Origin of the sequence: Dankookia sp. P2 (genome assembly GCF_050632255.1) — a bacterium.
Lineage (GTDB): Bacteria > Pseudomonadota > Alphaproteobacteria > Acetobacterales > Acetobacteraceae > Paracraurococcus.
Genome location: NZ_CP192581.1, coordinates 1,734,347 through 2,173,113, shown reverse-complemented (window position 1 = coordinate 2,173,113; position 438,767 = coordinate 1,734,347). Strand labels below are relative to the sequence as shown.

The following is a 438,767-nucleotide window of genomic DNA, read 5'->3' as shown; positions in this document are numbered from 1 at the left end:
GTTCGGCCCGGGGACGGTGCGGATTCCGGTCAGGCGGTACTCGAGGCCGGCCAGCGTGGTCGACTCGCCCGGCTTCAGCAGGGCCAGCCGGTCGGTCGCCAGCCCCATCCCGGCCAGGCCGAGGATCATCACCCCGAGCCCGGCATGCGCCAGCGCCCCGCCCCAGGCGGCACGCGGCAGGCCGCGGGCGCGGGACCAAGCCGCCTTCGGCCGGCTGAACAGCGCGATGCGGTCGGCGACATCCGCCAGCGCCGCGCCGATCGCCCAAAGCGCCGCAGCGAAGCCGAGCGCCGGGCCCACCCGGTAGCCCTCCAGCGCCAGGCAGAGCAGGAAGGCGCCGAGCCCGAGCAGCGCCGCCCACCACAGCCGCTGCAGGGCGGGAAACAGCCGCGCCCGCTTCCAGGGCAGCACCGGCCCGAAGCCCATGGCGCCGATCAGCGGCGCCGCCAGCGGCAGGGTGGCGGTGTTGAAGAAGGGCGGCCCGACCGAGATCTTCTCCTTCAGGATCAGGTCGGCGAACATCGGGTAGAGCGTGCCGACCAGCACGACCGCGGCGATGGAACACAGCAGCAGGTTGTTCAGCACCAGCGCGCCTTCCCGCGACACCGGCGCGAAGACGCCGGTCGGCACCAGCGCCGCCGCCCGCCAGGCGAACAGGGCGAAGCCGCCGCCGATGAAGGCCGCCAGCAGGCAGAGGATGAAGACCCCGCGCTCCGGGTCGTTGGCGAAGGCATGCACGCTGGTCAGCACGCCCGATCGCACCAGGAAGGTGCCGAGCAGCGACATGCCGAAGGCGAGCAGGGCGAGGAAGACGGTCCAGGTCTTCAGCGCCTCACGCTTCTCGACCACGATCGCCGAATGCAGCAGGGCGCAGCCGGCCAGCCAGGGGAGGAGGGAGGCGTTCTCCACCGGGTCCCAGAACCAGTAGCCGCCCCAGCCCAGCTCGTAATAGGCCCACCAGGACCCCAGCGCGATGCCGAGGGTCAGGAAGCTCCACGCCGCCAGCGCCCAGGGGCGCACCCAGCGGCCCCAGGCGGCGTCCACGCGCCCTTCGATCAGCGCGGCGATGGCGAAGGCGTAGGTGACGGCGAAGCCGACATAGCCGAGGTAGAGCAGCGGCGGGTGGAAGGCGAGGCCGGGATCCTGCAGGATCGGGTTCAGCCCCTGGCCGTCCGCCGGCGGCGGCCAGACCCGGTCGAAGGGGTTGGAGGTCGCCAGGATGAAGCCGAGGAAGCCGGCGGCGATCAGGGCGAGGATCGCCAGCACCCGCGCCTGCAGGGCGGAGGGCAGGTTGCCGCCGAAGCCGGCCACCGCGCCGCCGCAGAGCGCCAGGATCAGCACCCAGAGCACCATCGAGCCCTCATGGCTCGCCCAGGTGCCGCTGACCTTGTAGAGCCAGGGCTTCGCCGAATGGCTGTTCTGCACGACATTCGCGACCGTGGTGTCGTTCGAGAGGAACGACCAGACCAAGCAGAGGAAGGCGGCGAGGACGGCGATGAGGATGCCGGCGGCGACCGGCGCGGTGGCGGCCATCAGCCGCGCCTCCGCCCGCTGCGCGCCATAGAGGCCGAGCCCAACCTGGGCGAGCGAGAGGCGAGCGCCAGGGCCAGCGCGAAATGGCCGAGCTCGGGGATCACGAGCCGCTCCGTCCTGCCGCCGGCTTGGCGGGCTCAAGGGTGTTCCAGGTGGCGGCCGGCGGGGCGGCGCCCTGCTGCGGGTTCCAGTGGCCGGTCTTCTTCAGCGCGTCGGCCACTTCCGGCGGCATGTAGGTCTCGTCGTGCCGGGCCAGCACCTCGGAGGCGCGGAACACGCCGTCCGGGCCGAGCTTGCCGAGGGTGACGACGCCCTGGCCCTCGCGAAAGAGGTCGGGCAGCACGCCGGCATAGGCGACGCTCACCGCATTCGGGCCGTCCGTCACCTTGAAGCGCACGTCGGGCTTGCCGTCCGTTCCCATCTGCTTCGTCACGCTGCCGGCCTCGACCAGCCCGCCCAGGCGGAAGGCGCGGCCGGGCGGCGGCGCGTTCCGGGCGATGTCGGAGGGCGAGCGGAAGAAGACCAGGTTGTCCTGGAAGGCGGTGAGGGTGAGGGCGGTGGCGCTGCCGAGGCCAAGGCCGCAGAGCAGCAGCACCCAGAGCCGCCTACGCTTCTTCGTCATGTCTGGTCCTGCATCCGCCGGGCGCGGGGGTCGAGCGCCTCGAGCCGCCGCCGCGCCGCGCCGAGCCGCATCATGGTGGCGACGGCCAGCGCCGCGAAGCCGCCGAGCACCAGCCCGTAGCTGATCGTCACATGGGCCCAGTGCACTGTCATACTAGAAGTCTCCGGCCATCGGATTCAGCCCTCCGCGCCTTGCCGGGCGCTCCGACCATCCGATAGCGAGATGTTGGGCCATCGGATTCAGCCCTCCACGCCCCGCAGGGCGCTCCGACCATCCGATGGCGAGATGTTGGGCCATCGGATTCAGCCCTCCGCGCCCCGCTGGGCGCTCCGACCATCCGATGGCGAGATGTTGGGCCATCGGATTCAGCCCTCCGCGCCCCGCAGGGCGCTCCGACCATCCGATGGCAGTTCCGCCCGCCGCGCCGCGGCCAGCTGCAAGGCCCGGATCCGCCGTTCCATCACCGCCGCCCGCGTCCGCGCCAGCACCAGGGCCGCGAAGGCCAGGGTGAAGCCGAGCGCGCAGACCAGCAGCGGGTAGAGGATATCGACATGCAGCGAGGGCGCATTGAGCTTCGTTACGCTGGCCGGCTGATGCAGCGTGTTCCACCACTCGACGCTGAACTTGACGATCGGCAGGTTCACCGCGCCGATCAGCGCCAGGATCGCCCCCATCCTTGCCCCGCGCTCGGCATCGTCGAAGGCCCGCACCAGGGCGGCGTGGCCGAGCCAGAGGAAGAACAGCACCAGCACGCTGGTCAGCCGCGCGTCCCAGACCCACCAGGTGCCCCACATTGGCTTTGCCCCAGAGGCTGCCGGTGGCGAGGCAGAGCGCGGTGGCCGCGGCGCCGACCGGCGACAGCTTCCGGCAGGCGAGGTCGGCCAGCGGGTGGCGCCAGACCAGCGACAGGATCGAGCCGATGGCGAGGCCGAGATAGCCGCCCATGGCCAGCCAGGCCATCGGCACATGGATATAGAGGATGCGCACCGTCTCGCCCTGCTGCCAGTCGGGCGGCGAGAACCAAAGGCCCCAGGGCAGGCCCACCGCCAGCACCAGCAGCGCGGCCGCGGTCAGCCAGGGCTGCACCCGGCCGGCGAGGCGCAGGAAGCGGCCCGGATTGGCGAAGCGGTGCAGGCTGCGGCCGCCTGCGGCGGCAGGGCCGGCGAGCGGCGGTCCGAGGGGGCGTGTTTCGGCGGTTTCCACCCGGACAACCTAGGGCCAGATCGCCGCGGATTGAAGCGTCCGCCGGCGTAGTTACTCTGCGGAAACGGATGGGGGGCGGATTCGATGGCGCATTGGCTGGTGAAGAGCGAACCGGATGCCTTCTCCTGGGACCAGCAGGTGCAGAACGGCACCGAGCCCTGGACCGGGGTGCGCAATGCCCTGGCGTCGAACAACCTCAAGGCGATGAAGCGGGGCGATCGTTCCTTCTTCTACCATTCCAACATAGGCAAGGCGATCGTCGGCGTGGTCGAGGTGGTGCGGGAGGCCTATCCGGACCCGACCGACGAGACCGGCCGCTGGGTCTGCGTCGATATGCGGGCGGTGGGGCCGCTGCCGCAGCCGGTGCCGCTGGCGGCGATCAAGGCCGACCCGGACTTCACCGACCTCGCCCTGGTGCGGATGTCGCGCCTATCCGTGATGCCGGTCAGCGATGCGCATTGGGCGAAGCTGTGCAAGCTGGGCGGCTGGACGCGGAAATAGGGGACAGGGAAGGGATGCGGCTGGAAGGCTCCTGCCAGTGCGGCGCGGTGAAGTTCCGGGTGGAGAGTCCGCACCCCTATCCCTACCAGCGCTGCTACTGCTCCATCTGCCGCAAGACCCAGGGCGGCGGCGGCTATGCCATCAATCTCGGCGCCGACAACGCCACGCTGCGTGTCACGGGGCGGCAGCACGTCACCGTCTACCACGCCAGGCTGAAGGACCCTGGCGATGCCCGCGCCCACCGCTCCCCGGCCGAGCGGCATTTCTGCGGCATCTGCGGCAGCGCGCTGTGGCTTTACGACGACCGCTGGCCGAAGCTGGTGCATCCCTTCGCCTCGGCCATCGATACGGACTTGCCAGCGGCCCCGGAATCCACCCACATCATGCTGGCGTTCAAGGCGCCCTGGGTGGCGGTGGAGGCAGGTCCCAAGGACCGCCGGCACCAACGCTACCCTGAGGAAAGCATCGCCGAATGGCATGCCAGGCTGGGCCTGGCCGAGGGGAGCGTGATGGAGCAGGCGACCGAGGCGGAGGAGCGGATCCTCTGCCGGCTGGAGGACATCCCGGAGGGCGGGGCCAAGGGCTTCCCCGGCCCGCCCGGCAGCTTCGTCGGTCTCTTTGCCGTGCGGAAGGACGGGCGGGTGCATGTCTACGTCAATTCCTGTCCGCATATCGGCCTGCCGCTCGAGCCCTTGCCCGACCGGTTCCTCGACCCGCGGAAGCAGGTGATCATCTGCTCCGCCCATGGCGCCCGCTTCCGGATCGAGGACGGGGTCTGCGTCACCGGCCCCTGCATCGGCGAGGCGCTGGAGGCGGTGCCGGTGCGGGTGGTGGACGGCCAGGTGGTGGTGCCGGCGAGCGCCGGGCTGTAGCCCGGCCCGGCTCGGGCCCGCCGCGGCCGGAGCAGGAACCGGTCCGGAACGATCGCTGGCAGCCCGCCATCGTCGCCCCGGCGTCGCCGCGATCGGCCCGAAAACACCCCGAAGCCGCCCTGCCGGGGACAAGGCCGGGGCCCAGTCTCCTCCCTGCGTCCAGCCGATCCGGGCGCATAGGAGGCCCATCATGCAGACCTTCCGCATCCACCGCAGCCTGCTCGCCACCGTCCTGCTCCTCGCCGCCGCGCCGGCCTACGCCCAGGGGACCAGCGGCCCGGCGGCACCCGCGGGCGGTGCCAACTGGGGCAGCGCCGGCAAGCCGGCCGCCGAGGCCGCCACCCCGGCGGCGAAGCCGCTCGCCGCGGCGCCCGCCACCCCGGCCCAGCCGGCCGCCACCGCGACGCCCGCACCCGCCCACACCGCGGCGAAGCCGGCCGAGAAGCACAGCGCCGCCACCCCGGCGAAGCCCGGCCCGGCCACCGCCGGCGCCCCCGTCCGCACCAACTGAGCGGATCGGCACCCCGGCGGAGCAGCCTCCGCCGGGGCGTCCCTGCGGGCAGATCGCCCAGCCTGCAAAACCATTTACGAGAGATTTACAGGCCTAAGCGGCACGGATTGACGCAGCGCAAGGCGCCGTGCCCTATCTCCCGGCAGTCGAGAAGACGACCCAAGGGGGAAGGCCCAGATGTCCGACGAACTGATCGCCGTGAAGCCGGAGATCGCCGCCAAGGCGCGCGTGACCGCCGAGAGCCACCGCGCGATGACCGCGGCCGCCGCCCGCGAGCCCGACGCCTTCTGGGGCAAGGAAGCCGGCCGCATCGCCTGGATGAAGGCGCCGACCAAGATCAAGAACGTGGACTTCACCGGTCCCGTTTCGATCAAGTGGTTCGAGGATGGCGTGCTCAACGCCTCCGTCTCCTGCCTCGACCGGCACCTGGCGACGCGCGGCGACCAGGTGGCGATCATCTGGGAGGGCGACGACCCGAACAGCGACAGCAAGGTCACCTACCGTGAGCTGCACGAGCAGGTCTGCCGCCTGGCCAACGGGCTCCGCAGCCTCGGCGTGAAGAAGGGCGACCGGGTCTGCATCTACCTGCCGATGATCGTCGAGGCGGCGGTGGCGATGCTCGCCTGCGCCCGGGTCGGTGCCATCCATTCGATCGTCTTCGGCGGCTTCTCGCCCGACAGCCTGTCGTCGCGCATCCAGGACAGCGAGTGCAAGGTCCTGATCACCGCCGACGAGGGCCGCCGCGGCGGCCGCAAGGTCGCGCTGAAGACCAATGCGGACGAGGCGCTGAAGACCTGCCCGTCCATCCAGGCCGTCATCGTGGTGAAGAACACCGGCGGCAACGTGCCGATGCAGGCCGGCCGCGACCATGCCTATGAGGCGCTCTGCGCCGCCCAGGCCCTGACCTGCGAGCCGGAGCCGATGAACGCCGAGGACCCGCTGTTCATCCTGTACACCTCGGGCAGCACCGGCAAGCCGAAGGGCGTGCTGCACACCACCGCCGGCTACATGGTCTGGGCCAGCTACACGCATGAGCTGGTCTTCGACTACCGCCCGGGCGAGGTCTACTGGTGCACCGCGGATGTGGGCTGGGTGACCGGCCACACCTACATCGTCTACGGCCCGCTGGCCAACGGCGCGACCACGCTGATGTTCGAGGGCGTGCCGAACTACCCCAGCGTCTCCCGCTTCTGGGACGTGGTGGACAAGCACCAGGTCAACATCTTCTACACCGCGCCGACCGCCATCCGCGCGCTGATGCGGGACGGCGAGGAGCCGGTGAAGCAGGCCTCGCGCAAGTCGCTGCGGGTGCTGGGCTCGGTCGGCGAGCCGATCAACCCGGAAGCCTGGCTCTGGTACTACCGCGTGGTGGGCGAGGAACGCTGCCCGATCGTCGATACCTGGTGGCAGACGGAAACCGGCGGCATCCTGATCTCCCCGCTGCCGGGGGCGGTGGCGCAGAGCCAGGCTCGGCCACCCTGCCGCTGCCGGGCGTCATGCCGGCGCTGGTCGATGCCGAGGGCAAGCTGCTGGAGGGCGCCACCGAGGGCAACCTGGTGCTGCTCGACAAGCTGGCCCGGCCAGATGCGCACCATCTACGGCGACCATGAGCGCTTCGCGCAGACCTACTTCTCGACCTATCCCGGCATGTACTTCACCGGCGACGGCGCGCGGCGGGACGCGGATGGCTACTACTGGATCACCGGCCGGGTGGACGACGTCATCAACGTCTCCGGCCACCGCATGGGCACCGCCGAGATCGAGTCTGCGCTGGTCGCCCACCCCAAGGTCGCCGAGGCCGCGGTGGTCGGCATGCCGCACGACCTCAAGGGCCAGGGCATCTACTGCTACGTGACGCTGAAGACCGGCGAGGAGCCGACCGATGCGCTGAAGAAGGAGTTGGTGGCCTGGGTGCGGAAGGAGATCGGCCCGATCGCCTCCCCCGACGCCATCCAGTGGGCGCCGGGCCTGCCGAAGACCCGGTCGGGCAAGATCATGCGTCGCATCCTGCGCAAGATCGCCGCGAACGAGACCGACGGGCTGGGCGACACCTCCACCCTCGCCGATCCGGCGGTGGTGCAGGAGCTTGTCGAGAACCGGGTCGGCTGACCCGGGCGCGAGTCGCGGGCAGCCTGCCGGCTTCAAGCGTCCTGCGCGTGAGGCCGGCGGGTCCTGCAGCTTTCAGTTGGCGGAATATGAAACAGAACTGGTTTCAATTGTCCATTCCATGACAAACCCTTCTATTTTCATGCTTTGACTCTTTATCCTGGTTGACGCTGGAACGGTTCTCTGTAGGTCGTTGTCGCCAAGAACGATCGGGGGGCTGCTCATGTTCGGGGGCAATGACGGCGCGCCGGACCCAGGCGCACCGCCGGGGCCGATACGGTCTGGAAATCACGTGCTGGACGCCCTGGATGCGGTGCAGGCCGCGCTCCTCCGGCCCTATCTCGAGCCGGTGACGCTGACGGCCGGCACCATCCTGGCCCAGACCGGGGAAGCGTTGCCCTGGGTGCTCTTTCCCTGCGCCAGCACCGTCATCGCCCTGGTGGCGGTGGAGCACGGCACCCGCACGGCGGAGGCCGCCTCGATCGGCGTCGAGGGGCTGGTGGATGGCGACCTGACCGAATTGCCCGGCTTCGGCCGGCTGCAGGTGCAGATCCCCGGGCCCGCCCTGCGGATCGAGGCCGCGACCCTGGACCGGCTGGCGCAGGACCGCCCGGCACTGCGCGCGATGCTGACGCTGCACACAAGGGCGCTGCTGGTGCGGACCCTGCAGGCGGCGGTCTGCGCCGCGCTGCACCCGGTGGAGGCGCGCGCCAGCCGCTGGCTGCTGACGACGCAGGACCGCACCGGCCAGCCCGACCTGCCGGTCACCCAGGAGATGCTGGCCGACATGCTGGGCGTCCGCCGCACCACCGTGACCCGGGTGATAGCCCAGCTCTCCGACCGGGGGCTGATCCGCCACCGCCGCAGCAAGGTGACGGTGATCGACCGCATGGGGCTGGAACAGGCGGCCTGCGGCTGCCATGCGGCGCTGCTGGCGCGGCTGCGGCACCTCGCCCCGGCGATCTACGGCCAGGGGTGAGGATGGCCGGGGCGCGTTTTGAAACAAGGCGCGAACATGGCGCCTGGGGCCAGCTGAGCATGGCCGGGCAGATCAGCGGCTTGGCCCGAGTCGCGCGAACAGATCGCTGACACCGGCCGCGCCGCCGGGCCGCTCCGCTGGCCACAAACCCTGGTAGGAAGACCCTGGCGGCAGGCGCAAATCCGTTCCCGCTCCGGTCCCTCGGCGACTCGGGCGCGCAGCCCGAGTCGCGGGTCAGAAATCGCTGACCCGGCCCTTCCGCTCCCAATCGCCGTAGCGGGTCGGCTCCGGCCCGGCCGGGCCGCCGATCTCGGGCGGCAGCGGCCGCATCCGCACCGGCGCCTCGCTCGGCGGGTCGCCGGCGGGGTGGGATTCGGGTCGCCGGGCAGCGGCGTGTCCGGCCCGGTCGGGTCCTCGACCGGCACCTCCGGCAGGTCGGGGCCTGGCGGCGGCGGCGGGATCGGCGGGACCGGGCTCGGTGGCATGTCCGGCGAGATCGGCACCTGGGCTTCGAGGGCAGCGGGAGCGGCCGTCGCGGCCCCTTGTCGGGTCTGGGTCATGGTTATCATCTGGGGTCTCGGGGCGGGGTCGCGCCACCCCCAACGCGGGGCAAAGGGCCCGGCTCCGGCATAAAAAGGGACGGGATACATGGAAGGGTATTTCCGCACGGCGGTGCTGCTCGCCGGCCTGACCGCGCTGTTCATCGGCATCGGCTGGGTGCTGGGCGGCCAGCAGGGGATGGTGATCGCCTTCCTGATGGCCTGCGGCACCAATCTCTGGGCCTGGTGGAACAGCGACCGGGTGGTGCTGTCGATGCACAATGCCCAGCCGATCACCCCAGCGGAGGCGCCGCGGCTGTTCGCCCTGGTCGAGGGGCTGGCCCGCCGGGCCGGGCTGCCGATGCCGGCGCTCTACGTGATCCACGAGGACCAGCCGAACGCCTTCGCCACCGGCCGCAACCCGGAGAATGCCGCGGTGGCGGTGAATACCGGCCTGCTGGACCTGATGTCGGAGCAGGAGGTGGCCGGCGTCGTCGCGCATGAAGCTGGCGCATATCAGGCACCGCGACACGCTGATCATGACCGTTACCGCGACCTTGGCGGGGGCGATCGGCATGCTGGCGCAATTCGGCTTCCTGTTCGGCGGAAGGCGGGAGGATGGCGGGCGCAACCCCTTCGGCCCGATCGGCGCATTGCTGCTGATGGTGGTGGGACCGATCGCCGCCATGCTGGTGCAGATGGCGATCAGCCGGTCGCGCGAATACGAGGCAGACCGGCTCGGCGCCGAGATCAGCGGCGACCCGCGCGGCCTGGCCGAGGGGCTGGCGAAGCTCGAGCGCTACAAGCAGGGCATCGTCAACCCGACTGCCGAGGCGCATCCGGCCAGCGCCCATATGTTCATCGTCAACCCGCTCTCGGGGCTGCGCCTCGACAGCCTGTTCACCACCCATCCGCCGACCGAGGAGCGCATCCGCCGGCTGCTGGCCATGGCACCGCCGGCGGCGCCGGTACGCGGCCCCTGGGGAGGCTCGGCGGTGTCCCCCTGGGGCGCGGGGCGGCGCAACCCCTGGGGTTGACGGATCGCGGGGGCGCTCTCATTCGAAGCGCGAGCCCCAACGGCCGGAGACGCAGCATGACCCGCATCGCCCCCTTGCCATCGCCGCCGCCCTCGCGCTCGGCACCGCGCTGCCGGCGGCGGCGCAGGATGCGGAGGCGGGAAAGCGCGTGTTCAACCAGTGCCGCGCCTGCCACAGCATCGAGGCCGGCGGGAAGAACGGCGTCGGCCCGAACCTGCATGGCATCGTCGGCCGCAAGGCGGGGACGATCGAAGGCTTCCGCTATTCGGCGAACCTGAAGGAGAAGGCCGCCGAGGGCCTGACCTGGGACGAGGCGACGCTGCGCGGCTACATCGCCAACCCCAAGGCGCTGCTGCCCAGCGGGTCGATGTCCTATCCCGGCCTGAAGAACGAGCAGCAGCTGAACGACCTGCTGGCCTTCCTGAAGACCCAGGGCTGACGCCCGGGGAGGGCTAGGCAGCCCCTCCTTCGCCACCTGGCGGGTGCCAGAGTCACAAAAATAGATGAGGGGTCTGGGGAGAATACCTTCTCCCCAGCCTTCTACCGCGTCGGCGTCGGCGGCGTGGTGCTGTAGTCGTAGAACCCCTTGCCCGACTTCCGCCCGAGCCAGCCGGCCTCGACATACTTCGCCAGCAGCGGGCAGGGGCGGTATTTCGGGTCGCCCAGCCCGTCGTGCAGCACCTTCAGCACGCTGTACAGTGTGTCCAGCCCGACGAAGTCGGACAGTTCCAGCGGCCCCATCGGGTGGTTTGCGCCGAGCTTCATGCCCTCGTCGATCGAGCGCACGTCGCCGACGCCTTCCATCAGCGCGAAGATCGCCTCGTTCAGCATGGGGCAGAGGATGCGGTTGACGACGAAGCCGGGATAGTCGGCCGCCGCCACCACGGTCTTGCCCATCCGCTCGGCGAGCGCGGTCACCGCCGCGGCCGTCGCGTCCTCGGTGGCCAGGCCGCGGATGACCTCCACCAGCTTCATCATCGGCACGGGGTTGAAGAAGTGCATGCCGATGAACCGGCCCGGACGGTCGGTCGCGGCACCGAGCCGCGTGATGGGGATGGAGGAGGTGTTGGAGGCGATCATCGCCCCCGGCTTCAGGGTCGGGCAGAGTGACGCGAAGATCTTCTTCTTGATCTCCTCGTTCTCGGTCGCCGCCTCAATCACCAGGTCGCAATCGGCGAAGGCGGCGTATTCGGTGCCGGTGGTGATCCGCGCCAGCGCCGCTTCCTTGGCGCCGTCGGGGATGTTGCCGCGCGTCGTCTGCCGCTCGAGGTTCTTGGTGATCGTCCCCAGAGCCTTCTCCAGCGCCGCCGGGTTCACGTCCACCAGGGCGACGGGGATGCCCGCCAGCGCCGCCACATGCGCGATGCCGTTGCCCATCAGGCCAGCGCCGATCACGCCGAGTTTCTGCACGTCCGCCATATCCATCCACCCCGCAAGAAAAAGGCCGCCGGACGCGCGCGGCGTCGGGCGGCCCCGTTCGTCACCAGCCAGCCTACTTCTTGCCGAGCTCGGCCTCGAATTCCGGCATCACCTTGAACAGGTCGCCGACCAGGCCGTAATCGGCCACCGAGAAGATCGGCGCCTCCTCGTCCTTGTTGATGGCGACGATGACCTTGCTGTCCTTCATGCCGGCCAGGTGCTGGATGGCACCCGAGATGCCGACGGCGATGTAGAGCTCCGGCGCGACGATCTTGCCGGTCTGGCCGACCTGGTGGTCGTTCGGCGCATAGCCGGCATCGACCGCGGCGCGGGAGGCGCCGACCGCGGCGCCGAGCTTGTCGGCGACGCTCTCGATGATGTGGAAATTCTCCGAGCTGCCCATGGCACGGCCGCCGGAGACGACGATCTTCGCGGCCGTCAGCTCCGGCCGCTCGGACTTGACGATCTCGGCGCCGAGGAAGGTGGAGACGCCGGGGTCTTCCGCCGCCGGCGCCGCCTCGACCGCGGCGCTGCCCCCGGTCGCGGGCACCGGGTCGAAGCTCGCGGCGCGGACCGTGATGACCTTCTTCGGGTCGGCCGACTTCACGGTCGCCATCGCGTTGCCGGCATAGATCGGCCGGACGAAGGTATCGGCATCCACCACGCCGGCGATGTCGGAGATCACCTGCACGTCGAGCAGCGCCGCGGCGCGCGGCATGACGTTCTTGCCGGCGGCCGAGGCCGGGGCCAGCAGGTGGGAGTAGTTCGGCGCCATGGCGACCAGCAGCGCCGCGGTCGGCTCCGCCAACCCGTGCGCGTAGATCTCGGCATCGGAATGCAGCACCTTGGCGACGCCGGCGATCTGCGCCGCCGCCTCGGCCACGGCCTTGGGGCCGAGCACCAGCGCGTGCACCTCACCCAGCTTCTGCGCCGCCGCTACCGCGCTGCGGGTCGGCTGCGCGACCGTCGAACCGTCGTGGTCGACGAGGACGAGAACGGCCATCTCAGATCACCTTCGCTTCGTTGCGCAGCTTCTCGACCAGCTCCTGCACCGAGCCGACCTTCTTGCCAGCCTGGCGCTTCGGCGGCTCCTCGACCTTCAGCACGGTCAGGCGCGGCGCGACGTCGACGCCGAGATCGGCCGGCTTCACCGTCTCGATCGGCTTCTTCCGCGCCTTCATGATGTTGGGCAGGGAGGCGTAGCGCGGCTCGTTCAGCCGCAGGTCGGTGGTGACGATGGCCGGCAGCTTCAGCTGCAGCCGCTCGAGCCCGCCATCGACCTCGCGGGTCACGGTCAGCCCGCCATCGGCGGCCTCGACCTTGCTGGCATAGGTGCCCTGCGGCCAGCCCATCAGCGCCGCCAGCATCTGGCCGGTGGCGTTCATGTCGTCGTCGATCGCCTGCTTGCCAAGGATGACGAGGTCCGGGCTCTCCTTGCCGATCACCGCCTTCAGCAGCTTGGCCACCGCGAGCGGCTCCAGCACGCCGTCATGCTCGATCAGGATGCCGCGGTCGGCGCCCATGGCGAGCGCGGTGCGGAGCTGCTCCTGGCATGCCGCGGGGCCGGCCGAGACCGCGATGATCTCGGTCGCGACGCCCTTTTCCTTGAGGCGCACCGCTTCCTCGACCGCGATCTCGTCGAAGGGGTTCATCGACATCTTGACGTTGGCGGTCTCGACGCCCGTGCCGTCCGCCTTCACGCGGACCTTCACGTTGTAGTCGACCACCCGCTTGACCGGGACGAGGAGCTTCATCGACTCTGCCGTTTCCTGCGCAGTTGTTGCTGTGTCCCGCGACCCGCCGTCAGGTCCCGGGTTGGTCTCCGGCGCGAGGCGTGGCGGTGCCGAGGGGCAACCGGTCGCTAGCGCAAACCCGCGGCAAAATAGGGCGGCGCGGCTTGGGCCGTCAAAACGCCCGCCGGCCGGCCCCGTTCAGTGCCGCATGACGAGCAGCAGCAGGGCGAACAGCGCCAGCGTCACGCCCTGCAGCACCACGCGCCATCGCATCAGCGTGTTGGAGCGCTCGGCGTTCCCGTCCGACCGGACCATGCCCAGCATGCCGGCCAGCATGACCCCGAGGGTGGCCAGCATGGCGATGCCGACCAGGATGGTGAGAACCGTTTTCATGGGACGCATCTAGACGTCCCGGGCGAAACCGCAATGCCGTGGGCCCCTGCTGGGGGTGCCCGGCCGCGCCCTCCGGCAACGCCACCCTTGACCGGGCGGGCCGCAATGGGGTTGCTGCGGCGCACATGACCATCCTCCGCACCCTCCGGCACCCGCTTGCCCTTTGCCTCGCCCTGCTGCTGGCGGCCGCGCCCGTCGCGGCGCAGCCGGCGCCCACGGCGCAATCGCCCACGCGTGGGCTGAGCCAGGCCGATCTCGACCGGGTGACCGCGCTGCTGCGCGACGATGCGCGCCGGGCCGAGTTCCTCCGCACCCTCGAGGCGCTGGCCGCCGCCGGCCGCGCCGGCCAGGCCCGCCCCGCCCACAATCCGGCTGCCAATCCCGCTGGCGCCGAGCCATCCCGGGCGGCCGCGACGCCGCCTTCCGGCCCGGCCCCCGCCCCGGCCATGGCGGCCCCGGCTGCCGAGGGCGCCGAGGCGACGCCGCCGCCCAGCCCGCCTCCGGCCGCCGCCGCAGCCCCGGCCAAGCCCGAGGCCGAGCCGCTGATCGCGCCGGATACCCTCGGCGCCCAGCTGCTGTCCGGGCTGTCCGGCCGGGTCGCCGGGCTGTCCGAGGGGCTGGTCGCATCGATCCGCTCCATGGCCGACCTGCCGGCGCTCTGGGCCGCCACCGCCAACCTGCTGCGCGACCCGGTTTCGCAGACCCGGCTGATCGATGCCGCCTGGAAGCTGCTGCTGCTGCTTGGCCTCGGCCTGATTGCCGAATGGGCGGTGGTGCGCGCCGTGGGCCGGCCACGGCAGTGGCTGGACGCCGCGGCGCCGCCAGCCAACGGCACGCCCTGGACCTGGCTGAAGCGGGTGCCGCTGGTACTCGGCCGGCTGCTGCTCGACCTGTTGCCGATCTTCGGCTTCGGCCTGGCGGTCTATGGCCTGTTCGGCCTGCTGCAGCCGCTGCCGACCACGCGGCTGGTCGGGCTGATGATGGCGAATGCCTATATGGCGGCGCGGGCGGCCTTCGCCCTGGCCCGCATGTTCCTCTCGCCCGCTTCCAACCACCTGCGGTTGATCCTCCTCGGATGCCGCCGCCCGGGCCGGCATCCGCTGGCTGCGCCGGCTCATGCTGGTGGGCGTCGGCGGCTACACCCTGGCCGAGGCCGGGCTGCTGCTCGGCCTGCCCTGGTCGGCCTACGACGCCATCCTGAACCCGACTCTGCTGATCATCTCCCTGCTGCTGGCCCGCATCGTGCTGCAGCAGCGGGAGGCGGTGGCGGCCTTCCTGCAGGCCGGCCCGCTGCCGCCGGGGAGGCGGCGACCGGCACGCGGCTGATGCTGCGCGCCACCCGCGACCGGCTGGCCGAGGTCTGGCACGTCGTGGTCATCCTCTGGCTCGTCGCCTCCTGGGTGATCTGGGCGCTGGCGGTGGAGAACGGCATCCGCCAGCTGCTGGTCGGCACCGTGCTGACCGTGCTGATCGTCGGCGGCGCCAAGGCGCTGGACGAGGCGATCGGCTGGGCGATGGACCGGGTGCTGCATCCGGGGCCGGAGATGGCCAGGCGCTTCCCCGGCCTCGCCGCCCGCGCGGCGCAATACGTGCCGCTGCTGAAGAGCGTCGTCTCCGCCCTGCTCGGCTTCGGCGCGGTGATCCTGCTGCTGGAGACCTGGGGGCTCGACAGCCTCGACTGGTTCGACCCGGGCACGCTGGGCCGCCGGCTGGTGGACACGCTGCTCTCGATCGCCACCACGCTGCTCATCGGGCTGGTGGTGTGGGAGGTGGCGAATTCCGCGATCCAGCGCCGGCTGACCCGCATCGCCCGGGATTCGCATGCGGCGCGCAGCGCCCGGGTCCGCACCCTGCTGCCGATGCTGCGGACCGTGCTGGGGGCGGTGATCACGGTGGTGGTGGTGCTGAACGCGCTGGCCCAGCTCGGGCTGAATGTGGCGCCGCTGCTGGCCGGCGCCGGCGTCGTCGGCCTCGCCATCGGCTTCGGCTCGCAGACCCTGGTGCGGGACGTCATCACCGGCGTCTTCCTGCTGCTGGAGGATGCGGTCGCGGTCGGCGACGTGGTGACGCTCGGCGGGCTGACCGGGGTGGTGGAGCACCTGTCGATCCGCTCCATCAAGCTGCGGGCGACCGATGGCAGCGTCCACATCGTCCCGTTCAGCGCGGTGACCACGGTGACCAACCAGACCCGCGACTTCGCCTTCGCGGTGCTCGACGTGACCGTGGCCTATACCGAAGACACCGACCTGGTGGTGAACACGCTGAAGGAGATCGGCGCCGAGATCAGGGCCGAGGCCAAGTGGAAGCCGCTGATCCGCGACGACATCGATGTCTGGGGCGTCGACAAGCTGGCCGACAACGGCGTGAGCATCCGCGCCCGGGTGAAGACCGAGCCTGCCTCGCGCTGGCCGGTGGTGCGGGAGTTCAACCGTCGCATCAAGATCCGCTTCGCCGAGAGAGGCATCGTCATCCCCCGGCCGCAGCCGATGGTGATGGTGGAACGCGCACCGGACCGCGCGCCCGACCCGGACGCCGCCCAGGCCGCGCAATAGGACCCCGGGCCGGGCGAAAGGGTGGAGACCGGGTGAGCGCGACCTGACGGCCTGGCGGCCCGCTTCAGGCCGCCGCGCCTGGGGCGCGCCAGCCATCGGGGCGCGTCATTGGATCCCCGCCATCCGCAGCAGCCAGAGCGTGCCGACGCCGGCAAGAATCGAGACCGCCAGCTTGCGGAGCCGGGCCTGCACCAGCAGCACCACCGCGCCGGCCGCCACCGTCGCCCAGCCGGCGGAAAGGAAGGCCGGCGCCAGGAAGGCGACGAAGATGCAGCCGGGCAGGTGCTGCAGCATGGCCTGGACGAAGGGCGGCGGGCGCGTCACCCGCAGCACCGCATAGCCGCCGGCGCGACAGATGTAGCTTGCCAGCGCCATGCCGAGGATGGCGGCGAGGACGTCCCACCGGAGCGTCATGGCGCGCCTCCGGCGCGACGCAGCGTCATGCCCGGCCCCGCGTGTCGCGCCAAGCGCCGAAGCCGGCCCCGGCGAAGGCGCCCGCCAGCACCGGCCAGGGCGCGCCGAGCCCCAGCCCCTGCACCACCACCGCCGCGGCCCCGGCGAGGATCCAGGGCTGCAGCTCCGACCGGCCACGCCAGAGCTGCACCAGCAGGGCGAGCACCGCGGCGGAGGAGGCAAAGAAGACCGGATGCCCGGCCGGCAGCCGCAGCGCATTGCCGAAGACGTGGCCGATGGTGATCATCACCATCCAGTTCAGCCACATCCCAAAGCCGGCGCCGAAGAGGTAGCCGGCATCGCGCCGCCCGGCCCGCAGCTCGGCGATCGCCAGGGCGAAGGAATTGTCCACCAGCAGCATCAGCGTGCCCCAGAGCCGGATGCCGCGCGTGCGGTCCAGCACCGGGGCCAGCGCCGCGCCCATCGGCGCCAGGCGCAGGTTGATCACCAGGCAGGCGAGGCTGGTGGCGAGGATCGGCGCCGGGTCGGCCCAGAGCTGCAGCGCCACCAGCTGGCTGGTACCTGCGAAGACCAGGCCGCTCATCAGCAGGGTCTCGGCGAGTGACAGGCCGACGCCGTCCGAGGTCATCCCGACCACCAGGCCGAAGGGCGAGAGGCCGAGGGTGATGGCCAGCGCCGCCTGCATCCCGCGCCTGACGCCCTGCCGCGTGAAGCCGCCCCGCTCGTCCAACTGCCTGCTCTCCGTCGTCGATCTGTCCTAGCAGTGCCGCGGCCCCTTGACCCCTGCGATTGCGGCGCGGCTTGCTGGCGTTCAACGCATCCATGGGAGGAAACGCAGATGCTGGACCTGACAGGCAAGGTCGCCTTCGTCGCCGGCGCGGGCTCGGTCGGCGAGGGCTGGGGGAACGGCAAGGCGACCGCGGTGCTGCTCGCGCGGCAGGGGGCCAAGGTCTACGGCGTCGACCTGAACCCGGCCGCGGTCGCCGAGACAAAGTCGATCATTGAGGGCGAGGGCAATACCTGCGCCGCCCGCACGGTCAACATGACGGTCGCCGCCGAGGTGGAGGCGGCGGTGGAGGACTGCCTCGCCCGCTTCGGCCGCATCGACATCCTGGTGAACAATGTCGGCGGCTCCGCCCCCGGCGACCCGGTGACGATGCCGGAGGAGGTCTGGGACGCCCAGATGGACCACAACCTCAAGACCGCCTTCCTCGGCTGCAAGTACGTCTTGCCCGTGATGGAGCGGCAGGGGGCCGGGGCGGTGGTGAACCTCTCCTCCGTCGCCTGCCTGAGCCATCAGGTGGATGGGCGGACCAACGTCGCCTATGCGGCGTCGAAGGCCGGCGTCATCGCCTTCACCCGCTCGACGGCGATTGCCTTCGTCAAGAAGGGCATCCGGGTGAACTGCGTGGTGCCAGGCACCATGCACACGCCGCTGGTGGAGCACCGGCTGGCCAAGCAGCTCGGCGCCAACGATGCCGCGGCACTGGTGGCGAAGCGGCATGCCAGCGTGCCGATCGGGCGGATGGGCGATGCCTGGGACATCGCGCATGCGGTGCTGTTCTTCGTCTCGGACGAGGCGAAGTACATCACGGCGACGCATCTGGTGGTGGATGGCGGGCTGACCGCCGCGCGGCCGGGGTAGGGGGCTTGCAGGTTCAACCTGCGGACTCACAAAAATAGAAGGGGGTGCGGGGGGATACTTCCCCCGCTGCTTGCTACGCCCGCAGCGAAGCACCCGTCGCCTTGGTGACGGCGGCGACGATCTTCTCCGCCACCGCCTCGATCTGCGCATCCGTCAGCGTGGCGTCGCGCGGCTGCAGCGTCACCTGCACGCCGAGGCTGACCTTGCCCTCCGGCAGCTTGTCGCCGGCATAGCGGTCGAACAGCGCCACATCCGTGACCAGCGCCTTGTCGGCGCCGCGCGCGGCGCGCAGCACCGCCTCCGCCGTCACCGCCGCGTCCACCAGGAAGGCGAAGTCGCGCCGCAGCGGCTGGAAGGCGGGCAGGTCGGGGGCGCCCTTCTTCCGGCGCTTAGGCTCGGGGATGGCGTCGAGGAAGACCTCGAAGGCCACCGCCGGGCCGGCGATATCGAGCGCGGCGCGGACCTTCGGGTGGAGCTCGCCAAAGGTCGCCAGCACCGTCTTCGGCCCCTGCCGCAGCACGCCGCTGCGGCCGGGGTGGTAGAAGCCCGGCGCATCGGTGGTGACGGTCACGGCCGCCATCGGCACGCCGAGTGCGGCGAGGACCGCCAGCGCATCGCCCTTGGCGTCCATCGCATCGACGGCGCGCGAGGCCTCCGCCCAGTGCCTCGGCGTATGCCCGGCGCGGAGGCCGGCCGCGACCTGCAGCTTGCCCGGTGGGGGACGGATCACGGTAGGCCGCGCCGAGTTCCGACAGCGCCACGTCCGGCCAGCCGCGCGCGGCGTTGCGGGCGGCGGCCAGGGCCAGGCTGGCGACCGGCGTCGGGCGCATCTGGTCGAGGTCGGCGGCGATCGGGTTGACCAGCCGTAGCGCTTCAGGCGTTTCGCCGAACAGCGCCGCCGACGTCTGCTCGAGGAAGCCGAAGCTGACGCAATCCAGCATGCCGCGCGCCGCCAGCACGCGGCGGGCAAGCCCGGCGCGCACCTGCTTCGGCGTCAGCGCCGGCGGCGGGACGATGCCCGCGACGGGCAGCGAGACGGCGGGGATGGTGTCGAGGCCGCGGATACGCAGCACCTCCTCCACCAGGTCCGCCTCGGGCTCGACCGCGGCGCAGCCCTCGGCCGCGGCGCGGGCGCGCTCGGCCGGGAGGGACGGGTCCTGGTCGAGGGCACCCTTGCCCGCGATGTCGTTGCGCCAGGACGGCACCGCGACCGTCACCTGCGCCGCGTCGCGCGCCTTCACCGCGAAGCCGAGCCGCTCGAGGATCCCGACCGCCTGATCCGGCCCTACATCGGCGCCGCCGAGGCCCGCCAGCCGCTCGAAGCGGAGCGTCGCGTCGCGCTGCCAGGCCGGCTCCGTGCCGGCGGCCGAGACCTCGCTCGCCTCGCCGCCGCAGAGCTCCTGGATGGTCCAGGTGGCGAGGTCGAGGCCGTGCCGCGGCAACGCCAGGTCCACGCCGCGCTCGAACCGCGCCCGCGCATCGGTGCGGATGTCATGCCGGCGGCCGGACAGCGCGATGCGCACCGGGTCGAAGAGCGCGCATTCGATGAAGACCTCGGCCGTGCCCCCGTCGCAGCCGGTCGGCGCGCCGCCGATGATGCCGCCGAGCGCCTCCGGCCCGGACTCGTCGGCGATGATGCCGTCCTGGTCCGTCAGCGCGTAGGTCTTGCCGTTCAGCGCGGCCAGCGACTCGCCCTCGCGCGCCATGCGCATGGTCAGCCGCTTGCCCTTCACCTTGGCGACGTCGAAGACGTGCAGCGGCCGGCCGAGGCCGAAGGTGTAGAGGTTGGTCACGTCGACCAGGGCGTTGATCGGCCGCTGGCCGATGGCGACCAACAGGTCCTGCAGCCATTTCGGGCTGGGCCCGTTCTTCACGCCGCGGATGGCCCGGCCGACGACGAAGTCGCAGGCGCGCGGGTCGGCGATCTCCCAGGCGAGGGGGAGGGATAGACGCTCTCGATCTTCGGCTTCACCAGCGGCTTCAGCCGGCCGAGGCCCGCCGCCGCCAGGTCGCGCGCGACGCCGTGGACCGAGAGCGCATCGCCGCGGTTCGGCGTGACGCTGATCTCGATCACCGGGTCGTCCATCCCGGCATACTTTACGTAGCTCTCGCCGACCGGCGCGTCCTCCGGCAGGTCGATGATGCCGGTGTGGTCGTCGCCGAGGCCGAGCTCGCGGGCGGAGCACATCATGCCCTCGCTCTTCACGCCGCGGATCTCGCCGACCTTGAGGGTGATGCCGGTGCCGGGGATATGGTCGCCCGGCATGGCCAGCACGCCGACCAGCCCAGTGCGGGCATTCGGCGCCCCGCAGACGACCGAGATCAGCGTGCCGTCGCCGGCATCGACCTTCAGGGCGCGGAGCCGGTCGGCATTCGGGTGCTGCACCGCCTCCACCACGCGGGCGATGCGGAAGGCGGCGAGCGACGCGCCGCGATCCTCGACGCCTTCCACTTCCAGCCCGATGCGGTTGAGCACGGCGAGGATTTCGGCCAGCGGCGCCTCGGTCTCGAGATGGGCCTTCAGCCAGGAGAGGGAGAACTTCATCTCAGATACCCTCCGCCAGGGATGGCGGGGCCAGCGGGTCGGTCGCCCAGTGGCGCAGCCAGCGCAGGTCGCTTTCGTAGAACGGCCGGAGGTCGGGCATGCCGTGCTTCAGCATGGTGATGCGCTCGATCCCCATGCCGAAGGCGAAGCCCTGCCATTCCCGCGGGTCGATGCCGCAATTGGCCAGCACGCGCGGATGGACCATGCCGCTGCCCAGGATCTCCAGCCAGTCGCCGCCCTTGCCGAGCTCGCCGGTCTTCCGGTTCCAGCCGATGTCGACTTCCATGCTGGGTTCCGTGAATGGGAAGTAGCTGGCGCGGAAGCGCACCGGCAGGTCGGAGATGCCGAAGAAGGCGCGCAGGAAGTCGATCAGGCAGCCCTTGAGGTGGCCGAGGGTGATGCCGCGGTCGATCACCAGCCCTTCCACCTGGTGGAACATCGGCGAATGCGTCGCGTCGTGGTCGGCCCGCCAGGTGCGGCCGGGGACGATGACGCGGATCGGCGGCGCCTGGGTCAGCATGGTGCGGGCCTGCACCGGGGAGGTATGGGTCCGCAGCACTGGGCGTCGGCCATCGGCGCCGGCCGGCAGGTAGAAGGTGTCGTGGTCCTGCCGGGCCGGGTGGTGCTCGGGGATGTTGAGGGCGGAGAAGTTCAGCCAGTCGCTCTCGATGTCGGGGCCCTCGGCCACCGCGAAGCCCTGGGCACCGAACAGCGCGACCAGTTCCTCCATCGTCCGGCTGATCGGGTGGATGCCACCCTCGCCGCCCGGCGCATGCGGCCGCGGCGGCAGGGTCACGTCCATCCGCTCGGCCCCGAGGCGCGCCTCGAGCGCGGCTTCCTCGAGCGCGGTGCGGCGGCGCTCTATCAGCCCTTCCAGCCGGCCCTTCAGCCGGTTCAGGCTGGCGCCGCGTTCCTTCCGCTGCTCGGCCGGCACCTGGCCGAGGCCCTTCAGCAGCCCGGTCAGCGTGCCGCTCTTGCCCAGCGTGCCGACGCGCACCGCGTCCCAGGCGCGCAGGTCGGCGGCGGCGGCGAGCTGCGCCGCGGTCTCGGCTTCCAGCGCGGCGAATTCCTCGCCCTGATTGGTCGCGTCGCTCATTCTCTCCGGTCCCGGATATGCGAAAGGCCGCACCCTGGCGGGAGCGGCCCTTCTGCGCAGCTACAGCCCCCCGAAGGGGAGGGTCGTCAGGCCGCCTTGCTGGCGGGCGCGTGACGGTCCGGACGGGCGGCGCGGGCCTTCTCGACCAGCGCGGCGAAGCTCGCCGGGTCGTCGAAGGCGATCGCCGCCATCACCTTGCGGTCGATGTCGATGTTCGCCGCCTTGATGCCGGCGATGAAGTGGGAATAGGGCATCCCGTGCTCGCGGCAGGCGGCGTTGATCCGCTGGATCCACAGGCCGCGGAAGTCGCGCTTCTTGTTGCGGCGGTCGCGATAGGCGTATTGCAGCGCCTTCTCGACCCGCTGCAGCGCGGGACGGTAATCTGTGGAGGAACGACCCACATAGCCCTTGGCGAGCTTGAGGATCTTCTTGTGACGGGCGTGGGCGGTAACGCCGCGCTTCACACGTGCCATGGCGCGCTACTCCTTACCGGACCAGACCGTAGGGGGCCCACTGCATCACAGTGAGGCCGTCCTGGTGGCGCAGCACCTGCGTGCCGGTGTTCTGCCGCTTCACCTTGGAGGAGCGGGCGGACAGGCAATGGCGCTTCTTGCCGGGGCCGGCGAGCACCTTGCCCGTGGCGGTAACCTTGAAGCGCTTCTTCACAGAAGACTTCGTCTTCATCTTGGGCATTTGGGACCTCCTCGGTCGGGAAGGCGCCCCCGGGACGGGAACGCGGGACGCGGCCGGGCATGCCCACACAGGCACCGGCGCGCGGAGAGGGGCGGCGTATAGCCATGCGGCGGGTGGGATGCAAGCGGCGGCGGGGCACCGTATATCCTGCGCCGAGGCGAAGGCATGGGGGCGGGCATGGCGGCGGGCATGGCGGATGGCATCCTGATCGGCCGGGGCGACCGCCCCTGCGAGCTCCTGCTCTCCCGCGCCAACCGGCACGGGCTGGTGGCCGGCGCCACCGGCACCGGCAAGACCGTGACCCTGCAGTCCATGGCCGAGGGCTTCTCCCGCGCCGGGGTCCCGGTCTTCTGCGCCGACATCAAAGGCGACCTCTCCGGCATCGCTGTCCCGGGCAAGCCCAACCCGAAGCTGGAAGCCCGCGCCCGCGACCTCGGCGTGACCGACTTCGCCTACGAGGCCTCCCCGGCGATCTTCTGGGACGTCTTCGGCCAGCAGGGCCACCCGCTGCGGGCCACCGTCGCCGAGATGGGGCCGCTGCTGCTCTCCCGCATGCTCGAGCTGAACGACACCCAGGAGGGCGTGCTCAACATCGCCTTCAAGGTGGCGGACGATGACGGGCTGTTGCTGCTGGATTTCAAGGACCTCCGTGCCATCCTCGGCCATGTCTCGGAACGGTCGGCGGAGCTGCGCGACCATTACGGCCAGGTCAGCAAGACCACCATCGGCACCATCCAGCGCCGTCTGCTGGTGCTGGAACAGGCGGGGGCGAGCAGTTTTTCGGCGAGCCGGCGCTGGCCCTGCAGGACCTGATGCTGGTGACGCCGGACGGCCGCGGCGCGGTGAACGTGCTGGCCGCCGACAAGCTGATCCAGAGCCCCCGGCTCTACGCCACCTTCCTGCTCTGGCTACTGTCGGAACTGTTCGAGGAACTGCCCGAGGTCGGCGACCTGGAGAAGCCCAAGCTGGTCTTCTTCTTCGACGAGGCCCACCTGCTGTTCCGCGATGCGCCGCGCGCCCTGACCGAGAAGGTGGAGCAGGTGGTGCGGCTGATCCGCTCCAAGGGCGTCGGAATCTATTTCGTCACGCAGAACCCGCTCGACCTGCCGGGGACGGTTCTGGGGCAGCTCGGCAACCGGGTGCAGCATGCGCTGCGCGCCTTCACCCCGGCCGAGCAGAAGGCTGTCCGCGCCGCCGCCGACACGTTCCGGCCGAACCCGCGACTGAATGTGGCGGAGGCCATCACCCATTTGGCGGTGGGGGAGGCTCTGGTCTCCACCCTGCAGGCCGATGGCTCGCCCAGCATGGTCGAGCAGGCCCGCATCGTCCCGCCGCGCGGCCGGATCGGCCCCGTCACGCCCGAGGAGCGCCGCGCGCTGATGGCGAAAAGCCCGCTGGCCGGCCATTACGACACCGCGGTCGACCGCGAGAGCGCCTATGAGCGGCTGGTCGTCCGGACGAATGCGGCGCCCGCCTCCGGCCCCTGGGGCACCGCCCCGGCCGGCCCCGCGCCGGTGCGCAGCGACAATCCCTGGGGCGGTGCCGTGCTGCCGCCGCGCCCGCTGCCCGAGGCGCCGCCGCCGCGCAGCCCCCGCATCCCGCAGACCTCCCGCCAGGCGCCGCCGGCCCAGGGCGGTGGCTGGGGGACGTGCTCGGCAGCGTGCTGAGCGGCGGCGGCGGCCGGCGGGAGAGCCCGCTGGAATCCATGGCCAAGTCGGCCGCCCGCAGCGTCGGCAGCAGCATGGGCCGGCAGATCGGCAATGCGGTGCTGCGCGGCGTGCTGGGATCGATGCTGAAGCGGTAGTGTCCTGCCCGCGGCTTCCGCAGCCGCTGGCTGCGAAGCCAGCGGACCAGCAGGCCACTGAAAACATGGGCTGGTGGCGCGATCCGAAGAGCGCCGCCAGGGGCGGCAAACTTCGGAGCCGGGACACCAGCGCCGCCGCGCCGCCCACCCATGCGCCCGGCAGGCTTGGATTGCCGGGGCGGGCGGGGCATACCTGCGCCCGACATGGTTCCCTTCCGCAAGATGCACGGCCTGGGCAACGACTTCGTCGTCCTCGATGCGCGCCGTACCGACCTGCCGATCACCCCCGACCGGGCCGCCGCCATCGCGGACCGGCGCCGGGGGATCGGCTGCGACCAGTTCATCCTGCTGGAGCCGGGGACGGAGGGCGCCGACGTCTTCATGCGCGTCCGCAACCCGGATGGCTCCGAGGCCGGGGCCTGCGGCAATGCGACGCGCTGCATTGCCAGCCTGGTCGCCGACGAGACCAGGGCCGATCGCGTGGTGGTCCGCACCATCGCCGGTGACCTGCCGGTGGAGCGCCTGTCGGGCGGCCTCTGGCGCGCCGACATGGGCCCGGCCCGGCTCGGTTGGCAGGAGGTGCCGCTGGCCCGCGCCATGGACACGCTGCACCTGCCGCTCTCGGCCGCCGGCGTCGCCGATCCGGCCGCCTGTTCCATGGGCAACCCGCACGCGACCTTCTTCGTGCCTGACCTCGACGCGCTCGACCTCGCCACCATCGGCCCGGCGCTGGAGCACGACCCGATCTTCCCGCAGCGGGCCAATATCGGCTTCGTCCAGGTCCTTTCCCCCGACCACCTTCGCCTTGCGGTCTGGGAACGCGGCGCCGGGCTGACGCTCGCCTACGGCTCCGGCGCCTGCGCCGCGCTGGTCAATGCCGCCCGCCGCGGCCTGGCGGGGCGCCGCGCCACCGTGACCCTGCCCGGCGGCGACCTGGTGATCGAGTGGCGGGAGGACGGCCATGTCCTGATGACCGGCCCGGTCGCCACCGCCTTCACCGGCGCGCTCGATCTGGACCGTTACCCGGCATGACGGCGCCCGATCGCGGCGCGCCGCAGGCGCAGAGCGTGAATCGGTCGCCCGAAGCGATCGAGGTCCTGACCTTCGGCTGCCGGCTCAACACCTACGAGTCCGAGGGCATGCGCGACCTGGCCAGCCGCGCCGGCCATGCCGCCGGCACCATCCTGGTCAATACCTGCGCCGTCACCGCCGAGGCGGAGCGCCAGGCCCGCCAGGCGATCCGCCGCGCCGCCCGCGACAACCCCGAAGCCCGCATCATCGTCACCGGCTGCGCCGCGCAGATCGCGCCGGAGCGCTGGGCCGCGCTGCCCAACGTCGCCCGCGTCATCGGCAATGCCGAAAAGCTGAAGCCGGAAAGCTGGGCGCTCGACGCGCCGCCCGCGCCGGTCACCGACATCATGGCGGCGACCGAGACGGCGGCGCATCTCGTCACCGACTTTGCCGGCCGTGCCCGCGCCTTCGTCCAGGTGCAGCAGGGCTGCGACCACCGCTGCACCTTCTGCGTCATCCCCTATGGCCGCGGCCCATCGCGCAGCGTCCCGATCGGCGCGATCGTCGAGCAGGTGCGGCTGCTGGTCGATCGCGGCTACCGGGAGGTGGTGCTGACCGGCGTCGACATCACCAGCTACGGCCCCGACCTGCCCGGCGCCCCCAGCCTCGGCCAGATGGTGCGGCGGCTGCTGGCCCTCGTCCCGGACCTGCCGCGGCTGCGGCTCTCCTCCTCGACCCGGTCGAGGTCGATGACGACCTCTGGCGGCTGATCGAGGGGAGCCGCGGCTGCTGCCGCACCTGCACCTGTCATTGCAGCATGGCGCCGACCTGATCCTGAAACGGATGAAGCGGCGGCACCTGCGGGCCGATGCCCTGGCCTTCGCGCGCCGGGCGCGGGCGCTGCGGCCCGGCCTCGCCTTCGGTGCCGACCTGATCGCCGGCTTCCCGACCGAGACCGAGGCGCAGTTCCAGGAGATGCTCGACCTGGTGGCCGAGATGGAACTCAGCTTCCTGCATGTCTTTCCCTATTCGGAGCGGCCGGGGACGCCGGCCGCCCGCATGCCGCAGCTGCCGGTGCCGGTCCGGCGCGAACGCGCCGCCCGGCTGCGCGCGGCCGGCGCCGCCGCCGCCGCCCGCTTCTACGCCGGCCGGCTGGGCCAGGAGGAACAGGTGCTGTTCGAGCGTGACGACCGCGGCCACACCGCGCATTTCGCCCCGATCCGGCTGACCGCCGGCAGCGCCGCGCCGGGCGAGCTGCGCCGGGTGCGGGTCACCGGCGCCGCGCCGGACGGCCTGCTGGCCGAGGCCGCCTGATGGCGCTCCGCGACTGGGTCAGCCGCCTGCGCGGCCGCACGCCGGAGCCGGGCCCGGCCGAGGCGCCGCTGAGCCCGCCGCCCGGCCAGCCGCCGGTGCCGACCCCGCCCGAGGGCATGCCGACGCCGCCCCCGGTGGCGGCGCCCGACATCCCGATCCCGCCGCTGCCGCCGGCGCCGCCGCCCTTCACCGCGCCGCGCCCGCTGGAGCGGATCGGCACCGAGCCCCCGCCGCCGCCCGCACCGCAGCCCGACCTTGAGGCGGAACTGCGTCCGCAGGACGACGAAGCGGCGGTGCGTGAGGTCGAGGCCCGCGAGGCGGCCGAGGATGCCGCCCCGACGCCTGCCGCGCCCCCACCGCCCGCCCCCGCCGAGGAGCCCGCCGCGCGCGGCGGCTGGCTCTCCCGCCTCAGGGCCGGGCTGTCGCGCTCCACCGCCAAGCTGACCGACAGCGTCACCTCGCTCTTCAAGAAGCGCCGCCTCGACGAGGAGGCGCTGGAGGAGCTGGAGGAGACGCTGATCACCGCCGATCTCGGTGTCGCCGCCTCCCGCCGCATCGTCGAGGGCTTCCGCAAGACCCGCTTCGGCAAGGAAGTGACCGACGAGGAGGTGAAGACGGCGCTGGCCGAGGAGATCGCCGCGATCCTCGGCCCGGTCGCGCAGCCGATGCCGCTGGACGTCGGCCACGCGCCGCATGTGGTGCTGGTGGTCGGCGTCAACGGCACCGGCAAGACCACCACCATCGCCAAGCTCGGCCAGCAATACCGCGAGCAGGGGCTGCGCTGCGCTTTCGTCGCCGGCGACACCTTCCGCGCCGCGGCGGTCGAGCAGCTGCAGATCTGGGGCGAGCGCACCGGCGCCCGGGTGCATGCGCCGGTCAAGGAAGGCGCCGATGCCGCGGGCCTTGCCTTCGACGCGCTGAAGGCGGCGCGGGAGGACGGCACCCAGGTGCTGCTGGTCGACACCGCCGGGCGGCTGCACAACAAGTCGGCGCTGATGGAGGAGCTGCGGAAGGTCGTCCGCGTCATCCGCCGGGTGGACGAGACCGCGCCGCATTCGGTGCTGCTGGTGCTGGACGCCACCACCGGCCAGAACGCCATCCAGCAATGCAAGGTCTTCGGCGAGATGGTCAACGTGACCGGCCTGGCCGTCACCAAGCTGGACGGCTCCGCCAAGGGCGGCGTCGTCGTGGCCCTCGCCCAGGAATCTCGGCCTGCCGGTCCATTTCGTCGGCGTCGGCGAGAAGGCCGTCGACCTCAGGCCCTTCGCGGCGCGCGACTTCGCCCGCGGCCTGATGGGGCTGGACTGAGGACGAGGGGCGGTTAGGGTCCGGGCGGAGGAGATCCCGCCATGACCGCCGCCCCTGTCAGCCGCTACCCCGTCCCCAGCCTGTCCGAGATGCCGGAGGACATCCGCGCCCGCATCGAGACGGTGCAGGAGAAGTCGGGGTTCATCCCCAACGTCTTCCTGATGCTCGCCTACCGGCCGGAGGAATTCCGCGCCTTCATGGCCTACCACGACACGCTGATGGACAAGCCCGGCGGGCTGACCAAGGCGGAGCGCGAGATGATCGTGGTCGCCGTGTCCTCCTACAACCAGTGCCAGTATTGCGTCATCGCCCACGGCGCCATCCTGCGGATCCGCGCCAAGAACCCGCTGATCGCCGACCAGATCGCCGCCAATTTCCGCAAGGCCGACCTCACGCCGAAGCAGAAGGCGATGCTGGAATCCGCGCTCAAGATCACCCGCGAGGCCAATGTGGTGGACGAGGCCGACAGCGCCGCGCTGCGCGACCTCGGCTTCTCGGACGACGACATCTGGGACATCGCGGCGATCGCCGCCTTCTTCGGCATGTCGAACCGCATGGCCAATCTCACCGCGCTGCGGCCGAATGGCGAGTTCTATGCGATGGGGCGCGGCTGATGGCCGAGATCCGCTGGGAGCGCATGACCGCGCCGGAGCTGAAGGCTTTGGCGGCGAAGGATGCGCTCGTGGTGCTGCCGATCGGCAGCCTCGAGCAGCATGGCCCGCATCTGCCGGTCTGGACCGACAGCCTCTGCGCGCATGAGATCGCGCTGCGCGGCGCGGCGGCCGCTGGCGACCTGCCGGTGGCGGTGCTGCCGCCGATGTGGATGGGGCTGTCCGAGCACCACCTGCCATTCGGCGGCACCATCACGCTGGACCACGCGACCTTCCATGCGGTGCTGCGCTGCGTGGTGCGGTCGCTGGTGGCCGATGGCTTCAGGAAGCTGCTGATCGTCAACGGCCATGGCGGCAATATCGACCCGCTGGCGGTCTCCTCCCGTGAGCTGGCCGTTGAGTTCGGCATTCCCGTCGTCGTCACCACCTGGCCGAACCTGGCCCCGGCGGCAATCGGCAAGATCCTGACGACGCAGCCCGGTATCCACCACGCGTGTGAGGGCGAGACCGCGCTCTGGCTGGCGCTGGACGCGGCGCAGGTGCGGCAGGACAAGATCGCCGAGAGCCTTTCCAACCCGCCGCCGAACCCGCCGCCCGGCTTCGTGCGCTTCTTCTCCTTCGAGGAGCGCGCGCCCCGTACCGGCGTTCGCGGCGACCCGCGCGCCGCGACGGCGGAGAAGGGCGAGGCGATCCTGGCAGCGGTGACCGGCGCGCTGGCCGCCGCCATGGCCGACCCGGTGCTGTGGAGCAGGCCGGACGATGTCTGGGCGCCGGGCCGGGCGCAGAGGTAAGGCGAGGGAGAGAGTATCCTTCCTGGACCCTCCTCTATTTCTTCTGAGTCGGCCGGCGTCGCGCGGCGGGTGCAAGACTCACGAACGACAAAGGCGAGGTTCGGGGAGGAAACGCTTTCCTCCCCAACCTTCCTTCTCCCTTCAGTAGGAGAACGGGACGTTCAGCCGCGCCCCGGGCGCCGGCTTGAAGAGCTTATCCTCCAGCAGGTCCGGGCTGCCCTGATCGGCCTGGCCGCGGCCGGGCAGGTTGCGGTTGATGATGCTGGGATTGATCCGTGCGCGGTCCTGCTCGACCACCCGCGGGCCTTCCTTGCTGCGGTCCGGCACCGGCGCCACGGAGGATGCCGTCGGCTGGCCGGCTTTCTGCGACTGCGGCATCGCTGGCTGCTTCGGCAGGATCAGCGCCGGCGGCTTCCGCCCGCCCTTGCCCGGCTGCGCCGCCGGCGCCGGCGCGGAGAAGCCCGCGAGGAGCAGCAGCAGCAGGGGCAGCCGGCCGAGCTTGCGCATCAGAGCCCCGGCGGCTGCGCCAGCGGCCGGGTGCCGCGCGGATCCTCGGTCGGGTTCATCGCCGGCAGGCCGAGGGGCCGCCCCTGCATCGCCCGCCATTGCCGCAGCGACCAATGGACGGACGGGAAGGCCAGCTGGTCCCAGGGGATCTCGTCCCAATCGAAAAGCCGGACATCGAGGCTTTCCGGCCCGGCCTCGAAGCCCGGCTCGGCCAGGCCGGCGCGGAAGATGACCTGCACCTGGCCGATGCGGGCGATGGAATAGATCGCCAGCACGCCCTCGATCGCGATGCGGGCGCGGGCCTCTTCCCAGGCCTCGCGCCGAGCGCCTTCCTCTACCGTCTCGGAAAGCTCCATGTAGCCGGCGGGCAGGGTCCAGAAGCCGTGCCGCGGCTCGATCGCCCGGCGGCAGAGCAGGATGCGGCCGTCCACCGACACGACGCTGCCGACGATGATCTTCGGGTTCTCATAGGCGACGAAGCCGCAATCCCGGCAGGTCAGCCGTTCCCGGTCATCGCCGGATGGCACGGTACGGATGAAGTCGGGCATCGGCGAACGATGCGCGGCGGCGCCGAGGCGCGCAAGAGGGGCGCCGGGCCGGCAACGGCCCCGCCGCGGAGCGTGACGAAGGCCAGGGCGGGAAGGGCCGGCCTTGCTAGACCCGCAGATCCAGCAGCGAACCGCGCGGCAGCGGCTGGCTCGGCTGCGCCGGCACCGCGCCGAGCGGCCGCTGCGGCGCGCTGCCGCCGTCCCGGGCCTGCAGGGGCGCCGCTTGCGGGACGCCGCGGACCGGCTGCGCATCGCCCGGCCGGCCGACCGACGGCGTGAAGGCGCTGAGGGAGTTGGTGGCGATCATGCGCAGGATGGTAGCGCCAAGATCCGAATCGACGGTTAAGGCCACCCGCCGCGCGGGAGAGCGGAAGCCGCGGGCCGGGACGGCGGGGACGATGCGCATGGCATCGCTCTACCCCGCCGCCGCGTTAACCTTCCAGTAACCGCTGGTTGTTGCGAGGGCGCGTGATTACGCCTCGAGCGCCGCGACCCCAGGCAGGGTCTTGCCTTCCAGCCATTCGAGGAAGGCGCCGCCCGCGGCGGAGACGTAGGTCATCCGCTCGGCGACGCCGGCATGCTTCAGCGCCGAGACGGTGTCGCCGCCGCCGCCGATCGACTTCAGCCCGGCCGATTGCGTCAGCGCCGCCACCGACTGCGCCACCGCCACCGTCGCCGCGTCGAAGGGCGGGATCTCGAAGGCGCCGAGCGGGCCGTTCCAGACCAGGGTCGAGGCTTGGCGCAGCCGCGCCTCTATCGCCGCCACCGTGTCGGGCCCGACATCGAGCGCCATCATGTCGGCCGGCACGCTTTCGATGCCCACCGTGCGGGACGGCGCATTGGCGGCGAAGGTGGCGGAGACGACCAGGTCGATCGGCAGCAGGATCTCGCAGTTGTTCGCCCTGGCCTCGGCCAGCATCTTCAGGGCCGTCTCGTGCATCTCGGCTTCCTGCAGCGACTTGCCCATGGCATGGCCCTGCGCCGCGAGGAAAGTGTTTGCCATGGCGCCGCCGATCACCAGCACGTCGACCTTCGAGGACAGGTTGCCGATCAGGTCGAGCTTGGTGCTGACCTTGGCGCCGCCGACGATGGCGACCACGGGCCGCGAGGGATTGCCGAGCGCGGCGTCCAACGCCTCGAGCTCGGCCTGCATCAGCCGCCCCGCATAGGCCGGCAGCAGCCGCGCCACGCCCTCCGTGCTGGCATGCGCGCGATGCGCCGCGGAGAAGGCGTCGTTGACGAAGACATCGGCGAGCTTGGCCATGCCGCGGGCCAACTCGGGGTCGTTCTTCTCCTCGCCGGCGTGGTAGCGGGTGTTCTCCAGCAGGATCACGTCGCCGTCCCGCATCGCCGCCGCGGCCGCCTCGGCCTCTGGCCCGACGCAGTCATCAACGAAGGACACCTTCTTGCCGAGTGCCTCGGCCAGCGCCTCGGCCATCGGTGCCAGCGACATCTCCGGCACGCGCTTGCCCTTGGGGCGGTCGAAATGGCTGCAGACGATGACGCGGCCGCCCTTGTCGGCGAGTTCGGCGATGGTGGGCGAGAGCCGGTCGATCCGCGTGCGGTCGGTGATCCGGCCGTCCTTGACCGGCAGGTTCAGGTCGGCGCGCAGCAGCACGCGCTTGCCGCGGGGGTCGAGGCTGTCGAGGGTGCGGAACTTGGCCATCGGGAAGATCCTTCGGAGCGGGGCGTCGCAGGACCGAACGCCGAAAGGCGGCGATCGGTCCTGCGGTCACTCGGAAAGGCGCCCGCCGCAACGGCGCCCCCCGACCTTTGGGGAGGGTCGGGTGGGCGCCGGGTGGTCTGGGTCTTAGAGGCTGCCGAAGAGCGCGGCGGTGTCGCTCATGCGGTTGGAGAAGCCCCACTCGTTGTCGTACCAGGTCATGACCCGCGCCATGGCGCCGTCCACCACCGCGGTCTGCGTCGCGTCGAAGGTGGACGAAGCCGGGTTGTGGTTGAAGTCGATGCTGACCAGCGGCGCGGTGTTGTAGGCCAGGATGCCCTTCAGCTCGCCCTCGGCCGCCTTCTTCATGGCGGCGTTGATGTCCTCCTTCGTCACGCCTTCCTTCTTCAGGTTGACGTCGAGGGAGACGAGCGAGACGTTCGGCGTCGGGATGCGGATGGCGGTGCCGTCCAGCTTGCCCTTCAGCTTCGGCAGCACGAGGCCAACGGCCTTCGCGGCGCCGGTGCTGGTCGGGATGGCGGAGACGGCGGCCGCGCGGGCGCGGTGCAGGTCCTTGTGCAGCGTGTCGACGGTGTTCTGGTCGCCCGTATAGGCGTGGATCGTCACCATGTAGCCGCGCAGGATGCCGAAATTGTCGTGCAGCACCTTGGCCACCGGGGCCAGGCAGTTGGTGGTGCAGGAGGCATTGGAGATGACGGTCATCTCCTTGGTCAGCGTCTTCTCATTGACGCCGTAGACGATGGTCGCATCGGCATTGTCGCCGGGGGCGGAGATGACCACCTTACGCGCGCCGGCGGCGATCAGCGCCGAGGCCTTCTCCTTGCTGGTGAAGATGCCGGTGCATTCCATCGCCACGTCGACGCCCTGGAAGGGCACCTTGGTCGGGTCGCGCTCGGCGCTGACCACGATCGGCGCATAGGTGCGGCCGTTGGCGGTGATGATGATCTTGTTGCCGTCGACAGCGACCTCGCCGGGGAAGCGGCCATGGACGCTGTCGTAGCGGAACAGGTGGGCATTCGCCTCGACGCTGCCGAGGTCGTTGATCGCGACGCACTCGACATCGGTGCGGTTGCTCTCGATCATCGCGCGCAGCACCAGGCGACCGATGCGCCCGAACCCGTTGATGGCGACCTTCACAGCCATGGTGGTGTTCCTTCTTCCCGTGTTCCGGTTCTACGCGATATCAGCCCAGGCGCTTCTTCACCGCCGCGACAACCGCCTCCGGCGTGATGCCGAAATGGCGGAACAGGTCCTCCGCCGGGGCCGAGGCGCCGAAGCCGCCCATGCCGACGAAGATTCCTCCGGCCCCAGCCAGCGGTCCCAGCCGAAGCCGACCGCGGCCTCGATCCCGACCCGCAGCGCATCGCCCAGCACCTGGTCGCGGTAGCTGGGGTCCTGCGCCGCGAAGAGCTCCCAGGACGGCAGCGAGACCACGGCGGTGGCGATGCCCTCCGCCTCGAGCGCCGTCCGCGCCGTCAGCGCCAGCCCGACCTCGGAGCCCGTGGCGATCAGCGTGGCGCGGCGCGAGCCGGACGCCTCCTCGACCACGTAGCCGCCGCGGGCGCAGCGGTTCTCCCCGGCGTCCGAGCGAAAGGTCGCCAGGTTCTGCCGCGACAGCGCCAGCACCGTCGGGCCATCGGCGCGCTTCACCGCCAGCTCCCAGCACTCAGCGGTCTCCATCGCATCGCCCGGGCGGAAGACCACCAGGTTGGGGATGCAGCGGAGGCCGGCGAGCGTCTCGACCGGCTGATGGGTCGGGCCGTCCTCGCCGAGGCCGATGCTGTCATGCGTCAGCACATGGATGACCCGCTGCCGCATCAGCGCCGCCAGCCGGATCGCCGGCCGCATGTAGTCGGCGAAGACCAGGAAGGTGCCGGAATAGGGGATGACGCCGCCATGCAGCGCCATGCCGTTCATGGCAGAGGCCATGCCATGCTCGCGCACGCCCCAATGGACGTAGCGCCCGGCGAAATTGCCGCGCGTGACGGAAGGAATGCCCTTCACGTTGGTGTTGTTCGAGCCGGTCAGGTCGGCCGAGCCGCCGATCATTTCCGGCACCGCCGGGACCAAGGCCTCCAGCGCCTTCTGCGAGGAGACCCGCGTCGCGAGCTTCGGCTTGCCCTCGGCGAGCGAGGCGCGCAGCGCCGCCAGCGGCTCGTGCCAGGCCTCGGGCAGCTTGCCGGCCATGGCGCGCTCGAACTCCGCCTGCATCGGGTGCTTGGCCAGCCGCTTCAGCCAGGCGCGGCGGGTGCCGGCGCCGCGGCGGCCGGCGGCCTCCCAGCGCTCGCGGATGCCGTCGGGCACCTCGAAGGGCGGGTGGTTCCAGCCCATCGCGCTCTTCGCCGCCGCCGCTTCCTTCTCGCCGAGCGGGCTGCCATGGCTGCCCGCGGTGCCGGCCTTGGTCGGGGCGGAGAAGCCGATGATGGTGCGGCAGGCCAGCAGAACGGGCTTGCGCGACCGCGTCGCCCAGGCGAGCGCCGCATCCACCTCCGCGGCATCATGCTCGTCGACCCGCCGCACCGCCCAGCCATAGGCCTGGAAGCGCTTCAGCGTGTCGTCGGTGAAGGACAGGCTGGTGTCGCCATCGATGGTGATGCTGTTGTCGTCATACAGCACGCAGAGCTTCTCGAGCTGCAGGTGCCCGGCGAGGCTCGCCGCCTCGTGGCTGATGCCCTCCTGCAGGCAGCCGTCGCCGCAGATCACCCAGGTGCGGTGGTCGACCAGCGACTTGCCGAAGCGGGCGGCCAGGATGCGCTCCGCCAGCGCCATGCCGACAGCGTTGGCGATGCCCTGGCCAAGCGGGCCGGTCGTGGTCTCAATCCCCGGATGCTCGCCGAATTCCGGGTGGCCGGCGGCCGGGGAATGCAGTTGGCGGAAGCGCTGCAGCTCCTCGATCCCCATGCCGGCATGGCCGGTCAGGTGCAGCAGCGCATAGAGCAGCATCGAGCCGTGCCCGGCCGAGAGCACGAAGCGGTCGCGGTCTGCCCAGCGGGGGTCGCCGGCGTCGAATTTCAGGTAGCGGGTGAACAGCGCGGTGGCGACGTCGGCCATGCCCATCGGCATGCCGGGATGGCCCGACTTGGCCTTCTCCACGGCATCGATGGCCAGGGCCCGGATCGCATCCGCCATCCGCCGCTCCTCGGTCGCCGGCCGCGCCAGGATGGCGGCCTGGGCCGCGAGGGCGGGGTTGGGGGCGTCGGGGCTCGGGGCGAGGCTGGCCAAGGATGAGGTCTCCGGATCGCCGCGCCCTATACGTCGATGGGCCTTTCCGGGCAACCGCGCGGGGCGGCCGCCCCGCGCGGCGGCCTATTTCATCAGCCCCTTCGAGGCCATCCAGCCCTGCACCCGGCCGGCGATCTCGTCCGAGTTGGTGTCCATCATCAGCATGTGCAGATTGCCGCGGATGCCCGTCGCCGGCAGGTCGAGCGTATCCGCGGTGCCGCCGGCGCTGCGGATCTGGCCCTGCCAGCGCTCGATATTGGCGCGGACCTTGCCCCAGAAGGGATGCTCGGCCAGGTGGTCGCCCCAGACCACCAGATGCGGGACGTCCTTCAGCCTCGCCGCATCGGCCGCCTGCGGCGGCGCGCCGGAGGGCTCGACCGCGATCAGCGCGCGGATCTTGTCCGGGGCGTTCAGCGCGGCGGTGAAGCCGAAATTGCCGCCCTGGCTGTGCACCACGACGACGCAGGGGCAGGCGGCCTGGACATAGGCGTCGTAGGCCGCCTGGATCTGCCGGTCCGTCGTCGCCCAGCGCGGCACGCCCTGCTTCATGAACTGGTCCCAGTAGGGCAGGGGGAAGCGGCTGTCGGGAAAGGCCACGCGCCTGGCCGCATCCCGGTTCCAGCCGGCCTGGTCGCCCAGCCGGAACAGCCCCCAGCCCTCGCCCATGGTGCGGAAGATCGGCTCGCCCGGCAGGACCTCCGGGAAGCGGGCCCAGCCGCTGCGGCCGCGCTCCATCGCGTCCGAGACCCAGACATCGTGCCCGGCGCGGAGGAAGAACATCTGCCAGCCCGGCCGGCCATCCGGCGTCGTCTCCCAGGTCACGCCGGTCAGGCCGCCGCCATGCCAGAGCAGCAGCGGGTACCGTGCCCGCGGATTGGCGAGCTTCACGTACTGCGCATACATCTGCTCGACCTGGAACTCGCCGTTCGGGTTCATCCGGGTCGGCGGCGCGCCGGCGGAGAAGGTGATCTCCTTCTCCGGCAGGCCTTCCAGCATGGCGATGCGGCCGCCGACATGCAGGCTGCCGATCTCGCGAACCTGCAGGGGACCAGCCTGGGTCTGGGCCTGCGCCGGCAGCGCCATGGCGGCCATGAGCGCGGCCGCGAGGAAGGTGCGATGCATGTTTCGTTTCCGTCCCGTGGTTGGCCTTGCCCCTAGACTGCCACCCGCCGGACGGGCGGGGAAGCCGGCTGGCGGCGCGCCGTTGCGGCGCGGTATAGAGGTGGCCCATGGATACCCCCGCCCCCGCGCCCGGCCCGTACCGCGAAGGCCTGCCGCCGCAGCCGCCCGGCCCGCCCGAGGGCGAGCAGCATTTCACCGGCTCCGAGACCGTGCGGGACCTGGTCATCGGCATGGCCGATGGCCTCACCGTGCCCTTCGCGCTGGCCGCCGGCCTGTCGGGCGCGGTCGCCGCCAACCCGCTGATCGTCACCGCCGGCCTGGCCGAAATCGCCGCGGGCTGCGTCGCCATGGGGCTCGGCGGCTACCTCGCGGCGCGGACCGATGCGCAGCACTACCAGGCCGAGCGCAAGCGCGAGGAGGCCGAGACCCACACCTATCCCGACCGTGAGAAATGGGAGGTCTCGGCCATCCTCCACCGCTACGGAGCTGCGGGGGAGACCCTGCAGCGGGCGACCGAGGCGATCGCCGCCGACCGCCGCCGCTGGGTGGACTTCATGATGCGGTTCGAGCTGGAACTGAGCGAGCCGGCGGCCGACCGGGCGGTGCGCTCGGCGGCGACGATTGGCGGTGCCTATGTGGTGGGCGGGCTGATCCCGCTCTCGCCCTACATCCTGCTGGACGGGGTGGCGGAGGCGCTGGTCGCCTCCTCGCTCATGACCGGCATCGCGCTGTTCGGCTTCGGCTGGCTGAAGGCGCGGGCAACCGGGCTGCCGGTGCTGCGCGGGGCGGTGCAGACGCTGGCGATCGGCGGGCTGGCCGCGGTGGTGGCCTATGCGGTGGCGCGGCTGGTCGGGGGCTGAGAAGCGAGATCGGGAAGGGAAAAGTATTCCTTCCCCAAACTCCATCCTTCCTTCTTGTGGGTCAGGAACTCGCCGCGCGGCGGCTGCCGGCTCACAAAAATAGATGACGGTCGGACGCATTGCGCCCAACGGGAGAATACCGTCTCCCTTGGCCTTGCTTCTCTTGGCCGCCGGCGCCTCAGATCATTGCCATCCCGCCATTCACGTGCAGGGTCTGGCCGGTGACCCAGCCGGCCTCGGCGCTGGCCAGGTAGACCACGGCGCCGGCGATGTCCTCCGGCGCGCCCATCCGCGCCGCCGGGATGCGTGACAGCAGCGCGGTCCGCTGCGCCTCGCCCAGCGCGTCGGTCATCGCCGTCTTGACGAAGCCCGGGGCCACGACGTTCACCGTGACGTTGCGCGTCGCCACTTCCTGCGCGAGCGACTTGCTCATGCCGATCAGCCCGGCCTTGGCCGCGGCATAGTTGGCCTGGCCGGCATTGCCGGTGACGCCGACGATCGAGGCGATCGAGACGATCCGGCCATGCCGCTTCTTCATCATGCCCCGCAGCGCCGCGCGGGCCAGGCGGAAGGGCGCGGTCAGGTCGACCTCCAGCACCGCGTTCCAGTCGGCATCGCCCATGCGCAGCGCCAGCATGTCGCGGGTGAAGCCGGCATTATTCACCAGGATGTCGAGCCCGCCGAGCCCGGCCTCGACCTGCTCGACCAGCGCCGCGGGGCTGCCGCGTCGGCCAGGTCGGCCGGCGCCACCAGCACGCGCTCGCCCAACTCGGCCGCCAGCGCCTCCAGCTCCGTCGCGCGGCGGCCGGTGAGGGCGACGGAGGCGCCCTGCGCATGCAGCGCCCGGGCGACGGCGGCGCCGATGCCCCCGGTGGCACCGGTGACGAGGGCAACCTTGCCATCGAGACGGAACATGGCGCGGTCTCCTCAGAGCGTCTTCAGGAAGGCTTCGATATCGGCCGGGTTGCCGATGGCGACGGCCGAGGCGTCGGGCGCGTTCCGCTTCATCAGCCCGGTCAGCACCTTGCCGGCGCCGAGCTCGGCGAAGCGGTCGCAGCCCATGCTCGCCATGGCGGCGACGCAGTCGCGCCAGCGCACCGTGCCGGTCACCTGCTTCACCAGCAGGTCGCGGATCTCGGCCGGGTCGGTCGCTTTGTCGGCCGAGACATTGGCGACGACCGGCACCACCGGGGCGCTGACCGTCGCGCGTTCCAGCGCCTCGGCCATCGCATCCGCCGCCGGCGCCATCAGCGCGCAGTGGAAGGGGCGGAGACCGGCAGCGGCATGGCCCGCTTGATGCCGGCGCCCGGCGCCGCTGCCACGGCGCGGTCCACCGCGCCCTTGGCGCCGGAGATCACCACCTGGCCGCCGCCATTGTCGTTGGCCACCTGCAGCACCTCGGCCTTGCCGGTCGCGGGGTCGACCCGCGCCGCCTCGCACAGGGCCTCGGCCTGGGCCGGCTCGGCGCCGAGCAGCGCCGCCATCGCGCCGGTGCCCGGCGGGGTCGCCTTCTGCATCGCCTCTCCGCGCAGCCGCAGCAGGCGGGCGGCGGTCGGCAGGTCGAAGGCGCGGGCCGCGGTCAGCGCGGAATACTCGCCGAGGGAATGGCCGGCGACGAGGGCCACGCGCGTGGCGAGGTCGAAGCCACCTTCGGCCTCCAGCACCCGCAGTACGGCCACCGAATGCGCCATCAGCGCCGGCTGGGCATTGGCGGTCAGGGTCAGCTCCTCGGCCGGGCCCTCGAACATCAGGGCGGACAGGCGTTGCTTGAGTGCCTCGTCCACCTCCTGAAAGACCTCCCGCGCGGCGGGGAAGGCGGCGGCGAGGTCGCGGCCCATGCCGGGGGCCTGGCTGCCCTGGCCGGGGAAGACGAAGGCGAGCGCCATGGCGGGTTTTTCCTTGTGGGCGGGCCGTGCGTGATGGGCGGGCGGGGTAAAGGTCGGTCACCCGACTGTCAACTTTCGCCCCAATCTTCACGCGCCGGAAGGAAAGCCGGGGGCAGGCTGCGCAGCTTGCAGCGGGAGCGGGGCATGGCGGGGCTGGCGGCGGAGGGGAGATGCCGGTGCTGATCCCGGCCTTCAACAATCCGACCTATGTCGCTGCCATGGTGGCGCAGCTGCTGCGCTTCCCCGGGCTGCGGCCGGTGGTGCTCGACAACGGCTCGGAATACCCGCCGGCGCTGGAGCTTTACCGCCGCTGGGCGGCGGAGGGGCTGGCGCCAGGCCGGTTGCTGGTGGTGCCGCTCGGCCGCAATCTCGGGCCGCGGGCGGTATGGCAAGATCCCGGCTTCCTGCGCTCGCTGCCGCGGCATTTCTGCCTGACCGACCCGGACCTGGCGCTGAACCCCGCCTTGCCCATCGATTTCTGCGCGACGCTGGCGCGGGTGACCGAGGCCTGCCGGGTGGGCAAGGCCGGCTTCGCCCTCAGCCTCGAGGACTGTCCCCTGATGCAGGACCGGCCCTTCCGCCATGCCGATGGCTGGAAGCGGATCTGGGAGTCGGAGGCGGTGCACTGGCGGCATCCGGTGGCAGTGCCGGGAATCGCCACGCCGCTGTACCGCGCCGACATCGACACCACCTTCGCGCTCTACGACCAGGCGCATTTCGACCCGGCGCGGCCCTTCGAGGGCATCCGCGTCGCAGGCGACTTCGCCGCGCGGCACCTGCCCTGGTATCGCGACACCGGCCTGCCGGCAGAGGAGGAGGCCTTCTATCGGCGGGCGGCGGAGTATTCCTACTACATGGGCGACCGGCCGGCGGTGCAGCTGCGGGCGTTGTTCGCGCGGCAGGATGCGCTGGCGTGAAGGTCGGGGAGGGAAACAGGTGTTCCCTCCCGTTGGACGCATGCGTCCAACCCCTCCCTTCCCTTTTGCGGGTCGGGTGCCGCCGCGCGGCGAATGCGAGACTCAGAGAAATAGAGGAGGGTCCAGGGAGGATACTTCCTCCCTGGCCTTAACTTTGCTTTTACGCGCCCCGTTTCATCGTGCCCCGGCAGCCAGAAGGGGCCATGCCATGCAGGATGCAACGGGGGAGGGCAGGCCGCCGCGCCTGGCCGTCCTGCAGTTGCGGGGGCTGGAGCATTTCCTGCCCGACCTCCTGGCCGGCCTCGCCGCCACCGGCGCCATCGAGGTCCGCCCCTTCACCGTAACCGGCCCGGAGGTGCTGGCCGAGGCCCTGGCCTGGACCGACGACCCCGCGCGCGACGCGCTCTGGTTCGAATTCTGCTGGCCGCCCTTCCCGGACCTCATCGCCCGCACCGACTTCGCCGGCCGCCGCGTGCTGGTCCGCATCCACCGGGTCGAGGCCTACGAGGCCCCGCATGTCGCCCGCTGCGACTGGTCCAGGGTGGACGACGCCATCGTGGTCAGCGAGGACATGGCCCGCATCGTGCTGCAATCGGCGCCGCTGCTGGAACGCACCACGCGGCTGCATGGTCGTGCATAACGGGCTCGACCTGGCCCGCTTCGCCCCGGCCGCCACGGACATGCCCCGCTTGGCCGACCCGTTCCGCATCGGCTGGTGCGGCAGCATGATCGCGCGGAAGAACCCGACCCTGGCGCTCGAGGTCCTGGCCCGGCTGCTGGAGGAGGATGCCCGCTGGCGGCTGCACATCGTGGCGACGCCGGGCGACCGGATGGTGCAGGACGCGCTGCTGCGGCTGGTGCCGCGCATGGGGCTCGCCGGCGCGGTGCGCTTCGACGGCGCGCTGCCGGCCGCGGCCATGCCCGCCTGGCATGCCCAGAACGCCGCGCTGCTCTCGACCAGCCTGCACGAGAGCTTCGGCTATGCCATCGCCGAGGCGGCCGCCGCCGGCTGCGACCTCGCGGTGCTGGACCATCGCGGGGCGGAGGAATTCTGGCCGGAGGAGGTCCGCTTCGGCACGGTGGACCAGGCGGTGGTCCTGCTCTGCAACGCCCGGCCGGGCCGCTGGCGCGGGCTGGTCGCGGCCCGCTTCGGCCTCGGCGCCCAGGTGGAGGCGGTGCTGGGCCTGCTGCGGGACCGCGTGCCGCCGGCGCCGCGCGAGCGGCTGATCCCGATCGCGCATGGCGGCTGGCAGGGCCGCTTCCCGCTGCGCAACCCGGCCGACCACATCCAGCACGGGCTGCTCTCGACCGGCGCCTTCTATGAGGCGGAGATGCTCGAGGACCTGCGCCGGCGGCTGCCGCCGGGCGGGCTCTTCGTCGATGTCGGCGCCAATATCGGCAACCATGCGCTGTTCGCCGCGGGGCCCTGCGGCGCCCGGGTCCTGGCCTTCGAGCCCTCGCCGGCGCTGGCGGACCATTGCGCCGCGACGCTCGCGGCGAACGGGCTCTCGGCAAGGCTCGATCTCCGCCGGCTCGGCCTCGGCGCCGCGCCCGGCACCGCCCGGCTGCGGCCCGGCCCCGGCCACAATGCCGGGCGGACCCGGCTCGACTGCGGCGAAGGGCAGGTCGCGGTCGCCCGGCTGGACGACGTGCTGGCCGAACGGCCGGACGCCATCAAGATCGATGTCGAGGGCATGGAGCCCGCGGTGTTGGAAGGCGCTCGCGGCACGCTCGGCCGGCACCGGCCGGCGATCTATGTGGAAACCCTGGAGGAGGCGGCCTTCGCCGCCGTGGCGGCGATCCTCGGCCCGCTCGGCTACCGGGCGGAGGCGCGGTTCAACCGCGACCCGACCTGGCTGTTCCTGCCCGGGCCGGCGCCTTGACCGTGGGTGCCCTGCGGCGCGGATCGGCCGTTGCGGCGATCTCCTGCACGAAAGCCGCCATCCAGTGTTCCAGGTCGCGGCCTTCCGGCCGGCCTTCCGCCAGCCACTGGAAATAGGCTCGCTCGCGGACCCGCTGGTCGAAGCGGTCCTCCGACTCTGGCGTGCCGCCGGCGAGGCTGCGCCACCAGTGCAGCAGCGCGGGCGGCAGCGGTTCGGCGACGATCGCCGCATAGCGGGCCTGCAGTCCGCGGCGAAGCCAGAGCTCGAAGGCATCGGGCTCCGCGGCGGCCGGGGCCGCGGACGCCGGGGCAGGCCGTGGACGGACCCCGGGACAGGGCGGTCAGGCGGCATGGCGCTGGGTTCCAGTGACGTCCGGTCCAAACGCGGGCGTTGAGCCAAGGTGCCCGCATCACTGCCGAGTCGCCAGGGGATTTGCGGGCTCCGCAGGACGGTCAGCGGAATCGATGCGGGCTCAATCACCCAATAGTGGCCAACCCAGATGCAGTACAACTCATGCGGGTAACTTTGTGGTGGGTTTATATTTCTCAGCATGGAAAAACCCGAGGCGCCATCGCAGGGTGAACGAGCGAAGGAGGCGTGCGCATCATGGCCATTCTGCTGGTGGAGGATGACACTGCCATCCGGCTGACCCTCGCCGAGCACATGGAGGATCTCGGGCTGGAGGTCTTCGATGCGGCCGATGCCGAAGCGGCCCAGGTCATTCTCGAGCAGCCGCCCGGCCGCATCACCGTTCTGGTGACCGACCTGAATCTGGGGCCAGGGGAGACCGGGCTGATGCTGGCCACCAAGGCACGGCGGCGGCTGCCCGTGCTGCGGGTCGTCTATGCCACCGGCAGCCCGGAAATGCTGCAGAGTCGCATCATGCGGCCCTGGGAAAGGCTTTTCATCAAGCCCTACGATGCCTGCCGGCTGGCGAGCGAGGTGCAGGTGCTGGACCGGGCCCTGCTGGGCGCCGCACCGGCGGTGCAGGTCCGCGGCTAGGGCTTCGCCCTCAGTCCGGCTCGGCCTCCCCTGCGGCTGGCCAGCGCCGCCGCGAGCGGCCCGGCAACCGCCGGGATCGCCGCGCCGGGGCGCGGCGCCGGCGGGGCGGGGACCAGCACCGGCGGGCCGGGCGGGGCCGGCACCATCTGCTGCAGCACCGTCGCGGCTGCGGCCGCGGCAGGATCCTCGGGCGGGCGCGGCGCCGGCTCGGCCCCGGTCGGCTCGGCGCGGGGCGGCGCCGGCTCCCGCGCCGGCGGGCGCGGCGCGGTCGCCACCGTGTAGTCGGGCACCACCCGCGCCTGGGTGCCGGTGATCACCAGCACCTTCTGTCCGATCGCCAGCGGCACGGTTGTCCTTCTGGGTGACCGAGAGCAGCTCGTCCTTTTCGGTCCGCACGATGTATTCGAAGGCCGGGGTATCGACCGCGGCGGATTCGGTCGCGCGGCCGATCAACCCGCCGACCAGCGCGCCGCCGACGCCGCCCAGCGCCTGGCCGATGCCGCCGCCCGGCGTCTGCGCCCCGAGCACGCCGCCGGCCGCGGCGCCGGCCGCGGCGCCGGTGCTGCCCTCGGCGCTGATCTGCACCTTGCGGACGCCGATCACCGCGCCGGGCTCGACCTTGTTCGCCTGCTGCACGGCGCGGGTGGCATAGGTGTCGGGCGAGTAGCGCTCGGCGCAGGCCGCCAGGCCGACCAGCAGGACCAGCAGGGGAAGACGGGACAAGGGCAAGTCCTTCTTTGGCGATCCGGGGCTGTCTAGAAGAAGCGGCAACGGCTTGTCATCCCGCATGCGTGAACCGTCCGGCCCCGCGACTCATCGCTTGCCCCGGCCGGCCCATCCGTGGTTTATGCGCCGCTTCCCTGCCGCCCGCGAAGGCATCGCGCGCGGCTATGCCCATTCGCGTGCGTCGGCATCCTGCCGGCGCCTCTGGGCTGAGCAGCCATAGGGGGATCCATGCCACTGTACGAAAGCGTGTTCATCGCACGCAACGACATCACGCAGGCCCAGGTCGACGCCGTCGCCGACCAGGTCGCCACCATCCTGACCGAACAGGGCGGCGAGGTGAAGAAGCGTGAATACTGGGGCCTGCGCGGCCTCGCCTACCGCATCAAGAAGAACCGCAAGGGGCACTACATGCTCCTCGGCATCGACGCCTTCGCCGGTGGCGATGCAGGAGGTCGAGCGCCAGCTCGGCCTGAACGAGGACGTGCTGCGCGTGCTGACGCTGCGGATCGAGGCGATCGACGAGGCGCCGTCCGCCATCCTGTCCCGCCGGGGCGAGGAGCGCGACCGTGACCGCGGCTTCCGCGGCCCGCGCCCGCCCGGGCGCTTCACCAGCGGCCGCCGCGACCGCGGCGACGAGCGCGAGGAATTCCGCGCCCGCCCGCGCGACGAAGTCGACCCCGCCACCGGCGGCGAGGAGTAATCCAGCATGTCCGACCAGACCTCCCCCGACCTGACGCCTGCTGGCCGCCGTCCCGCGGTCGGCGCCCGCCGGCCCTTCTACCGCCGCCGCAAGTCCTGCCCCTTCTCCGGCCCGAACGCGCCGAAGATCGACTACAAGGACGTGCGCCTGCTGTCCCGCTTCCTGTCGGAGCGCGGCAAGATCGTGCCGAGCCGCATCACCGCCGTCAGTGCGAAGAAGCAGCGCAAGCTCGCCAACGCCATCAAGCGCGCCCGCTTCCTGGCCCTGCTGCCCTACGTCATCAACGACTGAGGCAGCCGGGTCCGGCAACGGATCGCCAGGACGACGGAGCATGGGTGCGGTGACCGCGCTGCGGCCGCAGGGCCAAGGAAATGGCAAGGACTGCTCGGCGACCCCGGCCTGCTGGCTGGGGCGGCGGGCGGGCTCGTCTCGGCCATCCTGGCGCTCTGGGCCATGCGCGGCCTGCCGCTCGGCACCGGGCTATTCTGGCTGGCCAGCTTCCCGCTCTTCGCCGCGGGCCTCGGCTTCGGCGCCGCCGCCGCGGTGGTGGGCGGGCTGCTGGCGACGCTGCTGATCGCGCTGGTCCAGGGCGGCTTCGCCACCGTGACCTACCTGGTGCTCTTCGGGGTGCCGGCGCCGCTGCTGATGACGACGGCGCTGCGCAGCGGCAGGCTGAGCCTCTCCCTGCCGCTGGCGCTGCTCGGGCTCTGGCCGCTGTTGGTGCTGCTGGCGACCGCTGCCTTCCTGGCGGATGATGGCGGGCTGGAAGCGGCGATGCGGGACGCGATGGCGGCCTCGCTCACCCGGCTCGGCGTTCCGGCGCCGGAGGAATTCGTCGCCGCGCTGGTGCGGGTTAAGGCAGGCGCGATCGGCTTCTGGGCCGCCGTCTCCCTGCTGGCGAACGCGGTGGCGGCGGTGGGCTTCCTGGCGAAGCGCCAACTGCTGGCGGTGCCGCGGCCGGACTGGGCGGCCGTGCGGCTGCCGGGCTGGTACCCGCTGCTGCCGGCGATGGCGCTCGGGCTCTTACTGGCAATGCCGGCGGACAGCGACATCCTCGCCCTCTCGGCCCTGCTGCTGCTGGTGGTGCCGCTGTTCCTGCAGGGCGTCGCCGGGGTGCACACGCGGCTGCGCGGCGCCAGGGGAAGGCGGCCGATGCTGGCCGGCTTCTACCTGCTGCTGGTGCTCTTCCTCCAGGTGATGGGCCCGGGCCTCGTGGCCCTCGGCCTCTACGACCAATTCCTGCGGCGCCCGGCGCCGCGCCAAAGCTAAGACAGGTGCTACGCCAATGATCGAACTCATCCTGATGCAGCGTGTCGAGAAGCTCGGCCAGATGGGCGAGGTGGTGAAGGTTCGCCCGGGCTATGCCCGGAACTTCCTGCTGCCCAAGGGCCGCGCGATCCGCGCCAACGCCGCCAACCTGAAGCGCTTCGAGACCGATCGCGCCCAGCTGGAGGCGCAGAACCTGAAGCGCCGCGAGGAAGCCGAGCGCATCGGCGAGCGCGTCTCGGGCCTGACCGTCACCATCATCCGCCAGGCCGGCGAGTCGGGCAGCCTCTACGGCTCCGTCTCCGCCCGCGACATCGCCGAGGGCTGCAAGGAGGGCGGGCTCACCGTCAACCGCAACCAGGTCCTGCTGGAGCAGCCGATCAAGACGCTCGGCCTGACCAATGTCCGCGTCGAGCTGCACCCCGAGGTGCATATCAACGTCGTGGTCAATGTCGCCCGCTCCCTGGAGGAGGCCGAGCGCCAGGCCCGCGGCGAGGAGATCGTCCGCGAGGAGGAGCCGAGCCTCGAGGACGAGCTGCGCGCCGAGATCGGCGCCGCGATGGACGACCGCTGAGCGGCGACGCCGCCCCATCGGTGACGAGCAAGGGGCCCCTCGCGGGCCCTTCGCATTTCAGGCCTTGCCGGGCGCGGCGCACGGCCCAACTCCGTGCCATGAACGTCATGAGTGCCTCGGCCGCCCCGGCCATCGACCTGCCGCCGCTGCTGGCCAGCATCCCCGGCCTGCTCGGCGACCTCCGCTCCGACCATGCCGGGGAAACCGGCGCGGTGATGATCTATCGCGGCATCCTGGCCCGGGCGGCCGACCCGGCGATCCGCGCCTTCGCCAGGCAGCACCTGGCGACCGAGGCCGAGCACCTGCGGCTGCTGGAGGCGATGCTGGCGCCCGGCCAGCGCAGCATCCTGCTGCCGGTCTGGCGCGTCGCCGGCTTCCTGACCGGCTGGCTGCCGGCGCTTTTCGGCCCGCGCGCCGTCTATGCCACGATCGAGGCGGTGGAGACCTTCGTCGACCACCACTATGAGGAGCAGATCGCCAAGCTCGGCCATGGCGGCGCGGAAGGCGCGCTGCGCCGCCTGCTGGAGACCTGCCAGGGCGAGGAGGTCCACCACCGCGACGAGGCGGCGGCGGCGCTCGGCGGCGCGGCGCGCGGCCCGCTGCTGCGGGCCTGGGCCTTCGTCGTCGGCCATGGCAGCGCCGCGGCGGTCAGCGCCGCGCGGAGGATCTGAGCGCCATGGCCGAGCCGGAGGCTCCGCTGACCGTCTTCTACGACGGCGGCTGCCCCGTCTGCACCCGGGAGGTCGCGCTCTATCGCGACCGGATCGGCGCGGCGGGCCTCGACTGGGTCGATGTCTCCCGCGCCGCGCCGGAGGGGCTGGATCAGCAAGCGGCGCTGGCCCGCATCCATGCGCGGCTGCCGGATGGCAGGCTGGTCTCGGGCGCCGCGGCCTTCGCCGCCATCTGGCAGCGCGTGCCGGGCTTCCGCTGGCTCGGCCGGCTGGTCGCCTGGGCCCCGGTGGCGCCGCTGGCGGAGCTCGGCTATCGCGGCTTCCTGCGGGTGCGGCGGCTTTGGCGCTGAGCGGCCGGGGCGCCGAAGCGTCCGACCGCAGCCCTGCCGGACCCGGGTCCGCTGTGGTCCTGGGCGCCACGGGTGGAATCGGCGCGGCGCTGGTCGCGGCGCTGGAGGCGGAAGGGCGGTGGCGCCGGGTGATCGGCCTGTCGCGTCGCAGCGAGCCGGCGGTGGACGTCACCGAGGAGGCGGACCTTGCCGCCACGGCGGCCTGGCTGGCCGGGGAGGCGCCGGACCTGGCGCTGGTCGTCGTCGCCACCGGCTTTCTGCATGACGACCGTTTCCAGCCCGAAAAAGGCGATGCGCCAGCTCGACCCCGAGCACCTGGCGCGATCCTTCGCGGTGAACGCGATCGGCCCGGCGCTGGCGATGAAGCACCTGCTGCCACGGCTGCGGCGGGACGGGCGGTCGGTCTTCGCCGCGCTCTCGGCCCGGGTCGGCAGCATCGGCGACAACCGGCTGGGCGGCTGGTGGAGCTACCGCGCCTCCAAGGCGGCGCTGAACCAGCTGGTACGGACGGCGTCGATTGAGCTGAAGCGGGCCAATCCGGGGGCGGCGGTGGTGGCGATCCATCCGGGAACCGTGGACAGCGGCCTGTCTTCCCCCTTCTCCAAGGCCGGGCTCGAGGTGCAGGCGCCGGCCGAGGCGGCGCGGCGCATCCTCGACGTGCTGGCCGGGCTCGACCCGGCGCAGTCGGGCGGCTTCTTCGACCACAATGGCGCGCCGGTGGCCTGGTAGGCCGGCCGCGACAAGGGCAGGAAAAAGGGCGGATGAACAGATCTCCATTTCGGCCCTGGGTGCAGCGGATCGAGGCCCTGGTCGCCGCGGGCCGGGCACGCGGCCGGGTGACCCGGGCCGAGGTCGAGGCGGCACTCGGCGGACCCGCGACGCCGGCTGCGCTGGTCGACGAATGGATGGCGGCACTGCAGGCTCAGGGCATCGCGGTCGCCGAGGCGGAGGACGCCGTTCTCGACGCCACGACGGCCGGCGTGAAGCGGCTCATCGAACGCGGCAAGGTGCGCGGCTATGTCACCTTCGACGAGGTGAATGCCGCGCTGCCAGCGGACCGGGCTTCGACGGAGCTGATCGAGGATACGCTCTCCAGCCTCGGTGAAATGGGCATCACCATCATCGAGTCCGGGACGGAGGATGATGGCGGCTGACTTGGCGGCGCTTCGACCACAGGGACCAGCCCCTGGCGTGCTAGGCTCAAGTCGGCGATGACGGGGGATACCGCCATGGACAGCAATGCCTTCGGGCCCTGGGTGGAAGCCATCGGGGCGCTGGTGCGCCAGGGCAAGGCGCGCGGCTGGGTCACGCTCGACGAGGTGACGGCGGCGCTGGCGGCGCCCGAGGTCTCGGGCGAGCTGGTCGAGGACCTCCTGGAAGCGCTGGCGGAGCTGGAGATCGAGGTCGCCGACGAATCGGAAGCACCGGTGCTGCGCGGCCGCTTCCCCGACCGGCTGGCGCGCGAGATCGGCCGGCTGGTCCGCTGGGGGCAGGAGCGCGGCTATGTCACCCGGGCGGAGCTGCTGGCGGCCATGCCGCCCGAGGAGGTGGACGAGGCGCGGTTCAACGACACGGTGGCGTCGCTGCTGGGGATGGGAATCCGGGTGGTGGAGGGCTGAGGCTCAGCCGATCCCGAGGAAGAGCACCAGGGCACGGCTGATCCGCAGCATGTCATCCTCGGCCAGGGTGCCGATGCGGGTGCCGCGATCGGCGCGCGGGACGGTGGTGGTCTTGTCGATCATGGCGCGGCAGTCCGACCGCAGGCCGTTGCCGGGACTGGGCAGCAGCCCGGGCCGAATAGCCGGGGCCGACGTCGGGTTGGTCGTGCAGGGGATCAGGGTGACGGAGTCGAAACGGTGGAATGCGTCGTCCTGGATGATGATGGCGGGGCGCGGCTTCATGGCATAGGCGCCGCCCGAGACGGTCCGGATCTCGCCTCGCCTCAGGGCCATGCGGCCGAGATCGCCTCGACGCAGGCGATGTCAGCCTTCTCCTGCTCGCTTTCGGCGATGGCGCGGACCTGGCGCTGCAACTCCTCCGCAAAGCTCGAGGCCTGCCGGTTCGGCACCCAGATCTGCAGCGGGCGCAGCCCTTGGCGGCGCATGTTCTCGCGGTAGCGGCGGACCTTGCCGCGCTTGGCCTTGGCGCTCATTGGGCACCTTCGGGGTGACATGTTACCCCGCTCGCCCCGGGTTTAAGCGCCCGGAAATGCGAAGGGCCCTTGCGGGCCCCTTGCTTCCGTCCGGTCAGGCGCCGCCTTAGGCCGCCTTGGCCATCCCGCGCAGCACGTAGTGCAGGATGCCGCCGTTCTTGTAGTACTCGACCTCGTCGGCCGTATCGATCCGGCTCATCACCTGGGTCTTGTCCACCGTGCCGTCGGCGCGGCGGATGACCAGCTCCAGGGTCTGGCGCGGCTTGAGGTCCTCGAGGCCGAGGATGTCGATCTGCTCGTCGCCGCGGATGTTCAGCGACTTGCGGTCCTGGCCGTTCATGAAGACCAGCGGCAGGACGCCCATGCCGACCAGGTTCGAGCGGTGGATGCGCTCGAAGCTCTCGGCGATGACGGCCTTCACGCCGAGCAGGAAGGTGCCTTTGGCCGCCCAGTCGCGCGAGGAGCCGGTGCCGTATTCCTTGCCGCCGAAGACCACCAGCGGCACGCCCTCGGCCTTGTACTTCATGGCGACGGTGTAGATCGGCGCCACCTCGCCCGAGGGGTAGTGCTTGGAGACGCCGCCCTCGGTGCCGGGGACCATCTCGTTCTTGATGCGGATATTGGCGAAGGTGCCGCGCATCATGACTTCATGGTTGCCGCGGCGGGCGCCGTAGCTGTTGAAGTCGTTCTGCCGGACCTGGTGTTCCAGCAGGTATTCGCCGGCCGGGCTGGTCTTGCGGATGTTGCCGGCCGGGGAGATGTGGTCCGTGGTGATGCTGTCGGCGAAGCTCGGCCAGGATGCGGGCGCCGTGCACCGACTGGACCGGCTTCACCTCGGCGGTCATGCCCTCGAAATAGGGCGGGTTCTGCACGTAGGTAGAACCCGAGTTCCAGCGGTAGGTGTCGCTGTCCGCATCGACGCGGATCGCCTGCCACTGCTGTGGGCCCTTGAAGACGTCGCCGTACTTCTCGAGGAATTGCTTGCGGGTGACGCAGGCCTCGACCGTGTCGTTGACCTCCTTCTGCGTCGGCCAGATGTCCTTCAGGTAGACCGGCTGGCCGTCCGCGCCGTTGCCGATCGGCTCCTTCGTCAGGTCCTTGGTCACCGTGCCGGCCAGCGCATAGGCGACCACCAGCGGCGGCGAAGCCAGGTAGTTGGCGCGGACATTGGCGTGGACGCGGCCCTCGAAGTTGCGGTTGCCGGACAGCACGCCGGCGACCACCAGCTTCTCGTTCTCGATGGCGTCGACGATCGCGTCCGGCAGCGGGCCGGAGTTGCCGATGCAGGTGGTGCAGCCATAGCCGACGGTCTGGAAGCCCATCGCGTCGAGATCGGCCTGCAGGCCCGAGGCCTCGTAGTATTCGGTGACCACCTGGCTGCCGGGGGCGAGCGAGGTCTTCACCCAGGGCTTCGGCTTCAGCCCCTTGGCCCGCGCCTTCCGGGCCACCAGGCCGGCGGCGAGCATGACATAGGGGTTCGAGGTGTTGGTGCACGACGTGATCGCGGCGATCACCACGTCACCGTGCCCGAGGTCGTAATCTGCGCCCTCGATCGCCACGCGCTTGTTCGCCTGGTCGCCCGGGACGCCCATGGTGCCGGCGGCGAGGTCCTTGGCGAAGGAGGCGGCGGCGCTGGCCAGCGCCACCCGGTCCTGCGGCCGCTTCGGCCCGGCCATCGACGGCTCGACCGTGCCCATGTCGAGCTCGAGCGTGTCGGTGAAGACCGGGTCGGGCGCGCTGCTGTCGCGCCACATGCCCTGGGCCTTGGCGTACTCCTCGACCAGCTTCACCCGGTGCTCGTCGCGGCCCGAGAGGCGCAGGTAGCCGATGGTCATGGCGTCCACCGGGAAGAAGCCGCAGGTCGCGCCGTATTCCGGGGCCATGTTGCCGATCGTCGCGCGGTCGGCCAGCGGCAGGTCGTCGAGGCCGGCGCCGAAGAACTCGACGAACTTGCCGACCACGCCCTTCTTGCGCAGCATCTGGGTGACCGTCAGCACCAGGTCGGTGGCGGTGACGCCCTCGCGCAGCTTGCCGGTCAGCTTGAAGCCGATGACGTCGGGGATCAGCATGGCGATCGGCTGGCCGAGCATGGCCGCCTCCGCCTCGATGCCGCCGACGCCCCAGCCGAGCACGCCGAGGCCGTTCACCATCGTCGTGTGGCTGTCGGTGCCGTAGCAGTTGTCGGGGTAGACGACGGTGTCGCCGGTGTCGGTCGCGGTCCAGACCACCTGCGCCAGGTATTCGAGGTTCACCTGGTGGCAGATGCCGGTGCCGGGCGGGACGACGCGGAAATTGTCGAAGGCCGATTGGCCCCAGCGGAGGAATTCGTAGCGCTCGCCGTTCCGCTCGAATTCGATGTCGACGTTCTGCTGCAATGCCGAGGCGGTGCCGGAGACATCGACCATGACGGAGTGGTCGATGACCAGGTCGACCGGCAGCAGCGGGTTCACCTTGCGCGGGTCGCCGCCGAGCTTGATGATGCCGTCGCGCATGGCGGCGAGGTCGACGACCGCGGGGACGCCGGTGAAGTCCTGCAGCAGGATGCGGGCCGGGCGGAAGGGGACCTCCTTCTCGGAATGGCCGGAGGGCAGCCAGCCCGCGACCGACTTCGCGTCCTCCACCGTGTAGCTGCTGCCGTTCTCGAAGCGCAGCACGTTTTCGAGCAGCACCTTGAGGCTATAGGGCAGGCGGCTGACGTCGCCGATGCTCTTGGCTGCCTCGGGCAGGCTGAAGTAATGGTAGGTCTTGCCGTCCACCGTCAGGGTACGGCGGGTCTTCAGGCTGTCCTGCCCGATCATCCGCATGATCCGGAACCTTCTCCGTTCGTCGCGCGCCGTTGCGGCGCACCACTCGGGCGGGTTTAAGCATGATGCCGCGGGATGGTCCACGGGGCGCGCAATTCCAAGGGGCTAGGTCGGATAATGCTGGAGGCGCGGGACCTCGCCTGCCTGAGGGGCGAGAGGGTGGTCTTCGCCGGCCTGTCCTTCCGGCTCGAGCCGGGCGGCGCCCTGCTGCTGGTCGGTGCCAATGGTGCGGGGAAGTCGACCCTGCTGCGGCTGCTGGCCGGGCTGCTGCGGCCGGAGGCCGGCGCGCTGCTCTGGGACGGCCGGGATGCCCTGGCCGACCGCGCGGCGCATGCGGCGCGGCTGCGCTACCTCTCGCACCAGGATGCGCTGAAGCCGGCGCTGACTGCGCGGGAGAACCTGCATTTCTTCGCGCGGCTCTGGGGCGGGGAGGTGGCGGCGGCGCTCGCCGCGCTCGACCTGCTGCCCCTGGCGGAGCTGCCGGCGCGGGTCCTGTCCTCCGGCCAGAAGCGGCGGCTGGCGCTGGCCCGGCTGGCATTGTCCGATCCCGCCCATCCCGCCCCGCTCTGGCTGCTGGACGAGCCGACGGTCGGGCTCGACGCCGCCTCGGTCGAGCGGCTGGGGCGGCTGCTGGCGCGGCACCGCGCGGCGGGCGGGATGGTGCTGGCGGCGACGCACCTGCCGCTGCCCCTGCCGGGCGCTGGGGAACTGCGGCTGTGACGGCACTCGATCCCGTCGCCCTCGCGGCGCGCGGCGTGAACCGGTCGTCCCTGGCGCCCTGGGCCGCGCTGCTGGCGCGCGAGCTCCGCCTCGCCCTCCGCCACCCCGCCGATACGCTGGCGGCGGTGCTGTTCTTCGTCCTGGTCGCCGCGCTGTTTCCCTTCGGCGTCGGGCCGGCGCCGGAGACGCTGGCGCGGCTGGCCCCCGGGGCGCTGCTGGCGGCCGCGCTGCTGGCCGCCCTGCTGCCGCTCGACCGGCTGTTCGGCGCGGATGCCGAGGACGGCACGCTCGACCAGCTGCTGCTCTCGGGCCTCGCCCCCGCCGCGATCGCGCTCGCCAAGGCCGCGGCGCATTGGCTGACCACGGGGCTGCCGCTGCTGCTGGCCACGCCGATCGCGGCCGCCATGCTGAACCTGCCGGTCGAGGCCTGGGGCGCGGCGATGGCGGCGCTCGGGCTGGCGGCGGGGTTCCTCTCGCTGCTCGGGACCGCGGGCGCGGCGCTGACCCTCGGCGCCCGGCGCGGCGGGGTGCTGCTGCCGCTGCTGGTGCTGCCGCTGGCGATCCCGGCGGTGATCTTCGGCGCGGCGGGGATCGAGGCATCGGCGGCCGGGCTGGATGCGCGGCCCTACCTGCTGCTGCTTGGGGCGCTGCTGGCCGCCGCCCTGCCGCTGGCGCCGCTGGCTGCCGGCGCGGCGCTGCGGGTCGAATAGGCTTGGTGAGAAAACCGAAGGGATGATCGTCTGATGCTGCCCGAAGCCCTGCAATGGATCAGCGAGCACCGCACGGGGATGGTGATCCTGGTCGGCGTCATGGTCCTGACGATGCTCGCGCGACGCCGCTGACACCCCCTTGGCCACGGCCGGGCGGCCGGCGCATGCTTCCCGGAAACTCCGGAGGGAAAGCGACCCATGCCCGAAGCCACGCCCCAAGCCACGCCCCTGCACCCGCTGTTTGCCGCCCGGGTCACCGGGATCGACCTGCGCCGCGGCGTGACGGCGGAGCAGGCCGCCTGGCTGCGCGCGGCGCTCGACCGCCATGCCGTGCTGGTGCTGCCCGGCCAGGACATCGACGACGCGCAGCAGGTCGCCTTCTCCGAGGCCTTCGGGCCGCTGGAGGCGACGCGGCCCGGCGCCCGCGGCGCCGGCAGCCCGCTGATCGTGCTCAGCAACATGGATGCCGAGGGGCGGATCGCCCCGCCCAGCGACCGGCAGGTGCTGAACAACCTGGCGAACCGCCACTGGCACCACGACAGCAGCTTCAAGCCGGTCCCGGCCCGCGCCTCGGCGCTCTCGGCCCGCGCCATCCCGGCGCGCGGCGGGGAGACCGAGTTCGCCGGCATGCGCGCGGCCTGGGCGGCGCTGCCGGAGGCGCTGCGGGCGCAGGTGCGCGGCCGCGTGGCGGTGCACGACTTCGGCTGGTCGCGCAGCCGCATCGCGCCCGAGCTGGTGAGCGAGGCGGAGCGCACCCAGCACCCGCCGGTGCGCCAGGCGATGCTGCTCGAGGAGAATCCGCATGGGCCGGCGCTCTATCTCGGCGCGCATGCCCGCAGCGTGGAGGGGCTGGACGAGGCCGCGGGGCGGGCCTTGATCGAGGCGCTGATGGCGCATGCGACGCAGCCGGCATTCGTCTACCGGCACGCCTGGGCGCCGCAGGACATCGTCGTCTGGGACAACCGCGCGGTGCTGCACCGCGCGACCCCCTTCGACAGCACGACGGAGCGGCGGCTGATGGTGCGGACCACGATCGCCGGCGAGCGGCCGACGCTGGCGGCGGCGGCTTAGAAGGCCGGGGAGAAGGTATTCTCCCGTTGGACGCGGTGCGTCCAACCCCCTCATCTATTTTTGGGAGTCTGGCACCCGCCGCGCGGCGGCAGCCGACCCATACAAGGGAAGGGTGGGGTTTGGGGAGGGAATGCCTGTTTCCCTCCCCAACCTTCTCACCCCGGCAGGATGGCGGCATGCGCCAGGTTGGACAGCACGTCCATCCGCTGATTGTGGAAGATCTCGGTCTGTCGGCAGTTCGAGAAAAAGGCGAAGCTGACGCCGCTGGTCGGGTCCGCCCAGCAATAGAAGCTGCCCACGCCGCCATGCCCGAAGGTGCGGGGATGGGCGATGGCGCCGAGGCCGCGCGCCACCGGGAACTCGCCCCGCGAATGCGGCCCGATGCCGCGGTTCATCGGCAGGCCCATGTATTCGTCGATGCGGTCGCCGGTGAAGTTGCGCGTCACGAATTCGATCATCCGCGGCGAGAGCACGCGGGTGCCGTTCAGCGCGCCCCCTTGGGCCAGCATCTGGTAGAAGGCCGCCATGCCGCGCGCGCTGCCATAGCCGCCGCCGCCGGGGATGCCGGCCTGCTGGTGCAGCGGGTGGTTCTCGCCGTCGCGCGCGGGAAGCGGCCCTCGGCCGGCGGGTCGTAGATGAAGGCGGCGCGGGCCTGCTGCGCCTCCGGCAGGCCGACGAAGATCTCGTCCGCCAGGCCGAGCGGGGCGATGACGCGGTCGCGGATGAAATGCCGGAAATCCTGGCCGGTGATCGCCTCGATCAGCACCGCCGCGGTCCAGTGCGCCGAGGCGGGGTGGTAGCGGACCTTGCTGCCGGGCGTCCATTCCAGGGTGAAGTTGCAGACCGTGCGGCGCAGCAGCGCGTGGTCCTGCATGTGCTCCGGCGGCACGACGGCCGAGGGAAAGCCGCCCTGATGCGTCAGCAGCTGCAGCACGGTGACCTCACCCTTGCCGTTGGCGGCGAATTCCGGGACGTGCTGGGCGATGGTGTCGTGGAAGCGGAGCAGCCCGTCCTCCACCAGCATCCAGACCGCGGCGGCGGTGACCACCTTGGTGTTGGAATACATCAGAAAAAGGCTGCGCGCATCGGCCGCCACGTCGGGTGCGACGCGGGCCTTCCCGAAGCTGCGGAACAGCGCCAGCTTGCCGTGCCGGGCGACCGCGACCTGCGCGCCGGGATGGTGGCCTTCCGCCACGTGGCGCTCGATGGTGGCGCAGAGCCGCTCGAGCGGGCGGGGGTCGAGGCCGAGGGCCTCCGGATTGGATTCAGTTAGCGGAAAGCTCATTGGATCGTTCTCCCTTGGTTGCTTCATGCGGCCGCACGGTGTTCCTCGGCCAGCGCCGGCATGACCTCGCGCGCGAAGAGCGTGGCGGAGCGCAGCATCTCGGCATGGGTCTGGTCGCCGAAGGCGAAGCGGCTGACGACATAGTTCACGCCCGTCGCCGCCACCTGGGCCCGCAGCGCGTCGCGGACCTGCGCCGGCGTTCCGGCGAAAGCGAGGCCGGCCGCCTCGGCATCGGCGAAATCCTCGCTCATCACCGCATTGACCGGCGCTGCGCCGTGCTTGCGCCAGAGCTTGAGGAAGCTGATGGCATGAACCCGCCAGGCGCGCCGCGCGACCGCCTGCGCCTCCTCCGCCGTCTCGGCGATGACCATGGCGCGCGACAGGCCGATGCAGGGCAGCGGCTCCGGCCGGGTCCATTCGCCGCGGAAGCGGGCGACGATGTCGGCGATGCGTTGCGTCGGGCCGTTGCAGACCGTGGCGAAGCCGCCCTGCGCGGCGCGGGCGGCGTGCTCGACCGTGGCGCTCGGCATCCAGAGCGGCGGGTGCGGGCGCTGCTTCGGCCGCAGCACGATGGGCACGTCGCGGCACTGCCAGTAGCGACCCTCGAAGCTCACCTCCTCCTGCGTCAGGGCGCGCAGCAGCAGGTCGAGACCCTCGCGCAGCATCGCCGGACTCTCGGCCGCGTCGACGCCGTGGTAGCCGAGCTCGAAGGGCGAGACGCCGCGGCCGATGCCGAGCTCGAAGCGGCCGTGGCTGAGGTGGTCGAGCAGGCAGACCTCCTCGGCGACCTGCAGGGGATGCCGCAGCGGCAGGATGTAGACCAGGGGCCCGAGCCGGATCCGCGTGGTACGCTGCGCGACCGCGCTCAGCCAGGCGCCGGTCGTGGGCGTCGTCGAGAGCGGCGTCGCATGGTGCTCGCTCACATGATATCGATCGAAGCCGGCCTGGTCGTAGAAGGCGGCGAGAGCCAGGCGGGATTCGTAATGCGCGCCGAGATCGGCCGCGCCGAGGTCGTTCTGGTCGAAGATGCCGAACTGCATGCCTGGCTCCTCCCGCCATTCCAGGGGAGCCTAGCAGGTGACTTTTCGGGGGCCAGGAAGCCGGCTACCGCCGCGAGGCGGGTACCGGACTCGGAAAAATAGACGAGGCGGACTGGGGGAGAATACCTTCTCCCCCGGCCTTGCCTTAGTCCGGCTGGATCCGCGCCCGCCGCACCACCTCGGCCCAGCGCCCGGCATCGGCCAGGATAACCTTGCCCAGTGCCTCGGGCGGCGCCGTGACGGGCTCGAGGCCCAGCGCCGCGACGCGCTCCGCGACATCCGGCTTCGCCAGCACGCCGACCAGCGCCGCGTTGACCCGCGCCAGGATCGCAGAATCGGTGCCGGCCGGGGCGACGATGCCGTGCCAGCCCACGGCCGTCGCGCCGGGCAGCCCGGCCTCGGTGAGCGTCGGCACCTCGGGCAGCGCCCGGGTGCGCTCGCCGGAGGAGACGAAGAGGCCGCGCAGCCTGCCGACCTTCACATGGTCGGTCACCGCGCCGATATTGATCAGCACGCCCTGCAGGGTCCCGCCCAGCAAGTCGTTTACCGCCAGCGCGCCGCCCTTGTAGGGCGCATGGGTCCAGCGGATCTCGGCGGCGCCCTGGATCTGCTCGCCCAGCAGGTGCGCCAGGCTGCCATTGCCCGGCGTGCCGACCGCGACCGGCTGGCGCCGGGCGAGGCCGACGAATTCCTCGAAGCTGCGGGCCGGGCTGTCGGCGCGCACCACCAGGATTTGCGGCACCCGCACGCCCTGCGCCACCGGGGCGAAGCCGGTCACGTCGAAGCCGAGCTTCGGGAAGAGCGTCTTGTTGATCGACAGGCTGTCGGACCCCGCCAGCAGCGTATAGCCGTCCGGCTTCTGCCGGGAGACATGCTCGTAGCCGATATTGCTGCCGGCGCCGGGCATGTTCTCGACCAGCACGCTCTGGCCGAGCGCATCGGTCAGGTGCCTGGCGAAGAGCCGGGCGACGATGTCCTGGCTGCCGCCGGGCGCCACTGGCACGACGTAGCGGATCGAGCGCTCAGCCGGCCAGGCCTCGGCGAAGGCCGGACGCGTGAGGACCGCGGCGCCGAGCGCCAGCAGGGAACGGCGGTGCATCTCAAACCCTTTCCAGCCGCCGGCGGCGCAGGCCGAGCGGTGCGCCGGCATCGCGGGCCGGCTGGTAGGCGATGTCGACCACATCGGCCGAGCGGATCCAGACCGCCGAATCAGCATCCTCGAGGAGCTGCACGGTGCTGACGCCGCAGCGGAGCAGCATCCGGTAGTGGTCGGGCAGCACATGACCGGTGGCGCGGATCTCGCCCTGGAAGCCGAAATGCTCGCGCAGCGCCCGGGCCTGGGTGAAGGCGCGGCCGTCCTTCGACTTCGGCAGCGTCAACGCGATCAGCGACAGCCGCGGCAGCAGGTCGGCGATCGCCTCCGGCTGCGTCGCCGGGTCGAGCGCCAAGCCGAGCGGCGCGTTGCGGCCCTCGAGCGGCTCGGCGCGCAGCCGGGCGAAAGACAGGATCGCCGGCGCGTCCGGCAGCGGCGTGTCCTCGGCGACCGTCACCCAGTCGTCGGCGACGATGCGGCCATCCTCAAGCAACGGCATAGAGCGCCTCCTTGAACGGCGCGAGGCCGATGCGGCGATAGGTGTCGACGAAGCGCTCGCCAGCGGCGCGCCGCGCGACATAGATGCGGAGGATGGTCTCCACCGCATCGGTGACAGCATCGTAGGGAAGCCCGGCCCGACCAGCTCGCCGATCGCCGCATCGTTGGTCGCCGAGCCGCCGAGAGTGATCTGGTAGCTCTCGGCGCCGCGCTTATCGACGCCGAGGATGCCGATATGACCGACATGGTGGTGGCCGCATGCATTGATGCAGCCGGAGATGTTGATGAAGCACTCGCCGATGTCGAGCTGCCGGTCGAGGCTGGCGAAGCGCTCGGAGATCATCTGCGCGACCGGGATGCTGCGGGCGGTGGCCAGGGAGCAGTAGTCCATCCCCGGGCAGGCGATGATGTCGCTGACCAGGCCGATATTTGGCGTCGCGAGCCCGACCGCGCGCAGGCCCTCCCAGACCGCCAGCAGGTCTTCCTGCCGCACATGCGGCAGCACCAGGTTCTGCACGTGGGTCACGCGGATCTCGCCGAAGGAATGCCGCTCGGCGAGCGCGGCCACCGCCTCCATCTGCTCGGCCGAGGCATCGCCCGGGATGCCGCCGATCGGCTTCAGCGAGATGGTGACCGAGGCATAGCCCGGCGCCTTGTGGGCGCGGACGCTCTGCTTCGCCCAGGCGGCGAAAGCGGCGTTTCCGTCGAGCGCCTGGACGTAGGTTGCGGGATTGTCCGGCAGCGCGGCGAAGGGCGGCGGGGCGAAATGCGCCGCGATCTCCGCGACGATCTCCGGGTCCAGCCGGTACTTCTCCTTCGGCAGGCGGGCGAACTCGGCCTCGACCCGCGCGCGGTATTCCTCGCCCAGGTCGCGCACCAGGATCTTGATGCGGGCCTTGTGGATGTTCTCCCGCTGTCCCAGCGCGTTGTAGACGCGGATGACGGCTTCCAGGTAGGCGAGGAGCTCGTCCTCCGGCACCCAGTCACGCAGCTTGGTCGCCAGGATCGGGGTGCGGCCGAGGCCGCCCCGACCCAGACCTCGAAGCCGATCGCGCCGTCCGCGTTGCGCTTCGCCTGGAGGCCTACATCGTGGATCTGGATCGCCGCGCGATCCTGCGCCGCACCGGTGATGGCGACCTTGAACTTGCGCGGCAGCCAGGTGGATTCCGGATGCAGCGTCGACCATTGCCGGATGATCTCGGCGTAGATGCGCGGGTCCACCACCTCGTCCGGCGCGGCGCCGGCATATTCGTCGATGGTGGTGTTGCGGATGCAATTGCCGCTGGTCTGGATGGAGTGCATGTCGACCTCCGCCAGGGCGCGGAGCATGTCGGGCACGTCTTCCAGCTTCGTCCAGTTGAACTGGATGTTGGTGCGGGTGGTGAAGTGGCCGAAGCCGCGGTCCCAGCGGCGCGCGATCATCGCCAACTGGCGGAGCTGCGTCGCATTCAGCAGGCCATAGGGGATGGCGATCCGGTGCATGTAGGCATGCAGCTGGAGGTAGAGGCCGTTCATCAGCCGCAACGGCTTGAACTCGTCCTCCGTCAGCGCCCCGGCTAGCCGGCGCTCGATCTGGCCGCTGAACTCGGCGATGCGCTCGGCCAGGAATTCCCGGTCGACCTCGTCATAGCGATAGGTCCGCGCATGCGGCGGATAGGCGGGGGCGGGCAGGGCGGTGGGGCCGACATAGGCATTCATCGGGCGGGGTCCCGGATCTCAGGAGGCGAGGCGATAGGCGGGCGGCTCGGCATCGACCGAGGGGCCCTGGGCGCGCAGCCGCTCGCGGAACTTCACCGGCACGGGCTGGCCGGCCTGCAGCGTGACCTCGACGCCATAGGCGCCGACCACCTGCTGTACGCGCTCCGCCGCCTGGGCCAGGGCCTGGCCGGAGGCGGCCTCGGCAGGCTGGAAGACCCGGGCCTCGGCGACCGTCTCGACCCAGGCGGTGCCTTCGCCCAGCCAGACGACGCGGCCGTCGCGCAGGCGGTTGGCGGTGAAGACCTGGGGCGCGGTGGCGGGCTTCGCCTTCGCCGGGTTGCTCATCGGCTTGATTTCCTCGCGGGCGGAGTTTGAAGGGGTAGGTCTGCACGACCGATGTCGGCGTTACCGGATATTTAACGACAAAAAACGGTATATTCAAGCGTATCCACGTCGATAATGCCTGGCGTCCCTCGTGTGGCTGTTGGTCTTGGTCGTTGTATGGGACTCGGCCGCGATCCTGCCGCGTAGAACGTCCCTGTGAGGAAAATCGCCCGGGCGGACCGGTGCTGCCCAGGGCCGGCGTCGCCCGGCGGCGCTTCCCCTACGCAGTCAGCGTCGACGCCGCCACAAAAACCACGAAATTAAAGCGTGAAAACCACGTTCGGCCGGCCGCGCCGACCCGATCGTACGGCTACGCACATTCGAGGGAGGCGCGGCGGCTCGGGTCTCCAGCAGGGCGCCGGGCCGGCCGGGATAATGACTCCCGCTGGAAGGAATGCTATGGTTTCAACCCGATGGCCAAGCCGGCCGCCGGTGGAAGCATATGCGGAACTTCGGCATGGGTCGCGACCCCGACAGGTGCTCCTTCGAAGGGCTGTCCAGCCACCGATTCCTGGGGGGCTGCGGGATGTGCTGGCCGTTCGGTTCGGACCTGCCGCAGGAGATTTGTCCGGCATGAAGGCACAGGCCAGCGGCAAGGGGGGCGTGGCGCCCCGGCGAAGCCGCCCGCCAAGGCAGCGCGCCCGGCTGCCAAGCCGAAGCAGGTGGCGGAAGCGCGTCGTACCGCCGCGGCCAAGCCGGCGAAGCCGCCGGCCGCGAAGGTCGCCGCCAAGCCCGCGGCGAAGCCGGTCGCCAAGGCCGCCGTGAAGCCGGCTGCGAAGCCCGTTGCCGCCACCAAGCCGGTGGCCGCGCCGCCCAAGCCCGTTCAGGCCGCCGCGCCGAAGCCAGTCGCCAAATCCGCCATGTCGCCCGCGCCGAAGCCAGCCGCGGCGAAGCCCGCGACGGCGAAGCAGGCCGCCCCTGCGACAGCGGCCAAGCTCCAACCGCCCAAGATCCAGGCCGCGTCCCCGTCGCCGGTGGCACCGGCGCCGAAGCCTGCCCTCCCGGCCGCGAAGCCCGCGGCGAAGCCGGCCATGGCGGCGCCGCCGCCAAAGGCCGCCGCCAGCCGCACCGCCGAGGCGGGCCGCGCCGCCCCCGCCATGACAAGCCCAGATTCGCCACCCCCGGCCCCGCCGGTGGCGGCGAAGCCCGCTCCCCCGGCATGGCCGAGGCGCAGGCATCCGCCCCTCTCCCCGCCCCCGTGCCGCCCGTCCATGCCCATGGCATGCCGGCCCGGCGCGACGGGCCCCATTCACCCCTCCGAGACAGCCGTCGAAACACGTGGAATTCAAGACCGGCGACCATGTCGTCTACCCGACCCATGGGGTCGGGACCGTTCAGGGCATCAGAATCGATGTCCGCCGCGGGTCACACCCTTCAGGTCATCGTCGTCACCTTCGATGAGAACCGGATGACGCTGCGCGTCCCGGTCGGGAAGGCATCCTCTTCTGGCCTCCGCAAGCTCGCCTCGGAGGAGGCGATGAAGGAAGCCCTGGACACGCTCAAGGGCCGGGCGCGCATCAAGCGCACCATGTGGTCCCGTCGCGCCCAGGAATACGAGGCCAAGATCAACTCCGGCGACCCGGTGGCGATCGCCGAGGTTGTTCGCGACCTGCACCGCAATGCCGGGCAGCCGGACCAGTCCTTCTCCGAACGCCAGATCTACGAGCAGGCGATGGACCGCCTGGCCGCCGAGCTCGCCGCCATCGACCGCACCGACAAGGCGGGCGCCACGGAAAAGCTGCTGCAGCACCTCAAGGCGGCCTGAGCTCTCAACCCCAACGGCGCAGCGGCTGGCCCCGGGCAACCGGGCCGGCCGTTCGCAATCCTATCGCCGGCCCAACCTGATGCTCAGCGCCAGGATCCCGGCCGCCGCCAGCGCGAAGGCCGCCGGCGCGCCGAAGCCGCCGATCGCCAGCCCGACCAGCACCGGGCCGAAGGATTGCCCGCCGAAGAAGTGGAAGGCGTGCAGCGCCACGGCCGAGCCGCGCGCCTCCGGCGCCACCTCGGTCACCCGCGTCTGAATGGAGTTGTGGATCATGTAGAAGCCGGTGCCGAGCAGCAGCCCGGCAGCGATGAACAGCGCCGCAACCGGCGCGAAGGCGAAGCCCAGCAGCGCCGCCGCGGCCAGCCCGCCGCCGAGCCGCACCATGCGGGACTGGCCTATGTGCGCCAGCAGCGGCCGCGCCATCGCCGCATAGACGAAGCCGCCCGCGCCGAAGGCGGCGACCGCCAACCCGGCCTCGAGGCTCGCCCCGCCGCCGCTGCCCAGGCCCCGTGCCTGCAGCACGGGCGCCAGATAGGGGAAGGTGCCGAAGACGAAGATGCCTTCGAGAAAGACCGCGAGATAGAGGATGCGCGCCGCCGGCATACCGAGGATCATCCGGTAGCGCCCGAGCGCCTTGACCGGCTCGAACCGCCGGCGCGGCTCGGGTGGGCCGCCGAAGGGGATGAGGAAGAGCAGCCCCGCCGCCAGCAGCGCGACGCCGCCGCACAACCCCAGCACCCCGCGCCAGCCCATGATCGGGGCCAGCACGCCTGCCAGCGCGCCGCCGGCGATCTGCCCGGCGATGGCGAAGACCACCACACGGCTGAGCGCCACCTGGCGGTCCTGGATCGGCACTGCATCGGCGACCGTTGCGAGGGTCAGCGGCATGATGCCGCCGGCGGCGATGCCGGTCAGCGCCCGCAGCAGGGTCAGCGTGCCGAGGCCGGGCGAGAGCGGCGCGAGCAAGGCGAAGAAGGAGAGCAGCAGCAGGGCCGCGCGGATGATCCGCCGCTTGCCCAGCGCATCGCCCACCGGTCCGAGGATCGGCTGGATCAGTGCGAAGGGGACCGCGAAGGCGGTGGCCAGCAGTGCCACCCGGTCGGTCGACACCGCGAATTCCGCGGCGATGGTCGGCACGAAGGGGTCCGTCGCGCGCACGCTGAGCGCCCCGGCGAAGGAGGCGAGGCCGAGCAGCAGGATGAGGCGCCGGGTCGATCCGGGCGCGGCGCCCGACGGTGCGCCGGGATCGTGGGAGGGCATCGGCCCGATATGCGCCGCGCTGCAGCATCCGGCAACCAAGCCTGGGCCGGCCCGACCCTTGCGGTGTCCGCGGACCGGCCCCGAGGCATCGGCATGGCTGGCCCGCTTCGGAACGGGGTAGCCGCGCGGGGCCTTCCTGCTTTAAAAGGCCGCCATGAATGCTCGCAAGTACGACAATTTCAACGACCGCCTGAGCACCCAGGCGAAGGCCAAGCAGTCCCTGCTCGAACGCTTCAAGGCCCGCCCCGGGCTGGACGACCCGCGGGTCCAGGAAAAGCTGGCCCAGCAGAAGGCAATCGCCGAGGCGCGCGACGCCCGTATCGCCGAGCGGAAGGCCGCGCGGGAAGCCGAGGCTGCCCGCCTGGCCGCCGAGGCCAAGGCCCGCGCCGAGGCGGAGGCCGCCGAGGCCCGCGCCAAGGCCGCCCGCGAGGCCGAGGAGGCGGCGAATGCTGCCCGCAGCGAGGCCGAGCAGCGCGAGCGCGCGATCCAGCTCGATGCCGAGAAGAAGGCTCGCGCCCTGGCCCTGGCGGCCGAGCAGAAAGCGGCGCGCGACGCCCGCTACGCGGCGCGCAAGGCGCGCCAGCGCTGAGCGGCAGCGGCCCCGCTTCCGCGCGGCTGCAAGGCGGGACCGAGCACGGTGCCCGCGCCGGTCTGCCAGGTCAGGACCGGGTTTGCGGCCGGTGGGGGGCGAGCCGGGCTAGCGCCGCTTCGGCCCGCCGCCCATGCCGGCGAATACCCTGGCATCCAGGTTCTCCCGCATCAGCATGGTGAAGCCCGGGATCGTATCCAGCCCGAGGCCGCGCGGCAGCCCGGTCGCCTCGTCGGCCTCTACCTTGGCATAGGCCGCGCCGGAGACCTTCTCCCACTTTCCCGCGGGCTTCTTCACCTCGATGTTCACGACCGTCGCCTTGAGGTCCATCCGGACGATGGCCTCGTTCGGACGCGACGGCTTGGTCAGGCAGGGCATGCCGCCGATCATCTGCCAGCCATTGGCCAGGGCCCAGGCCTTCAACTCATCGGCGGTCATGGCGTCCCTCCCCGCGCAGGGCGGCTCAGCGCCGCGCCTTGCCCTTCTGGATCTCGCGCTCGATGGCGCTGCGCTCGCTGGCGCCGGACCGGCGGATAATCTCCCGGATGATGGCCGGGGTCACGCGGTGGCGCTTGGCGAGATAGGCGACCTCCTCCTCCATCTGGGCGGGGTCGATCGGCTGTGCGGTATCGGCTTTCGCCGGACTTTGTGCCACGGGAATATGTCCTGTCGGTATTGCCCCCGGCGCGGCCGGGGCGATGCGTCGCGCCGCGGTCGGGCGACCGCGGCGTCCTCTGGTCCAATATGCGCCTTATGTGGGAAGCCTGCCCCGGCTTTGCCCATCATCCTGCCGTGGCGCCGCCCGCGCCCGGCGCAAGGGTGATGCCCGCTGGCCTTATGGCTGGCGATCTTGCTGCGCCCTGGCCTGCGCCGGGCGGCAGCCTGGCCCTCCATCCGGCGCTCAGGAGCCTCCGGGTGCAGAATGCGACGGACGCGTCAGAATGTACACCGCCACGGCAGCCATGCAGGCCCCGGCGATGGCGGAGGCGAGCAGGTCGCGGAAGACCGCGGTGACCATCAGCCAGCCCAGCGCCATCCCGCCCAGCGCTGCCCGCTTGGCCCGGGGGCCGATGCTGCCGTGGTCCTCCCAATGCCGCAGCGTGGCGCCGAAGCGGGGATGCGCCCGCATCCGGGCGCGCAATTGCGGGTTGGCGCGGCCGAAGGCCCAGGCGGCGACGATCAGGAAGACCGTGGTCGGCATCACCGGCAACACCGCGCCGATGGCGGCCAGCACCAGGCACAGATAGCCGAGGCCGAGCAGCAGGATCCGGTTCGGCCCGCGGGCGGCGGGGACGGGGTCAGGCGGCCCCGCCCGCGCCCCGGCCGGCAAATCGGGGGGCGGCTCGGCCAGGGTCAGGCCGCCAGCCGGGCGGCGACGCGAGCCACCAGCGCCTCGCGCTCCGCCCGCATCCCGGCGCCGCGCGCCTGCGCCGCCGCCAACACGGCGGCGGGGGCCGAGGCCGGGTCGCCCGCCGCGAAGGGCGGCGCCGGGGCATACTCGACCTGCAGCTGGATTGCCTGGGCTGCCGCCGGACCGGCGATCTCGGCAACGATGGTCAGGGCGAAGTCGATCCCCGCGGTGACGCCGCCGCCGGTGACAAGGTTGCCGTCCCGCACCACCCGCGCCTGCACCGGCACGGCACCGAGCGGGGCGAGGAAGTCGTGGCTGGCCCAATGCGTGGTGGCACGGCGGCCGCGCAACAGCCCGGCCGCGCCCAGCACCAGCGCGCCGGTGCAGACCGAGGTGACCCATTGCGCCCCGGGCGCCTGGGCGCGGAGGAAATCGAGCACCTCGGCATCCTCCATCAGCGGGGTGACGCCGGGGCCGCCGGGGATGCAGATCAGGTCAAGCTGCGGGCAATCCGCCATGGCGGTATCGGCCAGCATGGTCAGACCGGTATCCGAGCGCACCGGCCCGGCCTGCTTCCAGATGCACCGCATCGTGGCGCCGGGCAGCCGCGACAGCACCTCGAAGGGCCCGGTGAAGTCGAGCTGGGTGAGCCGCGGGAAGAGCAGGAAGCCGATGGTCAGAGGCTGGGTCATGCGCGCTTTCCGCCTGGAGTTGCCGGGGAGTTTCGCACGGCCCGGCGCCGTGGCGAAGTCTCGCGGAAGCGTGGCCAGGGGCCGGCGCCCCAGGGCCGGTCCAGGTTGTTGACCAGGTAGGCGATGCCGAACAACATGGCGAGGCCGGGCAGCAGCGGCGCCAGCAGGAAGCCTGGCCCGGCCTGCTCGGCGAAGACGACCAGCGGGTTGGCGCCGGCCGGGGAATGGATGGTCCGGGTCGCCGCCATGGCGGTCAGCGCGGCGCCGACCGCGGCGGCGCCCCAGAGTTCGATCGGCCCGCCGACCGTCACGTAGCCGAGCCGGAAGCCCAACCCGACCAGCGTCGCCAGCACATGCCCGCCGAGGAAGCTGCGCGGCTGCGCCATCACCCCGCGCGCCATGCCGAAGAGGATGACGCAGGAGCCGCCGAAGGAGGGCAGCAGCCAGGGATGATCGGTCCACCGCAGCAGCGCGACGCAGCCGAGCAGTGCCAGCGTGGTGCCGAGGAAGCCGGCCAGCAGGCGCTGCGGCGCCGGGCGGCGGCGCCTGGGGCGGGGTCTCGGCGGGGGCGGCGGATCGATGGTGGTAGGCAGCATGCTGCCCGATGGTGCGCCGGCGCCACGCCAGCCGCCATCCCCCGGTGATCTTCTCTCTGCGGTTGACGCGCGGTACGGTGCTGTGCGCCGGCGCACCAAGATCCCATTCATTGTTCTTGTATCCGAATTTCCGCGGATGCACGGTTCGGTCCTCGAAGAACGCCCGGCACGGGCGCGGAGGGCTCGATGTCGAACATCGCCGGCAAGGCCTATGCGATGAACGTGCTGACGCCGATCAGGCCCGGCCTCCTGACCTGGCTGACGCAGCTGATCTTCTGGATCTCGCATTCGGCGCCGAGCCAACTGGCCGGGCTGCTGGGGCTGAAGTCTATCCACTTCGCCCGCTGGGTGGTGATCCCCGGGCGGCCTGGCCGCATGTCAGCCCCGACCAGCCGAAGCTGGCCGCCGCGCTGCAGAACGACTACATGCTGTTCCTGAGCAACTTCAACGGCACCTGGGACCAGTACATCGACGCCTTCGCCGACGGCATCCCGACCGGGCTCGATTTCCTCTGGTACACCAGCACGAAGTACCCGCACTCGATCCCGATCGCCGCCTTCAAGGACTACATCGCGGCCAATCAGATCCAGACCAACTACTACTACAACGCGACGCCGGGCGCGGCGCAGCGCGACATCGTCCAGGCGCTGCAGCTGCGCGACGCGCTGGTCGCGCTGGCCGCCGACCACGCGGTGGCCGATCCCGCCGCCTTCGCGGCGAAATACAACCAGATGCTCGCCGACCGGCAGAAGGCCTTCGGCGCCCATGGCATCGCGCCCTCCGCCTCGCCCGCGACCGAGCGCGCGGAGGCGGCGCGCCGCCGCTACTTCGACCGGCGCCAATGGCTGCCCGGCGCGTCGCCCCCCGATCAGTCACCCCAACAGGCCATCGGTTGAGGAGGCGGCAGCATGCCCAACTACGATGGCGGCCACTACTTCCTGACCATGCTCGCGCCGGTGCGGCTCGGCACCACCGCGGGGTCGCAGCGCTTCTCCTGGCGGCAGACGCTGCTCGACACCCTGGCGATGCTGCCGGATTCCCAGGTGGGCGTGACCACCCGGGAGGACGAGGCAGAGAGCCCCTTCACCCGCAACACCATGACGCACCTGGCGCGCTTCGTGCTGATCGACGCGCCGCCCTACAATGGCCGCGTCTCCGGCGACACGCTGCTGGCCAAGCTGCGCCGGCTGGACCCGACGGTGCACCAGCCGGTCGATGCGCTGGCCACGCCCTACCTGCTGTTCGCCGCGGATTTCGACGCGGCGGACGGCACGGACGCCTCCCTCCGCGCCTTCACCGACACGCTCTGGGCAACGATGCGGCCGGAGCTGACGCGCATCTTCGCCTGCTGCTACGGCTTCGACGCCGCCACGGTCACCACGGCCGAGGATTTCTTCCGCTACGTGAAGGCCTGCCAGGTCGAGACCACATTCCCCTTCAATGACTACTGGCGGCCGGCCGACCTGGCGCGGATGCCGGCCGACCTGGCGCTGCCGACCAAGGCGCTGGGCGCGATCGGCGGCTATGCCAAGCCGATCGCCGCGGCGCTCGGGGTCTGGGCGCTGTGCTTCCTCTACGCCGCGCTTGGCCGTGACAGCCCGGCGCATGACGCGGCCGCGTGGGTCGCGCGCTGGGGCGGGCTGGTGGTGCTGCTCGTGCTGCTCGGCATCGGCGGCTATGTCCTCTGGCTCTACAACGCCTTCAAGGCGCGGGCGAAGCGGCCCTTCCCGCGCGGCGCGCAGCTGCCGGACGTGCTGAAGTCGCTCTACCTGCAGCAGCGCTTCGTGGAATTCGTCATCGAGAACCAGGGCCGCGACCCAGCCGCGCTGCATGCCGCCTTCGGCCGCTTCCTGCGCGACCACGCGCCGGCCAGCGAAGCGGCGCCGACCCAGCCGCCGGGCGTCATCCGCAGCGAGGCCAAGCCCGCCGCAGCGGCCGTCGCGCGCCCCGCGCCGGCCAGCACCGAGGGGGCCGTGGCATGAGCACGCTCGACCTGCACGACATCCAGGGCAACATCCACCGCCCCTATGGCCGCTATGGCTTCCCCTATGCCCGCTACTTCCTGTTCCACGTCAACCGGCGTCGGGACGACCCGCGGCGCTGGGACAGCGAGATCGCCCGCTGGCTGGTGGACCAGATCCGCCCCGCCGTCACCACCGCCGAGCCCTGGCGCAACGCCGCCACGCCGGCGGGCGCGCCGGTGCGCGACAAGCCGGCGGTGACGCTGAACATCGCTTTCACCTGGGCCGGGCTGAACGCGCTGGAGCTGCCGGTCTCGACGCTCAGGCTGATGCCGGACGAATTCATCCAGGGCATGGCCGGGCGCAACACCATCCTCGGCGACCTCGAGGCGAGCGCGCCGGAGAGCTGGGACACGGTCTGGCGCAACGCCAATATCGAGGACGAGAAGGCGATCCATGTCTGGGTCTCGCTGAACGCCCAGGCCGAGCCTTCGACCGGCCTGCCGGTGCCCGACCTCGAGGTCTGGACCCGCTGGCTGGTCGGCCTGACCGAGCATCCCTTCGCGCGCGGGCGGCTGACGCTGCTGCGCGGCCATGGCCGGCGGCCGGATGGCCGCGCGCCGGCGGAGGACCGCTGGCAGGATTCCGGCACCATCATGGCCAGGGGGCCGGACGGTGTGCTGGTGCCGACGCCGCGCGAGCCCTTCGGCTTCACGGACGGCATCTCCGACCCGGTCTTCACCGGCCAGGGTGTGCTGGAGGACGACCCGGCCGCGGCCCTCGGCTCGGGCAAGATCCGGTCCGGTCCCTTCGACGCGAAGACGAGTTGGGCGCCGCTCTCAGCCGGCGAGTTCCTGCTCGGCCAGGCCAGCGAGGGGCAGGAACTGCCGGTCGCCTCGGTGCCGGGCAATTTCATGCGCAACGGCACCTTCATGGCGCTGCGCAAGCTGCACCAGAACACGGCCGCCTTCGAGGCCGCGATGACCGCACATGCCGAGGCCTTCGGCCGCACCGCCGGCATCGCCGACCCGACCGAGGCGCGCGAGACGCTGATGGCGAAGATGGTCGGCCGCTGGCCCTCCGGCGTGCCGCTGGTGCTCGCCCCGACCAAGCAGGACGAGCGGGCGTTCATCGCGCCCTACCTGCCGGTGCTGGCGAAGGTCGCGGCACGGCTGCCGCTGGATGCGGCGGAGAGGGCGCGAGCGGCGGAGTTCGACCGCAAGCTGCGCGACTACCGCTACACCGAGGATCCAGACGGGGTGCGCTGCCCACTGGGGTCGCATGTGCGGCGGGTGAACCCGCGCGACATGCTCGACCCCGACCACAAGCTGGGCGAGGCCTCGACCCAGCTGACCAACCGCCGCCGCATCCTGCGCCGCGGTCTGCCCTATGGCGACGCCTCGCCGGCCGGCCTCGCGGACGACGGGGCGGAGCACGGCGTCTTCATCATGGCGCTCTGCAGCAGCCTGTTCCGGCAGTTCGAGTTCATCCAGCAGCAATGGCTGCATTACGGGCTCGACCTCGACAGCGGCAACGACGCCTGCCCGATCACCGGCAGGCGCGACCCGCACAATCCGCTGGCCAACAAATTCGTCGTGCAGTCGGACCCGCGGACCGGCCGCGCGCCCTACATCGCCGCCAACCTGCCCATGTTCGTCGAGACGCATGGCGGCGAGTACTTCTTCATCCCGAGCATCACCGCCTTGCGGATGATGGCCATGGGCTCCGTCGACCCGACCTGACCCCGAGCCGGAGGAGGGCAGCCCGCATGCCGGACGGGGTGAACGTGGCGGGCGCCGTCCAGGCGCCGGGCACCGGCCAGCGCATCCTTGGCTGGCTGAAGGGCCATATGGACCTGGTGTTCCGCATCGCGCGGACCCTCGCCCCCATCCTGGTGGTGCGCATCCGCGGCCGGACTTGGGCGCTGGTCACCCGCTACGACGACGTGCAGGAGGTACTGAGCCGGCCGAACGTCTTCGACGTCCCTTATGCGCCGAAGATCGCCACCATCATGGATGGCGACAACATCTTCCTCGGGATGCGGGACGAGGAGCGCTACACCCGCGACAAGACCAACATGCGGATGACCGCGCCGCGCGCGGAGGCGGTGGCCCGCGTCGGGCCGGAGACCGCACGGCTTGCCGCCGCGGTGATCGACCGCGCGCGCCCGGCCGGGCGCCTCGACCTGGCGATGGAGCTGACCCAGGACGTCACCACGCGGCTCTTCGGCAGCTATCTCGGCACGCCCGGGCGCAGCCTGCGGGGCTTTTCCGACCAGGCGCGCGGGCTGTTCGGCTACATGTTCGCCGACCTCTTCGACGATCCCGCGCGCAAGCTGGCGGCGGAGCCGCTGGCGGCCGCAATGCGCGGCTATGTCGAGGAGACGATCGCCGCGCGCAAGCTGGCGCGGGGCAAGCACGACGACGTCCTGGAGCGCTGCCTGGCCTTCCAGGAAATGGGGCTCCCCGGCTTCTCCGACCGGGAGATCCGCAACAACATGATCGGGCTGATCGTCGGCGCCCTGCCGCAGCCGCCGATGGTGATCCCGCAGCTCTTCGAGGTGCTGCTCGACCGGCCGCGGGAATTGGCCGCGGCGCAGGCGGCGGCGCTGGCCGGCGACGACGCCATGCTCGCGCGCCATGTCTTCGAGGCCTCGCGCTTCTATCCGCTGACGCCGGGCCTGTTCCGCAACTGCCTGGAGGATTACCGGCTGGCCGCCGGCACCTGGCGGGCGCGGACCATCCCGGCCGGCGCCTTCGTCATGGCCGCCACCCGGTCCGCCATGTTCGACGGGCGGAAGCTGCGCGACCCGCGGGCCTTCCGCACCGACCGGCCGGCGGAGGCCTACATGCACTTCGGCTACGGCATGCATGAATGCTTCGGCGTCTACATGAACCGGGTGATGATTCCGGAGATCTGCAAGGCAGTGCTGCGGCTGCCCGATCTGCGGCGCGCAGCCGGGCCGGCGGGGCGCCTCCGGATGGACGATGAGTTCGGCATCTTCCCCATGAACCTGACGATCGAGTTCGGCTGAGGCCGGGTGGGGTGGGACCGGCGTGTCCCTTCCCGCCCACGGGTCCATGAGCCGGCAGCGGGCTCCGCCCATGCCAAGTGACTTGCATGTTGATAGTGAATGCGCCTAGCCTGCCGCCATGCGCCGCACCAGCTTCGATTCCATGCCCTGCCCCATTGCCCGGTCCCTTGAACGCGTGGGGGAGTGGTGGAGCATCCTGATCCTGCGGGACGCCTTCGCCGGCCTGACCCGGTTCGAGGAATTCCAGGACAGCCTCGGCATCGCCCCCAACATGCTGACCCGCCGCCTGGCCGCCCTGGTCGAGGACGGGCTGCTCGAGCGCCGGCTCTATTCGGACCGCCCGCCGCGGCACGAATACGTGCTGACCGAGCGCGGCCGCGACTTCCGCCCGGTGCTGCTGGCGATGATGGCCTGGGGCAACCGGCACTTCGCCCCGGAAGGCGCCAGCGTGCAGCTCGTCGATGCCCGGACCGGCGCCCCGGCCGACCCGGTGCTGGTCGACCGCGCCACCGGCCGACCGATCATCGGCCCCGATTTCGTCGTCGCCCCCGGTCCCGCCGCGGGGAGGCGACGCGCCGCCGCCTCGCCCGGCGCGCCGCCCCCGATTCCACAAAGGACGCGTCATGACCGCCGTCACCGCCGCCGCGCCTGCGCCTGCCGCCGCCACCACGATGAACCCGCGCACGCGGCTGCTGCTGCACGGGCCGGTGCTCCCGACCCTGCTGCGCTTGGCCTGGCCGAACACCCTGGTCATGCTGGCCCAGGCCTCGGTCGGGCTGATCGAGACCTGGTGGGTCGGCCATCTCGGCACCGCGGCGCTGGCCGGCATGGCGCTGGTCTTCCCCGGCTTCATGATGATGCAGATGCTCTCGGGCGGGGCGATGGGCGGCGGCATCTCCTCGGCGATCGCCCGCGCCCTCGGCGCCGGTCGGCGCGACGACGCCGATGCGCTGGTGCTGCACGCGCTGGTCATCAACGGCCTGCTCGGCCTGCTCTTCTCCGGTCTGGTCATCGGCTTCGGCCCGGCGCTCTACCGGGCGCTGGGCGGGGAGGGCGCCTCGCTCGAGGCGGCGCTCGCCTATTCCGACGTGGTCTTCGCCGGCGCCGTGCTGGTCTGGCTCTACAACGCCTTCGCCAGCGTCCTCCGCGGCACCGGCAACATGATGCTGCCCTCGGTCGCCGTGGTGCTCGGCGTCGCGCTGCTGATCCCGCTCTCGCCGCTGCTGATCTTCGGCTATGGGCCGGTCCCGGCGCTCGGCGTCGCCGGCGCGGGCTGGGCGGTGGTGGTCACCTCGGCGTTGACCACCTCGCTGCTCGGCTGGGCGGTGATCTCCGGCCGCAGCATCGCCCGCTTTCGCCTCGCGCCGCTGCGGGCGGCGATGTTCGCCGACATCCTGAAGGTCGGCGCCGTCGCCTCGCTCTCCACCTTCCAGACCACGGCGACGGTGGCGCTGACCACCGCGCTGGTCGCCGCAGCCGGCGGGCCGGATGCGATCGCCGGCTACGGCACCGGCAACCGGCTCGAATACCTGCTGATCCCGTTGGTCTTCGGCCTTGGCGCGCCGCTGGTGGCCCTTGTCGGCACCAATATCGGCGCCGGGCAGGGGCAGCGGGCGCTGCGCATCGCGCTCACCGGCGGCGCCGTCGCCTTCCTGCTGACCGAGACGGTGGGGCTCGCCGCCGCCATCTGGCCGGAAGCCTGGCTCGGCCTCTTTGGCGACGATCCGGCGATGCTGGAGACGGGGCCGCCTATCTGCGGGTGGTCGGGCCGACCTATGGCTTCTTCGGGCTCGGCCTCTCGCTCTACTTCGCCTCGCAGGGCGCCGGGCGGCTGCTATGGCCGTTGCTGGCCGGGCTGCTGCGGCTGGTGATTGCGGTGGCCGGTGGCTACGCCGCGCTGGTGCTGACCGGCTCGCTCACCTGGGTCTTCGCCGCGCTGGCGGTGGCCCTGGTCGCCTATGGCACGCTGATCGTCGCCGTCATCGCCTCCGGCGCCTGGTTCCGCGGCTGACGCTTCCGCTTTCCCCCGGCGGGGCCGATGCCATAGCCTCTCCCCCGGGCAGGCGGTGCGGCAGACACCACCGCCCAAGGGGAGGCGACATCATGGCTGATCTGAACCGCAGGACCCTGTTGCAGGCGGCGGCCCTGCCGGCGCTGGGCGGGCTGCCCTTCCGCCGCGCGAGGGCCCAAGGGACGAACAATCCGGCCAACACCATCAAGCTCGGCTTGCCGGTCGACCTATCCGGCATGTACCGCGACGTCACCGGCCAGACCTCGGTCGCCGCGGCGCGCCAGGCGATCCAGGATTTCGGCCAGCGCGGCTTCAATGTGGAGCTTCGTCTACGCCGACCACCAGAACAAGCCGGATGTCGGCGTCAACATCGCCCGGCAATGGTTCGACCGCGACGGCGTCGACTGCCTGGTGGACATCGCCACCTCCTCCGTCGCGCTCGCCGCCAACGACATCTGCCGGGAGAAGAACAAGGTCCATATCAACAGCTCGGCCGCGAGTTCGGACCTGACCGGCATCCGCTGCTCGCCGAACATGGTGCACTGGACCTACGACACCTGGATGCTGGCCAATTCTGGTCGGCGGCGCGACGGTCCGGGCGGGCGGTGACAGCTGGTTCTTCATCACCGCCGACTATGCCTTCGGCCATGCGCTGGAGAGGGACACCGGCGGCTTCGTCAAGGCGGCCGGGGGAAGATCCTCGGCAGCGTGCGGACGCCCTTCCCGGGCACCTCGGACTTCTCCTCCTTCCTCGTGCAGGCGCAGGCCAGCGGCGCCAAGGTGATCGGCCTGGCCAATGCCGGCACCGACACCACCAACTGCGTCAAGCAGGCGGCCGGATCTGGCCTGACCCGGCGCGGCATCCGCCTCGCCTCGCTGCTGCTCTTCATCACCGAGGTGCATTCGCTCGGCCTGCGCACCGCCGCCGGGCTGATCGTGACCGAGAGCTTCTACTGGGACCTGAACGACCGCACGCGGGCGCTGACCGCGCGAATCCGGCCGCAGATCGGCAATGCCGGCTTCGCCAGCACCCATGCCGGGACCTATGCCGGCACGCTGCACTACCTGAAGGCGGTGGCCGATATGGGTGTGGCGGCCGCCAAGGCCGATGGCGCGGCCGCGGTGGCGCGGATGAAGGCGATGCCGACCGACGACGACGCCTTCGGGGCGGGCCGCATCCGCGAGGATGGCCGCAAGCTGCATCCCGCCTTCCTGTTCGAGGTGAAGCGGCCGGAGGAGAGCAAGGGGCCCTGGGACTACTACAAGCTGCTGCAGACCACCCCGGCGGAGGAGGCCTTCCGGCCCCTGGGCCAGGGTGGCTGCCCGTTGGTCAAGGCGTAGCCCGCGATCGTCCCGGGTGGAGACACCCGGGACGTGGATCGCTGGCTCGACATTGGCTGGACAGGCCTCGCCCTGGCATGGCAAGGGCAGGGCCGGTCCCAGTTCCGCCGGCGGCGCCTTCGCGCTAGACCGGCCGCCTTCCGAAGGACCGAGGCGGCATGAGCGGCACCAACCAGCGCATCGACGGCAAGCGGCTGTGGGACAGCCTGATGTCCATGGCCGAGATCGGCGCGACGCCGAAAGGCGGGGTGAGGCGCCTGACGCTGACCGAGGTGGATCGTGCCGGCCGCGACCGCTTCCGCGGCTGGTGCGAGGCGCTGGGCCTGACTGTCCGAGTGGACGCCATCGGCAACATGTTCGCGCGCCGCGAAGGGCGCGACCCCCACCCGGCTGCCCGTGCTGCTCGGCAGCCACCTCGACAGCCAGCCCTCCGGCGGCAAGTTCGACGGTGCGCTCGGCGTCATCGCCGGGCTCGAGGTGATGCGCAGCATGGCCGACCTCGGCATCGTGACCGAGGCGCCGGTCGAGCTGGTCAACTGGACCGACGAGGAGGGCAGCCGCTTTGGCCATTCGCTGATGGGCAGCGGCGCCTGGGCCGGGGTCTACCCGCTGGAGAAGGTCTATGCCCTGCGGGACGTCGACGGCGTCAGCGTCAATGAGGCGCTGACCGCGATCGGCTACAAGGGCGACCACCCCGCGCGGCCCTTCCCGGCCGATGCCTATTTCGAGCTGCATATCGAGCAGGGGCCGATCCTTGAGCAGGAAGGCAAGCGGATCGGCATCGTCACCGGTGCCCAGGCGCAGGTCTGGTACGACGCGGTCGTCACCGGCCAGGACGCCCATGCCGGCACCACCCCGCCCGCCGCCCGGCGCGACGCGCTGGTCTGCGCCGCCCGCATCATCGACCTGGTGGACCGCATGATGCGGGCGCGGGAGGACGGCCGCGGCACCGTCGGCCAGCTGCATGTCCTGCCCAACAGCCGCAATGTGGTGCCCGGGGAGGTCCGCTTCAGCGTCGAATCCCGCCACCCCGACTTTGCCGAGATCGAGCGACTGGCCGCGCAATTCCCGCGCGAGGCCGGTTTCCTGGCGCGCGACTGCGGCACCCCGCTGCAACTGACCGAGCTGTTCCGCCTGCCTGCCCAGCCCTTCGATGCCGGCTGCGTCGACCTCGTGCGCCAGGCTGCCGCCCGGCTCGGCCTGCCGGCGCGGGAGATCGTTTCGGGCGCCGGTCATGATGCGGTCTATGTCGCCCGCTCCGTGCCGACCGCGATGATCTTCACCCCCTGCAAGGACGGGCTCTCCCACAACGAGGCCGAGAGCATCGAGCCGGAGGAGGCCGAGGCAGGGTGCCAGGTGTTGTTCGAGGCGGTGCTGGCCCGGGCCAACCGGGCCTTGTAGGCTGCGCCGCCGCCATCGCCCGAATGTTCGCGCAACGGCCAGGCAACCTCCGCTAGGCTCGCCCGCTTTCCCCTCCAGCAGGCGAAGCGGCGGATGGCGCGCGTGGAAAAGCCCCCGGTTTTCAAGCGTCAGGTCTTCCGGCACCGTGCCCCGCCCGGCGGTTGGCCGGACGGGCCTTTCTGGCTCCTCGCCGCCGCCTCGGCCGCCGCGCCGGTGGCCGTGCTGGGGCAGGGGGCACCCTGCCGGTGGCGATCCTCGCCGCCCTGGCCTGCCTGGCGAGTCCAGGTGCGGCGATCGAGGCCATGATGGGCCTGGCCCGGCTGGCCCTGGCGGTCGCGCCGCCGCCGCGCTAGAGACTTTGCAACAGGACCGGCGCCCCGGCCTGCTGCCGGGATGGGGTGTCGCGGACCGCTGGGTAGGGGCTTGCCATCCCGGCAAACACCGCCTAGGCCCGCTCCGGGTTCCGTGTTAAGCCCCCGGCTCTTTGGGGAGCCCCGTCCCGGGGCCGCCAGGGTGCAGTCACGCGCCGTTATCAGGAGAACACCAGGCGATGAGCGATACCGCCGAGAAGGTTAAGAAGATCGTTGTCGAGCACCTGGGCGTGGAAGAGGCCAAGGTCACGAACGACGCCTCCTTCATCGACGACCTGGGCGCCGACAGTCTCGACACCGTCGAAGCTGGTCATGGCCTTCGAGGAGGCCTTCGGCGTGGAAATCCCCGACGACGCCGCCGAGAAGATCACGACCGTGAAGGACGCGATCGCCTACATCGACGAGCACAAGGCGGCCTGAAGGCGGCCGGACAGGGACGGAGAGGCCAAGCGTGTTCGCTAACGGAGCCGCGCCGCGGCGTGTCGTCATCACCGGCATGGGCATCGCCTGCCCGCTCGGTCTTGGCGTGGAGCATGTCTGGAAGCGGCTGATCGCGGGCGAGAGCGGCATCTCCGCCATCCAGTCCTTCGACACCAAGGACCTGCCGGCGAAGATCGCCGGCCAGGTTCCGGTCGGGTCCAAGGCCGAGGGCAAGCTCGACCTCGCCGAATGGATCCCGGTCAAGGACCAGAAGAAGATGGACCGCTTCATCCAGCTCGCCCTCGTGGCGGCGGTCGAGGCGGTCGAGGATTCGGGCTGGAAGCCGGAAGACGAGGAGGGCCGCTGCGCCACCGGCGTCATGATCGGCTCCGGCATCGGCGGCCTCCAGACGATCCACGAGGCCTCGCAGCACGTCGCCGCCGGCCGCACCAAGCGGATCTCGCCCTTCTTCATCCCCTCGGCGCTAATCAACCTGGCCTCCGGCCATGTCTCGATCCGGTACGGCTTCAAGGGTCCGAACCACTCCGTGGTCACGGCCTGCGCCACTGGCGTGCATGCATTGGGCGATGCGGCGCGGCTGATCGCCTTCGGCGATGCCGATGTCATGGTCGCCGGCGGGGCCGAGGCCGCGGTCTCCGAGATCGGCATGGCGGGCTTCTGCGCCTCCCGCGCGCTGTCCACCGCCTACAACGACACCCCGCAGCAGGCCTCCCGGCCCTGGGACGAGGGCCGCGACGGCTTCGTGATGGGCGAGGGCGCCGGCGTCATGGTGCTCGAGGCGCTGGACCACGCGAAGGCCCGCGGCGCCGAGATCTATGCCGAGGTCATCGGCTACGGCATGTCGGGCGATGCCTACCACATTACCGCTCCGTCCGAGACCGGCGACGGCGCCTATCGCTCGATGCGCTCGGCGCTGAAGAGCGCGGGCGTGGCGCCATCCGAGGTCCAGTACGTCAACGCCCATGGCACCTCGACGCCGCTCGGCGACGACCTGGAGCTCGGTGCGGTGGAGCGGCTCTGGGGCGAGGACGGCAAGCACCTGGCGATGTCCTCCACCAAGTCGGCGATCGGCCACCTGCTGGGCGCCGCCGGCGCGGTCGAGGGCATCTTCTCGGTGCTGGCGATCCGCGACCGCGTCGCGCCGCCGACGCTGAACCTCGAGAAGGCCTCGCGCGAGAGCAGCATCGACCGCGTCGCCAAGGTGGCGCAGGAGCGGCCGATCGAGGTCGCGCTGTCGAACAGCTTCGGCTTCGGCGGCACCAACGCCAGCATCGTCTTCCGCGCCGCGCCCTGAGGGCGCGGTTTCGCGCGCATCCGCTGGCCGGCTTGCGCGTTCGCGCGGGATGACGATGCACCTTTTCCGGTTTCCCCTGCATGGCTAGGGCACTGCGCCGTCTCGGCGTGGCGCTGCTGGCGCTTGGTGTCCTCGCGGGACTTGCCGGCTGGCAGGCGCTCCGGCTCTACCATGCGCCCGGGCCGCTGGCCGCCCCCGCCCAGGTCGTCGTGCCGCGCGGCGGAACCGAGGTTATCGCCGGCACGCTGCTGCAGGCCGGCGTGATCGCCGATGCCCGCAGCTTCGCCGCCGCTGCCTGGGCGACCCGCGGGCAGGGCCCGCTGCGCGCCGCCGAATTCGCCTTTCCCCCGGCGCCTCGCTCGAGCAGGTACTGGCCGTGCTGCGCAGCGCGCGGCCAGTGCAGCGTCGGCTGACCATCCCGGAAGGGCTGACGGCGCGGCAGATCGTCGGCGTCCTGCGCGAGGCGCCCGGCCTCGTCGGCGAGGTCACGGCGCCCGAGGAAGGCGCCGTGCTGCCGGAGACCTATGCCTACCAATGGGGCGACGACCGCGCCGCGCTGCTGCGCCGGGCCGAGGGCGCCATGCTGGTCGCGCTCAACACAGCCTGGACCGAACGCGCCGAGGGCCTGCCCCTGGCCACCCCGCGCGAGGCGCTGGTGCTCGCCTCGATCGTCGAGCGCGAGACGGCGCTGCCCGAGGAGCGGCCGCGCATCGCCGCGGTCTTCCTGAACCGGCTGCGGCGCGGCATGCCGCTGCAATCCGACCCGACGGTCGCCTATGCCGCCGCCGAAGGCGGGACGCTGGACCGACCGCTGGGCCGGGCCGACCTCGACCGCGAGCACCCCTTCAACACCTACCGCATCCGCGGTCTACCGCCGGGGCCGATCGCCGCGCCCGGGATGGCGTCGCTGCGCGCCGTGACCCGCCCGGCGGCGACCGAGGACCTGTTCTTCGTCGCCGACGGCAGCGGCGGCCATGCCTTCGCCCGGACGCTGGAGGAGCACAACCGCAACGTCGCCCGTTGGCGCGAGATCGAGCGGCGCCGCGCGGAGAACGCGGTGCCGGTGACCCGCTAGCCGCCACAGGCGGAACCGACCGGGAGCCTCCCCGTTGGCATGTGCTGCAACGCAGCATCGAATGCTCGGAGGACCTCCCCGTTTGACCCGCTTCCCCACCGCCCGCCACTTCGCCGCCAAGCCCGCCGCCCGCCTGCCGCTGATCGGCGCCGCCGTCCTCGGTGGCCTTGCCCTGCTGAACAGCCTGGCGGCAAAGCGCGCCGAGCGGCGCCACCCGCCGCAGGGCCGCTTCATCGAGGTCGATGGCGTGCGGCTGCACTACACCGACCGCGGCACCGGCCCGGCGGTGGTGCTGGTGCACGGCAACCTGGTCAGCGGCGGCGACTGGGACAGCAGCGGCGTCGCCCCATCCCTGCTGGAGAATCACCGGGTCATCGCCTTCGACCGGCCTGGCTTCGGCCATAGCGACCGGCCGCGCGGCAAGCTCTGGACCGCTGAGGCGCAGGCCGAGCTGCTCTACAAGGCGGCGAAGCAACTCGGGGTCGAGCGGCCAGTGGTGGTCGGGCATTCCTGGGGCGCCATCGTCGCGCTGGCCATGGCGCTGAACCACCAGGCCGACATCAAGGGTGCCGTGCTGGTGTCCGGATACTATTTCTGGACGCTGCGGCCCGACGTGCTGCCGGTGACCCTGGCCGCCATCCCGGGCTTCGGCGACATCCTGCGCTACACCGTCTCGCCGCTGCTCGGGCGGCTGACGCTGCCGCTGGTGAAGCGGGCGATGTTCTCGCCGCGCACGGTGCCGGCGCGGTTCGATGCGGAGTATTCGGAGGGGATGGCGATGCGGCCGTCCCAGCTGCGCGCGGCCGCCGACGATGGCGCGCTGATGATCCCCGGCGCGCTGGAATTCCGCGACGAGCTTGGCAGCCTCACGGTCCCGACGGTGATCCTGGCCGGAGCGGGGGACAAGGTGGTGTTCAGCGACATGGCGACGCGGCTGCACGAGGCGTTGCCGCGCAGCATCCTGCATGTCATCCAGGGGCCGGGCACATGGTGCATTATGCCGTGCCGCGGCAGCTTGCGGCGACCATCGCGGCGGTGGCGCGGACCGGTGCGCTGCCGGGCGTGACCGCGAAGGCGGCCTGAGCAGGCCTCTTTGTTCCCATAAGTCTGGCACGCGTCGCGTGACGGGTGTCAGACCTGACGAAATAGATGAGGGGGGGCCGGGGAGAATACCTTCTCCCCCGGCCTTTTCCTTCAGTCGATCGCGTCGCCCACTGCATGGATCGGCGCGCCGATCGGCTTGCCGATCACCGGCACGACGGAGATGACGTCGCCCGTCACCCGGAAGGGCAGGGCGACCAGCCCGCAACCCGAGAGCGTCAGGGCGGCGAGCAGCAGCAGGGCCATGCGCATGGCGGACTCCTTTGCCGTTGAATGCGAAACGCCGCGCCGGGCACGCCGTTCAGCGCGCCGCGTCCTCCACCACCCCGCCATCCTCCATCCGCACCACCCGGCCGCAGCGCGCCGCCAGGTGCTCGTCATGCGTGATCAGCAGCAGCGTGGTGCCGAGCCGCGCCTGCAGCCCGAAGAGCAGGTCCATCACCGCGACGCCGGTCGCGCGGTCGAGGTTGCCGGTCGGCTCGTCCGCCAGCAGCAGCGGCGGCTCGGCCACCGTTGCCCGGGCAAGCGCCACCCGCTGCTGCTCGCCGCCCGAAAGCTGGCCGGGATAGTGGCCGATGCGATGCGCCAGCCCGACCGCCTCCAGCGCGGCCCGGGCGCGGTCGAAGGCGTCGCGGCGGCCGGCGAACTCCAGCGGGATCGCCACGTTCTCCAGCGCCGTCATGGTGGGGACGAGGTGGAAGGCCTGGAAGACGATGCCGACCGTCTCCCGCCGGAAGCGGGCCAGCGCGTCCTCACCCATTCCGCCGAGGTCGCGACCGGCGACGCGCAGCACCCCGCCCGTCGGCTTCTCCAGCCCCGCGAGCAGCATGAGGAGCGAGGTCTTGCCCGAACCCGAAGGCCCGACCAGCCCGACCGCCTCGCCGCGCCGGATGGTCAGGTTCACCCCGCGGAGAATGTTGACCTCGCCGGCCGCCCCCGCCACCCTGAACCGCAGGTCCCTGGCCGCGATGAGCGAGATCGGCTGCGTCGTCTCCGGCCAGGGATCGGGAGTGGCTTGCGATGCTGTCCATGGCGCCTTCTGGTTTCCGGGCTGCCGCTGGATATGGCCGTCGCGCCGCGCTGGGAACAGCCCTCGCCAGCGCCATCGCCGGTATCGGAGTGTTTCGGGCCACCGCGGCGACGGCGCCGATCCGGTTGCTGGCACTGGGCGACAGCCTGACCGCCGGTTACGGCCTGCCGCAAGGCCAGGGCTTCGTGCCGCGGCTGCAGGCCGAACTCGCGGCGCGCGGCCGGACGGTGCAGGTGATCGACGCCGGTGTCTCCGGCGACACCACGGCCGGCGGCCTCGCACGGCTCGACTGGGCGCTGGCGGAGAATCCGCAGGCGGCGATCGTCGCACTCGGCGGCAATGACGGGCTGCGCGCCCTGCCGCCGGCGCAGAGCCGCGCCAGCCTGACCGCCATCCTGGACAAGCTCAAGGCCCGCGGCATCCCGGTGCTGCTGGCCGGGATGCTGGCGCCCCCAATCTCGGCGCCGCATACGGCCGGGAGTTCGCCGCCGTCTTCGCCGATCTCGCGCAGCAGCGGCCGGAGCTGGTCTTCTACCCCTTCTTCCTGGACGGCGTGGCGGGCGATCCGGCGCTGAACCAGCCGGATGGCATCCACCCGAACGAGCGGGGGCTGGCGGAGATCCTCCGCCGCATGCTCCCCGCGGTCGAGACATTGCTGGAGCGGGTGCCGAACCCGCCCGCCGGATGATGGGGAGACAGGCTGATGATACGCCTCTTCGTCGCGCTCGCTCTGCCGGCCGCCATCAAGGCGCAGCTGGCCCTGCTCTCGGGCGGGATCCCCGGCGCCAAATGGGTGCCGCCGGAGAACTACCACCTGACGCTCCGCTTCATCGGCGAGGTCGAATCCTGGCGCGCCGAGGAGGTGGACGAGGCGCTGGCCAATATCCGCGCCCGACCTTTCGAGCTTTCGCTGCGCGGGGTCGGCACCTTCGAGAAGGCCGGGCGGATCGGCAGCCTCTGGGTCGGCGTCGAGAAGACGGAGCAGCTCGGCTTCCTGCAGACCAAGGTGGAGACCGCGCTGCAGCGGATCGGGCTGGAGCCGGAGCGCAAGCGCTTCGCGCCGCACGTCACCCTGGCGCGCACCGACCGGGCGGCGCCGGAGAAGCTGGTCGCCTTCGTCCAGGCGCACAACCTGTTCCGCCTGCCGCCGATGGCGGTCGAGCACTTCACGCTGTATTCCTCCCGCCTCGGCAAGGAAGCGGCGGTCTATGTGCCGGAGGTGGAGTACGAGCTGGCCTGAAGCGCGGGACGGCGCGGCAAGGACGCTGACCGCCCGGCTGACCCTGCGCCTGCTGCTCGGCCTGGCGCTGCTGCTGGCGCCGCTCGCGGCAAGGCAGGTTGCGCCCGTTGCCACCATCCCGGTCTGCACCGCCGAGGGCGGCGTCCGGCACATCCCCGACCCGCTGGCGCCGGCGGTCCCGGGGCATGACCATTGCGAGGCCTGCCTGGCCGGGCCGCCCGCCCTGCCGGTGCCGGCGGCCGGGCTGCGGCCGCCAGCCTGGATCGCCCTGGCCTGGGCGGCGGCGGAATCGCGGCATGCCGCGCCCGCCGCCCTGCCGCCGGAACGGGCCCGCGCCCCGCCTGCCACCTGAGCGTTCCGCCCCCGAACCCTCAGGAGAATCCTGATGCGTATCCCGACCGCAATCCTGGCCGCGGGCGCCCTCTGCGCCCTGCCGGCCGCCGCCCACGTCACCCTGGACCCGACCTCCGCCCCGGCCGGCAGCTATGTCCGCGCCGCGCTCCGCGTGCCGCATGGCTGCGCCGGCGCCGCCACCACCCGCGTCACCCTCGACCTGCCGGAGGGGATCTACTCGGCCAAGCCGATGCCGAAGCCCGGCTGGCGCCTGACCATCGAGCGCCGCCGCCTGCCCCAGGCCGTCCGCAGCCCGCATGGGATGGACATGGAGGAGGAGGTCGGCCGCATCACCTGGGAAGGTGGCCCCCTGCCGGACGAACAGTACGAGGAATTCGTCGTCATGCTGCAGGCGCCGAACGAGCCGGGCGGCACGCTGTACCTGCCGGTCCGGCAGGGCTGCGAGGGCGGCAAGTCCGACATTGGGCGGAGAAGCCCGGCCCCGGCCAGGCGGCGCACGACCTCGCCCGTCCGGCGCCCGCCCTTCGCCTGACCCCGCGGTGAGGATCCCGGCCATGCATCGCCGCGCCCTCCTCCTCGCCCCCGCCCTGCTGGCGCTGCCGGCGCATGCCCAGCAGCAGGGCGACATCGCCGTCAGCATGCCCTGGACCCGCGCCGCCGGGCAGAACGGCACCGGCGCCGGCTTCCTCGCCATCGCCAACCGCGGCGCCGCGCCGGACCGGCTGGTCGGCGCCAGCAGCCCGGTCGCCCGGGTGACCGAGATCCATACCCATATCCGCGAGGGCGACATCCTGCGGATGCGCCCGGTCGCGGCGGTCGACCTGCCGCCGGGCGGCACCGTCACCCTGCAGCCCGGCGGCTTCCACCTGATGCTGATCGGGCTGAAGGAGCCGCTGATCCAGGGCCGGTCGGTGCCGCTGACGCTCCGCTTCGAGCGGGCCGGGGAGATCGAGGTGATGCTGGCGGTGCAGCCGGCCGGGGCGCGCGGCCCGATGCCGCACGGCCACTGAGCCGCGGCATGCGCGGACCGGGCCCGGCGCGCGCCCTCGGGCTGCTCGCGGCGCTGCTGCCGGGGCTGGCCGCGGCGCAGCCGGCCGCGGAGCGCCCGCGCCTGCCCGGGATCGGCGCCGCCGACCCTCGCCGGCCGGTCGACCTGGAGCAACCGCCCTGGCGCGCGCTCGGCCGGGTGCAGCAGGACCTCGGCAAGCGGTGCTCCGGCGCCCTGGTCGGGCCGCGCCTGGTGCTGACCGCGGCGCATTGCCTGGTGGCGCCGCGCAGCGGCAACCTGGTGCAGCCGGAAACCCTGCATTTCCTGCTTGGCTACGACCGCGGCCGCTTCGCTGGCCATGGCCGGGTCACCGGTGTCCAGGTGGCGCCAGGCTACCGCCCGGACGGCAAGGGTCCGCGCGGGGCGGACTGGGCGCTGCTGACGCTGGATGCGCCGCTCGGCACTCCGGACCGGGTGTTGCCGCTGCTGCCGGCGCCGCCCGCGCCGCGCACGCCGCTGATGCTCGGCGGCTACCAGCAGGACCGGCCGGAGATGCTGCTGGCCGATACCGGCTGCCACGCCATCGGCCTGGCGCAGGGCGGCGCGCTGTTGTTGCACGACTGCGCCGGCACCTATGGCGCGAGCGGCGCGCCGGTGCTGGCGCAGGCGCCGGATGGCCGCTGGGCGGTGGCCGGCGTCACCTCCAGCCAGGTGGCCGACCTGGCGATGGGCGCCGCCGTCGCGGTGCAAAGCTTCGCCGCCGCGCTGCGCTGACCCGGCGCGACCATTGCCCGGTCCAGCCGCTGCTGCCGGGGTGGCCGCGCCTCCGCCGGCTGCCGATGGAGGCCCGGCTGTTCTCTCCCTTCGCCATTGCGGCGATGCTGCTCGTACTCGCGGCCGGCTTCGCGTGGCTGAACCATCGGGTGTTCCACCTGCCCAGTTCGATCGGCCCGCCGGCCATGAGCTTGCGCTGCCCGGCCGGCTGGTCGCGGTGGCGGGCAGCGTCGCGGTGCTGAGCCGCTTCATCGAATTCGTCGGCGGCACCGTCCCGGTCCTGGTCTGGGGCGGGCTGCGCGGCGGTATCTCGGTGGCGTTGGGTTCGGTCTGCCGGAGGGGCCGGAGAAGCCGGGCACCCTGGCGGCGACCTATGCGGTGGCGGTCTTCAGCATCCTGGTGCAGGGCGGCAGCCTCGGCCCCGTCGCCCGGCGCAGCACCCGGCGCGCGGCGGCGGCGGAATCGGGGCGGCTACTCCCCTTCGCGCTCCAACCGGTCAATATCCGCGTCCGAAAGGCCGAAATGATGGCCGATCTCGTGGATCAGCACGTTGCGGACCAGGCGGAACAGATCCTCCCCGGTCTCGATCCATTCCAGCAGGATCGGTTCGCGGAACAGCAGGATGGTGTCGGGCGAGAGCGGCACGTCCAGCACGCTCTTCTGGGTCAGCGGCACGCCGCGGTAGAGCCCGGTGAGGTCCCAGGGATTGTCGATCTCCATCTCGGCCAGGATCTCGTCATCCGGCGTCTCCTCCACCACGATGGCGGTGCCGCGCACCAGGTCGCGCAGCGGGGCGGGGATGGCGGAGAGCGCGGTCTCCGCCATATCGAGCAGGTCTTCGAGGCTGGGCGGGGTGCCGTGGCGCATGCCGCGCAGCGGAGGCTGTGCGGGCGGCGCCGTCAAGCAGCAGATCTCGGGAGGGTGCGGGTATGGTCGAGCGGCTGGATGCGGCGGCACGGGCGGGGCTGGCGGCGGCTCTGCCGGCGTGGCGGCCGGTGGAGGGGCGCGACGCGATCCGCCGCGAATTCCGCTTCCGCGACTTCTCCGAGGCCTGGGGCTTCATGGCCCGGGTGGCGCTGCTGGCGGAGGCACAGGACCACCATCCCGAATGGTCCAATATCTGGAACCGGGTGGAGATCCTGCTGAGCACGCACGATGCCGGCGGCCTCTCGGCGCGGGACATCCGGCTGGCGCGCGCGATCGACGCGCTGCTGGGCTGAGGCGGATCGCCGGGCGGCGGGGCCGTCCGGGGCGGTGACGACGCCGTGCCGGCGCCTATTCGGCGACGGCGCGCTCGGCGTGTTCGCCGAGGCCTGCCGCGAGCTGGGCGATGGTCGTCTTGCTGAAATCGGCCATCAGGGCCGTCTCCGCCTGATCGAAGCGCTGACGCAGCAGCTTCGGCACCATCCGGCCGACGGTGCATTCGGCGTTGGTCTTCTTGTGGATTCCCAGCAGTTTCTCCTTCTCGGGGTGGATCGCCCGCCAGACGTCACGCAGGGTGATCTGCGTCGCCGGGCGGGAGAGCGAGGCGCCACCCGGTCCGCGCTGGACGGCGATGAGCCCCGCCCGAGACAGCTGACCGGCGATGCGGCGCACCACCACAGGGTTGGTTCCGATGCTCCAGGCCAGCCGCGCACTGGTGGAATCGCCGTCGGAATCGTCGGCGATGAGGAGCAAGATATGGGAGAGCGACGGAGAAGCGTGTTGCAATCATGTCCAGGAATGTACGGCTTGCGACATTTGACAGCTTCCCCGCAGAAAGAACAGTGGCCCCGCCATGCACGGAGCGGTTTTAGATGAATAATCTGGTCGCGCGTGGCGTGCCGGTCGCAGCGGCCGCGCGTACCCTTGCGGTCTGCCGGGCCGCCACCCGCTTCTGCGCCCTGCGCGGTTGGGTCCCGGTGCCCGAGATGCCGCTGCCGAACGGCAGGCGGGCGGACATACTGGCGCTTCTGCCGGGCGGCGACTTCGCCATCATCGAGGTGAAATCCTGCGCCCGGGACTATCTTTCGGACCTCAAGTGGCCGGACTACCGGGAGTTCTGCGACCGGCTCTACTTCGCCGTGGATCTTGATTTCCCGCAGGAGCTGCTGCCCGGGGATGCCGGGCTGGTGGTGGCGGAGGGGCGGGAGACGGCCCTGCTGCGCGAGGCCCCGGCGCACCCGCTGGCTTCCGCCCGGCGCAAGGCGTTGCTGCAGCGCTATGCCCGGGTGGCCGCCGGGCGGCTCGCCGCGCTGTCCGACCCCGAGGCGCATGCCGAGCTGCGCGCCGCGCTGAAGGTCGAATAGCCGAGGCCGCCGGGCCGCCGGCCATCCGGGGCGGAACGCTTTCTTCATCCGTCGGGCGCAGGCTGGCGCCATGGCCGCCCCCGAGACCCTACCCTGGCTCGCCCGGTACGATGCCGGAAAATACCAGCCCGTCACCTTCCTCGAACGCGGGGTGGTGCTGCCCTTCACCACGCCCACGCTGCTCGGCGGCCGCATCCGCCCGGGCGAGCGCAAATCGCCGGAACTGGTCTCCGGCCAATCCGGCCGGGGCGGAAGGCGTCTATATCCTGCCCTGGTCCGGCATGCCGGATGTCTGCACCCCGACCTTGCACGACCGTGCGCTCTGGGGCCGGGTCGCCCAACTGGCGATCCTCACGCCCTCGCACCGTCCGCCAGGTGACCCGGGCGGTGGCGGCGGAAGGCTTGGCCGGCCGCGCTGCCGCCCGCGCAGCGGCCGAGGCCGAGAAGGCCACGCGCGACGCCTGCACCTTCACCCATTACCACCTGCTGCTCGAGCTCGTCCGCCAGGGCGACCCGGATGGCCAGGCCTCGCCGCTGCGGCCCGGCGACCTGGCAGCGCTGGAGCAGCGGGCCCGGGCGGTGCTGGTCGCCCGCCGCACCGATGGCAGCCTCAGCCCCGCCTCGGCCTTCGAGGCGCTGGCGGAGCTGGCCGAGGTGGTCGAGCCCTGCGGCCTGCCGGGCGACCCGACCCGCGCGCGGCTGCCGCAGCTGGCCGGCGAGATCGCCGGGGTCATCCAGGACCTGGGCCGCTGGGCCGACCTCGCGGGTCCGGCCGAGCGGAGCTGCATCCGCCTGCTCTCGGACGGCGCCATGCTCACCCACCGCTGCTTCCGCGTCGCGTTGAAGGAGCTGCATGACCAGCTCGGCGACCTCTGGACCATGGTACAGCGCTGGCGCCTGGCGCCGGAGGCTGTCTCCGCGCTCGCCGCCCGGCCGGAATGGCTGCTGGATGGCTGGGAGCTGATCTGCGGGCTCTGGCGCGCCGCAGGCGAAAGCCAGCGCGCGCGCCGCCTTGCTCGACATGGCGTCGCTGGTGCCGATGATCCCGGGCGAGGTCGGCGACTGGATGGGCTTCGACGCCGCGGGGGCGATGGAGGGGCATCGCTCCGGCCTCCGGCAATGGCGGCGCACGGTGCAGGCAAACCAGGACTGGATGAGCGGCCGGATGATGGACCTGACCGCCCGCAACGAAAGCCTGCGGGCGCATTGCGCATGACCGGGCGGGCCGCATGAACGGGGCGATGCGCGAGCTGCGCCAGCTCGGCCAGGCCGCGGCCGCGGCCGATGACGCCGCTCTGGCCCGGCTAGTGGCGATGCTGGACGGGCTGCCCGAGCGGGGGAGGTGGACCGCGTGCTCGACCCGGTGCGGCCGCGGCTGCGGGCGCTCGGCCTGCCCCGGCCGCTCGGCCTGCCGCGGCTGCTCTTCCTGCCGCTCGACGGCGCCATCCTGACGCCGGCCCGCTGGGGCGCGCGGCGCCGCCACGCTGCCGCGCAGCGCGCTGCTGGCGCTGGCCTGCGCGGTGCAGGTGGCGCTGGGGGCGGAGGGAAGGGCGATCGCCGCCGCCTGCGCACCGCTCTCGACCAACGATCTCGGGGCGATCGCCGCGCTGGGCGCCCGGCTCTGGCCGGCCGCGGCCGAGGCGCTGCCGCAGGCCGCCCCGCCGGGCTGGGCGGCGACCGGGCTGGCGCCGGCCGACTATGCCCCCGTCGCGGCGCTCTGCCGCCCGGTCTGGCGGGCCGGGCCGGCGATCTGGGCGGCCCTGGCCAGCGCGGTCGCCGGGCCGCCGCCGGAACTCGCGCGCGCGGCGCTGGCCGCGGTGGCGCCGGCCGGGCCGGGGCCGCTCTCGGCCACGCTGGCGACCTTGCTGCAGCGGGCGAGCGAGCCGGGCGCCCTGGCGCAGCTCGCGGCCGGGCTGGACCCGGCGGCCCGGGCGGTCGCGGTGCAGGCGCTGGACCAAATGCTGGCGGCGCCGCCGCCGCCCTTCGCCACGCTCGATCCGCAGACGGCGGCCGAGATGGCGCTGCTGACCGCGCACCGCCTGGAGAACCTCGAGAACTGCGCGCTGCTCGGCGGCGACCGGCAGCGACAGGTGCAGGCCTGCCGCCGCGCCGCGGACGAGGCCTGCCGGGCCGGATTCCTGGCCGCGGCGGAGCGGCAGCTGGTGGCGCCGGCGTTGCGGCTGGCCGAGGCATCGGCGGTGACCGACGCCGAGGTCGAGGGGATGGAGGAAGGCGCACGGCGGCTCAGGGCGCTGGAAGGCGCCGGGCGGAAGCTCGGCGGCGCCGCGGCCTATGACCGCGCCTTGCGCGACCTCACCGCCAGCCTCGGCGCGCTGGGCAGCCGGGCGCGGCATCCGCATGGGCTGCGGCCGGTCGACCTCGCCCGCAGCGTCGAGATCCTGGCCGGACCGGAGGCGGCGGCTGCGCTGCTGAAACCCTAGGCCTCGACCGGCACGCCCCGCGGGTCGCCGCTGCCGGCGCGGTAGCGGTGGGTCGAGGAGCCGAAGGCGACCAGCGTCCCGGCCGCGTCGAAGACCTCCGTCCGGCAGAAGAAGACGTTGCGGCCGGCGGTGACCACCTTGCCCTCCGCGGTCAGCCGGCCGCCGATCGTGGCCTGGCCGGTGAAGCGGCAATCGAGGTCGAGCGTGACCGCGCGCCGCACCCGCGCCGGGTCCGGGCAGAACAGCCCGGCGAAGGCTGCGGCCTGGTCGATCATCGCCAGCACGACTCCGCCATGGACGATGCCGGAGCGGTTGGCGTGGTGTGCCTCGGTGTCGCAGACCAGCTTCGCATAGCCGTCGCGCCATTCCGCAACCTCGACGCCGAGATGCGCGTGGAAGGGGGAATGGGCATGCGGGAAATCGGGGTGGCTCATGCCCTGCCGCCTGGTGGCTGTGGGTTCATCCGGGACGCTGCGGAGGCCGGCGCGGACCGTCCGGCACGTGGCGCAAGCGCCAGCCCCCATGAAGCGCAAACACCGGCGGCTGGGTAGGCATGAACCGCCACGGGGCGACGAAAAGCCCGGGCGGCGCGGTTCCCTCAGCCCCGGCGATAGGGGTAGCAGCGGGCCCGGTCCAGCACGATGCCGAAATGCCGGGCGAGGGCGTCGACGGCATGGCCGTGCGCCGGGTAGGGGTCGGCATTGTCCTGCCCGACGACGACCGGGCGGGCCGCCGGGTCGGGTGGCCGCGCCGCCGGCAGCATGGCGGTCACCAGCGCGCACCCCTCCGCGTCCCGCAGCGTGAGGAAGGCCGGCATCACGCGCCGGATATGCGCCGCGCGCCCGATATCCTGCTCGATATAGGGAATCCCGACAGGATCGTAGGATTGCGCGGCTGCCTCGTAGGCGCGGCGGAAATGCTTCGACGGCATGGCGCATCAGCTCGGATCCTGCGCCGCCTCGGCCTCGGTTTCGATCTGGAACCAGGTCTGCCCACCCGCAGCGTCGCATACGAACCGCATCAAGCCACTCCCGCTCGCCCTGCCACGCTGCGGATCTGGGGTGGATGACGCCGGCGTACACCCCGCCGCGACGCGCCCGGCGCGGGACGCGGAAGCGGGATCCGCTCGCGTCTTGGTGTCCTGCGGCCGGCGGGCCGGGCTTTCCAGCCCTTGCCTGCGTCCCCGGCTTGCGGCCCACTACCCGGCACTGCATGCCATCCGAAGGGGAGACGCGCCGTGTCCGCCACCATGCAATCCCGTGCCATCGCGCCGGGTCCGGCCGAAGACCGTGTCGTGCAGGGACGTCCGCCATTCGACACCGCCCGCCTCGACGCCCTGCTCGGGGAAGCCGATGTCGATGCGGTGGTGACGACCTCGCGCCAGGCGTCGCAATACATGCTCGGCGGCTACAGCTTCCCCTTCTTCGACCACCGCGATGCCATCGGCCTCAGCCGCTACCTGCCGGTCATGGTCTATGTCCGCGGCCGCCCGGACCTGACGGCCTATGTCGCGCACCGGCTGGAAAAGCACGAGCACCAGCTCGGGCGGTTCTGGACACCGGTGGTGAAGACGGCGTCCGGCACCACGACGGACGCGATCGAGCATGCGGTCGCCTATCTGCGCAGCCTCGACGTGCCGCTGCGCCGGGTCGGCATCGAGCCGGCCTACCTGCCCTCGGACTCCGCTTCCGTGCTGCGCGACGGGCTGGCGAATCGCGCGCTGCTCGATGTCAGCCAGGCGCTCGAGCGCCTGCGGGCCCGCAAGAGCCCGGCCGAGATCGCCCTGCTGCGCGAAGCCTCCGAACGCGTGGTCGGGTCCATGCTCGCCACCTTCGCCGCCTGCGCGCCCGGCATGACGAAGGCCGAGCTCGTGGCCCGGCTGCGGCAGGAGGAGGAGCAGCGCGAACTGACCTTCGAATATTGCCTGATCACCGCCGGCACCGGCCTGAACCGGGCCGCCTCGGCCCAGCCGATCCAGCCGGGCGACATCCTCTCGCTCGATTCCGGCGGGCGCTACCGCGGCTATATCGGCGACCTCTGCCGCATGGGCATCGTCGGCGAGCCGGACAGCGAGCTGCAGGACCTGCTGGCGGCGGTGGATGCGATCCAGCAGAAGGCGCGCGGCAGGATCCGAGCGGGCGTGCGCGGCGGCGAGGTGCAGGCCGCCGGTGAGGATGCCGCGGCAGCGTCGCCGCTGTCGCAGCACCTGGAATTCCTGGCGCATGGCATGGGCCTGGTGCAGCACGAGGCGCCCTGGCTGACCGCGCATGGCCCCATCCCCTATGCGGCCCATGATGCCGAGCGTGCGCTCGAGGCTGGCATGGTGCTCTCGGTCGAGACGACGCTGCTCCACCCGGCGCGCGGCTTCATCAAGCTCGAGGACACCGTCGTGGTGACCGAGACGGGCCTCGAGCCGCTCGGCGATGCCGGGCGGGGCTGGAACCGGGCGGGCGGCCAGGCCTGAGGCGAAGCCGGCCGGATGCATGCCGCGGCGCCGGCGGCCGCGAGTCACGGGACCGGGATCGCCGCAGCAACGGGCTTGGCTTCGGCGCCGCGCGCCTGATTAAACTTTCGCGGGCTCTCCATTCGGCTCGAAGCGAAAAACTGAGGAAACACCCATGCAGGCTTTCGGTCGTCTGGCGGTCCTGGCCGGCTTCGCCCTCTCGCTCGCGGCGTCGCCGCCACCCGCCGCCGCGCAGGATGCCGGCATGAAGCAATGGACCCGCGGCAAGGGCTGGGGCTGGGTCTGGGGACCGCAGGACGAGGTCGGCGCGCTGAACGAGATGACCGACGCCTCGCGCCAGGCCGCGCTGCGCCTCGCCGCGCAGGGCAAGACCTACGACCTCGGCCTGCCCTACGACCGGAACTCCTACCGGTGGCCGGGTCACAATCCAGGCGAGATCATCTCCTTCCGCACGCCCGAAGGCGTGGCGCGGCAGCGCGACCTGTCCTTCACCACTCCCGAGAGCGGCAATGGCAGCCGGACCGGCTGGCACAGCAGCGCCATGTTCATCAGCGACAACGTCGCCACCCAGATCGACGGCCTTGGCCACATCACCGTCGGCGAGGACAACCATTGGTACAATGGCTTCAAGGAAAGCGACTGGGGCGGTAATTTCGGCATCCGCAAGGCCGATGTCACCACCATCCCGCCCATCGTCGCCCGTGGCGTGCTGATCGACGTGGCCGGCCAGAAAGGCGTCGACGCGCTGTCCAAGGGCTAGTGAGATCACCGTCGCCGACCTGGAAGCGGCCCTCAGAGGGCAGAATGTCGACGTGACCCCCGGCACGGTGGTCCTCATCAGGACCGGCACGGCGCGCTACTGGGGCGAGAACGGCGCCGACCACGCCAAGCTCAGCGATCCCGATACCGCCGGCATCGGCATGGCCGCGGCGAAATGGCTGGTCGAGCAGAAGGGGGCGATGATGCTGGCCTCCGACACCTCCGGCCTTGAGGTGCTGCCGCCGCGGCCGCAGGACAGCGCCGCGGTAGGGGGCAGCTTCAACCCGGTGCATGTCTACCTGCTGGTGCAGCAGGGGGTGCATATCGGCGAGTTCCACAACCTCGAGAAGCTCGCGGCCGACCGGGCCTATGAGTTTGCCTATGTCGCCACGACCAATGCCATCCGCGGCTCGGTCGCCGGCACCGCGCTGCGGCCCTCGCGTTGCGCTGAGCGCAACGCGGATCCCCCGGCCGCGCCGCGGCCTCAGGCGATCTGCAGGTCCTGCAGCACCGCTTCCAGCTTCCTGGAAGCTCGGCATCAGGGCGGTCGGCGCCATCTTGCGGCCGGTCTCGACCGCCACCTGCGGCGCGTTGCCGTGAAGGTGCGCGACGAGCACGGCGCGGATGACCTCGTAGTACTTCGCCTCCTCCTCCACCACGCCCTTCAGCCGGGCGGCCATCGGCCCGACCATGCCATAGGCCAGCAGCACGCCCATGAAGGTGCCGACCAGCGCGCCGCCGATCATGCCGCCGAGGATCGCCGGCGGCTGGTCGATGCTGGCCATGGTCTTGATGACGCCGAGCACCGCGGCGACGATGCCGAGCGCGGGCAGCGCATCCGCCACCGATTGCAGGGCATGGGAAGGATGCAGCTCCTCGACCAGGATCTTCTTCAGCTCGCGCGCCATCACGTCCTCGATCTGGTGCGGGTCGTCGGCATTCATGCCGACCATGCGCAGGTAGTCGCAGATCAGCGCGGTGGCGTGGTGGTCCTTCTGGATCTTCGGGAACTTGCCGAAGGCGCTGCTTTCCTCCGGTTTCTCGATATGCGGCTCGAGCGCCATGGCGCCCTTGGTCTGGGCGAGGCGGACGAAGAAGTAGAGCAGGCTTAGCATCTCGACATAGTCGGGCTTCCTGTAGCGCGCGCCCTTCAGGATCTTGCCGAAGCCGCCGGCCACATGCTTGATGTCGCCGACGCTGTTGGCCATGACGAAGGCGCCGATGGCGGCGCCGCCGATGACGATCATCTCGTGCGGCAGGGCGTGCAGGATGATGTCGAACTTGCCGCCCGCCAGCACATAGCCGCCGAAGACGCAGGCCAGCAGGAAGACCAGGCCGCCGATCGTCGTCATGGCGGGACGGGCGCCGCGCGCAGCAGGGTGATGGCGACGCGGCGATTGCCGGCGGCGAGCGGTTCGTTCGGCAGCAGCGGCATGCGGTCGGCATGGCCGGCGACGCTCTGCAACCGCGTCTCGGCGATCCCCGCATCCAGCAGCAGGCGGCGCACCGCATTGGCCCGCTCGGCCGAGAGCTCCCAGTTCGAGCGGTCGGCGCCGCGGAAGGGGGTAGCGTCGGTATGGCCAGCGATGGCGAGCCCGTTCGGCAGCCGCGCCGCCACCGCCGCCACCTTGGCGAGCAAGGCGCGGGCGCGGTCGTTCGGCGCGGCGCTGCCGACCGGGAACATCGCCTGCCGCTCGGCATCGAGGATCTGGATCCGCAGGCCCTCTGGCACCTGCTCGACCACCAGCTGCCGCGCCAGGTCGGCCAGGACCGGGTCGTCCTGCACCGCCGCGCGGATCTCGGCAGCCGCCTGCTCGAAGGCCCGGGCCTCCCGCTTCGCCAGCTCGGCCCGTAGCGCGGCCTCTTCCAGCGCGGCGGCTTCGGCGATGCCGGGAGGAGCGGTGCCTTCCGCGGCTACGGCGCCGGAGGCCTGCGGCGCGGCCTCCCCCGGTGGCTGCGGCGGCTGCGGCGTTGCGGTCTCCGGCGGGGCGTCGGAGGGCCCGTCATCCTCAATGTCGAGGCGGACCGGGGCGCGGCCCTGCTCGATCCGGATGGCGCCGTTGTCGGAGACCATGGTACCGTCGGAATTCGGGCTGCTGCCGCCGAATGGCTCGCCCGAGCCGGTGGCGCTGCGACCAAGCGCACTTGACGGGGCGAAATAGTCCGCCAGGCCGCGGCGCTGGTCGTCCGAGGTGGCGTTCAGCAGCCACATCAGCAGGAAGAAGGCCATCATCGCCGTGACGAAATCGGCATAGGCGACCTTCCAGGCACCGCCATGGTGCCCGTCCCCGCCGGCCTCCTCCCGCTTGATGACGATGGTGGCGCCCCCGTTGCGACCGCCCTTGCCCTTGCCTGCCATCGCCCCCGCGCCGCCGCTGTCGCGCGCAGCCTGCCGCAGCCGGGCTTAAGGCCGCTCTAATGGCCGCCGGAGGGCTGCCGCCCTGGCTGGGGCAATCTGCTGCCGGCTTGGGCAGCAGGGGCCGGCGCGGCCGGGATGGCCCGAGCTTAAGGTTGGCACGAGGCTTGCGACGCCGCGCCCCGGTGCCACGGGCACCCCAACGACGTCCCACCGGGAGACGCCCTCCATGACCCTCCGGCGCCTGCTTCTCGCCGCCAGCCTTGCCGTCCTGCCAAGCCTCGCCCCCCATCTCGCTCAGGCGCAGGGCACCATCCGCATTGGCATGACCGCGGCCGACATCCCGCTGACCCACGGCCAGCCCGACCAGGGATTCGAGGGCAACCGCTTCACCGGCATCCCGCTGTTCGACGCGCTGACCGCCTGGGACCTGTCGCGCGGCGACCGGCCGACGCCGCTGGTGGCCAACCTGGCGACCTCCTGGCAGGTGGACGAGGCCGACAAGACCCGCTGGATCTTCAAGCTGCGCCCGGGGGTGAAATTCCATGACGGCTCCGATTTCAACGCCGATGCGGTCGTCTGGAACGTCCGCAAGGTGCTGGACCGGGAGGCGCCGCATTTCGACCCGCGCCAGGTCGGCCTGACCGCGACCCGCATGCCGGCGCTGCGCCGGGCGGAGAAGGTCGACGAACTGACCGTCGCGTTGGTCACGAGTGAGCCGGACAGCTTCCTGCCGATCAACCTGACCAACCTGTTCATGGCGAGCCCCACGCAGTGGAGAAGCTGCGCGCCGCGGCGCCCAGCGCCGAGGCCGCCTGGAACGCCTTCGCCGCGGCGCCGTCCGGCACCGGCGCCTTCCGCCTGACCCGGCTGGTGCCGCGCGAGCGCGCCGAATACGCCCGCAACGAGGCCTATTGGGGCGAGAAGGCGAAGGCGGACAAGATCGTCCTGCTGCCGATCCCGGAGGCGAATGCCCGCACGGCGGCGCTGCTCTCCGGCCAGCTGGACTGGATCGAGGCGCCGGCGCCGGACAGCGTGCCGTGCTGAAGGCGCGCGGCATGGTCATCCAGCAAAACCTGCAGCCGCATTTCTGGCCCTGGCAGCCCTGCTTCGCCGGCGAGAGCCCGCTGAAGGACGTGCGGGTGCGCCGGGCGCTGAACCTCGCCATCGACCGCGACGGGCTGAAGCAGCTGCTCGGCGGCTTCATGGAGCCCTCGATCGGCACCGTCGGCCCCGGCCATCCCTGGTGGGGCAACCCGGATTTCCGCATCCGCACCGACAAGGCGGAGGCGAAGCGCCTGCTGGCCGAGGCCGGCTATGGGCCGGGCAAGCCGCTCAATCTCAAGGTGCAGATCAGCCCCTCGGGCTCGGGCCAGATGCAGCCGCTGCCGATGAACGAGTTCCTGCAGCAGGACCTCAAGACTGTCGGAGTCAACGTCGAATCTCGACGTGGTGGACTGGAACACGCTCTTCACCAACTGGCGGCAGGGCTGCGCCGCGCCCTCGGCGCGCGGGGCGCATGCGATCAACGTCTCGATCTCCACCATGGACCCGTTCTTCGCCCTGGTGCGGTTCTACGACAGCAAGATGGCCGCGCCGGTGTCGAACAACTGGGGCCTGTTCAGCGATCCGCGCTTCGACGCGATGATCCGCGAGGCCCGCAACACCTTCGAGCCGGCGGCACGCGACGCGGCGCTGGCCAAGCTGCACGCGGCCGGGGTGGACGAGGCGCTGTTCATCTGGATCGCGCATGACGTCTCGCCGCGCGCCATGTCGCCGCGCGTCAAGGGCTTCGTCCAGCCGCAGAGCTGGTTCGTCGATCTCCGCCTGCCCTCCATCCAGTAACCATCGAGGGATCCCCCGATGCTTCTCTACCTGCTGCGCCGGATCCTCTATGCGGTGCCAATCGCGCTGGCGGTCGGCTTCGTCTGCTTCATGCTGGTGCAGATCGCCCCGGGCGACCCGATCAACGCCATCGTCCCGCCGGATGCGCCGGCCGATGTGGTGGAGCAGGTCCGGCGCGACTACGGCCTCGACAAGCCCTTGCTCGTCCAATTCTGGGCTATGGCTGTCGAAGGTCGTGGTCGGCGATCTCGGCCGCTCCCTGGCGACGGGGCGGCCGGTCTGGGCCGACCTGCATTCCGCCATCGGCAACACGCTGATGCTGGCCTTCGCCGCGTCGACGCTCGGCTTCGTCCTGGGCTGCGTGCTGGGCGGGCTGGCCGGCACCTTCCGCGGCTCGGTGCTCGACCGCACTGCGGTCGGCGTCGCGGTCGCCGGCGTCTCGGTGCCGCATTACTGGCTGGGCATGGTCATGGTGGTGATCTTCTCGGTCCAGCTCAACTGGCTGCCGGCCATGGGGGCGGGGCCGGGCGGATCATCGGATTGGGGCTGGGACTGGGACCATGTGAAGCACCTGGTGCTGCCGATGGTGACGCTTTCCGTCATCCCGATGGGCATCGTGACGCGCACCGTGCGCGGCATCGTCGCCGAGATCATGAACCAGGAATTCGTGGTAGCCCTGCGCGGCAAGGGGCTGACCCGCTGGGGCGTCTTCCTGCACGTGGTCAAGAACGCCGCGCCGAACGCCCTGGCGGTTATGGGCCTGCAGCTCGGCTACCTCATGGGCGGCTCGATCCTGGTGGAGACGGTCTTCTCCTGGCCGGGGACGGGGCTGCTGCTGAACAGCGCCATCTTCCAGCGCGACCTGCCGGTGCTGCAGGGCACGATCCTGGTGCTGGCGATGTTCTTCGTGGTTCTGAACCTCTGCGTCGACCTGATGCAGACGGCGCTCGACCCCCGGATCAAGCGCGGCTGAGGAGGCTATACGCATGAGCACCGCCACCACCCCGACCGCCGCGGAAGCCGAGCTCGCCGTCCAGGCAAGGCAGGCTGAGGCGAGGTCCGAAGGCTATTGGGCCGGCGTCTGGAAGCGTGTCCGCCGCGACCCGGTCACCATCGTCTGCGGCGGCATGCTGCTGCTGATGCTCCTGGCGATCGTCTTCGCCCCGCTGATCGCGCCGCACGACCCCTACCAGGGCAGCATGATCCGCCGGCTCAAGCCGATTGGCACGCCGAACTACCTGCTCGGCACGGACGAGCTGGGGCGGGACATCCTGACGCGGCTGCTGTTCGGCGGACGGCTGTCCTGGTTCATGGGCATCGCGCCGGTCGCCATCGCCTTCGTCATCGGCACGACGCTCGGCGTCATCGCCGGCTTCGTCGGCGGCCGGGTGAACATGGCGATCATGCGCACCACGGACGTCTTCTATGCCTTTCCGTCCGTGCTACTGGCGGTGGCTATCTCCGGTGCCTTGGGGGCGGGCATCTTCAACGCCATCCTTGCGCTGACGCTGGTCTTCATCCCGCAGATCATCCGGGTGGCGGAGAGCGTGACCCAGGGGTGCGCAACCTCGACTTCGTCGACGCGGCACGGGCCTCGGGCGCCTCGGGCTTCACCATCGTGCGGGTGCATGTGCTGGGCAACGTGCTGGGGCCGATCTTCGTCTATGCGACCTCGTTGATCTCGGTCTGCATGATCATCGCCTCCGGCCTCAGCTTCCTCGGCCTCGGCACCAAGCCGCCGGAGCCGGAATGGGGGCTGATGCTGAACACGCTGCGGACGGCGATCTACGTGCAGCCCTGGGTGGCGGTGCTGCCGGGCGCCTGCATCTTCGTGACCAGCATCTGCTTCAACCTGCTGGCGGACGGGCTGCGGCAGGCGATGGACGTGAAGGGGTAGCGGCCTGCCACCCGCCGCCCGGCCCTATGCGGCCGGGCGGCAACCCGGCCGGGCAGGGGACGTTACGGCGGCAAGCAGCGTTCCCGGAGGCTCCGATGCAGACCCTCACCCGCCGCCATCTCTCCCGTGTCGCGCTGGTTGCCGGCGCGCTTGCCGCCCCCGCGGTTGCCCCTCCGTCGCCCGCGCCGCGACGCGGCGCGAGATCGACGCCGACGTCGCCAGCGCCCTCGTCCGCCTGCGTGCGCTGCCGAATACCGAGCCGCTGCTGCACCAGGCGCGTGCCACGCTGATCTTCCCGCGCATCATCAGCGGCGGCTTCATCGTCGGCGGCCAGTACGGCGAGGGCGCGCTGCTGCGCGGTGGTCGGACCGAGGGCTACTACTCCATCGCAGGCCTCTCGCTCGGTGCCTGCTCGCCGGCGCGCAGGCGGCCGGGCTGGCGATGTTCTTCATGCAGGAGAGCGCGCTGGCCGCGCTGCAGAAGGCGGATGGCTGGGAGATCGGCACCGGCCCGAGCGTCGTCGCCCTCGACAAGGGGCTGCAGGCCAATGCGTCGATCACCACGCTGACCGAGCCGGTCTATGCCATCACCTTCGGCCAGCAGGGGTTGATGGCGGCACTTGCCCTGAACGGCACCAAGATCACGAAGATCAACCCCGGCGCTTGATGTTGCGCCGCCGGCGCGGGCGGGCGTAAACCGGACACCATTCCGGGGAGGACCCATGCCGCTCACCCGCCGCTGCCTTGCGGCCCTTGCGCTGCCGCTGCTCGCCCTGCCGGCCCCCGCCCGCGCTGCCAGCAGGCGGGAGATCGACGATGCGGTCGCACCCGCCCTGGCGCGGCTGCGCGAGCAGGAGGGCACCCGCATCCTGGCCGACAATGCAAAGGCCATCCTGGTCTTCCCGCGCATCATCCGCGGCGGCTTCGTCTTCGGCGGCCAGTACGGCAACGGCGCGATGATCGAGGGCGCCGAGACCACCGGCTACTACAACATCGCCGGCGCCAGCTTCGGCCTGCAGATCGGCGCGCAGAGCTACGGCCTGGCGATGTTCATCATGACCGAGGCGGCGCTGGACTTCTTCCGCAAGAGCCAGGGCTGGGAGATCGGCACCGGCCCGAGCGTGGTGGCGCTGGATGCCGGCCTGGCCGGCAGCCTGACCTCCACGACGATGAGCCAGGACGTCTATGCCGTGACCTTCGGCCAGCAGGGGCCGATGGCGGCGCTCACGTTGGATGGGCAGAAGATTTCGCGGATCACGCCGGAGTAAGCTTCCGCTTCGGCGGCTCGAACCGGTAGGGCGCGTCACTCGCCACCATCGGGTCAAGCGAGAGCCGGTGCTCGAGCGGCGGGAAGGCCCGGCTGCGGCAATCCGTCCGGTCGCACAACCGGCAGGACAGGCCGATGCCGACCATCGCCTTCTCGAGGTCGAGCCCGTCGCCGTAGACGACCTCGCTCGCCCGGCCGATGTCGCAGCCCATGGCGACGACATAGACCGGCGGCGGCTCGCCCCAATGCGCCGCGACGCCATGCACTGTGCGGGCGAAGCACAGGAAGCTACCCCCGTCCGGCAGCTGCGCCAGCTGCACCCGCACGGTGCCCGGCGTGCCGAAGGCCTGGTGGACGATCCATTTCGGGCAAGAGCCGCCGAAGCGGGCGAAGGGGAAGCCGGCCGCGGCCAGCCGCTTGCCGACATTGCCGGCGGGATCGACGCGCAGGAAGAAGAAGGGCACGCCGCGCTGCGCCGCCTCGCCCGGGCGCTGCATGGTCGTCAGCCGATGGCAGGCCTGCTCGAAGGAGACGCCGAAGCGCGCCGCCAGCGCTTCCAGGTCGTGCCGCAGCTCGCGTGCCGCCGCCAGGAAGGGGCCGTAGGGCATCAGCAGCGCCGCCGCAGCGTAGTTCAGCAGGCCGATGCGGATCAGCTGCGCCGCCTCCGCGGAGGAGGGCTCGAATCCCGCCATCGCCGCCTGCACCGAATCACCGGCCTCCAGCAGCATCAGCTGGAAGGCCAAATGGAAGCCGCGGCTCTCGCGCGGCAGCGTCTCCGACAAATCCAGCCGGCGGCCGGCCGGGTCGTAGCGCCGGAGCGCGCCGGGCAGGGCGGTGACGCTGACGGAAAGCCCGTGCTTCTGCCGCAGCCGCTGCGCCACCGCATGGTTCATCTCCGACGGCGCGGTGACGCCCATCTCGGCGGCGATCGCTTCCGCCGCCTGCTCCAGGTTGGCGAAGTGGTTGCTGCGGTCATGGAAGAAGTCGCGCGCTTCCTCGGTCGGCAGCAGGATCCGCCGCCCCGTCGGCAGGGCGATGCCGCCGGAGTCTTCCCGCGCCACGCGCCAGGCGCGGTACAGCGCCAGCATGGCCCGCGCCGCGTTCGGCGCGCTGCCGGCCAACGTCGAGACCTCCTCTTCCGGCACCTGGTCGAGGCCGAGCAGCGGATCGGCCATGACCTCGCGCAGCCCGGTCTCGATCGCCTTCTCCCGCATGCCGGACAGCGCGGCGATGTCGACCTGCAGCGCCTCGGTCAGCTTGATCAGCAGGGTGGCGGTGACCGCCCGCTGGTCATGCTCGATCAGGTTCAGGTAGCTGGCCGAGATGCCGAGCCGGGCGGCGAGGGCCTGCTGCGCCAGCCCCTTCTCCTGCCGCAGCCGGCGGACGGTCCGGCCGATCAGCGCACGCGCCATGCTTCACTGCCTTTACTAAATCCACAAATGCACTGTTAAAACGGCAACTGCTTTGCCGCTTTTCACAGCAATAGGAGCTCAACTTCGGCGCCGCAATGTGAATTATTGACCCTGCAGGCCGGGACCGCCGGCCCAGGAGAACACGTGATGCGCCAGACACCCGCCCCCACCCATGCGCCCGATGGCAGCTTCGGCGGCGGCCGCCCCGAGCCCGGCCGCTTCGACGGCATCCGCCGCGACTACACCCCGGCGGATGTGGCCAAGCTGGCCGGCAGCTTCCGGATCGAGCATACCCTGGCCGACATGGGCGCACGGCGGCTCTGGCAGCTGCTGAAGACCGAGCCGCAGGTGACCACGCTCGGCGCGCTGACGGGGATGCAGGCGCTGCAGCAGGTGAAGGCCGGGCTGAAAGCGATCTACCTCTCGGGCTGGCAGGTGGCGGCCGATGCCAACACCGCCGGCACCATGTACCCCGACCAGTCGCTCTATCCCGTGGACAGCGTGCCGAACGTGGTGCGGCGGATCAACAACTCGCTGCGCCGGGCCGACCAGATCGCGGTGCAGGAAGGCAAGGGCGATACCACGCACTGGATGGCGCCGATCGTCGCCGATGCCGAAGCTGGCTTCGGCGGCGCGCTGAACGCCTATGAGCTGATGCGGGCGATGATCGATGCCGGCGCCGCCGGCGTGCATTTCGAGGACCAGCTGGCCTCCGAGAAGAAGTGCGGCCATCTCGGCGGCAAGGTGCTGGTGCCGATCGCCCAGCACATCCGCACGCTGAACGCCGCGCGCCTGGCGGCCGACGTGGAGGGCGTGCCGACCGTGCTGCTCTGCCGCACGGATGCCGAGAGCGCCCAGCTGCTGACGAGCGACGTCGACGAGCGCGACCGCCCGTTCATCGGCAACGACCGCACGCCGGAGGGCTTCTTCCGCATCAAGCCGGGCTGCGGCAAGGACTACGCCATCGCCCGCAGCGTGGCCTATGCGCCCTACGCCGACCTGCTGTGGTGGGAGACCTCCGACCCCGACCTGAACGACGCGCGGATGTTCGCCGAGGCGATCCAGCGCGAGTTCCCGGGCAAGATGCTCGCCTACAACTGCAGCCCGAGCTTCAACTGGCAGCGCAAGATGGGCGTCGAGGCGGCGACCAAGTTCCAGCGCGAGCTCGGCGCAATGGGCTACAAGTTCCAGTTCGTGACCCTGGCCGGCTTCCACAGCCTGAACCTGTCCATGTTCAAGCTGGCGCGCGGCTACAAGGACCGCGGCATGGGCGCCTACAGCGAGCTCCAGCAGGCCGAATTCGCGGCGGAGTCCGAGGGCTTCACCGCGGTGCGCCACCAGCGCGAGGTGGGGGTCGGCTACTTCGACGCCGTCGCCACCGCGGCCGGCGGCGGCCAGTCCAGCACCACCGCGCTGGCGACCAGCACCGAGGCGGCGCAGTTCCACGACGAGCACGCCCCGGCGCACTGACCACCTGGTCCCGCTCCGGGCGACCGGGGCGGGACCGCCTCCAAGCGGCTCCCCACCACAAGGAAACGGTCCCATGTCCAACGACGATTACGACGACGGCCTGGTGCACTCCCATGGCTGGGCGACCGAGCCGCCCGTCCCGGCGGCCGGCCCGATGCGCCGCGGCGCGGAGATCGCCGCCGCCATGTCGGCGCACCCCGAGGAGGAGCCCTATGACGACGGGCTGGTCCACAGCCATGGCTGGGCCTGCGGCGAGCGCGGCCAGCCGGCGCGCTGAGGCCGAGTGGGGCGCGGGGGCAGCGGCCTCCGCGAACCGCGCTATCCGACCAGCCCCGCCGCCACGTTCACCGCCGCCGCCAGGATGACGACGTTGAACAGGAAGGACACCAGCGCATGGACCAGCGTGAGCTGGCGCAGCAGGCGCTTGGAGACGGCGACGTCCGAGGTCTGGAAGGTCATGCCGATGGTCAGGGCGAAATAGAGAAACTCGCCGAAGGCCGGCTCTTCGTCGCCGGGGAAGTCCAGCCCACCGCCGGCCTGCCAGTATTCATGCGCGTAGCGCACCGCGAAGAGCAGGTGCACGAAGACCCAGGACAGCCCGATCGAGAGCAGCGCCAAAGCCACCTCCGCGGTGCCCATCCGCCCGGATTTCGAGGCGAGGAACCAGGCGACGGCGGCGATCGCGGCGATGGCGGCGGCGAGGCTGGCGGCCAGGACCGCGCCCTCGCCCTCGTCCAGCAGCTCGGCCCTCCGGCGCATCTGCACCGGCGTCGCACGGCGCATGTAGCGCAGCGTCGCGGCGACATAGGACAGCGTCGCGCAGCACCAGCCGACCAGCAGCGCGGTCTGCAGCGGCAGGCCGAGCGCGGCGCCCAGCCCCACCAGTAACGCACCGAGACCTGCCGCAGCCAGCAGGATGGGCCGGTGCCGCAAGCCGAGCCGCATCATGCCGCGGTCAGCGCCTCCGCGAAGACCGCCGGGTCCACATTGCCGCCGCTGATCACGACGCCGATGGTCCGCCCCCTGGTGTCCAGCCTGCCGGCCAGCACGGCGGCCAGCGCCACGGCGCCGCCCGGTTCCGCCACGATCTTCAGGTGGTCGAAGGCGAAGCGCATGGCGCGCAGCACCTCGGCCCGGGTCACCGCGAGGCCGCCCGCCAGGCGGGGGTGGTTGATGGCGAAAGTGAGGGCGCCCGGCTGCCGCGACAGCAGCGCGTCGCAGAAGCCGTCGCCCTTGCCGTCGGCCGGGATGCGCCGGCCGGCCTCGAGGCTGGCGCGGGTGTCGTCCCAGCCCTCCGGCTCGACCGCCCAGACCTCCGCCTCGGGCGCCAGCGCCTCGGCCGCCAGGGCGCAGCCGGCGATCAGCCCGCCGCCGCCCGTGCAGACCGCCAGCGCGTCGAGCGCAAGGCCGAGCGGCTTCGCATCTTCGATCAGCTCCATCGCCACCGTACCCTGGCCGGCGATGACATGCGGGTGGTCGAAGGGCGGGATGAGCGTCGCGCCGCGAGCCTCGGCCAGATGCCGGGCGAGCGCGTCGCGGTCCACACCATGGCGGTCGAAGGGGTGAATCTGCGCGCCCCAGCGGCGGGTGCTCTCGACCTTGATGCCCGGCGCATCGGCCGGCATGGCGATCAGCGCCGGCATCCCCAGCATGTGCGCGGCACAGGCCAGCGCCTGGCCGTGATTGCCGGAGGAATGCGTCACCACCCCGGCGCGGCGCGCGGCGGGGTCCAGCAGCAGCGCGGCATTGGTCGCGCCGCGCAGCTTGAAACTGCCGGTCCGCTGCAGCGGCTCCGGCTTCACCAGCACGATGCCGCCGGTGAGCTCGTCCAGCAGCCGGTGGCGCAGGATCGGCGTCCGCACCACCTTGCCGCGCAGCCGGGCCGCCGCGGCCTCGACCTCGGCGAAGCTCACGCTGTCACTCATGCTGCCCGTCCCCGCTGCGCCGCGGCGACCTGGCCGGCATCGCAACGGCGGCGCCGCGCCTAGTCTCCATCGGGCCATCGTCACTCCCGCCGGGGCGGCGGGCAAGGTGGGGCGCGGCACTGCGGCGGATTGCTTGCGAGGATGAAACGCGACACCGCCGTAGCGTGTAGTTTCCAGAGCAGATCCAGGCGGCCGGGCATTCGTGCCCTCCCGCCATCGGTCCTAGCGGATCGGGTCGCGGTCCGGCGGGGTCGCCTGGGGCGGGGTGGCCTGGGGGAAGCCGCGCGGGCGCGGTCGTCCTCGATCTCCACCTCGGTGTGCCGGACGCTGTCGCGGACGGTCTCGGTGCGTGCCTCGGCGGTCTTCCGCAGCACCACCTCCTCGCGCACCCGGGCCTCCTTGTCGACCACCGCCTCCTCGGCGGATCTCGGTCGCCTCGACCACGCGGTCCTGGAAGCCGCCGCGGTCGGCCTCACCGAGCGGGCGGTCGACCGGGCGGCGATCCACCTGGACGTGTTCCTGGCGCAGGGTCACCTGCTCCTGCGCCGGGGTCTCGACCACGTAGCTGCGGACCCGGACGCTGCCATGGCTGACATCGCGCTTGCCGACATGAAGCCGCTCCTCGACCAGCGGGATCGCCTCGCCCGTGTGGCCGTTTCCGGACACGGCACTGCCGGCCATGGGCGCCGGGCCGCCCGCGGCGCCGCCGGCCGACGAGAGGCCAGTTGAAGCGCCACCGGCCGGCGGCGTGGCGCGACCTGGCAGCGGCGCCTGGCCGGCGGCGGCGCTGCCAGCGGCCGGGCCGGCCCCGCTGCCCGGGCCGTCACTGCCCATTGCCGCGGCACGCGCCGCGTCGGCGGTCGAGCCGCGCAGCGCCGAGGTGCTGCTGCCCGCGCCCGCCGCCGCCAGCGCCGCCGGCCCGGCCGGCCGCACCGGCGGGGAGGAGGCGATGCCGGCATTGATCGGCTTGGTGATGTCCTCGTCGGTGCTGCGCGCCCCGACATAGCTTGTGCCGGCATAGGTCGAGCCGACGCCCTGCCGTTCTGGCGTGTCGCGCGTCGCCGCCGTGCTGCCGATGGCGCTGCCGCCGCCGGTCCAGCCGTGCTCCGCCGCATCCGGGTTCACCGCCGGCAGGCTGTCCGCCGTGGCGCTGCTGCCCGCCGACCTGCCGCCGATCAGGCCGCCGCCGCCGGTCCATTCGCCGGCGGCGCCCACGGTGTCGGTGCCCGCGGCACCGGCTTCCGCGCCACCCGTCCCGCTGCCGCCGCTCCAGCCGCCGGCGCGCCACTCGGCCTCGCGCGCGTCGAGGTCGACGGCGCCGTGCCGCTCGAAGGCATTGACCACCGGTTGGACCATCGCTTCCGGCACCTCGGCCGAGACCAGCACGCCGCCGCGGCGGACGCCCTCATGGTACAGCGCGCGGTCCTCCTCCGGCATGAAGAGCGACCGCAGCGAGGCGAGGAAGCCGTGCGGCGGCGCGTCCTGCGCCTGATCCGGTCCGGCGGCATGGATCTGCACGCGGTCGCGGTCGAGGCTGTGGTCCTGGACCACGGCCGCGACCGCGCGCTCCGCCTCGGGGCGGCTGTCGAACAGGCCGGTGATGGTGCGCATGATGTTTGTCTCCTCCTTCAGGGTGTGCGGTGCGGTGCCAGGGCCGGGGGCAGTCGCTCGATCGCCGCTGTCTGCCGGCGCAGCGTCATCGGGATCGTCTCGGGTCGTTCTTCGACACGGAGGCGCACGCGCACCTCCTCCCGCAGCACCAGCCGGCGTTCGACCACCAGCACCTCCTCCATCACCGGGATGACGAGGGTGTCGCCCTCCTCCCGAACCGATGGCGCTTCGGCCACCTGGCGGCCAACCGGCACGCGCTCCACCTCGACGCTCCGGTGGCGCAGCACCTCCTCCACCAGGCGGGACTCCTCGGCGGTGGTGACGGAGACGCGGACGCGACCCGTCTCGCGCTGTTGCTTAGCTATACGAAGTCTTTCCTCAAGTAACGGAATGACCTGCTCGGCCGCTTCCTGCTCCATGCGATGTCCCTTGGCGCGCTGCGGCCTCAACGGTGGCGATGCCGCCGATGTTCCGCCCGGCACCGCATCGTCACCCTGGTTGCGGCGAGGTGACGAGGCGGCCCCCGTTGTCACAGCCCTGGCGCCGGGCCATGTTGCGGGCCGGGGCCGAAACAGGCCCGGCAGGACGTCCGGCGGGGTTCGCCCGTCACGCAGGGAGGATACAGATGGCAGGTAATCGCTTGAGCCGGCGTACGGTGCTTCGGTCCGGTGCGGGCGTGGTCGCAGCCGGCACGCTCGCCGCGCCGATGGTCCATGCGCAGGGCACGGGCGGTTCGCTCCGCTTCGCCTTCTGGGACCACTGGGTGCCAGGCGGCAACGACGCGCTGAAGAAGCTGGCCGCCGACTGGGGCGAGAAGAACCGCGTCAACGTCTCGCTCGACTTCATCAATACTACCGGCAACCAGCTGCAGCTGACCGCCGCCGCGCAGGCGCAGTCGGGCAACGGGCATGACGGCATCTCGCTCACGCCCTGGGATGTCGGTGCCTATTCCGACAAGCTCGAGCCGGTGGACGAAGTGATCCAGCGGCTGGAAGCCAAGTACGGCACCATCAACCCGGTCGCCAAGTTCCTGGCCGTCCACGGCGGCAAGTGGCGCGGCATCCCGGCCACCTCCGGCACCCAGAACAAGCCGGCCTGCGTCCGCTTCGACCTGATGCAGGAGCATGCCGGGATCGATGTCCGCGCCATGTGGCCCGCCAGCGGCGAGCGCGGCCCGGGCGCCGACACCTGGACCTGGGACACCTTCCTGAAGGCGGCCGAGGCCTGCCACAAGGCCGGCGTCCCCTTCGGCCTGCCGATGGGCCAGTTCTCGGACGCGGTCGACTGGGTCGGCGCACTGTTCCTCAGCTACGGCGCGCAGATCACCAACGCCAAGGGCGAGCCCACCATCAAGGGCAACGAGAAGCTGAAGCAGGCTATCGACTACGGCGTGCGGCTGTCGAAGTTCCTGCCGAACGACGTCTGGGCCTGGGACGATGCCTCCAACAACCGGGCGCTGATCTCCGGCAAATCGGCGCTGGTCTTCAACCCGCCCTCCGCCTGGGCGGTGGCCAAGCGCGACAACATCGCGGTGGCGGAGAAGTGCTGGACCATCCCGATGCCGGCGGGCCCGGCCGGCCGCTTCCTGGCCTACCTGCCCTTCACCACGGGCATCTGGTCCTTCGGCAAGAACAAGAACGCGGCCAAGGCGATGCTGGAATTCTTCAGCCAGCGCGAGAGCGCCGAGTTCACCACCAATACCAGCGGCGGCTACGACATCCCGCCCTTCGCCACCATGTCCGACTTCAAGATCTGGGAAACCCAGAACCCGCCGGTCGGCACCATCGCCAACTACCCGCTGAAGCCACACCACCAGGCGAAGACCTCGATCGCCTTCGACCCGGCGCCGCCGGAGTTGGCCTCGCAGATGTACATCCAGGCGCTCAACACCAAGGTCATCGCCCGCGTCGCCCAGGGCGGCGAGACGATCGACCAGGCGATGGGCTGGCTTGAGCGCGAGATCAACAACATGCGCCGGGGCTGAGCCAGGGCGTCATGCTTCGGGGGCAGCCGCGCGCTGTCCCCCTTTTCGCTATTTGAGCAGGAGAGGCCGCCATGGCCCTGGATGCCACCACCATCACCGAGGCCGGGCGTCCCGCAACGCCGACCACCGGGGGATGACGCTGCAGCGCTTCGCGCGGCGCCGCTCGACCATCGCCTTCCTGATGGCGTTGCCGCTGATCGCGGTGATTGCCGGGCTGGTCGCCTGGCCGGCCGGCTATGCCATCTACCTCTCCACCCTGAACCGGCGGATGACCAGCTTCATCGGCCTCGGCAACTTCGAGATCCTGCTGGATTCCGAGACCTTCCGGATGGTGATCTGGCAGAGCTGCATCTTCGCCATCACCGCCGTCGTGCTGAAAGCGCTGCTCGGCTTCTGGCTGGCGCATATGCTGCACCACATCCCGACCAAGGGGCAGCGGGTCTGGCGCGGCATGCTGCTGCTGCCCTGGGTAGTGCCGCCGGCGCTGTCGACGCTCGGGTGGTGGTGGATGTTCGACCCCAGCTATTCCAGCCTGAATTGGCTGCTGACCTCGATCGGCGCGCCCGCGGTGCCCTGGCTGGGCGAGCCCGGCTGGGCCCGCGCCTCGGTCATCATCGTCAATGTCTGGGCGGGGACGCCCTTCTTCATGATCATGTACCTGGCGGCGCTGAAGTCGGTGCCCGACCAGCTGTATGAAGCCGCGGCGATCGACGGCGCCACCGGCTGGCAGGGGCTGCGCTTCGTCACCCTGCCGATGATGCGCAACATCATCAGCATCACGGTGCTGTTCAGCCTGATCGTCACCTTCGCCAACTACGACATCGTCCGGGTGCTGACCAATGGCGGGCCGCGCGACCTGACGCATGTCTTCGCCAGCTACGCCTTCCAGGTGGGCGTGCTGTCCGGCAACATCCCGCGCGGCGCCGCGGTGTCGCTGTTCATGTTCCCGCTTCTCGCCATCGTCGCCTTCTTCATGTTGCGCGGCGTCAACCAGCGCAACCGGGAGATGGCATGATGTCGGCCTCCGCAGCCTCCCCTTCCGCCGTCATCCCGGGCCTCGCCCGCAAGGTCGGCTCGCTCCGGAAGGAGCGCCGCTGGGCGCTGATCACCGCCTATGTCTCGCTGGTCGTCGCCGCCATCGTCATGCTGGCGCCGCCGGTCTACATGCTGATCACCAGCCTGAAGACCAGCGCGGAGATCTCCAACCCCACCGGCTCGCCCTGGCTGGTGCGGAGCCCGACGCTTGAGAACTACTGGGCGCTGATCAGCGACCCGATGTTCCGAGGCTTCTTCTTCAACAGCATCAAGATCACCGTGGCGGTGGTCTGCATCACCATGGTGATCTCGGTCCTCGCCGCCTTCTCGCTCGCGCGGATGAAGTTCTTCGGCAGCGGCTTCCTGGCGACCGGGGTCTTCCTGACCTACCTGGTGCCGGACACGCTGCTGTTCATCCCGCTCTATCAGATCGTCGGCGGGCTCGGGCTGCTGAACTCGATCTGGGGCCTGGTGCTGGTCTACCTGACGCTGACGGTGCCCTTCTGCACCTGGATCATGATCGGCTACTTCGCCTCCATCCCAAAGGAGCTGGATGAGGCGGCGCTGATCGACGGCGCCAATTGGATGCAGATGCTGACCAAGATCTTCATCCCGGTGGCGCTGCCCGGCATCATCGCGGCGACGATCTTCGCCTTCACCGTGTCCTGGGCGGCCTTCGTCTATCCCACCGCCTTCATCACCCGTCCCGACGAGATGCCGCTGACCATCGGCGTCGTCTCCCAGCTCATCCGCGGCGATACCTTCGCCTGGGGCCAGCTGATGGCGGGCGCGCTGCTGGCGGCGCTGCCGCCGGTCATCGTCTATGCGTTCCTCATGGATTACTACATTGCCGGCCTGACCGCCGGCGCGACGAAGGGCTGACCCCGATGGCGCAGGTTTCGATCCGCAAGGTCGTCAAGGAATACGAAGGCGGCGTGCAGGCCGTGAAGGGCATCGATCTCGAGATTGCCGACCATGAGTTCGTCGTCCTGGTCGGCCCCTCCGGCTGCGGCAAGTCCACCACGCTGCGGATGATCGCGGGTCTCGAGGAGATCTCCGGCGGCGAGATCGCCATCGGCGGCGGCGTGGTCAACGACATCCCGCCGCGCGACCGCGACATCGCCATGGTGTTCCAGAACTACGCGCTCTATCCGCACATGTCGGTCTACGACAACATGGCCTTCGGCCTGATGCTGCGGAAATTCCCGAAGGAGGAGATCAAGCGGCGGGTCGAGAACGCGGCGCAGATCCTCGACATCAAGGTGCTGCTGGACCGCAAGCCGAAGGCGCTCTCGGGCGGCCAGCGGCAGCGCGTGGCGATGGGCCGCGCCATCGTCCGCGACCCGAAGGTCTTCCTGTTCGACGAGCCGCTCTCGAACCTCGATGCCAAGCTGCGCGTGCAGATGCGGACCGAGATCAAGAAGGTCCACCAGACCGTCAAGACCACCACCGTCTACGTCACCCACGACCAGGTGGAGGCGATGACGCTGGCCGACCGCGTGGTGGTGATGAACCACGGCGTAATCGAGCAGGTCGGCCCGCCGCAGGAGCTCTACCACAACCCGCAGACCAAGTTCGTCGCCGGCTTCATCGGCAGCCCGGCGATGAACTTCATCCCGGCCCGGCTCACCGAGGCCTCCGGCGCGCTGAACCTCGAGCTGTCCTCCGACATCGTGCTGCCGATCCCGGCCGACCGCACCGCCCGCTACCAGGCGCATGCAGGGCGCGAGCTGCTCTTCGGCATCCGGCCGGAGCACCTGACCGAGGTCCGCCCGAACGACCATCGCCCCAACCTCGCCAGCTTCCACGCGACGCCCGAGGTGGTCGAGCCGATGGGCGCCGAGACGCTGCTGCACTTCTGGAAGGACGGGCACGAGATCTGCGCCAAGTTCGACCCGGGCGTCCCGGCCGAGCCCGGCGTCAGGATGCCGATGGCGGTCGACATGAACCGCATGCACCTGATCGACCCGAAGACCGACCGCGTCCTGTAATCGCGCCCGCCCCAGGGAAGACCCATGGCCAGCTATACCCCGGTGCTGATCGGCGCCGACACGCTAGAGACCCTCGTCGCCAACATCTTCGTCGCCAATGGCTGCGCGGCGGCGGAGGCCGGGCGGATCTCCCACCATTTGCTCGGCGCCAACCTCGCCGGGCATGACAGCCATGGCGTGGTCCGCGTGCCCCGCTATGTCGAGTGGCAGCAGGCAGGCTACATCCTCGCCGGCCAGTCGGCCGAGATCGTCACCGATGGCGGCGCCTTCGCGCTGCTCGACGGCAAGTTCGGCTTTGGCCAGACCGTGGCGCCGGAGGCCTGCGCGCTCGGCATCGAGCGCGCGCAGAAGCACGGCACCGCCATCGTTGCGCTGAAGAATGCCGGCCATGTCGGCCGCATCGGCGCCTATGCCGAGCAGGCGATCGCCGCCGGCCTCATCTCCATCCATTTCGTCAACGTCGCGGGGTCCGTGCTGGTCGCGCCTTTCGGCGGGACGGAGCGGCGCTTCTCCACCGCGCCCTTCAGCGTCGGCGTGCCGACCGACCCGCCCGTCGTGCTCGACTTCGCCACCTCGCTGGTCGCAGAGGGCAAGGTCCTGGTCGCCTCGAACGGCGGCAAGGCGTTGCCGCAGGGCGCGCTGATCGAGCCGGACGGGACCCTCTCGGCCGATCCGCACACCCTCTATGGACCCTACGAGCAGGTCGGGCCGCGCAGCCCCTCCGCCGGGCTTGGCGCCATCCGCGCCTTCGGCGAGCACAAGGGCTCGGGCCTCGCCTTCATGTGCGAGCTGCTGGCCGGCGCCTTCACCGGCGGCGGCACCTCGGGCCCGGTCGACGCGCGTGGCCGCATCGCCAACGGGATGCTGTCGATCTACATCTCGCCGCAGCATTTCGGCACCGCCGCCGAGTTCAAGCGCACCGCCGAGGACTATGTCGCCTGGGTGAAGTCCTGCCGCGCCGATACCCCGGGCGGCGAGGTGCTGGCGCCCGGCGAGCCGGAGGCGCGGCTGCGCGCCGAGCGCCTGGCCAAGGGCGTGCCGCTGCAGCCCGACACCTGGGAGAGCATCGTCCGGTGCGCCCGGGCGCTTGGCGTGACCGTCCCGAACTGAATGTCGGAGGACCAGACGCCGGCGGCGCGCTACCTGCGCTACGCCGCGATCCGCCGCGGCCTTCTGAGCGCGGCCTCGCAGCGCATCCCGCTCGCCAGCGTCGCCAGCCAGGCCCGGGCGCTGACCCTCTGGGACGGCAAGCAGGTGCGGCCGGCCGATGAGATGCAGCTCGCCGCGGTCTTCGACCTCGGCGTGCTCGATCCGGTTGGCGGCCATGGCCGCGCCCTCGAGCGCCAGGCGCGGGCCGACCCACCGGTGCCGGGCAGCGAGGAGGACCGCATGCTGCGCGCGCTCGGCGAGGCGCGCTTCGGCCTGTACCGCATCCTTGGCCCGCGGGTGGAGGGCGGCGTCTCAGCCGAGGCCTTCCCGGACGGCACGCCGCTGGTGATCTGGGACAACCACCTGGCGCGCAACCGGGCGCCGGGCGCGCTGGTCGGGCTCCGGCTGGCCTTCCCGGATGACGACCTGGCGATGACCTGCGGCACCGCCATCTCGCTCGACAGCCGGGCGCTGGAACGCCTCCTGCTCGGCACGCCGCCGCAGCGCGGACCGGTGCTGCCGAGCCTGCCGCTGGCGGAGGACGGGCCGGCGGTGGAGCGGCTGGTCGCCGAGCCCGCGGCGCGGCTGCGGCTGGCGGCGCTGGCTGCGGCGCCGGGCTTCGCCGCCAAGGTCACCCGCACTGCCCTCGATCTCGGCCTGATGGGCCCGGTGCCGGGCCGCACCCCGGCCGAGCTGCTGCCGCAAGGCTGAGCCGTCACGGAGTATCCCATGCGCCGCCTTCTCGGACTCGCCCTTGCCCTGTGGCTGCTTGCCCCCGCCGCCCGGGCCTTCCCCGACCGTCCCATCACGCTGGCCACAGGCTATGCCCCGGGCGGCTCCACCGACATCGCGGCGCGGATCCTGGCGGATCGGCTGGCGGTCCATCTCGGCAACGGCGCCCGGGTTGTGGTGGAGAACCGGCCGGGCGCCGGCGGCATCGTCGCCAGCGAATGGCTGAAGCGGCAGGCGCCGGACGGCCATACCATCATGCTGGTCGAGAGCTCCTCCCACGCTATCGCGCCGAATGCGCTGGTCGGCGGCACCCGCTACGACCCGGTCGCCGACTTCTCTTATCTCGGCGTCATCGGCACCGCGCCGCTGGTGCTGGTGGTGAATAAGGATTTGCCCGGCGCGACGCCCGCCGCGGTGGTGCAGTATCTCCGCGCCGCGCCGCCCGACAGCATCGCCTATGCGACCTCGGGCGTCGGCACTATCGTCCACCTGGCCTCCGAGATGCTGGCGCTCGAGCTCGGCACCCGCTTCGTCCACGTGCCCTATCGCAGCGGCGGGCAGATGCTGACGGCGCTCTTCCAGGGCGATGGCAAGTTCGGCGTCGCCGTGCTCGCCTCCGCCGCGCAGCAGGTGCGGGACGGCATGGTGCGCGGCATCGCCGTGACCGGCGACCATCGTTTCCCGACCTTCCCCGAGCTGCCGACCCTGGCCGAGGCCGGGGTGCCCGGCTTCGACCTGGCGACCTGGAACATCCTGCTGGGACCGCCGGGGATGCCGGCCGAGATTCAGGCCGCGTTGAACCGGGCATTGGTCGCTTCGCTGGCCGAGCCTGCCCTGCAGCAGCGGCTGCTGACCGCGGGCGTCGATGCCTGGACCCGGCCGAACGGCCCGGAGGAGGCGCGCGCCTTCCTGTCCCGGGAGGTGGAGAAGTTCCGCGTCGTGGTGCAGCGGACCGGGGTGAAGCTGGAACCCTGAGCGCGACCTCTTGCCCGCTTCGCCGTGCGAGGGATAACTGACCGGCAATGGGGAAGGACGCCGGGACCCGCGCGGCTTGCGTGAAGGGGGCCGGATTTGTCGGATCGTGTTGACACTGTGGAAACGGTGCCGCCGGCACCAAAGCTGCTGGCGCTCGCGCTGCAGCATGTGCTGGTGATGTATGCCGGCGCCGTGGCGGTGCCGCTGATCATCGGCCGGGCGGCCAGGTTGCCGCCGGATCAGGTGGCGCTGCTGGTCAATGCGGATCTTTTCGCCTGCGGCATCGCCACGCTGATCCAGTCGCTCGGCATCGGACCCTTCGGCATCCGCCTGCCGGTGATGATGGGCGTGACCTTCGCCGCGGTCGGCCCGATGGTGGCCATGGCGGCCAACCCCGATCTCGGCCTGCTCGGCATCTTCGGCTCGGTCATCGCCGCGGGCATCGTCACCATGCTGATCGCGCCCTTCGTCAGCCGGCTGCTGCCGCTGTTCCCCTCGGTCGTCACCGGCACGATCATCCTGATGATCGGCATCTCGCTGATGCGCGTCGGGGTGAACTGGGCGGCCGGCGCCCCGGCGCCGACCGCGCCCGGCTATGGCGACCCGCTGCATCTCGGCATGGCGGCCGGCGTGCTGGTCCTGATCCTGCTGGTCACCAAATATGCCCGCGGCTTCCTGGCCAATATCGCCGTCCTCCTCGGCATCGTCGCCGGCTGCGCGGTGGCCTGGGCGATCGGCCGGATGGGCTTCGCCAAGGTGGCGGCGGCGCCCTGGTTCGACGTGGTCATGCCCTTCGCCTTCGGGATGCCGAGATTCGACCTCGTCGCCATTGTCACCATGAGCATCGTCATGGTCGTGGTGATGATCGAATCCTCCGGCATGTTCCTGGCGCTGGGCGAGATGACCGGCCGCAGGGTCGACCAGGCGGCGCTGACCCGCGGGCTGCGGACCGACGGCATCGGCACCCTGATCGGCGGCATCTTCAACACCTTCCCCTACACCTCCTACTCGCAGAATGTCGGGCTGGTCAGAGTCACGGGCGTCAGGTCGCGCTACGTCACCGCGGTCGGCGGCGGCGTCATGCTGGCGATGGGACTGGTCCCGAAGCTCGGCGCGCTGGTCGAGAGCGTGCCGCTCTTCGTGCTGGGGGGCGCCGGCATCGTCATGTTCGGCATGGTGGCGGCAACCGGCGTGCGGATCCTGTCGGGCGTCGACTACCAGGGCAACCGTAACAACCTCTATATCGTCGCCATCTCCATCGGCTTCGGCCTGATCCCGCTGGTGGCGCCGCAATTCTTCAAGGCGATGCCGCATGCGCTGGCGCCGCTGCTGGAGAGCGGCATCCTGCTCTCGGCGCTGATGGCGGTGGTGCTGAACCTCTACTTCAACGGCATGGGCTCGGCCGGCGCGGCGCAGGACGATGCCGCCGCCATGGCCCGGCGGCAGGAGGCGCTGCACTGATGGATCCCTACCTGCAGGAATGGGGCGGCCTGCTGCTGCGCTGGCTGCATGTGCTGGCCGGCATGGCCTGGATCGGCACCAGCTTCTACTTCATGCATATCGACGCCATGATGAAGGCGGACCCCGACATCCCCGGCGGCAAGGGCGGCCAGATGTGGGAGGTTCATGGCGGCGGCTTCTACCAGGTGCGGAAATGGCTGGTCGCCCCGGCCTCACTGCCGCCCGACCTGCTCTGGCACAAGTGGGAAGCCTACACGACCTGGCTCTCCGGCTTCTGCCTGCTGGCCTGGATCTACTACGGCGCCGCCGACCTCTATCTCATCGACCCCGCCGTGGCGGCGATCGGGCCGGTGACGGCCGCGGCGATCGGCATCGGCGGGCTGGTGCTGGGCTGGGTGGTCTACGACCAACTCTGCAGGTCGCGGGTGGGGCAGAACGAGGTGCTGCTGGCCGCCATCTGCTTCGCCTTCGTCATGCTGCTGGCGCTGTTCTTCCAGCAGGTCTTCTCCGGCCGTGGCGCCATCATCCATACCGGCGCGGTGCTGGCGACCTGGATGGCCGGCAACGTCGCCATGGTCATCATCCCCAACCAGCGGAAATCCATCGCCGCGCTGGTGGCGGGGCAGGAGCCCGACCCGGCCTTCGGCAAGATCGGCAAGGTCCGCAGCACGCACAACAACTACCTGACGCTGCCCGTGCTGTTCCTGATGCTGGCGAACCACTATCCGATGGTGTCCTCGACGCCCTTCGCCTTCGTCATCGTCGGGCTGATCCTGGTCGCCGGCGCCACGATCCGGCACTTCTACAACATCCGCCACCGTGGCGGCGGCAATCCCTGGTGGGCCTGGGCGGTCGCGGCGCTCTGCATCCTCCTCGCCGGGATCGTCAGCCTGACCGCCTCGCCGGTGGGCCGGGAAAGGCTGGGCTTGGCCGCGGTGGAACCGACCAGTGCCGCGCTGCCGCAGGGCGTCGCGGCGCCGCCGGCGCAGGTGGTGGATATCGTCCTCGGGCGTTGCTCGATGTGCCATGCGGCGGAGCCGGTCTGGGCCGGCATCGCCATTGCGCCAAAGGGCGTGCGGCTGGACACGCCGGAGCACATCGCCCGAGCCGCCCCGGCGATCCGCGCCCAGGCGGTGATGAGCCAGGCGATGCCGCCGAACAACGTCACCAGGCTCGCGCCGGAGGAGCGGCGGGTCCTGGCGGCCTGGCTGCAGTGAAACCGGAGGGCACACGTCTTGACGTGTGCCCTCCGGTACCGCGCGCAGGGTTGGCGTGGCGGCTGCGCGCCAGAGGAAAAGCCATGCCGTTCAGCAGCCATGCTGGCCGGCATGGGGCGGCCGGCCGTCAGTCGCAGCGGGCGGCGCGGCCTTCGATGAAGCCGAGGATGCAGGCCCCGTAGCGCAGGGTGAAGCGGGCATCGGCGCCGCCGCCATGCCCGACCACCTCGCGCGGCCGGTCGAGGAACAGCAGCGAGGCGACCCGCGGCGCGCCGAGGCTCCTGAACAAGGTGGCCCGCCGGTCCGGATCGGGGTCGAACTCGTCGCGGGCGAAATTCGCCACCACCACGCGGGCGCGCGGGCTGCGGGCGCCCTCGACCACCCGCCGCAGGTCGTCGAGCGCCCAGGCCCAGGCCGGGCTGCCGGTGGCGCCATGCGCCGCCGGCGCCACCGCCACCACCCCATCGACCAGGCCCGGCACCTCGAGCGCCTGCAAGGCGTTCCAGGCGCCGCGCGACTGGCCGCCCATAACGATGCGGTCATAGCCCTGTGCCCGCAGCGTCTGCAGGGCCTGCTTGAGCCAGGCCGCGGCGGTGTCGGTCTCGTCGGTCAGCGGGTCGCGGTCGAAGCGCAGCACGTCGTAGCCGGCATTGTTGAAGACCCGGACATGCGGCTGCGGCTGGCTGCCGCGGCTGTCCTGGCCGCCGGCGGCGCGGCCATGCGCCCAGACATAGGCGCCGCGCGCCGCCTTCGGTCCCTGCCAGAGGAAACGGCCATCCGGCACCAGGGACCAGCCGGCGCCGGCCTCGACCGGGGCGGCGGGCGCAGGGGGCGGGGCGGGGCTTTCCATCCCGGGCCAGACCACCGCGAGGTCGGCGGCATAGATCCGGCAGCCGGTGCCGCCCCAGGAGGCGCAGAGCTCGATCGCGCGCGCCGCCGTCGCCGCCGCATCCGGCAGGGCGGCGGCCCAGCCCCAGGCGCCTTCCGGGCTGAGGGCGAAGGCGCGCGGCGTCGCCTGCAGCAGGAAATTGGCATAATCCGTGCGGCCTTCCGGGCCGAGATGCGGCACGGCGGCGGCGTCGAGGACGGGGATGCGCGACGGCGGCTCCGCCCGGGCGGGGAGGAGAGCGGCGGCACATAGGATAAAATACAATAATATGTGATATCCCATAAAAGTGAGGAAACCACATCGTGGGGACGCTTTGCAACAAGGCTCTTGTCCCCGGCACCCCGACGGGGCAGGACACTTGCCGCTTTCCGGGCCGCGGGGGCCCTTCCGCATCCCCGGCCGCCCTTTCGGCTACCAAGGAAATTTCCCGATGCGCGTGAAGGACGTGAAGAAGGTTGTCCTCGCCTATTCCGGCGGGCTCGACACCAGCGTCATCCTGAAATGGCTGCAGACCACCTACCAGTGCGAGGTGGTCACCTTCACCGCCGATCTTGGCCAGGGCGAGGAGCTCGGCCCGGCCCGCGACAAGGCCCTGCTGCTCGGCATCAAGCCGGAGAACATCTTCGTCGACGACCTGCGGGAGGAATTCACCCGCGACTTCGTCTTCCCGATGTTCCGCATGAATGCCCTGTACGAGGGCCAGTACCTGCTGGGCACCTCCATCGCCCGGCCGCTGATCGCCAAGCGGCAGATCGAGATCGCCGAGCAGGTCGGCGCCGATGCCGTGGCGCATGGCGCGACCGGCAAGGGCAACGACCAAGTCCGCTTCGAGATCGGCTACTATTCCCTGAAGCCGGAGGTGAAGGTCATCGCCCCCTGGCGCGAATGGGACCTGACCAGCCGCACCGCGCTGATCGCCTTCGCCGAGGCGCACCAGATCCCGATCGCCAAGGACAAGCGCGGCGAGTCGCCTTTCAGCGTCGACGCCAACCTGCTGCACTCCAGCTCGGAGGGAAAGATCCTTGAGGAGCCCTGGGACGCGCCGGATGAGATGGTCTGGCAGCGCACCATCAGCCCCGAGGACGCGCCCGACACGCCTACCGAGATCACCATCGAATTCGAGCGCGGCGACGCGGTCGGCATCAACGGCGAGCGGCTGTCGCCGGCCACGCTGCTGACGAAGCTGAACGCGCTCGGCAAGGCCAACGGCATCGGCCGGCTGGATCTGGTGGAGAACCGCTTCGTCGGGATGAAGTCGCGCGGCTGCTACGAGACCCCGGGCGGCACCATCCTGTACGTCGCGCACCGGGCGATGGAGAGCATCACCCTCGACCGCGAGGCGGCGCACCTCAAGGACAGTCTCATGCCGCGCTATGCCGAGATCGTCTATAACGGCTTCTGGTTCAGCCCGGAGCGCCGGATGATCCAGGCCATGGCGGATGCGAGCCAGGCCAGCGTCACCGGCACCGTCCGGCTGAAGCTCTACAAGGGCAACACCATCGTCACCGGGCGGCAGTCGCCCAACAGCCTCTATTCGATGAAGCACGTCACCTTCGAGGACGACCAGGGCGCCTACGACCAGTTCGACGCACAAGGCTTCATCAAGCTGAACGCGCTGCGCCTCCGGCTCGGCGCCATGGCCGGGCGCAAGGGCGGCGCGCTCTAGGCGCGCCTGCCCGATGCCGGAGATGGCGCGGCGGCACGGCCCGCGCGTGGTGCTGCGCCATCTCTACGAAGCCGGGACGCCGCCGGCCAAGCGCTTCCGCTATGCCCTGCTGGCGCTCGACCTGCTGAGCGTCGGCTGGATCGTCCTCGCCTCCTTCCTGCCGGCCAGCGGCCTCGTCCTCGCGGTCGATGTCGCGCTCGGCCTGGTGCTGCTGGCGGAATTCGCGCTTCGCATCGCCGCCAGCGGCGTGCCGCTGCGCGCGCTGCTCAATCCGTTCAACCTGGCCGACCTGGTCGCCATCCTCTCCCTGCTGCTGGCGCCGCTGCTGCAGGGGGCCATGGCCTTCCTGCGCGTGCTGCGGACGCTGCGGCTGTTGCATTCGGTGAAGCTGATCAGCACGCTGCGCAGCGACCTGCCCTTCTTCCGCCGCAACGAGGAGGCGACGCTGGCCGCCGCCCAGCTCGGCGTCTTCCTCTTCGTCATGAGCGGCCTGGTCTTCGAGACCCAGCACCACGGCAATCCCGGCATCCGCAACTATGCCGACGCCCTCTATTTCACCGTCACCACCCTGACCACGACCGGCTTCGGCGACGTCACCCTGCCGGGGACCACGGGCCGGCTGCTCTCGGTCGTCATCATGCTGGCCGGCGTCACGCTCTTCCTGCGGCTCGCCCAGGCATTGTTCCGGCCGGCCAAGGTGCGCTACCCCTGTCCGGCCTGCGGGCTGCAGCGGCACGAGCCCGACGCGGTCCATTGCAAGGCCTGCGGCCAATTGCTGAACATCCCGGACGAGGGGGAAGCCTGAACCCGATGCGCACCATCTCCGCCGCCGCGCTGCTGGCGGCCCTGCTCGGCTCGGGCCAGGCGGTCGCCCAGCCTGCCTGCCCTGGTCATCTCTCCGCCACCGCGCTCGCGCCGGTGCCGCGCGACGCGGTCTACGGCGTGGCGCTGCGCAACGACGACGCCACCGGCCGGGCGCTGCGCGACCAGGTCTATGCCGCGCTCCGCGCTGCAGGCCGCCGGGTGGGGGAGCCGGCGACGCATGTGCTTTCCTGGCGCGGTAGCCTCTCGACTGATGGCGGCCGCGGCGGCGCCGACCCCTTCAGCTTCCGCGACGCCGACAACAACCGCGACGGCGACGACCTCGGCTGGATGCGGGATGTCCCGCGCAACCGGCGCGGCGGCGCGGTGCCCGCCCGCCGGCTGAACGGCAGCGTCGAGCTGCGCGACCGTGCCAGCGGCCGGGTGGTCTGGACCGCGGTGCTGTCCTGCGACCGGCAGGGCGACGACCAGGCGGCGCTGATCGGCACGCTGGTTGGCGCCGTGGTGCCGGCGATCGGCCAGACCGTGGCCGGACGGGCCTTCTGACCCCGCCACCCGCATGCCGCCGGCCAGCAGCGACCCGGATGTCCCTGCGCATCCGCTGCGGGATGCCGCCTGGCGGCTGGCCTATGGCCTCGCCTACCGGCTGCTGCGATTGTGGTGGGCGCTGCGGCGGCCGCGGCGGCGCGGGGTGGTGGTCGCCGTCTGGTGCGGCGGCCGGGTGCTGATCCTGCGGCAGTCCTACCGCCCCGGCGCCAACTTCCCCGGCGGCGGGCTCGAGGCCGGGGAGGACCCCGAGGCCGCTGCCCGGCGCGAGCTGCGGGAGGAAATCCGGATCGACATCCCCGCCGGCCGGCTGCGGCTGGCCGCCGAGACCACCGTGCGGTTCGAGTCCTGCGAGGACACGGTCAGCATCTTCGAGCTGGCGCTGGAGGCCGAGCCGCCGCTGCGTCCCGACAACCGGGAGATCGTCGCCGCCGCCTTCCTGCCGCCGGCCGAGGCGCTCGGCGACCCGGACACGCCGCCCTATGTGCGGGCCTATCTGGAAGGGCGCGGGGCCGCCGTTGGACCGGACTGCGCGTCTGTCTGAACGCCCAATCCGGTCCATGACGTTGTTCGTCGAGCAGAGTCACGCGTCCAGGCGTTCACGCCCTCCCGCGGGCTGCGCTACTCCGCCTTGATGCCGGTCTCCTGCACGATCTTCCGCACCACCTCGCGCTCCCGCCGGATGCGGGCGGCGAAGGCCTCCGTGCCCTCCGAGGCCGGGTCGTTGCCGGCCATCATCAGCTTCTGCCGGGTCGGCTCGTCGGCCAGCGCCGCCTGCATGGCGGCTTCCAGCCGGGTGATCACCGGCACCGGGGTGGCGGCCGGCGCGAACAACCCGTTCCAGCTGGTCAGGTCGAAGCCGGGGAAGCCGCTCTCGGCGATGGTCGGCAGCCGGGCCAGGGTGCCGCGCCGTTCGCCGCTGGTCAGGGCGATGCCGACCGCCCGGCCATCCTCGATCAGCGGGCCGAAGCTGTTGGCCGTGCCGATCGCCGCATCGACCACGCCGCCGGCCAGGTCACGCGCGCTTTCCGCCCCGCCGCGATAGGGGATGTGCTCCAACGTGATGCCGGCCCGGCTGGCCAGCAGCGCGCCCGCCAGGTGGCCGACCGAGCCGGTGCCGGGCGTGCCGTAGCTGACGCCCGGGTTCTTCTTGGCATAGGCGATGAACTCCGCCAGCGTCTTCGCCGGGAAGCCCTTCTTCACCACCAGCACATAGGGCAGCGACACCGCCTGGCCGACCGGGGCGAAGGCCTTCTCGTGGTCGTAGGTCAGGCCCTTCACCAGGAAGGGCACCACCAGGAAGCCGAAGCTGTCGAACAGCAGCGTGTAGCCGTCCGCCGGCGCCTGGGCGACGACCGCGCCGGCGATCGACCCGCCGGCACCGGTGCGGTTCTCGATGACGATGGGCTGGCCCAGCGCCTCCGACATCTTCGGGGACAGCAGGCGGATCACGGTGTCGGACTGCCCGCCCGGGGCGAAGGCGACCACGACCCGGACCGGCCGGTTGGGAAAGGCCCCTGGGCCTGGGCCTGGGCACGGCCGAGCGCCGGCACGGCGAGGGAGGCGGCGAGAAGTGCGCGGCGGCTTGGCATGGCGATGTCTCCTTGATGGTTGGTGGCAGGCTGCGGGGCGGGCCGCGCGATGGTCAAGCGGGCGCGCCGGCCCGCGCCCCGGTCATCTCCACGCGTTCCTGCGGCAGGGCATTGGGATGGCGGGCCGCCAGCCAGCCGATCAGCGCCTCCCGCATCAGGCAGCGCAGGTCGAACATCCGCCCCGCATTGCTGGCGCTCATCAGCACGCGGATCTCCATGCTGCGCTCCTTCAGGTCGGTGACCTGCACGGCGAAGACCCGGCGGTCCCAGAGCGGCGTCGCGTTCAGGATGCGCTGCGCCTCGGCGCGGATCGCTTCCACCGGCACGGCGTAGTCGACATAGACGAAGATGGTGTCGAGCAACTGCGTGGTGCGCTTGGTCCAGTTCCGGATCGGCCGTTCCATGAAGTAGTTCAGCGGCACCACCAGGCTGCGCTGGTCCCAGGTTGTGATGGTGACATAGGTGGCGGTGATCTCCTCGACCGTGCCGAAATCGCCTTCCACCACTACGGAATCGCCGATCCGGATCGGCTGGGTCAGCGCCAGCTGGATGCCGGCGATCAGGTTGGAGACCGCCGGCCGAGCGGCGAGGCCGGCGACGATGCCGGCGACGCCGGCCGAGGCGAAGAGGCTGAGCCCGACCGCCCTGACTGCCGGGATCTGCGTCAGCACCAGCCCGGCGGTCAGCGTGACGCCGGCCGAGATCGCCAGGCGGCGGAAGACCACCAGCTGGGTGCGGCGGCGGCGGGTGACCCAGTCCTCCTCCCCGGTCCAGGCGCGGTCGAGCCAAGCGTCGAAGAGCGCCGCCACCTTCCGCGTCAGCACCCAGCCGAGCGCCGCGATCAGCGCCAGGTCGGCCAGCCGCGTCGCGGTCCGCACCAGCTGCCCCGGCAGGTCGAGCTCCGGCAGGATGGCGATCAGCGCGAGCAGCGCCACCGCCACCCGCACCCCGCCGCGGCCATCCCGCACCAGCCGCCGCAGCACCGGCGCCCCGCGGTCGCGCAGCAGCCGGTCCAGCGCGGCATGCAGCAGCGCCAGGGCGCCGAGCGCCAGCGCCGGCGCGGCGACGAAGCCGAGCAGCAGCGAGAGCCAGAGCGGGGTCGGTCCGGGCAGCAGCATGCGGGGTGTTCCTGCGGCAACAGGGGGCCGAACGCGCCGGAACCGCCGCCCGCCCCCGGCGTTCCGCCACCAAACCGAAGGAGCCCGAGATGCCGAACGCGAATGCGCCGAAGGAGACCGGGAAGGGTACCGGCGAGCCGGGCTGGACCGAGCAGGAGAAGGGCCAGGACGCCTCCGGCCAGCCAGGGACGGCGCAGGAGGCCGATGCCGGCGAGGCCGGCGATGCCCGGCCCAAGGGCCGGCCGAGCGACGAGCGGGAGCGGACCGAAACGGCGGCGGCCAATACCGCGCGCGACCCCAAGCGGTGAACAAGGCCAGGAAGGAAGTATCCTCTCTGGACCCACCTCTATTTCTCTGAGTCTGGCAGCCGACGCGGAGCGGCAGCCGACTCAGAAAAGGGAAGGGTGGGGCTTGGGGAGGGAATACTTGTTTCCCTCCCCAACCTTGCTCTTCGCCGCGCGCAACCCCGCCCCGCGCGCGCCACCGTTGCGGCGCTGGCCCGGCTTCCGGCAGGCTGACGCCATGTACAACCCGCCCGCCTTCCGCGAAGACCGCCCGGACATCCTGCATGGCCTGATCCGTTCGGCCCGCCTCGCGCTGCTGGTCTCGAACGGCGCCGAAGGCGTGCCGGACGTGACCCACCTGCCGCTGGTGCTGCTTGAGGAGGAGGGCGTGCTGCTCGGCCACGTCGCCCGCGCCAACCCGCACTGGCAGGCACTGCGCGCGGCCGGACGGGCATTGGCGGTGTTCCAGGGGCGGAGGCCTATGTCTCGCCCAACTGGTACCCCTCGAAGGCCGAGCACCACCGCGTGGTGCCGACCTGGAACTACGAGGCGGTGCATGCCGAGGGCCCGATCGAGGTGATCGAGGACCCGGCCCGGCTGCACGCCATCGTCTCCATCCTGACCGATCGCAAGGAAGCCGCGCAGCCGCGGCCCTGGGCGGTGACCGAGGCGCCGGAGCCCTTCGTCGCCGGCCAGCTCAAGGGCATTGTCGGCCTCTCGTTGAAGATCGAGCGGCTGGAGGGCAAGCGGAAGATGAGCCAGAACCGCGCCGAGCCGGACCGCGCCGGGGCCGAGGCAGGGCTGGCGGCGAGCGCGGACCCGCGCGACCGGGAGGTCGCGGCGGCGATGCGGGCGATGGTGGAGGGCGGCTGAGGCGCTGCAGCGGTTTGCGTTCGGGCGTGAACGCCGCACCGCTGTGGCGCATCAGTTCAGAGCGTACCCACGCGTCCAGGCGTTCACGCCCTATCGCCGCGCCCGGAACAGCAGCGCCAGCCCGGCCAGCGTCACCGCCCCGCCGCCTAGGTCCGTCAGCGCCAGCCGCTCCCCCAGCAGCGCCCAGCCGAAGACGCCGGCCAGCGGCGGTGCCAGTAGCTGCAGCGCCGCGGCGGTCGCCGGCGGCAGCCGCTCGAGCATGACGAAGTACAGCGCATAGCCGCCGACCCCGACCACCAGCACGCCATAGAGCAGCGACAGCACCAGGGTCGGGCTCGGCGCCGGGGGCAGGGCCGGCTCGGCCAGGCCGGCCAGCAGCAGCAGCGTCAGGGCGGCGACCGTGGTCTGCGCCGCGTTGGCGGTCCAGGGATCGATCCGTCGCCGCGCCGGGGCGAAGGCGAGGATGCCCGTCGCTTGGGCCAGCGCCCCGCCGAGCGCCAGCCCCACCCCCAGAGCTCCGCTGCCGCGACCCCGCCGAGGCCTCGCCCGGCGCCGAGCACAGCGACGCCGAGCCAGCCGAGCCCGAGCCCGGCCCAGGCCAGCGGCGGCACCCTCTGCCGCAGCACCGCCACCTCACCCAGGGCGACGAAGAGCGGCGCGGTCGAGGAGAGCAGCGCGACGAGCCCGGAGGGCAGCACGGTCGAAGCCCTCCAGGCCCCGGCGAGGTAGAGCGCCGAGCCGAAGACCCCCATGGCCGCCAGCCGCCAGGCATCGCCGCGGCCGGGCCAGGCGGCCCGCCGCCAGGCGACCGCCGCCAGCAGGATCGGCGCGACGCAGGCGAAGCGCGCCGCGAGGCCCCAGAGCGCCGGCCATTCCGGCACGACCCCCTTTATCGCGGTGAAGGCGGAGGCCCAGATCGCGACGAAGAGGAAGCCGAGGCCTAGGCCGGCCATACCCGCTACGGCGCGCTATGGGCCTTCTGTGCCCGCCGCAGCGACCGGCTGAGCAGCAGCAGCGCCAGCGCCGGCAGCGCGACGCCTGCGATCCGCAGCCATTCCGGCGCGGTCAACACCGGCAGGCCGAGGCTGGCCAGCGCGATGGTGGCGAGCAGGGCGAGGATGCCGAGCGCCCGCAGCAGGCGATAGAGCCGCATCAGTGTGCCCCGCGGCGGGCCAGCGCCGCCTCCAACGTGTTCTCGAGCAGGCAGGCGATGGTCATCGGCCCGACCCCGCCGGGCACCGGGGTGATTGCCGCGGCGCGCTCCGCCGCCTCGTGCAAGGCGACGTCGCCGACCAGCTTGCCCGCCGCGTTGCGGTTGATGCCGACATCGATCACCACGGCGCCCTCGCCGATCCAGTCGCCGCGCACCATCTCGGCCCGGCCGACCGCGGCGACCAGGATCTCCGCCCGGCGGCATTCGGCCGCTAGGTCGCGCGTCCGGGAATGGGCGATGGTGACGGTGCAGTCGGCCGAGAGAAGCAGCTGCGCCATCGGCCGGCCGACGATCTGGCTGCGGCCGAGCACCATGGCCCGGGCGCCGGGCAGCTTGGCCCCGGCCTCCCGCAGCAGGTGCATCACTCCCTTCGGGGTGCAGGGGACCAAGCCATGCTGCTGCGCCGCCAGCCGCCCGGCATTCATCGGGTGGAAGCCGTCCACGTCCTTGGCCGGGTCGATCGCGGCGATCACCATCTCCGGCCGGATCTGCGGCGGCAGCGGCAGCTGCACCAGGATGCCGTCCACGGCCGGGTCGATGTTCAAATCCTCGACCAGCATCAGCAGGTCGGATTCCCGCGTGTCGGCGGGCAGGTGGATGGTGGCGCTGTCGAAGCCGGCAGCGGCGGCGGCGCGGTCCTTGTTGCGGACATAGACGCCGCTGGCCGGGTCGTCGCCGACCCGCACCACCCGCAGCCCGGGGCGGAAGGGCAGGGTGGCGATGCGCGCGGCCAGCTGCCCGCGCAGGCGTTCCGCCACGGCCTTGCCGTCGATGATCCGTGCCGTCATGCCAATGCCTTCAAGCGGGACGCCAGCGTATCGGGATCGCCGGCGATGAACACCAGCTTTTCCCTTGTCGTGTGCCCTTGGGCAACCTCCGCGGCAGAGGGAGGCATGCCGAGCGCGCGGGCCAGGGCGGCGCAGACCGCCTTGTTGGCGCGGCCATCCTCCGGCGCCTCGGCCACCGCCAGCTTCAGCCGCGGCCCGTCCACCCCGGGGGCGAGGCCCTGCAGCCCGGCCCGTCGCGCCCGCGGCTGAACCTTCACCCGAACCGCGACCCCACCCGGCTCGGTCCGGAACCAGGGGATCAGAAATACATGCCGCTGCGCAGCAGGGCATTCGCCGTGGCGCCCAGCAGCATCTTGCCGGCGGTGATCAGCAGCAGCACGGCAAGCGGCGCCAGGTCGACCGGGCCGAAATTCGGCAGCACCCGGCGGACCCGGCTGAACAACGGCTCGGTCACCCGGTAGAGAAAGTCGGCGATGGTCCAGACCACGCGGTTGCGGGTGTCGAGCACCCCGAACTGGATCAGCATCTGCACGACGACCGCCAGCAGCACCGCCCACCACAACAGGTCGAGCACCGCGCTCGCCAGATAGAACACCACATCAAGGAACATCAGCCGGTCCCGCCAGAAACGCCGGCGCAACCTAGTGACGCCACCCCGCCGCGACAAGCGCGAGGGGGCTAAGCGTCCCGTCGCGCCGCGTCGGGCCGGGGCGCCCGCGAACCCTGCAAGAAACCCGGCGGCGGCGCTTGACCTGCCCCACCGGCTGGGGCATATCGCCGCCCTCCGCGGAACCCAACACCGCGGCGGTGGCACGGGGCTGTAGCTCAGTTGGGAGAGCGCGTCGTTCGCAATGACGAGGCCAGCGGTTCGATCCCGCTCAGCTCCACCATCCACCCTCCCTTCGCCTGTCTGATCAGCACCTCGCCGCGACCCTGGCGCTGCGGGTGGCGCGCGCCATTGCCGGCGGGCCTATGACCATCGCATCGGGCACTTGCCACTCTTGCGGTGGCAATCTTATCGCCGACGCGTAGCAAGCTTATCGATTGTGCGCCGTGATGCAGAACCCTGCCCCAGGTGCGGCGTAGGTGTGGCGCTTCGATCCAGGCTGTTGGTGCGCCGATGGATGCCGCCCAGGACCGCCTCGACCTCCTGACCGACCGCTTCTACGACGCGGCGGTCGGGGTCTGCGGCTGGGATGCGGCGCTGCGCGACCTCACCGAGGCCTTCGGCGCCGCCTTCGCCGCCTTCGGTATCGTCGGGCTGCGGTCGCCAGGCCGTATCCTGCATACCGGCATCGACCCCATCCTGGTGGAACGCTACCTGCTGCGCCATGCCGGGCGGAACGAATTGGCACAGCGCACCGAGCACCTGCCGACCGGGAGCGTGATCACCGATGCCAGCCTGATGCCCAAGCCCGAGTTCCGCCGCACCGGCTTCTACCAGGACTGTCTGCAGCCGCTCGGCCTCGACAGCCTGATGAACCTTCGCGCAGTCCGGCACGCCAATGGGCTGGCGGCCAATGTCTGCCTGTTCCGCACCATGCAGCAGGGTGAATTCGGCGTCGAGGACGTCGCTGCCTACGAGCGTCTGGCGCCGCATATCTGCCGCGCCGTTGCCCTGCACCTGCGGGTCGCGGAGGCTGAAGGCGAAAGGCGGGCCCTGGTCGGCGCGCTGGAGATCCTGCCGCGCGCGGCTCTGCTGGTGGATGGCGCGATGCGCGTGCTGCGCACCAACCAGGCCGGCGCCGCCCTGCTGACGGCGCGCGACGGGCTGCAGACCGACCGCGACGGCGGCGTGCTGCGCGCCCGGCAGGCGGAGGAGACCGCGGCGCTGCGCCGGCTGGTAGTGGCGGCGGTGGCTGGCCCCGGCGCCACCCCGATCACCGAGGCCACCGAGCATCTCTGCCTGTCGCGGCCGCCGCCGCCCCGGCCGCCGCTGATCGTCGCGGTGCTGCCGCTCGGCGCCGCCGGCGCTTCCTCGATGGGCCTGCCGCCCGAGGCCGCGGCGCTGCTGCTGGTGACCGACCCGGCGCAGCGGCGCGACCCGCCCTCGCTGCCCCTGCTGCGCGAGGCCTTCGGCCTGACCAGGGCGGAGGCGGAGGTGGCGGCGCGGGCCGGGCAGGGCGAGGAAGTGGCACGGATCGCCGAGGCGCTCGGCATCACCCCGGGCACCACGCGGCTGCACCTGCACCGGGTCTTCGAGAAGACCGGCGTGCACCGCCAGGCGGAACTCGCCCTGGTCCTGGCACGGTTGCAGCGCTGAGGCCGGGCCGGCTTACTATTTTTTCTCGCATATATCATTCATGCGACGCGGCGGCCCCGGCGCGGGCATAGCTTTCCTCCACCGGCACATTGGACCGGCGGCCATGGCGTCACCAGGCGTCACGGCAAGCGCATTTTCATACCGATTGATTTTCGAGAAAAGCCCAGTGGAGGACATCATGGCCCGCAACATGGCATTCGCATCCCTCGCGCTCCTCGCCGGCCTCGCCGCGACCCCGGCCCTGGCGCAGGCGCCGAGCGACCTCGCCTTCCGGCCCGCCCAGGGTGGCAACGTGGTGGGCGGCGGCGTCGCCAGCATGAGCGGCGGCGGCGACGACGGGCTGATCACCTACAGCCGCGGCGGCGCGGGTGGCGGCGCCAGCTTCGACCGGGCCGGCCGGCTCGCCACCTTCGCCGGCAATGACGGTGACAAGCCGCACTGGACCTACGGCGCACCGGCCGAGCCGAGCCCCGGCCGCGAGGCCTGGCTGCTCGGCGGCGGCAATGACGGCGCGGTGGTCTATGCCAACCCGGTGGTCGGGCGCTGACACGACCGGCGTGGCCGCTCATGGCGGCGGGCCATCCGGCCCGCCGCCATCGCCCGGATCTGCCGGGCCGGATACTGCCGCATCCGACGATCTCGTCCGGCGCCGCGGCCGCCGTGAGCAGCGTCAGCCGCAGCTGCGCCGGATGGCCCGAGACGAGGTGCAGCGCCCCGGCATCGGCGAGGACCTCGGTGCAGCCGTGCCGGGTGGTGCAGAGCCGGTCGCCCTCCACCCGCCAGCGCCACTGCCCCAGCGGTCGGGTGACCCGCCCGAGGCTGAAATAGGTGAGCGTGCCGTCTGCCCCCCAGGCCGAGAGCACGTTCATCGCCGGCTCCCATTCCAGCCCGCGCAGCCGCCGCCCGGCCAAAGCGGCGCGGATTTCCGCCCCATGCAGCCGACGGCCCCGCGGCACCAGCAGCGTCGCGCCTGCCTGGAGCGCGCGCATCACCTGGTCGGGCGGCATGCCGGTGGCGCAGGCCCGCGCCACCTCGAAGCCGCGGCTGGCGGTGAGGTGGCGGGATGCCGCGGCGCCCCGGCCGAGATCCGGCCGGTCAAGGCCGGCGACCTGCGCCGCATGGACCTGCAGCCCGGCCTGCTGCGCCGCTGCCACCCAGGCGGTCCAGCTGGCGGCCGGCACCATCCGGTCCTGCCGGTCGCCGATCACGTAGATCTCGGGCCCCGGGCGGATGGCCGGGATGCTGTCCAGCGGATCGGCCAGCGCGCCGGCCCGCATCGCATAGCCGTCCGGCAGCGAGCCGTCCGGCCGCCGGTAATAGGCCTTGAGGTCGAGTGGCGCCGAGCCGATCACCGCGCAGGCGATGTCGTCGCGCCGCGGCAGCAGGTTGGCGACCACCGCGCCGCCGGAGGAGAAGCCGAGCAGCACCAGCTCCTCGATCCCGAAGCGCTGGCGCAGCGCGGTCAGGCCGGCATCGACCAGCGCGACCTCGGCCCGGGTATGCCGGTCCTGCGCATGGTCGCCGGAGGAGCCCTGCATGCCCGGGCGGCCGAGCACCAGCACCGGGATGCCGCCGAGCGCGGCGCTGCGGGCCTGCGCGAAGGCGTGCCGCGCCGCGTCCGAGAGCTCGTAGGCCGGGCTCACCTCCTCGATCTGCGGCCGGCCGCCCGCCGTCCGGTAGGCGGCGCCGCCGGGATCGCCGGGGATATAGACGATCGCCCGCCGCGCCGGCTCGCCGCCGAAGCCGCCGCTGCCGAAGCGGAGGCACTCCGCGCGGTCGCCGGCCCGGACCCAGAGCGCGTCCGGCAGCGCCGCGCAGCCCGGCTCGGTGGCGGCGGCGCCCGAGATCAGCCCTTCCCGCGTCGCGGTGTCGGCGGAGAAGCCGGGGGCGGCGGGCGGTGGCGCGGCCGGCCCGGCGCAGCCGCCGAGCGCGGCCAGCAGGAGCGCCACCGCACGCCGCCGGGGCGTGACCGGGAGGAGGGGCAAGGCTCACCTCTGCTTTGCCGCGCGCCGCGCGAGCGCTTCGCCGCCTGGCCCGCGCGCCATGGCGTCCTTCGCCAGGGCACCGGTCGTCGCGGCGGCGATCGATGCGCCGGCATAGTCGGCCGAATCCGCGCCGCCGGAACGCAATCCGGCGTCATCGGCAGCCGAACCTCCGGCGCCGGCAGCGGCTTGCGTTCAGCGACGAACGCGGCACCGCCATAGGTCATTCTATTCGGACCAGCTTCAGGCGCCCGCGCCTTCAGCCTCTCCCGCCCTGTGCGCTATCACCGCGGCGATCGCCGAGCGCAGCCGCTCGGTCTGCAGCGGCTTGGTCTCGAACCGGTCCATCCCGGCGGCGCGGCATTCCGCCTCGGCCTGGGGCGAGGCATAGGCGGTCATGGCGATGATCGGCACCCGCGCCGCCGCATCCGGCAGGGCGCGGATCGCCCGCGTCGCGGCGATGCCGTCCATCCCCGGCATCATGATGTCCATCAGCACCAGGTCGTAATTGTGCTCGCGCATCGCGGCGACCGCCGCGGCGCCGTCCTCCACCGCCTCCGCCTGGTGCCCGAGCCGCCGCAGCAGCGCCAGCGCCACGGCCCGGTTCGCCGCGATGTCCTCGGCCACCAGCACCCGCAGCGGCGCGGCGGGCGTGTCGGGCGCCCCGGCCGGCACCGGGCGCAGCGGCAGCGACACCCGGAAGACGCTGCCGGCGCCCGCCGCGCTTTCGGCCGTGATGCCGCCACCCATGCTCTCCAGCAGCAGCCGGCAGACCGCGAGCCCGAGGCCGAGCCCGCCGAAGCGCCGGGCGGTCGAGCTGTCGCCCTGGGCGAAGGGCTCGAACAGCCGCGCCCCGGCTTCCGGCGTGATGCCGATGCCGGTATCGGCGATGGTGATCGCCAGCCGCCAGCCGCCCTCCGCCTGTGCCCCCGGCGGCTCGGGCGCCGCGACGGCGCCGAGGGTGATCCGGCCGGACGGGGTGGATTTCACCGCATTGTCCAGCAGCTTCAGCAGCACCTGGCGCAGCCGGTCCTCGTCGCCCAGCGCCGCCCGCGGCAGGGCGGGGTCGAGCTCGAGCACGAATTCGAGCCCCTTGGCGCGGGCGCGCGGCGCGACCTGGCCGGCCATGGCGGCCAGCGTCGCATGCGGGTCGAACGCCGCCTCCCGCAGGGTGACCCGGCCGCGCTCCAGCCGGGAGACGTCGAGGATGTCGTCCACCAGGCCGAGCAGCTGCCGCCCGGATCTGCGCACCGTCCGCAGGTCCTCCACCTGGTCCGGCCGCGGCTGGTGCAGCAGCAGCACATCCGACAGCCCGATCACCGCGTTCAGCGGCGTGCGCAATTCGTGGCTGACGATGGCGAGGAATTCGGTGCGGCTGCGCAGCGCCGCCTCGGCCGCCAGCCGGGCGGCCTCCTGCGCCTGCAGCATGGCGTGGCGGGCGGTGACATCGGTGAAGGTGCGGACCGAGCGGCCGTCCTCGAGGAAGCGGGACCGCACCTCCAGCATCCGGCCGTCCGCGGTGGCGCGGATATAGGGCGGATGCTCCGCGCCGCCCGGCGCCGGCTCGATGCTCGCCAACGCCACGGCCTCCAGCGTCGTGGCGAAGTCGCCGCGCTCGAGCTGGAAGCGCAGGATGTCGCGAATTGGCGTCCCGGGTCGGATCAGCTCGGGCGGCAGGTCGAGCAGCACGGCAGTCAGGCTGTTGGTCACCTCGACCCGGCCTTCCGCATCGACCAGCGCGATGCCGAGCGGCGCGTTCTCGAAGGCGGCGGCCAGGGCGGCGCGGGCGGTCTCCTGTGCCGCCAGCGCGGCATGCCGCTCGGTCACGTCGGTATAGGTCCGGATGGTTCGGCCGTCGGGCAGGGTGCTGGACCGCACCTCCAGCGTCCGCCCGTCGGGCAGCCGGCGCTCGTAGCGGTCCCGCCCGGCGCGTCGGCCCTGCAGCGCCGCCTCCGCCTCGCTCGCCAGGTCCGGCTCCCCGGCCAGGTCGCCGCGGTCGAGCTGCAGCCGCAGGATGTCGCGCGCAGGGGTGCCGGGCTGCGCCATGGCCGGCGGCAGGCCCAGCAGGTCGACGGCGATGCCGTTGACGATCTCCACGCGCCGGTCGGCGCCGATCAGCAGGATGCCGAGCGGGGCATTCTCGAAGGCCGCGACAAGCGCGGCCCGCGCCGCCGCCTCGGCCTGCAGGGCCTGATGCCGGGCGGTGACGTCCGTGAAGGTGCGGATCACCCGGCCGTCCGGCAGGTGGGTGGTCCGCACGTCCATCATGCGCCCGTCGCGCAGCCGCCGCTCGTAGTCCACCAGCGGTGGCTCCGGTCCTTCCAGCGTGGCGCGGGCGGCCGCGTCCACCATCGGCGTCTCGGCGAAATCCCCGCGCGCGAGCTGGAAGGCCAGGATGTCCCGCACAGCGGTGCCCGGCCGGGCAAGCTCCGGCGGCAGGTCGATCAGGTCGATGGCGATGCCGTTGATGACCTGCACGCGCCGGTCGGCGCCGATCAGCAGGACGCCATGCGGCACGTTCTCGAAGGCCGCGGCCAGCGCCGCCTGGGCCGCCTGGGCCTGGTCGCGCGCCGCCGCCTCCGCCCGCAGCGCCGCATGGTGCGCGGTGACGTCGGTGTAGGTGCGGATGAAGCGGCCATCGGCGAGGAAGTTGGAGCGGACCTCGATCACGCGGCCGTCCGGCTTGACCCGCTGATAGACCCGGCCGTCATGGGCCGCTGCCCGCATCGCCGCCCAGGCCACAGGGACCGGCCCGTCGATCGGGGCGATCTCGCCGGCGGCGACCTGGTGTTCGATCACGGTGGCGACCGGGGTGCCGGGCCGGGCGAGCTCGGGCGGGATGCCGGACAGGTCGATGGCGGCCTGATTGCAGAGCAGGATGCGGTCGTCGGGCCCGACCAGCATCACCCCGTGCGGCGCATTCTCCAGCGCCGCCACCAGCGCCTTTTCGGCCGCCTGAGCCTGGTCGCGCGCGGCGGCGATGGCGGCGGCGGCGCGCCGCGCCGCGGTGACGTCGGTGAAGGTCCGCACATGGCTGCCATCCACCGCATGGGCGGTGCGGATCTCCAGCTCGGTGCCGTCCGGCCGGGTCCGCAGCGTCACCACCGGCGGCCTTTCCGGCCCGCCGAAGCTATCGACATGGGTATGCGGCGCCGGGCCGCCGCCGAACTCGCCATGGGCTTCCTGCCAGGCGACGACGTCCTCGATCGGGGCGCCGGGCACGGCGAGCCCAGGCGGCAGGCCCAGCAATCCCGTCGCCCGCCGGTTCACCACCGCCAGCCGGCGCTGCGGGTCCACCATCATGATGCCCTGGCCGACATGCGCGACCACGGCTTCGAGCAGCGCCCGCGCCCGCCGGTCGCGCCGCCGGAGCTGGGCGACGGCCAGGCAGGTGCCGAGGATCAGCAGCGTCGCCACCCCGCCTCCGGCCAGCAGCTTGACGCGCTCCCGCCGCGGCAGGGCCAGGGCGACGTCGGCATCGGTGCCGATGGTGACGACCAGCGGATAGCCCTGCACCCGGCGATAGAGGAAGAACCGGTCCACCCCGTCGACCACGCTGCGGTCGCGCCAATGCGCCTCGCCCCCGGTCGCGCGGATATTGGCGACGGTGGCGTCGGGCAGGCGGGTGCCGACCAGGCTGTCAGGTCCCGGCACCCGGGCGCGGAGGATGCCGTCGTCGCCGACCAGCCCGACGATGCCGCCTTGCAGGTCGAGCCGCCGGTAGAGCCGGGAGAAGCTGTCGCTGTCCACCGCCAGCGTGATGATGCCGGCGGGGGAGCCGGTCGCGTCGCGCAGCGGGCGGGCGAGGGTGATGCTGCGCCGGCCGCTGGCCCGGCCGGTCAGCGGCGCGCTGATCTCCAGCCGGTCGCGCGACGGGTCGGCGAGGATGGCGGCGACATAGGGCCGGTCGCGGAGGTTGATCGGCGCGGGCGGCACGCCGTCCAGGGTGCTGCGGATGAGGCCGTCGGGGCCGATGATCGCCGCCTGGACGATGTCGATGCCGGGGTCGATGCCGATCCAGTCGCGCAGGGCAAAGCCGGCCGGGTCGCGGGCATGCATCGCGGCGCCGAAGCGGAGGATGGTGTCGATGGTGCGGAGCCGGCCGGCGACCTCGGCTTCCAGGGTGCGGGCGAGAGTGGCGCCGGATTCCATCGTGCGTTCCGTGGCGCGGCGGAACTCGGCCCGGATTCCCAGCCCGACCAGCACCCAGACCGCGGCGAGGAGCAGGCCGGCAAGGCCGAGCCCGGCCCTGTCCATCCAGCGCGCGGGCCGGCCTACCTGAACTACCGCCTCAGCCTGCAATCCCTGCCTCCGGACATGGCAGGCCGGCTGGTCGTGCTCTCCTCGGAGACTCCGTCCCGCCGCGCTACCGGACGCAGGCATGTATCACGTTGGTGTCAAACCCTCCTAGAGCAGATGCCGGGAGAGGGTGAATGCGCGGACTCCTGAATTCGCGCTGAAAACAATGCACTACAGCGGTGTGGCGGTCAGTTCTGAACGCCACACCGCGGTCGCCGGAACGGGCGGGGAAGGTGCCCCCGCCCGGCCTGGGGCGGCGCCGGTCAAGCCGCCAGGCGTTCCGGCATCCGCGGCTCCAGCCGGTAGGCGCCGCGGTCGGTCAGCAGCAGCTGCGGGTTGGCCGGGTCGGATTCCATCTTCTGCCGCAGCCGGTAGATATGGGTCTCCAGCGTGTGCGTGGTGACGCCGCTGTTGAAGCCCCAGACATCGGCCAGCAGGGTCGCCCGGTTCACCGGCTCGGCATTGGCCCGCAGCAGGTACTTCAGGATGCGGCATTCCTTGTCGGTCAGCCTGACCTTGCGGTTCTTGCCGGGGTCGAGCAGCAGGCGGACCGCCGGGCGGAACAGGTAGTGGCCGATGGTGAAGCTGGCGTCCTCCGAGTTATCGAAGACCCGCAGCTGGGCGCGCAACCGGGCGAGCAGCTCCGGCAGGCGGAAGGGCTTGGCGATGTAGTCGTTGGCGCCGCTGTCGAGGCCGCGGACGACGTCGGATTCGGCATCCGCGCCGGTCAGCATGATGACCGGCATCTTGCGCCCGTCGCGCCGCAGCCGCGCGCAGAATTCCCGCCCGTCCGCGTCGGGCAGGCCGACATCAAGCAGGATTGCATCGTAACGCGAATCATTCTCGGCCAGCTTGCTCGCCGCTTCCGCTGCGCTGCAGGCCTCGTCGGCGATGAACTCGCCGTCCTGGGCGATCTGCTCCGCCAGCGTCGCGCGCAGGTCGGCATCGTCCTCGATGATCAGGATGGGACGGGCGAGGGTCATAGGTCTCTCCTTCTGTTGCGCGTACCGCGAGGATCGGTTGCCAAGGCTAAAATGCAGCACCGATGCTCAACCTGTGAGATTGGATACGCGATTTTGTGTGCGATCTGCCAAGGAATAATCCGCCCTTGTGCAACACGATGATGTGCGGGATCACACACCCTCTTTGCTTAAACAAGTGAAGTATTGTCTCCGCCTGAGGAACTCCGATGGCGGCAAAGCGGCAAAGTCGCGGCAGCGCTGAGTAACCGGGGACCTGGCCGCGACCTCCCGCCATCCGTGGCGTTGCGTGCCGGCCACACCGCACCGGATCCCGCCCGCTCCATGAATCCTTACATCGTCCTGCTCGCCGGCACCGGCGCGCTGATCCTGCTCGTCGCCTGGTTGCCCATGGCGTTGAAGGAACTGCCGCTGTCGCTGCCGATGTTCTGCGTCGCATTCGGCTTCGCCGCCTTTGGCCTTTCCGCGGGGGACACGCCGCATCCGCTACACTACCCCGCCGTCACCGAACGCCTGACGGAGCTCGTGGTTATCGTCGCCCTCACCAGCGCCGGGCTGAAGCTCGACCGGCGCTTCGGCTGGCACTCCTGGATGCTGACCTGGCGGCTGCTCGGGCTGGCGATGCCGCTGTCGATCGCCGGCATCGCGCTGGTCGCCCACTGGCTGCTCGGGCTTGGCCCGGCGGCGGCGCTGCTGCTGGGGGCGGCGTTGGCGCCAACCGATCCGGTGCTGGCCTCCGACGTCCAAGTCGGCCCGCCGCGCTCGGGCGAGGAGGACGAGGTCCGCTTCACCCTGACCGCCGAGGCCGGACTGAACGACGGGCTGGCCTTCCCCTTCGTCCACCTCGCCATCGGGCTGTCGCTGAACGATGCGCTGCCCGGCGAATGGGTCTGGGACTGGGCCGCGGTGGACGTGGTGTGGAAGCTCGGCGCCGGGATCGCCGCGGGCTGGGCCGTCGGCTCGGCGCTCGGCTGGCTGTCCTTCCGCGTGCCCAATCGCGCCAGGCTTTCCCGCACGGGGGACGGCTTCGTCGCGCTCGGCGTCACCTTCCTCGCCTACGGGGTGACCGAGCTGGTGCACGGCTACGGCTTCCTCGCGGTCTTCGTCGCCGCGCTCAGGCTGCGCGCGGCCGAGCGCCACCACCGCTACCACGACCGGCTGCACGACTTCGCCGAGCAGACCGAGCGGCTGCTGATGATGGTGCTGCTGGTGCTGTTCGGCGGCGCGCTGGCCGGCGGGCTGCTCGACCCGCTGGACTGGTGGGGCGTGCTGGCGGCGGTGATGTTCCTGTTCGTGGTGCGGCCGCTCGCCGGCTGGGTCGCGCTGCTCGGCACCGCGGCGCCGCTGGAAGAGCGGGCGGCGATTTCCTTCTTCGGCATCCGCGGCCTCGGCAGCTTCTACTACCTGGCCTTCGCGCTGAACCAGGCGCCCTTCGGCCATGGCGAGCGGCTCTGGGCGGTGCTCGGGCTGACGGTGGTGGTGTCCATCGCGCTGCACGGGGTGACGGTGACGCCGGCGATGCGGCTGCTGGACGCCAAGCGGCGGCGGCAGGGCGTGCTGCCGCTGGTGCAACCCTGAGCGGGCGCACGACAGCGTCACCCGCTGCCGCTTGGCGGCCCGGCGCGGACGTGCCTAGCTAAGGTGCATCGCAGAGGAGAGCCGCGCATGTCCGGCACCCAACCGACCCCTCCGAGCCTGACCGGCCATTTCCCCCTGGTCCGCCTGATGGCGCGCGGCTGGTGGGTCTTCATCCTGCGCGGGGTGGTGGCGATCCTGTTCGGCCTGGTCGCCTTCCTGGCGCCGGGGCTGGGGCTCGCCTTCATCCTCGGGATGCTGGCTGCCTGGATGGCGATCGACGGCGTCTCGACCCTCTACCAGGCGGTCAAGGGCCCGCCCGAGCGGCACGGCATCTGGTTCTGGGTTGACGGCATCGTCTCCCTCGCGGCGGCTGCCATCCTGCTGCTGGCGCCCGGGCTCTCGGCGCTGACGCTGGTCTACGTGACCAGCTTCTGGAGCATCGCGATCGGCATCTTCCGGCTGATCATGGCCTTCCGTCTGGGCAGCATCATCATGGGCCTGTTCGGCGCCATCACGGTGTTCTTCGGCTTCTGGCTGCTGCTGGATCCCGGCCCTGGTCTGGTCGCGCTGATCTGGATCGTCGGCATCGAGGCGATGGTGGCGGGGGTGCTGATGATCGGCCTCGGCTGGCGGCTGCGGCGGGTGGCGAACGACCCGCACGGGCCGGCGATGGGGCGCGGCTGAGGGCTGAACCGGCCTGCCAGGATACCGCCTCCGGGGCGTTGCCGCCCCGGGGCTTTCCGGCGAGCATGCGGGCGTCCCGGAGAGAGCCGTTTTGCCCGAAGCCCCGCCGCCCACGCTTGTCCCCACCCGCCGCGACCTCTTCATCGGCTACCTGAAGATCGGCATGTTCGGCTTCGGCGGCGTCGCCGCCTGGGCCCGCCGCGTCATCGTCGAGGAACGCCGCTGGCTGACCGAGCGCGAATACGCCGAAGTGCTCGGCCTCGGCCAGGTGCTGCCGGGACCCAATGTGGGCAATGCGGCGGTGATGATCGGCCGGCGCTTTCACGGCCTGCCCGGCGCACTGCTGGCGACCGCCGGCATCTACTGCGCGCCGCTGCTGATCCTGATCGCGCTCTGCCTGCTCTACGACCGCTATGGGCAACTGCCGGCGGTGGCGCCGGTGATGGCCGGGATCGCCGCGGCGGCGGCCGGGATGGTGATCGGCACGGCGCTCAAGATGGTGGGAAAGCTCAAGCTTGCCCCGGAGGCGATCCTGCTGTTGGTGCTGGCCGCCTTCGCCGCCGCCTGGCTGCGGCTGCCGCTGCCGCTGATCGTGCTGGCCCTGGCGCCGCTCTCGATCGCCGCCTCGCTCTGGCGGGCCGGGCTGATCCTGCGCAGCGAGACCTCCCGATGACCCTGCTGCTGCAGATCCTCGTCACCTTTGGGATCCTCTCGCTCGTCGCGGTCGGCGGCGCCAATGCGGTGCTGCCGGAGATGCACCGGCAGCTTGTGGAACTGCATGGCTGGCTGGACGACGCGACCTTCGCCCAACTCTACGCGCTCGCCCAGGCGGCGCCGGGGCTGAACATCCTGGTCGCTAGCGTCATGGGCTGGCGGATCGGCGGCGCCGGCGGCATGGCGATGGCGACGGTGGGGATGCTGCTGCCGTCGGCGGTGCTGGCCTGGATCATGGCCGGGTTGGTGCAGCGGCTGCGCGGCGCGCCCTGGCTGAAGCCGGCGCAGGGCGGGCTGGTGCCGATCGCGGTCGGGTTGCTGCTGGCGGCGGGGCTGGTGATGGCCGAGGCGTCCAGCCAGTTCGGCCTGCTGCCGCTGGTGGTGGTGGCGGTGTCGAGCGTCTTCGTCTGGCGGACCAGTTACAGCCCGCTCTGGGTGCTGATGGGCGGCGGGGTGCTCGGGTCGATCCTGCTGCGGTAGGTACGGCGCTGCCGCAGCGCGGCAGCCAACCCGGAAAAGCTGGATGAGGGGGCTCGGGGGAAACCCTTCTCCCCGGTTTTCCTTTCCCTCAGAACAGCGGGATCGCCCCGACCAGCACCCCGGCCCCCAGCATCACCACGGCCATGCCGAGCGCCCAGGGCAGGGTGAAGCGCTGGTGCGCGCCGAAGTCGATCTCGCAGAGCCCGACCAGCAGGTAGGTGGAGGCCACGAGCGGGCTCAGCAGGTGCACCTGCTGGCCGACGAGGAGGCCCGGCCGATCGCCTCGGCGCTGTGGCCATAGGCGGCGCCGGCCTCGGCCAGGATCGGCAGGATGCCGAAGTAGAAGGCGTCGTTCGAGATGAGGAAGGTGAAGGGCAGGCTGACCAGCGCGGTGATCAGCGGGATGAACTGCCCGCCGCCTTCCGGGATGATGGCGGTGACGCTCTTGGCCATGGCGTCCACCATGCCGGTGCCCGAGAGGATGCCGGTGAAGACGCCTGCGGCGAAGATGAGCGAGACGACGGCCAGCACGTTCGGCGCATGCGCGGCGATGCGGCGCTTCTGCTCCGCCAGCTCGGGGTAGTTGATAACTATGGCGATGGCGAAGCCGATCATGAACAGTACCGGCAGCGGCAGCACGCCGAGCAGCAGGCAGGCCATCAGCGCCACGGTCAGGCCGAGGTTGACGTAGAGCAGGTGGGGCCGGCGCTCGGGCGGCAGCGGCGCCACCGTGTCGACCATGCCGCCGGTCGGGGCGGCGACGTCGTCGAGCCCGGGCAGGTCGGCGACGCCGATCCGCGCGCGTTCCCGCCGGCCGAGCACCCAGGCGACGAAGACGGCGAAGCCGAAGCAGGCGAGCATGGTCGGGATCAGCGGCACGAAGAGCGTGTTGACGTCGACATGCAGCGCGCTGGCGGCGCGCGCGGTCGGGCCGCCCCAGGGCGTCAGGTTCATGTTGCCGGCCGCCAGCATGATGACGCAGGCGGCGTAGAGCGGGTTCATCCCGAGCCGGCGGAACAGCGGCAGCATCGCCGTTGTCGTGATGATGTAGGAGGTCGAACTGTCGCCATCGAGCGAGACGATCGAGGCCAGCACGGTGGTGCCGATCATGATTCTGCACCGGGTCGCCCTTGACCAGCCGCAGCACGGTGCGCGCCACCGGGTCGAACAGCCCGGCATCGATCATGATGCCGAAATACAGGATGGCAAACAGCAGCAGCACGCCGGTCGGCGCCAGGTTGCGGATGCCGGCGATCATCATCGGCCCCATGGTGCCGGCGAAGCCGCCGATCAGGGCGAAGGCGATCGGCACCAGGATCAGCGCCAGCAGCGCCGAGAGCCGGTCCGTCATGATCAGCGCCATGAAGACCAGCACCATGCCATAGGCGAGCAGTGTCAGCATGCATCCTCCCCGGCCGCCGCCATGCGAGTGGACCGCATGGCGGCCAGGCGGGGCATTGCCCTTGGGTCCGGCGCGGCAGCCGGCCCTTGCGCTTTTGCCTAGCGAACCCCCCGGCCGCCACAAGATGCCGTATTTGTTTCAGAAGCTGATCCGGGTACCGAGATAGAGGCTGCGGCCCTCGCCCGGATAGAAGACCGCGGTCGAAGCCTTGCTGGCATCGGTGATGGTGCCGAGGTCCGACACGTAGCGCTTGTTGGTGAGGTTCCGCGCGTCGAGGAACACCGAGACGCCCGGCCCGACCGTCACCCCCGCCTCCAGCCCCAGCTTGATGTAGCTGTTGGCGCGGAGGGTATTGGCATAGTCGGCCCAGGCGCCCTGCGGCACCCAGTCCAGCGCCGGGCGGACGAAGAAGCGTTCGGCCTGGGCATAGGCGAGGGTGGTCCGCAGCACATGCGGCGGCAGGCCGGCGATGCGGTTGTCGCCATATTGCCGGTCGGCGCGGAAGCGGAAGTCGTTGAAGGTCCAGACCTGGCCCAGGGTCAGCCGGTCCTCCGGCGCCAGCAGCCCCTGCCACAGGTCGTAGCGCCCGGCGAGCTCGACGCCCTGGTTCACCGTGGTGCCGGCATTGAAGGTGCTGGCGGGGATGGAGGGATCGACCGTGTATTGCAGCAACTGGCCGCGCAGGGTGCTGCGGAACAGCGTCAGGTCCCAGCCGCCGCGCTCGAACCGGCCGCGGCTGCCGAGCTCGACCGTCCAGGCCCGCTGCGCCTGCAGCGGCACCCAGACCGGCTGGTTGGCCACCGTCTGCAGCTGGTCGGAGAAGTCGGGCACGTCCTGGCTGCGGGTGACGTTGGTGAAGACCTGCACCTCCGGCCGCGGCTGCCAGAGCAGGCCGAGCTTCGGGTTCAGCCCGTCATAGGTCCGGCTGTAGCGCTGCCCGGTCAGCCGGTTCTCGTAGTCGCGTTCGTCCCGCAGCGCCTTGGCGCCGGCGACCAGGGCGAGGTCGGGCAGCAGCCAGAGCCGGTTTTCGAGGAAGGCCTCGTAGTTCTGCGCGCGCTGCACGCCATTGGCGGTCAGCGCCCCGCGCGAGCCGCGGTTGTTGACGTATTGCAGGGCATCGTTGCTGCCGGCGAAATAGCGGCCGCCGACCACCAGGTCGTTGCGCAGCCCGCCGATCAGGAAGCCGCTGGTCCAGCGCGGCGCCAGGCCCCAGGTCAGCCCGTCCTGGTCGATCACCTGGAAGATCGGGTGGTAGAGCGACTTGTGGATGATCCAGCTGTCCAGGTCGATCTGCCCGGCATCGAGCCGCACCGTGGTGCGGTTGGCGAAGCGCTCCACCTGGACGTCGCGGGCCTGGTTGCCCGCCAGCGCCGCCGCGCTGGCCATGCGGGGGTGTTCAGCGCCTGGTTCAGCGTCAGCGTGCCCGGCAGCAGCTGCCGCGTGTCGTAGATCCCGGCATAGAATCGCGTCTCCACGGCATCGGAGAGGCGGTAGCCGACATTGCCGTTGAACTGGTCGTAGCTGCCGCGGCTGTGCTGCCGCCAGCCATCGGTCGAGAAGTGGGAGAAATTGGCCAGCGCATCCGCCTCGCCGAAGACCCGCGACAGCTGTCCGGAGAGCCGCCAGGTCCCCCAGACCCCTCCCTCGGCGCGGAGGATGTTCGGCGCCTCCGCGGTATGGGCGGTCGGCGTGGTGAAGTTGATCGCGCCGCCGAGCGTCGAGGCGCCATAGGCCAGCGCATTGCCGCCGGGCAGGACCGTGGCGCTGCGCAGCGCCAGCGGGTCGATCTGGTAGAAGTCGCCGCTGCCATCGGCCAGGTTCACCGGGATGCCGTCCTGCAGCACCTCGAGCCCGCGCAGGTGGAAGCCGCGGGCGATGCCGCTGCCGCGCACCGAGAGCCGCAGCTCCTGCCCGTAGCGGTCCTGGACGAAGAGGCCGGGCGTATCGGCCAGCACGTCACGCAGGGTGAAGGCGCGGCGGTTCCGGAATTCCTCCGCGTCGATGAAGCGGGCGGCGGCGGGGGTCTGCTCCACCTGCTTCCGCTGCTCGGCGACCGTCGGGACGGTGAGCGAGCCGGGCGCCCGGCCGACCACGGTCAGCTCCGGCAGGATGGCGTCCGGCGCCTGGGCAAGTGCCGCGGCGGGCAGCAGGGCGAGCAGCAGCGCCCCGCCGGGGGCGCGCGATTGGGCTGGCATGGTGATCTCCTGACGGGGGTAGGCCAGGCCGCGGGGCGGCGTGGCGGGCAGGCGTCAGGCGAAGGGCGGGGCGCGCGGCTGTTGCGGCGGCGCCCGGGCCGGGGCGGGCGGCAGGCCGGCCGGGCGGGGCGCGAGGCCGGCGGCGAAGTAGCGGACGGGCAGGGCCGCGACCGCGGGTGCCGCCGGCCCCGGGGCGGCGCTGCCGGGGCAGAGCGGGCAGCTGTCATGCGCCGCGGCCGCCGGCGATCCGGGCTCCCCCGGGGCCGGCCATCCTCGCCGATCACCAGGGTGCGGATGCCCTCGGTGCCGCAGATCTCGATCGAATGGCCGCCGGCGGCGGCAAGCGGCGCCAGGCAATGGGCGAAGGCCACCCCCCACTGCAACGACAGCAGCAGGGCGAGCACGAGCCGGAGGATTGGCGCGCGGCGGACCATTGCGCGGCTATGGCCGATTGAGGCGCGCGAGTCACGCCTGCGCCGAACGCAATTGACCGCGGGCGTCTTCCGCATGAGTGTCCGCCCATGCCCGACGACCAGCCGCTTTCCGCCCCCTGCTCGATCGCCTCTCTGCCCTGCTCGGGCCGCGCGGCCTGCTGACCGATCCCGCCGACCTCGCGCCGCACCTGGCCGATTGGCGTGCGCTCTATCGCGGCCGCACCCCCTGCGTGGTCCGCCCCGGCTCGGTCGCCGAGCTGGCCGAGGCCGTAAGGCTCTGCGCCGCGGCTGGGACGCCGCTGGTGCCCCAGGGCGGCAATACCTCGATGGTCGGCGGCGCCACGCCGGACGAGGGCGGCAGGCAGGTCGTCGTCTCGCTCGCCCGGCTGAACCGGGTCCGCGACATCGACCCGCTCGACATGACCATGACCGCCGAGGCCGGCCTCGTGCTGAAGGCGGCGCAGGATGCCGCGGCCGGCGCCGGGTGCCTGTTTCCTCTCTCGCTCGGCGCCGAGGGGACGGCGACGATCGGCGGCGTGCTCTCGACCAATGCCGGCGGCAATACCACTGTCCGCTACGGCAATGCCCGCGACCTGATGCTGGGACTCGAGGTCGTGCTGCCGGACGGCCAGGTCTGGAACGGCCTCCGGCGGCTCCGGAAGGACAATACCGGCTACGCGCTGCGGCATCTGTTCGTCGGGGCCGAGGGAACACTGGGCTTCATCACCGCCGCGGTCCTCCGCCTCTTCCCCCGGCCGCGCGAGATCCGAGGTCGGCTTCTGCGCCATGCGGGACGAGGACGCGGCGCTGGCGCTGTTCCGCCGCTTCCGCGATCGCGACGAGGGCGCGGTGCGCGCCTTCGAATACATGTCGGGCGAGGGCGTCGGCTTCTACGCCAGGCATATCGAGGGCGGCAGCGTGCCGCTGCCCGGCCATGCCCATTACGTGCTGGTGGACCTCGCTTCCTCCCGCCCCGATGCCGGGCTCCGCGCCCTGCTCGAGGCGGTGCTGGAGGAGGCGATGGAGGCGGGCGAGGTGCTCGACGCCGCGATCGGCGAGAGCGAGGCGCAGCGCGCCGCGCTCTGGCGCATCCGCGAGGAGCACCCGGAGGCGCAGAAGCGCGAGGGGGCGAGCGTGAAGAACGACGTCTCCGTCCCGGTCTCGAAGACCCCGGAGCTGATACGGCGGTCGTCGGAGGCCTGCGCCCGGCTGATCCCCGGGGTCCGGCCGGTGCCCTTCGGCCATATGGGCGATGGCAACATCCACATGAACCTGGAGCAGCCGGTCGGCATGGACGCGGCCGCGTTCCTCGCCCGCAGCCACGACATCATGGAGACGGTGAACGAGGTCGTCCGCGACCTCGGCGGCAGCTTCTCGGCCGAGCACGGGATCGGCAGGCTCAAGACCGACATGATGCCGGACTGGCGCGGCGGGGCGGAGTTGGACCTGATGCAGCGGATCAAGGCGGCGGTCGACCCGCAGGGCCTGATGAACCCGGGCAAGGTGCTGCCCTAGCGGCGACGGCTGCCCGTAGTGGCTGGCGGAAGGCCGGTGCCTTGAACGCAGTCCCGCAGAATCGCATGGCCGCGGATGAATGCCTCGCCCCGGCCATCGATGCCGGCGACATGCTTGGCGGTTGTTTCCGTATTCCGTCGGTGCGGCATCACCTGATCCTGCGGACGCGGAAGCGGAGCGTCGTTCACCATGCCCGTGCCGCGGACGGAGGCATCGCCACCCGGATCCCGCATGACGGCGTGCCCGTGCCGGACCCGCCCGGATTGACGCTCGATCCGGCCGGCTTCTTCCCGCCCGGCTGATCCTGCGCGCCTCGCCCGCCTTCGGCGCTGCGGCCACACCTGCGGCATCGGCGCAACGGCGCTGCTTGCCGGCGCTTTCCCCATCCCCCCGCCGCCGCTAGGGTGCCCGCAACCCAATGACCCGGCTCGACAGTTACATCTTCCGCCAGCTGGCCGCCGCTCTCCTCGCCGTGACCATCGGGCTCGCGGCGCTGGTCTGGCTGACCCAGTCGCTGCGCTTCATCGAATTGGTGCTCGACCGCGGGCTGTCGTTCCTGGTTTTTATCGAGTTGACCGGCCTGCTGCTGCCAAGCTTCTTCGCCGTCATCCTGCCGATCACCACCTTCGTGGTGATCCTCTTTGTCTATGTCCGGCTCTCGGCCGACCGCGAATTGGTGGTGATGCGCGCCGCCGGCCTGTCGCAGTGGCGGCTGGCCCGGCCGGCGCCTCGGCCTCGCGGCGATCTCGGTCATCCTTTGCTACGGGCTCAACCTCTGGCTCGTCCCGGCCAGCCAGTTCGCCTTCCGTGCCTGGCAGTACGAGATCCGTAACCAGCTCGCTGCCATCCTGGTGCAGGAAGGCGTGTTCAGCTCGGTCGGCGACGACCTGACCGTCTATGCCCGCTACCGCGACCGCGACGGCACGCTGCGCGGCATCCTGGTGCATGACGCGCGGGAGCGCGGCGCCCCGGTCACCATCCTGGCCGAGGCCGGCCGCATCACCCCCGGCCCGAACGGCCCGCGCGTGACGCTCGAGAACGGCGAGCGGCAGCAGGTGGAACGCGTGCCCCCACCGCCCGGCAGCCCGCCCGGCACCCCGGCCAGCACCCGCCTTTCGGTGCTGTCCTTCACCGAGAACAGCATCGACCTGGCCCGGACCAGCCGGGGCGTCGGCGGCGAGGGCGGCGAGCGCTACCGCAACGCCCAGGAGCGGACCATCGACGAGCTGCTGCGCCCCGACCCGGCCGACCATGTTCCCGACCGCGACCTGCGCCGCTTCAAGGCGGAGGCGCACCAGCGCCTCGCCTCGCCGCTGAACGCCATCGGCTTCGGGCTGGTGGCGCTGGCCACCGCGCTGACCGGGCAGTTCCGCCGGCATGGCGGCGGGCTGCGCCTGTTCACCGGCATCCTGGTGGTGGTGGCGCTGCTGGCGGTGGGGCTGATGACCAACAACCTGGCGGCGAGGCAGAATGCCATGATCCCGTTGATCTGGGTGAATGCGCTGCTGCCCGGCCTGGTCGCCGCCTGGGCGATCAGCGGCCTGCCCGGCCTGCCGCAGTGGCGCCGGCCGAGGCCCCCGGAAGCGAACCCCGCCCGGGCGAACCCGGCATGACGCTCGCCACCACGCTCACCCTCTATGTCGCCCGGCGCTTCCTGGCGGCGACCTTCGCCATGCTGGCCGGGCTGACCCTGCTGGTGGCGCTGTTCGACTTCATCGAGCTGCTGCGCCGCGCCGCGACCCGCGCCGATGCCGGCTTCGCCCTGGTCGCCAGCATCGCCGGCCTCCGGCTGCCCTTCGTCGCGCTGCAGATCCTGCCCTTCGCCATCCTGCTGGGCGGCATCCTGGCCTTCTGGCGGCTGACCCGCTCCTCGGAGCTGGTGGTGGCGCGGGCCGCCGGGATCTCGGTCTGGGGGTTCCTCTCGGGCCCGCTGGTGGTCGCGCTGCTCTTCGGCGTGATCGGCACCGTCGCGGTCTCGCCGCTCTCCTCGGTCATGCTCGCCCGGGCCGAACGGCTGGACTACGCCTATCTCCGCGCCAGCGCCGGGCTGACCGCCATCGCCGGGGGACGGCTCTGGCTGCGCCAGGCGGACCGGGAGCTGGACCCGCAGGGCGTCGCCATCCTGTCCGGCCGGCCGCTGGCGGCGAAGCCGGGGAGCGGCCGGGCGACTTCACCCTGACCGATGTCAGCCTCTGGCGGCTGGCCGCCAACGACCGGCCGCTGCAGCGGATCGAGGCGCCGCGGGCCCGGCTGCTGCCCGGCCGCTGGGCGCTCGAGGACAGCGTCACCTTCAACGCCGACCGCAGCGCCGGGCCGCGCGCGCTGCTCTACTTCCCCACCGACCTGACGCCCGACCGGATCGAGAACAGCTTCGCCTCGCCCGACACGCTGTCCTTCTGGGCGCTGCCCGGCTTCATCGCGGTGCTGGAAGCCGCCGGCTTCTCCGCCGTGCGGCACCAGCTGCATTTCCAGAGCCTGCTGGCCCTGCCGGTGCTGGCCGCCGCCATGGCGCTGCTGGCGGCCGGCTTCTCCATGCGCACCTCCCGCCGCGGCGGCGTGGCGCAGATGATCGGCGCCGGCGTCGCCGCCGGCTTCGCGCTCTTCGTGCTCGACAAGATCACCAGCGAATTCGGCGAGGCCGGCACCCTGCCGGTGGAGCTCGCCGCCTGGGCGCCGACCATCGCCGGGCTGCTGCTGGCCCTCGCCCTGCTCCTCCACCTGGAGGACGGATAACCATGTACCTGGAGGACGGATGAGCGTCGCCCGCCACGCTTTCGTCGCCCTGTTGGCCGGCCTGGTTGCTGGCCTCCCTGGCCTGGCTGCGGCGCAGATGGATGCGCCGAGCGTGACGCCGCGCGACCCGACGCCGCTCGGCGGCAACCTGGCGCCCGGCGGGGCGGGCGGCGGCCAGCGCATCACCCCCTTCGCCGGGCTGGGCGGCGGCGGGGCGCAGCAGGATCCCAATGCGCCGGTGACCTTCACCGCGGACGAGGTCGAGTACGACCGCGAGAGGGGGCTGGTGACAGCCCGCGGCAAGGTCGAGGCCTGGCAGGGAGAGCGGCTGCTGCGCGCCGACCAGTTCACCTACGACCGCAACACCGGCATCGCCACCGCGACCGGCAACGTGCAGCTGCTGGAAGCCGATGGCACCGTGCTCTTCGCCGACCGGGCCGAGCTGAAGGACCGCTTCCGCGACGGCGTGCTGGAAGGCGTCCGCGCCCTGCTGGCGGCGAACGGCAAGATGGCGGCGAACGGCGCGCAGCGCACCGGCGGCACGGTGAACGAGCTGTCGCGCGTGGTCTACACCTCCTGCGACCTCTGCAAGGACGACCCGACCGCGGCGCCGCTCTGGACCGTGCAGGCGCGGCGGGCGACGCAGGACAAGGACGCGCTGCGGATCTCCTACCGCGACGCCACGGTGCGGATGTTCGGCGTGCCCGTGCTCTACACGCCCTACCTGTCGCACCCGGATCCCTCGACCCCGCGGGCCTCGGGCTTCCTGTTCCCGACCTTGGGCTATACCCGCTTCCTCGGCGGCTTCTTCGAGACGCCCTACTTCTGGGCGATCGACCAGACCTCCGACCTGACGATCACGCCGATCGTCTCCACCCGGCAGCTGCCCAATCTCGGGCTCGAATACCGGAAGATGTTCAATTCCGGCGAGATCCTCGGCAGCGCCTCAATCGGCGGGCTGAACGGCAAGGATACCGGCGGCAAGGAGGAACTGGCCGGCCACATCTTCCTGAAGGGCCGCTTCACGGTCGACGAGAACTGGCGCGCCGGCTTCGACCTGAACCGCGCCAGCAGCGAGATCTATCTCCGCACCTTCCGCTACGAATACCGCCGGGTGCTGACCAGCCAAGTCTATACCGAAGGCTTCTGGGGCACCGAAGGCTATGTCCGGATGGACGCCCGCGCCTACCAGGGGCTGCGCACCTCGGACGACACGCGGCAGGTGCCCTATGTTCTGCCGAACATCTACGCGGAGCGCGCGCCGCGCGAGAAGGTGCTCGGCGGCAACCTGACGCTGGATGCCGGTCTGCTCGGCATCTACCGCGACATCGGCAGCCAGTCGCAGCGCCTCGCCACCCGTGCCCGCTGGGAGCGGCCTGAGATCGACCCCATGGGCGGCCTCTGGACCTTCAAGGCCGACGCCACGGCGATCGGCTACAACGCCAAGGGGCAGCAGGAGCCGCCGACCAACCTGCCGGATGCCAACGGCACGCGCGGCGTCGGCAATATCCGCGCCGCGGTCGACTGGCGCATGCCCTTCATCCGCTACGCCGGCGAGTATGGCAGCCAGACGATCGAGCCGCGCGTGCAGTTCGTCACCGGCCCGCGCATGGGGCCGCAGCGCAGCGTGCCGAACGAGGACAGCGTCGACTTCGAGTTCACCGACGCCAACCTGTTCGCGCTGAACCGCTTCACCGGGCGCGACCGGCAGGAAGGCGGCAGCCGAGTCGACACTGCGCTGCGCAGCGCCTGGGATTTCCCGAACGGCGGCCAAATCGAGGGGCTGGTCGGGAGGTCGTACCGCTTCGATGACGATTTCAAGTCCGAGAACCCCTATGCCGGCTCCGGCCTCGACAAGCGCGCCTCCGCCTATGTCGCGCGGCTGCGGGTGGCACCGGTGCCCTGGCTCGAGACCATCGGCCGGGTGCGCACCAACGGCGACCAGCCGCTGAACCGGCAACTCGTGGACACCGTGGCCAACGTGACGGCCGGGGGATCACCTATTCGGCCGGCTACCTCTATTCGGTGCCCTTGCCCTACCTGACACCGCCGCGTTCGCGCGACGAGGTCTCGGCCGGCATCGCCGGCAAGATCAACGACTTCTGGCGCGCCGGCTTCTCGGCCAAGTACGACCTCGGCATCGGCCGCTGGGTGCTGATGCAGGGCTTCGCCGGCTACGAGGACGAGTGCTTCATCCTCGAGGGGCGCTTCATCAAGCGCTTCGCCCAGGATCCGACGACCCAGACGCTCTATCCGGCGAACACGGTCCTGCTGTTCCGGATCGGCTTCAAGACGCTGGGCGAGTACTTCTTCCGCGCGCTGTAGCCCGCGGGCGGCCCAGGTGGAGGCGCTGGGGACGCAGGTCGCCGGCTCGGCATGTCCTGGGGCGGTTGCGCTATCCTGCGGGGTTGCGCAGTCTCCGGCCAAAGCCCGGAGGAACCGCAGGAATGAGTTCGATCATCGGCCGCCGCAGCGCGCTCGCGCTCGGCGCCGCCGCCATTGCCACGCCCGCCCTTACAACGCCTGCCCTGGCCCAGGCCGGCTTCCCCAACCGGCCGATCCGCATGATCGTCCCCTGGCTGCCCGGCGGCTCCTCTGACACCGAATTGCGGGTGCTGTCCGAGCTGGCGACGCGGAAGCTGGGCCAGACCGTGCTGGTCGAGAACAAGGCCGGCGCCACCGGCACGCTCGGCGCGCTGGCGATGTCGCAGGAACGCAGCGGCGACGGCTACCTGATCGGGCAGATGCCGATCAGCGTCTTCCGCCTGCCGGCCATGTCACGCCGGCCGACCTTCGACCCGCTGGCCGATTTCAGCTGGATCATCCACCTGACCGGCTACACCTTCGGCGTGGTGGTGCGGGCCGACCAGCCCTGGAAGACCTGGCAGGAATTCGTCGCCTACGCGAAGGCCAACCCGGGCAAGGTGACCTACGGCACGCCCGGCGTCGGCAGCACGCTGCACATCACCATGGAACGCATCGCCGAGCAGCTCGGGATCGAGTGGCTGCACGTGCCCTTCAAGGGCGGTGCCGACAACATCCAGGCGGTGCTGTCCGGCGCGGTGGTGGCGAATACCGACAGCACCGGCTGGGCGCCGCTGGTCGATGACGGCAAGCTGCGCCTGCTGGTGGTCTGGACCGCCGAGCGCACGAAGCGCTTCCCCGAGGTGCCGACGCTGCGCGAGGTCGGCATCGACATCGTCGCCGACAGCCCCTATGGCCTGGCCGGGCCGAGGGGGATGGACCCCGGCGTGGTCCGGGTATTGCACGACGCCTTCAAGGAGGCGCTGTTCGACCCGCAGCACCTGGCGACGCTGGAGCGCTACGACATGCCGCTGCGCTACATGGGCAGCGCCGACTATGCCGCCTTCGCCCGCAAGATCTCCGGCGAGGAGACGGCGATCATCCGCAAGCTCGGGCTGCGGATCGACTGATACCCGGCGCAGGAAGGTTCCACCTTCATGTGCGTCGGACGCCTGGCGCCGGTCGCGGCCGTGCCCCGACCGGCGCGGCTTGGCTTCGCCGCATCGGTGCCTTCGCCCATCGGGCCGCAGGTCGGAATCCGGTGCTGCGGGTACAGGGCCGGGTCACAAGCCTGCGCGGCACCGCTGCCGGTGCCGCCGCCCGCGGTTGGCGCGGGGCGCCGCCTCGGCTAACCCGGGCCGCAGCTCCGGGAGATAATTGCCATGATCCGTTTTATCGGCCGCCGCGCCGCGCTGGCGCTCGGCGCCGCGACGCTGGCCGCCCCCGCCATCGCCCAGCCCGCCTTCCCGGCGCGGCCGATCCGCATGTACGTGCCCTGGGGCGCCGGCGGCACCACCGACGTGCAGATGCGCGCGCTCTGCGACGCCGCCTCCCGCCGCATGGGCCAGCCGGTGATCATCGACAACAAGTCGGGCGCGGGCGGCATCCTCGGCGCCCAGGCCATGCTGACCGACAAGCCGGACGGCTATACGCTCGGGCAGATGCCGGTCAGCGTCTTCCGCACGCCGCTGATGTCGAGCCGGCCGATGTACGACCCGGTGACCGATTTCACCTACATCATCCATCTCTGCGGCTACCTGTTCGGCGTGGTGGTCCGCGCCGACGCGCCCTGGAAGACCTTCCAGGAGCTGCTGGACGATGCGAAGCGGGATCCGGGCAAGATCAATTACGGCACGCCGGGCATCGGCACCTCCCTGCACCTGACGATGGAGCGCATCGCCGCCGAGCGGGGGCTCGACTGGACCCATGTGCCCTTCCGCGGCTTCGCCGAGAACATGAACGCGCTGCTCGGCGGCACCACCGACGTGCTGGCGGACAGCAGCGGCTGGTCGCAGCTGGTCGAGGACGGCAAGTGCCGGCTGCTGGTCACCTGGGGCGAGCAGCGGGCCAAGCGCTTCCCCGACGCGCCGACCCTGCGCGAGGTCGGCATCGACATCGTCAGCGCCTCGCCCTACGGGATCGGCGGGCCGAAGGGCATGGACCCCGGCGTGGTGAAGGTGGTGCACGACGCCTTCAAGGCGGCGCTGGACGACCCGGCGCATCTGGCGGTGCTGGACCGCTTCGACATGCCGCTGATGTACAAGAACACCGCCGACTACCAAGCCTTCGTCCGACAGCAGGTCGAGGAGGACCGGGCGATGATCCAGCGGCTTGGCCTCAAGCTGAACTGAGCAGCCGCGCGCCCAGGCCCGAAGCGCAAGACATGACGCGGGGCGGGGCGGTGTCCCGCCCCGCCCCGCGGGTCAGCGGCCGGGCATCGGCTGCCCGGCCCCGTCCAGCCGGCGTCAGCTGCCCGACTGCGAGGAGCGGATGGCGGCGACGCCCGACGGGGCGGCGTTCCCCTGGCGATAGGTCACGCGGCGGTTGTTGGCCTCGCCGGTGATCTCGGCGAGCAGGCCGCTCGACGCCTGGGTCTGCGGCGTGCCGCCGTAGGCCATGGTGCGGTTGCCCGCCTCGCCGGTGATCCGGGCATAGCCGCCGCCGACGACATTCCCGCCCGGCGCGTCGTAGACCACGGTCTGGTCGCGGCCGCCGCCGACGATGTGCGGCCCTTCGGCCAGGGCGGCACCGGCGGTGCCGAGGGCGAGGGTGGAAGCGAGAAGCAGGGTGCGGATCATGATTAGTGTCCTTTGTAGCGGTGAACGACGAGGCGTCGTCCCGTTGCAGCGGAAGATGGTCCCCCGGCCGGCCGCTGCCCAATGCCGACAATGGATGCCCGTGATTTGCCGCATGGATGGCGGCTTCGCATGCGCTTTGCGCATAGCGGCTGCGCATGCCGGCGCAACGCGCGGATGGCGAAGGCACCGTTGCAGGGCCAGCCTGGCGCAGCCATCGCCGAGGAGCCCGCCATGCCCCGCTTTCGCTGTGTTCCGCTCGCCACCGCGACCGCCGCGCGCTGGCGCGCCACCGGCCGGGACGATCGCGGCCAGCCGCTGCACCGCCGCGTGGCGGACGGGCCGGGCTTCCCCTGCCGGCATTGCCTGCAACTGGCCGAGGCGGGCGAGGCCATGCTGCTCGGCAGCTACGACCTGCCGCATCCGCGCGGCGTCTACTGGACGCCGAGCCCGGTCTTCCTCCATGCGCGCGACTGCGCGCGCTTCGACCTGGACGACACGATCGCCCCGACGGTGCTGGCCAACGGCCTGGTCTCCGTCCGCAGCTACGACGCGGCGGAGCTGTGCCTCTATGACCTGGGCGCGGTGAGCGAGGGCCGCGACGCGGCGCCGCTGCTGGCCCGAGCGCTCGACGACCCGCGCACGCGGTTCGTCAACATCCACACCGCGCGGCCGGGCTGCTGGCTGACGGCGGTGGAGCGGGCGTGAGCCGGCCGCCGCTCAGGCCGCTTCCAGCTTCTCCTGCAACTCCAGCCACTCGGTCTCGAGCGTCGGCAGGATCTTGGCGATCACCGCGCGGCGCGTGGTGGCGCGGTTGACCAAATCGGTCTTGTTGTTGGCATAGAGGCGCGGATCGGCGAGCGCCGCATCGATCGTCGCCGCCTCCTCCTCCAGCTTGGCCATCTGCGCCTCGATCTGCTTCGCGCGCTCGCGCAGCGGGGCTAGGGCCTGCCGGCTTTCCGCCTTGCCGCGGCGCTCGTTCTGCTTCGGCGCGCCGCCCGGTTCCTGGCGCGCGCCGCGGCGGTTGCCGCCGCCCAGCAGCGCCCGGTAGTCGTCGAGGTCGCCGTCGAAATTGGTGACCTTGCCATCGCCCACCAGCCAGAGCCGGTCGGCCACCAGCTCCACCAGATGCGGGTCGTGGCTGATCAGGATGACGGCGCCGTTGTAGTCGGCCAGCGCCTTCACCAGCGCGTCGCGCGCATCGATGTCGAGGTGGTTGGTCGGCTCGTCGAGGATCAGCAGCTGCGGCGCTTCCCGGGTGCACAGCGCCAGCAGCAGCCGCGCCTTCTCGCCGCCCGAGCAGGCCGAGATCCTCGTCGTCGCGCGCTCGACGTCGAGCCCGAAGCGGGCGAGCTGGGACCGGCACTGCGCGACCGTCGCGTTCGGCAGCGCCGCCTGCATGTGCGAGAGCGGGGTGCCGTCCATGTCGAGCTCGTCGGTCTGGTGCTGGGCGAAGTAGCCGACCTTCAGCTTGGGCGAGCGGAACTGCGTGCCGGACATCAGCGGCAGCCGCCCGGCGAAGAGCTTCGCCAGCGTCGACTTGCCGTTGCCGTTGGCGCCGAGCAGCGCGATGCGGTCGTCCTGGTCGAGCCGCAGGTCGAGCCCCTTGAGGACCACCCGCTTGTCGTAGCCGATGCTGCCGCCCGAGATCGACAGCACCGGCGGGGCGAGCTCGGCGGGTTCGGGGAAGGCGAAGCGGGTCGCATGGTCCTCCACCACGCTCTCGATCGCCGGCATGCGCTCCAGCGCCTTGATCCGCGACTGCGCCTGGCGGGCCTTGCTGGCCTTGGCGCGGAAGCGGTCGACGAAGGACTGGATATGCGCCCGCTCGGCGGCCAGCTTCTCGTTCTGTGCCGCCTGCTGCGCCTGTCGTTCGGTCCGCACGCGGACGAAGTTGTCGAAGGCACCGGGGTAGAGCGTCAGCTTCGCCCGGTCCAGATGGGCGATCGCATCGACGCAGCGCTCCAGCAGCCCGCGGTCGTGGCTGACCACGATGGCGGCGCCGGAGAAGCGCTGCAGCCAGCCTTCCAGCCACATGGTGGCCTCGAGGTCGAGATGGTTGGTCGGCTCGTCCAGCAGCAGCAGGTCGGGCTCGAGGAACAGCACGCGGGCGAGCGCGACGCGCATCCGCCAGCCGCCGGAGAACTCGGTGCTGGGGCGGGCCTGGGCCGCGGCATCGAAGCCGAGGCCCGCCAGGATGGTGGCGGCCCGCGAGGGCGCGCTGTCGGCGCTGATGGCGATCAGCCGCTCATGGATCTCGGCCATGCGGGCGCCGTCCGGGTGGTGCTCCGCCTCGGCCAGCAGCGCCGCGCGCTCGGTATCCGCCGCCAGCACCGTCTCCAGCAGGCTCTCCGGCCCGCCAGGGGCCTCCTGCGCCACATGGCCCATGCGGGCCCGGGCGGCGAGGCGGATTTCCCCACCATCCGGCTGAAGCTCCCCGGTGATGCATTTCAGCAGGGTGGACTTGCCGGCCCCGTTGCGCCCGACCAGGCCGACCTTCCGGCCGGGATCGACCATCAGGTCGGCCGATTCCAGCAGGGCGCGCCCGGCGATGCGGAGCGTGAGGTCGCGGATGGTGAGGACGGTCATGACCGGCCTCTCCTACCGCCTGGCGGCCGCCTTCGCTACTGCGGCATGGGCGGGCCTAGCCGGGCGGGACCTTGTCGGCCGGCGCGCCCTCCGGCGGCGCCGGCTCGCCGCTCCATTCGTCCTCGATCATGCCCTGCTGGCCGCTGACCAGGTCGACATCGGCCTGGCTGGGCGGGCGGGGGATGTAGCCCTGCTTGGGGGCAGGTCGTCCGGGGTGCGGTCATCGCTCATGCTGGCCCAACGCGGGCGGGGGCGGTGGGTTGGGCTTGCATCCGGCCCGGACCCCGCCTATCCGGCCGCGACCCATTCACCCCCAAAGGAACGCCCCCATGGCCACCGAGCGCACCCTCTCCATCCTCAAGCCCGACGCGACCCGCCGCAACCTGACCGGCAAGATCAACGCGAAATTCGAGGAAGCCGGCCTGCGCATCGTTGCGCAGAAGCGCCTGCACCTGTCGGACGCCCAGGCCGGCGCCTTCTACGCCGTCCACAAGGAGCGGCCCTTCTACAAGGACCTGGTCTCCTTCATGACCTCCGGCCCGGTCGTGGTGCAGGTGCTGGAAGGCGAGAACGCCGTGCAGCGCAACCGCGACATCATGGGCGCCACCAACCCGGCCAACGCCGCCCCGGGCACCATCCGCAAGGAATTCGCCGAGAGCATCGAGGCGAACAGCGTCCACGGCTCGGACAGCGCCGAGAACGCGGCGACCGAGATCGCCTTCTTCTTCGCCGGGACCGAGATCGTCGGCTAAGGACCATCGGGGGCCGAACGCCTCTGGCGCTCGGCCCCCGAACCCTCTCACCGTTCTCCGCGGGTCAGGGCAGCGGGGCTGTCCGGTACAGGGAGACCCGCAACCCGCCATGCGGGACCGGGGCGGTGGGGCGCAGGAAGGGCAAGGCGGTGGCCAGGGCCAGGCTCGGCTCGCTGGTCACCAGGCCCACGCGCCACCCCGAAAACCGCTGCCGCAGCACTTGGCCCAGCGCCCGGTACAAGGGGACCAGCGCGGCCTTGTCGCCCATCCGCGCGCCATAGGGCGGGTTGACCATCACCAGCCCGGGCGGGCCCTCCGGCGGCGCCGCGTCGCTGATCGTCGCCTGGCGGAACTCGGTATGCCCGGCGACCCCGGCGCGTTCCGCATTCGCGTGGCTCATCGCCACCGCCCCGGCATCCCGGTCGCTGCCGCAGCATCGCGCCGCCGGGGCGCGGCTGCTGGCCACAGCGCGCATGCGGGCCCAGGCCTCCGCGTCGAAATTGGCGAATTGCTCGAAGGCGAAATGCCGCTGCCGGCCGGGGTTGAGCCGGGCGGCGATCTCGGCCGCCTCGATCACGAAGGTGCCGGCGCCGCACATCGGGTCCAGCACCGGCTCCCGCCCGTCATAGCCGCATTGGAACAGGAAGAGGGACGCCATGGTCTCCCGCAGCGGCGCCGGGTTGATGGCGGACTTGTAGCCGCGCTTGTGCAGCGGCTCCCCGAGGTATCGAGGCTGACGGTGCAGCGGTCGTGCTCGATCCGCGCCATCACGGTGATGCCGGCCTCGGGGGAGACCGGCGCGCCCAGCGTCTCGCGGATCGCGGTGGCGATGCGCTGCTCCACCGCGCCGCTGTGATAGAGCCTGGACGCCGCGCAGCTCGCCTCCACCCGGACCGGGACGTCCGGCCGCAGCAGGCTGGCCCAGGGCACCTGGCGGGCGCGGCTGTCGAGATGGGCGAGATGGGTGACGTGGAACTGGTCGATCCGCGCCAGCACCCGCCCGGCGCCGCGGACCCAGAGATTGGCGCGCCAGACCTCCGGCCAGCCGCCCTGGATGGTGACGCCGCCGGGGACCGCTTTCGGCTGGCGGAAGCCCTTGCCGCGGATCTCGGCGCAGAGGGTGGGCTCGAGGCCGGGGAAGGTGGTGAGGAAGATCTCGAACGCATCGGGGGAGGTCATGCCCGGGGGCATAGCAGGTCGCGGCGGGCCTGCGGGCTGACGCGGCGGGAAAGGCTGGCGGCGGCGCTATCGGGCGTTCACGTCCTTGACCGAGCCGCTGAGCTCGCGCCCATCGTGGTGCGCGCACAGCGGTGAGTACCGACCCGCAGGTCGGGGACGGGTAGGTAGCGGACATGTCGGTATTGCCTGACCGCCCGCCCGAGAACCCGTTGCGGTCACGGGACGCGCAGCGGCTCAGGGCAGGGGTGCGGCAGCGATGCTCCATGGGACTTCGCCGGACCAGTCCGCGGGGGCCGGTCACAGCTGCCGTCGTAATGCCGGCATCGGTCGAAGCATTGCCTGGCTGCCAGAATGTGGTCCTGCTACGGGGCTGAGGCGCCCGTGCGTGGCGTGCGCCGGCAAATCGGCGGACGGCGGCGGGGGTGAAGGAAATTCCGCCCATCCAGCCCTTGTGCCAATCTGCAACATTTTGAGTTTTTAATGTGATGCAACTCTCAGTTTAATTCCCTGGAATGAAATAAAACTTAGAAGCCAGTGCGCTACCGTTTCACAGGAAGCACCAATGGCTCAGACCGTTTTCACCAGCACCGTAGACAACCATCTGCTGGATGCCTCCGCTCTCGACACTACCGCTGTGCTGCGCGGCATTGCCGGCAGCGACACCCTGATCGGCGGCTCCGCCGCCGACCGCCTCGATGGCGGCCTCGGCGCCGATCTGCTGCAGGGCGGCGCTGGCAATGACCAGTTCTTCGTTACACTAGGCAAGGATCTCGGCGTTGGACAGTACGACACCATCGAAGGCGGAACCGGTAGCGACGAGCTGATCATCACGCTGAATTCGGCCCAGCTCGGCACCGCCGAGATGAAGACCGAACTGGCACGGCTCAAGACCTTCCTTGCCGACCATGGCAGCGACCCTACCGGACACTTCATTTCCGACGTGTTGCATGTCGATCTTTCGGGCGTTGAATCGGCGCGGCTTCGGGTCGATGGGGTCATGAAGACCCTGGCCGATGTGCTGCCCGTGCAGCACGGACCCATCACCTTCAATGACCTGACCGGTAGCGAGGGGGCCATTCCGGACGGTTACATGGGCTTCGACTGGAAGGTGCCGGGCGACAATATGTATGCCCTGGATGGCACGACCTACGACGACCAGGATAGCGGCTATGCCAAGCTTGCCGCAGTCACCGGCAGCATCGTCGCCTACAATCCGTATGCATCGGCTCCGATCGACATCCACAAGACCGACGGGAGCGACTTCATCTTCGATAAGGTTTCGGCTGCTTCTGCCTGGAACGAGTCTCAGGACGTCGTCTTCCATGGCTACAACAACGGCCAGCTGGTTGGCGAACTCGCCGTGACGCTGACGAACCAGGGGCCGACGCTCGTGGATGTCGACTGGGGCGCGATCGACGACCTGCAGATCGAGGTGTTGAACGGCGATCACGTCACTTTCGACAACTTCTACATGGGCTGAGCCCGGCAGCGGTCCTTCGGGACGGCTGCACGCTCTGCCCAAGCATTTCACCGTGGTGCAATCCCCGCCGTGCGCGCGCGGCGGGAAAGATCCGGAGGCGGACCGGAATAGCCGACCAAGCCGCCTGATCTACAGGCTTTGTACGCACGGGAAGCCTTGCAGTTTGGCGGGCGTTCGGTCGCCTCGAAACGATTCCCAACTGGCGTTGCGGCCGTCCCGGTGCGGGGAAGCACGGGGCGGCTTTTTCTCGCGCCGTCACCCCTCCAACGCGCGTTCCACCGGCTTCCCGTGTGTTGGGAGAGGCTTGTTGCAATCGTTGGCGACAAGCGGTTGGCGCGATTGAAGCGGCCCCTCAGGGGCATCGCCGCCTCCGCGTTTCCAACAAGGCCGGGACGCGAAATCCAGGCATCATCGGGGCATGTCAGGGTGTGGCCACACTCCAGCAGATCGCGCGCCACGGGCAAGGCGGGTCGGCGGCAAGTCTCAGCAGTCCCGCGAACCGGGCCTTGACCTGCCCCGTCGAGCGGTCCGCCTGTCGGGTAAGGTGACGGCTACAGAGGCGTCCACCCCGGGTCGAGATCTCGCCGGAAAACAGGGCGGGAGCACGAATACGCTTCCGCTTCGCCAAGCCTGGAAGCCTGCTTCTCGGCTACAAGCCAAACACGGCCTGCCCGCCCACAGCCGCAATGGACTGACCTGGCGCGACCCTGCCGGCGCACGCCAGGCGCCACGCCCTGAGGCGCAGCTGACCGCCCGGGCACACGCCCCGTATCGGCGCCCCCGCATCCGCCCTGCGCGGGTGCCGATGACCGACGCGACTGGACAAGGAGCCCCTCACGATATAGGATATCATTCTTTTCGGCTCGCTCTTTGAACCGTTCATCCGCACCCTTCCCCCGGGCCAGTCGCCCGGACCGCCCTTTGTCCGAAACCCGCGATTTCCTCGCGGGTCCCTCAATCCCTGAACGCTGAAATGCGCGGTGCGCCCGCCGCCGAAAAAGGCTACCCGGCCAGGGACTTGCGGCCACCGACCCGCCGCCGGAACTCAATTTTCCCGCGGGTTGAACCGCCTCAATTCCTCAACCCCCGGCCTCACCCGGTTTCCCTCCGTACCGATCCCGGGCATCTTTCCCTCGCCAGAGAGGAACCGCCGGTCCCAGCCTTCGCAGGAGACCGCATGACCCGCTTCACCCGCCGCGCCCTGCTCGGCACGTTCGCCGCCCTGCCGCTCGCCGCGCCCGCCTTGGCCGCCTATCCCGACCGGACGCTCCGCATCATCTCGGGCTATGCCCCGGGCGGCCTGAACGACATCGTCAGCCGCGCCATGGCGCAGGCGCTCACCCCCATCCTCGGCCAGGCGGTGGTGGTGGAGAACAGGCCCGGCGCCAATGGCAGCCTCGGCGCCGCCTATGCCGCCCGTGCCGCGCCGGACGGCCCACCCTCTGGATGGGGATCGTCGACACCCAGGCGATCAATCCCTTCGTCTACCGCCAACTGCCCTACGACCCCGAGGCCGATTTCGCGCCGATCAGCCTGGTCGCCAATTTCCCTTCGCCCTGGTCGTCGGCCCCTCCCAGCCGAAGCTGTCGAGCTTCGAGGCGCTGATCGAGGCCGCCCGCGCCGCTCCCGGGCGGCTCACCTATGCCTCCTGGGGCGTCGCCAGCACGCCGCATCTGGCGACCGAGCGCATGCTCCGTGCCCGCGCGGTCGAGATGCTGCACGTTCCCTTCACCAGCCAGGCCCCGGCGATGCAGGCGGTCATGGCGGGACAGGTGGACTGCTTCGCCTTGCCGGCCGGCGGCGCCGAGAGCATGACGCGGGACGGCCGCACCCGCGCCGTCGCGGTCATGGCGCCCGGGCCGCTCGCGATTATCCCCGGCGCGCCGCTGATGAAGGATATGGGCGTCGATCTCACCTCCGGCCTCTGGAAGGCGATCTACGCCCCGGCGCGCACCCCGCCGGCGCTGCTCGAGCGCCTGAATCTGGCGGTGCGGGAGGCGATGGCCGCCCCTCCCTTCGTCGAGGTGGTCCGCCAGCAGGGCACGGTGCCCGAGCCGACGACGCCCGAGGCGCTGGCCGCCTTCGGCCGCAGCGAGCGCGCCGCCTGGGGCGCCGTGGTCAAGGCCACCGGCGCCACGCTCGACTGATGCACCTGCCGGGGAACGATCGCGCGTCCGTCGCGCTCCGCCTCCTGCGAAGGCCAGCGCCAGGGCAGACGGCCCGGGCGCCGGCGACCGGCAAGGAGAGATGAGCGAGATGGACGAAGATCGGTTCAGCGGCACCGTGAAGCAGGCGGCCGGCAAGCTGCAGGGCGCGGCGGGAGACCTGCTCGGCGACAGCAAGACGCAGGCCGAGGGCGCGGCGCGCGAGATTGCCGGCCGCGCCCAGGACGCCTATGGCCAGGCCAAGGACGTGGCGCGCGGCGCGGCGCAGCAGGTCGGCCGCGGCGTCGAGCAGCAGCCGGTGGTGGCGCTGCTGATCGCCGGCGTCATCGGCTATGCACTCGGCCTGCTGACCAGCCGGCGCTAGCACAAGACCGGGCGGCCGCCGCGGCGGCCGCCCAGCCCCTGCCTCAGGCGACGAAGAGCAGCAGCGCCAGCAGCAGGACGACCACGGCGACAACGCCGTAGGTCACGAACTGGGTGAAGCCTTCCCAGCCCCGCTCGTGGGTGGCGATGACGTCCTTCGCCTCGATCGCCGAAAATTCGTAGTGCGTCTGCTCGGCCACGGCTGCTGTCCCTATGCGATCCGGTGCCCCGGTGTAGGAAGCGTCAGCGTTTCCGGCAAGGGGTTGCGCAGCGCCCCGTCCGGCGCGGCCGCCCCTGCCAACACCGCGCGGCCGGCGTCCAGCCGCACCCGGCCAGCCGCCAGCCAGCCGAGCGCCGCCGGGTAGATCCGGTGCTCCTCTGCCAGTACCCGCGCCGCGAGCGTGGCCGGCGTGTCGTCCGGCAGCACCGGCACCGCCGCCTGGGCGAGGATTGGCCCTCATCCACCCCGGCGCTGACCAGGTGCACGGTGCAGCCATGCAGCCGGACGCCGGCCTCGATCGCCCGCTCATGCGTCTCGAGCCCCGGGAAGGCCGGCAGCAGGGAGGGATGGATATTGACCAGCCTTCCGTCCCAGCGGCCGACGAACTCCGCCGTCAGCACCCGCATGAAGCCTGCCAGGGCGATCAGTTCGATGCGATGCTCGGCCAGCTCCGCCTGCATCGCCGCCTCGAAGCCCGGCCGGTCGCCGCGATAGGCGCGGCTCTCGACCACCGCGGTCGGGATGCCCGCCGCCGCCGCGTGGCCGAGGCCGGCGGCATCGGCACGGTTCGACAGCACCAGGGCGATCTCGGCCGGGTAGGCCGGGTCCGCCGCGGCCGCCAGCAGCGCCGCCATGTTGGAGCCGCGGCCGGAGATCAGGATCGCGGTGCGGGCGCGGGCCATGTCAGCGGGGCCAGCTGGCGGCCAGGTTGTCGATGCGGAGGCCGGCGAGACCCTGGCCGGCCTCGATCGCGCCGATGCGGAAGACCTGCTCGCCGGCGGCGGCGAGCTGCGCCATGGCGGCCTCGGCATCCGCCGCGGCGACCACGACGACCATGCCGATGCCGCAGTTGAAGACCCGCAGCATCTCATCAGCGGCGACGTTCCCGGCCGCGGCCAGCCAGGCGAAGACCGGCGGGACGGGCCAGGAGGCGCCGTCCAGCGCCGCGGTCACGCCCTCCGGCAGCACCCGCGGCAGGTTGCCCGGCAGGCCGCCGCCGGTGATGTGCGCCGCGGCCTTCAGCAGCCCCGCCTTGTGCAGCGCGACCAGGGACTTCACGTAGATCCGCGTCGGCGCCAGCAGCGCCGCGCCCAAGGTCATCCCAGGCGCGAAGGGCGCCGGGTCGGCCAGCGTGAGTCCCGCCGCCGCCACCACCCGCCGCACCAGCGAGAAGCCGTTGGAATGGACGCCCGAGGAGCCGAGGCCGAGCAGCACGTCGCCGGCGCCGATCGGCTTCGGCAGCAGCGCCTCGCGCTCCGCGGCACCCACGGAGAAGCCGGCCAGGTCGTAGTCCTCGGCGGCATACATGCCCGGCATCTCGGCCGTCTCGCCCCCCACCAGGGCGCAGCCGGCCTGACGGCAGCCCTCGGCGATGCCGGCGATGACGTCGCGCGCCTGGTCCAGCCGCAGCTTCCCGCTGGCGAAGTAGTCTAGGAAGAAGAGCGGCTCGGCGCCCTGCACCACCAGGTCGTTGACGCACATGGCGACGAGGTCGATGCCGACGGTCGCATGGCTGCCGGCATCGATCGCCACGCGCAGCTTGGTGCCGACGCCGTCGGTGGAGGACACCAGCACGGGATCCTTGAAGCCCGCCGCCTTCCAGGTCGAACAGCGCGCCGAAGCCGCCGAGGCCGCCCATGGTGCCGCGGCGGTTGGTGGACTTCGCCAGCGGCTTGATCGCCTCGACCAGCGCGTCGCCGGCATCGATGTCCACTCCCGCCTCGCGGTAGGTCAGGCTGGCCGGCGCCGCGACCGGGGGGTGGATTCCGGGGGAGTGGTCAAGGCGGCCTCCGATCGGCGGGGTGGGTTGGGGCAATAGACGGCCGTGGCCGCCGCGCCCTACGCGGGCCGCGCCCGCAAGTCCAGACCGTGATGCCATTCCGGCCGATTCGCCGGGATGGGATCTGCCCAAACCCGCCGCTTCCTGCTAACCGTCCGGTACGATCCTCGTGGCAGAGTCCCGGCCCTGGCCGGCACCTGGCGCGGGCAGCACAACCGCCGGGGCCACCCGGGATGAGGAGGGGCCGATGCCGGCAAGCAGCAGGGGTGCCAGGCTGGCGCTGACCTTGGGCCTGGGCGTCGCGCTCGCCCCCGCCGCCGTGCAGGCCCAGGTCCCGCCGCCGCTGGCCGACCAGCCCGCCGCCGCGGCGGTCACCGAGCCCCCGGCGGTCACCCTCAACACCACCCAGCGCGGCGTGCCCGCCGAGGCCAGCGCCGAGAACGGCGTGCTGGCGAAGGAGAAGGCGCTCGCCGCCGGCCGCCGCGCCGCCTGGGCCAAGCTGCTGGCCGAGGCCGGGGCCAGCGGGCCGAACCTCTCCGACCAGCAGATCGACGACATGGTCAGCTCCATCGTGATCGAGGAGGAGCGCACCTCCCCCACCCGCTACAGCGGGCGGATCACGGTGAACTTCAATCCCGGCCGGGTGCGCGGCCAGCTCGGCGGCCGGGTGCCCGGCCTGGCCCCGCCGGCGGCGGGCAGCGTGGCCGCGCCGGCCCCCGGCGGCCCGGCCTCGAATTGGGTGGAGGTCGTCGCCACCTATCGCTCCATGGCGGAATGGCTCGATCTGGTGCGGCGGCTGAAGGGAGCGGGGCAGGTGGCCTCGGTCGACATCCAGGCCATCGCGGTGGATGCGGCCCGGCTCCGGCTCGGCCTGCGGGCGCCGACCGAGGTCGTGGCTGGCGACCTCGCCGGGCTCGGCATCCAGCTCGCGCCCGCGGTCGGGCCGCGGCCGGGCGAGATCCTGGCGCCTGGGCCTTGCCGGGGGCGGCTGACCCGCCGCCGGGGGGCGAGGGACCACGGGCCGATGGGCCAATGGCCAGCCCCGGCGCCGCCCCGCCCGCCGTGCTGCTCACCCTGCCCAACCTGATCACGCTCGCCCGGCTCTGCGCCGTGCCGGCGACCATCTGGCTGATCCTGCAGCATCGGCTGGACACCGCCTTCCTGGTCTTCGTCGGCGCCGGCATCTCGGACGGAATCGATGGCTGGCTGGCGCGGGTCCGGAACGCCCGCAGCGCGCTCGGCGCCATCCTCGACCCGGTCGCCGACAAGGCGCTGCTGGTCTCGGTCTATGTGGCGCTGGCGGGCATCGGCGTGCTGCCGGACTGGCTGGCGATCCTGGTGGTGTTCCGCGACGTGGTGATCGTCGGCGGCATCCTGGTGCTCTGGGTGCTCGGCCAGCCGCCGGCGATCAAGCCGCTGCTGGTCTCGAAGCTGAACACCGCGCTGCAGATCGGCCTCGCCGCGCTCGCCCTGCTGCTGGCCGGCTTCCGCCTGGCAGCGGACGGGCTGCTCGACCTGATGATCTGTGCGGTAGCGCTGTCGACCCTCGCCTCCGGCGCGGCCTATGTCACCGCCGCGCTGCGCCGGCCCTGGTCGACTCCGGGTGCCGGGTCCTGATGGGCACGCCATGAAGCTGCTGCCGACCCGCGCGCCGGCGGCACCGCCCCGGCCGCCGATCCGCCGCCCAAGCCGCGCGCCGAGCCGCCGCCGGCCGCGCCGCGGCCGCCCGCCCCGCCGCGCGTCGCCACCCGGGCGCAGCGCATCGCGCTCTTCGCCGGGGTCGGCGGCGCGCTGCTGCTCGGGCTCTGGCTGTTCTCGCCGATCCTGACGCCCTTCGTGCTGGCCGGCGTGATCGCCTATTTCCTCGACCCCGTGGCGGGCCGGCTGAACCGGATCGGCGTGCCGCGCTCGCTCGCGGCGCTGCTGCTGGTGCTCGGCATGGTGGCGATGGCACTGCTGGCGCTGCTGCTGCTCTACCCGCTGCTGATCGCCCAGATCACGGTGCTGCTGCAGCGGCTGCCGAGCTACGTGCTGGGCGTCGGCCAGGCGATGCGGGACGCGCTGGTGGCGCTGTCCGAGCGCGTGCCGGATGTCTTCGACCAGCGGCTGCAGGACCTCGCGGTCGGCCAGGCGGGGGCGATCATCTCCTGGATCGGCACGTCCCTCGCGCGGCTCATCGGCGGCGGCGTCGCGCTGTTCAACGTGTTCACGCTCGTCACCGTGACCCCGGTGGTCGCCTTCTACCTGCTGCGCGACTGGCCGCGGATGCTGGTGCGGATGGATGCCTGGCTGCCGCGGCGCTCGGCCGCGACGCTCCGGCAGCTGGCGCGGGACACCGACCGGCTGCTCTCGGCCTGGCTGCGGGGGCAGCTGCTCTGCTGCGCGCTGCTCGCGGTCTACTACGCCGCGGCGCTCTCGGCGATCGGGCTCGAGCTCGGCCTGACCGTCGGGCTGATGTCGGGCATCCTCTCCTTCATCCCCTATATCGGCTCGATCACCGGGATGATCACCGCGCTCGGCCTCGCCCTGGCGCAATTCGGCACCTGGAACGGGGTGCTGGTGGTGCTGGCGATCTTCGTCACCGGCCAGGTGATCGAGGGGTACATCATCTACCCCGCCTGCTCGGCGACCGGGTGGAGCTGCATGCGGTCTGGGTGATCTTCGCACTGTTCGCCGGCGGCGTCGCCTTCGGCTTCCTCGGCGTGCTGCTGGCGGTGCCGATCGCCGCGGTCGCCGGCGTCATCGCCCGCTACTGGCTGCGCCGCTACCTGGAAAGCCCGCTCTACCTCGACCCGCCGCGCACGGGCTCTGATGCTCGGCGCCTCCTCCCGGCAGCTCGCCCTGCCGTTGCCGATCGCCGCGCGCTTCGAACTCGGCGACCTGCTGGAGGATGCGAGCAACGCCGCGGCACTCGCCTGGCTGCGCCGGCCGGATTCCTGGCCGGGCGGCAGGCTCGCGCTGTTCGGCCCGGCGGCGACCGGCAAGACCCACATGCTGCGCGGCCTGGCGACCGAGCGCGGCTGGCCGGCGATCGAGGGGCTGGCGCTGCGGGGCCTGCCGGAGCCCGCGCCGGGCGCCGGCCTCGTGCTCGACGACGCCGATTGCGCGCCGGAGGAGGAGGCGCTGCTGCACCTGCTGAATCTCTGCGCCGAGCGCGGCCAGGCGGTGCTGCTGACCGGGCGGGAGGCGCCGGCGCGCTGGCCGGTGGCGCTGGCCGACCTGCGCAGCCGGCTCCGCGCCATGACCGCGGTCGGCGTCCGCCCGCCCGGCGACGCGCTGCTGGCGGCGCTGCTGCGGCGGCACTTCCTGCTGCGCCAGCTGCGGGTGGACCGGGCGCTGCAGGACTGGCTGCTGGCCCGGCTGCCGCGGGAGGCGGCGGCGATGGCCGAGGCGGCGGCCCGGCTGGACCGGGCGGCGCTGGCCGCCGGCGGAAGGGTGACCCGGGCCCTTGCCCGTGCCGCGCTGGCCGAGCTGCCGGGCTTCGGCGCCGGCGCGGAGGATGACGATCTCGATGGCGGACTGGGAAGCCGATTGGCCGGACGGCCCGACCCTGCTTTAGGCTAGAGGAAACGCGCAGGAGGCCGCCCGCATGTCCGTCGCCGAGATGAAGCATCCCGTCGAGGCCGCTGCCGAGCCGGGCATCTCGCTCGACCAGCCGGGGCGCTTCATCAACCGGGAGCTCTCCTGGCTCGACTTCAACACGCGGGTGCTCGAGGAGGCGGCGAACCCGCACCATCCGCTGCTGGAGCGGCTGCGCTTCATCGCGATCTCTGCCTCCAACCTCGACGAGTTCTATTCGGTGCGCGTCGCCGGGCTGATCGGCCAGGAACGCGCCGGCATCGCCACGCTCTCGCCGGATGGCCGCACGCCGTCGCAGCAGCTGGCCGACATCCTGGCCCGCGCGCAGTCGCTGATCGAGGGGCAGCAGCATGAATGGCGGGTGCTGCGCGGCCTGCTGGCCGAGGCCGGCATCGCCCTGGCACGGGCGGAGGAGCTGAGCGACGCCGAGCGCGACTGGCTGGGCGCCTGGTTCATGGACCGGGTCTTCCCGGTGCTGACGCCGCTCGCGGTGGACCCGGCGCATCCCTTCCCCTTCATCCAGAACCTGGCGCTCTGCATGGTGCTGAAGCTGGTGCGGGAGGAGGATGGCGGCACCATGCGGGCGCTGCTGCCGCTGCCCTCCCAGATCGACCGCTTCATCCGCCTGCCGGCCGCCGAGGCCGGCGCGCCGATCCGCTTCGTCCTGCTCGAGGACGCGATCAACCTCTCGCTCGGCCGGCTCTTCCCCGGCTTCATCCCGGCCGAGCACGGGCTGTTCCGGCTGATCCGCGACACCGACGTGGAGTTCGAGGAGGAGGCCGAGGACCTGGTGCGGTCCTACGAGACCGCGCTGAAGCGCCGCCGCCGCGGCCGGCCGATCCACCTGACCGTCACCGCCGCGACGCCTGCCGACATGGTCGACTTCGTGGTCGAGGAGATGGACGCCTCGCCCGACAGCGTGGTGGTGGTGGACGGGCTGCTCGGCATCGCCGACCTCAAGCAGCCTGATCGTCGATGACCGGCCGGACCTGCTCTTCACGCCCTACACGCCGCGCTTCCCGGAACGCATCCTCGATTTCGGCGGCGACTGCTTCGCCGCCATCCGCGCCAAGGACATCGTCGTCCACCACCCCTACAGATCCTTCGACGTGGTGGTGCAGTTCCTCCGCCAGGCGGCGCGCGACCCGAACGTGGTCGCCATCAAGCAGACGCTCTACCGCACCAGCCGCGACAGCCCGATCGCCCGGGCGCTGATCGAGGCGGCCGAGGCAGGCAAGAGCGTGACCGCGATGGTGGAGCTCAAGGCCCGCTTCGACGAGGAGCGCAACATCGCCCTGTCGCGCGAGCTGGAAGCCGCCGGCGTGCAGGTGGTCTTCGGCTTCGTCGAGCTGAAGACCCATGCCAAGGTTTCGCTGGTGGTGCGTCGGGAAGGCGTGGCGCTGCGGTCCTACGCGCATTTCGGCACCGGCAACTACCATCCCGTGACCGCGCGGATCTACACCGACCTGTCCTTCTTCACCGCCGACCCGGCGCTGACCCGCGACGCCTCCAAGCTGTTCAACTACATGACCGGCTATGCCCGGCCGGAGGCGATGGACCTGCTCGCCTTCTCCCCGCTGACCACCCGGCCGACCCTGCTCGGGCTGATCGAGCAGGAGATCCGCTTCGCCCGGGACGGCAAGCCGGCGGCGATCTGGATCAAGATGAACAGCCTGGTCGATACGCAGCTGGTCGATGCGCTGTACCGCGCCAGCCAGGCCGGGGTGAAGATCGACTGCGTGATCCGCGGCATCTGCTGCCTGCGGCCCGGGGTGCCCGGCCTGTCCGACCATATCCGGGTCAAGTCGATCGTCGGGCGGTTCCTCGAGCACTCCCGCATCATCGCCTTCGGCAATGGCCACCGGCTCCCCTCGCGCCGCGCGCGGGTCTATATCTCCTCGGCCGACTGGATGGCGCGCAACATGGACTGGCGGGTGGAGAGCCTGGTGCCGATCGAGAACCCCACGGTGCACGCCCAGATCCTCGACCAGATCATGGTGGTGAACCTGAAGGACAATGCGCAGAGCTGGCAGCTGCAGCCCGGCGGGGAATGGAGGCGGGTCGGCCGCGGCGAGGCCCCGGTCTCGGCGCATGAATATTTCATGACCAACCCCTCGCTCTCGGGCCGGGGCAGCGCGTTGCGGCGTACGGCACCGGCGGCGCGCCGCAGCCGGCAGGACCGCGTGACACAGGACTGAGCCGCTTGGACACACCGCACCATGCCTGGCCGGGCCTCGACACCGCCGAAGGCCCGAGCCGCAGCGGGATCGTCGATCTCGGATCGAATTCCGTCCGCCTCGTCATCTTCGAGGGGCTGGGCCGCAACCCGCAGGCGATCTTCAACGAGAAGGCCGTGCTCGGCCTCGGCCGTGGCCTGCAATCGACCGGGCGGCTGAACGAGGAGGCGATCGCGCAGACCCTGACGGTGCTGGACCGCTACCATGCCGTCGCCCGCGCCATGCGGGCCGACCCGCTGGAGGTGGTGGCGACCGCGGCGGTGCGCGATGCGACCAACGGCCCCGACTTCGTCGCCGCGCTGCAGGCGCGGATGCCGGGCGTGCCGATCCGCATCCTGGCCGGGGAGACCGAGGCGGAGCTTTCCGCCGACGGCGTGCTGCTGGGCTTCCCCGGCGCCGACGGCATCCTCGGCGACCTCGGCGGCGGGAGTTTGGAACTGGTCAGGCTTGAGGCCGGCCGCGCCGCCCGCGCCGCCTCGCTGCCGCTCGGCGTGATCCGGCTGGCGGAACGCGCCAATGGCGACGTGGTCCGGGCGCGGGCCATCGCCGAGCAGGAGCTGGGCCGCACCCCTGGCTGGCCGAGGGCGCCGGCCGCGACCTCTACCTCGTAGGCGGCGCCTGGCGCGCCATGGCGCGGATGCACATCGCCCAGACCGGCTACCCGCTGACCATCGTCCACCACTACGTGCTGCGGCGCGAGGAGGCGCGCGACCTCGCCGGCGTCATCATGGCGGCCTCCCGCCGCACGCTGGAGCGCATGGCCGGGGCGCCGCAGAAGCGGCTGGGCGACCTGCCCTTCGCCGCGGTCGCGCTGCGGCGGTTGCTGCGGGCGACCGGGGCCGGCCGCGTGGTCTTCTCCGCCAACGGGTTGCGGGAGGGCTGGTATGCCCGGCTGCTGCCGCCGAGGTCCGGCGGGAGGAGCCGCTGCTGGCGGCCGCGCGCGAGCTCGCCTGGCGCTGGGGCCGCGACCCCGGCCTGCCGCCGGCGCTGCTGGCCTGGACCGACCCGGTCTTCGCCGACCAGGATTCCATCCAGCGGGCGCTGCGGGAGGCCGCCTGCTGGGTCTCCGACATCGGCAGCCACGACCATCCGGAATACCGCGCCGAGCAGGCCTTCCTGCGGGTGCTGCGGCAGCATGGCGTCGGCCTCGACCACCATGCCCGCGCCTTCCTCGCGCTGGTCGCGGCGCTGCGCTACGAGGCCGAGCCGAACGCGCCCTACCTGGCGCCGACCCGGGTGCTGCTGGACGTGCCGACCATCCGCCGGGCGGAGGCGCTGGGGGCGGCGCTGCGGCTGGCCTACACCCTGTGCGGCGGCACCCCGGTGCTGCTGGCGGGCACCACGCTGCGGCGGGACGGCAGCCGGCTGGTTCTGCAGCTGGCCGAGGGCACCGGCGTCTTCGCCGGCGACAGCGTGCTGCGCCGGGTCGAGGCGCTGGGCGCAACGCTCGGGCTGGAAGCGGTGGTGCAGGTGGCCGGCGGCTGAACTGCTGCTTCAGGCCCTGGCGCGCCGCTGCGCCAGCCAGATGCCGCCGCCGATCAGCACGATGCCGGCCGCGTGGAAGGCTCGCGGCACCTCGCCCAGCAGCAGCATCGCCAGCAGCGTGCCGAAGACCGGCACCAGGTGCACGGCGAGGCCGGCGAGATTGGCCCCGAGCAGCGCCACCGCCCGGTTGTAGCAGAGATAGGCCAGCACCGAGGCGAAGAGCGCGACATAGAGGACCGCCCCCGCCGCCACCGGCGTCAGCGGCATTGGGCCGGCCCGACAACGTCTCCGCCAAATGGAAGGGCAGCAGCATCGCCGCGCCGACCAGGAAGGTGGCGGCGACGAAGCTCAGCCCGTGCACCGCCGGCCGGCGCCGCAGCATGGCGGTGTAGACCGCGTAGCTGACGATGCCCGCCAGCATCCAGACGTCGCCGCGGTTGAGGTCGAGCCGCGCCAGCACCAGGGGGTCGCCGCGGCTCACCAGCGTCACCGCCCCGGCCAGCGAGACCGCGATGCCGAGCGCCTGCCGTCCGGTGACCCGTTCCCGGAACAGCAGGAAGGAGGCGGCGACGATCAGCACCGGCATGGTCGATTGCAGCATGACGATGTTGAGCGCGGTCGTGCTCTGCGCCGCGATGTAGAGCGTGCTGTTGAAGACGGCGATGCCGCAGGCCGAGAGCGCCAGCATCGGCTTCCAGGCGCGCAGCATCGGCCGGATGTCGTACCGCAGGTGCGGCCAGGCGAAGGGCAGGATGATCGCGGCCCCCACCACCCAGCGCCAGAAGGCCAGCCCGATCGGCGGCACCTGCCCGGCCACGGCCCGGCCGAGGATGGCGTTGCCGGCCCAGAACAGCGCCGTCGCCATCATCAGCAGCCAAGGCATGTCGAACAGGCCGCGGCGCGGCGAGGCGCTACTCAAGCCAGGGCGCCTCGACGAAGAGGGCGCCGTCGTAGTTGTTCGGCTGGCCCGGGGCGACCACCAATTCCAGCAGCAGCCCGCCGGTCCCGGCATGCGGCCAGAAGGCGCGGCGGAGGAGGCGGTGGGTGCCGGGCGGGATCTCCACCAGCGGAGTGTCGAGCACATGCCCCGCTTCGGTCACCAGGCCGATCCGCAGCACCAGCGGGGCGCCGCGGGCGCGGTCATCAGGGTCGCCTGGAACAGCCGCCGGCCGGTCCGCAAGGGTGGCAGGCCGGCATAGACCAGGCGCAGCGCCGGCTCCCAGGGCGAGTTCGGATGCAGCTGCATCCCCGACGCCTTGGCATGGGTCCAGGGGTTGGGATTGGTCACGGTCACCGTGCCGCCGCCGGGCAGGGCAAGCGGGCCTCCCGGCGCCGGCACCGCGTCCTGGGCGAAGGGCAGGCCCAGCGGCATGGGGTCGGCCGGCCGGGCTGGCTGGCCGGCCAGGCCCGACCATGGCTGCGGGTGGACCAGCCGCATCGGGCTGCCCGGCGCGCCATGGTGCAGCAGCGCCGCCTCCGCCGCGCTGCCGACGCGGGCGAAGAGCAGCAGGTTCTGCGCGTACCACCAGTCGACCTCCGGTTGCAGCCAGAGCGCCGGGCGCAGAAGGTCGAAGCAGCGGAAGCCCTCGGCCGCGAAGAGCCCGGCCCAGTAGTCCGGCCATTGCTCGTTCACATGGTGCTCGCCGCCCTGATGCGGGATGGCGGCGGAGAACAGCACGGCATCCGCAAGCCCCGCCAGCAGCCCGACCAGGCCGGGCGCCTGGTGCGGATGCAGGTGCTCGGCGACCTCGAGGCTCATCGCCAGCCCCGCCGGCAGCGGCAGCCGGGCGGCGATCGCGGCGCGGTCGGGGGCGGCGAGGTCGGCGGCGAGGAAGCGGTCGCCGGGGATCAGCAGCTGCTCGCGCGGCACCCAGTCGCCATCGACGCCGAGGATGGCGGTGGCGCCGTGTTCCTGCGCCGCGCGCAGCCAGGCGCCGGTGCCGCAGCCGAGATCGACCACGCCGGCCGGGATGCCGAGCAGGCCGAAGACCCGGCCGAGCACCTGGCGGGCCGAGCGCAGCGAGGCTTCGGCATGCGATTCGTAGAAGGAGGCGGCGTAGGTCTCCTTCACGGGCGGGCTAGCCGGCCGGGATCAGCTTGATCCGCCGGCCATCGACGCCGAGCGCCAGCCGGCCGGATTTCAGCGCCAGCGCCGCCTCGCCGAAGACCTCCCGCCGCCAGCCATGCAGGGCCGGCAGGTCGGGATGCGCCTCGGTCGCCAGGCGTTCCAGGTCGTCGGAGCTGGCCAGCAGCTTCGGCGCCACGTTGTGCTCCTCGGACTTGGTCGCCAGCAGCACCTTCAGCAGCGCGACCAGCGCCGGGGAGGGAGAGGGCCGCCGCGGTCCTTCGGCGGCTCCGGCAGGGCACTGTCGGGCAGCGCCTTGGCTTCCTTGACCGCGGCCAGCAGCCCGGCGCCGCTGCGGCCCTTGGCGAAGCCCTCCGAGATGCCGCGCGCCCGGGCCAGGTCGGCCGGGGTCTCCGGCGCGGTGGCGGCCAGCTCCAGCAGGGTCTCGTCCTTCACCAGGCGCTGGCGGGGATGTTGATCCGCTGCGCCTCGCGCTCCTCGCCAGGCGGCGATGGCCTGCAGCATGCCGAGAAAGCGGCGGTTGGTGGTGCGGGGCTTCAGGCGTTCCCAGGCATTCTCCGGCTCGGTCCGGTAGGTGCCGGGCTCGTTCAGCACGGCCATCTCCTCGGCCACCCAGTCGAGCCGGCCTTCCTTGGCGAGGCGCGCGGTCAGCGCGGTGTAGATCTTCCGCAGGTGGGTGACGTCGGCCGCCGCATAGGCGATCTGCGAGGCCGAGAGGGGACGCGCCGACCAGTCGGAGAAGCGGTGCGCCTTGTCGATCTGCGCATTGGCCAGCGCCCGGGCGAGGCCATCGTAGCTCACCTGGTCGCCGAAGCCGGCGACCATGGCGGCGGACCTGGGTGTCGAAGAGCGGGGTCGGGACGGCGCCGTATTTCAGCAGGAAGATCTCCACGTCCTGGCGGGCGGCGTGGAAGACCTTGGTGACCTTGGTATTGGCGAGCAGCACGCCGAGCGGGGCGAGGTCGAGGCCTTCCGCCTGGGCATCGACCACCGCCGTTTCGTGCGTCCCGCCCAGCTGGACCACGCAGAGCTCGGGCCAATAGGTCCGCTCCCGCATGAATTCGGTGTCGACGGTAACGAAGTCCTCCGCGCTCAGGCGCTCGCACAGGGCCGCCAACTCGGCGGAGGTCGTGACGAGGGCGGGGAGGCTGGCATCGGCAGGCGTGCGGCGGCTCATGCCGATGCTTCTACTGCCGGGGGAGGAAGTCGGAAAGCCGGGGGCGACAGGAGGCCGGTCAGGCGCCCGTCCCGCCAGGAATCAGCGCCAGCCCCAGCGCTACCGCGGCGGCGCTGGTCAAAGGTCAGCAGCGGCAGGCCGAGCCGGGCGCAGGTGGCGAGGTGCGGCGCACCCGGCGCCTGCAGGCCGAGCTCAATGCGGTGGACATGGCTGGCGGCGACGCGGTGGTCGGCGGGATCGGCATCCACGGTGGTGGCCTGCGCGGCGACCCAGGCATCGGCATGATGCAGGATCGGGCGGCGTGGCCGAAGACCGAGCGGCCCACTTCCGGTGAGATGGCCATCAGGATAGCCATCCAGGCCGCCGGCATTATCGGCGGAACGGCTGCGGGGTTGACAGGACGCACCCCCGGCGCCTCAAACCCGCCACTTCAGCAATCCCAGGTCCCCGCCCCATGCACGCCTACCGCACCCATACCTGCGGCGCCCTCCGCGCCTCCGACGCCGGCAGCACCGTGCGGCTCTCCGGCTGGGTGCATCGCAAGCGGGACCATGGCGGGCTGCTCTTCCTCGACCTGCGCGACCATTACGGCCTGACCCAATGCGTGGTGGCACAAGGGTCCCCGGTCTTCGAGGCGGCCGACAAGCTGCGCGCCGAGAGCGTGATCACCGTGACCGGGGAGGTGGTGAACCGCGAGGCTGGAACGGTGAATGCCAAGCTGCCGACCGGCGAGGTCGAGCTGCGGGTGCGCGAGCTGGTCCTGCAATCCGCCGCCGAGGTGCTGCCATTCCAGGTGGCGGGGGAGCAGGAGGCGCCGGAGGAGATGCGGCTGCGCTACCGCTTCCTCGACCTGCGGCGGGAGCGCCTGCAGCGCAACATGATCCTACGCGCCCAGATCATCCAGGACATCCGGGAGCGGATGATCGCCACCGGCTTCAACGAGTTCCAGACGCCGATCCTGACGGTCAGCAGCCCCGAGGGCGCGCGCGACTTCCTGGTGCCGGCCCGGCTGCATCCCGGCAAGTTCTACGCCCTGCCGCAAGCGCCGCAGCAATACAAGCAGCTGACCATGGTGGCGGGCTTCGACCGCTACTTCCAGATCGCCCCCTGCTTCCGCGACGAGGCCGGCCGCGCCGACCGCACGCTGATGTTCTACCAGCTCGACGTCGAGATGAGCTTCGTCACGCAGGAGGACGTCTTCACCACCATGGAGCCGGTCATCCGCGGCACCTTCGAGCGTTTCGCCGAGGGCCGCCACGTCGATGCCGGGCCCTGGATCCGCATCCCCTATGCGAAGGCGATGCTCGACTACGGCTCGGACAAGCCCGACCTGCGCAACCCGCTGGTGATCCGCGACGTGACCGAGCAGTTTGCCGGCAGCGGCTTCGGGCTGTTCTCGAAGATCGCCGCCTCGGGCGGCGTGGTCCGCGCCATCCCGGCGCCGGGGGCGGGGGCCAACCCGCGCTCCTTCTTCGACAAGATGAACGAATGGGCGCGCGAGCAGGGCGCCGGCGGGCTCGGCTACATCACCTTCGACGCCGAGGGGCCGAAGGGCCCGATCGCCCGCAACCTCGAGGCCGACCGGGCCGAGGCGATCCGCGCCGCCTGCGGCGTCGGCCCGGGCGATGCGGTCTTCTTCGCCGCGGGCAAGGCGGCGGATGCCGCCAAGCTCGCCGGCCAGGCGCGCCTCAAGCTCGGCACCGATCTCGGCCTGAGCGCGAAGGAAGGCTTCCGCTTCTGCTGGATCACCGACTTCCCCTTCTACGAGCTGAACGAGGAGACCGGCCAGGTCGACTTCAGCCACAACCCGTTCTCGATGCCGCAGGGCGAGATGGCGGCGCTGGAGGGACAGGACCCGCTGACCATCGGGGCCTACCAGTACGACGTGGTCTGCAACGGCTACGAGATGGCCTCCGGCGCGATCCGCAACCACAAGGCGGAGATCATGGTGAAGGCCTTCGGCATCGCCGGCTACCCGCCGCAGGCCGTGGAGGACCGTTTCGGCGGCATGCTGAACGCCTTCCGCTACGGCGCCCCGCCGCACGGCGGCATGGCTGCCGGCATCGACCGCATCGTCATGCTGCTGGCCGAGGAGCCGAACCTGCGCGAGGTCAACCTCTTCCCCATGAACCAGCAGGGCGAGGAGCTGATGATGGGTTCCCCGTCCGTGGTGGAGGAGGCTCGGACGCGGGAGCTGCATATCCGCACAGTGCTGCCGCCGGCCAAGCCATCGGCCGAAAAGCCCGCCGCGAAGGATGCGTCGCCGGCCAAGACGCCCTAATTGCTGCCGATGCACCCAAGGACCCGCGCCATGCCGCTGCGCCGCCCCCTCATTGCCGCCCTGGTCGCGCTCGGCGCGTCTGTCGCGCTGCCCGCCGCGGCGGCCGAGCCGGGGGCGGAGGCGATGGTCGGCCACCGTGCCGCCTACCGCCTGACCCTCGACAAGGTGCGGGACAATCTCGGACATCGCCCGGGCCGACGGGGCGATGCTGTACGAGGTGATCGACAGCTGCGACGGCTGGGCGACGCGGCAGCGCTTCCAGCTGCGGCTGACCGACCGCGACGGCCAGGATGTCGAGACCACCTCGGACTACTCGACCTTCGAGACCAAGGACGGCAAGAAGATCCGCTTCCAGCCTGACCCAGACCAGCCAGGGCGCGGTGTCGCAGCGGATCGCCGGCGATGCCGAGGTGACCGAGGCCGGCGGCACGGTGACCTACACCGAGCCGGAGGCGAAGCAGGAGGACCTGCCGCGCGGCACCCTGCTGCCGATGCTGCATACCATCCGCAGCCTGGCCGCGGCCAAGGCCGGGACCCGGATGATGGTGGTGCCGCTCTTCGACGGGACCAGCGCCGAGGGCGCGCAGGACACCACCACGGTGATCTCCGCCTGGCAGCCGCCGGCGGCGGGCGGCAGGTTCCCCGACCTGGCGAAGCTCGGCAGCGCGCGGATGCGGGTGGCCTTCTTCGACCGCAAGGACAGCGGCGCCAATGGCGGCGCCAGCGCCCCGGACTACGAGGTCGGGCTGCGCTACTACGAGAACGGCGTCGCCGACGAGATGACGATGGATTTCGGCGAGTTCAGCGTGAACGGGGCGCTGCAGGAGTTGGCGCTGCTGCCCAACCCCTGCTGAGCCGCGGTGGGGGATGCTCCGGCATCCCGCGCGGACAGGCGGGCGCCGGGCGGCGTGCCGCCGGCGGACTACCCCCGCTTCAGGTTCCACAGGAAGGGGTTCGGCCCCTGCAGCACGCCGGTCAGGTCGCGCCGGAAGGCCGTGCGCAGGCGGAACAGGCCGGTCGGGGCGAAGGGCACGCTCTCCCAGGCCGCATCCTGCAGCGCCGCCATCGCGCGCGCCTGGGCCGCGCTGTCGGCGGCGTTGATCCAGGCCTCGACCTCGGCCTCGGAGGCCGCGTCGCTCGGCCAGCCGAACCAGGCGCGCTCCGCCATGCCCGCGGATGATCGGGCTGACCGCGGGGCTGGCGATGGCCGCCGCCGGGAAGTTGGTGTTGTGCAGGCTCCAGCCGCCCTGGTTCGGCGGCGCCTTGTTGGCGCGGCGGGCGATGGTGGTCGCCCAGTCGCTCTCGACCAGCTTCGATAGTGACGCCGAGCCGCCGCATCAGGTCGGCGGTCACGCGGCCCTGCTGGGTCACCGCGGGGAAGTCGCTGGGGTTCACCAGCACCACCGTCTCGCGCTTGTAGCCGGCCTCGCGCAGCGCCGCGCGGGCGCGCTCCATCGCCGCCTCGCCACGCGGCGCGGGGGTGAACTCCTTCACGCCCGGCAGGCCGCAGGGGAAGACCGCATGGCATTCCTGCCAGTCGCCCGGCAGCGCGACGGCCGCCATGTAGTCTGGCTGCACCATCACGTCGCGGATCGCGCGGCGAACGCGGACATCGTTGAACGGCGCGTGCAGGTGGTTGAAGCGGAGGAAGCCGAGGAAGCCGTTCGGGTCGTAGACCTGCGTGGTGATCTTCGAGTCCTTGGCCAGCACCGGGACGAGGTCCGGCAGCGGGTATTCCACCCAGTCGATCTCGCCGGTCTGAAGGGCGGCCGCCGCAGTCCCGCCATCCGGGATCCAGACCATCTCCAGCCGGTCGAAATGCACCCGCTTGCCGCCCGCGGCCGCCTCCTGGCCGGCTCCTCGCGCGGGACATAGGCCTCATTCCCGCGCATAGGCGGCGCGGGCGCCCTGGACGAACTCGCCGGGGAGGAACCGCCAGGGACCGCTGCCGACCATGCCCTCGACGCCGATCGGCTTGTCGGCCGGTGTCGCCGCGATCTCGCGCCGGCATGATGAAGGCGGGGCTGGCGGCGGGCTTGGCCAGCGCATCCAGCAGGGCGGGGAAGGGGCGGTGCAGGCGGATGACCAGTACCCGGTCCTCCGGCGCGCCCCACTCCGCCACCGCCTTGGCCAGCACCTGGCCGAAGCCGTCCCGCACCGCCCAGCGCTGGAGGGGAGGCGATGCAGTCGCTGGCCCGCACCTTCTCGCCGTCATGGAAGCGGAGCCCGTCCCGCAGCCGGATGGTCCAGGTCAGGCCATCGGCCGAGACCGTGTGCTCCTTCCGCCATCTGCGGCTGCGGCCGCAGCTTCGAATCGCAGCCATAGAGCATGTCGAAGACGCAATAGCCATGCGTGGTGGCGATGGTGGTGGGGTTGAGGATCGGGTCCAGCACCGCCGGCGCCGCCTGCGGCATGAAGCGCAGCGTGCGCGCCCGGGCGCCCTGGCCGAGCGCCGGCAAGGGCAATGCCGCGAGGCCTGCGGCCTTCAGGATGTCGCGTCGCTGCATGGCGTCTGTCTCCCCTGCGAGGCGCGATAGGCCAGGACGCGCGGCGGGGAAGGGGTGGCCCTGGGCGGGCGGCCGGGGCAGGATGCCCGCAACACGCCGAAGTCCACGGTCGTCCTCGCAGGAGCCTGCCAGAGATGAGCGCTGCCCTATCCCCCGCCACCCGCGTGGCGACGCACCCGCTCGACGCCAGCTTCGGCGCCGAGCTGACCGGCCTGGCGATCAAGGGCGACGCGCCCGCCGCCGATGTCGAGGCCTTCCTCGCGGCGCTGCACCGCCACCACGTCGTGCTGATCCGCGACGTGCCGAACGACCCGGGCGCCCAGGTCGCTCTTCAGCCGGCGGCTCGGCCCGCTGGAACTCCATTCCGGCACGACCCATATCCACCCGCGGCATCCGGAGATCTTCTGCGTCGGCAATTACGAGGCCGATGGGATCAAGGCGAACTTCGCCACCGGCGTCGAGCAATGGCATGCCGACAGCAGCTTCCGCGCGGTGCCGAGCGCGGCTTCCCTGTTCTACGGCGCGATCTGCCCGCCGGAGGGCGGCGAGACCTGGTTCCTCGACGCTGAGGCGGCCTATGACGACCTCGACGCGGCGACCAGGGCGCGGATCGACGGGCTGACCGCGGTGCACGACCTGGCGACGCCGTATGCCTGGAATGCCCGCCACACGCCGGGCCGGCCGCCGCTGTCGGAGGAGGCGCGGCGGAAATTCCCGCCGATGCCGCAGCCGCTGGTCCGCACCCATCCGGTGACCGGGCGGCGCTCGCTCTTCCTCTGCCCCGCGGTCATCAGCCATGTTGAGGGAATGGACCCCGCCGAGGGCCGCGCCCTGATCGAGGCGCTGATGGCCCATGCCTCGCAAGAGCGCTACCTCTACCGCCACCGCTGGCGGGCGGGCGACTTGGTGGCCTGGGACAACCGCTCCGTCCTGCACACCGCATCGTTGTTCGACCACACGCGGTACACGCGCTTGATGTTCCGCACCACGGTGGCCGGCAGCGCCTGAGCCGCGCCGCCGGCGAGCGGAGGTGACGGACCGGGGATGACCGAGCTACGGCTGCTGCTGGACCTGGCGGGCGAGGCGGCCCTGTTGCTCTGGGGCCTGCACATGGTGCAGAGCGGGTGCAGAAGGCCTTCGGCAGCCGGCTGCGGCATGCCCTTGGCGTCGCCCTCGGCGGCCAGCTTCGCGCCTTCGCCGCCGGGCTCGGCGTGACCGCGGTGCTGCAGTCCAGCACCGCGACGGCGCTGATGGTGGGGTCCTTCGCCGCCTCCGGCGCGGTGGCGCTGGCGCCGGCGCTGGCGGCCATGCTGGGCGGCAATCTCGGCACCGCGCTGATCGTCCAGCTGCTTTCCTTCGACGTGGCGGCGGTCTTCCCCGCCTTGGTCCTGGCCGGCGTGCTGGCCTTCCGCCGCGGCAGGCGGGCGCGGACGCGGGATCTCGGGCGGGTCTCGATCGGGCTCGGGCTGATGCTGCTGGCGCTGCATCTGATGGTCGCCAGCATGGCGCCGGTCGAGACCTCGCCCACGCTCCGTGCGCTCCTCACTGCCCTGGCCGACCAGCCGCTGCCCAACCTGCTGCTGCTGGCCGCCGCCATCGCCTGGGCGGCGCATTCCAGCGTCGCCGGCGTGCTCTTCGTGGCGTCCCTGGCCGGCAGCGGCGTGGCGACGCCCGGCGCGGCCTTCGCCATGGTGCTCGGCGCCAATCTCGGCAGCGCGCTGAATCCGCTGCTGGAAGCCGGCGGCGACCGCGAGGACACGGCGCGGCTGCGGGTGCCGATGGGCAACCTGATCAACCGGGTGCTGGGGGCGGCGATCGGCCTGGCGCTGCTGCCGCAGGCGGTGTTCTGGCTGCAGGCGCTGGATGCGGCGCCGGCGCGCTTCGTCGCCAATGCGCACCTGGCCTTCAACCTTTTCACCGGCCTGCTGGCGCTGCCTTTGCTGCCCGGCCTGGCGCGGCTGCTGGTGCGGCTGCTGCCGGACCGCACCGCGGCCGATCCGGCCGCGCCGCGCTACCTGGACGAGGCGGCGCTGCGCACGCCCTCCGTCGCGCTGGCCAATGCGGCGCGCGAGGTGCTGCGCATCGCCGACCGGGTGGAGGCGATGCTGAAGGCCTCGGCCGAGGCCTTCGGCACGGCCGACCGCGACGCCGCCCGCGCCGCCGGCCGGCTGGACGACGAGGTGGACCGGCTGCACCGCGCGGTGCACGACTACCTCTCGCAAATCCCGCGCGACGCGCTGGGCGAGGAGGAGATCCGCCGGCTGGAGGAGGTGCAGGCCTTCGCCATCGCACCTCGAGCACGCCGCCGACGTGATGGAGCGCGACCTGCTGCGCCATGCCGGCAAGCGGCTGCGCCGCGGCGCCCCGCTGGAGGAGGCCGGGCTGCAGGAGATCGCCGAGCTGCACGGCACCCTGCAGGAGCAGCTCCGCCTGGCGATTGCCGTCTTCATGCTGGAAGACGCCGAGGCCGCCCGCGCCCTGGTCCGCGGCAAGGAAGGGCTGCGGGTCGCCGAGCGCGAGGCGGCGCGCCGGCTGGCGGCGGGCGAGGGCAGTGCTGCCGGCCTGCTGCTGGACGCGGTGCGCGCGACCTGCGCCGGGTCGGCGGGCATATCGCCGTGGTGGCCCATCCGCTGCTGGAACGCCGGGGCGAGCTGCTGCCGAGCCGCCTGGCTGCCGACCCGGCGCTCGCCGATGGCGATTTTTCCCCAACGGCTAAGGTGCCGCCCCGAAAGGGAGATCCACCATGGACGCCATGACCCAGCCGCCCGTCATCCGCCTGAACCCGGAGGATGGGGTGGTCATCGCCCGCCAGGTGCTGCCGCCGGGCACGCCGGTGGGGGCGTCTCCACCGGCCGCCCGCATCCCGGCCGGGCACAAGATCGCGGTCAAGGCGCATGCGAAGGGCGAGCCGGTGCGGCGCTACGGCCAGATCATCGGCTTCGCCACCGATGCCATCGCCCCTGGCGCCTGGGTGCACACCCACAATCTCGGCATGGGCGACTTCTCCCGCGACTATGCCTTCGGCCAGGATGCGCGCCCGACCGAGACGGTCGCCACCCCTGCCACTTTCCAGGGCATCATCCGCGCCGATGGCCGCGTCGCCACCCGCAACTACATCGGCATCATCACCAGCGTGAACTGCTCGGCGCATGTGGCCGAGCTGATCGCCATGGCCTTCCGCCGCAACCCGCTGACCGGGGAGGACCCGCTGGCGGCCTGGCCGAACGTGGATGGCGTGGTGGCGCTGACCCACAAGACCGGCTGCGGCATGACCCAGGGCGAGCCGCTGACGCTGCTGCGGCGGACGCTGGGCGGCTTCGCCCGGCACGCCAATTTCTCCCATGTCATCGCCATCGGCCTCGGCTGCGAGGTCAATCAGATCGGCGGCCTGCTGGACGAGCAGCGGCTGTCCGGGCGGCTGCGTAACATGGACATCCAGGAGATGGGCGGCACGCGGAAGACGGTCGCCGCCGGCATCGCCTTCGTGAAGGAGGTGCTGGAGGAGGCCAACAAGGTCTCCCGCGTGCCGGTGCCGGCCAGCGAGCTTCTGCGTCGCGCTGCAATGCGGCGGCTCGGACGGCTATTCCGGCATCACCGCCAATCCCTCGCTGGGCGCGGCCTCCGACCTCGTCGTGCGGCACGGCGGCACGGTGATCCTGTCGGAAAGCCCGGAGACCTACGGCGCCGAGCACCTGCTGACCCGCCGTGCCGTGAGCCGGGAGGTCGGCCAGAAGCTGGTCGACGTAATGCATTGGTGGGAGGAGTACACCGCGCGCGAGGGCGCCGAGATGGACGCCAACCCGTCCCCCGGCAACAAGCTCGGCGGCCTCACCACCATCCTCGAGAAGTCGCTCGGCGCCATGGCGAAGGCAGGATCCACCAACCTGGTCGAGGTGGTGCGCTACGCCGAGCCCGTCACCGCCAAGGGCTTCGTCTTCATGGACACACCGGGCTACGACCCGGTGGGTGCGACCGGCCAAGTCGCGGGCGGCGCCAACCTGCTCTGCTTCACCACGGGGCGCGGCAGCGTCTTCGGCTGCAAGCCGACGCCCTCCATCAAGCTGGCGACCAACACGCCGATGTACCAGCGGATGGAAGACGACATGGACATCAACTGCGGCACCGTCGTGACCGGGGAGGAGACGGTGCAGCAGGTCGGCGAGCGGATCTTCCAGAAGATGCTGGAGACGGCGAGTGGCGGCCGGACCAAGAGCGAGAGCTTCGACTTCGGCGCGGCCGAATCCGCGCCCTGGGTGCTCGGCGCGACGATGTAGGGCGCGGAATCGCCGCGCGGCCTTGCGAAAGACCGTTTCCGACAGGTCCCGGCTGCAACCGGCGAGGTGCCGCTTTGGCAAGTAGTATCATCTGTCAAACGGCCGGAATTTAAGATCGATTCTGCCGGGACGCGCTCCGTTCCGGAGGAAATCCTGTCGAGCATGTGACGCGCTGCCGCTTCCAACGGCGGCGCGCGCACCGGCGTTGCTCCTGCCATGCGGGCTGTCCGGCCCGCCCAGGAGAGACGTCCAAAATGGCCGACGAATTCCTCACCCTGCTGACGCCCGCCAATAATTCCGGCGTGCTCGGCCTGGCCCGCACCAGCCTCGACGGCAATGTCCTGACCGTGGACGTCGCCGCCTCCGGGCTGACGCCGGATGCCGAGCACCCGCTGCACCTGCACGGCTTCCTCGACAGCAGCCCTTCGCAGCTCGCTACTTATGCGAATGACCAGGACGGCGACGGCGTGGTGGAGACGGCGGAGGGCGAGTCCGCCTTCGGCCCGGTCATCGCCGGCCTCACCGCCAACGGCAATGCCCGCTTCTTCCTCGAGACTTGGCCCGACGCCTTCGCCAAGGCCGACGGGCAGGGCAATCTGAGCTTCCATCAGAGCTATGCGCTGGACAGCGCCGACCCGGCGCAGAACGCCATCCTCAACCTGGTGACCGAGCGGCTGGAAGGCCGGGTGCTGGAATTCCACGGCGCGACGGCGCCGGAGGGCCTGGGCGCCGGGACAGCGGGCGAGGCCAACGGCGCCGGCGGCTACAACGTCTCGGTGCCGGTGGCGGAAGGGCTGCTGCTGCCGGGCGGCGGGCTCGGGGGCTGGCTCGGCGCCGATTCCGGAAAGCTTCCTGGCGAATGCCGCCAAGGCGCTGTCGCTGCTGGCGCCCTACAGCTCTGGCCCCGGATGGCAGCGGCCCGGCGGCGCCAGAGCCGGCCGGTGCCGCAGCCACCGAGGCTACGGATTTCGCTGCGCTGCTGCTGCCCTCGAACGGCTCCGGCGCGCTTGGCCTCACCGCGGTGCATATCGACCGTGCCGCGGGCACCGTCACGACCGATCTCTGGGTCGGCGGGCTGACGCCGGATGCGGTGCATGCGGCGCATATCCACGGCTTCGCCGACGGCGCGCCCTCCCTGCTGCCGAACCTGACGCTCGATGCCGACAGGGACGGCTTCGTCGAGGATGCGGAGGGCGAGCCCGTGGTGGGGCCGGTGATCCTGGCGCTGACCCGGGACGGCTCCGTCACCGATGCGGCGACGCAGGCCAACTTCCCCGTGGCCGATGCGAACGGGTCCATCCTGCAGCGCGAGACCTACCGCTTCGACCTGTCCGACCCCGACCAGCAGTCGATCTTCGACGCGCTGGACGCCCGGCTGGCGGGCCGCGAGGTGCAGGTGCACGGGCTGGCGGTGCCGGCGACGGAAGGCGAGGGTACGACGGGCGAGGTGAACGGCACCGCCGGCTACAAGGCGGAGCTGCCGGTGGCCAACGGGATCCTGCTGCCGGTCGGCGCGGACCTCTCCGCGCTCGATCCCACGCTCGTGGCGCAGCTGGTGGAGACGTTGGTCGGCAATCTGCCGCCGGCGCCGGCCACGGATGCGGTCTTCGCCTGAGGCAAGGCTGGGGGAGAAGGTATTCTCCCCCAGGCCCCCTCATCTATTTCTCCGGGTCTGGCACTCGCCGCGTGGTAGCTGCCGACTCACTTTTCCACGGATCAGCCTGGGTTCGACTCCTCGAACATCCGCCGCGCCTTCTCCACGTCGTAGCGCCCCTCGGTTAGCGTCTCCGGGTCCCATTCGCTGCGCTCGGCGGCGAAGAAGTCGCCGCCATAGATGTGGATCGCCCCGGTCAGGCGGGGCAGCGGGTTGGTGACGGAATGGACGATGTCGCGGCCCAGCACCGCGCAGTCACGCGCCCGCAGCGACTGCGCGCCGACGGCCTCCACGCGGCCGCCCTCCAGCCGCCGCCAGAAGATGTTGTCCTCCCCGCCGGTATAGACGCCGATCACTGCCCACATGCGGTGGTTGTGCGGCATGATCGTCATCCGCGGGCCCCAGACCACGTTGAGGATGGTCAGCTCCGCCGAGCGGTGCAGCGCGGTGATCCCCGCCCGCTGCGGCTCGCCGAGCCCGGCCATGACCGCGCCGGGCTCCGCCACGGTGCGGGTGAGCAACTTCGCGCACCGCGCGATGGCCACCGGAGTCCTGCGCCAGGGCGGCGCGGCAGGATTGGGTGAAGTGGTCGAGCTCGAACATGCGGAATGCCTCCTGCCGCGACGGGGCGGGAGGCAGGCTAGCTCGCGATCGCCCTGAGTGGAAACACTCAGGGCGCGAGATCGCTGGCTCAACAAACCTGGGTCCCGGCGCGCCCGCGGCAAAGCATTCTTCGCCGCGGGAATGGCTTCGGTCACGCCGCCCCGCGATCCCGGCCCGCGCGGTGCGAAGGCTGGGCGGCGGGCGTCAGCCCGCGTAGGCGACCGTCCGCTGCGTCTGCTCGCCCAGCCCCTCGATGCCGAGATGCATGGTCTGCCCCGCCTTCAGGAAGACCGGCGACGGCTTGATGCCGAGGCCGACGCCCGGCGGCGTGCCGGTGAAGATCACGTCGCCCGGGTGCAGCGTGATCATGTGCGAGACATAGGAGACGATGGTCTTCACCCCGAAGATCATCGTGCGGGTCGAGCCGTTCTGGTAGCGCTTGCCGTCCACCTCGCAGAACATCGCCAGGTTCTGCGGATCCGGCACCTCGTCCTTCGTCACCAGCCAGGGGCCGACCGGGCCGAAGGTGTCGCACCCTTGCCCTTGTCCCAGGCGCCGCCGCGCTCGATCTGCCACTCGCGCTCGGAGACGTCGTTGCCGACGGCATAGCCGGCGACGTGGTCGAGCGCCTGGTCCTCCGTGACGCACTTCGCCTTGGTGCCGATGATGATGCAGAGCTCGACTTCCCAGTCGCTCTTCACGGAGTTCTTCGGGATGATGACGTCGTCGTTCGGGCCGCACAGTGCGCCGAGCGACTTCAGGAAGACGATCGGCTCCTTCGGCACCGGCGCGCCGGTCTCGGCGGCGTGGTCGGCATAGTTCAGGCCGATGCAGATCAGGTTCTTCATCCCCGTCGTCGGCGGGCCGATGCGCGGGTTGCCGGAGACCGCCGGCAGCGAGGCCGGGTCGAGCGCCGCGAGCTTCGCCAGGCCGGCGGCGGAGAGCGCCTCGCCGGCGAGGTCGGGGACGACGCCCGAGAGGTCGCGGATGGTGCCGGATGCATCGAGCATCCCGGGCTTTTCCTGGCCCGCGGGGCCGTAGCGCAGCAGCTTCATGATGGGTCCTCCAGAACAGGGGCCCCGCGCGGCAAGGGTTGGTGTGGCGGCTTGCTGCGCGGGGGAATTACAACATCCAGCCGCCGTCGATGACCATGGCCTGGCCGGTGACGAAGGTGCTCTCGGGCGCGGAGAGATAGACGACCAACGCCGCCATCTCCTCGGCGGTAGCGAGGCGCCCCATGGCCTGCCGCGCGACGAAGGCGGCGCGCGCCGCATCCATGCCCTCGGCCTGCGCCGCATTGGCGGCGATGCGGTCGCCGAGGCTCGGCGTGTCCACCGTGCCGGGGCAGACCGCGTTGCAGCGGATGCCCTTCGAGACATAGTCGGTGGCGACCGACTTGGTCAGCCCGATCACCGCGGCCTTGGTGGTGCCGTAGAGGAAGCGGTTCGGCGCGCCCTTCAGGCTGGAACAGGCCGAGGACATGTTGACGATGGAGCCGCCGCCCTTGCCGATCATGCCCGGCAGCGCGGCGCGCGTGGTCTGCCACATCGCGCGGACGTTCAGCGCGAAGGCGAAGTCCCATTCCTCATCGGTGCAGGTCTCGATCGAGTTCTGGTGGACGAAGCCGGCGCAGTTGAACAGCACGTCGAGCGGCCCGGCGCCCTGCACCGCGGCGGCCACCGCCTTGTCGTCCAGCACGTCGAGCGCCAGCGTCTCGATGCCGTCGAGGCCCTTCAGCTTGTCGGCGTCGCGATCGGTGGCGACGACGCTGGCGCCTTCCGCGGCATAGGCCAGCGCGGTGGCACGCCCGATCCCCTGGCCCGCCGCCGTCACGAAGCACCGCTTGCCCTGCAGCCTGCCGGCCATGGTCCGATCCCGCCCTGAATCGCAGGGCGCCATCTTCACGGGGACGCCCGCCGCGTCAATGGCCGGGGGAGAGAGGAATTCTCCCCCGGCCCCCCACGCACCTATTTCTCCGAATCGGCGCCCGCCGCGCGGCCGCTAGCCGCCACCGGCGGCGGCATCGACAGGAAGGCATGCACCGCGTGCCAGAACTGCGCCCGGTTCAGCCCGTAGTGCAGCGCGTGTGCCGCGTGGGACAGCGAGACGAACTGCTTGTCGCCATTCGGCAGCCGGCCGAAGAAATCCTGCAGGTCGGCCATGGCGGCGATGCCGTCATGCTCGCCGCGGATCAGCAGCACGGGGATTTCACCGCCTCCGGCTGCACCACCGGCAGCTTCGAGGTCATGTCGACATAGGTGCCGGTCGGTGTCTGGTCGCCGAAGACCAGCTCGGCATCGGCCAGCGCCTCGGCCACCGCCATGTCCGACGTGCCGGGCATGTCGCGGGTGAAGATGCTGCGGATCATGCTGCGGTCGCGCAGCCGCGTGTTGCTGGCGCGGTAGGCGTCCAGTCGCTTGGCGCGCTCGATCAGGGTCGGGGAATCCCGCCCGGTATAGGTGAAGGCGGTCAGCACCAGCCGGTCGACCCGGGACGGCTCCTGCGCCGCGAAGACCGCGGCGCGCAGCGCGCCGGAGCTCTCGCCCATCATGTGGATGCGCGCCGTCCCCGTCTCCCGCGCCACCACCGGCATGGCGGCGGCCAGGTCCGCGGCGCCCGAGGCAATGTCCGAATTGCTCTCGGTGCGGGAGGACCGGCCGTAATCCTCGTGGTCCATCGTCCAGACGTCGTAGCCCAGCCGGGCAAAGACGTTCATCAGCGAGTATTCGCCCTTGCCCGGCACCGTCAGGTCGAAGGAGGGGCGGGCGGAGTTGGAGGAGCCGTGCACCAGGAAGAGCACGGGCTTCGCTGGCTTTCCGGCCGCGGCGCGCCGAGCCGCTTGCGGAAGATGTAGAGCCGCACCGGGCCCTTCTCGGCCCAGTACTCCGCGCTCCAGATCGTCTCCTCGGCCGCGGCGCCCTGCGCGGCCAGCGCACCGCCAATCGCCGCGCCGGCCAGCAGGCCTCCGCCGTGATGCGCCCTTGGTCATCGGATCCTCCCCCACCCGTTGCGGGCAGGCTAGCCCGGGACGGGAGGGGGACGGAACCCGGAGCCCGGGGGCGCTACCGGTCCCGGTCGGCCAATTCCACCCGGCGCCCGGTGAGGGCGGGCAGGGTGGCGGCGACCGGCCGTTCCTTGGCCGGCGCGGCCTGCGGCGCGGCGGCGCGCGGTGCGACATAGGCGCGCTGGTTCTGCTCCAACGTCCGGGTGGCGGCAGGCGCAGGGGCGGGGACGGACTGAGCAAAGGCGGGGGAGGCAGCCAGGCCCGGCAGCAGGGCCATGGCGGCGAGCAATGGGCGAAGCATGGACATCGACCTCAGGGCTTGGGCGGCCCTGGGCCGCCGGTTGCCGCAAAGATGGGGGTTTCCCCCATCCTTGCCAATGCGAAAGGCCGATCTCGGTATTTGCCGGACTGATACGTATCAGTGGTTGTGACGGCCTCTCCCGCGCGTCTCGAGGATGTTGAGGTAGGCCGTCGCCGGCTCCAGGCAGCCGCCGGTGCCGAGCTGGCCGACCATGCTGCGCTGGATCTCCTCCCAGGGGGTCTTGTTCGGCAGCACCGGCGGCTTCCAGGCGGCGCGCGCGTGCCGCGAGCTCGGCCTCCGGGATCATCACGTCGACCTTCCGGGTATTGAGGTCGATGCGGATCGGGTCGCCCGACTTCAGCAGCGCCAGCCCGCCGCCCACCGCGGCCTCGGGCGAGATGTTGAGGATCGAGGGGCTGCCCGAGGTGCCGGACTGCCGCCCATCGCCCATGGTCGGCAGCGTGTCCAGCCCGGCTTTGATCAGCGTCGCCGGCGGCTGCATGTTCACCACCTCGGCGCTGCCGGGATAGCCGACCGGGCCGCAGTTGCGGATGACCAGCACGGTATGCGCGTCGATGCCGAGCGAGGGGTCCTCGATCCGGTCGTGGTAGTCCTCCGGCCCCTCGAACACGACGACCTTGCCGTTGAAGACGCCCGGCGGCTCCGACAGGTAGCGGCGGCGGAACTCGGCATCGATGACCGAGATCTTCATCACGGCGCTGTCGAAGATGTTGCCCGACAGGATGGCGAAGCCGGCATGCGGCTTCATCGGCGCGTCATAGGCGCGGATCACCTCGCGGTCCGGCGCCTCGAGGTTCTCGAGGTTGGCGGCATAGGTCTTGCCGGTCACCGTCATCGCCTGGCCGCGCAGCTTGCCCGCGTCCAACAGCTCCTTCATCACGGCCGGCACGCCGCCGGCGCGGTGGAAGGCCTCGCCGAGGAAGCGCCCGGCCGGCTGGCAATCGACCAGCAGCGGGATCTCCCGCCCGATCGTGTCCCAGTCCTCGATCTTCAGCTCGACGCCCATGTGGCGGGCGATGGCGATGATGTGCGGCGGGCAATTGGTGGAGGCGCCGATCGCGCTGGCGGCGAGGATCGCGTTCTCGAAGGCGGCGCGGGTCATGATGTCGGACGGGCGCAGGTTCTCGTGCACCATCTCGACGATCCGCTTGCCCGTGGCATAGGCCATCTGGCCGCGCTCCCGGTACGGCCTCGGGGATGGCGGCGCAGCCGGGGAGCGACATCCCCAGCGCCTCGGCCAGGCTGTTCATCGACAGCGCGGTGCCCATGGTGTTGCAGTGGCCGACGCTCGTGGCGCTGCTGGCGACCAGGTTCATGAACTGCTCGTAGTCGATCTCGCCGGCCGCCGAGCTGCTTCCGCGCCGACCAGACGATGGTGCCGGACCCCGTGAGCTGGCCCTTGTAGTGGCCGTCCAGCATCGGCCCGCCCGACAGCACGATGGCCGGGATGTTGACCGTCGCGGCGCCCATCAGCACCGCCGGCGTGGTCTTGTCGCAGCCGGCGGTCAGCACGACGCCGTCCAGCGGATAGCCGTGCAGCACCTCGACCAGCGACAGGTAGGCGAGGTTGCGGGTCGAGCGCCGCGGTCGGCCGCTTTCCCGTCTCCTGGATCGGGTGGATCGGGAATCCAGCGGGATGCCGCCGGCGGCGATGATGCCGTCCCGCACCCGCTTCGCCAGGTCGAGATGGTGGCGGTTGCAGGGCGAGAGGTCGGAGCCGGTCTGGGCGATGCCGATGATCGGCTTGCCCGATTGCAGCTCGCCCCGCGTCATGCCGCAGAATCCAGGTAGCGCTCGGTGTAGAGCGCAGTCATGCCCGGATCCTCCGGGTCGTCGAACCAGCGCCGGCTGCGCAGCTTGAAGGACTTCTTCGTCTGGTCGGAACCGGCCATGGCATTCACTCCCGCTGGGGTGGAAGGCTTAGACCGCTGAGGTGGGGTGTCAACGCCGGGTGCGCAGGCTAGCGTGGCCGGAACGTCCGCCCGGGGCCCCCGCCATGCTGCGCCACCGCCTGCTCGCCGCGCTCTTTGCCGTCGCCCCCGCACTCGCCGCCGCGCAGGAGGATCCGCCGCGCTGGCGCTGCGCGGCCTCGGCAGCTTCCATGTCGGCGGGCGGGAGGCTGTGGTCGCCGACAAGCCGGTGCGGGAGGTGCTGCTGGTCCCCGGCGGCGTCCCCGCCCGGATCGACGCCAACGGCACCTACCAGGTCGAGGCGATGTACGTGCAGTACCACCTGCCCGCCGAGGAGCGCGGCGCGGTGCCGCTGCTGCTCTGGCATGGCGGCGGCCTGACCGGCGTGACCTGGGAGAGCACGCCGGATGGGCGGGAGGGCTGGCAGCAGTATTTCCTCCGCCGCGGCTGGGCCACCTACGTCTCGGACGCAGTCGAGCGCGGCCGGGCCGGCTGGGCGATGTCGCCGGAGATCTTCCAGGGCGAGCCGGTCTTCCTGACCAAGGCCGATCCCTGGGAGCGCTTCCGGATTGGCGCCGGCCCGGGCAGCTGGCGCACCCGCACGGCGCTGCCGGGGACGCAATTCCCCGTCGAGGCCTACGACGACTTTCATGCGCCAGGTGGTGCCGCGCTGGACCACGACGGATGCGGCGCAGCTTGCGGCGTATCAGGCGCTGCTGCGCCGCGTCGGGCCGGCGGTGGTGCTGGCGCATAGCCAGGGCGGCATGTTCGCGACGCGCGCTGCCCAGGCCGAGCCCGCACTGGTCCGCGCCCTGGTGCTGGTCGAGCCCGCCGGCTTCGGCGCGACGACGCCGGAGGCGATGGCGGCGCTGCGCGTGACATCCCCGTCCTCGCGCTCTATGGGCGACTTCATCGAGCAGGACGGGCGCTGGCCGGCGATCCGCCAGCGCGGGCTCGACTTCTACGCCAGGCTGCGGGCCGCGGGCGGCAGCGTCGATGCGGTGGCGCTGCCGGAACGCGGGATCATGGGCAACAGCCACATGATGATGATGGACAGGAACAACCGCGCGGTCGCCCAGGTGGTGCAGGACTGGCTGGCGGCGCGCGGGCTGTGGCGATGACCGGCCCGTGCCCGCGTCAGGGGAAGACCAGGTCGGACAGGCTGCAGGTATTCACCCGCCGCCGCTCCGTCGTCCTCGCCGCTGCCATAGACCACGCGGATGTCGTTGACGCACTGCCCGCTCGGCAGGCGGATGGTGTAGCTCCCGCCGGAGTTCAGCGACCGGTCGCCCAGCCGGTCCGGCCCCCAGTGAATTCACGCCGGAGGATGAGACGTAGATCTCGTTGATCTTGCCCGCGCTGTTGTTGGTCAGCCTGAAGGACGGGTCGTTGCTCTTGCGCCTCGGCACCCGCGGCGCCGAGCAGGAGAAGCGTGACGGCCGCCAGCGGCGCCGCATGACGGGGATGAGCATGCCAAGGTTTTCCTCTGCCTGGGCGGCGCGGAAGCGGCCGCCGCGGCAGGGAACACGGCGCGGATGAGGAAACGGTAAAGCCGCGAGATCCGCGGCCTCAGGCCGCGGCTTCCTCGAGAAAGACCTGCACCGCCTGGAACAGCGCGCCGCGGTTCCGCTCCATGATGATGGTATGCGTGCCTTCCGCCAGCATCACCAGCCGCTTGCCCGGGCTGTTGACCAGCAGCGGAAACAGCGTGGAGGCCAGCGCCGGCGGGGTATCGCGGTCCCATTCGGCGACGACCAGCAGCACCGGCGCGGTGATCTTCGCGGGGTCGTAGTAGGGCTTGCCGGATTGCCAGTAGTCCCGGCTGTCCTGGGTCACCCTGTTCGGCGCCCGCAGCGCCGGCGGGTTCGCGCCGCTGCCCCTCGGGGTCGGTGGCCCAGGTGACGCCGGCCCAGTGCTCGAACCAGCCGGGCGGGATCAGCCCGGCGACCTTCTCCGGCGGCACGCCGGTCAGCCAGCGCTGCTTCGCCTGGGCCTGGGTCACCCAGCGATAGGCGCCGAGCTCCTCGGTCTGCCCCGCCGCGGCCAGGCTCGGCCCCTCGCGCAGCCATTGCGGGGCATAGAGCACCACGCGCTCGACCACGGAGGGGTTGTCGGCGGCGAAGCGCCCGGTCAGCCCGGTGCCCCAGGACCAGCCCATATGGACGATCCGCGGCAGGCTGCGCTTCTGCCGGATGAAGGCGTTGACCGCGCCGATATCGGCGACGGCCGCGTCGCCGCGGACCAGCGGCGGGTTGGCCTCGGGCGGCTGGGACATCTCGGCCGGGCGGGTGCTGCGGCCATAGCCGCGGATGTCCATGCACCAGACATCGAAGCCGCGGCCGGCGATGTAGTCCATCCAGGACAGCCCGCCGAGCGGCAGGTCGAAGGCGGTATGCGCCGGATAGGTCGCGCCATGCACGAACAGCAGGGTGCGGCCCGGGGTGAAGGCGGCCATCCCCTCAGGCCGCTTGTTGCGGACGAAGATCTCGATCCCCGGGTCCTTCGCGGGGACCATGAATTCCTCGGTGGCGAGCTGGGCCGGCTGGGCCTGTGCCTGCTGCGCGGCGATCATCGGTGCGACCAACGGTGTGGCGAGAAGCGCGCGGCGGTGCATGACGTCACTCCTGGGATCCTGCCACCTGCGGTGTGGCTTGGCGGGCAGCCTAGCGCGGAAGCGGCGCCGCGCCAGCCACCCGCCGCCATGCCAGGCGACCGCGCGCCGCGGCTGCGCTAGAGGGACGCGATGCAGGCACACCCCATCGGCGGCATTCCCCGGCGGCCCGCCTGGCTGGCGGAGGCGGGGGCCACCCTGGCGCTCGCCTGGCCGCTGGCGCTGACCAACCTCAGCCAGCACGCGCTGGCGCTGACCGACACCGTCATCCTCGGCTGGCTCTCGACCGAGGCGCTGGCCGCCGGAACGCTGGCGGCCAACCTCTACTGGGCCGTCATGGCCGCGCCGCTCGGCACCGCCTTCGCCGCCGGGCCGATGCTGGCCCAGGCGCGCGGCGCCGGGCGGCTGCCGGGCGGCGCCGGGCGCGGCTGGGTCAGGCAGATGCGGCGCGGCGCGCGCAGCGCGCTCTGGGCCGCGCTGGCGCTGCTGCTGCCCTCGATGCTGCTGCTCTGGTTCGCCGAGCCGGCGTTGCTGGCGCTGGGGCAGGAGCCGCACCCGGCGGCGCTGGCCGGCACCTATCTCCGGGGAATGATGTGGGGCCTGCCGAGCTTCTGCGGCTTCATCGTGCTGCGCGGGTTCCTGGCGGCGATGGAGCGGCCGGGCCCGGCCCTCTGGGTCGCCGGGGCCGGGATCCTGCTGAACGGGCTGCTCTGCTGGCTGCTGGTCTTCGGCGCCTTCGGCCGGCCGGGCCTCGGCATCCTCGGCGCCGGCATCGCCAGCGCCCTGGCCAATGCGGCGATGCTGGCCGGGCTGCTCGGGCTGCTGGCGCGCGACCGGGTGCTGGGACGGTTCCGCCTGCTCGGCCGCTTCTGGCGGCCGGATCTCGGCAAGCTGGCCGAGGTGGTGCGGCTGGCTTGCCGATCAGCGGCAGCATGCTGCTCGAGATCGGCGTGTTCAGCGCGGCGGCCATCGCCATGGGCTGGTTCGGCGCGGTGGCGGTCGCGGCGCACGCCATCGCGCTGCAGACCGCGGGCATGACCTTCATGATCCCGCTCGGCATCGGCCAGGCGGCGACGGCGCGGGTCGGGCTCTTCGCCGGCGCCGCCGAGCCGCACGCCGCGACGCGGGCCGGCTGGGTGGCGATCGGGCTCGGCGCCGGCTTCATGCTGGCGACGGCGCTGCTGCTGGTGGTGGCCTCGGTGCCGATCGCCCGCGGCTTCCTCGGCGCCGGGGATGCGGAGGCCGCCGCCGCCGCCGCGCTCGGTGCGACGCTGCTGACCATTGCCGGCATCTTCCAGCTGGCGGATGGCGTGCAGGCGGTCGCGGCCGGGAGCTGCGCGGGCTGAAGGACACGCGGGTGCCGATGCTGCTGGCGGCGCTGGGCTATTGGGGAATCGGCATGCCGGTCGGGCTGCTGCTCGCCTGGCAGGCGGGGCTCGGGCCGGTCGGGCTGTGGATCGGCCTGGCGGTGGGGCTGGGCGGGGTGGCGCTGCTCATGCTGGCGCGGTGGCGTCGGCTGTCCGCGGCGTCACTGGACCGGGCGCGGCCGGCCGGCGCATGACTCTCCGGGTTGCGGGAGGATCTGGATCCATGCGCCTGGTGTTGACCCTGTTGCTGCCCGTGCTGCTGGCGGCCTGCCAATACGCCCAGCCGAGCCCGGTCGGCACCAATTGCGTCCATTACGGCCGGAACCCCATCCCGGTCTGCAACTGACGCCCCGGCTTGGCGCCGCGGCGGCCGGTGCTAGCCTGCCCGCACAGACCGGGGAGGCCGCCGCATGAGGATCACCGCCATCCGCACCCATGTGCTGGAGGCGGCGCTGCGCGAGCCCTTCGCCTATTCCCGCGCCTGGTATGCCAGCCGCACCGCCATGCTGGTCGAGATCGAGACCGATGCGGGGCTGGTCGGCTGGGGCGAATGCTATGGCCCGGCGCGGATGACCGAGGCGGTGGTGCGCGGCGTTGCGCCCTGGCTGGTCGGCGAGGACCCGCTGCGCAGCGAGCACCTGTGGCAGGAGGTCTATGCCCGGCTGCGCGACCACGGGCAGAAGGGCCTGGTGGTCGAAGGGCTGAGCGGCATCGACATCGCGCTCTGGGACCTCAAGGGCAAGCATTTCGGCGTCCCCGTCCACCGTCTGATGGGCGGCCCGCTGCGGCGGGAGGTCCGCGCCTATGCCACCGGCCTCTATCGCCGGAAGCAGGGCGACCCGCTGCGCTACCTGGCCGAGGAAGCCGCAGGCTACGCGGCGGAGGGCTTCCACGCGGTGAAGCTGAAGGTCGGCTTCGGCATCGCCGAGGATGCCGCCGCGACCCGCGCGGTGCGCGACGCCATCGGCCCGGGCATCGGCCTGATGGTCGATGCCAACCACGCCTATGATCTCGGTCGCGGCGATCCGGCTCGGCCGGCTGATCGAGCCGCTCGGGATCGGCTGGTTCGAGGAGCCGGTGCCGCCCGAGGACCTGGCCGGCTACCGCGCGGTGAAGGCGGGCTTGAGCATCCCCATCGCCGGCGGCGAGTGCGAATACACCCGCTTCGGCTTCCGCGAGGTGCTGGTGCGCGGGGCGATGGACATCATCCAGCCGGACACCTGCGCCGCGGGTGGCCTCACGGAATGCAAGCGGATCGCCGACATGGCCGCGGCCTTCGGCGTCCGCTACAACCCGCATGTCTGGGGAACGGGGATCGGCATCGCCGCCTCCCTCCAGCTTCGCGGCGGTGCTGCCGACGCATACGCCGACCTCGCTGGCGCCGGCCGAGCCGGTCTTCGAGTTCGACTGCACCGAGCACCCGATCCGCCAGGCCATCCTGCGCACGCCGATCGAGCCGGTCGGCGGCGTGCTCCGGATCCCGGAGGGGCCGGGCCTCGGCATCGAGATCGACCGCGCCGCGCTGGAGCGCTTCCGCGCCTGAGCGGGCGGGCCGATGGCGACCCGCCCGCGGCCCGGCTCAGTCGCTGTCGGGCGGGATCACGTTGCTCCGCCGCCCCTCGACCAGCACGTCGCGCATCGTCTCGACGCCCTTCAGCCGGATGTCGTCCCAGGCCTCGGGCGAGTGGAAGGCGATGTGCGGGGTGATGACCAGGCGGCCCTGCAGCCAGTCCTCCTTCGCGCGATAGGCGCGCAGCAGCGACGGGATCGGGTCGCGTGGCGGCTCCTCCGGGATCACGTCGAGCCCGGCGCCGGCGAGGTGGCCGTCACGCAGGCAGCGCTCCAGCGCATCGATGTCGAGGATCGGCCCGCGCGCGGTGTTCACCACCACGGCGTTGCGCGGCAGCAACCGCAACTGCGCCTCGCCGATCAGGCCGCGCGTGCTCCGCGTCAGCGGGCAATGGATCGACAGCACGTCGGACTGCGCCAGCAGCTCCTCCAGGCTGCGGGCGCGCTGGATGCCGAGCGCGCGGTCCCAGCCATTCGGCTGGTTCGGGTCGTAGAACACCACCCTGTAGCCGAAAGCCTTGGCCCGCAGCGCCGCGGCCGAGCCGATGCGCCCCAATCCGAGGATGCCGAAGGTCTGCGCCTCCTGCCGCCGCACCAGCGGGGAGGGCCGAACCGCCCAGGGCGCCGGGTCCGGGCCGCGCTGGGTCTCGTGGTAGAGGATCAGGCCGCGGCGCAGCGACAGCGCGAGCAGCACGGCGAATTCGGCGACTTCCTGCGTGCCGTAATCGGGCACGTTGCAGACCGTGATGCCGCGCGCGGCGCAGGCGGCGCGGTCGACGCGGTCGTAGCCGACGCCCATGCGGACCACGACCTTCAGCTTCGGCATGCGGGCGACCTGCTCGGCCGGCACCGCCATTCGCAGCGTCATCAGCCCCTCGACCTCGGCGAGCAGGCCGTCGGGCAGCTCCGCCAGGCTGGACTTGGCGTTGCCCTGCAGGATGCGGACATCGGGGCCGAGGATGGATTGTTCGAGATTGGTGTCGGGATAGAGGCCCTCGGGCTCAAGCACCGTCAATGTCACGTCGTTTCCCCAATGAATGGCGCGCCGAAGATGCGGCCCGCTCCCCGGGCGTGCAACCCGGTGCGCGGGTCCCGCCGCCATCCCTCAGCGCGGCTGGTCAAGCACCCAGATGCCGAGGCCGAGGATCACCGCGGGGATGCTGAAGGGGTCGAGCCCGCCATCGACCCAGAGCGAGCCGAGCGCCACCAGGGCGCCGAGCATCGCCAGCGCGAGCGCGATGCGTCCCCTCATGGCGGCTGGCTGTGATGCATATGCGAGTCATTCGCATTAATTGGCTGGCCTGTGAAGCGGGTGCCGGCCCTTTCGCGTCGCCGGTGGCCGCCGCATGATCGCGCGGCGATTCTGGGGGCAGGCGGATGCGGCGTTACCTGATCACCGGCGCGGCGAGCGGCATCGGCGCCGCCTGCTGCCGGGTGCTGGCCGGCCCCGGCGTGGCGATCGCCCTGCATACACGGAAGAACCGCGAGGGCGCCGAGCGGGTGGCCGGCTTCGTGCGGGAGAAGGGCGGCACCGCGCATGTCCTGCTTGGCGACCTGGCCGAGCCGGAGGCGCCGGCCCGCGCGGTGGAGGAGGCGGCGGCGGCGCTTGGCGGGCTCGACGTGCTGGTCTCCAATGCCGGCTTCGCCGACCGGACGCCGCTGGCCAGCCTGACGGATGCCGCCTTCGCCGCCAGCCACGACGCCATCGCCTTCGCCCTGCTGCGGCTGGCCCGCGCCGCCAAGCCGCATTTGCTGGCGGGGCGGGAGCCGCGGCTGGTCGCCGTCTCCTCCTTCGTCGCGCATGTCTTCCGGCAGGAGCACCCTGTTCTTCCCGCCTCGGCCGCGGCCAAGGCGGCGCTCGAGGCGCTGGTGCGGGCGCTGGCGATCGAATGGGCGCCCGACATCACGGTGAATGCGGTGGCGCCGGGCTTCACGCAGAAGGACCCCGGCGCGCATGCCGCGCTCGATCCCAAGGCCTTCGAGGAGCGGGTCGCCCGCATCCCGATGCGCCGGCTGGGCGCGACCGAGGAGGTCGCCGCGGCGATCGCCTTCCTCGCCTCGCCCCCGGCCGGCTACATCACCGGCCAGGTGCTGCACGTGGATGGCGGCATCACGGCGTGACGCCGCCGGCCCGGCTCAGGCCGGGCGGGCTTCCGCCCGGGCGGCGCGGATGGCCGCGCCGGCCAGCATCAGCGCCGCGACGCCGAGTACGACGATGCCCCAGCCCGGATCGACCCAAGGGCTGCGGCTGCCGCTGAGCGCCACCACGGCCTCGCGCAGGCTGCTCGACTGGTAGACGCCGGCGACCAGGGCCGCGAGGACGGGCATGAAGGTCATGGCGATGGCCGCCGCGGTGATCGGCACCCGCAGCGGCTGCAGCCGCGGCAGGTAGGCGGCGGCGACCGCGGTGCCGAGCACGTCGATTTTCAGCAGGGTCATCAGCGGCACCGCCTGCCAAGTGGAAAGCCCGAGCAGCGCCTCGTCGGCGCCGCGGAAATGCAGCGCCAGCCCGGTCGCATCCCTCGGTCCATCCATGGAAGCCCACCGTCGCATGCGAGTCATGCACGCCTGGAATGGATGGAAAGTAATGAAACCGCCATCCAGTCTCATGACTGATGGCGTGCGGCACACCCTTGCCAATATGTGATATTTTTCCTATGATGGTCAGCCGCGCCGGAGGCTGCCGCATGTATCGAGGACCCTGCCGCTTGCCGCCCCGCGATACCGGCCCGGCAAGGGGCCGAAGCCTGGCGACCTCGTCTCGCCTTGCCTCCAAGCTGGCCTTTGTCCGAATTGCGCGTTGCCGCCGCATCTTCCCCTCATCCTGCTTTTCATGCTGCTTGCCCTGCCGGCGCCCCGGGCGCAGGAATTGGCCGGCCATGGCGGGCCGGTGCGGGCCCTGGCGGTGCTGCAGGGCGGCGGCCTCGCCTCGGCCGGCTTCGACCAGGCGGTGATCCTCTGGGACCCCGCATCCGGGACGGCGCGGCGGGTGCTGCGCTGGCATGCCGGCGCGCTCTCGGCCCTGGCGGCGCTGCCCGGCGGCGGACTGGCCAGCGCGGGGGAGGAGGGGCGGATTGCGCTCTGGCCGGATGGCGGCGCGGAGTCTCCGGCGCGGGTGCTGGAAGGCCATGCCGGGCCGGTCACCGCACTCGCCGTGGCGCCGGACGGCACGCTCGCCTCGGCCGGCTGGGACGGCACGGTGCGGATCTGGGGCGTGGCCGGCACGGCGCGGGTGCTGGAAGGCCATGCCGGCCCGGTCGGCGCCCTGGCCTGGACGCCGGCCGGCCTGGCCAGCGCCGGGGCGGATGGCACGGTGCGCCTCTGGCGTGCCGCCGGCGGCCAGGTGCTGGCCGCGCTCGGCCTGCCGCAGAACGCGCTCGCCGCCCTGCCGGGCGGGGCGCTGGCGACGGGCGGTGCGGATGGCTTTGTCCGAATCCTGCAATCCGACGGAACCTCGCGCGAATGGGCCGCCGGCTCCCGGCCGGTGGTGGCGCTGGCCGCGGCGCCGGACGGGACGCGCCTCGCCACCGCCTCGCTGGGCGGCAGCGCGGCGATCTGGTCGGTGGCGGATGGAAGGCTGCTGCACATGCTCGACGGCCCAGGCCTGCCGCTCTGGAGCGTCGCCTTCGCCGCAGATGGGGCCAGCCTCTGGACCGGCGGGCAGGACCGCCGCGTCCGGCGCTGGGATGCGGCGACCGGCGCGCCGCTCGGCCGCCGGCGGGGACGGCGGAGGCGGCGCTGCCCGTCGGCGCCGACCCCGAGGGCGCCCGGGTCTTCCGCGCCTGCAGCGCCTGCCACGCCCTGCGGGATCGGGGCCGGCCCGATGGCCGGGCCGAGCCTGCAGGGGATCTTCGGCCGGCGGATGGGGGCACTGCCCGGCTATGCCTATTCGCCCCGCCTGGCCCGCGGCGACATCACCTGGACGCCGGAGACGCTGGCCGACCTCTTCACCCGCGGCCCGGACGTGGTGACGCCGGGCACGCGGATGCCGGTGCAGACGGTGGGGGATGCGGGGGAGCTGGCGGCGCTGATCCGCTTCCTCGAGGTGGCGACGCGGTGAGGGAAGCGAAGGCAAGGCCAGGAGGAGGTATCCTCCCTGGACCCCCCTCTATTTCTGTGAGTCTGGCATTCGCCGTGCCGCGGCAGCCGACTCGCAAAAAGGAAGGGTGGGGTTTGGGGAGGGAATATTTTTCCCTCCCCAACCTTCCTCGCGGCCTGCAGCCGGCAGATGGTGACCAGCCGGTGATCCCTGTCCTCAAGCTCCCGCGTCACCGGCACGTCGAAGCGGGCCAGCTCCGAAAGCCCGTCCTGCGGGACATAGGCGCGGCCTGGATCGGCCAGCCAGACCTCGGCGCCGGCGGCGGCCATGGCGCGCAGCCAGGGCAGGATGTGGCGGGTCATCGGCGCCTCGTAGCAGACGTCGCCGGCGAGGATGAGGTCCCAGCGGCGGGCGGCCCCGACCACGTCGCCTTCGGGCGTGGCGACGGAGACGCCGTTCAGCGCCGCATTCAGCCGGGTGGCCGCGAGCGCCAGCGGGTCGATCTCGGCGGCCTCGACGCTGGCCGCCCCGGCCTTCGCGGCGGCGATGGCGGCCAGGCCGCAGCCGGCGGCGAAGTCGAGCACTCCGGCGGCCCCGCGACATGCGCGGGGTGGTCGAGGATCAGCCGCGCCATGGCCTGGCTGCCGGGCCAGGCGAAGGCCCAGAAGGGGGCTCGATCCCCTGCGCGCCCAGCCAGGCCTCGGTCGCCTGCCAGATCGGGGTGATCTCGGTGGCGAGGTGCAGCGCGATCTCCGGCACCATGGGCGGCCGGGCGATGGCGGTCTGGCCGAGGATGAAGGCCTCGGGGTCGGTCACATGCGCCCGAGCAGGAAGGCCAGGGCGACGGCCAGCCCGACCTCCCGGTTCGCCTTGAAGAGGCGAAGGCAGTGAGCCGGATCGTGGATGTCGAGCGTCATGACCTGCCGCGCCAGCAGCGCCGCCGGCAGCAGCAGCCCGGGCAAATAGGGCCAGGACAGCCCCTCCACCCAGCCGGCCGCGGCCAGGAAGGCCAGCGTCGCGCCGTAGCAGGCCGCGAGGAAGGGGCGCGTGTCCTCGCCGAAGCGGAGCGCGGTGCTGCCGATGCCGACCGCCGCGTCGTCCTCCCGGTCCTGGTGGGCGTAGATCGTGTCGTAGCCGAGGATCCAGCAGAAGCCGGCGGCCCAGAGCAGCAGCGCCGCCGCGTCGATCTGGCCGGTCGCCGCCGCCATCCCCTCCGGTGCCGCCCAGGAGAAGACCAGGCCGAGCATGGCCTGCGGCCAGTTGGTCACCCGCTTGGCCAGGGGATAGAGCAGGATCGGCACCAGGGCGCAGAGGCCGAAGAGGATGGCCGTGAGGTTGAGCTGGATGAGGACCAGCAGCCCGATTGTGCAGAGCCCGGCCAGGAAGCAGAGCGCCTGGAAGGGCGTGACGGTGCCGGCGGCCAGCGGCCTGCCGCGGGTGCGCTCCACCTTGCGGTCGATGTCGCGGTCCCAGAGGTCGTTCACCACGCAGCCGGCGCCGCGCATGGCGACCGCGCCGATCCCGAACAGCAGCGTCAGACGCGCTCCCTCGGCCCAGTCCGGCGCGGCGATGGCGAAGGCCCAGAGGCCGGGGAGGAAGAGCAGCCAGGAGCCGATCGGCCGGTCGAGCCGCGCCAGCAGCGCATAGGGGCGCCAGCCCGCGGGCAGGCGGGCGACGAGGCCCTGGGTGTGGATGTCGGTATGGCCTTGCACGCCTGCTCCGTGTCAGCGAAAGGGCCGCATCGTCCACCCCGCGCCTGTTCCTGGACCAGCCCCTGGCGGAGGGGGCGGAGGTCCCCGCCACCGCCGGCCAGGCGCATTACCTCGGCGGGGTGATGCGCCGCGCCGTGGGCGACGCGGTGCTGCTGTTCAACGGGCGGGACGGCGAATGGGCCGCCAGCATCGCCCACCTGCGGAAGGATCGCTGCAGCTTCCGCCCGGAGCGGCAGGTGCGGCCGCAGGAGCTGATGCCCGGCGCTGCCGCCTGCTAGTCGCCGCGGTGAAGCGCGACGCGATGGACTGGATGGTGGAGAAGGCGACCGAAGCTCGGCATCGGGCTGATCCAGCCGGTGCTGACCCGGCGCAGCATCACCGACAAGGTCAATACCGCGCGGCTGGCGGCCATCGCCCAGGAAGCCGCCGAGCAATGCGGCCGGCTGACCGTGCCGCCGGTCGCGCCGGCCGCCCCCTTGCACGCGGGTGCTGGATGCATGGGATGCCACACCCCTCTGGTCGGCGACGAAAGGCGGGAATCGCCGCCGCTGGCCGAGGCGATCCGTGCCGTTCCGGCGGGCCCCTGGGCCTGGCTGGTCGGGCCGGAGGGCGGGTTCGAAAGGGTGGAGCTTGACGATCTCCGCCGCCGTGCCTTTGTTTCGACGGTTTCCCTCGGGCCCCGCATCCTGCGGGCGGAAACTGCGGCGGTGGCAGGGCTGGCGGTGCTCGCAGGCGCTGGCCGGCGACTGGAACGAGGCTTGATCGTGCGCCGGGCGTCCTGCCCAGGCCCCGACGATATGGAAGGGCAGGATGTCTAATCCCGGCGAGGCGGACCTGACGCCGATCACCTCCACGCGGCAACTGGCCGAGTGGTTCTCCGCCGGCAGCAAGCCGCGCGCGGAATGGGGGTCGGCACCGAGCACGAGAAATTCGGCTTCCACCGGGATGGCCTCGCCACCCCCGAATACGAGGGGCCGGGCGGCATCCGGGCGATCCTCGACGGGCTGCAGGCCAAGGGCTGGGAGCCCATCCTCGATGCCGGCAACCCGATCGGGCTGAAGCGCGGCAGCGCCTCGATCAGCCTGGAGCCCGCCGGGCAACTCGAGCTGTCGGGCGGCGTGGTGCCCGACCTGCACGCCACCTGGCAGGAATTGCAGCAGCACCTGCGGGAGGTGCACGAGGTGACCGGGCCGATGCAGGTCGGCTTCGCGCCGCTCGGCTTCCACCCGACTCACAGCCGCGCCGAGATGCCGTGGATGCCCAAAGGGCGCTACGCCATCATGCGGCGCTACATGCCGACGGTGGGTTCGCTCGGGCTCGACATGATGCAGCGGACCTGCACGGTGCAGGCCAATCTCGACTACGGCGACGAGGCCGACATGGTCGAGAAGCTGCGCATCTCGCTCGCCTTGCAGCCGGTGGCGACGGCGCTCTTCGCCAACTCGCCCTTCACCGAGGGCAAGCCGAACGGCTTCCGCTCGATGCGCGGCCAGGTCTGGACCGACACCGACGGCGCCCGCACCGGCATCCCCGCCGTGGTCTTCGAGCCGGGCTTCGGCTTTGAGCGCTTCGCCGAATGGCTGCTCGATGTGCCGATGTACTTCGTCATGCGGGACGGCAAGTGGCTGGACGCGGCGGGACGGAACTTCCGCCACTTCCTCGACGGCAAGCTGGACGTGCTGCCGGGCGAGCGCGCCACCATGGGCGACTTCGCCGACCATGTGACGACCGCCTTCACCGATGTGCGGCTGAAGCGCTTCCTCGAGATGCGCGGATCGGATGCCGGCAGCGCGGCGATGATCGTGGCGCAGCCCGCGCTCTGGGTCGGGCTGCTCTACGACGCCGCGGCGCAGAAGGCCGCCGCGGCGCTGGTGCGGGACTGGAGCGTGGAGGAGATCCGCGCGCTGCGGCTGGCCGCGCCGCGTGAGGCGCTGGGTGCCGTGATCCGCGGGCGGGCGGTGCGGGACGTGGCGCGGGACGTGCTGGCCATCGCGCGGGACGGGCTGCGGGCGCGGGCCTTGGGCGAGGACGTCTACCTGGCGCCGCTGGACGAGATCGTGGCGAGCGGGCTGACCCAGGCGGACCGGCTGCTGGCGCTGTACCACGGCGCCTGGGGTGGCGATGCCGGGCGGGCGCTGCTGCACGCCGAGGTGTGAGGCAGCGTCAGGCGAGCGGCTTCGCCATGAACACCCGCGCGAAGCCCTTCTCCTGCCGCCGCTCGGTCTCGGCATAGCCGCGCTTCGCATAGAGCGCGATGTTCCGCTCCATCAGCACGTTGGTATAGAGCCGGATCTCCGGCAGCCCGCGCCGGCGCGCCTCGGCCTCGGCGAAGTCGAGCAGGACGCGGCCGTCGCCCTTGCCCTGCCGCGCCGGGTCGACCGCGATGTTGTCGAGCATGAGGTGGTCGGGATGCGTCTCGAGCACCAGCAGGGCGCGGACGGCGCCCGCCTCCTCCAGCACCCAGGCCTCGCCGGCGGCGATGCGCGCGGCGTAGTCGTCGTCCATGGGAAAGGGGCGCCGGCCAACGACCGGCACCCAGGGGCCATAGGCGACCTCGACGATGGCCGCGAGGCGCGGCGCCTCCTCCGGCCGCGCCGGGCGGATCGTCACACCGCCGTCCCGCCGACCGTCAGCCCGGCCAGCTTCAGCGTCGGCTGGCCGACGCCGACGGGGACGCCCTGGCCCTGCTTGCCGCAGGTGCCGATCCCGGGGTCGAGCGCCATGTCGTTGCCGACCATCGCCACCTTGGTCAGGCTGTCAGGCCCGTTGCCGATCAGCGTCGCGCCCTTCACCGGCGCGCCCAGCCTGCCATCCTCGATCATGTAGGCCTCGGAGGCCGAGAAGACGAACTTGCCCGAGGTGATGTCGACCTGCCCGCCGCCGAAGTTCACCGCGTAGAGGCCGCGCTTCACGCTGCGGATGATCTCCTCCGGCGCCTGCGCCCCGCCGAGCATCACCGTGTTGGTCATGCGCGGCATCGGGCTGTGGGCGTAGCTCTGCCGCCGGCCGTTGCCGGTCGGCGCCACGCCCATCAGCCGGGCGTTCTGCCGGTCCTGCAGGAAGCCGACCAGCACGCCGTCCTCGATCAACACGGTGCGGTTGGTCGGCGTGCCCTCGTCATCCACGGTGGAGACTCCGCGGCGGTCGGGCAGGGTGCCGTCATCGACCACCGTGACGCCCGGCGCGGCGATCCGCTGTCCCAGCAGGCCGGCGAAGGCCGAGGTCTTCTTGCGGTTGAAGTCGCCCTCGAGCCCATGGCCGATCGCCTCGTGCAGCAGGATCCCCGGCCAGCCCGGGCCGAGCACCACCTCCATCTCCCCGGCCGGGGCGGGGACGCTGTCGAGGTTGACGAGCGCCTGGCGCAGCGCTTCGTCCACCGCCGCCTTCCAGCTGTCCTCCGTCACGATGCGGGCATACTCGAACCGTCCGCCCATGCCGTGGCTGCCGGTCTCCCGCCCGCCGTCCTGCTCCACCACCACGGCGACGTTCAGCCGCACCAGCGGGCGGATATCGGCCACGCGGGTGCCGTCGGGGCGGAGGATCTGCACCGCCTGCCATTCACCGTACATCGAGGCCATGACCTGCTTGACCCGCGGGTCGCGCGTCCTGGCATAGGCGTCGATCTCCCCGAGCAGCGTGGTCTTGGCGCCGAAGTCGAGCCGCGCCAGCGGGTTGGCGTCCTCGTATAGCCGCGCATTGGTCGCCCGCGGCGCGACGTCGAGCGTGCCCGACCTTCCCTGCCGCACCGCGCCGACCGTGTCGGCGGCGCGGGCCAGGGCGGCCTCCGACAGTTCGCCCGAATGGGCGTAGCCGGCAGCCTCCCCGGCCACGGCGCGCAGGCCGAAGCCCTTGGTCGCGTCGAAGGTGGCGGAACGGATGCGGCCGTCGTCGAGCGAGATCATCTCGCTCTCGCGATATTCGAGGAAGAGCTCGCCATCCTCGGCGCCGTCCAGCGCCTGCTTCAGGATCCGCTCGGAGCCGGCGCGGGCGAGCTCGGCAAAGAACAGGCGGTCGGTGACGGAAAGCGGCGTGTCGAGCGGCATGGGAGAACCCTTCCGTGAATGCGGGCGGCCTACGCCGCGAGGGAGGTGATCAGCCGGGATTTCGGGAAGCACAGCATGGCGGTGGTGCCGGCGCCGGGGACCGACTCGAGCGTCAGCGTCGCGCCCTGCGCCTCGGCCAGGGCCCGCGACAGATATAGGCCGAGGCCGGAGCCGGGGAAGCGTCGGGACAGCGATGAATCGAGCTGGGTGAAGGGCTCGAAGGCGCGCGGGATGTCCTCTGGCCTGATGCCGATGCCGCTGTCGGTGACCCGCATCACCAGCCCGCCCTCCGGGGCCTCCTCGGCCGAGAGGGTGACCAGGCCGCCCTGCGGGGTGAATTTCACCGCGTTGGAGACGAGGTTCAGCAGCACCTGCCGCAGCCGCAGCGCATCCGCCCGCAGCAGCGGCAGCGCGGCCGGCAGCGCCTGCACCACGGCGACGCCGGCGGTGGCCGCGGTCGCCTGCATCACCCGCACCACACCCTCCAGCAGCGGGATCGGCGCCACCTCGCTCTCGGTGGTGGTGAAGCCGACCGTCTCCGCCCGGGCAACGTCGAGGATGTCGTCGATCAGCGACAGCAGATGCCGCCCGGCCTCGTGGATCGAGCGGACGTATTCCTTGCCGCGGACCGGGTCGGGATCGGCGGTGATGGCCTCGGAGAAGCCGATCACCGCGTTCAGCGGCGTCCGCAGCTCATGGCTCATCGTCGCCAGGAAGCGCGACTTGGCCTTGTTCGCGGTCTCGGCGGCGTCCTTGGCGCGTTCCAGCTCGGCCCGCGCCCGCAACTCCTCGCTGATGTCGCGGTAGCTGCGGATGTAGCCGACGCCGCCGACGCTGTCGGTGGTCACCTCGACGATCCGGTTGTGGCCGAGCGTCCGGCGGCGGGAATAGGGGGTCGGCCAGGGCCGGTCCTCCGGCACCAGAGACAGCGCCTCGGCCATGGTCGGGGCATCGAAATAGCCGAGCGCGCCCTGGGCCTCGATCAGCGCCCGGACGGTGATGCCGGGCTGCAGCTGATCGGCCGGGACCCTGTTGAGGTCGGCGGCGATGCCGTTCGCCGCCAGGATCCGGCCTTCCATGTCGAACAGGATGACGCCCTGCCGGCTGTTGTCGAGCATCGCCTGCAGCAGCGCGGTGCGGTGCTGCGCCGCCTGCTCCGCCTCCGCCAGGGCGCTGATGTCGGCCATGGTGATGACGAAGCCGCCGTCCGGCGTCGGGTCGGAGGTGACCTCGATGACGCGGCCGTCGCGGTGCGGCCGGATGTAGCGTGCCGGAGCCGACCGGTCGATCGACAGCGCCGTGGCATGCAGCATCGCCTGATCGCCCCTGATCGCGCCGGCCCGGAACTGCTCGGTGATCAGGTCGGCCAGCAAGGCGCCCTGCGGCAGCTGGTCGCCGGGATAGCCGGCGAGGTCGGCGGCAAGCCGGTTGGCGGCGATCAGCCGCTGGTCGGCGTCGAAGAGCTGGATGCCGTGCCGCAGGTTGTCCAGCATCACCTGCAGGATGCCGGCCCGCTTGCGCGCCTCCGCCTCCGCCTCGGTCAGCGCGGTGACGTCGCTATAGGTGGCGACGAAGCCGCCATCGGGGGTCGGGTCGGTGAAGATCTCGATCACCCGGCCGTCCGGCCGCACCCGGGTCCGCCGCTGCGGCCGCGTGTAGTCGTCCGCCAGCCCGGCCTGCACCGCCTCCGCCGTCATCATCCCGGCCCGCAGCGACGCCAGGGCGAGCTCCGCCGCATCCACACCCGGCCGGAGCAGTGCCGGATCGATGCCGTTGAACTCTGCAGCCAGCCGGTTGGCGGTGACCAGCCGCTTGTCGCGGTCGAACTGCGCGATGCCGTGCCGCATGTTGTCGAGCATGAGCTGCAGCACCGCGGCGCGGGCCGAGGCCTCGTCCTGCGCCCGGGACAGCTCGGTCACGTCGGTATGGGTGACGACGAAGCCGCCGTCCGGCGTCGGGTCGGAGCCGACCTCGATCACCTTGCCATCCACCCTCCGCCGCCGGTAGCGCGCCGGCTGGCCGCGGTCGAGCGCGAGCACCTCGGCACCCAGCGCCTGCGCCATGGCATCGTCGCCGAATCCGCCGCCGCGGCTTGCTCGGCCACCAGGGTCTCGAACAGCACGCCCTCCCGGCCGCGGAGATCGGGGATGCCGTAATCCGGCCCGGCCAGCCGGTTGGCGGTCAGCAGCCGGCGGTCGGGGCCGAACAGCATCAGCCCGTGCCGCATGCTGTCGAGCGCGTCGCGCAGCAGGCCAGCGCGCTGCTTCGCCTCAGCCTCGGCCCGGGCCCGGGCGGTGATGTCGGTGAAGCTGATGACGAAGCCGCCGTCCGGCGTCGGGTCGGTGAAGACCTCGACCTGCCGCCCATCCGGCGAGTGACGGATCCGCCGGCCGCGCCTGCTGCGGTCGGCCGCCAGCAGGCGTTGCAGGACAGCCGTCGCCTCCGGCTCCGGCCCGAACTGGCCGGAGGCATGCTGCCGCCGGACCAGGTCGTCGAAGCCAGCGCCCGGAGCGACGTCCTCCGGCGCCAGGCCGGACAGCTCCGCCGCCAGGGCATTGGCCGCGAGCAGCCGGCGGTCTGGCCCGTAGATCAGCAGCCCGTGCCGCATGTGGTCGAGCGCCGCCTGCAGGATGCCGGCGCGGGACCCGCCGCGGCCTCGGCCGCCGCCAGGGCAGTGATGTCCGAATAGGTGAGGGCGAAGCCGCCATCCGCGGTCGGATCTGACACCACCTCGATCAGCCGGCCATCCGGGCTCGCGGCGTTGGTAGCGCACCGTCCGCGTCCGGTCGGCGCCGAGGGCCAGCCGCTCGATCGCCGCGGCCTCCTCGCCCTGGCCGAAGACGCCGGCCTGCCGCTGGAACCGCACCGCGTCCTCGAACCGCATGCCGCTGTGCAGCATTTCCGCCGGCACGGCGCTCAGCTCGCTGGCGAGCCGGTTGGCCGCCACCAGCCGGCGGTCCGGGCCGAACAGCGCGATGCCGTGGCGGATCAGCGTCCAGCATCACCGCGCTGGGTGGCGGCGCGCCGCTTCGCCTCCGCCTCGGCCCGCGCCAGCGGGGTGATGTCGGACAGGGTGACGACGAAGCCGCCATCGGGCATGGGGTCGGAAAAGACCTCGAGCGTCCGGCCGTCCCGCATCGGCCGGGTATAGTGCAGCGGGCGCGAACGGTCGGCCTGCAGCGACATGCCGGCCAACTGCGCATCGAGCGCGGGGTCGCCGGTCGCGCCGGCGCTGAACAGCGCCGCGGTGATCGATTTGAAGCTGGCGCCGGGGCGCGCCGCCGCATCCGGCACCCCGGCCAGCTCGCGCGACAGGCGGTTGTCAGCGATGAACCGGTGGTCGGGACCGAACAGCACCACGCCGTGGTGCATGGTGTCGATCATCGCCTGCAGCGTCGCCGTCCGCTCCGCCGCCGCGGCCTCTGCGGCGACCTGCGCCGTGGTGTCGCTCCAGGTGATGACGAATCCGCCATCGGGCGTGGGGTCGGAGACGCTGTCCACCACACGGCCGTCCGGCATGCGGCGGCGCACCGGGTGGGACCGGCTGCGGTCGCGCTGCGCCACCTCCAGCGCCTCGGCCTCGGCGTCCGGTCCCTGGCCGAAGACGCCGTGGCGCAATTGCCGCATCGCCAGGTCGTACGCCGTGATGCCTGGCACCATCTCCTCGGCCGGCAGGCCGGCGAGGTCGGGGGCGAGCCGGTTGGCGACGATCAGCCGCTGATCGGGGCCGAAGAGCGCGATGCCGTGCCGCATCGAATCCTGCATCGTCTGCAGCAGCATGGCACGGTGCTGCGCCTCGGCCTTGGCCGCGCTCACCTCGGTGGTGTCGACGTAGCTGATGACGAAGCCGCCATCCGGCAACGGGTCGGAATTGACCGCCACCATCCGGCCGTGCGCGTTCAGCCGCTCACGCCGCAGCGGCAGCCGGCGGTCGAGCCCAAGGTCCTCGGCGATCGCCGCCGCGGCCGCCGCCGGCTCGAAGGGGCCATTGGCGGCGACCCGTTCCGCGACCAGCTCCGGCAGGCCGCGCCCGGGCCGCACCGTGCCGGGCGCCATCCCGCCCAGGGTGCTGCAGAGCTCGTTGGCCGCCAGCACGCGATGGTCCGGGCCGAAGACCACGATGCCGTGCCGCATGTGGTCGAGCATCGCCTGCAGCAGGTTCGCCCGGTCGCGCGCCGCCGCCTCGGCCCGGGCCAGGGCGGTGATGTCGGTCAAGGTGATGACGAAGCCGCCCTCGGCCGTCGGCGCCGAGCGGACCTCGAGGATGCCGCCATCCGGCGTGGCGCGGCGGTATTCGTGCGGTCGGCCGCGGTCGAGCGCGACCAGCTCGGCCTCGCGCTGCCGCCGCCGCCGGCTCCGGCCCCAAGGCCCCGGCCGCGCGCTGCGCCCGCAGCAGGGAGGCGAGCGACCGGCCTGGCACCAGCTCCTCCGGCGCCAGGCTGCTGTAGGCCGCGCCGAGGCTGTTGGCGGCGACCAGCCGGGCCGCCGCGTCGTAGAGCACGAAGCCGTGCTGCATGGATTCCAGCGCCGTCTGCAGCACCGCCGCGCGCTGTTCGGCCCTCGCCTCGGCCTGGGCCCTGGCGGTCACGTCGGTCAGGGTGATGACGAAGCCGCCAGACGGGGTCGGCGCGGAGCGGATCTCCATCACCCGCCCGTCCGGCAGGCAGCGCCGTGCCTCGAACGGCTGGCTGCGGTCGAGCCCGAGAAGCGCGCGGAAGGTCGCCTCTGCCATCTCGCCCGCACCGAAGACGCCGGCCTCCTGCTGCCGCCGCAGCACCTGCTCCAGCGTCCGGCCGGGGGCGATATCCGCCGGCGCCAAGCCGCAGCACGCGGCGGCGAGCGCATTGGCGGCGATCACCCGCGCCGTGGCGTCGTACAGGATGAAGCCGTGCCGCATCGAATCAAGCGCCACCTGCAGCATCGCCGCCTGCGCCTGCGCCGTCTCCTGCGCCGCGGCCGAGGCGGTGACGTCGCTGAAGCTGACGACATAGCCGCCATCCGGCGTCGGGTCGGTGACCACCTCGACCACCGTGCCGTCGGGACGGTGCAGGGTGCGGTTGCTCGGCCGGCGGCGATCGATGGTCAGCGCCGTGGCGAGCACCGTCTCGGTCTCCGCCGGCCCGCCGAAGACGCCGCGCGCCGCCTGTTCCCGCACCAGGTCGAGGATGTGCCGGCCCGGCTGCATCGAGGCGGGCGGCAGCCCGGTCAGCTTCGCGGCGAGCGCGTTCGAGACCACCAGCTGCAAATCGGCATCGTAGAGCGCGATGCCGTGCCGCATGTTGTCGAGCATGACCTGCAGCTGGGCGGCGCGGCCGGTCGCCTCGGCGCGCGCGGCGTGCAACGCGGTGATGTCGGTGGTGACCTCCACGACGCCGCCATCCGGCAGCGGTGCGTAGCGGATGTCGAGCACCCTGCCATCCGGCCGGTGCGCTGCACCGGCACCCGCTGCTCCGGCGTGATCGCCAGCATGGTCCCGGCGGCGGGCCCGTACTCGCCCTGCGCGGCGCGGCGGCGGGTGATCTCGTCGCGGTGCTCGCCGACCGCGATCTCGGTGCCGGACAGGATCGCCTGGTGCGCCGCGTTGACCATGGCGACGCGGCCATCCGCGCCATAGACCACGACGCCATGCGGCAGGGAGACGAGCACGCCGTCGAGCAGCGCAGCGCGGCGGCGCGCCTCGTCCTCCGCCCGCTGCATCGCGGTGACGTCGTTCAGTTCCACCAGGTAGCCGCCATCCGGCAGCGGCTGGCTTTCGATCCGCAGCGCCTGGCCATTCGGCCGGACCCGCAGGTGGGAGGCCGGGCGGCTGCGGTCCACCCTGCGGCGCTCCTCGATCAGCGCGGCGGGGTCGACATTGGCGAACTCGCCCCGCTCGGCCAGCATCCCGAACAGCGTCTCGAAGGAGGTGCCGGGGCGGATGGCGCCGCGCGGCAGGCCCAGCAGGTCCTCGTAGGCGGGGTTGTTGAACAGCACGCAGCGCTGCGGGTCGTAGGCGGCGACGCCGCCGCGCAGCTGCGCCAGCAGGGTCTCGAGCCGCCGGGCGCGGGCCTGCGCCTCCTGCGTCATGGCGAGGTAGCCGGTCACCTCGACCACCGTGGCGACATAGCCGCCGCCGGGCAGGGGCATGCCGAGCTGCTCGAAGCTGGCGCCGTCGGCGCGGCGGAATTGCCGGCGGAAGGGGCGGCTGCGGTCGATCGCCAAGTGCTCGGCGACGAGGGTCTCGGGGTCGCCGTCGCCATAGACGCCGCGATAGGCGTAGCGGCGGACCGGCTCCGCCGCGGGCAGGCCGGGCGGCGTCTCGGCCGGGTCGATCCCGGTGACCTGCCGCGTCGCGGCATTGGCGAAGCCCAACCGGCCGTCCGGGCCGATGACCCAGACGCCGAGCGGCAGCGCGGCCAGGGCGGTGGTCAGTGCCGTGTCGCCGGCCGCGTTCTGGTTCATGGCGCGCCCCGGGCCCTGCCGTCGGGCATGTCGCGCAGGCAGTGCAGGGCGACCAGGGCGGCGGTCAGCACCAGCACCGCGCAGGCCTGGTGCAGCGTGCCGAGCCAGGCCGGCACCACCATCAGCAGGGTAGCGACGCCGAGCGCGTATTGCAGGCAGACCGCCGCGCCGAGGCCGAGGCAGGCCCGCCGCGCCGCGCCCGCCGCCCCATGCGGCGCCAGGCGGCGCCAGCCGGCGATCGCGGCGCCGAGCGCGGCGAGCGTCGCCAGCGTTGCCAGCAGGCGGTGATTGAACTGCACCGCCGGGATATTGAGGGTGAGGTTCCGCCAGGCCGGCTCCAGCCGCCAGTAGCCCTCCGGCACCAGCCCTCCGTCCATCAGCGGGAAGGTGTTGTAGTCGAAGCCGGCGCGGATGCCGGCGACGAAGCCGCCGGCCAGCATGGCCGCCACCACCAGCCAGACGGCGGCCTTGGCCTGCCGGCGGACGGTGCCGGCCGCGGCCGGCAGCGGGCCGCCCGGCCCGCGCAGCAGCGAGAGCCCGGTCCAGAGCAGCGCGGCATAGAGGCCGAGCGCCAGCGAGAGATGCATCACCAGGCGATAGGGCGAGACGGCGGTGCGATCGGCCTCGAAGCCCGAGGCGACCATGAACCAGCCGACCGCGCCCTGCAGCCCGCCGAGCAGCAGCAGCAGCAGCAGGCGCGGCTTGAGCCCGGCCGGAACCCGTCCGCGCAGCCAGAACCAGGCCAGCGGCAACGCATAGGCCAGGCCGATCAGCCGGCCCCACAGCCGGTGCGCCCATTCCAGCCAGAAGATTTCCTTGAAGCCTTCCAGCCCGAAGCCCTGGTTGACCAGGGCATATTGCGGGATGGTCTGGTACAGCGCGTAGAGCCGGCGCCACTCGGCCTCCGACAGCGGCGGCAGCGTGCCGGAGAGCGGCGCCCATTCCATGATCGAGAGGCCGGAGCCGGTCAGCCGGGTGGCGCCGCCGAGCGCCACCATGGCCCAGACCATGCCGGCCACGGTGAGCAGCCAAAAGGCGATCGGGCGGGAGGAGGGACCCCGGTTCGGGGCGGCGCGGTGGGCGGCATCGGCCTGGGCATCGAATGGCATACCGCAAGTATAGGGTGGCCATCGGCACGGCGCATCCAAAGGTGTCACGGCTTGCAGGGGGGCGCCGGGCTGCTACCCGCGCCGCCATGCCCCCGCCGATCATCTGGCGCCCGCGGCCAACGCGGCGGCGCCGCAGGGCGCCACCTACGCACCGGCGCCGCAGGGCGCCCCGGGCCGGACGGAAGCTCCCGCGCCGCCGCTCCTCTCCGTCGTCATCCCGGTCCGCAACGAGGCGCCGAACATCGCGCCCCTGGTGGCGGAGATCGAGGCGGCGCTGGCCGGCATCCGGCACGAGATCGTCTATGTCGACGACGGGTCCTCGGACGCCACCCCGGCGGCGCTGCGGGCAGCGGCGGCGGGCGCCCCGCTGCGGGTGCTGCGGCACCGCGCCAGCTGCGGCCAGTCCGCCGCGGTGGTCAGCGGGTGCGCGCGGCGCGCGGCACCTGGATCGCCACGCTCGACGGCGACGGGCAGAACGACCCGGCCGACATCCCCCGCCTGCTGGCCCGGGCCGAGGCGGAGGGCGGCCCGATCCTGGTCGCCGGGCACCGGGTGACGCGGAAGGACAGCTGGGTGAAGCGACGGTCGAGCCGCATCGCCAACGGCATCCGCGCCCGGCTGCTGCGGGACGCGACTCCGGATACCGGCTGCGGGCTGAAGGTATTCCCCCGCGCGCTCTTCCTCGACCTGCCGGCCTTCGACCACATGCACCGCTTCCTGCCGGCGCTGGTGCTGCGCCAGGGCGGCCGGGTGGTGAGCGAGCCGGTAAATCACCGGCCGCGGGTGCGCGGCGCCTCCAACTACGGCACGCTGGACCGGCTGGCGGTGAGCCTGTTCGATCTGGTCGGCGTCGCCTGGCTGCAGCGGCGTTGGAAGCGGCCTGTCCTAGAATCGCAGGAATGAGCGGCGCGCGGCTGCGGCCGATCGGCAAGCTGCTGGTCCTGGCGGCGGGGCTGATCCTGGGCGGGCTGCTGCTGCGGGCGCTGGGGGCGGTGCCCGGCACCGATTGGGTGGACCAATACATCCGCGGCCGCGGCCTGCTGGGCGAGACGATCTTCCTTGTGGCCGGCGCGGCAGCGAGCGCGACCGGCCTGCCGCGGCAGGGCGTCGCCTTCCTCGGCGGCTATGCCTTCGGCGCGGTAATGGGCACCGGGCTCGGCCTGGCCGCGCAGCTGGCGGGGGCGGCCATCGCCTTCTTCTGGGCCCGCTGGGTCGGCCAGGACTGGGCGGAGCGGCGGCTGGCGGGGCGCTTCGGCCGGCGGCTGCGGCCGCTGCGCGACGCGCTCGCGGAGAGCCCCTTCGACACCACTCCCGCGCTGCGGCTGCTGCCGGTGGGGAACAATCTGGCGCTCAATCTGCTTGCGGGGATGGCGGGGATCGCCGCGCTGCCCTTCCTCGCGGCCTCGGCGGTCGGCTACCTGCCGCAGACCCTGGTCTTCGCCCTGCTTGGCAAGGGCGTGCGGGTGGACGGCGCCTGGCAGATCGGGCTGGCGGCAGCGATGCTGCTGGGCTCGGTGCTGCTCGGCCTCCGGCTGCTGCGGCGGCACCGGGCGGGACAGGCGCTGGACGCGGAGCCCGGCTGAGCCCCGCGCCGGCGGCCTTGCCGCGTCAGTGCAGCAGGAACTGCCCGTTGGCGTAGCGCAGCTCGGCCGGGCGGATCAGCGCGGCGGAGGCGACGCGGACCGAGTGCAGCGGGCCCTCGATCTCGCGCTTCCAGAATCTCCAGGAATCGGCTCAGCTCGGGGAAGACCGGAGCGCGGTCCAGCTTCTGCCAGATGAAGGTCTGCAGCACGCCCGGGTGGTCGGGCATGTGGTAGAGGATCTCGGCGGTGGTGAGCCGCCAGTCGGGCACCTTGAGCTCGGGCACGCGAACGAAGCTTTCAATCTCCTGCAGCACGCCAGTCGTCCTTTCCTCAGCCGTCTCCGGTCCGTACTTGCGGTGCGGCCGGCGCTTTTCCTCCTGGTTCAACGAGGGAAGCTTGCCATGGGATGCCGGGGGAGTGCAACAAAAACCAGTGGAATCAGTCTGTTAGCACTCGCACTCGATGAGTGCTGCAATCCCTTGACGGGCGCGGCGGCTTCGCATAGGTCTTTGGCACTCCTCCGGGGAGTGCTAGCGGGCTGCTGAAGCGGACGCTGGCCGGACCTGCCGGTTGAGGAAACGCAAATAGCAAAGGCATCAGGAGAGGATCATGAGCTTCCGTCCCCTGCATGACCGCGTTCTCGTTCGCCGTGTCACGGCCGAAGAGAAGACCGCGGGTGGCATCATCATCCCCGACACCGCGAAGGAAAAGCCCCAGGAGGGCGAGGTCATCGCCGTCGGCTCCGGCACGCTGAACGACAAGGGCGAGCTTCGCGCGCTCGACGTCAAGGCGGGCGACCGCATCCTGTTCGGCAAGTGGTCGGGCACCGAGGTGAAGCTCAATGGTGAGGAGCTCCTGATCATGAAGGAGTCCGACATCATGGGCATTCTCGACAACCCTTCCGTCGCCAAGGCGGCCTGAGGCTCCTGCCGCCGGCGACCGTGGCTCCCGGGGACATCGCCCTGGCGCCGCGGTCCGCCCCGGTGGCGAAGCCCAGCCTGCGTCTGGTCATCAATCCGAGCGATCCGCCGCATGACGGGCCCTGAGCCCGGCGACAGGCGTGAGCGCGCAACGTAAAGGATACCCATCATGGCAGCGAAGGACGTCAAGTTCGGCGCCACCGCCCGCGAGCGGATGATCCGCGGCGTGGACATTCTCGCCGACGCGGTGAAGGTGACGCTGGGCCCGAAGGGCCGCAACGTCGTCATCGACAAGAGCTTCGGCGCGCCGCGGATCACCAAGGACGGCGTGACCGTCGCCAAGGAGATCGAGCTGGCCGACAAGTTCGAGAACATGGGCGCGCAGATGGTGCGCGAAGTGGCCTCGAAGACCAACGACACCGCGGGCGACGGCACCACCACCGCCACCGTGCTGGCCCAGGCCATCGTCCGTGAGGGCGCCAAGGCCGTGGCCGCCGGCATGAACCCGATGGACCTGAAGCGCGGCATCGACAAGGCCGTGGCGCAGATCGTCGGCGAGCTCGAGGCCAAGACGAAGAAGATCACCACCTCCGCCGAAGTGGCGCAGGTCGGCACGCTCTCCGCCAACGGCGAGAGCGAGATCGGCGAGATGATCGCCAAGGCGATGGAGAAGGTCGGCAACGAGGGTGTCATCACCGTCGAGGAGGCCAAGTCCATCCAGACCGAGCTCGACGTCGTCGAGGGCATGCAGTTCGATCGCGGCTACGTCTCCCCGTATTTCATCACGAATGCGGAGAAGATGATCGTCGAGATGGAAAACCCTACATCCTGATCTTCGAGAAGAAGCTCTCGCAGCTCCAGCCGATGCTGCCGCTTCTCGAGGCCGTGGTGCAGTCGGGCCGTCCGCTCGTGATCGTCGCCGAGGATGTCGAGGGCGAGGCCCTGGCGACCCTGGTGGTGAACAAGCTGCGTGGTGGCCTGAAGATCGCCGCCGTCAAGGCGCCGGGCTTCGGTGACCGCCGCAAGGCGATGCTCGAGGACATCGCGATCCTGACCGGTGGCCAGGTGATCAGCGAAGACCTCGGCATCAAGCTCGAGACCGTCACGCTGGCCATGCTGGGCAAGGCCAAGCTCGTGAAGATCGAGAAGGAAAACACCACGATCGTCGACGGCGCGGGCGAGAAGTCCGAGATCAACGGCCGTTGCGAGCAGATCAAGGCGCAGATCGAGGAGACCACCTCGGACTACGACCGCGAGAAGCTGCAGGAGCGCCTGGCGAAGCTGGCCGGTGGCGTGGCCGTGATCCGCGTCGGCGGCTCGACCGAGGTCGAGGTGAAGGAGCGCAAGGATCGCGTCGACGACGCGCTGCATGCGACCCGCGCCGCGGTCCAGGAAGGCATCGTCCCCGGTGGCGGCACCGCGCTGCTGCGCGCCAGCACCAACCTGGGCGGGCTGAAGGGCCTGAACAACGACGAGCAGGTCGGCATCGAGATCGTGCGCCGCGCCGTGCAGGCGCCGCTGAAGCAGATCGCCGAGAACGCCGGCAAGGATGGCGCCGTGGTGGCCGGTGAGGTGCTGCGCGACGGCACCTACACCTACGGCTACGACGCCCAGCTCGACGAGTACAAGGACCTGGTCAGCGCCGGCATCATCGACCCGACCAAGGTCGTGCGCACTGCGCTGCAGGACGCGGCCTCGGTCGCGGCACTGCTGATCACCACCGAAGCCATGGTGGCCGAGCGCCCGGCGAAGCCGGCGGCCGGCGGCCCCGGCGGCGGCATGGGCGGCGGCGGCATGGGCGGCATGGGCGACATGGACTTCTGATCCTCGGATCAGTGGTCGAAGAAGGGGGCGGGACCGCAGGGTCCCGCCCCTTTTCCTTGTCCGCGGCGCGGCCCGGGGCCGTTGACACCTTCGCAGTATCTGGGAATGCTTCCCGTGGATCATCACCCTTGGGTTGATGTCGCGCCCGCGATCCCGCGTCCGGCACCCCGTCCGCCAGGGTCCTCGCCGCCCGCGGCGACCAGGGGCAAGCAGGGAGGGAGACGGCATGGCCACGAATAGGGGCAAGGTGAAGTGGTTCAACGAAGCTAAGGGGTTCGGCTTCATCACGCCCGATGACGGGACCAAGGACGTTTTCGTCCACTTCTCCGCCATCGCCGGCAGCGGCTTCAAGGTGCTCGCGGAGGGCCAACCGGTGCAGTTCGAGGTGACGAACGGCGCCAAGGGTCCCGCCGCCGCCAACGTTACCCCGATCTAGCGCGACTGGCGCGAGGGCATGCGGGCGCGGAGGCCCGGCACTGCCCCCGCCGAGCCATGCCACGGCCGTGCCGCTTCCAGGTCCGGACGCAATCCAACCAAGCCCAGATAGGCGCGGCGGTGCTGGTCCTGCCACCCGGATCCGGCCCGCGGCGAAAACGGACCGGCTGCAGCGCACCAAAGCCGCGTTTTATTCTTGCGAATTGGTCGGTTTTTCGCGGCCGGCCGAAGTCATCGCCGCTGCCGCTTCTCACTGAAATGCGTGTGTAAGGCATTTGACTTCGCCTCGGCGAAGCGTGTTCACTCGGGTAGCCAGCCGCTCTTGGCCCGCCTTGCCGTGCCCTCCCGGTTCCACCGGGCGCCCTCAAGCCGATCCAACCCGGTGGTTTTCCGTGCGGGCGATCGGCGTCCGCGCACCAGGACAAGGAGGGTGCATCGCATGGCGACCGGCACCGTGAAGTGGTTCAACGCGACCAAGGGCTTCGGCTTCATCGTCCCGCAGGATGGTGGCAAGGATGTCTTCGTCCACATCACCGCCGTGCAGAAGGCCGGCCTGCAGGGGCTGAACGAGAACCAGAAGGTCCAGTACGAAGTGGTGATGGAGCGCGGCAAGGCCGCCGCCGCCAACCTCAAGCCGCTCTGAGCGACCGCACCCGGTCACCCAGGCCTGACATTTCGGGGCCGGCGCCCAGGGCGGCGCAACCGCCGCACCGCGCCGGCCCGCGCGACCTGTCCTAGCCTGCCGGAGTCTCCTGCACCCAGACGCGCTTTGCCCCGGCCTGCTGCAGGAACGCCTGCGCCTGTTCGCGCAATGCAGCCGTTCCGGCGCTGATGCCGAGCGCGGGCCTTCGGCACGCATCCCCGCCGCTTGGCCCTCCGGCTGGCGACCCGTGCCGGTCTCCGGCACCGCCGCCCCCGCCGCCTCGCCGGCCGCGAGCGTTGCGCCGCCGGCCGCCGCCGCGGCAGCCACCGCCGGCAGCGCCGCGCCGCCGGTGGCGATCACGATCCCCGCCGCCGCCATCGAGGTCGCGGCCGTGCCGATACCAACGAAATCTGCCGCAGGTTCCGCCGGTCGGCGCCCTTCGGATTGTCGTCCGGCGCGTCGACCTGGCCTTCGTTGTCGGCCGCGCCGGGCTGCGCCTCGGCCGGCGCCGTCGACGCGAGGAATCACGGAACCAGCTTTCCGCCTGCAGCCGCTCGGCAACGCGATCGATCTCGGCGGCTTCGGCGAATTCGCCCCAGACCACGGGGCCGGCCATCGGCGCGTCGTCGTGCTCGCCGGTCCACTGGCTGCTGTCCACCACGATAGGCATGCGGGGTCCTTTCGCTACACTGAGGGGTGGCAGGGGGAACGCCCGCCATCACTCACCGTTCCGGAGGCCCGCATGTTCGACCTGCCTGCGCTCGAGGCCGCTGCCGCGCTGGTGCACCAAGCCTTCCCGCCGACGCCGCACTATGCCTGGCCGCTGCTGGCGGCGCGCAGCGGCGCCGAGGTCTGGGTGAAGCACGAGAACCACACGCCGACCGGCGCCTTCAAGGTGCGTGGCGGCCTGGTCTACATGGACCGCCTGAAGCGCGAGCGGCCGCATGTGCGCGGCGTGATCAGCGCCACGCGCGGCAATCACGGCCAGAGCCTGGCCTATGCCGGCGCCCGGCACGGCGTGCCTGTGACGATCGTGGTCCCCCGCGGCAACAGCGCCGAGAAGAACGCGGCGATGCGGGCGCAGGGCGCGACCCTGGTCGAGCATGGTGAGGATTTCGACGCGGCGCGGTTGCATGCGATGCAACTGGCCGAGGCGCAGGGGCTGGAATTCGCGCCCTCCTTCGCACCCGATCTCGTCCGCGGCGTCGCCACCTATGCGCTGGAATTCCTTCGCACCGCGCCACCGCTGGAGACGGTCTACGTGCCGATCGGCCTCGGATCCGGCATCTGCGGCTGCATCCTGGCGCGCGACCTGCTCGGCCTGCGGACCGAGGTCGTCGGGGTGCAGAGCACCGAGGCGCCGGCCTATGCGCTCTCCTTCGCCGCCGGGAAGGTGGTGACGGTGCCGACCGCGCATACCCTGGCCGACGGCATGGCGACGCGCATTCCTGACCCGGCGGCGCTGGCGATCATCCGGCGCGGCGCCGCGCGCATCGTCACCGTGACGGATGCGGAGGTCGCGGCGGCGATCCGCGCCTACTGGCAGGACACCCACAACCTGGCGGAAGGGGCGGGCGCCGCGCCGCTGGCGGCGCTGCTGCAGGAGCGGGAGCGGATGCGGGGCCGGCGCGCCGGCGTCATCCTCTGCGGCGGCAACATCGACCTGGCGCTGTTCCGCGACTGGGTGCTGGGCCCGGTCGCCGCAGCGCCGCATGGGTCTTCGGCGTGAAGCGGGCCGGCCAACGCCGGATGTTCGGCTGAAACCACGCGCCGCTGCCACCCGTTGGCCTCCTCATACGGAGGAACCGGCGATGGCGATGCGCATCCACCATCTCGATTGCGGGCCGGCGCGGCCGCTCGGCGGCGCGCTGATGGACGGCGTCAGCCCCGGCGCCATCGGTCGGCTGACCTGCCACTGCCTGGCAATCGAGACGCCGCGGCACGGCGTGGTGCTGGTCGATACCGGGCTCGGCATGCGCGACATGCTGCGCCCGTCCGGCCGGCTGCCTTACGTCAACAGCAGTCTGCTCCGCTTCCGCTACGACCCGGACCGGACGATGCTGCGGCATATGAAGCGGCTCGGCCTGCATCCGAGCGACGTGCGGCACATCATCATGACGCATCTCGACTTCGACCATGCCGGCGGGCTGGTCGACTTCCCGCAGGCGACCGTCCACCTGATGGAGGCCGAGGCGGGGGCGGCACATGCGCGGCAGGGCGTGCTCGGCCGCGTTCGCTACCGCCCGGCGCAATGGGGCGACACCCGCCGCTGGCGCACCTACCCGGACCGGCCGGGCGGGGACTGGTACGGCTTCGATGCGGTGCTGAAGCTGGATGGGCTGCCGCAGGAATTCGCGCTCGTCCCGCTGCCCGGCCATTCCGCCGGGCATGCCGGCGTCGCCATCGAGACGCCGCGCGGCTGGGTGCTGCATGCCGGCGACACCTACTTCAACCGCGCCGAGATCTTCGCCGAGCCGCCGCATTGCCCGCCGGGCAGCGCGGCCTATGAGGCCGCCATGGCTTGGTCCGGCCCGCTGGTCCGCGCCCAGCAGCGCCGCGTGCGGGCCCTGGCGCGGCAGGCGGATTCCCAGGTGCTGGTCTTCTGCACGCACGACCCTGTGGAATACGTCGCCTTCGCCGCCTGGTCGGAACGCCAGCGCGCCCCGGCGAACGAGAATGTCGCGGCGGCCTGACCGGTTCGACAGCGGCGCCGCCGCGGGGTAATTCCCGGTACAGCAAAGGGGAAGCATCCATGGCAGACTGGCACCGCGTCGCCGCCGAGGCGGACCTCGCCGAGAACATGCCGCTCGCCGTCCGCATCGGCGACCTCCAGGTGGCCGTCGTGAAGCTGGAAGACGGCATCTTCGCGGTGAACGACATCTGCACGCATGAATATGCGCTGCTGTCGGACGGCTATTGCGAGGAGGGCAAGCTGGAATGCCCGCTGCACCAGGCCTGCTTCGACATCCGCACCGGCGCCGCGCTGAACGAGCCGGCCGAGGTGCCGGTGGCGACCTACAAGGTGAAGGTTGAGGCGGGCGAGGTCTTCGTCGAAGCCTGATCAGTCCGGCTTGATCCCGGCCGCCTTCACCACGCGGCCCCATTTCTCGACCTCGGCCGCGAGTTGCGCCTGGAACTCGGCCGGCCCGGTCTCAAGCGGGTCGAGCCCGGCGGCGATCACCCGCTCCCGCACCGCGGGCCGGCGCATCGCCGCCAGGATGTCGGCATGCAGCCGGGCGATGAGCGTCGGCGGCAGCCTTGCCGGGGCGAGCACGCCGTACCAGGACCCCGCCTCGGCCCCGGGGTAGCCGAGCTCCGCGAGCGTCGGCAGGTCCGGCACCTCGCGCCAGCGCCGTGCATCGGCCACGGCGATGCCGCGCAGCCTGCCATCGCGGATCTGCGGCACGGCGACGGTGGAGTTGAAGAACCCGCCCTGCACCTGGCCCGCGAGCACCGCCGCCTGCGCCGGCGCCGCGCCGCTGAAGGGCACATGCGTCAGCTCGATCCCAGCGACCGAAGCGAACAGCGCCATGGCCAGGTGGCTGGCATTGCCGACGCCAGCCGAGCCCATGGTCAGCCCGCCCGGCCGCGCCTTGGCCGCGGCGATGAAGCCGGGCAGGTCGGTGATGCCGGTCGAGGGATGCACCACCAGCAGCATCGGGTGGAAGGCGCAGTTGAGGATGGCGGTGAAGTCGTGCACCGCATCGAAGGGCAGATGCGGCATCAACGCCGGGTTCATCACATGCGCGGTCGCGCTGAACAGCAGGGTGGTGCCGTCGGGCGCGGCGCGCGCCACGACCTCGGTGCCGATGGCGCTGCCGGCGCCGGGGCGATTCTCCACCACCACGGGCTGCCGCCAGGCCTCGCCCAACGCCGCGGCCAGCGACCGTGCCAGGATGTCGGTCGGCCCGCCGGGCGCATAGGGCACGACGATGCGCACCGGCCGGTCCAGCCAGGAAGCGGGCTGGGCGCGCGCCGCGAGGGGGCGGCGAGCCCGGCCGCCAGCAGCGCGCGGCGTGTCGCCCGCGCGCCTCCCGCGCGACACATCACCCGTGCACCCGCGGCGCGCCGCGGCGGCGCCAGGCGCTCATCTGCTCGGCACTGGTATGGACATGCACCACCACCGGCCGGTCCTTCACCGCGAAGGCGCGGGCGATGGCGTCCTCGACCTCCGCCTCGGTCGAGATGGTGATGCCCTCTGCGCCGAAGACGCGGCCCCAGGCGGCGAAGTCGGGATTGGTGAGCTTCACCGCGGCCTCGTAGGGGCGGTTGGGGTAGCGCACCTCATGGTGCATGCCGATCGTGCCGTAGCGCTTGTTGTCGGAGACGATGAGGATCGGCGCCGCGCCATACTGCATGGCGGTGGCGATCTCGTTGCCGCTCATCAGCGCGCCGCCGTCGCCGCAGAAGCCGACGGCTTGCTTCCCCGGCCGGCGGATCGCCGCGGCGACCGCCATTGGCACGCCGGCGCCCATCGCGCCGACGACCGAGGAGAGGAAATCTGCCCCGGCCTGAAGCCGATGTAGCGATGGATGAAGGAGGAGAAAGTTGCCGGCATCCGAGGTGACGGCGGCATCCGGCGCCAGGTGCTTGCCGATCTCGACGCAGACCGCGGCGAAGTTGACGCCATCCGTCATGCTGTCCCAGTCCGGCGCCATCAGCTTGGTGTGGATGGCGTTCAGCCCGGCGACCCAGCCGGCGCGCTTCGCCGCGCCCGCCGGCGCGCCACGCCGCAGCAGCGCGCGGATGACCGCGGCCGGCTCGGCGGCGATGCCGAGATCGGGCCGGAAGACGCGGCCGATCTCGTTCGCATCCGGCCAGACCTGGACCAACGGCAGCTGCGGGTCGGGGGCGGTGGGGAAGGTATAGGACTGGCTGACGCTGTCGGTGATCCGCTCGCCGATGGCGACCAGCAGGTCGGCGCGCCGCATCTCGTCCATCAGCTTGCTTCGGCACGCGGATGCCCATGTAGCCGCCGTAGTTCGGATGGGCGGCGTCGAAGAGCTGCGGCCGGCGATGCGTCGGCGAGACCGGCAGCACCCATTGCTCCGCCAACTGGCGCAGCTCGTCGAGCGTCGTCGCATCCGCGTTGGTCAGCGCCCCGCCGGCCCAGATCAGCGGCCGCTCGGCCCTGGCCAGCATCTCCGCGAGCTGGTCGAGATCCTCGGCACGCGGGCCGCCGAAGACGCGTGGGCGGGGCTTGGCCAGCGGCGCTTCGGTCATCTCGTCGAAAATGTCCTCCGGCAGGATGACGGCGACGGGGCCTGGCGTGCCGCTCTCGGCCAAATGGAACGCGCGGGCGATCGATTCGCTCGCTTGCACCACCTCGTTCACCTCGATGACGCCCTTGGTCACGTCCGACAGCAGCTTCGAGTAGTTCTGCTCCTGCAGCGCCAGCCGGCCGAAATCCTTCCGCTCCACCTGGCCGCAGAGCACGACCAGCGGCGTCGCGTCGTGATAGGCGGTGTGCAGCGCGACCATGGCATTGGACAGGCCGGGCCCGCGCGAGACCAGCAGCACGCCGGCCCGGCCGCCCTGCATGCGGCCATCCGCCACCGCCATGAAGCCGGCCCCGCCCTCGTGCCGGCAGACGATGAGGCGCACCTCGGGCGTCTCGGTCAGCGCGTCGGTCAGGCCGAGGAAGCTTTCGCCCGGTACCATCCAGATGGTGTCGATGCCATGCGCGATCAGGCTCTCGGCCAGCACGCGGCCCACGGTCTTGCTCATTCTGTGGCTTCCTTCCCTATTCCCCGCGGATGCCGGCTTCCGCTACCACCCGCTGCCATTTCGGCACGTCGCTCTCGAGCAGCCGCTCCAGCGCCGCCGGCCCGGTCAGCAGCGGCACCGTGCCGGCGGCGGCGAAGCGCGCCTTCACCTCTGGCAGGTCGCGTAGCGCGGCGAGCGTCGCGGACAGCTTCTCCACGATCGGCGCCGGCAGGCCGTGCGGCGCGGCGATCGCGTACCAGTTCAGCGCGACATAGCCGGGCACGATCTCGTCGATCGCCGGCGTGTCCGGCAGGCTCGGCACGCGGCGTTCCGTCGCCACGCCGAGCAGCCGGGCGCGACCGGCCTGCACATGCGGCAGCGTCTCGACCGTCGAGGCGAAGACCATGTCGATCTCCCCGGCGAAGAGGGCGATCATCGCAGGCGCCGCGCCGCGGTAGGAGATGTGTTCCAGCTTCACCCCGGCGGCCGAGGCGAAGAGCGCGCCGGAGAGATGGTTCGAGGACCCCGCGCCGCCGCTGCCATAGGTCAGCGTCGCCGGCCGCGCCCTGGCCGCCGCGACGATGTCCTGCACGCTGCGCCAGGGGCCATCGGCCCGCACCACCAGCGCGGTCGGGATGTCCGCCACCAGGCTGACCGGCGTCAGCGCCGTGCGTGGGTCGAGCCCCTGGCCGGGATAGAGGGCGGGGACGGAGGCGAGCGAGGCGCTGGTCAGCAGCACCGCCGTGCCGTCCGGCGGCGACTGGATCACCGTGCGGATGCCGATGCTGCCGCCCGCGCCGGGACGGTTGTCGATCAGGAAGGGCTGACCGAGCCGGTCGCGCAGCAACTCCGCCAGCAGCCGCCCGACATTGTCGATCGGCCCGCCGGCGCCGAAGGGGATGACGATGCGGACGGGGCGGGAGGGCCAGGGTTCCTCCGCCCGGGTGCGCGTCGCCAGCAGCGCGGGCGAGGCCAGCAGCGCACGGCGCCTCACCGCGCTCAATCCCGCCAGGAGCTATCCACCAGGTCGAGCTTCCGCAGCAGCCCCGACCATTCCAGCAGCCCGTAGCGGCGAGAATTCGGCGCGTCGTACATGGCGCAGGACTTCGCCACCACCTCGTCCGAGGGCATGTTGAGCTCGGTGTTGCAGGCCATGGCCTGCAGCTGCGCCTGGCAGGCGCGCTCCATCCCCCACATGGCGGTGAAGGCTTCCGGCACGCTCTCGCCGAGCGTCAGCATGCCGTGGTTGCGCAGGATGCAGTAGTTCAGCGGACCGATGGTCTTGGCCAGCGCGTCGCGCTCGGACGAGGTCGCGTTCCGGCCCGCGGAACTCGTGATAGGCGATGCGGCCGTAGAAGCGTGTCGCCGTCTGGGTCAGCGGCAGCAGCCCGCATTTGAGCGAGGAGACCGCCATCCCCGCGATGGTGTGGGTATGCATCGCTGCCATCGCATCCGGCCGTGCCCGGTAGATGGCGCTGTGGATGGTGAAGCCGGCGGGATGCAGGCCGTAGGGCAGGTCGGGCTTGTAGAGGATGTCGCCGTCCACGCTGACCTTGAGCAGGGAGGAGGCGGTGATCTCGCCGAACAGCATGCCGTTCGGGTTGATCAGGAAATGCCCCGGGCTGTCCGGCACCCGCGCGGTGATATGGGTGTAGATCATGTCCGACATGCCGTAGCCCTCACACAGCCGGTAGCAGGCGGCGAGGTCGAGCCGCGCCTGCCATTCGGCGTCCGAGACGGAGGCGCGGATCGGGGCGATCCGCAGCGCGGCATGGGACGTCATCCTCGGACACTCCTCGAGCTTCGTTGCCGCCATTCAACCAGCCTTCCCGCCCGGCTTGAAGGGGTGTTGCGCGGGGGCGGGTTCGGGCGGAAGGTTCGGGCCAGGAAACGCCTGGAAGCCGCAGCATGAGCGATTATGCCCCCGTTACCGATGCCAGCGCCTGGCGCGGCGCGGAGATTGCCAGCGATCCCGCCTGGATCGGCACCCTCGCGCCGGCCGAGGTCGAGGACCTCGCCGCCGCGCTCCGCCGCGTGCAGGCGCGGGGCATCCCGACCACCGCCATCACCCGTGCCGACTTCCCGCTGCCCGTCCTCGCCCCGCGCCTTGCAGCCTGGCTGGCGGAAGCCCGCAGCGGCCGCGGCTTCTTCGTGGTGCGCGGGCTGCCGGCCGGGCAGTTCGACGAGGCGGAGCGGGAAGCGATCTTCTGGGGCCTAGGGACGCATCTCGGCACCGCGGTCTCGCAGAACTCGCATGGCGAGATGCTGGGGCATGTCTTCGACCAGGGCCGCACCTATGGCTCGGCCAATACCCGGGGGTACCAGACCAAGGCGCGGCTCGACTTCCACACCGACCGCTGCGACTTGGTCGGGCTGCTCTGCCAGCGGCGGGCGAAGCAGGGCGGGCTGTCCTCGGTGGTCAGCACCATGGCGGTGCACAACGAGATCCTGCGGACCCGGCCGGACCTTCTGCCGATCCTCTACCGTGGCTTCCACTATTCCGAGCGCGAGGCGGCGGACAACCCGAATGGCGTGACGCCGCGGCCGATCCCGGTCTTCAGCCGGCACCAGGGCGCGCTCTCCTGCCGCTTCATCCGCAACCCGATCGAGACCGGCGCCGAGCGTCGCGGCGTGCCGCTGACCGCGGCCGAGCGGGAGGCGTTGAAGCTGATGTCGATGCTCTCGGCGCGGGAGGACATGCGGCTCGACATGATGCTCGAGCCCGGCGACATGCAGTTCTGCAACAACTACGTCACGACCCATTCCCGCACCGAGTTCGAGGACTGGGAGGAGCCGGCGCAGCGCCGGCTAATGGTGCGGCTCTGGCTGAGCTTCGACCAGCGCCGGCCGCTCGCGCCGGAATTCGGCGAGCATGACGGCATTCCTGCCCGCCTTGCACCAGAGACGGCGGTGCTGCCGGCTGGTCCGGTCGCCGCGGCGCAGCCGCGGCGTGGATCGGCCCAGCAAGCGTCCTGATGCGGCGGCGGACGCTCCTCGCCGCGGCGCTGGGGCCGCTCGCGGCGCGGGCCGAGGGTTTTCCCGCCCGGCCGCTGCGCATCATCGTGCCCTTCGCCCCCGGCGGCTCCGGCGACATCACCGCGCGGCTCGTGGCGAAATACATCGAGGACACCACGGGACAGCCCGTGGTGGTGGACAACCGCCCCGGCGCCAATGGCGTCATCGGCACCATGGCGGTGAGGCAGGCGACCGCGGACGGCTATACCTTGCTGCTGGCCACCACCAGCACGCATTCCGCCAACCCGAGCACCGTGCGCGACCTGCCCTACGATCCCGAGCGCGACTTCACCACGGTCGGCTTCTTCGGCTCGAACGGGTCCTACCTGCTGGTGCGGCCGGACAGTCCGTGGCGCGACGTGGCGGCGCTGGTTGCCGCGGCCAAGGCGAAGCCGGACGGCGTCTATTTCGGCCATTTCAATGCCTCCTCCCGCGTGCCGGGGGAGTTGCTCAACGTCATGGCCGGGACGCGGCTGCAAGGCGTGCCCTACCGCACCATCGGCGCCGCCTTTGCCGACCTGCTGGCCGGAAGGCTCGACCTGATCTTCGTCGATACCACGGCGGGCGACGCATACCTGCGGCAAGGCCAGCTGCGCGCGCTGGCGATCACCCGGCAGGGCCGCTGGGACCGCTGGCCCGACCTGCCCGCGCTGTCGGAGACCTGGCCCGACTTCGTCCTCACCGGCTTCCTCGGCATCGCCGTGCCGGCCGCAACGCCGGCGGAGGTGGCGCAGCGGCTGAACGCGCTGGTCAACGCCGCCATCCTGGCCGAACCGGCCCGCGGCCGGCTGGTCGAATTCGGCTTCGTGCCGGAAGCGCTCGACCTGCCGCGCATCGCGGAGCTCGTGCGGATCGAGCGGGAGAAGTGGGCCCGCTTCGTCAGGCTGGCCGGGATCGAGCCGGAATAGGCGCGCCGAGCTCGGCATTCGCCTCGCCCAGTGCCGGCGCGCCGGTGCGGATCGGCGGCCGGTCGCCGTCGAAGGAGACCGGCAGCGCGACGCCTTCCAGCGCATAGCCCGGCATCGGCTGCATGATGCCGAGCGCCTGGGTCTGCGGATGCGCCTTCACCGCGGCCAGGTCATGGATCGGCGAGCAGGGAATGCCGGCAGCCTCCAGCGCCTCGCTCCAGTCCTCGCTCGTCCGCTTCAGCATCTCCGCTTCCAACAGCGGCAGCAGGATCTCGCGGTGGGCGATGCGGTCGGCATTGGTCCTGAATCGCGGGTCGCTGCCCCATTCGGGATGGCCGAGCACCATCGCGGATCTGGCGAAGAGCCGGTCGTTGGCCGCGGCTACCACGATCTCGCCATCCTGCGTGTCGAAAGCCTGGAAGACGATCAGCTTCGGGTTGCCGCTGCGGTGGCGCGGCGGCTGCCGGCCGCTTTCGTTGAAGCCGGCGAAATGCTGCGCCATCCAGCCCAGCCCCGTCTCGAACAGCGAGGTATCGACGATGCAGCCGGCGCCCGTATGTCCGCGCAGCTGCAGCGCGGCGAGGCACCCCAGCGCCGCCCAGACCCCAGTGCCGAGGTCGAGCACCTGCATCCCCACGCGCGCCGGCGGCGCCTCGGCCGAGCCGTTGACGCTGAACATGCCGGCGAAGGCCTGCATGATCGGCTCGTAGCCCGGCCGCATGGCCAGCGGGCCCTTGGCGCCGAAGGCATGCAGCGAGCAGTAGATCAGCCGGGGATTCAGCGCCCGCAGCGCCTCGGCGCCCAGGCCGAACCCCTCCAGCGAGCCCGGCCGCATGTTCTGGATGAAGATGTCCTGCGTGGTCATGAAGTCGCGCAGCCAGGCCAGCCCCGCGGGGTCGCGCAGGTCGAGCGCGACGCTGCGCTTGTTGCGGTTCACCGCATGGAAGCTGCAGGCGATGCCGGCATGGAAGGGCGGGCCCCAGCCCCGCGCGTCGTCCCCCTCCGGGCGCTCGATCTTCACCACCTCGGCGCCGAGCATCCCGAGGATCTCGCTGGCATAAGGACCTGCCAGATTCTGGCCGATCTCGAGCACCTTCACGCCTTGCAGCGGCAACATGGGCGCGTATTCCTTCCGGATGTTTCGTGGCAGGCTCGCCCCGGCGGCAAGGGCGGTCAAGCCGCCGCGCGCCACCGGCAGGGGAGGGCAGCATGCGCACCAGCGTCTATTTCGTCACCAACCGGGCGCCCGGCCCGGCCGGGGCGCAGCCGGCGGAGGCTTTCGGCCCGCTGATGGTCGGCATGGAAAGCCGGGCGCTGTCCTGCGGCGTCGCCTTCGTCACCAACACCACGCCCGACCCGGCGACGCTCGGGCAGCGGCAGGTCGAGGAGGTCGCCGACGTGACGGCGGACATGTTCAGCGCCACGACGCTGGCCGACATCCTCGGCAGCGGCAAGAACCTGCTGTTCTTCGTGCATGGCTTCGCCAACAGCTTCGCGGACGCGATCACCCGCGCCGCCTTCAACCGCGAATGGTTCGCCGCCTCCGGCGTGCCGGGCGCCGACTGCACCGTCATCGCCTTCACCTGGCCCTCCGCGGGCCGCGTCGTGGACGGCCAGGACGTCGTCCCCGGTGCCGCCACCGTGCTGCTCTCGCTGCTCGGCTTCGCGCTGAGCCGGAAGCTGCGCAGCCCGCTGGCCAACCGCTACAAGCTGGACCAGAGCAATGCCCGCAGCTCCGGCCGCGACCTGGCGCGGACGCTCGACCGGCTGGCGCCGCTGGTGCGGCAGGTCCGCGCCCAGGGCCGCAAGGTCTTCCTGCTGGCGCACAGCATGGGGCATGTCGCGCTGGAAGGCGCCTTCGCCGGCTGGAACACCAGCGGGCAGAATCCGGAGATGCGCTTCGACCAGGCGGTGCTGGCCGCCGCCGACAGCGACTTCGCCTTCGCCGGCCATGCGCCGCCCTGGCTGGAGCAGATGCCGCGGCTTGCCGACCGCACCAGCGTCTATGTCAGCGCGGAGGACCAGATCCTCATGGTGAGCGAGGCGGTGAACAGCATCCAGCGGCTGGGCGAGAAGGGACCGCCGGACGCTGCCGCCCTGCCGGCGGACCGCTTCTGCCTCGTCGACTGCAGCGGCGTGCAGGACCGCGTGGCGGAGCAGGAGATCGACTTCACCCACCAGTACTACCGCCGCATCCCGGAGGTGCGCGACCACATCGCCGCGGCCTTCGCGGGAGAGCCGCGGCCGGGCCAGGTGGTGCTGGGGGGCTGACGCGCATGCTCAGCGCCGACACGCTGGCCGGTCGCCACATCCTCGTCACCGGCGGCGGCACCGGGCTCGGCCGCAGCATGGCGCGGCGCTTCGTCGAACTCGGCGCGCGGGTGACCATCTGCGGCAGGCGGGCGGAGGTGCTGGCCGCGGCGGCGGCCGAGCTCGGCCCCGCCGTGGCGGCCGAGCGCTGCGACGTGCGCGACCATGCTGCAGTGGAGGCGATGCTGGACCGAATATGGGCACGCGCGCCGCTCGACGTGCTGGTCAACAATGCGGCGGGCAATCTCCTGGCGCAGTCGCACCGACTCTCGCCGCGCGCCGTCGATGCGGTGCTCGACATCGTGCTGAAGGGCAGCACCTGGTGCACGCTGGGCGCCGGACGGCGCTGGATCGAGGCGGGGCGGGGCGGCACGGTGCTGTCGATCCTGACGCTCTCGGCGCTGCAGGGCGGCGCCTTCACCCTGCCTTCCGCCATGGCCAAGGCCGGCGTGCTGGCGATGACGAAATCGCTGGCGGTGGAATGGGGACCGAAGGGCATCCGCCTGGTGGCGATCGCACCGGGCAATTTCCCCACCCCGATGCCACTGCGCGGCTCAGGACCGAAGGCATGGGCGCCGTGGAGCGGGGCATCCCGCTGCGCCGCGTCGGCGAGCATGCCGAGCTTGCCGAGCTCGCCGCCTTCCTCGTCTCCGACATGGCCGCGTACATCACCGGGGAGGCGGTGGTGATCGACGGCGGCAAGCGCTACCTCGGCGGCGCGCGCTCGGGCAGCGACGCGATGCTCGACTGGAGCGATGCCGACTGGGCCGCCCATCGCGCGGGGCAGGGACGTTAACCGCGGCTTCAGTGCCGGCGCCGCATCCTCGATGGCCCGGAGAAGGCGCATGGAGGATGACGGACACCGATACCTTGGCCGAGGAGGCCCGTGAGACCCGGCTGCAAATCGCGCGGCATCTGGCGGATCTGCACCGGCTGCACCTCGCGCTGGCGCAGGACAGCCGGGCGCTGAAGCGCTTCACCCTGGCCGGGCGGCCGGGCCTCGAGATCGAGATCGCCGCCGGGCTGCTCGAGCAGTATCTCGGCGGCAGCGACGCCTTCCTTGAGAACATGCGCGGCCGGTTCGAAGCGCGGCTCGGCCTGCTGCGCCGCGGCGAGCCGCGGCAAGGCGCCGTGGCGGAGGATGTGCCGGGGCACGGCGCATTCTGGCTGTCCTTCTCCCGGCTCTGCGCCGTGCTGCGCCGCGCCGGAGGGCGGGGGTCAGCCGTAGCCGCGGCCGAGGCTCTCCTCCGTCGCCTTCCGCGCGGCGGGCTTGCCGCCGTCGTCCTGGCCCGGCAGGCCCTCGCTGGCGATGGCCGCTCCGGTCTCGCCGCCCTCGCCGGCCGGGGCGCGGGCCTGCAGGTCCTGCTGGCTGCCCTGCGGCTGCGCCTGCGCCTGCTGGCCGGAGGGTGCTGCCTCGCCCTCGGCGATGTGGAAGTCGAACTTGCCGTCGCGGGACTGCCAGGACTGCACCGTCAGCACCTGGCAGCCGCCCTGGCTCTCATGTGGGCCGTGCACCACACCGGCCGCCTGGGTCAGGAAGGCGCCCGGCGCCAGCGTCTCGCCGCGCTCGATCAGGTCGCCGGACAGGACATAGTGCATCTCCGGCCCCGCCTCGTGGAAATGCGCCGGGATGAAGCCGCCGGGCGGGATGTGGACGATGCTGGTGACGACGCCGCGCGAGGTGTCCTCGTTCAGGATCTGGATGCGGAAGTCGCCGCGCGACCCGGGTATTTCGAACTGCGTCGGCGCGACACCCTCCGCCGCCAGCTTCATCGGCTCCGCCATGCCTGCCTCCCGTGTGATCGGCGGGGCAACGCGGCGGGGCAACGGGCGGTTGCTAGAGCCTCGCCTCCCGGAACAGCCCGAGCTTCTCCTGCGCCGCGCGGTCTGAGTAGCCGAACAGCACCATCCGGCTGGCCGCCGCCAGCGTCAGAGCCTGCCAGGACGGCACGACGAGCACGTCGCGTTCCTCCAGCCGGTATTCCACCTCGCCGATGCGGGCCGTGCCATGGCCCTCGACCACCACCAGGATGGTGCCGTCGGTACTCCGGCGCGGCCGCGTCTCGAAGCCGGCCGGCAGGTGGCGGACATGCGCGGCGATGGTCGGCATGACCGGGCCGCCATCGGCCGGGTTGGTGAACTCCATGGCATGGCCGAGATGCGGGTCGGGCGCTTCCGCCGCCGCCAGGGCCAGCAAGCTCTCCCGCCATTCGGCATAGGGGTAGTGGAACAGCGGCTGGTGCGCCGGCCGGCGGTCGGCCGCGGTGCCGCGCATCGGCCGGAGATTGCGGCCGTAGCGTCGCATGCTGTCGCCGGCCGGGATGGTCTCGGAATGCGCCGGCTCGGCCAGCCGCTCGGCGAAGCTCGTCTCGTAGAAGCGGACGGTCGGGATATCGAGCCCGTCCAGCCAGATCATCGGAGCATCGCTGGCATTGCCGTGGTCGTGCCACTGCCAGTTCGGCGTCAGCACCAGGTCGAATGGCCGCATCACCGCCTTCTCCCCGTCCACCGCGGTGAAGGCGCCGTCGCCCTCCATGACGAAGCGGAGCGCGCTCTGGGTGTGGCGGTGGCAGGGCGCGACCTCCCCCGGCAGGATCAACTGCAGCCCGGCATAGAGGCTGGGGACGATGGCGGAGGTGCCGGGCAGGCCGGGGTTCTCCATGATCAGCACCCGGCGCTCGGCCTGCTCGGCGCTGATCAGGTCGCCGGCGCGCAGCAGCCAGTCCCGCGCCAGGCCATAGGACCAGCGATGCGGCCGGGCGGCGGAGCGCGGCGCGGGGGTGACGAGCGAGGCCAGCACCTCCCAAAGGGGATACAGGCTGTGCGGCCGCATCTCGGCATAAAGCGCCTGGAGCAGGGATTGCGGGTCGTTCGGCGCAGGGGTTGCGCTTGCGCTTCCGTCCATGGTTCGTCCCTCCGTCGCTGCTAGCATAGGCACCTGCCGCCATCACGGAAGGAAAGATCGCTTGGCTACTAATCCGCCGGCTGACTGCGCCTTCGGCCGCATCGCCCTGGTCCTGCAGGGGGCGGGGCGCTCGGCTCCTATCAGGCCGGCGTCTACGAGGCGATGCACGAGGCCGGGCTGGAGCCGGACTGGCTGGCCGGCGTCTCGATCGGTGCCATCAATGCGGCGCTGATTGCCGGGAACCGGCGGGAGGACCGGCTACCGCGCCTGCGCGAGTTCTGGGAGCGGATCACCCGGCGCAATCTCTGGCCCTTTGCGCCGGACGGCGATGATCTGCGCCGCGCCCGCAACCAGCAGAGCGCGTTGGCGACGCTTGGCCTCGGCACGCCGGGCTTCTTCCGGCCCAACCCGGTCAGTCCCTGGCTGGCGCCGCGCGGCTCGGCCGGGGCGACGGCCTTCTACGAAACGGCGCCGCTGCGGCAGACGCTGGAGGAGCTGGTGGACTGGTCGCTGCTGGACAGCCCCGGCGGGCATCCGCGGCTGGCGGTGGGTGCCGTCAACGTGATGACCGGCAACTTCCAGTATTTCGACAGCGCCGCGCTGCCCCTGGCGCCGGAGCACGTCATGGCCTCCGGCGCCCTGCCGCCCGGCCTCCCGGCGGTGCGAGATCGGCGGCGAGTGGTTCTGGGACGGCGGGCTGGTCTCCAACACCCCGCTGCAGCACCTGCTGGAGGACGAGCTGGACTGCCGCGACGCGCTGGTCTTCCAAGTGGACCTTTTCCCTGCCCGCGGCCCGCTGCCACGCGACATGGAGGAGGTGCTGGGGCGGGAGAAGGATATCCGCTACTCGTCCCGCACCCGGATGAACACCGATGCCTATACCCGGCTGCGGCGCTGGCAGCTGCGGCTGAAATCCGCGCTGGGCCGGGTGCCGGAGGCGGCGCTGACCGCGGAGGACCGGGCGATGCGGACCCGCCTGGCGCGGCTGCCGCGGCTGTCGATCCTGCAGATGGTCTACCAGGCCAAGGCCTATGAGGGGCAGGCGAAGGACTACGAATTCGGCCCGGAGACGATGCGGGAGCATTGGCAGAGCGGGCTCGAGGACACGCGGCGGACCCTTGCGCGGCCGGACTGGCGCGCGCTGCCGGCGGAGGATCCGGGCATCGTCACGCATGACATCCACCGGGAGTGACACCATCCGCGCCGGGGGCTTCCTTTGTGCGGCCGGTCGGGCTAGGAAGTGCCGCGTTGGACTCGTAGCTCAGCTGGATAGAGCGCTGCCCTCCGAAAGCGGCTCCTCCCTTCAGCAACCCTGTGATCCAGCAGCCTTGTTTTTTGGCGATCTCGTGAGAAAACACGAGATTGACCATTGAACAAAAATAAGTAATATCAGCACGTTAAGTGCAGCCTAAGTAGGGCTATGCACCCGTAGATCAGTTGGATAGATCGCCAGATTCCGAATCTGGAGGCCGCAGGTTCGAGTCCTGCCGGGTGCGCCATCTCCCCTTGACATTGTTGCGATATGAAGCCGGCTTGTCTTGGGTTTCTCTTCGTAGAAAATAATTGTTGACCTGCATGAATACGGAATCTGTTATGAACGTCGTGAGCGTTTGATTCGGATTCGTGTCTTTTTTCGCGGGGTAAACAATGGAGTCCGGCATCACTCCCCGTTGCGGCTGGTGTGGGTATGAAGTCTCAGCCGGTCAGGGTGAGGAACGAATGTGGCGGCGCGGCGGGATCGCCTCCATGATGACCATGTGTCCGACTTGCGTCGAAATCCGGAATGAGGGAGCGCGCGAGTTCGAAGAGGAAAACAAAGAGTGGCTTGAACTTCGCACACTTTTCCAACAGCGATTCAAGGGCGAAAAAGGCAACAAAAGGCTAGAGGACGGCGAGGTTGTCATTGAACGCAAATTTCGTAAACAGCTCTCGAATAGCCGCAAGACATCTAAATGGCTGATGGATTTCCATTTGACTAAGGATGGAAAAACGAAAATCGTTGCTGATCCTAGCGGGCCGAATCGGCGCAGCGATCCGAATCGAAACTGGGGCCTTGGGCGCGATTAGCAGTCGTAGGCTTGCGGTCAGCATTATGGGTAAAGTACTTTAAAGCAAGCCACAACAGAACCGTTTTAAAACGCGAAATTTGGCAACGCCATTCAAGATGGGCGTTTAGAGTTGACCGCTTTGCTGTGTCATCTGCATGCAGTTTTCGGTTTTTTCGTCGCGATTCAACACTTTTTGGCAGCTTTGGGATTTTCTAAGGGAGCATCACGTGAGCACTGGCGATAACAACCCCAGGGTTTTTGCACAGACCATAATGCTCGATGCTTGGAGGTCACCTTTCGACGGCAAACACGCGGAAGCTGACTTACATATTGATGTCGTGTTCGAGCCAAGGGGGCGAGTCGGAGGTCCAGGTGCGCCGGTTCGATTTAGATTATCATTAAAGCGGGCCGAGGTGCATGTCATTCGCGACCGTGTTGGTGTTTTAGAAATTAAACGCTCGACAGTTTTGAGGCAGGAAGAGTCAAAAATAAAAAGAAAAAGCGTTAATGAGCAGAAGACGCGCGCATCGGTTGCAGCCGATGTCGCGGTGGGGACGAAAAAACTCTTTATCCGCTAGCGGCAAGGTTGACACGGCCGTGACCATAACTGACAAAATCGAGAGTTCGGATGAGGTTTCTCCATTGGAAGTTACCCACTGGAGAACGTCGGATGGATACGCATTCCGTATAGCACCGAGGATCGCTGATCGCCTTCAGGGGCAGCCTTGGCCGGCTTCAGTTTCCGTCATGAAACTTCGAGACACCAAAGCCGGTCGAGCACGCGGTGAGCCGCCTGAAATGAGGATCGAAATACAATGCATGCGTGAAGACCTCATAATCGAAGACGTGGAGTTCACGTCCTCGAATATCATGAAATGGACAATGCTGCCCAGGACAAAGCAGGTAGCAGTAGAGCAGTATATAAAGGATGAGTTGGCTCGTACAAGTCTTTACTGCGGAGACCTTAGTGAGCCGTTTGCGAAGATCGTTTTAGGAGATGCAATGCCAAGTGTAGAGTCCAAATAAAAACCAATGGAACTCACGCGACTGCAGGCAATTGTCGATAGTGACAATGATGATTTGCGGCATTTAGCCGCGATTGCTGGTGGGGACCCTGCTACTTTTTACCGAGGTTCCGATTTTAATGGCGTCGATCTTCGCGGTATAGACCTTCGTGGCTTCAATTTAACAGGTGCTAGTTTTCGCGGCGCTCTCGTGAACAAAAAAACATTAGTCGATGACGCCTACATAAAGCAGCTAAAGATGGACACAGAAACTTTCAAAAAACTTCACGTCGACTTGGAAACCAAAGAAGATAATCTTTGGTTCGAGGTTGTGACGGAGCTTGCTCGGCGTCGCGGGAAAACGTCGCATGATATTATAAACAGGTACCTTAGCGAGGCATTCAAATTTTTCTGATTATTTTCTCTGGGCGTTAAACTCAAACGATATGGTGCGGTACTCTGGACATGGAGTTTTATTTACCATTGAGAAGCGAAAGATTGTCGTTTTGCTTGATATAGAAAACTACCGACATTCTACTTCGATAGCAAAGCGCGTCGGAATTACGCGAAGTCTACTATTGCTTCATCTGCTCCGGCTTATGTTTGACGATAGTGCTCGTAACAAATTTTACGACGAGATACGGAAATCGGGCCTTTTCTTCGGCGACAATCCGGCCGATGTTCGTGATGCTGAGAAGATATGGGCCAATTCAGTTTCTACCCGAACGGCGACGCTGAACAGGCTCCTCAATAATATTGGAAAAGATTTAATGACTTTCTAGAGAACTGGGGCGATCTATACGATTCGAGAATGCTCTCGCTGGAACTTCAGCGAGCAGCAATAGGTGACAGGTTATCACCTCCACCATTAGCGTCGGCAAGGCAGTTTGATAAGAGGCCGTTTTAAAAGGGCCTCCAAACACAATGGTAGGGCTAGATCGGCCCCAGCGGACACGAAGCCTGTGGTGGTCGGGCCGCTTCAAGCGGGCTCTAAGCGTTTGATTTTGCTTTTTTTCAAAGTCGTGCATTCTCACGATTTTATAAATATTTCTACCCTGCCTTCGAAGCGAAAGCAAATAAACAACATGTTGTGCTTGGCAGATGCCAGAACAAATATTTGTAGTGGTAAGTACTATCCAAGTGATAATAAAATAAAAAATCCCTCCGAAGGCAGAGGTCGAAGGTTCGAGATCCTTTCGAGTCCGCCAAGCCTTTCCAGTGAAACCGATAGCAGGCGGTCGGACGGTCCGGCGCCTTGGCCAGCAGCATCAGCCGCGTGGTCGCCTTCGATGGGCTCGCGATCGCCTGGTGCTGCGCCGGCTTCGTCAGTGGCTTCAGTCATTTCCTGCGGTGTAGACGCGCCCATCTGCCGCGCGCAGGCCATCGTCATCGACGAGGCAAGACAGCCTCATCGCCGTCGCCTGCCCTCGCAGGCGCATCCGCTTGTGCCGCAACAGCCAGTCGCCAATCGGTGCGTCCAAACGGCGCAGGGGCCCATATGCGCTCAGAGCGTACCCTTCGCCGCATGAGGTTCTGCGATCGGCGCCGTCCGGCCAGGAATGGAAAGCAGCGAGGCCCGGCAACGCAGCCGAGTGGGAAGGTGGCCCGCTTCCTCGAGTAGCCGGGCAACCCTCTCCCGGATCGCGGTCAGACAATTGCGTCAGGCGCGAAGGCGGATACCGCATCGTCCGCCAAGCGGACCGGGCGACCTGTTCCGTATGGCGACACGCGCCCGACCCGGGAAGGCCGGCACGGCCGCGGTGACCAGCCGACCTTGTCGGGGGGCGAGGGCGACCCTAGCGTCCGGGCCACGGATTGGGAGAAGCAGTCCATGGAGCGTCGCCATCTGCTTGGCGGTCTGGCAACCGTGCAAGTGGCCCTCGCGGCAGACCAGGCCGCGGCGCAGGCCCAGCCCGCCGCGCCTGCCGCGGCGAAAAACTACGTCCTCGTGCACGGTGCCTATGGCGGCGGCTGGATCTGGCGCGACGTCGCCGAGGGGCTGCGCCGCCAGGGGCACCGGGTCTGGACGCCAACCCAGACCGGGCTGGGGGAGCGCAGCCACCTGATGGCGCGCCAGATCACGGTCGAGACGCACATCCAGGACGTGGCGAACGTCATCGAGACCGAGGAGATCCACAACATCATCCTGGTTGGCCATTCCTATGGCGGCATGGCCGTGACCGGGGTCGCGGACCGCCTGACGGACCGCGTCCGCCACATCGTCTACCTCGATGCCCTGATCCCGGAGAATGGCGAGACGGCCTTCGACGTCCTGCCGCCGGGGCTGGAGGAGTCCCGCCGCAAGGTGGCGCGCGAACAGGGCGGCGGCGTCGCCCTGCCGGTGCCGGGGCCGGAAGCCTTTCCGATCCCCGACAGTCCCGGGAAGCAATGGTTCATGCGCCGGCTTCGGCCGCAGCCCATCGGCACCTATGAAAGCCCGGTGCGACTCGCGAAGCCGGCCGGGGCGGGGCTGCCGGTGACCTATGTCGCCTACACCAACCCGGCGCTCGCCGCGATCGAGCCGAGCCGGCAGCGCGCCCGCGGCAAGGCAGGGTGGCGCTACATCGACATGCCGGTGCCGCACGACGTCGAGATCCCGGCGCCGGAAAAGGTCGTCGAGTTGCTCGCGGGCATCGGCTGACCGGCGGACGAGGTTCAGGCGCGTCGATGTGGGGCGTGCCTGGAAGGATACGAGGCTCAAGGCAGCGCGCCTCGTCCGTGCGGGTGCGTGTCTCCCCGTCGTGCATCCCACCTGCTGCCCGCTCCGGTTCGTCGGCGTGGCTGCGCGCCCGCCTGACGGCCACGCAAACCCGCCGTCCTGCCCATTGCGCCGGAACCAGCTGCCCCGGGCCGCTTTCAGCCTAGCCCGCGCATCCGGGTGCCGCCCTGCAAACCGAGAAACGGTCCTGCGCCATGCACCGCATCCATGTCATCCATGAGAACCCGGCCTGGCTCCCGCCGCTGGCCGAAGCCTTAGAGCGGCGCGGGCTGCCCTGGGCGGAATGGGACCTGTCCGGCGGTGTCTTCGATCTCGCCGCCGCGCCGCCGGCAGGGATCTTCTACAACCGCATGAGCGCATCCTCGCACACGCGGGGCCACCGCTACGCCGCCGAAGCTCACCGCGGGGGTCTTGGCCTGGCTCACGCGCCATGGCAGGCGCGTGGTGAACGGGCCCCGCGCGCTCGACCTCGAGATCAGCAAGGTCCGGCAGTATGCGGCGCTGGAAGCCGCAGGCATCGCCGTCCCGCGCACGGTGGTGGCGCTCGGCGCGCCCGAGCGCATCCTGGCTGCGGCCCGGGCGCATTTCGCGGGGGATCCGCTGATCCTCAAGCCCAACCGCGGCGGAAAGGGATTGGGCGTCAGGCTGTTCCCGGACCTCGACGCATTGCAGGGCTACCTGCACGCCCTTCCGGATGACGAGCATCCTGCCGACGGGCTCTGGCTGCTGCAGGACTATGTTCGGGCCGAGCGCCCGGTCATCACGCGCGCGGAGTTCGTCGGCGGCCGGTTCCTCTACGCTGTCGAGGTGGACACCTCGACGGGCTTCGAGCTGTGTCCGGCCGATATCTGTGCCGTGGACGCCGGACCGGGCCCGGAGGCGGCGCCCGCCCCGCGGTTCCGCGTGCTTGAGGAAGGCATCGATCCCCAGCTTCGAAGCCGGCTGGAAGCCTTCCTGTCGGCCAACGGCACCGAGGTGGCCGGCATCGAGTTCATTCGCGGCAGCGACGGGCGGACGCTGGTCTACGACGTCAACACCAACACGAATTACAATCCCGACGCGGAAGCCAAGGCTGGGTTGGCCGGGACCGACCGGTCGGGTCCGGGGCCATCGCCGCCTTCCTCGGCGCGGAACTCGCCGCAGCTGCGACCTCGGCTAGCTAGGCCGCCCGTCGAGGCACCGGGCAGTCCAGCACGCGTGGTGCGTCGCGCGGCCTGAAGCATCCTGCCTCGCGCCGCCCCGCCTGGCGCAGCGGCGTTCCGACGTCACTGCGCCAGGGCCGCCGCGATCCACCCTGCGTGGTGCTCGCCAGCGGGCCTTCGTTGCCCGCCGCAGCGTCAGCCAGGCAGCGCCGGACCGCTGCCCGGCATCGCATCCGGCGGGACTTCGGCCTGATCCGCTGCCGCCGTATGCCGAAGGCCCTCCAGCGCGAGCCGCACCACCTCCGGGTCGGTGGTCTCCGCATGGACCACATAGGCGGGGTAGACGAATTCCGGGGCGCCCGGGACCAGCGCGAGACGGCCGCTTTCCAGATGCGGCCGGACCGCGCCCATGCGGAAATACCCGGAGCCTCCCGCGGCGAGGATGTAGCCCAGGCCAAGCGGGCCAAAGCCGACATGGATGGCCGGATCGGCCCGGCCGAGGCCCTTCGAAGGGGCGAAGTCCGGCCCCCAGTCCACATGCACGTAGGGTGGCGCATCGCCCTTGGCCCCGGGCGGGGAGGTCACCAGGACCAGCCTCTCCTCGGCCAGGAGCTCCACCGTGATGCCGGCCCGGTAGCGGGGGGCGTACAGCACCGCGAGGTCGAGGATGCCCTCGGCGACCTGGTGCATCAGTGTCTCGGACTGGCCGACTTGCGCACGCAGGGCAACCTCCGGCGCCGCGCGCCCCATCCAGAGCAGCCACCGCAGCAGCAGCGGGTCCCAGAGGCTGAGCTCCGCGCCGATCGCCAGGACCGCCCGCCGCCCCGGTGGCACCGCCACCTCGTGCCGCGCCCGCTCCCAGAGCTGCACCAGCGCCGGCGCATGCCGCAGGAAGCTCTCGCCGGCCGGCGTCAGCGAGGCGCCGGCCTTGTTGCGTACGAAGAGCGGCCGCCGGAGCTGCTCCTCCAGCGAGCGGATCCGCGCGCTAACGGCGGTCTGGCTCACATTCAGCCGCTCGGCGGCGCGGACGAAGCTGCCGGCCGAGACGATGGCGAGGAAGGTACGCGCCAGCTCGATGTCCATGGCCGCCCCCGACGTTCACTGCAGAATTCCTGCATTCATCCTACAATGAATCTCGTTTGTGTGCCGCCTGTCCCGCCCCCAGATCCCTTCGGCATATCTGGGTCGTCCCAAGGAGGCAGTGCATGACGGAGGGCGAACAGCCCCAGTTCCTGGACCTGGCCGTGGCGTTGCGGGACCGGCGCGAGCCCTATGTGCTGGCGACGGTGGTCGAGACCGCGGGCTCCGCCTCGGCCCGTCCGGGGTCCAAGGCACTGATCGGCCAGGACGGCACCTTGCTCGCCGGTTGGGTGGGCGGCGGCTGCGCGGAGTCCGCGGTGCGCCAGGCGGCGTTGGAATGCCTTCGCACCCGGCAGCCCCGCGTGGTGGAACTCGACCTCGACGACGAGGTGCTGGGCGTCGGCATGCCCTGCGGCGGCAGCATGCGCGTGTATGTCGAGCCGGTGCACCCGGCGCCGACGCTCTGGATCCTCGGCCATGGGCGGGTGGCGGAGTGCCTCTGCCGCTTCGGCGCCACGCTCGGCTTCCGGGTCGTGGTGGACGAGGCGCCGGCGCCGGACCGGGCCCGCTTCCCGGATGCGGCGGAGATCATCGACGGCGACTACGGCTACGAGCGGCTGCAGCCCCAGGCCGAGGATGCGGTGGTGATCGCCACGCAGCACAAGGGCGACCACATCTCCGCTGTCCGCGCGCTCCACTCCCCGCCGGCTATGTCGCGGTGATCGCCAGCCGCAAGCGGTCGCGGCTGGTCGCGGACTTCCTGCACGGGGAGGGATTCGCCGAGGCGGCGCTCGCCCGGTTGCGGGCGCCGGCCGGGCTCGATTTCGGGGCGCGGACACCGGAGGAGATCGCGCTGTCGGTGCTGGGCGAGATCGTCATGCTGCGCCGGGGCGGCACCGGCCGCCCCCGCTGCCACCACGCCGGGCCGCCGCGAGAGGCGGCGGCGGGCAGGGAACTGGTGGCCTGATCATGCGCCATGCGACGGCCATGCACCGTTCCGCGCAGACCGCTGGACAAAACCGAGGAGGCAGGGATGGGTGAAGCGAGCCCGCAGCGGCGTGCAAGGCCGCCGATCGCGCCGCCGGAGGAGGATCCCAACGTCGTCATCCTCTGCAGCTCGCCACCCTGCTTCATGCACGAGCTCGACCCGGCCTATCTCGGCTATCTCGGCCATGACGAGGTGCGGGCCTTGCTGGAGGCGCTGCTCGTGGCGAAGTGGTCCGGCACGGTGGTGGAGGAAGCCTGGGTGCGCGCCAGGCTGCGAGGTCACCTGGCCCGCCCGGGTGTCGCGCGGCCGCTCGGGCGCACGCATGCCCGGGGCGCGGCGGCCGTCGACGGCGCCCCTGCGGCAGGACCGGCCGATGGCGGGGAGGATCGCCTGGCTGCCCGGCTGCGCGCCGCCTTGCCCCGCCTGGCCGAGGATGCGCTGCGGCACGACCTCGCGGAGATCCTCAGGATGCTCGAGCGCGACCTGCGGCGCCATGGCCGCGCCGGCGGCTGACGGCGTGCAGGGCTGGGACGAGGTGCGGCGCTGGCGCAAGGCGCAGCGCGCGCGGCTTGTCGCGCAGCGTCTCGGCGCCGGACGCGCCGAGCGGGAAGGCTGGAGCGCCGCCATCACGGCCCGGCTGGAGGGGTTGCCGGTGCTGGCCGGCGCAGCGGGGACCGTCGGTTTTTACTGGCCCTTCAAGGGCGAATACGACCCGCGGCCCCTGGCCCGGCGGCTGCATGCCCGCGGCCTGCGCCTGGCGCTGCCGGTGGTGGTCGAGCGGGCGCGGCCGGTGGCCTTCCGAGCCTGGTGGCCTGGCATGCGCATGCGGCCCGGGGTCTGGGACATCCCCGTGCCGGACGAGGGCGACTGGGTCCGCCCCGAGGCCTTGCTGGTGCCGCTGCTCGGCTTCGACCCGCAGGGTTACCGGCTCGGCTATGGCGGCGGCTATTACGACCGGACCCTGGCCGCGGCGTCGCCGCCACCGCATGCCATCGGCGTCGGCTTCGAGATCGGGCGGCTGGAGAGCGTCCATCCGCAGCGGCACGACGTGCCGATGCACGCGATCGTCACCGAGCGGCAGGTCTTCCGGGGCGCGGCAGCCATGGCGGATGCGGCCTGTCCCGACCAAGCCGGCCAGGATGGAGACGCATGATGGGTGAGGGATGGTCGGGGGCGAAGCTGGATCGCCTGGGCCGCACCCTGCTGCAGACGGCGCCGGACGCCATCATCCTCGCGGACCGGGAGGGGGCGATCCGGTTCTGGAACGCCGGCGCGGAGCGCCTGTTCGGCTACGCCGCTGCGGAGGCCCTCGGCCGCCCGCTCGACATCATCGTCCCCGAGCCGCAGCGTGCGCGGCACTGGGCCGGGTTCGATCGGGTCATGCAGACGGGCGAGAGCCGCTATGGTGCGGGCGAGGTGCTCGCCGTGCCCGGCCTCCGCAAGGACGGCAGCCGGGTCTCGCTGGAATTCACCATCGTGCCCCTGCGCGACTCGGCAGGCCGCATGGAGGGCATGGCCGCGATCCTGCGCGACGTGACGCAGCGTTTCGAGGAACTGCGTGCATTGAGGCGACAGGTCGCCGTGCGGCGTTTGCCGTCCTAGCTCGCGATCGTCCTGCGTGAGAAGGCGCAGGGCGAAGCAGCTTCAGCGGCGGCGCCGCCTCGGTGCTGGGACGCAAGCAGTGGCCGGAGCTGACACGAAGGTACCGGCCGGATGTCGCCGCGCTGCTCGCCGCCGCTTGGCTCAGCTTTCGGCCACAGCATCCACCGCGAGGGAGAGCCGCGTCAGGAAGCTGCGGACGGCCGCGGCGCCCTGCCCGGCACGGTCGTTGCCCAGGACGGGATGGCCGATGCCGGGGAGCAGCACGAACTCGGCCGGGCCGCCTGCTGCCGCGGCAACCCGTCGGCCATGCTCGGGCGGGATGAGGTCATCCGCCTCTCCATGCACGACCAGCATCGGCGCGCGAACCGCAGGCAGGCAGGAGAGGGTATCGAAGGGGTGGCGCAGCAGCGTGCGGGCCGGCAGCCAGCGGTACATCGCGGCGGCCAGATCGGCGACCGAGGTGTAGGGCGCATCCAGCACGACCGCGCGTACCGGCTGCTCCATCGCCATCCGCACGGCCACGCCTGAGCCGATGCTCTCGCCGCAGAGGATTGGCGATGGGTCCTGCCAGGTGGTGGCGACCCATCCCAGATAGGCCCGTGCATCCCGCAGGAAGCCGGCCTCGGACGGACAGCCCGGATTGCCGGCATAGCCGCGGTACTCCGCCAGGATCACGCCGTAGCCGGCTGCCGCGAAGGGCGCGAGCGCCGGCGCGCGGTCTGCTGCATTGCCGGCATTGCCGTGGAAGAGCAGCAGCGTGGGCATGCCGGGCAGCGGCTGGGCGGCCCAGAATGCGAGGTCGAGGCCGTCGCGCGTCCTGAGCCGGGCCTGCCGGAACCGGACCGCGGCGAGGTCTGCCGGTATGTCGCCGAGTGGCCGTGCGTCAGGCCGGAAGATGAGTCGCTCCTGCCGGCCCCAGACGGCGGCGACGGCGCAGAGCCAGAGCACCGCGGCGACCAGGGCGAGGGCAAGCACGCCATCCAGCAGCGAGCGGGGACCAAGGGTGGAGAGTGCATCGGACGGCACGCGGGCGGGCCTCCTGCCCGCGGGCTCATGCGGCGGCTGTCGCCAGCGCGACGGCTTGCCGGCCGGTGCGCCTGCGCGGGCTGGCGGCGACACCGGGCTAAGCATCAACGAAGCTCGCGCTCAGCCGTTCTGGCTATGCAAATGCTTTTGATGCGCATGGAGCACGTGCAGGTCTCGCGCCGATTCGCGCGTCATCCTGCGCTCGCCCGATCCAGGATGCCGGTGAGTGTCATCGCGTCGGCCGCGGCGGCGCCTTCGGCAGTGTTGTCGAAGATGCACCACGCCTCGCCACCGCCCTGCGCCAGTTGCCGCGCAAGCAGGTCGAGCGCGTCACGCGGATAGGCGGAGTAGTACATCCGCGGTGATCCGTGCAGGCGATGGTAGCGCAGCCCCGGCCAGCCGCCCGGCACGCCGGCGCGCGCCACCACGGCCGGGTCGGCCGCGACGCGGGCGATGCGGAACTGCGTGAGCAGTTGATCGACCTCGTCGGTGAACCAGCTTCGGTGCCGTGGCTCGCAGGCGATGGCGCCGTCGAAGCGCACTCGAAAATCCAGGAAGAAGCCGGCGAGGTCGGGCTTGAAGGCCAAGCCGGGCGGCAATTGCACCAAAATCGGACCAAGCGTCACGCCGAGGGCTCCGGCCTCATCGAGAAAGCGCGTGAGCGGCTCCGTCGCCCCTGCCAGCCGCCGGATATGGGTGATCTCCTTCGGCATCTTCACCGCGAAGCGGAAATGCGCGGGCACGCTCGCGGCCCAGCGCGCATAGGTGGCGGGGCGATGCGGCCGGTAGAAGGAGCTGTTGATCTCGACCGCCGGGAAGCGGCGGCTGTAGCGCTCGAGATGGCTGCCCTCGCGTGGGAAGGCGACGGCATGCTGCGCCGGTATGCTCCAGCCTGCCGTGCCGATCATCGCGCTGCTCATGCCGGTGCCTGACGCGGCTTGGGCAGCGGCAGGGCGACCTGTTCGAGATCGGTCCGGGAATCCCACCGGCGCAGCAGCCCTGGCGCCGCGCTGACGGTGAAGCGCTTCGGGACAGCCTCGCGCCAGACGAGCGGGATGAAGACCGTCGCGCTCGCCGCCTGCTTCCGCACCACGAGGCGTGGGGCAGGCGCCGCTCCGCCGCGCCGTTCGGCTATCGGTCGTGCCCGGCGGCGTGGCAGCCCGGGGAGGTCGCGCTTTGCGCGGTACCGGTCGAGGAAGTTCCGCTCTGGCATGGCGGCGCAGCAACGCCACCGCGACGGCGAGGTTTGTCGAGCCGGCGCGGGGCAGGCCCGCCGCCCCGGGCGCCCCGCCGTCAGGTCTTGACGAAGGGGCAGCCGCCCTCGCTCAGCGGACGGAAGGCCTGGTCCGGCGGCACGGTCGCCAGCAGCTTCAGGACGTCGTGCCGCTCCCGGCTTTCGGCCGGCGTCTTCACCTGCATCAGATAGGCCGGGTGCAGCTTGCGGCCATCCTCGCGGATCCGACCGGGGCCGAAGCAGTCGTCATCCGTCGGCATGGCCTTCATCCGCGCGATCACCGCCGCACCATCGGCCCTGGCGGCGGCCACACCCATGTCGGCCACGGCCTTCAGGTAGTGCAGGGTCTGCGCGTAGATGCCGGCATTGGCCATGTTGGGCCAGAGCTCCGGCGATTTCGGCTTCACCCGCGCATTGAAGGCACGGGTGCGGTCATTGAGATCCCAGTAATAGGCCTGGGTGGTGATGAGGTTCTGGGCGACCTCCAGCCCCAGTACGCGCACGTCGGTGTCGTAGGTCAGCAGGCTGACGATGGTCATGCTGCGGTTCAGGCCGAACTCGTGCGCCTGCTTGATGCAGTTCTGCAGATCGGCCCCGGCATTGCCGAGCGCGAGGACCTTGGCGCCGGATGACTTGGCGCGGACCAGCATGGAGGAGAAGTCGGTGGTGGTGGGGAAGGGGTAGAAGGTGCTGCCGAGCACCTTGCCGCCGGTCGCCTCGACCACGGAGGAGGCATCCTTCACCGCTGCTGGCCGAAGGAGTAGTCGGCCGCTACGAAGTACCAGCTGGCTCCGCCGCGCTGCACGACGGCCGAGCCGCTGGAGCGCGCCAGCATGTAGGTGTCCCAGGTCCAGTGGATGTGGTTGGGCGAGCACTGCCGTCCCGTCAGCTCCGTCGTGCCGGGGCCCGAGAGGAGCAAGGGCTTGTTCTTCTCCCGCGCCACGGCCGCGACGGCGAGCGAGGTGGCGGAGGTGTTCACGTCCAGCAGGGCGTCGACGCCTTCGCGGTCGAACCATTGCCGGGCGATGGTGACGGCGTTGTCGGCCTTGTCGAAATGCTGGCCGAGCAGGATCTCCACATCCCAGCCGCGGCCGGCAACGTCGAAATCCTCAAGCGCCTGCTGGGCGCAGGCCATGGAGGGGCGGTTCAGATCGGCGTAAGGGCCGGCGAGGTCGGTGATGATGCCAAGCTTCAGCTTCGGCCGCGCGCCGCCGCCTGTCTGGGCCCAGCTCCGGGTGGTGCTGCCGCTCGCCATGGCGCCGACGGACGCGCCGAGAGCCTGGCGCCTGGATATGGCCATGCTGGATTCCCCTCGTGGTGTTCTGACTTGGACGCAAAAGCGTAAGGGTGCCTGCCTCAGGCAGGCAAGCCGCCGGCCGGAGCCGTGCAGCCCGCCGACACGGGAACGGGCCTCGATGCTTCCTGCCGCCATGGCGTCGGACAGCAACGAGGCTGTCGTGAAGAGCGTCCGTGTCCATTCCATCCGCATGGACTGCTCATGCGGGACCGGTGGCCTTGCCGGCGGCTTGGCCACGCGTAAGCCCCAAACTTTCCAGATCGGCACCGGGCCGGCTTCGTTCGCAGGATTTGGGCGGGCCTCCTGGATCCGGGTCTCGACATCCGGTGGCGCGAAAAGGGCTGGACGCTGGCCTGAATTGGCCGCAGTTCCAAGCTCAGCCGGGCGAGGATTTCCCGACTTCGCCCGTGACATGATCGACAAGGCTCTGCTTCAATGGACTCGGGAACGGTTTGGGGGAACACACGGATGGCGAAGGCGGCAACGGCAGCGACGGCCAAGAAGTCGGCAGCTTCGGCGAAGGGGGACAAGGCACCGGCGCCGAGCAAGGCCAAAGCCCCAGCCAAGGGCAGCGCGGCGGCCGCCAGCAGCGCCCCGGCCGCGGCGGTCAGCCTGAAGCAGATGGCAGCCGGGCTGGCGGAAAGCCACGACCTATCGAAGCGTCAGGTCGAGACCATGCTGGATGCCTTCGTGCAGAGCCTGTCCGAGCATTTGCAGCAGGGCAGCAAGATCCGCATCCCCGGCTTCGGCATCTTCCAGGTGAGTTCGCGGGCGGCCCGGACGGGACGCAACCCGGCCACCGGCGAGACGATCCAGATCAAGGCCAGCAAGAAGATCGCCTTCCGCCCGGCCAAGAGAGCTGAAGGAGTCGATCTGAGCAGGCCTTGCCGGGACCTTCGACCTGCAAGGGCAGGATGAAGGTCCCGGCGCAACGGCGAATGGCCTGGGCGCCCGCTCCCCGTCGGACGCAGGCGGGCGCTCCAGGCTGATGAGGCATCGCCTTCCGGCAGGTGCGGGTGGTCGGCGATGCGGTTGCGCTCGAGCAGGGCGCGGTTGCCTCCAGCGCGGCCTGAGGTCGCCGCGCGGCACTCGGCACAACCCGCTTGATCGCGGCCGGGTAGGCTCAAGGCGCCGCTTGGCGTCACCCTCGGCCACCTGCTGCCGCAACACGCGCTCGCACCAGGAGATCTGTCTGTCGGGGCAGGCAGTGCCGCACCACTCCACATGCCGGATGCGGCAGCGTAGCTGTGTGTTGCGTCGCTTTCCGATGGTATTTAGCTTTTCTCATAATTGCTTTGCCGCTGACCGGGATGTTTCCGATGCAAACCCGCCGCGCGCTCCTTGCCCTACCGACCGCGCTGACCTCGGCAATGCCTTCCCTCGGCAAGGCTGCGTCCTGGCCAGACCGGGCCGTCCGCTGGCTCGTCGGCTTCCCGGCCGGCGGCGCGCCGGACCTTCTCACGCGGCTTCTGGCGCGACGGCTGGAGGCGGAGCTTGGTCAGGCTGTCGTGGTGGAAAATCGTCCCGGTGCGGCCGGCAACCTCGCCGCCGCGGCGCTCGCGCGCGCTGCGCCGGATGGCCTGACCTTCGGCACGCTGTTCGCGGCGACGCTGTCGGTCAATCGCCACGTCTATCCCAACCTTCCCTTCGATCCGCTGCGCGACTTCACGCTCATCAGTGAGTTTGCCCGCTTCCCCTCGGCGGTCATGGTCCACCCTTCCGTTCCGGTCTCGGATATCACCGAGCTAGGGGCCTGGATGAAGGCGCAGCGGACGCCGCCGATCTGCGCGACGCCGGGCGCGGGCGTCATTCCACACCTGGCGACGAAGCTGCTGCTGCAACGGCTTGGTACGCGCTGCGAACTGGTCCACTACCGCGGTAATCCCGACGCGTTGCGCGACTTGGCAGCCGGGCGTGCGCAGATCATGGTGGATGCATTCCCGACCGCATTGCCCTTGGTGCGTGACGGTCAAGCCCGCGCGGTCGCGGTCACCAGCCCCAGCGATCGTCGCTGATGCCGGAGCTGCCGGCGGTTGCAGAGACCCTGCCAGGTTTCGACACGGCCTCCTGGCTCGCCGTTGGCGCTCCTGCGGGGGTGCCCGAGGCCATCACCGCTCGGATGGGGGCCGCCGTGATTGCCGCTACGCGCGACCCGGAAACAGCGCGCCGCTTCGCCGCGCTGGGCGCCGAGGCTGTCGGCTCGACGCAAGACGAGCTGCTGACACGTGCTGTGGCGGAGGACAAACGCTGGGGCAAGCTGGTCCGCGCCAGGGGTATCACTGCGCAGTAGGGGCATCCGCCGTCACCGGCGGAGCCGGTCGAGAGCTCTGCACAATCTGCCGTCGATGACCAGCTTGCCCAGTTCACCTGTACGGCTGCTTGTCCGACGGGAGACCACCGTGGTGAAGTCCGACATGAACCACCAGGATCGCCTTGCTGCAGAGGATGGGCCGCCCCGGCGCCGCAACAGACGATCAAAGCAGCCGCTGCTCATGTCCCTCGCCTGTCGAAGGCGACGACCATCAGCGCCAGGCTCCGCACGGCCGCATGGCGCTGCGACGACGTCGCGGTGGGCGACGTGGCCGATTTTCAAAGGCATACTAATGAACATTTTGCAAGCGATCCGACTCGGCCTGATTGTCCTTCTTGCAGGCTTGGTCCATCCGCTCACGCAGGCGGCCGCGCAGCCCCGCTCCGACCGGCCGATGAACAGGGCTGAAGCGGCTGCCAAATTGAAGATGAACGCCTGGACGGTCGGTCTCGCCGGCGGCTTGCTGGAAGGCGCGCCGATCCGCTTCGCCACTGAGATTGCCAGGGTGGTGGATGAGAGCGACGCGCTCCATGTTCTTCCGGTCGTTACCCGCGGTCCGACGCAGAATGTCGAAGCGTTGCTGTACCTGCGTGGGATCGATACGGCGATCATCAATGCCGATGCGCTCGAGCAGTTCCGCAGCCTCGTACCGAACATCGACCAGCGTATCAGCTACATCCTGAATCTCTTTCCGTCGGAACTGCACATCTTCGTCCGTCCGGAGATACGCTCGCTCGCGGACCTGAAGGGCAAGAAGGTAAATTTCAACACGCCAGGGACCACTGCGGCCTACTCCGGTCCGTTGATCTTCGACCGGATGAAACTCGATGTGGAGAAGACCTTCATCCCGCATCCGGCGGCGCTCGAACAAATGCGCAAGGGAGAAGGCGATATCTCGGCCGTGGTGTTCATCACCTCGAAGCCGGTGGAGGCATTCCTGCGCGGCCAATGGGGGCCTGGCTTCGGGTTTCTGCCGGTGGATATCGGAGAGGCCGACCTGCTGGATCATTATCTCCCTTCGACCCTGACCTCGAAGGACTATCCCCAATTCATCCCGGAAGGAGAGGACGTTCCGACCATCTCGGTACCGACCATCCTTGCCGTCTATAATTGGCCGCCGGGATCGGACCGTTATGCGCGGCTCACCCGGTTGGTGGACTACCTGTTCAGCCGTATCGACCGATTCCACGCACCGAGCTTCCACCCTGCCTGGAGAGACGTGAATCTGGCGGCGCAAGTGCCCGGTCTGAAGCGGTTCGCCCCGGCGCAGGAGTGGATCGACCGCAATCACGTCACGCGCACGCAACGCGTGCCTCCGGTACCATCGCAACGATGAGTAGTCCTTCGGTGCCGACCCCCACAGGCGGTGACGAGATGCCGAGCAGCAGTGCAGACAGACTGATGGCCGAGCGGCCTTCGCTGATGCGGCACGTCACGATCACCGCAGGGTTTGCTGCTGGCGCGATGATTGCGCTGGCCCTGACGGTGCTCACCCCCGCGACGGCTCAAACCACCTGTGAGACGAAACGGCAATCCTGCGTCGCCGAATGCAACGCACGATACTTCACTGTCGATCCAAATCGCGACAAATGCCTTGCCAGCTGCGCGGCTGAAGCGAACCGCTGCAGCCGCGAGCAGCAAGGTCGAACCCAGGATCAAGGACGTAGGTTTCCAGCCTTGTCCAGCAACTGACCCGCCTCCGCATCGCCAAGCTTCAGCGCCGTGCGGTACCACCGAATGGCGAGTGTGGGATCGCCGGACACGCTCGGGATGCCGAGACGGGCGAGTACCGCCGGGTCATAGGTTTTCCCAAGCGCCGTCGCGGCCTTGCCGCTGCCGTTTGCCGCGGCGCGGTCATAGAAGAGCCTGGCAGCCGAGACATCGCCCAAAGCCAGCAGGCTGTCGCCGCGTCGCAGCAGGTTGGACAGCAAGGCGTCTGACGGCCGTGGCAGGACAGGGGCTGCTGCAGCGACTGCGCCGGCCGCGGGTTCCGCAGCCTCGCCCTCAGTTGGCGACGCGGCCATGGCCGAAGGGTCACGTCGGGGCGCTGGTCCGGGGCGACCTGCGGCGAGGCTTGGTTCGGCAAGGGATGCGGACCAGCCGATGCCGTCTCGTCCGGTGCGATACCTGGCCCATCAGCCAGGCTGGGCGCGGCGCCTGATGCCGAGCTGACCGGCACGGGTGGGCGCTCCTCGCCGGCTAAGCCATCCGGAGTGGTCGCGGCTTCGGGGGCCGTCGCCATGACCGCAGCCTCGGGGAGAGGCATTGTGGCCGCAGACGGCTCGCCGCCATTTCCGGCGGCCTGCTCGGGCTCGACCACGGCGATCCTGGGTTCGACAGCGTCGGTGCCGGGGGATGCCGGCGGTCCAGGGTCGGGGTTGGCCGGCATGGCAATTGTGTCGTTGCGTCCGGCACTGCCCGAAAGGTCGATCCTGTCAGTGGCCTGATCGCTCGGGTGAGACGCAGCCGCTTCGGCCGACTGGCTGTCGGAAAGTCCCGGCATCTCCGGCGCCCTTGCGCCATCCGCCCGGTCGAAGCGCGGCCCCGTCGCCGACCGTTCCGGCAATCTCCATGCATCCTCGCCTGTCGCGGCCGGCAAGGTTGGGCGGAAATCTTCGCCAGCCGTCAAGGCGCGGTGTGACGTACCCGGCTCGATGGGCAGAAGTCGCCACATCGCGGCCGTGCCGCCGCCGATGGCGATGAGCAGTCCGCAGGTCACGAGTAGCAGGGCTGAGGGTAGCGGTGGCGCAGCCGCAGCGGGCTCGCCAAGCGCCGACGCAACTTCCGGCAACGTTTTCCTGCTGACGGCTCGGTTGACCAAACCGGCTTCCCCGCCGGGGATGCCTGTCAGCGCCTCGCGAACTACGGGGACCCAGGCGATGTCAGGATGGATCGTAAGCGGTGCTTCCCAGGCCAGGGCGAAATCGATGATGTCTGGGAGCCTGGCAAGGTGCTCGCGCGGCAGGACGCGGTGCAGCACCGGCAGGTGGCCTGGGCACCGCTCGGGGAATCCTGAGCTCTCGAGCGTGCGGCGAAATTGCTCGACCGCGGCGGGGCTGATCCGCGGTGCGATGTCGAGAAGGATGAGCCCGAGCGAGGGATTAGCCAGAACGGCGGGCATGCTCGATCCGCCTGCAGCCGACGTGCTGCGCGATGACGCTGCTGGGCGCAACAACTGCCAATCAGGGCCAAGCGTCGCCACCGCATGTCGCAATGCCGCAGTGTCCTGGGAGAATTGCCAGGCGGAGGCAATATCGTGGTGTTGCGAAAGCATCATTCCGTCTTGCCCCTGAACGGGCTCAGCCAAAGCAGAGGGAGCCATTCCCGCGCATCACGCTAACGATGCGCAACCCGCCACTGCAAGCGACCGAGCTTCCGAGTCGATGAAGCATGCACACATCTGCCCTGCACAATCGCGAGGACGCCATTCACGCGAAGCAGGCCGATTCGGTGTCACACCTCGGTGACCTCCGTCATTGCCGGTTCGGCGGCGGCTTGGCGTGAGAGCACTGTCCGCAGCAACACAGATTGCGGCAGCAATGCCTCGGTGAAGGCGAAGAAGCTCGGGATCGTCACCGCGGACCGCCTCGACCACGCCCAACTCCAGCACGCGAAGCCACGCTGCAGGGTCGACCCGAACTCCCGCGACCCGAATAGCAGGACCATCCGGTACCGCCTTGAAACACCCCAGCGCGTCATGCGGGCCCGCTGACGCAGCACGTAGGACGGCGAGCGCAGCGGCGTCGCGTTCCGCCTGAGTCGCCAGGTCATAGAGCACCAGGATGCTTGGGCTTGCTTCGATCGCCGCGGCCTCGATCGCCGCAAGCAGGTCGCCGCCCAGGATCGACGTGCGGCCATTGTCGAGAGCCGCCTGTCCTGCGCGGAGAGAAGTAGCTGCGCCATATAGGGTAGGCCTCGCGCCAACTCCGCTATGCAGGTCCGGGCGGAGGCGGTGAATTCCAGCCCTGCTTGTGCGGCGCCGCACGCAACGAGATGCTCAACTTGCGCCTGCGTAAGCAAAGGCAACCCCATCCGCATGACGCAGCGCTGGATGGAAGGGTTGCGGCCGAGCAAGGCATCCGGGTTGTCCGAGGCGCCGACGATCATGAAGAGGATCGGCAGGTCCCGATCGGACAGCTGCTTTATCGTATCGGCAACAGCAGTGCGCGTGGCCTCGTCCTCGACCCGGTCAGATTCATCAACCAGCATGAGTATTCGATGATCATGCAAGTTATCAAAAATGGCCAAGACGTCACTCGGCTGCAGGCTACCCGATGGCGCCAGGCCCAGAATGTCCAGCAGCTTGTTGAAGTCCGCGGAAGCTCGGCGGGCGAGCCCATCTGCCATCTCATGCAAGAGCCCACGCATGATCTCATCGAAGTTGCTGTTCCCGGAGCAGACATGGCGCACGACGAAGAATTCGGCCGCTTCTACCTGGGTGGCGACAAGATTGGCGAGGCATGTCTTGCCACGGCCACGCTCGCCGAAGACGACGATATGCGAGCGGTCTTCAATGAGCGCGCGCGCTATGCGCTCGCGACCGACTTCACTCTCATCGAGCGAGGCTTGGCTTCGAGTGCTCAAGTCCCGCGACACGCCTTTCTGGCAATGCGCCAGCGGTCGCGCGGGTGTGAAGGCGTTTGCCAAGCGCTGGCGTGCTTCTCGCGGCTTCCTGTCCTGATCTGTTCCGGCTTTCTGGAATGTTCCGTCAGGGATCGGTTGCACGGTCTGCGCGAGCGGCATTCGAATGCGGGAGTGGATTAGCTGTTGGAGCAGGCGCACGAAGCCCGTGTTCCCTTTATCGCACAACATCTTAGCACAGCCGGGTTCTGCGAACGAGGTCGGTCGGTAGCGCGTGCAGTTGAAACTCTGAGTCGAATTGGTGAGCCAAAAAATCTCACATAGGTTGAGAGTCCATGTGCCAATCGCCGCGGAAGGGGCTAGCCTCCTTCATGGTTTGGTGGTCGGCAACCGGCAATTAAGGACAGATGGACGTCGTGGCTGTGCGCGGCAGCCTGCAGCAGGGTGAGCCTGCCCCGCTTGATGTAGGCCATGGCCGCGCGGCGGGTGGCCCCCGCACATTTGCCATATCACTGCGATTGCTGGCCACCTCGCATTTGCGATTGTACTCGCCGCGCCAGTCTTGCCGGTGACGCGGACGCCGGCTTTTCCCCCCTCTGGGCGGCTCACTGCAAACAGCCTCGCGATACCGGCCCGCCACACGATTTCTTTGCCGGCGGAACATTGCCGTATGTGGTTCATAAGGCGTGTCGCAACACGGGTGGACGGCGATGCCCAAGCACCTCCTGGTCGCAGTGAACATACAGCCGACGCAGCCGCGCTACTTCGTCGGCTACAAGGACGACGGCGCGATGTGCGAGACCATCTGGACCAATGATTGCTGGAAAGCTCAGTGGTTCGATGCCGAGGATGCGGAGATCGAGGCTCTGCTGCTCTCGACATGCTGTCCCAGCTACCGGGTCGAGAAGCGGCAGGTGAGCGGCGCCGGCGTCTAGCGCGACCTGCATTCGCCATGGCTCACGGCAACCGCTCTGGCGTCTTGACCCAGCGAGCGTCTTCATCCGATCAGGTGATCCCACCTGATCGGGATCCACTTACCGGCGTCTACTTTCCCCCGCTCGCCACGCCGAGGAAGCGGCCGATCTCGCGGTTGAGGAATTCGATATCGGCCGGGAAGACGCCGCCGGCTGAGGCATGGCCCGTCACGCTGCCCGGGCGGATGGTCACTAATTCCGCGCCAGCGATGTGCTTCGCAGCCTCGGCCGGTTCGTATTCCGGGTTCAGCAGGTCCTTGGTGCCGGTCAGGATCAGCGTCCGCGCCCGGATCGCGCCGAGGGCCTTCGCCATGTCGCCGCCCATGCCAGGCGTCGCGCCGACATCGTGTTTCTCGTAGGCCCAGGTCTGGTACAGCCAGTCATTGGCGTCGAAGATCGTCGCCTGCGCGTCCTCCTGCGCCTTCAGCCAGGGCAGCACCGCCAGCGGGTCGGCGGCGAGATTGCGCGCCGTACATCTCGGGCGTCCGCGCCGCGAGGAAGGAGAGGATGTCGCGCCACAGCCGGATGCCGGCCAGGGGCGGCGTGGTGTAATTGCCGCCCTGCCAGGCCGGATCGAGCATGATCGCCTTCCGGCTCGCCTCCAGCACCGCCACTGTCCAGGCCGGCGTGCGCGCCAGCGGCACCATGGCGACCAGCGCATCCATGAAGCCGGGCTGGCTGACGCCCCATTGCAGCACCTGCATCCCGCCCATGGACGGGCCGACCACCGCGGCGACATGGTTGATGCCGAGATGGTCGACCAGAAGCCGGCGCTGCGACTCCACCATGTCGCGGATGGCATAGCGCGGGAACTGCATGCGCGGCTGGGCCGTGCTGTTGGACGGCGAGGTGGTCAGCCCATTGCCGATCGCATCCGTGGCGACGATGAAGTAGCGGTCGGTATCCAGCGCCTTGCCCGGGCCGATCAGGAAGTCGATCCTGTGGTGGTTGCCGCCGACCGCCGTGACCATGAGGATGGCGTTGGACTTCGCCGCGTTCAGCGTGCCGTGGGTGACGTAGGAGATGCCGAAGTCGCGGATCACCTCGCCGCTCTCGAGCCTGAAGTCGCCCGTCTTGTACATCTGGTGCGGCGGCTGGCTCGGCGTATGCGCCGCGGCCTTGTGCAGCAGCAGCACCAGGCCGAGCGCGGCCAGCGCGAATGTCCTGCGGATCATCGGCGGTTCCCCCTCGGTTGTTTCGCCCCAGGCTAGGGCTCGCAGGAAAGGCTGGGGAGTGAAAAGTATTCCCTCCCCAAGCCCCTCCCTTCCTTTTTGCGGGTCGGCTGCCACCGCGCGGCGAGTGCCGGACTCAGGGAAAATAGATGAGGGGGCCGGGGAGAATACCTTCTCCCCGGCCTTACTGGCCGCGATGCGTCGCCAGCTGCTCCGCATACTCGATCGCCTCGACCAGGCTCCGCTCGCTGGCGATGCCGCGCCCGGCTATGTCGAAGGCGGTGCCGTGGTCGACGCTGGTGCGGATCACCGGCAGGCCGAGCGTGATGTTCACCCCGGACAGCGCATCCCACTTGCCCGTCGCCGGGTCGACATGGAAGCCCAGCAGCTTCACCGGGATATGCCCCTGGTCGTGGTACATCGCCACGACCGCGTCGAATTGCCCGGCGCGCAGCTTCACGAAGACGGTGTCCCCCGGCACCGGGCCGGTGACGCGCATGCCGTCCGCATTGGCCGCGGCGATGGTCGGCTCCACCACCTCGATATCCTGCCGGCCGAACAGCCCGCCTTCGCCGGCATGCGGGTTCAGCGCGGCGACGGCTATGTGGGGCTGCGCGATGCCGAGGTCGCGCAGCGCCCTATGCGTCAGGTCCAGCACCAGGCGGATGCGGGCGGGGGTGACGCGCTTCGGCACGTCCTCCAGCGCGCAATGGGTGGTGACGTGGCTGACCCGCATGTTGCCATGCGCCAGCAGCATCACGCTGCCCTTCACCCCGGTGAGCTCGGCCAGCATCTCGGTATGACCGGCATAGTGGTGGCCGGCCTTGTTCAGCGCCTCCTTGTTCAGCGGCGCGGTCACGAGGCCGCCGACCCTTCCGGCCTGGGCCAGGCGGACGCCCCGCTCGATCGCCAGGTAGGCGAAGCGCCCGGCCTCGGGGGAGAGCACGCCAGGCTCGATCGGCGAGGTCTCCTCGCCCGCCTGCAGGAAGGCGAGGGCGGGCCAGTCGGCCTCGGCCGTGACGGCGGGGAACGATAGCTCCGGCGCGAAGGCGGCGCGGGCGCGCTCGAGTGCGCTGCCATGGCCGATGACCAGCAGCTGCAAGCTGCCGTCGGCCAGGCGCGGCGCCAGGGCCCGGCAGCCCTTGACGATGATCTCCGGGCCGATCCCGGCCGGGTCGCCCATGGTGATGGCCAGATGCCGCGCCGTCATGCGTCGATGCTCCCGAAGGAATGGCCGTTGCCGGCGAGAAGGTCGCGCCAGAGCGCATCCGGGCCGAAGGCGCCGGATTTGGAGATGACCGTGACGCCGTCCCAGGCGCCGCCCCGCAGCCGCGACCGCGGCACGCCGGGCGTCACCAGCCCCGTCGCCAGCAGGCCCTCCGCGCCGAGCCCGTTGCAGAGCGCGCGCAGCGTCTCCCCGCCGGCGACGATCAGCGTGCCGGGGAGGGGCAGAGACGCGGCGAGGGCGGTGAAGCCCGCGGCGATGCGCCGCGCCGCCGCGGCGCGATCCAGGCCGGGCGGCAGGGCGAGGCTGACCAGCGCCAGCCCGGCCGCCGCCAGCCGGCGGGCGACCGGCACCGCGCCAGCCTCCTCCGGCAGCCGCAGCCAGGCGGCGCCGCAGGCGGTAAGCTGCCGGGCGGTCACCACATGGTCGGAGCCGAACAGGCCGAGCACCGGCCGCTCCAGCCGCGTCCCGGGCGCCAGCACCGCATCCCCGGCCAATGCCCGGGCCAGCCCGCCGCTGCCGCACCACAGCACCGGCCCCGGCGCGGCGCGGCCGAGCGCGACGATGCGGGCCAGATCATCCTCGGCTTCCGCGTCGAACAGGCTGATGCCCGGCGGCAGGGGCGCGTCGATCCGGCCGGGCCGCACCGCCAGCCCCTCGGCCGCAAGCGCCGCCCCTGGCTCGACCGGCGCCGGGTCCCAGCCGCCATCCGGCCGGCCGACCAGGACCCGGCCGCCGCGGGTGATGCGGCGCTGCGCGGGAAAGGCCGGGGCCAGCACGCAATGCGCCCAGGCGCCGGTGGCGAGGCAGGCGGCCAGTTCCGCGGCGGGCTGGCCGCGCCAGAGGCTGTCGAGCTTCTTGTAGGCGATGTCGGCGCCGGCCAGGGCCGGGGCCAGTGCGGCGACCCGGGCGACGGCCTCGTCGCGCCCGGCCTCCCGCGTCCCGCTGTCGAGCGCCAGGCTGCCCTCGGGCGCGACCGCGCCCTGCCAGGCCACCGGCAGCGGGCCGCAGAGCCCGGCCAGCTCGGCGGCGCTGTCCAGCGCCCCGGTCAGGTCGTCGGCCAGCAGGCGGAGGCGTGGGGGCCGAAGCCGTGCGGCTGCATCCGGATCCTCGGGGGCGTCGCCCGGGCGATGCCGCCCTCCGCCGGCAGTGTCAAGCCGCGCCGGCCGACCGGCCCCGCACCCTGTCCCACAGCACCAGCGCCGCGTCATAGGGGATCGCCGGCACCTCCCGCAGCCGCCAGTACCAGCGCTGGGCCAGGCCGACATTGCCCGAGGCGCCGATCGGCACCGGCCGGGCCGGCACCCCGGCCAGGCGCAGCAGTAGCAGGCAGCGCGGCAGGTGGTACCGGCTGGTCGCGGCGAAGACCGGGCCGGCATGGCCAATGCCGCGCAGCAGCGCCCGGCAGGCGAGGACGGAGGAGAAGGTGTCGGTCCCGGTCGGCTCCTCGAGGATCGCCGCAGCCGGCACGCCGGCCGTGCGAAGCTGCGCCGCCATGACCACGCACTCGGCCTCCCCGAACCGCCCCTTGGCGCCGGTCGGGATGTAGAGCGCATCCGCCCGGCCGGCGCCGAGGCGCAGCGCGGCCTCCACCCGGCGGCGCAGCGCCGGGCTCGGGCTGCCGTCGGGCCGGACCGCGGCGCCGAAGATGATGATGGGGGTCATGCGACGTGGCCAGGAAGGAAACGGCATTTCCTCCCCAAGCCCCTCCTTTGCTTTTTGTGGATCGGCTGCCGCCACGCGGCGGGTGCCAGACCCACAGAAACAGATGAGGGGTCCGGGGAGAATGCGTTCTCCCCGGCCTTCCGGCGGCTCATGCCGGGGCCGCGATCAGCAGCCGGTTCATCGCCTCCATCGACCGCCGCAGCGCCGGCAGCTCGCGCCAGAATTGCTCGCGCGACACGCCGTTCGCCGCCAGCTCGTCGGCGATGGCGCCGAAGCTGCGCTTGCCGTCCACCCGCTGCAGGATCGCATTGGCCAGGCGCGGCAGCGGCAGGCTCACCCGGAGGCCGTCGAAGGTGACGGGCAGGGTGCCGTCCTTCGGCAGGCCCTTCGCCAGAGTCGGCCCGTCCATCTCGCGCAGCACCGGCACGGCCTCGGGGTCCTCCCAGGGCGGCGCCGGCAGCTCGGCATCGGCGCGGACGCAATAGACGATGTGGATGCCCATGTTGCCGGTGATCGCCTCGGCCAGCGCCGCGCGCTGCACCGGGTCGAGCCCCGCGGTCCGCGCCCGCAGCTTCGGGTCGGGCAGGTACACATCCGGGTCGTAGCGCACCGGCTCCACCCAGCAGGCGATCCGCAGCCCGGCGGTGCGGACCAGCGCATCCAGCGCCGGGACGGTGTAGGCCTGGTCGCGCGGGTTCAGCAGCAGGTCATAGAGCCCGGCATCGCCGCCCGAGATGTGGTCGGTCAGCCAGGGGTTGCGCTTCAGCCAAGCGGTCTCCGGCACCTGGCGCCACAGCCGGCGGGCGGCATCGACCCGGGCGGCCGGGGCTTCCTCGGCCGGGGCCAGCAGCCGCAGCGCGTCCTGCAGCATGTAGACCCCGGTGCGGCCATGCGGCGCATAGACCATCAGCCCCATCCCGCCGCCCGGCGCCAGGACCGAGGCCAGGGACTTCAGCCCGGCCAGCGGGTCCGGCAGGTGGTGCAGCACGCCGCAGCAGTCGATGTAGTCGAAGGGACCGAGGCTGGAGCCTGCCAGCTCCAGCAGCGAGCCTTCCTCGAAGCAGATATTGTCGAGCTTGCGCGCCGCCGCCCGCGCCTCCGCGATCCCCTTCGCCGCGCCGCTGCGGTCGAGCCAGGTGACGCTGCCCGGCCGCCCGGCCCAGGCCATCTGCTGCGCCAGCATGATGGTGCCGTCGCCGGTCCCGCCGCCGGCCACCAGCGCCCGCAGCGGCGTCGGGGCCGGGCGACGGCCGCCGAAGATCCAGTGGTCGATCTCCCGCAGGTGGCTCGGGCTGCCGACGATCAGCCTTCCGGGACTCCTCGCGCGGGTCGCGCTGGGGATAGGGGAAGGCCTCGTACTGGGCGGCGAGCTGGCGGTCGGCGGCATCGGTCATGGCTGGGGTGCATAAAGCGGGGCGGACGCCCCCGCCAGACTGGTTGCTGGCGGCCCCCGCGCCCGTATCTAGCGGGGATGCGCATGCAAAGCCGCCTCGCCCTGCTCGCCGCCTTCGTGCTTGCCCCGATCGTTGCGGAGGCGCAGCCGCGCCCGCAGAAGCTGGGCGATTTCCAGTCCTGGACCGCCGCCACCTATGCCGAGGGCGGGCAGAAGACCTGCTACGCCTTCGCCCGGCCGAGCAAGTCGGAGCCGGCCCGGCAAGGCGTGCTGCTGACCGTCACCCATCGCCACACGGCGCGGGACACGGTGACCATCTCGGCCGGCTATGCCTTCCCGCGCAACGCCGAGGCGACGGTGAGCGTCGGCGGCACCGAGCTGCCCTTCTATACCTCCGGCTCCACCGCCGCGGCGCGGGACGGGGCGGCGGCGGTGCGCGCCTTCCGCAACGGCCGCGACGCGGTGATGAAGGCGCCCGGCGCCAACGGCAAGGGGACGGCGACCGACACATTCCCGCTGGCTGGCTTCGGCGCCGCCTATGACGCGATCTCGAAGGAATGCCCGGCGGCGGGCGGCGAAGCGATGAACGCCGTGACCCCCGCGGTGGCCGAGCTGACGGCGGCCGAGCGCGACCGGATCCTGGCCAAGACCGCGCTCTTCAACCCACCGCCGATCACCACGCCGGACGGGCGGCGCGAGCTGGTCGGCCTCTCGCGCGAGGAGCTGACCGCCGAGATGGCGGCGATGGGCGAGAAGGCCTTCCGCGCCAAGCAGGTCTGGCACTGGATCTACCACCAGGGCGTCACCGACTTCGCGCAGATGACCTCGATCGCCGGACCGATGCGGCAGGCGCTGGCGGAGCGCTTCGTCATCGGCCGGCCGCAGGCGGCCGAGGTGCAGACCAGCAGCGACGAAACCCGCAAGTGGCTGTTCCGCTGGCGCGACGGGCAGGAGGTGGAGACGGTCTACATCCCCGACCGCCACGCCGACCGCGGCGCCGTCTGCATCAGCACGCAAGTGGGCTGCACCCTGTCCTGCCGCTTCTGCCACACGGGGACGCAGAAGCTGGTCCGTAACCTCGGCGCCGCCGAGATCGTCGGCCAGTTCATGGCCGCCCGCGACAGCTACGGCGAATGGCCGAGCCCGAAGGACGACCAGCCGCGGCTGCTGTCCACCATCGTCGTGATGGGCATGGGCGAGCCGCTGTACAATTACGAGAACACCGCCAAGGCGCTGCGCATCATCATGGATGGCGAGGGCATCGGCCTGTCGCGCCGGCGCATCACGCTCTCGACCAGCGGCGTCGTGCCGATGATGGACCGCTGCGGCGAGGAGCTCGGCGTCAACCTCGCGGTTTCGCTGCACGCCGTGACCGACGAGCTGCGCAACGAGATCGTGCCGCTGAACCGCAAGTACCCGATCAAGGAGTTGCTGGACGCCTGCCGCCGCTATCCCGGCGCCAGCAACGCAAGGCGCATCACCTTCGAATACGTCATGCTGCGCGGGGTGAACGATTCGGAAGCCGAGGCGCGCGAGCTGGTGCGGCTGCTGCACGGGCTGCCGGCGAAGATCAACCTGATCCCCTTCAACCCCTGGCCGGGCTCGCCCTACCAGACCAGCACCTACGAGCAGACCGGCCGCTTCGCCGCCATCCTCAACGATGCCGGCTATTCCAGCCCGATCCGCCGGCCGCGCGGGCGGGACATCCTGGCCGCCTGCGGGCAGCTGAAGACCGAAAGCGAGCGGGAGCGGAAGTCGGCCGGCTAGGGGAAGCGCGGAGGGGCGCGCGCGCCGGACGCGTCCCCTGGAAGCCGTGATCCGCAGCGGCGCGGCGTCCGTTCCGGGACTCGAACCGCCATAGGACAGCCGCCCCACCGCCGATTATAAGGCGAGCATCGGGCCACCCTTCGCCACTTTGGGTTGGGGGTCCCGCCAGGGAAACCTCGATGCCGCCCAAATTCCTCCGCTACGCCCTGCTGCTCGGCGCGCTCTGCGCGGCGCCCGCCCTCGCCGAGCCGGAGCGCCCCGGCCCCGCCGGCGCCGCCTTCTACCAGGCGCCGAGCCCGCTGCCGCCCGGCGAGCGCGGCGCGGTGATCTGGGCCCGGCCGCTGGCGGCCGAGGCCTCGCTGCCCAGCGCCGCGGCCAACCTGCTGGTGCTCTACCGCTCGACCGATGCCGAGGGCAAAGCCGCCGCCGTCTCCGGCACCGTGGCGATCCCGCCCGGCACCCCGCCGGCCGGCGGCTGGCCGGTCATTACCTGGGCGCATGGCACCACCGGCCTCGCCAGCGCCTGCGCCCCCTCGCTCGACACGCCAGAGGGCCGGAGCATCCCTACCTCCGCCGCCCTGCGGCGGCTGCTGGATAGGTTCGTCCGCCGCGGCTATGCGGTGGTGGCGAGCGACTATATCGGCCTCGGCACGCCCGGGCCGCATCCCTTCCTGCAGGGCGGGCCGACCGGGCGCAACACGCTCGACATGCTGCGCGCGGCGCGGCGGATCGAGCCCGCGATCGGCAGCCGCTATGCGGTGATGGGGCATTCGCAGGGCGGCCAGGTGGCGCTCTTCGCCGGGGCGCTGGGGCCGGAGGTGGTGCCGGAACTGACCCAGGTCGGCACGCTGGCCTTCGCCCCGGGCTCGCAGATCATGGACCGGCTGGCCATGGTGCGGCAGGCGCCGGACGTGCAGCTTTCGATGCCCTACGTGCTCTATGCGCTGCAGTCCTTCGCCGGGACGTATCGCGACATCGACCTGCAGCGGCTGCTCACGCCGCCGGCCCTCGTGCACCTGCCGGACCTGCAGCAGGGCTGCATGACGCATGCGCTGACCACCGGCTACTGGGCCGGCGCCATCGCCCGCGACCAGTTCCTGCCGGATGCCGACGACACCGCGCTGGCCCGCGCGGCGGCGGCGAACGAGCCGGGCGCGCTGCGCCTGCCGGCGCCGGTGCTGATCGTCCAGGGCACCGCGGATGTGACGGTGATGCCGGAGGCGACGGATCGCCTCACCCATCAGCTCTGCGGCAAGGGGACGCGGCTGGCCTACCGGCCGGAGCCGGGGGCCGACCACAACGGCTCGATGGTCGCCGGCGAGGCGGCGGCGCATGCCTGGATCGAGGCGCGCTTCGCTGGCGAGGCGGCGGCCAGCGATTGCGGCAGCCTGCCGAAGGCGGGGAAGTAGACAGCAAGGTTGGGGAGGGGAAAAGGTATTCCCTCCCCAAGCCCCACCCTTCCCTTTCGTGAGTCGGGTGCCGACTCGGAGAAATAGAGGAGGGTCCAGGGAGGATACTTCCTCCCCGGCCTTACTCCGCCGTCGCGCCGCTCTCCCGCACCACCCGCGCCCAGACCTCGATCTCCTTGGCCAGGAACTGCGCATACTCCTCGGCCGAGCCGCCCGTGGCCCAGGCGCCCATTCCGGCCAGCCGCGCCGTCACCTCCTCGTCCCGCAGCGCCGCGTTCACCGCCGCGTTCAGCCGGGCGATCGTCGCCGGCGGGGTCTTCGCCGGCGCCAGGATGCCCTGCCAGATCCCCGTGTCGCTGCCCGGCGGCATCAGCCCGGCCTCGGCCATGGTCGGGACATCCGGCAGTTGCGCCGCGCGCTTCAGGGTGGAAACCGCGATCGGCCGCACCAGCCCGTCCCGCGCGAGGGGCAGCGCGGTGTTGAAGGCGTCCGACATGAACTGGACATTGCCCGAGGCGGTGTCGGTCAGCGCCGCCGCAGTGCCACGATAGGGCACGTGCACCGCCTCCACCCCCAGATGCCGCATCACCATGAAAGCCTGCAGGTGGGAGATGTTGCCGACCCCGCCCGAGCCGTAGCTGATCCTGCCCGAATCGCCCGCGCCCAGGCAGCGAATTCGGCCGGGTTCCGCACCGGCAGGCGGGGATTCACCACCAGCAGCGACGGCGCGGAAGCGGTGAGCGCCACCGGCGCCAAATCCTGCCGCAGGTCGTAGGCGAGCCTGCGGTAGAGCGCTTGGCTGATGGCGATGGAGGAGGTGTTGTAGAGCAGCACGCTGCCATCGGCGTCGGCTTTAGCCACGACCTCGGCGGCGATGTTGCCATTGGCGCCGCCTCGGTTCTCGATCACCACGACCTGGTTGAGGGCGCGGCCCATTTTCTCGCCCACCAGACGGCCGATGACGTCGGTCGGCCCGCCGGCGGGGAAGGCGATGACCAGGCGGATCGGCCGTGCCTCCTGCGCCCGGGCAAGGACGGGGGCGGCGAGCACGGCGCCAAGCAGCTGCTCGGCGCCGCATCACGCCCGGCCCGCCAGCAGGCGTTTCACCGTGTAGTCCATCACCGTCTCTCCCCTTTGGTTCGTCACCGTCACCTCGCTGGTCACCACGGCGCGGTTGCCGGCCGAGGTCGAGCAGATTCCGGTCACCGCCAACTCGGCGCCGATCGTGTCGCCGACGCGGACCGGCGCGCGGGCGCGGATATGGGTCTCGAGCAGGGCGAGGCCGGTGCCATGCGCCATGCCGGCGAGCACGATGCCCTCGATCAGCGCATGCGTCAGCGCGGCCGGCACCGGTCGGGGCCCGAGCGCGCCGCCCAGCGTGGCATCGACGAAGAGCGGCTCCTGCATGCCCGTCACGCCGACGAAGCCGACCAGGTCGGCCTCGGTCACGGTGCGGCGGAAGCTGCGGAAGCGCTGGCCTTCCGCCAGGTCCTGCCAGTGGAAGCCCTGGCCGAGCAGGGAGGGCGTTTCGCTCATGCAAGCAGGCTCGGCGGCCTACGCGGCGCTGTCAACGCGACCCGGAACCCGGTACCGCCGCGGGGATTGATGGCCGGCGCCGCCATGGGGATCCGCCGCACGGATGCCGCGACCCTTGTCGGTGCGCTCGCCACGCTCTGCTCGACCACCGGTCTCGTGCCGCAGGCCTGGAAGGTGATCCGCACCCTCGACACCGCTCCCATCTCCCGCCGGATGTACAGCATCACGGTGATCGGCTTCTCGCTCTGGCTCACCTATGGCCTGCTGCTCTCGGGCTTCATCCTGACGATGAAGCTGCTGCCGCGGCACCAGAAGGAGAAGTTGGCCGAGGCACTGGACCCGGCGGCGGGCTGACGCGACCGGAGCGCCGGCGGGCGCGGAAGGCGGAATCGGCCACGTCGGCGCCCACTTGACGCCCCGGCGACGGAGCCGCCCTATCGCCCGGCATGCCCCCCGCCATTCCCATCGCCCTCTTCGCCCTGGCCGGCTTCACCACAGGCGCGGGGATGCGGATGCTGGATCCGCTGCTGCCGCTGATCGCCGCCGATTTCGGCGTGCGGGTGGCGCAGGCGACCATGCTCGTCGCCGCCTTCGTGCTGCCCTACGGGCTGGTGCAACTGGTCGCCGGGCCGCTTGGCGACCGCCTCGGCAAGGTGCGGATCGCGGTCTTCGCCGTGCTGCTCTTCGGCCTCGGACTGGTCGCCAGCTATTTCACCACGCGCTTCGGCGGGCTGGTCGGGCTGCGCGCCTGGTGCGGGGTCTTCGCTGGAGCGGTCATCCCGCTGCTCATGGCGCATGTCGCCGACAGCGTCCCGTATGCCGAGCGCCAGGTGACGATCAGCCGCTTCCTCACGGGGATGGTCATGGCGCAGCTGCTGGCCGGGCCGGTCTCCGGCGTGCTGGCGGAACTGGCGGGCTGGCGGCTGCCCTTCCTGGTGCTCGGGCTGCTGGCGCTCGGCGTCGGCGGGGTGCTGGGGTGGCGGCTCGGCCCGGCGCTGTGGCGGGGCGACGCGGGCGGGGCTGGCGGGCGCGGGATGGCGGCCTATCTCGACCTGCTGCGCAAGCCCTCGGGGCGCTGGCTGATGGCGGTCGCCTTCCTCGACGGCTTCCTGCTCTTCGGCGGCGCCTTCCCCTTCACCGGCTCCTTCCTGATCGAGGTCTTCGGCCGCAACGCCGCCGAGGCCGGGCTGGTGGTGGCCGGCTTCGGGCTCGGCGCCTTCGCCTATACCCGCGGCGCCCGGCCCTTGTTGAAGCGTTTCGGCGAGACGGGGCTGCTGACCATCGGCGGAATCGGCCTGGCGCTGCTGCTGGCGGGGCTGGCGCTGGCGCCTTCCTGGCCGGTGGTGGCCGTCGTTCAGGTGGCGCTGGGGCTTGCCTTCTACATGTTCCACGGCGTGCTGCAGACCATGTCGACCGAGGCGCTGCCGGAGGCGCGCGGCACCGCCGTGGGAGCCTTCGCCCTCGCCCTTTTCCTCGGCCAGAGCGGCGGGTCGCTCGCCTTCGGGCTTGGCCTGACGGTGATCGGCTACCGCGGCGGCTTCCTGGCGGCGGCGCTCGGGGTGCTGGGTTTGGCGCTTTGGGCGCGGCGCGGGGCGAGGGTAGCCTGAACGCCGGAGCGTGGAGGAGCGGCCGATGGAACCGATGTACCTGGAGGATTTCGCGGCGGGGCAGGTCTTCCGTTCCCCGACCTATGAGGTCACCGAGGCCGAGATCCTGGCCTATGCGCGGCAATACGACCCGCAGCCCTTCCACCTCGACCATGAGGCGGCCAAGGGCACGCTGTTCGGCGGCCTGGCGGCGAGCGGCTGGCATACCGCTGCCATGACCATGCGGCTGATCGTGGGCAGCGAATTCCGCCCGGCCTGGGGGTGATCGGCGGCCGGATGGAGAGCGTGGAATGGCAGCGCCCGGTGCGGCCCGGTGACGTGCTACGCGTCGAGACCGAGGTGCTGGAGGTGAAGCCGAGCCGCAGCAAGCCGGAGCAGGGAATGCTGCGGGTGCGCTGCACGACCTTCAACCAGAAGGACCAGCCTGTGCAGATGATCGTGCCGAACATCATCGTGCCGCGGCGGTCGGCGGCCTGACCCGGAAAGGCATGCCCATGCTCCGGCGATGGCCCTGGCCGCCCTTTCCCTGGGCACTGCCGAGGGAGCGCGGCTCGGTGCCGACCTGCCTTGCCGCGACCCTGGCGGATGCCGGGCGGCAGGCGCGGATCGCGGGAGGGCGTGAACGCCCGGAAGCGTGAAGCCGCCCTTGAACCGATGCCATGCGGGAAGTCGACCGCGCCGCGGGCTTCCCCGAGCGGCCGATGGCGCGGGAGAAGGTGGCGCGGTGAGTCCACGGCAACCTCGCTGGTCGCGCGGCCGCGACGAGGGCTGCCTGGCGGCGATCCGGGCGCTACCAGGGCGGCGACCTGCCCGGCCCGCTGCGGCGGCTGACCCGACGCTCGGGCGAGGCCGGCTGGCCCGGAGCGGCCGGCCGCCTATACTCCCGCCATGACCGTCCTGAAGATTGCCCGCATGGGTCACCCCGTCCTGCTCGAGCGATGCCGGCCCGTTGCCGATCCCGGCGCGCCGGAGATCCGCCGGCTGGTGCGCGACATGGTCGAGACGATGGAGGACGCGCCTGGCGCCGGGCTCGCCGCGCCGCAGGTGCATGTCCCGCTGCGGCTCTTCGTTTTCCGGGTGCGGCCCGACCGCAGCACGGGGGCGCCCGACGACACCGTCATCGGCAACACGGTGGTGATCAACCCGGTGGTCGAGCCGGTCGGCGAGGAGATGCATCTGCGCTGGGAGGGGTGCCTTTCGATTCCCGGCCTGCGCGCAGCGGTGCCGCGCTTCCGCCGCGTGCGCTATTCGGGCGTGGATTGCGACGGGCAGCCCATCACCGCCGAGGTCGGCGGCTTCCATGCCGGCGTCGTCCAGCATGAGAACGACCACCTGGACGGCATCCTCTATCCGATGCGAATGACCGATTTCGGCCGAATGGGCTTCAACGACGAGATCAGCCGGGCGCAGGAGTTGGCGCAGCGGCTGGAGGCCATCCATGCGGAATGGGATGGCGCCGCCGGCAACGGCTGACGGCCTTCGGCCTCCCCGCCGGGCGGCGCCGCGGCCGTCAGGTCTTCGACTCGTCCTCCGCCGCCTTCCGCGCCGGCGGCCCGACCAGCCGCCGCACCGCCGCCAACATCGCCGGCGTGTCCCAGGCCGCGGCACCCTCCAGCCGCGCCATCTCCCGCCCCTGCCGGTCCACCACCACCGTGGTCGGCAGGCCGCGCACTCCCATCGCCCGTCCGGCCGCACCCCGCGGGTCGAGCCAGAGGCCGAGCCGGGTGATCTTCCTGTCGCGCAGGAAGGTCTCGACCACAGGCTTGCCGCCGCGGTCTGAGGACAGCGCCAGCACCTGGATCCCGTCCCCCAGCAGCGCCGCCTGGGCGCGGTCGAGCGCCGGCATCTCCTCGACGCAGGGGCCGCACCAGGTGGCCCATAGGTTGATCAGCAGCCCGGTCCCGGCGAAGTCGGCAATCCGGCGCTCCTGCCCCTCGGCATCGGTGAAGCTGAAGTTGGGCAGCGGCTTCGGCCCGTCCTCCCGCAACTGGCCGAAGGGACCTGCGGCCCGCACTTTGCGCGCCAGGGGCGCGGCGGCCAGGGTCGCCGCCGCCAGCAGCAGGCCCCGCCGGGCCAGCGGGCGGGGCCATTCGAGACCGGAAAGCGCAGCCATCGTGTCCAGCAACTCCCAATGGGGCGGCCGCTTCGCCGCCGGGCCGTCCGCCATCATGCAGGCGATCAACGCCTCGATCGGCTTCGACCGCAAGATGTGGCGGCAGGACATCGCCGGCAGCCTCGCCCATGCCGCCATGCTGGCGCATGTGGGGATCATCGAGCCCGCTGACGAGGCCGCCATCCGGGAAGGCCTGGGCGCCATCGCCGCGCGGATCGAGGCCGGGAACTTCGCCTGGGACGAGGGCCTCGAGGACATCCACATGAACATCGAGGCCCGCCTCACCCAGGCGATCGGGGAGGCGGGCAAGCGGCTGCACACCGGACGCAGCCGCAACGACCAGGTGGCGCTCGATGTCCGCTTGTGGGTGCGCGACGCGATCGACGGCCTCTCCGGCCAGGTCGAGGACGTGATGCGGGCGCTGGTCGCCCGCGCCGAGGAGCATGCCGCGACGGTCATGCCCGGCTTTACCCATCTGCAGCCGGCCCAGCCCGTCACCTTCGGGCACCACCTGCTGGCCTATGTCGAGATGCTCTCGCGCGACCTCTCGCGCCTGAGGGACTGCCGCAAGCGCATGAACGAGAGCCCGCTGGGTGCGGCGGCGCTGGCCGGCACCGGCTTCCCGATCGACCGCCACATGACGGCCAAGGCGCTCGGCTTCGACGGGCCGACCCGCAACAGCCTCGACAGCGTGGCGTCGCGCGACTTCGCCGCCGAGTTCCTGTTTGCCTGCGCCATGTGCGCCACGCATCTCTCCCGCTTCGCCGAGGAGATCGTGATCTGGACCAACCCGTACTTCGGCTTCGTCAAGCTAAGTGATGCCTTCACGACCGGCAGCAGCATCATGCCGCAGAAGCGCAATCCGGATGCGGCGGAACTCGTCCGCGGCAAGACCGGCCGCATCACCGGCGCGCTGGTCGGGCTGCTGACGGTGCTGAAGGGCCTGGCGCTGACCTATTTCAAGGACATGCAGGAGGACAAGGAAGGCATCTTCGACGCCGCCGAGAACCTCACCCTCTCGCTTGCCGCCATCGCCGGCATGGTGCGCGACATGCAGCCGAACGTGGTGCGGTTGGAGCAGGCCGCCGGCGCCGGCTTCTCCACCGCGACGGATCTCGCCGACTGGCTGGTGCGCGAGCTGCGGATGCCCTTCCGCGACGCGCACCACGTCACCGGCCGCCTGGTGGCGAAGGCCGAGGCGAAGGGCTGCGACCTCGCCGGGCTGACGCTCGAGGAGATGCGGGCGGAGGAGCCGCGCATCACCGACGCCATCTTCGGCGTGCTGACGGTGCAGGCCTCGGTCGCCTCCCGGCAATCCTATGGCGGCACCGCGCCGGCCAATGTGGCCCGCATGGCGGCCGAATGGCGGGAGCGCCTGGCATGACCCCGTCATGACCCGGTCGCTGCTCGCCCTGCTGGCACTGGGGATGCTGGCCGCCTGCGGCCGCGCCGGGCCGCCGCGGGTGCCCGGGCCGAAGGAGGAGGTGATCTACCCTCGCACCTATCCGCGCTACGAGTCCCTGCCGAAGCCGGACCCGGCGACCGGGACGGCGCCGGCCTCCCAGCCGCGCTAGCCTCTTGCCAGCGGCGGTGGTTGCCATGACATCCTGCGGGCGATGACCGGCGCCAAGCCGGCACGCTGAGGAGTGTCGGGATGCATCGGTTGACGCGCCGCGGGACGATGGCGGCAGGGCTTGGGTTGCTGGCCGCACCGGCCCCGGCACAGGGGATCTGGCCCACCGGGCCGATCCGCTTCATCGGCATCTTCCCGCCCGGCGGCGGCACCGACATCCTCTCGCGCATCTGGTGCCAGCGCATGGCCGAGATCACTGGCGAGCAATTCGTCGTCGAGAACCGCAGCGGCTCGGCCGGCAACATCGGCACGGAAGCCATTGCCCGCGCGACCCCGGATGGCCGGACCATCGGCCTCGCCTCGGTCGCCTCGCTGGCCATCGCGCCGACGCTCTACAAGCGCCTGCCCTTCGACGTGAACAAGGACTTCACCTATCTCGGCGGCCTCTGGCAGCTGCCGAACCTGCTGGTGGTGCATCCTTCCGTGCCGGCGAAGACGGTGCCGAAGCTGATCGCGCTGGTGAAGGCCGCGCCCGGCAAGTACTCCTACGCCTCCTCGGGCTCCGGCACGACGGTGCATCTCTCGGGCGCGATGTTCGCCGCCATGGCGGGGCTCGAGATGATCCACGTGCCCTATCGCGGCGGGGCGCCGGCGCATGTCGACCTGCTCGCCGGCCGCGTCCACATGATCTTCGACAACATCCCCCAGGCGCTGCAGGAGGCGAAGGAGGGCAGGGTGCGGGCGCTGGCCGTCACCGGCGCCGAGCGCAGCCCGCAGGCCCCCGAGATCCCGGCCATGGCGGGATCCCTGCCCGGCTTCGAGATCACCTCCTGGGGCGGCGTGATGGCCCCGGCCGGGCTGCCGCCGGCGATGGCCGAGCGCATTGGCGCGCTGACGAAGCAGGCCGTGCAGAGCCCGGAGGTGGCGGCGCGCTACGCCGAGAACGGCGCCGTCGTCTGGCCGGTCAGCGGCGAGGAGCTGGCCCGCTTCCGCGCCGCGAACGAGCAGGCCTTCGCCCCGGTGATCCGCGCCTCGGGCGCCCAGGTGGACTGAGCCGCCGCGATCGGGCCGCGCGGATTGCGGCTCGACCGCCGGCGCCGCTGCGCTAGGCTGCGCGATCACCCGGACGCAGAGCCGGGACGGAGGAATGCCATGCCGACCAGCCGACCCCGCCCGGGACCGACGCGCCGCAGCCTGCTCGCCGCTGCGCCGCTGCTCGCCGCCCCTGGCCTCGCCCGCGCGCAGACGGGCCCCGGCGCCGACTGGCCGAACCAGCCGGTCCGCTACATCAATCCCTATCCTCCGGGCGGCTCCACCGACACGCTCTCGCGGCTGTGGTGCCAGAAGATGACGGAGGTCACCGGCCAGCAATTCATCGTCGAGAACCGCGGCGGCTCGGGCGGCGACATCGGCGTGGAGTCGGTGGCGCGGTCGCGGCCGGACGGGCTGACGGTGGGGCTGGGCGGCATCGCCTCGCACGCCATCTCGCCCACGCTCAAGGCCAGCCTGCCCTTCGACCCGGTGAAGGACTTCACCTTCGCCACCGGGCTCTGGAAATTGCCCAACCTGCTGGTCGTCAACAACGACCTGCCGGTGCGCACGGTCCCGGAGCTGATCGCGCTGCTGAAGGCAGATCCGGGGAAGTATTCGTACGGCTCGGCCGGGCCGGGGACGACGCTGCACCTCTCGGGCGCCATGCTCGGCCAGCTGGCGGGGCTCGACATCCAGCACGTGCCCTATCGCGGCGCGGCGCCGGCGATGATCGACCTGCTGGCCGGCCGCGTGCAGTTCATGCTGGACAACATCCCCGGCGCCATCGCCCAGGCGCGCCAGGGCAAGGTGCGGGCGCTGGCGGTGACCAGCGCGAAGCGCAGCCCGGTCGCGCCCGAGCTGCCGAGCCTGGCGGAATTCCTGCCCGGCTTCGACATCGTCTCCTGGACCTGCCTGATCGGCCCGGCCGGCCTGCCGCCGGCCATGGTGGCGCGGATGAACGCGCTGTCGAAGCGGGCGCTGGAGAGCGAGGACCTGAAGAAATCCTATTTCGAGCAGGGCGCCGAGACCTGGTGGGCGACGCCGGAGGAGGTCGCGGCCTACCGGCTGCAGCAATACGAAAAGCTGCGCCCGCTGATCATCGCCTCCGGTGCGCAGCAGGGCTGACGCCTCTCCCCAAGGGGGACGTCACCTGCGATGCTGCCGGCCGGCGCGTGACGCAGATTGCCGCAAGGCGGCACGCCGCTCGCTCAACACCACGCCAGGGCGGCGGGCCGGACAGCCCGTGCCGCACGCCGTCCCTGGCCGCCGGGAGGAACGCATGCCCGTCATGGACCGCGCCGAGGACGGCGTGGACAGCCGCTATGCCTGGATGCGGCTCGCCGCCTCGGTCTCGCTCAGCACGCTGGGCGGCGTCGGGCTCTGGTCCATCGTCGTGGCGCTGCCCGCGGTGCAGGCGGAGTTCGGCACGGCGCGGGCCGATGCGGCGCTGCCCTACACCCTGACCACGCTGGGCTTCGCCGCGGGCGGCATCCTGATGGGCAAGCTCTCCGACCGCTTCGGCGTGCTGGTACCGGTGCTGATCGGCATCGTTGCGCTCGCCGCCGGCTACGTGCTCTCGGCGCAGGCGACCAGCATGGTGCAGTTCGCCCTCATCCATGGTGCGCTGATCGGCCTGCTCGGCAGCTGCGCCACCTTCGGGCCGCTCGTCGCCGATACCTCGCTCTGGTTCAGGCGGCGGCGCGGCTTCGCCGTCTCGCTCGCGGCCAGCGGCAACTACTTCGCCGGGGCGGTCTGGCCGCCGCTGGTGCAGGCCGGCATCGCCGCCCATGGCTGGCGGCAGACCCATGTGATGGTCGGCCTCGCCTGCCTCGCGCTGATGCTGCCCTTGGTGCTGGTCCTGCGCCGGCCGCCGCCGCGGCAGGAGCCGGTGCGGATCGTCGCCGATGCGGCGGCGTCGAGCCCGCTCGGCCTCAGGCCCAATACGCTGCAGGTGCTGCTCGGCATCGCCGGCATCGCCTGCTGCATCGCCATGGCCATGCCGCAGGTCCATATTGTCGCCTACTGCGTCGACCTCGGCTATGGCCCGGCGCGCGGGGCGGAGATGCTCTCGGTCATGCTGGCCTGCGGCGTGGTCAGTCGGCTGGCCTTCGGCGCCATCCTCGACCGCATTGGCAGCACCGCCACCTTGCTGCTTTCCGCCAGCCTGCAGGCGCTGGCGCTGGCGCTGTTCCTACCCTTCGACGGGCTGGTCTCGCTCTACCTCGTCTCCGGCATCTTCGGCCTGTTCCAGGGTGGCATCGTCTCGACCTACGCTGTCATCGTGCGGGAGAACGTGCCGGCGAAGGAGGTCGGCGTCCGCGTCGGCATTGCGCTGTCGGCGACGCTGGTCGGCATGGCGATCGGCGGTTGGATGTCGGGGCTCGCCTTCGACCTGACCGGGTCCTACCGGATGGCGGTGGCGAACGGGATCGCCTGGAACCTGGTGACGATCCTTATCGCCGGGTGGCTGGTGCTGCGGCGCAGGGGGCGGCTGGCCTATGCCTGAGGGGCCGGCTGCAGACCCGCCTCGGCGCTTGGCGGAAGCCGGCTACCTCGGCAGGACCAGCCCCTCCCCGAACAGGGCCGCGACGCGCTCGGCCACGCGCGGCATCGCCCGGCGCGCGGCCGCGGCATCCCCGGCGCTGCCCGCGCCATCCCCCGCCCGCGCACGCAGGATAGCGCGGATCTGCAGCGCGCTTGCGCCATCGGGCGAGCGGCGGAGCGCCTCCTCGATGTCGCGCGCCGCGCCCGGGTCGTCGTTCCGCAGCAGGGCGAGGCCGGCACGGGCCGTGTAGGGCCATCCATTTCCAGGCTTGGCCAGGAGGATCGCGTCGGCCATGTCGGCCTCGGCCGCCCTCGTCTCCCCGAGGCGATTGCGAGCTAGGCCGCGGTCGGCGAGCGCGGTCGCATTCTTCGGGTCAAAGCGGACGGCCGCGTCGAATTCCTCGACCGCCGCCCGCCACTGCCCCTTGAGCGCCCGGGCGATGCCGCGCCCGACCAGGGCGTCCGTGTTGGCCGGGGCGCAGCGCAGCAGGCTGCCGAAGTCGGCCAGCGCCCCATCGAGGTCGCCCTGGTCCATGCGCAGTCGGGCGCGCCCCTGCAGCGCGAGCGGGTGGCGGGGTGTGCGCGCGAGGACCTCGGCGAAGTCGGCCGCCGCGCCGGAAACGTCACCCCGCTCGCGGCGGAGGGCGCCCCGCAGCGCAAGCGCGGCGGCGCGCGTGCGGGTCGAGGCGCATCGCCTCCCCGAAATCCGCCATGGCTCCGGCGCGGTCGCCCTGGTCCCGCCGCAGCTGGCCGCGGTTCTGGTAGACGGCGGCGACGTTCGGCGCGAGGCGCACGGCCTTGTCGTGATCGGCGGCCGCGCCCGCGACGTCGCCCAGCCGCCGTCGAAGGTTGCCGCGGTTGCTGTAGCCGGCCGCGGCATTGGGCCGAGCGTCGATGGCCGCGTCGATATCCGCCATTGCGCCGGAAAGGTCGCCGGTGGCCTGGCGAAGGCCGCCGCGGGCCAGCAGCGCGTCGGCCGAGCGTGGGAAGAGCCGGATTGCCTGGTCGAGGTCCGCCCGGGCACCGGCGAGGTCGCATTGCTCCAGGCGGGCATGGCCACGCGCGGTGAGCGGCTTCACCGCGAGGGCGCCGCCGCCACTCCGCTCGATCAGCCAGGTGCAGCTGGCGACCCTCTCCTGGTCCGATGCGGCGGGGGCCAAGCCGATACAGCGCCGCCAGGCATGCTGTTCGCGCATCAGGTCAGGGTTCGGGACCTGCGCCGGGGCATCGGAGGTGGTGAGCAGGAGGACAGCCACGCCGATGAGCCAAGCATGCATGGAGAGCCCCGCTGGAAGCAAGGATATGCGTTGTACACCCAATGACTGCTCAGCCGGGAAACATTGAATCCCGCGCTGCCCGGCGCTGGCGAAGAAAGACCGCGTTTGGGCGCCGGCGGCCCCCCCCGCCCTCATTCGGGGATGCCGGGGCCAGCAGCGGCCTGGGGCAGGGCGCATGGCCGCCCGGCCCACGCGCCGCTTGTCCCACCCCTCCCGCGCCGCACAATGGGCGCATGGCCGCCCCGCTTCCGATCGCCCCCGCCGATCCCGATCCCAGCTTCGCCGAGCTCCTCGCCGCGCGTCCGCACCTCTCGATGAACGCCCTGGACGGGCTGACGATGGAGGGCGTGCCGCTCGCCCGCATCGCCGCCGCGGTCGGCTCGCCTACCTGGGTCTATTCCGCCGGCGCGCTCCGCCGCCGCGCCCGCGCGCTGAAGGCGGCGCTCGCCGGCGCCGGGCTCCGCGCCGGCATCCACTATGCGGTGAAGGCGAATACCAGCCTCGCTGTGCTGCGCGTCCTGGCCGCCGAGGGGCTCGGCGCCGACGTCGTCTCGGAGGGCGAAGCTGCGCGCCGCCCGAGCTGCCGGCATCCCCGCCTCCGGCATCGTCTTCTCCGGCGTCGGCAAGACCGAGCGCGAGCTGCGCCTCGCCATTGCCGAGGACATTGCCCAGATCAACCTCGAAAGCGCCGAGGAAGCCGAGATGCTCTCGGCGCTCGCCGCCTCGCTCGGCCGCGTGGCCCGCGTCGCGCTGCGGGTGAACCCCGACGTCGATGCCAAGACCCACGCCAAGATCACCACCGGCCGGTCGGAGAACAAGTTCGGCGTCGCCATCGACGATGCCCCCGCCCTCTACGCCCGCATCGCCGCCCTGCCGGGGCTCGAGCCGGTCGGCGTCGCCACCCATATCGGCAGTCAAATCACATCAGGCATGGCCGCCTACTGCGCCGCCTATGCCCGCCTCGCAGAGCTGGTCGAGACGCTCTGGGCCGCCGGTCTGCCGGTGAAGCATGTCGATTGCGGCGGCGGCCTCGGCATCCCCTACCGGGACGAGCCTGCGCCGGCGCCCGAGGCCCTGGCCGGCGCCATCAAGGCCAGCCTCGGCCACCTGAACCTGCCGGTGATGCTGGAGCCGGGCCGCTGGATCGCGGGGCCGCCGGGCCTGCTGCTGGCCTCGGTCGTGCTGCAGAAGCAGGGCGGTCATGGTCCCCTTGGCCGCCGCTTCCTGGTGCTCGACGCCGCCATGAACGACCTGATCCGCCCGGCGATGTACGAGGCTTGGCACGGCATCCTGCCGGTCGGCCCGGTCGATTTCGTCGCCCCCGTCTCGCCGGCCGATGTCGTCGGCCCGGTCTGCGAGACCGGCGACACCTTTGCGCGCGGCCGCGCGTTGCCATCTATGCGGCCGGGCGCGCTGGTCGCCTTCCTTGATGCAGGAGCCTATGGCGCGGCGATGAGCAGCACCTACAACATGCGACCCTTGGCCGCCGAGGTCCTGGTCGACGGCACCCGCTTCGCCGTCACCCGCGACCGGCAATCCTATGAAGCCCTGGTCGCCGGGAACCGCATCCCGGCCTGGCTCGAGGACACCTCCCCTGAGCCCCACCGGGCCGGCAGCCCCGGGGGGCAATACCCCCGCGGGCCTCGCCGCGGCGCTCCGGCGCCGGCGCCGCCTCGCGCGGCTCGCCCCTGTTCTGGGAAGCCGCTTGGCCGCGGGCCTGGCCGGTCCTCGGCCTGCTCGGCCTTTTCCTCGTCGTTGCACTGCTCGACCTGCCGCAGCGGCTGCCCGGCCTGCTGCACATCCTGCTGCTGCTCGGCTTCGCCGGCCTGCTGGGCTGGGCCGGCCGGCGCGCCTGGCGCGGCTTCCGCCTGCCGGACGAGGCCGGGGCGGAGCGGCGGCTGGAGCGCATGTCGGGCCTGCGGCACCGGCCGCTGGCCGCCCTGTCCGACAAGCCCTCGGGCACCGATCCGGCCGGGCTCGCGCTCTGGCAGGTGCACCAGCAGCGCGCGGCGGCGCAGATCCGGCGGCTGCGGGTCGGCACCCCCAAACCCGGCCTGCCGGCGCGCGACCCGCGCGCGCTGCGCGCCGCCGTCCTGCTCGGCGTCGTCGCCGCCCTCACCGTCGCCGGCAGCGAGGCGCCAGAGCGGCTGCGCCGCGCCGTCACCCCCGCCTTCGCCGGCCCGGCCCCGGCCCCCAGCCTGAAGTTGGAGGCCTGGGTCACCCCGCCGGCCTATACGGGCGCAGCGCCGATTTTCCTCGACCCTGCTGGCGGTGCCGCGTCTGTGCCGACCGGCAGCAAGCTGCAGGCCAGCGTCTCCGGCGGCCATGGCGCCGCGCCGGACCTGCTGCTGGACGCCGCGGCCACACCCTTCCGCGCGCTCGACGCCGCCAGCTTCACCGCCGAGGCGATGCTGGAGCATGGCGGCCGTCTCGCGGTCCGCCGCAGCGGCGTGGAGCTCGCGCACTGGGCGCTGACCGTGCAGGCCGACGCGCCGCCGAGCATCGCCTTCGCCGAACCGCCGGCCCGCGCGCCGCGCGGCCTCGGCATCAAGCTGCCCTGGAAAGCGGAGGACGACTGGGGCCTCGCCGGGCTGCGTGCCGAGATGCGGCTGAAGGCGCGGCCCGAGGCGGCGCCGCTGGTGGTCGAGCTGCCTTTGCCGAGTGGCCAGGCGAAGCAAGCCAAGGGGCGGCGACGCCAGACCTCTCCTCGCATCCCTGGGCCGGGCTTGAGGTCCAGGTACGTCTTTTCGCCCGCGACGGGGCGGGGCAGGAGGGGCGTCGGACACCGCCGGCGTCACCCTGCCGGAACGCAGCTTCAACCATCCCGTGGCGAAGCGGCTGATTGCCGTGCGGAAGGAGCTCTCGCTCGAGCCCGAGCGCCGCGCCCCGGCCCGGCGCGAGCTGGAGGCGGTGGCCGCCGCGCCCGAGGCCTTCGAGCACGACGTCACCACCTATCTGTCGCTGCGCGTTGCCCGCTCGCGCCTCATCGTCGACCGCCGGCCGGAGGCGGTGCCGGAGGTGCAGGAGATCCTCTGGCAGGTCGCGCTCGCGCTGGAGGAAGGCCGCGACGGCCGCACCGCCCGCGCCCTGCAGCAGGCGCGGGAGGCGCTGCGCCAGGCGCTCGACCAGGCCGAGCAGAACAAGGCGCAGGAGAAGGATCAGCAGGCGACGCCCGAGCAGCAGCAGAAGCAGGCCGAGGAACGCGCCGAGCTGCAGCGCCGGATCCAGGAGCTGCGCGACGCCATCCGCCAGCACCTGGAGGCGCTGGCCGAGAAGCTGCAGCGCGAGAATGCCGAGGCCATCCCCTTCGACCCGCAGTCGCGCATGCTCGACCAGAAGGAGATGGACCGGAAGACCAGGCGCATGGAGCAGGCGGCGAAGGAAGGCCGCCCCGAGGACGCCAAGAAGGAGCTGGCCGAGCTCGAGGAGATGCTGAAGGCGCTGGAGGAAGGCCGCGTGCAGCGGGCCGAGAACCCGGAGCGGCAGCAGAAGCGCGAGAAGGGCCAGCAGCAGATGGGCGTCGTGCAGGACATGGTGAAGCGCGAGTCCGAGATGCTGGACCGCAGCCACCAGCGCGCCGAGGGTAGCGAACGCGACCGTGCCGCGCAGAACCGCCAGCAGCGGCTGAACCAGCAGAGTTTCCGTTGGCCGCAGGAGCCCCAGCAGGGACAGCAGCAGGGCCAGTCCTCGCCGCAGGACGCCCAGACCCAGGCCGAGCGGGAGCAGGACGCCCGTCGCCAGCGTGCCTTGCGCCGGGCGCTCGGCGAGCTGATGCAGCAATCTGGCGACCTGACCGGTGAGGTGCCGGAAGGCCTCGGCCGCGCCGACCAGGCGATGCGGGAGGCGCAGGAGCAGCTGGGCCAGGGCGGCGATGCCCGCGACGCCCAGCAGCGCGCCTTGAAGGCGCTGCAGGAAGGCGGCAAGCAGATGGCGCAGTCGATGCAGCGCCAGTTCGGCCAACAGGGCCAGGAGGGCGAGGAAGAGGGCGACCCGCAGGACATGGCCGGGGAGAACCAGCCTGGTAGCAGCGGCCAGGACCAAGCACAGGGCCAGGGCGAGGGGCGCGACCCGCTCGGACGGCGGAGCCGCGACGTGAACGGCAATGCGGACAACGGCGCCGATACCCGGGTGCCGGAGGAAGCCGAACTGCTGCGCACCCGGCGGCTGCAGGAGGAGCTGCGCCGGCGCGGCGGCGAGCGGGAGCGGCCAGCCGAGGAGCTGGAATACATCGACCGGTTACTGAAGCGGTTCTGACGGGCGGCGCCTACACTGGCAGGTGGCGCCCATACCGGCATCTCCGGCTTGTGCGGTATGCGCTTTTAAACCTGTATCCCTAGGACATGTAGCGTCGCAGGGCGTGGTGGTGCGTTCTCGCGCGGGCGGGAGGACGCCCTGCGGCGGTAGGCCTTCACGGCTCAGCCTGCACGACGCCGCAGGTTCGAGCCAAGCCCCAAGCGGCGCAAGCGCTGATCCGCGCGATGCCGCCGCCTCGCAACCGAGGCCTCTCAGCCGAGGCCGGAGGAAGCGCACATCCGTGCAGAAGAGCCCAGGTCGTGTTGGGACGGCCTAAGCTCGCCTCGGCGCTGGGCAATCGTCCCTGCGCTTCATTCGGACGTGCGCATAATGTTCCGCGGTGACGCAGCCCGCGCAGTGTTTGCGCTATAGCAGCACGTCCCGGTCGGCGAACCGCACCAGCTCGATCCCGACCAGCCGGTCGGTCCCGGCCGGTCCCACTGCCAGCCAACTGCCATCCGCCTGACGGGTCAGCCCGGTACCGGCGCGCAGCCCCGCCAGTGCCGCCACGTCGAAGCCCGGCCCGCCATCCAGCAGGTCGTTGCCGCCGGCGCCGAGCAGTGTCGTCCGCCCCGGCACCGCCGCGCAGCGTGTCCGCCCCGGCCGTCCCCAGCAGCCAGTCGTCGCCGCCGCCGCCGGTCACCGAGTCCCGCTCGAAGCCCAGCAGCCGGGTCGGATCGACGCCATCGGACAGCAGGTAGCCGGTGCCGTCCCGGTCCAGCCGCAGCGCCCGCGTCGCGCCGGCCCGGCTGACCGAGGCGAAATCCTCCCCGTCCCACCATCCAGCAGCGCCGCCCAATCCGTGGAGATCAACGTGTCGTTGCCGGCGCCGCCGAACAGCATGTCGAGCCCGCCATTGCCGTCCATGGCATCCTCGCCCTCCGCGCCGATCAACGTGTCGTCGCCGAGGCCGCCGCGCAGCGTGTCGTTCCCGCGCTGCCCGAGCAGCAGGTCACAGCCGTCGCCGCCCTCCAGCACGTCGCCGGCGCCGCCGCCCGAGAGCGTGTCGTCGCCGGCCATGCCCTGCAGCGTTGCGGCCGCCGCCAGCCCGGCCGGCAGCAGCAGCGCATCGGCCCCGGCAGCACCCTCGAAGCGCTCCATACCAGCCGGCGAGCGGGCACGGAGGTCGAGCAGGTTGGCCCCGCAGGCGCCACCCAGCGGTCGAGCCCGGCGCCGCCATCCAGGCTGTCGGCGAAGGTCGCCGCCCCGGCGAAGCTCAGGGTGAGCGAGGTGCCGTCGCCGGCATCGAGCGCCAGGCTGCCGGCGAAGCGGCCATCCGGATCGGGCATGAACACGTCATTGCCGTCGCCACCCTGCAGCAGGTCGGCGCCAAGGCCCGGCTGCAGCGTGTCGTTGCCGGTGCCGCCCGAAAGCGTGTCGTCGCCGGCGCCGCCCTGCAGCAGATTGGCATTGCCATTGCCCGTCAGGCGGTCGGCAAGGGAATTGCCGCGGACATGGTCGATCAGCACCAGCCGGTCGGTGCCACCCCAGCCATCCTGCGCGGTGCCGCTGACGAGGTCGACCACCACCCCGGCGGGGTCGCCGGAATAGTCGGCCATCACCAGCGTGCCGGCCGCCGGCCCGCGCAGCGTGTCGTCGCCGGCCAGGCCGCGCAGATAGGTGTAGATGCCCGGCAACGCCCGGCCCGTCAGGTCGTCCCCCAGCCGCGATCCCCAGGCACTTTCAAGGTTGAGCAGGACGTCGCGACCGCCCCAGGGGTCGGTCGCCACCCCGGCGGTCAGGTCCACCACCGCGCCCTGCAGCGGCAGGTCGGAGCCCGGGGCGATGGCGTCATACGCGATGATGTCCTGGCCCGCGCCGCCATCGATCGTGTCGTTGCCCGCCGCGCCGGCCAGCCGGTCGTTACCCGCCGAGCCGCGGATGCTGTCGTCGCCGGCGCCGCCCACCACGGCCTCGACCGCGGTCAGCCGGTCGGTGCCGAAGGGCTTGGTTACCGTTCCCGCGGCGAGGTCGATGGTGACCGGCCCGCTGCCGGCATAGCGCCATTCATCGGTGCCGGCGCGACCATCGAAGACCTTGTCGCCATAGGCGCCGGAGAGGAAGACGTCGTCGCCGGCCGAGCCCAGCACGGTATCGGCGAAGGCGGAGGTCACCGCGACCCGGCGGATGTTGACCAGCGTATCGGTGGAGCCCCAGCCATCCTGCGCGGTGCCGGCGGCAAGGTCGATCCGCACCGCGGCGGGGCTGGAGGCGTAGCTGGCCTGCACGCCCGGGCCATTGGCGCCGATCAGCGTGTCGTTCCCCGCCAGCCCTTCGATGCCGGTGGTGAAGAGCCCGGTGCCGGCCGCGGCGGCATCCAGCCGGTCGCTGCCGACGGTGCCGGCAAAGGAATGGATGTTGGCGAAGGCATCGGTGCCGCCGGCCGCCTTCACCACGGTGCCGCTGCCGTAGCTGGTCAGCTTCAGCGCAACGCTGCCGGTGAGCGCGGCATAGCTCAGCGCATTGCCCGCCCCGGCGCCGCCATCGACGCGGTCGCTGCCGGCGCTGCCCTGGAAGGCTTCCGTCCCGCTGCCCCCGGTCAGTGTGTCATTGCCCGCAGTGCCGGCGCGCTGCACCCCGGGGCGGAGGACCGAGAGGAAGGTGCCCGGGACGAAATCCTCCGGCCCGATCGCCAGCGGCTGGCTGGAGGAGCCGATGCGCCAGACCGCGTCCGTCGCGTCCAGCCGGCCGTTGCGGTCGAGGTCGAGCACCAGCCAGCCCCCGCCGGCTGCCAGCCGCCGGCGAGCGCCGGCACCCAGAAGACCTGGTCGGCGCCGGTCGCGCCGGTCGGCTGCGCCGGCAGCAAGGTGCCGAGCGGCAGGGCCGAGAGCGACCGGGTGACGCCGCCCCAGAGCAGCGCGCGGGCGATGCCGTCCGTCCCGGCAAAGGTCCCGGCATCGATCCCGGCCAGCGCGTCGCTGATCCGCAGCCGGTCGCCCTCGGCACGGGAGAAGCCCAGCAGCAGGTCCATGGCGGCCTGGCTGGACCAGGCAGGCTCCCCCATCGCCTGCAACAGGAAGGTATCGGCCCCGGCGCCGCCCAGCATGGTATCGGCGCCGGGGCCGCCTTCCAGGCTGTCCTCGCCATCGCCGCCCGCCAGGCTATCATTGCCCGCGCCGCCCTGCAGAAGATCATTCCCCGCCCCGCCCAGCAGCGTGTCGTTGCCGGCGCCGCCGACCAGCACATCCGGCCCGTCGCCGCCATCGAGGCGGTCGTTGCCGTCGCCGCCGTCGAGGCTGTCGAAGCCGGCGCCGCCAGCGAGGCTGTCATTGCCAGCGCCGCCCAGCAGCGTGTCCTTGCCCTCTCCGCCCGCCAGCGTGTCGTTGCCGGCGAAGCCGTGCAGACGGTCATCCTCTCCGGTGCCGGCCAGGCTGTCGGCGCTCGTGGTGCCGAGCAGGGCGAAGGTCCCGGGCAGGAAGGCCTCCGGCCCGATCGTGGCCTCAAGCTGCACCACGAGGTCGGCGGCGCCGAGCAGGCCGTCGCGGTCGGCATCCAGCAGCAGCCAGCCGCCGCCCGCGCCATCCGGCTGCCAACGCAGCAGGATGCCAATGCCCCCGGTCGGATCCGGCAAAGCAAGGCCCGCCGCCAGCGTGGCGACCGGAGCCAGGCTGCCGCCCCAGCCGAGCGGCAGCGGAACTTGGCCTGGCAGGCTCCAGGTGCCGGCGAGGATCGGCCAGAGCGCATTGCCGACCGGCTGGGCCCGCAGCGCCAGCCGATCACCCTCACCGAGGTTGAAGTCGAGGATGCGGTCGGGCGCGGCGAGGCTGGATCTGACCCCGGCGACGCCCCTGCAAGACGAAGAGATCAGCGCCTGCGCCTCCGGCCAGCAGGTCCGCGCCGGGACCGCCGCGCAGCGTATCCGGGCCCTCGCCCCCGGACAGCGAATCCTCGCCCGCCCCGCCCTGCAGCAGGTCGTCGCCCGTGGTGCCGTCCAGCGTCGCCACTCGCCCCTCCACCCCGCGGGCCGGCAGGCGGCCCGTGGCGGAAGGGCTAGCGGAAGAGCGGCTTGCGGAAGGGTGAAGGCGATCAGACGGCCCGCCCGATCGCCTTCACCTGGAAACTGGCCGTGTCGAACGCGGCCAGCCCGTCCATCCGCCAGGGCGACAGGGCGTCGGCCCCCGCATCGCCGGCGACCGCGCCGGCCAGAGTCGGTCCCGCGGCAGCGACCGGGGTTACCTCCACCTTGTCATCGATGACGCCTCGCGCCGGTCCTGGCCCGCGCCGCAGCCGCACGAGCGGTGGGCGAGCGCCGCCCGCTGCCGCAGCGGCGCGCTGGCCTGGTTCGCCGCCACAGCGTCGCCGAGCACGTCATGGCGGACAACGGGCCGGGTCTTCACAGGCAAGCTATTCGTGGCCGCCCTCCAGGCGCGAGGCCCTAGCCCGGCGCCAGCCGCAGCACCCGCCCGCGCGTCTCATCGGTCAGCAGGTAGAGCAGCCCGTCCGGCCCCGGCACCACCTGGCGCAGCCGGGGGCCGCCCTGCAGCAACCTGTCCTCCCCACAACCCGGTCGCCCTCGGTCGCCAGCCGCACCAGGCCGGGCGGGTTCAGCGCCGCCACGAACAAGCTGCGGCGCCAAGCCGGGAAGGCCGCTCCGCCATAGAAGGCGATGCCGGAGGGGCTGACCGAGGGCACCCACCAATGCACCGGCTCCTCCAGATCTGGGCGGGAGGCGCCCTCGCCGATCCTGCTGCCGTCGTAGTCGACGCCCTTGGTGACCAGCGGCCAGCCGTAGTTGCGGCCGGGGTGCAACACGTTGATCTCGTCGCCGCCGCGGGCGCCGAACTCCGCCTGCCAAAGGCTGCCGGTCCAGGGATTGAAGGCCAGGCCTTGCGGGTTGCGGTGGCCGAGGGTGAAGATCTCGGCCCTCGTGCCGGGGCGGTTGGCGAAGGGGTTGTCGGGCAGCGGCGCGCCGTCGCGCGCGAGGCGCAGCACCTTGCCGGCCAGGTCGTCCGGCCGCTGCGCCCGCAGCTTGGTCGCGTAGCGGTCGCCGGTCGAGAGGAACAGCGCCCCGTCGGGGCCGAAGGCGATGCGGCAGCCCCAGTGGTTGCGACCCTGCTCCTGCGGCGGCGTCGCGTCGAGGATGGGTGTGGCGCCCTCCAGCGCCGTGGCGTCGGGCGAGAGCCGGGCGCGCACCAGCCGGGTCAGCGCGCCACCCTGCACCAGCATGGCGTGGCAGAGATAGACCTCCCGCGTCCGGGCGAAATCCGGGGCGAGGGCGATGTCGAGCAGCCCACCCTGGCCGCGCGCGCCTCGACCGCCGGCACCCCGCCGAGCGGCGGGGAGACCTGGCCGTCCTGCCCGACCAGCCGCAGCCGGCCGGGGCGCTCGGTCACCAGCAGGCGGCCGTCGGGCAGGAAAGCGGCGCCCCAGGGATGGTCGAATCCGGTGGCGAAATCGGTGACGGTGAAGGCTGGCGCAGCGTTCGGCCCCTGGGCGCGGGCGGCGCCGGCGACCAGCAGGAGGAGCAGGGCGAGGGTGCGGATCATGCCCCAGCAGATGGGATGCAAAGGCCCGAAGGTCAGGGCGGGTGAGGCATTCCCCCGCGAACCCACACCTTCTTCCTTGTCTTGGGTCCGGGCCCAGCAGCCGCCGCGCGTCGCCTGCCGGGCCCGGGGAGGATCAGCCGATCTGGCCTTGGATCCACTCGCGCAGCGGCCCCTTCGGGGAGGCGCCGACCTTGGTGTCCAGCAGCTTGCCGTCCTTGAACAGCAGCATGGTCGGGATGCCGCGCACCGCATACTCGTTCGGCGTCATCGGGTTCTCATCGATGTTCACCTTGGCGATGGTCAGCTTGCCCGCGAACTCGCCGGCCAGCTTCGTCGAGGATGGGCCCGACCATGCGGCAGGGGCCGCACCACTCGGCCCAGAAATCCACCAGCACGGCCCCGGAGGCGTCCAGCACGTCCTGCTTGAAGGTGTCGTCGGTGACCGCCTTGGTGAGTTCGCTCATCGGTAGTGCCTCGTCTGGCGGGGCGGGGTGCCCCTGTTCTGCCGCAAAGGTCGGGCGCCGGAGGGCCCGGGTCAAGGATGGCGACATCGCAGGCCCGTCATGCACGCGGCGCGGGGGCGAAACTATGCGGCCGAAGGCGGCGCATGCAGGTCGAGCAGCGCCCCCGGCAGCGGCATCAGCCGGGCGCCATAGGTCCAGACCAGCACGCACTCCACCACCCGGCCGGGGAAGGCCTGGCGCAGCACCGCGCGGTAGGCCGCCATCTGCCGCAGGTAGAGCCCCGGCACCTGCCCGGCCTCCGCCGGCGGCGGCCGGTTGGTCTTGAAGTCGAGCACCACCACGCGGTCCGGCGTCACCACCAGCCGGTCCACCTGGCCGGCGACCAGCTGCCCGCCGACCCGGCCGGCGATCGGCGCCTCGGCCAGGCTGCCGGGGGCGAAGGCCGCCGCCGCCTCAGGCGCCGCCAGCAGGGCCAGCACCTCGGCCGCGGTCTCCGCCTGCTCGGCCTCGCTCAGCCCATGGCCGGGCCGGGCGAGGAAGCGCCGCGCCGCCGCCTCCCGCTCCGCCGCCGGCCGGTCCGGCAGGTGCTGCAGCAGGGCATGGATCACCCGGCCGCGGCGGAAACGCCGTCCGCCCGGATCGGCATTGCCATGCGGCGCCGCGGCCGGGGTCTCCGTCTCGCCCGGCAGGGCCGAGGGCGCGATGGCCAGCTCGGCGGCCTCCGGGCGGGGCGGGGCGGGTGGCCCAGCCGGGCAGCGGCCCGGCGGCATCCGCCGCAACGGCGACCACATCCGGCTGCGGCGCGACGTCCTGGCCGCAGGCGGCGCGCCACAGCACCGCCTCGCCGAAGTCGCAGGCCGCCGGGGCGCCGAAACCGGCATGGTCGAAGGCCGCCTCGGCCGCCCTGCCGTCGCGCGCCAGCCGCAGGAAGCCAGCCTTCACATGGGTGTACCACTCGCCGGGATCCTTGCCCCAGCCGCAGACCAGCAGCCGGTCCTCGGCCCGGGTCAGCGCGACATAGAGCAGGCGGTTCTCCTCCTGCTGCCGCCGCGCCTCGTCCCGCGCCTTGGCATCCAGGTAGGGCTGCGCGTGGAAGGACTTGTTCGGCGCCCAGAGCGGCAGGGACAGGCCGTCCTGCTCCAGCCAGCGCAGCGTCTCCGGCGCGCGGCCGGGGCCGACATCGGCCAGGATGACGACTGGCGCCTGCAAGCCCTTGGCATTGTGCACGGTCATGATCCGCACCGCGTCGCCGCCGCCCTCGGCCTCCCGCTTCACCTCGGCGCCGCCCTGGCGGAGCCAGTGCAGGAAGCCCTGCAGGCTCGGCGGGTGCTTGCGCTCATAGGCCAGCGCAGCGTTCAGCAGCTCGTCGAGCACGTCCGCTGCCTCCGGCCCCAGCCGCGCCAGCAGCCGCGCCCGGCCGGGCCTGCCATCGAAGGCGGATCTGCCCAGCACCTCCGCCAGCAGCGCGTGCGGCGTCACCAGGTCGGCCCGGCCCGAGAGCCGCGCCAGCCAGGCGGCGGCCAGCGCCTCCGGCCCGCCGGCTTCCTCCTCGCGCCGCGCCATCAGCGCGCCCCAGAGCGAGCCAGGCCGGCCATGCGCGAGGCCGAGTAGCGCCTCCTCCGACAGCCCGACCAGCGGGCTCTTCAGCAGCGCCGCGAGCTGCAGGTCGTCGTCCGGCAACAGCAGCACGTCGCAGAGCGCGAGCAGGTCCATGACCGCGATGTGCTCGACCAGCTTCACCCGCGTCACGCCGGCGACCGGCACCTGCCGCGCCTTCAGCGCGCGCACCAGCAGCGGCACCAGGGCGACATTGGCCTGCTTGCGCAGCAGCACCAGCACGTCGCCGGCCCGCACCGGGCGGGCGCGCGCCGCCAGCGGCTCGTGCCTGATCATGTGCTCGATGCGGGCGGCCAGCGCCTCGGCCATCAGCGCCTCGGCGCTGGCGACGCGCTCGGGCTCGCGCGGCACCTGCCAGGGCTCGGGCGCCGGCGTCTCGGCCGGGCGCAGCAGCGGCCAGAGCTCGGCGCAGCCGGCATGGCCGATGCGGTCCGGCACGTGCGACAGCACCGCGCCGCAGGCGACCACGCCGTCGCAGGCCGGTCCCTCGGCAAAGACCGCATCGACCAGCGCCAGCACCGGCGCGGTGGAGCGGAAGGAGACGTCGAGCTGCACCGGGCGGAACTCGCCGCCACCGCCCACCACCTGCTCGCGGTAATGCGCCTCCCAGCTGGCGAAGCCGGCGGAATCGGCGCCCTGGAAGCCGTAGATCGCCTGCTTGATGTCGCCGACCGCGAAGACGGTGCGGCGCGGCGCCTCCACCGCGGCGGCCGAGAGCGACCGGGCGCGGGCGCGTTCCACCCCGCTGCCGGCGAAGAATTCCGCGGTCAGCGCCGCGGCGATGCCCCATTGCGCCGGGTTGCTGTCCTGCGCCTCGTCGAGCAGCACATGGTCGAGCCCGCCATCGAGCTTGTAGAGCACCCAGGCGCTGCCGGGGTCCTGCAGGATGCGGCGGACATGATCGATCAGGTCGCCATAGCCAAGCATGCCGGCCATGCCCTGCCGCGCGCGGTAGCGGGCGATGACCGGCGCGGCCAGCGCCAGCAGCGCGCCGGTCGCCGCGCCCAGCCGGCAGGCGGCGCGCTGCTGCGCCACCTGCAGCAGCCGCTCGCCCTCGGCCTGCAGGGCGGCCAGCACCTCGGCCTGCCGAGCGCCGACGCCCTTGGTAGCGAGCCCCTTATCGGCCCGCACCGTGCCCTTGTCGGTGATGAAGAAGCGGTGCCAGTCGTCGAAGCGCGCCGCCCGCGCCTCGGCCTCCGCACCGATCCACTGGGCAAGCTGCGCCGCGCGCTGCCGGTCGCTCTCGGTCTTGCTCGACCCCAGCAGGCTCGCCGCCAGGCGCAGCGGCGCTTCCTCCGGCGCGCAAGCGGCGGCGACGACCTCCGCCTCGTCCAGGCTGTCCGGCGCGCCGAGCGCGGCGGCGAGGCGCAGCCGCAGCCCGTCCATGCCGTTGCCGCCGTCGAGGCAGCGGGTCAGCCGCTCCCGCGCGGTGTCCTGCAGCAGGGCGCGGGTGACGTCGGAGAAAGTGTCGGCCGAGGCGATGCCGGCCAGCAGGGCGAGCTCCTGCGTCACCGCCGCGGTCTGCGCCAGGACAGCCTCGCGCGCCTCGGCCAGCATCGCCGCGGCGTCCTGCTCCTCCAGCACCGAGAATTGCGGCGGCAGGTCGGCTTCCAGCGGGAAGCTGCGCAGCAGCGACTGGCAGAAGGCGTGGATGGTGGAGATCCGCATGCCGCCCGGCATCTCCAGCACCTCGACCAGCAGCCGGCGGGCGCGGCCGAGCAGCCGGTCGTCGGGCTCCGCGCCGGTCAGCCGGCGGATCTGCGCCGCCAGCGCCGGCTCCTCCGCCACCGTCCATTCGCCGAGCCGGCGGCGCGGCCGCGACTGCATCTCGGCCGCCGCGGCGCGGGTAAAGGTCAGGCAGAGGATGCGCCCCGGCACCTGGTCGGGGTCGAGCAGCAGCCGCAGCACGCGGTCGATCAATACCTTGGTCTTGCCGGACCCCGCCGAGGCGCCGACCCAGGCGGAGACCGCGGGGTCCGAGGCGGCGCGCTGCTGCTGCTCAGCCCGCGCCCGGGCCGCGGCGGAGCCGCCGGTGAACTCGGGCGGCCGGACCAGCGACGCCGCGCGGCGCATCGGGCGGGCTCATGCCGGCCCCCGCGCATCCTCGGCGCCGGCCCATTCGGCCAGGCGCGAGAGATGGTCGTAGTCGCTGCCGGCCGGCGCCCGCTTCGGATGCGGCCGGGCGACGAAGGCGCGGTCGCCGAGCAGGAATTCGCCGACCAGGCCGAGCAGCGCGGCGCGCGCATCCTCGGCCAGCTGCTGGACCAGCGGCGCGCCCTCGGCGGCCCGCTTCTCCTCGCCCGGCACCGGCCCGCCGGAGAGCTTCCAGTAGACCAGCGCCGCGGCATCCGCGGCCGGCACGCCCCTCGAAGCCGCCGGCGGCGGCGATCGCCGCTTCCAGCGTCAATTGGGGCTTGCGGCCGTCCTTCACCTCGTCGCCGCTGGGCGGCTGGCCCGTCTTGTAGTCGAGGATGCGGAGGCCCTGCGGGGTGACGTCGATGCGGTCAGCATAGGCGGTCAGCACCACCTCCCGCCCGTCGCGGCGGAGCGGCAGCTCGCCGCGCAGCTCGACCAGGCTGGCGACAGGCCCGGCGTCGCTGCGCAGCGCCGCCTCCTGCTCAATGGCGAAGCCGCCGATGCGGTCGAGCCGCGGCGTCCAGAAGGCGGCGAGGCCTGGGCGGGGCGAAGCCTCCTCCAGCGCCATCCGCGCCGCGTCGGCCCACCAGGCGCGCGCCGCGTCCTCGCCGGGCCAGGGCTGGCCGGACAGGCGGCGGACGAAGCCGGCCATCGCCGCATGCACCAGGTTGCCGTAGTCGAGCGCCCCGGCATCAGCATCGAGCGGGTCGATCGCGCGCAGCCGCAGCACGTGCCGCGCATAGAAGGCGTAGGGGTCGGCGATCAGCGTCTCCACCTGGGTGACGGAGATTCGGGCCGGGCGCTGGTCCGGCCGCGGCCGCGGCGCCGGCCGGGCACAGGGCTCGATGCGGGCCGGGCGGTCGAGCTGGCCGGCCCAGCCCATGGCCGGGCTCTGCTCCAGCGCCAGCCCGTCCTGGCCTTGCAGGAAGGTCTCGATCCGCGTCATCCAGCGCGCCGGCACGGTCGGCGCGCCGCCGCGGCGGGCGGCGCGGGACAGCACGGCGACCGGGGCGGAACAGGCCGCCAGCAGGAAGTCGGCGCAGACCCGGCCGATCCGCGCCTCGGGCTCCGGCAGGCCGAATTCCTGGCGCATCGGGCGGCTCATCCAGGGGCCGGGATCGGTCGCCAGCGGCCAGACCGTCTCGTCCAGCGCGCCCAGCACCACCCGGTCGAAGGTCAGCAGCCGGGCTTCCAGCAGGCCGAGGATCTCGACCCGCGGATGCGCGCCGTGCTCGCGCCCGCGGGTGGCGCGGAGGCTCGGCGCCGCGGCGCCGGCCATCGCCGCGTCGAACAGCGCCGGCCAGGCGGCGGCGGCGACCGGCGGCATCGCCTGCATCGCCGGCTCCAGCGCCGCCAGGTGCGCGGCCAGCGCCTCGCCCTCCTCGCCGGCATAGAGCCGGAGGCCGCCCGCCGACTGCGCGGTCGCGGCCAGCGCCTCGGCGGCCGCCAGATGCGCCGCCAGCAGGTCGCCCGGCGGGCGGCTCACCCCTCTGGCAGGCCGGTGAAGCCGCCGAGCGCCGCCTCGAGCACCCCGAGCAGCGCCATGACCTCGGCCAGCGCCGCCGCCTCGGCCTCCCGCGCCAGCCCGGCGCGGGCCGCGGCGCGTAGGCCTTCCAGGCCCGGCGCCGGCCGCGCCCCGCGCAGTGTCGCCAGCTCCAGCCGCCGCACCGCCGCGGCCCAGCGCGGCCGGTCCCAGCCGCCGGCGCAGAGCGGGTGCTTGAGCACCGCGAGCAGCGGCACCGGCGCCAGCTCGGTCGCGGCCAGCCGGGCGAGCAGCCGCAGGAAGGCGCCGGCCGGGGTCTCGCCCAGCGGCTCGCCGGCGGAATCGTCGGCGGTCACGCCATGCCGCGCCAGCTCGGCCGAGACGCGCCGCGCCAGGTCGCGGTCCGGCGTCACCAGCGCGGCGCGCGCCTTCGGGTCCTCCAGCGCCTCGCGCAGGATCAGCGCGACCGCCACCGCCTCGGCCTGGGCGTCGGGCGCGGTGAGCTGGCTCAGGCCCTCCAGCGCCGGGCGCCATTCCGAGGGGCGGCGGGACTGCCAGGCCGGCAGGCCGGCGGCCGGGCGGAGCGCCATGCCGAGCAGCGCCGGGCGGCGCGCCGGCGCCGCCAGCCGCACCGCGTCCTCCGGCGTGCAGCCGGGCCAGCGCGCCACGTCGTCCCGCGTCGCGCCGAGCCGGTGCAGCAGGCGCTGCTGGCCGCAGAAGGGATGCGTCGGCGCGGCGCGGATGGCGTCCCAGACGCGGTCCTCGGCGCTGCCGGCATCCAGCCCGTGCAGCACCACGCAGCCCTGCGGCAGCTCGGTGGCGACGACGCGCAGCAGTTCCTCGGCCGCCGGGATGGTGCCGCCTACGCCGATGCCGGCGGCGATCACCGGGTCGCGCGGCGGGTCTTGCTGCCAGGCGCGGGTCTGCGCGCGAAGCGCCTGGGCGCGGCGCATGCCGATGTCGAGCAGCCCCTCCCGCGCCAGCCAGTCCTGCCACTGCGCCATGACGCCGCGGACGAAGCGCAGCGTGATCTGCCAGTGCGCCGCATGGGTGTCCGGCACCAGCGCCTCGAGCCGCTCTAGCCAGGCGTCGTTCAGCGCCTCGGGCGGGCTGCTTGCCAGCAGGTCGAGGTCGGTCTCCTCCAGCGCGATCTCGTCCAGCAGGGTGGCGAGCGCCCCGGCCAGCGACCAGGCCTGCTCCGGCGTCGCCGGGCCGCCGTGGTCCTTCGGCAGGCGGGCGATGTAGCCGGCCAGCACCCGCCTGGCGGCGCAGCGGGTCGACCGCGGGCGGCAGGTCGAGCAGCGCGGGCAAGGCCAACTCGTCGGCATCCTCGGTCGAGAGGCCGGCCAGCGCCCGCATCCGCGGCAGCAGCAGGGCGCCGCCCTGGAGGGTTCCGCCAGCGTGGAATCCGCCCGCCTCTGGCGTGACGGCGCGCAGGAAGGCGACGCGCAGCGCCCGGGCCGAGCGCCGGGTCGGCAGCAGGATGGTGACGCGGGAGAGGCGTTCCGGCGCATCCCCCGGCACCTGCCGCAGCACGCCGGCGGCGAGGCAATCGAGGAAGGGCAGGTGCGCCGGGATGTCGAACAGCTTCATGGGCGGGCTCGCCTCGTCCCCGGCGGCGCCGGGGCGCGTCCGGCCCGTCGCTCAGAACGGCGCCCGTACCAGCCCGGCCCGCATGGCGGCCTCGGCCCGTTCGAGATCCGGCGGCGTCGAAAGATGGAACCAGACCCCGTCATGCACCAGCGCGAAGAGCCGCCCCGAGTCGATGGCCCGATCATAGAGGAGATTGAGGCTGAAGGGGCCTTCCGGCACATCCCGCACCAATCCGGGCGAGAGGATCTGCACCCCGGCGAAGACATAGGGCGCGAGCTTCGCTCCTTCGGCCGCCTGACCCGGCCGAGCGGGTCGAGCAGGAAGTCGCCGCGGCCGATCTCGCCATCCACCTGGGCCGCGCGCACCACCAGCAGCAGCCCGTCCATCTCCGCCGGGTCGAAGGCGGCGGCCATGCGGCCGAGCGCCTGGCGCGGCCCGTCGAGCCAGACGCTGTCGCCATTGGCGACGACGAAGGGCGCGTCGCCGAGCAGCGGCAAGGCATGGGCGAGGCCGCCGCCGGTCTCGAGCAGCACCTCCTCCCGCTGCAGGGTGAGTCGGGGGCGGTGCGGGCGGCGACCGCGGCGGCGACCTTGTCGGCCTGCCAATGCGCGTTGACCACGGCCTGGCTCACCCCCGCGGCCTCCAGCCGGTCCAGCGCGTGGTCGAGCAGGCTGCGGCCGTCGAGCATCAGCAGCGGCTTGGCGGTGGTCTCGGTCAGCGGCCGCATGCGCAGGCCGAGGCCGGCGGCGAGGACCATGCCATGGGTCAGCGTGATCACGCGGGGGCACTCCGGCTGCTGGGGCGGGGATCGCGGCGCCTTCCTACGACGGCGGCGGGCGGGACGGAAGACAAGGTCGCGACCAGGTCCCGCCGTCGCGCGGGCCGGCTAGCCCGGCGGCGGGTTGCGCCGCATCTCCTCCGGCACATGCGCGTCGAGGAAGTCCCGGAGCCGCGCGCAAGCCGGCTGCGACAGGGAGCGTTGCAGCAGCCCCCAGCAGCGCGGCCCGTGCTTCAGGTAGCCCGGCTTGCCGTCGCGCCGGTCCAGCCGCACCCACAAGGCCGCCACCCGCAGGTGCCGCTGCGCCCCGCGCAGGCCGCCATGGCGCCGAGGAAGCCGCCGCGATCCAGCCCCGGCCGCGCCGCGAGATAGGCGGCGACCGCGGCGCGGCGGGTCGCGGCCTCGACATCGCGCCGCGCATCCTCGACCAGGGAGATCAGGTCGTAGGCGGGATGCCCCAGCGCGCCGTCCTGGAAGTCGAGGATGCCGGTGCGGCGCGGGCCGCTGCGGTCATCGAGGCGCATCAGGTTGGCCGGGAAGTAGTCGCGGTGGACGAAGCCATGGGCGCCGGCGAAGGGCGCCAGCATGGCGTGGAGGGCCGCGTCGAGACCCTGCCGCACGGACTCCGACGGGGCCTGGCCGAAGGCGGCGGGCCACCACCAGTCGAGGAAGGTCGCCGCCGTCGCGCGCGCCATCGCCGCGGCGTCCCAGGCCGGCAGGCCGGGGGAACGGGGGCGGCATGCAGCGCCGCCAGCGCCTCGGCGGCCTCGGTGTAGAGCGGCACCGGGTCGGTGCCGGCATCGAGCAGCGCCGCATGGGTCGCGTCGCCGAAATCCTCGAGCAGGAGGAAGCCGGCTCCGGCATCCTCGGCGATGATCTCGGGCAGCGACAGGCCGGCGGCGAGGAAGTGGCGGGCCAGCGCGGCGAAGGGGCGGACATCCTCGGGTGGCGGCGCGTCCATCAGCAGCGCCGGGCGGGGGCCGCCGAGCAGGCGCGTGTAGGTGCGGAGGGAGGCGTCGGCGGCGAGCGGCAGGCGCTCGGCGGCGGCATAGCCATGGGCGGCGAGGAAGGGATCGGGATATCGCATGCGGGGGTGTCATGGACCGGCGGGGCGGGGATGTCAGCCGGGAAAGCGGGGCGGTCGCTCCGCGGGGCTGTCCGCGGCGGCGCGCCAATCGCCCGGCGCCTGCCCCGCCCAGTGCCGGAAGGCATGGGTGAAGGCGCTCTGGTCGGCATAGCCGAGCGCGGCGGCGATGTCCGTGACCCGCAGCCGCGTGCCGGCCAGCAATTGCCGGGCGATCAGGAAGCGCGCCTCGCCCTGGAGCCGCCGGAAGCTGGTGCCCTCGGCCCGGAGCCGGCGGCCGAGCGTGCGCGGATGCAGGGACAGCTCCGCCGCGACCTCCTCCTGCGAGCCTTCCGAGGAGATCGCCCGCGCCCGGAGCAGGCAGAGGACCGTCTCGGCGATGCCGGGCGCCGGTACGGCCCGGTGCCGCGCGACCAGGGCCTCAAGCCGCGATCGCAGTGCGGGCCGGGCGCCGATGACCGGCAGGTCGAGTAGCGGCTCGGGGAAGAGCAGCGCGTACTGCTCCGCATCGAATTCGGGCATGACGCCGAAGCAGGCGCGATAGGGCAGGGGGTTGTCGGGCGGCCGGTGGGCGATGAGGACGCCCTGCACGGCGCCGCCGACCAGCTCCCGCAGTATCCCGGCGCCGAAGGCGAGGGCCGCCTCGCAGATCTGCTCCGTCGCCTCCAGCCCGGCCGTGCAGAGGGCATAGCCCCAGCAGGCTGTCCCGTCGCGCCGCGAGAGATAGGTGACGGCCCCCTGGACATCGCGCGGCTGGTGTGCGGCGAGGTCGCGGATCGCGTGTTCCAGCGTCGGCGCGTGCCGCATGAGTTGTCCGACCGGCCCCAGGCTGGCGAGGTCCGCCCGGCAGCCGAGGAGCAGCCCGATATGCGGGCAGCTGGTGGCGGCCGCGCCAGCCGCGAGCAGCGTCCCGCAGGTGGCGATGGGCAGGAGGTTCGCTGGATTCCGCAGCACTTCCGCGTCCACCCCCGCCTGCACCAGCGCCGCCGCCGGGTCCGCCCCCAGCGCCTCCAGGAGGCGGGGGAACTCGGCCAATGGTCCGACACGTCGGTGCGGCTGCATGCGCGCGGTCCTCACTAGCGGGAGCGGCCGCAGCGGGGCGGGCCCGCCCGCTACGGCCCAACATGCGAAAAACAGATAGTGGATCCGGACCCACTGTCGCAAAACAACAAGCGATCGATCCGGCCTCCGTGCAAGAAAAACCTGCGCCGGACAGGAGTCGTGCCCGCAAGTCCATCATGCAGTGACCCACTACAACTTATCATGGATGAATTATGTGGCCAGTGGAGGTTTCTTCCAACGTGAAGAAACGCCCGGTTGGCCCGTTTCGGCCGTGCTGTTGTTCGTGGGCGGTTTACCGTATCTGGGAGAAGACGAATGCCCCATACCGACAACGGGTCGGCTGCGGCCAAGCCCGAGGCGCCCGATCCGGGGCCCGCCCGGGCTGCCGCCCGCACGATCCCCCGCCCGGAACTCTACGTCCTGACCGTCCGTGCCGATTCCGGCCAGGTCGTCTGGCTCGAGAGCCTGGACGCCGCCGGGGCGCGTGCGGACCTCTCGCCAGAGGACCGGGCGCGCTTCGCAGAGCACCACAAGGCGGGCGACCTTGCCGCGGTCATGGAACAGGCCTTCGAGGCAGGCATCGCCTGCGTGCTCGGGAACGTCGGCGGCGAGGACGGCGGCTCCGCGGAGGAGGCCGACCTGCGACGCATGCTGCTGCGGTCGCTGATCGCGCGCAGCCCGGCCGCGCGCTTCCTCGACCAGGCCGCCCTCGGGCGGGTCGCCCTCGCGACCCTCCTCCGGCAGGCCGCCACCGCTCCGGCCGAGGCCGGCGGCACCACGGCGCCGCGGCGTCGCCGGGGCCCTGCCGGACGGCCGCAACCGTCCCCCGAGACGCTCGGTGGGAACAACGCCAGCGCAAGCTGAGCCAGTACAAGGAGGAATCGAGAATGTCCGAAACGCTGTCCCGCGCGCGCAAGGGCGCTAGCCCCGAGGAGGAGGGGGCCGGCCTCGACGAGAAGCGCATCGCCCGCCTGCTGATCGGCGGCAGCCTGGCGCGCCGCCGCCGGCTGCGGCGCCTGCTGCTCGCCCATCTGCTCGGCGAGAAGATGAAGGGCACGGAGGAGGAGATCGGCGAGGAGGCCGGTGAGGAGGGCGGCGACGACGAACGGCGCCTCGTCCGCCTGCTGGTCGGCGGCAGCATCCTGCGCCGGCAGCGTCTCCGCCGCCTCGCGCTTTTGCATCTCCTCCGTGAGCGAGGCGAGGACGAAGGCGAGGACGAAGGCGAGGAGGAAGACGAGGAGGGCGGCTCGGAGGAGCGCCGCCTTGTTCGCCTGCTGGTCGGCGGCAGCCTCGGTGCGCCGCCGGCGGCTCCGGCGCCTGCTCCTCGCGCACCTGTTTCGCGAGCGGATGGAGGAGGGCGAGGAGGATGAGGGCGAGGAGGACGGCGAGGAAGAGGGCGGCGGCGAGGAGCGCCGGCTGCTCCGCCTCGCTGGTCGCCGGCGGCATGGTCCGGCGCCGTCGCCTCCGGCGGTTGGCCCTCGCACATCTCCTTGGCGAACGGCTGAAGGGCGAGGAGGAGGATGAGCCCGAGGAGGAGGACGAGGAGGAAAGCGGCGAGGCGCACGAGCGCCGGATCATGCGCCTGCTGATCGGCGGCCGCATGATGCGGCACCGGCGCCTCCGGCGCCTGCTGCTCGCCGGCCTGCTGCGGGAGTCGCATGCCGGCCGCGAGGAGGACGAGGAGGAGGGCGAGGACGGTGACGAGGAGCGCCGCCTGGCGCGCCTGCTGGTTGGCGGCAGCCTGGTGCGTCGCCGTCGCCTGCGTCGGCTGGCCCTGGCGCATCTCCTCGGCGAGCAGCGGCGGCAGGGCTCGTCCCGCGATGCGGCCTTCGCCTTCTAGATCGCCGCGATCCGCCTGGTCACGCCAGTGGCCGGACCGTCCGGTGCGCATCGACGCGCCGGGCGGCTCGGCCCCGCTTGCATGGGCTGGCCCGCACCTGGCCCGGGCCGTTCGAGGGAAGGCCCGCTGCGGCGCACCGGGTCGGCGTCGCCATCCGGTCACGCTTCTGGTCTTGCCCCCGGCCAAGCCGGTGCGCCGCAGTCCGATCGCCTGCACTGCATCGAGGCCGCCGCAGGCCGCGCGCGGCGGGGATGGCAGCCGGTAAAGAGGCAGGATGGCGGAGATCGGCGCCCGACTTGCGGCGGCCTCGCTGGATCGCCGGACTGAAGCGACAGGCGATGCACCGAGGCCGGATGGCCCCGCGCGACGGGCCGCTCGCCTTCAGGCCACCAGGGCTGCCGCCGCGCGCGGCACGAAGCGGATGGTCGCGCGCAGTCCAGCCGGCTCGAAATCCAGCCTGACCGACGCTCCGGGCCCAAGATCGCGCACGAGCGCACGCTCCAGCAGCCGCGTGCCGAAGCCGCGCCGGGCCGGTGGCCCCGACACGGGTGGGCCGCCCCGCTCGTGCCAATCGATCGTCGCCGCCAATCCGGCCGGATCGGCCCGGCAGAGGATCTCGACGCGGCCGCCCGGGACCGACAGGGCGCCGTATTTCGTCGCGTTGGTGGCCAGTTCGTGCAGCGCCATGACCAGGGCCTGCACCTGGCCCGGCGTGGCCTGGGGCAGCGGCAGGTCGCCGGGACAGGCCACCAGCAGGCGCGGATCGGCCGCCTCGGCATCCGCCTCGATCCAGGGCGCGAGCCCGGCCCGGAGGATCGCGTCCAGCGCGGCCCCTTCCCAGGACAGCGCGGCCAGCAGGTCGTGCGCTCGCGCCAGGCTTTTCAGCCGGGCGGTGAAGGCTTCGGTGAAGCGGAGGGGATCGCTTCCGGCCGGACTGCGCGCTGTCAGCAACGCCAGCGACTGCACGGTCGCCAGCGCGTTCTTGGCGCGATGGTTGAGCTCGGCGACCACCAGGCGGAGCCGGCGCTCGCTGTCGATGGCGGCGGCCATGGCGGCGCGGCGCCGCCGGGCCTCGGCCATCTGCGCCGTGGCGAGCCGCTCGGCCTCGGGCAGGCCGAGCGCCGAGAGCGGCGCCGTATCCATGCCCTCCGCCTCCAGCGAGGCCGAGAAGCGTAGCAGTGCGCGGACCGGCCGGAGGATGCCGAGGGCGAGCCAGCGGGCGAGGGCGATCCCGAGGAGCAGCAGCGCCGCCCCCAGGCTGAGCGAGACGAGCGCCGAGCGCCAGGCGGGCCGCGTCAGCTCGGCCAGGGGAACCGCGACCGTGACGCCCCAGCCGGTCTCCGGCAGCCGGCTGAAGGCGGCCAGGACCGGCGCGCCCTCGGCTGAGACCGTCTCCAGCGTGCCCTCCGGCGCACCGGTGGACCAAGCGTGCAGCAACTCGGGCGTCAACGGTCGCCCAACCCAGGGCTTCGGGTCCGGCAGGCGTGCGACCCGCACGCCCGTCCGGTCGACGATGCTGACGATCCATCCGGCGCCCGGACGCTGGCGCCGGATCAGCGGCTCGAAGGCGTCGAGGGTGGGATTGAGCGCCAGGACGGCGGCCACGCGCCCGTCGGCGCCGCGCACCGGGACGTCGATGGCGATCAGCGGCCGTCCCAGAACCATCCCGACGAAGACGTTCGACACGGAAGGCTGTCCGGTGGCGAAGATGCGCCGCTGGTTGTCGAGGTACCGCCGCGCCGGCAGCGGCTTCCCCGCCGGCACCGCCGTGTTCAGGAGCTGCTGGCCGTCCTCGCGCAGCAGCAAGATGTTTGCCCCCGGCGTCTGGCGGGCGAGGACGGCCTCGGCATGGAGCCTGAAGGTCGCGAGGTCGCCGTCAGCCAGGGGACGGGAGAGGGCGAGCACCTCGAGCACCGCGATGCGGGCGCGCAACTCGTCCTCGACGGCCAGGGCGAGGCCATGCGCCAGACTCAGCGCCTGGCGGGAGGCCCGTGCCCGCTCCTCGCGGTAGCCGTAATAGGCGTTCGTCAGGTTGAAAGCGACGAGCGGCAGGACGCCGGCGGCGACGAGGAGCGCCAGACGGGCACGCAGCGACCAACGGCGCATCGAGTTCGTCGCTACTCCATCTCGGGCAGAAATCCCGCCTCGCGCCACCGAAACTATTGCAGAGACTTTCGAGATCTACGAGCAGCAGCCGCAAGAACTGAAACGGATACCACCGAAAGTTCCGGTGATACTACTGCAACCCGGACCTATTGGTAATTACGTTTCCTGCATCTTGGGTGCCGGTAGGTCCGCCGGGCGGCTCGCAGGCTCCGCTCTCCGCCCGCAGCCGGCCTCCACCCCACGCCCGGTCACGCTATCCCGGCCAGCCGCTCCGCCGCCCAGCCCGACAGCGCCGCCACCCGCGCCTCCTCCCCCGCGCCATAGGCCAGCCGCACCACCAGTGCGCCTTCCGGCCGCAGCGCGCCGAGCCTTTCCGGCCATTCGACGATCACCAGCCCGTCCCGCGCCTCGTCCCAGCCGAGTTCCGCCACCTCGGCCGGGCCGGAGAGGCGATAGAGGTCGTAGTGATGCGCCTCCCACCCACCCGGCAGGTCGTAGCTTTGCACCAGGGTGAAGCTGGGGGAGGGGACCTCCAGCTCCGGGTCGCCCGCCAGCGCCCGCAGCAGGGCGCGGGCGAAGGCGCTCTTCCCCGCCCCCAGCGGGCCTTCCAGCAGCACCGCATCGCCCGGCCCTAGCCGGGGCGCCAGGCGTGCCGCCAGCCGCCCGGTAGCACCGAGGTCCGGCAGAGGAAGGGTGATCGGGCCTGGCATTGGGTTCCGGGGGCAGGGTTCGGGCTTGGTCGCCGCGCGCATGTCCTGTAGGACCCCCGGCTTCTGCGGGAAAGCGCCGAAGGCGGCGGGAATGGGTGGCATGCGGGCTTCAGGGGTGACGGTCGAGACGGATGTCGCGGTGATCGGCGCCGGGCCCGTCGGGCTCTTCGCGGTCTTCCAATGCGGCATGCTGCGGATGCGCTGCGTGGTGGTAGATGCGCTGGACGCAATCGGCGGGCAGTGCGCCGCGCTCTACCCGGAGAAGCCGATTTTCGACATCCCGGCGCATCCCGAGATCGAGGGCGGCGCGCTGATCCACAAGCTGGAAGCCCAGGCCGCCCCCTTCACGCCGTTGTACCTGCTCGGCCGCCGGGTCGAGAGCGCTGCGCGAGCTGGACGGCGAATGGCAACTCGGCACCAGCGCCGGCGACACCATCAAGGCGAAGGCGGTCATCCTGGCCGCTGGGGCCGGCGCCTTCGGCCCGAACCGGCCGCCGCTGGACGGCCTGCCGGGCTACGAGGCTTCGGGCGCCGTGCGCTACTTGGTGGCGCGGCGGGAGGATTTCCGCGGCAAGCGGGTGGTGATCGCCGGCGGAGGTGATTCCGCGGTCGACTGGGCGCTGAGCCTGAAGGAGGTCGCATCCCACGTCACCGTGGTGCATCGCCGGCCGAAATTCCGTGCGGCGCCGGAAAGCACCGCCCGGCTGGACGCCGCCGCGGCCCGGGGAGAGGTGGAGATGGCCATCCCGTACCAACTGCACGGGCTCGAGGGCGACGGCGCCCGGCTGACGGGCGTCGTGCTCTCGACCCTGAAGGGCGAGGTGAAGACCGTCCCGGCCGACCACCTGCTGGCCTTCTATGGTCTCTCGATGGAACTCGGCCCGATCGCCCATTGGGGACTTGGCCTGTCGCACAGCCATGTCACGGTTGCGCCCGCCACCTGCGAGACCAGCCTCCCCGGCATCCATGCGATCGGCGACATCGCCACCTATCCCGGCAAGCTGAAGCTGATCCTGCAGGGCTTCTCGGAAGCCGCGATGGCCGCCCATGCCGTTCACCCGCGGGTCTTCCCGGGAGAGGCGCTGCATTTCGAGTACAGCACCAGCAAGGGCGTCCCGGGCGGCTGATGGAGACAGGTGTTCCGACGCAGCGCGTACCGAACTCACAGACATAGACACGGGGCCCGGGGAGATTCCTGTCTCCCCGGCCTTTCTCCCTCAGGCCTCCATGGCCCCGTGCTTCTTCAGCAGCCCGTCCAGCCGCTCCCGGTCCGCCCGCGGGACTTCCAGGCGCATCGTTACCCGGTCATCGTCGAGGTCAATGGAGGCGCTGCGCCGGTCGATTGGCCCCTCCCGCACCGCAGCTTCGAGCGCCAGCTTCGCCGTTTCGCTATCGGGGAAGCGCATCGAGAGCGTGACGCCGTCGTCGCAGGGGGCCGGCTTGCTGCCGGCAGCGTTCATCATCGCCTCCGGTCGCTCAGCGCGCGAGCCCTGCGAGGTGGTGAAGGCGACCGGGTCGCTGGCGGGGAAGGTCTGCTCGACGCCGGATTCGACATTGGCGTCGGGGGTATTCTCGGGGTGGTCGGCGCCCTGCTTCGGGCTTGTCTGGCTGGCCATGACGGCGGTGTCCCTGTCCTCTTTGGCTCCTCGGAACGCAGGGGCGGGACGGGGGTTCGCCGGGGATGTTGCGGGGCCGGCCGGGCTTGTCGTGGTCGGATGGAAACGACATTCGTCTTGTAGGACTCGTGTCCGAAAGTCTTCGTCCCTGCCCATCCAGCGGCTGCCGCTCGTGTTTCAGTTGCCCGTACTGCCCTTTGATCCAAGGCACGGAGGTGACCGGCGCATTGATCGGCACTTCGGCTCGGCGGTACAATATCAGTGCTGCTAAATCATGACCTGTGCCTCATTGCGGGTGGCGATGCGGGTTGGATCGTCGATCGCCGCATCTCATGCCTGCGGCAAGCGCCGACAGTAGCGTCGCCATCGTCGAACACCCGGTTGCTGAGCTGGCTCTGGCGCAGGAACTGCCGGACGTTCTCAATTGGGTTCAGCTCGGGTGAATGGCATTGCAGCGGTTGCAGGCTGATGTTGTTCGGCACGCCGCGGATGTTGATGCCTCCCTGCGGCCGGCATGGAGCAAACAAGCCGCACCGGCATTGATCGCGAGTCCGACGGCAGCGACCCAGTGCATCGTGTTGCTGACAACCAGTTGCGGATCGAGCAGGCGGAGAACGGCCTCCCGACCGATGCCGCCGACGGCGACGAGCAACAGTACGGCATTGCCGAGCGCCGCCAGGATGGAACCTGCCTTAATAGCCGTAGGTCTGCCAGCGGGTCGGACGCTGCTGCGACCGCCATCCGCCGACCCAGGCCAGCAGCAATCCCAGGGCATCCGAGAGGTTGTGGCCCGCATCGGCCCGCAGGGCGAGCGAGTGCAACGGCAGGCCGAAGACGCTTTCCAGAATGACGCAGCCAAGGTTCAGCGCGACGCGAATGGCGAAGGCTCGCCGGGGAGTGTCGGGATTTCCGTGTGTGGAGCCGTACGATGCTGCTGAAGGAGCCATCGTTTGCCGCGACGCAAGCAGCCTGCGATCCCGGATGAGTTGCTCGACCAGCTGCTGGCCGGCTCGGACGCCTGATCGCCTTGGCCGATGGGAACCTGCTGGACCGGCGTAAGAAGGCCCTGGCCGAGCGAGCGCTGAACGCCGAACTCGACCACCATCTCGAGGGCGGCGAGCCGTACGGCCGGGCCAGTGGCCGAAATGGCAAAGGCGCGAAGTCGATGCTGACCGGCACCGGCCGGCTCGACCTACAGGTTTTGCGCGACCGGCCGGCGACCTTCGATCCGCAGCTGATCGCCAAATACCAGCGTCGCTTCCCCTGCTTCGACGACAAGATCGTGTCGATGTACGCGCGCGGCATGAGCACCCGAAAAATCCAGGGGCATCTTGCGTTCAACCTGCCGCAGCTCGGCGATGATCTCCTCCGGCGTGTGCGCCTTCCTCTACGCTATCCCAGCCTCCTCCCTAGCCGCCGGGCTACTCCAACGGGGGCTGGCCAAGGCGCTCATCGCGGGGCTCGGGACCCGGGCGGCAACGGCGCTGACAGCGATTGCTGCCCTGCTCGGCGGGACCGGCAACTAGCCGTCCCAGGCACGCCGCAGCGCGGACCGGAGGTTCCGGTACTCGCTGTCGATCTGGCCGTCGAACCGGCGGCCATAGAAGCCGCGCGCCGTCTCGTAGAACCCATCCGGGCTGAAGGAGGGCCGCATCCGGCGCAGCACCGCGGCGGCCTCGCGCGCCTCCTCAAGACGGTCCTGCAGCCCGAGCGCGCTGGTCAGCGCGATCCAGCTCAGCGGGTAGCGGCCGTAGAGCTCGATCGAGCGGCGGCAGGCCGCCTCCATCCCATCATAGGCGCCGAGGCGGAAGTGGCACCAGTTCGCGTAGTGGTGCCAGAGGAAGCTGCGCGGGTCGCGCGGGCTGAGCCTCGCCGCGCCCTCGATCAGCGCCAGGCTGCCCATCGGGTCCTCGCCGGCGGAGCGCCGCACATGGGCCAGCGTCGCCAGGCCGTTCGCGTCATTCGGGTCTCGCTCCACCGCCACCTCCAGCATGCGGAGCGCCGCGTCGATGTCGGCCGCGCTGTAGATCGCGGTTTCAGCGCAATGCGCCAGCACGAAGGGATTGTCCGGCTCCGCCGCCAGCGCCGCCTCGGCGCGCGCGCGCCAGCCGCTTCTCGCCCGGCGGATCGGGGAACAGCTGGGACACCGCGCGCCAGGTGTGCACCGCCGAGAGAAGCGCATTGGCCATCGCGTAGTGCGGGTCCGCCTCCAGCGCCCGCCGCAGCGGCTCCATCACCTGATCCAGCGCTTCCCTGTGCCGCCCGCGCAGCAACACCGCGTTCGCGCGCTGCAGCCAGGTCCAGGCATCCATGTCGCGCGGCGGGCGGCGCACCGCGCGCGCGATTTCCTCCATCATCAGCCGCGGCTGGAGCCGGCTGGCGAGCCGGTGCACCACCGCGTCGCGCACCGCCATGACCTCGCCGAGCGGGCCGTCCTCCGAATCCGCCCAGAGGTGCAGCCCCGTGCGGCCCTCGATGAGGCGGAGATCTGCCCGCATCCGCCGGCCGTCCTGCTCGACGCTGCCTTCGACCAGGTAACGCACGCCGAGATCCGAGGCGATGCGGCGGGCGTCGAGCGCCACGCCGCGATAGGCGAGCGCGGACTGCCGGGCGGTGACGAAGAAACCGGGCATGCGCGCCAGGGCATTCGTGACCTCCTCGGTCATGCCATCGGCCAGGGTGCTCCCGGCCAGCAGGTCGTGCGACAGCGCGGCGAAGGGCAGCACCGCGACCGAGGGCCGGTCCTCGACCACCGGCAGGGGCTGCGCGTCCGGTGTGGCCGGCATCGGGGCGCGGTCGGGCGCGCGGCGGATCCAGTCCACCGCCGCCCCGGGCGGGCGCACCGCCGTCGGCGGACATGGCGGCGGCTTGGCGCCGAGCGAGATCGTGACGTCGTCGAGCAGCGCGCAGGTCTCGGCCGAAGGCTCGGCGCCGCGTCCGGTCCGCAGCGCCTCGGCACAGGCCCGGAACTGTGCCAGCGCCTGGCCCATGTCGCCCTGCTCGGCGTGGCGGCGGATCAGGAACCGGTGCGCCTCCTCGCAGGCATCGTCCAAGGACAGGATGCGGCGGGCAAGCTCCGCCGATCCGGCACCGGAGCGTAGCACGCCGAGCATCACGTCCATCGCGGCCGCATGCAACACGGCCCGCTGGCGGGCAAGCCAGGCGGCGAAGGGATCGCGCGGTTCCAGCCGGAATCCCTGGAGCAGCGGGCCGCGATACGCCGCGATCGCTGCACTCGCACCGTCCGGGACCAGGATGGCGCGCCGGAACGCGACCACGTCAATCTCGACCGCTTTCTCCGGCAGCCGCACGCGACCCTGCGGGGCCGCATCGTCGCCGGCCCGCCAGCCGAGGGCGCGGCGGAGCCGCAGCAGCTCCTGGCGCAGGCTCGCGCGGCGTTGGTCCAGACTGCGTCCCGACCAGAGCAGCTCCGCCAGATCGTCACGCGTCCAAGACTCGTCCGAGGCCGAGAGGCAGGCAAGCAGGGCGATGGTCCGGCGCCCCAGCCCGGCGACCGGCGTGCCTTCGGCCAGCCTGGCATCGAAGGTACCGAGCATGCGGATGCGCGTCGGCTTGGAGGCGAGAGTGTTCATGCCGTGGTCGCTGTCCGGGGCACCTTCGCGTCTCCTCCATCACTCCGCCTCGCAGGCGCGTCCGGACGGCACGAAAGTCGAGATCCAGCGGCATGCGAGCATCGGCAGGTGCTTTCCCAGCACGCGGATGCAGAGGTCAGATCGTAGATCGGGAAATCGCGGTTGCTGCGTTCAAAATCGAGCCAGCATCACTCCTGGGCGTTCTGAATACCTTTCGCTGAAATCCGGAATTGATCTTCGCGTCCCTGGAAAGCGTCAAATGTTGCAGCCGCAGTATTGACGTCGTTTTAACGCCATTGAGCGAGCGCCAGCAGGGAAGCTCGCCGGCGGTGGCTGCGGGCGCGCGCCGGGACGCAGCCGCCACCGAGGAGAAGCAGATGCGCATTACGCAGGGCGCCATCCGGTCGTGGCGACGAGGGACTCGCGACGGTCTCGCCGGCAGGAGGACAGCACGACGCCGCGCCGGGATGGCCGCAAGGCTGATCCTGTCCTGGATGCTTGTCGCCGCCCTGCCGCGCTATGGCGCGGCGGCCGCCGCGCCGCTGGACGATGGCGCCGTCATCGCCTTCTGCCGCCTGCTGGCGGCCGCGGGGCAACCGCCGGCATCGTCCCTCTGCATCTGTTCGGTCGAGCAGGTCGAATGCGCGCTGACGAGCGGCGAGTTCCTCGGCCACGTCGCCGCGCTCCGCGCGGCCGGTGCACTGGGCGCAGCCGAGTTCGCCGCGGCCGTGTCCCAGGCGCAGCGGGCGTGCGCGCCTTCGGCGGCCTCTCTCTCAGCCGGGCGTGACGCCGGTGCGCCAGCGCCGGGGCCCTGGGCCGGGGATCCGCCTGCGCATGCGCAGCGGGCGGGCCGGCAATGACCACGGGCGTCAATGCGAGCCGGCTGCTCGCCTTCGCCGGCCGCAACGGGCCGGGGCTGCTGTGCGGCGGCGTGCTGACCGGGCTGGTCGCGCCCCCGCTGGCCGAGCTTGCGCGCCCGATGATGGGGCTGGCGGTCTTCGTCTTCACGCTCGGCGCCTTCCTGAAGGTGGACGGGCCGGCATTCCGCGCCGAGGCGACGGACCGCGCCGGCGTCCTGGCGGCGCTGGCCTGGGCGACCTTCGGCGTGCCGCTGCTCGCCTTCGCCCTGCTGCTGCTTACCCGGCCGCACCAGGACGTGGCGCAGGGACTGCTGCTCACCGCGCTCGCCCCGCCGGTCGGCAGCGCGGCGGTGATTGCCGCCATGCTCGGCCTGAGCGCGCCGCTGGCCCTACTTGCCACGGTCGTGGCAACGCTGGCGTCACCCTTCTACCTGCCGCCACTCGCGGTGGCACTGACGGGTGCAGAGCTGGCGCTCGAGCCCTTCGCGCTGGCCGCGCGGCTGGGGCTGATCGTCGGCGCGGCGGCCGGGGTGGCCTTCTCCTGCGGCGCTTCGCCGGGCGGTGGGTGGCGGACAACCCGAACGCCATGACGGGCATCGCCGTCCTCGGCCTCCTGCTGGTGGCGGTGGGCGCGATGCGCGGCATGCGGGCGCAGATCCTCGAGGCGCCCTGGCAGGCGGCGCTCCTGCTCGCCGTCGCCTTCCTTGCCAATGCCGGGTTCCAGGTGGTCGGGGCGCTGCTGTTCGGCGGCGTGATGGAGCGCTCCCGCGCCCTGACCGTGGGCCTGGTCAGCGGCAACCGCAACATCACCCTGATCTGGTCCGCGGCGGCGCCGTTCCTCGCGGACCGGCCGGGGGTCGAGCTGCTCCTCGCCATGGGCGTGTTCCCCATCTTCATGCTGCCCGCGGCGACGCGCCGGATCCTCGCGGCGCTCATGGCGCGGAGACGGGACACGGCGGGGCTGGAGCGGGAGGCAGGCCCCGCCGGCGCGGCACCGCTGCAGGAGCCCGCGAAGCCATGACGCCGGACGTCGCCGAACCCCACCGCCACACCGGCACAGTGTGCCGGGCAATGGGGTCCTCGGCTGCACGCCGGGCCGCGGCGCCCCTCGGCGGCCGGACCGCGCTGGTGACGGGCTCGACGCGCGGCATCGGCCTCGGCATCGCCGAGGCGCTGCACGATGCCGGCTGCCATGTGGTGCTGAATGGCCGGGGCGCGGACGGTGCGTTGGCGGCGGAGTGCCTAACGCGCCGCGTGGCTGGCGGCGAGCGGCGCGTCGGCTACGCGGCAGCGGACCTGCGGGAGCGGGAGGCCGCCGCGGCGCTGCTCGCCGCCTGCGAGGCGCAGGCGGGCGCGCTGCCCGACATCCTGGTCAACAACGCCGGCATCCAGCACGTCGCCCCCGTACAGGACTTCCCCGAAGACCGCTGGGACGAGGTGGTCGGGCTCAATCTCTCCGCCGCCTTCCGCCTGACGCGGGCCGCGCTCCCGGCATGCGCCGGCGCGGCTGGGGGCGCGTCGTCAACATCGCCTCGGTGCATGGCCTCGTCGCCAGCGAAGGCAAGTGCGCCTATGTCGCGGCGAAGCACGGCCTGCTCGGCCTGACGAAGGTGGTTGCGCTGGAGACGGCCAACGACGGCATCACCTGTAACGCCATTTGCCCGGGCTGGGTCCGCACCGACCTGGTCGAGGCGCAGGTGGGGCGGATCGCCGAGGCGCGGGGCGTCCCGATCGAGGCGGCCGCGGCCGAGCTGCTCCGGGCGAAGCAGCCCATGCGACGCTTCTCGACGCCCGAGGGGATCGGGGCGCTGGTGGTGTTCCTGTGCGGCGAGGCGGCGGAGACCATGACCGGCGCGGCGCTCGCCATGGACGGGGGATGGATCAGCGTCTAGACCGGATTGCCCGTCTGTTTGAACGCGCAATCCGGACGATGCCATGGTTTGTCGGGCAGCTTCACGGGGCCGGGCGTCCACACCCGCCCGCGATATGCTCTCGCTGCCTCGGCTCGAGCATCGTTGGGACCCGGTCGGGCGGGCCGTCTGGCGCAAGTCGCAGGCGTGGCGGTTTGCCGGCATGGCGCCGGGTTGCATCCGTCGAGCAGCTTTCTTCCGCGCTCCGCGGCGGACCGGAGCTTCCACCTCCCGGACAGCGGCGCATCCCGGCTGCCGCCATCCTTGGCGACGCCGGGTGGGGCGGCCGGGTCCGAACCTCGCGCCCTCGTCGTGGCCGAGCCGGCGCGTCTCAGGCCGCTTCACCCCCAGCCGCGATCCGGTCCAGCACGGCCACCATCGCGTCCGGCAGTGCGAGCCCGGGGGCGGCAAGGTTTTCGCGCAAATGGGCGAGGGACGAGGTTCCCGGGATCAGCAGGATGTTGGGCGAGCGGCGCAGCAGCCAGGCGAGCGCGACCTGCATGGGCGTGGCGGCCAGGCGGCCCGCCACCGCCGACAACGCCGCGGATTGCAGGGGCTGAAGCCGCCGAGCGGGAAGAACGGGACGTAGGGGATCCCATCGCGGGCGAGGTCGTCGATCAGGGCATCGTCGGCGCGATGCGCCAGGTTGTAGTGGTTCTGGACGCAGGCGATGTCGCAGAGCCTTCGGCCTTCGGCCACCTGCGCCGGCGTGACGTTGCTGAGGCCGATATGGCGGATCAGCCCCTGCCGCTGCAGCTCGGCGAGCACGGTGAGCGGCGCCTCGATCGATCCCTCGGCCGGCCCGTGCACGTCGAGCATGCTGCGGAAGTTCACGAGATCCAGCACCTCGAGGCCGAGATGGCGCAGGTTGTCGTGCACCGCCCCGGTGAGCGCCTCGCGCGAGACGGCCGGAAGCCAAGCCCCTGGCCGTCCCGCTGGGCACCGACCTTGGTGACGATGGTGAGGTCGGCTGGATAGGGCGCCAGCGCCTCCCGGATGATCCGGTTGGTCTCGTGCGGGCCGTAAAGTCGCTGGTGTCGATATGGTTGACCCCGCCGGCGACCGCGGCGCGCAGCACGGCGAGCGCCGCCGCGCGGTCCCGCGGCGGCCCGAAGACGCCGGGCCCGGCGAGCTGCATGGCGCCGTAGCCGAGCCGCGTCACGCGGCGGCTGCCGAGCCGATGGGTTCCCGCTTGGTCGATGCTGGTCATGCTGGTGCTCCTTGCTGCGTGGCGCTCCTTCGCTACGCCCTGTTGCGTTGCGCGATAACGGGGGACAATCCGGACGCCCTGTGCAGGAATCTCGAACGATGCGGGCCGACCTCGGCGACCTTCAGGCCTTCCTTGCCGTGGCGCGCGCCGGGGGCTTCCGGGAGGGCGCCCGGGCCGTCGGCACCAGCGCCTCGGGCCTGAGCGAGGCGGTGCGCAGGCTGGAGACCCGGCTCGGCATCAGGCTGCTCCATCGAACCACGCGCAGCGTGCGGCCGACCGAGGCGGGCGCGCGGCTGCTGGAGCGGCTCGGCCCGGCGCTCGGCGAGGTGGAGGCCGCGATTGACGTGGTCAACCGCTTCCGCGACCGGCCGGCGGGCACGCTCCGGCTCAATGTCCCGGTCAGCGCGGCGCGGCTGGTGCTGCCGCGGATCGTGCCGCCCTTCCTCGCGGCCTATCCCGACATACGGCTTGAGGTCATCGCCGAGGACGGCTTCGTCGACGTGCTGGCCGCCGGCTGCGACGCTGGCATCCGCTACGACGAGCGTCTGGAGGCGGACATGATCGCGGTGCCGATCGGGCCCCGCATCCAGCGCTTCGCGACCGCAGCCGCCCCGGCCTATCTGCGTTGCCACGGCCGGCCGCAGCATCCGCGCGACCTGCTTGGCCATGCCTGCGCTTCAGGGCCGCTTCGCCAGCGGCGCCATGATCGCCTGGGAATTCGAGCGGGACGGCGAGGTGGTCAGGATCAATCCCACGGGGCCGCTGCTCGTCAGCGCCGGCGCGGCGACCGATCTTGCCGTGGAGGCCGCGGTCGCCGGCACCGGGATCATCGCCCTATTCGAGGACTGGCTGCGCCCGCAGCTCGACAGCGGGGCGCTCGAGCCTGTCCTCGAGCCCTGGTGGCCGTCCTTCCCCGGGCCCTTCCTCTACTATCCCGGGCGGCGGCTGTTGCCGGCCCCGCTCCGGGCCTTCGTCGATTTCGTCAAGGCCTCGGCCCGGTCCGGCCGGGGCTGACCATGCCGCCGTCCCAGCCCATCCGGGACCCCGTCACCTGGCCGCGGGAGCCGGCCAGCCATGCGAGTTCTCGGAGCCCGGACGGTTGTTCAGCCACCAGGACCAATCCTGCGGCAGCAGCGAGAACGGGTCGTCATGCGCCAATTCCCGCGCGGCCCAGATCGGCCAATGGGGATTGGCCAGGGCCGGGCGGCCAAGGAACACCAGATCGATCAGCGCCTCGCGGATCACCCGGTCGGCGATCGCCGGAGTCCCCAGGTTCCAGCTGACCGCGACCGGAATGCCGCATTCGCGCCGGACGCGGTTGCCCCGCTCCACCATGAAGGCGGCCTGGGAGAAGGGCGGCTCGCGCAGGTCGTCGGTGTTCATGCCGAGGCTCAGATCGGCCAGGTCCAGCCCCGTGCCGCTTCAGCTCGCCGACCGCCCAGACGGCGTCGTCGAGCATGCACCCCGTCCGGATGGAAGTCGTCCGAGCCGAGCCGCATGGTCAGCGGCAGCCGCTCCGGCCAGACGGCGCGCACGGCGTCCAGCGCCTCGCGGTGGAAGCGCAGGCGGTTCTCCAGGCTACCGCCATAGGCATCGGTCCGCTGGTTGGCGAGCGGAGAGAAGAAGCTCGCGCCCAGGTAGCCATGGGCGAAATGCATCTCCAGCCACTCGAAGCCGGCCGCCAGGGCCGGCGCGCGGCGTCGGCATAGGCCTGATGCAGGGCGTGGATCTCGGGGATGCTCAGCGCCTGTACCGGGTAGGGGTAGCGGCCGCCATAAGGGATGGCGGAGGGCCCGCGGACCTGCCAGCCATCCGGGTGATCCGGGGCGATCTGCCGCTTGCCCTCCCAGGGCTTCTGCTCGCTGCCCTTGCGCCCGGTATGGCCGAGCTGGATGGCGGGAACGGCCCCCATTTCCTTCACCAGGGCGCAGATGCGCGCCAGGCCCTCGACCTGATCGTCGTCCCAGATGCCGGCGCAGCAGGTGCCGGTGCGGCCGTCGGGGGTGATGGCGATCTGCTCGGGGAAGACCAGGCCGAACGCCGCCGGCGGCGCGCGAGCCCATCAGCATGAGGTGGTAGTCGCCCACCTTGCCATCGACTGATCGGTACATGGTCATCGGAGACATGGCGATGCGGTTGCGGAGGGTGACACCTTTGAGGGTGTAGGGACTGAACAGGTCGGGCATGGGGCCTTGCTGACGAGGGGCCAAGGATCCCGGGATATTGGCGGATCGGGCCGCCGCTGGCGAGCCGGTGGCTCGTCCGCACCGAACGCGGAAGGCGATCATGCGTCTTCGAGAGAATGACGCCGGAAGTACCGACAGAAGGTTGGAAGCGGACATGTTCGCGACGTCCACTTCGACGGACGAAGCGGCCAGTGGTCGATGAAACACTGGAGTTCAGCGCGACGCAGCAGGATCCCGGCGACGGTGTGCCCGGGGCGACCGCTGCCTTCCCCTACGACCGCATGACCGTGGAGCGCTTTCGTGCGGCATTCCCGCGCGCGCGTTGGCGCGACGACCTGGGTGCCTGGTTCGTGCCGGGCACGCGAGCGGAACGACGCCTGACGCTATGGATGAGTCATGCATGGACGGGCGTGCTGGCCCATGCCGACCAACGCGGCCGCGACGCCTTCGCCTTCGAGCCGATCACAAGCCCCTATTTGGAGGTCGCCGAGGATCTCGTGGTGCGGACACCCTATTCCCGCGCCGCCATCGCCGAGTTGCGGGCGGTTCCCTGGGCCCGATGGGACGCCGCATCGAAGGCGTGGCGCGTGCCGTTCCGGTCCATTGAGGACCTGCGCCGGCGCTGGCCCGCCATCGAGGATGCCGCCCGCCAGGCCGAGCCCGAGGAGCGGCGGAAGCGCGCGGCAAGCCGCAGGTCCTCCCCGGGGCAGGAGGACAGGCGTGCCGAGGCCGCCGAACGGCGCCGGCATCGGTATCCCGTGCCGGTGGATGCGCAGCCGCCGATCGACCGTGTCCTGATGACCCATGCGGGACCCGTGGTGTTCGAGGTCGTCACCGGCGAGGTCGTCGAGCCCGGGATTGCCGATCGTTTCTACCCCGGCGTCACCGCTGGCCCCGCCGCGTTGATCTGGGCGGCCTGGCGCAGACCGACCCATGCCGAGCTGGTCCAGGCCTGGCCAGCCCGGACACCGTCCAGCCCGGCCGACCTGGCACGTGGCTGGTGGCGGCCGACGATCGACGTGCTCCGGGAGGAACGGCGCAAGGCGGCGTCCCTGGAGCGTGCGCTGGCAACGCGTCGGGCGAAGGCGCGGTGAACGACAGCCGCCTGGGACGCACCGGCTGACGCGGTGGGTCTGGGATTGCCCCGTCGCGGCGGACATCAACGAAGCCCGCTCGTGAGGTGTTCCCCGATGCCCGGAACCTACCCTGCCGAGACGCCGGAGTTCCGGCATCCGATGGTCGGGTTGGTGCGGACCCGTGCTCAGTCGAGCCCATGATCCGTCCACGAGGATGGGCCAAACCCGACCAAATCGACGCCATGCATTCGCCTGGACCGGGATGGCTGCCGGCCGCAGGCTTCTTGCCGCGGATTGAGCGGCACGGCGGGGCTTCGCCGGCTGAATTCCTCAGGCGGCGATCCCCTTGGCCGCCATCCCTTCCAGCGGCCAGCGCGGCCGTGGCGCATGGCCGACCGCGTCGGCCAGGCCGAGCCGCAGCCGCTCGATCCCCGCCCAGGCGACCATGACGGCATTGTCGGTGCAGAGCCGGACGGGCGGCGCCACCAGTGGCAGGCCGCGCTGCGCCGCGGCGCCTGCCAGCGCTGCGCGGACACCCTGGTTGGCTGCGACGCCCCCAGCCACCACCAGCGCGGTTGCCGCCGGCAGCATGTCGAGCGCATGGCGCGCCCGGTCGGCCAGCACCACGGCGACCGAGGCCTGGAAGGCGGCGGCGATGTCGGCCCGGTCCTGCTCGGTGCCCGCGCTCCGAGAGACCGCATGCGCCACCGCGGTCTTGAGGCCGGACCAGGAGAAGTCGCAGCCCGCCCGCCCCAGCAGCGGCCGCGGCAGCGGGATGCGCGTCGCATCGCCCTGCCGGGCCAGCCGTTCCAGCGCCGGCCCGCCCGGCCAGGGCAGGCCGAGCAGCTTGGCCGACTTGTCGAAGGCCTCGCCCACCGCGTCGTCGAGCGTGGTGCCGAGCCGGCGATACCGCCCGACGCCCTCCACCGCGACGCATTGGCAATGCCCGCCGGACAGCAGCAGCAGCAGATAGGGGAAGCGCACCGGCGCATCCATCTCCCCCGGCCCAATTCCCGGCAGGGTGGCGGTCAGGGCATGTGCTTCCAGGTGGTTCACCGCGACGAAGGGCAGCCCATGCGCCAGCGCGATCCCCTTGCCCAGCGTGCTGCCGACGATCAGCCCGCCGATCAGCCCCGGCCCGGCGGTGGCGGCGACGCCGGCGAGCTGCGGATAGTCGAGCCCCGCCTCCGCCATCACCTGGGCGACCAGCCGCGGCAGGTGGTCCAGATGCGCCCGCGCGGCGATCTCCGGCACCACGCCGCCATAGGGGGAATGCTCTTTCAGCTGGCTCAGCACGACCTCGGCCAAGATGGTCCCGTCGGCGCGCAGCACCGCCGCGGCGGTTTCGTCGCAGCTCGATTCCAGCCCCAGCACCGCGGCCCCGCTGTCCATCACGCCTTCCTCATTCCCGGCCGGGGTTCTATGACGGCTGCATGCCCTCCGGCCAAACCAAAGCTGACATCCCACGCCATGGCGGGTTGCTGCCGCTCCGCGTCGGTACCCGCGGCTCGCCGCTCGCGCTGTGGCAGACCAGGCATTTCCTGTCGATCGTCAGCGTGCTCTGTCCCGTGCTGCGGGCCGCGCAGGCCTTCGAGGAGCACGTGATCGCCACCTCCGGCGACCGGATCCTCGACCGCCGCCTGGCGGATATCGGCGGCAAGGGCCTCTTTGCCAAGGAGATCCACGAGGCGCTGCTGGACGGCCGCGTCGATTTCGCCGTCCATAGCCTGAAGGACCTCGAGACCGAGCTGCCGCCCGGCATCGTCCTCGCCTGCACGCTGAAGCGGGAGGATGCGCGGGACGCCATCATCCTCGGGCAGGGCTGCGGCGCGCCGGATGCGGCCGACCCCTATGGCTGCCTGCCGGCCGGCGCCGTGATCGGCACCGCCTCCGTCCGCCGGCAGAGCCAGATCCTGGCCGCTCGGCCCGACCTCCGCTGCGCCATGATCCGCGGCAACGTGCAGACCCGGCTCGGGCGCGTGCGGGGGCGAGATTTGCCGCCAGCCTGCTGGCCCTGGCCGGGCTGAAGCGGCTCGGGCTCGAGGCCGAGGCGGCGGTGGTGATCGACCCCGAGGCCATGGTCCCGGCCGCCGGCCAGGGCATCGTCGGCATCACCGTCCGCAGATCGGACGAGGCGCTGCGCGAGCTGCTCTCGGCCATCGAGGACCGCACGGCCGCTGCCGTCAGCCGGGCGGAGCGCGCCTTCCTCGGGGCGCTGGACGGGTCCTGCCGCACGCCGATCGGCGGCCACGCGCGGCTGCTGCCGGATGGCCAGCTGCACCTGACCGGCCTGGTGGCGCGGCCGGATGGCAGCTTCCTGCTGAAGCGGTCGCTGACCGGCCCGGCCGCCGATGCGCAGCGGCTCGGCGCCGAGCTGGGCGCGAGCCTCAGGGCCGACAGCCCCGCCGACCTCTTCGCCTGACCCCGTGCCCGCCGGCGTCCTGATCACCCGGCCGGAGCCCGGCGCGGCGGAGACCGCGCGGCGGGTGGCGGCGCTCGGCTGGCGGCCGATCCTCGCGCCGGCGCTGGTGCTGGCGCCGCGACCCTTCGCCTGGCCGGCCGCCCAGGCCCTGCTGCTGACCAGCCGCGCCGCCGCCCGCGCCCTGCCGCCCTCCGACATGCCGGTCCTCGCGGTGGGGGAGGCGACGGCGGCCGAGGCGCGGGCGCGCGGCTTCGCCTGGGTCGAGGCCGCCGCCGGCGATGCCGCGGCGCTGGCCGAGCACGCCGCCCGGACGCTCGACCCCGCCGCCGGCCCGCTGCTGCTGGCGGTGGGGGAGGGCTATGGCGCCGAGCTCGCGGCCGACCTGCGGGCGCGGGGCTTCCGGGTGCTGCGCCGCGTCGCCTATGCCGCCGCCCCGGCGCCCGCCCTGCCGGCCGAGGCCCTGGCGGCGCTGCAACGAGATGGTGAGGTCGTTGCCGTGCTGTTCTTCTCGCCGCGCTCGGCGCGCTGTGCCATGTCCCTTCTGAGGGCTGCCGGCCTCGCCGAAACCGCGGCGAGGATGGTGGCGTTGGCGATCAGCCCCAGGGTCGCCGAGGCGGCGACCCGGGCGCTCGCACCCCTGGCTTGGCACGCGGTGCGAATCGCCGATCGGCCCGACCAGGACGCGTTGTTGGCAATGCTAGGTCCCAGGTAGGCTGCACCGATGAGCGAATCTCCCGAGACCCCGGCCCCCCAGGCTTCGCCGGCCGCGTCAGCGCCGGCCGCCCGCAGTTCCCGCTAAACCCGCCCGCGCCGAAGCGGCTGGACCCGGCCGCGATCATGATCGGCGTCGGCGGCGTCGTGCTGCTGCTGGCGGTCTGGTGGCTGCTGACCACGCCGCGCTCGACCAACGACGCCAGCATCGACCCGGCCCGTGTGGCGCAGCTGGAACAGCGGCTCGGCGCGCTGGAAGGCGTGCGGGGCGAGCTCGGCACGCTGGGCGGCCGGCTGCAGGCCCTGTCGCCGCTGGAAGGCCGGGTCCAGGCGCTGGAGACCAAGCCGGCCCCGGCGATGCCCGACCTGCGGCCGCTGGAGGGCCAGGTCGCCTCGCTGGCGGAACGCGCCGCGGTCGCCGAGCGCGGCGCCGCCCAGGCCAACGACCGCGCCGCGGCGAATGAGCGCCGGCTGCAGGGGATCGAGCAGAAGCCCGCCTTCGACCCCGCCGCCGTCGCCCCGCGCGCCGCCTTCGACGCGCTCGGCAATCGGGTCGAGGCGCAGGCCGCCCGGCTGCAGCAGATCGACACCGATCTCGGCCGCCGGCTGCAGGAGGTCGCCCAGGCAGACCAGCAGCGCGAGCAGGCGGCGCAGCAGGCCATGACGCAGAAGCTGGCCGAGCTCGGCCGCGCCGACGAGGAGCGCGAGAAGGCGGCGCAGCAGGCCGCGGCGCAGAAGCTGGCGGCGCTGGAGAAGAGCCTCGGCGAGCGCATCGCCGCGCTGGAGGCGGCGCAGAAGCAGATGAAGGACCTTGAGAGCCGCACCGCGCGGCTCGCCGCGATCGACCGGCTGCGCGGCGCGCTGACCGCCGGCCAGCCGCTCGGCGAGGGGCTGGCGCGGGTCGACCAGCCGCCGCAGGCGCTCGCCCGCTTCGCCCAGGCGGCGCCACCGACCGAGGCGTCGCTGCGGCTGTCCTTCGAGGATGCGGCCAAGGCCGCGCGCGCGGCGTCGGATGCCGCCATGCAGCCGGACGGCAGCAAGGCGGGGGTGATGGACAGCGCGCTGTCGCGGCTCGGCGGGCTGGTGACCGTCCGGCGCGGAGAGCAGGTGGTCTGGGGCGATGCCGCCGAGGCCGAGATCGAGCGTGCCCGCCGCGCGCTGGAGGCGGGGACCTCGAGATGAGCCTGACGCATATCGAAAAGCTGCCGCCGCCGGCCCGGGCCGCGATGCAGTCCTGGGCCGACCAGGCCCGGTCGCTGATCGCGGCGCGCGCCGCGCTGCGCCAGCTGGCGGCGGGCTGAGCCGATGCGGACCGCCATCACGATCCTGCTCGTCCTGGTGCTGGGCGTCGCCGGGGCAATGTACCTGGCGCAGCTCGGCGGCACGGTGGAGATCAAGGTCGGCGACGCCTGGATCGGCACCAGCTTCCCGATCGCGCTGCTGCTGCTGGCCGCCTTCTTCCTGGTGCTTCACGGCATCCTGGCGGCGATCGCCGGGATCTGCCGCTGGCCGCAGCGGATGCGGGCCAAGCGCGCCGCCAAGCGCCGGGCCGAGGGCGACGCCGCCGTCACCCGCACGCTGATCGCGCTTGCCGCCGGCACCGCCGAGGCGGCTCGGCTCGAGGTACGGAAGGCGCGCAACTATCTCGGCGACACGCCGCAGACCCTGCTGCTGACCGCGGAGGCCGAGCGCCTCTCTGGGCGCGAGGAGGCGGCCTCCGACGCCTTCCGGCTGCTGGCGCAGCGGGACGATGCCCGGTTCCTCGGCCTGCGCGGTCTGTTGCGGCAGGCTATGCAGCGCGGCGATTGGGACGCCGCGCAGGCCCTGGCGAAGGAGGCCGAGGCGGTGCAGCCCGGCGCCGCCTGGCTACGCGAGGAGCGGGCGCAGCTGGCGCTGCACACCCGCGACTGGCGCGAGGCGCTGGCGCTGCAGGCGCCCGACCTGCCGAAACCGGTCCTCTCGCTCGCCGCCGCGGCGCAGGAACCTGACCCGGCCAAGGCGGCCGAACTGGAGCGGCAGGCCTTCCAGGCCGACAAGGCCTTCCCCCGGCGGCGATCGCCCATGCCAATCGGCTGCGCGCGGCCGGGTCGTCCCGCCGGGCGCGCGGCGTGCTCGAGGAGGCCTGGGCGGCGGCACCGCATCCGGACCTCGCTGTGCCCTACCTGGCGGACGAGCCGGACGACCTGTCCCGCGTCAAGGCGGCCGAGGGGCTGGTGCGGCGCAACCCGAACGCCGCCGAAAGCCGGCTGCTGCTGGCCCGAACGGCACTGGCGGCCGGGCTGACCGGCCGGGCGCGGACGGCGCTGGATGCGCTGGTGGCCTCGGGCGAGGCCGACCGCCGCGCCTACCTGCTGCTGGCGGAGCTGGAGGAGGCCGAGCACGGCGAGAGCGCCGAGGCTCGCGCGGCGCAATCGAAGTGGCTGCGCCAGGCGGCGGCGGCGCGGCCGGAGCCGCGCTGGCACTGCGCCCATTGCGGCACCGACCATGCCGCCTGGGCGCCGGTCTGCAGCGCTTGCGACACGGTGGGGCAGATCGGCTGGACCGTGGCGGCCAAGGCCTCGGTGCCCGCGGCGACGGCGGCGTAGCGCAACGGCATCACTGGCATGCGGGGCGACGAAAGGGGCGTTGCCCTTTCGTCGCCCCGCGTGTATCTCCCCGCAACCCCAGCCCGATGGGCCCGCGATGCCGACTTAGCTCAGGGGTAGAGCAACTGATCTGTAATCAGTAGGTCCGGGGTTCAATCTCCCGAGTCGGCACCATTCTTTTCAATGCCTTAACCGATAGTATCAATGGTGCGGTGAGCGTTGCGCTGTTTGACGGCCCCCTCGTGGATCCGGCGATGGCTAACTCGGATGACTTGATTGCTCTTCGACCTGAGCATCGAGGAACCTGTCAGCGGCTGATTTGGTCCGCCGCACTTTCTTGCTCTGCCGGGTAGTGGCGCTCACGGCCCTAGCTTCTCGCGCCGGCATCGATGCAGATGAGTGACGTGTAGACATTGGCCTGCCGCCTGTTTCAGCATGAACGCTACTTGTCGGTCCTCGTATTGGTGCCGCTTCGTCGCCAGACCTCCCTGCAAAGGTCGGACCTAGCCGGACTTGTCCCTCAGATCGGCCCAGAATCCCGGAAGGGGACCATTTTTAGTCCGGCACTGGCACCGCGCCATGTCGAACAGGGTGCCACAGGGCTGCTCCACGAGCAGACAGTCAGTTGGGGCAGGATAGAAGGGAAAGCTTTGCTGCCCACCGGCGCGGTCGGTCGCTATCTGGTTTGGTCGGGAGCAAAGAGAAACTAATCGGAAGCCCGCATAGCCTGGAGCGGAGGTCCGTTGCGGAGTTGCTGGCTTGACGCCGCAATTTTGCGCGGAAGCCTTCTGCATGGAACGGACGCAAGTTGAAACCGACGTCGTTGTCATCGGTGGGGGACCAGCCGGGTCCACCGCTGCCACGCTGCTCGCCCGCAAGGGGCGCAGCGTCGTCATGCTTGAAAAGGATGCGCATCCGCGGTTCCACATCGGCGAAAGCCTCCTACCGCGAAACCTCGATATTCTTGAGCAACTCGGCATTCTAGACGAGGTGCGCGTGATCGGCGTGCACAAGCCCGGCGCCGAATTCGTCTCCGACCGCACCGGCCGGAGCCAGGCCTTTCCCTTCGCCCGCGCGCTCAACCGCGACCGGACCTTCGCCTGGCAGGTGAAGCGGTCCGAGTTCGACGAGATCCTGTTCCGCAACGCGGCGCGCTGCGGGGTGCGGGCCTTCGAGAGTGCCCGGGCGACCGAGGTCGCCTTCGGCGCGCCCGGCACGGCGACGACCGTGACGGCCCGGACCGCGGAGGGGGTGCTGGAGATCCGCGCCCGCTACCTGCTCGATGCCTCCGGCCGGGACACCTTCATGGCGGCGAAGGCGGACGCCAAGCTCGCCAACAAGTACAACAACACCGCCGCGGTCTATGGCCACTTCAAGCGGGTGCGCCGCCTCGGCGAAAACAAGAATGGGTATATCAGCATCCACTTGACCGAGGATGGCTGGTTCTGGCTGATCCCGCTGCAGAACGAGACCGTCAGCGTCGGTTTCGTCGGCAACCAGTCGGCCTGGAAGCAGCGCGAAGGCTCGGCCGCCGACCTGTTCATGGCCCGCATCGCCCGGAGCCCGACGGTCGCCGAGCGGATGCGGGATGCCGAACTGGTCTCGGAGATCACCGCGACCGCGAATTACAGCTACCGTGCGAGCCGCGGCTATGGCGAGGGCTACCTGATGATCGGTGACGCCTTCGGCTTCGTCGACCCGATGTTCTCGACCGGCGTGCTGATGGCGATGACCGCCGGGACCCTCGGCGCCGAGACGGCCGATGCCTGGCTCGACGACCCGAAGCGCGGGCAGGTCCTGGCCCGGCGCACCACGCGCGAGCTTGGCCGGGCGATGGACCGGATCGGCTGGCTGATTTACCGGATCAACGATCCAGTCCTGCGCTCGATGTTCTTCTCGCCGAGCAACATGTTCCTCATGCGCGACGGCATCGTCAACCTGCTGGCCGGCAATCTTCGGCTGAACCTGCGGTCCATGGTGCCGGTCCTGGCCTTCAAGGCGGCCTACCGGCTGCTGTCCACCCTGCACCGCCACGGCGCCGGGCCCGCGATGCCGGAAGCGGTGCCGGGCGCCGGGGCCGCCGCCATGCCGGGTGGCGGCGTCTATTCGAAGGTGGCGGACTAGCCGAGGTGACGTCGCCCGCGGCGCCCCTGGAGGAGGACGGCATCGTGCCGGATGCGCGGCGCCTCGTTGCCTGGTCGCCCGCGCCAGCCGTCAGGGCGTCGATCTGGCTGCATGCGGCCGCCCTCGGCATCGTCGTCACCGAGCCGGCGGGATGGCCGGGCGCCGCCGGGCTGGTCGCCGCGAACCATGCCGTCCTTGCATGCGGCATGCGGCCGCGCAGCGCCATGCTCGGCTGCAACCTTACGCGGGTGGCGCGGCCCGCACCCGGTGCCAGTGATCTGGTCGTGCTCACCTTCGACGATGGGCCGGATCCCGCGGTCACGCCGCGCGTGCTCGACCTGCTCGACCGCCACGGCGCCAAGGCGAGCTTCTTCGTGATCGGTCAGCGGGCGGCGCGGCAGCCGCATCTCCTGCGCGAGATCGTCGCGCGCGGGCACAGCGTGGAGAACCATACCCATCGCCATCCCCTGAGCTTCGCCGCATGGCCGCCGGGCGCCATGCTGCGCGAGATCCGCCGGGCGCAGGAGGCGATCGCTGAGGCCTGTGGCCACGCCCCACAGTATTTCCGCGCGCCGGCCGGGCTGCGCAGCCCGCTGCTCGATCCGGTTCTGGCCATCGCCGGGCTGCGCCTGATCTCCTGGACCCGGCGCGGCTACGACGCGGTATCCTCGTGCCCGGACCGCGTATATCGACGGATGACGCGCAACCTCGGCGCAGGCGACATCCTGCTGTTGCACGACCGCGCCACGGTCGGGCCTTGCATGGCGCTGCAGGTGCTGCCCCGGCTGCTGGCGCGGCTCGCGGCGGACGGCCTCAGCGCGGCGTCGCTGCGGATGGTGTTGGGCGAGTCGCCGCGCGGCGCCACAGCAGGACAGGCAATCGCCCCAGCATGCCCACCACCAGCCGCGCATGCATCCAGGTGAGCCGCACGTTGTCGCGGAGATAGTGGAAGTGGGACACGCCGCCATCCTCCGGCGGCAGGTAGCGCACCGGCGCGGCCAGGTTGACGGCGCGGACGCCCCGCCAGGACAGCCGGACCGCTGCCTCCGGGTCGAAGTCGAAGCGGCGCATCCAGCGGTTCCGCTGCATGATCCCCGAGCAGCGGCGCGATGGGATAGACGCGGAAGCCGAAGAGCGAATCGCCGATGCCCGCGCCCAGCGTCTCGAGCCGCGCCCACCAGTTGGAGATGCGCCGTCCCTGCACGCGCAGCCGCGGCGCCTCCGGTCCAAAGACCGGCAGGCCGAGGATCATGGCCTCCGGCGCGGCCTGCGAGGCCGCCATCATCGTGCCGATCGCCGCTGCTGGATGCTGGCCGTCCGCGTCCATCACCAGCGCATGGCTGAAGCCGCGGCGCGCTGCCTCCGTCAGCCCGTGCAGCACTGCCGCGCCCTTGCCCCCATTCGCCGGCAGCACAAAGACCTCGAGCCCCGGATCGGCCTCCGCTGCCGCCTGCAGCGCCGCCGCCGTGCCGTCGGTGCTGCCGTCCACCACCACCCAGACCGGGCTCCAGGCTGCGCGCGCCTCGCGCACCACCCGCAGCACCAGGGGGCCCGTGTTGTAGCTGGGGATCAGGACGAGATGGGTAGCGCCCGGCATCAGCGCCGCGTGGCTGCGGGCAACTCCGCCCGGAAATAACTCTCAAGCCGATCGACAAATCCGTCCGCGTCACCGGCCGGATCGAAGCGCTTGCCGAGCCTGACGCGGAAGACCAGGGGCAGGGCGGGCGCCGCAGCAGCGGCCAGCCTTTCGCAAGATAGGGGCTGTCGGCCTCGATCAGCACGGTCTGGACCGGCGCGCGCGTGGCCCGGGCGATCACCGCGAAGCTGCGGTGGAAGGCGTCGACCGGCGGCGTCCGGGTGCGCGAGCCCTCGGGGAAGATCAAGAGGTGGCGACCGCCCTGCACCGCCAGCCCGGCCCGTCGGATCATCGGCAGCGGCGCGTCGTTGCGGATATAGGCAGCCAGCCGGATGCCGCCGCCAAGGAACCAGTTGTCCCAGAGCGCCGCCTTCGTGATGCAGACGACGCGCGGCAGGCGCGAGATCAGCAGCACGGCGTCCATCATGGTCGGGTGGTTCGGCGCGATGACCAGCCCGTCCTGCGCGCGCAGCTGGTCGAGCGCGGACAGGTCGGCCCGCAGCACGCCGGTGGCGCGCATGACGAAGAGCGCCCAACGGAACCCCGCCATGATCCCGAACTGCCCGAGCGGCGCGCCCCAGCGCCGTGGCAGGAGAGGATAGAGCAGGCCGGCAGGCAGGCTCCAGAGGAGGCAGCTCAGGCCGAACACCAGGACGCAGAAATAAAAGCGACGCTATAGTAGATTTCCAGAAGCCAATTCTGGCCGGCCCAGCTCGACGGCCGCTTGATGTGCACTCCTGGTCCGCATTCTTGCCTCGTCTTCACCAGCAGAGTAAGGGGGCGCGGCAGAGCGGTGAAGCGGCAATATGTCCACGCAAATCTGGTGACAACCCGGCGTGGCCAGACCGACGCCGGCGGATGGATCGATGGACATGGCTGACTACGACCCGCTGCTCGCGCCGCATCCGCCGCTCGGAGCCTATTACCACGATGGCGCCGCGCGCGACGGCTTCGTCCGGCGGCTGTTCGACGAGACCGCGGGATCCTACGACCGCATCAACGCTGCCTTCTCGCTCGGCTCCGGTGCTTGGTATCGGCGCAGCGCGCTGCGCCGGGCCGGGCTGCGGCCGGGCCATGCGCTGCTGGACGTGGCGATCGGCACGGGCCTTGTGGCGCGGGAGGCCGTGCGCATCCTCGGCAGTCCCCGCGGCATCGTCGGCATCGACCTCAGCGAGGGCATGCTGCGCCAAGCCGGGGCGAGCCTGCCGATTCCGCTGCTCTGCGGACGCGCCGAGGCGCTGCCGCTGGCGGATGCCAGCTTCGATTTCCTCAGCATGGGCTATGCGCTGCGCCATGTGGCGGCGCTGCCAGTCGCCTTCGCCGAATACCGCCGGGTGCTGCGGCCGGGCGGCCGCCTGCTGCTGCTGGAGATCGCCCGGCCGGAGGGCAGGGCGGCCTAGTGCCGCCGCCCGGATTTACCTTGGCCAAATGGTTCCGGGCATCATCGCCCGGCTGGGCGGCGGGGAGCGGCGCGGCTGCTGATGCGCTATTACTGGGACACGATCGACCGTTGCGTGCCGCCCAAGGTCATCCTGGAGAGCCTGGCCGCGGCCGGGTTTACGGCGGTCGGCTGCGACGTCCAAGCTCGGCATCTTCCGCGCCTATACCGCGCGCCGTCCCGATGCCGGCCGCGACTGAGGCCGGCTTCGCGGCCGAGCCGCTGCGCCGGCTCGCCGACCGGGTCGCCGGCCGCTATGCCGGGGCCTCGCGCTTCGCTCAGGGCTTCGTCCGCGGCAAGCTGCGGGGCGATCCGGCGACGGCGGCGGTCCTGCGCCTGGCCGCCGCCGCCCCCTTCGGCCGGGTGGTCGATCTCGGCTGCGGCCGCGGCCAGCTCGGCCTTGCGCTGCTGCTGGAGGGGCTTGCCGAGCAGCTCACCGGGCTTGATCGCGATGCTGCGAAGATCGCCGAGGCGGGCGCGGCCGCGACCGGGCTGCCGGCGCGCTTCGCCGTCGCCGACCTGGCCACCGCGCCTGTGCCGGACTGCGACACGCTGCTCATCATCGACGTGTTGCTGCAGATGCCGGAAGCGGCGCAGCACGCGCTGCTGGCGCGCATGGTCGCCGCGGCGCGGCGCCGCATCCTGATCCGCGCCTTCGACCCGGATTGCGGCTGGCGCGCGCGGGTCGGCTTCGCCATGGAACGAATGGGCCGTCGGGTGCGGGGCGACCAGGTCGAGATCCGGCCGCTGCCGGTGCCGCTGCTTGAAGCCCGGCTGGCCGCGGCCGGCTTTGCGGTGAGGGTGGTGCCGTGCTGGGCGGGCACGCCGTTGCCCAACGTGCTGCTGATCGCCGAGCGTCCGGCGGCATGAGGCGGCAGATCCAGGCTGCGGCCGTAGTCCTTTCGGCAGCCTTGGGCGCGGCGCCCGCCGCGGCCCAGGCGCCGGCGCCCGCGCTGCCCATCCTCGAGGCGGGGGTCTTCGGCGGCGGCGCCCTGCTGCCCGACTACCCCGCCGCTGGCCAGTCGCACGCGCGCGGCGTCGTCCTGCCCTGGCTGATCTATCGCGGCGAGCTGTTCCGCAGCGATGACCGCGGCCTCCGCGGCCGGCTCTGGCGGAGCCGCGACCTGGGATCCACGCTGAACGCCAATGGCGCCGTCGGCAGCCGCTCGCGCGACAACCGGGCGCGCGAAGGACTGCCCGACCTTGACTGGCTCGGCGAAATCGGCCCCTCGCTGCGCTGGGTGGCTTGGCGCAGCGCACCCGGCACCACCCGACTGACGCTGGAGACGCCGGTCCGCGCGGTTTTCTCCACCGATTTTTCAAGTGTGAAGTACCGCGGCTACGTCTTTGCGCCGGAGCTGGCGCTGGAACGCTCCGGGCTCGGCCTGCCGCGGTCGCGGGCGCGGATCGGCCTCGGCCCGGTCTTCGCCTCGGGCGGGCTGATGGACTACTGGTATCGGGTCGAGGAGCGCTACAGCCGGCCCGGCCGGCCGGCCTACGACGCTGCCGGCGGCTATCTTGGGCTACGCCTGCAATTCTCCTACCGGGTGCCGCTCACAGAGCGAATCTCAGGCCTCGGCCGGCGGGCGGATCGAGAACGTTAGCGGTGCGAGCAATGCCGGCAGCCCGCTCTTCCGCTCCGAGTTGAACGCGACGGTGGTCGCTGGCCTGTCCTTCGCCCTCTACCGTTCGGCGGCGCAGACCAACTCGGCCGCCGAGCCCTTCGATTGAGCGCAGGGCCGCACTTCACGCCTTGCAATGGCAAACAAGCTTCTGATAGCCATGACAAAATGCTGCTGACGACAAGTTCGGCGCCCACGCTACTCACGCGGATACAACCCACATGTCCTCCGGCGCTCCCGTCCCCGAACTTTCGGCGCCTTCGCCCGCCTCTCCGCAGCAGGAAGCCGGATTGGCCCGGCTGATCGTGTCGGTCCTCTCGCTTGAGATCGCGCCCGAGGAAATCCAGCCCGAGGCACCGCTGTTCAACCAGGGGCTAGGACTCGACTTCCATCGACGCGCTCGAGATCGCGCTGGCCGTGTCGAAGACCTACGACGTGAAGCTGCGCTCCGACGACGAGCGCAACCACCGCATCTTCGCCTCGCTGCGCAGCCTCGCCGCGCATATCGAGAAGCACCGGACGCGATAGCGGCATGGCGGCCGCGCCAGCATCCTGCATCGCGGCGCCGCGATGCCGGCCGGACGTCTCGATCGTGCCGGCGCTCCTGGTGCTGGCGTTGGTGCTCGCCCTGGAGGCCGCCGGCGGCGCCGCCATCCTGCGCTTGGCGGGGAGGCGGGTCCCGCCTTGCTCGCCGCGCTCGGCAGCCTCGCCGCCGGCCTGCGCTTCGGCTGGACCCTGCGCCCGGGCGTCGAGCCGCTGATCTCCCGCTACAGCCGCTTCGATGCGGCCGGCCCGCCCGATCCGGACGGCCGCTACACCCGCCGGCTTACCGCCGCCTGGGCGGTGCTGCTTGGCGGCTTCGCGCTGACGTTCCTGGCCGCCGCGCTCGGTCTCTGTCCGGCCGCGCCCCTCTGGCCGTTGCAGCCGGCGCTTTGTGCCATCCTCTTCTTCGGCGAGCACCTGCTCCGCCGCCGTTGCTTTCCCGAACTCGGCCGCGTCACGCCGCTGCGGACGCTCCACGCCATCTATCGGTGCCACCGGCAGGTCGGGCATGCCGCCTGACCTGGTCGGCCAACGACTGGACTGGCCACTGATCGACCGGCCCATGTCCGACGTGGTCTGCCGCCGCGCGGCGCGGGCGATCACCGTCGGCCAGTTGTTGGCCGAGGCCGCCACCCTGGCCGCCCGCCTGCCGGCTGCGGCGGAGGCGCATGCGATCAACCTTTGCGCTGACCGCTACCGGATGCTGGTCGGCTTCGTCGCCGCCCTGCTGCGCGGCCATGTGACACTGCTGAACGCCGATCCCGCACCGGCGCGGCTGCGGGCGCTGGCCGCGCCGCATGCCTGCGCCTATGTCCTGGCGGATGGCACCGAACTCGGCGCACTGCCCATGCCGGTGATCCAGCTTGGCGAGGGGGAAGCGGCCGCCGGCCCGGTACCGGCGATCCCCGCGATCCCGCTCGACCGTATCGTCGCGGTCGGCTTCACCTCCGGCTCGACCGCCGAGCCGACCGCGCATCCGAAGCCCTGGGGGGCGCTGGTCGCCGCCGCCGGTGCGGCCGCCGAGCGCTTCGGGCTGCGCGCCGCGGACGGCGCCCCGGTCACCATCCTGGCGACCGTGCCGCCGCAGCACATGTACGGCTTCGAGACCACGATCATGCTGCCGCTGCAGGCCGCCGTCGCCTGCCATGCCGGCGCGAGCTTCTTCCCCTCCGACGTCCTCGACCTCGCTTGCCGCCCTGCCGCCCCGCCGGCTGCTCGTCACTACGCCGCTGCATCTCCGCGCCCTGCTGGCCGAGGGCCGGCGCCCGATGCCGCTGGAGGCCGTGATCTCCGCCACCGCGCCGCTGGCGGCCCCCATCGCCGCGGCGGTGGAGCGCGACTGGCAGGCGCCGATGCTCGAGATCTACGGCGCGACCGAGGCCGGCTCGATGGCCAGCCGCCGCACCCTGCACGAGGCCGACTGGCTGCCCTATCGCGGCGTCGCATGCCGTGCCGAGGGCGTCTTCGTCCCCGGCCTCGGCGAGGTCCGGCTCGCCGACTTGCTGGAGGCTGGGCCGGATGGAAGGTTCCGCCTGCTTGGGCGCCGCAGCGATATGGTCAAGCTGGCCGGCCGCCGCGCCTCGCTCGCCGACCTCAACCGCCGGCTGCTGGAGGTCGAGGGCGTCAGGGACGGCGTCTTCGTCGCGCCGGAGGATATCGAGCGCAACCCGGCGGCCCGGCTGGCCGCCTATGTCGTGGCGCCTGGCCGCTCGGCGGAGGAGATCCTGGCCGGGCTGCGCAGCCGACTGGAGCCGCTCTTCCTCCCGCGCCCGATGTGGCTGGTGCCGAGCCTGCCGCGCGACCGGCTTGGCAAGCTGTCGCAGCGCGCGCTGTCCGAGCTGCGCCTGACGACTGCGAGAATCGGGTGACTCCGGCATCGGCCGGCCTGGCCACCCGCGTGACCATCCCCGCCGATCATCCAGCGCTGCCGGGACACTTCCCCGGCCGGCCGATCGTGCCCGGCGTGTTGCTGCTGGATGCGGTCATGCAGGCGGCCGGGCTTGGCCAGGGCTTGCTGCGGCGGGCCAAGTTCCTGGCCCCCGTGCTGCCGGGCGACGCCGTAGAGATCGACCTGCTGCCAAGCTCCGGCAGGCTCGGCTTCGCCTGCCGCTGCCGCGGAACCCTCGTGCTGAGCGGCGAGTTCGCATGGCCGGCCCCCAGACGCCGACACCATGGCCGCGGGCCCGGCCCGGCCCGAATGGACCCGGGCGCCGGAGCGCGGCAGCGTGACGCTGGCCCGCTTCATGCTCTGGCTGGTGCACAGCATCGGCTGGTGGCCGGGCCACCTGCTGCTCCATCCGATCGCGGCCTATTTCCTGCTTGCCTCGCCACGGCCGCGTGCCGCCGCCCGGGCCTATCTGGCGCGGGCGCTCGGCCGTCGGCCGGGGCTGCGCGACCTCCACAGGCTCTATTTCACCTTCGCCTCCACCATCCTCGACCGCGCCTTCCTGGTCAGCGGCAAGGCAGAGGACTACCGCGTCGAGGTGCATGGGTTGGAGGCGCTGCAGGCGCGGATCGCCGAGGGCCGCGGCTGCCTGATCTTTGGCGCGCATCTCGGCAGCTTCGAAGCGTTGCGTCTGGTCGCCGACCGCGGCTGCCCGGTAGAGCTTGGCGATCATGATGCACGAGGCGAATGCGGCGCGGCTGAAGGCGGTCTTCGATGCGGTCGGCGGCAGTGCCCGCGCCGCCGCGGTGATCCCGCTCGGCACCGCCGAGGTCGATGCTGCGGGCGCAGGAATGTCTGCAGCGGAACGGCTTGGTCGGGCTGCTGGCAGACCGCGCGCCACGCGCCGAGCGGGTGCTGGAGGTGCCCTTCCTCGGCCAGCCGGCGCCGCTGCCGACCGGGCCGCACCTGCTGGCCGCGGTGCTCGGCGCGCCGGTCATGCTCGCCTTCGGCATCTGGCGCGGCCCGCGCCACTACGAGGTTCGCTTCGAACCCTTCGCCGAGCCCCTGCCGCCCGGCCGGGCCGGTCGCGAGGCGGCGATCGCCGAACGCGTCCGCCGCTATGCCGCGCGGCTCGAGGCACTTTGCCGGGAGCATCCCTACAACTGGTTCAACTTCTACGATTTCTGGCGGCGGGACGCGGCATGAGCCGGCGCGGCTTCGTGCTGCTGGCCTTGCTGCCTTGGCTGCCGGCCCGGGCGCAGCAGCCGGGCTTCGAGGCGCTGATGCGCCGCTTCGCCGCGCTGCCCGCCTCCCACGCCAGCTTCACCGAGGAAAAGGCGATCCCCGAGCTCGACCTGCCGCTGCCGAGCACGGGGCTGCTCGCCTGGCAGGCACCCGACCGGCTGGAGAAGCGGACCACCAGCCCGATCGAGGAGGTGCTGCGGGTGGAGGGCAACCGGCTCGACTATGCTCGCCCCGACCGCGGCATCCACCGCGAATCTAGCCTGGAGGACCAGCCGGAGATGCGGGCGCTGGTGGAGGCGATCCGCGGCACCCTGGCGGGCGATGCCGCAGCGCTGCGGCGCCACTACGAGGTCGGCTTCGAGGGCGCGGCGGAGGGTGCCTGGCGGATGGACCTCGTGCCGCTGTCGCTGCGGGTCCGCGCCGCGGTGCAGCGCATCCGCCTCGCCGGCCGCGGCGCCCAGGTGCTGGAGGTCGACACCGAGGGCAATGGCGGGGTCACCCGGATGCGGATCACCCCCCAGCCTTGAGGCGCCTGCTGCTTGCGCTGGCGGCGCTCGCAGGGCTCGGCGTGGCTCTCGGCCTCGGCATCGGCCTGCGCACGGATCTCGCCGGATTCCTGCCCGCCGGCCGCACCCCGGCCAGTGCCTTCCTGGTGCGGGAGCTGCAGAGCGGCGCCGCCACCACGCTGCTGCTGGCGGGCATCGAGGGTGCGCCGCCGGCCGAGCTGGCGCGGCTCTCGCGCGAGACCGCGGCCGGGCTGCGCGCCTCCGGCCGCTTCGACTTCGTCGGCGACGGCACGCTCACCCTCTCGGAGGCGGAGCAGGCCTTCCTGTTCCGCTACCGCTACCTGCTCTCGCCGGAGACGCGGCCAGAGGCCTTCACGGCCGCGGCGCTGCGGGACCGGCTGCAGGCGCTGCTCGACGGGCTGCGCTCCGCCGCCTCCCCGTTGCTGGCGCGCTTCGGCTTCGCCGACCCGACCGGCGCCTTCCTCGGCCTCGCCCGGGAGTTCCTCGGTGAGACGCCGGTCGAGACGCGCGACGGCGCCTGGTTCGCCGCCGGCGAGGGGCACCGCGCGCCCTGCTGCTCGCCCGCATCGCCGGCAGCAGCGGGCTGGACGCCGGGAGCCAGCAAGCGGCGATCGCCGCCTTCCGCGCCGCCTACGACGCGGCCCGGCCCGGCCCGGCCCGGCTGCTGCTGAGCGGGCCAGGCGTCTTCGGCGCCGAGGCCGCCCGGGCGATCCGCGGCGATGTCGAGCTCATCAGCCTGGCCTCGCTCGGCCTGCTCGGCGGCTTCTTGTGGTGGCGTTACCGCTCGCTGCTGCTGCTCGGCCTGGTCGCCGTGCCGCTCGGCGCCGGCACGCTGACCGGCTTCGCTGCCACGGCGCTGGTGGCGGGTGGGGCGCCGCACGGCATCGCCTTCGGCTTCGGCATGACCATGCTGGGCGTGACCGTGGACTACCCGATTCTGCTGGTCAGCCTGCGCCAGCCTGGGGAGGGGCTGGACGCCGCCGCTACGCGCATCTGGCCGACCCTTCGCCTAGCGGCCGGGGGCGCGGCGACCGGGCTGGCGGCGATGCTGGGCTCGGGCTTTCCCGGCCTGGTGCAGCTCGGCGTCTTCGCCGGGAGCGGGCTGCTCGCCGCCGCTGCGGCGACGCGCTGGGTCCTGCCGGCGCTGGTCCCGCAGGCGCGCATCGTGCCGCAGCCGATGCCGCGCCCGATCGCCGCCGCACTGCGGGCGCTCCGGGGCCGGCGCCGGTTGGCGCTCGGCCTGCTGGCGGCGGCGCTGCTGGTGCTGGCGGCCGCGGGCGGGCCGCGCTGGCAGCGCGACATCGCCGCGCTCAGCCCGGTGCCGGCCGCGGCCCAGGCGCTCGATGCTGAGCTCCGCCGCCAGCTCGGCGCGCCCGATGTGCGGCTCATCATCGCCCTCGGCCCGGGGACGGAGGCGGCGGTGCTGGCGGCCTCCGAGCGGCTCGGCGCCGCGGTCGGGCCGCTGCTCGGGCCGGAGGGGCGCTGGAGGCGCTCGACCTGCCGAGCCGCTGGCTGCCGGGCCCGGCGACGCAGGAGGCCCGCCGCGCCGCCCTCCCTGGAACGGATGCGGCCGAGGCGGCGCTGCGCGAGGCGATGCAGGGCCTGCCCTTCCGGCCCGGCGCCTTCGCCCCGTTCCTCGCCGCGCTGGCGGAAAGCCGCACCCTGCCGCCGCTGACCGCGGCCGGCCTGGCGGAAGCGGCGCCGACGCTCGCGGCGCGACTCTCGCCCCTGCTCGCCCGACGGGACGGGACGGTGCGCGGCGTGGCGCTGGCCCACGGGGTGCGCGACACGGCGGCGCTGGCCGCGGCGGTGGCGGCGCTCGGCGACCCGGCCATCCTGCTGGTCGACGTCAAGGCGGAGACCGAGGGGCTGCTGGCGGATTACGGCCGGGCGACGCTGCTCTGGGCGCTGGCCGGCGGCGGCGTGGCGCTCGGCCTGCTGGCGCTCGGGCTCGGCGGGCCGGGCGCCGCGCTGCGCGTGGCCGCGCCGATCGGCGGCGCGTTGCTGGTCACCCTGGCCACGTTGGCGGCGCTGGGGGAAGCGTTGACGCTCTTCCATCTCGCCTCCCTGCTGTTGCTCGGCGGTCTGGCGATCGACTACTCTCTCTTCCTTGCGCGGGCACCCGACCCTTGCAGCGACGCCGAGGTTGCCCTGGGAGCCGTCTTGAACTGTGCCGCCTGCACGCTATTGACCTTCGGGCTGCTTTCCTTCTGTGGCACGCCGGTGCTGCGGGGAATTGGCCTGACGGTGAGCTGCGGCGTGGCGAGCGCCTTCCTGCTGGCCTGCATGCTGACGCCGCGCCCCGCCGATGCCTGAACCTGTGAACCTTTGGCCGCTGACGCTGTCGGCTTTCACCGCCGTGACGGCAATGGGCGTCGGTTTCGCGCCGCTGCGGGCGGCGCTGCACGAACGCCGAACCGGCCTGCAACCCTGCACGATGGAGGGTATGCCGGAAAACATCTGGATCGGCCGCGTGCCGGGGCTCGAGGAGGTGGAGCTTCCCGCCGACCTTGCCGGCTTTGCCTGCCGCAATAACCGTCTGGCCGAGCTTGCCCTGAGCACCGACGGCTTCGCCGCCGCAGTCCAGGCAGCGCGGGAACGGCATGGCGCCGAGCGCGTCGCCGTGGTGCTCGGCACCAGCACCGCCGGTATCGAGCAGACCGAGCAGGCCTGGCGCCGGCGCGAGCCGGCAGGCGGCGCCATGCCGGCAGATTTCGACTATGCCCGCACCCAGGACCTGCAGGCGCTGCCGCGCTATGTCCGCGCCCGGCTCGGCCTGCGCGGCCCGGCCATCGCGGTCTCCACCGCCTGCACCTCCGGCGCCCGGGCGATGATGGAGGCGGCGGCGCTGATCGCCGCCGGGGTGGTGGATGCGGCGGTGGCGGGCGGCGTCGACACGCTGTGCCGGATGACGCTGCACGGCTTCGCCGCGCTGGAACTGCTCAGCCGCGGCGGGCCGACCCGGCCCTGCGCCGCCGACCGCGACGGCATCTCGATCGGCGAGGGCGCCGGGCTGGTGCTGCTGCAGCGGCCCGCGGAGGCGCCGCCGGGGGCGCCGCTGCTGCTCGGCGCCGGCGCCAGCAGCGACGGCCACCACATGTCCTCCCCGCATCCCGAGGGGCTGGGCGCGGTGACGGCCATGCGGGCGGCGCTGGAGGCCGCGGGGCTGGCACCGGACGCCATCGACTACGTCAACCTGCACGGCACCGGCACCCGCGCCAACGACGCCATGGAAGACCGCGCGGTCCATCACCTGTTCCGAGACCGCGTGCCCTGCAGCTCGACCAAGGGCTGGACCGGCCACACGCTCGGCGCCTCCGGCGCGATCGAGGCGGTGATCGCCGCGCTCTGCCTCGAGGAAGGGCTGGTCCCGGGCTGCCTTGGCGCCACGGCGACCGACCCGGGATTCCGCAGCGCCGTCGCCCGCGACAACCGTAGTCTGCCCGGGATGCGGCGGGTGCTGAGCAATTCCTTCGGCTTCGGCGGCAGCAACTGCGCCCTGCTGATCGGCGGGCCGGCGTGAGCCTGCTGCGCTGCCGGGTGGATGGGGTCGGCCTGCTGGGACCGGGCCTGTCCGGCTGGGCGGCGAGCCTTGCCATCCTGGCGGGCGCCACGCCCTGGGCCGGCGCAGAGATCGTCGCGCCGCCGCCCGCCCTGCTGCCGCCGACCGAGCGCCGCCGCACAGGGCTGCCGGTCCGCCTGGCCCTGGCCGTGGCGGCCGAGGCCACCGCGGCCGAGCCGGCCCGCGCCGGGTTGGAGACGGTCTTTGCCAGCGGCAATGGCGACGGCGCCATCATCGGCGGCATCCTCGAGGCGCTGCACGACCCTGCCGGCATCGCGATCTCGCCAACCGCCTTCCACAATCTGGTGCACAACGCGCCGTCCGGCTACTGGCACATCGCGATCGGCTCGACCGCGCCTTCGGTGTCCCTGGGCGGGCATGACGGCAGCTTCGCGGCGGGGCTGCTGGTGGCGGCGACCGCGGTGGCGACGCGCGGCCGGCCAGTGCTGTTCTGCGCCTATGACGTGCCGATGGCGCCGCCGCTCGACCGCGTGCGGCCGACTGGCTGCGCCTTCGCCGTGGCGCTGCTGCTGCGCCCGGTGGAGCAGGCCGGCGACCTGCTGGCGCTGCGCTATGTCGCGGCCCCGGCCGAGGCGCCGCCGGCCGCGGATGCACTCGACCTGCTGGCGGCGGAGAACCCGGCGGCGCGCGCCCTGCCGCTGCTGCGCGCCCTCGCCGCCCGGCGGGGAACGGCGCTGCAACTGCCGCTGGACGAGGAGGCGCATCTGGCGCTGAAAGCTCACGCCGTGCTGATGCCGCCGCTGGACCATGCGGCCATCGCCCGGCTGGTGCCGCACCAGGGCGGCATGTGCCTGCTGGACCGGGCGCTCGACTGGACTGCAGAGCGGATCACCTGCGAGGCTGTGGCCCATGCGGCGCCGGATAATCCGCTGCGGCGGGACGGCATGCTGCCCGCCGTGTGCGGCCTGGAATTCGCGCTGCAGGCCATGGCGCTGCACGGCGCGCTGACCGCGGCGGCGCCGCAGCCCGCCGGCTTCGTCAGCAGCCTGCGCGAGGTGCAGCTTGGCGCCGCGCGGCTCGACACCGTCCCCGGCCGCCTGCGCATCACCGCCGAGGCGCTGATCGCCGAGGCGCGTGGCTTCATCTACCGCTTCGAGGTCGCCGGCGGCGGCACGATCCTGCTCAGCGGGCAGGCGGCGGTCATCCTGCCGGAGCCGGCGGCATGGAGCGCGCCGCGGCGCGCCCTGGTGACCGGCGGCAGCAGCCCCATCGGCGGCGCCATCTGCCGCCGCCTCGCGGCCGATGGGCGGGAGGTGCTGGTGCATGCGCATGCTGGGCTGGTCCGGGCCGAGGCGGTGGCGGCGGGGATCCGCGCCGAGGGCGGCCGGGCCCAGGCCTTCGTCTGCGACCTGACCGACATGGCGGCGACGGCCGTGGTGCTGGACGCGCTGCTGGAGCAGGGCGGGCCGGTCCAGGTCCTGGTGCACAATGCCGGCACGCATGACGACGCGCCGCTGGCGGGCATGAGCGAGGCGCAATGGCGCGGCGTGATCGACGTCTCGCTGCACGGCTTCTACGCCGCGCTGCGGCCGCTGCTGCTGCCGATGATCGGCACGCGCTGGGGCCGCATCTTGGCGATCTCCTCGATCTCCGGTCTGATCGGCAACCGGGGCCAGGCGAGATTACGCCGCCGCCAAGGCCGGGCTGATCGGTGCGGTGAAGTCGCTCTCGCTCGAATACGCCTCGCGCGGGGTGACGGCGAATGCGGTGGCGCCCGGGATCATCGACAGCCCGGCGGTGGCGGCGGCGATGCCGCGCGAGCGCATTGCGCAGCTGGTGCCGGCCCGGCGCGCCGGGCAGCCGGAGGAGGTCGCGGACCTCGTCGGCTTTCTCACCTCGGAGCGGGCCGGCTACATCACCGGCCAAGCCATTGCGATCAGCGGCGGGCTCGGCTGAGCCGCGCGGCTCAGGAGGATTTCGGCGCCGATTGCTGGATGATGGTGTTCCGCAGGTTCTGCACCCAACTGTTGTAGTTGCGGTGGATCATCCCGTTCTCGTAGTTGAGATTCACGCTCGAGACGTAGCGGATGGCGAAGCGCTGCGTGTTGTAGGTGATCTGCACCTCCGCCTGGTGCGACCGCAGCAGCAGCGTGCCGCGCATCACCCCGGGACCCTTCGGGTCGATCCGCCAGCCGAGCGCGGTGCCGGCGCCGCGGATCTGGTCGGCCCGCTGCGAAAGGGTGGCGTGGCCCAGGAATTCGCCGCTCGCATCCTGCACCGGGGCAGTGCGGGCGCAGCCGGCGAGCGCGCCGGCGGTGAGCAGGGCCGCGGCGACGAGGCCGCGTCGGGTCGAGGTCATGGAGTCCTCCCGAAGACTTCCGCTATGTCCGGTGGAGGATGCGCGTTCCGATCCGGGTCCTCAACCCGGCGCGCTGGCCACGTTCCGCCCTGCCGGCGGCTTCAGGTCAGCCGCGCCCCTGCCCACTGTCTCAAGGCAGGCCGACCTGCTTCACGGGCCTCCCAGGCACCAAATCGACAGCCAAACTATGGCAGCGGAGGGATGGCGAAGGCGAGGTGAGTTTCCTCGCGCCGCTCGCAGCGACTGGTGAGGCGGCGGGAGCGAGCCATCAGGCCACCGTCCGCGCGTCCTCCAGCGGCGCCGCCCAAACCCACTACTGGTTTTACCCTCAACATCGTGCAATCGAGAGGAGATGCCGCGACGGCGAGGATTCATCGAGGGTAGCCTGCTTCCGCCGAGAGCGCTCTGCCCAGCCGTTCCTTCGATCCATTGAACGATTTCGACCTTGAGCCCTCGCCCCGAGTGTGTCGGGACGCGGTCCATGCTGCCTCGGTACGGTGAATAGGCTCGCCGGCGCAGTCATTCCGTCCGACGACGGAACCAGTCGCCCGCCCGTTCCAGAGCTCCGCCGGTGGCGGTGGCAGCGCGGCCTATCGCCTGCCCCGACTCCGTACCGGCCTTGTCTATCGCAGCGCCGGCGCGGGTCGCCGGCTGCCTGCTCTCACAGCCCGCCGCAGAGAGGGCACCGCAGCAGACGATCCAGCACGCGCGTCGTCTGCTCGGGCCACCGTCATCGGCAGTTCGCTGCATCGCTTTGCCATCCCAGATTTTGCACAAGGCACCTCCGCACGACTGAATCGCTGTCGCAGCCTCGTTAGCTTCGAAGTCGGGATCATAGGTTCTTCCTGCCCGCATGGGCAGGCCGAGGCCGTTCACTCGGAAATCGAGACCGAGATGGGCGGCTTCCGTTGAAAATGGGCCTCGCGGACCGGCCCAGGGAGGCGATGCCCGCTCGGGGCGGGCAGCCTCGGCTCGGCCGTCCTGGCCCTGCCGCATCAGCCGAAGCGTGCCGGCGTGGGTAGCGGCACCAGCTACGCTAGCTTGCGGAGATCCTGGGTCGCCGCCGTCAGGCGAAGCTCGTCGCAGGCGCCATTCGGGCCTCGTCGTCGCAGCCTGCTCAGAGCCCGTCCTGGACGCTTGCAGCCAGGTTGAGGGCTTTGCTGCCGAGGCTTGAGCATCAGACAGGGCCTTCTCGGAGGTCTTCCGATTGAACGTATAGGTTCAACCCAGGAAGGGCGGGTGGTAGCTGCCCTGTCGCGGCTTCGGGACCCGCAACTGCAGCGACCCCAGCCGGGTGTCGAGCGTCCGGTCCTGAAAGCCGCTCCGGTCGTTCAGCCGCTCGCCGGTGCGCTCGCGCCGCCCTGCGCCGATCAGGCCCTCCCTATCGGCCTCCATCAGCATCTGCAGCACCGCCTCGGCGACGCTGCGGAGGATGTCGCCATCGCCGGCATTCGTCGGCAGGTCGGCCAACATCCGTCTATCCTCGGTCATCGGGTCCTCGGCCGGCCAAGGGTGGAAGCCTCGCAACTCTACCCAGCCGCCAGGTCCGATGGCCACCCCACCTCTACGCCCCGGCCAAGGCCGGATCTTCCGCCACCTCCGCGGACGCTACCGCATCGGCTTCCAATCGAAACGCGTCTTCGTTACACTATGGAAAAAGTTATGCAAACGAATGTGATAAAATCTTCAGGTAGCAAGCCAGCCGTTACGCCCTTACGCCACGTTGTGGGTAGCAGTTTTTACTACCTCAACGGAGCCCGATCATGCCGTCGCGGTCCGCATGCAGCGTCTCGCTTACCCCGACGCTTGCTGGTTACGTCGCGGCCCAGGTCGCCTCAGGGCGCTATCGCACGGCGTCCGAGGTGATGCGGGCCGCGCTCCGCCTCATGCAGCAAAGCGAGCCGGACACACAAACCACCGCCGAAGCAGGGCTGGCACAGACACAGCGGCCCGTTGCCCAGCGTCGTCGGCAACCATGACGGGAGGGGAGACCCGACCAGATGCTGGCGACAGAGAGCGCCTGCTGGCGCTGGAGGCCGAAGTCGTACGTCTTCGAGCCGCGCTGACCGCGGCAGGCCTGGACGCAAGCGTGGCACGCGCTGCCACGGCCGACGCAGAAGCCGCCATGCACCTCGCCCGATCCGACGCTGCGACCGCCGCTTCGGGCCATGCCTGCGACATGGCGGCGGGCCGTATCGAACTGACCGACGCCGCCGCCTTCAACGTGCGTTTGCAGGACCTGAACGACGAGTTGCTCGCCCGCGAGGAACGTCTCCAGGCCGTGGTTGAGAGCGCGACCAGCCACGCCATCATTGAAATGGATTTCGAGGGCCGCATCACCGGCTGGAGCCCGGGCGCCGAGCACGTGCTCGGCTGGACCGCTGCTGAGGCGATAGGCCAGGACGGAGCTGTCATCTGGACCCTGGAGGATCGCGCGGCAGGGGAACCAGAGCGCGAGCGGCAGGTGGCAGACGCGGTCGGCACCATGGCTGGCGATCGTTGGCATGTTCGGTGTGACGGCGCGCGCTTCTGGGGCTCAGGCCATCTGACGCTGCTGCGCAACGGCCGGCCCCGTGGCTACCTGAAGATCCTGCGTGACCGCACGGCGGAGCGGCGTGCGGAGGAGGCACTGCGTGAGAGTGAGGCGGCGCGGCGTGTCGCACTCGAGGGCGGGCGGATGGGCGCATGGCGCTGGGATTGCCGTGCCCGGAGCGTGCGATGCGATCCGATGCTCATGGCGCTTTGGGGCCTGCCGTCCACGGAGGCGGCTGTCCCGGTCGAGGTCTTCACGGCGCTGACGTCCCATGAAGGGGCAGGAGTGATCGAGGCCGTGATGGCGCAAGAGGTCGCACCAGGCGAGGAGTTTGACTGGGACCTGGAGGTGATCTCCGGCCCCACTACCGGTCATTGGATACGCTTGCGAGGACGGGCCGACCTCGAACAGCCCTGGATCATTCACGGTGTGAGCTTCGACGTGACCGATACGCGGGCTGCCGCGGCGCGTCTGCGCGAGAGCGAGGCGCGGCACCGCCTCCTGATCGAGAGCTGGACACAAGCGGTCTGGGAAACCGATGCCGACGGCGTCGTCGTCGCCGACAGCCCGAGCTGGCGTGCCTATACCGGCCAGACCCCCGAGGAGTGGCGCGGCTTCGGGTGGCTGGACGCCATTCACCCCGACGATCGGCCTCATGCCGAGCGGCACTGGCGAGAGGCGATTGCGGCGCGCGGGCCGGTCGATGCCGAGTATCGCCTTCGTGCCCCAAATGGCGGCTGGCGCTGGACCAACGTTCGTGCCGCTCCGGTGCCCGATGCGAAAGGGCATGTCGAGAAGTGGGTCGGGATGAACATCGACATCGACGCTCGGAAGCGCGCCGAGGCATCGCTGCAGGAGAGCAAGGATCGCTATCACGCCCTCTTCTCGTCGATGGACGAGGCCTATGCCGTGATAGAGGTGCTCCGGGACAAGACCGGCGCATGGGGTGATTTCCGCTTCCTGGAGGTGAACCCTGCCTTTGTGGCACACACCTCGATGCCCTATCCGGTCGGGAAGACGGCGACCGAGCTGCTCGGTGCACCGAACCCGCGCTGGACGCAAATGTACGGACAGGCGCTCGACACGGGTGATCCGATGCGAGTACAGGAGGCGGAGCCAACGCTCGGGCGTTTGTTCGACCTCAACATCTTCAGTCTTGATCGCGCCCAGAACCGGGTAGCGGTGCTGTTCAGCGACATCACCGCGCGCGTCAAGGCCGACCTAGCATTGCGCGAAAGCGAGGCGCGTTTCCGCAGCCTTGTCGAGGGCATACCACAGCTGCTCTGGCGGTCGGCAGAGGGCGGCGTATGGCGCTGGGCCTCGTCCCGGTGGTCCGACTACACTGGTCAATCACCAGAGGCTGCGCTCGAACTTGGCTGGCTGGACGCGGTACATCCCGAGGATCGCGCTGCCACGCGGAGCGCCTGGGCCGAGGCGCCCGCACGTGGGCTGCTCAGTGTTGACCACCGGCTCCGCCGCGCCGCTGACGGCGCCTGGCGTTGGCACCAGACGCGGGCCTTGCCGGTAGAGGATGGCGTGCAGAGCGAGTGGCTCGGCAGCTGCACCGACATCGAAGACCAGATGCAGGCACGCACTGTGCTTGCACGCGGGCAGCACGAGCTGCAGGAACTGGTTGCCCAGCGCACCGGCGAGTTGATGGCTGCCGAGGCGACGCTGCGTCAGTCTCAGAAGATGGAGGCCATCGGCCAGCTGACCGGCGGCATCGCGCATGATTTCAACAACATGCTCCAGGGCGTGATCGGCGGCCTCCATATGGTGCGGCTCCGCTTGGCAGAAGGACGTACCGCGGATGTGGCGCGTTATACCGACGCGGCATGCGATGCGGCTGGCCGTGCCGCCGGCCTAACCCGCCGGCTGCTCGCATTCGCCCGTCGCCAGAAGCTCGAGCCGCGACCGATCGACACCGACGCCCTTATCCGCGGTATGGAAGATTTGGTGCGTCGCTCCGTCGGGCCAGCGATCGCGCTTAAGTTCCGCTTGCATAACGGAAGCCTTCCCGTGCTCTGCGATCCGAGCGAGTTGGAGAGCGCGGTGCTGAACCTCTGCATCAATGCGCGCGACGCGATGGCGAGCGGAGGAAGCTAATCCTTACTACCAACGATGTGCAGCTCTCCTCCAGCGACATCGGACCGCACGAGGCGGCGACGCCCGGGGATTTCGTCTCAATCTGCATCCAGGACAACGGCACCGGCATGACGCCGGAGGTGTTGGAACATGTGCTGGAGCCATTTTTCACGACCAAGCCGCAGGGCGAGGGCACTGGGCTAGGGCTCAGCCAAGTCTACGGCTTCGTCCTGCAGTCCAGCGGTCTGCTGCGCATCGACAGCGCACCTGCGCATGGGACGACGATGCAGATCCTGCTACCTCATGCTGAGGTTGCCCCGAACAAGGTGGCTGAGGATCCTGCCAGGGGCGCCATGTCCACCCCGGCGCGTGGCGAGACGGTCCTCCTCGTCGATGACGAGACGGCGGTGCGGGTTCCTACCGCGGAGCGGTTACGGGACCTTGGCTATCACGTCGTCGAGGCCGAGGATGGCCCCAAGGCTCTTCGGCTCGTCGGAGAGGGCTTGCGGCCCGATGTTCTTGTGACCGATATCGGCTTGCCCGGTGGCATGGACGGCCGCGCCGTAGCCGATGAGCTTCGCCGCCAACGACCTGACCTGCCCGTGGTTTTCGCCACGGGCGACGCGCAGGTGGCCCTGCCAGATGATGCGGTGGTGGTCGCCAAGCCTTTCGATCTGGACGTGTTGGTGGCCCGGGTCGATGACGCGCTTCGCCGGGAGCAGTGACCACAACCGTGCCGCCAGGCAACTGCCATATCGCTGCCGGATGAGCCGATTGGTGGACCTTGCTGGCGCGCGCCAACCCGCGATAAGACCCGCTCTGATAGTCAAATGTGAAAACGCCTGTCGCCAATTCAACACCTCGTTGACATTATTCTCTTTCATTGGTTCTCATCCGAGACCTCCCGACGGGCTATTTTTTTATCCACCTGAGCCTCATGGCGTGGCACAGCTTCTGAAGCTGCTCATCGCCCATGCCATCCAGCTTGTGCGACTTCGTGAGCAGCGGTGGACTTGCCCATGGGTTTGACTGGGATGCAGACCGTCCAGCCACAGTGCGGCAAAACCACTAAAGCGGCGGCCTGCTCACATGTTTCCAGCAAGGCATAGACTTTGAAACCGACCATCGGGTCATCTGGCGCCCCCACTCGATCTGCGGACGAGGCGGCTTCCGCGCCACGAGTTTCTGGCGCCGGGGCCAGATTGGCCGGTGCGATGGCGGCAACGCCGAGCGCGACGACGACGAAATCGGTCGTTCCTCGCTTCTATAGCTGCCTTGCCGCAGCATCGTCCCTGTCCGGACAGTCGGCTCTGGCCGCATCGTTGGCACGGCGACCATGCGGGCATGGCTCGATCGGCGGAGGGATGCCCATGCGGGGGAGCCCGAAGAATTGGGCAGCATCCGTCCAGTTCACGGCGGGATCCGTCTATCCTGGCGGAGACAGCCTTCCACCATAGACGCTGTGATGTTGCTGCTGCCGCTGCCGAGCATGGCGACGGCAAGGAGGCATCCCGCTATGGCGGAGCCCACGCCGCCGCCTCGTCCGCTGGACGGATACCTGGTGTTCGATGTCCGCGACCCGGACGAACCCGGCGCCGAATCCGCCATCAGCCGTCGCTTCCCCAGCAGCAACAATGCCCACCGATACCGGCTGTTTCGGTCACCACCGCAGGACGAACTGAGGTTCTCAGAGCGCTCTTGATAATGCCTTCGCCAATCGCCGGAGCAGGACAGCCGCGGCGGCGGAGACGAAGAACGCGATGGCGGGGCTTGGCGTGGCCTCGTGGTCGTGGGCGAGGCGACGGCATCGGGCGGTCCAGGCGAAGGTGCGCTCGATCACCCAGCGACGTGGTTGCACGGCGAAGCCGCGCTGTCCCGGCTTTGGCCCGACGAGTTCGACGCGGATCGGTGTGGCGTCGCCAATGCGCGCCCAGGCATAGGCACGATCCGGCATAGCACAGCGCGAGGAATGGCCAGGTGCGGTGCGGGATGCGCAGCAGCGCCATCCCGTCCTGGCTGTCATGCAGGTCAGCGGGCGAGGCCGCGGCCAGCAGCAGGCGTCCATCGGTGTCGACGAGGGCATGGCGCTTGCGCCCAACCACGCGCTTGGCGGCGCCGTAGCCCCGCCGCCCGGCAACCCCGGTGCCGCCCGAGCGGGCAGCTTGCGCAGCCACCACCGCGGCGCGCGGCGAGGCATCACGCCCGGCCCGCTCGCGGTCGGCGAATGTCAGCGCATGGGCCATGCGCTCGAAGGCGCCGCTGCGCGCGATGTGCAGGAACCAGCGACGCGTCGTCTGCCATGGCGGGAAGTCCAGTGTTAGATGCCGCCAGGCGCACCCGGTCCTGAGCACGTGGAGCATGTCGTCCAGCAGGATGCGCATCGACCATCGGCACGGCCTGCCACTCGGCATCAGCTAGGCAGGGTGCGTAGGGCCGGGCCGGGCGCGCAAGCGCAGCCCGGGCGGCGGGGGTCCACAGCAGCAGCCTCGAGGGACGTCAGACACCCCATCGAAGCGCTGCGGACCGCCGCCGCTCACTCCACCGCAAGTCTAACCATCTCCGTTCCGAAGCGGGTTCTGGGCAGATGGCGGTGTGAAAGTGCCAGGACTTGTGCCGCGCGACGGAATTCGAGTGCTGATGAGTGATCAGGCCGTTTATTCGTCATCAGCAGGTCCGGGGTTCAATCTCCCGAGGCGGCACCATTCTCCTTCCCGACGCACTGGCGGACCGGATGGCCAGGCCATCCGATCCGTATCCCCACCGCGTCAGGGTACCGCCGCGTCCTCGGCCTGCCGCAGCGTCTCCGCCGCATCCGGCAGCAGCAGGTAGCCCTCGCGCAGGTTGTCGAGCGTCACCTTCGCCACCCGCCCCAGATAGTCCTCGTGGCTCGGGTAGCGGGCCGCGAGCGTCGCCGCGTCGAAGGGCACCGAGGCGCCCCAGAGGTTGCAGAACCCCGCGCCGCCATTGACGCCCGTGTTCAGCCCCGTCGGCACCGCGTGCTCGGCCAGCCGGATGCCGCCGAGCGCATTGCCGTCGGCATCCCGCGCCAGCTCAAGTCGGCGGCCCGAGCGTCTCCACCTCGAGCGAGGGCGCATGCGGCGGCGCCTCGCCGCGCAGCAGCCAGCGACGCAGGTCGCGGTAGACCGTGTCCTGCACCTTGTAGACCGGGATGGTGCTGCGCGGCGGCAGGGTGCATCCCGCGGCGGCGCCGGTCGCCGGCACGGTGCCGAGGTCGCGCGTCTGCAGCGGCCCGCGATAGGCCAGCAGTTGCACGTCCGAATGCGAGGACCCCGCCACCGCCCAGGTGCGGATGCGGTCGGTGTCGGGCTGCAGGTTGGCGCCGAGCCCGAGGCTCGTCACGTCTGTCTCGGTCAGCAGCTTGAAGACCGGGATGTCGACATCCTCGCGCGTCACCTGCCCGCCGGAATGCAGCAGCAGCGCGTCGATCACATGCGCCTGCGGATGCACCGCATTGATGTAGACGCCGAGATAGCCGGCCGACTGGCTGTCGCCCGACCCGATGACGTTCCGCACGCGGAGGTCACCCATCACCTGCGGGCCGCCCGCCTTGTCGCGGCCGGAGCGCCGCACCGCCTGCGCCGCCTGGGAGTAGATGTCGAAGGCGAGCGCATCGCCGGTGACGGTGCCGCCCGCCGTCACGTCGAGCGTGCCGTAGCGCGCCGGGCTCCAGTCCCTGAGCCCGGTCGCCGGCGTGGCGATGCCGGCGTTCTGCGCCGAGACGCCGACCCAGGCATAGCCGTTCCGCATGAGGAACTCGTGCGACTGGAACCAGTCGATCTCGACGTCATAGAGGTTGGTGACGTTGTACCACTCGAGCACCACGGTGCCGTTGGATTGCCGCGGCTCGCGCGGCCGGCGGACGACGAGGCGCGTCCTGTAGGGATGGCCGCCGTCGATCACGGCGGCGACCGGGTTCGGCGCCGTGCCGGCGAAGGCGATCGCGCCGATGTCGTAGCGCGTCGCGGTGCCCTCGATGAAGAACTCCTCCTCGACATAGCCGTATTTCGCCAGGTCGAGGTTGCTGGCGAAGAAGGGGTAGTCGTGCGAGGCGTCGCCGGGGGCGGCCCGCGCCGGGACCGGCCCGGTCACCGCCGGGACCGGCACCGTGGGCGCCCGCGCGGGCGGTTCCGCCGCGAGCCCCGGCCCGAGCAGGGCAAGCCAGAGGGCGACGCCGCCGGCCAGCCGCCGGCCGAGCCATCCTCGCGCCGCGGGGCCGCGCGGCACCGCTCCGCCCCGCGCGGGCAGGTGCCCCGCGGGTCGCGCATCCTGAGCCATGACGTTCCTCCAGGCCCGGCCTGCATGACCGGGTTGGCGACGCTAGGCGGGGCCGATATTGCGCGGCAATCGATGGTCCGCTTGGCGACAGAACCGGCCCCGTGGGGCGCCGCGCCGGGCGCGACCTCGCCCGGACGAAGGCGCGCCAGGCTTCGACGTGCCCTGGTCGCCTTCGCCGGCCTTGGCGTCGGCGGCGAAGGGGCGGCAGGTCTTCGGGGCGCGCTGCGCCGGCCGCCACGCCGCCACCTCGGGCGCGCCGCCGGGGCCCGGGCCGAACCTCGCCGGCCGCCTCGGCCGCCGCGTCCCGGACGATGCGGGGTTCGACTCCTCGCCCGCCCTGCGCGCGGCGCGCGGGGCTGGGCAGGCCTGGGACGGTGCCCTGCTGCAGCGCGTCCTCGCCGACCCCGAGGCGGTGCCCCCCGGCCTCTGGCTGGGCGCCGACGGGCCGCGCGCGGCGGCCGGACACGCCGCGGTCGCGGGCCTCATCGCGCGCACGGGCGCCGGCGCCCGGCGCGCCGATTGACTTCGGCGCGCGCCGCCCAGCACCATTCCCCAAGCAAGCTTGGCCCCGGAAGGCGGGCCGGCACGGGGAGACCGGACATGCACCGCAGAGGCCTGCTGGGCGCCATCGCGCTCTCGGCGCCCGCCATCCAGGCCGCGGCGCAATCCGCGCCCGACCGCTGGCCGAACCGCGAGCTGCAGCTTCGTCACCGGCTTCGGCCCCGGCGGCGGCACCGACCTCGTCGCCCGCGCCATCGCCGCGCACATGGAGAAGTCGCTGGGCGCCCCGGTCGTCGTGCGCAACACGCCGGGCGCCGGCGGCACGCTCGGCCCCGGCCGCATCGCCCAGTCGAAGCCCGACGGCTACACCTTCGGCCTGGTCGGGCTCTCCGCGCTGGTGGTCGCGCCGCTCACCATGGACCTGCCCTTCAAGCCCTGGGAGAGCTTCGACTTCCTTGCCTGCACCAGCGAGCTGCGCATCGGCGTCCCCGTCGGGCCCTCGCTGCCGAATGTCCGCACGCTGGCCGATTTCGTCGCCGAGGGACGCCGCCGGTCGCTGACCATCGCCAGCACCAATCCCGGCTCGGCGGTCAGCTTCTTCGACCTCGCGCGGCTGACGGGCATGCAGATCACCTACGTGCAGATCAGCAGCATCACCGAGGCGGCGACGCAGGTCGCCGGCGGGCATGTCGACAGCTACACCGGAACGTCCGAGATGATCGGCCTGGTGAAGGGCGGCAACCTACGCATGATCGCCAGCGCCAGCGTCGACCGCTGGCCCGAATTCCCCGAGGTGCCGACCCTGATCGAGCAGGGCTACGAAACGGCAACGCGGCAGCCGATCATCTGGGCGGCGCCGGCCGAGCCTGCCGGTGCCGATCCGCGACCGGCTGGAGGCCGCGCTGCTCTCCGCGGCGCAGGACCCGGAGGTGTTGCAGCGGCAGCAATCCGCCAGCATCGCGCCGCGGCCGCTCAGCCGCGTCGATGCCATGGCGCTGCTGCGGGAGGTGCGACCGGGAGTGGAGGCGGCGCTGGCCGCCTCAGGGATGATACGCAAGCGAGGCTGATCTGATCTCGTTTTAAACGTTTCGCGAGTTCACGCGACTGAGAGGCAGATCGAAGTGCCGCCCGGCCTTGGACTCCGGCCGCGGCGTGCGGGCGGGTGCGGCCCCCGTCGAGAGGACAGGCCAGCGCCGAGGAACCCGCCTTCGTGACCACCCGACTGGCACGCCGTGCCCGTGGCCTCGCGCTCGTCGCGGTGGCGGGCCTCCTGGCCGCGGTCGCCGTCCTGCTCTGGCAGCAATTCGACGCCAACCGTGCCGCCACCGCCTGGGTGCGCCACACCTACGCGGTGCGCGACACCACGCGGCAGCTCCAGCTCATGGTCCGGAACGCCGAGGCCGGGCAGCGGGGCTACCTGTTGACCGGGCGGGAGGAATACCTCCGCCCCTATGAGGAGGCACTCGGCCAGATCACCCTGCTGCAGGGCGACCTGCGCCGCCTGACCGCCGACAACCCAGGCCAGCAGGACCGGCTGCGCGGCCTGGCCGGCACCCTGCAGCGCAAGCTCGAGGAGATGGCCCAGACCATCGGCCTGCGCCGCGACCATGGGCTGGAAGCGGCCCAGCAGCTCGTGCAGACCGATCTCGGCCAGGCGCTGATGGCGGCGATCGAGGCCGTGCTGCACGACCTGACCGCCGATGAGGACAGGCTGCTCGCGGCGCGCGTCGCCGCGGTGGACGAGAGCCAGGCGCGGACCCGCTGGCTGACCCTGGCGGCGCTCCTCGGCTCGGTCCTGCTGCTGCTGCTCGCCGGGCGGCTGCTGGAGGAGGCGAGGCGGCGGCTGCAGGTGGCCGAGGCGGCGCAGCGCCGCCTGGCCGAGCAGCTGCGCGGCTCGCTCGACAGCATCAGCCAGGGGCTGGCGGTCTTCGACGCGGCGGGCCGGCTGCAGCGCTGGAACGTCAATTTCCCGGCCCAGCTGATGCCGGCCAAGTCGGTGCTGCAGCCCGGGCTCGACTACGCCGCGCTGGCCGCCTGGGTGGACCAGGCCTCCGGCACCACGGGGATGCTGGAAAGCCCGGCGCAGATCCGGCATGGCCGTGGCGGCCGCTCGGCGCGCGAGCCGGTGGTCTATGAGCGGACGCGGCAGGCGGATGGCCGCAGCCTCGAATTCCATCGCACCTCGATGCCGGATGGCGGCTTCGTGCTGACGGTGACCGACGTCACCGAGCGGGTCCGCGCCGCGGCCTCGGCGCGCGACGCGCAGCGCATGCAGGCGATGGGGCAGCTGACCGGCGGCATCGCGCACGACTTCAACAACCTGCTCGCCGTGGTGCTCGGCAATCTCGAGCTCATCCGGCCGAAGCTGCCGGCAGACAGCCCGCTGCTGCCGCGAGGTCGAGCGCGCCATCTGGGGCGCGCGGCGCGGCGCCTCGCTGACCTCGCAGCTGCTGGCCTTCGCCCGCAAGCAGCCGCTGGCCGCGGCGCCGATCGACGTCTCCGCCATGCTGCCCGACATGGCGATGCTGCTGCGGCGGACGCTCGGCGCACCGATCGAGGTGCGGGTGGTGGATGCCGCCGGGCTCTGGCCGGCGATGGCGGATGCGACGCAGGTCGAGAGCGCGCTGCTGAACCTGGCGCTGAACGCGCGCGACGCCATGCCGGATGGCGGGCGGCTGACGATCGAGGTGGCGAACAAGGTGCTGGATGCCGACTATGCCGCGCGGCACGCGGAAGTCACGCCCGGCGACTACGTGATGCTCGCGGTCTCCGACACCGGCACCGGCATGCCGCCCGAGGTGCTGGCGCGGGTCTTCGAGCCCTTCTTCACGACCAAGGAGCCGGGCCGCGGCACCGGGCTCGGGCTCGCCATGGTCTTTGGCTTCGCCAAGCAGTCGGGCGGCCATGTGAAGATCTATTCCGAGCCGGGGGAGGGGACGACGGTGCGGCTCTACCTTCCGCGCGCGGTGGGCGGCCTGCCCGCCGCGGTGCAGCGGCCCTCGGCGCCGGTCAAGCTGCCGCGCGGCGATGCGGCGGTGCTGGTGCTGGAGGACGACGCCCAGGTGCGCGAGGTGACCGCGACCATGCTGCGGGAGCTCGGCTACCGAGGTGCTGGAGGCGGGCGACGGGCCGACGGCGCTGCGGCTGGCGGCGGAGGGCGCGCCGATCGACCTGCTGCTGGCGGACATCATCCTGCCCGGCGGGATGAAGGGCAGCGAGGTGGCGCGGCGCCTGGCGGGATTGCGCCCCGGACTGCGCGTGCTGTTCATGTCCGGCTACACCGAGAACGCCATCGTTCATCACGGCAGGCTCGACGACGGCGTGCAGCTCATCGGCAAGCCCTTCCCGCGCGAGCAACTGGCGCGGAAGTTGGCGGAGGTGCTGGGCCGGCCGGCAGCCGGGGCGTCGCCGGTGGCGGGCAATGTCATCGACCTGACGGCACGGGCGCGGGGCGCCGGGCCGAAGGGCTGACCGGCCAGGAGCCGCGCGCCTAGGAGCTGAGCGTCGGGGGCCGCGCTCGTCGGGCCGCGCCGGCCGGGCCAGCACGACCAGCAGGCCGCGCGGCGGATGCGCCGGGGAGGTCGGCGCCTGCCCGAGCGGTTGCATCGGCGGCTGCACCGGCCCGCAGGCGGCGGCGACCGCCTCCGCCTGCTCATGCGCCAGCACCCGCGGCAGGCCCGGCCGCAGCACCACCAGATAGGCCACCAGCTCGGCCAGCGCCGTCGCCGCGTCGCAGCCGCCGGCGCGCAGCGCGCGATAGCGGCTCATGGCGCCGCGCAGGTGCGGCGGGATCCCGGCAGGGGGCGGCAAGGGGGCGTCGGGCATGCGGGCGACTAGAACATAACATGAACAAACTTTCCAGCCGGAAGACTGGCGCCCGAGACGAAAACCCATCCACGCATTCAAACAGTTATATATGTGGATTATGCGGCCATTGGCTTGACAATCACCACTGGACTTCGCAGATTGATCGTGTTGCCGAGGCATTCCGCGTCGGCACCGCGGGATTTGATCCATGCAGCTTGCACCGCGTCACCAAGCGCTAAAGCGCCACCGCCAAGGCCTCCGCCCCTGCATGGGGCGCGGTCCCGGCGGGCGCTGTCGGCGCTGAGCCCATCGGGCGCACCGCGCCCGACCCTTGCCACCAGCCCGACCAGCCGCTTGCCGCCCTCCCCGCCCCGGGGGGCCGAAGGACCCATCATGCACACCTCCCGCCCGATCGAGGTGCAGGGACGCTTCCTCGGCGTCGCCGTCACCCAGGCCGCCCATTGGCGCTTCATCGCCACCGACCCCGCCGTGGAGGATCTCGACGGCGCCACCTTCCCAGCCCGGCCGAGGCGCAGCGCGTCGTCGGCCTGGTGGTGCGGCGCCGCCGGCAGCCTGCCGGCGCCGCGCGGGGGCCGGCGATCCTGCGGCCGGCGGCCGTCCGATGATCGGCCAGGCCTTCCGCACCCTGCTCATCTTCGCCGCGCTGCTCGGTGCCCTGGCCTTCGCCGGCCTGGCGCGGCCGCCGCAGGTGCCGGCCCGCATCCTGGAGCTGTCCCGATGATCTCCCGCCGCCTGCTGCTCGGCGCCGGCCTCGCCGCGCCCTTCGTCGCCCCCGCCCGCGCCCAGGGCTTCCCGGAACGCCCGGTTCGCTACCTCGTGCCCTACACGCCGGGCGCGACCAACGACAACGTCGCCCGCACCATGGCGCGGGCGCTGCTGCCGAAGCTGGGCCAGCCCGTGGTGGTCGAGAACAAGGCCGGCGCCGGCGGCGCGGTCGGCGCCCGCTACGTGGCGGATGCCAGGCCGGACGGGCATGTGCTGCTGAACGCCTCGGCCGCCAACCTGACCATCGCGCCGCACCTGAACGCGGTGGGCTACGACCCGGTCCGCAGCTTCGCGCCCGTGGCCTCGGCCGGTGAGGCCTTCGCCCTGGTCGCGGTGAACACCGACCTGCCGATCCACAGCATCGCCGAGCTGATCGCCCATGGCCGCAAGCATCCGGGCGAGCTGAACTACGCCTCGCCCGGCATCGGCTCGGTCGCCCGCTGCGCGCCGCGCTGCTGGCCGACGAGGCCGGGATCGAGGCGGTGCATGTGCCCTTCCCGGGCAGCGCCCCCGCGGCAACCAGCGTCATCGCCGGCGATTGCCACCTGATCATCGACCCGGTCGCCGCGCCGCATGTCGAGGCCGGGCGGCTGCGGGCCCTCGCCGTGGTCGGCGCGACCCGCTGGGACCCCTTCCCGGACGTGCCGACGCTTGGCGAGCTGGGCTTGGCGCAGGACTGGCCGGGCAGCGGCTGGTTCGCCATGTTTGCGCCCGCCGGCACCCCGGCGCCGGTGGTGGCGCGGCTGAACGCCGCCTTCAACGAGAGCCTGGCCGAGCCCGAGGTGGAGGCCGCGCTGAAGCGCCTCGGGCTGCGGCCAGAGGCGCTGGCGCCGGAAGAATTGGCGCGGAAGCTCGCGGCCGATCATGCTGCGGTCGGGCGGGCGCTGCGGCGCCTGCGCATCGCCTGAAGGAAGCAAGGTTGGGGAGGGAAATAGGCATTCCCTCCCCAGGCCCCTCCCCTTCCCTTTTGTGAGTCGGGTGCCGCCGCGCGGCGGATGCCAGACTCCCAGAAATAGATGAGGGGGTCCGGGGAGAATACTTTCTCCCCGGCCTTCAAGACGGAGGAACCCGGCAGTGCCCCACCCGCTCCAATTCATCGGCATGATCTCCCACCGCCGGCAGTCGGAGATCCACCCGCCCAGCGGCCCGGTGATCGATCCCGCCTATATCGGCGCCTTCGCCCGGGCGCATGAGGAGGCCGGCTTCGACCGCATCCTGGTCGCCTGGGGCAGTACCTCCCCGGATGCGCTGCTGGTCGCCTCGCAGGCCGCCGCCGCCACCAGCCGGATCGGCTTCATGGTGGCGCACCGCCCGGGCTTCATCGCGCCGACTCTGGCGGCCCGGCAGTTCGCCACCTTCGACCAGCTCTCGGGTGGGCGGGCGGCGATCCACGTTATCAGCGGCGGCAGCCCGACCGAGCAGAAGCGCGACGGCGACTTCCTGCCGCATGACGAGCGCTATGCGCGTTCGGAGGAATACATCGCCCTGCTGAAGCGGCTCTGGACCGAGCCGAAGCCCTTCGACCACCAGGGCAGGTACTACCGGTTCGAGCAGGGCTTCGCCGAGGTGAAGCCGCTGCAGCAGCCGCATATCCCGGTCTTCTTCGGCGGCTCCTCCGACGTCGCGATCGAGATCTCCGGCCGGCAGGCTGATACCTACGCCTTCTGGGGCGAGACGCTGGACCAGGCGCGGGAGACCATCGCGCGCGTCCGCGCCAGCGTAGCGAAGGCCGGGCGCGACCCGGCCGCCATCCGCTTCAGCCTGTCCTTCCGCCCGGTGCTGGCCGGGACCGAGGAGGCCGCCTGGGCCCGCGCCGACCGCATCATCGCCCGCATCCGCAAGCTGCGCGCCACCGGCCAGGGCGGGCCGAAGCCGGAAAGCGTCGGCTCGCAGCGCCTGCTGGAGGCGGCGGCCGGCGGCAAGGTCCGCGATAAGCGGCTCTGGACGGAAGTGGCGGCGGCGGTCGGCGCGGGGTCGAACACCACCGCCCTGGTCGGCACCGCCGAGCAGGTGGCGGACAGCCTGGCCGACTATGCCGCGCTCGGCATCGACACCTTCCTGATCCGCGGCTTCGACCCGCTGGAGGACGTGGCGGAATACGGCCGCGACCTGCTGCCGGCGGTGCGCGCGGCGGTTGCCGCCCGCGGCCTCCTGCCCGCCGCGGCGGAGTAGCGCCGATGCGCCTGTCCCGCCGTGCCGCGCTCGCCGCGCCGCTCGTCCTGCTGGGCCGCCCCGCGCGCGCCCAGGACTTCCCCGAGCGCACGGTGCGCCTGATCGTCCCCTTCACCCCGGCCGGGCAGACCGACATCATCAGCCGGCTGGTGGCGCAGCGGCTGCAGCAGGACTGGGGCAAGCCGGTGGTGGTGGAGAACCGCCCCGGCGCCAATGCGCAGATCGGCGCCGATGCGGTGGCCAAGGCGGCGCCGGACGGCCACACCCTGCTGGCGATCACCCTGACCCATGCGGTCAATGCGTCCCTGTTCCCGCAGGCGCCCTACGACTTCCTGCGCGACCTGAAGACGCTGACCCTGCTGGGCTCCCTGCCGCTGGTGGTGGTGGTGAACCCGGCCTCGCCCTGGCGCAGCCTGGCGGATCTGGTCGCCGCGGTGCGGGACGGGGCGCGGCTGAATGCCGGCTCCTCCGGCACCGGCTCGCCGCCGCACCTGGCGCTCGAGATGTTCCGCCGCGCCACCGGGGCCGGGGCCTCGCTGGTGCATGTCCCTTATCGCGGCGGCGCGCCGGGGGTGACGGACCTGGTCGCCGGCAACCTGCACATGCTGGTCTCCAACCTGCCGGAATGCATCACCCAGGTGCAGGCCGGGCGGCTGCGGGCGCTGGCGGTGACCGACGGCACGCGGCACCGGCTGCTGCCGGATGTCCCGACCACCGCCGAGGCCGGGCTGCCGGCCCTGCGCATCACCAGCTGGACCGCGATCCAGGCGCCCTCCGGCGTGCCGGAGCCGCTGGCCAACGGCATTGCCGCCGCCATCCGCCAGGCGCTGGCCGATCCGGGTCTGCGGGGAGAAGGCCGGCGAGCTCGGCTTCGACCTGATCGGCGCCGACCCGGCGGAGTCCCGCCGCTTCGTCGCCGCCGAGGTGACCCGCTACGCCCAGCTGGTGGCGGAGGCGAATATCCGGGCGGAGTAGCGCCGGCGGCTCAGTGGCTTCGCCGCCACCCCGGCCAGCGGCGGCAGCGCTTCCAGCACCAGCCCGGTCGCCGGCCAGTCGCGCCGCAGCGTGCCGCCGAGCTGGCCGGCCAGCGTCGCCTCCAGCACCTTGGAGCCGAAGCCTTCGCGTTCGGGGGCGACCGGTGGCGGCGGGCCGCCATGCTCCGCCCAGCGCAGCCGCAGCAGCCCGGCCTCCTCGTCGAGGCCCCAGGACAGCGAAATCCGCCCCTCGGGCTGCGACAGGGCGCCGTACTTCACCGCATTCGTCGCAAGCTCGTGCAGCGCCATCGAGAGCGGCTGCACCGCCTCATCCGCCAGCATCAGGTCGGGGCCGGCCAAGTCGATCCGTGGCCCGCCCCGCTCCGCCGCCAGGACCGATTCGACCTCCCCCAGCGCCAGCGCGCGCAGGTCGGCGCCGCGCCCACCGGCCTCGGCCAGCAGGGTCTGCGCCCGGGCGAGGGCGGCGACGCGGCCCTCCACCAGCCGGATGAACTCCGCCGTGTCGGTCGCCCGGGTCATCCGCACCGCGGCGCCGACCAGCGTCAGCGCGTTCTTGGCGCGGTGCGCCACCTCCTGCGCCACCAGGGCGCGGCGCTCCTCGGCCAGGTGGCGGTCGGTGATGTCCACATTGACCCCGAGCAGCCGCACGCTCTCGCCGCGCCGTCCCGGCACCCGCCGGCCGCGGCCGAGCAGCCAGCGCAGCTCCGGCTTCCCGCCATCCGGCCGCGGCCGCAGGATGCGGAACTCGGATTCGTAGGCGCCGGTCCGCAGCGCCTCCTGCGCCGCCGCCTCGGCCAGGGGACGGTCGTCCGGATGCACGAGCTCCAGGAAGCGGTCGACGGTGATCCTCGGCTCGCGGTCCGGGTCCAGCCCGAAGATCGCATATTGCTCGGGCGACCAGCGGTTCAGCCCGGTCTCGGCGGTCCAGTCCCAGATGCCGACCCCCGCCGCCTCCTGCGCGAGGCGGAGCTGCGCCTCGCTCTCGGCCAGCTCTTGGGTGCGGGCGGCGACCCGGCGCTCGAGCGTCGCATTCGCGTCCCCCAGCGCCCGCTGCCGGCGCCGAGACCGCGCCGGCCAGACCGACCAGCAGGGCCCAGCCCGGCAGCCCCACCGCCAGCTCCCCGGCGATGGCGTTCCACCAGGTGGCGCGCACCGCGGATTCGGGCCGGGCCGCGGCGGCATGAGACAGGCCAGCCCTCGACCCGCCGGTAGACCGCCAGGCGCGCCACCCCGTCGAGCGAGGAACGGCCGTAGATGATGCTCCGCTCCTCGCCGCGCGTCATGATGGCAAGGGGCATGCTGCCGGGCGCCACCCGCAGCGGCGGTCCGTTCGGGCCGAGGCCGGCGGAGCGGGCCAGAACCTCGCCATCCGCCCGCACCAGGGAGAGCACGTCCTCCGGCTCCCGCAGCAGGCGCTGCAACGTGCGGTTGGCGCCCTCGACATAGACCGAGGCCACCACCACGCCGTCATAACCACCGTGCCTCGGCGGGTTGGCGGATTCGCGCCGGCGGCTGAGGGTGAAGAAGGCGCGGCCATTCAGGCGGCCGACAAGGACGCCGCCGATTTGCGGCTCCGGCGCCTGCGGGTCGCGCAGGGTCTGGGTGTAGTCGCGGTCGGCGAAATCCTGGTCGCGCGGCACCGGGTGCAGGGTGGAGCCGACCAGCATCCGCGCGTCGCGGTCATAGGCGAAGAGGGTGAGCGGCTCGCCCTCGTCCGCCTCCTGCCCCGCAATGCGCTGGAAGGCGGCGTGCAGCCGCGCGCTCCTGCGCGGTGATCTCGGCATCGGTCAGGCCGGCGATGACGTCGTTGGCGCGCTGGATGCGGAGGTCGTCGCCGTCCAGCACCCGGCGGAGATACTCTGCCGCGACCTCGGAAGCGCGCAGCAGCTCGGATTCGGCATCGCGCCAGGCAAGGGTCCAGCTGTGCCAGGCCGTGCCGGCGATGAGCAGGAGCGGCAGCGCGACGATGCCGATCAGCAGCAGCGCCAGGCTGCGCCCGGCCGGACGGGCCGCGGCCTGGCCCATGGCCAACGAGGCGCCGGGCCGCACCGGTCCGAGCGCGGTCATCCTCAATTCCCCGCGGCATCGGGGGATTGGGCCGTCGCCCGGCCGGTCGCGTCAAGGCTTGCGGAACGGTTCCCGATCAAGGGCTTGTGTGCCGAGGCTGACCCTGCGGTTGCGCATCAGCCGCCGTGTCAGAGGCGGCCGAGCAGCTCCGCCTTCTTGGCCGAGAATTCCTCGTCGGTGAGGATGCCGCGGGCGCGCAGGTCGGCCAGCTTCTCGATCGTCGCCAGCACGTCGCTCTCGGTGCCGCCGGGGAATGGCGGCCGGACCGGCGCGGGGGCGGGATGCCAGGGGCTCGCCGGCTCGGGCTGCCAGGCCGGGGGCGGCGGCCGGTACGGGGCCTGCTGGTCGGGCAGGGGCGGGCCGTCCACCTGCCGCAGCTCCTCCGCCCGCACCGTGCCGTGGTCGGAGGCGAAGCTCAGCGACTGGCCGCCGCCCTGCTGCTGGGAGACGCCGAAGATGCCGTGATGCGCGGTGTCGTAGACCCGGACCTGGCCGTCCTGCTGCACCGCCAGCCGGCGTGGGCCGGGAAATAGGCGTAGCGCATGGCGTTCTGCGCGCCGGAGGAGGCCGGGCTGCCGAGCCCGTCCGGCCACCAATTGCCGCCGTGGCCCTGGCTCCAGCCGCCCGACTGCATGGGCGGCGGCGGCACGAAGGGGTTCATCTCCCGCAGCAGGGCTGCCAGCGCGGTGCACAGGCTGTCGACCCGGACCTTCAGCCCGGTGTCGAACATGTCGCCGACCATGGTCATGCCGCCCTGCGACCACTGGCCCATGCCGCCGAGCTCGGGATGGCTGAACTGCGCCATGCGGCCGCCGCCGTTGGAGACCGCCTGCAGCAGCGTCAGCACGGCGTCCTCGCTGACGCCGTTGCGCGCGGCGATGTCGGCGACGCGCTGCTGCGCGGCCGGGGTGAGCTCCTGCATGGCACTGCTCCGGGATCGAGGGGCGCTATGATCATGGAATGCCGCTTGGTGCGAGTCGCGGCAGGACATGGCGGCGACGCGTCCGGCGCGATGGCAGGCGGTGGGTTGGCCCGGGCGCCGGCCGTGCCAATATCCCCGCCATGACAGCGCTCTCGATCCTCGACCTTTCCCCGTGCCGGATGGCAGCGATGCCGGCCAGGCGCTGCGCAACTCCGCCGACCTGGCGCGGCATGCCGAGGGGCTGGGCTATGGCCGCTACTGGATGGCCGAGCACCACAACATGCCGGGCATCGCGAGTGCCGCGACCGCGGTGGCGCTGGCGCATGTCGCCGCGGCGACCAAGCGGATCACCATCGGCGCCGGCGGCATCATGCTGCCGAACCACGCGCCGCTGATCATCGCCGAGCAGTTCGGGACGCTGGCCGCGCTGCATCCCGGCCGGGTCGAGCTCGGCCTCGGCCGCGCGCCGGGCACCGACCAGGTGGCGGCGCAGGCGATGCGGCGGAACCTGGCCGGCGACGTGGACGACTTCCCGCGCGACGTGATCGAGCTGATGCGCTACTTCGAGCCGGAACAGCCCGGCCAGTCGCTGCGCGCGATTCCGGGGAGGGGCAGCAGGTCCCGGTCTGGATCCTCGGCTCCTCGACCTATGGCGCGCAGCTCGCGGCGATGCTCGGGCTGCCCTATGCCTTCGCCTCCCACTTCGCGCCGCAGATGATGATGGAGGCAATCGCCCTGTACCGCGAGGGCTTCCGCCCCTCGGCCCGGCTCGACAAGCCCTATGTGATGCTCGGCATCCCGGTGGTCGCGGCGGATACGGATGCCGAGGCGCGATACCTCTATTCGTCGCAGCAGCAGGCCTTCCTCAACCTGCGGCGCGGCCGGGCCGGCAAGCTGCCGCGGCCGGTCGAGGGCTTCGACGCGCAGATCGACCCGCGCGGGCGGATGATGCTCGACAACGCCCTGGCCTGCGCCGTGGTCGGCGGGCCGGAGACGGTGCGGAAGGGCATCGCCGACTTCGTCGCGCGGACGGGCGCCGATGCGCTGATGGTGGCGTCGCAGATCCACGACCATGCGGCGCGCAAGCGGTCCTACGAGATCCTGGCCGGCGTGCACGGGGAGATGGCGCGGGCGGCGTAGCCTGCGCCGTCAGGCGCCCAGCAGCCGCCGCAGCTTCCGCACCGCGCTGTCCGGCGTGGTGAAGACCGGCCGTCCCGTCGCCGCCGCCACGGCCTCGGCCGCGCGGGCCAGGCTGGATTGCGCCAGCGCCACCACGTCGCAATCGGCCAGCCGCCGCGTCGCCTCGCCGGCCAGCCGATCGTGCTCGGCGCCCTTGCCGGCATCGAGCGCGGCGAGCGAGCCTTCCGCCACGCAGGGCACCAGCTCCACATCGCTGGGGAAATTCCGGCGGCATGCTGTCGAGGGTTGGGGCGAAGCTCGCCACCAGGCCGATCCGCGGCCGGCGTCCTCCGGCGGCGGCGCGGGCGGCCGCCACCGCCTCCTCGATCATCGCCTCGTTCGGCTTGAGCACGGGCATCGGCGTCCGCTCGGCCGCCACCGCCTCGATGCAGGGGCCGAAGGCGGAGCAGGTGAAGAGGATGCCGTTCGCGCCGGTGCCCGCGGCGTAGCGCGAGAGCGTCAGGAACCGCTCGGTCATCGCCTGGTCCAGCCGGCCACTGCGCGCCAGGTCGGCAGAGAGGCTGTCGTCCAGCAGGTTCATCAGCCTGGCCTCGGGCCAGGCACGGGCGAAGGCGGCCTCGATCGGCGGGGGGAGTGCCGCAGGGCGTGGATCAGGGCGATGCGCATGGTTCGGCCTTGAGGAAGAACGGGAAGGTCGGGAAGACGGTATCCTCCCGTTGGACGCAGTGCGCCCAACCCTTCATCCATTTCTGTGGGTCGGGTCTCAACTCGGAAAGGGGAAGGGTGGCGCTCCGGGAGGGAACACCGGTTTCCCTCCCCGACCTTACTTGCCCGCCGTGGTGCAGCGCTTCAGCGTCGACGGAAATTCCGAGCAGCCGGGGAAGGCCAGCTCGTCCGGCCCCTTGCGCTCCACCCGCAGCACGTTCGGCCCGCCGGGGCACCCGAAGCCGGCATCTGGCGCCGCCCGCGGCCCCATCGGGCCGAGCACCGGCGGCGCCGCGGTGAAGCGGAATTCCAGCCCGTTCGGCGTCTGCGCCACCGTCTCGATCGTCCGCTCGCGATAGGCGGTGTCCACCACCGACACGCGCATGACGATGTCGCGGGTGAAGATCACCGTCGGGCTGCCCAGGCAGGCGCCGCCCTCGGTCTCGCCCGCCGGGAAGATCCCGCCGGTCCAGGACCCGAAGGTCCATTCATGCGGCGGGCCCTGCCGGGTCTGCGCATCCGCGTCCATGCTGCCCATCAGGGGCAGTCCCAAGGCCAGCAGCAGGGCCCAACGCCGCATCCGACATCCTCCGGTCCAGGCATTCCAGCGCCAGCGATTCGCGCCCCGGGCGTTTCCACCCAGGGCGATCGCGGGCTGGCCATGTTCTAGCCCCGAACCCGCCGTGGCCCAAAACCGCCGCTCAGGCGGCCACCGGCACCGGCTTCGGTGGCCCGTCCTTGACCGGGATATGGACTATCGCGGCAAAGGCGGCGGCCAGGATGCTGATGATCCACATCAGGTCGTAGCTGCCGGTCCGGTCGAAGACCACGCCGCCCAGCCAGGCGCCGGTGAAGCCGCCGACCTGGTGCGCCAGGAAGATCAGGCCGAAGATCGTCGCCAGCCAACGGGTGCCGAAGTTGCGGGCGCAGAGCCCCACCGTCGGCGGCACGGTGGAGAGCCAGAGGATCCCCATCGCGGCGGCGAAGATCAGCACCGTCGCCGTGGTCTTCTCGGAGAAGAAGAAGATCGTCATCACCACGCCGCGCAGGGCGAAGATCGCCACCAGCAGCTCCCGCCGCTTCCAGCGGGAGGACAGCTCCCCCGCCCCGAGCGAGCCGGCGATGTTGAACAGCCCGATCAGGCTGATCGCCCCCGCGCCCACCACCGCCGGCAGGTGGCACGATGCCACGAAGCCCGGCATGTGGATCGCCAGGAAGGAGACATGCAGGCCGCAAACGAAGAAGCCGCAGCAGAGATACCAGAAGGTGGGCGTGCGCAGCGCCAGCCGCAGCGCCTCCCCCGCCGTCTGCTGCGCCGCGGCGCCGGCCGCCGGCGCGGCCGGCCGGTCGTTCAGCGGGAAGGCCAGCGGGATCATCAGCAGGGAGGCGCCGGCGACCAGCAGCAGCGCGGTGTGCCAGCCGAAGCCCGTGATGCCGAACTGCACCAGCGGCACCACCAGGAACTGCCCGAAGGAGGAGCCGGCGGTGCCGAGCCCGGTCGCCCGGCCGCGCTGTGCCTCCGGCAGCAGCCGGGTCAGGCTGGCCATGATCACCGGCATGCCGGCGGCCGAGACGGCGAAGCCCATGACGATGCCGGCGAAGAAGGTGAAGGCCCCAAGGCTGTTCGACAGCGCCATGCCGGTAACGCCGGCCAGCTGCAGCAGGGCGCCTGCCATGATGACCCGGCGGGCGCCGTAGCGGTCGGCGATCTGGCCCCAGACCGGCTGGGTGAAGCCGTTGATCAGCACCTGCAGCGCGATGGCGAAGGCGAAGCCGGAGGCCGACCAAGCATGCGCCGTGGTCATCGGCGCCAGGAACAGGCCGAAGGTCTGCCGCAGGCCCATCGCCAGGGCCGCGCAGGCCACCCCGCAGCCGATCAGGATCCCGACCGCCAATGCGGGCCTCCGCCCATCCATCCCCGACATCCTGCAATCCCGCCGCTGCGAGGTGGCATGATCCCATTGCGCGGCATGGCTCCACAACCCGCCCCGCGTGCATGGCGAAGGCCGGGTGTCATGACACTGCCGCAAGGCAATCGGCCGTGAGTTGCGCCGCGGCCCCGACCATGCGAAGCCGGCCGCGGACTCAGGGACCCGATGATGCTCCGTGCCCTTTATGACCGCGTGCTGGCCTTGTCGGCGCATCGGCGCGCGCCGGCCTGGCTGGCCGGCGTCAGCTTCGCCGAGAGCAGCTTCTTCCCGATCCCGCCGGACGCGATGCTCATTCCCATGTGCATCGCCCGGCCGGACCGGGCCTATCGCTATGCGCTGATCTGCACCATCGCCTCGGTGCTGGGCGGCATCCTCGGCTACGCCATCGGCTACTTCCTGTTCGAGGCGCTGGCCGAGCCGGTGCTGCGCGCCTACGGCCATGCCGACGCGCTGCTGCGCTTCCAGGGCTGGTACGAGAAATGGGGCGCCCTGGTCATCCTGATCAAAGGCCTGACCCCGATCCCCTACAAGATCGTCACCATCGCCTCGGGCGCGGCGATGTTCAGCTTCCCGGTCTTCCTGGCCGCCAGCATCGTGACCCGCGGGGCGCGCTTCTTCCTGCTGGCCTTCCTGCTGCGCCGCTTCGGCCCGCCGATCCGCGACTTCATCGAGCGGCGGCTGACCCTGGTGACGACCGGGGCGGCGGCCGGGATCGTCGTGGGCTTCGTGGCGCTGCGCTACCTGTAAAGGCAAGGCCAGGGAGGAAGTATCCTCCCTGGACCCTCCTCTATTTCTGGGAGTCTGGCACCCGCCGCGCGACGGAGCCCGCGCTCACTCCCGCCAGGGATGCGCCGCCCAGAGCTTCTCGTAATGGCCTTGCATCGCCACCAACTCGGCCCGGTACTCGTCCGGGCCCAGCAGCCGGAGCGGCAGCGCCAGCTGGGTCGCCACCGCCTGCCATTCCGGGTCCATCGCCGCCTTCCGGGCGGCGTCCACGATCCGGTCCAGCACCGGCCGTGGCAGCCCGGCCGGCGCCGCCAGGCCGCGCATCGAGCCCTCGATGACATCGAAGCCCTGCTCCCGGAAGGTTGGGACGTCCGGCATCACCGGCCAGCGCGAGGTCCCCATCTGGCCGATCGGCCGGAACAGCCCCTGCCGGTAGTCGCCGATCGCCTCCCCCATATTGGTCACCGCCAGGTCGATCTGCTTCGAGATCGTCGCGGTCCGCACCGGGGCGCCGCCGGCGAAGGGGACGTGCAGGAACTTGGTGCCGGACACCCGCTCCAGCGCCAGCACCGCCAGGTGGTCGTCGGAGCCGATGCCGGAGGTGCCGTAGCTGACCTGGCCGGGCCGGCGCTTCGCTTCCGCCACCAGGTCCGCGACGGTGCGGATCGGGCTGTCCGGCAGCACCCAGATGGCGCCGGGGTCGTCCACCACGTTCAGCACCGGGGCGAAGTCGTCCAGCCGGAAGCGGGCCTGCGGCCGCTCGATCGGGATGGTGACGATGGTCGGCGTGTTGATGAAGCCGATCGTGTAGCCGTCGGGCTTGGCCCGGGCGAGCTCGGTGAAGCCGATCTCGCCGCTGGCGCCGGGGCGGTTCACGATGGCGATCGGCTGGCCGAGGTACTTCTCCATGATGCGCGCCAGCGGCCGGGCCGCGACATCGGTGCCGCCGCCGGCCGGGAAGGCCAGCACCATGGTCAGCGGCCGGTCGGGAAAGCTCTGGGCCAGGGCGGGGCAGGCGAGCGGCATGGCTGCCAGCCCGCCCAGCAGGGTGCGTCGCTGCATGGTGGAATCTTCCCGTTCGGCGCGTCTTCCCGCGCTCGGCTTGCGCGGGATCGGACCATGCCGAGGGCCAGGCTGGCAACTACCGCTTATGGCAACGGCGCGGATCGCGGCACGGCAGGTGCGCCCGGGCGCGTCCTGCCGCGCCGATGACGCCAGGGCGCGGCGCTCACTCCTTCCAGGGATGTGCCGCCCAGAGCTTCTCGTACTGCGCCTTCAGCGCCAGCAGCTCCGCCCGGTAGGCATCGGGACCGAGGACGCGCAGCGGCAGGTTCTGCTGCTGCGCCGTCTTCTGGAATCCCGGGTCCTCCACCGCCCGCTGCACCGCCTGGGCCAGCCGGTCGAGGATCGGCCGCGGCACCCCGGCCGGGGCGGCGACCCCGCGCATCGAGCCCTCGACCACGTCGAAGCCCAGCTCCTTCGCGGTCGGGACCGACGCCGCCGCCTCCCAGCGCTGCGGGCCGAGCTGGGCGAGCGGCCGCAGCACGCCCTGCTTCCAGTCGACCAGCCCCTCGCCCATGTTGACCACGGCGATCGGCAGGTTCTTCGACAGCAGCGCGGTCCGCACCTGCGACGATCCGGCGAAGGGGACATGCAGGAAGCTGGCGCCGGTCAGCCGCTCCAGCGCCAGCATGGCCAGGTGGTCGTCGGAGCCGATGCCGGTGGTCCCATAGCCCAGCGTTCCCGGAGCCTTCTTCGCCGCCTCGACCAGCTGCGCCAGGCTCTGGTAGGGGCTGTCGGCCAGCACCCAGATGCCGCCGGGGTCGTCGACGATGTTGGCGATCGGCGCGAAGTCGTCGAGCTTGAAGCGGGCCTGCCGCTCGATCGGCACGGTGACGATGCCCGGGGTATTGGTGAAGCCGATGGTGTAGCCGTCCGGCTTGGCGCGGGCGAGCTCCGACCAGCCGATCTCGCCGCCGGCGCCGGGGCGGTTCACCACCACGATGGACTGGCCGAGATCCTTCTCCATCACCCGCGCCAGGGTCCGCGCCGCGGTGTCGGTCCCGCCGCCCGCGGCATAGGCGATGATCATGGTGATCGGGCGGTCGGGATAGGGCGCCTGGGCCCGCGCCGGTTGTGTCAGCAGGGCGGCGGCCCCGAGGGCTCCCAGGGTGAGGAGTTGGCGGCGCATGGATGGATCCTCCCGTCGGCGCATCGGGGCGCGCCTCGGGCGGGATCAACCACGTCCCGCCCCGCCCGGCAATATCGCCGCCGCAGGGCTGGCCGGGCGGCCCGGTCCCGCCCTTCGGCGTTGCGGCCATCCGGTTGCGTCGCCTCGGGCGGTCCGGTTCAGCCCTCCGCGCCCTTCGGCGCCGCAGCCATGGGGGCGCCCTCGCCCGGCTGGTGCCCGGGCAGGGCGCGGGCGAGGGCAGCGCCCAGCGCCGCACGCTGGTAGGGCTTGCGCAGCACCGCGACGGCGCCGGCATCGCGGCCTTCCAGCGGCCCGGCGCTGCCATAGCCGGTGGCCAGAAGGTAGGGCACGCCGCGCGCGGCCAGCGCATCCGCGACGGGAAAGACCAGCTCACCGCCGCCCAGGTTGATGTCCAGCACCGCCGCGGCCAGGCGCGGCTCGGCCTCGGCCAGGCGCAGCGCCTCGGCCAGGTTGCGGGCCGGGCCGACCACCTCGCAGCCCAGCTCGCGCAGTCCGGTCTCGAGCTCGAGCGCCAGCAGCGCCTCGTCCTCCACCACCAGCACCCGCGGCGGCAGGTCGCCGGTGCCGGTCCAGGCCGGGCGGGGCGTCACCGCCGCCGGCCGGTCCGCCGGCGCCGCCTCGGCCAGCGGGGTGCCGTCCGGCGCGACCCGCGCCGCCGGCAGGGTCAGCGTCGCGCGCAGCCCGTCCGGCGCCCAATCGAAGGCGAGCCGGCCGGCCAATTGGCGCTCCGCCAGCTGGGTCATCAGCCGCAGCCCGAAGCTGCGCCGGGACGGCGCGCCGGTCAGGCGCGGGCCGCCCGATTCCGTCCATTCCAGCTGCAGCGCCCGGTCCTCCGGCAGGAACCGCCAGGCGATCCGGACCGACCCGACCGGGGCCGAGAGCGCGCCGTGCTTCGCCGCATTGGTCGCCAGCTCGTGCAGCAGCATGGCCACTGGCTGCACCGCCTCGGCCGAGAGCCGCGCCGGCGGGCCGGAGAGGCGGACCTGCCCGGCATGCGCCGGCAGCTCGCTCTCGGCCAGGGCCTGCAGCTCCGCCCCGGTCCAGGCGCCGCGGGCGAGCAGCGCATGCGCCCGGGCCATGGCGGTGATCCGGCCTTCCGCCGCGGCGGCGAATCCGGCCGGCGGGACGTCGCGCGGGGCGAGGCGGATCAGCGACAGCGCGACCGCCAGCGCGTTCTTGGCGCGGTGGTCGACCTCGCGCAGCAGCAGCACCAGGTGCTCCTCGGCCTCCCGCTTCGCCGCGGCGCGGGCGCGCAGCGCGGCGCCGGCCTCGGCCAGGGCCTGGCGGACCCGCGCCACCTCCCGCACCCGGGGCCGGGCGCGCGGCGGCGGCGGCTGGTCGCGGGCGACCATCGCGGCATCGGCGCCCAGCGCCTCCACCTCCTCCCCCAGCCGGGCGCCGAGCACCAGGGCGACCAGCGCGGCCAGGGTGACGGCCAGCGCCCCGCCGGTCGCGGCGACCAGCACCGCGCGGCGCAGCGGGCCGTCGATCGCCGCGCGCGGGACGCTGAGGGCGAGCACCCAATTGCCGAGCGGGAGGCGCCGCAGCACGGCATAGATCGGGGTGCCGTCGCGGGCATGGCCCTTGACCGTCGCCGCGGCGGCGGTGCCCCGCTGGAATTCGGTCATCCAGTCGACCGCGGGGCGGGCGAAGAAGGCCTCCTCCTGCGCCGTGCGGGCGATGACCAGGTGGCGGCCGTCCAGCAGGGTGGCGATCCAGCCGGGGCGCAGCTGCTGGCCGCGCAGCGCCTCGCCCAGGCTGCGCGGCAGGATGTTGGCGGTGATGACGCCGACCGGCCTGCCCTCCCGGCGCAGCACCTGGGCCAGACCGATCAGCGGCTGCCCGGCCAGCGGCCCGATGAAGAGCGGCGAGACGAAGGTTCCGGACGTCCGCAGGAGGTGGGCGAAATAGCCGGTGAGGCCTGTCGGCTGGTCGGGTGCCGGCGGGAAGCGCAGCTCGCGGAGGGCTCGGTGCCGGGCCGCCCGGCCGCGCCAGGGTATTCAGCAGCGGCCGTCCCTGCAGGTCGAAGAGCGCGATGCTGTGCAGCACCGCGGGCGCGCGCTCGATCAGCGTCTTGCTGCGGGACCAGAACAGGCTGGCCTCGGGGCTGCCCGGCGCCTCGGCGAGCAGCTGGTCCAGGCTGGGGGAGGTGCCGAGGATGTCGAGGACGACGCCGCTGATCCTGCATCTGCGCTCAAGGTCGGATTGCAGCGCCTCGGCGGTGCGCGAGAGGTCGCGGAGCGCATTGTTGCGTTCATTGGCGGCGACCCACCAGGTCAGGCCGACGGCGAGCGCCACCAGGGGCAGGCCGGTGGCGAGGGCGAGGCGGAGCAGGTGGGTGCGGAAGCGGGCGGGCAGGCGCCGCGGCGCGGCGTCGGGGGCCGACGACCTGCCGACTTGCGGCGAGGCCCGCGAGGGCAACGGCGCCGCATTGGTATCCATGGCATCCCTCCTCCGCCGACACGCCTACTGGCGGGAGGGATATCGCATTCCGTCGCGCTTGGCGCGCGCAGGTTGCGGCGTCGGGACGGCCGCGGGCGATCCCCGGCCGTCCCTGGCATGTCTCCCGGCGGCTCAGTCGGCGGCGAGGGCCATCCGGCTGCGGTTCATGCGGGAGTTCACGTGGTCCTCGGCCGCATCGACCACCTTCTCGGTCTCCTCCGGGGTGAAGACGTGGCCGGCGCCCGGCAGGGTGCGGTAGTCGATGGTGATGCCGCGCTGGGTGTTCAGCTTGTCCACCAGCTTCCGCACCGAGCTCTCCGGCACCAGCTCGTCCTCGGTGCCGTGGTAGATCAGCCCGTTGCAAGGGCAGGGGGCGAGGAAGCCGAAATCGTAGTGGCTGGCCGGCGCGGCGATGGAGACGAAGCCGCCCATTTCCGGCCGGCGCATCAGCAGCTGCATGCCGACATAGGCGCCGAAGGAATAGCCGGCGACCCAGAGGCTATGGGCGTTCGGGTTCACCGCCTGGAGGAAGTCGAGCGCCGAGGCCGCGTCCGAGATCTCGCCGATGCCGCCATCGTAGCGGCCCTGGCTGCGGCCGACTCCACGGAAATTGAATCGGAGCGTGGAAAACCCCATGCCCTGGAAGCGTTGGTACAGGGCGTGAATGACCCGGTTGTTCATCGTCCCGCCGTGCAGCGGGTGGGGGTGGAGCAGCAACGCAACCGGCGCATTGGCCTGCTTCGAGTGGTGGTAACGGCCTTCGAGCCGACCGTCAGGGCCGGCGAACATCACCTCAGGCATCGTCCCGTGGGTCCAGTTCCGGTTGTGCCTGGCCGTCCGGACTCGCCGGGGGCGAGTGAGCTTTCCCGCCGGCAAGCCGAGCGCGCCGAGGCGCTTGATGGGGAAGACCTGATGACCAACGCCCAGGCTCCTCTCGGCATCACAACACGATGCCGAGAGGAGCCTGGGAGCGTCACCCACTGAACGGCCGGCACCACCATCTCCCGAATGGTTGACTGTGATAGTCGGGGAATCTAGCGTCCGGCAGCAACATCGCCCAAGGCGCGCAGGCCGGAACCTCGGTACCAGGATCGTTCAGTCGCCTCGGGGCAGTCTCCCGTCCCCCGGGGCCGTCGGAATATAGAGATGCGAAGCCGAGTTTCATAACGGAATCAAGGAAGGCCGCCCATGTTTCCCGCGCCGGTCCGGTATTCCGGTATACGAAGAATCGCCGTTTAAGGGGGCCAAGCCGTGCGTCTCTCCACCCGAGGGCGATATGCCGTCATGGCCATGGTCGAATTGGCCGCCAGACAGCAAGGATGCAGCACGGATGCGCGTCCTGGGCGTCCTGTCAGTCTCGCAGAGATTGGCCCAGGCGCAGCTGCTGTCGCTCGCCTATCTCGAGCAGCTCTTCGGCCATCTGCGCCGGTCCGGCCTGGTTGCATCGGCCCGCGGGCCCGGCGGCGGCTACCGCCTGGCGCGCCCCGCCGCCTCGATCACCGTGGCCGAGATCGTCGATGCGGTGGACGAGCCGATCCGCGCCACCCGCTGCGAGGAGGGCTCGCCCGGCTGCCTCGGCGGCGAGCGCTGCCTGACGCATGACCTCTGGTCGGAGCTCGGCGAGCAGATCCGCCTCTTCCTCGCCCATGTCACCCTGGCCGACGTGGTCGGGGGCCGGATCGCCGGCCGCGCCGTCGCACCGCGCGACGCGGCGCTGCTCCCCACCGCGGAAGCGGTGCTGTCCAGCATCGCGGAGGCGGCGCAGTAGCGCCGGTCGCCCGCGGTGGACGCTCTCTATATGGATGCCAACGCCACCGAGCCGCTGCGGCCGGAGGCGCGGGCGGCGGTGATGGCCGCGCTGGAGGCGGGGGCAATCCCTCCTCGGTCCATGCCGCGGGCCGCGCCGCGCGCCGGCGGCTGGAGCAGGCGCGGGAGGCGGTGGCCGCCCGCTTCGGCGCCCGCGCCCAGGACCTGGTCTTCACCGCCGGAGGCACGGAGGCGAATGCGCTGGCGGTCCAGGGCCTCGGCCGCGGCCGGCGCCTGCTGGTGGGGGCGACCGAGCATCCGGCGGTGCTGGCGGCGGCGCCCGGGGCCGGGGTGATCCCGGTGCGGCCGGATGGCACCACCGACCTCGCGGCGCTGGCGGCGCTGCTGGCCGAGGGCGGCCCGGCCCTGGTCTGCCTGATGGCGGCGAACAACGAGACCGGCGTGCTGCATCCGTTAGCCGAGGGCGCGGCGCTCTGCCGGGCGCATGGCGCGCTGCTGCATGTCGATGCGGTGCAGGCGGCCGGGCGGGTGGCGCCGCCGGCGGAGTACGACAGCTTGGCGCTTTCGGGCCACAAGCTGGGCGGGCCGCCGGGCGCCGGGGCGTTGCTGCTGCGGCCGGGGCTGGAGGTTCCGGCGCTGATCGCCGGCGGCGGCCAGGAACGCGGCCGGCGCGGCGGGACGGAGCCGCTGCCGGCGATCGCCGGCTTGGCCGCGGCGGCAATGGCCGCGACCGATGGCGCCCGGCTGGCGGCGCTGCGCGACCGGATCGAGGCCGGGATCGCCGCGCTGGCGCCCGAGGCGGTGATCGCCGGGGCCGGGGCGCCGCGGCTGCCGAATACCAGCTGCATCCTCCTGCCCGGGGTGGCGGCGGAGACCCAGGTGATCGCGCTCGACCTCGCCGGCGTCAGGGTCTCGGCCGGGGCGGCCTGCTCCTCGGGCAAGGTGGCGCGCAGCCCGGTGCTGGCGGCGATGGGCCTCGGCGAGCTGGCCGGCTGCGGCATCCGCGTCTCGCTGCCCTGGGATGCGGCGGAGGACGCGCCGGCGCGGTTCCTGGAGGCCTGGGCGGCGATGCGGGAGAGGCTGGCGCGGCGGGCGGCGTGACGCTGGCTGGGGCAAGGTCGGCTTCGAGGCTAGAAAAAGAATATTTTCCTGATATGGTCGGGCGGCTTCCTGGAGGGTCTGGCCATGCCAGCATCCCGTCCCCTGCGCCGCCTTCCACCCGGCCAGGCCGCCGCCCACCCTGATCCCGGGGTATGTCCGAAAACGGCAGTCTCGACCGGGCCCGCCAGCCGCCACGGCCGGCCTCTGCGCACGTCGTGGGCTTTGTCCGAAAACCGCATCCTCGCCCCCGGCATGCCGGCCATTCCCGCCGCCCCCCTCCCCACCACCGCCCCGGCGGGCCATCTTCCCGCCATGCGCCCGAACCGCCCGATCTACCTCGACAACCACGCGACCACGCCGGTCGACCCGCGCGTGCTGGCCGCCATGCGGCCCTGGTGGGAGGAGAATTTCGCCAACCCGCACAGCGTCGAGCACGCCATGGGCCGGGCGGCGGAGGAGGCGGTGGAGCAGGCCCGGGCCGAGATCGCCGGGCTGATCGGCGCCGAGGCGCGCGAGGTGGTGCTGACCTCGGGCGCCACCGAGAGCAACAACCTGGCGATCAAGGGCGCCGCCCGCTTCGCGGCGCAGCAGGGCGCGGAGCGGCGGCGGATCGTCACGCTGGCCACCGAGCACAAATGCGTCCTCGAGAGCGTCCGCGACCTGGCGGCCGAGGGCTTCGAGCCGGTGATCCTGCCGGTCGGGCCGGACGGGCTGGCCGATCTCGACCGGCTGCGGGAGGCGGTCGACGACCGCACCCTGCTGGTCAGCGTCATGGCGGTGAACAACGAGATCGGCGTGGTGCAGGACCTGGCCGCGATCGGCGCCATCGCCAAGGCGGCCGGCGCGCTGTTCCACACCGACGCGGCGCAAGGTGCGGGGCGCATCCCGCTCGAGGTGGAGGAGATCCAGGCCGACCTGCTGTCGATCTCCGGCCACAAGATCTACGGGCCGAAGGGGATCGGCGCGCTCTATATCCGCCGCCGCCCGCGGGTACGGCTGGCGCCGCTCTTCTCCGGCGGCGGGCAGGAGCGGGGTTTCCGCTCGGGCACCTTGCCGGCGCCGCTGGTGGTCGGGCTTGGCGAGGCGGCGCGGCTGGCGGCGATCGAGGGCATGCTGGATGCCGGCCGCGTCGTGGAGCAGCGCGACATCCTGCTGCGCGGGCTGGAGGGCCGGGTGCCCGGCATCCGCGTGAACGGCAGCCGCACCGCGCGGGTGCCGGGCAACCTCAACCTGACCTTCCCCGGGCCGGTGGATGCCCAGGCGATCATGCGGGCGGCGCCCGGGGTCTGCGTCTCGACCGGCTCGGCCTGCTCCTCGGCCGAGGTCGAGCCCTCCTATGTGCTGCGGGCGCTCGGGATCTCCCGACCGGGAGGCTCGGGCGACCTTGCGGATCGGGATCGGCCGCTTTACCTCGCCCGCGGATGTGGACCGGGCCGCGGCAGCGCTTGCCGAGGGTTGGCGGGCCGCGAGCGCAAGCGGAGCAGGCGAATAAGATGCCCAGGATGACCTTCATCGAGCGCGATGGCACGCGCCGCGAGGTGGACGCGCCGCTCGGCCTTTCCGTCCTGGAGATCGCGCACAAGCACGGCGTCGACATCGAGGGCGCCTGCGAGGGGTCGCTCGCCTGCTCGACCTGCCATGTCGTGGTGGACGGCGCCTGGTTCGGCAAGCTGGCGGCGCCGACCGAGGACGAGGAGGACATGCTCGACCTTGCCTTCGACCTGCAGGAGACCTCGCGGCTCGGCTGCCAGCTGATCATGACGGATGCGCTGGACGGGCTGGTGGTGAAGCTGCCGGCCGGCACCCGGAACGCGGGCGGCTAGGATGGCGCCCTGGGAGGAAGGCTTCGGCAAGGAGGGGGGCCTGTTCCGCCGGCTGCGCGAGGCCTGCGCCGCCGACTGGCAGGCCTATACCTGGCATCCCTTCGTCCACGGGATCTCGCAGGGCACGCTGCCGCTGCCGGCCTTCCGGCGCTACCTGATCCAGGACTACCTGTTCCTGATCCACTTCGCCCGGGCCAAGGCGCTGGCGGTGTTCAAGGCCGAGAGCATCGAGGCGATGCGGGACAAGACGGCCTCGATCGCCGCCATCCTGTCCGAGACGCTGATGCACCTGAAGTACTGCGAGGGCTGGGGCATCCCCGAGGCGGAGGTGCGGGCAACGCCCGAGAGCGCCGAGACGGTGAGCTACACCCGCTACGTCATCGACCGCGGCCTGGCGGGCGACATCCTCGACCTGGAGGTGGCGTTGGCGCCCTGCACGGTCGGCTACGGCGATGGTCGCGCTGCGCATCCTGGCCGATCCGCGCCGCCGGGCGGAGGGCAATGCCTACCAGTCCTGGATCGATACCTATGCCGATCCCGGCTACCAGGCGATGGCGCGGGCCGCCGCCGCGCGGATCGACGCGCTGGGCGAGAGCCATGGCGGCCATGCCCGCTTCGCCTCGCTGAGCGCCACCTTCTCCGAGGCTGCGCGGCTCGAGGCGCGGTTCTGGCAGCAGGGGCTGGATGCCGCCGCGGGGCATATGGCGGCCTACGAGAAGATGCACGGCTGATGCGCATCCTGGTCGCCCACCGAGTGGCGCAGCCATGAGGATTCTCGTGGCGATGTCGGGCGGCGTGGACAGCAGCGTCGTCGCCGGCCTGTTGCGCGAGCAGGGACATGACGTCATCGGCGCCACGCTGCAGCTCTACGACCATGGCGCGGCGACCAGCCGCAAGGGCGCCTGCTGCGCCGGGCAGGACATCCACGATGCCCGCCGCGTCGCCGATACGCTCGACATCCCGCACTACGTGCTGGACCGCGAGAGCCGCTTCCGCGATGCCGTGGTGCAGGATTTCGCCGACAGCTACGCCCGGGGCGAGACGCCGATCCCCTGCATCCGCTGCAACCAGACCGTCAAGTTCCACGACCTGATCGGCCTGGCCCGCGACCTCGGCGCCGAGGCGATGGCGACCGGCCATTATGTCCGCCGCGTCGAGGGCCGGCCGGCGCCGAGTTGCACCGCGCCGCCGACCCGCAGCGGGACCAGAGCTACTTCCTTTTTGCCACCACGCCGGAGCAGCTGAATTCAGCCGCTTCCCGCTGGGCGACTACCCGGACAAGGCGGCGGTGCGCGCGGTCGCGGCGCGGCTCGGCTTGGCGGTCGCCGAGAAGCCGGACAGCCAGGACATCTGCTTCGTGCCGCAGGGCCGCTACCACGACGTCGTGGCGAAGCACCGGCCGGATGCGGCCGAGGCGGGGGAGATCGTCCATCTCGATGGCCGCGTGCTCGGCCGCCACCAGGGCATCGCCCGCTACACGGTCGGGCAGGGGCGGGGGCTCGGCCAGGCTTCGCGCGATGGCGAGCAGCAGTTGTATGTCACTGGCGTCGAGGCCGGGACACGCCGGGTGGTGGTCGGGCCGCGCCAGGCGCTGCCGCAGCCGGTGGTCGAGGTCGGTGAGATGAACTGGCTGGCCCCGCCGCCCGATGGCGCGCTGCGTTGCCAGGTGAAGCTCCGCGCGCGGGAGATGCCGCGCGAGGCCGAGGTGGCCTGGGACGAAGCGGCCGGACTGCTGCGGGTGACGCCGGCGGAAGCGGCTATCGCCGCGCCGGGCCAGGCCTGTGTGCTGTATGCCGGCGACCGGGTGCTGGGCGGCGGCTTCATCCGCCGCGCGGCGGGGACGGTCGCCGCCGCCTGAGCCGCGATCTGCGCATGGCTGCGCGGACCCTATGCCGGGGCCGCGGGACCGGCGCCACCCCATCTTTGTTCCGACCGGGCCGCACGGCGAGGACGCATTGGGCGCCACGCCCTGCCGCGGCCGGCAAGGAGCAGGACCATGGTCTCCCTCATCGGAGGCTTCTTGACCTTCACCCTCGGCAGCGCGCTGATCCTCTGGGGCGCCACGGTGCGTGGCGCGATGGAGCAAGACGACGGCCGGGTGCGCGTCGCCGCGCTGGCCGCCGCGCGGCGCGGCGCAGGAAGTGAGCTGAAGCCGGGCAGGCCGTCGCGCGGGATCCCCGCGCGGCGGCACTCGCCTCAGATCAGCGGCGCGTCCGTCCGGCCTTCGGCCACGCCATGCAGGATGAAATGCGTGGCGGCGGCATGGATGTCGCTGCCGAAGGCCGATTTCAGGTCGGCGTAGTTGGCCAGGTACTGCTTCGCGTTGAAGGTGACGTGCCGGCCTTCGGCATAGCCGTGCAGGATGTACTGCTCGGCCCCCGCATCGGCATTGGCGCCGAGCGTCGGGATCAGGTCGCGCTGCGAGGCGATGTAGAGCAGGCCGTCGAAGGTCGCGTGCCGGCCCTCGGCCTGGCCGGACTGGATGTATTGCAGCGCTCCCGCGTCCCGGTCCGCATGCAGCGTGGTGATCAGGTCGCGGTAGGAGGCGATGTATTCCAGCCCGTCGAAGCTGGCGTGCCGCCCCTCCGCCCGGCCGTGCTGGATGAAGTGCTGCGCGCCGGCTTCCGTATCGGTCCCGAAGGCCAATGCCAGGTCGCGGTAGGAGGCGATGTACTCGGCACCCGAGAAGGTCGTCGTCCGCCCCTCGGCGGCACCGTAGTGCAGCATGTGCTCGAAGCCCGCCATCGGGTTGGCGCCGAGCAGCAGGCTGAGGTCCTGGTAGGAGGCGATGTAGGCGAGCGGAGAGAAAGTAGAGGCGGGAGCCGAGACGGTCTCGCCCGAGGCGGCGAAGCGGATCGTCTCGACATTGGTGAGCTTCGTCGTAGCCGTCGGCGCTGCGGGCGGCGAGGGTCTTCGGTGCGATGCCGACGGTGCCGTGCCAGGAGATCAGCGTGTAGTCGGCCCGGGTGAGCGACAGGATCGCGGTGTCGATGCCGGTGCCGCCATCGATCATGTCGTCCCCGGCGCCGCCGGTGATGGTGTCATTGCCGGCGCCGCCGGCGATGCTGTCGTTGCCGGCGAAGCCGTTCAGCCAGTCGGCCGCGGCGGTGCCGCGGAGGTCGTCGTTGCCGGCGAGGTTGCTGGCCAGCGCCGTGCCGGACTTGGCCGCTGCCATCAGGGTTGTGGCGGAGACGGCAAGGTTGTCGACGCGGTAGGTGACCTGGCCGCCGACGCTTTCCTGGAAGGCGAAGACCTTGCCGGCAACGAGCTTGCCGGCGGCATCGAAGCTCAGCCCGCTGCCCCAGAATTCAATCTTGGTGCCGGCCGCGCCGACGCAGCGCTCATCCGCCACGGCATAGCTGGCGCCGCGTGTGGTGTAGGTGAGCGACGACCAGGCTGCCGTCGAGACGGTGCGGACATCGAGGGGCAACTGGCCTGCCGTGACGATCGCCAAGGGAATTCTCCGGGTCGGTGCGATGCCCGGCATTTATCATTCCGAAATAGATTCACCAGAATGTTATGTATCACAAACTATTTCAGATAACAAATTAAGTGTATGATATACAATACATCCTGCCGGCCAGCGATCCGCCGGGGTGAGCGAGAGGGCTAGCCGTGATGGAGGGATGCGGCGCTGCCGCGTCCGCGTGGCGGAACCTGCGGGAGGGTGGTACCTGAGGCCGGACTTGAACCGGCGACCCCGGCATTATGAGTGCCGTGCTCTAACCAGCTGAGCTACCCAGGCGCGGCGCCGGATATGACGGCTTTGCCCGCGGAATGCAAGCCGCCTCCCGCTCGCTTCCGGCTACTGGATCCTGATGTTCCGCACGCGGACGATCTCCGCCATCCGTCGGCTCTCGGCCGCGAGATAGGTCGGCCATTCCGCCAGCGGCCGCGCCTCCGGCGTCACCACCTGCCGGTCGAGCATGGGCTTCATGTCGGGCGCGGTCAGCGCGGCGCGGCAGGCGGCGTTCAACTTCTCCAGCACCGGCTGCGGCGTGCCCGCCGGCGCGAGCATGGCGATGTGTTCGATGATCTCGACGGCGGGGTAGCCCTGCTCGGCGAAGGTCGGCACCTCGGGCGCCAGCGGGCTCCGCCGGGGAGGCGACGGCGAGCGCGCGCAGGTCGCCCGAGGCCATCAGCCCCATCACCGCCGCGGCCGGCATGAAAAGCATGCCGGTCTCCCCGGCGACGACGCCCTGGATGGCCGGGCCGCCGCCGCGATAGCCGACATCGGCCACCTCGATCCCGGCGGCCTGCAGGAGCATCTCGGTCGCCAGGTGGCTGGTCGCGCCGATGCCGGAATCTGCATAGGTCAGCTTCGCACCGGGCTGCTTCGCCAGGGCGATGTAGTCGGCCAGGGTCTTCGCCGGCGAGGACCGGCCCACCAGCATGAACATCGGCATCGACACGAGCAGGCCGACGCCGGCGAAGGCCTGTTCCACCGTGAAGCCTAGGGGGTAGAGGTGCGGCGCGACGGCATAGGTGCTGTTCGGCAGGACGATGACCGTATGCCCGTCCGGCCGCGCCCGGGCGGCGGAGGTCAGCCCGATGGTGCCGTTTGCGCCGGTGCGGTTGTCGACCACGAAGCCCTGGCCGAGATCGGTCGAGAGCCGCCCCGCGAGCACGCGGGCGAAGGCATCGGTGGAGCCGCCGGCGGCCCAGGGCACCACCACCGTGACAGGGCGGCTGGGGTAGTTGGCCTCCTGCGCCCGCGGCGTGGCGGGGGCGGCGAGCAGGCCGGCGGCGCCGGCCAGCAGGGCGCGGCGGGTGGCATGGGTCATTCCTCTTGTCCTCCCTGTGGGGCCGGTCAGGCCACGGTGGCGGGCAGCCCGGCCCAGATCTCCTCCGCCGCGAGCGGGCGCGGCAACAGACCCTGTTCCACGCAGTAGCGCACCGCCAGCGCCAGCGCGGGGCCGAGCGCGGCACGATCGGCCGCCGTGGCCGGGAACAGGCGGACCAGCTTGGGGGCAAGCTCCGGCGCTTCCTCCAGCAGTGCGCGCTGCGCCACCAGCAGGTGGTTCACCGGGGTGAAGCCATGCGCGGCGCGGAACGCCTCACCGGCCGCGGCAGGGTCGGGGAAGACGGCGCGGAGGTCGTCGCCCGCGGGCGTGTCGTTGCCGAAGATCGCCGCGTCCAGCCTTCCGTCGCGCAGCATGGCGAGCATGTCGCTGCCGGGCGGAACGCGCTCGGCCCAGGGCGGGTCGCGGTATTCGGGGACGTGGGCGTCCTCGAAGGTGGTCCAGCGCATCGCCTCCGGCCGCAGCGCGAAGCGATCCGCGAGGGTGCCGCGCAGCCACATGCCGGTGGTCTGGCTATAGGCGCGGACGCCGATGCGGCGGCCCGCCAGGTCGGCGGGGCCGCGGATGGGCCCGTCGGCGCGGCAGAGCAGGGCGGATTCCTGGAAGCGGGCGGCGAGCACGACCGGCAGCAGCACCAGCGGCTTCCCCAGGCGCGGGCCTGGAGGAAGGTGGCGATCGCCATCTCCGAGATATCGAAGCGGGCTTCGCGGACCATGGGCGCGAAGGCGCGGCTGATCGGCGCGATGCCGGCGTCATCGAGACGCAGCAGGCCAGAGGTGATCGTGCCGTCGAGCAGCGCCGCGGTGTGCGGGGTGCGGCCGATGGCTGAGGTGAGGGTGCGCGGGCGCGGCCGGTCCACGCCCTCGTTGGCGCTCGGGCGATCGGACGTGCTCACCCCAACGTCTCGACGACATGCGGGAAGACTGACTGGTAGCCCTCGCCGTACTTGATCGCCTTCTCGGGATTGCGGGCCGCCTGGGCGCCGCGCTGCTGGGCGACGCGGGTGTAGTATTCCCAGAGGTGCTCCTGCCCGGCCATGCATTCGATGGCGGCGCGCTTCCTGTCCCAGACGCCGTCGATGCCGAGCAGGACGTCGGGCTTCCAGCCGCATTGCTCGGGCTGGTGCGGCTCGAAGAGGAAGACGGGCGGGGCGCCGAGGACCTTCTGGTGCGGGTTGTGGCCATGCGCCTGGGCGGTGATGCGGGCGTGCTGGGCGAAGTCGGTCACCGCGGGATGGTCGCGGTTGTAGGGGTCCTCCTTGCTGTGGGTGAGGACAGATCTCGGGTGGATGTCGCGGTAGACGTCGACCAGGCGGAAGAGGCTGTCATTGGTCAGGGTGATCGGGTAGTCGCCGAGGTCCCAGAACTGGATGTCGTGCACGCCGAGCACCTCGGCCGCGGCGCGGGCTTCCTTCTCGCGTTCCGCCTTCACGCGCTCCAGCGTCATGCCGGGCAGGCGCCAGAGCTTGGCGCTCTCGCCGCGCTCGCCGTAGGAGAGGCAGACCACGGTGACCTGCCAGCCCTTCGCGGCGTGCAGCGCGATGGCGCCGCCGGCGCGCCAGACGAAATCGGCCGAATGGGCGCTGACAACAAGCGCGGTGTTGGCCATGGGTGTTCTCCGTTGAAGCCTGCGGACTTACAGAAATAGATGGGGGCTCGGGGGAATACCTTCCCCCGTTCTTACTCACCGGCGGCGTCGCGTAGGTCCGGAAGCTCTCGCCGAGCTGCAGCCCCCAGGCCTGCCCCTTGTTCCGCTCCGCCTCCGTCCAGGTGATGGTCTTCCAGTCCGGCGCCAGCACCAGCCTTGCGCCCGAATGCGCCAGCTCGATCCGGTTGCCACCGGGCTCGTAGACATAGAGGAAGAAGGTCTGCTGGATGGCGTGCTTGTGCGGCCCGTTCTCGATCGCCACGCCGGCCTCAAGGAAGGTGTCGGCCGCCTGCAGGATCGCCTCCCGGCTGTCGAGGGCGAAGGTGATGTGGTGCAGCCGTCCGGGGATGCCGTTGGGCTCGCGGCCCATCGCCATGTCGTAGGACTTGTTGGTGGCGGTCAGCCACATCCCAGTCTCAAGCCCGCTGTCCAACTCGATCCGTTCGGTGCAGCGCAGGCCGAGATTGCGCTGGTAGAATCTGCGGGCCGCGCGGATGTCGGGGCCGAGGGTGTTGAAGTGGTCGAGCCGGCGGATATTGACGCCGCGCGCGGGGTAGCGCTCAGGCTGGTTCTTCAGCGCGGGGCGGCGGTCGCGCGGCGCTTCGTACCATTCGGTGTCGTGGTAGAGCTCGATGAGGTGGCCGGCGGGGTCGCGGAAGCGGAAGCCGGGGCCGTGGCCGAAGCTGTCGTCGTGCCGCGTTACCGCGACGCTGTCGGCGCGCAGCGCGGCGAGGCGGCGTTCCAGCGCCTGGGGGCTGCGGGTGCGGAAGGCGGCATGGCCGAGGCCGGAGGTGTGCGAGCCCGTCAGCACCAGCGAGTAGCGCTCGTAGTCGTCCCAGCCGCGCAGGAAGACGCTCTCGCCCTGGTGGCCGCTCTCGGTCATGCCCATGATCTCGGTGAAGAAGCGGCGGCTTGCCTCCGGCGTCGGCGTCAGCAGTTCGACATGGCCGAGATGCGCGACATCCATGATCGGCTCAGGCGGTGGCGTGGTCATGCGTGCGGTTCCTTCCCTGGCGCCGAGGCTAGCCGGCCGGGTGCCGCCGTGTCCTATTGCTTCTTCGGCGTTTCCTATCAGCATCCGGCATAGCGATGGGCACCGCCTCGGCCAGTTCCAGCAGATGCGCCCGCAGCGCCGCGACGAAGGCAGTGCCGGCGGCGGGCAGCGGCCGGTCGCGCGGCAGGACCAGCCCGGCCGGGCGCGGCGGCGCCGGAATCGGCAGCGGCACCACCCGCAGCGTGCCGCGCAGCAAGTCGCCCGCCATCATCAGCCGCGGCATGACCGAGACCAGGTCGGTCGCCAGCAGCATCTCCCGGATGAAGCCGTAGGAGGAGGAGCGCATGGGCAAGGCGGGGGAGAGCCCGAGCGCGCCGAGCAGCGCGTCGATCTCCTGGCCGACGCGCTGGCTGATGGTCGGCAGCACCAGCTCGCAACGGCGCAGCGCCTCGGCCGAGGGCGCGGCCAGGATGGGGTGGCCGGCGCGGGCGAGGATGCTGATCGGCTCCTCCCACAGCGGCTCCCGCAGGAAGCCGTCGGGCACGGCGGGGGCGTAGAGCCGGCCGAGGATCAGGTCGATCTCGCCGGCCGCGAGCGCCGGCAACAGGTCCTCCATCCGGCCCTGCTGGATGCGGATCTGCAGCGCGGGGTGGGCGGCGCGCAGGCGGATCAGCGCGCCCGGGAGCACGCCGACCGAGGCGACCGGCAGGGCGCCGACCGCGACGCTGCCGGCGCCGGGGCTGGCCAGGCGGTCCAGTTCCTCCTCCGCCCGGCGGGTCTCGGCCAGGATGCGGCGGGCGAGGCGGACCATGACCAGGCCCGCCCCGGTCGGGCGGACGCCGCGCGGATGGCGCTCGAAGAGCCGCTCGCCGGTCAGCGATTCCAGCTCCTGCAGGCTGCGGGTCAGGGCGGGCTGGCCAATGCCGAGCACGGCGGAGGCCTTGAGCAGGCTGCGATGCGTCTCCAGCGCGTCGGCGACGCGCAGCAGGTGGAGCTTTAGGCGCTGGTCGAGGAAGCGGCGCATCAGGGGATGATGCTATGCCGGATCGGCATGGGAAAGGTTGGGGAGGGAAAAGTATTCCCTCCCCAAACCCCTCCCTTCCTTTTTGTGGGCTTGGCGCTCGCCGCGCGGAGGGTGCCGACTCCTGGTCTACCTCACCCCTGCCGCTCGAACCGCATCCCGCGCACCCGCCCGCTGCTGACCACGATCGCGCCGATCCGTCCCGCCGCGGCGCGGGCGAGCTTCGCATCCACCCAGCCCTGGAACATGGTGGCGGGGGTGAGGATGCGGAGGCAGTCGCCCTCGATCGGCTGCACCGGCCAGGGGCCGGCTGCCGTCAGCGGGCCGCGCACCTGCACCACGAGGCCGTCGCCCTCCGGCGCCAGGGTCCAGGTCGCGTCGAGCTCGGCGCAGCGATAGCTGCCGGCCAGGCCATCGGGCAGGGCAGGGGCCGTCGCTGCGCGGCGGAAATGGGTGACGGTGCCGGCATCGGTTTCCAGCATCAGGCTGCCGCCTTCGGGCAGCGACAGCGCGAAGGGATAGATGCCGCGGCGGGCGACCAGCCTGCCATCCTCCCCGGCGGCCAGGGCGAAAGGCAGGCCGTGCTGGGTGGCGGTGGGGTGGCCGGCGGCGTCGAGCGCGAATTCGATGGTCGCGCCGCTCTCCGGGTCCAGCCACCGGCCGGCCAGCGCCTCCAGCGCCGGGCGCGGCGGCAAGGCGGGGGCAGGGTGCAGGCCGGGGCGTCCTTCCAGCGCCGCGTCCAGCAGCTGGTGCGCCAGGTGGTAGACATCGATCCCGCCATGGTTGGCGATGGCGATGACCGTCATCCCGGCCTCGGGCGCCCGCAGGAAGCAGGTGCGGTAGCCCGGCCAGAGCCCGCCATGGTTCTCGGTGCGGAGGCCGCGATGCGTCGTCACCTCGAGGCCGCGGGCATAGCGGTTGAGCGTGCCGTTGGCGAAGGGGGCGCGCTCGGCCAGCGCCGCCGCCAGCCCGGCGCCGCCGACCGTGCCGGAGGCGAAGTTGCGGTCCCACAGGGCCAGGTCCTCGACGCAGGACACCAGGCCGCCCTCGCCGCCGAGCGGGAAGCCATGCTGCGCCCGGATGAAGCCTGGCCCTTGCGGGAAGTAGCCGGTGGCGAGGCCGGGCACGACCTCGGTCACGCTCGGCGTGTGCCGGGTGCGGGTCATGCCGAGCGGGCCGAGGATGCGGCGTTCGAGGAAATCGCCCAGCGTCTCGCCCGACACCGCCTCGATGATGCGGCCGAGCAGCATGAAACCGGAGTTGGAGTAGAGGAAGCGCGTGCCTGGTTCGAAATTCAGCCCGCGCTGCCGGCAGATCGCCGCCATCAGGTGCTCGGGCCGCACCGGGTGCGAGAGGTCGGTGCCGCCGAGCCGCATCAGCTCCAGCATGTCGCGGATGCCGGAGCAGTTGCGCATCAGCTGGTCGATGCTGATCCGCGGGCCGAGCTCGGGCAGCTCCGGCAGCCAGTGGCGGATGTCGTCCGCGACCGACAGGCGGCCTTCCGCGGCCAGGAGGAGGATCGCCGCGCAGGTGGATTGCTTGCTGACCGAGGCGATGCGGAAGGTGGTTTCCGCCCCGATCGGGATGCCGAGCTCGAGGCTGGCCGCGCCGGCGCTTTCCTGCAGCACCAGCGCGCCGTCCCGCACCAGGCCGAGCGTCGCGCCGGGGCTGCCGGCACGGTCCCAGGGCGCGAGGAGCCGCCGCGCCTGCCGGCGCAGGGCGAGCAGGCCGAGACCTTCGGTCAATGCAGCCTCGGCGCCTTAAGGAAGCTGCGCCGGTCGACCGAGGCGAGCGTCACCTCCCGCGACGCGGCATCGCGGGTGATCTCCAGCCGCACCTTCGCCCCGGCCGTGCCGCAGGCCCAGACCGCGCGCCAGAGGCCGGGCAGGTCGGCCACCTTGGTGCCGCCGACCGCGACGATCCGGTCGCCCTCCTGCATCCCGGCCTTCTGCGCCGGCCCGTTGCAGGCCATGGAACTGACCAGCACGCCGTCCTCGTCCTCCGTCGCGTACAACCCAAGCCAGGGCCGCGCCGGCTTGTTGGGGCGGCCGTAGGAGAGCAGGTCGCCGAGGATCGGCGGCAGCAGGCTGGCCGGCACCACCATGTTGAGGTCCACCCGGCGCCCCTTGCCGTCCTGCTGCTGCATGACGAGCGAGCCGATGCCGAGCAGCCTGCCGTCGGCGCCGATCAGCCCGGCCCCGCCCCAGGAGGGTGCGCAGGCGCCGTGAAGATCGCGTCGTCCAGCAGGTACTCCCAATAGCCCGCGAACTCCTGCCGCGCCGCGATGGTGCAGCGCAGCGCGTGCTTGCGCCCGCCGGCGCTGGCGAAGACGCAGGTGTCGCCGGGCTGCGGCAGCGCGCCGGTCTCGAGCGGCAGGGCCGGCAGGTTGAGCTTGCCGAGCGCCTGGATCAGGCCGATCCCGGTCTCGAAGTCGTAGGCCAGGGCATGGCCGGGGATGGCGCGGCCATCATGCGTGGTCAGCCAGATCTCCTCGGCTTCCGTGACCATGTAGCCGATGGTGGCGATCAGCCCGTCCGGCCGGATCACCACGCCGCTGCCGATCCGCTCTGTGCCGAGGGTCTGCGCCGTGAAGGCATCCGCCGGCACCATCGCCTTCACCGCCACGACGGAGCGCAGCACCTGGTCCAGGTCGAACTCATGCTCGGCGGGGTCCGGCTGGAGGTCCGACGGGATTTCCCATTCGCTGCTTGGCATGCCTATGCGTCCGCTCCGCCCCCAGGGGTTGGTCTTGGGTGGTAATATCGGCCGAACCGCCCGGTTCGCCAACGCGGGAGGCAGGAATGGACGAAAAACTCGTAATCCTGGGCGCCGGCGGCCATGGCCGGGCACTGATCGAGCTGATCCGCGCCCGCGGCGGGCTGCAGATCGTGGGGCTGGTCGATGCCAGGCCGCCGGCGGCGGAGATGCTGGGCGTGCCGGTGCTGGGCGACGAGATCCGTGCTGCCCGGCCTGCGCGCCGCGGGGGTCGGGCTGGCCTGCATCGCGCTGGGCGACCCGGCGCTGCGGCTGGCGGCGGCGCTGCGCTTCGGCGGGCTCGGCTTCGCCCTGCCCGCGCTGGTGCATCCCGCCGCCATCCTGGCCGGCAGCGCCGAGCTGGGGAGGGCAGCGTGGTGCTGGCGCGCGCCGTTATCGGCGCCTGCGCCCGGGTCGGCCGCCTCTGCATCGTCAATACCGGGGCGATCCTGGACCATGACGTGGAGCTCGCGGAGGGCGCGCATTGCGGCCCGGGCAGCGTGCTGCCTGGCGGGGTGCGGGTAGGGGCCCGGGCGCTGGTCGGCGCCGGGGCGGCCTGCCGGCCCTATGTGACGATCGGCGCGGGCGCCGTGGTCGGCATCGGCGCCGCGGTGGTCGAGGACGTGCCGCCCGGCGCGGTGGTCGGGGGCGTGCCGGCGCGGCCGCTGTAGACTGCCGCCGCTTCCGGCAGGATGCCGCAAGCCTGGGCAGGACGGTGGCCCGGCCGGGCGATGGGAAAGGGCTTCCGGTGGCCCGGGCTTGGCACGCATGCTGCAAGGCCCCCCGCCCCACCATTGTGGTGGGCCAGCCGGAGATTGCGGACCTGCACGGCACCACCACCCTGAGCGCGCCCGCCTCCAGGCCCGGGCGCCCGCCCGGCACGGCCCGCGGCGCGATTGAATTCGCCACCGTCACCAAGCGCTTTCCCGGCGGTGCCATCGCGGTCGATGCGCTCGACCTGCGGATCCGCGCCGGCAGCTATGTCTGCCTGCTCGGCCCATCGGGCTGCGGCAAGACCACCACGCTGCGGCTGCTGGCCGGGCACGAAAGCCCGACCAGCGGCGACATCCTGCTGGACGACCACCCGATCATCGGCCTGCCCCCGGCACGGCGCGGCACCGCGATGATGTTCCAGTCCTATGCGCTGTTTCCGCATCTGTCGGTGCTGGACAATGTCGCCTTCTCCCTGCGCATGCGCGGCGTGGGCAAGGCGGAGCGCCACGCCAAGGCGGCCGAGGCGCTGCGGCTGGTGGAGCTGGACAGCTACGCCGCGCGGCTGCCGGCGCAATTGTCGGGCGGGCAGCAGCAGCGCGTGGCCCTCGCAAGGGCACTCGTGACCAACCCGGCGACGCTGCTGCTGGACGAGCCGCTCTCGGCGCTCGACCCCTTTCTGCGCGGCCGGGTCCGCGCCGAGCTCAAGCGCTTCCAGCGCGAGCTGCAGATCAGCTTCGTCCACGTCACCCACAGCCAGGACGAGGCGCTGGCCCTGGCCGACCTGGTGGTGTTGATGCGGGCCGGGCGGATCGAGCAGCAGGGCACGCCTTCGGCGCTCTTCGACCGGCCGCGCACCGCCTTCGTCGCCCGCTTCATGGGCGGCCACAACGTCTTCGCCCTGCCGAATGGCGGGCAGATCGCGGTGCGCTCCGACCGCACCCGGATCGGCGGGACGGGGCTGCCGGCGACGGTGGCCGGGGTCGAGTACACCGGCACCGGCTTCGCCGTCGCGCTCGCCGGCACGGCGGGGGAGGAATACTCGGTCGCGCTGACGGAGGCCGCGCTGCACGCGCATCCGCTCGAGCCCGGCCAATCCGTGTCACTGGCCTGGGACGAGGCCGATATCCGCCCGCTTGCCGATACGGCCGGGCCGAGCTGAGGAGGGGACCAATGGAGACCAAGGGCTTTGGGCGCCGCGACGCGCTGAAGGTCGCGGCGGGCGCCGCGGCCGCGGCGCTGGCGGCGCCGGCGGTGCATGCGCAGGGGCCGGTGGTGCTGCGCTATGTCGGCACCGCGGTGAACCAATCGAAGGAGATCAAGGACAAGGTCCGCGAGGACCTCGGCATCGTCATCGAATACGTCCCGGTCACGTCCGACGACGTGGTGCGGCGGGCGGTGACCCAGCCGAACAGCTTCGACATCCTGGATTCCGAATACTGGATGCTGAAGAAGATCATCCCGTCCGGCAACCTGCACGGCATGGATGCCAAGCGGATCAAGCTGGTCGACCAGATCACCCCGGTCTTCACCAAGGGCGAGATCGGCGGCAAGAAGATTGGCGACCAGGGCACCGCGCCGCGCAAGGTCAGCTTCCTGCCGGCACGCGAGGCGAAGACCTTCGCCACCGAGCAGACCCAGTGGATGACGCTGATCCCGACCACCTACAATGCCGACACGCTCGGCATCCGGCCGGACAAGATCGGCCGCCCGGTCACCTCCTGGGCCGACCTGCTCAACCCGGAATTCAAGGGCCGCGCGGCGCTGCTGAACATCCCCTCGATCGGCATCATGGATGCGGCGATGGTCGTCGAGGCGACCGGCCAGCACAAGTATGCCGACAAGGGCAACATGACCCGCGCCGAGATCGACCTCACCATGAAGGTGCTGACCGAGGCCAAGCGGGCCGGCCAGTTCCGCGCCTTCTGGAAGGACTTCAACGAGAGCGTCAACCTGATGTCCTCGGGCGAGGTGGTCATCCAGTCCATGTGGTCGCCGGCGGTGACCGCGGTGCGCAGCAAGGGCGTGCCCTGCATCTACCAGCCGCTGAAGGAGGGCTACCGCGCCTGGGCCGCGGGCTTCGGCATCCCGAAGACGCTGGCTGGCAAGAAGCTCGACGCCACCTACGACTTCATCAACTGGTTCCTCTCGGGCTGGGCCGGCGCCTTCCTCAACCGGCAGGGCTACTATTCGGCGGTACTGTCGACCGCGAAGGCCAACATGCAGCCCTATGAATGGGCCTTCTGGATGGAGGGCAAGCCGGCCGAGCAGGACATCAAGGCGCCGGACGGCACCGTGATGGAGAAGGCCGGCTCGGTCCGCGACGGCGGCAGCTACGAGGCCCGCATGGGCGGCGTCGCCTGCTGGAACGCGGTGATGGACGAGAACGACTACATGGTCAGGAAATGGAATGAGTTCATCGCTGCCTGACGCGGCGGCCATGGTGGAGGGGCCGGCGGTGTCGCCGGCCCCGTCATCGCCGTGGCCGCGCCGCCCGCGCGCCGGTCCTGGGCGCCGCTGCTGCAGGCGGCGCCGCTGTGGCTGGTGCTGCTGTTCTTCTTCGTCTTCCCGCTGCTGGCGACCGGCGTGGTCAGCCTGTGGAACTACACCGAGTACTCGCTGGTGCCCGACGTCACCCAGCGCAACTACGTCGAGATGTTCGAGGGCTGCGGCGACCTCTCGAACGGGCTCTGCACCACCTTCCGCACCTATATCTCGACGCTCAGGCTCTGCGGCATGGTCTGGGCGATCACCCTGCTGCTGGGCTTCACCGTCGCCTATTTCCTCTGCTTCCACGTGCGCTCCGACGGCGTGCGGATGGGGCTCTTCCTGCTCTGCACCGCGCCCTTCCTGACGTCCAACGTCATCCGCATGATCTCCTGGATCCCGCTGCTCGGGCGGGAGGGCGCGGTGAACCAGTTCCTGCTGGCCGCCCGGCTGGTGGATGCGCCGCAGGACTGGCTGCTCTTCTCGCAGTTCTCCGTCGTGCTGGCCTTCGTCCACCTCTACACGCTGTTCGTCGTGGTGCCGGTCTTCAACAGCATGATGCGGATCGACCACCGGCTTCTGGAGGCGGCGCGCGATGCCGGGGCCAGCGGCTGGCAGACGCTCTGGCACGTGGTGGTGCCGCTGTCGAAGCCCGGCATCGTCATCGGCTCGATCTTCGTCATCGTGCTGGTGATGGGCGACTTCGTCACGATCGGCGTGATGGGCGGGCAGCAGATCGCCTCGGTCGGCAAGATCATCCAGGTGCAGATGTCCTACCTGCAATCCCCGCCGCCGCGGCGCAGGCCGTGGTGCTGCTGGCGCTGGTGCTGATCATCATCGCCATCATGACGAAGCTCGTCGACATCCGGCGGGAGCTCTGACGCGCATGGAGGACCGCCGCCCCGGCAGCTTCTGGCTGCTCGCCATCTTCTTCACGGTCTTCGTCGTCTTCCTCTACGGCCCGACGCTGACCATCCTGGTGCTGTCCTTCCAGGGGCCGGAGGGCGGGCTGACCTTCCCGCTGCAGGGCTTCTCCACCCACTGGTACGAGACGCTGTGGCGCGGCTCCGGCGTCATCGACATCTGGGCCTCCTTCCGCCGCTCGGCGAAGCTCGGCCTGGTGGTGATGGTGCTGACCACGCTGATCTCGCTCTCCGCCGGCTATGCCTTCCGCCGGCGCTTCCTCGGGCAATCCCTGCTGTTCCACCTGACGGTCGCCAGCCTCATCGTGCCCTCGATCGTCGTCTCGCTCGGCATCGCGCTCGAATTCCGGCTGGTGGACGACACGGTGAAGGCGCTGGCCGAGAGCTACCAGGTCGCATGGCTGGCGGACTACGCGACCGCCATGGGCCTCTTCACCTCCGGCCTCGGCGCCCACCTGACCTGGACGCTGCCCTTCGGCCTGCTGATCATGTTCGCCGTCTTCAACCGCTTCCCGGCGCAGCTCGAGGAGGCGGCGCGGGACCTCGGCGCCTCTCCCTGGCAGGTCTTCCGCCATGTGGTCCTGCCGCTGATCGGGCCGAGCCTGGTCGGCGTCGCGCTGTTCGGCTTCACCCTGTCCTGGGACGAGATCGCCCGCTCCTCCCAGGCGATCGGCGACACCAACACCCTGCCGCTGGAGCTGCAGGGGCTGACCAGCACGGTGACGACGCCCGAAATCTATGCGCTGGGGACGCTGACTACCGGCGTCTCGGTGCTGGTGATCGGGCTCTCCTTCGCGGCCATCGCGCTCTGGCGGCGGTTGCGGCGCGCCTGAGCGGCGGGAACGCGGAGGCGGCGCTGGCGCTGAGGCGGGACCCCCACCGCCGCAGGACCACCGCCATGCCGATCACGGCCCCCGCCGCCACCCGCCGCGCTGTGCTGCTCGGCAGCCTCGCCGCGCCGCTCGTCGCGCGCGCCCAGCCCATCGGCGGCGGCAAGCCGATCCGGCTGGTCGTGCCCTATGCCGCGGGCGGGGCGGTGGACATGGTCGGGCGGCTGGCCGCCGAACGGATGGGGCCGGCGCTGGGGCAGGAGGTGGTGGTCGACAACCGCTCCGGCGCCGCCGGCATCGTCGGCGCGGATGCGGTGGCGAAGGCGCGGCCGGATGGTGGCACCCTCGGCGTCATCGGCATGACCACGCTCTGCGCCTACAAGGCGCTGTATTCGAAGCTGCCCTTCGACCCGGACACCGCCTTCGCGCCCGTCTCGCAGATCAGCGCCGGGACGGTGGTGTGCTGCGTGAACCCGGCCCGTGCGCGGGAGGAGGGCTGGACCGACTTCCGCGCCCTCGTCGCCTGGGCGAAGCAACGGCCGGAGCAGCTGCGCTTCGGCTATGCCGGCGTCGGCACGACGGCGCATTTCATGGTGGCGGCGCTGCAGCAGGCGACCGGGGCGAGGCTGCTGATGGTGACCTATCGCGGCGGCGCGCCGGCGGTGGCCGACCTGCAGGCCGGCGTGATCGACATGATGTTCGAGTTGACCCCGGGCCTGACGCCGCTGATCGAGTCCGGCGACGCCCTGCCGCTCGCGGTGGGTAGCCGGGAGAGGCTGCCGGCGCTGCCGCAGGTGCCGGCCATGGGCGAGTTCGGCGACCTCGGCCTGGCGGGGTACGACATCCAGGCCTGGGAGGCGGTGATGGCCCCGGCCGGCACCCCGCCCGGGATCCTGGCGCGGCTGAACGCCGCCGTGCGGGCGGCCGGCGACAACCCCGTGCTGGCCGAGCGCCTGCGCCCGACCGGCTTCCGCGTCGCCACCTCGGCCAGCCCCGGGGCGCTGGCCGGGAAGATCCGCGAGGAGATCCCGCTCTGGCGGCGGCTGGTCGAGGTGTCCGGCGCGAGGCTCGACTGATCCGGCCGCGGCCGGCTAGGCCGCGCGGACCGTGTTGCGCAGCCGGCCGATGCCGTCGATCTCGCATTCGATGACGTCGCCGGGCTGCAGGGTCTTCGGCGGCACCATGGCGTAGCCGACCCCTCGGGCGTGCCCGTGATGATGACGTCGCCGGGCTTCAGGGTGAAGCCGATCGAGAGCTGGTGGATGATCTCCCTGACGTCGAAGATCATCTTGGCGGTGTTGCTCTCCTGGCGCTTCTCGCCGTTGACGAAGCAGCGGATGCCGGTGTTCAGCGCATCCAGCTCCGCGGCCGGGACGATCCAGGGGCCGAGCGGGCAGGAGCGGTCGAGCGACTTGCCCTTGAACCACTGGCCGTAGCGGCGCTGCAGGTCGCGCCCGGTCACGTCGTTGCCGATGGTCCAGCCGAAGACGTGGTCGAGCGCCTTCTCCTTCGGGATGTCGGTGCCCTCGATGCCGATGATGGCGGCCAGTTCGACCTCGTAGTCCAGCCACTGGGTGACGCCGGTATGCGGCGGGATCCAGTCCTCGGGCGCGATGACGGTGTCGGGCGCCTTGGTGAAGAATTGCGGGTATTTCGGCAGCTCGGATTGGTGATGCCGCGGGTGCGGTCGCCTTCCGCCACATGGTCCATGTAGTTGCGCCCGACGCAGAAGACGTTGCGGCGGGGCCGGGGATCGGCGCCAGCAGGGTCCAGCCACCGGCCGGCAGGATGGCGGCGGCCGGCGGGTCGGCGGCCAGCGCGGTGACCGCGGCCAGCGCCGCGGCGCCGCCCTCGATCAGCGTCAGCATGTCCTGGGTGCGGCCGGCCAGCGCGCCGCCCGGCGCCGCCGCCGAGAGGTCGAGCATGCCGCCATCCGGCAGCACGGCGCCGACGCGCGGGCCCTTGGCATCGGTGAATGTGGCGAGCCTGGTCATGGTCATTTCCTTCCCGCGCGGGATCCGCAGGGGCGCAGGGGACCGCGCGCGGCGGCCGCTGGCAAGCCCCACGCCGTCCACAACCGGTCTGTGTGAGAGCGGGAACGGTTGTCGGAAGCGGCCCCATGGCTACTGCGAGTTGCTATCGGCGGCGTGATCGGCCACCATGCAGCTTGCTCGGTCCTTCAGGCATGGTGCTCCTTGGTGCTGGCCGGCCATTCCATTCCCTCGCGTCTCGACCGCCGCCAGCTCCTCGGCCTGCTGGCCGCGGCCCCAGGCGCAGCCGCGGCCCAGCCGGTCGACCCGGCAGGCCCGCGGATGGATGCCGCGCGGGCCGCCTGGGCCGCCTTCCAGGCCCGCTTCGTCACCCCCGAAGGCCGGGTGGTCGATACCGGCAACGGCGGCATCTCGCATTCCGAGGGCCAGGGTTGGGCCATGCTGCTGGCGGTCCGGGTGGATGACCGGCGGAACTTCGACCGGCTGCATGCCTGGACCCGCCGCACCCTGCAGCGGCCGCGCGACGCCCTGCATGCCTGGCGCTTCCGCCCGGATGCGGCGGTGCCGGTGGACGACCCGAACAACGCGACCGACGGCGACCTCTGCATCGCCTGGGCGCTGCTGGAGGCCGGGCAGCGCTGGGGCAACGCCGACCTTGGCGCGGCGGGCGCGGCGATCGGCCGCGACCTGCTGCGCTTCCTGGTCCGGCCGGCGGGCAGCTTCGGCGTGCTGCTGCCCGGCATCCAGGGCTTCGAGCGGACCGACCACCTGGTGGTCAACCTGTCCTACTACGTCTTCCCCGCCCTCCGGCTGCTGGCCCAGGCCGTTCCCGATCCCGCCTGGGCGCGGCTGGCGGCGGATGGGCTGACGCTCCTGCGGCTGGCGCGGTTCGGCCGCTGGCAACTGCCTCCCGACTGGCTGCAGATCGCCCGGAAGGATGCGGCGCTGGCCCCGGCCGCCGGCTGGCCGGCCCGGTTCTCCTTCGATGCGGTGCGGGTGCCGCTCTGGCTGGCCTGGGCCGGGTTGCGGCGGGAGCCGGCGCTGCTGCAGGCGCATCGCTTCTGGACCGCCTCGGCGCCGCCGCCGCCGGCCTGGGTGGATCTCGAGACGGATCTCGACCGCGCCCTACCCGGCCTTGCCGGGGATGGTCGCCATTGCCCGCCTGGTGGCGGCCGATGACCGAATGGGTCCATTCCATCCATCTGCTCGCGAAATTGTTGAATCGATGGATTACTACTCCACGATGCTGAGTCTCCTGTCCGCCTGGGCCTCGCAGGGGGCCTGAGCTCGCGCCCCTCTGGGGGAGGCACAGCGAAAATCGAGGAAATATGTTTATTTTTTCGACGTTTGATTGCAAATGGCAGTTAGAAAAGGACGTTGTAGTAGTATGTCCCAGGATGACGACATCGCGCGGGTCGCCGCGGCGCTGCGCGCGCCCGGCCTGAGATACCGGAATTTCGGCAACGACCCGGTGCGGCCGGAAATCGCGCCGCCAGCAAACGGTACAGAAAGGAATCCGGCGCTCAATGCGGTCCTCGGGCGCGACCTGGTCGCTCCGACGCCAGCCGAGGAGCCGCGCCCCACCATGAAGCTGATCGCCGAGGCCCTCGCGCCCAGCGCGCCACCTGCCGGACCCTTCCCGATGGCGGCCGCGCCCGCCTGGCCGCTGCTCGACGCCCTGGCGCCGCCGTCCGCGGCGGCCGAGGCGCAGGGTCCGGCCCGCGGCACGCTGGTGCAGCTTGTTCGGCGGCCTCGCCGCCCCGGAGCCCGCCGTGGCGCCGGCCGCGCCCACGGGGCTGCCGCCCGCCGCCTTCACGCCCGCCGCCCCGCCGCCGGCTGTGGCCGCCAGCCCCGCCGCCTCGCCCATGGGCGCTGCCGCGGCAGGTCCCTTCCCGGCAAACTGGGCGCCGCCGCAGGCCCTGGCGGCCGGGACGGCCGCCGCGCCCGGCCTGGTGCCGGCGGATCGGGTGAGCACGCCCCTGGCGGAGGTCCTGCAGGCCCTCGGCCGCGGCGGGCCGGTGGCCAACCCGGCCCTTCCCGGATGGCAGCTGCCCGGCCGCGGCTTCCGCTAAGGCCGCCGGCGCCCAATGCCCCTGATCTGCATCGCCTCGCCCAAGGGCGGGGTCGGCAAGACCACGCTGGCGGCCAACCTCGCCGACGCCCTGCGGCGGCAGGGGCGGCGCGTGCTGGCCATGGATCTCGACCCGCAGAATGCGCTCCGGCTGCATTTTGGGGTCGCGCTGGCCGATCGCGGCGGCTTCCTGGCGCAGGCGGCGCAGGGGCTCAACTGGCGCGACGCGGTACGGCAGACCCCGGCCGGGGTCGCGCTGCTGCCGCATGGCACGGTCGCCATGGCCGATGCCCTGGCGACGGTCGGCCTGCTGGAACGGGCGCCCGACCTGCTGCTCGGCCCGTTGCGGGAGATGCTGGCCGACCCGGCGCTGATCGTGGTGGCCGACCTGCCGCCCGGCCCCTCCCGGGTGCTCGAGCCATGGCCCCGCACGCCGCCATGATGGTGGTGGTATTGCTGGCGGACGCCAATGGCGCGGCGCTGATGCCGGAGATCGACAGCGGCCGCTTCCTAGGCCTCGGCGCGGTGTACGGGCCGCAGCCGGAGCGCCTGCGGCTGGTCCTGGAACCAAGTGGATTACGGCTCCCGCCTGTCGCGCGCGGTGGCCCAGGCGCTGGCCCGGCACCTCGGCCCGCGGCTGCTCGGCGCCCTGGCGCGCGAGGACGTGGTGGCGGAGGCGCTGGCCGCCCAGCGCCTGCTGCTGGACAGCGCCCCGGCCAGCCGCGCCGCGCTCGACCTGCGCGAACTCGGCGAGACCATCGCGGCGGCGCTGCCCCAGCCCGCCGAACCCGTTGCCGGCTGGTGGGCCCGATGAGCGCGCTGCATCGCCGCGACTGGCTGGCCTGGGTCCCGCTGGCGCGCACCCGGATCGGCGGCATCGCCATGGTGCTGGCCGGCCTGTCGGTCGCCAGCACCGTGATCCTGACCCCGCTCTCGGCCGAGCAGCAGGGCGTCTTCGCCATCGGCGGCTTCCTCGTTGCGCTGCTGCTGGGCAAGGTCCCCGGCCGGGCCATGACGCTCGCGCTCGCCGCGCTCTCCTGCATGGTGTCGCTGCGCTACATCTTCTGGCGGCTGAGCGACACGCTCGACTACACCGGCTGGGTCCAGGCCTTCCTCGGCACCGGCCTGCTGCTGGCGGAGATCTACGCCGTCGTCGCGCTGGTCATCGCCTATGTGCAGAACGCCTGGCCGCTAGATCGCAAGCCGGTCCCGCTGCCGGACGACCTCGCCGAATGGCCGAGCGTCGACGTCTTCATCCCAAGCTACAACGAGTCGCTGGACATCGTGAAGCCGACGGTGCTCGCCGCCCTCGCGCTCGACTGGCCGGCCGACAAGCTGAACGTCATCGTGCTCGACGACGGCCGCCGGCCGGAATCCCGCGAATCCTGCGCCAAGGTCGGCGCCGGCTACCTCATCCGTCCGGACAACAAGGGCGCCAAGGCCGGCAACATCAACCACGCCCTCACCAAGACCTCGGGCGAATACGTCACCATCTTCGACTGCGACCACGTCCCCACGCGTGCCTTCCTGCAGCTGACCATGGGCTGGATGCTGCGCGACAAGGGGCTCTGCATGGTGCAGACGCCGCACCACTTCTATTCGCCCGACCCGTTCGAGCGGAACCTCGCCAGCGGCGAGGCGGTGCCGAATGAGAGCCTGCTCTTCTACGGCCTCGTGCAGATGGGCAACGACTTCTGGGGCGCCACCTTCTTCTGCGGCTCCTGCGCCGTCATCCGCCGCACCGCGCTGGAGGGCATCGGCGGCGTGCCGACCTCGACGGTGACGGAGGATTGCCACGCCTCGCTGCGCATGCAGAAGGCCGGCTGGCGCACCGCCTATCTGCGCATCCCGCTGGCGGCCGGCCTCGCGACCGAGCGGCTGATGCTGCATATCGGCCAGCGCCTGCGCTGGGGCCGCGGCATGATCCAGATCCTGCGGACGGAGAATCCGCTGACCGCGCGCGGCCTGAACTGGCCGCAGCGGCTCTGTTACTTCATGGCCATGTTCCACTTCCTCTTTCCGCTGCCGCGCTTCGTCTTCCTGACGGCGCCGCTGGCCTGGCTGCTGCTGGGGAGAACGTGATCGCCGCCTCGCCGCTCGCCATCCTGGCCTATGCCGGGCCGCACATCCTGCATTCCACCATGGCCGGCAGCCGGCTGCAGGGGCATGTCCGGCATTCCTTCTGGTCGGAGATCTACGAGGCGGTGCTCGCGGTCTACCTGGTGCCGGTGATGCTGGCGACCATCCTCGATCCCCGGAAAGGCAAGTTCAACGTGACCGACAAGGGCGGCACGCTGCAGGAAGGCTATTTCGACCTGCGCGCGGTGGGGCCGAACATGGTGCTCGCCGGCTTCCAGTTGATGGGCGTGCTCTGGGGCGTCGTCGGCATCTCGATGCACGCGCCCGACTCGCTGGAATTCCAGGCCTACGCGCTGAACCTCTTCTGGGGCACGCTCTGCCTGCTGGCCGTGCTGACCGGCCTCGCCGTCGGCCGCGAGCGGCGCCAGGTGCGCGAACGCGCCCGGGTCGGCGCCGAGGTGCGCGGCAGCATCCGCTTGGGTGATGGCCGCACGGTGCTGGCCGGCACGCGCGACCTGTCGCTCGGCGGCGCCGCGCTCGACGCGCCGCGGCCGGAAGGCGAGGTGGATACCGGCCCGGTCATGCTCACCCTCGATGTCGGCGGCGGCAGCGTGGCCATTCCGGCCGAGGTGCTGCGCTGGACCGAGGACCGCGTGCAGCTCCGCTTCGTGCCGCGCAACCTGGAGGACGAAGGCAATGTGGTGCGCGCGGTGTTCGGCCGGGCCGACGCCTGGGTCGATTGGGACGATGTGCGGCGCGACCGGCCGCTGCGCGCCTTCCTCGAGGTGATGCGCAGCATCACCGGGCTGTTCCGCGGCGGCTCGCAGTTCTCCCTGAAGCGTGGGCTCGGCCTGCGCCGCGCCCCCAAGCCGATGTCGCAGGCGGCCGCGCCGCAGCTCGCCGCCGTACCGCCGCCGGCCGCGCCCGCGGCCGGGCCGGCTGGCGCCCCTTCGGCCATGCCCGCGGTGCCGCCGCTGCGCGCCGCGCGCGGCACGCGCGCCGCGTCCTGGCTGCTGGCCCTCGGCCTGGCGCTGCCCGGTGCGGCGACGGCGCAGCCGCGCGGCCCGCAGCCGGCGCAGATCCCCGCCCTGGCTGCGCTCGCCCCGCCAGCGCCGGCCGCGGCACCGCCGGCCTATGCCGCGCCCGCCCCGAGCTTCGCCGCGCCGGTCGCCGCCGCGCCGGTCGCCGCCGCGCCGGGTGGCCAGGATGCCGGTGCCGGCACCCGCCGGGTCTCCTACACGCTGCGTCAGCTCGGCCTGCGCGTGCCGATGCAGCTGCGCGGCACCACCGACCTGCAGGGCGTGCTGTTCGGCATCCGCGGCGACGAGGTGGTGACCCAGGCGCGGCTGGTGCTGCAGGGCGCGACCTCCCCGGCGCTGATCCCCGAGCTCAGCCAGATCGCCGTCGCGCTGAACGAGCAGTTCATCGGCGCGATCCAGCCCGACCGCTCGCGGCCGAGCTTCGGGCCGCTCGAATCCCCGGTGAACCCGGTCTTCTTCGCCGATACCAACCGGCTGAATTCTCCGCTTCTCCGGCCGCTACGCGGTGGAGTGCAACGACCCGCTCTCGGGCCTGCTCTGGTCGACCATCTCCGATACCTCGACCCTGCACCTGCTGCTGGAGAAGCTGCCGCCGACCCGCGACCTGGCCCGGCTGCCGGAGCCCTTCTTCGACCAGCGGCTGATCCGCGACCCGCTGAACCTGCCGGTGGTCCTGCCCGACGGCGCCGGCAACGAGGCGGTCCGCGCCGCCGCCATTACCGCGTCCTGGTTCGCGGTGCAGGCGGACTACCGCGGCGCCGAATTCCCCGTCTCCACCTCCTTGCCCTCCCGCGGGCATGCGGTGGTGATCGCCGCCGGGCCGGACGCCGTCCCCGGCCTCACCCTGCCGCGCTTCGATGGCCCGACCATCGCGCTGGTGCCACATCCGGGCGACCCCTACGGCCTGATCCTCGTCATCGGCGGCCGCAGCGGCGCCGAGGCGGCCGCGGCCGCCACCGGGCTCGCGGTCGGCCGCGCCGCGCTGTCGGGCGAGGTCGCGCTGGTCCAGCCGCCCGAGGTCACGCCGCGGCAGCCCTATGACGCGCCACGCTGGGTGCATGGCGACCGGCCGGTCCGCCTCGGCGAGCTGGTCGACCCGTCCGAGCTGCAGGCCTTCGGCTATTCGCCGGGCGCCATCTCCATCCCCTTCCGCACCGCGCCCGACCTCTATACCTGGCGCAACCGGCCGCTGCGGGCGGATATCCGCTACCGCGGCCCGCCTGGCCCGATCGTCGACACCGCGGTCTCGCGGCTCGACGTGTCGATGAACGACCTCTACCTCCGCAGCTTCCCGCTGCAAGGCGCCGAGCCGTCCTGGCCCTGGTCCTGGATCAGCCAGCAGATCGGCCAGCCGGACCGCCGCAGCGGCCAGGCCGGGGTGCCGCCCTGGATCGTCTTCGGCCAGAACGAGCTCCAGCTGCGCTTCGACATGAAGCCGCTGGCACGCGGCGACTGCGTCGCGGTGCCGGGCGACATCCGCGCCTCGATCGATCCCGACAGCACGATCGACCTGTCGGACGGCTACCGCTTCACCACCTTGCCGAACCTGGCCTTCTTCGCCGGCGCGGGCTTCCCCTTCACCAAACACGCCGACCTGTCCGGCACCGCCGCGGTGCTGCCGGACCGGCCGCACCCGCAGGAGATGTCGGCCTTCCTCGGCCTGATCGGCCGGCTCTCCGCCATCGTCGGCCTGCCGGCGACGGGCCTGCAGGTGGTGCGGCCGCAGGGCATCCCGCAGGTATCGGGGCTCGACCTGATCGTGGTCGGCGCGCTCGGCCGCCAGCCGGCCCTGCAGCAGCTGCTGAAGGACGGGCCGGTGCAGCTGGAGGGCAACCGCCTCTCCGTCGCGCTGCCGGATGCGATGGCCGATATCCGCCATGTCTTCGGCGGCCCGGACAAGCGCGGCCTGGCGGAACGCGCGGCGGCGCAGCTGTTGGCGCCGGGCGAGGGGCTGGGCACGCTGATCGCCTTCGAATCCCCGCTCACCGCGGGCCGCTCGGTCGTCGCGCTCAGCGGCAGCACCCCGGCCGCGATGGAAGCCATGGTGCAGGCGCTGCGCGACCCCGAGCAGCTGCCCCGGGTGCAGGGCGACGTGGTGCTGCTGTCCGGCGGCAAGGTGCAGGGCTATGCGCTCGGCAACCGCTACACCGTCGGTTGGCTGCCCTTCTGGCTCTGGCCACAATACCTGCTGGGCGACAGCCCGCTCGGCCTGCTGGTGCTGCTCGGCATCGCGCCGCTGCTGATGGGCGGCCCGATCTACTGGCTGCTGCGCCGCCGCGCCGCGCGCCGGCTGCGGGAGCGCACCGCATGACCCGGCGCGGCCACCTGCTTCGCCGGCGCCGCCCTGGCCCCGGTGCTCCTACCCCTGCTCGTCGCCACGGCCAGCGCCCAGGTGCTGGCCGTGGCGACGCCCTCGGGGTCCGAGAAGGCGATCGCCGTGCTGCTGGAGCAGGCCAATTACTGGCGCCTGCAGAACCGGCCGGACCAGGTGGTCCGGGCGCTCGAGCGCGTGCTGGCGGTGGACCCGCGCAATCCGGAGGCGCTGGCCAGCGCCGCCCAGGCGCAGGCGCAGCTCGGCAACCGGGCGGCGGCGGATGCGCTGATCGCCCGGCTGCGCGCGGCCTCCCCGGCCGACCAGCGGCTGCAGGAGACCGACGTCACCGTCCGCGCCGCCACGATCGACCAGAATGCGCTGCTGGAAGCCCGGCGCCTCGCCCAGTCCGGGCGTGGTGCCGAGGCGGTGGCGCAGTACCGCGAGCTGTTCCGCAGCCCGACGCCGCCGGACTCTACGCGCAGGAATTCTACGCCACCCTGGCGGGGACCGAGGGCGGCTATGACGAAGCGCGCTCGGGCCTCGCCCGGCTGGTCGAGCGCTCGCCGAGCGATGCCCGGCTGCAGCTCGCCTATGCCCAGGTGCTGACCTATCGCGACGCGACCCGGGCCGATGGCATCGCCCGGCTGCGCCGCCTCGCCGCCGGCAGCGACGCCGGCGGCGCCGCGACCAATGCCTGGCGGCAGGCGCTGCTCTGGGCCGGGCCCAACCCGGCCATGGCGCCGGAGCTGGAAGCCTTCCTCGCCCGCAACCCGGGCGAGGCCGAGGTCACGCAGCGGCTGCAGGAGATCCGCGCCCCGCAGCCCGGCGGCCCGCCGGACGAGGCTGCCACCGCCCGGCAGCGCGGCTTCGAGCTGCTGAACACGAACCGCGCCCGCGATGCCGGCCGCGACTTCGAGGCGGCGATCGCGGCCAACCCGGAGGATGCCGACGCGATCGGCGGGCTCGGCATCGTGCGGCTGCGGGAAGGCCGCTACGGGGAGGCGCGCAGCCTGCTGGAACGCGCCATCCGGCTCGACCCGGGCAAGCGCGCACAATGGCAGAAGGCGCTGGACGGCGCCGGCTATGCCGCCGACCTCGCCAGCGCGCGCAGCCAGATCCAGGCCGGCGACCTCGACGCCGCCGAGCAGAGCCTGCGCCGGGCGCTGAGCCGCGACGCCGCCGACCGCGCCGATGCCGAAGCGCTGCTGGGTGACATCGCGCTCCGCCGCGGCGACTACGCCGGGGCCGAGGCGCGCTACCGCGCCGCCCTGGCGCGCCGGCCCAACCTCGGCGCCGCGACCAGCGGGCTCTATGAGGTGCTGCAGCAGCAGGGCCGCTTCGCCGAGGCCGAGGCGCTGCAGGGCCGGGTCCGCCAGGCCTCGAACGAGGCTGGCACCAATGCCGGCCGCGCCAGCCAGCTGCGGGCCGAGGCGCTGCGCGCCAACGACCCGGAGGACCAGCTGGTCCGGCTGCGCGAGGCGCTGTCGCTCGACCCCGGCAGTCCCTGGATCCGGCTCGACCTGGCGCGGCTGCTGTCGCGCCAGGGCCAGCAGGCGGAGGCGCGCGAGCTGATGGGCGCGCTGGGTGCCGGCGGCGGTGCGGAGGGGCTGCACGCCGCCGCGCTGTTCGCCGAGGAGGATGGCCGGCCGGACGAGGCCGCTGCCTACCTGAACCGGATCCCGGCGAAGCAACGCAGCGCGGACATGAACCGCCAGTTGGCCCGCAGCCGGGTGGCGTCCGAGGTGGACCGCGCGGTCTCGACCTGGCGGATGGGGGCGCGGGCCGAGGGCAGGGCGGCGCTGGTCGCCATCGCGGCGCGGCCCGACCCCACCGGGGGCGCCGGCGCGCTGGCGGTGCGGGCGCTCGGCACGCTCGGCGACCCGCAGGGCGCGGCGGAGGCCGGGCGGGCCGCGGTCTCGGCCAATGCCAATGCCCCGGCCACGGCGCGGCTGGCCATCGCCGGCGCGCTGCTGGCCGCGGGGGCCGAGCGCGAGGCGATGCAGATCGCCCGCACGGTCGAGAGCCAGCCCGGCCTGTCGGCCGAGGACCGGCGGCAGGCGGCGGCGCTGCAGGCCGGCTTCGCCATCCGCACCGCCGACAAGCTGAACGAGCAGGGCAATCAGGCCGCGGCCTATGAGGCGCTGGCCCCGGTGCTGGGCCGCGACCCGACCAACCCGCAGGCCAATCTGGCGCTGGCCCGGCTGTACCAGGGCGCGCGGCAGCCGGACCAGGCAGCGCAGGTGGCGGAGGCCGTGCTGCGCGGCGACCCGCGCAGCATGGATGCCCGCATGGCCGCGGTGGATGCGGCGGTCGCCCAGCGCGACTGGGGCCGCGCCGAGGCCCTGCTGGTCGAGGCGCGGGCCTTCAACCCGAACGATCCGCGCGTCCCGCTGATGGAGGCGAAGATCGCCCGCGCCGCCGGCAATCCCGGCCGCGCGCTGCGGGCGCTGGAACGGGCGCAGGACCAGCTGCGCGCCCAGGGCAAGGTGGTGCAGGTCTCGGCCACCACGATCGGCGGGCCGGGCAATCCCTTCCGCGGCGCGGTGCCGGGCAGCGCGGCCTCCTCGGTCGTCCCCGGCCCCGATCCGGTGGCGAGCGAGGTGGCGCGCGAGCTCGCCGCGGTGCGGGAGGAAGCCTCGGGCCGCATCCAGGGCGCGCTGGCGATGCGCTTCCGCTCCGGCACCGCGGGCCTCGACCGGCTGTCGGACGTCTCCGCGCCGGTCAGCGCCTCGCTGCCCGTCGGCGCGCTCGGCGGCCGCTTCACCGCGACGATGACGCCGGTGACGATCTCGACCGGCCATCTCGACAACGGCAACCTCAGCACGCTGCGCAGCTTCGGCACCAACATGCTGGTGCCGGAATTGCGCCAGCCGACCGGCCAGGCCAGCGGACCGAGCCAGGCGACGCGCGACCGCTACACGCCGCGCGACGACACCGCGACCGGCGTCGGCCTCGGCCTGGCCTATGCGCGCAATGCCTTCACCGCCGATATCGGCACCACGCCGCTCGGCTTCCGCGAGCAGAACATCATCGGCGGGGTCGAGATATCGCCCTCGCTGACCGATACGCTGAAGCTGCGGGTGACCGGGGAGCGGCGGCCGATGACCGACAGCCTGCTGTCCTGGTCCGGCATGCGGGACGTGAATACCGGCCGTACCTGGGGCGGCGTGATCCGCACCGGCGGTCGGGCGCAGCTCGAGGTCGGGACTCAGCCGGTCTCCTTCTATGTCGGCGGCGGCTATTCCGGCCTCGACGGCACGCAGGTGGCGAAGAACAACCGGGTCGAGGCCGGGGCCGGCGCCTCATGGGTCGTCTACCGCGAGCCGGACGAGGAGCTGATCGCCGGCATGGACCTCGTCTACTTCGCCTATGACAAGAACCAGCGGCTCTTCTCCTACGGCAATGGCGGCTACTTCAGCCCGCAGAGCTACACCGCGGCGCTCTTCCCGGTGGATTGGCGGGCGCGCAGCGGCAACCTCGCCTGGCGGCTCGGCGGCACCATCGGCTACCAAGCCTACCGGGAGAGCGCGGCGAAGTACTTCCCGCTGGACGCCACCATGCAGGCGCAGGCGGACCTCGCCGCGGCATCGGATTCCACCCTGCGCTCGACGCTGCCGGCCTCGAGCAATCTGGGGATCAGCGGCGGCGTGCGGGCCGACGTGGAGTATTCGGTGACGCCCAACCTGCGGATCGGCGGGCTGCTGCGCTACGACCGCACGGCCAATTGGAACGAGGCGCGCGGGCTGGTCTTCGCGCGCTACCGTTTCGACCGGTGAGCCGGTAAGGGATGCATCCCGCGCGGCGCAGCTTTCCAGTAACCCGCCGGACCCCTGCGCGGGGCCGGCAAGTCCATGTCCAGGTCAGGGCGAGCCGCGGCCAGGCATGGCCTGCCGCGGCGCTTACCAGAGGTGTTGAATGACGGCCGTCGATGAACAGCGTTCCTTGTCCTACCTGGCCCGCCGCGGCGTCGCCGCGCAGTGGCGGGGCTTCCTGCGGGCGCTGGTGGAAACGCTGGATGCCAATCTCGATGCCGCATCGCGCGATGCGCTGCTGCGCGCGGTCGGCGCGCGGATGGCCGGGCTGATGCCGCTTCCGCCCTGCGGCAGCCTGCCGGAGCTGGAGGCGCGCATCAACGAATGCCTGGCTGCCTGTGACTGGGGCTGGGTGGAGATCGGGCTCGACCCGCAGGACCGCTCCCTGGTGCTGACCCACAACGCGGCGCCCTCGGTCGCCGCAGGGGCGGAGGCGAGCGGCGCCTGGGTCGCGGCGGTGCTTGAAGGGCTGCATGGCGGCTGGCTCGGCGGCCAGCCGGGCGCCGATGCCGGGCTGGCGCCGCGACGCGTCGCCGCCACGGCGGCGACGATCACGCTGCGCTACGGGCGCGCCTGAGCCGGGGCCGCCGGCATCAGCCAGGCGGCACCGCGATCTCCAGCCAGCCGCGCGCATCCATCCGGGCGGCATCGCCCGGGCGCAGCAGCACGGTGGTGGTGGCGCTCTCGACGATCGCCGGCCCGGCCACCGGCTGGCCCGGCGCCAGGGCCTCGAAGCGATGCACCGGCGCCAGGACCGCCGCGCCGTCCAGCCGGATGCGGCGCTGCGCCACCGGCGCCGCCGCGGCGCCTGCGGCGCCGCCTGCCGCTTCATGGCGCGGCAGGACGCCCACCACGGCGAGCCGGGCATTGACCAGCACCACCTCTTCCTCAGGCAGGTCGTAGGTGAACAGCGCGCGGTGCCGGGCATGGAAGGCGGCGCGGATCTGCCCGCCGAGGCCGGGCCCGGCCCAGTCGACGCCGTCGAGCGGGACGGCGATCTCGAAGACCTGCTCGCCATAGCGCATGTCGGCGCTGCGGCGGGCGGCGGTCTCGCCGCCATGCCAGGCCCGCATCCGGCCGCGGCCCTCGGCCTCCAGCCCGTCGAACAGCGCGCGCAGCGCAGCGTCGCTGGGCATGCCGCCCGGGGTTACCGCGCTGCGGGTCAGCTCGTAGCGCAGGTCGGTGTGCAGCATGCCCCAGGCCGAGAGCCCGGCGGCAAACAGCGGCACCGCGGCGCGGCGGAGGCCGAGCTCGCGCGCCACGGCCGTCGCGTGCAGCCCGGCGGCGCCGCCGAACGACAGCAGGGTGCTGTCGCGCGGATCGATGCCGCGGCGGACGGTGGCCAGCCGCACGCCATCGGCCATGCGGGCATTGACCAGGTCGTGGATGCCGGCCGCGCAGGCCTCCGCGCCGATGCCGAGCCGGGCGGCGAGGCCGGCGACCCGGCCTCGGCCGCCGCCAGGTCCAGCCGGCGGGCGCCGCCGAGGAAGTTGTCGGCATCGAGATAGCCGAGCACCAGGTTGGCGTCGGTCACCGTCGGCTCGGTGCCGCCGAGGCCATAGCAGGCCGGCCCCGGCGCCGCCCCGGCCGAGCGCGGCCCGACCTGCAGCGTGCCTCCGGGGCCGAGATGGGCGATCGAGCCGCCGCCGGCGCCGAGCGTCACGATGTCGAGGCTCTCGAGCGCGATGCGCTCCTCCCACGGTGCGGCCGCGGCCGAGCGCCGCCTCGCCGCCGGTGACGAGCGCGATGTCGGTCGAGGTGCCGCCCATGTCGAAGGTGACGAGGTCCTGGCCGAGCCCCTGCGCCGCCAGCGCCACCGCCGCGGCGACGCCGCCGGCCGGGCCGGAGAGGGCGGTGCCGACGGCGAGCCGCGCGGCCTCCTCGACCGGGGCGATGCCGCCATGGCTGAGAATGACGAAGAGCGGGCCGCGATAGCCTGCCGCCTCCAGCCGTCCGGCCAGCTTGCCGAGATAGCGGGAGACCACCGGGCCGACATAGGCGTTCACCGCGGTGGTGCTGAAGCGCTCGAACTCCTTGATCTGCGGCAGGACATCGGCGGAGCAGGTGACGAAGGCGCCGGGCAGGGCGACGGCGACCGCCGCGGCCGCCGCGTGCTCGTGCTGCGGCGCCGCCCAGGAATGCAGGAAGCCGATCGCGACGCCCTCGACCTGCGCGGCCTTCAGCGCGGCGATGGCGGCGTCGAGCGAGGCGGGGTCGAGCGGCGTCTCGACGCTGCCATCCGGCCGCAGCCGCTCCGCGACGCCGAGCCGGAGGTGGCGCGGCACCAGCGGCTCCGGCGCCGGCAGCCGAAGGTCGTAGCGCTCGGGCTTCAGCCCTTCCCGCATCTCGATGACGTCGCGGTGGCCCGCGGTGGTCAGCAGGCCGATCCGGGCGCCCTTCCGCTCCAGCAGGGCGTTGGTGGCGACCGTCGTGCCATGGACGATGCGGGCGGTGCGGGCCAGCAGGGCGCCGAGGTCGAGGCCGAGCGCGGCGGCGAGGTTGCGCAGGCCCTGGACCACGCCTTCCGACTGGTCGGCCGGCGTGCTCGCCGCCTTGGCCAGGGTCTGGGTTCCGCCGGCCGCGATGCAGACCACATCGGTGAAGGTACCGCCGACATCGATGCCGATGGTAAGGCCATCCTCCCGCGGCCGATCCAGTTCTCCGCGCATATCCGCGCTCCGACCATCGGGCATGGCCATCAGACGTAGCCCTCCGCCGCGTCGCGCGCCCGGGCTTCGGGGCTGCGCGCCTCGGGCGGGCCCCAGCCGCCGCCGCCGCCGGCCTCGACCAGCAGCCGGTCGCCGGGCTGCACGGGGATGCCGACTTCCTTGGTCTTCAGCACGCGCTCGGTGCCATCCGCATGGTGCAGCCGGTAGTGGTGCGGCCTGCCGTCCAGGCCGCCGCGCATCCCGGCGGCGCCGTGCCGCGCGCCGTCGCCGGCGGTATTGGCCGAGGCGGGGCCGTCGCTCTCGATCCGCAGCGACAATTGGCCGCCGAGGCCGCCGCGGTGCTGGCCGTCCCCGGCCGAGCCGGGGAGGAATCCATGCGTCTCGAAGAGCAGGGGAAGCGCGCCTCGGCCATCTCGACGCTGCCGGATCTTGAGGCCGCCGGCGGAATGCCACTCGCCCGCGCCGGACCAGCCGTCGCCGCCGGAGGAGCCGCCGCCCCCGGCCTCGCATGGAACATGTGCCAGACGAAGCGGCGCCCCGGCCGCCTGGCATCCTGGCCGGTGATCGCCACCCGGAAGCGGCGGCCCCAGCCGCCCATGGCGCGGTCGGGGCAGCAGTGCTGCAGCGCGCGGACGATGGCTTCCACGATCTCGTTCGAGCAATGGCTGGTGCACATGGTCACCGGCGCGCCCTCCCGCGCCCAGACCACGGTGCCTTCCCGGGCGATGACCTCCAGCGGGCGGAAGGCGCCGTCGTTCTTGGCGAGGTCGGGGTCGAGCAGGAACGCAAACGCCATCGCGACGGCGCTGCGCATGTTGGGGTAGCTGGGATTGACGAAGCCGGTGGTCTGCGGGTCACTCTCCGACAGGTCCACCGTGAGGCCCTCGCCGCGCTTGGTGACGCGGGCGCGGATGGCGATGTCGCGGCGGCCGAAGCCGTCATCGTCGAGGAAGGCCTCGCCCAGCCAGGATCCATCCGGCCAGGCCGCCAGGATCCGCCGCGCATGCGCCTCCGACAGGTCGAGGATGGCCGAGACCGCCGCGTCCAGCGCATCGGCGCCGTATTTCGCCAGCAACGGGCGCAGCCGCTGCTCGCCGAGGCGCGCCGCGCCCACCATCGCCATCAGGTCGCCACGGAAGTCGCGCGGGATGCGGGTGTTCGTCGCCAGCATCCGCAGCAGGTCCTCGCGCAGCCCGCCCGCCTCGCCGAGCCGGATCGGGGGATGCGCAGCCCCTCCTGCCAGATTTCCGTCGCACCGGGGTTGTAACCGCCATGGGTGGCGCCGCCGATATCCGATTGATGGGCGCGCACGACGGACCAGAAGCGCAACGCCCCTTCCGCATGGACGGGAATGATGATGGTGAGGTCGGGAAGGTGGCTGCCGCCGTGATAGGGGTCGTTCAGCAGGAAGGTGTCGCCGTCATGGATGTCGCCGGCGAAGGCCTCGGCCACGGCCCTCGCGGCCCAGGGCATGGCGCCGACATGGACCGGGATGTGGTCGGCCTGCGCCACCAGCCGGCATTGCGAATCACACAGGGCGATGGAGAAGTCGCGGGAGGAGTTCAGGATCTGGCTGTAGGAGGTCCGCAGCATCGCCTCCCCCATCTCCTCCACGATGGCGCGGAGCCGGTTGTCGAGGACGGCGAGGGTGACCGGGTCCGGCGCGGCATGCCGGGCGGTTGCTTCGGTGGGATCGACCATGCGCGAAGGCTCGGCCGTGCCCGCCGTTGCCGTCAAGCCAGGGCGGCGGAATATCGCAGCGCCCTTTCAGGAAATCGTGATAAGGCCGGGCCTTCGCGCCCGTCCCGGGACGCCGTCCGACCGGCGTGGAGAGCATGAGCACAACTACCTTGCGCCGTCCCGAGGCCGGGGGCTGCCCCGGCCCGGCCCGGCCGCCTCGCCCGCGACCCGCACGCGCGCCTGGATCGAAGCTGCCTTCGTCCCGCTGATCCTACTCGGCACCTCGCTGCTGCTGCGCGGAATCGGCTTCACCGTGACGGTGATCGACACGGATGAGGGGCTGTACCTGGTCCAGGCGCGGGAATGGCTGCGCGGCGGCTGGCCGCTGGTCGCGGTCTGGGACATGCACCCGATCGGCGCTCCGGCGGTCTATGCCGCGGCGATCTGGCTGTTCGGCGACAGCATCGGCACCATCCGCATGCTGGGCGTCACCACCGTCGCCGCGGCGGGCTGGGCGCTCCATGGCCTGGTGCGGGCGGCGGGCGGGCTGCGGCCGGTCGCGCTCAGCGCCGCCATCCTCTACATCGCCCATACCGTCCTGCTCTTCGGCCTCGCCAGCAACACCGAGGTGCTCTTTGCCCCGCTGGTGGTCTCGACCATGGCGCTCGGGACCCGCGCGGCGGTGCGGGCGCTGGAGGACGGGCAGGGGCCGCGCTGGGGCGAGCTGGTCCCGATGGGGCTGCTGATCGGCTGCGCCTTCTCGATCAAGCCGGTGGTGACGCCGGAGGGGTGCCTGGCCTTTGCCCTGCTGACCGTCCCGGCGCTGTGGCGGCGGGTGCTGCCGTGGCGGCGGGCCATGGCCATGGCCGCGGCCTATGCCGGGCTGGCGCTGCTGCCCTCGGCGCTGTTCGCCCTGGCCTACCTGGCGCAGGACGACCTGCGCGAGTTCCTGGATGGCTCCTTCCTCGCCCCGCTGCGCTACGCGGAGGCGCGGCTCAGCCTGCGGGAGGCGCTGCAGCGGGTGCAGGTGGCGGTCCTGGTGCTGCTCTGGCCGATGCTGCTGGCCGGCATCGGCCTGGCCCGCTGGGGCTGGCGGCGGGGCCGGGAAGGCCGGCTGGCCCGGCTGGCGCTGGTCTGGTTCGCCTGCGGCAGCCTGGCGATCATCGGGCCGGGCTTCTACTACCCGCACTACTTCCTGATCTGGATGCCGCCGCTCTCCATCCTGGCGGCGCTGGGCGCCTGGCGGCTGGCCCGGCTGGCCCGGCCACGGCGCGCCGCGGCGATCTTCGTCGCGCTGGTCGCGGTCGTGGCGGTGGAGGCCTGGCGGCAGGAGGCGACGGTGCGGGTCGGCCGCGGCTTCGGCATCTGGCTGCCCGACCCGGTGGCCGAGGTGGCCAAGGCGATCCGCGCGCGGATCGCGCCGGGCGATGCCATCTTCATCGCCAACTACCACCCCGTGGTCTATGCGCTGACCGATGCGGCGCTGCCGACCCGCTTCGTCTTCCCGGCGCACCTGACCGGCGGCTTCACCCAGGTGGCGGACATCGACACCGATGCCGAGGTGCGGCGCATCCTGGCGACGAAGCCGCGCATCGTGGTGGTGGACCGCGGCTGGTGGGCGCAGCTCCGCCCGAGCGCCGCGGCGATCCTGACCGAGGTGCTGAACCGCGACTACGTGCTGGACGCGACGGTGGCGGAGGAGCGCGGGCCGGTCGAGCTGTGGCGGCCGAAGTGAGTCGAAGCCGCCCCGGGCTTGCATCGCCAGCGGCCTGACGCATCATCCCGGCAGAAGAATGCGGGGGAACATCCAATGAGCGACGCGACCGGCCTCACCATCATGGCCGAGGGGCTGCGCTTCCCGGAGGGGCCGATCGCCCTGCCGGATGGCAGCGTCATCCTGGTGGAGATCGCGGCGGGCAAGCTGACCAAGGTCGCGCCCGACGGCAGCAAGACCACGGTCGCCACGCCGGGCGGCGGGCCGAACGGCATCGCCATGGGTCCGGGCGGCCAGATCTACTGCTGCAACAACGGCGGCTTCGTCTGGCACGAGGGCCCCGAAGGGCTGCGTCCGCACGGCGTGCCGGCCGACTACAAGGGCGGCCGGATCGAGGTGATCGACCCCGCCAGCGGCAGCGTGAAGGTCCTCTACGACCGCTGCGGCGAGAACACGCTGAAGGGCCCGAACGACATCGTCTTCGCGCACAAGGGCTCGCCCGGGGAGGGCGGCTTCTGGTTCAGCGACCTCGGCAAGGTGCGGGCGCGGGACCGCGACCATGGCGGGGTCTACTGGGCGGCGAGCGACGGTTCGAAGATCGTGGAAGCCGCCTTCCCGATCTTCGGCGGGGCCAACGGCATCGCGCTCTCGCCGGATGGCCGCACGCTCTATGCCGCGGAGACCGAGACCGGCCGGCTCTGGGCCTGGGACGTGGAAGGGCCGGGCGTGGTGCGGAAGGACCCCTGGCCGTCCTCCAACGGCGGGCGGGTGATCTGCCAGTTCCCCGGCTACCGCCGGCTCGACAGCATCGCGGCGACGGCGGCGGGGAACATCTGCGTCGCCACGCTGGTCTCGGGCGAGATCACCACCGTGGCGCCGGGCGGCGAGATCCTCGGCGTCGTGAAGATGCCGGAGCGGATGCCGACCAACATCTGCTTCGGCGGGCCGGGGATGCGGACCGCCTACGTCACCCTGTCGCTGACGGGGAAGCTGGCGGCGATGCCCTGGGGCGAGGCGGGGCTGGAACTGCCCTTCGGCTGAGCACGCCGCCGCCCCGCAGCGGCCGCGGCGAGTTGACACCAAGCGTCGCGCCGGTAGACCGGCGCGACGCTTGGGAGTGACATCGATGGCCCTTTGGGTACGCTTCGCGCGCGAGGCCGGCGAAGGCTTCGGGACGCTGGAGAACGAGGCTGTCGCCGTGCATGCCGGCGACCTCTTCGCCGGCGCCGCCCCGACCGGGGAGAGCGTTCCGCTGGCCGATCTCCGCCTGCTGGCGCCGGTCCGCCCCGGCGCCTTCATCGGCCTCTGGAACAACTTCCACGAGGCGGCGGCGAAGCAGGGCAACGCCATCCCCGAGGTCCCGCTCTACTTCCTGAAGAACAGCCGCAGCGTCATCGGACCGGGCGAGGCGATCCGTCCGCCCGCCTCCTATGCCGGCAAGGTGCTGTACGAGGGCAAGCTGGGCCTGGTCATCGGCCGCAGCGTCTCGGAGGCCGACGAGGCCGAGGCGGAGGCCGCCATCTTCGGCCTGACCTGCGTCAACGACGTCACCGCGCTCGACCTGCTCTTCGCCGACGCCTCCTTCCCGCAATGGGCGCGGGCCAAGGGCTGCGACACCTTCGGCCCGATCGGCCCGGCGGTCGCAACCGGGCTCGACTGGTCCGCGCTGCGGGTGAAGGTCGCGCTGAACGGCAGGGTCCGGCAGGACTACCCGCTCAACGACATGATCCTATCCCCGGCGCGCATCGTCTCGCTGATCTCGCGCGAGATGACGCTGCGGCCCGGCGACGTCATCGCCTGCGGCACCTCGGTCGGCGCGCTGCCGATGCGGCCGGGCATGCAGGTGGACGTCACCATCGAGGGCATCGGGACGCTGTCCAACCCCTACGCGCCGTGACCCCGTAACGCCGTTCCCGCTGGCGTTTCACGCGGCAACGTCATCGCCGGCGGCGACGCCGGCCGTTTATCCCTTGGCGCGCGATCGGCGGCGAGGGGTGACCTGCATGAGCGAGACGACCGGCCCCGCCACCGCACCGTCCCGCCTCGGCTGGCTCTGGCCGCTGCTGCGCGTGGCCCTGGTGATCGGCGCCGGCCTCGCCGCCTGGGGCATCGCGCAGAACTGGAACCGCTGGACCGGCGCGGCGCGCTACGCCACCACCGACGACGCCACCATGGCCGGCGACCTGACCCCGCTGGCCGCCAAGGTCTCCGGCTATGTCGCCCGCGTCCTCGTCACGGACTACCAGCCGGTCCGCCGCGGCGACCTGCTGGTGGAGATCGAGCCTTCCGACTACCAGGCGCAGCTCGCCCAGTCAGAGGCCAATATCGCCGCGGCGGCGGCGACGCTCGCCAACCTGGCCAACCAGCGCGACGTCCAGCGCGCGCTGCTGCGGCAGGCCGAGGCGACCATCCAGGCGACCGGCGCCGACCTGCTCCGCTACCACCTGGAAGCCCAGCGCCAGCGCGACCTGATCCGCGACCGCCTCGCCGGCACGCCGCAGCTGGTCGAGCAGGCCGACGCGAACGAGAAGCGCACCGCGGCGCAGCTCGCGCTGAACACCGCGCAGCTCGACCAGCAGAAGGCGCTGCTCGCCGGGCTCGACGTGCAGCAGCGGCAGCTCGAGGCGCAGCTGCGCGCGGCCGAGGCGCAGCGCGACCTGGCGCGCAACGCGCTCGGCTACACGCGCATCACCGCGCCGGCCGACGGCATGGCCGGGCAGCGCCAGGTGCGGCCGGGCCAGTTCGTCAATATCGGCACCCAGGTGGTCACCGTGGTCTCGCTGCCGGACATCTGGGTCATCGCCAACTTCAAGGAGACCCAGATGACCCGGGTCCGGCTCGGCCAGCCCGCCCGGATCACGGTGGACGCCTTCCCCGACCTGGTGCTGCGCGGCCGGGTCGAGAGCTGGTCGCCGGGAACCGGCAGCACCTTCGCCCTGCTGCCCCCGGACAATGCGACGGGCAATTTCACCAAGGTGGTGCAGCGCGTCCCGGTCAAGCTGGTGCTGGAGCCGAATGCGGCGCTCGGCACCCTGGTGCGGCCCGGCATGTCGGTGGTGGCGACGATCGACACGGGCGCCGAGGGCGCCGTCGCGGCGGCGCGATGAGCCAGCACCTCGCGCCGGTCACCGCCGCCGGCCGGGCGCTGCAGCAGGTCGCGCATCTCGCGCCGCCGCGGCTCGAGGCGACGCACTGGCGGCCCTATGTCGGGCTGGTCGGCGTGCTGCTGGGGTCGATCATGGGCACGCTCGGCGCCCGGGTCACCAGCTTCGGCCTGGCCGACCTGCGCGGCGCGCTGCATGCCGGCTTCGACGAGGGCGCCTGGATCACCACCAGCTTCGGCATCGGCCAGATGGTGGTGGGCGTCGCCTCGCCCTATCTCGGCGCGGTCTTCGGCGCGCGGCGGGTGCTGCTGCTCGGGATCATCCTGTTCTTCACGACCTCGCTGATTGCGCCGCTGGCCGACGCCCTGCCGGCCTTCCTCGCGCTGCAGTCCTCGCCGGCATCGGCTCCGGCACCTTCATCCCGCTGACCATCCTGTTCGTCGTGCGCAGCCTGCCGGTGCGCATGGTGATCTTCGGCCTGGCGATCTACGCGATGAATTCCGAGCTGTCGCAGAACGTCGCGGCGTCGCTCGAGGGCTGGTACGCCGACAGCCTGTCCTGGCGCTGGATTTATTGGCAGTACTGCGTGGCGCTGCCGGTGATGTTCGCCGCCATCTGGCACGGCGTGCCGCGGGAGCCCGTGAACACCGGCCTGCTGCGGCAGCTCGACTGGTGGGGGCTGGCCTATGCGATGGGCGGCTTCGCCATGCTCTACGCGGCGCTGGACCAGGGCAACCGGCTGGACTGGCGCGGCAGCGGCGTGGTGGTCGGGCTGGCCGCGGGCGGCGGCATCCTGACGCTGGCCTTCCTGGTGCGGGAGCTGACGACGCCGCACCCCTTCCTGAACCTGCGGATGCTGCTGCGCGGCAACCTGCTGGTCCTGATGCTGCTGCTGGCCGGCTTCCGCTTCATGATCCTGTCCACCGCCTACATCATCCCGGCCTACCTGCAGATGGTGCAAGAATTTCCGCGAGCTGCAGGTGGGCCAGGTCCTGCTCTGGATCGCCCTGCCGCAGCTCGCCATCGCCCTGCCGCTGGCGTTGCTCCTGCGCCGGGTCGACGGCCGCTGGGTGCTGGCGCTCGGCTCGGCGCTGATCGGCGTCGCCTGCCTGATGGCGAGCCGGCTCACCAGCCAATGGGCGACGGCCGATTTCCTGCCCTCACAGGTGCTGCAGGCGCTCGGCCAGTCCTTCGCCCTGACCGCGCTGGTGGTGCTGCTGGTGCGCAGCATCGTCCCGGCCGAGGCGCTGACCATCGGCTGCCTGCTGCAGATCAGCCGGCTCTTCGGCGGCGAGATCGGCACCGCCTTCATGCAGAGCTTCGTCCGCATCCGTGAGCAGGTGCACGCCAACCTGATCGGCCTGCACCTGGCCGAGGGCACCGGCGCCGTCGCCGACCGGCTCGCCGCCTATGCCGGCCGCTTCGGCGCGCACGGGGCGGATGCCGGCATCGCCGCGGCGCAGGCCGAGCGGCTGCTGGCGGCGACCGTGACCACCCAGGCCAGCGTGCTGGCCTATGCCGACGGCTTCGCGGTGGCGGCGCTCGGCGCCTTCCTCTGCCTCGGCCTGGTCGCGGCGATGCGGAAGGGGCGGCGTCGCCCTTCTGACACGGCGCGCGGTGGGCCGTGGAAGCCCGGATCCGTGCCGGCGGCGGCGTCAGGCCTCGCGCGCGGTCCTGGCCACCACGTAGCGCCCGAAGCTCGCGGCATCCGGCTCGATGCCGAGCCCCGGCGCCTCCGGCACCGCTACCATCCCGTCGGCCACCCGCAGCACCGGGCCGGCCAGCAGGCTGCGCAGCGGGTTGGGATTGGCGTCGATCTCCAGCAGGCCCGGCCCGCGCACCGCGGCCAGCAAGTGCAGCGAGGCCAGCTGGCCGATGCCGCCGCCGAGGAAATGCGGGCAATAGGCCCGGCCCGAGCCGACCACGGCGCGCGCCACCGGCAGGGTCGCCGAGGCGCCGCCCCATTTGCAGCAATCCGGCTGCACGAAGCCGAGGTGGTTGCCGGCCAGGGCCTGGTGGAATTCGAGCGCACCGCGCAGGTTCTCACCAGCCGCGAGCGGCGCGGCGCTGGCGCCGGCCACCTGCGCCCATTCCCAGGCCGGGCGGTCGGCGGCCAGCGGCTCCTCGATCCAGGTCAGCGGGAACTCGCCGAGCACGCCGACCATCCGCGCCGCACTGCGCAGGTCCCAGCCCTGGTTGATGTCGACCATGACCCGCTCCCCGGCCTGCCGCGCGGCGAAGACCGGGCGCAGGGTGGCGATGTCGCGCTGCTCGCCGAAGCCGATCTTGATCTTGAAGGCGCGGTGGCCGGCGGCGCGGGCCGCCTCGACCTGGGCCAGCGCCTGGGTGTCCGGGTTGAGGCCACTGGCATAGGCCGGCACCGGCCCGCCATGGCCGCCTGGCCCGCCGAACCAGCGCCAGAGCGGCAGCCCGGCGCGCCGCGCCGCCAGGTCGTGCAGCGCCAGGTCGGCGCCGGCGAGCGCCGCCGAGAAGGCGCCCGGCTCGCCCGCCTGCAGGCCCCAGAGATGCAAGGCCCGGTCGGTCTCCGCCCACCAGGCGGCCGGGTTGTCGATGTGCTGGCCGAGCAGGCGCGGCGCGATGAAGGTGTCGAACAGCCGCGCGCGGTGCTCCGCGCCGATGGTCGGGAAGTTGCACCAGATCTCGCCCCAGCCGGAGACGCCGTCCGCGTCGGTGAGGCGAAGGAAGACCGCGACGCGTTCCGTCATGGCGCCGAAGGCGTTGACGACGGGCGTGTCGATCGGCGCGCGGCAGATGAAGCTCTCGGCGCGGATGATGTGCATGGCCCTGCTTTCCCCGGATGGCGTTGCCGCATCAGTGCGGCGTCGCCATCCGGGGCGCAAGCCGGGAGGTCAGCGGTCGCCGCGCTTCAGCCCCTGCTCGACCACCTGGGCATAGAGCGCGGCGCCGTAGGGAATGGCGGCGTCGTTGAACTGGTAGCGCGGGTTGTGCACCGAGGCGCTGTCGCCGTTGCCGACATGGATATAGGCGCCGGGGACCTTCTCCATCATGAAGGAGAAATCCTCGGACCCCATGCCCGGCGGCTTGTCGCGCGCGACCTTGGCCTCGCCGACCAGGGCGGCGGCGGCGGCCGCATAGGCCTCCGTCTGCTCCGGGTCGTTCACCGTCGGCGCGAAGATCAGCCGCCAGTCGAGCCTGGCCGTCGCGCCGAAGCCGGCCGCCACGCCCTCGGCCATCCGCGCCAGCCCGGCCTCGATCTGCCCGGCGACCTCGCGCGAGAAGAAGCGGGCGGTGCCGGCGATGGTCGCGGTCTCCGGGATGACGTTGTAGGCCTCGCCACCCTGCACCTTGGTGACGCTGACCACCGCGGGGTCGCGCGGGTTGACGGTGCGGGAGACGATGGATTGCAGCGCGGTGGCGATGTGGCAGGCGGTCAGCACCGGGTCGATGCTGGCCTCGGGCCGCGCGCCGTGGCTGCCCTTGCCGGTCACGGTGATGTCGAAGAAGGCGCCGCCGGCCGCGGTCGGGCCGGGGCGGATGCCATATTCGCCGATGGGCATGCCGGGGCGGTTGTGCATGCCGTAGATGGCATCGCAGGGGAAGCGCTCGAACAACCCGTCCTCCAGCATCGCCAGGGCGCCGCCGCAGCCTTCCTCGCCGGGCTGGAAGATGAAGTGGACGATGCCGTCGAAGTTCTTCGTTTCCGCCAGGTGGCGGGCGGCGCCGAGCAGCATGGTGGTGTGGCCGTCATGGCCGCAGGCATGCATCCGCCCCGGCGCGGTGCTGCGGTATGGGACGTCGTTCAGCTCCTCGAGCGGCAGGGCGTCCATGTCGGCCCTGAGGCCGATCGCGCGGTTGCCGCGGCCGGCGCGCAGCACGCCCACCACGCCGGTGCCGCCGACGCCGCGATGCACCTCGATCCCCCAGCTCTCCAGCTTCTCCGCCACCAGCGCGGCGGTGCGGTGCTCGGTCATGCCGAGCTCGGGATGGGCGTGCAGGTCCTGCCGGATGGCGGTCAGCTCGGGGTGGTAACGGCGGATGGCGTCCAGCAGGGACATCGGGCTTCCTCGGCGGGGTGGGGCAGGGGGGCATCCTGCCCCCCGATCGGCGCCGACGCCATCCCGGGCCGGGCGACTCGGCTCGGCTGTTCCCTCCCGGCCGGGCCGCGGGCTAGAAGGCCCGGCGCGGCGGCCGGCCCCAGGGGGCCGTGCCGTAGCCAGCAGGGGACCCCCGGATGCCGCTGACCGATGCCCAAGCCCAGGAGATCGAGGCCGCCCGCGCCGCGGAGGGCCGCACCCGCCGCCCCGTCGCGCCGGGGCTCGAGGCGCTGCTGTTCCAGGCCCTGCCGGTGCTGGACCACGGCTTCGTCCGGGTGATCGACTACATGGGCGACGACGCCGCGGTGGTGCAGGCCGCCCGCGTCTCCTACGGCCGTGGCACCCGCGCCGTCACCGAGGACCGCGGGCTGATCCGCTACCTCATGCGGCACTGGCACTCCACGCCCTTCGAGATGTGCGAGATCAAGTACCACGTGAAGCTGCCGATCTTCGTGGCGCGGCAGTGGATCCGCCACCGCACCGCCAACGTGAACGAATACTCGGCGCGCTACTCCATCCTCGACCGCGAATTCTACATCCCCGACCCCGCCCAGCTCGCGGCGCAGTCCAGCAGCAACCGCCAGGGCCGCGGCGAGGTGCTGCAGGGCGAGGAGGCGGCGCGGGTGCTCGACCTGCTGCGGCAGGATGCGACGCAGACCTACGACCACTATGCCTGGATGCTGAACGAGGACGAGGCCGGCAACCCGGTGGACCCCGGCCGGGACGGGCTGGCGCGCGAGCTGGCGCGGATGAACCTGACGCTCAACACCTATACGCAATGGTACTGGAAGACCGACCTCCACAACCTCTTCCACTTCCTCCGGCTGCGCGCCGACGCCCATGCGCAGTACGAGATCCGCGTCTATGCCGAGGCGATGCTGCAGACGGTCGAGGCCTGGGTGCCGGCCTGCACCGAGGCCTTCCGCGACTACCGCATGGGCGCGGTGACGCTCTCCTCCGGCATGCTGGGCATCGTGCGGCGGATGCTGGCGGGCGAGCCCGTGCAGCAGGCCGGCAGCGGGCTCTCGAAGCGCGAGTGGCGCGAGCTGATGGAGACGCTCGGCCGGCCGGAGGGCTGAGCCGATGGGCTGGATCCTGCTCGGCCTGCTGCTGGTGGTCGGTCTGCCCCTGGCCATGGTCTTCATGGGGCTGGCGCTGGCCCTCTGGGTGACGCTGGCGGTCGCCGGCCTGGTCTGGAGCATCGTCACCTTCGTCTTCCACGCGCCGGTCCTGGCGATCCTGCTGGCGCTCGGCGCCGGGATCGCCATCGGCCGCGGCGCCGCCCGGCGGGCCTAGCGCAGATGGATCCCACGCGCGCCGCATCGCTGCTCGACTTCCTCGCGCTCGCCGACCGGCTGAAGACGGTGGAGCGGCGCGGCCTTGTGCCGATGCCGGACGGCACGATACGGCTGGAGAACAGCGCCGAGCATTGCTGGAACCTGGCGCTGATCGCCCTGCTGCTGCACCGGGAGGTGGCGGCGGAGGTCGACCTCGGCCACGCCCTGTCGCTGATCGCGGTGCACGACCTGGTCGAGATCGAGGCGGGCGACACCTATGCCTACGACCCCGCCGGCCGCGCGACGCAGGTGGACCGCGAGACGGCCGCCGCCGCCATCGTCTTCGGCGCATTGCCGCCCGACCTCGGCGGGCGCCTCCGCGCCCTCTGGGAGGAGTTCGAGGCCGGCGAGACGCCGGAGGCGCGCTTCGCCATGGGCTGCGACCGCATGCAGGGCTTCCTGCAGAACGTGCTGAGCGGTGGCGCCGCCTGGCAGGCGCATGGCGTCACCCGGGCCGACACCGCACCAAGGATGGACCCGGCCATGGCGGTGGACCCGGCCTTCGCCACCCTGATCGGCGCGCTGTACGACCGGGCCCGCGCCGGCGGGATGCTGCCGGAATGAGCGGCAGCGCCCGCGCCCGGCAGACGCCGAAGGGCCGTCCCGCCGCGCGCCCGGCCCAGCGTCAGGCCGCGTCCCGCCCTCCGCCCTACGGGCCGCCGCCGCTGGTCGGCTGGCGCCGCTGGCGCTGGGTGGCGATCCTGGTGGTCGCCGCGGTGATCGGCCTGCCGCTGGCGCATGCGCTGTTCGGCGAGGTCGTGGCGCTGCTCGGCGCGACCTTGCTGCTCGGCTTCCTGCTCGGCCGCTGGACGGCGCGTTGAACCCCGCGCGCCGCCGCTGCTAGGCTCGCGGCATGAGGACGTCCAAGCCAGGCCCGGCAACCGGGCACCCCGCGCCATGATCGCCGCCCTGATCGTGGCGAGCCTCGCCGGCAGCTTCGCGCTGGCCCGCTTCTGGGGCTTCGGCGCGGCGCTGACCGCGCTCGGCCTGTCCTGGGGGACCTTCGCCTGGTTCCCCCAGGTGCTGCCCACCGCGGCGCCGATCGCCTTCGCGGTGATCGCGCTGCTGCTCGGCATCGGCATCCTGCGGGAGCGGCGCCGCCGCGCCTGACCGCGATGCCCGTCCTCGTCTTCGGCTCGGTCGTCGCCGACCTGGTCTTCGCCCTGCCGGCGCTGCCGGCGCCGGGGTGACCGTGCTCGGGCCCGGCTATGCCGCGCTGCCCGGCGGCAAGGGCGCCAACCAGGCCGTGGCCGCGGCGCTCGACGGCGCATCGGCCGCCTTCGCCGGCGCGGTCGGCGCCGATGCCATGGCCGAGGTCGCGCTGGCCGGGCTGCGCGGCGCCGGCGTCGATCTCTCCCGGCTCGCCACCGTCGCGGCGCCCACCGCCTGCGCCGCGGTCTGCGTCGATCCCGAAGGCCGCAACCAGATCGCGGTCGGCAGCGGCGCCAACCTCGCGGCCCGCGTCGCCCAGGTCGAGGACGCGGCGCTCGGCCCGGCCACGATCCTGCTGCTGCAGATGGAGGTGCCGGCGGCGGAGAACGCTGCGCTGGTCCGCCGCGCCCGGGCCCGCGGCGCCCGCATCCTGCTGAACCTGGCGCCGGCCGGGGCGATGCCGCCCGAGGCGCTGCGCGCGCTCGACCTGCTGGTCGCCAACGAGCACGAGGCGGCCTGGCTCGCTGCCCGGCTGGGCTGCGGCGCGGATGCCGCGGGGCTGCACCGGGCGCTCGGGATCGGCGTCGCGGTCACGCTGGGGGAGGCGGGGGCGGAGGCGGCGACCGCCGCGGGCGCCATCCGCGTCCCGGCCTTCCCGGTGCGGGCGGTGGACACCACCGGCGCCGGCGATGCCTGGTGCGGCGTGCTGGCCGCGGCGCTCGACCGCGGGCTGCCGCTGGAGGCGGCGATGCGCCGCGCCTCGGCCGCGGCGGCGCTGGCCTGCACCCGGCCGGGCGCGGCGGCGGCGATGCCGGCGGCGGCCGAGACCGACCGGCTGCTGGCATAGTATATCATATTCTCCATGTGCGCCGGCGCACGGCAGCAGTGTCGCACAAGTGGCATTCTCCCTTCTGCCGGATGCCCGGCCCGTGGAGAATGGACATGGCCGATTTCGTCATCGTGGTCGCTGCGCTCGCCGGCCTCGCCTCCGCCAGCCCTGCCGTGCCCGGCACCGCGCCCACCATTGGCTTCAAGACCTATGCAACGGTCGAGTCCTGCGAGGAGGCCGCCGTCCAGCTCCAGGCCCGGCCCGGCACGCGGCTGGTCTGCCTGCCGGTCGAGACCCAGGCAGGCGAGTTGGCCAGCGCCTACTGAAGAAGGGCCGGGGAGAAGGTATTCTCCCCAGACCCCACATCTAGTTCCGCGGATCTGGCACCCTCCGCGCGGCGGCTGCCGGCTCCGCAACGGGAAAGGTGGGGTCCGGGGAGGGAATACCTGTTTCCCTCCCTGGCCCTCTACTCCACCACGAAGCGCGGCGCCGCCGCCCCCGCGCCCTGCAGCTTGTCCCACAGCCGCGCCGCGATCCGCCGATAGGCCTGCGCCTCCTCGGTCTCGGGCCGCGCCGCGACGATCGGCGTGCCGGCATCGGCCAGCAGCCGGATGTCGAGCTTCAGCGGCAGCTCGCCGAGGAACTCGACCCCCATCTTCGCGGCTTCCGCCCGCGCCCCGCCATGGCCGAACAGCTCCGCCCGGTCGCCGCATTTCGGGCAGCAGTAGTAGGACATGTTCTCGATCACCCCGAGCACGGGGACATTGACCTTCTCGAACATCCGGACCCCGCGCCGCGCGTCCAGCAGCGCCACGTCCTGCGGCGTCGAGACGATGACGGCGCCGGCCAGCGGCACCCGCTGGCTCATCGTCAGCTGCGCGTCGCCGGTGCCCGGCGGCATGTCCACCACCATGACGTCGAGCGCCCCCAGGCGACCTGGCCCATCATCTGCTCGAGCGCGCCCATCACCATCGGCCCGCGCCAGATCATCGGCGTCTCGGCATCCACCAGGAAGCCGATCGACATCGCCTTCAGCCCCCAGCGCTGCAGCGGAATGATCTGCTGGCCCTCCGTCCGCGGCTTCTCCTGCGCGCCGAGCATCTGCGGCAGGGAGGGGCCGTAGATGTCGGCGTCCAGCAGCCCGACACGGAGTCCCTGCGCCGCCAGCGCGACGGCGAGGTTCACCGCGGTGGTGGACTTGCCGACGCCGCCCTTGCCGGAGGCGACGGCGACGATCTTCCTCACCTCCGGCAGCAGCATGGCCCCTGGCCGGCCGGGGCCTTGGGGCCGTGGCTGTGTCCATGCCCCGGCGCGGCAGGCGGCGGCCCGGCCCGCCCGGTGCCGCCCGGCTTCGGCCCGGCGGGCTCGCGGTGCGCGGTCAGCACCACCGTCGCGCTCAGGACTCCGGGAACCCCGGCTGCCGCCTTCTCCGCCGCCTGGCGCAGCGGCTCCATCTCCCGCGCCCGCTCGCGCGGCACGGCAATGGCGAATTGCACCAGCCCGTCGCGCGCCGTCAGGCCTGCACCAGCCCGGCCTCCACCACGTCCCGGCCGCCCACCGGGTCGCGGACCGACCGGAGTGCCTGCCGCACCGCCTCGACCAGAGACTCGCCCATCGCTTGAAAAGCCCTCTCGATCCAACAATATCGCCCGTGCCCGGGGGCATGCCGGCCGGGGCGCCGTTCGCGCGCCCCCTGGTCAGCGTGATATGGACGGGCACCGCCGTGGCATCCAGCCCCCATCGGGGCGCGGGGGCCTGGCGCAGGCAACGAAGATCCAGACGAACAACAGGTGGAGGCCGGCTCGATCCATGGCGCTGAACAACGGCGGACCCAGCCCGTGGGGCAATCCCCGACCGGGCGGGCCCTGGGGGTCGCCTCCGCCGACCCCGCCCGGTGGCGGCAGCCGCGGACCCGGACCCGACCTGGATGACCTGATCCGCCAGGCGCAGGACGCGGTCCGCCGCATCATCCCGAGCGGCGGCGGCGCGGCCGGCGGGAAGGGGCTCGCGATCCTCGCCCTGATCGTCGTCGCGCTCTGGGCCGGCAGCGGCTTCTACCGCGTCCAGCCGGACGAGGAAGGCGTGGTCCTGCGCTTCGGCGCCTTCGACCGTACCGCGGCGCCGGGCCTCAACTACCACATCCCCTGGCCGGTCAGATCGGTGGAGACGCCGCGGGTCACGACCGAGAACCTGGTCTTCATCGGCTTCCGCTCGGGCGACCCCGCCTCGGTCCGCGGCCCGGTCGGGCGCGACGTGGTGGAGGAGTCGCTGATGCTGACCGGCGACGAGAACATCATCGACATCGACTTCGTGGTGCGCTGGCGCATCCGCGACGCGGGCGACTTCCTGTTCAACACCCGCAACCCGGAAAGCACCATCAAGTCCGCCGCCGAGAGCATGATGCGCGAGGTGATCGGCCGCACCCCGATCCAGCCCGCCCTGACGGAAGCGCGCGGCCAGATCGAGGACCAGGTCCGCGCCGGCACCCAGGCGATCATGGACCAGTACAAGGCGGGCGTCGCGATCACCCAGGTGCAGCTGCAGAAGGTCGATCCCCCTGCCGCCGTCATCGAGGCCTTCCGCGACGTGCAGCGCGCCGCGGCCGACCGCGAGCGGCAGCGCAACGAAGCCGAGGCCTACCGCAACGACATCATCCCCCGCGCCCGCGGCGAGGCCGAGCGCATGATCCAGGAGGCCCAGGGCTTCCGCGACAGCCAGGAGGCCCGCGCCAAGGGCGAGGCGGCGCGCTTCGTCAGCGTGCTCGGCGCCTACAGCGCCGCGCCGGACGTGACCCGCCGGCGGCTCTACATCGAGACCATGGAGGAAATCCTGCGGCGCAACCCGAAGGTCATCGTCGACGATCGCCTGCAGGGGCTGGTGCCCTTCCTCAACCTCGGCGATCAGGCCCGCCCGGCCGGTCGCCCGGCGCCGGCCGCCCCGGCCGCCGCCGTGCCCATGCTGTCCGGTCCCCGTCCTGGAGTGGCGCCGCGATGAACCGCCTGATCATTGCCGCCATCGCGCTCGGCGTCGTCGTCCTCGTCGCCGCATCGTCGCTCTTCGCGGTGCACCAGACCCAGCAGGTGCTGATCACCCAGTTCGGCCAGCCGATCCGCGTCGCCGACAAGCCCGGGCTGAACTGGAAGGTGCCCTTCATCCAGACCGGCATCAGCTTCGATCGCCGGCTGCTGGACTTCGATGCGCAGGGGCAGGAGGTCATCCTCGGCGACCAGCGCCGGCTGGTGGTGGACACCTTCACCCGCTACCGCATCACCGACCCGCTGCGCTTCTACCAGACGGTCGGCGCGACCGAGGGCGGCATCCGCCTGCGGCTTGGCCCGATCGTCTCCTCCTCGCTGCGGAACACCCTGGGCAATGAGCCGCTGCTGGCCGTGCTCTCGGCCGACCGCGCGCGGATCATGGGCGAGATCCGCCAGCGGGTGAATGCCGAGGCGCGCAGCTTCGGGATCGAGGTGACGGATGTCCGCATCCGCCGTGCCGACCTGCCGGAGGAGAACACCCAGGCCATCCTGTCGCGCATGCAGTCGGAGCGCGAGCGTGTCGCCCGCGAGCAGCGCGCCGAGGGCGCCGAGCAGGCCCAGCGCATCCGCGCCGCGGCCGAGCGCGACCGCACCGTGCTGATCGCCGAGGCGCAGTCGCGCGCCGAGACGCTGCGCGGCGAGGGCGAGCAGGTGGCCATCCGGATCTTCGCCGACGCCTTCCAGCGGGACCCGGAATTCTTCCAGTTCTGGCGCACCATGCAGGCCTGGCGGGAGGCCTTCTCGGATGGCGATTCCCGCCTGCTGCTCAGCCCCGACAGCGATTTCTTCAAGTATTTCCGCAGTTTGTCGCCCGATGCGGCGCCGGCGGCGGCGAAGTAGGCCGCCCCGGTTCGCCTGCCGTGGCGCACGGGTCAGCCCGTGCGCCACGCCCGGGACGCTGGCGCGATGGCCGGCCCCGTCCATTTGACCTAGCCTTGGGCACCGAACGGCGTTCCCCCCGTTCCCCCTTTCCCCGCAGTCGAGGATCTCCCGATGCGCCTCTCCCCCGCCGTCCTGGCCGCCCTTCTCGCCACCCTGCCCATGGCGGCGGGCGCGCAGCCCGCCCTCACCCCCGCTCCGGCGCCGGCCGATGCGGCGCCGCAGAACGCCCCGGTCGCGGTGCCGATGCGGGATGCGCCCTCCTCCTTCGCGCCGCTCGCCCGGCAGCTGCTGCCGGCAGTGGTGAACATCTCCACCACCCAGACGGTCCAGGCGCGCGGCAACCGGCCGGATGCGCCGGAGCTGCCGCAGGCTCCGCCGGGTAGCCCGTTCGAGGAATCTTCCGCGACTTCTTCAACCGCAACCGGCCGGACGGCCAGGGGCCGGGCGGCAATGGCGGCCCCGCCCAGCCGCAGCGGCCGCGCCGCGCCCAGTCGCTCGGCTCGGGCTTCATCATCGACACCAGCGGCATCGTGGTGACCAACAACCACGTCATCGACGGGGCCGACGAGATCAACGTCATCCTGCAGGACAACACTTCGATCCGCGCCAAGCTGCTCGGCACCGACCCGCGCACCGACATCGCCGTGCTGAAGATCGAGACCGACAAGCCGCTGCACGCCGTGCAGTTCGGCGACAGCGACACCGCCCAGGTCGGCGACTGGGTGCTGGCGATCGGCAATCCCTTCGGGCTCGGCGGCACCGTTACCGCCGGCATCGTCTCGGCCCGCGGCCGCGACATCCGCCAGGGCCTCTACGACGACTTCATCCAGACCGATGCCGCGATCAACCGCGGCAATTCCGGCGGGCCGCTGTTCAACCTCGAAGGCAAGGTGGTCGGCATCAACACCGCGATCTACTCGCCCTCGGGCGGCTCGATCGGCATCGGCTTCTCGATTCCGTCCAACCTCGCGCGCAACATCACCGCGCAGCTGCAGGAGCCGGGCGGCAAGGTCCGCCGCGGCTGGCTCGGGGTGAACATCCAGCAGGTGACCGACGAGATCGCCGAGAGCCTGGGTCTCAAGGGCGGCGGCCGCGGCGCCCTGGTGGCGCGGGCGCAGGAGGACGGGCCGGCCGCCAAGGGCGGCATCAAGAACGGCGACGTGGTGCTGAAATTCAACGGCGCCGAGGTGAAGGAGATGCGCAACCTGCCGCGCATCGTCGCCGATACCCCGGTCGGCCGCGCCGTCCCCGTGGTTGTCTGGCGCGACGGCAAGGAGCAGACCCTGCAGGTCACGGTCGGCAAGCTGCCGGGCGAGGCGCAGCAGGCCGCCGCCACCCCGCCGCCGGCCAACCGGCCGACCGAGCTGGCCGGCCTCGGCCTGCGGGTCGGGCCGATCTCGCCCGAGACGCGCGACCGCTTCTCGCTCCGGCCGGAGCAGAAGGGCGTGGTGATCGTCGAGGTCGCACCGGACAGCCCGGCGGCCGAGCGCGAGCTGCGGCCGGGCGACGTGATCGTCGAGGTGCAGCAGGAACGGGTGAACACCCCGCAGGAGGTCCAGGCCCGGCTGGAGGCGCTGCGCAAGCAGAACCGGCCGACCGCGCTGCTGCTGATCGAGACCGCCCAGGGCCAGCGTTTCGTGCCGCTGCGGCTGCGTGGGGAGAAGGGCAGCCCCGGCTGATCGGCGGGCCGGCCGGGCGGCGCGCCCGGCCCCTCAGGCTGCGAAAATCACCCTGGGGCCGGGGCGGCCCGCCCCGGCCTTTTTCAGGCCCGGCATTGCCCTGAACCGTTGAGGAATGCCTAAGATAACATGTAATATGCTCTAAGAATTGTGTTGTAACATATTCAGGCGTGTCTTCCCCTGCGGGCCTCGCCGGCTCTCGCGCAGCGCCCGACCCTGTCGCGAGATGACGGAGACCATGCCGGACTCCCTGCTGGACCACCATCATCTGCAGCCGGGCGATGCGTGGCCAGCACCGGGACCCCGTGCCGCGCGGCGCCCGGTCGGCCTGCGCCGGCACCTGGCGGGCATCCTCCTCGCCGCCCTGCTGCCGGTGCTCGCGGCGGGTGGCCTCGCCCTACACGGCGCCGCCGATGCCTATCGCCAGGCCTTCGAGGCGCGGCTGCGCGACACCGCCCGGGCGTTGTCGCTGGCGGTCGATGCCGACATCCGGGGCCGCGTCGAGATCGCTGACCGCCTTCGCCACCTCGCCCGCCTTTGGCGACGGCAGCCGCATCGCCGACCCGGCGGCGGCGCTCGCCCATGCCCGCCGGGTCGCCGGGATCACCGGCATGCGGATCGCGGTGGCCGATCGGGACGGCCGCTTCCTGCTGCACCACCAGATCGCGCTCGGCGCGCCCCTGCCGGAGACCGGCACCGCCGCCGAGGTGCTGCGCGCCGCCATCCGTGAGGAACGCCCGGTGGTGTCCAGCCTGATGCCGGGGCCGCTGGTCGGCCGCCCGGTGGTGGCCGTGGTGGTGCCGGTGCCGCGCGCCGATGGCGAGCCGCCGCTGCTCTCGACCGGCGGCTCGCTCGACCCCGACTATTTCGACGCCATGCTCGCCGCGCAGCAACTGGAGCCCGGCACCTTCGCCGGGCTGGTCGACGCCAGGGGCACGGTCATCGCCCGGTCGGACGGCCTCTTCCGCGGCACCACTCTGCCGCCGCACCTCCAGGCGCTGCTCAGCAGCAGCGGCGAGATCGTCCGCCGCACCGGCCTGGACGGGGCGGACAGGCTCTTCGCCAATGTGGCGCTGGCCGCGGCGCCAGGCTGGAGCGTGACCGTCTCGGTTCCCTATGCCGCCTACCGCGCGAGCTGGCAGGGTCCCCTGCTCGGGATCGCCTTCGGCCTCGGCCTCGCGCTGCTGGCCTCGGGCGGCCTCGCCCTGCTGCTGGCCCGGCGGCTGCTGCGGCCGCTTGGCTGGCTGGCGGCGCATGCCCGCGGGGTGGCGCTGGACCCCGAGCGGCGCGCCGACACCGCCGCCGACCTGCCGCCGGTGCCGGTCGCCGAGCTGGAGGCGCTGCGCCAGGGCTTCGCCGCCGCCGAGGCGGCGCTGCGCCGCCGCACCGAGGCCGAGCGCCAGGCCTATGCCGCGCTGGCCGAGAAGGAGGCGATGCTGGCCTCGGCGCAGCAGCTCACCGGGGTCGGCGGCTGGACCTGGGAGGTGGCCGACACCGACGATCTCGAGGCCACCGAGAACAATGCGCTGCGCTGGACCGAGGAGACCTACCGCATCTTCGGCCTGGCGCCGGGCGCCGCCGTCTCCACAACGCTGTTCTTCGACGCCGTCCCGCCGGCCGACCGGCCGCGGATCCGCGCCACGCTGCGGGAGGCGCTGCGGGACTGCCAGCCCTACCGCATCGAGCATCGCATCCGCCGCCCCGACGGCAGCGTCCGCATCGTCGAGGAGCTGGCCTCGCCCGAGTCGGATGGCGACGGCCGGGTCCGCCGGGTGGTCGGCAGCTGCCAGGACGTCACCGAGCGCCGCATGACCGAGGCGGCGCTGGCCGACAACGCGGCGCGGCTGCAGGACCTGCTGCGGACGCTCGATCTGGCGGCGTTCATGGCGCGCGACCTCGACGGCACCATCCGCTTCTGGTCGAGGGGCAGCGAGCTGCTCTACGGCTGGACCGCGGCCGAGGCGATGGGCCGCAACGTGCACCAATGCTCGGCACCGTCTTCCCGGTGCCGCTGCCGGAGATCGAGGCGGTCCTGTTGCGCGACGGCGAGTGGCGCGGCGAGCTGCGGCATCGCCGCCGGGACGGCGAGGAGCTGGTGGTGGCGGCGCACAAGGCGCTGCGCCGCGACGCCGATGGCCGGCCCGTGGCGGTGGTCGAGAGCGTCGCCGACGTCACCCCCTGCATGCGGCGCGCGAGGCGCTGGCCGAGGGCGAGGCGCGGCTGCGCTCGGTGGTCGACAGCGCGCTGGACGGCATCGTCGTGGCCACGCAGGAGGGCGTCATCGTCTCGGCCAACCGGTCGGCGGCGCGGATGTTCGGCCATCCCGGGCCGGAGGCGCTGGTCGGCCAGGATCTCGGCGTGCTGATGCCGGCCGAGGAGGCAGCGCGGCACGGCGCCCGGCTGGCCGGCATGGACGCGGACGAGGTGGCGCGGGAGATGGCACCCGGCCGCGTGCTGACCGCCCGCCGCGCCGATGGCGGCGAATTCCCGATCGAGGCCTCGGTCGCCGGCTTCGCCGCCGGCGGCCGGCGCTTCGTCACCGGCATCCTGCGCGATGTCAGCGCCCGGGTCGCCGCCGCCCGGGCGCTGGCCGAGAGCGAGGCCCGGCTGCGCACCATCGTCGAGACCGTCCCGGTCGGGCTGGTCATGGCCGAGCTGCCCTCCGGCCGGATCATCGGCGGCAATGCATTCGTCGAGACGCTGCTGCGCCACCCGGTGCTGCATTCGCCGGACGTCGACAGCTACGACGAATGGGTCTCCTACCATGCCGATGGCAGCCGGGTGGCGGGGCATGAATACCCGCTGGCGCGCATGGTGCTGGCCGGGGAGGAGGCGCCCTCGATCGAGGTGCACTACCAGCGCGGCGACGGCACGCGCGCCTGGATGCGGATCATGGGCCGGCCGGTGCGCGACGCGGATGGCCGGCTGGTCGGCGGCGTCGTCGCCCTGGTCGACGTGGATGGCGAGCGGCGGGCGCGCGAGGCGTTGGCGGCGAGCGAGGCGGAGTTCCGCGGCACCTTCGAGCAGGCCGCGGTCGGCATCGCCCATGTCGGGCTGGACGGCAGCTGGCTGCGGGTCAACGACCGCTTCTGCGCCATCGCCGGCCACCCGCGCGACGCCATGCTGGCGCTGACCTTCCAGGACATCACCCATCCGGACGACCTGGCCGGCGACCTGGCGCAGGTCGAGGCGCTGCTCGCCGGCACGCTCGACACCTATGCGATGGAGAAGCGCTATATCCGGGCCGATGGCGCGGCGGTCTGGGTCAACCTGACCGTCGCCCTGCAGCGCGACGCCGCCGGGCGGCCGGACCGTTTCATCTCGGTGATCGAGGACATCTCCGCCCGGAAGGCGGCCGAGGTGGCGCTGGCCGGCAGCGAGGAGCGCTACCGCAGCCTGTTCGAGCGGATGGAGGAGGGCTTCGCGCTCTGGGAGGCGATGCCGGATGCCGAGGGGAGGATCGTCGATTTCCGCCTGCTGGAGCGCAACGACGCGGTCGACCGGCTGACTGGGCGGCTGCCGGCGGCCTGCATCGGCCGCAGCCTGCGCACGCTGTTCCCCGAGCTGCCGCCGCACCGCTTCGCCGCGCATGTGCGGACGGTCGAGACCGGCGAGCCGCAGGCGCTGGAGGAGCCGGCGGGCGCTGCCGGCCGTTGGCTGAACATGCGCTTCTACCGTCCGGCGCCGGGCCGGGTGGCGGTGCTGGCGCGCGACGTGACCGAGCGCGTCGCCGCCGAGGCGGCGATCCGCGACAGCGAGGCGATGCTGCGCCGGGTGCTCGACAACCTCTTCGCCTTCGTCGGCGTGCTGGCGCCGGACGGCACGTTGCTGGACGCCAACCGCGCGCCGCTGGAGGCCGCCGGCATCACGCTGGAGGAGGTGCGCGGCCGGCCCTTCTGGGAAGCCTATTGGTGGTCCTACGACCCGGTGGTGGAGGCGGCCATGCGCGAGGCCTGCCTGCGCGCCGCGGCCGGGGAGACGTCGCGCTATGATGTCGAGGTGCGGATGGCCGGCGACAGCCGCATGGCGATCGACTTCCAGGTGGCGCCGCTGCGCGATGCGGCGGGGCGGATCACCCACCTGATCCCCTCGGCGGTCGACATCACCGAGCGCAAGCGGTCGGAGGAAGCGAAGATGCTGCTGGCGCGGGAGGTGGACCACCGCGCCAAGAACGCGCTGGCGGTGGTGCAGTCGGTGCTGACCCTGACCCGCACCGATGACCCGGCGGCCTTCAAGAAGGCGGTGATGGGCCGGATCGCCGCCATGGCGCTGGCGCAGACGCTGCTGGCGCGGGAGAACTGGAACGGCGCCGACCTGCGGGCGCTGCTGGCCGAGGAGCTGGCGCCCTATCGCGGCGGCGGCGGCGGGCTGGAGGCGGCGGTGCAGCTCGACGGGCCGCTGGTCGGGCTGGCGCCGGGCGCGGCGCAGGCGGTGGCCATGGCGATCCACGAGCTGGCGACCAATGCCGCCAAGTACGGCGCGCTGTCGCGGTCAGGCGGCCTGGTTTCGGTCACCTGGTCGAAGGAGCCGGGGACGGAGGGGCTGATGCTGGTCTGGCGCGAGCGGGGGACCGCCGCTGGCGGGGCCGCCGGCGCGGCGCGGCTTCGGCACCAGCCTGATCCAGAGCACCATCGTCCGCCAGCTGCAGGGCCGGCTGCAGCTGGACTGGGACCCGGCCGGGCTGCGCTGCACCCTGGGCCTGCCGGCGAAGCAGGTGCGCTGGCGGGCGCGGGTGGCGCCGCGGCTGGGATAAGGCGGCGCCCGGCAGGGCGTGGAGGCCCGGACGGCCAGCCCCGCGCCGGCAGGGGAGCGCCGCGCCGGCGCGGGGCCGGCCGTCCGTGTCAGCCCGCCAGGATCTCCGCCGCCCGGTAGCCCTGGGCGAACAGCAGCCCGCGCAGGTCGGCATGGTCGAGCTTCGCCCGCGCCGCCGCGGCCACCACCGGCTTGGCCCGGAAGGCGACGCCGAGCCCGGCCGCCTGGATCATCGCCAGGTCGTTGGCGCCGTCGCCCACCGTCAGCGCCGCGTCCAGCGGCAGCGCATGCTCGGCCGCCAGGCGCTTCAGCGTCGCCAGCTTGGCGTCGCGGTCGAGGATCGGCTCCCCCACCTTGCCGGTGAGCCGGCCATCGGCGATCTCCAGGGTGTTGGAGTAGTGCGCATGGAAGCCGACCAGGTCCGCGACGCGGCCGGTGAAGAAGGTGAAGCCGCCGGAGACCAGGGCGCAATGCGCGCCGTTGGCCCGCATGGTGGCGACCAGCTCCTGCGCGCCGCCGGTCAGCTCGGTCGCCGCCCAGGTGCGCTCGAGCGCCGCGACATCGAGCCCGGCCAGCATGCCGACGCGCTCGACCAGCGCGGTGCGGAAGTCGAGCTCGCCGTTCATCGAGCGCCGGGTGATCTCGGCGATCCGCTCCTTCAGCCCGGCGAAGGCGGCGATCTCGTCGAGCGTCTCCGAGGTCACGATGGTGCTGTCCATGTCGGCCAGCAGCAGCCGCTTGCGGCGGCCCTCGGCGGCGGTGGCGATGACGTCGACAGGGGCGCCGTCCAGCGCCTGGGTGGCGACGGCGATCGCCTGCTCGGCCGCCAGCCCGTCGAAGGGGATGTCGGCGGCTTCCTCGGGCGAGAGCCAGTCGGGCGTGCCGGCATCGGCGCCGAGCGCCTGCAGCGCGGCGCGGGTGCGGAGCAGGTGGGGCTGGCCGAGCCCGCCCGCGGCGGCGATCAGGGTGAGGATCTGGGACATGCGGCGCCCCCTATGGCGAAGCGCGCCGCATGACGCAATCAGCCGATGACGGGGCGCTGCCCAGGGCGCTGATCCTCGCCGGGCCGACCGCCAGCGGCAAGTCGGCGCTGGCGCTCGACCTGGCGCGGCGGCTGGATGGGGTGGTGATCAACGCCGATTCCATGCAGCTCTATGCCGGGTTGCGGGTGCTGACGGCGCGGCCGACGCCGGCGGAGGAGGCGCTGGTGCCGCACCGCCTCTACGGCGTCCGCCCGGCCGGCGAGGCGGCCTCCGTCGCCTGGTGGCGAGGGCGGGCGCTGGCGGAGATGGCGGCCGCGCGGGCGACGGGACGGCTGCCGATCCTCTGCGGCGGCACCGGGCTCTATTTCCTGTCGCTGACCGAGGGGCTGTCCGAGCTGCCGCCGGTGCCCGCCGCGGCACGGGAGGCGGCGCGGGCGCTGCTGGCCGAGATCGGCGCGCCGGCGCTGCATGCCCGGCTGGCGGCCGCGGACCCGGAGACCGCGGCCGGCCTCCGCCCCGGCGACAGCCAGCGCCTGGCCCGGGCCTGGGAGGTCTGGACCGGGACGGGAAGGGGGCTTGCCGCCTGGCAGCGGGAGGGCGCCCATACCGGGCCGGCCGCTTGGGACTTCGCCGCCATCCTGCTCGACCCGCCGCGCGACGCCCTGCGCGCCGCCATCGCCGCCCGCTTCGACGCCATGCTGGCCGAGGGCGCGCTGGAGGAGGTGGCGGCGCTCGGCGCCCTCGGCCTCGACCCCGCCCTGCCGGCGATGCGGGCGCATGGGATGCCGGAGCTGCTGGCGCATCTGCGCGGGGACATGCCGCTGGCGGCGGCGCGGGAGCGGGCGGTGCTGAACACCGGGCAGTACACCAAGCGCCAGGCGACCTGGTTCCGCCACCACAGGCTGGCTGACCCCAGCCGCATGCATATCATCCATGCGCGGATCGGCGATCAGGCGCAATTTCAGGAAAGCGACGCGCCGAAAATCTTCGCGTTTGTTGATCCTGGGCGTTGACGCGGCGCAGCAAGGGGCGTAACCCTCCGGCCCTCGCCGCGCCTTGGCAAAAGCCGGGCGGCGGCCAATGCCCGAGGATGACCCCATGTCCGCCACCCTGCAGACCCCGACCGAGAGCCGCACCATGACCGGTGCGGAGATCGTCCTCCAGGCGCTGAAGGACCAGGGCGTCGAGGTCATCTTCGGCTATCCCGGCGGCGCGGTCCTGCCGCTGTACGACGCGCTGTTCCAGCAGAACGCCATCCGCCACATCCTGGTGCGGCACGAGCAGGCGGCGGTGCATGCCGCCGAGGGCTATGCGCGCTCGACCGGCAAGGTGGGCGTGGTGCTGGTGACCAGCGGCCCGGGCGCGACCAATGCCGTGACCGGGCTGGTGGATGCGCTGATGGACAGCATCCCGGTGATCTGCCTGACCGGCCAGGTGCCGACCCACCTGATCGGCAACGACGCCTTCCAGGAGGCCGACACGACCGGCATCACCCGGCCCGCGACCAAGCACAACTACCTGGTCAAGGACATCGGCAAGCTGGCGTCCACGGTGCACGAGGCCTTCTACGTGGCGAAGTCCGGCCGGCCCGGCCCGGTGGTGATCGACCTGCCGAAGGACATCCTGATCGGCAAGGGGCCCTATGCCGAGGCGCCCAAGGCCGCGCATCGCAGCTACCGGCCGCAGACCGAGCCCAGCGCAGAGTCGATCCGCGCCGCGGTGAAGCTGCTGAAGGGCGCCAAGCGGCCGATCGTCTATGCCGGCGGCGGCGTGATCAATGCCGGGCCGGAGGCGTCCCGGCTGCTCGGCGAGTTCGTCCGCATGACCGGCATGCCCTGCACCAACACGCTGATGGGGCTCGGCGCCTATCCCTCCACGGATCCGCAGTTCCTCGGCATGCTGGGGATGCACGGGACCTTCGAGGCGAACCTGGCGATGCATGGCTGCGACGTCATGCTGAACATCGGTGCCCGCTTCGATGATCGCGTCACGGGCCGGCTGAACGCCTTCTCGCCGAACTCGAAGAAGATCCACGCCGACATCGACCCGTCCAGCATCAACAAGAACGTCAAGGTGGACGTGGCGGTCGTCGGCGACGCGGCCCGTGTGCTGGCGGCGCTGGTCGAGGCGTGGCGCGAGGACGGCGCCGCCCAGGACCGCGAGGCGATGGCCGGCTGGTGGCGGCAGATCGAGGAATGGCGCGGCACCCGCTGCCTGCAGTACCGCCAGGAAGGCAGCATCATCAAGCCGCAGCACGCGGTGAAGCGGCTCTACGAGATCACCCGGGAGATGGGGCGCGAGACCTACATCACCACGGAAGTGGGCCAGCACCAGATGTGGGCGGCGCAGTATTTCGGCTTCGACTGGCCGAACCGCTGGTTGACCTCGGGTGGCCTCGGGACCATGGGCTACGGCCTGCCCGCCGCGATGGGCGTGCAGATCGCCCACCCGGATGCGCTGGTGATCGACATCGCCGGCGAGGCGTCGATCCTGATGAACATCCAGGAGATGGGCACCCTCGCGCAGTACCGGCTACCCGTGAAGGTCTTCATCCTGAACAACGAGTACATGGGGATGGTGCGGCAGTGGCAGGAGCTGCTGCATGGCAGCCGCTACTCCGAGAGCTACTCCGAGGCGCTGCCCGACTTCGTCAAGCTGGCGGACGCCTTCCACGCCCGCGGCATCCGGGTGACGCGGGCCGAGGATCTGGACGCCGGCATCCGCGAGATGCTGGCGCATCCCGGCCCGGTCATCGCCGACATCGCCGTCGCCAAGGACGAGAACTGCTTCCCGATGATCCCCTCGGGCGCGGCGCATAACGAGATGATCCTGGCCCCGGGCCAGGCCGGCGGGGTCGCCGGGGTGACGGATGAGGGGAAGGTCCTGGTCTGAGGACCGGCGAAGGCTCGACCGCACGGCGGGGGATGGACTCCCACCCCCGCCTTCCCTAATGCACGCCCCGACCGAAGAACGATCATGCCCGCTCCTACCGACACCACCTTCCGCAACGCCACCATCGCCGTGCTCGTCGAGAACGAGGCGGGCATCCTGGCGCGCGTCGTCGGCCTGTTCTCCGGCCGCGGCTACAACATCGAGAGCCTGACGGTGGCGCCGGTGGACGAGAACCGCCGGCTGTCGCGGATCACCATCGTCACCTCCGGCACCGACATGGTGATCGAGCAGATCAAGGCGCAGCTCGACCGGCTGGTGCCGGTGCACAAGGTCTCCGACCTGACGCTGGAGGGGCCGCATCTCGCGCGCGAGATGATGCTGATCAAGGTGGCAGGGAAGGGCGAGCACCGGATGGAGGCGCTGCGCCTGGCGGATGCCTTCCGCGCCCGGGTGGTGGATGCGACCACCGAGAGCTTCGTCTTCGAGATGACGGGGGCGGGCGACAAGCTCGATGCCTTCATCGACCTGATGCGGCCGATCGGGCTGACCGAGGTCTCGCGCACCGGCGTCGTCGCCATCGCGCGGGGTGCAGGTGGCCTGGCCGCCGCCTGACGTATGGACTCGCTGCCTCCCGCCCGCACGCTGCACGAGCTTGACCTCCGTGTCATGTTCGAGGTCCGCGCGGAGATGCGGCATTGCGAGACCTTGTCGATCGCCTGCCTGGCGGTCGGCATGTCCGGCATGCTGGCGATGAACGCGCTGGCCGCGACGGCGATCGCCGAGACGCGGCGGGGGCTGGCCCTGCCGGTAATCCTCGGCACGCTGCTCGTCGGCCTGTTCCTCGCCGTCGCTGGCCGCGCGCTCGAGCGCCGGTGCCATGCGCTCGACACCGTCAGCGGGCAGGTGTCGCGCCGCATGGCGCAACGCCTCTCGACCTCCGAGGAGTCGCTCGTGCCCGGGATGATCGATCCCGACCGCGGGAGCGTCATCGACTGCCTGCAGCCGCAGCTGCCCTGGCTCGTCGCCCGGCTCGGCCGGGTGCTCAGCCTCTGTGCCGGCGCCGCCGCGATCGCCGCGGGGCTGTGGCTTCTGCTTGCTTCCCGCGCTGCATAGGAAAGGACAAGAACCATGCGCGTTTACTACGACCGCGACGCCGACGTGAACCTGATCAAGTCGAAGAAGGTGGCCATCATCGGCTTCGGCAGCCAGGGCCATGCCCATGCGATGAACCTGCGCGACAGCGGCTGCGCCGACGTCGCCATCGGCGTCCGCAAGGGCGGGTCCTGGAACAAGGCCGAGGCGGCCGGCTTCAAGGTCATGACCCCGGCCGATGCGGCGAAGTGGGCCGATGTGGTCATGGTCCTCACGCCGGACGAGCTGCAGGGCGACCTGTACCGCGAGGCGCTCGGCCCGAACATGAAGGACGGCGCCGCGCTCGCCTTCGCGCATGGCCTGAACGTGCACTTCAACCTGCTCGACCCGCGCCCCGACCTCGACGTCTTCATGATCGCGCCGAAGGGCCCGGGCCACACCGTGCGCAGCGAATACCAGCGCGGCGGCGGCGTGCCCTGCCTGGTGGCGCTCGCCCAGAATCCCTCGGGCAATGGGCTCGAGATCGCGCTCTCCTATGCCTCCGCGATCGGTGGCGGCCGCGCCGGCGTCATCGAGACGACCTTCAAGGAGGAATGCGAGACCGACCTGTTCGGCGAGCAGACCGTCCTCTGCGGCGGCCTGGTCGAGCTGATCAAGGCCGGCTTCGAGACGCTGGTCGAGGCGGGCTACGCCCCCGAGATGGCCTATTTCGAGTGCCTGCACGAGGTGAAGCTGATCGTCGACCTCATCTATGAGGGCGGTATCGCCAACATGAACTACTCGATCTCCAACACCGCCGAGTACGGCGAGTATGTCACCGGCCCGCGCATCATCACCGCCGAGACCAAGGCCGAGATGAAGCGCGTGCTCTCCGACATCCAGACCGGCAAGTTCGCCCGCGACTGGATGCTGGAGAACAAGGTAAACCAGGCCAGCTTTAAGGCGACCCGCCGCAAGCTCGCCGAGCACCAGATCGAGGATGTCGGCGAGAAGCTGCGCGCCATGATGCCCTGGATCAAGAAGAACGCCCTGGTCGACAAGGCGAAGAACTGAGCCTCGTCCCGCAGGGATGAGCCAGGGCGCCGGCCGCAGGACCGGCGCCCTTTCTGTTTGCGGGCCGACCGGGCGGGCGTAACATCCCGGGCATGACGATCCTCGCCGCCGAGACCGAGCACCCCCGCGACTTCCTGGGCTACGGCCCGACCCCGCCCGACCCGAAATGGCCAGGCGGCGCCCGCCTCGCCCTCTCCTTCGTGCTGAACTACGAGGAAGGTGCGGAGAACACCGTCCTCAACGGCGATGCCGGCAGCGAGCAATACCTGCACGAGGTCCCCGGCGGCCCGTCCCGCCCCGAGCGCGACCTCTCGACCGAGACGCACCTCGACTACGGCGCCCGCGCCGGCGTCTGGCGCATCCTGCGGCTGTTCAAGGAACGCGACCTGCCGCTGACCATCTACGGCGTCGGCCGCGCGCTCGAGCTCAACCCGACCGTGGCGCGGGCCTTCGCCGAGGCGGGGCACGAGATCGCCTCGCATGGCTGGCGCTGGATCGACTACCGCCAGGTGCCCGAGGCGGTGGAGCGCGCCGAGATCGCCCGCTGCGTCGAAACCATCGCGCGCACCACCGGCCAGAAGCCGGTCGGCTGGTACACCGGCCGGATCAGCCTGCGCACCCGGCGGCTGGTCGCCGAGCATGGCGGCTTCCTCTACGACAGCGACAGCTACGCCGACGACCTGCCCTACTACGTCCGCTGCGCCGGCAAGCCCTTGCTGGTGGTGCCCTACACGCTCGACAACAACGACATGAAATTCGCCGTGCCGCCCGGCTTCACCGCGGGCGACGGCTTCACCCGGCACCTGACGGACAGCTTCGACTTCCTGCTGCGGGAAGGGGCGAAGGCGCCGAAGATGATGTCGGTCGGGCTGCATTGCCGCATCGCCGGGCGGCCGGCCCGGGCCGCGGCGCTGGAGCGCTTCCTCGACCACGTGGCGCGGCACCGCGACGTCTGGGTCTGCCGCCGCGCCGAGATCGCCCGCCACTGGCTCGCCACCCATCCGCCGCAGGAGTGACCGCGATGTACCCGCTGGAGAAGCGCGAGCTGGTCGCCGAGGCGCCGGGGCTGCGCATGCAGATCCTGACGCTGGCCGAGGGGCAGGAGGTGCCCTGGCACTGGCATTCGGAGGTGACCGACACCTTCTGGTGCATGGACGGCCCGATGGTGATCGAGACCCGCGCGCCGAATACGGTGACGGTGCTGCAGCCCGGCCAGATGCATGCGGTGCCGCCGCATACCGCGCATCGCGTCACCGGCCAGGATGGCGGCAGGGCGCGCTTCGCCATCCTGCAGGGGGTCGGGACCTACGACTTCAAGCCGGTGGGGTGAAACGGCAGAAGGCCAGGGAGGAAAAGTATTCCCTCCCCGGACCCCTCCCTTCCTTTTTGTGAGTCGGCTGTCGCCGCGCGGCGAATGCTAGAATCGGAGAAATAGAGGAGGGTCCAGGGAGGATACCTCCTCCCTGGCCTTACTTCAGCCGTCCCGCATTCCGCTCGGCCAGGATCGGCCGCACCAGCCGCCCGAACCGCTCCGCCTCCTCGTCGTGCAGGTAGCCCGAGAGGCAGAAGCTGTGGCAGCCGATATCGATGAAGCGCTGCAGCACCGCGGCGCATTGCGCGGGGTCGCCGACCACCGCGACGCCGGCGCCCTGGCGTACCTTCGCCAGCCCGGCCCAGAGATTCGGCGCGATCAGCCCGCCCGTCTCCGCCAGCAGCGCCTGCACCCGCTGGTTCGCCACCGAGTTCGCCACATTCGCCCTGATCGCCGCGCTGCGCGCCTCGCCGACGCCGCGCACCAGGCGGTCGGCGGCCTCCCAGGCCTCGGCTTCGGTCTCCCGGCAGATGATCTGCAGCCGCATCCCGAAGCCCAGGGCCTCCTCCCGTCCCTCGGCCGCGGCCAGGGCGCGGATCTCGGCCATCTGGCCGGCGATCGTCTCCGGCCGGTCGCCCCAGAACAGGTGGACGTCCGCGTGCTTCGCCGAGATCGCCCAGGCCTGGGCGCTGCCGCCGCCGAGGTAGAAGCGTGGATGCGGCTGCTGGAAGGGGGCGGGATGACGCGGGCGCCGCGCAGGCGATGGAAGGCGCCGTCCCAGTCGACCGGCCGGCGCGCGGTCCAGAGCGCCTTCATGATGGCGACCTCCTCCGCCATCAGGGCGTAGCGCTCCTCCTTGCCGTACCTGATCCCGTCGGCGGCGTTCTCCGCCTCCGATTGCCCGGCGATCAGGTTCACCGCGATGCGGCCGCCGGTCAGCTGGTCGAAGGTCGTCACCATCTTCGCCAGCATCACCGGGTTCACATACCCCGGCCGCGCCGCGACCAGCATGCGGATGGAGGAGGACCGCCCGGCCATGAAGGCGGTGGTGACCCAGGCCTCCCAGCAGGGGACGGCGACGGGCACCAGCATGTATTCGAACCCCGCCGCCTCGGCCGCGGCCACCACGCGGTCGAACATCGGGGTGCCGGCCGGGACCAGGTCGGTCCCTTCGGCGTAGCTGAGCGTGTCGCCGTTGCTCGGCAGGTACCAGCCGGATCCAATGGGCGCATGGGCTCTCCGTCGTGTCGCTCGGCGGCATCCTGCGCGGTGGCGGCGCGGCGCGCCAGCGGCGGCAGGGCCTGTATCCGCAAGCACATCGGATACAACGGACAAAAGGCAATAGTCCGTCCATTGGCAGGGCCATCCCGGCCCCCGCTGGAGGAGAGACCATCATGATGCAAACCCTGAGCCCCGGCTTGGCCCTGGGCGTGCTGCTCGGCCTGGCCCAGGCCGCCGCGGCGCATGAGATGCAGGTCCTGCAGGGCGGCGAGAATTTCCGAGGTGCAATGGACCGGCGGGGCGCGGGACAACCTCGCCGGCGGTGGCCTGGCGACGCTACAGGGCGGCGGCGAGGATCGCAGCGTGGTCTATGCGCCGCGCAGCACCCAGGGCCAGTCCGGCTTCGCCACGCTGCAGGGCGGCGGCGACGACCGGGTCCTGACCCGCAGCCGGCCGAGGCGCCCGCCAGCATGCTGGCGCAAGGTCCGGTGAGCCGGATGCAGGAGGTGGCCGAGGCACCGGCCGCGGCGCGCCGCCGCTGACCGGCGATGCGGGCGAAGCCACGGGGCGGTGCCGGTGGCGGCGCCGCCCCGTCCTGCGTCCGGGGCCTGCGCCGTGGGGAAGGCCGTCGCGGCCAGCCCGGGCCGCCGAGGGTTTTTGGGCTTATATTCCTGGCATTCTCCAGGCCGCCGTGGCAGGCTGGCATTGCCAAGGGCGGAGCCATGCCCGGGCTCTGCGCGGGCGAGCCCGATGGCGCTTCTTCAATTCCTCAAATCCTGAAATCCAAAGCCGTCGCGCCGCCAATGGGGCGGCCAGGCTGGCGGGCAGCCCGGCCGGGCCGGATCGGCCTCAACCGGATTGGCCGGAATTGAGCGGGATTGTGGGGTTCAGCCCGCTCAATTCCTAAGCCGCGCCCCGGCCGGCCGCGATCAGCGCCTTGAACCGCCGCACCACGGCGGGCAACCCCTCGAGGACGCTCTGGCCGATCAGGAAATGGCCGATGCTGACCTCGGAGACCTCGGGCATGGCGGCGATGGCGCCGACTGTCTCGTAGGTCAGGCCATGGCCGGCATGGCAGTGCAGCCCGGCGGCGGCGGCGGCCGCGGCGCCCGCCTTGAGCCGGGCGAGGATCGGCGGCCGGTCGGCCGCGGCGGCATCGGCATAGGTGCCGGTATGCAGCTCGATCGCCTGGGCGCCGATGCGGGCGGCGGCCTCGATCTGCCGCGGGTCGGCCTCGATGAAGATCGAGACCTCGATCCCGGCGCCGGCCAGGCGCCTCACCGCCTCGGCGAGCGGCGCGCCGGCGGCGATGACGTCGAGCCCGCCCTCGGTGGTCAGCTTCTGGCGCTTCTCCGGCACCAGGCAGCAGGCCGGCGGGCGGAGGCGGGTGGCGATGCCGACCATCTCCTCGGTCGCCGCCATCTCGAAGTTGAGCCGCGCCTCGACCTCGGCGGCGACGCGGTGCAGGTCCTGGTCGCGGACATGCCGGCGGTCCTCCCGCAGGTGCATGGTAATGCCGTCGGCGCCGGCGGCCATGGCGATGCGGGCGGCCTCGACCGGGTCGGGGAAGCTGCCGCCGCGGGCGTTCCGCAGGGTGGCGACGTGGTCGATGTTCACGGAAAGCCGCATCGGATTCATGGATCTCGACCTGCTGCGATGGGCCGCGATCTCGGCGGCGAGGCGGATGGCGGCGACGAGGCTGCCGGGATCGGCGAGGCCCTTCCCGGCGATGTCGAGCGCGGTGCCGTGGTCCGGGCTGGTGCGGACGATGGACAGGCCGAGGGTGACGTTCACCCCGCCGGTCATGTCGAGCGTCTTGATCGGGATCAGCGCCTGGTCGTGGTAGAGGCCGAGCGCCACGTCGTAGCCCGGCCGGGCCTTGGCGGTGAACATGGTGTCGGGCGGGATCGGGCCGCGGGCGTCGATGCCCTCGGCCCGCAGCGCGGCGACGGCCGGGGCCACGATGTCGCGGTCCTCGGTGCCGATCGTGCCGTCCTCCCCGGCATGCGGGTTGAGGCCGGCGACGGCGAGGCGCGGCGCGGCGATGCCGAAGTCGCGGCGCAGCCCGGCGGTGGTGAGGCGCGCGCATTCGATGATGAGCGCGGGGGTGAGGCGGGCGATGGCCTGGCGCAGCGGCTCGTGGATCGTCACCGGCACGACGCGCAGCTCGGGGCAGGCGAGCAGCATCACGGGCGGGGTGCCGGTGCCGGCGATCTCGGCGAGGTATTCGGTATGGCCGGGATGGGCGAAGCCGGCGGCGTAGAGCGCGGATTTCTGGATCGGGTTGGTGACGATGCCGGCTGCCCGCCCGGCTTTGGCCAGCGCCACCGCCTCGTCGATCGCGGCGATGACGGCCGGGGCATTGGCGGGGTCGAGCCGGCCGGGGACCGATGGGGCCGGCAGCGGCCGGTGCAGCACCGGCAGCGCCTCGGCGAAGGCGGCGGCGGCCTCCTCCGGCGCCTCGATCCGCCGGACCGGCGCGCCGGCCAGCCGGTCCGCATCGTCGATGAGGAAGAAGCTGGGACCGGTTGCTCGCAGCAGGTGCCAGGCCTTGGCGGCGATCTCGCCGCCGACACCTGCCGGTTCGCCCATGGTAAGCGCGAGGGGAGCCTGACTCATGCGAGGGATGTAGTCCCGGCGGTGCCGCCGGCAAACCCGGAGAAATGGAAGGGGGACCGGGGGATACCTCCCCGGCCTTGCTTCCTGGTCAGTCCGCCGCGAAGCAGTAGATCAGCCCCGCCCCGCCGGTCGCCTTCAGCGCGTCCATGTTGCAGGCGCGGGAGGGGTGGGAGGTGTTCCAGGACTTCATCGGCGCGGAATCGTTCAGCCCGATCCGGTCGGCATGGCCGAGCATCGCATTGCCGGCATCGCCGCTGGTCCAGTTGTGGCAGGTGCGGTCCTCCCCGGCGGGAAGGCGGTGCCGTCGGACTGCGACCCCGTCAGAATGTCGTGCATGTTCGGCGTGTCGCCGCGGCCGTTGACGATGGTGCCCTTCTCGGTCAGCGCGGTCTGCTTGGTCAGGCCGGCGGCGCCCTCGTGCAGGTCGGCGAGATCCTTGGCGACGACCTCGCCCTTGGCGTTGCGCCAGGGACCCTTGCCGATGCGGTCGCGCGCGTTCACCGCATTGGCGCCCTGGGTGCTGAGATAGGCGCGCCAGGTGTGGTTGCCGGCGCCGACCGCGGTGGCCAGCGCCTTGCAGTGCGCATCGGCACCGGCGAGGCCGCCGAGGTCGCCGCCCTTGCCCGGATTGGCGCTGGTGACGAAGAAGGTCATCTGCGCCGGCT

General features: G+C 71.9%; 412 protein-coding genes, 4 tRNA genes and 93 pseudogenes (2 of these 509 running past the window's edge). 292 read left to right on the top strand and 217 right to left on the bottom strand.

The window, feature by feature from the left end; translation table 11 throughout:
- From ACQ86J_RS12900 to ACQ86J_RS12885, 4 genes and pseudogenes are all read right to left on the bottom strand, one after another.
- A pseudogene (locus ACQ86J_RS12900) lies at nt 1-1,637 on the bottom strand (heme lyase CcmF/NrfE family subunit); it reaches 327 nt to the left of the window's first position.
- On the bottom strand, nt 1,634-2,155 hold the full coding sequence (gene ccmE, locus ACQ86J_RS12895; RefSeq protein ID WP_431271412.1) for a cytochrome c maturation protein CcmE: 522 nt from the start codon (nt 2,153-2,155) through the stop codon (nt 1,634-1,636). The pseudogene ACQ86J_RS12900 and the gene ccmE overlap by 4 nt, the downstream one beginning before the upstream one ends.
- Nucleotides 2,152-2,307 carry a hypothetical protein gene (locus tag ACQ86J_RS12890; protein WP_431271411.1) on the bottom strand — a complete coding sequence of 52 codons (156 nt, stop codon included), beginning with the start codon at nt 2,305-2,307 and terminating at the stop codon, nt 2,152-2,154. Before ACQ86J_RS12890 ends, ccmE begins: the two co-directional genes overlap by 4 nt.
- 213 nt (nt 2,308-2,520) lie before the next feature.
- Nucleotides 2,521-3,289: pseudogene (locus tag ACQ86J_RS12885) on the bottom strand (heme ABC transporter permease).
- Between the two features lie 153 nt (nt 3,290-3,442).
- On the opposite strand from ACQ86J_RS12885, the gene ACQ86J_RS12880 reads away from it, so the two are divergent.
- From ACQ86J_RS12880 to ACQ86J_RS12860, 5 genes are all read left to right on the top strand, one after another.
- Nucleotides 3,443-3,859 (top strand): EVE domain-containing protein, encoded by a 417-nt coding sequence (locus tag ACQ86J_RS12880; protein WP_431271410.1) that lies wholly within the window; start codon nt 3,443-3,445, stop codon nt 3,857-3,859.
- A 14-nt stretch (nt 3,860-3,873) separates the two neighbouring features.
- Nucleotides 3,874-4,731, top strand: a complete 858-nt coding sequence (locus ACQ86J_RS12875) for a Rieske 2Fe-2S domain-containing protein (protein ID WP_431271409.1) — start codon at nt 3,874-3,876, stop codon at nt 4,729-4,731.
- Nucleotides 4,732-4,921: 190 nt separating this feature from the next.
- Nucleotides 4,922-5,242: a hypothetical protein gene (locus ACQ86J_RS12870; protein ID WP_431271408.1), complete on the top strand. Its 321-nt coding sequence runs from the start codon at nt 4,922-4,924 to the stop codon at nt 5,240-5,242.
- 177 nt (nt 5,243-5,419) lie between these two features.
- Nucleotides 5,420-7,351: an acetate--CoA ligase gene (acs, locus tag ACQ86J_RS12865; protein ID WP_431271407.1), complete on the top strand. Its 1,932-nt coding sequence runs from the start codon at nt 5,420-5,422 to the stop codon at nt 7,349-7,351.
- 289 nt (nt 7,352-7,640) lie between these two features.
- Nucleotides 7,641-8,327, top strand: a complete 687-nt coding sequence (locus ACQ86J_RS12860; protein ID WP_431271406.1) for a Crp/Fnr family transcriptional regulator — start codon at nt 7,641-7,643, stop codon at nt 8,325-8,327.
- 234 nt (nt 8,328-8,561) lie between these two features.
- On the opposite strand, the gene ACQ86J_RS12855 is transcribed toward ACQ86J_RS12860, so the two are convergent.
- Complete coding sequence (locus ACQ86J_RS12855) at nt 8,562-8,657, bottom strand: DUF1674 domain-containing protein (RefSeq protein WP_431271405.1); 96 nt, start codon at nt 8,655-8,657, stop codon at nt 8,562-8,564.
- 318 nt (nt 8,658-8,975) lie between these two features.
- Here ACQ86J_RS12855 and ACQ86J_RS12850 point away from each other — a divergent pair.
- The 3 genes and pseudogenes from ACQ86J_RS12850 to ACQ86J_RS12840 form a co-directional block, all read left to right on the top strand.
- Nucleotides 8,976-9,317 (top strand): annotated as a pseudogene (locus tag ACQ86J_RS12850) (M48 family metalloprotease); the annotation flags it as partial.
- Between the two features lie 49 nt (nt 9,318-9,366).
- Nucleotides 9,367-9,903 carry a M48 family metalloprotease gene (locus ACQ86J_RS12845; RefSeq protein WP_431271404.1) on the top strand — a complete coding sequence of 179 codons (537 nt, stop codon included), beginning with the start codon at nt 9,367-9,369 and terminating at the stop codon, nt 9,901-9,903.
- Nucleotides 9,904-10,051: 148 nt separating this feature from the next.
- Nucleotides 10,052-10,342 carry a c-type cytochrome gene (locus tag ACQ86J_RS12840; RefSeq protein WP_431271403.1) on the top strand — a complete coding sequence of 97 codons (291 nt, stop codon included), beginning with the start codon at nt 10,052-10,054 and terminating at the stop codon, nt 10,340-10,342.
- Between the two features lie 101 nt (nt 10,343-10,443).
- On the opposite strand, the gene ACQ86J_RS12835 is transcribed toward ACQ86J_RS12840, so the two are convergent.
- From ACQ86J_RS12835 to ACQ86J_RS12820, 4 genes are all read right to left on the bottom strand, one after another.
- On the bottom strand, nt 10,444-11,322 hold the full coding sequence (locus ACQ86J_RS12835; protein ID WP_431272388.1) for a 3-hydroxybutyryl-CoA dehydrogenase: 879 nt from the start codon (nt 11,320-11,322) through the stop codon (nt 10,444-10,446).
- Nucleotides 11,323-11,395: 73 nt separating this feature from the next.
- A complete protein-coding gene (locus ACQ86J_RS12830) occupies nt 11,396-12,325 on the bottom strand; it encodes an electron transfer flavoprotein subunit alpha/FixB family protein (RefSeq protein ID WP_431271402.1) in 930 nt (309 codons plus the stop codon).
- A gap of 1 nt (nt 12,326) precedes the next feature.
- Nucleotides 12,327-13,076, bottom strand: coding sequence for an electron transfer flavoprotein subunit beta/FixA family protein (locus ACQ86J_RS12825; RefSeq protein ID WP_431271401.1), 750 nt, complete (start codon nt 13,074-13,076; stop codon nt 12,327-12,329).
- 177 nt (nt 13,077-13,253) lie between these two features.
- Complete coding sequence (locus tag ACQ86J_RS12820; RefSeq protein ID WP_431271400.1) at nt 13,254-13,448, bottom strand: twin transmembrane helix small protein; 195 nt, start codon at nt 13,446-13,448, stop codon at nt 13,254-13,256.
- A gap of 125 nt (nt 13,449-13,573) precedes the next feature.
- Here ACQ86J_RS12820 and ACQ86J_RS12815 point away from each other — a divergent pair, with 125 nt between their 5' ends.
- Nucleotides 13,574-16,000 carry a mechanosensitive ion channel family protein gene (locus ACQ86J_RS12815; protein ID WP_431271399.1) on the top strand — a complete coding sequence of 809 codons (2,427 nt, stop codon included), beginning with the start codon at nt 13,574-13,576 and terminating at the stop codon, nt 15,998-16,000.
- A gap of 105 nt (nt 16,001-16,105) precedes the next feature.
- Here ACQ86J_RS12815 and ACQ86J_RS12810 read toward each other — a convergent pair whose 3' ends face one another.
- Nucleotides 16,106-16,414 (bottom strand): AzlD family protein, encoded by a 309-nt coding sequence (locus ACQ86J_RS12810; protein WP_431271398.1) that lies wholly within the window; start codon nt 16,412-16,414, stop codon nt 16,106-16,108.
- 25 nt (nt 16,415-16,439) lie between these two features.
- Entirely contained in the window at nt 16,440-17,144 is a 705-nt protein-coding gene (locus tag ACQ86J_RS12805) for an AzlC family ABC transporter permease (protein WP_431271397.1), read from the bottom strand.
- A 108-nt stretch (nt 17,145-17,252) separates the two neighbouring features.
- On the opposite strand from ACQ86J_RS12805, the gene ACQ86J_RS12800 reads away from it, so the two are divergent.
- Nucleotides 17,253-18,059, top strand: coding sequence for an SDR family NAD(P)-dependent oxidoreductase (locus ACQ86J_RS12800; RefSeq protein ID WP_431271396.1), 807 nt, complete (start codon nt 17,253-17,255; stop codon nt 18,057-18,059).
- 73 nt (nt 18,060-18,132) lie between these two features.
- Here ACQ86J_RS12800 and pheT read toward each other — a convergent pair.
- From pheT to rpmI, 4 genes and pseudogenes are all read right to left on the bottom strand, one after another.
- Nucleotides 18,133-20,604: pseudogene (pheT, locus tag ACQ86J_RS12795) on the bottom strand (phenylalanine--tRNA ligase subunit beta).
- A gap of 1 nt (nt 20,605) precedes the next feature.
- A complete protein-coding gene (gene pheS, locus ACQ86J_RS12790) occupies nt 20,606-21,700 on the bottom strand; it encodes a phenylalanine--tRNA ligase subunit alpha (RefSeq protein WP_431271395.1) in 1,095 nt (364 codons plus the stop codon).
- 86 nt (nt 21,701-21,786) lie between these two features.
- A complete protein-coding gene (gene rplT / locus ACQ86J_RS12785; protein ID WP_431271394.1) occupies nt 21,787-22,173 on the bottom strand; it encodes a 50S ribosomal protein L20 in 387 nt (128 codons plus the stop codon).
- Nucleotides 22,174-22,186: 13 nt separating this feature from the next.
- The gene (gene rpmI, locus ACQ86J_RS12780; protein ID WP_133291685.1) at nt 22,187-22,393 is read right to left on the bottom strand and encodes a 50S ribosomal protein L35; all 207 of its coding nucleotides are present in this window, start codon (nt 22,391-22,393) and stop codon (nt 22,187-22,189) included.
- 165 nt (nt 22,394-22,558) lie between these two features.
- On the opposite strand from rpmI, the pseudogene ACQ86J_RS12775 reads away from it, so the two are divergent.
- From ACQ86J_RS12775 to ACQ86J_RS12745, 7 genes and pseudogenes are all read left to right on the top strand, one after another.
- A pseudogene (locus ACQ86J_RS12775) lies at nt 22,559-24,060 on the top strand (helicase HerA-like domain-containing protein).
- Nucleotides 24,042-24,197, top strand: a complete 156-nt coding sequence (locus ACQ86J_RS12770; RefSeq protein WP_431271393.1) for a hypothetical protein — start codon at nt 24,042-24,044, stop codon at nt 24,195-24,197. The pseudogene ACQ86J_RS12775 and the gene ACQ86J_RS12770 overlap by 19 nt, the downstream one beginning before the upstream one ends.
- A 204-nt stretch (nt 24,198-24,401) precedes the next feature.
- On the top strand, nt 24,402-25,229 hold the full coding sequence (dapF, locus tag ACQ86J_RS12765; RefSeq protein WP_431271392.1) for a diaminopimelate epimerase: 828 nt from the start codon (nt 24,402-24,404) through the stop codon (nt 25,227-25,229).
- A 107-nt stretch (nt 25,230-25,336) separates the two neighbouring features.
- Nucleotides 25,337-26,522 (top strand): annotated as a pseudogene (gene mtaB / locus ACQ86J_RS12760) (tRNA (N(6)-L-threonylcarbamoyladenosine(37)-C(2))-methylthiotransferase MtaB).
- 419 nt (nt 26,523-26,941) lie between these two features.
- Nucleotides 26,942-27,830 (top strand): annotated as a pseudogene (gene ftsY, locus ACQ86J_RS12755) (signal recognition particle-docking protein FtsY).
- Nucleotides 27,831-27,871: 41 nt separating this feature from the next.
- Nucleotides 27,872-28,444: a peroxidase-related enzyme gene (locus ACQ86J_RS12750; RefSeq protein ID WP_431271391.1), complete on the top strand. Its 573-nt coding sequence runs from the start codon at nt 27,872-27,874 to the stop codon at nt 28,442-28,444.
- Nucleotides 28,444-29,232, top strand: a complete 789-nt coding sequence (locus ACQ86J_RS12745; protein ID WP_431271390.1) for a creatininase family protein — start codon at nt 28,444-28,446, stop codon at nt 29,230-29,232. Before ACQ86J_RS12750 ends, ACQ86J_RS12745 begins: the two co-directional genes overlap by 1 nt.
- 141 nt (nt 29,233-29,373) lie before the next feature.
- Here ACQ86J_RS12745 and ACQ86J_RS12740 read toward each other — a convergent pair whose 3' ends face one another.
- The 7 genes and pseudogenes from ACQ86J_RS12740 to ACQ86J_RS12710 all read right to left on the bottom strand — a co-directional run bounded on the left by ACQ86J_RS12740 (nt 29,374) and on the right by ACQ86J_RS12710 (nt 36,315).
- Nucleotides 29,374-29,739: a hypothetical protein gene (locus tag ACQ86J_RS12740; protein WP_431271389.1), complete on the bottom strand. Its 366-nt coding sequence runs from the start codon at nt 29,737-29,739 to the stop codon at nt 29,374-29,376.
- Nucleotides 29,739-30,287 carry an NUDIX domain-containing protein gene (locus ACQ86J_RS12735; RefSeq protein WP_431271388.1) on the bottom strand — a complete coding sequence of 183 codons (549 nt, stop codon included), beginning with the start codon at nt 30,285-30,287 and terminating at the stop codon, nt 29,739-29,741. The genes ACQ86J_RS12740 and ACQ86J_RS12735 overlap by 1 nt, the downstream gene beginning before the upstream one ends.
- Nucleotides 30,288-30,393: 106 nt before the next feature.
- A complete protein-coding gene (locus tag ACQ86J_RS12730; RefSeq protein WP_431271387.1) occupies nt 30,394-30,693 on the bottom strand; it encodes a hypothetical protein in 300 nt (99 codons plus the stop codon).
- A gap of 66 nt (nt 30,694-30,759) precedes the next feature.
- On the bottom strand, nt 30,760-31,953 hold the full coding sequence (locus ACQ86J_RS12725) for a phosphoglycerate kinase (RefSeq protein WP_431271386.1): 1,194 nt from the start codon (nt 31,951-31,953) through the stop codon (nt 30,760-30,762).
- Between the two features lie 144 nt (nt 31,954-32,097).
- On the bottom strand, nt 32,098-33,114 hold the full coding sequence (gap, locus tag ACQ86J_RS12720) for a type I glyceraldehyde-3-phosphate dehydrogenase (RefSeq protein ID WP_431271385.1): 1,017 nt from the start codon (nt 33,112-33,114) through the stop codon (nt 32,098-32,100).
- 40 nt (nt 33,115-33,154) lie between these two features.
- Nucleotides 33,155-35,193, bottom strand: a pseudogene (gene tkt, locus ACQ86J_RS12715) (transketolase).
- A gap of 84 nt (nt 35,194-35,277) precedes the next feature.
- Nucleotides 35,278-36,315, bottom strand: a complete 1,038-nt coding sequence (locus tag ACQ86J_RS12710; RefSeq protein WP_431271384.1) for an esterase — start codon at nt 36,313-36,315, stop codon at nt 35,278-35,280.
- Nucleotides 36,316-36,422: 107 nt separating this feature from the next.
- On the opposite strand from ACQ86J_RS12710, the gene ACQ86J_RS12705 reads away from it, so the two are divergent.
- Entirely contained in the window at nt 36,423-37,175 is a 753-nt protein-coding gene (locus tag ACQ86J_RS12705) for a VIT1/CCC1 transporter family protein (protein WP_431271383.1), read from the top strand.
- A 178-nt stretch (nt 37,176-37,353) separates the two neighbouring features.
- Here ACQ86J_RS12705 and fabG read toward each other — a convergent pair.
- Together fabG and fabD are read right to left on the bottom strand one after the other, a co-directional pair.
- Nucleotides 37,354-38,090, bottom strand: a pseudogene (gene fabG / locus ACQ86J_RS12700) (3-oxoacyl-[acyl-carrier-protein] reductase).
- 12 nt (nt 38,091-38,102) lie between these two features.
- A pseudogene (fabD, locus tag ACQ86J_RS12695) lies at nt 38,103-39,061 on the bottom strand (ACP S-malonyltransferase).
- Between the two features lie 176 nt (nt 39,062-39,237).
- Between fabD and ACQ86J_RS12690 the strand changes: the two are divergent.
- The 3 genes from ACQ86J_RS12690 to ACQ86J_RS12680 all read left to right on the top strand — a co-directional run bounded on the left by ACQ86J_RS12690 (nt 39,238) and on the right by ACQ86J_RS12680 (nt 41,861).
- Nucleotides 39,238-39,978, top strand: a complete 741-nt coding sequence (locus ACQ86J_RS12690; protein ID WP_431271382.1) for a hypothetical protein — start codon at nt 39,238-39,240, stop codon at nt 39,976-39,978.
- A 208-nt stretch (nt 39,979-40,186) separates the two neighbouring features.
- On the top strand, nt 40,187-40,618 hold the full coding sequence (locus ACQ86J_RS12685) for a hypothetical protein (protein ID WP_431271381.1): 432 nt from the start codon (nt 40,187-40,189) through the stop codon (nt 40,616-40,618).
- Complete coding sequence (locus tag ACQ86J_RS12680) at nt 40,605-41,861, top strand: FkbM family methyltransferase (RefSeq protein ID WP_431271380.1); 1,257 nt, start codon at nt 40,605-40,607, stop codon at nt 41,859-41,861. The genes ACQ86J_RS12685 and ACQ86J_RS12680 overlap by 14 nt, the downstream gene beginning before the upstream one ends.
- Here ACQ86J_RS12680 and ACQ86J_RS12675 read toward each other — a convergent pair.
- On the bottom strand, nt 41,815-41,964 hold the full coding sequence (locus ACQ86J_RS12675; protein WP_431272387.1) for a hypothetical protein: 150 nt from the start codon (nt 41,962-41,964) through the stop codon (nt 41,815-41,817). The two genes, ACQ86J_RS12680 and ACQ86J_RS12675, sit on opposite strands and share 47 nt — an antisense overlap.
- Nucleotides 41,965-42,467: 503 nt before the next feature.
- Here ACQ86J_RS12675 and ACQ86J_RS12670 point away from each other — a divergent pair.
- Nucleotides 42,468-42,863: a response regulator gene (locus tag ACQ86J_RS12670; protein ID WP_431271379.1), complete on the top strand. Its 396-nt coding sequence runs from the start codon at nt 42,468-42,470 to the stop codon at nt 42,861-42,863.
- Here ACQ86J_RS12670 and ACQ86J_RS12665 read toward each other — a convergent pair.
- Entirely contained in the window at nt 42,860-43,210 is a 351-nt protein-coding gene (locus ACQ86J_RS12665) for a hypothetical protein (RefSeq protein WP_431271378.1), read from the bottom strand. The two genes, ACQ86J_RS12670 and ACQ86J_RS12665, sit on opposite strands and share 4 nt — an antisense overlap.
- Nucleotides 43,211-43,224: 14 nt before the next feature.
- Between ACQ86J_RS12665 and ACQ86J_RS12660 the strand changes: the two genes are divergently transcribed.
- The 10 genes and pseudogenes from ACQ86J_RS12660 (at nt 43,225) to ACQ86J_RS12615 (ending at nt 48,769) form a co-directional block, all read left to right on the top strand.
- Nucleotides 43,225-43,515: a hypothetical protein gene (locus tag ACQ86J_RS12660; protein ID WP_431271377.1), complete on the top strand. Its 291-nt coding sequence runs from the start codon at nt 43,225-43,227 to the stop codon at nt 43,513-43,515.
- A 302-nt stretch (nt 43,516-43,817) separates the two neighbouring features.
- Nucleotides 43,818-44,289 (top strand): annotated as a pseudogene (gene rpsF, locus ACQ86J_RS12655) (30S ribosomal protein S6).
- A 6-nt stretch (nt 44,290-44,295) separates the two neighbouring features.
- A complete protein-coding gene (gene rpsR, locus ACQ86J_RS12650; protein WP_431271376.1) occupies nt 44,296-44,580 on the top strand; it encodes a 30S ribosomal protein S18 in 285 nt (94 codons plus the stop codon).
- Nucleotides 44,581-44,742: 162 nt separating this feature from the next.
- Nucleotides 44,743-45,558: a hypothetical protein gene (locus tag ACQ86J_RS12645; protein WP_431271375.1), complete on the top strand. Its 816-nt coding sequence runs from the start codon at nt 44,743-44,745 to the stop codon at nt 45,556-45,558.
- Nucleotides 45,559-45,574: 16 nt separating this feature from the next.
- Nucleotides 45,575-46,129, top strand: a complete 555-nt coding sequence (gene rplI / locus ACQ86J_RS12640; protein ID WP_431271374.1) for a 50S ribosomal protein L9 — start codon at nt 45,575-45,577, stop codon at nt 46,127-46,129.
- A gap of 107 nt (nt 46,130-46,236) precedes the next feature.
- Nucleotides 46,237-46,800, top strand: a complete 564-nt coding sequence (locus ACQ86J_RS12635) for a demethoxyubiquinone hydroxylase family protein (protein ID WP_431271373.1) — start codon at nt 46,237-46,239, stop codon at nt 46,798-46,800.
- A 5-nt stretch (nt 46,801-46,805) separates the two neighbouring features.
- A complete protein-coding gene (locus tag ACQ86J_RS12630) occupies nt 46,806-47,150 on the top strand; it encodes a thiol-disulfide oxidoreductase DCC family protein (RefSeq protein WP_431271372.1) in 345 nt (114 codons plus the stop codon).
- 261 nt (nt 47,151-47,411) lie between these two features.
- Nucleotides 47,412-47,879, top strand: coding sequence for an SDR family oxidoreductase (locus ACQ86J_RS12625; RefSeq protein WP_431271371.1), 468 nt, complete (start codon nt 47,412-47,414; stop codon nt 47,877-47,879).
- Between the two features lie 32 nt (nt 47,880-47,911).
- Nucleotides 47,912-48,304, top strand: coding sequence for an RNA polymerase sigma factor region1.1 domain-containing protein (locus ACQ86J_RS12620; protein WP_431271370.1), 393 nt, complete (start codon nt 47,912-47,914; stop codon nt 48,302-48,304).
- A gap of 75 nt (nt 48,305-48,379) precedes the next feature.
- The gene (locus tag ACQ86J_RS12615; protein WP_431271369.1) at nt 48,380-48,769 is read left to right on the top strand and encodes an RNA polymerase sigma factor region1.1 domain-containing protein; all 390 of its coding nucleotides are present in this window, start codon (nt 48,380-48,382) and stop codon (nt 48,767-48,769) included.
- 3 nt (nt 48,770-48,772) lie between these two features.
- Here ACQ86J_RS12615 and ACQ86J_RS12610 read toward each other — a convergent pair whose 3' ends face one another.
- The 3 genes and pseudogenes from ACQ86J_RS12610 to acnA all read right to left on the bottom strand — a co-directional run bounded on the left by ACQ86J_RS12610 (nt 48,773) and on the right by acnA (nt 52,106).
- The gene (locus ACQ86J_RS12610) at nt 48,773-49,102 is read right to left on the bottom strand and encodes a type II toxin-antitoxin system PemK/MazF family toxin (RefSeq protein ID WP_431271368.1); all 330 of its coding nucleotides are present in this window, start codon (nt 49,100-49,102) and stop codon (nt 48,773-48,775) included.
- Nucleotides 49,093-49,302 carry an antitoxin MazE family protein gene (locus ACQ86J_RS12605; RefSeq protein ID WP_431271367.1) on the bottom strand — a complete coding sequence of 70 codons (210 nt, stop codon included), beginning with the start codon at nt 49,300-49,302 and terminating at the stop codon, nt 49,093-49,095. The genes ACQ86J_RS12610 and ACQ86J_RS12605 overlap by 10 nt, the downstream gene beginning before the upstream one ends.
- A gap of 106 nt (nt 49,303-49,408) precedes the next feature.
- Nucleotides 49,409-52,106, bottom strand: a pseudogene (gene acnA, locus ACQ86J_RS12600) (aconitate hydratase AcnA).
- Between the two features lie 117 nt (nt 52,107-52,223).
- On the opposite strand from acnA, the gene ccmA reads away from it, so the two are divergent.
- From ccmA to ACQ86J_RS12585, 3 genes are all read left to right on the top strand, one after another.
- Nucleotides 52,224-52,826, top strand: a complete 603-nt coding sequence (ccmA, locus tag ACQ86J_RS12595) for a heme ABC exporter ATP-binding protein CcmA (protein ID WP_431271366.1) — start codon at nt 52,224-52,226, stop codon at nt 52,824-52,826.
- 35 nt (nt 52,827-52,861) lie between these two features.
- Complete coding sequence (gene ccmB / locus ACQ86J_RS12590; protein ID WP_431272386.1) at nt 52,862-53,536, top strand: heme exporter protein CcmB; 675 nt, start codon at nt 52,862-52,864, stop codon at nt 53,534-53,536.
- A gap of 198 nt (nt 53,537-53,734) precedes the next feature.
- Complete coding sequence (locus ACQ86J_RS12585) at nt 53,735-54,607, top strand: TauD/TfdA dioxygenase family protein (protein ID WP_431271365.1); 873 nt, start codon at nt 53,735-53,737, stop codon at nt 54,605-54,607.
- 155 nt (nt 54,608-54,762) lie between these two features.
- On the opposite strand, the pseudogene ACQ86J_RS12580 reads toward ACQ86J_RS12585, so the two are convergent.
- From ACQ86J_RS12580 to ACQ86J_RS12550, 7 genes and pseudogenes are all read right to left on the bottom strand, one after another.
- Nucleotides 54,763-55,892: pseudogene (locus ACQ86J_RS12580) on the bottom strand (serine hydrolase domain-containing protein).
- 23 nt (nt 55,893-55,915) lie between these two features.
- Nucleotides 55,916-56,932 (bottom strand): LLM class flavin-dependent oxidoreductase, encoded by a 1,017-nt coding sequence (locus ACQ86J_RS12575; RefSeq protein WP_431271364.1) that lies wholly within the window; start codon nt 56,930-56,932, stop codon nt 55,916-55,918.
- Between the two features lie 145 nt (nt 56,933-57,077).
- A complete protein-coding gene (locus ACQ86J_RS12570; protein WP_431271363.1) occupies nt 57,078-58,031 on the bottom strand; it encodes a Bug family tripartite tricarboxylate transporter substrate binding protein in 954 nt (317 codons plus the stop codon).
- A 1-nt stretch (nt 58,032) separates the two neighbouring features.
- Nucleotides 58,033-58,323 (bottom strand): annotated as a pseudogene (locus ACQ86J_RS12565) (DUF934 domain-containing protein); the annotation flags it as partial.
- Nucleotides 58,324-58,510: 187 nt separating this feature from the next.
- A pseudogene (locus tag ACQ86J_RS12560) lies at nt 58,511-60,221 on the bottom strand (nitrite/sulfite reductase).
- An 18-nt stretch (nt 60,222-60,239) separates the two neighbouring features.
- The gene (locus ACQ86J_RS12555) at nt 60,240-60,566 is read right to left on the bottom strand and encodes a DUF2849 domain-containing protein (RefSeq protein WP_431271362.1); all 327 of its coding nucleotides are present in this window, start codon (nt 60,564-60,566) and stop codon (nt 60,240-60,242) included.
- A gap of 862 nt (nt 60,567-61,428) precedes the next feature.
- On the bottom strand, nt 61,429-61,854 hold the full coding sequence (locus tag ACQ86J_RS12550; RefSeq protein WP_431271361.1) for a hypothetical protein: 426 nt from the start codon (nt 61,852-61,854) through the stop codon (nt 61,429-61,431).
- A 29-nt stretch (nt 61,855-61,883) separates the two neighbouring features.
- On the opposite strand from ACQ86J_RS12550, the gene ACQ86J_RS12545 reads away from it, so the two are divergent.
- Nucleotides 61,884-62,006 (top strand): CarD family transcriptional regulator, encoded by a 123-nt coding sequence (locus ACQ86J_RS12545; RefSeq protein WP_431271360.1) that lies wholly within the window; start codon nt 61,884-61,886, stop codon nt 62,004-62,006.
- Entirely contained in the window at nt 61,957-62,370 is a 414-nt protein-coding gene (locus tag ACQ86J_RS12540) for a CarD family transcriptional regulator (protein WP_431271359.1), read from the top strand. Before ACQ86J_RS12545 ends, ACQ86J_RS12540 begins: the two co-directional genes overlap by 50 nt.
- Before the next feature lie 60 nt (nt 62,371-62,430).
- On the opposite strand, the gene ACQ86J_RS12535 is transcribed toward ACQ86J_RS12540, so the two are convergent.
- Nucleotides 62,431-63,630: an MFS transporter gene (locus ACQ86J_RS12535; protein WP_431271358.1), complete on the bottom strand. Its 1,200-nt coding sequence runs from the start codon at nt 63,628-63,630 to the stop codon at nt 62,431-62,433.
- A 154-nt stretch (nt 63,631-63,784) separates the two neighbouring features.
- Between ACQ86J_RS12535 and ACQ86J_RS12530 the strand changes: the two genes are divergently transcribed.
- Nucleotides 63,785-64,219 carry a DUF6481 family protein gene (locus tag ACQ86J_RS12530; RefSeq protein ID WP_431271357.1) on the top strand — a complete coding sequence of 145 codons (435 nt, stop codon included), beginning with the start codon at nt 63,785-63,787 and terminating at the stop codon, nt 64,217-64,219.
- A 108-nt stretch (nt 64,220-64,327) separates the two neighbouring features.
- Here ACQ86J_RS12530 and ACQ86J_RS12525 read toward each other — a convergent pair whose 3' ends face one another.
- From ACQ86J_RS12525 to ACQ86J_RS12505, 5 genes are all read right to left on the bottom strand, one after another.
- A complete protein-coding gene (locus ACQ86J_RS12525; RefSeq protein ID WP_431271356.1) occupies nt 64,328-64,657 on the bottom strand; it encodes a hypothetical protein in 330 nt (109 codons plus the stop codon).
- Nucleotides 64,658-64,682: 25 nt separating this feature from the next.
- Nucleotides 64,683-64,874 (bottom strand): hypothetical protein, encoded by a 192-nt coding sequence (locus tag ACQ86J_RS12520; protein WP_431271355.1) that lies wholly within the window; start codon nt 64,872-64,874, stop codon nt 64,683-64,685.
- Between the two features lie 246 nt (nt 64,875-65,120).
- Nucleotides 65,121-65,549: a YbaN family protein gene (locus ACQ86J_RS12515; RefSeq protein WP_431271354.1), complete on the bottom strand. Its 429-nt coding sequence runs from the start codon at nt 65,547-65,549 to the stop codon at nt 65,121-65,123.
- Between the two features lie 23 nt (nt 65,550-65,572).
- The gene (locus ACQ86J_RS12510) at nt 65,573-66,262 is read right to left on the bottom strand and encodes a DJ-1/PfpI family protein (protein ID WP_431271353.1); all 690 of its coding nucleotides are present in this window, start codon (nt 66,260-66,262) and stop codon (nt 65,573-65,575) included.
- The gene (locus tag ACQ86J_RS12505; RefSeq protein WP_431271352.1) at nt 66,259-66,858 is read right to left on the bottom strand and encodes an HPP family protein; all 600 of its coding nucleotides are present in this window, start codon (nt 66,856-66,858) and stop codon (nt 66,259-66,261) included. Before ACQ86J_RS12505 ends, ACQ86J_RS12510 begins: the two co-directional genes overlap by 4 nt.
- Before the next feature lie 186 nt (nt 66,859-67,044).
- Here ACQ86J_RS12505 and ACQ86J_RS12500 point away from each other — a divergent pair, with 186 nt between their 5' ends.
- The 15 genes and pseudogenes from ACQ86J_RS12500 to ACQ86J_RS12430 all read left to right on the top strand — a co-directional run bounded on the left by ACQ86J_RS12500 (nt 67,045) and on the right by ACQ86J_RS12430 (nt 80,853).
- Nucleotides 67,045-67,296, top strand: coding sequence for a hypothetical protein (locus tag ACQ86J_RS12500; RefSeq protein WP_431271351.1), 252 nt, complete (start codon nt 67,045-67,047; stop codon nt 67,294-67,296).
- Entirely contained in the window at nt 67,284-67,754 is a 471-nt protein-coding gene (locus tag ACQ86J_RS12495; protein WP_431271350.1) for a hypothetical protein, read from the top strand. The genes ACQ86J_RS12500 and ACQ86J_RS12495 overlap by 13 nt, the downstream gene beginning before the upstream one ends.
- A 12-nt stretch (nt 67,755-67,766) precedes the next feature.
- Complete coding sequence (locus ACQ86J_RS12490; protein ID WP_431271349.1) at nt 67,767-68,840, top strand: hypothetical protein; 1,074 nt, start codon at nt 67,767-67,769, stop codon at nt 68,838-68,840.
- Nucleotides 68,837-70,561 (top strand): Dyp-type peroxidase, encoded by a 1,725-nt coding sequence (locus tag ACQ86J_RS12485; protein ID WP_431271348.1) that lies wholly within the window; start codon nt 68,837-68,839, stop codon nt 70,559-70,561. Before ACQ86J_RS12490 ends, ACQ86J_RS12485 begins: the two co-directional genes overlap by 4 nt.
- 26 nt (nt 70,562-70,587) lie before the next feature.
- Nucleotides 70,588-71,853 carry a hypothetical protein gene (locus tag ACQ86J_RS12480; RefSeq protein ID WP_431271347.1) on the top strand — a complete coding sequence of 422 codons (1,266 nt, stop codon included), beginning with the start codon at nt 70,588-70,590 and terminating at the stop codon, nt 71,851-71,853.
- 118 nt (nt 71,854-71,971) lie between these two features.
- A pseudogene (locus ACQ86J_RS12475) lies at nt 71,972-72,226 on the top strand (winged helix-turn-helix transcriptional regulator); the annotation flags it as partial.
- A 250-nt stretch (nt 72,227-72,476) separates the two neighbouring features.
- A complete protein-coding gene (locus ACQ86J_RS12470; RefSeq protein ID WP_431271346.1) occupies nt 72,477-73,724 on the top strand; it encodes an MATE family efflux transporter in 1,248 nt (415 codons plus the stop codon).
- Nucleotides 73,697-73,864, top strand: coding sequence for a hypothetical protein (locus ACQ86J_RS12465; RefSeq protein WP_431272827.1), 168 nt, complete (start codon nt 73,697-73,699; stop codon nt 73,862-73,864). Before ACQ86J_RS12470 ends, ACQ86J_RS12465 begins: the two co-directional genes overlap by 28 nt.
- A 315-nt stretch (nt 73,865-74,179) precedes the next feature.
- Nucleotides 74,180-75,205, top strand: a pseudogene (locus ACQ86J_RS12460) (ABC transporter substrate-binding protein).
- A 396-nt stretch (nt 75,206-75,601) separates the two neighbouring features.
- Complete coding sequence (locus tag ACQ86J_RS12455) at nt 75,602-76,606, top strand: M20 family metallo-hydrolase (RefSeq protein ID WP_431271345.1); 1,005 nt, start codon at nt 75,602-75,604, stop codon at nt 76,604-76,606.
- 550 nt (nt 76,607-77,156) lie between these two features.
- Nucleotides 77,157-77,397: pseudogene (locus ACQ86J_RS12450) on the top strand (acyl carrier protein).
- 76 nt (nt 77,398-77,473) lie between these two features.
- On the top strand, nt 77,474-78,712 hold the full coding sequence (fabF, locus tag ACQ86J_RS12445; RefSeq protein ID WP_431272385.1) for a beta-ketoacyl-ACP synthase II: 1,239 nt from the start codon (nt 77,474-77,476) through the stop codon (nt 78,710-78,712).
- An 80-nt stretch (nt 78,713-78,792) separates the two neighbouring features.
- Nucleotides 78,793-79,125, top strand: a complete 333-nt coding sequence (locus ACQ86J_RS12440; protein WP_431271344.1) for a hypothetical protein — start codon at nt 78,793-78,795, stop codon at nt 79,123-79,125.
- The gene (gene mltG, locus ACQ86J_RS12435) at nt 79,089-79,787 is read left to right on the top strand and encodes an endolytic transglycosylase MltG (protein WP_431271343.1); all 699 of its coding nucleotides are present in this window, start codon (nt 79,089-79,091) and stop codon (nt 79,785-79,787) included. Before ACQ86J_RS12440 ends, mltG begins: the two co-directional genes overlap by 37 nt.
- 82 nt (nt 79,788-79,869) lie before the next feature.
- Nucleotides 79,870-80,853: an alpha/beta fold hydrolase gene (locus ACQ86J_RS12430; protein ID WP_431271342.1), complete on the top strand. Its 984-nt coding sequence runs from the start codon at nt 79,870-79,872 to the stop codon at nt 80,851-80,853.
- A gap of 128 nt (nt 80,854-80,981) precedes the next feature.
- Here ACQ86J_RS12430 and ACQ86J_RS12425 read toward each other — a convergent pair whose 3' ends face one another.
- Together ACQ86J_RS12425 and ACQ86J_RS12420 are read right to left on the bottom strand one after the other, a co-directional pair.
- Nucleotides 80,982-81,140 carry a DUF6726 family protein gene (locus ACQ86J_RS12425; RefSeq protein WP_133292003.1) on the bottom strand — a complete coding sequence of 53 codons (159 nt, stop codon included), beginning with the start codon at nt 81,138-81,140 and terminating at the stop codon, nt 80,982-80,984.
- A 49-nt stretch (nt 81,141-81,189) separates the two neighbouring features.
- Nucleotides 81,190-81,831, bottom strand: coding sequence for an ABC transporter ATP-binding protein (locus ACQ86J_RS12420; protein WP_431271341.1), 642 nt, complete (start codon nt 81,829-81,831; stop codon nt 81,190-81,192).
- Between the two features lie 176 nt (nt 81,832-82,007).
- On the opposite strand from ACQ86J_RS12420, the gene ACQ86J_RS12415 reads away from it, so the two are divergent.
- From ACQ86J_RS12415 to ACQ86J_RS12380, 8 genes are all read left to right on the top strand, one after another.
- Complete coding sequence (locus ACQ86J_RS12415) at nt 82,008-82,493, top strand: GDSL-type esterase/lipase family protein (protein WP_431271340.1); 486 nt, start codon at nt 82,008-82,010, stop codon at nt 82,491-82,493.
- Nucleotides 82,472-82,606, top strand: a complete 135-nt coding sequence (locus ACQ86J_RS12410) for a hypothetical protein (protein ID WP_431271339.1) — start codon at nt 82,472-82,474, stop codon at nt 82,604-82,606. The genes ACQ86J_RS12415 and ACQ86J_RS12410 overlap by 22 nt, the downstream gene beginning before the upstream one ends.
- A gap of 15 nt (nt 82,607-82,621) precedes the next feature.
- Nucleotides 82,622-83,158, top strand: coding sequence for an RNA 2',3'-cyclic phosphodiesterase (gene thpR / locus ACQ86J_RS12405; protein ID WP_431271338.1), 537 nt, complete (start codon nt 82,622-82,624; stop codon nt 83,156-83,158).
- A complete protein-coding gene (locus ACQ86J_RS12400; RefSeq protein ID WP_431271337.1) occupies nt 83,127-83,510 on the top strand; it encodes a hypothetical protein in 384 nt (127 codons plus the stop codon). The genes thpR and ACQ86J_RS12400 overlap by 32 nt, the downstream gene beginning before the upstream one ends.
- Nucleotides 83,511-83,543: 33 nt before the next feature.
- The gene (locus ACQ86J_RS12395; protein WP_431271336.1) at nt 83,544-84,044 is read left to right on the top strand and encodes a YcnI family protein; all 501 of its coding nucleotides are present in this window, start codon (nt 83,544-83,546) and stop codon (nt 84,042-84,044) included.
- Between the two features lie 22 nt (nt 84,045-84,066).
- The gene (locus tag ACQ86J_RS12390) at nt 84,067-84,522 is read left to right on the top strand and encodes a copper chaperone PCu(A)C (RefSeq protein ID WP_431271335.1); all 456 of its coding nucleotides are present in this window, start codon (nt 84,067-84,069) and stop codon (nt 84,520-84,522) included.
- Between the two features lie 8 nt (nt 84,523-84,530).
- Nucleotides 84,531-85,274, top strand: a complete 744-nt coding sequence (locus tag ACQ86J_RS12385) for a trypsin-like serine peptidase (RefSeq protein WP_431271334.1) — start codon at nt 84,531-84,533, stop codon at nt 85,272-85,274.
- A 65-nt stretch (nt 85,275-85,339) separates the two neighbouring features.
- Nucleotides 85,340-85,516, top strand: a complete 177-nt coding sequence (locus tag ACQ86J_RS12380) for a hypothetical protein (RefSeq protein ID WP_431271333.1) — start codon at nt 85,340-85,342, stop codon at nt 85,514-85,516.
- A gap of 229 nt (nt 85,517-85,745) precedes the next feature.
- Here the strand turns inward: ACQ86J_RS12380 and ACQ86J_RS12375 are convergent, their stop codons facing one another.
- Entirely contained in the window at nt 85,746-86,141 is a 396-nt protein-coding gene (locus tag ACQ86J_RS12375; protein ID WP_431271332.1) for a metallopeptidase family protein, read from the bottom strand.
- Nucleotides 86,142-86,203: 62 nt separating this feature from the next.
- On the opposite strand from ACQ86J_RS12375, the gene ACQ86J_RS12370 reads away from it, so the two are divergent.
- Complete coding sequence (locus ACQ86J_RS12370; protein ID WP_431271331.1) at nt 86,204-86,494, top strand: 4a-hydroxytetrahydrobiopterin dehydratase; 291 nt, start codon at nt 86,204-86,206, stop codon at nt 86,492-86,494.
- Nucleotides 86,495-86,549: 55 nt separating this feature from the next.
- Here the strand turns inward: ACQ86J_RS12370 and ACQ86J_RS12365 are convergent, their stop codons facing one another.
- Nucleotides 86,550-86,951, bottom strand: coding sequence for an Rrf2 family transcriptional regulator (locus ACQ86J_RS12365; RefSeq protein WP_431271330.1), 402 nt, complete (start codon nt 86,949-86,951; stop codon nt 86,550-86,552).
- A 119-nt stretch (nt 86,952-87,070) separates the two neighbouring features.
- On the opposite strand from ACQ86J_RS12365, the gene ACQ86J_RS12360 reads away from it, so the two are divergent.
- The 5 genes from ACQ86J_RS12360 to ACQ86J_RS12340 all read left to right on the top strand — a co-directional run bounded on the left by ACQ86J_RS12360 (nt 87,071) and on the right by ACQ86J_RS12340 (nt 90,003).
- Complete coding sequence (locus ACQ86J_RS12360) at nt 87,071-87,562, top strand: MmcB family DNA repair protein (RefSeq protein ID WP_431271329.1); 492 nt, start codon at nt 87,071-87,073, stop codon at nt 87,560-87,562.
- A gap of 70 nt (nt 87,563-87,632) precedes the next feature.
- The gene (locus ACQ86J_RS12355) at nt 87,633-87,941 is read left to right on the top strand and encodes a hypothetical protein (protein ID WP_431271328.1); all 309 of its coding nucleotides are present in this window, start codon (nt 87,633-87,635) and stop codon (nt 87,939-87,941) included.
- Nucleotides 87,938-88,795 carry a hypothetical protein gene (locus ACQ86J_RS12350; RefSeq protein WP_431271327.1) on the top strand — a complete coding sequence of 286 codons (858 nt, stop codon included), beginning with the start codon at nt 87,938-87,940 and terminating at the stop codon, nt 88,793-88,795. The genes ACQ86J_RS12355 and ACQ86J_RS12350 overlap by 4 nt, the downstream gene beginning before the upstream one ends.
- An 8-nt stretch (nt 88,796-88,803) precedes the next feature.
- Entirely contained in the window at nt 88,804-89,013 is a 210-nt protein-coding gene (locus tag ACQ86J_RS12345; RefSeq protein ID WP_431271326.1) for a hypothetical protein, read from the top strand.
- Between the two features lie 69 nt (nt 89,014-89,082).
- A complete protein-coding gene (locus tag ACQ86J_RS12340; protein WP_431271325.1) occupies nt 89,083-90,003 on the top strand; it encodes a hypothetical protein in 921 nt (306 codons plus the stop codon).
- Here the strand turns inward: ACQ86J_RS12340 and ACQ86J_RS12335 are convergent.
- Both ACQ86J_RS12335 and ACQ86J_RS12330 read right to left on the bottom strand, forming a co-directional pair.
- Nucleotides 90,000-90,437, bottom strand: a complete 438-nt coding sequence (locus ACQ86J_RS12335; protein ID WP_431271324.1) for a PaaI family thioesterase — start codon at nt 90,435-90,437, stop codon at nt 90,000-90,002. The two genes, ACQ86J_RS12340 and ACQ86J_RS12335, sit on opposite strands and share 4 nt — an antisense overlap.
- Before the next feature lie 164 nt (nt 90,438-90,601).
- The gene (locus ACQ86J_RS12330) at nt 90,602-90,934 is read right to left on the bottom strand and encodes a hypothetical protein (protein ID WP_431271323.1); all 333 of its coding nucleotides are present in this window, start codon (nt 90,932-90,934) and stop codon (nt 90,602-90,604) included.
- Nucleotides 90,935-91,240: 306 nt separating this feature from the next.
- Between ACQ86J_RS12330 and ACQ86J_RS12325 the strand changes: the two genes are divergently transcribed.
- From ACQ86J_RS12325 to ACQ86J_RS12315, 3 genes and pseudogenes are all read left to right on the top strand, one after another.
- On the top strand, nt 91,241-92,467 hold the full coding sequence (locus ACQ86J_RS12325) for a M24 family metallopeptidase (RefSeq protein ID WP_431271322.1): 1,227 nt from the start codon (nt 91,241-91,243) through the stop codon (nt 92,465-92,467).
- A gap of 154 nt (nt 92,468-92,621) precedes the next feature.
- Nucleotides 92,622-93,227: a hypothetical protein gene (locus ACQ86J_RS12320; RefSeq protein WP_431271321.1), complete on the top strand. Its 606-nt coding sequence runs from the start codon at nt 92,622-92,624 to the stop codon at nt 93,225-93,227.
- Between the two features lie 4 nt (nt 93,228-93,231).
- Nucleotides 93,232-93,399, top strand: a pseudogene (locus ACQ86J_RS12315) (cyclase family protein); the annotation flags it as partial.
- 311 nt (nt 93,400-93,710) lie between these two features.
- On the opposite strand, the pseudogene motA reads toward ACQ86J_RS12315, so the two are convergent.
- A pseudogene (gene motA / locus ACQ86J_RS12310) lies at nt 93,711-94,578 on the bottom strand (flagellar motor stator protein MotA).
- Complete coding sequence (locus tag ACQ86J_RS12305; protein WP_431271320.1) at nt 94,575-95,585, bottom strand: flagellar motor protein MotB; 1,011 nt, start codon at nt 95,583-95,585, stop codon at nt 94,575-94,577. Before ACQ86J_RS12305 ends, motA begins: the two are co-directional and overlap by 4 nt.
- 226 nt (nt 95,586-95,811) lie before the next feature.
- Between ACQ86J_RS12305 and ACQ86J_RS12300 the strand changes: the two are divergent.
- The 9 genes and pseudogenes from ACQ86J_RS12300 (at nt 95,812) to ACQ86J_RS12260 (ending at nt 100,591) form a co-directional block, all read left to right on the top strand.
- A pseudogene (locus ACQ86J_RS12300) lies at nt 95,812-96,629 on the top strand (ABC transporter substrate-binding protein).
- Between the two features lie 11 nt (nt 96,630-96,640).
- A pseudogene (locus tag ACQ86J_RS12295) lies at nt 96,641-96,970 on the top strand (ABC transporter substrate-binding protein); the annotation flags it as partial.
- A gap of 64 nt (nt 96,971-97,034) precedes the next feature.
- A complete protein-coding gene (locus ACQ86J_RS12290; protein ID WP_431272826.1) occupies nt 97,035-97,427 on the top strand; it encodes a hypothetical protein in 393 nt (130 codons plus the stop codon).
- An 18-nt stretch (nt 97,428-97,445) separates the two neighbouring features.
- A pseudogene (locus ACQ86J_RS12285) lies at nt 97,446-97,589 on the top strand (ABC transporter permease); the annotation flags it as partial.
- Between the two features lie 73 nt (nt 97,590-97,662).
- Nucleotides 97,663-98,400, top strand: coding sequence for an ABC transporter permease (locus tag ACQ86J_RS12280; RefSeq protein ID WP_431271319.1), 738 nt, complete (start codon nt 97,663-97,665; stop codon nt 98,398-98,400).
- A 13-nt stretch (nt 98,401-98,413) separates the two neighbouring features.
- A complete protein-coding gene (locus tag ACQ86J_RS12275; RefSeq protein WP_431271318.1) occupies nt 98,414-99,106 on the top strand; it encodes an ABC transporter permease in 693 nt (230 codons plus the stop codon).
- A complete protein-coding gene (locus ACQ86J_RS12270; RefSeq protein ID WP_431271317.1) occupies nt 99,046-99,324 on the top strand; it encodes an ABC transporter permease in 279 nt (92 codons plus the stop codon). Before ACQ86J_RS12275 ends, ACQ86J_RS12270 begins: the two co-directional genes overlap by 61 nt.
- 441 nt (nt 99,325-99,765) lie before the next feature.
- Entirely contained in the window at nt 99,766-99,990 is a 225-nt protein-coding gene (locus ACQ86J_RS12265) for a hypothetical protein (protein WP_431271316.1), read from the top strand.
- A gap of 55 nt (nt 99,991-100,045) precedes the next feature.
- Nucleotides 100,046-100,591, top strand: a complete 546-nt coding sequence (locus ACQ86J_RS12260) for a YSC84-related protein (RefSeq protein WP_431271315.1) — start codon at nt 100,046-100,048, stop codon at nt 100,589-100,591.
- Here the strand turns inward: ACQ86J_RS12260 and ACQ86J_RS12255 are convergent.
- On the bottom strand, nt 100,578-102,002 hold the full coding sequence (locus ACQ86J_RS12255; RefSeq protein ID WP_431271314.1) for a helix-turn-helix domain-containing protein: 1,425 nt from the start codon (nt 102,000-102,002) through the stop codon (nt 100,578-100,580). The two genes, ACQ86J_RS12260 and ACQ86J_RS12255, sit on opposite strands and share 14 nt — an antisense overlap.
- A 147-nt stretch (nt 102,003-102,149) precedes the next feature.
- On the opposite strand from ACQ86J_RS12255, the gene aceA reads away from it, so the two are divergent.
- Nucleotides 102,150-103,472, top strand: coding sequence for an isocitrate lyase (gene aceA / locus ACQ86J_RS12250; protein ID WP_431271313.1), 1,323 nt, complete (start codon nt 102,150-102,152; stop codon nt 103,470-103,472).
- A gap of 73 nt (nt 103,473-103,545) precedes the next feature.
- The gene (locus ACQ86J_RS12245; protein ID WP_431271312.1) at nt 103,546-103,749 is read left to right on the top strand and encodes a hypothetical protein; all 204 of its coding nucleotides are present in this window, start codon (nt 103,546-103,548) and stop codon (nt 103,747-103,749) included.
- A 41-nt stretch (nt 103,750-103,790) separates the two neighbouring features.
- On the opposite strand, the gene ACQ86J_RS12240 is transcribed toward ACQ86J_RS12245, so the two are convergent.
- The 5 genes and pseudogenes from ACQ86J_RS12240 to ACQ86J_RS12220 all read right to left on the bottom strand — a co-directional run bounded on the left by ACQ86J_RS12240 (nt 103,791) and on the right by ACQ86J_RS12220 (nt 107,427).
- Complete coding sequence (locus ACQ86J_RS12240) at nt 103,791-104,420, bottom strand: DUF1345 domain-containing protein (RefSeq protein ID WP_431271311.1); 630 nt, start codon at nt 104,418-104,420, stop codon at nt 103,791-103,793.
- The gene (locus tag ACQ86J_RS12235) at nt 104,417-105,397 is read right to left on the bottom strand and encodes a threonine ammonia-lyase (RefSeq protein WP_431271310.1); all 981 of its coding nucleotides are present in this window, start codon (nt 105,395-105,397) and stop codon (nt 104,417-104,419) included. The genes ACQ86J_RS12240 and ACQ86J_RS12235 overlap by 4 nt, the downstream gene beginning before the upstream one ends.
- Nucleotides 105,398-105,477: 80 nt before the next feature.
- On the bottom strand, nt 105,478-105,873 hold the full coding sequence (locus ACQ86J_RS12230; RefSeq protein WP_431271309.1) for a DUF2382 domain-containing protein: 396 nt from the start codon (nt 105,871-105,873) through the stop codon (nt 105,478-105,480).
- A gap of 70 nt (nt 105,874-105,943) precedes the next feature.
- Nucleotides 105,944-106,078, bottom strand: a pseudogene (locus tag ACQ86J_RS12225) (DUF2382 domain-containing protein); the annotation flags it as partial.
- 947 nt (nt 106,079-107,025) lie between these two features.
- On the bottom strand, nt 107,026-107,427 hold the full coding sequence (locus tag ACQ86J_RS12220; RefSeq protein WP_431271308.1) for a YsnF/AvaK domain-containing protein: 402 nt from the start codon (nt 107,425-107,427) through the stop codon (nt 107,026-107,028).
- A 257-nt stretch (nt 107,428-107,684) separates the two neighbouring features.
- Between ACQ86J_RS12220 and ACQ86J_RS12215 the strand changes: the two genes are divergently transcribed.
- The 9 genes from ACQ86J_RS12215 (at nt 107,685) to ACQ86J_RS12175 (ending at nt 117,552) form a co-directional block, all read left to right on the top strand.
- Nucleotides 107,685-108,992, top strand: a complete 1,308-nt coding sequence (locus ACQ86J_RS12215) for an ABC transporter substrate-binding protein (RefSeq protein ID WP_431271307.1) — start codon at nt 107,685-107,687, stop codon at nt 108,990-108,992.
- Between the two features lie 133 nt (nt 108,993-109,125).
- Nucleotides 109,126-110,007 (top strand): carbohydrate ABC transporter permease, encoded by an 882-nt coding sequence (locus tag ACQ86J_RS12210; RefSeq protein ID WP_431271306.1) that lies wholly within the window; start codon nt 109,126-109,128, stop codon nt 110,005-110,007.
- The gene (locus ACQ86J_RS12205) at nt 110,004-110,909 is read left to right on the top strand and encodes a carbohydrate ABC transporter permease (RefSeq protein ID WP_431271305.1); all 906 of its coding nucleotides are present in this window, start codon (nt 110,004-110,006) and stop codon (nt 110,907-110,909) included. The genes ACQ86J_RS12210 and ACQ86J_RS12205 overlap by 4 nt, the downstream gene beginning before the upstream one ends.
- A gap of 5 nt (nt 110,910-110,914) precedes the next feature.
- A complete protein-coding gene (locus tag ACQ86J_RS12200) occupies nt 110,915-112,018 on the top strand; it encodes an ABC transporter ATP-binding protein (protein ID WP_431271304.1) in 1,104 nt (367 codons plus the stop codon).
- A 24-nt stretch (nt 112,019-112,042) separates the two neighbouring features.
- A complete protein-coding gene (locus ACQ86J_RS12195) occupies nt 112,043-113,128 on the top strand; it encodes a malate/lactate/ureidoglycolate dehydrogenase (RefSeq protein ID WP_431271303.1) in 1,086 nt (361 codons plus the stop codon).
- The gene (locus ACQ86J_RS12190; protein ID WP_431271302.1) at nt 113,129-113,878 is read left to right on the top strand and encodes a hypothetical protein; all 750 of its coding nucleotides are present in this window, start codon (nt 113,129-113,131) and stop codon (nt 113,876-113,878) included. It begins immediately after the preceding gene.
- 18 nt (nt 113,879-113,896) lie between these two features.
- On the top strand, nt 113,897-114,874 hold the full coding sequence (locus tag ACQ86J_RS12185; RefSeq protein ID WP_431271301.1) for a Bug family tripartite tricarboxylate transporter substrate binding protein: 978 nt from the start codon (nt 113,897-113,899) through the stop codon (nt 114,872-114,874).
- A gap of 126 nt (nt 114,875-115,000) precedes the next feature.
- Nucleotides 115,001-116,335 carry a nucleobase:cation symporter-2 family protein gene (locus ACQ86J_RS12180; RefSeq protein ID WP_431271300.1) on the top strand — a complete coding sequence of 445 codons (1,335 nt, stop codon included), beginning with the start codon at nt 115,001-115,003 and terminating at the stop codon, nt 116,333-116,335.
- The gene (locus ACQ86J_RS12175; protein WP_431271299.1) at nt 116,335-117,552 is read left to right on the top strand and encodes a urate hydroxylase PuuD; all 1,218 of its coding nucleotides are present in this window, start codon (nt 116,335-116,337) and stop codon (nt 117,550-117,552) included. Before ACQ86J_RS12180 ends, ACQ86J_RS12175 begins: the two co-directional genes overlap by 1 nt.
- A gap of 127 nt (nt 117,553-117,679) precedes the next feature.
- Here ACQ86J_RS12175 and ACQ86J_RS12170 read toward each other — a convergent pair whose 3' ends face one another.
- Complete coding sequence (locus ACQ86J_RS12170) at nt 117,680-118,621, bottom strand: hypothetical protein (RefSeq protein WP_431271298.1); 942 nt, start codon at nt 118,619-118,621, stop codon at nt 117,680-117,682.
- Nucleotides 118,622-118,871: 250 nt separating this feature from the next.
- Here ACQ86J_RS12170 and ACQ86J_RS12165 point away from each other — a divergent pair, with 250 nt between their 5' ends.
- The 4 genes from ACQ86J_RS12165 to ACQ86J_RS12150 are packed head-to-tail and all read left to right on the top strand — an operon-like array spanning nt 118,872 to nt 122,019.
- Nucleotides 118,872-120,107, top strand: coding sequence for an argininosuccinate synthase (locus ACQ86J_RS12165; RefSeq protein ID WP_431271297.1), 1,236 nt, complete (start codon nt 118,872-118,874; stop codon nt 120,105-120,107).
- Between the two features lie 13 nt (nt 120,108-120,120).
- Nucleotides 120,121-120,912: an ion transporter gene (locus tag ACQ86J_RS12160; RefSeq protein ID WP_431271296.1), complete on the top strand. Its 792-nt coding sequence runs from the start codon at nt 120,121-120,123 to the stop codon at nt 120,910-120,912.
- 5 nt (nt 120,913-120,917) lie between these two features.
- The gene (locus ACQ86J_RS12155; protein ID WP_431271295.1) at nt 120,918-121,475 is read left to right on the top strand and encodes a hypothetical protein; all 558 of its coding nucleotides are present in this window, start codon (nt 120,918-120,920) and stop codon (nt 121,473-121,475) included.
- Between the two features lie 13 nt (nt 121,476-121,488).
- On the top strand, nt 121,489-122,019 hold the full coding sequence (locus ACQ86J_RS12150; RefSeq protein ID WP_431271294.1) for an NUDIX hydrolase: 531 nt from the start codon (nt 121,489-121,491) through the stop codon (nt 122,017-122,019).
- Nucleotides 122,020-122,096: 77 nt separating this feature from the next.
- On the opposite strand, the gene ACQ86J_RS12145 is transcribed toward ACQ86J_RS12150, so the two are convergent.
- Nucleotides 122,097-122,963: a Bug family tripartite tricarboxylate transporter substrate binding protein gene (locus ACQ86J_RS12145; RefSeq protein WP_431271293.1), complete on the bottom strand. Its 867-nt coding sequence runs from the start codon at nt 122,961-122,963 to the stop codon at nt 122,097-122,099.
- Nucleotides 122,964-123,120: 157 nt separating this feature from the next.
- Nucleotides 123,121-124,185 carry a mechanosensitive ion channel family protein gene (locus tag ACQ86J_RS12140; protein WP_431271292.1) on the bottom strand — a complete coding sequence of 355 codons (1,065 nt, stop codon included), beginning with the start codon at nt 124,183-124,185 and terminating at the stop codon, nt 123,121-123,123.
- Nucleotides 124,186-124,274: 89 nt separating this feature from the next.
- On the opposite strand from ACQ86J_RS12140, the gene ACQ86J_RS12135 reads away from it, so the two are divergent.
- Nucleotides 124,275-124,493 carry a hypothetical protein gene (locus tag ACQ86J_RS12135; RefSeq protein WP_431271291.1) on the top strand — a complete coding sequence of 73 codons (219 nt, stop codon included), beginning with the start codon at nt 124,275-124,277 and terminating at the stop codon, nt 124,491-124,493.
- Nucleotides 124,390-125,342, top strand: a pseudogene (locus ACQ86J_RS12130) (FMN-binding negative transcriptional regulator). The gene ACQ86J_RS12135 and the pseudogene ACQ86J_RS12130 overlap by 104 nt, the downstream one beginning before the upstream one ends.
- 90 nt (nt 125,343-125,432) lie before the next feature.
- Here ACQ86J_RS12130 and ACQ86J_RS12125 read toward each other — a convergent pair.
- From ACQ86J_RS12125 to ACQ86J_RS12100, 6 genes are read right to left on the bottom strand one after another with little or no spacing between them, the layout of a single operon-like run.
- Complete coding sequence (locus tag ACQ86J_RS12125; RefSeq protein WP_431272384.1) at nt 125,433-125,843, bottom strand: EamA family transporter; 411 nt, start codon at nt 125,841-125,843, stop codon at nt 125,433-125,435.
- Nucleotides 125,729-126,295, bottom strand: coding sequence for a DMT family transporter (locus ACQ86J_RS12120; protein WP_431271290.1), 567 nt, complete (start codon nt 126,293-126,295; stop codon nt 125,729-125,731). The genes ACQ86J_RS12125 and ACQ86J_RS12120 overlap by 115 nt, the downstream gene beginning before the upstream one ends.
- Nucleotides 126,296-126,300: 5 nt before the next feature.
- Nucleotides 126,301-126,495, bottom strand: a complete 195-nt coding sequence (locus ACQ86J_RS12115) for a hypothetical protein (RefSeq protein WP_431271289.1) — start codon at nt 126,493-126,495, stop codon at nt 126,301-126,303.
- On the bottom strand, nt 126,495-127,343 hold the full coding sequence (folD, locus tag ACQ86J_RS12110; protein ID WP_431271288.1) for a bifunctional methylenetetrahydrofolate dehydrogenase/methenyltetrahydrofolate cyclohydrolase FolD: 849 nt from the start codon (nt 127,341-127,343) through the stop codon (nt 126,495-126,497). Before folD ends, ACQ86J_RS12115 begins: the two co-directional genes overlap by 1 nt.
- The gene (locus ACQ86J_RS12105; protein ID WP_431271287.1) at nt 127,340-127,600 is read right to left on the bottom strand and encodes a DUF167 domain-containing protein; all 261 of its coding nucleotides are present in this window, start codon (nt 127,598-127,600) and stop codon (nt 127,340-127,342) included. The genes folD and ACQ86J_RS12105 overlap by 4 nt, the downstream gene beginning before the upstream one ends.
- A gap of 41 nt (nt 127,601-127,641) precedes the next feature.
- Nucleotides 127,642-127,953, bottom strand: coding sequence for a YggT family protein (locus ACQ86J_RS12100; RefSeq protein ID WP_133288947.1), 312 nt, complete (start codon nt 127,951-127,953; stop codon nt 127,642-127,644).
- A gap of 204 nt (nt 127,954-128,157) precedes the next feature.
- Between ACQ86J_RS12100 and ACQ86J_RS12095 the strand changes: the two genes are divergently transcribed.
- Both ACQ86J_RS12095 and ACQ86J_RS12090 read left to right on the top strand, forming a co-directional pair.
- A tRNA-Ala gene (locus ACQ86J_RS12095) sits at nt 128,158-128,233 on the top strand.
- Nucleotides 128,234-128,463: 230 nt separating this feature from the next.
- Complete coding sequence (locus tag ACQ86J_RS12090; RefSeq protein ID WP_431271286.1) at nt 128,464-129,606, top strand: helix-turn-helix transcriptional regulator; 1,143 nt, start codon at nt 128,464-128,466, stop codon at nt 129,604-129,606.
- A gap of 344 nt (nt 129,607-129,950) precedes the next feature.
- On the opposite strand, the gene ACQ86J_RS12085 is transcribed toward ACQ86J_RS12090, so the two are convergent.
- The 4 genes from ACQ86J_RS12085 to ACQ86J_RS12070 all read right to left on the bottom strand — a co-directional run bounded on the left by ACQ86J_RS12085 (nt 129,951) and on the right by ACQ86J_RS12070 (nt 136,870).
- Nucleotides 129,951-131,591, bottom strand: a complete 1,641-nt coding sequence (locus ACQ86J_RS12085; protein ID WP_431271285.1) for an alpha/beta hydrolase family protein — start codon at nt 131,589-131,591, stop codon at nt 129,951-129,953.
- A gap of 3 nt (nt 131,592-131,594) precedes the next feature.
- Complete coding sequence (locus ACQ86J_RS12080; RefSeq protein ID WP_431271284.1) at nt 131,595-131,735, bottom strand: hypothetical protein; 141 nt, start codon at nt 131,733-131,735, stop codon at nt 131,595-131,597.
- A gap of 96 nt (nt 131,736-131,831) precedes the next feature.
- Nucleotides 131,832-135,845 (bottom strand): PAS-domain containing protein, encoded by a 4,014-nt coding sequence (locus ACQ86J_RS12075; protein ID WP_431271283.1) that lies wholly within the window; start codon nt 135,843-135,845, stop codon nt 131,832-131,834.
- A 305-nt stretch (nt 135,846-136,150) separates the two neighbouring features.
- A complete protein-coding gene (locus tag ACQ86J_RS12070) occupies nt 136,151-136,870 on the bottom strand; it encodes a response regulator transcription factor (protein ID WP_431271282.1) in 720 nt (239 codons plus the stop codon).
- A gap of 321 nt (nt 136,871-137,191) precedes the next feature.
- Between ACQ86J_RS12070 and ACQ86J_RS12065 the strand changes: the two genes are divergently transcribed.
- The 4 genes from ACQ86J_RS12065 (at nt 137,192) to ACQ86J_RS12050 (ending at nt 140,323) form a co-directional block, all read left to right on the top strand.
- Complete coding sequence (locus ACQ86J_RS12065; RefSeq protein WP_431271281.1) at nt 137,192-138,445, top strand: cation:proton antiporter; 1,254 nt, start codon at nt 137,192-137,194, stop codon at nt 138,443-138,445.
- Nucleotides 138,446-138,532: 87 nt separating this feature from the next.
- Nucleotides 138,533-139,129 carry an HdeD family acid-resistance protein gene (locus ACQ86J_RS12060; RefSeq protein WP_431271280.1) on the top strand — a complete coding sequence of 199 codons (597 nt, stop codon included), beginning with the start codon at nt 138,533-138,535 and terminating at the stop codon, nt 139,127-139,129.
- A gap of 91 nt (nt 139,130-139,220) precedes the next feature.
- On the top strand, nt 139,221-139,802 hold the full coding sequence (locus tag ACQ86J_RS12055) for a chromate transporter (RefSeq protein ID WP_431271279.1): 582 nt from the start codon (nt 139,221-139,223) through the stop codon (nt 139,800-139,802).
- Nucleotides 139,799-140,323 (top strand): chromate transporter, encoded by a 525-nt coding sequence (locus tag ACQ86J_RS12050; RefSeq protein WP_431271278.1) that lies wholly within the window; start codon nt 139,799-139,801, stop codon nt 140,321-140,323. Before ACQ86J_RS12055 ends, ACQ86J_RS12050 begins: the two co-directional genes overlap by 4 nt.
- A gap of 88 nt (nt 140,324-140,411) precedes the next feature.
- Here ACQ86J_RS12050 and ACQ86J_RS12045 read toward each other — a convergent pair whose 3' ends face one another.
- Nucleotides 140,412-140,552 (bottom strand): hypothetical protein, encoded by a 141-nt coding sequence (locus tag ACQ86J_RS12045; RefSeq protein ID WP_431271277.1) that lies wholly within the window; start codon nt 140,550-140,552, stop codon nt 140,412-140,414.
- A gap of 8 nt (nt 140,553-140,560) precedes the next feature.
- Nucleotides 140,561-141,433: a citrate:proton symporter gene (locus ACQ86J_RS12040; RefSeq protein ID WP_431271276.1), complete on the bottom strand. Its 873-nt coding sequence runs from the start codon at nt 141,431-141,433 to the stop codon at nt 140,561-140,563.
- Between ACQ86J_RS12040 and ACQ86J_RS12035 the strand changes: the two genes are divergently transcribed.
- Nucleotides 141,420-141,827, top strand: a complete 408-nt coding sequence (locus tag ACQ86J_RS12035; RefSeq protein WP_431271275.1) for a hypothetical protein — start codon at nt 141,420-141,422, stop codon at nt 141,825-141,827. The two genes, ACQ86J_RS12040 and ACQ86J_RS12035, sit on opposite strands and share 14 nt — an antisense overlap.
- 36 nt (nt 141,828-141,863) lie before the next feature.
- On the opposite strand, the gene ACQ86J_RS12030 is transcribed toward ACQ86J_RS12035, so the two are convergent.
- On the bottom strand, nt 141,864-142,877 hold the full coding sequence (locus ACQ86J_RS12030) for a TonB-dependent receptor domain-containing protein (RefSeq protein WP_431272383.1): 1,014 nt from the start codon (nt 142,875-142,877) through the stop codon (nt 141,864-141,866).
- A gap of 80 nt (nt 142,878-142,957) precedes the next feature.
- Nucleotides 142,958-143,920: a TonB-dependent receptor plug domain-containing protein gene (locus tag ACQ86J_RS12025; RefSeq protein WP_431271274.1), complete on the bottom strand. Its 963-nt coding sequence runs from the start codon at nt 143,918-143,920 to the stop codon at nt 142,958-142,960.
- A 511-nt stretch (nt 143,921-144,431) separates the two neighbouring features.
- On the opposite strand from ACQ86J_RS12025, the pseudogene ACQ86J_RS12020 reads away from it, so the two are divergent.
- The 10 genes and pseudogenes from ACQ86J_RS12020 to ACQ86J_RS11975 form a co-directional block, all read left to right on the top strand.
- Nucleotides 144,432-144,932 (top strand): annotated as a pseudogene (locus tag ACQ86J_RS12020) (FAD-binding oxidoreductase); the annotation flags it as partial.
- A 208-nt stretch (nt 144,933-145,140) separates the two neighbouring features.
- Nucleotides 145,141-145,869 carry an FAD-binding oxidoreductase gene (locus ACQ86J_RS12015; RefSeq protein ID WP_431271273.1) on the top strand — a complete coding sequence of 243 codons (729 nt, stop codon included), beginning with the start codon at nt 145,141-145,143 and terminating at the stop codon, nt 145,867-145,869.
- 65 nt (nt 145,870-145,934) lie between these two features.
- A complete protein-coding gene (locus ACQ86J_RS12010; RefSeq protein WP_431272825.1) occupies nt 145,935-146,171 on the top strand; it encodes a hypothetical protein in 237 nt (78 codons plus the stop codon).
- Between the two features lie 116 nt (nt 146,172-146,287).
- The gene (locus tag ACQ86J_RS12005; RefSeq protein ID WP_431271272.1) at nt 146,288-146,701 is read left to right on the top strand and encodes an LptF/LptG family permease; all 414 of its coding nucleotides are present in this window, start codon (nt 146,288-146,290) and stop codon (nt 146,699-146,701) included.
- Complete coding sequence (locus ACQ86J_RS12000) at nt 146,613-147,482, top strand: LptF/LptG family permease (protein ID WP_431272382.1); 870 nt, start codon at nt 146,613-146,615, stop codon at nt 147,480-147,482. Before ACQ86J_RS12005 ends, ACQ86J_RS12000 begins: the two co-directional genes overlap by 89 nt.
- Nucleotides 147,479-148,602: pseudogene (lptG, locus tag ACQ86J_RS11995) on the top strand (LPS export ABC transporter permease LptG). The gene ACQ86J_RS12000 and the pseudogene lptG overlap by 4 nt, the downstream one beginning before the upstream one ends.
- A gap of 19 nt (nt 148,603-148,621) precedes the next feature.
- The gene (locus ACQ86J_RS11990) at nt 148,622-150,646 is read left to right on the top strand and encodes an LPS-assembly protein LptD (RefSeq protein ID WP_431271271.1); all 2,025 of its coding nucleotides are present in this window, start codon (nt 148,622-148,624) and stop codon (nt 150,644-150,646) included.
- A complete protein-coding gene (locus ACQ86J_RS11985; RefSeq protein WP_431271270.1) occupies nt 150,628-150,927 on the top strand; it encodes a hypothetical protein in 300 nt (99 codons plus the stop codon). Before ACQ86J_RS11990 ends, ACQ86J_RS11985 begins: the two co-directional genes overlap by 19 nt.
- A gap of 122 nt (nt 150,928-151,049) precedes the next feature.
- A complete protein-coding gene (locus tag ACQ86J_RS11980; protein WP_431271269.1) occupies nt 151,050-152,036 on the top strand; it encodes a tripartite tricarboxylate transporter substrate binding protein in 987 nt (328 codons plus the stop codon).
- Between the two features lie 252 nt (nt 152,037-152,288).
- Nucleotides 152,289-153,257: a tripartite tricarboxylate transporter substrate binding protein gene (locus tag ACQ86J_RS11975; protein WP_431271268.1), complete on the top strand. Its 969-nt coding sequence runs from the start codon at nt 152,289-152,291 to the stop codon at nt 153,255-153,257.
- 114 nt (nt 153,258-153,371) lie between these two features.
- Here the strand turns inward: ACQ86J_RS11975 and ACQ86J_RS11970 are convergent, their stop codons facing one another.
- Nucleotides 153,372-153,704, bottom strand: a complete 333-nt coding sequence (locus ACQ86J_RS11970) for a hypothetical protein (RefSeq protein ID WP_431271267.1) — start codon at nt 153,702-153,704, stop codon at nt 153,372-153,374.
- A 231-nt stretch (nt 153,705-153,935) separates the two neighbouring features.
- Between ACQ86J_RS11970 and ACQ86J_RS11965 the strand changes: the two genes are divergently transcribed.
- The gene (locus tag ACQ86J_RS11965; RefSeq protein ID WP_431271266.1) at nt 153,936-154,409 is read left to right on the top strand and encodes a DUF1203 domain-containing protein; all 474 of its coding nucleotides are present in this window, start codon (nt 153,936-153,938) and stop codon (nt 154,407-154,409) included.
- A 12-nt stretch (nt 154,410-154,421) separates the two neighbouring features.
- Here ACQ86J_RS11965 and ACQ86J_RS11960 read toward each other — a convergent pair whose 3' ends face one another.
- Nucleotides 154,422-156,290 (bottom strand): ABC-F family ATP-binding cassette domain-containing protein, encoded by a 1,869-nt coding sequence (locus tag ACQ86J_RS11960; protein ID WP_431271265.1) that lies wholly within the window; start codon nt 156,288-156,290, stop codon nt 154,422-154,424.
- A 329-nt stretch (nt 156,291-156,619) separates the two neighbouring features.
- Here ACQ86J_RS11960 and ndk point away from each other — a divergent pair, with 329 nt between their 5' ends.
- Nucleotides 156,620-157,042 carry a nucleoside-diphosphate kinase gene (gene ndk / locus ACQ86J_RS11955; protein ID WP_133288971.1) on the top strand — a complete coding sequence of 141 codons (423 nt, stop codon included), beginning with the start codon at nt 156,620-156,622 and terminating at the stop codon, nt 157,040-157,042.
- Between the two features lie 64 nt (nt 157,043-157,106).
- Here the strand turns inward: ndk and ACQ86J_RS11950 are convergent.
- A pseudogene (locus ACQ86J_RS11950) lies at nt 157,107-158,221 on the bottom strand (THUMP domain-containing class I SAM-dependent RNA methyltransferase).
- A 562-nt stretch (nt 158,222-158,783) separates the two neighbouring features.
- Between ACQ86J_RS11950 and ACQ86J_RS11945 the strand changes: the two are divergent.
- The 4 genes and pseudogenes from ACQ86J_RS11945 (at nt 158,784) to ACQ86J_RS11930 (ending at nt 162,230) form a co-directional block, all read left to right on the top strand.
- The gene (locus tag ACQ86J_RS11945; RefSeq protein ID WP_431271264.1) at nt 158,784-159,701 is read left to right on the top strand and encodes a hypothetical protein; all 918 of its coding nucleotides are present in this window, start codon (nt 158,784-158,786) and stop codon (nt 159,699-159,701) included.
- Between the two features lie 973 nt (nt 159,702-160,674).
- Nucleotides 160,675-161,082 (top strand): annotated as a pseudogene (locus ACQ86J_RS11940) (hypothetical protein); the annotation flags it as partial.
- A gap of 37 nt (nt 161,083-161,119) precedes the next feature.
- Entirely contained in the window at nt 161,120-161,848 is a 729-nt protein-coding gene (locus ACQ86J_RS11935; protein WP_431271263.1) for a Bug family tripartite tricarboxylate transporter substrate binding protein, read from the top strand.
- 109 nt (nt 161,849-161,957) lie between these two features.
- A complete protein-coding gene (locus tag ACQ86J_RS11930) occupies nt 161,958-162,230 on the top strand; it encodes a CsbD family protein (protein WP_431271262.1) in 273 nt (90 codons plus the stop codon).
- Between the two features lie 43 nt (nt 162,231-162,273).
- Here ACQ86J_RS11930 and ACQ86J_RS11925 read toward each other — a convergent pair whose 3' ends face one another.
- The 3 genes and pseudogenes from ACQ86J_RS11925 to purM all read right to left on the bottom strand — a co-directional run bounded on the left by ACQ86J_RS11925 (nt 162,274) and on the right by purM (nt 164,163).
- A complete protein-coding gene (locus tag ACQ86J_RS11925) occupies nt 162,274-162,429 on the bottom strand; it encodes an aa3-type cytochrome c oxidase subunit IV (protein WP_431271261.1) in 156 nt (51 codons plus the stop codon).
- Between the two features lie 11 nt (nt 162,430-162,440).
- A pseudogene (gene purN / locus ACQ86J_RS11920) lies at nt 162,441-163,132 on the bottom strand (phosphoribosylglycinamide formyltransferase).
- A 1-nt stretch (nt 163,133) separates the two neighbouring features.
- Nucleotides 163,134-164,163: pseudogene (gene purM, locus ACQ86J_RS11915) on the bottom strand (phosphoribosylformylglycinamidine cyclo-ligase).
- 313 nt (nt 164,164-164,476) lie between these two features.
- Between purM and ACQ86J_RS11910 the strand changes: the two are divergent.
- The 6 genes and pseudogenes from ACQ86J_RS11910 to ACQ86J_RS11885 all read left to right on the top strand — a co-directional run bounded on the left by ACQ86J_RS11910 (nt 164,477) and on the right by ACQ86J_RS11885 (nt 171,530).
- Complete coding sequence (locus ACQ86J_RS11910) at nt 164,477-165,316, top strand: hypothetical protein (RefSeq protein ID WP_431271260.1); 840 nt, start codon at nt 164,477-164,479, stop codon at nt 165,314-165,316.
- Nucleotides 165,292-165,846 carry a CDP-alcohol phosphatidyltransferase family protein gene (locus ACQ86J_RS11905; RefSeq protein WP_431271259.1) on the top strand — a complete coding sequence of 185 codons (555 nt, stop codon included), beginning with the start codon at nt 165,292-165,294 and terminating at the stop codon, nt 165,844-165,846. The genes ACQ86J_RS11910 and ACQ86J_RS11905 overlap by 25 nt, the downstream gene beginning before the upstream one ends.
- Nucleotides 165,847-166,065: 219 nt before the next feature.
- Nucleotides 166,066-166,919 (top strand): annotated as a pseudogene (locus tag ACQ86J_RS11900) (AI-2E family transporter); the annotation flags it as partial.
- 121 nt (nt 166,920-167,040) lie between these two features.
- Nucleotides 167,041-167,793 (top strand): chromosomal replication initiator DnaA, encoded by a 753-nt coding sequence (locus tag ACQ86J_RS11895; protein WP_431272824.1) that lies wholly within the window; start codon nt 167,041-167,043, stop codon nt 167,791-167,793.
- A 40-nt stretch (nt 167,794-167,833) separates the two neighbouring features.
- Nucleotides 167,834-170,006 (top strand): annotated as a pseudogene (locus tag ACQ86J_RS11890) (RNA degradosome polyphosphate kinase).
- 5 nt (nt 170,007-170,011) lie between these two features.
- Nucleotides 170,012-171,530 (top strand): annotated as a pseudogene (locus ACQ86J_RS11885) (Ppx/GppA family phosphatase).
- 9 nt (nt 171,531-171,539) lie between these two features.
- Here ACQ86J_RS11885 and ACQ86J_RS11880 read toward each other — a convergent pair.
- The 6 genes and pseudogenes from ACQ86J_RS11880 to ACQ86J_RS11855 form a co-directional block, all read right to left on the bottom strand.
- Complete coding sequence (locus ACQ86J_RS11880) at nt 171,540-171,797, bottom strand: EamA family transporter (protein ID WP_431271258.1); 258 nt, start codon at nt 171,795-171,797, stop codon at nt 171,540-171,542.
- 508 nt (nt 171,798-172,305) lie between these two features.
- Nucleotides 172,306-172,395, bottom strand: a pseudogene (locus ACQ86J_RS11875) (hypothetical protein); the annotation flags it as partial.
- A 46-nt stretch (nt 172,396-172,441) separates the two neighbouring features.
- Complete coding sequence (locus tag ACQ86J_RS11870; protein WP_431271257.1) at nt 172,442-172,648, bottom strand: hypothetical protein; 207 nt, start codon at nt 172,646-172,648, stop codon at nt 172,442-172,444.
- On the bottom strand, nt 172,627-173,601 hold the full coding sequence (locus ACQ86J_RS11865) for a methyltransferase domain-containing protein (protein WP_431271256.1): 975 nt from the start codon (nt 173,599-173,601) through the stop codon (nt 172,627-172,629). The genes ACQ86J_RS11870 and ACQ86J_RS11865 overlap by 22 nt, the downstream gene beginning before the upstream one ends.
- A gap of 7 nt (nt 173,602-173,608) precedes the next feature.
- Nucleotides 173,609-174,793 (bottom strand): annotated as a pseudogene (gene rnd / locus ACQ86J_RS11860) (ribonuclease D).
- Complete coding sequence (locus ACQ86J_RS11855; protein ID WP_431271255.1) at nt 174,790-175,041, bottom strand: hypothetical protein; 252 nt, start codon at nt 175,039-175,041, stop codon at nt 174,790-174,792. The pseudogene rnd and the gene ACQ86J_RS11855 overlap by 4 nt, the downstream one beginning before the upstream one ends.
- A gap of 206 nt (nt 175,042-175,247) precedes the next feature.
- On the opposite strand from ACQ86J_RS11855, the gene aspS reads away from it, so the two are divergent.
- From aspS to ACQ86J_RS11840, 3 genes and pseudogenes are all read left to right on the top strand, one after another.
- Nucleotides 175,248-177,074: an aspartate--tRNA ligase gene (aspS, locus tag ACQ86J_RS11850; RefSeq protein WP_431271254.1), complete on the top strand. Its 1,827-nt coding sequence runs from the start codon at nt 175,248-175,250 to the stop codon at nt 177,072-177,074.
- Nucleotides 177,075-177,279: 205 nt separating this feature from the next.
- Nucleotides 177,280-177,369, top strand: a pseudogene (locus ACQ86J_RS11845) (DUF1849 domain-containing protein); the annotation flags it as partial.
- An 85-nt stretch (nt 177,370-177,454) separates the two neighbouring features.
- Nucleotides 177,455-177,928 carry an EipB family protein gene (locus tag ACQ86J_RS11840; protein WP_431271253.1) on the top strand — a complete coding sequence of 158 codons (474 nt, stop codon included), beginning with the start codon at nt 177,455-177,457 and terminating at the stop codon, nt 177,926-177,928.
- A gap of 121 nt (nt 177,929-178,049) precedes the next feature.
- Here ACQ86J_RS11840 and ACQ86J_RS11835 read toward each other — a convergent pair whose 3' ends face one another.
- The 3 genes and pseudogenes from ACQ86J_RS11835 to ACQ86J_RS11825 form a co-directional block, all read right to left on the bottom strand.
- A complete protein-coding gene (locus ACQ86J_RS11835; protein WP_431271252.1) occupies nt 178,050-178,898 on the bottom strand; it encodes an ABC transporter substrate-binding protein in 849 nt (282 codons plus the stop codon).
- 54 nt (nt 178,899-178,952) lie between these two features.
- Entirely contained in the window at nt 178,953-179,123 is a 171-nt protein-coding gene (locus ACQ86J_RS11830; protein WP_431272823.1) for a hypothetical protein, read from the bottom strand.
- 173 nt (nt 179,124-179,296) lie between these two features.
- Nucleotides 179,297-179,398: pseudogene (locus ACQ86J_RS11825) on the bottom strand (hypothetical protein); the annotation flags it as partial.
- Nucleotides 179,399-179,933: 535 nt separating this feature from the next.
- Here ACQ86J_RS11825 and ACQ86J_RS11820 point away from each other — a divergent pair.
- From ACQ86J_RS11820 to ACQ86J_RS11795, 6 genes and pseudogenes are all read left to right on the top strand, one after another.
- Nucleotides 179,934-180,590 carry a TauD/TfdA dioxygenase family protein gene (locus ACQ86J_RS11820; protein WP_431272381.1) on the top strand — a complete coding sequence of 219 codons (657 nt, stop codon included), beginning with the start codon at nt 179,934-179,936 and terminating at the stop codon, nt 180,588-180,590.
- A gap of 116 nt (nt 180,591-180,706) precedes the next feature.
- Entirely contained in the window at nt 180,707-182,338 is a 1,632-nt protein-coding gene (locus ACQ86J_RS11815) for a Na/Pi cotransporter family protein (RefSeq protein WP_431271251.1), read from the top strand.
- Nucleotides 182,326-183,033, top strand: a pseudogene (locus ACQ86J_RS11810) (UxaA family hydrolase); the annotation flags it as partial. The gene ACQ86J_RS11815 and the pseudogene ACQ86J_RS11810, both read left to right, overlap by 13 nt.
- Nucleotides 183,034-183,139: 106 nt before the next feature.
- Nucleotides 183,140-183,856, top strand: coding sequence for a hypothetical protein (locus tag ACQ86J_RS11805; RefSeq protein ID WP_431272380.1), 717 nt, complete (start codon nt 183,140-183,142; stop codon nt 183,854-183,856).
- Between the two features lie 254 nt (nt 183,857-184,110).
- Entirely contained in the window at nt 184,111-184,935 is an 825-nt protein-coding gene (locus ACQ86J_RS11800; protein WP_431271250.1) for a hypothetical protein, read from the top strand.
- On the top strand, nt 184,878-185,471 hold the full coding sequence (locus ACQ86J_RS11795) for a hypothetical protein (protein WP_431271249.1): 594 nt from the start codon (nt 184,878-184,880) through the stop codon (nt 185,469-185,471). The genes ACQ86J_RS11800 and ACQ86J_RS11795 overlap by 58 nt, the downstream gene beginning before the upstream one ends.
- A 101-nt stretch (nt 185,472-185,572) precedes the next feature.
- On the opposite strand, the gene ACQ86J_RS11790 is transcribed toward ACQ86J_RS11795, so the two are convergent.
- From ACQ86J_RS11790 to ACQ86J_RS11750, 9 genes and pseudogenes are all read right to left on the bottom strand, one after another.
- Nucleotides 185,573-186,055 carry a hypothetical protein gene (locus ACQ86J_RS11790; RefSeq protein WP_431271248.1) on the bottom strand — a complete coding sequence of 161 codons (483 nt, stop codon included), beginning with the start codon at nt 186,053-186,055 and terminating at the stop codon, nt 185,573-185,575.
- Nucleotides 186,056-186,317: 262 nt separating this feature from the next.
- Nucleotides 186,318-186,961: pseudogene (locus ACQ86J_RS11785) on the bottom strand (fumarylacetoacetate hydrolase family protein).
- 274 nt (nt 186,962-187,235) lie between these two features.
- Entirely contained in the window at nt 187,236-187,979 is a 744-nt protein-coding gene (locus ACQ86J_RS11780; protein WP_431271247.1) for an SDR family oxidoreductase, read from the bottom strand.
- 101 nt (nt 187,980-188,080) lie between these two features.
- Nucleotides 188,081-188,314, bottom strand: coding sequence for a hypothetical protein (locus ACQ86J_RS11775; RefSeq protein ID WP_431271246.1), 234 nt, complete (start codon nt 188,312-188,314; stop codon nt 188,081-188,083).
- The gene (locus ACQ86J_RS11770) at nt 188,305-188,913 is read right to left on the bottom strand and encodes an alpha/beta hydrolase (protein ID WP_431271245.1); all 609 of its coding nucleotides are present in this window, start codon (nt 188,911-188,913) and stop codon (nt 188,305-188,307) included. Before ACQ86J_RS11770 ends, ACQ86J_RS11775 begins: the two co-directional genes overlap by 10 nt.
- A 218-nt stretch (nt 188,914-189,131) precedes the next feature.
- Entirely contained in the window at nt 189,132-190,607 is a 1,476-nt protein-coding gene (locus ACQ86J_RS11765; protein ID WP_431271244.1) for a dihydroxy-acid dehydratase, read from the bottom strand.
- A gap of 91 nt (nt 190,608-190,698) precedes the next feature.
- Nucleotides 190,699-190,755 (bottom strand): annotated as a pseudogene (locus ACQ86J_RS11760) (hypothetical protein); the annotation flags it as partial.
- A 133-nt stretch (nt 190,756-190,888) separates the two neighbouring features.
- A pseudogene (locus ACQ86J_RS11755) lies at nt 190,889-191,212 on the bottom strand (dihydroxy-acid dehydratase); the annotation flags it as partial.
- Nucleotides 191,209-191,331, bottom strand: coding sequence for a hypothetical protein (locus tag ACQ86J_RS11750; protein WP_431271243.1), 123 nt, complete (start codon nt 191,329-191,331; stop codon nt 191,209-191,211). The pseudogene ACQ86J_RS11755 and the gene ACQ86J_RS11750, both read right to left, overlap by 4 nt.
- Before the next feature lie 587 nt (nt 191,332-191,918).
- On the opposite strand from ACQ86J_RS11750, the gene ACQ86J_RS11745 reads away from it, so the two are divergent.
- A complete protein-coding gene (locus ACQ86J_RS11745; protein ID WP_431271242.1) occupies nt 191,919-192,470 on the top strand; it encodes an alpha/beta fold hydrolase in 552 nt (183 codons plus the stop codon).
- A gap of 248 nt (nt 192,471-192,718) precedes the next feature.
- Here ACQ86J_RS11745 and ACQ86J_RS11740 read toward each other — a convergent pair whose 3' ends face one another.
- Complete coding sequence (locus ACQ86J_RS11740; RefSeq protein WP_431271241.1) at nt 192,719-193,963, bottom strand: alpha/beta hydrolase; 1,245 nt, start codon at nt 193,961-193,963, stop codon at nt 192,719-192,721.
- A 129-nt stretch (nt 193,964-194,092) separates the two neighbouring features.
- Here ACQ86J_RS11740 and ACQ86J_RS11735 point away from each other — a divergent pair, with 129 nt between their 5' ends.
- The 6 genes and pseudogenes from ACQ86J_RS11735 to ACQ86J_RS11710 all read left to right on the top strand — a co-directional run.
- Complete coding sequence (locus ACQ86J_RS11735) at nt 194,093-194,998, top strand: MATE family efflux transporter (RefSeq protein ID WP_431271240.1); 906 nt, start codon at nt 194,093-194,095, stop codon at nt 194,996-194,998.
- Nucleotides 194,893-195,306: an MATE family efflux transporter gene (locus tag ACQ86J_RS11730; RefSeq protein ID WP_431271239.1), complete on the top strand. Its 414-nt coding sequence runs from the start codon at nt 194,893-194,895 to the stop codon at nt 195,304-195,306. The genes ACQ86J_RS11735 and ACQ86J_RS11730 overlap by 106 nt, the downstream gene beginning before the upstream one ends.
- An 11-nt stretch (nt 195,307-195,317) precedes the next feature.
- Nucleotides 195,318-195,521, top strand: coding sequence for a hypothetical protein (locus ACQ86J_RS11725; RefSeq protein ID WP_431271238.1), 204 nt, complete (start codon nt 195,318-195,320; stop codon nt 195,519-195,521).
- Nucleotides 195,522-195,550: 29 nt separating this feature from the next.
- Nucleotides 195,551-195,673, top strand: coding sequence for a hypothetical protein (locus ACQ86J_RS11720; protein WP_431271237.1), 123 nt, complete (start codon nt 195,551-195,553; stop codon nt 195,671-195,673).
- Between the two features lie 64 nt (nt 195,674-195,737).
- Nucleotides 195,738-196,280, top strand: a pseudogene (locus ACQ86J_RS11715) (mandelate racemase/muconate lactonizing enzyme family protein); the annotation flags it as partial.
- Nucleotides 196,281-196,317: 37 nt separating this feature from the next.
- Nucleotides 196,318-196,617: pseudogene (locus ACQ86J_RS11710) on the top strand (enolase C-terminal domain-like protein); the annotation flags it as partial.
- A gap of 289 nt (nt 196,618-196,906) precedes the next feature.
- Here the strand turns inward: ACQ86J_RS11710 and ACQ86J_RS11705 are convergent.
- A complete protein-coding gene (locus tag ACQ86J_RS11705) occupies nt 196,907-197,917 on the bottom strand; it encodes a C-terminal binding protein (protein ID WP_431271236.1) in 1,011 nt (336 codons plus the stop codon).
- Nucleotides 197,918-198,001: 84 nt separating this feature from the next.
- Nucleotides 198,002-198,148, bottom strand: coding sequence for a hypothetical protein (locus tag ACQ86J_RS11700; protein ID WP_431271235.1), 147 nt, complete (start codon nt 198,146-198,148; stop codon nt 198,002-198,004).
- Between the two features lie 125 nt (nt 198,149-198,273).
- Here ACQ86J_RS11700 and ACQ86J_RS11695 point away from each other — a divergent pair, with 125 nt between their 5' ends.
- Nucleotides 198,274-199,017 (top strand): SDR family NAD(P)-dependent oxidoreductase, encoded by a 744-nt coding sequence (locus tag ACQ86J_RS11695; RefSeq protein WP_431271234.1) that lies wholly within the window; start codon nt 198,274-198,276, stop codon nt 199,015-199,017.
- A 15-nt stretch (nt 199,018-199,032) separates the two neighbouring features.
- On the opposite strand, the gene ACQ86J_RS11690 is transcribed toward ACQ86J_RS11695, so the two are convergent.
- The gene (locus tag ACQ86J_RS11690) at nt 199,033-199,431 is read right to left on the bottom strand and encodes a hypothetical protein (protein WP_431271233.1); all 399 of its coding nucleotides are present in this window, start codon (nt 199,429-199,431) and stop codon (nt 199,033-199,035) included.
- A gap of 298 nt (nt 199,432-199,729) precedes the next feature.
- On the opposite strand from ACQ86J_RS11690, the gene ACQ86J_RS11685 reads away from it, so the two are divergent.
- Complete coding sequence (locus ACQ86J_RS11685) at nt 199,730-200,956, top strand: hypothetical protein (RefSeq protein WP_431271232.1); 1,227 nt, start codon at nt 199,730-199,732, stop codon at nt 200,954-200,956.
- Between the two features lie 155 nt (nt 200,957-201,111).
- On the opposite strand, the pseudogene ACQ86J_RS11680 reads toward ACQ86J_RS11685, so the two are convergent.
- Together ACQ86J_RS11680 and ubiA are read right to left on the bottom strand one after the other, a co-directional pair.
- Nucleotides 201,112-201,697, bottom strand: a pseudogene (locus ACQ86J_RS11680) (class I SAM-dependent methyltransferase); the annotation flags it as partial.
- A 50-nt stretch (nt 201,698-201,747) separates the two neighbouring features.
- Nucleotides 201,748-202,647: a 4-hydroxybenzoate octaprenyltransferase gene (gene ubiA, locus ACQ86J_RS11675; RefSeq protein WP_431271231.1), complete on the bottom strand. Its 900-nt coding sequence runs from the start codon at nt 202,645-202,647 to the stop codon at nt 201,748-201,750.
- Between the two features lie 122 nt (nt 202,648-202,769).
- On the opposite strand from ubiA, the gene ACQ86J_RS11670 reads away from it, so the two are divergent.
- The 3 genes and pseudogenes from ACQ86J_RS11670 (at nt 202,770) to ACQ86J_RS11660 (ending at nt 204,803) form a co-directional block, all read left to right on the top strand.
- On the top strand, nt 202,770-202,925 hold the full coding sequence (locus ACQ86J_RS11670) for an RNA methyltransferase PUA domain-containing protein (protein WP_431271230.1): 156 nt from the start codon (nt 202,770-202,772) through the stop codon (nt 202,923-202,925).
- Nucleotides 202,926-203,003: 78 nt separating this feature from the next.
- Nucleotides 203,004-203,465: an RsmE family RNA methyltransferase gene (locus tag ACQ86J_RS11665; protein ID WP_431271229.1), complete on the top strand. Its 462-nt coding sequence runs from the start codon at nt 203,004-203,006 to the stop codon at nt 203,463-203,465.
- Nucleotides 203,458-204,803 (top strand): annotated as a pseudogene (locus ACQ86J_RS11660) (glutamate--cysteine ligase). Before ACQ86J_RS11665 ends, ACQ86J_RS11660 begins: the two are co-directional and overlap by 8 nt.
- Nucleotides 204,804-204,810: 7 nt before the next feature.
- Here the strand turns inward: ACQ86J_RS11660 and ACQ86J_RS11655 are convergent.
- The 8 genes and pseudogenes from ACQ86J_RS11655 to ACQ86J_RS11620 all read right to left on the bottom strand — a co-directional run bounded on the left by ACQ86J_RS11655 (nt 204,811) and on the right by ACQ86J_RS11620 (nt 214,240).
- A complete protein-coding gene (locus ACQ86J_RS11655) occupies nt 204,811-205,257 on the bottom strand; it encodes a GNAT family N-acetyltransferase (RefSeq protein WP_431271228.1) in 447 nt (148 codons plus the stop codon).
- Nucleotides 205,254-206,690 (bottom strand): metalloprotease TldD, encoded by a 1,437-nt coding sequence (tldD, locus tag ACQ86J_RS11650; protein WP_431271227.1) that lies wholly within the window; start codon nt 206,688-206,690, stop codon nt 205,254-205,256. Before tldD ends, ACQ86J_RS11655 begins: the two co-directional genes overlap by 4 nt.
- A 29-nt stretch (nt 206,691-206,719) precedes the next feature.
- Complete coding sequence (locus ACQ86J_RS11645; protein ID WP_431271226.1) at nt 206,720-208,753, bottom strand: PAS-domain containing protein; 2,034 nt, start codon at nt 208,751-208,753, stop codon at nt 206,720-206,722.
- Nucleotides 208,666-209,637, bottom strand: coding sequence for a PAS-domain containing protein (locus ACQ86J_RS11640; RefSeq protein ID WP_431271225.1), 972 nt, complete (start codon nt 209,635-209,637; stop codon nt 208,666-208,668). The genes ACQ86J_RS11645 and ACQ86J_RS11640 overlap by 88 nt, the downstream gene beginning before the upstream one ends.
- 41 nt (nt 209,638-209,678) lie before the next feature.
- Nucleotides 209,679-211,016: a PAS-domain containing protein gene (locus tag ACQ86J_RS11635; RefSeq protein WP_431272379.1), complete on the bottom strand. Its 1,338-nt coding sequence runs from the start codon at nt 211,014-211,016 to the stop codon at nt 209,679-209,681.
- Between the two features lie 43 nt (nt 211,017-211,059).
- Nucleotides 211,060-212,100: pseudogene (locus ACQ86J_RS11630) on the bottom strand (PAS-domain containing protein); the annotation flags it as partial.
- Nucleotides 212,101-212,432: 332 nt separating this feature from the next.
- Nucleotides 212,433-213,131 (bottom strand): annotated as a pseudogene (locus tag ACQ86J_RS11625) (PAS-domain containing protein); the annotation flags it as partial.
- On the bottom strand, nt 213,128-214,240 hold the full coding sequence (locus tag ACQ86J_RS11620) for a COX15/CtaA family protein (protein WP_431271224.1): 1,113 nt from the start codon (nt 214,238-214,240) through the stop codon (nt 213,128-213,130). The gene ACQ86J_RS11620 and the pseudogene ACQ86J_RS11625, both read right to left, overlap by 4 nt.
- Nucleotides 214,241-214,493: 253 nt before the next feature.
- Between ACQ86J_RS11620 and ACQ86J_RS11615 the strand changes: the two are divergent.
- Nucleotides 214,494-215,143: pseudogene (locus tag ACQ86J_RS11615) on the top strand (glycosyltransferase family 2 protein).
- Nucleotides 215,140-215,823: a TVP38/TMEM64 family protein gene (locus ACQ86J_RS11610; protein WP_431271223.1), complete on the top strand. Its 684-nt coding sequence runs from the start codon at nt 215,140-215,142 to the stop codon at nt 215,821-215,823. The pseudogene ACQ86J_RS11615 and the gene ACQ86J_RS11610 overlap by 4 nt, the downstream one beginning before the upstream one ends.
- A 25-nt stretch (nt 215,824-215,848) precedes the next feature.
- Here the strand turns inward: ACQ86J_RS11610 and ACQ86J_RS11605 are convergent, their stop codons facing one another.
- Nucleotides 215,849-215,932 carry a hypothetical protein gene (locus ACQ86J_RS11605; protein ID WP_431272378.1) on the bottom strand — a complete coding sequence of 28 codons (84 nt, stop codon included), beginning with the start codon at nt 215,930-215,932 and terminating at the stop codon, nt 215,849-215,851.
- A 500-nt stretch (nt 215,933-216,432) separates the two neighbouring features.
- On the opposite strand from ACQ86J_RS11605, the gene groES reads away from it, so the two are divergent.
- From groES to ACQ86J_RS11570, 7 genes and pseudogenes are all read left to right on the top strand, one after another.
- Complete coding sequence (groES, locus tag ACQ86J_RS11600) at nt 216,433-216,744, top strand: co-chaperone GroES (protein ID WP_133289015.1); 312 nt, start codon at nt 216,433-216,435, stop codon at nt 216,742-216,744.
- 168 nt (nt 216,745-216,912) lie between these two features.
- Nucleotides 216,913-218,567 (top strand): annotated as a pseudogene (gene groL / locus ACQ86J_RS11595) (chaperonin GroEL).
- 226 nt (nt 218,568-218,793) lie between these two features.
- Entirely contained in the window at nt 218,794-219,003 is a 210-nt protein-coding gene (cspE, locus tag ACQ86J_RS11590; protein ID WP_431271222.1) for a transcription antiterminator/RNA stability regulator CspE, read from the top strand.
- A gap of 438 nt (nt 219,004-219,441) precedes the next feature.
- Nucleotides 219,442-219,645, top strand: coding sequence for a cold-shock protein (locus ACQ86J_RS11585; RefSeq protein ID WP_133289018.1), 204 nt, complete (start codon nt 219,442-219,444; stop codon nt 219,643-219,645).
- Between the two features lie 742 nt (nt 219,646-220,387).
- Nucleotides 220,388-221,374: a threonine dehydratase gene (locus tag ACQ86J_RS11580; protein ID WP_431271221.1), complete on the top strand. Its 987-nt coding sequence runs from the start codon at nt 220,388-220,390 to the stop codon at nt 221,372-221,374.
- Nucleotides 221,375-221,456: 82 nt separating this feature from the next.
- Nucleotides 221,457-222,338 carry an MBL fold metallo-hydrolase gene (locus tag ACQ86J_RS11575; protein WP_431271220.1) on the top strand — a complete coding sequence of 294 codons (882 nt, stop codon included), beginning with the start codon at nt 221,457-221,459 and terminating at the stop codon, nt 222,336-222,338.
- Between the two features lie 59 nt (nt 222,339-222,397).
- The gene (locus ACQ86J_RS11570; RefSeq protein WP_431271219.1) at nt 222,398-222,706 is read left to right on the top strand and encodes a non-heme iron oxygenase ferredoxin subunit; all 309 of its coding nucleotides are present in this window, start codon (nt 222,398-222,400) and stop codon (nt 222,704-222,706) included.
- Here ACQ86J_RS11570 and ACQ86J_RS11565 read toward each other — a convergent pair whose 3' ends face one another.
- From ACQ86J_RS11565 to ACQ86J_RS11540, 6 genes and pseudogenes are all read right to left on the bottom strand, one after another.
- Complete coding sequence (locus ACQ86J_RS11565; protein ID WP_431271218.1) at nt 222,707-223,690, bottom strand: tripartite tricarboxylate transporter substrate binding protein; 984 nt, start codon at nt 223,688-223,690, stop codon at nt 222,707-222,709.
- A 1-nt stretch (nt 223,691) separates the two neighbouring features.
- Nucleotides 223,692-224,576 (bottom strand): thiamine pyrophosphate-dependent enzyme, encoded by an 885-nt coding sequence (locus ACQ86J_RS11560; protein ID WP_431271217.1) that lies wholly within the window; start codon nt 224,574-224,576, stop codon nt 223,692-223,694.
- Between the two features lie 79 nt (nt 224,577-224,655).
- Nucleotides 224,656-225,306: pseudogene (locus ACQ86J_RS11555) on the bottom strand (thiamine pyrophosphate-binding protein); the annotation flags it as partial.
- An 82-nt stretch (nt 225,307-225,388) separates the two neighbouring features.
- Nucleotides 225,389-226,345 carry a Bug family tripartite tricarboxylate transporter substrate binding protein gene (locus tag ACQ86J_RS11550; RefSeq protein ID WP_431271216.1) on the bottom strand — a complete coding sequence of 319 codons (957 nt, stop codon included), beginning with the start codon at nt 226,343-226,345 and terminating at the stop codon, nt 225,389-225,391.
- 5 nt (nt 226,346-226,350) lie between these two features.
- Nucleotides 226,351-226,605 carry a class II aldolase/adducin family protein gene (locus ACQ86J_RS11545; RefSeq protein ID WP_431272377.1) on the bottom strand — a complete coding sequence of 85 codons (255 nt, stop codon included), beginning with the start codon at nt 226,603-226,605 and terminating at the stop codon, nt 226,351-226,353.
- 124 nt (nt 226,606-226,729) lie between these two features.
- Nucleotides 226,730-227,011, bottom strand: a pseudogene (locus tag ACQ86J_RS11540) (class II aldolase/adducin family protein); the annotation flags it as partial.
- A 248-nt stretch (nt 227,012-227,259) separates the two neighbouring features.
- On the opposite strand from ACQ86J_RS11540, the gene ACQ86J_RS11535 reads away from it, so the two are divergent.
- Nucleotides 227,260-228,327: a TauD/TfdA family dioxygenase gene (locus ACQ86J_RS11535; RefSeq protein ID WP_431271215.1), complete on the top strand. Its 1,068-nt coding sequence runs from the start codon at nt 227,260-227,262 to the stop codon at nt 228,325-228,327.
- The gene (locus ACQ86J_RS11530; RefSeq protein ID WP_431271214.1) at nt 228,327-229,274 is read left to right on the top strand and encodes a Bug family tripartite tricarboxylate transporter substrate binding protein; all 948 of its coding nucleotides are present in this window, start codon (nt 228,327-228,329) and stop codon (nt 229,272-229,274) included. Before ACQ86J_RS11535 ends, ACQ86J_RS11530 begins: the two co-directional genes overlap by 1 nt.
- On the opposite strand, the gene ACQ86J_RS11525 is transcribed toward ACQ86J_RS11530, so the two are convergent.
- Nucleotides 229,246-230,391 (bottom strand): CaiB/BaiF CoA transferase family protein, encoded by a 1,146-nt coding sequence (locus tag ACQ86J_RS11525; protein WP_431271213.1) that lies wholly within the window; start codon nt 230,389-230,391, stop codon nt 229,246-229,248. The genes ACQ86J_RS11530 and ACQ86J_RS11525 overlap by 29 nt on opposite strands.
- A 92-nt stretch (nt 230,392-230,483) precedes the next feature.
- On the opposite strand from ACQ86J_RS11525, the gene ACQ86J_RS11520 reads away from it, so the two are divergent.
- Genes ACQ86J_RS11520 through ACQ86J_RS11510 form a run of 3 tightly spaced genes read left to right on the top strand, consistent with a single transcriptional unit; the run spans nt 230,484 to nt 232,380 of the window.
- Entirely contained in the window at nt 230,484-231,545 is a 1,062-nt protein-coding gene (locus ACQ86J_RS11520) for an alpha/beta fold hydrolase (RefSeq protein WP_431271212.1), read from the top strand.
- 5 nt (nt 231,546-231,550) lie between these two features.
- Complete coding sequence (locus ACQ86J_RS11515; protein WP_431271211.1) at nt 231,551-232,273, top strand: SDR family NAD(P)-dependent oxidoreductase; 723 nt, start codon at nt 231,551-231,553, stop codon at nt 232,271-232,273.
- Nucleotides 232,174-232,380, top strand: coding sequence for an SDR family oxidoreductase (locus tag ACQ86J_RS11510; protein ID WP_431272376.1), 207 nt, complete (start codon nt 232,174-232,176; stop codon nt 232,378-232,380). The genes ACQ86J_RS11515 and ACQ86J_RS11510 overlap by 100 nt, the downstream gene beginning before the upstream one ends.
- An 8-nt stretch (nt 232,381-232,388) precedes the next feature.
- Here ACQ86J_RS11510 and ACQ86J_RS11505 read toward each other — a convergent pair whose 3' ends face one another.
- From ACQ86J_RS11505 to gtdA, 3 genes are all read right to left on the bottom strand, one after another.
- The gene (locus tag ACQ86J_RS11505) at nt 232,389-232,739 is read right to left on the bottom strand and encodes a hypothetical protein (RefSeq protein WP_431271210.1); all 351 of its coding nucleotides are present in this window, start codon (nt 232,737-232,739) and stop codon (nt 232,389-232,391) included.
- A gap of 63 nt (nt 232,740-232,802) precedes the next feature.
- A complete protein-coding gene (locus tag ACQ86J_RS11500) occupies nt 232,803-233,369 on the bottom strand; it encodes a cupin domain-containing protein (protein ID WP_431271209.1) in 567 nt (188 codons plus the stop codon).
- Nucleotides 233,370-233,421: 52 nt separating this feature from the next.
- Nucleotides 233,422-234,489, bottom strand: coding sequence for a gentisate 1,2-dioxygenase (gene gtdA / locus ACQ86J_RS11495; protein WP_431271208.1), 1,068 nt, complete (start codon nt 234,487-234,489; stop codon nt 233,422-233,424).
- Nucleotides 234,490-234,651: 162 nt separating this feature from the next.
- Between gtdA and ACQ86J_RS11490 the strand changes: the two are divergent.
- From ACQ86J_RS11490 to ACQ86J_RS11455, 8 genes and pseudogenes are all read left to right on the top strand, one after another.
- Nucleotides 234,652-235,095, top strand: a pseudogene (locus ACQ86J_RS11490) (patatin-like phospholipase family protein); the annotation flags it as partial.
- Between the two features lie 202 nt (nt 235,096-235,297).
- Nucleotides 235,298-235,681 carry a DUF3734 domain-containing protein gene (locus tag ACQ86J_RS11485; protein WP_431271207.1) on the top strand — a complete coding sequence of 128 codons (384 nt, stop codon included), beginning with the start codon at nt 235,298-235,300 and terminating at the stop codon, nt 235,679-235,681.
- Nucleotides 235,682-235,911: 230 nt separating this feature from the next.
- Nucleotides 235,912-235,988: transfer RNA gene (locus ACQ86J_RS11480), tRNA-Arg, on the top strand.
- Nucleotides 235,989-236,208: 220 nt separating this feature from the next.
- Nucleotides 236,209-236,556, top strand: a complete 348-nt coding sequence (locus ACQ86J_RS11475) for a hypothetical protein (protein WP_431271206.1) — start codon at nt 236,209-236,211, stop codon at nt 236,554-236,556.
- 208 nt (nt 236,557-236,764) lie between these two features.
- Complete coding sequence (locus ACQ86J_RS11470; protein ID WP_431271205.1) at nt 236,765-237,115, top strand: hypothetical protein; 351 nt, start codon at nt 236,765-236,767, stop codon at nt 237,113-237,115.
- 454 nt (nt 237,116-237,569) lie between these two features.
- Nucleotides 237,570-237,956 (top strand): pentapeptide repeat-containing protein, encoded by a 387-nt coding sequence (locus tag ACQ86J_RS11465; protein ID WP_431271204.1) that lies wholly within the window; start codon nt 237,570-237,572, stop codon nt 237,954-237,956.
- 1,452 nt (nt 237,957-239,408) lie between these two features.
- Nucleotides 239,409-240,182 (top strand): alpha/beta fold hydrolase, encoded by a 774-nt coding sequence (locus tag ACQ86J_RS11460; RefSeq protein WP_431271203.1) that lies wholly within the window; start codon nt 239,409-239,411, stop codon nt 240,180-240,182.
- Nucleotides 240,183-240,704: 522 nt separating this feature from the next.
- Nucleotides 240,705-241,478, top strand: a complete 774-nt coding sequence (locus tag ACQ86J_RS11455) for an ATP-grasp domain-containing protein (protein ID WP_431271202.1) — start codon at nt 240,705-240,707, stop codon at nt 241,476-241,478.
- Nucleotides 241,479-241,597: 119 nt separating this feature from the next.
- Here ACQ86J_RS11455 and ACQ86J_RS11450 read toward each other — a convergent pair whose 3' ends face one another.
- On the bottom strand, nt 241,598-242,485 hold the full coding sequence (locus ACQ86J_RS11450) for a LysR family transcriptional regulator (protein WP_431271201.1): 888 nt from the start codon (nt 242,483-242,485) through the stop codon (nt 241,598-241,600).
- Between the two features lie 122 nt (nt 242,486-242,607).
- Between ACQ86J_RS11450 and ACQ86J_RS11445 the strand changes: the two genes are divergently transcribed.
- From ACQ86J_RS11445 to ACQ86J_RS11425, 5 genes are all read left to right on the top strand, one after another.
- Nucleotides 242,608-243,204 carry an XdhC family protein gene (locus ACQ86J_RS11445; RefSeq protein WP_431271200.1) on the top strand — a complete coding sequence of 199 codons (597 nt, stop codon included), beginning with the start codon at nt 242,608-242,610 and terminating at the stop codon, nt 243,202-243,204.
- Nucleotides 243,201-243,449: an XdhC family protein gene (locus ACQ86J_RS11440; protein ID WP_431271199.1), complete on the top strand. Its 249-nt coding sequence runs from the start codon at nt 243,201-243,203 to the stop codon at nt 243,447-243,449. The genes ACQ86J_RS11445 and ACQ86J_RS11440 overlap by 4 nt, the downstream gene beginning before the upstream one ends.
- A 66-nt stretch (nt 243,450-243,515) precedes the next feature.
- Nucleotides 243,516-243,983 carry a hypothetical protein gene (locus ACQ86J_RS11435; protein WP_431271198.1) on the top strand — a complete coding sequence of 156 codons (468 nt, stop codon included), beginning with the start codon at nt 243,516-243,518 and terminating at the stop codon, nt 243,981-243,983.
- Nucleotides 243,964-244,623: a 5-formyltetrahydrofolate cyclo-ligase gene (locus tag ACQ86J_RS11430; RefSeq protein WP_431271197.1), complete on the top strand. Its 660-nt coding sequence runs from the start codon at nt 243,964-243,966 to the stop codon at nt 244,621-244,623. Before ACQ86J_RS11435 ends, ACQ86J_RS11430 begins: the two co-directional genes overlap by 20 nt.
- On the top strand, nt 244,620-245,072 hold the full coding sequence (locus tag ACQ86J_RS11425; RefSeq protein WP_431271196.1) for a PAS domain S-box protein: 453 nt from the start codon (nt 244,620-244,622) through the stop codon (nt 245,070-245,072). Before ACQ86J_RS11430 ends, ACQ86J_RS11425 begins: the two co-directional genes overlap by 4 nt.
- A gap of 141 nt (nt 245,073-245,213) precedes the next feature.
- Here the strand turns inward: ACQ86J_RS11425 and ACQ86J_RS11420 are convergent, their stop codons facing one another.
- The 4 genes and pseudogenes from ACQ86J_RS11420 to ACQ86J_RS11405 form a co-directional block, all read right to left on the bottom strand.
- On the bottom strand, nt 245,214-246,098 hold the full coding sequence (locus ACQ86J_RS11420; RefSeq protein WP_431271195.1) for an alpha/beta hydrolase: 885 nt from the start codon (nt 246,096-246,098) through the stop codon (nt 245,214-245,216).
- 191 nt (nt 246,099-246,289) lie between these two features.
- The gene (locus tag ACQ86J_RS11415; RefSeq protein ID WP_431271194.1) at nt 246,290-247,006 is read right to left on the bottom strand and encodes a DUF72 domain-containing protein; all 717 of its coding nucleotides are present in this window, start codon (nt 247,004-247,006) and stop codon (nt 246,290-246,292) included.
- Nucleotides 247,007-247,014: 8 nt separating this feature from the next.
- Nucleotides 247,015-247,188: a hypothetical protein gene (locus tag ACQ86J_RS11410; protein ID WP_431271193.1), complete on the bottom strand. Its 174-nt coding sequence runs from the start codon at nt 247,186-247,188 to the stop codon at nt 247,015-247,017.
- Between the two features lie 203 nt (nt 247,189-247,391).
- Nucleotides 247,392-248,467 (bottom strand): annotated as a pseudogene (locus ACQ86J_RS11405) (ABC transporter substrate-binding protein).
- 630 nt (nt 248,468-249,097) lie between these two features.
- On the opposite strand from ACQ86J_RS11405, the gene ACQ86J_RS11400 reads away from it, so the two are divergent.
- The 4 genes and pseudogenes from ACQ86J_RS11400 (at nt 249,098) to ACQ86J_RS11385 (ending at nt 252,632) form a co-directional block, all read left to right on the top strand.
- Nucleotides 249,098-249,547: an HU family DNA-binding protein gene (locus ACQ86J_RS11400; protein WP_431271192.1), complete on the top strand. Its 450-nt coding sequence runs from the start codon at nt 249,098-249,100 to the stop codon at nt 249,545-249,547.
- A 392-nt stretch (nt 249,548-249,939) separates the two neighbouring features.
- Nucleotides 249,940-250,919 (top strand): annotated as a pseudogene (locus ACQ86J_RS11395) (Bug family tripartite tricarboxylate transporter substrate binding protein).
- Between the two features lie 109 nt (nt 250,920-251,028).
- Nucleotides 251,029-252,276 carry a TAXI family TRAP transporter solute-binding subunit gene (locus tag ACQ86J_RS11390; RefSeq protein WP_431271191.1) on the top strand — a complete coding sequence of 416 codons (1,248 nt, stop codon included), beginning with the start codon at nt 251,029-251,031 and terminating at the stop codon, nt 252,274-252,276.
- 38 nt (nt 252,277-252,314) lie between these two features.
- Nucleotides 252,315-252,632 carry a hypothetical protein gene (locus tag ACQ86J_RS11385; protein ID WP_431271190.1) on the top strand — a complete coding sequence of 106 codons (318 nt, stop codon included), beginning with the start codon at nt 252,315-252,317 and terminating at the stop codon, nt 252,630-252,632.
- Here ACQ86J_RS11385 and ACQ86J_RS11380 read toward each other — a convergent pair.
- Nucleotides 252,596-252,871: a hypothetical protein gene (locus ACQ86J_RS11380; RefSeq protein ID WP_431271189.1), complete on the bottom strand. Its 276-nt coding sequence runs from the start codon at nt 252,869-252,871 to the stop codon at nt 252,596-252,598. The two genes, ACQ86J_RS11385 and ACQ86J_RS11380, sit on opposite strands and share 37 nt — an antisense overlap.
- Nucleotides 252,872-254,393: 1,522 nt before the next feature.
- Nucleotides 254,394-255,722, bottom strand: a complete 1,329-nt coding sequence (locus tag ACQ86J_RS11375) for an ATP-binding protein (protein WP_431271188.1) — start codon at nt 255,720-255,722, stop codon at nt 254,394-254,396.
- A 509-nt stretch (nt 255,723-256,231) separates the two neighbouring features.
- Between ACQ86J_RS11375 and ACQ86J_RS11370 the strand changes: the two genes are divergently transcribed.
- Nucleotides 256,232-256,456: a hypothetical protein gene (locus tag ACQ86J_RS11370; protein WP_431271187.1), complete on the top strand. Its 225-nt coding sequence runs from the start codon at nt 256,232-256,234 to the stop codon at nt 256,454-256,456.
- A 109-nt stretch (nt 256,457-256,565) separates the two neighbouring features.
- Here ACQ86J_RS11370 and ACQ86J_RS11365 read toward each other — a convergent pair whose 3' ends face one another.
- The 6 genes and pseudogenes from ACQ86J_RS11365 to ACQ86J_RS11340 all read right to left on the bottom strand — a co-directional run bounded on the left by ACQ86J_RS11365 (nt 256,566) and on the right by ACQ86J_RS11340 (nt 261,951).
- Nucleotides 256,566-256,934 (bottom strand): hypothetical protein, encoded by a 369-nt coding sequence (locus tag ACQ86J_RS11365; RefSeq protein WP_431271186.1) that lies wholly within the window; start codon nt 256,932-256,934, stop codon nt 256,566-256,568.
- The gene (locus ACQ86J_RS11360) at nt 256,876-257,670 is read right to left on the bottom strand and encodes an alpha/beta fold hydrolase (protein ID WP_431271185.1); all 795 of its coding nucleotides are present in this window, start codon (nt 257,668-257,670) and stop codon (nt 256,876-256,878) included. Before ACQ86J_RS11360 ends, ACQ86J_RS11365 begins: the two co-directional genes overlap by 59 nt.
- A gap of 181 nt (nt 257,671-257,851) precedes the next feature.
- Nucleotides 257,852-258,877, bottom strand: coding sequence for a 4-hydroxythreonine-4-phosphate dehydrogenase PdxA (gene pdxA / locus ACQ86J_RS11355; RefSeq protein ID WP_431271184.1), 1,026 nt, complete (start codon nt 258,875-258,877; stop codon nt 257,852-257,854).
- Nucleotides 258,874-260,103: a four-carbon acid sugar kinase family protein gene (locus ACQ86J_RS11350; RefSeq protein ID WP_431271183.1), complete on the bottom strand. Its 1,230-nt coding sequence runs from the start codon at nt 260,101-260,103 to the stop codon at nt 258,874-258,876. Before ACQ86J_RS11350 ends, pdxA (ACQ86J_RS11355) begins: the two co-directional genes overlap by 4 nt.
- A complete protein-coding gene (locus tag ACQ86J_RS11345) occupies nt 260,045-260,557 on the bottom strand; it encodes a YdcF family protein (protein ID WP_431271182.1) in 513 nt (170 codons plus the stop codon). Before ACQ86J_RS11345 ends, ACQ86J_RS11350 begins: the two co-directional genes overlap by 59 nt.
- Nucleotides 260,558-260,705: 148 nt before the next feature.
- Nucleotides 260,706-261,951: pseudogene (locus tag ACQ86J_RS11340) on the bottom strand (class I SAM-dependent methyltransferase).
- 77 nt (nt 261,952-262,028) lie between these two features.
- Between ACQ86J_RS11340 and ACQ86J_RS11335 the strand changes: the two are divergent.
- The 3 genes and pseudogenes from ACQ86J_RS11335 to ACQ86J_RS11325 form a co-directional block, all read left to right on the top strand.
- Nucleotides 262,029-262,439 (top strand): annotated as a pseudogene (locus ACQ86J_RS11335) (invasion associated locus B family protein); the annotation flags it as partial.
- Nucleotides 262,440-262,532: 93 nt separating this feature from the next.
- The gene (gene rlmN / locus ACQ86J_RS11330) at nt 262,533-263,717 is read left to right on the top strand and encodes a 23S rRNA (adenine(2503)-C(2))-methyltransferase RlmN (RefSeq protein ID WP_431272375.1); all 1,185 of its coding nucleotides are present in this window, start codon (nt 262,533-262,535) and stop codon (nt 263,715-263,717) included.
- A 179-nt stretch (nt 263,718-263,896) separates the two neighbouring features.
- Nucleotides 263,897-265,126, top strand: coding sequence for an alpha/beta fold hydrolase (locus ACQ86J_RS11325; protein WP_431271181.1), 1,230 nt, complete (start codon nt 263,897-263,899; stop codon nt 265,124-265,126).
- Nucleotides 265,127-265,247: 121 nt separating this feature from the next.
- On the opposite strand, the pseudogene ACQ86J_RS11320 reads toward ACQ86J_RS11325, so the two are convergent.
- Nucleotides 265,248-266,062, bottom strand: a pseudogene (locus tag ACQ86J_RS11320) (Bug family tripartite tricarboxylate transporter substrate binding protein).
- Nucleotides 266,063-266,203: 141 nt separating this feature from the next.
- The gene (locus ACQ86J_RS11315) at nt 266,204-266,662 is read right to left on the bottom strand and encodes a MaoC family dehydratase (RefSeq protein WP_431271180.1); all 459 of its coding nucleotides are present in this window, start codon (nt 266,660-266,662) and stop codon (nt 266,204-266,206) included.
- Nucleotides 266,663-266,731: 69 nt separating this feature from the next.
- Between ACQ86J_RS11315 and ACQ86J_RS11310 the strand changes: the two genes are divergently transcribed.
- The 6 genes from ACQ86J_RS11310 (at nt 266,732) to def (ending at nt 269,742) form a co-directional block, all read left to right on the top strand.
- The gene (locus ACQ86J_RS11310) at nt 266,732-267,016 is read left to right on the top strand and encodes a SemiSWEET family sugar transporter (RefSeq protein WP_431271179.1); all 285 of its coding nucleotides are present in this window, start codon (nt 266,732-266,734) and stop codon (nt 267,014-267,016) included.
- A gap of 92 nt (nt 267,017-267,108) precedes the next feature.
- Nucleotides 267,109-268,269 (top strand): MFS transporter, encoded by a 1,161-nt coding sequence (locus ACQ86J_RS11305; RefSeq protein WP_431271178.1) that lies wholly within the window; start codon nt 267,109-267,111, stop codon nt 268,267-268,269.
- A 25-nt stretch (nt 268,270-268,294) separates the two neighbouring features.
- A complete protein-coding gene (locus ACQ86J_RS11300; RefSeq protein ID WP_431271177.1) occupies nt 268,295-268,534 on the top strand; it encodes a MaoC/PaaZ C-terminal domain-containing protein in 240 nt (79 codons plus the stop codon).
- A 20-nt stretch (nt 268,535-268,554) separates the two neighbouring features.
- Nucleotides 268,555-268,746 carry a hypothetical protein gene (locus ACQ86J_RS11295; protein WP_431271176.1) on the top strand — a complete coding sequence of 64 codons (192 nt, stop codon included), beginning with the start codon at nt 268,555-268,557 and terminating at the stop codon, nt 268,744-268,746.
- 17 nt (nt 268,747-268,763) lie between these two features.
- The gene (locus tag ACQ86J_RS11290) at nt 268,764-268,907 is read left to right on the top strand and encodes a hypothetical protein (RefSeq protein ID WP_431271175.1); all 144 of its coding nucleotides are present in this window, start codon (nt 268,764-268,766) and stop codon (nt 268,905-268,907) included.
- A 250-nt stretch (nt 268,908-269,157) separates the two neighbouring features.
- The gene (def, locus tag ACQ86J_RS11285; protein ID WP_431271174.1) at nt 269,158-269,742 is read left to right on the top strand and encodes a peptide deformylase; all 585 of its coding nucleotides are present in this window, start codon (nt 269,158-269,160) and stop codon (nt 269,740-269,742) included.
- Nucleotides 269,743-269,779: 37 nt separating this feature from the next.
- Here def and ACQ86J_RS11280 read toward each other — a convergent pair whose 3' ends face one another.
- Nucleotides 269,780-270,382, bottom strand: coding sequence for a TlpA family protein disulfide reductase (locus tag ACQ86J_RS11280; protein ID WP_431271173.1), 603 nt, complete (start codon nt 270,380-270,382; stop codon nt 269,780-269,782).
- 55 nt (nt 270,383-270,437) lie between these two features.
- Here ACQ86J_RS11280 and argH point away from each other — a divergent pair, with 55 nt between their 5' ends.
- From argH to ACQ86J_RS11255, 5 genes are all read left to right on the top strand, one after another.
- On the top strand, nt 270,438-271,766 hold the full coding sequence (argH, locus tag ACQ86J_RS11275; RefSeq protein WP_431272374.1) for an argininosuccinate lyase: 1,329 nt from the start codon (nt 270,438-270,440) through the stop codon (nt 271,764-271,766).
- A 7-nt stretch (nt 271,767-271,773) separates the two neighbouring features.
- Nucleotides 271,774-271,956, top strand: coding sequence for a hypothetical protein (locus tag ACQ86J_RS11270; protein WP_431271172.1), 183 nt, complete (start codon nt 271,774-271,776; stop codon nt 271,954-271,956).
- Nucleotides 271,957-272,036: 80 nt separating this feature from the next.
- Nucleotides 272,037-273,008, top strand: a complete 972-nt coding sequence (locus ACQ86J_RS11265) for a Bug family tripartite tricarboxylate transporter substrate binding protein (RefSeq protein ID WP_431271171.1) — start codon at nt 272,037-272,039, stop codon at nt 273,006-273,008.
- 99 nt (nt 273,009-273,107) lie between these two features.
- Complete coding sequence (locus tag ACQ86J_RS11260) at nt 273,108-274,112, top strand: Bug family tripartite tricarboxylate transporter substrate binding protein (RefSeq protein ID WP_431271170.1); 1,005 nt, start codon at nt 273,108-273,110, stop codon at nt 274,110-274,112.
- Nucleotides 274,113-274,266: 154 nt separating this feature from the next.
- Nucleotides 274,267-275,493 carry an MFS transporter gene (locus tag ACQ86J_RS11255; RefSeq protein WP_431271169.1) on the top strand — a complete coding sequence of 409 codons (1,227 nt, stop codon included), beginning with the start codon at nt 274,267-274,269 and terminating at the stop codon, nt 275,491-275,493.
- A 42-nt stretch (nt 275,494-275,535) separates the two neighbouring features.
- Here ACQ86J_RS11255 and ACQ86J_RS11250 read toward each other — a convergent pair whose 3' ends face one another.
- On the bottom strand, nt 275,536-276,186 hold the full coding sequence (locus ACQ86J_RS11250) for a tetratricopeptide repeat protein (protein ID WP_431272373.1): 651 nt from the start codon (nt 276,184-276,186) through the stop codon (nt 275,536-275,538).
- Nucleotides 276,155-276,787: a tetratricopeptide repeat protein gene (locus ACQ86J_RS11245; RefSeq protein WP_431271168.1), complete on the bottom strand. Its 633-nt coding sequence runs from the start codon at nt 276,785-276,787 to the stop codon at nt 276,155-276,157. Before ACQ86J_RS11245 ends, ACQ86J_RS11250 begins: the two co-directional genes overlap by 32 nt.
- Before the next feature lie 254 nt (nt 276,788-277,041).
- Between ACQ86J_RS11245 and lysA the strand changes: the two are divergent.
- Together lysA and ACQ86J_RS11235 are read left to right on the top strand one after the other, a co-directional pair.
- Nucleotides 277,042-278,398: pseudogene (gene lysA / locus ACQ86J_RS11240) on the top strand (diaminopimelate decarboxylase); the annotation flags it as partial.
- 38 nt (nt 278,399-278,436) lie between these two features.
- Nucleotides 278,437-281,062: pseudogene (locus ACQ86J_RS11235) on the top strand (DUF4175 domain-containing protein).
- A 405-nt stretch (nt 281,063-281,467) separates the two neighbouring features.
- Here the strand turns inward: ACQ86J_RS11235 and ACQ86J_RS11230 are convergent.
- The 20 genes and pseudogenes from ACQ86J_RS11230 to ACQ86J_RS11135 form a co-directional block, all read right to left on the bottom strand.
- Entirely contained in the window at nt 281,468-281,680 is a 213-nt protein-coding gene (locus ACQ86J_RS11230) for a hypothetical protein (protein WP_431272822.1), read from the bottom strand.
- Nucleotides 281,681-281,699: 19 nt separating this feature from the next.
- Nucleotides 281,700-281,744, bottom strand: a pseudogene (locus tag ACQ86J_RS11225) (hypothetical protein); the annotation flags it as partial.
- Entirely contained in the window at nt 281,741-282,079 is a 339-nt protein-coding gene (locus ACQ86J_RS11220; protein WP_431272372.1) for a hypothetical protein, read from the bottom strand. The pseudogene ACQ86J_RS11225 and the gene ACQ86J_RS11220, both read right to left, overlap by 4 nt.
- A 413-nt stretch (nt 282,080-282,492) precedes the next feature.
- A pseudogene (locus ACQ86J_RS11215) lies at nt 282,493-283,677 on the bottom strand (hypothetical protein); the annotation flags it as partial.
- Nucleotides 283,641-284,672: a calcium-binding protein gene (locus tag ACQ86J_RS11210; protein WP_431271167.1), complete on the bottom strand. Its 1,032-nt coding sequence runs from the start codon at nt 284,670-284,672 to the stop codon at nt 283,641-283,643. The gene ACQ86J_RS11210 and the pseudogene ACQ86J_RS11215, both read right to left, overlap by 37 nt.
- Before the next feature lie 151 nt (nt 284,673-284,823).
- A complete protein-coding gene (locus tag ACQ86J_RS11205; protein ID WP_431271166.1) occupies nt 284,824-285,045 on the bottom strand; it encodes a hypothetical protein in 222 nt (73 codons plus the stop codon).
- Nucleotides 285,046-285,127: 82 nt separating this feature from the next.
- Nucleotides 285,128-285,283 (bottom strand): hypothetical protein, encoded by a 156-nt coding sequence (locus tag ACQ86J_RS11200; RefSeq protein WP_431271165.1) that lies wholly within the window; start codon nt 285,281-285,283, stop codon nt 285,128-285,130.
- A gap of 237 nt (nt 285,284-285,520) precedes the next feature.
- Nucleotides 285,521-286,321, bottom strand: a complete 801-nt coding sequence (locus ACQ86J_RS11195; protein WP_431272371.1) for a PQQ-dependent sugar dehydrogenase — start codon at nt 286,319-286,321, stop codon at nt 285,521-285,523.
- On the bottom strand, nt 286,243-286,587 hold the full coding sequence (locus ACQ86J_RS11190; protein WP_431271164.1) for a PQQ-dependent sugar dehydrogenase: 345 nt from the start codon (nt 286,585-286,587) through the stop codon (nt 286,243-286,245). Before ACQ86J_RS11190 ends, ACQ86J_RS11195 begins: the two co-directional genes overlap by 79 nt.
- A 133-nt stretch (nt 286,588-286,720) precedes the next feature.
- Nucleotides 286,721-287,051: pseudogene (gene trxA, locus ACQ86J_RS11185) on the bottom strand (thioredoxin TrxA).
- Nucleotides 287,052-287,173: 122 nt separating this feature from the next.
- Nucleotides 287,174-287,821: a PD-(D/E)XK nuclease family protein gene (locus tag ACQ86J_RS11180; RefSeq protein WP_431271163.1), complete on the bottom strand. Its 648-nt coding sequence runs from the start codon at nt 287,819-287,821 to the stop codon at nt 287,174-287,176.
- Nucleotides 287,822-287,831: 10 nt separating this feature from the next.
- Nucleotides 287,832-290,741 (bottom strand): annotated as a pseudogene (gene addA, locus ACQ86J_RS11175) (double-strand break repair helicase AddA); the annotation flags it as partial.
- Nucleotides 290,668-292,290, bottom strand: a complete 1,623-nt coding sequence (locus ACQ86J_RS11170; RefSeq protein ID WP_431271162.1) for a PD-(D/E)XK nuclease family protein — start codon at nt 292,288-292,290, stop codon at nt 290,668-290,670. The pseudogene addA and the gene ACQ86J_RS11170, both read right to left, overlap by 74 nt.
- The gene (locus ACQ86J_RS11165; RefSeq protein WP_431271161.1) at nt 292,287-293,543 is read right to left on the bottom strand and encodes a hypothetical protein; all 1,257 of its coding nucleotides are present in this window, start codon (nt 293,541-293,543) and stop codon (nt 292,287-292,289) included. Before ACQ86J_RS11165 ends, ACQ86J_RS11170 begins: the two co-directional genes overlap by 4 nt.
- A 333-nt stretch (nt 293,544-293,876) precedes the next feature.
- Nucleotides 293,877-294,413, bottom strand: coding sequence for a hypothetical protein (locus ACQ86J_RS11160; protein ID WP_431272821.1), 537 nt, complete (start codon nt 294,411-294,413; stop codon nt 293,877-293,879).
- Between the two features lie 89 nt (nt 294,414-294,502).
- Nucleotides 294,503-294,607, bottom strand: a pseudogene (locus ACQ86J_RS11155) (nucleotidyltransferase family protein); the annotation flags it as partial.
- A gap of 159 nt (nt 294,608-294,766) precedes the next feature.
- Nucleotides 294,767-294,931 carry a hypothetical protein gene (locus ACQ86J_RS11150; protein WP_431271160.1) on the bottom strand — a complete coding sequence of 55 codons (165 nt, stop codon included), beginning with the start codon at nt 294,929-294,931 and terminating at the stop codon, nt 294,767-294,769.
- Entirely contained in the window at nt 294,892-295,245 is a 354-nt protein-coding gene (locus ACQ86J_RS11145; protein ID WP_431271159.1) for a phosphotransferase, read from the bottom strand. The genes ACQ86J_RS11150 and ACQ86J_RS11145 overlap by 40 nt, the downstream gene beginning before the upstream one ends.
- A complete protein-coding gene (locus ACQ86J_RS11140) occupies nt 295,182-295,745 on the bottom strand; it encodes a phosphotransferase (RefSeq protein ID WP_431271158.1) in 564 nt (187 codons plus the stop codon). The genes ACQ86J_RS11145 and ACQ86J_RS11140 overlap by 64 nt, the downstream gene beginning before the upstream one ends.
- 33 nt (nt 295,746-295,778) lie before the next feature.
- Nucleotides 295,779-296,777, bottom strand: coding sequence for an AraC family transcriptional regulator ligand-binding domain-containing protein (locus ACQ86J_RS11135; protein ID WP_431271157.1), 999 nt, complete (start codon nt 296,775-296,777; stop codon nt 295,779-295,781).
- A gap of 342 nt (nt 296,778-297,119) precedes the next feature.
- Between ACQ86J_RS11135 and ACQ86J_RS11130 the strand changes: the two genes are divergently transcribed.
- The 3 genes from ACQ86J_RS11130 to ACQ86J_RS11120 all read left to right on the top strand — a co-directional run bounded on the left by ACQ86J_RS11130 (nt 297,120) and on the right by ACQ86J_RS11120 (nt 298,644).
- Entirely contained in the window at nt 297,120-297,668 is a 549-nt protein-coding gene (locus tag ACQ86J_RS11130; protein WP_431271156.1) for a hypothetical protein, read from the top strand.
- A gap of 23 nt (nt 297,669-297,691) precedes the next feature.
- Nucleotides 297,692-298,174 (top strand): hypothetical protein, encoded by a 483-nt coding sequence (locus ACQ86J_RS11125; protein WP_431271155.1) that lies wholly within the window; start codon nt 297,692-297,694, stop codon nt 298,172-298,174.
- Nucleotides 298,175-298,275: 101 nt separating this feature from the next.
- A complete protein-coding gene (locus ACQ86J_RS11120; RefSeq protein WP_431271154.1) occupies nt 298,276-298,644 on the top strand; it encodes a hypothetical protein in 369 nt (122 codons plus the stop codon).
- A 381-nt stretch (nt 298,645-299,025) separates the two neighbouring features.
- Here ACQ86J_RS11120 and ACQ86J_RS11115 read toward each other — a convergent pair whose 3' ends face one another.
- Nucleotides 299,026-300,750: a sensor histidine kinase gene (locus ACQ86J_RS11115; protein ID WP_431271153.1), complete on the bottom strand. Its 1,725-nt coding sequence runs from the start codon at nt 300,748-300,750 to the stop codon at nt 299,026-299,028.
- Nucleotides 300,751-300,998: 248 nt separating this feature from the next.
- Nucleotides 300,999-301,460 (bottom strand): tRNA (adenosine(37)-N6)-threonylcarbamoyltransferase complex ATPase subunit type 1 TsaE, encoded by a 462-nt coding sequence (tsaE, locus tag ACQ86J_RS11110; RefSeq protein ID WP_431271152.1) that lies wholly within the window; start codon nt 301,458-301,460, stop codon nt 300,999-301,001.
- A gap of 100 nt (nt 301,461-301,560) precedes the next feature.
- Between tsaE and ACQ86J_RS11105 the strand changes: the two are divergent.
- Nucleotides 301,561-302,587: pseudogene (locus tag ACQ86J_RS11105) on the top strand (NAD(P)/FAD-dependent oxidoreductase).
- A 90-nt stretch (nt 302,588-302,677) separates the two neighbouring features.
- Here the strand turns inward: ACQ86J_RS11105 and ACQ86J_RS11100 are convergent.
- From ACQ86J_RS11100 to ACQ86J_RS11090, 3 genes are all read right to left on the bottom strand, one after another.
- Nucleotides 302,678-303,076: a hypothetical protein gene (locus ACQ86J_RS11100; protein ID WP_431271151.1), complete on the bottom strand. Its 399-nt coding sequence runs from the start codon at nt 303,074-303,076 to the stop codon at nt 302,678-302,680.
- Between the two features lie 430 nt (nt 303,077-303,506).
- Complete coding sequence (locus tag ACQ86J_RS11095; protein ID WP_431272820.1) at nt 303,507-303,728, bottom strand: hypothetical protein; 222 nt, start codon at nt 303,726-303,728, stop codon at nt 303,507-303,509.
- 40 nt (nt 303,729-303,768) lie between these two features.
- Nucleotides 303,769-303,897: a cation transporter gene (locus ACQ86J_RS11090; protein WP_431272370.1), complete on the bottom strand. Its 129-nt coding sequence runs from the start codon at nt 303,895-303,897 to the stop codon at nt 303,769-303,771.
- Nucleotides 303,898-304,026: 129 nt separating this feature from the next.
- Here ACQ86J_RS11090 and ACQ86J_RS11085 point away from each other — a divergent pair.
- Nucleotides 304,027-304,409 (top strand): annotated as a pseudogene (locus tag ACQ86J_RS11085) (transposase); the annotation flags it as partial.
- A 189-nt stretch (nt 304,410-304,598) separates the two neighbouring features.
- On the opposite strand, the gene ACQ86J_RS11080 reads toward ACQ86J_RS11085, so the two are convergent.
- The gene (locus ACQ86J_RS11080) at nt 304,599-305,132 is read right to left on the bottom strand and encodes a tetratricopeptide repeat protein (RefSeq protein ID WP_431271150.1); all 534 of its coding nucleotides are present in this window, start codon (nt 305,130-305,132) and stop codon (nt 304,599-304,601) included.
- Complete coding sequence (locus ACQ86J_RS11075; protein WP_431271149.1) at nt 305,113-306,669, bottom strand: BTAD domain-containing putative transcriptional regulator; 1,557 nt, start codon at nt 306,667-306,669, stop codon at nt 305,113-305,115. Before ACQ86J_RS11075 ends, ACQ86J_RS11080 begins: the two co-directional genes overlap by 20 nt.
- A gap of 230 nt (nt 306,670-306,899) precedes the next feature.
- Between ACQ86J_RS11075 and ACQ86J_RS11070 the strand changes: the two genes are divergently transcribed.
- The 4 genes and pseudogenes from ACQ86J_RS11070 to ACQ86J_RS11055 all read left to right on the top strand — a co-directional run bounded on the left by ACQ86J_RS11070 (nt 306,900) and on the right by ACQ86J_RS11055 (nt 309,421).
- Nucleotides 306,900-307,529, top strand: coding sequence for a hypothetical protein (locus ACQ86J_RS11070; RefSeq protein WP_431271148.1), 630 nt, complete (start codon nt 306,900-306,902; stop codon nt 307,527-307,529).
- Nucleotides 307,526-308,119, top strand: coding sequence for a hypothetical protein (locus ACQ86J_RS11065; RefSeq protein WP_431271147.1), 594 nt, complete (start codon nt 307,526-307,528; stop codon nt 308,117-308,119). Before ACQ86J_RS11070 ends, ACQ86J_RS11065 begins: the two co-directional genes overlap by 4 nt.
- Nucleotides 308,116-308,550, top strand: coding sequence for a hypothetical protein (locus tag ACQ86J_RS11060; RefSeq protein ID WP_431271146.1), 435 nt, complete (start codon nt 308,116-308,118; stop codon nt 308,548-308,550). Before ACQ86J_RS11065 ends, ACQ86J_RS11060 begins: the two co-directional genes overlap by 4 nt.
- Nucleotides 308,547-309,421, top strand: a pseudogene (locus ACQ86J_RS11055) (3-hydroxybutyrate dehydrogenase). Before ACQ86J_RS11060 ends, ACQ86J_RS11055 begins: the two are co-directional and overlap by 4 nt.
- Nucleotides 309,422-309,770: 349 nt before the next feature.
- Here the strand turns inward: ACQ86J_RS11055 and ACQ86J_RS11050 are convergent.
- Nucleotides 309,771-309,941, bottom strand: a complete 171-nt coding sequence (locus ACQ86J_RS11050; protein WP_431271145.1) for an aldo/keto reductase — start codon at nt 309,939-309,941, stop codon at nt 309,771-309,773.
- The gene (locus ACQ86J_RS11045) at nt 309,890-310,318 is read right to left on the bottom strand and encodes an aldo/keto reductase (protein WP_431271144.1); all 429 of its coding nucleotides are present in this window, start codon (nt 310,316-310,318) and stop codon (nt 309,890-309,892) included. Before ACQ86J_RS11045 ends, ACQ86J_RS11050 begins: the two co-directional genes overlap by 52 nt.
- A gap of 429 nt (nt 310,319-310,747) precedes the next feature.
- Between ACQ86J_RS11045 and ACQ86J_RS11040 the strand changes: the two are divergent.
- Both ACQ86J_RS11040 and ACQ86J_RS11035 read left to right on the top strand, forming a co-directional pair.
- Nucleotides 310,748-311,299: pseudogene (locus ACQ86J_RS11040) on the top strand (LysR family transcriptional regulator); the annotation flags it as partial.
- A 16-nt stretch (nt 311,300-311,315) separates the two neighbouring features.
- Nucleotides 311,316-311,663 (top strand): LysR substrate-binding domain-containing protein, encoded by a 348-nt coding sequence (locus ACQ86J_RS11035; protein ID WP_431272819.1) that lies wholly within the window; start codon nt 311,316-311,318, stop codon nt 311,661-311,663.
- Nucleotides 311,664-311,696: 33 nt separating this feature from the next.
- Here ACQ86J_RS11035 and ACQ86J_RS11030 read toward each other — a convergent pair whose 3' ends face one another.
- Complete coding sequence (locus ACQ86J_RS11030; RefSeq protein WP_431272818.1) at nt 311,697-312,032, bottom strand: hypothetical protein; 336 nt, start codon at nt 312,030-312,032, stop codon at nt 311,697-311,699.
- An 8-nt stretch (nt 312,033-312,040) separates the two neighbouring features.
- Nucleotides 312,041-312,657, bottom strand: a pseudogene (locus ACQ86J_RS11025) (hypothetical protein).
- Nucleotides 312,658-313,026: 369 nt separating this feature from the next.
- On the opposite strand from ACQ86J_RS11025, the gene ACQ86J_RS11020 reads away from it, so the two are divergent.
- The gene (locus ACQ86J_RS11020; RefSeq protein WP_431271143.1) at nt 313,027-313,929 is read left to right on the top strand and encodes a hypothetical protein; all 903 of its coding nucleotides are present in this window, start codon (nt 313,027-313,029) and stop codon (nt 313,927-313,929) included.
- A gap of 312 nt (nt 313,930-314,241) precedes the next feature.
- On the opposite strand, the gene tsaD is transcribed toward ACQ86J_RS11020, so the two are convergent.
- The gene (gene tsaD / locus ACQ86J_RS11015) at nt 314,242-315,303 is read right to left on the bottom strand and encodes a tRNA (adenosine(37)-N6)-threonylcarbamoyltransferase complex transferase subunit TsaD (protein WP_431272369.1); all 1,062 of its coding nucleotides are present in this window, start codon (nt 315,301-315,303) and stop codon (nt 314,242-314,244) included.
- Between the two features lie 41 nt (nt 315,304-315,344).
- Here tsaD and hemC point away from each other — a divergent pair.
- The 9 genes and pseudogenes from hemC (at nt 315,345) to ACQ86J_RS10970 (ending at nt 322,676) form a co-directional block, all read left to right on the top strand.
- Nucleotides 315,345-316,333 (top strand): annotated as a pseudogene (gene hemC, locus ACQ86J_RS11010) (hydroxymethylbilane synthase).
- A gap of 4 nt (nt 316,334-316,337) precedes the next feature.
- A complete protein-coding gene (locus ACQ86J_RS11005; RefSeq protein WP_431271142.1) occupies nt 316,338-317,045 on the top strand; it encodes a uroporphyrinogen-III synthase in 708 nt (235 codons plus the stop codon).
- Between the two features lie 125 nt (nt 317,046-317,170).
- Nucleotides 317,171-318,226: a hypothetical protein gene (locus ACQ86J_RS11000; RefSeq protein WP_431271141.1), complete on the top strand. Its 1,056-nt coding sequence runs from the start codon at nt 317,171-317,173 to the stop codon at nt 318,224-318,226.
- The gene (locus ACQ86J_RS10995) at nt 318,223-318,345 is read left to right on the top strand and encodes a hypothetical protein (protein WP_431271140.1); all 123 of its coding nucleotides are present in this window, start codon (nt 318,223-318,225) and stop codon (nt 318,343-318,345) included. The genes ACQ86J_RS11000 and ACQ86J_RS10995 overlap by 4 nt, the downstream gene beginning before the upstream one ends.
- Nucleotides 318,346-318,349: 4 nt before the next feature.
- Entirely contained in the window at nt 318,350-319,327 is a 978-nt protein-coding gene (locus ACQ86J_RS10990) for a heme biosynthesis HemY N-terminal domain-containing protein (protein ID WP_431271139.1), read from the top strand.
- Entirely contained in the window at nt 319,258-319,629 is a 372-nt protein-coding gene (locus ACQ86J_RS10985; RefSeq protein WP_431271138.1) for a hypothetical protein, read from the top strand. Before ACQ86J_RS10990 ends, ACQ86J_RS10985 begins: the two co-directional genes overlap by 70 nt.
- A gap of 99 nt (nt 319,630-319,728) precedes the next feature.
- A tRNA-Thr gene (locus tag ACQ86J_RS10980) sits at nt 319,729-319,803 on the top strand.
- A gap of 618 nt (nt 319,804-320,421) precedes the next feature.
- On the top strand, nt 320,422-321,753 hold the full coding sequence (locus tag ACQ86J_RS10975; protein WP_431271137.1) for an NAD(P)/FAD-dependent oxidoreductase: 1,332 nt from the start codon (nt 320,422-320,424) through the stop codon (nt 321,751-321,753).
- A 5-nt stretch (nt 321,754-321,758) separates the two neighbouring features.
- Nucleotides 321,759-322,676: a polysaccharide deacetylase family protein gene (locus tag ACQ86J_RS10970; RefSeq protein WP_431271136.1), complete on the top strand. Its 918-nt coding sequence runs from the start codon at nt 321,759-321,761 to the stop codon at nt 322,674-322,676.
- Nucleotides 322,677-322,981: 305 nt separating this feature from the next.
- Here ACQ86J_RS10970 and ACQ86J_RS10965 read toward each other — a convergent pair.
- Nucleotides 322,982-323,350: pseudogene (locus tag ACQ86J_RS10965) on the bottom strand (glycosyltransferase family 2 protein); the annotation flags it as partial.
- Between the two features lie 235 nt (nt 323,351-323,585).
- Nucleotides 323,586-323,813: pseudogene (locus tag ACQ86J_RS10960) on the bottom strand (lysophospholipid acyltransferase family protein); the annotation flags it as partial.
- Nucleotides 323,814-324,255: 442 nt separating this feature from the next.
- On the opposite strand from ACQ86J_RS10960, the gene ACQ86J_RS10955 reads away from it, so the two are divergent.
- From ACQ86J_RS10955 to ACQ86J_RS10940, 4 genes are all read left to right on the top strand, one after another.
- The gene (locus tag ACQ86J_RS10955) at nt 324,256-324,789 is read left to right on the top strand and encodes a class I SAM-dependent methyltransferase (protein WP_431271135.1); all 534 of its coding nucleotides are present in this window, start codon (nt 324,256-324,258) and stop codon (nt 324,787-324,789) included.
- A 221-nt stretch (nt 324,790-325,010) separates the two neighbouring features.
- On the top strand, nt 325,011-325,697 hold the full coding sequence (locus ACQ86J_RS10950; RefSeq protein WP_431271134.1) for a methyltransferase domain-containing protein: 687 nt from the start codon (nt 325,011-325,013) through the stop codon (nt 325,695-325,697).
- A gap of 41 nt (nt 325,698-325,738) precedes the next feature.
- The gene (locus tag ACQ86J_RS10945) at nt 325,739-326,431 is read left to right on the top strand and encodes a MipA/OmpV family protein (protein ID WP_431271133.1); all 693 of its coding nucleotides are present in this window, start codon (nt 325,739-325,741) and stop codon (nt 326,429-326,431) included.
- 702 nt (nt 326,432-327,133) lie between these two features.
- Nucleotides 327,134-327,511, top strand: coding sequence for a hypothetical protein (locus tag ACQ86J_RS10940; RefSeq protein WP_431271132.1), 378 nt, complete (start codon nt 327,134-327,136; stop codon nt 327,509-327,511).
- 288 nt (nt 327,512-327,799) lie between these two features.
- Here ACQ86J_RS10940 and ACQ86J_RS10935 read toward each other — a convergent pair whose 3' ends face one another.
- Nucleotides 327,800-328,102, bottom strand: coding sequence for a hypothetical protein (locus tag ACQ86J_RS10935; protein WP_431271131.1), 303 nt, complete (start codon nt 328,100-328,102; stop codon nt 327,800-327,802).
- A gap of 35 nt (nt 328,103-328,137) precedes the next feature.
- On the opposite strand from ACQ86J_RS10935, the gene ACQ86J_RS10930 reads away from it, so the two are divergent.
- From ACQ86J_RS10930 to ACQ86J_RS10890, 9 genes are all read left to right on the top strand, one after another.
- Nucleotides 328,138-328,860 carry a hypothetical protein gene (locus ACQ86J_RS10930; protein WP_431271130.1) on the top strand — a complete coding sequence of 241 codons (723 nt, stop codon included), beginning with the start codon at nt 328,138-328,140 and terminating at the stop codon, nt 328,858-328,860.
- The gene (locus ACQ86J_RS10925) at nt 328,767-329,612 is read left to right on the top strand and encodes a 3-hydroxyacyl-ACP dehydratase FabZ family protein (RefSeq protein ID WP_431271129.1); all 846 of its coding nucleotides are present in this window, start codon (nt 328,767-328,769) and stop codon (nt 329,610-329,612) included. Before ACQ86J_RS10930 ends, ACQ86J_RS10925 begins: the two co-directional genes overlap by 94 nt.
- Nucleotides 329,613-329,711: 99 nt before the next feature.
- Nucleotides 329,712-330,083, top strand: a complete 372-nt coding sequence (locus ACQ86J_RS10920) for a hypothetical protein (RefSeq protein ID WP_431271128.1) — start codon at nt 329,712-329,714, stop codon at nt 330,081-330,083.
- Nucleotides 330,080-330,649: a LolA family protein gene (locus ACQ86J_RS10915; protein ID WP_431271127.1), complete on the top strand. Its 570-nt coding sequence runs from the start codon at nt 330,080-330,082 to the stop codon at nt 330,647-330,649. The genes ACQ86J_RS10920 and ACQ86J_RS10915 overlap by 4 nt, the downstream gene beginning before the upstream one ends.
- Complete coding sequence (locus ACQ86J_RS10910) at nt 330,646-331,320, top strand: hypothetical protein (RefSeq protein ID WP_431271126.1); 675 nt, start codon at nt 330,646-330,648, stop codon at nt 331,318-331,320. The genes ACQ86J_RS10915 and ACQ86J_RS10910 overlap by 4 nt, the downstream gene beginning before the upstream one ends.
- Nucleotides 331,203-332,324 (top strand): MMPL family transporter, encoded by a 1,122-nt coding sequence (locus ACQ86J_RS10905; RefSeq protein WP_431272368.1) that lies wholly within the window; start codon nt 331,203-331,205, stop codon nt 332,322-332,324. Before ACQ86J_RS10910 ends, ACQ86J_RS10905 begins: the two co-directional genes overlap by 118 nt.
- The gene (locus tag ACQ86J_RS10900) at nt 332,243-332,965 is read left to right on the top strand and encodes a hypothetical protein (protein WP_431271125.1); all 723 of its coding nucleotides are present in this window, start codon (nt 332,243-332,245) and stop codon (nt 332,963-332,965) included. Before ACQ86J_RS10905 ends, ACQ86J_RS10900 begins: the two co-directional genes overlap by 82 nt.
- Nucleotides 332,958-334,172 carry a beta-ketoacyl-ACP synthase gene (locus ACQ86J_RS10895; RefSeq protein WP_431271124.1) on the top strand — a complete coding sequence of 405 codons (1,215 nt, stop codon included), beginning with the start codon at nt 332,958-332,960 and terminating at the stop codon, nt 334,170-334,172. Before ACQ86J_RS10900 ends, ACQ86J_RS10895 begins: the two co-directional genes overlap by 8 nt.
- A complete protein-coding gene (locus tag ACQ86J_RS10890; RefSeq protein WP_431271123.1) occupies nt 334,169-336,205 on the top strand; it encodes an SDR family NAD(P)-dependent oxidoreductase in 2,037 nt (678 codons plus the stop codon). The genes ACQ86J_RS10895 and ACQ86J_RS10890 overlap by 4 nt, the downstream gene beginning before the upstream one ends.
- On the opposite strand, the gene ACQ86J_RS10885 is transcribed toward ACQ86J_RS10890, so the two are convergent.
- Both ACQ86J_RS10885 and ACQ86J_RS10880 read right to left on the bottom strand, forming a co-directional pair.
- Complete coding sequence (locus ACQ86J_RS10885) at nt 336,139-336,531, bottom strand: hypothetical protein (protein WP_431271122.1); 393 nt, start codon at nt 336,529-336,531, stop codon at nt 336,139-336,141. The genes ACQ86J_RS10890 and ACQ86J_RS10885 overlap by 67 nt on opposite strands.
- Nucleotides 336,532-337,758: 1,227 nt before the next feature.
- Nucleotides 337,759-338,022: pseudogene (locus ACQ86J_RS10880) on the bottom strand (transposase); the annotation flags it as partial.
- 272 nt (nt 338,023-338,294) lie between these two features.
- Between ACQ86J_RS10880 and ACQ86J_RS10875 the strand changes: the two are divergent.
- Genes ACQ86J_RS10875 through ACQ86J_RS10865 form a run of 3 tightly spaced genes read left to right on the top strand, consistent with a single transcriptional unit; the run spans nt 338,295 to nt 341,874 of the window.
- Nucleotides 338,295-338,510, top strand: a complete 216-nt coding sequence (locus tag ACQ86J_RS10875) for a type II toxin-antitoxin system ParD family antitoxin (protein ID WP_431271121.1) — start codon at nt 338,295-338,297, stop codon at nt 338,508-338,510.
- Nucleotides 338,507-341,170, top strand: a complete 2,664-nt coding sequence (locus ACQ86J_RS10870; protein WP_431271120.1) for a PAS domain S-box protein — start codon at nt 338,507-338,509, stop codon at nt 341,168-341,170. The genes ACQ86J_RS10875 and ACQ86J_RS10870 overlap by 4 nt, the downstream gene beginning before the upstream one ends.
- Before the next feature lie 17 nt (nt 341,171-341,187).
- Nucleotides 341,188-341,874: a response regulator gene (locus tag ACQ86J_RS10865; protein ID WP_431271119.1), complete on the top strand. Its 687-nt coding sequence runs from the start codon at nt 341,188-341,190 to the stop codon at nt 341,872-341,874.
- 962 nt (nt 341,875-342,836) lie between these two features.
- On the opposite strand, the pseudogene ACQ86J_RS10860 reads toward ACQ86J_RS10865, so the two are convergent.
- Nucleotides 342,837-343,627, bottom strand: a pseudogene (locus tag ACQ86J_RS10860) (IS5 family transposase).
- Between the two features lie 287 nt (nt 343,628-343,914).
- Nucleotides 343,915-345,445, bottom strand: a pseudogene (locus ACQ86J_RS10855) (alpha/beta hydrolase domain-containing protein).
- A 181-nt stretch (nt 345,446-345,626) separates the two neighbouring features.
- Between ACQ86J_RS10855 and ACQ86J_RS10850 the strand changes: the two are divergent.
- From ACQ86J_RS10850 to ACQ86J_RS10805, 10 genes and pseudogenes are all read left to right on the top strand, one after another.
- Nucleotides 345,627-345,968: a c-type cytochrome gene (locus ACQ86J_RS10850; protein WP_431271118.1), complete on the top strand. Its 342-nt coding sequence runs from the start codon at nt 345,627-345,629 to the stop codon at nt 345,966-345,968.
- A 243-nt stretch (nt 345,969-346,211) separates the two neighbouring features.
- Nucleotides 346,212-347,018: a tripartite tricarboxylate transporter substrate-binding protein gene (locus ACQ86J_RS10845; RefSeq protein WP_431271117.1), complete on the top strand. Its 807-nt coding sequence runs from the start codon at nt 346,212-346,214 to the stop codon at nt 347,016-347,018.
- A 309-nt stretch (nt 347,019-347,327) separates the two neighbouring features.
- Nucleotides 347,328-348,131, top strand: a pseudogene (locus ACQ86J_RS10840) (CHASE3 domain-containing protein); the annotation flags it as partial.
- A gap of 319 nt (nt 348,132-348,450) precedes the next feature.
- Nucleotides 348,451-348,849 (top strand): annotated as a pseudogene (locus ACQ86J_RS10835) (ATP-binding protein); the annotation flags it as partial.
- Nucleotides 348,850-349,054: 205 nt separating this feature from the next.
- Nucleotides 349,055-349,417 carry a response regulator gene (locus ACQ86J_RS10830; protein WP_431271116.1) on the top strand — a complete coding sequence of 121 codons (363 nt, stop codon included), beginning with the start codon at nt 349,055-349,057 and terminating at the stop codon, nt 349,415-349,417.
- A 729-nt stretch (nt 349,418-350,146) separates the two neighbouring features.
- A complete protein-coding gene (locus ACQ86J_RS10825) occupies nt 350,147-351,088 on the top strand; it encodes a Bug family tripartite tricarboxylate transporter substrate binding protein (RefSeq protein ID WP_431271115.1) in 942 nt (313 codons plus the stop codon).
- Nucleotides 351,022-351,447, top strand: a complete 426-nt coding sequence (locus tag ACQ86J_RS10820) for a Bug family tripartite tricarboxylate transporter substrate binding protein (protein WP_431271114.1) — start codon at nt 351,022-351,024, stop codon at nt 351,445-351,447. Before ACQ86J_RS10825 ends, ACQ86J_RS10820 begins: the two co-directional genes overlap by 67 nt.
- 166 nt (nt 351,448-351,613) lie before the next feature.
- Complete coding sequence (locus tag ACQ86J_RS10815) at nt 351,614-352,711, top strand: LLM class flavin-dependent oxidoreductase (protein WP_431271113.1); 1,098 nt, start codon at nt 351,614-351,616, stop codon at nt 352,709-352,711.
- 5 nt (nt 352,712-352,716) lie between these two features.
- Nucleotides 352,717-353,496, top strand: a pseudogene (locus ACQ86J_RS10810) (Bug family tripartite tricarboxylate transporter substrate binding protein); the annotation flags it as partial.
- 19 nt (nt 353,497-353,515) lie between these two features.
- Nucleotides 353,516-353,686 (top strand): hypothetical protein, encoded by a 171-nt coding sequence (locus tag ACQ86J_RS10805; protein WP_431271112.1) that lies wholly within the window; start codon nt 353,516-353,518, stop codon nt 353,684-353,686.
- Here ACQ86J_RS10805 and ACQ86J_RS10800 read toward each other — a convergent pair.
- From ACQ86J_RS10800 to ACQ86J_RS10780, 5 genes are all read right to left on the bottom strand, one after another.
- On the bottom strand, nt 353,644-354,642 hold the full coding sequence (locus tag ACQ86J_RS10800; RefSeq protein WP_431272367.1) for an HWE histidine kinase domain-containing protein: 999 nt from the start codon (nt 354,640-354,642) through the stop codon (nt 353,644-353,646). The genes ACQ86J_RS10805 and ACQ86J_RS10800 overlap by 43 nt on opposite strands.
- Entirely contained in the window at nt 354,612-355,490 is an 879-nt protein-coding gene (locus tag ACQ86J_RS10795; protein WP_431271111.1) for a hypothetical protein, read from the bottom strand. The genes ACQ86J_RS10800 and ACQ86J_RS10795 overlap by 31 nt, the downstream gene beginning before the upstream one ends.
- Complete coding sequence (locus ACQ86J_RS10790) at nt 355,387-355,773, bottom strand: hypothetical protein (protein WP_431271110.1); 387 nt, start codon at nt 355,771-355,773, stop codon at nt 355,387-355,389. The genes ACQ86J_RS10795 and ACQ86J_RS10790 overlap by 104 nt, the downstream gene beginning before the upstream one ends.
- 128 nt (nt 355,774-355,901) lie before the next feature.
- On the bottom strand, nt 355,902-356,279 hold the full coding sequence (locus ACQ86J_RS10785) for an SHOCT domain-containing protein (protein ID WP_431271109.1): 378 nt from the start codon (nt 356,277-356,279) through the stop codon (nt 355,902-355,904).
- Nucleotides 356,189-356,695: a hypothetical protein gene (locus ACQ86J_RS10780; protein WP_431271108.1), complete on the bottom strand. Its 507-nt coding sequence runs from the start codon at nt 356,693-356,695 to the stop codon at nt 356,189-356,191. The genes ACQ86J_RS10785 and ACQ86J_RS10780 overlap by 91 nt, the downstream gene beginning before the upstream one ends.
- Nucleotides 356,696-356,762: 67 nt before the next feature.
- On the opposite strand from ACQ86J_RS10780, the pseudogene ACQ86J_RS10775 reads away from it, so the two are divergent.
- A pseudogene (locus ACQ86J_RS10775) lies at nt 356,763-357,835 on the top strand (LLM class flavin-dependent oxidoreductase).
- 9 nt (nt 357,836-357,844) lie between these two features.
- On the opposite strand, the gene ACQ86J_RS10770 reads toward ACQ86J_RS10775, so the two are convergent.
- Complete coding sequence (locus ACQ86J_RS10770) at nt 357,845-358,084, bottom strand: hypothetical protein (protein ID WP_431271107.1); 240 nt, start codon at nt 358,082-358,084, stop codon at nt 357,845-357,847.
- Nucleotides 358,085-358,107: 23 nt separating this feature from the next.
- Between ACQ86J_RS10770 and ACQ86J_RS10765 the strand changes: the two genes are divergently transcribed.
- Nucleotides 358,108-358,323, top strand: coding sequence for a hypothetical protein (locus tag ACQ86J_RS10765; RefSeq protein WP_431271106.1), 216 nt, complete (start codon nt 358,108-358,110; stop codon nt 358,321-358,323).
- 335 nt (nt 358,324-358,658) lie between these two features.
- Here ACQ86J_RS10765 and ACQ86J_RS10760 read toward each other — a convergent pair whose 3' ends face one another.
- Nucleotides 358,659-359,120, bottom strand: a complete 462-nt coding sequence (locus ACQ86J_RS10760; RefSeq protein ID WP_431271105.1) for a hypothetical protein — start codon at nt 359,118-359,120, stop codon at nt 358,659-358,661.
- Nucleotides 359,121-359,241: 121 nt separating this feature from the next.
- Nucleotides 359,242-360,435 (bottom strand): MFS transporter, encoded by a 1,194-nt coding sequence (locus ACQ86J_RS10755; protein ID WP_431271104.1) that lies wholly within the window; start codon nt 360,433-360,435, stop codon nt 359,242-359,244.
- A gap of 204 nt (nt 360,436-360,639) precedes the next feature.
- On the opposite strand from ACQ86J_RS10755, the gene ACQ86J_RS10750 reads away from it, so the two are divergent.
- A complete protein-coding gene (locus ACQ86J_RS10750; protein ID WP_431272366.1) occupies nt 360,640-361,218 on the top strand; it encodes a YqaA family protein in 579 nt (192 codons plus the stop codon).
- Between the two features lie 84 nt (nt 361,219-361,302).
- Here the strand turns inward: ACQ86J_RS10750 and ACQ86J_RS10745 are convergent, their stop codons facing one another.
- From ACQ86J_RS10745 to ACQ86J_RS10730, 4 genes are all read right to left on the bottom strand, one after another.
- Complete coding sequence (locus ACQ86J_RS10745) at nt 361,303-362,259, bottom strand: Bug family tripartite tricarboxylate transporter substrate binding protein (protein WP_431271103.1); 957 nt, start codon at nt 362,257-362,259, stop codon at nt 361,303-361,305.
- Nucleotides 362,260-362,425: 166 nt separating this feature from the next.
- On the bottom strand, nt 362,426-363,388 hold the full coding sequence (locus tag ACQ86J_RS10740; protein ID WP_431271102.1) for a tripartite tricarboxylate transporter substrate binding protein: 963 nt from the start codon (nt 363,386-363,388) through the stop codon (nt 362,426-362,428).
- 158 nt (nt 363,389-363,546) lie between these two features.
- Nucleotides 363,547-365,226 (bottom strand): HWE histidine kinase domain-containing protein, encoded by a 1,680-nt coding sequence (locus ACQ86J_RS10735; protein ID WP_431271101.1) that lies wholly within the window; start codon nt 365,224-365,226, stop codon nt 363,547-363,549.
- A 757-nt stretch (nt 365,227-365,983) separates the two neighbouring features.
- Entirely contained in the window at nt 365,984-366,652 is a 669-nt protein-coding gene (locus ACQ86J_RS10730) for an alpha/beta hydrolase (RefSeq protein ID WP_431271100.1), read from the bottom strand.
- 529 nt (nt 366,653-367,181) lie between these two features.
- On the opposite strand from ACQ86J_RS10730, the gene ACQ86J_RS10725 reads away from it, so the two are divergent.
- The 6 genes and pseudogenes from ACQ86J_RS10725 to mnmA all read left to right on the top strand — a co-directional run bounded on the left by ACQ86J_RS10725 (nt 367,182) and on the right by mnmA (nt 372,400).
- Nucleotides 367,182-367,619 (top strand): Rrf2 family transcriptional regulator, encoded by a 438-nt coding sequence (locus ACQ86J_RS10725; RefSeq protein ID WP_431271099.1) that lies wholly within the window; start codon nt 367,182-367,184, stop codon nt 367,617-367,619.
- Nucleotides 367,620-367,649: 30 nt separating this feature from the next.
- Nucleotides 367,650-368,719: pseudogene (locus ACQ86J_RS10720) on the top strand (cysteine desulfurase family protein).
- A gap of 312 nt (nt 368,720-369,031) precedes the next feature.
- Nucleotides 369,032-370,225: a cysteine desulfurase family protein gene (locus tag ACQ86J_RS10715; RefSeq protein ID WP_431271098.1), complete on the top strand. Its 1,194-nt coding sequence runs from the start codon at nt 369,032-369,034 to the stop codon at nt 370,223-370,225.
- Entirely contained in the window at nt 370,213-370,542 is a 330-nt protein-coding gene (locus tag ACQ86J_RS10710; protein WP_431271097.1) for a ferredoxin family 2Fe-2S iron-sulfur cluster binding protein, read from the top strand. Before ACQ86J_RS10715 ends, ACQ86J_RS10710 begins: the two co-directional genes overlap by 13 nt.
- A 1-nt stretch (nt 370,543) precedes the next feature.
- The gene (locus tag ACQ86J_RS10705; RefSeq protein WP_431271096.1) at nt 370,544-371,311 is read left to right on the top strand and encodes a TenA family protein; all 768 of its coding nucleotides are present in this window, start codon (nt 370,544-370,546) and stop codon (nt 371,309-371,311) included.
- Nucleotides 371,308-372,400, top strand: a pseudogene (gene mnmA, locus ACQ86J_RS10700) (tRNA 2-thiouridine(34) synthase MnmA). Before ACQ86J_RS10705 ends, mnmA begins: the two are co-directional and overlap by 4 nt.
- Before the next feature lie 338 nt (nt 372,401-372,738).
- Here the strand turns inward: mnmA and ACQ86J_RS10695 are convergent.
- From ACQ86J_RS10695 to ACQ86J_RS10645, 11 genes and pseudogenes are all read right to left on the bottom strand, one after another.
- Entirely contained in the window at nt 372,739-373,287 is a 549-nt protein-coding gene (locus tag ACQ86J_RS10695; RefSeq protein ID WP_431271095.1) for a hypothetical protein, read from the bottom strand.
- Between the two features lie 286 nt (nt 373,288-373,573).
- Nucleotides 373,574-373,717 (bottom strand): annotated as a pseudogene (locus ACQ86J_RS10690) (hypothetical protein); the annotation flags it as partial.
- A gap of 493 nt (nt 373,718-374,210) precedes the next feature.
- Nucleotides 374,211-374,287: transfer RNA gene (locus ACQ86J_RS10685), tRNA-Met, on the bottom strand.
- Nucleotides 374,265-375,326 (bottom strand): Bug family tripartite tricarboxylate transporter substrate binding protein, encoded by a 1,062-nt coding sequence (locus ACQ86J_RS10680; protein WP_431271094.1) that lies wholly within the window; start codon nt 375,324-375,326, stop codon nt 374,265-374,267. The genes ACQ86J_RS10685 and ACQ86J_RS10680 overlap by 23 nt, the downstream gene beginning before the upstream one ends.
- Before the next feature lie 26 nt (nt 375,327-375,352).
- Nucleotides 375,353-375,979, bottom strand: a complete 627-nt coding sequence (locus ACQ86J_RS10675; protein ID WP_431271093.1) for an ABC transporter substrate-binding protein — start codon at nt 375,977-375,979, stop codon at nt 375,353-375,355.
- Between the two features lie 256 nt (nt 375,980-376,235).
- Entirely contained in the window at nt 376,236-376,952 is a 717-nt protein-coding gene (locus ACQ86J_RS10670; protein ID WP_431271092.1) for a PIG-L deacetylase family protein, read from the bottom strand.
- A gap of 271 nt (nt 376,953-377,223) precedes the next feature.
- Nucleotides 377,224-377,958 (bottom strand): annotated as a pseudogene (locus ACQ86J_RS10665) (VOC family protein); the annotation flags it as partial.
- Nucleotides 377,959-378,013: 55 nt separating this feature from the next.
- Complete coding sequence (locus ACQ86J_RS10660; RefSeq protein WP_431271091.1) at nt 378,014-379,009, bottom strand: LysR substrate-binding domain-containing protein; 996 nt, start codon at nt 379,007-379,009, stop codon at nt 378,014-378,016.
- Between the two features lie 131 nt (nt 379,010-379,140).
- Nucleotides 379,141-380,751, bottom strand: a complete 1,611-nt coding sequence (locus ACQ86J_RS10655; protein ID WP_431271090.1) for a serine hydrolase domain-containing protein — start codon at nt 380,749-380,751, stop codon at nt 379,141-379,143.
- Nucleotides 380,748-381,152 carry a PDZ domain-containing protein gene (locus tag ACQ86J_RS10650; protein WP_431271089.1) on the bottom strand — a complete coding sequence of 135 codons (405 nt, stop codon included), beginning with the start codon at nt 381,150-381,152 and terminating at the stop codon, nt 380,748-380,750. The genes ACQ86J_RS10655 and ACQ86J_RS10650 overlap by 4 nt, the downstream gene beginning before the upstream one ends.
- A 41-nt stretch (nt 381,153-381,193) precedes the next feature.
- Nucleotides 381,194-381,721 carry a trypsin-like peptidase domain-containing protein gene (locus tag ACQ86J_RS10645; protein WP_431271088.1) on the bottom strand — a complete coding sequence of 176 codons (528 nt, stop codon included), beginning with the start codon at nt 381,719-381,721 and terminating at the stop codon, nt 381,194-381,196.
- 86 nt (nt 381,722-381,807) lie between these two features.
- On the opposite strand from ACQ86J_RS10645, the gene ACQ86J_RS10640 reads away from it, so the two are divergent.
- The 6 genes from ACQ86J_RS10640 to ACQ86J_RS10615 all read left to right on the top strand — a co-directional run bounded on the left by ACQ86J_RS10640 (nt 381,808) and on the right by ACQ86J_RS10615 (nt 387,787).
- Nucleotides 381,808-382,431 carry a hypothetical protein gene (locus ACQ86J_RS10640; protein WP_431271087.1) on the top strand — a complete coding sequence of 208 codons (624 nt, stop codon included), beginning with the start codon at nt 381,808-381,810 and terminating at the stop codon, nt 382,429-382,431.
- Nucleotides 382,432-382,559: 128 nt separating this feature from the next.
- Nucleotides 382,560-383,633, top strand: a complete 1,074-nt coding sequence (locus ACQ86J_RS10635) for an ABC transporter ATP-binding protein (RefSeq protein ID WP_431271086.1) — start codon at nt 382,560-382,562, stop codon at nt 383,631-383,633.
- 11 nt (nt 383,634-383,644) lie between these two features.
- Complete coding sequence (locus ACQ86J_RS10630) at nt 383,645-384,901, top strand: ABC transporter substrate-binding protein (protein WP_431271085.1); 1,257 nt, start codon at nt 383,645-383,647, stop codon at nt 384,899-384,901.
- A 51-nt stretch (nt 384,902-384,952) separates the two neighbouring features.
- Complete coding sequence (locus tag ACQ86J_RS10625) at nt 384,953-385,789, top strand: ABC transporter permease (protein WP_431271084.1); 837 nt, start codon at nt 384,953-384,955, stop codon at nt 385,787-385,789.
- A 55-nt stretch (nt 385,790-385,844) separates the two neighbouring features.
- Nucleotides 385,845-386,714 carry an ABC transporter permease gene (locus ACQ86J_RS10620; protein ID WP_431271083.1) on the top strand — a complete coding sequence of 290 codons (870 nt, stop codon included), beginning with the start codon at nt 385,845-385,847 and terminating at the stop codon, nt 386,712-386,714.
- Between the two features lie 65 nt (nt 386,715-386,779).
- The gene (locus ACQ86J_RS10615) at nt 386,780-387,787 is read left to right on the top strand and encodes a Bug family tripartite tricarboxylate transporter substrate binding protein (RefSeq protein ID WP_431271082.1); all 1,008 of its coding nucleotides are present in this window, start codon (nt 386,780-386,782) and stop codon (nt 387,785-387,787) included.
- 173 nt (nt 387,788-387,960) lie between these two features.
- Here ACQ86J_RS10615 and ACQ86J_RS10610 read toward each other — a convergent pair.
- Nucleotides 387,961-388,488 (bottom strand): annotated as a pseudogene (locus ACQ86J_RS10610) (fumarylacetoacetate hydrolase family protein); the annotation flags it as partial.
- A 421-nt stretch (nt 388,489-388,909) separates the two neighbouring features.
- Between ACQ86J_RS10610 and ACQ86J_RS10605 the strand changes: the two are divergent.
- The 10 genes and pseudogenes from ACQ86J_RS10605 to bcsD all read left to right on the top strand — a co-directional run bounded on the left by ACQ86J_RS10605 (nt 388,910) and on the right by bcsD (nt 400,595).
- Nucleotides 388,910-389,881, top strand: a complete 972-nt coding sequence (locus ACQ86J_RS10605) for a glycosyl hydrolase family 8 (RefSeq protein ID WP_431272365.1) — start codon at nt 388,910-388,912, stop codon at nt 389,879-389,881.
- A gap of 593 nt (nt 389,882-390,474) precedes the next feature.
- Nucleotides 390,475-390,774, top strand: coding sequence for a hypothetical protein (locus ACQ86J_RS10600; RefSeq protein WP_431271081.1), 300 nt, complete (start codon nt 390,475-390,477; stop codon nt 390,772-390,774).
- Nucleotides 390,775-390,789: 15 nt separating this feature from the next.
- Complete coding sequence (locus ACQ86J_RS10595) at nt 390,790-391,215, top strand: cellulose synthase operon protein YhjQ/BcsQ (RefSeq protein WP_431271080.1); 426 nt, start codon at nt 390,790-390,792, stop codon at nt 391,213-391,215.
- Nucleotides 391,216-391,344: 129 nt separating this feature from the next.
- Complete coding sequence (locus tag ACQ86J_RS10590; protein WP_431271079.1) at nt 391,345-391,587, top strand: hypothetical protein; 243 nt, start codon at nt 391,345-391,347, stop codon at nt 391,585-391,587.
- Nucleotides 391,584-392,855 (top strand): glycosyltransferase, encoded by a 1,272-nt coding sequence (locus tag ACQ86J_RS10585; RefSeq protein ID WP_431271078.1) that lies wholly within the window; start codon nt 391,584-391,586, stop codon nt 392,853-392,855. Before ACQ86J_RS10590 ends, ACQ86J_RS10585 begins: the two co-directional genes overlap by 4 nt.
- Before the next feature lie 59 nt (nt 392,856-392,914).
- Nucleotides 392,915-394,312 (top strand): annotated as a pseudogene (locus ACQ86J_RS10580) (cellulose biosynthesis cyclic di-GMP-binding regulatory protein BcsB); the annotation flags it as partial.
- Between the two features lie 85 nt (nt 394,313-394,397).
- Entirely contained in the window at nt 394,398-396,203 is a 1,806-nt protein-coding gene (locus ACQ86J_RS10575) for a cellulose biosynthesis cyclic di-GMP-binding regulatory protein BcsB (RefSeq protein ID WP_431271077.1), read from the top strand.
- Between the two features lie 42 nt (nt 396,204-396,245).
- Entirely contained in the window at nt 396,246-396,812 is a 567-nt protein-coding gene (locus ACQ86J_RS10570) for a tetratricopeptide repeat protein (protein ID WP_431271076.1), read from the top strand.
- Nucleotides 396,806-399,982: a cellulose synthase subunit BcsC-related outer membrane protein gene (locus tag ACQ86J_RS10565; protein ID WP_431271075.1), complete on the top strand. Its 3,177-nt coding sequence runs from the start codon at nt 396,806-396,808 to the stop codon at nt 399,980-399,982. The genes ACQ86J_RS10570 and ACQ86J_RS10565 overlap by 7 nt, the downstream gene beginning before the upstream one ends.
- 139 nt (nt 399,983-400,121) lie before the next feature.
- On the top strand, nt 400,122-400,595 hold the full coding sequence (gene bcsD, locus ACQ86J_RS10560) for a cellulose biosynthesis protein BcsD (protein WP_431271074.1): 474 nt from the start codon (nt 400,122-400,124) through the stop codon (nt 400,593-400,595).
- Between the two features lie 16 nt (nt 400,596-400,611).
- Here the strand turns inward: bcsD and ACQ86J_RS10555 are convergent, their stop codons facing one another.
- The 4 genes and pseudogenes from ACQ86J_RS10555 to ACQ86J_RS10540 form a co-directional block, all read right to left on the bottom strand.
- Nucleotides 400,612-401,397 (bottom strand): hydantoinase/oxoprolinase family protein, encoded by a 786-nt coding sequence (locus ACQ86J_RS10555; RefSeq protein ID WP_431272364.1) that lies wholly within the window; start codon nt 401,395-401,397, stop codon nt 400,612-400,614.
- 125 nt (nt 401,398-401,522) lie between these two features.
- Nucleotides 401,523-401,681: pseudogene (locus tag ACQ86J_RS10550) on the bottom strand (hydantoinase/oxoprolinase family protein); the annotation flags it as partial.
- A gap of 112 nt (nt 401,682-401,793) precedes the next feature.
- Nucleotides 401,794-402,687 (bottom strand): annotated as a pseudogene (locus ACQ86J_RS10545) (hydantoinase/oxoprolinase N-terminal domain-containing protein); the annotation flags it as partial.
- 29 nt (nt 402,688-402,716) lie between these two features.
- A pseudogene (locus tag ACQ86J_RS10540) lies at nt 402,717-404,292 on the bottom strand (hydantoinase B/oxoprolinase family protein).
- A gap of 172 nt (nt 404,293-404,464) precedes the next feature.
- On the opposite strand from ACQ86J_RS10540, the gene ACQ86J_RS10535 reads away from it, so the two are divergent.
- From ACQ86J_RS10535 to ACQ86J_RS10510, 6 genes are all read left to right on the top strand, one after another.
- Entirely contained in the window at nt 404,465-406,102 is a 1,638-nt protein-coding gene (locus tag ACQ86J_RS10535; RefSeq protein WP_431271073.1) for an ArnT family glycosyltransferase, read from the top strand.
- A gap of 75 nt (nt 406,103-406,177) precedes the next feature.
- Complete coding sequence (locus ACQ86J_RS10530; RefSeq protein WP_431271072.1) at nt 406,178-407,122, top strand: SMP-30/gluconolactonase/LRE family protein; 945 nt, start codon at nt 406,178-406,180, stop codon at nt 407,120-407,122.
- A gap of 85 nt (nt 407,123-407,207) precedes the next feature.
- Complete coding sequence (locus tag ACQ86J_RS10525; protein WP_431271071.1) at nt 407,208-407,978, top strand: fumarylacetoacetate hydrolase family protein; 771 nt, start codon at nt 407,208-407,210, stop codon at nt 407,976-407,978.
- A 106-nt stretch (nt 407,979-408,084) separates the two neighbouring features.
- Nucleotides 408,085-409,188 carry an HlyD family secretion protein gene (locus tag ACQ86J_RS10520; protein WP_431271070.1) on the top strand — a complete coding sequence of 368 codons (1,104 nt, stop codon included), beginning with the start codon at nt 408,085-408,087 and terminating at the stop codon, nt 409,186-409,188.
- Nucleotides 409,185-409,613 carry a hypothetical protein gene (locus ACQ86J_RS10515; protein WP_431271069.1) on the top strand — a complete coding sequence of 143 codons (429 nt, stop codon included), beginning with the start codon at nt 409,185-409,187 and terminating at the stop codon, nt 409,611-409,613. Before ACQ86J_RS10520 ends, ACQ86J_RS10515 begins: the two co-directional genes overlap by 4 nt.
- A gap of 14 nt (nt 409,614-409,627) precedes the next feature.
- Nucleotides 409,628-410,521, top strand: coding sequence for a hypothetical protein (locus ACQ86J_RS10510; RefSeq protein ID WP_431271068.1), 894 nt, complete (start codon nt 409,628-409,630; stop codon nt 410,519-410,521).
- A gap of 319 nt (nt 410,522-410,840) precedes the next feature.
- On the opposite strand, the gene ACQ86J_RS10505 is transcribed toward ACQ86J_RS10510, so the two are convergent.
- The gene (locus ACQ86J_RS10505; RefSeq protein WP_431271067.1) at nt 410,841-411,986 is read right to left on the bottom strand and encodes a mandelate racemase/muconate lactonizing enzyme family protein; all 1,146 of its coding nucleotides are present in this window, start codon (nt 411,984-411,986) and stop codon (nt 410,841-410,843) included.
- 69 nt (nt 411,987-412,055) lie between these two features.
- Entirely contained in the window at nt 412,056-413,222 is a 1,167-nt protein-coding gene (locus ACQ86J_RS10500) for a M20 aminoacylase family protein (protein WP_431271066.1), read from the bottom strand.
- Between the two features lie 176 nt (nt 413,223-413,398).
- Between ACQ86J_RS10500 and thyX the strand changes: the two genes are divergently transcribed.
- The 7 genes from thyX (at nt 413,399) to ACQ86J_RS10465 (ending at nt 416,905) form a co-directional block, all read left to right on the top strand.
- Nucleotides 413,399-414,340 carry an FAD-dependent thymidylate synthase gene (thyX, locus tag ACQ86J_RS10495; RefSeq protein WP_431271065.1) on the top strand — a complete coding sequence of 314 codons (942 nt, stop codon included), beginning with the start codon at nt 413,399-413,401 and terminating at the stop codon, nt 414,338-414,340.
- A 4-nt stretch (nt 414,341-414,344) separates the two neighbouring features.
- A complete protein-coding gene (locus ACQ86J_RS10490; protein WP_431271064.1) occupies nt 414,345-414,557 on the top strand; it encodes a hypothetical protein in 213 nt (70 codons plus the stop codon).
- A gap of 5 nt (nt 414,558-414,562) precedes the next feature.
- Complete coding sequence (locus ACQ86J_RS10485) at nt 414,563-415,162, top strand: HD domain-containing protein (protein ID WP_431271063.1); 600 nt, start codon at nt 414,563-414,565, stop codon at nt 415,160-415,162.
- Complete coding sequence (locus ACQ86J_RS10480; protein ID WP_431271062.1) at nt 415,159-415,419, top strand: hypothetical protein; 261 nt, start codon at nt 415,159-415,161, stop codon at nt 415,417-415,419. Before ACQ86J_RS10485 ends, ACQ86J_RS10480 begins: the two co-directional genes overlap by 4 nt.
- A 76-nt stretch (nt 415,420-415,495) precedes the next feature.
- A complete protein-coding gene (locus ACQ86J_RS10475; protein WP_431271061.1) occupies nt 415,496-415,708 on the top strand; it encodes a hypothetical protein in 213 nt (70 codons plus the stop codon).
- A 76-nt stretch (nt 415,709-415,784) separates the two neighbouring features.
- Nucleotides 415,785-416,597, top strand: coding sequence for a PfkB family carbohydrate kinase (locus ACQ86J_RS10470; protein ID WP_431271060.1), 813 nt, complete (start codon nt 415,785-415,787; stop codon nt 416,595-416,597).
- Between the two features lie 95 nt (nt 416,598-416,692).
- The gene (locus tag ACQ86J_RS10465) at nt 416,693-416,905 is read left to right on the top strand and encodes a hypothetical protein (RefSeq protein ID WP_431271059.1); all 213 of its coding nucleotides are present in this window, start codon (nt 416,693-416,695) and stop codon (nt 416,903-416,905) included.
- A gap of 140 nt (nt 416,906-417,045) precedes the next feature.
- Here ACQ86J_RS10465 and ACQ86J_RS10460 read toward each other — a convergent pair.
- Nucleotides 417,046-418,194, bottom strand: a pseudogene (locus ACQ86J_RS10460) (Mrp/NBP35 family ATP-binding protein).
- Between the two features lie 194 nt (nt 418,195-418,388).
- On the opposite strand from ACQ86J_RS10460, the gene hflK reads away from it, so the two are divergent.
- From hflK to ACQ86J_RS10435, 5 genes and pseudogenes are all read left to right on the top strand, one after another.
- A complete protein-coding gene (gene hflK / locus ACQ86J_RS10455) occupies nt 418,389-419,573 on the top strand; it encodes an FtsH protease activity modulator HflK (RefSeq protein WP_431271058.1) in 1,185 nt (394 codons plus the stop codon).
- Nucleotides 419,570-420,457 carry a protease modulator HflC gene (gene hflC, locus ACQ86J_RS10450; RefSeq protein ID WP_431271057.1) on the top strand — a complete coding sequence of 296 codons (888 nt, stop codon included), beginning with the start codon at nt 419,570-419,572 and terminating at the stop codon, nt 420,455-420,457. The genes hflK and hflC overlap by 4 nt, the downstream gene beginning before the upstream one ends.
- A 437-nt stretch (nt 420,458-420,894) precedes the next feature.
- A complete protein-coding gene (locus ACQ86J_RS10445) occupies nt 420,895-422,178 on the top strand; it encodes a DegQ family serine endoprotease (protein ID WP_431272363.1) in 1,284 nt (427 codons plus the stop codon).
- Between the two features lie 281 nt (nt 422,179-422,459).
- A pseudogene (locus ACQ86J_RS10440) lies at nt 422,460-423,944 on the top strand (PAS domain-containing protein); the annotation flags it as partial.
- A 493-nt stretch (nt 423,945-424,437) separates the two neighbouring features.
- Nucleotides 424,438-427,050: a PAS domain S-box protein gene (locus ACQ86J_RS10435; RefSeq protein ID WP_431271056.1), complete on the top strand. Its 2,613-nt coding sequence runs from the start codon at nt 424,438-424,440 to the stop codon at nt 427,048-427,050.
- On the opposite strand, the gene serB is transcribed toward ACQ86J_RS10435, so the two are convergent.
- Nucleotides 427,020-427,913: a phosphoserine phosphatase SerB gene (gene serB, locus ACQ86J_RS10430; RefSeq protein ID WP_431271055.1), complete on the bottom strand. Its 894-nt coding sequence runs from the start codon at nt 427,911-427,913 to the stop codon at nt 427,020-427,022. The two genes, ACQ86J_RS10435 and serB, sit on opposite strands and share 31 nt — an antisense overlap.
- Before the next feature lie 29 nt (nt 427,914-427,942).
- Between serB and miaA the strand changes: the two genes are divergently transcribed.
- The 7 genes from miaA (at nt 427,943) to ACQ86J_RS10395 (ending at nt 434,280) form a co-directional block, all read left to right on the top strand.
- Nucleotides 427,943-428,926 (top strand): tRNA (adenosine(37)-N6)-dimethylallyltransferase MiaA, encoded by a 984-nt coding sequence (gene miaA, locus ACQ86J_RS10425; protein ID WP_431271054.1) that lies wholly within the window; start codon nt 427,943-427,945, stop codon nt 428,924-428,926.
- A gap of 85 nt (nt 428,927-429,011) precedes the next feature.
- Nucleotides 429,012-430,805 (top strand): acetolactate synthase 3 large subunit, encoded by a 1,794-nt coding sequence (locus ACQ86J_RS10420; protein ID WP_431271053.1) that lies wholly within the window; start codon nt 429,012-429,014, stop codon nt 430,803-430,805.
- An 84-nt stretch (nt 430,806-430,889) separates the two neighbouring features.
- A complete protein-coding gene (ilvN, locus tag ACQ86J_RS10415) occupies nt 430,890-431,417 on the top strand; it encodes an acetolactate synthase small subunit (RefSeq protein ID WP_431271052.1) in 528 nt (175 codons plus the stop codon).
- A 3-nt stretch (nt 431,418-431,420) separates the two neighbouring features.
- Nucleotides 431,421-431,918, top strand: a complete 498-nt coding sequence (locus ACQ86J_RS10410; RefSeq protein WP_431271051.1) for a hypothetical protein — start codon at nt 431,421-431,423, stop codon at nt 431,916-431,918.
- 15 nt (nt 431,919-431,933) lie between these two features.
- On the top strand, nt 431,934-432,950 hold the full coding sequence (ilvC, locus tag ACQ86J_RS10405) for a ketol-acid reductoisomerase (protein WP_431271050.1): 1,017 nt from the start codon (nt 431,934-431,936) through the stop codon (nt 432,948-432,950).
- A gap of 92 nt (nt 432,951-433,042) precedes the next feature.
- Nucleotides 433,043-433,966 (top strand): allantoinase PuuE, encoded by a 924-nt coding sequence (gene puuE / locus ACQ86J_RS10400; RefSeq protein ID WP_431271049.1) that lies wholly within the window; start codon nt 433,043-433,045, stop codon nt 433,964-433,966.
- A gap of 5 nt (nt 433,967-433,971) precedes the next feature.
- Nucleotides 433,972-434,280, top strand: a complete 309-nt coding sequence (locus ACQ86J_RS10395; RefSeq protein WP_431271048.1) for a cupin domain-containing protein — start codon at nt 433,972-433,974, stop codon at nt 434,278-434,280.
- A gap of 139 nt (nt 434,281-434,419) precedes the next feature.
- Here the strand turns inward: ACQ86J_RS10395 and ACQ86J_RS10390 are convergent, their stop codons facing one another.
- Both ACQ86J_RS10390 and ACQ86J_RS10385 read right to left on the bottom strand, forming a co-directional pair.
- Nucleotides 434,420-435,043, bottom strand: a complete 624-nt coding sequence (locus tag ACQ86J_RS10390; protein WP_431272362.1) for an LLM class flavin-dependent oxidoreductase — start codon at nt 435,041-435,043, stop codon at nt 434,420-434,422.
- A 41-nt stretch (nt 435,044-435,084) separates the two neighbouring features.
- Nucleotides 435,085-435,354: pseudogene (locus tag ACQ86J_RS10385) on the bottom strand (LLM class flavin-dependent oxidoreductase); the annotation flags it as partial.
- 411 nt (nt 435,355-435,765) lie between these two features.
- Between ACQ86J_RS10385 and ACQ86J_RS10380 the strand changes: the two are divergent.
- On the top strand, nt 435,766-435,975 hold the full coding sequence (locus ACQ86J_RS10380; protein WP_431271047.1) for a hypothetical protein: 210 nt from the start codon (nt 435,766-435,768) through the stop codon (nt 435,973-435,975).
- Nucleotides 435,976-436,386: 411 nt separating this feature from the next.
- On the opposite strand, the gene ACQ86J_RS10375 is transcribed toward ACQ86J_RS10380, so the two are convergent.
- The 4 genes and pseudogenes from ACQ86J_RS10375 to ACQ86J_RS10360 all read right to left on the bottom strand — a co-directional run.
- On the bottom strand, nt 436,387-437,112 hold the full coding sequence (locus tag ACQ86J_RS10375) for a pyridoxine 5'-phosphate synthase (protein ID WP_431272361.1): 726 nt from the start codon (nt 437,110-437,112) through the stop codon (nt 436,387-436,389).
- Between the two features lie 21 nt (nt 437,113-437,133).
- Nucleotides 437,134-438,102: pseudogene (gene pdxA / locus ACQ86J_RS10370) on the bottom strand (4-hydroxythreonine-4-phosphate dehydrogenase PdxA); the annotation flags it as partial.
- Between the two features lie 88 nt (nt 438,103-438,190).
- Nucleotides 438,191-438,337 carry a hypothetical protein gene (locus ACQ86J_RS10365; protein WP_431271046.1) on the bottom strand — a complete coding sequence of 49 codons (147 nt, stop codon included), beginning with the start codon at nt 438,335-438,337 and terminating at the stop codon, nt 438,191-438,193.
- A protein-coding gene (locus ACQ86J_RS10360) for a hypothetical protein (RefSeq protein ID WP_431271045.1) crosses the window boundary here: on the bottom strand, nt 438,307-438,767 show its 3' portion. 64 nt of this gene lie beyond the right edge of the window; the window shows 461 of its 525 coding nt (coding positions 65-525); its start codon lies off the right edge, out of view; the stop codon is at nt 438,307-438,309. Before ACQ86J_RS10360 ends, ACQ86J_RS10365 begins: the two co-directional genes overlap by 31 nt.

Bases quoted from the DNA above. Each gene is read 5' to 3' on its own strand.
- ACQ86J_RS11465 (WP_431271204.1), top strand. From the start codon at position 237,570: ATGGAACTCACGCGACTGCAGGCAATTGTCGATAGTGACAATGATGAT.
- ACQ86J_RS11300 (WP_431271177.1), top strand. From the start codon at position 268,295: ATGGAACCGATGTACCTGGAGGATTTCGCGGCGGGGCAGGTCTTCCGT.
- ACQ86J_RS11685 (WP_431271232.1), top strand. From the start codon at position 199,730: ATGCTGCTTGCCCTGCCGGCGCCCCGGGCGCAGGAATTGGCCGGCCAT.
- ACQ86J_RS12730 (WP_431271387.1), bottom strand. From the start codon at position 30,693: ATGCGCATCGTCCCCGCCGTCCCGGCCCGCGGCTTCCGCTCTCCCGCG.
- ACQ86J_RS10725 (WP_431271099.1), top strand. From the start codon at position 367,182: ATGCGCGTCCTGGGCGTCCTGTCAGTCTCGCAGAGATTGGCCCAGGCG.
- ACQ86J_RS11100 (WP_431271151.1), bottom strand. From the start codon at position 303,076: ATGGCCAGCCAGACAAGCCCGAAGCAGGGCGCCGACCACCCCGAGAAT.
- ACQ86J_RS12260 (WP_431271315.1), top strand. From the start codon at position 100,046: ATGCCGCTCACCCGCCGCTGCCTTGCGGCCCTTGCGCTGCCGCTGCTC.
- ACQ86J_RS12575 (WP_431271364.1), bottom strand. From the start codon at position 56,932: ATGCAGTTCGGCATCTTCGACCAGAACGACCTCGGCGCGGCCGATCTC.
- ACQ86J_RS11430 (WP_431271197.1), top strand. From the start codon at position 243,964: ATGGCCGCGCCGGCGGCTGACGGCGTGCAGGGCTGGGACGAGGTGCGG.
- folD (WP_431271288.1), bottom strand. From the start codon at position 127,343: ATGACGGCACGGATCATCGACGGCAAGGCCGTGGCGGAACGCCTGCGC.
- ACQ86J_RS11560 (WP_431271217.1), bottom strand. From the start codon at position 224,576: ATGCGGCGCGCCGACCTGCTGGTCGCCATCGGCGAGCGGATCACCGAC.
- ACQ86J_RS12570 (WP_431271363.1), bottom strand. From the start codon at position 58,031: ATGCACCGCCGTTCCCTGCTGGCGCTCGGCGCCGCGGTCCTCACGCGT.
- ACQ86J_RS11525 (WP_431271213.1), bottom strand. From the start codon at position 230,391: ATGTTGCCGCTGCAAGGCGTGAAGGTGCTCGAGATCGGCCAGAATCTG.
- ACQ86J_RS12625 (WP_431271371.1), top strand. From the start codon at position 47,412: ATGACGACCGTTTCCAGCCCGAAAAAGGCGATGCGCCAGCTCGACCCC.
- groES (WP_133289015.1), top strand. From the start codon at position 216,433: ATGAGCTTCCGTCCCCTGCATGACCGCGTTCTCGTTCGCCGTGTCACG.
- ACQ86J_RS12025 (WP_431271274.1), bottom strand. From the start codon at position 143,920: ATGCCAGCCCAATCGCGCGCCCCCGGCGGGGCGCTGCTGCTCGCCCTG.
- ACQ86J_RS12205 (WP_431271305.1), top strand. From the start codon at position 110,004: ATGATGTCGGCCTCCGCAGCCTCCCCTTCCGCCGTCATCCCGGGCCTC.
- ACQ86J_RS12160 (WP_431271296.1), top strand. From the start codon at position 120,121: ATGCCGGAGATGGCGCGGCGGCACGGCCCGCGCGTGGTGCTGCGCCAT.
- ACQ86J_RS11350 (WP_431271183.1), bottom strand. From the start codon at position 260,103: ATGACGCGGCGCTGGTGCTGTGGGACAGGGTGCGGGGCCGGTCGGCCG.
- ACQ86J_RS11580 (WP_431271221.1), top strand. From the start codon at position 220,388: ATGTTCGACCTGCCTGCGCTCGAGGCCGCTGCCGCGCTGGTGCACCAA.
- ACQ86J_RS12555 (WP_431271362.1), bottom strand. From the start codon at position 60,566: ATGAGCAACCCGGCGAAGGCGAAGCCCGCCACCGCGCCCCAGGTCTTC.
- ACQ86J_RS10640 (WP_431271087.1), top strand. From the start codon at position 381,808: ATGGACGAAAAACTCGTAATCCTGGGCGCCGGCGGCCATGGCCGGGCA.
- ACQ86J_RS11000 (WP_431271141.1), top strand. From the start codon at position 317,171: ATGATCGGCGTCGGCGGCGTCGTGCTGCTGCTGGCGGTCTGGTGGCTG.
- ACQ86J_RS12875 (WP_431271409.1), top strand. From the start codon at position 3,874: ATGCGGCTGGAAGGCTCCTGCCAGTGCGGCGCGGTGAAGTTCCGGGTG.
- ACQ86J_RS10895 (WP_431271124.1), top strand. From the start codon at position 332,958: ATGCCTGAACCTGTGAACCTTTGGCCGCTGACGCTGTCGGCTTTCACC.
- ACQ86J_RS12530 (WP_431271357.1), top strand. From the start codon at position 63,785: ATGAATGCTCGCAAGTACGACAATTTCAACGACCGCCTGAGCACCCAG.
- ACQ86J_RS10650 (WP_431271089.1), bottom strand. From the start codon at position 381,152: ATGCAGCAGCAGGACGGCAAGGGGCGCCGGGTGGACCTCAACATGGTG.
- ACQ86J_RS12490 (WP_431271349.1), top strand. From the start codon at position 67,767: ATGCCCAACTACGATGGCGGCCACTACTTCCTGACCATGCTCGCGCCG.
- ACQ86J_RS12330 (WP_431271323.1), bottom strand. From the start codon at position 90,934: ATGCCGTCGAAGCATTTCCGCCGCGCCTACGAGGCAGCCGCGCAATCC.
- ACQ86J_RS12115 (WP_431271289.1), bottom strand. From the start codon at position 126,495: ATGCGGCTCTATCGCCTGCTGCGGGCGCTCGGCATCCTCGCCCTGCTC.
- ACQ86J_RS12195 (WP_431271303.1), top strand. From the start codon at position 112,043: ATGGCCAGCTATACCCCGGTGCTGATCGGCGCCGACACGCTAGAGACC.
- rpmI (WP_133291685.1), bottom strand. From the start codon at position 22,393: ATGCCCAAGATGAAGACGAAGTCTTCTGTGAAGAAGCGCTTCAAGGTT.
- ACQ86J_RS11360 (WP_431271185.1), bottom strand. From the start codon at position 257,670: ATGATCCGCAGGACATTCGCGCTGGCCGCGCTCGGCCTGGTGCTGCTG.
- ACQ86J_RS12220 (WP_431271308.1), bottom strand. From the start codon at position 107,427: ATGGAGCAGGAAGCGGCCGAGCAGGTCATTCCGTTACTTGAGGAAAGA.
- ACQ86J_RS12605 (WP_431271367.1), bottom strand. From the start codon at position 49,302: ATGAGCGCCAAGGCCAAGCGCGGCAAGGTCCGCCGCTACCGCGAGAAC.
- ACQ86J_RS12705 (WP_431271383.1), top strand. From the start codon at position 36,423: ATGGATACCCCCGCCCCCGCGCCCGGCCCGTACCGCGAAGGCCTGCCG.
- ACQ86J_RS12550 (WP_431271361.1), bottom strand. From the start codon at position 61,854: ATGGGGCCCGTCGCGCCGGGCCGGCATGCCATGGGCATGGACGGGCGG.
- ACQ86J_RS11475 (WP_431271206.1), top strand. From the start codon at position 236,209: ATGTGGCGGCGCGGCGGGATCGCCTCCATGATGACCATGTGTCCGACT.
- ACQ86J_RS10845 (WP_431271117.1), top strand. From the start codon at position 346,212: ATGGAGAAGTCGCTGGGCGCCCCGGTCGTCGTGCGCAACACGCCGGGC.
- ACQ86J_RS12335 (WP_431271324.1), bottom strand. From the start codon at position 90,437: ATGAGCCACCCCGATTTCCCGCATGCCCATTCCCCCTTCCACGCGCAT.
- ACQ86J_RS10740 (WP_431271102.1), bottom strand. From the start codon at position 363,388: ATGCGCCGCCAACTCCTCACCCTGGGAGCCCTCGGGGCCGCCGCCCTG.
- ACQ86J_RS10875 (WP_431271121.1), top strand. From the start codon at position 338,295: ATGCCGTCGCGGTCCGCATGCAGCGTCTCGCTTACCCCGACGCTTGCT.
- rpsR (WP_431271376.1), top strand. From the start codon at position 44,296: ATGTCCGACCAGACCTCCCCCGACCTGACGCCTGCTGGCCGCCGTCCC.
- gap (WP_431271385.1), bottom strand. From the start codon at position 33,114: ATGGCTGTGAAGGTCGCCATCAACGGGTTCGGGCGCATCGGTCGCCTG.
- ACQ86J_RS12255 (WP_431271314.1), bottom strand. From the start codon at position 102,002: ATGGCGCGTGCGCTGATCGGCCGGACCGTCCGCCGGCTGCGGCAGGAG.
- ACQ86J_RS10465 (WP_431271059.1), top strand. From the start codon at position 416,693: ATGGCCGATTTCGTCATCGTGGTCGCTGCGCTCGCCGGCCTCGCCTCC.
- ACQ86J_RS11280 (WP_431271173.1), bottom strand. From the start codon at position 270,382: ATGGCTGCGCTTTCCGGTCTCGAATGGCCCCGCCCGCTGGCCCGGCGG.
- ACQ86J_RS11975 (WP_431271268.1), top strand. From the start codon at position 152,289: ATGATCCGTTTTATCGGCCGCCGCGCCGCGCTGGCGCTCGGCGCCGCG.
- ACQ86J_RS10730 (WP_431271100.1), bottom strand. From the start codon at position 366,652: ATGCCTGAGGTGATGTTCGCCGGCCCTGACGGTCGGCTCGAAGGCCGT.
- ACQ86J_RS12480 (WP_431271347.1), top strand. From the start codon at position 70,588: ATGCCGGACGGGGTGAACGTGGCGGGCGCCGTCCAGGCGCCGGGCACC.
- ACQ86J_RS12345 (WP_431271326.1), top strand. From the start codon at position 88,804: ATGCGCGAGCTGCGCCAGCTCGGCCAGGCCGCGGCCGCGGCCGATGAC.
- ACQ86J_RS11060 (WP_431271146.1), top strand. From the start codon at position 308,116: ATGACGGGCATCGCCGTCCTCGGCCTCCTGCTGGTGGCGGTGGGCGCG.
- ACQ86J_RS12635 (WP_431271373.1), top strand. From the start codon at position 46,237: ATGAGTGCCTCGGCCGCCCCGGCCATCGACCTGCCGCCGCTGCTGGCC.
- rplT (WP_431271394.1), bottom strand. From the start codon at position 22,173: ATGGCACGTGTGAAGCGCGGCGTTACCGCCCACGCCCGTCACAAGAAG.
- ACQ86J_RS11075 (WP_431271149.1), bottom strand. From the start codon at position 306,669: ATGAACACTCTCGCCTCCAAGCCGACGCGCATCCGCATGCTCGGTACC.
- ACQ86J_RS10695 (WP_431271095.1), bottom strand. From the start codon at position 373,287: ATGGCGGGCTTCGAGCACATGCTGCACTACGGTGCCGCCGAGGGGCGG.
- ACQ86J_RS12525 (WP_431271356.1), bottom strand. From the start codon at position 64,657: ATGACCGCCGATGAGTTGAAGGCCTGGGCCCTGGCCAATGGCTGGCAG.
- ACQ86J_RS12440 (WP_431271344.1), top strand. From the start codon at position 78,793: ATGGCTAGGGCACTGCGCCGTCTCGGCGTGGCGCTGCTGGCGCTTGGT.
- tldD (WP_431271227.1), bottom strand. From the start codon at position 206,690: ATGCCGCTCGACACGCCGCTTTCCGTCACCGACCGCCTGTTCTTTGCC.
- ACQ86J_RS11415 (WP_431271194.1), bottom strand. From the start codon at position 247,006: ATGATCGGCACGGCAGGCTGGAGCATACCGGCGCAGCATGCCGTCGCC.
- ACQ86J_RS12065 (WP_431271281.1), top strand. From the start codon at position 137,192: ATGAATCCTTACATCGTCCTGCTCGCCGGCACCGGCGCGCTGATCCTG.
- ACQ86J_RS12825 (WP_431271401.1), bottom strand. From the start codon at position 13,076: ATGAAGCTCCTCGTCCCGGTCAAGCGGGTGGTCGACTACAACGTGAAG.
- ACQ86J_RS10920 (WP_431271128.1), top strand. From the start codon at position 329,712: ATGCTGCGGGCGCAGGAATGTCTGCAGCGGAACGGCTTGGTCGGGCTG.
- ACQ86J_RS11445 (WP_431271200.1), top strand. From the start codon at position 242,608: ATGACGGAGGGCGAACAGCCCCAGTTCCTGGACCTGGCCGTGGCGTTG.
- ACQ86J_RS11730 (WP_431271239.1), top strand. From the start codon at position 194,893: ATGCTGCTCGAGATCGGCGTGTTCAGCGCGGCGGCCATCGCCATGGGC.
- ACQ86J_RS12385 (WP_431271334.1), top strand. From the start codon at position 84,531: ATGCGCGGACCGGGCCCGGCGCGCGCCCTCGGGCTGCTCGCGGCGCTG.
- ACQ86J_RS10520 (WP_431271070.1), top strand. From the start codon at position 408,085: ATGAGCGAGACGACCGGCCCCGCCACCGCACCGTCCCGCCTCGGCTGG.
- ACQ86J_RS11645 (WP_431271226.1), bottom strand. From the start codon at position 208,753: ATGGCGCAGGCGCTGGGTGCCGAGGTGCTCGCGCTCGACCGCGGCCAG.
- ACQ86J_RS11585 (WP_133289018.1), top strand. From the start codon at position 219,442: ATGGCGACCGGCACCGTGAAGTGGTTCAACGCGACCAAGGGCTTCGGC.
- ACQ86J_RS12090 (WP_431271286.1), top strand. From the start codon at position 128,464: ATGGATGCCGCCCAGGACCGCCTCGACCTCCTGACCGACCGCTTCTAC.
- ACQ86J_RS10585 (WP_431271078.1), top strand. From the start codon at position 391,584: ATGAGCGCGCTGCATCGCCGCGACTGGCTGGCCTGGGTCCCGCTGGCG.
- ACQ86J_RS10825 (WP_431271115.1), top strand. From the start codon at position 350,147: ATGCACACCTCCCGCCCGATCGAGGTGCAGGGACGCTTCCTCGGCGTC.
- ACQ86J_RS10505 (WP_431271067.1), bottom strand. From the start codon at position 411,986: ATGCACATCATCCGCGCCGAGAGCTTCATCTGCCGCGCGCCGATCGAC.
- ACQ86J_RS10530 (WP_431271072.1), top strand. From the start codon at position 406,178: ATGAGCGACGCGACCGGCCTCACCATCATGGCCGAGGGGCTGCGCTTC.
- ccmE (WP_431271412.1), bottom strand. From the start codon at position 2,155: ATGACGAAGAAGCGTAGGCGGCTCTGGGTGCTGCTGCTCTGCGGCCTT.
- ACQ86J_RS12820 (WP_431271400.1), bottom strand. From the start codon at position 13,448: ATGAAAACGGTTCTCACCATCCTGGTCGGCATCGCCATGCTGGCCACC.
- puuE (WP_431271049.1), top strand. From the start codon at position 433,043: ATGACGATCCTCGCCGCCGAGACCGAGCACCCCCGCGACTTCCTGGGC.
- ACQ86J_RS10715 (WP_431271098.1), top strand. From the start codon at position 369,032: ATGCGCCCGAACCGCCCGATCTACCTCGACAACCACGCGACCACGCCG.
- ACQ86J_RS11125 (WP_431271155.1), top strand. From the start codon at position 297,692: ATGTCCGAAACGCTGTCCCGCGCGCGCAAGGGCGCTAGCCCCGAGGAG.
- ACQ86J_RS12800 (WP_431271396.1), top strand. From the start codon at position 17,253: ATGCTGGACCTGACAGGCAAGGTCGCCTTCGTCGCCGGCGCGGGCTCG.
- ACQ86J_RS12010 (WP_431272825.1), top strand. From the start codon at position 145,935: ATGGCCGCGGATGAATGCCTCGCCCCGGCCATCGATGCCGGCGACATG.
- ACQ86J_RS11400 (WP_431271192.1), top strand. From the start codon at position 249,098: ATGGCGAAGGCGGCAACGGCAGCGACGGCCAAGAAGTCGGCAGCTTCG.
- ACQ86J_RS10490 (WP_431271064.1), top strand. From the start codon at position 414,345: ATGGGCTGGATCCTGCTCGGCCTGCTGCTGGTGGTCGGTCTGCCCCTG.
- ACQ86J_RS12500 (WP_431271351.1), top strand. From the start codon at position 67,045: ATGTCGAACATCGCCGGCAAGGCCTATGCGATGAACGTGCTGACGCCG.
- ACQ86J_RS10500 (WP_431271066.1), bottom strand. From the start codon at position 413,222: ATGTCCCTGCTGGACGCCATCCGCCGTTACCACCCCGAGCTGACCGCC.
- ACQ86J_RS11670 (WP_431271230.1), top strand. From the start codon at position 202,770: ATGCGCCGCGCCGTGGGCGACGCGGTGCTGCTGTTCAACGGGCGGGAC.
- ACQ86J_RS11270 (WP_431271172.1), top strand. From the start codon at position 271,774: ATGACCCGGTCGCTGCTCGCCCTGCTGGCACTGGGGATGCTGGCCGCC.
- ACQ86J_RS12470 (WP_431271346.1), top strand. From the start codon at position 72,477: ATGACCGCCGTCACCGCCGCCGCGCCTGCGCCTGCCGCCGCCACCACG.
- ACQ86J_RS10595 (WP_431271080.1), top strand. From the start codon at position 390,790: ATGCCCCTGATCTGCATCGCCTCGCCCAAGGGCGGGGTCGGCAAGACC.
- ACQ86J_RS12005 (WP_431271272.1), top strand. From the start codon at position 146,288: ATGACCCGGCTCGACAGTTACATCTTCCGCCAGCTGGCCGCCGCTCTC.
- ACQ86J_RS11970 (WP_431271267.1), bottom strand. From the start codon at position 153,704: ATGATCCGCACCCTGCTTCTCGCTTCCACCCTCGCCCTCGGCACCGCC.
- ACQ86J_RS12245 (WP_431271312.1), top strand. From the start codon at position 103,546: ATGTCCAACGACGATTACGACGACGGCCTGGTGCACTCCCATGGCTGG.
- ACQ86J_RS10395 (WP_431271048.1), top strand. From the start codon at position 433,972: ATGTACCCGCTGGAGAAGCGCGAGCTGGTCGCCGAGGCGCCGGGGCTG.
- ACQ86J_RS11310 (WP_431271179.1), top strand. From the start codon at position 266,732: ATGGCCGGCGCCGCCATGGGGATCCGCCGCACGGATGCCGCGACCCTT.
- ACQ86J_RS11895 (WP_431272824.1), top strand. From the start codon at position 167,041: ATGCTCGGCGCCTCCTCCCGGCAGCTCGCCCTGCCGTTGCCGATCGCC.
- thpR (WP_431271338.1), top strand. From the start codon at position 82,622: ATGATACGCCTCTTCGTCGCGCTCGCTCTGCCGGCCGCCATCAAGGCG.
- ACQ86J_RS12535 (WP_431271358.1), bottom strand. From the start codon at position 63,630: ATGCCCTCCCACGATCCCGGCGCACCGTCGGGCGCCGCGCCCGGATCG.
- ilvC (WP_431271050.1), top strand. From the start codon at position 431,934: ATGCGCGTTTACTACGACCGCGACGCCGACGTGAACCTGATCAAGTCG.
- miaA (WP_431271054.1), top strand. From the start codon at position 427,943: ATGACGCAATCAGCCGATGACGGGGCGCTGCCCAGGGCGCTGATCCTC.
- ACQ86J_RS12680 (WP_431271380.1), top strand. From the start codon at position 40,605: ATGGTCGTGCATAACGGGCTCGACCTGGCCCGCTTCGCCCCGGCCGCC.
- ACQ86J_RS10790 (WP_431271110.1), bottom strand. From the start codon at position 355,773: ATGACCGCGCTCGGACCGGTGCGGCCCGGCGCCTCGTTGGCCATGGGC.
- pheS (WP_431271395.1), bottom strand. From the start codon at position 21,700: ATGAGCGACGCGACCAATCAGGGCGAGGAATTCGCCGCGCTGGAAGCC.
- ACQ86J_RS12400 (WP_431271337.1), top strand. From the start codon at position 83,127: ATGTGCCGGAGGTGGAGTACGAGCTGGCCTGAAGCGCGGGACGGCGCG.
- ACQ86J_RS11535 (WP_431271215.1), top strand. From the start codon at position 227,260: ATGAGCGATTATGCCCCCGTTACCGATGCCAGCGCCTGGCGCGGCGCG.
- ACQ86J_RS12070 (WP_431271282.1), bottom strand. From the start codon at position 136,870: ATGACCCTCGCCCGTCCCATCCTGATCATCGAGGACGATGCCGACCTG.
- ACQ86J_RS10780 (WP_431271108.1), bottom strand. From the start codon at position 356,695: ATGCAGGAGCTCACCCCGGCCGCGCAGCAGCGCGTCGCCGACATCGCC.
- ACQ86J_RS10995 (WP_431271140.1), top strand. From the start codon at position 318,223: ATGAGCCTGACGCATATCGAAAAGCTGCCGCCGCCGGCCCGGGCCGCG.
- ACQ86J_RS12750 (WP_431271391.1), top strand. From the start codon at position 27,872: ATGACCGCCGCCCCTGTCAGCCGCTACCCCGTCCCCAGCCTGTCCGAG.
- acs (WP_431271407.1), top strand. From the start codon at position 5,420: ATGTCCGACGAACTGATCGCCGTGAAGCCGGAGATCGCCGCCAAGGCG.
- ACQ86J_RS12810 (WP_431271398.1), bottom strand. From the start codon at position 16,414: ATGACGCTCCGGTGGGACGTCCTCGCCGCCATCCTCGGCATGGCGCTG.
- ACQ86J_RS10745 (WP_431271103.1), bottom strand. From the start codon at position 362,259: ATGCAGCGACGCACCCTGCTGGGCGGGCTGGCAGCCATGCCGCTCGCC.
- ACQ86J_RS12210 (WP_431271306.1), top strand. From the start codon at position 109,126: ATGACGCTGCAGCGCTTCGCGCGGCGCCGCTCGACCATCGCCTTCCTG.
- ACQ86J_RS12050 (WP_431271278.1), top strand. From the start codon at position 139,799: ATGACCCTGCTGCTGCAGATCCTCGTCACCTTTGGGATCCTCTCGCTC.
- ACQ86J_RS10870 (WP_431271120.1), top strand. From the start codon at position 338,507: ATGACGGGAGGGGAGACCCGACCAGATGCTGGCGACAGAGAGCGCCTG.
- ACQ86J_RS12815 (WP_431271399.1), top strand. From the start codon at position 13,574: ATGACCATCCTCCGCACCCTCCGGCACCCGCTTGCCCTTTGCCTCGCC.
- ACQ86J_RS12630 (WP_431271372.1), top strand. From the start codon at position 46,806: ATGGCCGAGCCGGAGGCTCCGCTGACCGTCTTCTACGACGGCGGCTGC.
- ACQ86J_RS12155 (WP_431271295.1), top strand. From the start codon at position 120,918: ATGCGCACCATCTCCGCCGCCGCGCTGCTGGCGGCCCTGCTCGGCTCG.
- ACQ86J_RS10915 (WP_431271127.1), top strand. From the start codon at position 330,080: ATGAGCCGGCGCGGCTTCGTGCTGCTGGCCTTGCTGCCTTGGCTGCCG.
- ACQ86J_RS12390 (WP_431271335.1), top strand. From the start codon at position 84,067: ATGCATCGCCGCGCCCTCCTCCTCGCCCCCGCCCTGCTGGCGCTGCCG.
- ACQ86J_RS10705 (WP_431271096.1), top strand. From the start codon at position 370,544: ATGGCGCCCTGGGAGGAAGGCTTCGGCAAGGAGGGGGGCCTGTTCCGC.
- ACQ86J_RS11265 (WP_431271171.1), top strand. From the start codon at position 272,037: ATGCATCGGTTGACGCGCCGCGGGACGATGGCGGCAGGGCTTGGGTTG.
- ACQ86J_RS11695 (WP_431271234.1), top strand. From the start codon at position 198,274: ATGCGGCGTTACCTGATCACCGGCGCGGCGAGCGGCATCGGCGCCGCC.
- ACQ86J_RS12735 (WP_431271388.1), bottom strand. From the start codon at position 30,287: ATGCCCGACTTCATCCGTACCGTGCCATCCGGCGATGACCGGGAACGG.
- ACQ86J_RS11190 (WP_431271164.1), bottom strand. From the start codon at position 286,587: ATGATCCGCACCCTCGCCCTGCTCCTCCTGCTGGTCGCCGGCGCCGCC.
- ACQ86J_RS12120 (WP_431271290.1), bottom strand. From the start codon at position 126,295: ATGGCCGGCCTAGGCCTCGGCTTCCTCTTCGTCGCGATCTGGGCCTCC.
- ACQ86J_RS10710 (WP_431271097.1), top strand. From the start codon at position 370,213: ATGCCCAGGATGACCTTCATCGAGCGCGATGGCACGCGCCGCGAGGTG.
- ACQ86J_RS12670 (WP_431271379.1), top strand. From the start codon at position 42,468: ATGGCCATTCTGCTGGTGGAGGATGACACTGCCATCCGGCTGACCCTC.
- ACQ86J_RS11880 (WP_431271258.1), bottom strand. From the start codon at position 171,797: ATGCCGCTGACGCCGGTGGCGGCGGGGGCGGTCCTCTATGTCGCGCTC.
- ACQ86J_RS12610 (WP_431271368.1), bottom strand. From the start codon at position 49,102: ATGGCCCTGAGGCGAGGCGAGATCCGGACCGTCTCGGGCGGCGCCTAT.
- ACQ86J_RS12615 (WP_431271369.1), top strand. From the start codon at position 48,380: ATGGACAGCAATGCCTTCGGGCCCTGGGTGGAAGCCATCGGGGCGCTG.
- serB (WP_431271055.1), bottom strand. From the start codon at position 427,913: ATGTCCCAGATCCTCACCCTGATCGCCGCCGCGGGCGGGCTCGGCCAG.
- ACQ86J_RS11385 (WP_431271190.1), top strand. From the start codon at position 252,315: ATGCCGAGCAGCAGTGCAGACAGACTGATGGCCGAGCGGCCTTCGCTG.
- ACQ86J_RS11910 (WP_431271260.1), top strand. From the start codon at position 164,477: ATGCCGGCAAGCAGCAGGGGTGCCAGGCTGGCGCTGACCTTGGGCCTG.
- def (WP_431271174.1), top strand. From the start codon at position 269,158: ATGACCGTCCTGAAGATTGCCCGCATGGGTCACCCCGTCCTGCTCGAG.
- ACQ86J_RS12830 (WP_431271402.1), bottom strand. From the start codon at position 12,325: ATGGCCGTTCTCGTCCTCGTCGACCACGACGGTTCGACGGTCGCGCAG.
- ndk (WP_133288971.1), top strand. From the start codon at position 156,620: ATGGCCACCGAGCGCACCCTCTCCATCCTCAAGCCCGACGCGACCCGC.
- ACQ86J_RS10365 (WP_431271046.1), bottom strand. From the start codon at position 438,337: ATGCTCGGCCATGCCGACCGGATCGGGCTGAACGATTCCGCGCCGATG.
- ACQ86J_RS10765 (WP_431271106.1), top strand. From the start codon at position 358,108: ATGCTGTCGAGGGTTGGGGCGAAGCTCGCCACCAGGCCGATCCGCGGC.
- ACQ86J_RS12135 (WP_431271291.1), top strand. From the start codon at position 124,275: ATGCCGAACGCGAATGCGCCGAAGGAGACCGGGAAGGGTACCGGCGAG.
- ACQ86J_RS11530 (WP_431271214.1), top strand. From the start codon at position 228,327: ATGCGGCGGCGGACGCTCCTCGCCGCGGCGCTGGGGCCGCTCGCGGCG.
- ACQ86J_RS12100 (WP_133288947.1), bottom strand. From the start codon at position 127,953: ATGTTCCTTGATGTGGTGTTCTATCTGGCGAGCGCGGTGCTCGACCTG.
- tsaE (WP_431271152.1), bottom strand. From the start codon at position 301,460: ATGCCAGGCCCGATCACCCTTCCTCTGCCGGACCTCGGTGCTACCGGG.
- ACQ86J_RS10750 (WP_431272366.1), top strand. From the start codon at position 360,640: ATGCTCCGTGCCCTTTATGACCGCGTGCTGGCCTTGTCGGCGCATCGG.
- ACQ86J_RS11130 (WP_431271156.1), top strand. From the start codon at position 297,120: ATGCCCCATACCGACAACGGGTCGGCTGCGGCCAAGCCCGAGGCGCCC.
- ACQ86J_RS10645 (WP_431271088.1), bottom strand. From the start codon at position 381,721: ATGCCAAGCAGCGAATGGGAAATCCCGTCGGACCTCCAGCCGGACCCC.
- ACQ86J_RS12375 (WP_431271332.1), bottom strand. From the start codon at position 86,141: ATGCGCCACGGCACCCCGCCCAGCCTCGAAGACCTGCTCGATATGGCG.
- ACQ86J_RS12485 (WP_431271348.1), top strand. From the start codon at position 68,837: ATGAGCACGCTCGACCTGCACGACATCCAGGGCAACATCCACCGCCCC.
- ACQ86J_RS11260 (WP_431271170.1), top strand. From the start codon at position 273,108: ATGCCGACCAGCCGACCCCGCCCGGGACCGACGCGCCGCAGCCTGCTC.
- ACQ86J_RS11800 (WP_431271250.1), top strand. From the start codon at position 184,111: ATGGCCGACGAATTCCTCACCCTGCTGACGCCCGCCAATAATTCCGGC.
- ACQ86J_RS10375 (WP_431272361.1), bottom strand. From the start codon at position 437,112: ATGCGGCTTTCCGTGAACATCGACCACGTCGCCACCCTGCGGAACGCC.
- ACQ86J_RS12880 (WP_431271410.1), top strand. From the start codon at position 3,443: ATGGCGCATTGGCTGGTGAAGAGCGAACCGGATGCCTTCTCCTGGGAC.
- ACQ86J_RS10615 (WP_431271082.1), top strand. From the start codon at position 386,780: ATGCCGATCACGGCCCCCGCCGCCACCCGCCGCGCTGTGCTGCTCGGC.
- ACQ86J_RS12235 (WP_431271310.1), bottom strand. From the start codon at position 105,397: ATGAGTGACAGCGTGAGCTTCGCCGAGGTCGAGGCCGCGGCGGCCCGG.
- ACQ86J_RS11305 (WP_431271178.1), top strand. From the start codon at position 267,109: ATGCCCCCCGCCATTCCCATCGCCCTCTTCGCCCTGGCCGGCTTCACC.
- ACQ86J_RS11765 (WP_431271244.1), bottom strand. From the start codon at position 190,607: ATGGCCTATGCCACGGGCAAGCGGATCGTCGAGATGGTGCACGAGAAC.
- ACQ86J_RS11965 (WP_431271266.1), top strand. From the start codon at position 153,936: ATGCCCCGCTTTCGCTGTGTTCCGCTCGCCACCGCGACCGCCGCGCGC.
- ACQ86J_RS12185 (WP_431271301.1), top strand. From the start codon at position 113,897: ATGCGCCGCCTTCTCGGACTCGCCCTTGCCCTGTGGCTGCTTGCCCCC.
- ACQ86J_RS12240 (WP_431271311.1), bottom strand. From the start codon at position 104,420: ATGATGCGGCTCGGCTTGCGGCACCGGCCCATCCTGCTGGCTGCGGCA.
- ACQ86J_RS12015 (WP_431271273.1), top strand. From the start codon at position 145,141: ATGCGGGACGAGGACGCGGCGCTGGCGCTGTTCCGCCGCTTCCGCGAT.
- ACQ86J_RS11140 (WP_431271158.1), bottom strand. From the start codon at position 295,745: ATGCGATATCCCGATCCCTTCCTCGCCGCCCATGGCTATGCCGCCGCC.
- ACQ86J_RS11980 (WP_431271269.1), top strand. From the start codon at position 151,050: ATGAGTTCGATCATCGGCCGCCGCAGCGCGCTCGCGCTCGGCGCCGCC.
- hflK (WP_431271058.1), top strand. From the start codon at position 418,389: ATGGCGCTGAACAACGGCGGACCCAGCCCGTGGGGCAATCCCCGACCG.
- ACQ86J_RS12585 (WP_431271365.1), top strand. From the start codon at position 53,735: ATGCCCGAAGCCACGCCCCAAGCCACGCCCCTGCACCCGCTGTTTGCC.
- ACQ86J_RS10955 (WP_431271135.1), top strand. From the start codon at position 324,256: ATGGACATGGCTGACTACGACCCGCTGCTCGCGCCGCATCCGCCGCTC.
- ACQ86J_RS11750 (WP_431271243.1), bottom strand. From the start codon at position 191,331: ATGGCCGGTTCCGACCAGACGAAGAAGTCCTTCAAGCTGCGCAGCCGG.
- ACQ86J_RS11290 (WP_431271175.1), top strand. From the start codon at position 268,764: ATGCTCCGGCGATGGCCCTGGCCGCCCTTTCCCTGGGCACTGCCGAGG.
- ACQ86J_RS11315 (WP_431271180.1), bottom strand. From the start codon at position 266,662: ATGAGCGAAACGCCCTCCCTGCTCGGCCAGGGCTTCCACTGGCAGGAC.
- ACQ86J_RS12200 (WP_431271304.1), top strand. From the start codon at position 110,915: ATGGCGCAGGTTTCGATCCGCAAGGTCGTCAAGGAATACGAAGGCGGC.
- ACQ86J_RS12505 (WP_431271352.1), bottom strand. From the start codon at position 66,858: ATGCTGCCTACCACCATCGATCCGCCGCCCCCGCCGAGACCCCGCCCC.
- ACQ86J_RS10950 (WP_431271134.1), top strand. From the start codon at position 325,011: ATGCCGGCCGCGACTGAGGCCGGCTTCGCGGCCGAGCCGCTGCGCCGG.
- ACQ86J_RS11325 (WP_431271181.1), top strand. From the start codon at position 263,897: ATGCCGCCCAAATTCCTCCGCTACGCCCTGCTGCTCGGCGCGCTCTGC.
- tsaD (WP_431272369.1), bottom strand. From the start codon at position 315,303: ATGGACAGCGGGGCCGCGGTGCTGGGGCTGGAATCGAGCTGCGACGAA.
- ACQ86J_RS12510 (WP_431271353.1), bottom strand. From the start codon at position 66,262: ATGACCCAGCCTCTGACCATCGGCTTCCTGCTCTTCCCGCGGCTCACC.
- ACQ86J_RS12360 (WP_431271329.1), top strand. From the start codon at position 87,071: ATGAATAATCTGGTCGCGCGTGGCGTGCCGGTCGCAGCGGCCGCGCGT.
- ACQ86J_RS11115 (WP_431271153.1), bottom strand. From the start codon at position 300,750: ATGCGCCGTTGGTCGCTGCGTGCCCGTCTGGCGCTCCTCGTCGCCGCC.
- ACQ86J_RS11425 (WP_431271196.1), top strand. From the start codon at position 244,620: ATGATGGGTGAGGGATGGTCGGGGGCGAAGCTGGATCGCCTGGGCCGC.
- ACQ86J_RS10480 (WP_431271062.1), top strand. From the start codon at position 415,159: ATGAGCGGCAGCGCCCGCGCCCGGCAGACGCCGAAGGGCCGTCCCGCC.
- pdxA (WP_431271184.1), bottom strand. From the start codon at position 258,877: ATGACGGCGCGGCATCTGGCCATCACCATGGGCGACCCGGCCGGGATC.
- ACQ86J_RS12870 (WP_431271408.1), top strand. From the start codon at position 4,922: ATGCAGACCTTCCGCATCCACCGCAGCCTGCTCGCCACCGTCCTGCTC.
- ACQ86J_RS11930 (WP_431271262.1), top strand. From the start codon at position 161,958: ATGGACGAAGATCGGTTCAGCGGCACCGTGAAGCAGGCGGCCGGCAAG.
- ACQ86J_RS12685 (WP_431271381.1), top strand. From the start codon at position 40,187: ATGCAGGATGCAACGGGGGAGGGCAGGCCGCCGCGCCTGGCCGTCCTG.
- ACQ86J_RS12495 (WP_431271350.1), top strand. From the start codon at position 67,284: ATGCTGTTCCTGAGCAACTTCAACGGCACCTGGGACCAGTACATCGAC.
- ACQ86J_RS12060 (WP_431271280.1), top strand. From the start codon at position 138,533: ATGTCCGGCACCCAACCGACCCCTCCGAGCCTGACCGGCCATTTCCCC.
- ACQ86J_RS12265 (WP_431271316.1), top strand. From the start codon at position 99,766: ATGTTCTTCATGCAGGAGAGCGCGCTGGCCGCGCTGCAGAAGGCGGAT.
- ACQ86J_RS11255 (WP_431271169.1), top strand. From the start codon at position 274,267: ATGCCCGTCATGGACCGCGCCGAGGACGGCGTGGACAGCCGCTATGCC.
- ACQ86J_RS12540 (WP_431271359.1), top strand. From the start codon at position 61,957: ATGTCCGCCGCGGGTCACACCCTTCAGGTCATCGTCGTCACCTTCGAT.
- ccmA (WP_431271366.1), top strand. From the start codon at position 52,224: ATGCTGGAGGCGCGGGACCTCGCCTGCCTGAGGGGCGAGAGGGTGGTC.
- ACQ86J_RS12190 (WP_431271302.1), top strand. From the start codon at position 113,129: ATGTCGGAGGACCAGACGCCGGCGGCGCGCTACCTGCGCTACGCCGCG.
- ACQ86J_RS11345 (WP_431271182.1), bottom strand. From the start codon at position 260,557: ATGACCCCCATCATCATCTTCGGCGCCGCGGTCCGGCCCGACGGCAGC.
- bcsD (WP_431271074.1), top strand. From the start codon at position 400,122: ATGACGGCCGTCGATGAACAGCGTTCCTTGTCCTACCTGGCCCGCCGC.
- ACQ86J_RS10515 (WP_431271069.1), top strand. From the start codon at position 409,185: ATGAGCCAGCACCTCGCGCCGGTCACCGCCGCCGGCCGGGCGCTGCAG.
- rlmN (WP_431272375.1), top strand. From the start codon at position 262,533: ATGAACGCCGTGACCCCCGCGGTGGCCGAGCTGACGGCGGCCGAGCGC.
- ACQ86J_RS12075 (WP_431271283.1), bottom strand. From the start codon at position 135,845: ATGGACAGGGCCGGGCTCGGCCTTGCCGGCCTGCTCCTCGCCGCGGTC.
- ACQ86J_RS10990 (WP_431271139.1), top strand. From the start codon at position 318,350: ATGCGGACCGCCATCACGATCCTGCTCGTCCTGGTGCTGGGCGTCGCC.
- ACQ86J_RS10410 (WP_431271051.1), top strand. From the start codon at position 431,421: ATGGACTCGCTGCCTCCCGCCCGCACGCTGCACGAGCTTGACCTCCGT.
- ACQ86J_RS11065 (WP_431271147.1), top strand. From the start codon at position 307,526: ATGACCACGGGCGTCAATGCGAGCCGGCTGCTCGCCTTCGCCGGCCGC.
- ACQ86J_RS12275 (WP_431271318.1), top strand. From the start codon at position 98,414: ATGAGCACCGCCACCACCCCGACCGCCGCGGAAGCCGAGCTCGCCGTC.
- ACQ86J_RS11945 (WP_431271264.1), top strand. From the start codon at position 158,784: ATGGCTCAGACCGTTTTCACCAGCACCGTAGACAACCATCTGCTGGAT.
- ACQ86J_RS10620 (WP_431271083.1), top strand. From the start codon at position 385,845: ATGGAGGACCGCCGCCCCGGCAGCTTCTGGCTGCTCGCCATCTTCTTC.
- ACQ86J_RS12835 (WP_431272388.1), bottom strand. From the start codon at position 11,322: ATGGCGGACGTGCAGAAACTCGGCGTGATCGGCGCTGGCCTGATGGGC.
- ACQ86J_RS10760 (WP_431271105.1), bottom strand. From the start codon at position 359,120: ATGCGGCGTTGGGCCCTGCTGCTGGCCTTGGGACTGCCCCTGATGGGC.
- ACQ86J_RS12855 (WP_431271405.1), bottom strand. From the start codon at position 8,657: ATGCGGCCGCTGCCGCCCGAGATCGGCGGCCCGGCCGGGCCGGAGCCG.
- ilvN (WP_431271052.1), top strand. From the start codon at position 430,890: ATGCCCGCTCCTACCGACACCACCTTCCGCAACGCCACCATCGCCGTG.
- ACQ86J_RS12425 (WP_133292003.1), bottom strand. From the start codon at position 81,140: ATGCGCATGGCCCTGCTGCTGCTCGCCGCCCTGACGCTCTCGGGTTGC.
- ACQ86J_RS11700 (WP_431271235.1), bottom strand. From the start codon at position 198,148: ATGAGGGGACGCATCGCGCTCGCGCTGGCGATGCTCGGCGCCCTGGTG.
- ACQ86J_RS10975 (WP_431271137.1), top strand. From the start codon at position 320,422: ATGGAACGGACGCAAGTTGAAACCGACGTCGTTGTCATCGGTGGGGGA.
- ACQ86J_RS12740 (WP_431271389.1), bottom strand. From the start codon at position 29,739: ATGCGCAAGCTCGGCCGGCTGCCCCTGCTGCTGCTGCTCCTCGCGGGC.
- ACQ86J_RS11370 (WP_431271187.1), top strand. From the start codon at position 256,232: ATGCCCAAGCACCTCCTGGTCGCAGTGAACATACAGCCGACGCAGCCG.
- aspS (WP_431271254.1), top strand. From the start codon at position 175,248: ATGCACGCCTACCGCACCCATACCTGCGGCGCCCTCCGCGCCTCCGAC.
- ACQ86J_RS10900 (WP_431271125.1), top strand. From the start codon at position 332,243: ATGCAGGGCCTGCCCTTCCGGCCCGGCGCCTTCGCCCCGTTCCTCGCC.
- ACQ86J_RS12395 (WP_431271336.1), top strand. From the start codon at position 83,544: ATGCGTATCCCGACCGCAATCCTGGCCGCGGGCGCCCTCTGCGCCCTG.
- ACQ86J_RS12645 (WP_431271375.1), top strand. From the start codon at position 44,743: ATGCGCGGCCTGCCGCTCGGCACCGGGCTATTCTGGCTGGCCAGCTTC.
- gtdA (WP_431271208.1), bottom strand. From the start codon at position 234,489: ATGGACGGAAGCGCAAGCGCAACCCCTGCGCCGAACGACCCGCAATCC.
- ACQ86J_RS11515 (WP_431271211.1), top strand. From the start codon at position 231,551: ATGCTCAGCGCCGACACGCTGGCCGGTCGCCACATCCTCGTCACCGGC.
- ACQ86J_RS11050 (WP_431271145.1), bottom strand. From the start codon at position 309,941: ATGCAGGTCGCGCTCGCCTGGCTGCTGCGCCGCTCGCCCAACATCCTG.
- ACQ86J_RS11960 (WP_431271265.1), bottom strand. From the start codon at position 156,290: ATGACCGTCCTCACCATCCGCGACCTCACGCTCCGCATCGCCGGGCGC.
- fabF (WP_431272385.1), top strand. From the start codon at position 77,474: ATGGGCATCGCCTGCCCGCTCGGTCTTGGCGTGGAGCATGTCTGGAAG.
- rplI (WP_431271374.1), top strand. From the start codon at position 45,575: ATGATCGAACTCATCCTGATGCAGCGTGTCGAGAAGCTCGGCCAGATG.
- ACQ86J_RS12370 (WP_431271331.1), top strand. From the start codon at position 86,204: ATGGTCGAGCGGCTGGATGCGGCGGCACGGGCGGGGCTGGCGGCGGCT.
- ACQ86J_RS12320 (WP_431271321.1), top strand. From the start codon at position 92,622: ATGCAGGCTTTCGGTCGTCTGGCGGTCCTGGCCGGCTTCGCCCTCTCG.
- ACQ86J_RS12355 (WP_431271328.1), top strand. From the start codon at position 87,633: ATGGCCGCCCCCGAGACCCTACCCTGGCTCGCCCGGTACGATGCCGGA.
- ACQ86J_RS12140 (WP_431271292.1), bottom strand. From the start codon at position 124,185: ATGCTGCTGCCCGGACCGACCCCGCTCTGGCTCTCGCTGCTGCTCGGC.
- ACQ86J_RS11035 (WP_431272819.1), top strand. From the start codon at position 311,316: ATGCCTGCGCTTCAGGGCCGCTTCGCCAGCGGCGCCATGATCGCCTGG.
- cspE (WP_431271222.1), top strand. From the start codon at position 218,794: ATGGCCACGAATAGGGGCAAGGTGAAGTGGTTCAACGAAGCTAAGGGG.
- ACQ86J_RS11735 (WP_431271240.1), top strand. From the start codon at position 194,093: ATGCAGGCACACCCCATCGGCGGCATTCCCCGGCGGCCCGCCTGGCTG.
- argH (WP_431272374.1), top strand. From the start codon at position 270,438: ATGCAGGCGATCAACGCCTCGATCGGCTTCGACCGCAAGATGTGGCGG.
- ACQ86J_RS12745 (WP_431271390.1), top strand. From the start codon at position 28,444: ATGGCCGAGATCCGCTGGGAGCGCATGACCGCGCCGGAGCTGAAGGCT.
- thyX (WP_431271065.1), top strand. From the start codon at position 413,399: ATGCCGCTGACCGATGCCCAAGCCCAGGAGATCGAGGCCGCCCGCGCC.
- ACQ86J_RS12725 (WP_431271386.1), bottom strand. From the start codon at position 31,953: ATGGCCAAGTTCCGCACCCTCGACAGCCTCGACCCCCGCGGCAAGCGC.
- ACQ86J_RS11570 (WP_431271219.1), top strand. From the start codon at position 222,398: ATGGCAGACTGGCACCGCGTCGCCGCCGAGGCGGACCTCGCCGAGAAC.
- dapF (WP_431271392.1), top strand. From the start codon at position 24,402: ATGGTTCCCTTCCGCAAGATGCACGGCCTGGGCAACGACTTCGTCGTC.
- ACQ86J_RS11690 (WP_431271233.1), bottom strand. From the start codon at position 199,431: ATGGATGGACCGAGGGATGCGACCGGGCTGGCGCTGCATTTCCGCGGC.
- ACQ86J_RS10420 (WP_431271053.1), top strand. From the start codon at position 429,012: ATGTCCGCCACCCTGCAGACCCCGACCGAGAGCCGCACCATGACCGGT.
- ACQ86J_RS11435 (WP_431271198.1), top strand. From the start codon at position 243,516: ATGGGTGAAGCGAGCCCGCAGCGGCGTGCAAGGCCGCCGATCGCGCCG.
- ACQ86J_RS10680 (WP_431271094.1), bottom strand. From the start codon at position 375,326: ATGACCCATGCCACCCGCCGCGCCCTGCTGGCCGGCGCCGCCGGCCTG.
- ACQ86J_RS11030 (WP_431272818.1), bottom strand. From the start codon at position 312,032: ATGAACACCGACGACCTGCGCGAGCCGCCCTTCTCCCAGGCCGCCTTC.
- ACQ86J_RS10930 (WP_431271130.1), top strand. From the start codon at position 328,138: ATGCCGGCGCGAGCTTCTTCCCCTCCGACGTCCTCGACCTCGCTTGCC.
- ACQ86J_RS11610 (WP_431271223.1), top strand. From the start codon at position 215,140: ATGAGCGGCGCGCGGCTGCGGCCGATCGGCAAGCTGCTGGTCCTGGCG.
- ACQ86J_RS11720 (WP_431271237.1), top strand. From the start codon at position 195,551: ATGCGCCTGGTGTTGACCCTGTTGCTGCCCGTGCTGCTGGCGGCCTGC.
- ACQ86J_RS10885 (WP_431271122.1), bottom strand. From the start codon at position 336,531: ATGACCTCGACCCGACGCGGCCTCGTCGCCGCGGCCCTGCTCACCGCC.
- ACQ86J_RS11145 (WP_431271159.1), bottom strand. From the start codon at position 295,245: ATGCTGGCGCCCTTCGCCGGCGCCCATGGCTTCGTCCACCGCGACTAC.
- ACQ86J_RS10485 (WP_431271063.1), top strand. From the start codon at position 414,563: ATGGATCCCACGCGCGCCGCATCGCTGCTCGACTTCCTCGCGCTCGCC.
- ACQ86J_RS12845 (WP_431271404.1), top strand. From the start codon at position 9,367: ATGAAGCTGGCGCATATCAGGCACCGCGACACGCTGATCATGACCGTT.
- ACQ86J_RS11740 (WP_431271241.1), bottom strand. From the start codon at position 193,963: ATGCACCGCCGCGCGCTTCTCGCCACACCGTTGGTCGCACCGATGATC.
- aceA (WP_431271313.1), top strand. From the start codon at position 102,150: ATGCGCCAGACACCCGCCCCCACCCATGCGCCCGATGGCAGCTTCGGC.
- ACQ86J_RS12305 (WP_431271320.1), bottom strand. From the start codon at position 95,585: ATGGCAGGCAAGGGCAAGGGCGGTCGCAACGGGGGCGCCACCATCGTC.
- ACQ86J_RS12175 (WP_431271299.1), top strand. From the start codon at position 116,335: ATGGATCCCTACCTGCAGGAATGGGGCGGCCTGCTGCTGCGCTGGCTG.
- ACQ86J_RS10660 (WP_431271091.1), bottom strand. From the start codon at position 379,009: ATGCGCCGCTTCCTCGACCAGCGCCTAAAGCTCCACCTGCTGCGCGTC.
- ACQ86J_RS10795 (WP_431271111.1), bottom strand. From the start codon at position 355,490: ATGCCGAGATCACCGCGCAGGAGCGCGCGGCTGCACGCCGCCTTCCAG.
- hflC (WP_431271057.1), top strand. From the start codon at position 419,570: ATGAACCGCCTGATCATTGCCGCCATCGCGCTCGGCGTCGTCGTCCTC.
- ACQ86J_RS11450 (WP_431271201.1), bottom strand. From the start codon at position 242,485: ATGGACATCGAGCTGGCGCGTACCTTCCTCGCCATCGTCTCGGCCGGC.
- ACQ86J_RS11780 (WP_431271247.1), bottom strand. From the start codon at position 187,979: ATGGCCGGCAGGCTGCAGGGCAAGCGGTGCTTCGTGACGGCGGCGGGC.
- ACQ86J_RS12710 (WP_431271384.1), bottom strand. From the start codon at position 36,315: ATGCATCGCACCTTCCTCGCGGCCGCGCTCATGGCCGCCATGGCGCTG.
- ACQ86J_RS12040 (WP_431271276.1), bottom strand. From the start codon at position 141,433: ATGATCGGCACCACCGTGCTGGCCTCGATCGTCTCGCTCGATGGCGAC.
- ACQ86J_RS11830 (WP_431272823.1), bottom strand. From the start codon at position 179,123: ATGCGCTGGCCAAGCCCGCCGCCAGCCCCGCCTTCATCATGCCGGCGC.
- ACQ86J_RS10475 (WP_431271061.1), top strand. From the start codon at position 415,496: ATGATCGCCGCCCTGATCGTGGCGAGCCTCGCCGGCAGCTTCGCGCTG.
- ACQ86J_RS11485 (WP_431271207.1), top strand. From the start codon at position 235,298: ATGGAGGAGGTGCTGGGGCGGGAGAAGGATATCCGCTACTCGTCCCGC.
- ACQ86J_RS11520 (WP_431271212.1), top strand. From the start codon at position 230,484: ATGCGCACCAGCGTCTATTTCGTCACCAACCGGGCGCCCGGCCCGGCC.
- ACQ86J_RS11500 (WP_431271209.1), bottom strand. From the start codon at position 233,369: ATGGCGGAGCCGATGAAGCTGGCGGCGGAGGGTGTCGCGCCGACGCAG.
- ACQ86J_RS10525 (WP_431271071.1), top strand. From the start codon at position 407,208: ATGGCCCTTTGGGTACGCTTCGCGCGCGAGGCCGGCGAAGGCTTCGGG.
- ACQ86J_RS10670 (WP_431271092.1), bottom strand. From the start codon at position 376,952: ATGGCCAACACCGCGCTTGTTGTCAGCGCCCATTCGGCCGATTTCGTC.
- ACQ86J_RS10630 (WP_431271085.1), top strand. From the start codon at position 383,645: ATGGAGACCAAGGGCTTTGGGCGCCGCGACGCGCTGAAGGTCGCGGCG.
- ACQ86J_RS11180 (WP_431271163.1), bottom strand. From the start codon at position 287,821: ATGCCGCCGGGCCGCTGCCCGGCTGGGCCACCCGCCCCGCCCCGCCCG.
- ACQ86J_RS11990 (WP_431271271.1), top strand. From the start codon at position 148,622: ATGAGCGTCGCCCGCCACGCTTTCGTCGCCCTGTTGGCCGGCCTGGTT.
- ACQ86J_RS12150 (WP_431271294.1), top strand. From the start codon at position 121,489: ATGCCGCCGGCCAGCAGCGACCCGGATGTCCCTGCGCATCCGCTGCGG.
- ACQ86J_RS12890 (WP_431271411.1), bottom strand. From the start codon at position 2,307: ATGACAGTGCACTGGGCCCATGTGACGATCAGCTACGGGCTGGTGCTC.
- ACQ86J_RS11620 (WP_431271224.1), bottom strand. From the start codon at position 214,240: ATGCCATTCGATGCCCAGGCCGATGCCGCCCACCGCGCCGCCCCGAAC.
- ACQ86J_RS12620 (WP_431271370.1), top strand. From the start codon at position 47,912: ATGAACAGATCTCCATTTCGGCCCTGGGTGCAGCGGATCGAGGCCCTG.
- ACQ86J_RS11575 (WP_431271220.1), top strand. From the start codon at position 221,457: ATGGCGATGCGCATCCACCATCTCGATTGCGGGCCGGCGCGGCCGCTC.
- ACQ86J_RS12380 (WP_431271333.1), top strand. From the start codon at position 85,340: ATGGAGGCCCGGCTGTTCTCTCCCTTCGCCATTGCGGCGATGCTGCTC.
- ACQ86J_RS12165 (WP_431271297.1), top strand. From the start codon at position 118,872: ATGCGCGTGAAGGACGTGAAGAAGGTTGTCCTCGCCTATTCCGGCGGG.